The following is a 461,373-nucleotide window of genomic DNA, read 5'->3' as shown; positions in this document are numbered from 1 at the left end:
TTCAGCAGGCCGGCGTCCACCTGAGTGAGGTCGCGTGAGCTGGTGACGCTGGTGCGGATATCCAGCGTGCCGCTGCCGTTCTTGCGGATATCGCCGGTGCCGGAGAGCGCGGGGCCCTGGAGCGTCAGTACCGCGCCGGGGTCCACGTTGAAGGTGCCGCCGAACGTGGTGCCGCCGATTTCGCCATAGGAGACCGAGGCGTTCACGCGCACCTCGCGAAGCATGGTGAAGGACTGGCTGGCGCTGATGCCGCCGCCCTGCAGGGTCAGCAGGCCCGAGACATCGCCGAGATTGGCGTCGGAGGACGCGCGCACCAGGCCGTTATCGACCCGCGTGCCACCCTTATAGGTATTGTTGCCGGCGAGCGTGAGCGTGGATTCGCCCTGCTTGATCATCGAGCCGCTGCCGCCGATGGGGCCGGAATAGGTGCGGTTTCGGATCTCGATGTTTGCGACATAGGGCTGGGAGATCGTGACTGCAGCGCCATATTCCAGATAGTCGGTGGTCTGGGAATATTGGGCGATCATCTCGTGGGCCTTGGTCGTGGGATGAAACTGGTCCCAGAACAGGTAATCGCCCACATTCGCCGCGGAGCAGCCGTTGGTGTACTTGCCGGTTTCCGAATCGACGCAATTGTCCCGGGCGTTCTTGAAGCCGAAGGCGGTGGGATTGCGCTGCACCTCGGCGAGCAAGGCGGCGGTGTCGATCACCACCAGGCGGGTCTGCGCATTGGCCTGCGCGAACTCGTCGCCGAGATTGTAGAGGCTCGCCTTCAGCTGGCGGTTGGTATCCTTGATGGCCGCGCTCAGGGGCTGACGGTCGGCGTCCGAGAGGCCGATGAATTTCGGCGTGGTGCTGACGTCCGCGATGGTCGGCACATAATAGGTGGCGCCCAATTGGGCGATGTCCTTGCGGTCGTTGATCGTGGAATTGATGGTCCGCAAGTCGGCGGGAATGTTCTTGAGCAGAATGTCCTTCTGCGTTTGCAGCGTGCTGTAGAATGCGGTGCGATTGGAGATGTAGGTGTACCAATTGGTATCTTCGATCTGCTGGCGGAAATTATTGCCGCCGATCCAGAAGGTGATGAGCGGCTTGTTGCCGTAGCTGGAGGCCTGTTCCGCGGGAACATTGCTGCGCGGATCGTACCAGGAGCGCGTGATGCCGGTGACCTTGTCGTCGAATTGCCCGACCTGTTGCTCCAGGTGCTGCACCACGGCGGCCAGCGCATTGCTGTAGGGGGTGCCGGTCACCGCGCCGCCCCAGGCAAGATTGCGATCCGCATTATAGGGCAAGTTGTTCAACTTGGAGAGGTATTCGACCCAGACCTGCCCGTTGGAGAAATGCCCCTTATAATAAAGTGGGCCTTTGGGCTGGGTAATGTCCGGTACTATGCCTCCGCCCCCGAAGACGCCGCCGACGCCCTGTGCGATCGCGCTCAGAAACGACGTGCGGTCATAGGTGCGTCCCACGTCGGAGAGGCTGTCTCCCAGAGACCAGAGAGATGTATATTGCGGAGGGGCCTTCTGCGCGTACGCTGTCGTGGACAGCAAAACGAGCGAAAGCGACGCGAGTATCCGGCGCATGGGACTCTCCGAAAATAGAAATCCGCAGCCAAATAAGCATATTGGCTTGGAATGACTTCGGCTGCTTAGGCAATTTTCTGACTAAATTGGCGCGCGTCGCCACCGCCGAGCGCATCGGCGTTTAAAAACAGGTTTAGTCATAAGCATGCCCCCGCAGACATTCGATCCCTCTTTCCTATGTGGAGGTACCCCTGTCAAGCCTCAAACGGCGCGGCATGGTTTATTTCCGTAACGTTTTTCGATTGTGCGATGCGTCTAAAACACGCCTGCGTACACCGATCTCATGTAATGCCCAGCTCCCGCTCAAGTCATGACGCTGTCGCAAATGGCTTAGATGCTGTGTTTTCATCGCTGTCGCGCTCCCGCCGTGCCCAACGGCGGCTCAGACCGCGCCGCGCCATGCGCCCGATCGGCGCCGCGCGGCGGCGCTTGGGACCTGTTGATGGTGAATAGCGCTTCCAAAAAAATGAGTTAGGCTGTCATACAGCCGTCGGAGAGTCCCATCAGTGTGCCGCACGGTCGTACCTTTGGGAGAAGCGCCAGATGTCGAAATTGTCCAACGTTCTCGTTGCCGTGGCACTGCTCGCGGGTGTGCCCGCCGCTTCGGCGCAGACCATGAACATGCCCGCGAGCACCACTGCCTCCTCCGCCGGCCCGTCGCCCGCCGATATCGCCAAGTCTGCGACCGTGCCGACGACCCCGGCGTTCGTGGATACGGCGGCCCGCGCCAACCAGTTCGAGATCGTCACCAGCCAGGTGGCGCTTGAAAAGAGCAAGAACAAGAAAGTGCTCGCCTTCGCCAAGAAGATGGTGAAAGACCACACCAAGATCGGAAAGAATTTCGGCGCCGCCTTCGGCAAGGCCAATACCGGCCTTACCTTGCCGACCGGCCTCGGGGACGATTTCGACAAGACCCTGGCGCGCCTGAAGAGCGAAGACGGCGCCACCTTCGATGCCGATTACATCGCCGTGCAGACCAAGGGCCATCAGGATGCCGTGGGCCTGTTTGCTGGCTATGCCAAAGGCGGCGACAACCCGACCCTGAAGGCATTCGCCAAGAAGACTCTGCCCATCATCGAGATGCACCTGAAGATGTGCTACGATCTGGCCAAGCTGAAGCTCTGACCTGTCGCCTTCGTTTGGAAATCCGGATGGCGTCGCTTCGGCGCCATCCGGGCCACCCGCGCTTTAAGACTCAAGAGGCGTCCGCGTGGACGCGCGAGCCGGCCTGAACCTCAGCCCGCGCCCCAACCGACTCGGAATGCCGGCCCGTCGACGGGATGCCCGCCGCCCAGCGGCGTTGCGCGATATCGGTGATCAGCGGCAGCCCGTGATCCCGCCAGAAATCGCGGTCGGATGTCACGAGGTCCCGGCTGTTCCAGAAGCCGGGCGCACTCTCGGAAAAATCGTCATATTGAACGTGCCAGCCCAGTGCCCGCTCGTCGGGACACCAGCGGCCGCGCCGATCGGCGAGGATTTTCCGGCGGCCATGGGCGGCCGAGCGGATGGGATAATGGCGCAAGAGAAAGCGATAGGGAAAATCGACGGCGCCGGGAAACGACGCCACATGCCCGCCGCTGGAGGCCAGATCGACCTGGTCGGGCCCTTGCAGCCATGCCTTGACCTGCTTGAAATGCCCGGGCCGTGTGCCGAATTCGAAATGGCTGAAGGCGCTCTTGAGCGTGCCGGGCTGAAACGGGCGCGCGTCGGTGGGGCGGAAGTGGATGAGGTTGCTCGCCACCCGGTTCGCGCCGGCGCGCGCGGCGACCTGGAGCGCGGCCGCAAGATCCAGCCCGGGGAAGGGCGAGCGGCGCAGCTCGTCCGCATCGGTATGGAGAATCCAGCGGCCCGGAAAGCCGTGCGCAATCTCCGCCTTGCGGCGAAGGATTTTTCGCCACTCATAATGCCGCGCCGGGCCTTCTGCCGGGAAGCATTCGATGCGCACATGGTGCGGATGGCGGGCGGCCAGGCGTTTGAGGATCGGCCAGGTTTCGTCAGTGGACCAATTGTCGATCGCCGCCACGTCGCAGCCTTCCGCGATCAGGTCTTCGATCACTTCGGCGATGACATCGGCCTCATTATAGGCCGCGAGGAGGGCCAGCGGGCGCTGCGGCGCCACAACCGATTGCACAACCGATGCGCGTGCACGGTTCACGGCCATGTCGTGCACCGTGACGATGGTGCGCAAAGCGCGGACGATGTTGTTGTTGACGGTGCGCCCGGCGAAGGTCGCCGGCAGGCCGCTGGCGTCCAGATAGGCCACATATTCGTCGAGCGCCCATTCCCGCACATGGGCCGGATTGGCGGGCGGCCCACGATCCGCGAGGCCGCGCACCTTCTCCCGGTCGGGGGTGCTGGTGATGACGATGGCTCCGCGCCGGTAGCACTGCGCCAGCAGATTCAGTAAGGGCCCCGGATCCAGGAGATGCTCGACCACATCGGCGCAGACCACTACCGTCCCGGTGTCCGCGAAGGCAGCGATCGCCGCGCAATCGTCGTGGGAGAAATCGGCCTCCAGCCAGGTGCCCCAAGCGCCGAAGCATTCGCGGCACAAGGCGATGTTCGACCCGAAATCGACGCCGATATGCTCGCGCGCACGCACCTGCCGCAACTTCCGCCCATTGCCGAAGCCGATATCGAGGATCCGCGTGCGGCCGCTTGCCTGGAGAAAATAGTCCGCCGCCTCATAGATCTCCGGCTGATGAACGATGGAGCTGTCGAGGAACGGGGAATCGTCGAAATAACAAGGCTCGGATCGCGCCACATAATCTGCCGGCAATTGAAAGAGAGACATGCGCTTGCGCCTTTTATGGCGGGGCAGGGCGCCGCCGCGGGATGTCTGTTCCAGCAGAATGTATAAATGCACGTATTGTAGATGTATATACACCTGAGATAGTGATTTATTACATTTAAATGTCAGATTTTCATGTTAATACCTTCTGCAACCGGAAGATTTTTTAAGCGTGACGCAACGTTTTATTTTGCCGCCGTACGGACCCGGAAGCCGCCGTGCGCCTTGAAGTGTCACCCCAGCGTCACGGCCCGACGATAGGGAGCGTGTGAAGCTGGCGGCCTGCGGGCTGCAGGGGGGCTGAATACACATGGACCCGATTCTTCGCGTGGAAGACGTGCGCAAGTCCTTCGGCGCGCACACCATTCTCAAAGGTGTCAGCTTTCAGATCGAGGAGGGCGACCTGGTCTCGATGATCGGGCCGTCGGGCTGCGGCAAGTCCACCTTGCTGCGCTGCCTCAATGGGCTGGAATCGATGGATTCCGGCGTCATCGAAGCGTGCGGCGTGCGCATGGAGCGCAAGGCCGGCTCGGCCGCACCGCTCAACGATGTCGCGCACCGGCTGCGCAAGAACGTCGGTATGGTGTTCCAGAGCTTCAACCTGTTCCCCCACAAGACGCTGCATCAGAACGTCATGATGGCGCCCATGGTGGTGAAGGGCATCAGCCGCGACGAGGCGGCCGCCAACGCCGAGCGCCTCTTGAAGAAGGTCGGCCTGTTCGAGCAGATGGACCGTTATCCCGTCAATCTGTCCGGCGGCCAGCAGCAGCGCGGCGCCATCGCCCGCGCGCTCGCCATGTCGCCCAAGATCATGCTGTATGACGAGCCCACCTCCGCGCTCGATCCCGGCCTCGTCCACGAGGTGCTGGACGTGATGAAGGAGCTGGATCTCGAAGGCATGACGCAGATCATCGTCACCCACGAGATGCGCTTCGCGCGCGATGCCTCGGACTACATCATCTTCATGGACAAGGGCGAGATCATCGAGATCTCGGACGAAGACGAGATCTTCGATAATCCCAAGGACCCGCGCACGCGCCAATTCCTGCACCGTTTCGTCTGATGGCCCCGCACGGCCCTTCGCCCTTCTCTCCCGCTCCGGGGATTGCCATGCGTCTTGCCCGCCTCGCCCTCTCGTCCCTGCTCCTCGCCGTTTCCCTCTCCACGCTGTCTCTGTCCGCGACGGCGCAGACCGCCCCGGCGGCCCCGGCTCCGGTCGCCACCGGCGAGCGCGCGCTCACCTACGGCGGCGATAGCACCAGCGGCGCGCCTTACACGTTCCAGGATCCCGCCGACCCCAAGCTCACGGTGGGCTTCGAGGTCGATATCATGAAGGAACTGGCCGCCAAGCTCGGGCGCAAGCCGGTGTTCGTGCAGAACGACTGGAGCAATCTCATCCCCGGCCTGGATGCCGGGCTATACGAGGCGGTCATCAACGGGCTGGAGATCACCCCCGACCACCAGGCGGTCGCGGATTTCTCGACGCCTTACTACACCACGTTCGGCCAGATCGTGATCCGCCGCGGCGATGCGCCGATCGACAATCTGGAAGGCCTTAAGGGCAAGAAGGTCGGCACGCTCAAGTCCAGCCAGATGGAATACGTGCTGCGCAATGCCGGCGGCATCGACCTGCGCACCTATGACCAGGAGATCGACGCCTATTCCGATCTCAAGCTCAAGCGCATCGACGCGACCGTGATGGATTTCCCCATCGCGGTCTATTACGCCCAGCCCGACCGTGAGCTTCAGTTCACCGGCCAGCCCATCGGCCGCATCGAATACGGCATCGCGCTGAAGAAGGGCGCGCATCCCGAGCTGCTGGCCGAGATCAACACCGGCCTGTCGCAGATGATGCACGACGGCTCCATGCGCACCATCCTCGACCATTGGGCGATCTGGACCCCGCTGATGGCGCAGCTGACGGGCGACCAGCGTCCGATCCAGGCGCAGCCGCTGGCCTACGACCATTTCGTCCAGGCGACCCAGCCCCAGGGCTGGAAGATGCAGGTCCAGCGCTACATGCGCTTCCTGCCCCAGCTGGGCTGGGCGGCGGTGATGACGCTGGAAATCTCCATCCTCGCCATGATCATCGCCGTTGGGCTCGGCGCCGGGCTGGCGCTCTGCCGGGTCTATGGCGGCGTCCTGCTGGATCGCCTCGCCCAGGTCTATATCGAGGTGGTGCGCGGCACGCCGCTGCTGATCCAGGTTCTGTTCATCTATTACGGCCTGCCTAAGGTCGGGTTGCAGCTCGAACCCTTCGTCGCCGGCGTGATCGCGCTCGGCCTGAACTATGCGGCCTATGAGGCGGAAAACTATCGCGCCGGCCTGCTGGCCATTCCGCGCAACCAGATGGAAGCGGCCATCGCGCTCAACATGACCGAGCGCCAGGCGCTGCGGAACGTCATCATCCCCCAGGCCGCGCGCATCGTGCTGCCGCCGACCACCAACGATTTCATCTCGCTCATCAAGGATTCCTCCCTGGTGTCGGTGATCTCGCTGGTGGAACTGACCAAGACCTATGAGCTGATCTCCACCACTTATTACGATTATTTCGGCACCGGCCTGCTGGTGGCGGCGATCTATCTGCTCATCGGCCTGCCGTTCGTGCGCCTCGCCAAATGGGCCGAGCGCTACGCCAGCCGCGGCGTCACGCGCTCTATCGGCTGATCGCGCGCCGCCTCAAAGGGACCCGCCTCGAAGGGAATTGGCGCTCATCCGTAGCGGGCGAGCGTCAATCCCTCAGTGTCGATCTCCGGTGTGCGGCGGGTGATCAGGTCGGCGAGCAGGCGCCCGGTGCCCGCCGCCATGGTCCAGCCCAGCGTGCCGTGCCCGGTGCCGAGGAAGAGGTTGGGATATTTCGCCTGGCCGAGGATGGGCGGCCCATCCGGCGTCATAGGGCGCAGGCCGCTCCAGAAGGTGCCGGCCTTGGGGTTGCCGCCGTCCGGGAACAGATCGCTGACCACGTGCTCCAGTGTTTCCCGCCGCGCATGGCGCAGCGAGAGATCGAAGCCCGCCAGTTCCGCCGTGCCGCCGATGCGGATGCGGTCGCCGAGCCGGGTCACGGCCACCTTGTAGGTCTCGTCCATGACCGTGGATTCGGGCGCGCCGCCGGCATCCGAAATGGGCACGGTGAGCGAATAGCCCTTCACGGGATAGACCGGCAGGCGGATGCCGAGCGGCCGCACCGCCTCGGGCGAATAGCTGCCCAGCGCCACCACATAGATATCGCCCCGGATGGTCCCGGCCTGGGTCTGGACGCCGGTGATGTTGGCGCCGTCGTGCTCGATGGCGCGCAGCGCCCGGCCATAGGAGAACACCGCGCCCTTCTCTTCCGCGAGGGCGGCGAGCGCATTCGTGAATTTGTAGCAGTCGCCGGTCTCGTCACCCGGCAGGCGCAGCCCGCCGGCGATCTTCTCCGCCACCCGCCCGAGCGCGGGCTCGGCGGCGATGCAGCCGGCGCGGTCCAGCAACTCATAGGGCACGCTGAAGCGGTCGAGGATCGCCATGTCCTCGCCCGCATGGTCGAGCTGCTCCTGGGTGCGGAACATCTGCAACGTGCCCTGCATGCGCGCGTCATAGGCGATGCCGGTCTGCTGGCGCAGGGCGATCAGGCAGTCGCGGCTGTATTCGGCGAGGCGCAGCATGCGCCCCTTGTTGATCTCGTAGCGGGCGTGGGTGCAATTGGTCAGCAGCCGCAGGCCGAAGGCGAGCATGGCCGGGTCGAGGCGTGGGCGGATCACCAGGGGCCGGTGCTTCATCATCAGCCATTTGATGGCCTTCAGCGGCAGGCCCGGCCCGGCCCAGGGCGCGGAATAGCCCGGCGAAACCTCCCCGGCGTTGGCATAGCTGGTTTCGAGCGCGGGGCCGGACTGGCGGTCCACCACCTCCACCTCATGGCCGGAGGCCGCCAGATAATAGGCGAGGGTTACGCCGATGACGCCCGACCCCAGAATGACCACCTTCATCGCCGGCCTCCCGCAGCCCCGGCGTCGCGCGCCTGCCGCACCGCAAAACAGGATCAGACACCAAGCCGCCCCCGGCCGACAAGCGCGACGATGGAACAGGCGGCTTGTCCCAGGCGATCAGCTTGCCGCAGCGCATGCTCGCGCATGAAGCCGACCCGGCCGGGCGCCGCGCGGGGCTGGGCGGTCCCGCCGGAGCGAAAGGCGCCAAGCCCGGTTGAGGCGGGGCGAAGCGGGCGGTAACTTGCCCCCTGGCGCGCCGGCCCGAAGGCCATCGCGCTGAGGGAAGGAGGCTCGGGTGTTCACAAACGTGAGGCTGCAGGGCGCCGACCTCGCGGCGCTCTTCAACGCCGTTCCCAATCCCTATGTGGTTCTCACGCCCGACTTCGTCATCGTCGGCATGAACGAGGCCTATCTGCGCGTCACCATGCGGCGGCGTGAAGATATTATCGGCCTCTCCATGTTCGAGGCGTTTCCGACCGATCCCGCGTCCCCCTCCAACCAGATGCTGCGCGCCTCCCTCGAGCGGGTGATCCGCAACAAGACGCGCGACGACCTGCCGTTCATCCCTTATCCGATCCAGCGGCCCGACGGGGTGATGGAGATGCGCTATTGGAGCGCGACCCACACCCCGCTGTTCGGGTCCGACGGCAGCGTGCGCCATGTGGTGCAGCACACGGTGGACGTCACGGAGCTGCACAATCTGCGGCTCAGCCTCGGCGCCACCGCTTCCAGCCCGGCCCTGCTGATCGAAGGCGAAGTGTTCGACCGCGCCGAGGCGGTGCAGGAGGCCAATGAGAAGCTGCATCGCGAGCGCCAGCGCCTGCAGACCTTGTTCGAGCAGGCGCCCGCATTCACCGCCGTGCTGCGCGGGCCGGACCATCTGGTGGAGCTGGCGAATGCCGCCTACCTGCGCCTCACCGGCGATCGGCCGCTGGTGGGACTGACCGTTCGGGAGGCGTTTCCCGAACTTGCCGGGCATCCGGTCCTGGATGCGCTGGACCGCGCGTACCGCACCGGGGAGGCCTTCGTCGCCCATGGCCTGTCGGTGATGCTGCGCGCCGCGCCGGACCTGCCGCTCGAGGAGCATATTCTCGACTTCATCTACCAGCCGGTGGTGGATGCGGATGGCTCCGTGGGCGGCATCTTCGTGCAGGGGCAGGACATCACCGAGCAGCGGCGGGCGGAAGATGCGCTGCGCGAGCGCGAGGTGGAGCTGCGCAAGCTCAACGAATCCCTGGAAGTTCTGGTGGCCGAGCGGACCCGCGAGCGCGACCGGCTGTGGCGGCTCAGCGGCGATCTCATGGGCGTGTGCCGCGAGGACGGCGTGCTGGAGGCCGTGAATGGGGCCTGGAGCGATCTGCTCGGCTGGAGCGAGAGCGACCTGCTCACCCACGGTTTCCTGGATCTGGTGCACCCCGAGGATGTGGCGGCGACCCAGGCGGCGCTCGCCCGCTCGCGCGAGGCGCCGGCCATTCCCCGGTTCGAGAACCGCTGCCGCTGCAGCGACGGCACGTATCGCGTGCTAGCCTGGACGCTCGCCGCCGACACCGGCCGGCTCTACATCGTCGGGCGCGACATGACCGACCAGCGCCTCACCGAGGAGCAGCTGCGCCAGTCGCAGAAGATGGAGGCGGTGGGCCAGCTCACCGGCGGCATCGCCCACGATTTCAACAATCTGCTGCAGGGCATCACGGGTTCGCTCGATATTCTCCAGCGCCGCGTCGCGCAGGGCCGCACCGCCGATCTGGAGCGCTTCGTGGACAATGCCATGGGCTCGGCCAACCGCGCCGCCGCGCTCACCCATCGCCTGCTCGCCTTCTCGCGCCGCCAGCCGCTCGATCCCAAGCCGCTGAAGGTCAATCCGCTGGTGGTGTCCATGGAGGACCTGCTCCAGCGCACCATGGGCGAGAGCATCCATCTGGAACTGGTGCTCGCCGACGGCCTGTGGCTGACCCTGTGCGATGCCAACCAGCTGGAAAACGCCATCCTCAACCTCGTGATCAATGCCCGCGACGCCATGCCCGACGGCGGCCGGCTGATCATCGAGACTTGCAACGCGCAATTGGACAGCGGGGAGGTCGCCCGCGCGCCGGGGGTGAAGGCGGGGCAATATGTCTGCCTCAGCGTGACCGACACCGGCACCGGAATGGCGCCCGACGTGATCGGGCGGGCGTTCGATCCGTTCTTCACCACCAAGCCCATCGGCCAGGGCACCGGGCTCGGCCTCTCCATGATCTACGGCTTCGCCCGCCAGTCGGAGGGGCATTGCCAGATCGAGAGCGAGGTCGGGGTCGGAACGACGGTGAAGCTCTATCTGCCGCGCCATCGTGCGGCTGATTCCGATGCCTCCGGCCCGCCCGAGTCGGACCCGCGCGAGCCGCACGGAACCTCCGGCGTGGTGCTGGTGGTGGAGGACGACCAGGTGGTGCGCGGCCTGATCCTCGAAGTGCTGCGCGAACTCGGGCATGTGGCCATCGCGGCGGAAGACGGCCAGGCCGGTCTCGATCTGCTGATGGCTGAGCCCAGGATCGACCTGGTCATCACCGATATCGGCCTGCCGCGCCTCAACGGCCGGCAGATGGTGGATGCCGCGCGCGAGAAGCGGCGCGATCTGAAAGTGCTGTTCATGACCGGATATGCGGAGACCGCCGCCATCGCGGGCGGCTTTATGGAACCGGGCATGACGATGGTGACCAAGCCGTTCGCGGTCGAGCATCTGGCCGCGCGCATCCGCGCCATGCTGGAACAGACGCCCTCCTGAGACGGCGCGGCCAGCGCATCCTCCCGCTTTCCTTCCGCCGTGGGATCGCGCATGAGGGGCGCAGGTACGGCCTGGCCGGTGCGCCGGACGTGCGCGCGGCCCCTTCCGCCTTTTGTCCTGGATGCCCCATGTCGCTGCTTGCCCGCACCTCTACCGTCACGGCCGCGACGCTCGGTTCGCGGGTGATGGGCTTTGCCCGCGATGCCGGCACCGCCGCCGTGCTGGGCGCGGGGCCGGCGGCGGACGCGCTGATGGCCGCGCTCTCCCTGCCGCTGCTGGCGCGCCGCCTTTTGGCGGAAGGCGCGTTCAACGCCGCCTTCCTGCCCGGCCTCGCGGCTGCGCGGGCGCGGGGCGGGGATGCGGCGGGCGGTGCGCTCGCGCGCGCGGTGCTGATCCTCCTGGTGCTGCTGCTCCTGGTGCTGGCGGGGCTTGGAGCTTTGTTCATGCCGGCGCTGATCGGCGTGCTGGCGCCGGGCTTCGCGCTCGGCGGCGAGCGGGCGGACCTTGCAGTCGCGTGCGGGCGCATCGCGCTGCTCTATCTGCCTTTGGCGGCCGGGGCGGCGGTGTTCGGCGGCATCGCGAACGCCGGCCAGCGGGTGTTTTTGCCGGCGCTGGCGCCGGGGCTCGCCAATGCCGTGGTGCTCTGCGTGATCCTCTATCTCGTCCTCGCAACCGACATGGCGACGGGCACGGCGGCGGTCCTGGTCGCGATCGCCCAGGTTGCCGCCGGCATCGCCCAATTGCTGCTGATGATGGTCGCGAGCCGCGGCGCTCCCGGCGCGCCCTCCCGTGCGCAACCGGGCGGGAGCGACTGGCGCGGCGCCCGTTCTGTGCTGCGGGCCTGCGCACCCGCGCTGCTGTTCGCCGGCCTCTCCCAATTCCGCCTGCTGATCGCGGCGGCGACGGTCTCCGCTTTGCCGGGCGCGGTGGCGGCGCTGAATTATGCCCAGCGCCTCGTGGACCTGCCGCTCGGCCTTGTCGGCGCCAGCGCCGGGGCAGTGCTGGTGCCGCTGCTGGCGGCGGGCGGCGGGGGCAGGGGGCGCCATGCCAGCGGCGCCAGCCTCGCCGCGCTCGCGCTCGCCTTGCCGGCGGGCACCGGGCTCGCCGTGCTGGCGCAGCCCATCGTCGCCGTGCTCTACCAGCGCGGCAGCTTCGATGCGGAAGACGCGCGCCTCACGGCGCTGTTGCTGGCCGCGCTCGCCTTCTCCCTGCCGGCGCAGGGGCTGGAGCGGGTGCTCTCCGCCACCGCCCTCACCCATGGCATGACGCGAACCGTGGAGCGCGTGGGCCTCGCCTCGCTGCTCGCCTGCGCGCTCGCCTGCATCGGCCTCGGCGCCGCCTTCGGGCCGGCGGGGGCGGCGAGCGGGGTTGCGGTCTCGGCGGTGCTGAGCGCGCTCACCATCGGCGCCCTGCTGGCGCGCGCCGGCCATCTGCATGTGGATGGCGCGCTCGCCCGCGCCGTCGCCGGGCTTGCCGGCGGGTGCGTGCTGATGGCGCTGGTGGTCGGCGGCCTCGCGCATGTCTGGCCGCATCCCGGCGCGGGCAGCCTCGGCGCCTTGGGGCGGCTCGTGGTGCTGGTGGGGGCGGGGATGCTCAGCTATGGCGCGGTCGCGCTGCTGGTGCGGCGTTCGGTGGCCCGCGCCGCTTGAGCCGTCTTTCAACCTTCGTCCGAAAGGCCTTAGGTGTTCCGAGCCCGAAGGAGTGCATTCATGGTTGAGCCTGTTCCCGCCACCGAGACCGCCCCCGCTTCCGCCCCGCCTTGTCGCTTCTTCGCTTATGCCACCGCCGACGGGCTGGCCTTGTTCGGCCGCGAGTGGGGCACGGCGGGCGATGACCTTTCTGCGAGCGAAGATCTGCCGGTGGTCTGCCTGCCGGGCGTGACGCGCAATTCGCGCGATTTCGAAGCTTTGGCCGGGGGGCTCGCGGCACACGGGCGGCGCGTCGTGGGGTTGGATTTCCGCGGCCGGGGCGGCTCCGCTTTCGGGCCCGTCGCTACCTACACCCCGCTCCAAGAGGCGATGGACACGATCGCCGCGCTCGCGTCCCTCGGCATTGCCCGCGCGATCTTCATCGGCACCTCGCGCGGCGGGCTGGTGATGATGGTGCTCTCCCAGCTGCGCCCCGATCTGATGGCGGCGGCGGTACTGAACGACATCGGCCCGGTGATCGAGAAGGCCGGCCTTGCCCGGATCTCCGGCTATGTGGGTGTGCCGACTTTCACCGACTGGCCCTCCACCGTCGCGCGTCTGAAGGCCAGCCAGGGCTTCTTGTTCCCCAATCTCGACGATTCCGGATGGGAGCGCTTCGCCCGCCAGATCTATCGCGACGATGCCGGCATGCCGGCCCTTGCCTATGACCCGGCGCTGGCGGTCGCCTTCAAGGCGTTCGATCCCAATGCCGAGCTGCCGGACATGTGGCCGGGGTTCGAGGCCATGAAGGATATTCCGGTGATGGTGGTGCACGGGGCGCTGTCCGATATCCTGAGCGCCGATACCGTGGCGCAGATGGCAGCGCGCCATCCCGGCCTCACCGTCCACACCGTGGCGGACGAGGGTCACGCGCCCCTGCTCTGGGACGCGGCGACGCAGGCGGCCATCGGCGCCTTCATCGACGCGGCAAATGCGCCCCGCTGAGGCGCCTTTTCCCACGCCGCGCGGCCGGAGCCGCGCGGGCAGCTTGCGCGGCGCGGCGGCGGGTGGCATGAGGCGCGCTTCGTCTTCGCGCGCGACCGTCCGGCCGCTGCGCTGTCATGTCTGACGGCGGTGCCTTGGCCCGCCGGTCTTCGGGAGGTCGCCATGGCGGCGGTCGCGGAACGCGTCTTTTCCGGTGTGCAGCCCACCGGCAACCTGCATCTCGGCAATTATCTCGGCGCCATCAAGCGCTTCGTCGCCCTGCAGGACAGCCACGACTGCATTTATTGCGTGGTCGATCTGCACGCCATCACCGTGTGGCAGGATCCGGAAGAGCTGAAGCGCCACACGCGCGAGGTCACCGCCGCCTTCATCGCCTGCGGCATCGATCCCAAGCGCCATATCGTGTTCAACCAGAGCCAGGTCTCCGGCCACGCGGAACTGGCCTGGATCTTCAATTGCGTCGCCCGCATGGGCTGGCTGAACCGCATGACGCAGTTCAAGGAAAAGGCCGGCAAGGACCGCGAGAACGTGTCCGTGGGCCTGTTCGCCTATCCCGACCTGATGGCCGCCGACATCCTGCTCTACAAGGCGACCCACGTGCCGGTGGGGGAGGACCAGAAGCAGCATCTGGAGCTGACGCGCGATATCGCGCAGAAGTTCAACGTGGATTTCGGCCCCTCCATCGCCGCCAACGGCCATGGCGAGGGCTATTTCCCGCTCACCGAGCCGCTCATCGCCGGCCCCGCCACCCGCGTCATGAGCCTGCGCGACGGCTCCAAGAAGATGTCCAAGTCCGACCCGTCGGATTTTTCGCGCATCAATCTGACCGACGACAAGGACGCCATCGCCGGCAAGGTGCGCAAGGCCAAGACCGATCCCGAGCCTCTGCCCTCCGAGGAAGCCGGCCTCAAGGCGCGTCCCGAGGCGGACAATCTGGTGGGCATCTATGCCGCGCTCGCCGACGGCACCAAGCAAGGCGTGCTGGACGAGTATGGCGGCAGCCAGTTCTCGGCCTTCAAGGCGGCGCTGGTGGATCTCGCGGTGGACAAGCTCGGCCCCATCGCCGGGGAGATGCAGCGCCTGATGGCCGATACCAGCGCCATCGACGCCATCCTCACGGAAGGTGCGGCCCGCGCGCGGGTGATCGCCGACCAGACGATCCGCGACGTGAAGGACATCGTGGGCATGGTGCGGGGCTGAGGCCCCGCCGGAAATGGTGTAAGTTCGGCTCCTGAAAAGGCGATATCCCATGACCCAGCCGAACCTGACCATCGATCCCGCAGAGGTTGCCCGCTTCGAGGCGCTGGGCGAGGAATGGTGGGATCCCAAGGGCAAGATGGCGCCGCTCCACGCTATCAATCCCGCGCGGCTTGCCTTCCTGCGCGACGTCATCGTGCGCCATTTCGGCCATGACCCGCGCAGCCTGCGGCCGCTCAAGGGCCTAAAGATCCTCGACATCGGCTGCGGCGGCGGGCTCATCAGCGAACCCGTGGCGCGCATGGGGGCGGATATGGTGGGTATCGACCCCTCCGCCGGCAATGTGGACATCGCCAGCGCCCATGCCGCGCGCTCGGACTTGGCGATTGATTATCGCGCCGCCACCGCCGAGGAACTGGCGGACGCCGGCGAGCGGTTCGACGTGGTGATGGCGCTGGAGGTGGTGGAGCATGTGGCCGACGTCGGCCTGTTCGTGCGCCGCGCGGCGGAGATGGTGCAGCCCAACGGCCTGTTCATCGGCTCCACGCTGAACCGCACGGGCAAGAGCTTCGCGCTCGCCATTGTCGGGGCGGAATATGTGCTGCGCTGGCTGCCGCGCGGCACCCATCGCTGGGAAAAGTTCGTGACCCCCGGCGAGTTCGAGGCGACGCTGGCCGCCGGCGGCTTCGAGGTGCGCGAGCTGGCTGGCCTCAGCTTCGATCCGCTGCGCGGCACTTGGGCGCTTTCGGCGGATACGGACGTGAATTATTTCATCGTCGCCGGGCCGGCGAGCTAAGGCGGGCTGCGCTTCAGTTCCGGTCTTCCGGCAGGACCGGCAGGGGGAACACCTCCACCTCCTCCTCCCGCAGGGCCTTCACCTCGTCCGCGCTGGCCTCGCCATAGATCGAGCGATGCTCGATCTCGCCGCCGTGCATCTTGCGCGCGAGGTCGGCGAAATCCTCTCCGACATAATCGGCATTGCGGGTGACATGGTCGCGCAATTCGCGCACCAAGCGGTGGAATTCGCGCTCCTGCTGGCCCATGAGGGCCACCGGGTTGGCCGGGGCCTGTGCCGGCGCGGCGGCGGTGTCGGCGTCGGGCGTCGCCGCAGCGGGCGCGCGGTCGGTGCGGGCCACCGAGGGCGCCATGATGGCCTTTTCCACACGCACGCTGCCGCAATTCGGGCAGGATACCAAGCCGCGTCCGCGCTGGGCCTCGAAGCTTTCGGAAGAGGGGAACCAGCTTTCGAAATCGTGGCCCTGTTCGCACCGGAGCGTGTAGCGGATCACGTCGCCGCCCCGACCAGATGGAGATGGCCGCCCTGGCCGCTGTCCGCCACCTCGAACCGGCGGCCGTGCTGCAGGGAGGGGATGCGCCGGCGGGCCGCTGCGACCTCCTTCAGGTCGAGTTCCGCCAGGATCACGCCGGGATCGGTGCCGCCCTCGGCGATCACGCGGCCCCAGGGGTCGACCACCAGCGAATGGCCATAGGTCTCCCGGCCGTTCTCGTGGCGCCCGCCCTGGGCGGCGGCGAGCACATAGGCGCCGTTCTCGATGGCGCGGGCGCGCAGCAGCACATGCCAATGGGCTTCCCCGGTGGGACGGGTGAAGGCGGCCGGCACGGTCAGCACATCCGCGCCGCTTTCCGCCAGCGCCCGGTAGAGCGGTGGAAAGCGCAGATCGTAGCAGATGGTGAGGCCGATCTTCACCCCCGAGACGGACGCCGTCACGGCGCGCTCGCCGGGCTTGTAGGAATTGGATTCGCGATAGCTCTCGCCATTGCCGAGATCCACGTCGAACATGTGGATCTTGTCGTAGCGGGCGGCGATTTCCCCGTCCGGGGCGATCAGGAAGCCGCGGTTGACGGCGCGCTGCTCGGAGATTTTCAGCGCCAGCGAGCCCACATGCAGGTGGATCTTGAGTTCGCGCGCCAGATCGCGGAAAGCGGCGAGGGCCGGGTCCGCCTCCTCCTCGCGCAGCTTGTCGAACAAAAGCGTGCGGTCCAGCTCCATGAGATTGGTGGTTTCCGGCGTCTGCACATATTGGGCGCCGGCCAGCGCGGCCTCGCGGATGAGCGCGCTCGCGGTCTCGATATTGGCGGCGACCTCGCGCCCGGAGCGCAGCTGGACCAGGCCCACGCGCAGGGTTTCAGTCTTCTGGATATCACTCATGGCATCGGCTCGCGGCGCGCAACGGGAATAGGGGGTGACACGTTCTGAGGGGACAAGTGTAGAGGCTCGTCATGTCCCGCGCGAGGGATAAAGGCGGGGTCGGTCCGCCGGAGCGGACAGGACCGCGCATCGTGCGGCTCAGGCCGCGATCAGGGTGTCGAGCTCGCCCGCGCTCTCGAGGGCATAGAGATCGTCGCAGCCGCCCACATGGGTCTCGCCGATGAAGATCTGCGGAACGCTGGTGCGCCCGCCCGCGCGCCGGGACATTTCTTCCTGGCCGGCGGGGTCCGTGGTCACATCGATCTCGGTGAAAGTCAGCCCTTTTCGGCGCAGCAACTCCTTTGCGGCATGGCAATAGGGGCACCAGCTCTTGGTGTAGATTTCGATGGTTTTCATGCAGCCCTCTGCGCGACGGGCCAAATCGCCGTCACGGAATTGTTGCATAATAAGGCTCTTCAGCCGGCTTCGACAACCCTGGCGAAGGTCACAGCGTCGATATGAACGGCCTTTGCGTACCTCAAGGCCCGCGCGCAGGCATCGAGTGTCGCCCCGGTTGTGAGGACGTCGTCCACAATCACGATGCGCCGTCCGGCCACGTGGTGGGTGAGCGAATCGGGCACGCGGAACGCCCCGGAAACGTTCGCGCGCCGCTCTTCGCGGTTGAAGGATACCTGCGAAGGGGTCGCGCGGGTGCGCGCCAGCACGTCGGTGCGGCACGGCACCCCGCTGGCCTTGGAGATGCGCCGGGCCAGCAGGGCGGCCTGGTTGAAGCGCCGCCGCCATAGCCGCAGGGGATGAAGCGGGACCGGGACGATCAGGTCCGCCTCGCGCAGCAGTTCGCCGGCCGCGCGGGTCATGAGGCGGGCCATGGGCGCGGCCATGTCGAGCCGGTCGCCATATTTCAGCCCGTGCACGAGATCGCGCGAGACCGGGCCGAACAGCACTGCCGCGCGCGCCCGGTCGAAGGCCGGCGGGTCGGTGACGGCTTCGAGAGACAGGCGCGGCGCGTCGTCGCCCTGATGCTGCTCATAGGCGAAGGGAATGCCGAGGCGCTCGCAATAGGGCCGCTCCACGAAGGCGAGGCGCCGCCAGCAACCACCGCACAGGCCTTCCGCCTCGTGGACGATCGTTCCGCAGCAGACGCAAGTGGGCGGCAGAACGAGCCCGAGCGCCGCCTTGCCGGCCGCGTGGAGCATGCGCCCCGCGTGAAGGCCGCCGGCGCGCAGCCGCTCCGCGACACCCAGGACCGGGGCCGCCAGATCGGTTTCGTCCTCAGACCCCGCCCCCGCCATGCGGCTGCCTTCCCCTCGTTCCCGCACAATGGAACGGGGCGAATGCGCCTTCAATCCCGGTGGGCGGCGCGCCCCGCACAGCGTCCTAGCGCGGATGCCAGCGGCGCAGCAGCAGGGCGTTGCCGATGACGCTGACCGAGGACAGCGCCATCGCCGCCGCCGCCACCATGGGCGAGAGCAGCAGGCCGAGCACCGGATAGAGCGCGCCGGCGGCGATGGGCACGCCCGCCGCATTGTAGAAGAAGGCGAAGAACAGGTTGCGGCGGATGTTGGCCATGGTCGCCCGCGACAGCGAGCGGGCGTGGGCGATGCCCGCAAGATCGCCCTTCAGCAGGGTGACGCCCGCGCTTTCCATGGCCACATCGGTGCCCGTGCCCATGGCGATACCCACATCGGCCGCCGCGAGGGCAGGGGCGTCGTTCACGCCGTCGCCGGCCATGGCGACCACCCGCCCCTCGGCGCGCAGCCGGGCGATCAGGGCGGCCTTGTCCTTGGGCAGCACCTCGGCTTCCACCTCGGTGATGCCAAGCTTTTCGGCGACCGCCAGGGCGGTGGCGCGATTGTCGCCCGTGAGCATGATGACGCGGATGCCGTCCGCCTTCAGGGCCGTGAGCGCCGCCGGCGTGCTCGCCTTGACCGGGTCGGCGACGGCGATGAGGCCGATCACGGCGCCGCTGGCGGCGACGAACACCACGCTCGCCCCCCCGCTGCGCAAAGCCTCGGCCTCGGCGGCCAGCGCATCGGCCGAGACGCCATGCTCACTGAGGAAGGCGGAATGGCCGACCAGGATGGTTTCGCCGTCCACGGTGCCGATCACGCCCTTGCCCACCGGGCTGTCGAAGCCGACCGGCTCGCTCAGCGCGAGACCGCGGGCGGCGGCGCCGGCAACGATGGCGGCGGCGAGCGGATGCTCGCTCGGCCGCTCCAAGCTGGCGGCAAGGCGCAGCACCTCGTCCTCGGTGCGGCCGAGGGCGCGGACGGCGGTGAGCTTGGGCTTGCCCTCGGTGAGGGTGCCGGTCTTGTCGGCCACCAGGGTGTCGACCTTCTCCAGCCGCTCGAGCGCTTCCGCGCTCTTGATCAGGATGCCCGCCTGGGCGCCCCGGCCGACGCCGACCATGATGGACATGGGCGTGGCGAGCCCCAGCGCGCAGGGGCAGGCGATGATCAGCACCGACACGGCGGCCATGAGGGCGAAGGTGAAGCGCGGTTCCGGGCCCACGGCCATCCACACGGCGAAGGCGACGAGGGCGGCGGCGATGACCGCCGGCACGAACCAGCCGGAGACCTGATCGGCGAGGCGCTGGATCGGCGCGCGCGAGCGCTGGGCCTGCGCGACCATCTGCACGATCTGGGCGAGCAGGGTCTCGCGCCCCACCTTCTCCGCCCGCATCACGATACCGCCGCTGATGTTCAGCGTGCCGGCGATGACAGTGTCGCCGATATCCTTGGAAATCGGCAGAGATTCGCCCGTAATCAGGGATTCATCCAGACTGCTGCGGCCTTCGTCTACTTTGCCGTCCACCGGAACCTTCTCGCCGGGGCGCACCCGCAGGCGATCGCCGGGGTGGACCAGATCGAGCGCCACATCCTCTTCCGTGCCGTCCGCATTGAGACGGCGCGCGGTCTTGGGGGCGAGGCCGAGCAGGGCCTTGATGGCGCCGGAGGTCTGGTCGCGCGCCCGCAATTCCAGCACTTGCCCGAGCAGCACCAGCACCGTGATGACCGCTGCGGCCTCGAAATAGACCGGGACCGCGCCGTCATGTGTTTGAAACGCATGGGGAAAAATGCCGGGTGCGAAGGTGCCGACCAGGCTGTAGAGGAACGCCACGCCGGTGCCGAGGGCGATCAGCGTGAACATGTTGAGATGCCCGCTGCGCACCGAGGCGGCGCCGCGCTCGAAGAACGGCAGGCCGGCCCACAGCACCACCGGAGTGGCGAGGACGAGTTGGATATAATTGGACATCTGCTGCGGCAGCAGGTGCAGGCCGAACAGGTGCTGGCCCATCTCCAGCACGAACACCGGCACGGTCAGCGCCAGGCCGATCCAGAAACGGCGAGACATATCAATGAGTTCGGCGTTGGGCCCGTCGTCGAGGCTCACCAGCTCCGGTTCGAGCGCCATGCCGCAGATGGGGCAGGAGCCGGGGCCGATCTGGCGGATTTCCGGATGCATCGGGCAGGTGAACACCGTGCCCTCCGGCACTGGCGCGGCGGGCGCGGCCTTGCCGGCGAGATAGCGGTCCGGATCCGCCTCGAACTTGGCCTTGCAGCCGGCGCAGCAGAAATAGAACGGCTGGCCATTGTGATCGGCGCGATGCTTGGCGGTGTGGGGGTCCACATCCATGCCGCAGACCGGGTCCTTCGCCATGTGGGAATGGGTGCAGGCGGAATGATCGTGTCCGGCATGCGAGGCATGCGCGGCATGGTGGTGGTCGTGCGCCGCGTGGGATTGGGCGGGCATGTGCGCGCCCTCTTCCGCACCCTTTTCCTTGCCTGATCCGCAGCAGGCTGCCGAGGCCGGTACTTTCGGCGCGTCGAGGGGCGCGGGGCCGCCGCAGCAGCTTGCACCCGGAGCTTGGGCCGGAGGCGTCGGGGAGGAGGGCGCGTGCGGATCGTGTGCCATGATCGCCTCATTGCGCCTTTGCGTGCGCGGGTCTTTGCGCTCGCTCAGAAAGACGCGAATTGTTCACGCATGAACCCCTGGGGGGTATGCTCGACTTGTTATTTATACCCGCCAGGGGTATATGGCAAGCATGCGTGACCCGGCAAAATCCTCCGTCCTGAAGCGCCTCAACCGCATCGAGGGGCAAGTGCGCGGCATTGCCCGCATGGTGGAGGAGGATCGCTATTGCATCGACCTCATCACTCAGATCTCCGCCGTCCGCGCTGCCTTGCGGCGGGCCGAGGAGGAGGTGCTGCGCGATCACGTGGCCCATTGCGTCGAGCACGCGATCCGCTCCGGCGATGCGGACGAGCAGCGCAAGAAGGTGGCCGAATTGATGGACGTGATCGCCCGCAGCGAGCGGTGAGGGGCGCTGCCAAAGGGCCTTCATATGAGGCATGGTACTGCGCATGCGCCTTTGTCGCCCATCGCATCTCGGGGTCGCTTTCATGCCCTTTCACCGTGCCCTCCTGTCCGCCGCGACCTGCACATTGGCGATTGTCGTGTCCTTTTCCTCGCCCGCCAGGGCGGGCAAGGACGGCACCTATTGCAGGACGGCTGAGACGATCGTGTTCTCGTGCGATCTCGGCAGCCACACGCTTTCGCTCTGCGCCTCCAAGGACATCGGCGACGGCCGCGGCTTTCTGCAATATCGCTTCGGCCATCTGGACCGGGTGCTGACGAGCTATCCGGCGCCCGGCACGAAGCCCGCCGACGCCTTCACCGTCGGCACGCTCATGTTTGCGGGCGGCGGCGGGGCATGGCTGCGGTTCCAGGATCAGGCGATCCGCTACACGCTCTTCAACGCCATCGGAAAGTGGAACCCCAAGGGTGGCACGGCCGAGGTCTCGGGCGTCGTGGTGGAGCAGAACGGCCAGCCGAGCGTGACCATGGTCTGCCGCGATCATATCGTCGGCGGGTTCGGCTCCGGCTTCTTCGAGAAAGCCGGCCTGAAGGCCGAGGGCGAATTCGAAATTCCCGAGGACGCCTTCCCGAAATAGGCGCCGACGACTCGTCTTCTACGCCCGAGCGGGCCTTTCGCCAGGGCCGCGCGTGCCTGCGCCGGGCAGGATCATGATGCCAGCGTCGCGATGACCGCGTTCAGCACCGGGAACCCTCGTGCGGTTGCGGCCAGCCGGTTACCGGTGCGCCGTACCAGGCCGTCCTGCTCCAGCTCGGCGATGCGGCTTTCTGCAATGGCCTTCCCGGCGAGTTTTGCGTGCCGGGCAAGATCAACACCTTCGACGAGCCGTAGCCCCATGAGAAGCAGTTCGTCCGCCTGCTCGGCCGGTTCCAGGGGCTCGTCGGAGACGATGCCGTGGCCGTTCGCTTCCACCAGCTCCAGCCATTGCTCCGGCTGTTTCTGTGTGAAGGTGGCGCGGCGCGTGTCGCCCACCGCGAGCCGCCCATGGGCGCCGGGGCCGATGCCGGCGTAGGTGCCATAGCGCCAATAGACGAGATTGTGCCGCGCCTCGGCGCCGGGGCGGGCGTGGTTGGAAATCTCATAGGCGGGAAGGCCGGCTTGCGCCGTGATCTCCTGCGTCACATCCCAGAGCGCGCGGGCATGGTCGTCGTCGGGGATCAGCAGCTTGCCGGCGGAATATAGCTTCTCGAACATTGTGCCCGGCTCGATGGTGAGCTGGTAGAGCGAGAGATGCTCGCACCCTTCCGCGATGGCGCGCTTCAGCTCGCGCGCCCAGTCTTCCGGCTTCTGGCGCGGGCGGGCATAGATGAGGTCGAAAGACACGCGCTCGAACGCATGGCGCGCGATCGCCACCGCCGCCAGCGCCTCGTCCACCGAATGCATGCGGCCGAGCGCTTTCAGCTCGGCATCGTCCAGCGCCTGGACGCCCAGCGAGACACGGTTGACCCCCGCCGCGCGATAGCCGCGAAACCGCTCGGCTTCCACGCTGGTGGGATTGGCTTCCAGGGTGATCTCGGCATCGGCGGCGAGCGGCCAAGCCGCGTTCACCGCCTCCAGGATCGCCGCGACGGTGCCTGGCGCCATGAGCGAGGGCGTGCCGCCGCCGAAAAACACCGTCCCCGCTTCGCGCGGCCCGGTGAGGGCACGCATATGAGCGATCTCTTGCCGGAAAGCGGCGATGAATCGCGCCTGGTCCGGCGGCGCGTGCCGCACATGGCTGTTGAAGTCGCAATAGGGGCATTTGGCGAGGCAGAAGGGCCAATGCACATAAACACCGAAACCGCCCGCGGTATCTAAACCCGCGCGATCCGATTCTCCTCCCGCATGCGGGTGAGGGGCGGGACCGCTCGATGCGGGGCCGGAAGTAAAAGAAGGGATCGTGGTCATGCCTCCAGGCAGGCCTGCGCCAATTGGCGAAAGGCGCGGGCGCGATGGGAGAGGCCGAAGCCGAGCGGCGGCATGGAATGCTTCTCCTCCGCGCTCATTTCCGCGAACGTGCGGGTGTGGCCCTCGGGCACGAACATGGGATCATAGCCAAACCCCTTGGCGCCGCGGGTCGGCCACACCAGTTCGCCCTCCACCACCCCTTCGAATTCCTCCACGTGGCCGTCGGGCCAGGCAAGGCAGAGGGCGGAGACGAACCGGGCGGTGCGCGCATCCGGATCGGTGGCGCCGCGCGCCACCAGCAGCGACTGGATGGTCTCCATCGCCTTTTCGAAATCGCGCTCCGGCCCGGCCCAGCGGGCGGTGTGGATTCCGGGCTGGCCGCCGAGCGCGTCGATCACCAGCCCGCTGTCATCGGCAAACGCGGGCAATTGCGCCGCCGTGGCCGCCGCGACCGCTTTCAGGCGGGCATTGGCGGCGAAGGTGGTGCCGGTCTCGTCGGGCTCGGGCAGGTTCAGTTCGCCGGCGGACACCGCTTCCACCCCATAGGGTTCGAGCAGCATGCGCATCTCGATGAGCTTGCCCTTGTTGTGCGTGGCGACCACCAGCCGCCCTTCGAGCCGGCGATGGGTCATCAGGCCACCGCCTGCTTCTGCAAATCCACCAGCTGGTTGATGCCGGTGCGGGCGAGCGAGAGCAATTGCAGGAACTCCGCCTCCGTGAACGGGGTCTTTTCCGCCGTGCCCTGGATCTCGACGATGCCGCCGGAGCCGGTCATGACGAAATTGGCGTCGGTCTCCGCCTTGCTGTCCTCGGGATAGTCGAGGTCGAGCACCGGGGTGCCTTCGAAAATGCCGCAGGAGACAGCCGCGACGTGCTCGCGCAGGGGAATGGTCTTCAGCATGGAGCGCGAATACATCCAGCTCATGCAGTCATGCAGGGCGATCCAGGCGCCGGTGATGGCGGCCGTGCGGGTGCCCCCGTCGGCCTGGAGCACGTCGCAATCAAGCGTGATCTGACGTTCGCCGAGGCCGACCAGATCGGTCACCGAACGCAGCGAGCGGCCGATCAGCCGCTGGATCTCCTGGGTGCGGCCGGATTGCTTGCCGGTGGTGGATTCGCGCCGGGTCCGCTCCAGCGTGGCGCGGGGCAGCATGGAATATTCCGCCGTCACCCAGCCGCGGCCCTGGCCCTTCAGCCACGGCGGCAGGCGCTCTTCCAGGGTCGCCGCCACCAGCACGTGGGTGTCGCCGAACTTGACGAGGCAAGAGCCCTCGGCATGGCGCAGAACGTTGCGCTCGAAGGAAACGGCTCGCATCTCGTCGCTCGCGCGGCGGCTCGGGCGCATAATCTATCCAATCCATTGTGAAACAGGCCGCCGTTTTAGGGGTGGGCGCGCGCGGGGGCAAGGGGCGTGGTATGATGAAGGCTTGAACCACAGAAGGATGGATTCCCCGGTCGTCCCGCCGACTTCCCGCTGAAGCTGTCCTGTCCGTGTGCGCCGGAGTGAGGCCTTGCCCATCGATCCCATCATTCCTCCCTTTTCAGCGGCCCTCGGCCAGATCGACGAGCGCTCGCGCGAGATTTTCCGCCAGATCGTGGAAAGCTATCTCGCCACGGGCGAGCCGGTGGGCTCGCGCAACATCGCCCGCCTCATCCCCATGTCGCTGTCGCCCGCCTCCGTGCGCAATGTGATGGCTGACCTGGAGGCGGCGGGGCTGATCTACGCACCGCACACCAGCGCCGGCCGCCTGCCAACCGAACGCGGACTGCGCTTTTTCGTCGATGCGCTGATGGAAATCGGCGATGTGAGCGAGGGCGACCGGCGCAACATCGAGTCCCAGGTCGCCGCCGCCGCCAAGGGCTATACCGTGGACGGCGTGCTGCGCGAGGCCTCGGCCCTGCTGTCCGGCCTGTCGCGCGGGGCGGGCGTGGTCACGACCATCAAGACCGATCCGCGCCTGAAGCATGTGGAATTCGTGCCGCTGGACGCGAACCGCGCCTTGGTGATCCTGGTGTCCGAGGATGGGCAGGTGGAGAACCGGGCGGTGCCGCTGCCCATGGGCCTGCCGGCGTCCGCCCTCACGGAGGCGACGAATTTTCTCAACGCCCATATTCGCGGCCGCACGCTCGCGGAAGCGCGGGCCGAGATGGAAAACCTGCTGAGCGACCTGCGCCAGCAATTGGATGCCCTCACCGCGCGGGTGGTCGAGGCGGGCCTCGCTTCATGGTCGGGTGACGGGCCGGCGGAGCGCAAGCTGATCGTGCGGGGACAGGCGAAACTCCTGGAGGATCTCCATGCGCTGGAGGACCTCGAGCGCATCCGCCTGCTGTTCGACGATCTGGAATCGAAGCGCGATGTGGTGGACCTGCTCGGCCGGGCGGAGGATGCCCAGTCGCTGCGCATCTTCATCGGCTCGGAGAATAAATTGTTCTCGCTCTCCGGCTCTTCCACCATTGTCGCGCCCTATCATGACAGCCAGGGCCGCGTGCTGGGCGTACTTGGGGTGATCGGCCCCACGCGGCTCAATTATGGGCGCATCGTGCCCATGGTGGACTTCACCGCGCGGGTCGTGAGCCGTGTTCTGGGAGCCCCGGGGGCCGACGCGGCTTGATTTTTCCCGCCATGCCCCCGATATGCGGAGCGAAATCGGTGCACCTGCCCGTGGGGCGGTGTTTGTTAGCGACGAGGACATGGGCATGAGCGATCAGGGTGGCGCGAACGACGCGAAGCCCCATACCGACCTGAACTCCGATCCCGAGGGCGCAGAGATGGAAGCGCTCGCCGAGGTCGGGGAGGCCGGTGGACTCCAGGCGGAGAAGCAGCGGCTGGAAGGCGAGGTCGCGAATTTGAAGGACAAGTTCCTGCGCGCCTATGCGGAAGCGGAGAACATCCGCCGCCGGGCCGAAAAGGAAGTGACCGACGCCAAGACCTATGGCATCGCCTCCTTCGCGCGCGACGTGTTGAACGTCGCCGATGATCTCGCCCGCGCGCTCGGCGCGGTTGAGGCGGAGGCCAAGGAAAAGGCCGAAGGCGCGTTCAAGGCGCTGCTGGACGGTCTGGAATTGACCGAACGCAGCCTCCAAAAGGGTCTGGAAAAGCACGGCATCCGCAAGGTTGAGCCGGTCGGTGAGAAATTCGACCCCAATCTCCACCAGGCGATGTTCGAAGTGCCGGACGCGAGCGTGCCGAATGGCACCGTGGTGCAGGTGGTGCAGTCCGGCTATGTGATCGGCGACCGAGTTCTGCGTCCCGCCATGGTCGGCGTTTCGCGCGGCGGTCCGAAAGCTGCGCCCGGGGAGGCCAAGGCGGAGAATGGTTCCGCCAACTGACGCAGCCTTGGCTTCGAACGCGTTGACTGATTGAAAAAGCCGTCGCGGCGCAGGCTGCGACGGCTTTTTGCTGGGGCGCCGAGGACCCCGAAGGTCAATTGGTGTCCAACCCGTCCCGGATGGCGCGCACGCGCGTGTAGGTGTCCTGGAAGGCATCCGCCTTCACCACCGCGATCATGCGGATATGCGCGTTCGAGCCGAACCGCAGCCATTGGATCACCTTCACGTCCGCTCCCGATGTGGCATCCTTGGCGGTTGCAATGATCTCGAAGCCGGGCTGGCCGCCGATGCGCAGCGGTTCGGCGCGATCGATATGCATGTCGCGCACCGCGGGCACGGAGGAGAGGGACCGCAGGGCGAACTGCCCGCGATCGTCCTCGCGCGGCGTGCCGGGGGAAACGCCCACCACGAAAATCGGCTGGCTGGCGCTTTCCACCACGTCCTTATCGCCTTCGGTGAGCACCACGGCGGTGTTGCCGATGACCTTCACCACGCGGAATCCCGCAAGGTCGCCGAGCTTGAACGGCAGACCGGCCAATTGCTCCTGCGTCGAGGGGGGCGCGCGGAAAGCGAGCGTCATCAGGCTCTTGCGCACGGCCTCGTCGGAAAGATCGCCCGCATTGGCCTCCGGAAGCTGCACCGTCACCAGGGCGGTGCCTTTCGCGGTACCGGCCAGCAGGATCCATTTCTTTGCAGTCACCGGCCCGGCGCTCTGCCTGCCGACCACGAGAAGGGTCTGCGCGTCGCGCAGGGGCGAGGATTCAGGAAGGCTCTTGGGATCCGCCACCAGGGGGCCGCGGCTTTCCACCGTGATGCCCTTGGTGGCGAGCGCCGCGTCGGTGAAGCCGGATTCGATCTGCGGATAGGCCTGCGGCGGCATTTCGATGATGAGCAGCGAGGCCGCCTTGCTGCGGTCCTCGAAGCCGGAGAAGGTCGTGCTTTCCACCATACCGTCGGGAGGTACCAAGCCCGCCAGCGTCCCCTTGGGAAAAACGGCGTCGGCCGCGCTGGCGAACCCGCCCGAAACCAGCAGCACGGCGAGCGAAAGCCCGAGGCGGATCTTCATCTTCGGCAATCCCATCACGGCAAAATCCATTGCGGCAGACCCATCATGGCGTCTTGGCGGCGAAAGCGGGCGGAAGCGTGGCCCGCGCTGATGTCGCAGGCTCGGCCGGGTCCACCCGCCGCAAGGTCAGGTTGAAGCGACCCGGGCCGGGCAGGAGGGTGGACGTGCCGGGCAGGATGCGGTCGATGCCGTGGAAGGCAAGACGGCTTTCTCCCGAGAGCAGGAGGGCATCGCCCGAGGCGAGCCGCAGCGAGCGGGTCGGGGCCCGCCGCTCCGTGCCGCCAATGCGAAACAAGGCGGTATCTCCGAGTGACAGCGAGAGCACGGGGGCGGTGAAATCATGCTCGTCGCGGTCCTGGTGCAGGCTCATGCGGGCGTCGGGCGCGTACCAATTGATCAGGCACGCCTGGGGTGGCGCGGAGGCGTCGGTCAGATGGTCCCAGGCGGCGAGGAGGGATGCCGGAATCGGCGGCCAGGGGGCGCGCGTCTCCGGGTGGAAGGACTGGTAGCGATACCCCGCCTCGTCCGACACCCAGCCAAGCGGACCGCAATTGCTCATGCGCACCGAAAACGCCTTTCCCGTGCGCGGCATGCGCGGCGTGAAAAGGGGCGCCACGGCGAGGATGGCGTCGATCTCGCGGACCAGGGATTGCTGGGCGGCGCGGTCGAGAAACTCCGGCCAATAGAGGCAGCCCGGTGCGACTTCAATATGATGCGACACCTGAATTCGCGCCTCCCTGCGCCACCATGGCCGAGCCTGACGGCGGCGCCAAGTCCGTCCTCCACCGCGGTGCCGGAATACTGCGCTGTTGCCGGTTCGATGCCGCGCGTCAACCCGATCCAGGTCGCCCATGGGAACGCACCGGTCGGCGAGGCGTTCCTTTGGGCGACGGGAAGGACAGGAGATTTGACCATGAACAAGCATCTTGTCGGCGCCGCTGGCGCCCTCGCCCTGGTGCTCGGCGCGTCCGCCGCCAGCGCCCAGACCTCGGCGGTCATCGTCACCCAGCCGTCGGGCTATGTGACCGTGACCCCCGAGCAGCAAGTCCAGATCCAGCGCTACGTGGTCCAGCGCCCGGTGACGGCTACGACCGTGCTGCCCCGCGGCTACGCGCCGGTGGCCGGTGCGGTGATGCCGGCAGACGTGGAACTGCAGACCTTCTCCACCGACGCCTCGTACGGCGGCTTCGATGCGCCGAGCTACCGCTACGTGGTGATGCCCGACAACCAGACGGTGCTGGTGGAGCCGGGCAGCCGGCGCATCATAGAGGTAATTCGATAAGGTCTAGCCGTTCGGGACGAGTTCGCCCCGGCGTCTCGGAAACGCCTGGAAATCGAAATATTCACCCCGCCGGGTGGTCCTGGCGGGGTGTATTTGCATATCCTGATCGCGAGAAGGTGAAAAAGCGAGGTGGCGCAGCCAAGCATGCCTTGCGGCGCCTAAGGACCCCTCCTATATCGGCCTCGAACGCTGTAATCACAGCGTACCCCAATGCAACGGGGACCGGCGGACAGCCGCGGGAGGGGCCCGCGGGCATCCTTCATGGGCGCTGCAAAGGCCCGGCCGGTCTGCCGATAAGGAGAAGTACATGTCCAAGATCATCGGCATCGACCTCGGTACCACCAATTCCTGCGTCGCGGTGATGGAGGGAAGTTCCCCGAAAGTCATCGAGAACGCCGAAGGCGCGCGCACCACGCCGTCCATCGTCGCCTTCACGGAAGACGGTGAGCGTCTGGTCGGCCAGCCGGCGAAGCGCCAGGGCGTCACTAACCCAGAGCGCACCTTCTTCGCGGTGAAGCGCCTGATCGGGCGCCGCTACGACGATCCCACCGTCGAGAAGGACAAGAAGCTCGTTCCGTACCACATCGTGCGCGCCGACAATGGCGATGCGTGGCTGGAAGCGGACGGCAAGAAATATTCGCCCTCGCAGATTTCCGCCTTCATCCTTCAGAAGATGAAGGAAACCGCCGAGGCGTTCCTGGGCGAGAAGGTCGAGAAGGCGGTCATCACCGTTCCGGCCTACTTCAACGACGCCCAGCGCCAGGCCACCAAGGACGCCGGCAAGATCGCCGGTCTCGAAGTCCTGCGCATCATCAACGAGCCGACGGCGGCCGCGCTCGCTTATGGCCTCGACAAGAAGTCGGCCGGCACCATCGCGGTGTATGACCTCGGCGGCGGCACGTTCGACGTGTCGGTGCTCGAGATCGGCGACGGCGTGTTCGAAGTGAAGTCCACGAACGGCGACACGTTCCTGGGCGGCGAAGACTTCGACATGCGTCTGGTCACCTATCTCGCCGACGAGTTCAAGAAGGAGCAGGGCATCGACCTGCGGAACGACAAGCTGGCCCTTCAGCGCCTCAAGGAGGCCGCCGAAAAGGCGAAGATCGAGCTGTCGTCCGCGACCCAGACCGAGATCAACCTGCCCTTCATCACCGCCGATGCGTCCGGTCCCAAGCACCTGACCATGAAGCTGACCCGCGCCAAGTTCGAGGCGCTGGTGGACGACCTGATCCAGCGGACCGTCGAGCCCTGCCGGCTCGCGCTCAAGGATGCAGGCCTCTCCGCCGGCCAGATCGACGAAGTGGTGCTGGTGGGCGGCATGACCCGCATGCCCAAGGTGCAGGAGATCGTGAAGCAGTTCTTCGGCAAGGAGCCCCACAAGGGCGTCAACCCGGATGAAGTGGTCGCCATCGGCGCCGCGATCCAGGCGGGCGTGCTGCAGGGCGACGTGAAGGACGTGCTGCTGCTCGACGTGACCCCGCTCTCGCTGGGCATCGAGACGCTGGGCGGCGTGTTCACCCGCCTGATCGACCGCAACACCACCATCCCCACCAAGAAGAGCCAGGTGTTCTCCACAGCGGAAGATGGCCAGACGGCGGTGACCATCCGCGTGTTCCAGGGCGAGCGCGAAATGGCGGCGGACAACAAGGTCCTCGGCCAGTTCGATCTCATGGGTATCCCGCCCGCGCCGCGCGGCGTGCCGCAGGTGGAAGTCACCTTCGACATCGACGCCAACGGCATCGTGCAGGTGTCCGCCAAGGACAAGGGTACGGGCAAGGAGCAGCAGATCCGCATCCAGGCTTCCGGCGGTCTCAATGAGTCCGACATCGAGAAGATGGTGAAGGACGCCGAGGCGCACGCCGCGGAGGACAAGAAGCGCAAGGCCCTGGCCGAGGCCAAGAACCACGGCGAGGCGCTGGTCCACTCCACCGAGAAGGCCCTGTCGGAATATGGCGAGAAGGTCGGCTCCGCCGAAAAGACCGCCATCGAGACCGGCCTGACCGAGCTGAAGGCGGCGCTGGAAGGGTCCGACGTGGACGTGATCCAGGCCAAGACCCAGTCCCTGGCCCAGGTGTCGCTCAAGCTGGGCGAGGCCATGTATGCGGCCCAGCAGGGCGGCGAGCCCGGCGCTTCGGCGAAGCCCGCCGACGATGTGGTCGATGCCGAATTCACCGAGGTCGACGACGACAAGAAGAAGTCGGCCTGATCCTTGCTTGCCACGCATATGTGCATGTGAACGGTCGAACGCAGTTACCCCCCGGGCCAGTCCCGGGGGTTGACGTTTCCGGCGGTCGGCCTTTGCGTCGGCCGGCGTGAGCCGGTGGGGCGCCGAGGCTGATCTTTGTGTCGAGGACGCCTGAACCGGGGCGGCGGGTAAACGAAGCCATGTCAAAGCGCGATTATTACGAAATTCTGGGCTGCGAGCGCAGCGCCGATGAAACGGTGCTCAAGGCCTCCTATCGCAAGCTCGCCATGAAATGGCATCCCGATCGCAACCAGGGCGACGGGGAAGCGGAAGTGCGCTTCAAGGAGGTCAGCGAGGCCTATGAAGTGCTCAAGGACCCGCAGAAGCGCGCGGCCTATGATCGCTTCGGCCATGCCGCCTTCGAAAATGGCGGCGGGGGCGGGGCGGGCTTCGGGCCCGATTTCGCGTCCACCTTCGCGGATATTTTCGACGATCTCTTCGGCGGCTCCATGGGCGGCCGCGGCGGCGGTGGCGGCCGGGGCGGGGCCCAGGGTGGCCGCGGTCGCGGCGCGGACCTGCGCTACAACATGGAAATTACCCTCGAAGAGGCGTTTTCCGGCAAGACCGCCGAAATCAAGATTCCCACGTCCATCATCTGCGAGAGCTGCTCAGGCTCCGGTGCCAAGCCCGGTACCCAGCCGAAGGTGTGCCGCACCTGCGGCGGGGCGGGCAAGATTCGCCATGCCCAGGGCTTCTTCACGCTGGAGCGCACCTGCCCGGCGTGCCAGGGCCGCGGCAGCGTGATCGAGGACCCCTGCACCGCCTGCGGCGGCGCGGGACGCGTGACGCGCGAGCGTTCGCTTTCGGTGCAGATCCCGGCAGGGGTGGAGGATGGCACGCGCATTCGCCTCGGCGGCGAGGGCGAGGCCGGCGTGCGCGGCGGTCCGGCGGGCGATCTCTACATCTTCCTGTCGCTGGAGCCCCATCCCTTCTTCCAGCGCGAGGGGGCAGATCTTTATTGCCGCGCGCCCATCTCCATGGTGATGGCGGCGGTCGGTGGCTCGGTGGAGGTGCCGACCATCGACGGCGAGAAGACCAAGGTGCGCATTCCCGAGGGCACGCAATCCGGCAAGCGCCTGCGCCTGTCGGGCAAGGGCATGCCCATCCTGCGCTCGCGCGCCCATGGCGACATGTACGTGCAGGTGGTGGTCGAAACGCCGCAGAACCTCACCAAGCGCCAGAAGGAACTGCTCGCGGAGTTCGAGCGCGAATGTTCCAGCGAGACAAATCCTGAATCCAACGGCTTCTTCGCCAAGGTGAAGGATTTTTTCCAAGGCGCCAGCGAGGCCGACTAGACGGCTTTGCATGCTTGTGACGGTCGCCATCCCGCCCTAGACCTGCGCCGGGCGGGGGCGCGGGATGGAATCAGGAAAAGACAACGGGTCGTGTGCGACCAGGACGGACGCCGGCCGGCTGGATTGGCTGGACGCCATTCGCGGCTATGCCATCATTCTGGTGGTCGGCATCCATGCAGCCGCCTACAGCTTCATCCCTCTGGACTCGCTGGACGGCTGGTTCGGCTTCCTGCTGTCGACTGCGACCGTGCCGCTGTTCTTCGCGGCGGACGGCTTCCTGATCTCCCGCAGGCTTGACGAGGGGCGGCCGCCCCGATGGCGCGACGTGTCGCGCTGGGCCAGACGCCTTCTGCTGCCGTTCCTCATCTTCTCCATGCTCTATGCGGGCCTGCGCTGGATCGCAGAAAGCCGGGGCCTGCTGGCGGAGCACCTGATCCCGGTGGATGACCCGGTCGCGCTGCTGGTGACACTCTACCGCACGCCCCATGCGCAGAACCTTTATTTTCTTCCCGCCCTGTTCCTGGTGCGGCTCGCGGCCTTGCCCCTGGTTCCGCTGATGCGGAAGGGCCTTGCGATGCGCATCGCGCTCGTGCTCGGGGCCGTGGGCCTCAATCTTGCGGCCCGGGCGACCTTTCTTGCACCTTTGCTTTCGGCTCCGGTGATCGATCCCGTGGTCTATCTGTTCTGGGGTCTACCGTTGTTTCTGTTCGGCGTCCTTCTGGCGCCGCTTGCCCCGCTGGTGGCAGGGCGGGAGGCGATGGTGGGTCTCGGCGCCCTGACACTTGCGATCCTGGCGCAGGCCCGCGGAATGGGCAGCATCTTCATCGTGTATCCCTATCTCGCAGGTTTGATGGCGCTCGGCCGGGGGACGCTCCACGGGAGTGGACGGCTTGCGCGCGCGTTCGCCTTCCTCGGCCGGCGGACCATGGGGATCTATCTGCTGCACGGGCCGCTGTTTCTCAAAGCGGGACAGATGCTGATTTCCAAGGCGGGGCTGGCGGGATGGCCGGCGTTCTTTGTCCTGTGGGCGTTCGGCTTCGCCTTCGGCCTTGCCGCAACGCTCGCTGTGGAACGCCTGCGGCTGGACGGCCTTCTGTTCGGGGCGCCCACGGCGCATCCGGATCGGGGCCGCCACCATTCCGCCGAACTCGCGGGCGAACAGTCTGCGCCGAGATGCGGGGAAGCATGACAGCGCGATTCGTCTTCAGGTGTGTTGCGGCCGTTCTGGCCCTGCTCGGCGGCACCGGCTTGGCCATGGCGCATCCCCACGTGTGGGTGACCATGAAGACCCAGGTGGTCTATGCCCCGGACGGCACCATCACCGGGTTGAAGCAGGACTGGACCTTCGACGAGGCTTTCACCGCTTTCGCCCTCCAAGGCCTGGAGCGCAACAAGGACGGCTCCTATCCCGACAGCGTCTTGAAGCCCTTGGCCGAGGTCAATGTAACCTCGCTGAAGGAATATGATTATTTCGTCAAGGCAAAGACCGCGACGGCGAAGCTCGCGTTCAAAGATCCGATCGATTATTACCTCACCTATGAGAATGAAGCGCTGACGCTCCACTTCTTCCTGCCGCTGGTAAAACCTATACCGGCCAAGGGCAGCATGAGTTTCGACATTTACGACCCCACTTATTTCGTCTCGTTCGAATTCGCCGAGAAGGACCCCGTATCCCTGTCCGGCGCGCCTGCGGGCTGCACCTTCCAGACCGTTCAGCCGGAGCAGCCGCAGAACATGCAGCTGGGGGAGGAGTTCTTCACGAACCTCACCGCCTCCAGCAGCTATGGCGCGCAATATGCAGACAAAGTCGCGGTGAAGTGCCCATGACGCGGCTTCTCGCCGACCCTTCGGCGAGATTCGGGAGAAGTTTTCGTCGGCGAAATGTGACCTATCGGAAGAGCCATCCATGACGCTTCGCTGGCGCCTGTCCCGCGCGGGACGCCACCCCCTGGCGCTCGCCGGAGCACTGGGCGGGGGCCTCGCGATCGCGGCCCTCATCCTCCTCGTGGCGGAGCCGGCGCTCGCGCAAGCGCTGAACCCGGCGCCCGGTGCCCTCGGCCCCAAGCCGACGCCGTTTGGGCTCGGGGCCGGCGGACCGGCGCCCTCGGGCATCGCCGGCTATCTGATTTCCAAGCAGAGCGAATTCTACCGGGCACTGATCCAGGCGGTGCGGGCGGCAAAGGCGGATGGGAACGCCTTCGGCCTGCTGGCGGGCCTCTCGTTTGCCTATGGCGTGTTTCACGCGGCCGGGCCGGGGCACGGCAAGGCGGTGATCTCCTCCTATCTGCTGGCGGATGGCGGCACGCTGCGCCGTGGGGCGCTGCTGGCGTTGGCGGCTGGCATGGTGCAGGCGCTGGCGGCGGTGCTGTTCGTGGGCCTGCTGGCGATCCTGCTGGGCGGCACCGCCGCCTCCATGGCGGGGGCCATGAATGTGGTGGAGATCGCGGCCTATGGCAGCATCGCCGTGTTCGGGGCCTATCTCGCTTTCAGGAAAGCAATCAGCCTCGTCGCCGTGCTGCGCGGCCAGCCGGCGGGCCATGTGCACGGCCCCGATTGTGGCTGCGGCGACAAGCACGCGCCCGACCCGCACCTGCTGGACGGCCGGGGCGGCTGGAAGCGGGCGGCGGTGGCGGTGATCTCCGCCGGCGCCCGGCCGTGCTCGGGCGCGATCCTGGTGCTGACCTTCGCCTTGTCGCAAGGGGTGATCTGGAGCGGTGTCGCGGCCACCTTCGCCATGGGTCTCGGCACCGCGCTCACCGTCACCGGCATTGCGGCGCTCGCGGTCTATGGCAAGCGACTGGCGGTGAAGCTCGCTTCCGCCGCCTCGGGGCGGGGGACGGCGCTGCTGCTGGCGATCGAGATGGGTGCCGCGCTGCTGGTGTGCTTCTTCGGCGTCGCGCTGTTGACGGGCTATGCGGTGAGCGAACGCCTGCTGCCGGGCTAAAACTTTGCAGCGGCTAAGGGTTTGCGCTGCGATGCACCAAAATTCGCCAAGCCTGCTTTTTCGGCAACTTCATTTCACAATCCCTCCAAACAACGAAATTGCCGGGGGCGCGAACGCGTGTAAGCTTTGATCGAGATCAAAAGATGCGACGGCGTCCGAACGGGCGCACGAAGGAGAGCGGCCCGGAGGCCGCCGCGTCGCACCGGAGGCGCCCATGGCCATGAAGCCCGTCTCGCTCGACGACAAATACGACCTGAACCAGGACGACGTCTTCGTCTCCGGCACCCAGGCCCTCGTCCGCCTGACCTTGATGCAGAAGGAGCGCGACCGGCGCGCCGGGCTCAATACCGGCGGCTATGTCACCGGCTATCGCGGCTCTCCCCTGGGCGGGCTGGACCAGCAGTTCGGCCGCGCCCAGAAACTGCTCACCGCCAACGACATCCTGTTCCAGAGCGGGCTGAACGAGGATCTCGCCGCCACCGCGCTCTGGGGCTCCCAGCAGGCGGAATTGCGCGGCGAAGGCAAATATGACGGGGTGTTCGGCCTCTGGTACGGCAAGGGGCCCGGCGTGGATCGCTCCGGCGACGTGTTCCGCCACGCCAATAATGCCGGCACGTCCCGGCATGGCGGCGTGCTTGCCCTCATGGGCGACGACCACACCTGCGAAAGCTCCACCACCGCGCACCAGAGCGAATTCCATTTCGTCGATGTGATGATCCCCGTGCTGAACCCGGCCGGGGTGCAGGAGATTCTCGATTACGGCCTTTATGGCTGGGCGCTCTCGCGCTTCGCCGGCACCTGGGTCGGGCTGAAGGCGGTGAAGGACACCATCGAATCCACCGGCATCGTGGATGGGCGCGTGGACCGGGTGCGCATCGAGCCGCCGCTCGGCTTCGCCTTGCCGCCGGGTGGCCTCAACATCCGCCTCGGCGATACCCCGGTGGCGCAGGAGGAGCGGCTTCAGGAATATAAGCGCGACGCGATCCTGCATTTCCTGCGTGCCAATCGGCTAAATCGTTTCATCACCTCCGGTGGCGCCCGCCCGCGCATCGGCATCGCGACCGTGGGCAAGAGCTATCTGGACGTGCGCCTCGCCCTCGACGAACTGGGCATCGACGAAGTGCGCGCCAATGATCTCGGCCTGCGCATCTGGAAGGTGGCCTGTCCCTGGCCGCTGGAGCCGGTGCAGCTGCGCGAATTCGCCGCCGGGCTGGACCTCATCATGGTGGTGGAGGAGAAGCGCTCGCTGATCGAGGTGCAGGTGCGCGAGGAGCTGTACGGCACCGCCAACCAGCCGGTCTGCATCGGCAAGCGCGACGAAGCGGGCCAATGGCTGTTTCCGGTGAAGGGCGCGCTCGACCCCAACGACATCGCCATCGCACTCGCCAAGCGCCTGCTGGCCTATGGTGACCTGCCGGACATCGCCTCCCGCCTCGCCGAGCTGGAGGAGGCCCAGCGGGTGCTCGCCGCGACCGGCGACGTCGCCACCCGTATTCCCTATTTCTGCTCCGGCTGCCCGCACAATTCGTCCACCGTGGTGCCGGAAGGCATGCGCGCCTATGCCGGCATCGGCTGCCATTACATGGTGCAATGGATGGACCGGGAGACCACCGGCTTCACCCAGATGGGCGGGGAGGGCGCCAATTGGATCGGCGAGGCGCCGTTCTCCAAGCGCGGCCATGTGTTCCAGAATCTCGGCGACGGCACCTACAACCATTCCGGCTATCTGGCGCTGCGCGCCGCCATCGCCTCGGGCGTGAACGTCACCTACAAGATCCTGTTCAACGATGCGGTGGCCATGACCGGTGGCCAGCATCACGAGGGCAATCTCACCGTGCCGGTGATCGCCCGCCAAGTGGCGGCCGAGGGCGCCAAGCGGGTCGTCGTCGTCACCGACGAGCCGGAGAAATACGCGAGTGGCGAAGCCTGGCCCGCCGGCCTCACCATTCATCATCGCGACGAGCTGGAGAGCGTGCAGCGCGAGCTGGCCGCCGTGCCCGGCTGCACCGTGCTGATCTACGACCAGACCTGCGCCTCCGAGAAGCGCCGGCGCCGCAAGCGCGGCCAGTTTCCCGATCCCGACAAGCGGGTCATCATCAACGAGCGGGTGTGCGAGGGCTGCGGCGATTGCGGCGTGAAGTCCAATTGCGTGTCCGTGCAGCCGCTGGAAACCGAGTGGGGCCGCAAGCGGGAGATCGACCAATCCTCCTGCAACAAGGATTTTTCCTGCGTCAACGGCTTCTGCCCCTCGTTCGTCACGGTGCACGGCGCCAAGCCGAAGAAGTCCGCCGGCGCGGCCTCCGGCGCCCAGGATTGGCCGGAGCTTCCCGAACCCGCGCATCCTGAGATCCACGGCACGTACGGCATCATCGCCACCGGCGTGGGCGGCACCGGCGTCGTGACCATCGGCGCAATCTTGGGTATGGCGGCGCATCTGGAGGGCAAGGCCTGCGGCATGATCGACATGGCCGGGCTCGCGCAGAAGGGCGGGGCGGTCTACAGCCACATCCGTCTTGCGAACCGACCGGAGGACATCACCGCCATCCGCATTCCTGCGCGCGGCGCCGACCTGATCCTCGGCGGCGACCTCGTGGTGGCTGGCACCAAGAAGGTGCTCGCGGCGGTGAAGCCCGGCGCGACCATCGTGGTGGTGAACACCCACGAGGTTCTGCCCGGCGACTTTACCCGCAACGCCGATTATTCCCTGCCCACCGAGCGGCTGAAGCGCACCATCTCCGGCCTTGCGGGCGTCGAGAAAACCCATCTCATCGAGGCGAGCCGGCTGGCGCTCGCCTTGTTCGGCAATTCGCTGGCGCAGAACATCTTCATGGTGGGCTATGCCTATCAGTTCGGCGCGCTGCCGGTGGCGGAAGCGGCGATCCTGCGGGCGCTGGAGCTGAACGGCGAGGCAGTGGCCATGAACAAGGCCGCCTTCTTGTGGGGCCGCCGTGCCGCGCACGATCCCGCCCGGGTGGAAGCCCTGCTCGGCCCCACCGCCGCGACCACCGATGCGCGCAAGCTCTCCCAAAGCCTGGACGAGGTCATCGCCCGCCGGGTGGCGTCGCTCGCGGCCTATCAGAACGCCGCTTATGCCAGGCGCTATGCGGATCTGGTGGCGCGCGTGCGCGCTGCGGAGGCCGCGCGGGCGCCGGGCCGGAGCGGGCTGGCGGAGGCGGTCGCGCGCAATCTCTACAAGCTCATGGCCTATAAGGATGAATACGAGGTCGCCCGCCTGTTCGCCGACGGCGAGTTCCTGCGGCAGGTGACCGCCGCCTTCGAGGGCGATCTGAAGTTCGAATTCCACCTCGCCCCGCCGCTGCTCGCCCGCGCCCACGGGCCGAACGGCGAGCCGCGCAAGATGCGCTTCGGGCCCTGGATGATGCGGGGCTTCTCCCTGCTCGCGAAGCTGAAGGGCCTGCGCGGCACGCCGCTGGATCCGTTCGGCTACAGCGCTGAGCGGCGCACCGAGCGGGCGCTGATCGCGGCCTATGAGGCCCGCCTGGCGGAGATCGTGGAGCGGCTCGACCGCGACAACCATGCCCATGCCGTCGCGCTCGCCAGCCTGCCGGAGAAGATCCGCGGCTACGGCCCGGTGAAGGAGCGGCATCTCGTGGCGGTGCGGGCGGAAGAAGCGGACCTGCTCGCCCGCTTCCGCACCCCAGCGCCGCGGCCCGCGCAGGCGGCTGAATAGGGGCCTGTTCAGCCGAGTTCGAAGCTGGTGATGCCGAAGATGCGATCGAGCGGCAAGCCGGGCGCGGGGCCTTTGTACATGCGCGCGGTCTCGAACACCGGAGCGAACCCGGCACCCTCGGCCAGCGCCCGCGCCGCCCCGTTGGGCTCCGGCACGTCGAGGAACAGCGGCGCCTCGGGCGCGTGGGCATGGGCGAAGGTGCTGAGCGCGTGAAACAGCAGGCGCGCGTCCGCCGGGGTGTCGGCGAACAGCGGTCCGATCTTGTGGCCGCTGCGGCAGCGCCGCACCACCCCATAGCCCGCCAGCGCGCCCGCCCGGTGGATGCCGAAGGCGCGTCCGTGGGCCGGGGCGAGCCATTTTGCGCGAAAATCCGGTCGGGGAAAGCCGAAGCAGGCATCATCCATGGCACCCGCCTCCGCCAGCCCGGTCGTGTCCAGGGGCAGGACTGCGCCGTCGGCCTCGAACGCTTGGGGCGAGCCGCCATAGCGGATATTGCGGTGGGCCAGGACGAAACCGGATTTGCGGTAATTCTCCTGCTGCGCCAGCACGCCGTCGAGGCCGACGACGCGCCCGGCGAGCCGCGCCATGGCGGCATCCCACACCTTCAGCCCCAGCCCGCGTCCGCGCAGGTCCGGCCGGCAGATGTAGAACCCGAGGAAGCCGAAATCGGCGCCGTAGCGCACGGCGGAAACGCAGGCCGCAAGCTGCTGCCCCTGGTCGAACACGCCGAGGAAGCCGCCGGCGTCCTGCGCAAGGAAGGCGGCTGCATCATCGAGGCCGGGATTCCAGCCTTCGCGCGCCGCCCACTCCACGGCCAGCGCGACCTCGTGCGGCGACAGGGTGCGCGCGTCCATGCCCATGGTGATGCCCCAGAGCCGGCGAACTGCCGACCGGCGCAGCTTCGCCGCGCGCGCCTCAGGTGCGCAAGGTGGAATCGCCGACGACGATGCGGCTGCGGCCCCTGGCCTTGGCGAGGTAAAGCGCCCGGTCCGCGCGCTCCAATATGGCTTCAAGGTTTGGATCGTCCGGCTCGCGCACGGCGATGCCGATGCTGGCCTGGACGTGGAAGGTGAGCGCGGCGCTGGTGATCGGCTCGGAGCGGATCGCCGCCATCAGGCGCTGGGCGACACGGGCGCCATAGTCCTTGTCCGCGCCCGGCAGAAGAATGGCGAATTCCTCACCGCCCATGCGGGCGATGATGTCGTTCTGCCGCAGAACCGCCCGGCAGCGCGCCGCAACCTCCTTGAGGACAGTGTCGCCCGCGCCGTGGCCGAACTGGTCGTTGATCCTTTTGAAGCGGTCCATGTCCAGCATCAGCAGGCAAAGGTCATGTCCGGAGAGGTTCGCCAGCTTGAATTCCGCGCCGCCCGCTTCGAAGAAACGGCGGCGGTTGTAGGTGTCAGTCAGCGCGTCGGTGCCGGCGAGGCGGCGAAACTCCTGCTCCAGGCGGCGCCGCTCCGTCACGTCCCAGAACACGACCACATAGGTGTCGCCGACGATGCGGAAGCGGAACTGGATGATGCGGCTGGCGCCGTCGCGGCACACCACTTCCCATTCCGTGCGCAGCACGCTGCTTTGGTCCGCCCGCGCGGCGTGGATCAGGTGCTGCCATTCCTCGATGACGCGCCCGCGCACCTCCGGATCGGGGAACGCGCGGTCCCACCAGGCATCGTGATGCGGGCGCAGCGGTGTGTCGTCGTAGAGGAACAGGTCGTCGGAAAGGTGGTTGGCGTATAATTCGTTGAACCCGCTGTCGTAGATCTCCACCCCGACCGGCAGGCGCTCCACCACGGTCTGGAGCAGGCGCGACCAATCCACCACCGGCGGGTGCGGACCGGGGTCCGCCGCGTGCCGCGCCAACGTCAGGACGGTGACGTCGCTCGCGTCCGCAGGCCGGGCGAAACGGAAGCCGAGCTTCGCAGCCCCGGTGGGGAGCACGCAGTCGAGCACCAACTCATCCGCCGGCAGGGTCTGGTCGAGGACCGCGGCCAGCAGGTCGGCGGCGAAATCGCCGACCAGTTCGCACAGGGCCTGCCCCCTTGGATCGCTCACAAGCAGCACTGCGGCGGCGGCGTTGGCGGCCCGCACACGGCAATCCGACCCGACCACCAGCAAAGGCGCGTGCACCAATTCAATCCACTCGGCGGCATTGATTGGCATCATTGGGTGGCGGCTATCCCCGTGCGCGATTGGTGGGTACAGGCCCCAGGGGCCAAATTCAACCATTCATTGTAAGCTGGGGAAATGCAGTCCGTTCCAGGAAGCCCGCCAGGTCTTCGGTGATGAAGTCCACATAGGACGCTTCGCGGCCTTCGAACTCCCAGGTCTCGCGCGCCGCGATCTGCTCGCCGGGCGGAACCACGAGGGTGGTCACCATGCCGATCCGGTGCGGCACTTCCAGGTTGCGGGCGAGATCCTCGAACATGGCGGCGCGCGTGGGATCGACGCCATGGGCCCGCAGGAAGCGCTGATAGGCTTCCTCGGTGGGTTTGGGATGGAATTCCGCCGCCACGATGTCGTGCACCGCGGTGAAGTGTCCCCCGAGGCCGAGCTTCTCCAGCACGTTGCGCGCGTGCTGCTCGGATCCATTGGTATAGACGAGCTTGATTCCCGGCAGCGCCTCGATGGCGGCGGCGAGCCGGGGGGAATGCTCCAGCTCCGAGAGGTCGAGATCGTGCACATGGGCGAGGAAGGCCGCCGCATCCACTCCATGCTCGATCATCAGGCCGCGCAGCGAGGTCCCGTAGCGGCGGTAATAATCCTTCTGCACCACGAAAGCTTCCTCGTGGCTGATGTTGAGCAGGCGCGCCACGTAATCGCGCATGCGCGCGTCGAGCTGCGTCCACAGGTCGAGGTGTGCGGGATAAAGCGTGTTGTCGAGATCGAAGACCCAGGTCTCCACTCCCTCGAAGGAACGCGACGGCGTTACTGACGACATGGCACGCCTCTTTCTGGGATCTTCGGATGTACCTTATTTGTTCTTCAAACATCTCGCCCCCGGCCGCTTGGCCGGGGGCGTTCGACAGAATTCAGCGGGTGATGAGCGTTCCGGCGCCGTGATCGGTGAGCAGTTCCAGCAACACCGCGTGGGGCACCTTGCCGTCGAGGATAACGACGCCCTCAACGCCTTGTTCCAAGGCATAAATGCAGGTTTCCACCTTCGGGATCATGCCGCCGGAGACCGTGCCGTCGGCGATCAGTTCCTTCGCCTGGGCGATGGTCAGGCGGGGGATGAGCTGCTTGTTCTTGTCCAGCACGCCGGGCACATCGGTGAGCATGAGCAGGCGCTTGGCGCCGAGCGCGCCGGCGATGGCGCCGGCGAAGGTGTCGGCGTTCACGTTATAGGTGCCGCCGTCGAGCGCCGCGGCCACCGGCGCCAGCACCGGAATCAGCTCGCGGCCGAGGATCTGGTCGAGCACCATGGTGTCCACCTGGTCGGGCTCGCCGACGAAGCCGAGGTCGACCACCTTCTCGATATTGCTGCCGGGATCGACCACCACGCGGCTCGCCTTCTTGGCGAGCACCATGTTGCCGTCCTTGCCGCACAGGCCGATGGCCTTACCGCCGGCCTCGTTGATGAAGCCCACGATCTGCTTGTTGATGGAGCCGGCCAGCACCATCTCGACGATTTCCACCGTTGCCTTGTCGGTGATGCGCAGGCCGCCGGCGAATTCGCTCTTGATGCCGAGCTTGGTGAGCATGGCGCCGATCTGCGGGCCGCCGCCGTGGACCACCACCGGGTTCACGCCGGCCTGTTCCAGCAGCACGATGTCCTCGGCGAAATTGCGCGCGACCGCCTCGTCGCCCATGGCATGGCCGCCGTACTTCACGACGATGATGGCATCGTCATAACGCTGCATGTGCGGGAGGGCCTTGGCGAGCACCTCGGCTTGCAATCTTCCTTCCGCCAGCTCGGCGGGTTCCTGCATGCTCATCGGCTCGGCCTCTCGTCATCGGGCTTGGGGCGGCGCCGTTCTAGAGCATGTGGAGGCAAAGTCGAACGGTTTTTATCGCGCCCTCGCGCGGCGGGCCGGCAGGGCTGGAGAAGCCCGCCCGGTCACAAAACAGCGATTTGGAACCGTTACAGGGAAAGCCGGGAAAACCCCCTCTGGCAGGTCATGTATCCAACACATTTCCCGGCCTAACCGTGTTAAGCGCGGGGCGGGCGCTTTTCCTTCCTTCCGCCTTCCCTTAGGATAAGTTGATGTCGACCTCACGCCAACATGCGAGACGCGCGCTCGATTTGCGGCCCCGCTATATCGCGCTGCTCTTCGTTATCTGCCTTCTCATGGTGGCGATTCCGATTCTCACGCATCCGATTCCCCCGCTGTCGGATTATGTGAACCACCTCGCCCGCATGCATGTGATCGCCTCCGTGCCGGGCGACCCCGACCTGTCGCGCTTCTACTTCATCGAATGGCGCGTGATTCCCAATCTGATGGTGGATCTGGTGGTGCCGATCTTCGCGCGGGTGATGAATGTCTATGCGGCGGGCGAGGTGTTCACCCTCGCCACCTTCGCGCTCATCGCCTTCGGCACCATGCTGCTGCATCGCGCCTTGTTCGGCTCCTGGTCGGTCATCGCCCTGCTGGCGTTCCCGCTGCTCTACAACAGCGTGTTCCTGGTCGGCGTCATGAACTACATCTTCGGCATCGGCCTGTCGCTGGTGGCGCTGTCCTGCTGGGTCCTGCTGCGCGACAAGGCGTGGCCGTGGCGCTATCTCGTCTCCTGCCTGTTCGTGCTGATGCTGTTCTTCTGCCATCTGGTGGCGACCGGCATCTATGGCATCGGCATCCTCTCGTATGAGCTTTACCGCCTGTGGCAGCGTGCCGAAGGACCGCTGCGCGTGCGCATCGTCCGCTTCGTCACCGCCGGCTTTCCGTTCGCCCTCACCTTGCCGCTGATGCTGGCCAGCCCGACCCTGCGACTGGCAGGCCAGGACTGGTGGGAGCCGCGCGGCAAGATCGACGGCGTCGAGATGGTGGTGAACGTCTATTACGACTATGTCGCCTTTGCCCTCACCGGCATCGTGCTGCTGGCCGCCCTGTGGGCGGTGCGCCATCGCCTGATCCGCCTGCATCCGGTCATCACGCCGCTGCTGATCGTGAGCGGCGCAATCTATCTGGCGCTCCCGCGCACCTTCTTCGCCACGTACATGGCGGATCAGCGCATTCCGATCGCCATCGCCTTCATGGTGATCGCCTGCATCCAGGTGGACCTGCGCCACCGCCTCGCGCGGCGCGGCTTCGCGGTGGTCCTGCTGCTGCTGTTGGCTGTGCGCGTCGGGGAAGTGCAGCTGGTCTGGGACCGGCTGTCGCAATGGACTGTCGCCTTCCGTGCCTCCGTGGATGAGATCAAGCGCGGCTCCAAGGTGCTGGTCGCCTATGCCGATCCCATGGGCGGGTACGACGTGCGCGACCTCGGCCTCGTGCATGCTGCGTGCCTGGCCATGATCGAGAAATCCGCGCTTGTGACCACCGCCTTCACCGTGCCCGGCAAGCAGATCCTGCGCGTGCGCCCGCCTTATAAAGACTGGGTGGACACCGAGGACGGCACCCCGCCGACTCTGGAACAGATGTTGCTCTCCTCCGAGGAGCCGACGGCGGACGGGCCGCGCTATTGGGACCTGTGGCCCCAGCATTTCGACTATGTCTATCTGCTGTTCACGGAGCCCAACGACAAGAACCCCGATCCGGACGAGATGAAGCTGATCTATAGCGGCGATCGCTTCCAGCTCTATCAGGTGGTGAAGACAAAGCCGGAATCCTGATTGCGGGTCACCGCGCCGTCATCCATCTATGACAGACGATTCCGGAAACAGGGCGCCCGGCGCCGCGGCTCGCGCTGCGGTGCGCGCGCCGCGCCATCGAAAGGCCGTGATGGAGACCATTCTGACCCATGCGCTCCTCGTGTTCGAGGACCGCATCGCGCCTGGAACATTGGTGGTGCGCGAAGGGCGCATCCATGATCTGAGCGAGGGGCGCTCCCAGCTTCCCGCCGCGCAGGATTGCGGCGGCGATTTTATCGCCCCCGGCCTGATCGATCTGCACACCGACGCGCTGGAAGGCCATTTCGTGCCGCGCCCGAAGGTGATCTGGCCCGATCCGCGCGCCGCCGCCCTCGCCCATGACGGGCAGACCGTTGCCTCGGGCATCACCACGGTGTTCGACGCCATCTGCGCGGGCGGGTTCGACCAGGCGAAATCCGTGCGCCGCGAATTGTTCACCGTGATGCTGGAGGCGGTGGAGCAAAGCGCCCCGCTGTTCCGCGCCGACCATCATATTCATCTGCGCTGCGAGCTCACCGACCCGTCCGTGCTGGAATTGGTGGAGCCGCAGCTCGGCCGCGAGCGGCTCTCGCTCGCCTCCCTCATGGACCACACGCCCGGCACTCGCCAATGGCGCAACGTGGAGCATCTGAAGACCTTCCTCTCCGGCATCGGCAAGAGCGCCGAGGATGTGGAGCAGGAAGTGCTGGAGCGCACCGAGCGCGGCCGCGCCGCGGTGGCGGAAAATCATTCCCGGCTGGCCGCCCTGCTGCGCGACACCGGCATCGTGCTGGCGAGCCATGACGACACCGTGCCGGCCCATGTGGCGATGGCGCAGGACGCCGGCTGCACCATCTCTGAGTTTCCCACCACCATGGAAGCGGCGCGCGCGGCCCATGCGGCGGGCCTCACCACCATCGGCGGCGCGCCCAACGTGGTGCGCGGCGGCTCCCATTCCGGCGGGGTCGCCATGAAGGATCTCGCGGCCGCCGGCCTGCTGGATGCGCTGGCCTCCGATTATGTGCCCGCGAGCCTGCTCCAGGGCGCGCTCGCGCTCACCCGCCAGGGCCTGGGGTTGCCGCAAGCCATGTCATTGGTCACGGCGCGCCCGGCGCGCATGGCCGGGCTCGACGATCGCGGCCGGCTGGAATCCGGCCTGCGCGCCGACCTGCTGCGCTTCCGCCTCCATGGGGAAACGCCGGTGGTGCGCGAAGTGTTCGTCGAAGGCGCACGGGTGTTCTAAATAGCCATGGCGCACCTTGCACGTGCGCAACCCGGCCTTAGTTTGGCGCGCCGTCCGCGCCTGCTGCGCCGGTTCTGAACGGGGGGTCGAATGTCGCCGCGCTATGCCATCTATCTTGCGCCGCCGGGCGACAGCGCCCTCTGGAGCTTCGGCTCCGGCGTGCTCGGCTATGACGCCCTAACCGGCGCCGAGCTCGCGCCGCCTGCGCTCGCCGGCTTCGACGATGAGACCTGGCACGGCCTGACGCAGGACCCGCGCCGCTACGGCTTCCACGGCACGCTGAAGGCGCCCTTCCGCCTCGCCGAGGATCTCGACGAGGCAGACCTGTTCGCAGCGGTCGCGGCGTTCGCCACCGGCTATCGCCCGTTCGAATTGCCGCCGCTGGAGGTGCAGGCGCTCGGCGCATTCGTGGCGCTGGTGCCGACGATACCGGTGCCGGCGCTGCTGGATCTGGCCGCCTGCGCGGTGGTGGAACTCGACGGCCTGCGCGCGCCCCTGACTGCGCAAGAGGTGGCGCGGCGCCGACCCGAGCGGCTGTCCGCCCGCCAGCTGGAACACCTTCAGCGCTACGGCTATCCCTATGTGCTGGAGGATTTCCGCTTCCACATGACGCTGACGGATGCGCTCGACGAACCGACCTGCGCGCACGCCGTCAACGCCTTGTGCGAGGCCTATGCCGCCAGCGGCGCGCATCTTCCGGTGCTGATCGAGGATATCGCGATCTATCGCCAGTCCGAGGCCGGCGAGCGCTTCCGTATTCTTCACCGCGCGCCGCTGGGCGGCGTCGAGCCCGCGCAGGATCTCCCGGCATGAGCCCGCAAGCCCCGAAAAAGCTCGGCCTCGCGCCGCTGATCCACGAGAGCGCGCAGGTGCGTGCCTCGACGCTCGGGCGTTACACCGAGGTGGGTGCGCGCACCAAGCTGCTCGAAGTAGAAATGGGCGATTATTCCTACGTCGCCAACGATGCCGACATCGCCTATGCCAGCATCGGCAAGTTCTGCTCCATCGCGGCGATGACGCGGCTCAACCCCGGCAATCATCCCATGTGGCGGGCGAGCCAGTCGCATTTCACCTATCGGGCGTCGGCTTATTTCGACGACGCGGCCGATGAGGCGGATTTCTTCCAATGGCGGCGCGACCATCATCTCCACATGGGGCATGACGTGTGGGTGGGCCATGGGGCGGTGATCCTGCCCGGCCGCACCATCGGCACCGGCGCCGTGATCGCGGCGGGGGCCGTGGTGAGCAAGGACGTGCCGCCCTATGCCATCGTCGCCGGCGTGCCGGCGCGCATCGTGAAATGGCGCTTTCCCGAGGATATCGCCGCGCGGCTCCAGGCGCTCGCCTGGTGGGACTGGCCGCACACCGCCCTGCGGGCGGCGCTGGAGGATTTCCGCAGCCTCTCCATTGAGGCTTTCCTGGAGCGCTACGAGGCCGCGGCGGTGGACGAGCCGCAGCCCTGACCGGATTTCGCGTGCGCCGGCCGCGCGCTCAGGCCGGCTCCACGCGCAGCACCGGGCCGTCCGCCGCCACCACCTTCACCTGGGCGCCCACGGGCAAATCGGGGCCTTCCACGCGCCAGATGGTGTCGTCGATGCGCACCCGCCCGATGCCTTGCTGGATCGCGTGCTCCAGCGTGAATACGCGCCCCACATAGCCTTCCGCCCGGCGGTTGAGAAACGGGCGGTCGCTCGCCTTGTCCGGCTTGGGGGTGATCTGCCGTGCGATCAGCACCGCCACGAGGGCAAGCCCCGCGAACACGATCACCTGCGCCTGCCACGAGAGCACCATGAGCAGGGCCACGCCCCCCGTGGCGAGCGCGGCGAGGCCGAGCCAGAGCAGGAAGACGCCGGGCAGAAACACTTCGGCCAGCAGGAGCAGGCCGCCGATGACGAACCAGCTCCAGCTGGATTGTTCGAGCCATTCGCCCATGGCGGCTCAGGCGTCCCGCGCCGGGCGGGCGGCGGGGCCGGTGGGACCCGCGCGTCGGATGGATTTTCCGTCCTCGCCGCCGAACGCGCCGCGCGCGATTTCCCCGATGCCGGCGAGCGAGGACAGCAGCGCCGTGCCCTCGTAAGGCATCAGCACCACCTTCTGATTCGGCGCGCCGGCGAGCGTTTCGAACGCCTTCACATACTTCTCGGCGATATAATAATTGAGCGCGGCGGGATCGCCCGCCGTGATGGCGGCGGAGAGCATCTGCGTCGCCTTGGCATCGGCCTCGGCGAGGCGCTCGCGCGCCTCCGCATCGCGATAGGCGGCTTCGCGCCGGCCTTCCGCTTGCAGGATCTGCCCCTGCTTCTCGCCCTCCGAGCGCAGGATTTCCGACTGGCGCTGGCCCTCGGCCTCCAGGATCACCGCGCGCTTCTCGCGCTCGGCCTTCATCTGCCGGCCCATGGCGGCAACGAGATCGGCGGGCGGGACGATGTCCTTGATCTCGATGCGGTTGATCTTCACGCCCCAGCTCGAGACCGCGGCATCCACCACCCGCAGCAGGCGCTCGTTGATCTCGTCGCGGTGAGAGAGCAACTGGTCGAGGTCCATGGACCCCATGACGGTGCGGATATTGGTGGTGGTCAAGGCGATGATGGAGGTGTCGAGCAAGGTGACTTCGTAGCTCGCCTTGGCGGCGTCGAACACCTGGTAGAACACCACCCCGTCCACCGAGACGGTGGCGTTGTCCTTGGTGATGACTTCCTGGGTCGGCACATCATGGACCTGCTCCATGATGTTCACCTTCTTGCCGATGGTGTCGATGAAGGGGACGATCAGGTTGAGGCCGGGATAGAGCGTGCGCGTATAGCGGCGGAACCGCTCGACCGTGAATTGGTAGCCCTGCGGCACGGTCTTCACGCCGGCGAACACGACGGCGATGACCAGGACCAGCAGAACCAGCACGAACGCATTCAGTCCGAACGGCATGGCATGTCTCCCCGCGCATCGCCCCGTTTCGAGGCGGCCGGCGGATATGGGCACGCCCATCGCCCTGCCGCAAGCGCGCGGTGCGCAGCGGCGGAACAAAGGACGATCCGAGCCGGCGCAGCGATTCGGACGCGGTTCGTTCCCCGGCCGTTCGGATCTCCCGGCGCGGCCGTCCCGCAGCGGGACAGGGCGGGGGGAGGGAGAACGAAGCGCGTTTTCCCGAAGGCAGCGATTCGCGCCCGGTTCGTTCCCGGCGCGTTCGCAATTGGGGCGCGGACCGTCCCGCCGCGGGACAGGCGGGGCGGAGCACCCGCTCAGCCGGCGATCCAGCCCGACAATTCGCGCCGCACCACGGCCTCGATCACCCGCATGCCCTCGGCGCTGTCGTTCAGGCACGGGATGGCTGCGAATTTCTCGCCGCCATTGTGCTTGAAGATCTCGGCATTCTCGACGCCGATCTCCTCCAGCGTCTCCAGGCAATCGGCGGTAAAGCCGGGGTTGACGATGGCGAGCCGCTTCACGCCGCTCTTCGCCAGCGCCTCCACTGTCTTGTCCGTATAGGGCTGCAGCCATTCCTCAGTGCCGAAGCGGGACTGGAAGGTGAGACGGAATTTCTCCTGGGAGAAGCCGAGCCGCGCGCGCATGAGGCGGGCCGTCTTCGCGCACTGGCAATGATAGGGATCGCCCTTCAGCAGATAGGATTTCGGCACGCCGTGGAACGAGGCGAGGATCACCTCCGGCTCGAAATCCAGCTGTGCCAGATGCCCTTCCAGCGCCGCGCAGGCGGCCTCGATATAGACCGGGTCGTCGTGCCAGGGGGGAGCGACGCGCAGGATCGGCTGCCAGCGCATGGTCTTCAGCTTATCGAACGCCTTGTCGCAGACGGTGGCGGTGGTGGCGGCAGCATATTGGGGATAGAGCGGCACGAGCAGGATGCGCTCGCAGCCGGCCTTCTGCAGCGCCTCGATGCGCTCGCCGATGGGCGGCTTGCCATAGCGCATCGCCCAGTCCACCACGATGCGCCCGTTGGTGCCGTTGAGGCTTGCGGCGAGCTTCTCGGCCTGGGAGCGCGTGATGGTCTTCAGCGGACCCTCGTTGCGCTCCTTGTTCCAGATGCTCTCGTAATCCTTGCCCTTGGGGCCGGGCCGCTTGGTGAGCACGATGGCGTTGAGGATGAACCACCATAAAGCGCGGTTCACCTCGATGACCCTTTTGTCCCAGAGAAATTCCTTCAGATAGGCGCGCATGGACCAGTAATCGGTCGCTTCCGGCGTGCCGAGATTGACCAGCAGCACGCCGATGCGCCCATAGGACACGGGCGGATGGTCCTTTGGGAAATGGGTGGCATCGCCGAACGGTGCGGCTGCGGGGGCGGGGTACGGGGTCATGGTCTCTCCTCTTGCGAGGCGAGATGAGGCTTTGCGGGCGCAAGGTCAATGTGAAACGCAGCCGCGCCGGACGGCGGCCGCGTTCACCATTGCGCCAGCGCGTTCCGGTACCGCCGCAGCCTCAGGCCGCGTTCGGCGTCAGCGCGAGCACGGATTCGAAGCCCTCGAATTCCGGCGGGCCGATGTAGTTCACCTTGTTGGTGCCGGCGCTCGCATGCGCGGCGCGGAACGCCTCCGAGCGGGTCCAGCCCTCGAAATCCGCCTTCGAGGCCCAATGGGTGTGGGAGGCATAGAGGGTGTAATCTTCCTTCTGCGGCCCCTTGAGCAGGTTGAAGGCGACGAAGCCCGGCACGGTGGCGAGATAGCTGTCGCGCTCGCGCCAGACGCGCTCGAACTCGGCCTCGGATCCCTGCTTCACCTTGAAGCGGTTCATGGCAATGTACATGCGTCTCTCCTGATCCCACCCCGTCGGCCCACGGACCCGCTGGCGGCGCGGCCAGCGGAGGGCGCGGCGCTGCGGCGCCGTTGAGCAACGGGCGCGTCACGCTAGGGGAGAAAGCAGCGGCGCGCGCGCATGTCCAGACGCCGCGGCGCAAATCAGAATCGGTATAATGAAAGGCTTCCGGATGGTGGGCGCGACAGGGATCGAACCTGTGACCCTCACGATGTCAACGTGATGCTCTCCCGCTGAGCTACGCGCCCATCCGTTGGAAGGAGGCCTCTATATCGGCAAGTTTTAAGCGATGCAAGGCGTCGGCGGCGGATATCCCCCGCTCACGCCGCAGCCAGCATTTTTCCCACTTCGAAAACCAGATCGCGCAGATGAAACGGCTTGGAGAGCACCTTGGCCTCGCGTGGGGCTTCCACGTCGGCGTTCAGCGCCACGGCGGCAAAGCCGGTGATGAACATGACCTTGAGATCGGGATCGAGCTCGGTTGCGCGCCGAGCAAGCTCGATGCCATCCATCTCCGGCATGACGATATCGGTGAGGAGCAGCTCGAACGGCTCTTCCCGCATACGTTCATAGGCGGAACGGCCGTTGTCGAAAGAGGCCACCTGGTAGCCCGCATTTTGCAGCGCCTTCACCAGAAAGCGGCGCATGTCATTGTCGTCTTCGGCGAGCAGGATCTTCGACACGCCTTCGTCCCCTTGTTACATGTGCCGCGCCGTCGGCGTACTGGCAGCAGCGTCCATGGCTTGTTTCGCGCATTCGGGTAAATTCGAAGTGAACCTTCTCACCTCTTCCCAAAACACCGCCGCGCCGGGCATCATGAAGCGGGCCGCCGGCTCACCCGTCGATCATTTGAGCCAGCGATGACAGCCTGCCTAGCCGATACCATCGATCCGGCCTTCGATATTCTGCTTCCCGAGGCGGTCACGGCGCCGTTCGTGTTCAACTCGCCGCACAGCGGACGAATCTACCCGCGCGCCTTCATGGAGCAGACGCGGCTGGATTTCGATACCTTGCGCCGTTCCGAAGACAGTTTTGTGGACGAATTGTTCGCGGACGTGGTCTCCGCCGGCCTGCCGCTGATGCGGGCGCTGTTTCCGCGCGCGTTCCTGGACCTGAACCGCGAACCCTACGAGCTCGACCCGCGCATGTTCGAAGGCCGCCTGCCGGCGTTCGCCAACACCCGTTCGCTGCGGGTGTCGGGCGGGCTCGGCACCATCGCGCGCGTGGTGGGCGAGGCGCAGGACATTTATTTTCGTCGCCTCACGGTCAGCGAGGGGCTGGAGCGCATCGAGACCTTCTACAAGCCCTATCATCAGGCGCTGCGGCGCCTCATCACCCGCACCCATCGCACGTTCGGGGCGGTCGTGCTGGTGGATTGCCATTCCATGCCCTCCGGCCCGGGCCGGGAGGAGGGTGGGCGCGCCGACATCGTGCTGGGCGATCGCTATGCCACGAGCTGCGCCGGCTTCATCACCGATGCGGTGGAGCAGGAACTGACCGCGCGCGGCTATGCGGTGGTGCGCAACAAGCCCTATGCCGGCGGCTACATCACCGAACATTACGGAAATCCGGCGGCCGGCCTGCATGCCGTGCAGATCGAAATCAACCGCGGTCTCTATATGGATGAGGCGAATTATCAGCGGGCCGCGGATTTTTATCGTGTTCGCGCAGACCTTTGCGCGGCGATGGCGGGTGTTGTGGCTCGCACGGCGGAAGCTTTGACGGGGCCGCGGGCGGCCGCCGCCGAATAAGGCATAAAAAAGGTGCCTTGCGTTTTTCGAATGGCAGATATACGAATTTGCGCACGGGGCGATTTCGTAGAGAGATAGCCCTCGGAGACCGATTGCCTCGATGCAGCCGGCTCAAAAAGAAAGGGGCCGCCCGCAGAGCGAACGGCCCAAGTCTAGGGAGGAAACGCCCAAGGAGGGCAGCGACACAGCGACGCCAATCGCCATGTCGCAATGCAGCAATAGCCCATTGCGGTGCCAAAAATCAAGTGGTCCTTTGTCGCACTCTTGTATACCAGGATAAGGCTTTGGATTTTAAAGGTTTTAAGCCGCAGAAGGGTGGGTTCGGCGCGGCTTTTGAGGCTGTATCGAGCCAAAATAATCGACTCAATCCCGTCTAAAACGGCCTGAATGGCTGCAGTGCGCCGCACGCGTGTCATTTGAGCCACAGTCCGGCAGGCGAAAACGGCCTTTCCGGTTGCTGGAATAGGTTTTCCGATACCGTCATGGACGGATGGGCAAAAGCAGCCTCGAAGCTGCAGGCCGCCACGCAGGGGGCGGCACGATCCGGCGTCTCGCCAAGGAGTCGGATCGGAATACGGGTTTGCGAGGGGAAAGACGGCCGCAAAGGCCGCAAAAGAAAGGGGCCGCTCACGAATTTCGGAGCGGCCCAAGTCTAGGGAGGAAACGCCCAAGGAGGGCAGCGGCATCGCAGCAAGCAATACCGCGCCGCATCAATATGAGCCCCTTCCCCATAAGCATCAAGCCGGCTCTCCGCTCATATTTTAAGCGTGCACACGAAGTGAACTCTCGTTATTTTTCAAGGGGTTGAAAATAGTCGCTCAATGCTGGGGCGACTTTACGAAAGGAAATGGCGCGCAATTGACCTCGCGTCGGGTCGCTGCGCCGGCTTTCCGGCAGGCCGATTCTAATCCTTTCAACTCACACCCCGCCGTTTTCCGCGCCCGCGTCTCGCCTGCGCCGCGGCGCCGTCGTCTCCGGGGCAGGGGCCTTGGCTGGACTGCATCTCCCGATGGCCGGCGCGCCTTCTCCTGCGGCGCGAGTTGCTCTAAGCATGGCGCGCCCCTCGGAGAGCTGCCCATGACCGCCGTCGCCATTGATGCTTTCGTTCATCAGCTCGCCACGGAATCGGGCCGCGCCATCCTGCCGTTCTTCCGCACCGCCATCGGCGTGGAGGACAAGAGCGGCGGCAAGGCCTTCGACCCGGTGACCGAAGCCGACCGCGCGGCCGAGCAGGTGATGCGCCGCCTCATCACCGCACACTTCCCGACGCACGGCATCATCGGCGAGGAATTCGCCAATGAGCGCACCGACGCGGCCTATGTCTGGGCGCTCGATCCCATTGACGGCACGAAATCCTTCATCGCCGGCCTGCCGGCCTGGGGCACGCTGATCGGCCTGCTGAAGCACGGCAAGGCGGTCTACGGCATGATGCACCAGCCCTTCATCCAGGAGCGCTTCTTCGGCGACGGCGCCTCGGCCCATTACCAGGGGCCTGCGGGATCGCGGGTGCTCACCGCGCGCGATTGCCGGCGGCTGGAGGATGCCGTGCTGTTCACCACCAGCCCGCGCCTGATGAATGGCGAGGACCGCACCGCTTTCGAGCGGGTGGAGGAAAAGGTGCGGCTCTCGCGCTACGGCGGCGATTGCTATGCCTATTGCATGGTCGCCGCCGGCCTCGTCGATCTGGTGATCGAGACCGGCCTGCAAGACCATGATGTGATCGCCCTCGTGCCGATCATCGAGGGGGCGGGCGGCATCGTGACGAGCTGGGAGGGCGGCTCACCCGTTGCCGGGGGACGCGTGGTTGCGGCCGGCAGCGCGGCTGTTCACGCGCAGGCGCTCGCCGTCCTCAACGGCTGAGATGCCTTAATAGGGCGTGCTGCCGGGGATGAAGGCGTCGAATGCGGCCCAGAATTGGGCGCGGAAGACGTCGCGCTCCATCAGGATCTCGTGTCGGCTGGCCGGCACCACCACTTGCGCACCGGCGATCAGCCGTGCCGCCATGTGTTCGATGGCCGCATTCGAAACGATCCTGTCGGCGCCCGCGGCGACGATCAGCAGCGGTTGGCGGATGAGGCGGATGGTTTCCGGCGCCATCAGGTGCGCCATGCACTCATAAGCGGCATTCATCCAGCCGATGGTCGGAGCGCCGAGGCCGAGCTGGGGATGGGCCTCGACGATCTCCGCCGCCCGCGCATAGCGGTTGGGATCGGAGGTGACGGGGTTGCGCGCGAACGGGCCGGCGGTGCTCGCCCGGCTGCCGCCACCGGGTACGAACGCGCCGGCAAAGCCCAGATGCGCCAGGACCCGTGCCGTCGGCCGCAGCAGGGAGGAAAATCGCACCAGCTGCAATTCCACCATGGGAGAAGTGAGCACGGCGCGATCAAACCAGCGGTGCCCGGCGAGCACGGTTTCGAGGAAGACGGCGCCGCCCATGGAATGGGCCAGGGCAAAATGCGGCGCGGGGCAATCCGGCAGCACCACCTCCCGCACGAAGGCCACGAGATCACGCTGATAATCGGCGAAGCTCGCCACATGGCCCTTGCGGGGATTGCGCAACAGGCGTTCCGAGCCGCCCTGTCCACGCCAATCGAGAATCGCGACGGCAAAGCCGCGCGCCCGCAGTTCGCGCACCACCTCGAAATATTTCTCGATGAACTCCGTGCGGCCGGTCAGAATCGTCACCGTGCCGCGCCGCGGCGTCCCTTCCACGGGCAGCCAGCGGGCGAAGCGGATGCGGACGGCATCCTCGCTCGTCACATGGCCGCTCACCGCGCCTTCGGGCACCGGATTTGAAGCTATCGGGTAGAGGGTCATGAAGCGCGCCGGCCCGAGAAACTGCACAGGGCCGGCCGCCGCGCCTTCTCAAAGGAGCGCGAACGACCGGCATCTCAGTGCGATACACGCTCCTCGCGCGCGCGACAACGCGTGCTCAATAGCGCGTGTCGCCAAAGCCGATCACGACCACGCCGCTGATGTCGCCGGTCGCGGCATCGACCACCAGGCGCACGCGTTCGCGTCGCGGCCCCGTGGCTTCGCAGATCACGTTGCCGCCTTTCTGGTGCACATCGCTGAAGCGGGAAAAGCCGCGTGCGCGCAGGCTGTCCAGCAGGGCCGTGAGATTGGCCGGCTGGTTCTTCTGCGGCGTGTGGCCGAGATAGGGCGCATAAGCCGGGGCCGGCGTGCCGACGCCCGGCGTCGAGCCATCGCGAAACGGCGCACCGAGTGTGAGCCCCACCACCTGCGCCTGTGCGGTGGTCAGCATGCTCATCAGCAATACGGTGGCCACACCCAGGGCAACAGAATGCCACATCCGCATATCTCCTGGAGAGAGTGCGTGATTCAGGCCGGTGCCCCATTCCGACATTCCAATTATAGACCCAATGGGTGAATGCTCGCCAACAAAGCCGTTCAGACATTGTTCATCTGGGCGCGCCTTCCGGCGCGTCCCGGCCCCTCTTGACGCGGAAAATGCCCATTCCCACATGGATGACAGCGCCGGTCATCACGACGGCGCGTTCATTGGGCCCGGCTTCGGCGAGCCCTGCATGTCGCTTAAGGAGGATATGCTATGCGTCTTGATCTTGCTCCCCTGTATCGCAACACCGTTGGCTTCGACCGGGTGTTTTCGCTTCTGGATGCCGCTGGCGGCGTCGAGGCGGCTCCCACCTATCCGCCCTATAATATTGAGCGGACGGGCGAGAACGATTATCGCATCACTGTAGCGGTCGCCGGCTTTACGCCGAGCGAGCTGTCCATCGAGGTGAACGAGAACGTTCTTACCCTGCGCGGCGAAAAGGCGGCCGAGGAAGCGTCGGAGAATGCCCAGGTGCTGTATCGCGGCATCGCCGCCCGTGCCTTCGCGCGACGCTTCCAACTGGCCGACCATGTGGAAGTGAAGGGCGCGAGCCTGGAAAACGGCCTGTTGCACGTGGAACTGGTGCGCAACATTCCCGAGGCGAAGAAGCCCCGGACCATTGCCATCAGCTCCGGCGTCTCGCCCCAGGTGCTCGAGGCCAAAGCGGCCTGATCGCTTCGGCGGTGAGCGGCGCTCCGGCCAGGGCCGGAGCGCTTCAGACGGCGTGCCGAAAGGCGCGCCGTTTTTCTATTGGGGCGGGGCCTGGACGGGATTAGCCTCGTCCGCGCTTGGCGCCGCCACAGGCGCAGGGGTGGCCGCAGCGCCGGGCGGCCAGGAATAATCGTCCGCGCGGCCGCGTACGGTCGGCATGGGCGTGCCTTCGAGCAGGGCACGCGCCGCATCGTTCGGCTGGAGCTTCACCGGAATCGCGTTCGCATTCCCTGCGTTGGGACCACCGGCCAGGGTGCTGGCGCCGCGCGCGATGTCGCTGAGCGACAGTGGGCCGCGCGAGCCGTCCTTGCCGGCCTCCGGCGATTCTTCGATTCGCGGCGTCTCGGTGAGGAAGCGCGTCAGGTCCTTCTGGGTGAAGAAGGCGAGCTTGCGGGCGCCAGCGCGGGTGAACCGCACGCCGTCATTGAACCTCAAGCGTCGCCGCTGGCCGTCGACCGCCGCGCCGGAGGCGGCATATTTCCCCTCTTCGTCCACGAAGCCGTCCCACACCGGGGCGAAGACCACATTCGCGCGCACGGCCTGGGCCCGCAGCACGTCGTTCAGCTTCTCATAATCCGCGAACAGGGACGCATTCTGCACCGGCGCGAGGCCGACCAGGATGATATTGCCCGTGCGGGCGCGCAGGGCGCCGAGCACATCGGCGACCCGCTTGGCATAGAGTTCCTGCCAGCGGTCGGTCAGCGGCTCCACCTTGGTATCGCCATCGGCGATGGGCTGAAGGTCGTTGGATCCCAGGGCAACCACCACCCCATTCGGGCGGGCGGCGGCGATCGCCTCGGGCCCCTTGGTGAGCCAGTCCGTGCCGCCCGGCGGGGTTGGGGCGAGAAAGCCGCTTTCATCGTCTGTCACGCCGATCACGGCGGGGCTGCTGCGGTCGGTGACATAGGCATCCGCCAGCCCTTGGGCGAGTTGGGCGGCGAGCCTGTCTCCGATAACCAGCACGAATTTGGTGGGCGGCTGCTTCTTTCCTTCCACGGCGTCGGCGAGCGATCCGTGCACCACGCCTTCGGGCTCCGGCGGCGGGGCGACCCGCTTGGGGGCGGGAGGCTGCACGGGCACGGTCTGACGCGGTGGGGCGAACCAGCCGCCGAAAAGATTGAAGGGTTGGGCCGCGCCGGCCCCGGGTACGGACGCGGGCGGCCGCAGATCCTGCGCGAATGCGGCGGGCGAGGCGGACAGAAACGCGAGAGCGAGCAGCGCGATTGCCGCAACCGGAAACCGCAGGCGGGCGCGCCCGATCCCGACGCGGCCGAGGAGCGTAAGGCCGAGCGAAAGCGCGAAGAGCGGCTGCGAGCGTTTCATGTCTCAGCTTTGACGCAGGAGGGCGGCTGTTTCAAGACCGCGGCGGCGGTGCGGAGCGCACGGCGCGTGTCCCGCTCCAACAAAAAGGCCGCCTCGGAGAGGCGGCCGATTATGCTGGCGAAGGCTGTGGCCTGTTTCACGGGCCGGGGCCCGTGATCAGTTGGACAGAAGCTCAGTTGAGCTTGGCCTTCACATCGGAAATGGCGCTGCCGACGAGCCGGTCGGCCAAATTGCCGGTGACGCTGCCGGTGAGCAGGTGCTCGGCGGCCTTCACGGCGGCATCGGCGGCGAAAGCCTTCACGTCGGCGACGGCCTGGCTCTCCGCTTGGGCGATCTTCTCTTCCGCCATGCGGGTGCGGCGGGCGATGAAATCTTCCAGCTTGGCCTTGGTCTCGGCGGCGAGGCGCTCGGCTTCGGCCTTGGCTGCGGTGACGATGGATTCAGCTTCGGCCTCGGCCTCGCGCTGCTTGCGCTTATATTCGGCCACCAGCTTCTGGGCTTCTTCCTTCAGGCGCCGGGCTTCGTCCAGCTCGGCGGCGATGCGGGTGCCGCGGCTGTCGAGCGCGCCCGCAATGCTGCGATGGACACCGGCATATAGCAGGATCGCCACGAAAACGACGAAGGCAATGGCGACCCAAAGCTCCGCGAGTTGCATCTCGTTCATGGCAGTCCTCGATCGCCCGTCTTCTCGATTTCAATCCCTTGCGGTGCCTGCTGCACCACAAGGGCTCTGCTGAATTGCTCGGTTCAGGCGGCCTTGCGGCTGAGAACCTGATCCACAGCGCTTTCGGTGTCGTGCTGGGCGGGGGTGGTGCCGACCAGGGTGTTCACGATGGTCTGCGCGGCGTCCACTGCAATGCCGCGCACATGGGACAGCGCATTGGTCTTGGTGGCGGAGATGCGCGCCTCGGCCTCTTCGAGCTTCACCGTGAGGGCCGCTTCCAGGCTCTTGCGGTTGGTCTCGGTCTCGGCATTGAGGCGGTTGCGGGCCTCGCCAGCGATGGCATTGGCCTTGCTGCGCGCTTCCGTCAGCGCCTTTTCATAGGCGATCTGCGCGGCCTCGCTTTCGGCGCGACGCTGGGATGCCTCGGCCAGATCGCGGGCGATCCGGTCATGACGTTCCTCCAGAATCCGGCCGATCCGGGGCAAGGTGACCCGGCTCATCAGGAGATAGAGGACGCCGAAGCTCACGGCCAGCCATGCCAGCTGCGAGCCGAAGGTGGCGGGATTGAACGGCGGGAACCCGCCTTTGTGCTCGCCATTGCCGGCCGCCTCGCCGACGATCTCGGCCACATGGGCGCCGGTGGACGCACCATGATCCTGCTGCGCCACAACGCTCCCGGCCTGGCCGGACGAAGGTTTAGCGCTGTCCGATGCCACCGCCGGAGCCGCCGCGAGGGCCAGTCCCGTCAGTGCGGCTGCAACAGTCAGCTTCCATGTCTTGGTCATGGCTCGCCCGCCCGTTTCTTGTCCATCAGGCTCCGGGCGAAGGCCCGAAGCCGCATTTCTCTCGGTCGCGGATCAGGCGACGAAGAGCAGAACCAGCGCGACGACCAGCGAGAAGATGCCGAGACCTTCCGCGAGCGCGGCGCCGATGAAGGCGCGGGCAAACTGGCCATCGGCGGCCGAGGGGTTGCGCAGGGCGCCGGAGAGGAAGTTTCCGAAGATGTTACCGACGCCAATGCCGGCCAGGCCCATGCCCAGGCAGGCGATACCGGCGCCCAGGAACTTTGCAGCATCCGCTTCCATTGTTCTGCTCCTTAGAAAACACGCTAGGGGTATTGAGGTGGCGATGGCGGTTCGGGATCAGTGCCCCGGGTGAACCGCATCGTTGAGATAGATCGAGGTGAGAACCGCAAACACGTAGGCCTGCAGCACCGCGACCAGAAGCTCGAGCGCGGTGAGCGCCACGATCATGAAGAAGGGCAGCGTCGCGCCGAACATGCCGGCGATGCCCGCCGAGGACAGGCCGACGACGAAGAAGGCGAACACCTTCAGCGCGATATGGCCGGCCAGCATGTTGGCGAACAGACGCAGCGACAGGCTGATGGGGCGCGAGAGGAAGGAGACCACCTCGATCAGCACCACGAACGGGAGCAGGAAGCTCGGCACGCCCGAGGGCACGAACAGGTGCAGGAAGTGGGTGCCGTGGCGCCAGAAGCCGTAGATCACCACGGTGCCGATCACCAGCAGCGCAAGGGCGGCCGTCACGATGATATGGGCGGTGATGGTGAAGGTGTAGGGCACGAGGCCGATGACGTTCGCTACGAACACGAACATGAACAGGGAGAACACCAGCGGGAAGAACACCATGCCTTCGTTGCCGGCGGAATCCCGCACCATCTTGGCGATGAATTCGTAGCTCATCTCCGCCACCGACTGCATGCGGCCCGGCACCAGGGTGCGGCCACGCGTGGCGAAGGTGAGGAACAGGAAGATCGCCCCGACGATGCCGATCATGAAGGCGGAGGCGTTGGTGAAGGAGAACGAGACGCCGCTGACCCTCAGCAGGTCCGCGTAACGTTGCACTTCAAACTGGTGGATCGGATCAATGTTCATCCGACTCGCCTCTGTCTCAAGCGGCTCGCGAGAGCCGTGCCAAACGAACGGCTTGCGCCGCGAAAAACGATGCGACCCCTCAGGCTCACGCCTTCGGGCCGCTTTTTTTGCCGGTCTCGCCCGCCGCCCGCAGCATGTTCATCACGCCGGCGCCGAACCCAACCAAAGTGAAAACAAGCATTCCCCAGGGCGCCACGTCGAAGACGTTGTCGATGCCCCAGCCAATGAGTGCCCCCACCAGGACCCCGGCAACGAACTCCGATCCCAAACGGAAGGCCATGGCCATTCCAGAGGATGTGGACGTATCGTTCCGTGAACCCGCCGGCTGCGATTGGTCTTTCGGCCGAGCCTTGTCAAGCGCGGCATTGAGCCGCTGAAGGCGTTCGGAGAGAGCGGAATCCGCCTCTTCGTTCGCCTGCTTTCCAGGTCGCCCGTCAGGTGTCCGATGATCGGAGCCCGAACCGTCCGGCATGCTGAAAACTCCGGCTTCGAAGGAAGAAGGATCCGACGATCTCAGCTCCGAAACCGCGCCGCACCATAGTTGCGCCAAAATGGGGTGTCAAGGCGAAGGCGACTATATATAAGTAATTGATATATATGTTGAAAACGCGTTGTGCGACATCGTGGCCAACGCGTTCAACTCACCTCGCGTAACCTCTCAGCCGCCTGGAGATCCACCGAGACGAGCCGGGAAACCCCCCGTTCCGCCATTGTGACCCCGAACAATCGATCCATATGCGCCATGGAAATGGGATTATGGGTGATGACGAGAAAACGCGTGTCCGTCAGGCGCGTCATTTCGTCCATCAAGGCGCAGAACCGCTCCACATTGGCATCATCCAGCGGCGCATCCACCTCGTCGAGCACGCAGATGGGGGCGGGATTCGTCAGGAACACGGCGAAGATCAGCGCCATGGCGGTCAGCGCCTGCTCGCCGCCCGAGAGCAGGGAGAGCGTCTGCGGCTTCTTGCCGGGCGGCTTGGCGATGATGTCGAGCCCGGCTTCCAGCGGGTCCTCGGCGTCGGTCAGCACCAATTGTGCCTCGCCGCCGCCGAACAGCGTGTCGAACAGCTTTCGGAAATGGCCGTCCACCACCGTGAAGGAGGCCTGGAGGCGTTCGCGCGCCTCGCGGTTCAGGCTCTGGATGCCGGCGCGCAGGCGCTTGATGGCCTCGATGAGGTCGTCGCGCTCGCCCGCCAGATTGCCATGCTGGCCCTCGGCCTCCTGAAGCTCCACCTCGGCTCGCAGGTTCACTGCGCCGAGCCGTTCGCGGTCGCGGCGTGCCCGCTCCAGCGCGGCCTCGATCGTAGCGAGGTCCGGGAGCGGCGCGCCGGGCTCCAGCCCGGATTGCACGCGCGCTGATTCGGGTGGGCCTTCGAGGGCGTCGGCGATCTCGCGCATGAGATCGTCGCGGCGCTGGCGCAGGGCGTCCAGCCTCGCCTCGGCGCGCGCATTCTCCTCGCGCGCGGCCGACATTGCCTCGAGCGTATCGCGGGCGGCGCGGTCGGCGGCGGCCTGGGCGGCCTCGCCTTCCACCAGGCGATCGGCCGCGGCGCGGCGGGCGGCTTCCGCCTTTTCCAGCTCGCTCATGAGGATGCGGCGCTGGCGGCCGAGTTCAGCGGGGGCGTCTTCGCTCTGCTCGAGCGCCTCCTGCGCCTCCGCGCGCCGGGCTTCTAGGGCCGCGATGCGCTCGCCGGCGCCGCCGGCCCGCTGGTTCCAGGACCGCTCTTCGGCGGCGATCGCTTCGAGCCGCCGGACGCGGGCGGACCGCTCGCGCAGCAGAGCGGCGTGCGCGGCACGGGTTTCAGCGAGCGCCGCGCGCGCCTGCGCCGCCTGGGCGCGGGCTTGGGCAAGAGCGGCCTCCACCAAGGCTGGCGAATCGAGCGCTGCGAGCTCCGCTTCGGCACGGCGCTGGGCCTCCTCGGCCTCCTCGCGGGCGGCGGCGATGCGGGTGCGCGCTTCGCGCAGGGCGGAGAGGCGCGCCATATGTTGGGCGGCCTTGCGTTCAGCGGCGGCTTCCGCCTCGCGCGCCAGATCGGCGGCGCGCTGAGCGGTGCGCCGGGCCTCGCGCGCCTGGACCTCCTGCGCGGCGGCGGCCTTGAGCCGGGCTTCCTGGGTCACGAGGGCGGTGCGCGCGGCATCGAGGGCGGCGCGGGCGTCCTCCACCTCGGCGCACAGATCGGCCAGGCGGTTGCGCTCGGCCAGCCGGCGGGCGGCGGCGGTCGGGGCGTCGGCGGCGGCGAGAACGCCGTCCCAGCGCCAGAGATCGCCTTCGCGGGAGACCAGCCGCTGTCCCGGTTTCAGGGATTTTTGGAGCCGCGCCCCCTCCGCCCGCGCCACGATGCCCACCTGGGCGAGGCGCCGAGCGAGCGCGGGGGCGCCGCGCACATGGGCGGCAAGCGATTCGGCCTCGGGCGGCAAGGCAGGATCCAGCGCCGCGAACTCCGCCCCGGCCCAGCGCGCCGGAGCCTCGGCCGCGACCGGCAGGTCGAGATCGTCGCCAAGCGCCGCGCCGAGGGCGATTTCATAGCCCTTGTCCACCTGCAGCAGGTCGGCGACGGGCGGAAAGCGGGCGTCCGAAGACTGCAGCAGCTTTTCCAGGGTGCGCGCCTCGGCGTCCAGGCGGCCGAAGGCGCGCTCCGCTTCGGCGGCGCCGGGGCGAAGGGCTTCCAGCGCGCGCCGCGCGTCGGCCTGCTCGGCCTCGGCTTCGAGCGCCGATTCTTCCGCCGCCTCCAGCCGTTCGCGGGCGATCAGCGCGTCCTCGCGGCGGGCGTCCAGCATGTCGGCGCCCGATTCCTTCATCAGCCGCTGTTCCTCGGCATCGACGGAGGCGCGTTCAGCGGCATTGCGTAGAAGGCGCGAGCGGATATCGCGCAGGCTGTTGTCCAGGGCCGTGCGGCGGGCGCCGAGGTCGGCGAAGCTGGCGGTCTGCGCCTCCAGCATCTCCTCGGCCTCCGCGAGGCGGGCTTCGGCCTCGCCCAGGGCGTCGGCGGCCTCGCTCTCCTGCATCGCGGCGTCGGCCTGCTCGTCGCTGAGCTGAGCGGCCTCCTCCGCGAGGCGGGCGAGCACACCCGATGCGTCGGCGGACAAAGCGTCCTCGCGCACCATGTCCTGCGTCAATTGGGCGAGGCGCCGCTCCAGATCCTGCCGGCGGGCGGCAATGCGGCTTTCCTCCTTGTCCAGCTCGCCGAGCGCGAGCGTAAGACGCTGGAGCGCGGCGGCGGTCTCCACATCGGTCTGGCGCAGGGGCGGCAGTTCGTGCGCAGCGATCGCCTGAAGGCGCGCCGCCTCCGCTTGGGCACGGGTGCGCTCGGCGCTTTCGCGCACCGCGGCTTCCAGCGCCCGCTCCCCCTCCGCCAGGATGCGCACCACCTCGCTCCAGCGCAGCCAGAGCAAGGTCGCTTCGTTACGGCGGATCTCCTCGGCCACCGCGCGATAGCGCACCGCCTGCTTGGATTGCCGGCGCAGGCTCTCCACCTGGGCCGACATCTGGGTGATGACATCGTCCAGCCGCAGCAGATTCTGTTCGGCCGCCTTCAGGCGCACTTCCGCCTCGTGCCGGCGGGCATGGAGCCCGGCGACCCCGGCGGCCTCTTCCAAGATCCGCCGGCGGGCGGCGGGCTTGGCGCCGACGATCTCGCCGATCTGCCCCTGCCGCACCAAAGCGGGCGAGCGGGCGCCGGTGGAAGCGTCCGCGAACAGCAGGTGCACGTCGCGGGCGCGCACGTCGCGGCCATTGATTCGGTAATGCGAGCCCTGGCCGCGATCGATCTTGCGCACCACTTCGAGATGGTCGGCATCGTTGAAGCCGGCGGGCGCGGTGCGGTCGCTATTGTCGAGATGCAGCACGACTTCGGCGGTGTTGCGCGCCGGCCGGCCCGTGGTGCCGGAGAAGATGACATCGTCCATGTCGTTGGCGCGAAAGGCCTTGTGCGAGCTTTCGCCCATCACCCAGCGCATCGCCTCGACCAGATTGGATTTGCCGCAGCCGTTCGGTCCCACCACCCCGGTGAGGCCGGGCTCGATCAGCATGTCGGAGGGCTCGACGAAGGTTTTGAAGCCGACGAGCCGTAGGCGGGTGAATTTCATTATGGGGCGGTTTTGCCTATCCCGGTGGCCTGGGTCAAATACCGTGCCCGTCCCGCGCCGCCAGGGCAAGGCGTGCCACACCCGGCCGGGCTTGCAAGCGCGATGATCCACAGCCTGGAGGTGCGCGCTGACGCTGGGGAGGGCGCGATGCGCGATTTGGTGGGCCGCAAGCATGGCGGCGCAGGGAATTTGAGGCTAGAAGCTCAGCGGATGGCGATTGCGTCCCGCGCGAGAGCGCCCATCTAAGGGCGGAGCGAGACCAAAAGAGTTTTCGAGGACAGACACATGCTGTTCAATCAAGCAGGCGCAGCCAATGGTGCGGCTGCTGGCGCCCTGGGCGCCGGCGACGATCTGGTGACCGAGACCACCACCCAGACCTTCATGGCGGACGTGATCGAAGAATCCAAGCGCCGACCGGTGCTGGTGGATTTCTGGGCCCCCTGGTGCGGCCCTTGCAAGACCCTGGGCCCGATCATCGAGAAATCGGTGAAGGCCACCAAGGGCAAGGTCAAGCTGGTCAAGATGAATATCGACGACCACCCGGCCGTTGCCGGCAAGCTTGGCATTCAGTCCATCCCCACCGTTTATGCCTTCGTCAACGGTCAGCCGGTCGACGGCTTCATGGGCGCATTGCCGGAAGGACAGGTGAAGTCCTTCATCGAGCGCCTTCTCGGTGGAGCCGTGAACCCGGATGCCGCGGAACTGCTCGCCGCCGGCGAAGCGGCATTGGCCGAGGGCGATGCCGCGGGCGCGGCGGACGTGTTCGCCCATATCCTGTCCGAGGATCAGGAAAACCTGAAGGCGCTCGGCGGCTTCATCCGCGCGCAGGTGTTGGCCGGCGCCCTGGAAGAGGCGAAGGCGACGCTCGCCAGCATTCCCGCCCCACAGCAGAGCGACAGCGCCATTGCGGCCGCGAAGGCGGCGCTGGATCTGGCCGAGCAGGCCGCCGCGCTGGGCGACGCCGCCCCGCTGGAAGCCAAGGTGAACGCCGACCCCACCGACCATCAGGCGCGGTTCGACCTGGCCGTGGCGCTCAATGCCAAGGGCCTGCGCGACCAGGCGCTCGCCCATCTGCTGGAAATCGTCAAGCGCGACCGCGCCTGGAACGAGGACGGAGCGCGCAAGCAATTGATCCAGTTCTTCGAGGCCTGGGGGCCGACGGATCCGCAGACGGTCGCGGGCCGCAAGAAGCTTTCCGCGATTCTGTTCGCTTAAGGGACGCGCGTGGCCAAGCATCGCTCCTATCATTCGCCGGCGGACCTGCCGGCGACCTTGCCGGTGTTCCCGCTCTCGGGAGCGCTGCTGCTGCCGCGTGCCGAGCTGCCGCTCAACATTTTCGAGCCGCGCTATCTTGAGATGATCGACGACGCGCTCGCGGGCGAGCGGCTGATCGCCATGGTCCAGCCCGACGAGAGCAAGCCCGAGGGCCCCCACGGGCCGGCCCTGTTCCAGGTTGGTTGCATCGGCCGCATCACCCAGTTCAGCGAGACCGGCGACGGGCGCTATCTCATCACCTTGTCGGGCGTCTGCCGCTTCAAGGTGGGCGCGGACCTCGATGTCACAACGCCGTACCGGCAGATTGCCGTCGACGCGACCGCTTATGCGGACGATTTCAACGAAAGCGCCGGCGAGGACGAGGTGGACCGCACGGCGCTGCTCGCCGCGCTGGCCGCGTTCTTGGAGGCGAACCAGCTGGAAGCCGATTGGGACGGCATCCAGCAGGCAGGCACGGAGACCTTGGTCAACGCGCTTTCCGTGATGTCGCCTTATGGCGCGCTGGAAAAACAGGCGCTGCTGGAAGCGCAGGACCTGAAGGCACGCGCGGAGATGCTGGTTGCCATCACCCAGATGATGCTCGCGCGCATGCCGGGGGACGGCGAGGCGCCGCTCCAGTAAGGTATGCGGCCAAGCCGTCCGGCTAGGGTTCGACCGCGAAGCGCAGCCGTCCCGCCGGCGCCAGCGTGTCGAGATCGAAGGTGCGCACCTCGACCGCGCCGCCCACGTCCAGCGTCACGACCAGAAGCTTGTCCGCCACCGCCGTGGAGACAATGCGCGCGCCTTTCGGCAAAGCGGCGGTGATATCGCTGGCCTTCGCGCCCTTGGCGCGCAACATGCGATAGCCGATCACACCGAAAACGGAGGCGACCCCGAGCATCATGATGAGCCCAGACACCAGGGAAAAGCGCCGCACTTTCTTCAGCACGCGCTCCTGGGCGGGTGAGAGTTCCTCTTGAGGTTCGGGATCGGGTGAAGTGAAAACCATGAACAAGCCTGACTGGGTGGATGAAGACGCCGTTCTCGAGGCGCTGGACGAGGCTTCCGATGGCGAGATCGACCATGAGGTCGTCGTGCCTGTGGAAGACGCGGACGCGCGCATCGACCGCGTGCTCGCCGCCCGGCTCGACGGGCTGAGCCGGACCCGCATCCAGCGCCTGGTGGCGGAAGGGCGCGTGACCAACGGCGGGCGAGTGGTAGGAGACGTTTCCGAGCGGGTCAATGCCGGCGATGTCTTGCGCCTGCGCGTGCCGGCGCCCGAACCCGCCGAGCCGGTGCCCGAGGCGATGGATCTCTCCATCGCCCATGAGGATGATCATCTGATCGTCGTGGACAAGCCGGCGGGCCTCGTGGTCCATCCCGCGCCCGGCCATTGGTCCGGCACGCTGGTGAATGGCCTGCTGCACCATTGCGGCACCAGCCTCTCGGGTATCGGCGGGGTGCGCCGGCCCGGCATCGTGCATCGGCTGGACAAGGACACCTCCGGCCTGCTGGTGGTGGCGAAGAACGACGCCGCCCACGCGGCGCTTTCCGCCCAGTTCGCCGATCACGGCCGCACCGGCCCGCTGGACCGCGCGTATCTCGCCTTCGTCTGGGGCGTTCCGGCCCAGCGCGGGACGGTGAACGCCCCCATCGATCGGCACCCGTCCAGCCGCCAGAAGATGGCGGTGCGCACCGGCGGCCGCGAGGCGGTGACCCATTGGGAGGTGCTGGAAACCTTCCTCGATACCGCAGGCTCGCCGGTGGCGAGCCTGGTGGAATGCCAGCTGGAGACCGGGCGCACCCACCAGATCCGCGTCCATATGGCCCATGTCGGACACCCCCTGCTGGGGGATGAGGTCTATGGCCAGGGCTTCCGCACGAAGGCCGCACGCCTCGCGCCGGACGCGCGGGCGGCGCTTTTGGCCCTGGACCGGCAGGCGCTGCACGCCACCCGCCTCGGCTTCGCGCACCCGGTCGGCGGCGAGACGCTGACCTTCGACAGCCCGCTTCCATCCGAATTGGCATTGCTTTTGGAAAAGCTCTCGGCGTCGTGACGGGATCGAAGCTAGCCGCGGGGCGTTAGAGCCTATATGGTTCGCGGTTGCGGTCGGCGAAAGCGGCCGCGCATGTGGTCGCTTGCGCTTGAGGGCCACGACATCAAGGAGGCCGCCTATGGCCCGGTCACAACACGTGCCCATTCCCTCGGCTGAGGGGGGGCTGACACGCTATCTCGAAGAAATCCGCCGGTTCCCCATGCTGGAGCCGCAGCAGGAATACATGCTTGCCAAAAGCTGGCGCGAGCATGGAGATCGCGATGCCGCCCACAAGCTGGTGACCAGCCATCTGCGCCTCGTGGCGAAGATCGCCATGGGCTACCGGGGCTACGGCCTGCCCATATCCGAAGTGATTTCCGAAGGCAATGTCGGCCTCATGCAGGCGGTGAAGCGGTTCGAGCCCGAAAAGGGCTTCCGCCTCGCGACCTATGCCATGTGGTGGATCCGCGCCTCGATCCAGGAATATATCCTGCGCTCGTGGAGCCTCGTGAAGATGGGCACCACGGCCGCGCAGAAGAAGCTGTTTTTCAACCTCCGCAAGGCCAAGAGCCAGATCTCCGCCCTGGAAGAGGGCGATCTGCGCCCCGATCAGGTGAAGCAGATCGCCACCAAGCTCGGCGTCACCGAGCAGGACGTGGTGGACATGAACCGCCGCCTCTCGGGCGATGCTTCCCTCAACGCGCCGCTGCGCGAGGAAGGGGAGGGCGGCGGCGAATGGCAGGACTGGCTGGTGGACGACCACCTGGACCAGGAAAGCGTGTTCGCCGAGAGCGAGGAGATGGAGAACCGTCGCGGTGCCCTGGCCGGCGCATTGAGCGTGCTCAATGACCGCGAGCGCCGCATCTTCGAGGCGCGCCGCCTCTCCGAGGACCCGGTGACCCTCGAGGAACTCGCGGCCGAGTTCGGTGTCTCGCGCGAGCGGGTGCGCCAGATCGAAGTGCGGGCGTTCGAGAAGGTGCAAAAGGCGGTGGTCGACCGCGTGCGCACGCTGGAAGAGCCCGAGGTCGAGAACGCCTGAGGCGGACCGGCCGACGAGCAGGCGCGCGAAAAGCGTCTGCTCGAGAGTACGCCCATGCCGGCCGCGCGCATCGCTGGCTTATTGACCCACCGATAGCGTTTGGCCTCGCCGTGGGACGGAAAATCCGCCGCAGCCGGCCACCCCCCTTAACCTGATCTCAACCCGCCGCGGTGCATCATGGCCCCATGACGCGCGGCGTATTCAGGTATCTCGTAGCCCCGCTCGTCTGCGTGGGGCTCCTGTCGGGCTGTCGTTTCGACTTGTTCGACCGACGGGAGCCCTGGCGCGCCGAGGCGGAAGAGAAGTGCCTGGCGGAAAAGGGCGCGGTGCCATCCCCCTTCCTTGAGCCCATGTCGGAAATCGACGGCGCGGGCGCGTGCGGCATGGACCATCCGTTCCGGGTCTCGGGCCTCGAGGATGGCTCGGTCTCCGTGGAGCCGAAGGCGACGCTCGCCTGTCCCATGATCCGCGATCTCAACCTATGGCTCGCCGAAGTGGTGCAGCCTGCGGCGGTGGCCTGGCTGGGCCAGCCGGTGGTGGGCATCCGCCAGATGTCGTCTTATTCATGCCGGGGCATGAACGGGCAGATCGGCGCCAAGATTTCCGAGCACGCTTTCGGCAATGCGCTGGATGTCGGCGCTTTCGTGTTCGCGGATGGGCGCGAGATTACGGTCAAGACCGGCTGGAAGGGACCGCAGGAGGCGCGCGGCTTTCTGCTTCAAGTGCAGGCGGGGGCCTGCGAGGTGTTCACCACCGTGCTCGCCCCGGGCTCGAACGTTTTCCATTATGACCATATCCATGTGGACCTGATGCGGCGGAACAACCCGCGCCTCATCTGCAAGCCCGCGCCCCGGCCCATGGCGCCGCCGCTCATGGTTTCGGCGCCACAACCGCCGGTGCAGTTCGGCGGACGGTCCGAGGGCCAGCCCATGGGCGGGCCGGTGCCACAGGCGCAGCCGGGATACGGCGCGCGCGCCCCTGGCGAGCCCATGACAATCGCGCCCCAGGGCACTCAGCCGCCGCTGCCGGAACGGGCGCCGCCGGGCTACGGACAATCGCGGCCCGCAGGCAACGGGCAATTGCCGGCCTATAGTCAGCAGCCTTATGGCGCGCCGCCGCCGGGCTATCCGCCCTATGGGGATCCCGTGCAGCGCGTGCAGCCGCCCGGCGGGGTCTATCAGCCCAACGCGCCCCGGCCCCCCGGTCCCATGTCCTATGGGCCGACCGGTGCTGGCGATCCGCAGGTGACAGGCTCGGTGGCGAACCGGAAATATTATTCCCCCACCTTCCCGCAGGCCTCAACCATCCCGCTGCCCCAGGCCCGTCCCGGCGAGGATTAGGGCGCGCCTGGCCCCTGCGCGCGCAAAAGAAAGCCGCCGTCGCGCGGGGCGGACGGCGGCTACAGTTCTCGTCTCAGCCTGGTTTTCGTGCCGGCCGCACTCCCACATTGCGCGGCCGGGATGGCGAATTATTCCGCCGCTTCCGCCACCGCCTGGGGCTTGACCCAGCGCAGAACCGGGGCGCGGGCGGCGCGCGTCTCGTCCAGCCGGCGACGCGGGGCATAATGGGGCGCGCCGAGGAAGCGCTCCTTCTCGCCCGCCTTCGCCGCCATCGCCAGATCCCGCAGGGTGGCGATGAACAGATCGAGCGAGGCCTTGGATTCGCTCTCCGTCGGCTCGATCAGCATCGCGCCGTGCACCACCAGCGGGAAATAGACCGTCATGGGGTGATAGCCCTCGTCGATCAGCGCCTTGGCGACATCCAGCGTGGAGAGGCCGGTGCCCTCCAGCCAGGAATCGTCGAACAGGGCCTCGTGCATGGCCGGGCGCGTGGCGAAGGGCGCGCTCATCACATCCTGGAGGCTGGCGCGGATGTAGTTGGCGGAGAGCACCGCGTCCTCCGCGGCCTGCCGCATGCCGTCGGCGCCGTGGGACAGCATCCAGGAGAGCGCCCGCACGAACATGCCCATCTGGCCGTGGAACGCGCTCATGCGCCCGAGCGCCTGCTCGGCGCCGGCCTGCCCCTGCTGTTCCACGAGGCGCAGGCCGTCGCCGTCCGCGACCAGCGCGGGGGCAGGGGCGAACGGCGCGAGCGCCTTGGAGAGCACCACCGGCCCGGCGCCCGGCCCGCCACCGCCGTGCGGCGTGGAGAAGGTCTTGTGCAGATTGATGTGCATGGCATCGACGCCGAGGTCGCCGACCCGCACCTTGCCCAGGATGGCGTTGAAATTTGCGCCGTCGGCATAGAAATAGGCGCCCACCGCATGCACCGCCTCGGCGATCGCCACCACGTCCGGCTCGAACAGGCCGCAGGTGTTGGGATTGGTGAGCATGATGGCGGCGACGTCCGGCGAAAGCGCCTTCTTCACCTCCTCCACGTCCACGGTGCCGTCGGCGCGGGCGGGAATGGATTTCACCTGATAGCCGAGCAAAGCGGCGGTGGCGGGATTGGTGCCATGGGCGCTTTCCGGCACCACCACGGTGGTGGGCTTGCGGCCGTTGGCTTCATGGGCAGCTTTGATGGCCATCATGCCGCACAATTCGCCATGCGCGCCGGCCTTGGGGGTGAGCGCCACCGCATCCATGCCGGTGAGGGTGAGAAGATAGCGCGAAAGCTCCTTCATCAGCCCGAGCGCACCCTGGACCGTGGACACCGGCTGCAGCGGGTGGATGTCCGCGAAGCCTGGCAGGCGGGCCATGCGCTCGTTGAGGCGCGGATTGTGCTTCATGGTGCAGGAGCCGAGCGGAAACAGGCCGCTGTCGATCCCGTAATTCATGCGCGAGAGCCGCACATAATGGCGCATGGCCTCCGGTTCGCTGAGGCCGGGCAGGCCGAGCGGGGCCTTGCGCTCAAGCCCGCCGAGGCGGGGCGCGAAGGCGGCCGGCTCGTCCAGATCGACGCCAGTCACCTCCTGCCGGCCGATCTCGAACAGCAGGCCCTCTTCCAAATCCAGCGCCCGGTTGCCGGTGAAGGTGGCAGGGCCGATTTCGCTCGCCGATTGAGGCGCCGTCGCGCCGCGTCCTTCGCGATTCATGCCAGCACCTCCTTCAGCGCGGCCGCATAGGCGGCGCGGTCTTCGTCCGTGGATGTCTCGGTGGCGGCCACCAGGATCAGATCGTCAAGGCCCGCATCGGGCGCCAGCCGGGAATAAGGCACGCCGCCGAGGATGCCCCGCGCCGCCAGTTTCTCCACCACGTCCGCCGCATTGCCGGCGACGCGGATGGTGAATTCGTTGAAGAAGCTCTCGTTGAGCACGGCGACGCCGTCGAGGGCGGAGAGCCTGTCGGCGAGGTTGCAGGCGGCGGCATGGTTGATGCGGGCCAGCCGCGTCAGCCCCGACTCACCCAGCAGCGAGAGATGGATGGTGAAGGCCAGCGCGCACAGGCCGGAATTGGTGCAGATGTTGGAGGTCGCCTTCTCGCGACGGATGTGCTGCTCACGGGTGGAGAGGGTGAGCACGAAGCCGCGCCGGCCTTCCGCATCCACCGTCTCGCCGGCGAGGCGCCCCGGCATCTGGCGCACGAATTTCGCGCGCGTGGCGAACAGACCCACATAGGGGCCGCCGAAGGTGAGCGGGTTGCCGATGGACTGGCCTTCCCCCACCACGATGTCCGCCCCTTGCGCACCGGGCGGCTCGACGAGGCCGAGCGAGACGGCTTCCGTGAACACGGCGATCAGCAGCGCCCCGGCCGCATGGGCCTTTTCCGCGATGGGTTTCAAATCCACCAGATTGCCGAACACGTCCGGGCTCTGCACCACCACGCAGGAGACGGTCTCGTCGATGGCCGCGAGAATGTCGTCCGGCCCGCAGGGTTGGGGCGCCAGGCGCAGCAGCGGCACTTCCGCATAATGGGAAACGGTGGCGATGGTCTGCGCGTAATGAGGGTGCAGATTGCCCGCCAGCACGGCCTTGCCGCGCTTGGTCACGCGGTGCGCCATCAGCACCGCTTCGGCGGCAGCGGTCGAGCCGTCGTACATGGAGGCGTTGGCGACCTCCATCCCCGTGAGTTCCGCCACCTGGGTCTGGAACTCGAACAGATATTGCAGTGTGCCCTGGGCGATCTCGGGCTGGTAGGGCGTGTAGGAGGTGAGGAATTCCGAACGCTGGATCAGGTGATCGACGGTCGCCGGCACATGGTGGCGATAGGCGCCGGCGCCGACGAAGAACGGCACGGAGCCCGCTGGCACGTTGCGCGCGGCAAGGCGGGACAGGGCGCGCTCGACCTCCAGCTCACCCTTGCGGCGAGGCAGGTCGGGCAGTTCGGCGAGAAGCTTGTCCGCGGGAATGTCGGCGAACAGAGCGTCCACCGATGGCACGCCGATGCGTGCCAGCATTTCGGTGCGGTCTTCGGGTGTCAGGGGGAGATAGCGCATGATGCGTTTGCCTCGCCGACGTGCACGGCCGCGTCAGCCCGCGGCACCGTGCATGTGCGGCCGTTGGGGTGTCAGGCGTGCGTCTCGACGAAGGCGGCATAGGCCGCGGCATCCATCAATTCGTCCAATTCGGCGGGGTTTGAAAGCTTGAGCTTCACGAACCAGCCGGCGCCTTCCGGATCCGCATTGACGGTATCGGGAGCGGCTTCCAGCGCCTCGTTGACGGCAATCACCTCGCCGGAAACCGGGGCATAGACTTCGCTCGCGGCCTTCACGCTCTCGACGACCGCGGCTTCCTGAGACTGCTTCACGACCTTGCCAATGGCCGGAAGCTCTACGAACACAACGTCGCCGAGCTGGCTCTGGGCGTAATCGGAGATGCCGATCACCGCCACGTCACCGTCGAGCCGGACATATTCATGGTCCTTGGTGTAGCGCACGTCACTCATGGTCAGGCCCCCTTCTGTTCGCTCTTACGGACGTAGCGCTGGGCCACGAACGGGAATGTGACGACGGTCGCGGGCAGGTTCTTGCCGCGCACGATGATGTCGAGACGCGTGCCCGGCGCCGCCAGGGCGGGCGGCACATAGCCCATGGCGATGGGCGCGTTCAGGGTGGGGGCGAAGCCGCCGGACGTGACCGTGCCGACCACACTTCCGTCCTTAGCGATTTCGGCGCCCTCGCGGGCCGGCGCGCGCCCCTCAAGGCGCAGGCCGACGCGTACGCGCGCCGGGCTTTCGGCAAGCTCGCGCTGGATGCGCGCGGCGCCGGGAAAGCCGCCGCCCTCCCGCCGCCGCTTCTGGATCGACCAGACCAAGGCGGCTTCGACAGGCGAGGTGGTGGGGTCGATGTCGTGGCCATAGAGGCACAAGCCCGCCTCCAGCCGCAGCGAATCGCGCGCCCCGAGGCCTATGGGCTTGACCTCGGGCTCGGCGAGCAGCGTGTTCCACACGGTGACGGTGGAGCTTTCGGGGATGGAGATTTCAAACCCGTCCTCGCCGGTATAGCCGGACCGGGAGATATGGACGGGAATGCCGTCGAAGGTCGAAGGGCCGGCGGCCATGAAGTCCAGCGCGGCGCCTTCGGGGGCATGGCGCGCCAGCACGGCAGCGGCCTCGGGACCCTGGAGCGCGAGGAGCGCGCGGTCGTCGAGCCGTTCCAGCGTCACGCCGGCGGGCAGGCGGGCGGCGATATGGGCATAGTCCGCCTCCTTGCCGGCGGCGTTCACCACCAGCAGCAAGGTGCCGTCCTCTTCCGCCGCGCCGGGGCGGGTGACCATCAGGTCGTCGAGGATGCCGCCATCGTCCGCCATCAGCTGGGAATAGCGCTGGCGGCCGAGTTTTAGATTGAGGATGTCGGCGGGAATCAGCGTTTCGAGCGCGGCGGCCGTGGTCGCATGGTCCGGCCCGACGAGCTTGGCCTGACCCATGTGGGACACGTCGAACAGGCCGGCGTGGGTGCGGGTCCAGGCATGTTCCGCCAGGATGCCGTCGCGATATTGCACCGGCATGTCATAGCCTGCGAACGGCACAAGGCGGGCGCCGAGCGCCGCATGGGCGCCGTGCAACGGCGTCGTCAGAAGGGGAAGATCGGTCTCGGGCTGTGCCATTCCGGTTCCTGGGGTCGCGCCAAAGTCATCGGACCTTTCGGCCCGAGCGGCGCCCCCTCTGTCACCGGAACCTGAGAGATTTGACCGCACCCGGTGGAACGGGCACGGCTTACTCCTTCGGTGAGCCACCCGCATGATCCCTGAGGGTCACGCCGCAGCTGCTTTCCAGAGTGTCGTCCCCCTGCGGTCCTTTTGCCTGAGCGGTTCCGGGGCGGTTGCGCCTTCGGCGCCGGCCATCATCCAGAGAATGGGCCGGTCTCTCCCGCAGGGATCTTCCGAGCGACCGCTCCGAGGAGCGGCCGCCGTCACCATAGAGAAACGCGCCGCGCGGTCAATGCGGCGCTTTTCGTCATTGTGCGGGCGGCGGTCCGAAAGTCGCCGGAGGCGGCCCGAAGGTGGGCGCCGGGCCGAACGTATTGGGGTCCGCAGCCGGCGCGGCCGGCTTGCTCGCCGCCGGCTTCGCGGCCGCCGGGGCGGCCGGTGCCGCCGCGGGCGCGGCATCGGCCGCGGGTGCCGCAGGCCGCGGCCGAGTCGGACGCGGGCGGGCCGGGGTTTCGCCCTTGGGATCGAAGCCCACGTAGATCACGTATTTCGAGATCGCGTCCGGGGTGGTGACCGGGAAGGAGATGGTGTCTTCCACCACCGTGAAGGTGGTCTGGGTTTCGCCCTGGGGAATGTTGAGCGGCACCACGAAGAATTTGGTGGTGATGGTCTTGGGCGAGGGGCCTTCCTGCACCACCGCGATGCGGATCGGCACATTGAGCGCGCCGGGCGTGCCCTTGTCGCCCAGCAGCACCCGGCCGTCGAGGCCAACCTTCACGGTCATCACGCCGTTGGCAATGTTGCATTCGCGGGCCAACTGGCCGAGCGAGCCCTGGTACTTCAGTCCGCCGCCGGGGGCCGGCACCTGCCATGCGGAGGCGCCCGAGCGCACGTCCACACGCGGGCAGTCGAACTCCACCGCATCGGGGCCGGAGCCGATGGTCATATTGTTGGTAGGCTGGGCGGCGCCCACGCCGCCTGCTGCCGCGGCGGGATCAACATTCACGCCGGGCGCGCCAAACGTCCCCTGCGAGTTGCCCGCGCACCCTGCAAGGGTGATGGCCATGGCTGCCCCGGCCAACACACGCATAGGCAGAGCAGCGTCTAAAGCAAAACGCATGAGGAAACTCCAAAAACCTCCGCAAGACGCGTATGTATAACAGAAGGTTAAAGCGCAGGGGGAGGGGGGACCCGCGCCTTGAGCCCGCACCGGGGGAGGTATCTGACTCTATGGTTACCGGCCGCGGGCGGCCGGTCAGTTGCCGATCACCCCCACGGGCCGGCCGGCGACCACCACCAGAGCCTTTTGCGCGCCAGACAAGCGCTGGGAAACGCGGCGCAGATCCTCCAGCGTCACCGCCTCGATCAGCGCGTTGCGGCGATCGATATAATCCATGCCCAGCTTGTCGATCTGGATCTGGAGCAATTGCCCGGCGATCTTCGAGGAGGTGTCGAAGCGCAGCGCATAGCTGCCGGTGAGGTAGCTCTTGGCTTCGTCCAGCTCCGCTTGGGTCGGCCCCTTGTCGAGGATCTGCTGAAACTCCTCGTTGATGATCTTGATGGATTCACCCGCGCGGTCGTTCTTGGTGGCGGTGCCGGCGAACCACAGGCCCACGTGCTCCAGCGCCACCTGATAGGAATAGACCGAATAGGCGAGCCCGCGCGCTTCGCGCACTTCCTTGAACAGGCGGGAGGAAAAGGCGCTGCCGCCGAGAATGTGGTTCAGCACATAGGCGGGGATGAAATCCGGGTCCTGCCGTTCCAGGCCGTCGGTGCCGATCATGACCACGGACTGCGGGACATCCAGCGGGATCACGTCGGTCTTGCCGAGGCCCTGGGGCTTCACGTCGGCGACCGGCGTCAATTGGGCCGTGGCCGGAAGCGCGCCGAACACGCGGTCCAGCTCGGTGGCGAGTTCCTCGGGCGTGATGTCGCCCACCACCGCCACGCGCAGGTTGGAACGGGCGAGATTGCGCTTGGCGAAAGTTGCCAGATCCTCGCGCGTGATATCGGCGACGCTGGCGAGCGTGCCATCCACGGGGCGGCCGTAGGGATGGTTTGGGAAGGCGAGCGCGAACCAGCGCTCATTGGCCAGCGAATTGGGATCGGTCGAGCGCCGGCGCAGCGAGGCGAGCTGCGCTGTGCGGATGCGCTCCACGGCCTCGGTATCGAAGCGCGGCTGCGTCACCGACAGGCGCAGCATGTCGAAGGCGGCGTCGCGGTTTTCCGAAAGGGTGCGCACCGAGCCGCGGACCTCGTCGCGCCCGGCGTCGAAATGCAGTTCGATCGCCTTGTCCGCCAGCGCCTGATGGAAGCGCTCGGCATCATATTCGCCGGCGCCCTCGTCGAGCAGCGAGGCGGCGAGGCTGGCGATGCCGGGGCGTTCCGCCGGGTCCTGCGCCGCGCCGCCGAGAAAGGCGAATTCCATGGCGAGGAGCGGCAAGGTCGTGTCGCGCACCAGCCAGGCCTCGATGCCGCCGGGGCTGACCACGCGCGTGATCCGCGTGGTCTGGGACTGAGCGGTATTCGCGGAAACAAGGGAAACAGCCATCATCACCAACACGAGAATGCGAGCGCGAAAGGAGGAAGCGGTGGAAGGTGCGCTCACGAGCGCTTCTCCGGTGCCGCAGGCGCGGCCGCGGGAGGCGGGGTCAAATAGCCGGTCACCGCGCGCTTCAGCACGAGATAATGCTCGGCGGCGGCCTTCACATCCGCTGCGCTCACACGCTTGATGAGGTCCGGCCAGCGGTTCACGTCCTCCACGGAAATGCCGGTGGCCCAGGCTGCGCCATAGATGCGCGCCAGGGTCGCCTGATTGTCGCGGGCATAGATGGCTTCCGCCGTCAGGCGCGTCTTGGCGCGGGCGAGCTCCACGTCGTCCGGCCCCTCCTTCGCCATCTTGGCGACCACGCCGTCCATCGCCTGTTCCAGCGTCTCGAGCGTTACGCCCGGACGGGGCGAGGCGGAGATGCCGAAGCGGGTCTCGTCATAGGCCGTGCTCTGGTACCAGGCGCCGGCGCCGGCGGCGAGGCCCTGCTCGGCCACCAATTCGCGATAGAGGCGGCCGGTCTGCCCGCCGCCGAGAATCTGCGCCAGCACGTCCAGCGCCTCGGCCTCGCCCGGCTTGGCGGTACGATAGGAGGGCACCAGATAGCTGCGCTGAAGGCTCGGCTGGGCGACGCGCGGGTCGCTCAGCGACACCCGGCGATGGACCTGCGGCTCGGGCTCCTGCGGGCGGTTGCGCGGCGGGGTGTCGGCGCGCGGGATGACGCCATAGGTCTTCTCGGCGAGCGCGCGAACGGCTTCCGGTTCCACATCGCCCGCTACCACCAGCACCGCGTTGTTGGGGGCATAGAAGCGGCGATAGAAGGCGAGGGCATCCTCGCGGTTCAGCTGCTTAATCTCATGCTCCCAGCCGATGATCGGATGCTGGTAGGGATGGTTTACATAGGTCGCGGCCTGGAGGGCCTCGGAAAGGCGGGCGCCGGGATCGCTGTCGGTCCGCATGCGGCGCTCTTCGAGCACCACGTCGCGCTCGGGCAGCACCACCGCGTCGGAGAGCTTGAGGCCGGTCATGCGGTCGGCCTCAAAGGTCATGACCGTTTCCAGGTGCTCCTTGGCGACGCGCTGGTAATAGGCGGTGTAATCCTGCGAGGTGAAGGCGTTTTCCTGGCCGCCGAGCCGAGCCACCTCGCCCGAGAACTTGCCCGGACCGGCCTTCTCGGTGCCCTTGAACATCAGATGCTCAAGGAAATGGGCGATGCCGGATTTCCCCGCCTGCTCGTCGGCCGAGCCGACCTTGTACCACACCATATGGGTGACCACGGGGGCGCGGTGATCGGGAATCACCATCACCGTCAGGCCGTTGGCCAATTGATACTGGGTGACGTCCGGCCCTGCGGCGGAAGCGGCGTTCAACGTTGCTGCGGCGGTTCCCGCGGCGATCATTGCGATCATTGCCAGGCGTCTCATCTGTTCGTTTCTGCCCTTTTGAGGCACGGGCCGCGTGAAGGAGTGATGGCGGATCGCTTTAAAATAGGAAGCCGGCGGCGCAGCGCCACTGCGGCAGCGTGGGTTTCGCGCGCATTCGCGAGCGCGCGGCGCCTTGTTTCCTCACGCGGTTTCGCGCGCCGAGCGGCCGGATGCCGGGGATGGGCGCACCAGCGGTGCGGAACGGTCACTGGCGATCGAACAGTGTGGGGAACTTGAAGGGCTCGGCCTTCTGCTCCACCACCCCGTAAGGCGCGTTGGGCGCGGGGGTCTGGTAGCCGGGAGGCGGCTCGGTGAGGGCCTGCCGTTCGGGCTCACCGGTGAAGGTGAGCTTGTCCTTGTCGCTGCCTTGCGGCGCGAACCAATTCTTGAAGCCGAGCTCGCTCGGCAGCAGCACGTCGCGCTTGGATTCAGCCCCGACCGGCGCACCGTTCGCGACGCTCTGCGTCGGCTTGTGCTTGGCGTTGTTCAATTGCGAGGGAAGCAGCACGCGGCTTGAATCGGTCAGGCCGACAGGCGTCTGGTCGCCGGCCTTGGCCTTGGCCGCGCGAATGACGTCCGGATCCTTCGGCCAATTGGGATTAACCGCGGCGCCACCGTCGCGCGGCGGGGGCAGAGTGGCGGCGGCGCTTGGCGGGGGAACCACCAGCGGCGCGCGCTCGCGATACTGGATCTGCGGCTTCTCATCGTCATTCAGGCCGAGAAATCCGCCCAGCGTCGTCTTGAAGAAGTCGCCGCTATCGCTTTCCTGGGCGAACGCGAGGCTTGGACCAGCGAGGAGGGCGGCGAATGGCAGCGCGGCCAGCATGAGGCTGCGCAGCACCAAGGCTGGGTTCCGCCGATTTTCCGTCATTCGCATGGGCCTTTCCCTCGTGCGCCTGCCCCTTCTCGGACATTCAGCCCATACGGCTGGGGTGAGAGGGCGGCATTTTTGAGGCGCGTCCGAAGAAAGCATCATAAAGCAGCACGATCACGCCCACAACGACCGCCACATCGGCGATGTTGAACACGTACCAATTGAAGCCGAACGCGTGCAGCGACACGAAATCGAACACCGCGCCATAAACCACCCGGTCCGCGGCATTGCCGATGGCGCCACCAATCAAAAGGCCGAGAGAGAAGGCTTCCAGCTTGCGCGGCGTGCGGGCAAGCCACACGGCGAACAGCAAGGAGGCGATCACCTTGAACGCCACCAGCACCCAGCGGCCGGTCTCACCCTGCGGGAACAGGCCGTAGCTGATGCCGCTGTTCCACAGCACCACCAGATTGAGGAACGGGGTCAATTCCCGCACGCCCTCGGGCCAGCTCTGCGACCAGGCGAGCACCGCGGTCTTGCTGCCCTGGTCGAGCACCAGCACAATCAGCGCCACTAGGACGCCGAGCCGGATGTGGCGCACGGGGCGGCTCATTCGGCGGCGGCTCGCGCGGCCAGTTCCCGCAGTGCGCGGGCATCGCGCAAGGTGACATCGGGATAATCGGGATCGCTGCCGACCTCCTCCAGCACCTTCCAGGAGCGCGCGCATTTGCGGCCTTGTGCCAAGGCGGGCATCACCGCGACGCCCGGCACCTCGTCGAGCACGAACGCGCCGGCCGGCGGCTCGGAAAAGACCAGGCTTGCGCCGGAGGTGATGCAGACCTCCGCGAGGTCGACGCCCTCCAGCGCTGCGGCGAGGTCGGCATTGGTTACGAACACCTGCGGCGCGGCTTCGAGCGAGGAGCCGATGCGCTTGGCGGTGCGCTCCACCTCCAGCGCGCCGAGCACCACCCGGCGCACGAGGCGGATCTTCCGCCAAGTTTCCGCAAGCTCCTCATCCTTCCACGCCGCCGGCGTTTCCGGGAAGGTGCGCAGGTGCACGGAACCCTCCGTATCGCCGGTGCGGGCGAGGTAGGCTTCCTCGCAGGTGAACGGAAGGATGGGCGCGAGCCAAGTGACGACGCGCTCGAACACCTCGTCCAGCACGGTGAGGCAGGCGCGGCGGGTGAGCGAGGACAAGGGATCGCAATAAAGCGCGTCCTTGCGCACGTCGAAATAGAAGGCGGACAGCTCGCTCGTCATGAAGGACGTGAGCAAGGCGTGGACCTTCTTGTAGTCATAGGCGACGTAAGCCGCGCGGATCTGCCCGTCCAGCTCCTGCAAGCGATGCAGGATCAGCCGCTCCAGGGGCGGCATATCGGCGAAGGCGACACGGTCCGCCGCATGATAATGGTGCAGCGATCCCAGCAGCCAGCGCACGGTATTGCGCAGTTTCCGGTAGGTGTCGGCGGTTGTCTTGAGGATTTCGGGGCCGATTTTCAGATCGTCGGCATAATCGGAGGCGCACACCCACAGGCGCAGGATGTCAGCGCCGGACGCCTTGATCACATCCTGGGGCGAGACCACGTTGCCGAGCGACTTGGACATCTTGTGCCCGTTCTCGTCCAGCACGAAGCCGTGGGTCAGCACCGCGTCATAGGGCGGGCGGCCGCGGGTGCCGCAGCTTTCCAGCAGCGAGGAGTGGAACCAGCCGCGATGCTGGTCCGAGCCTTCCAGATACATCACCCGGTCCGGGCCGTCGGGCGGGCGGTTCGCCTTCAGGTCGGGGCGCACCTCCAGGGTGAAGGCGTGGGTGGAGCCGGAGTCGAACCACACGTCGAGAATGTCATCCACCTTGGCCCAGCCTTCGGCGGCGCGCTCTGCGAGGAAGCGCTCGCGCGCGCCCTCCTTGTACCAGGCGTCGGCGCCTTCCTCCGCGAAGGCCGCGGCGATGCGGGCGTTCACGGCGGGGTCCTTGAGGATCTCCACCGAGCCGTCGCCCAGTTCACGCACGAACACGGCGATGGGCACGCCCCAGGCGCGCTGGCGTGAGACCACCCAGTCGGGCCGGCTGGCAATCATGCCGGTGATGCGGTTCTCACCCACCTCCGGCACCCAATCCACCGTCTTGATGCCGGCGAGCGCGCGGGCACGCAGCGTGTCTGGCTCGTTGCCGGCGAGGGTCGCCGGGCGCGGCGCCGGCTTGCCGTCGGGCAGGCGGATGTCCTGGTCCATGGCGATGAACCATTGCGGCGTGTTGCGGAAGATGACCGGCTTCTTGGAGCGCCAGGAATGGGGATATTGGTGCTTCAGCCGCCCGCGCGCGAGCAGGTTTCCGGCCGCCACCAAAGCGTCGATGACCGCTTGGTTGGCATCGCCCTTCTCGCCTTTGTCGGTGATGACGCGCTTGCCGGCAAAGCCCGGCGCCTGGTCGGTGTAGAAGCTGTCCTCGTCCACCGTATAGGGGATGGCGGGATTGATGCCGCGCTCCTCCAGCCAGCGGCGATGCGCCGTCCAGATCTCGAAATCCTCGCGGCCGTGGCCGGGGGCGGTGTGGACGAAGCCCGTGCCCGCATCGTCGGTGACATGGTCGCCTTCGAGCAGGGGAACCTTGAAGGAATAGCCGAGGTCGGCGAGCGGGTGGGCAGTGATGAGGTTCGCCAGCACGTCCGCCGGCACGTCGCGGAGCCGCGTGAAGCTGGTGACGCGGGCGGCCTTGAACACGTCCTCCGCCAGCTTGTCGGCGAGGATCAGCTTGTCGCCGGCCTTCGACCAATTGTCGGCCGGTGCCTCGGTGATCTCGTAGAGGCCGTAGGAGATGCGGTTCGAGAAGGAGATCGCCCGGTTGCCGGGCATGGTCCAGGGGGTGGTGGTCCAGATGACGATGGAGGCACCGGCGAGCTTATTCGCAGCAATGAGTGCCGGTTCTGAGATCCCAGGACCATGGCGAACGACATGCTGAACCGGAAATTTCACCCACACCGTGTCCGACTGGTGGTCGTGATATTCCACCTCGGCCTCGGCCAGCGCGGTCTTTTCCACCACCGACCACATCACCGGCTTGGAGCCACGATAGAGTAGGCCGTTTTCGGCGAACTTGATGATTTCGCGGGCGATCTGCGCCTCGCCGAGGAAGCTCATGGTGGTGTAGGGGTGGTCCCAGTCGCCTTCCACGCCGAGGCGCTTGAACTCCTCGCGCTGCACGTCGAGCCAATGCTCGGCATAGGCGCGGCATTCCTGGCGGAACGCGATCATCGCGCCGGAATCCTTCAGGTCCGGCTTGGCCTTGCCCTTCTTGCGGTAATTCTCTTCCTCGATCTTCCACTCGATGGGCAGGCCGTGGCAGTCCCAGCCGGGCACATAGTTGGAATCGAAGCCCAGCATCTGCTGGGAGCGCGTCACCACGTCCTTGAGGATCTTGTTGAGCGCGTGGCCGATGTGGATGTTGCCGTTGGCATAGGGCGGGCCGTCGTGCAGCACGAAGCGGGGACGCCCGCGCCCCTCTTCGCGCAGGCGCTCGCGCAGGCCGATGCGCGCCCAGCGCTCCAGCAGTTCCGGCTCCTTCTTCGGCAGCCCGCCCCGCATGGGGAATTCGGTCTGCGGCAGGAACAGGGTCGCGGAATAGTCCACGGCGTCGGACGGCGTCTTCTCGGTCATGGGATCGGGCTCGAACAGGATCTTGGCGGCAGATCGTTACATCTTGTGGCGCACCCCAGCGCGTCGGCGGGATGGGCGCGGCGAGGGCGTGTCCCGGTTGACCCCGCGCGCTCAGGCGCGTCGGCGGGGTGCCGGGCTGGTAATTCGCGCCCGGGCCGGGCGGCGCGCGGCCGGATGTGACGTTCCTTGTGCCATGCAGGGCTTCTAGCAGGCGTCTTCGCGCGGGAAAAGCCCGGATGGCGAGCGCACGCGGCGCAGGCGCGGACACCGCCTCGCGAAATCGTCCGCCGCCCTGTCCCTGAAAGCAATGAAGCCCCGGCCGTTGCGGCCGAGGCTTCATCTTCCCCTCTTTTTATTCTGGTCGCGGCAGCCCGCTTATTCTGGTTTCGGCGGGCCTGCCCCTGGATCGTAATGCGGCGACGCGGGGCCGCCGGGTGTCAGGAGGATCCGACCGCCTCAGGGCGGCCGGAAGAAGCGGGGCGGCGAAGCCGCCGCCCCTCAGGCTCAGCTGTGGTAGGCGCGCTCGCCGTGCTCGGTGATGTCGAGACCCTCGCGCTCCTTCTCCACCGGGGCGCGCAGTCCGACCACGGCCTTGATGATGTAGAAGAGGATCGCAGAGCCGACGCCCGACCACACGAGGGTGATGAGCACCGCCTTCACCTGCGCCAGGACCTGGGCGCTCATGACATATTCGGCAACCGCGCCGGTGGTGTAGTCGTAGATGCCCGTGCCGCCGAGGGCGGGGCTCACGACGATGCCGGTCGCGATGGCGCCGAAGATGCCGCCGATGCAGTGCACGCCGAACACGTCGAGCGAGTCGTCATAGCCGAAGGCGTTCTTCACGGTGGTGCAGAAGAAGAAGCACAGCACGCCGACGATGAGGCCCGAAACCAGCGAGCCCATGATGCCGGCGAAGCCAGCCATCGGGGTGACGGCCACGAGGCCGGCAACCGCGCCGGAGACGACACCGAGCATGGAGGGCTTACCCTTGGCCAGCCATTCGATGATCATCCAGGAGATGGCGGCGGCGCAGGTGGCGATGAAGGTGTTCATCATGGCCAGCGCGGTGAGGCCGTTGGCTTCCAGGTTGGAGCCGGCGTTGAAGCCGAACCAGCCGACCCACAGGAGGGAGGCGCCGACCATGGTGAGCGTCAGGGAGTGGGGGGAGAAGGCTTCCTTGCCGAAGCCCGTGCGCTTGCCAACGATGAGGCAGCCCACGAAGGCGGCGATACCGGCGTTGATGTGCACCACGGTGCCGCCGGCGAAGTCGATGGCGCCGATCTTGTAGATGTAGCCGGCGTCCGCGAGAACCGCGTCGAGGGCATCCTGCGCCGCCTGCTTGGCCGGGCCGTCAGCCGCCGCCTTCAGGGCCTTGGCAGCCGCGTCGACCGCGTCCGGGCCGGCCCAGTACCAAACCATGTGGGCGATCGGGAAGTAGATGAACGTGACCCAGAGCGGCACGAACAGCACGATCGCCGAGAACTTCACGCGTTCAGCGAACGCACCGAAGATCAGCGCCGGGGTGATCATGGCGAAGGTCATCTGGAAGGCGACGAACACCAGTTCCGGAATGGCGACGCCCACCGTGAAGGTGCCGCCGGCGGAATCCACCGTGATGCCCTTCATGAAGGCCTTGGAGAAGCCGCCCACGAAATCGGAGCCGCCGGTGAAGGCCATGGAATAGCCGTACAGGACCCAGATCAGGCCGACGATGCAGACGGTGTAGAACACCTGCATCAGCACCGAGAGCATGTTCTTGCCGCGAACGAGGCCGCCGTAGAACAGCGCGAGGCCGGGGACCGACATCATCAGCACGACCATGGCGGAGACCAGCATCCAGGCCGTGTCGCCCTTGTTGATGGTCGGCGCCGCGGCAACCGCCGCAGCGGCATCGGCCGCCGGCGTGGCTGTCTGCGCAAGGACGGGCATGGCAATGGCCGCCGCTGCGAGAAGGGTTGGCAGTCCCACTCGGGACCAGGTCTTGAACGTCATGGAATATGGCTCCGTAAAATGAGGATTGCTCAGAGGGCGTCGGTGTCGGTCTCGCCGGTACGGATGCGAACCGCCTGATCGATCTGGAAGACGAAGATCTTCCCGTCGCCGATCTGGCCCGTCTTGGCGGCGGCGGTGATGGCTTCCACCACCTTCGCGACCTGATCGGAGGCGACCGCCACCTCGATCTTCAGCTTGGGAAGGAAGCTCACGGCATATTCGGCGCCGCGATAGATTTCCGTGTGCCCCTTCTGGCGGCCGTAACCCTTGACCTCGGTCACGGTCAGGCCGTGGACCCCGATGCCGGTCAGGGCGTCGCGCACCTCTTCCAGCTTGAACGGCTTAATGATGGCCATCACGATCTTCATGGATCGATCCCTGTCCCTGTCCCCGTGATGCCCTCACACCGCAAAGCGGAGGGCGCGTTCTTCCGGGCTGGGCCGCGCGTGACGGGGAAAATCCACGCTGCAGCACCCAAGCCTGCGAACAGGGAATCAAGGACCGTGCCAAATGGGTAAAGCCTCGTTTACGGCGTGCTTATTTTCTCGCCACGAGACTCTTCGTCATGCGGTTGCCGCAGCGTTGCCTAAATTTTTGCCTATAAAATAATCAGATCGCACAATGCGCAGTCACCGAGGGGTAACGGGGCGCATCAAACCTTCCTGCGCCGCGGAGGCCACCAGCTTTCCGTCGCGGGTGAACAGCTCGCCGCGGCAGAAACCGCGCGCGCCGCCGGCGGCCGGGCTTTCCTGCACGTAAAGCAGCCATTCGTCGGCGCGGAAGGGCTGATGAAACCATAGCGCGTGATCGAGGCTCGCGACCTGGATGTCCGGGTCGAACACGCTTTTGCGATGCGGCACCAGCGCCGCCTGCAGCAGCGACAGGTCGGATGCATAGGCGAGCACTGCCTGCTGCGTGCGCAGATCATCCGGCAAGGGGCCGCGGGTGCGCACCCAGATGCTCGGCCGGGACGTGTTGATATTGCCCGAAAGAAAGGAGGGATCGAGGCTTGTCGGCTTCACCTCCAGCGGGCGCAGCGCCATCCAGTCGCGCTTCGAAGCCGCGGGAAAGCGCTTCAGCAGCTTCTCGCGCCACACTTCGTCGGAGGGCAATTGCTCCGGCTGGGGCACCTGCGGCATGGCGATCTGGTGCTCCAGCCCCGGCTCGAGGAGCTGGAACGAGGCCGACATGGAGAAAATCGCCTTGCCGTGCTGGATCGCCTTGACCGTGCGCGTGGTGAAGGAGCGGCCGTCGCGGATGCGGTCCACCTCATAGATGATCGGCACGGTGGGATCGCCGCCCAGCAGGAAATAGCCGTGCAGGGAATGGGTGATGCGCTCGATGTCCACGGTGCGCTGCGCCGCGACCAGGGCCTGCGCCACCACCTGCCCGCCGAACACCCGCCCGCCGCCAGGGCTCCCGCTGCGACCCCGGAACAGATTGATCTCCAGGGGCTCAAGGTCGAGGATGTTCAGAAGGGCTTCGACATCATTCATGACGGGGCTCGACCTTGAAGGGTGCAGGGCAGGTTCGGGCGAGCGAGCCACGCGCCGTGACGCCCGTCAAGGCCACGCTGGCGCGCGATCCCGCGCCGCCGGGCCGCATTTAAGCCCGCGCCATGATATGGGCTGCGGGGATATCGGAGAGAAGATCATGACCGCCAGCGCCGAGACCCGCACGCCCGCCGCAGGCCGCGCCGATGTGGTGATCGCGGGGGCGGGGCTCGCGGGGCTGAGCCTCGCGCTCGCGCTCAAGGAAGGGCTCGGCAGCGATGCCGCCATTGCGGTGCTGGACCCTGCCTTCGCGCGCGGCAGCTGGGGTGATCCGCGCGCTTCCGCCATCGCCGCCGGCGCCCGCCGGCTGCTCACGGTGCTCGGCGTCTGGGACAAGGTGGCGCAGGCCGCCGAGCCCATGCGCACCATGGTCGTGACCGACAGCCGCACCCGCGACGTCGCGCGCCCGGTCTTCCTCACCTTCGACGGCGAAGTGGAGGCCGGCGAGGCGTTCGCTTACATGGTGCCGAATGCCGTGCTCCAGCAAGCTCTGACCGAGGCCGCTCAGGCCGCCGGCATCGAGCTGATCGCCCAGCCGGTGCGCGATTTCTCCACCGACCGCAGCGGTGTGACCGTTTCCTACGGCGCCGACCAGACCTTGCGCACCCCGCTTCTGGTGGCCTGCGACGGCGCCCGCTCGCGGCTGCGGGAAATGGCCGGCATTCAGACCGTGTCCTGGGCCTATGGCCAATCCGCCATCACCTTCACGGTGGAGCACGAGCGCCCGCACGAGGGGCGGGCGGAGGAGCATTTCCTGCCGGGCGGCCCGTTCGCCACGCTGCCGCTGCCGGGCAACCGCTCCTCCGTGGTGTGGACCGAGCGGACGGCCGAGGCCCAGCGCCTGGTCGAATTGCCGGCTTTCCGCTTCCAGGAGGAATTGGAGCAGCGCTTCGGCCTCTCTCTCGGGACGGTGAAGCCGGTGACCAAGCCGAGCGTGCATCCCCTCGGCTTCGCCATGGCGCGCAGCTTCATCGGCGAGCGGTTCGCGCTGGTGGGCGACGCCGCCCATCTCATCCACCCCATCGCCGGGCAGGGCCTCAACATGGGCCTGCGCGATGTGGCGGCGCTGGCCGAGGCGATCACGGACGCGGCCCGCGTCGGCCTCGATTACGCTTCGCCCCAGGTGCTGGAGCGTTATCAGCGCTGGCGCCGGTTCGATACCCTGGCCATGGGGGTGGCCACCGACGGGCTGAACAAATTGTTCTCCAACCATTCCGATGCGCTGCGGCTGATGCGCGATGTCGGCCTGGGCTTGGTGGACCGGCTGCCACGCCTCAAGGGCCTGTTCATCAAGGATGCGGCGGGGCTGACCGGCGCGGTGCCCAAGCTCATGCGGGGGCAGGCGCTTTAGGGGCAAAGACCGCCCTCCGGCTTGGGCGCGCGGGCGGTGGGATTGGGAACCCGTCGTGCCGCTCAAGGCGCATTTTCTCAAAAATGTTTCACGTGAAACAATGGCTTAGCGAAGACGAACGCGGGTGTGAAGCGACTTTCCCGCGGCTTTTCGGGCGATGAAACCCTCAATTCGGCCGAACGTTCGCCGCACATGAATCCGCAAAGCGCTCCGCTTGCGCGGTACATGTCGGGTCCCGTGCCCGCGCATAGAGCACGCCTGTTCGAATGCAAAACGGCCAGCTTGCTGTGGCAAGCTGGCCGGTAATTTTTCAACGCGGGCTCAGGTCAGCGCCGCACCTCCGCCGTGTCGGCGGAGCGGGGCTACTGGATGACCTGGACCACGCGATGGGTCTGCGGATCCACCAGCACCGTGCGGTTGTTCACCACCGTGTAGCGATAGGAGGTGGCGCCGTATTCGGCCGGCACTTCATAATAAGTGACGCCCTGGTCCGGAAGCTGCGCGCCCACCGCCACCGGCTCGGCATAGGTGTAGGAGGGGCGGCGCTGCTCGACCACGTAGGTCTGGAAGCGCGGGGACTGATCGCCGATCATGGCGCCGACCACGGCACCGCCCACACCACCCACGACCGCGCCCACCGGGCCGCCGACGATCGCGCCGCCGATCGCGCCCGTCGTGGCGCCGGCTGCCGCGCCGCCCTGGGCTGCAGGCGCATTCTGCGCGAACGCCAGGCCGGGAATGGAAACGATGGCGGCTACAAGGACAAGCTTTTTCAGCATGGAAGTATTCCTCCTGGTGAGCAAGCTTGAGAGATGATCCCGTAAGCTGCGCAATACAGCCAAGAACAACCTTCGGGGGTAATGAGTTCCATATTTTATTTATCGCCACCGGCGCGCGACGAGAAAAAGGCGGCGGCACAAAAGAAAAGGCCCGGCGCTGGGCCGGGCCTTTTTAAAATCAAGCGGAAGTTCAGTCGACGCAGTCTCAGGCGGCTTCTTCGGCTTCGAGATCGGTCTCGGCGTCGGCTTCGACCTCCACATCGGCTTCCTCGCCCTTGGCAGCGCCGCGGCGGGGACCCTTCTGGAGGTTCTGCTCGATCATCTTGACCGCCTCGGTGTCGGTGATGTTCTCCACCGCCGAGAGTTCGCGCGCCATGCGGTCCAGGGCGGCTTCGTAAAGCTGCCGCTCGGAATAGGACTGCTCGGGTTGCGCGTCAGAGCGATAGAGATCGCGCACGACTTCCGAAATCGCGAGGAGATCGCCGGAATTGATCTTCGCTTCATATTCCTGGGCGCGGCGGCTCCACATGGTGCGCTTGACGCGCGCGCGACCCTTGAGAATATCCAGCGCCTTGGCGACAACGGGGGCTTCGGACAGCTTGCGCATGCCCACCGTGGCCACCTTGGGCACCGGTACGCGCAGCGTCATTTTGTCCTTCTCAAAAGATATGACAAACAGCTCGAGTTTGAAGCCAGCGACTTCCTGCTCCTCGATGGCCATGATACGACCGACGCCGTGCGAGGGGTACACGATGTGCTCACCCGTCTTGAAACCAAGGCGGGCCTGGGCGCTCTTTTTTGTCGACATGCTCTTGACCACTCCTGACCCGGCCAGCGGCCGGATCGTGTTGGCGCGCGAGCGCTCGTTTCCGGTATGACCCGGGCGATGGCGCACCTTGCGCTGGCGACTGGGCCGCGGCCGGTACGCCCGACGGCCCGCTCATGTCAGTCGATGACTACAACCTCGCGTAAGCACCCAAACCGCCTTCGCGGCCGGATGCCAAATTTCTCGCCCCAATGTTCCCGAGAATGCGCTATTGAATGCACGCGCGACGCGGCTGGTTGGATAAGCAATCGACTGTAAAGGCTTGTATAACACAAAAACCGATGAAATCAAAGCGCTGCGCCGGCTTTGCGGCCCGTCCTCGCGCAAGCCTGCCATGTCATACCCTAAGGTGGTGGGCGATCTCAGCTTTCTCACATATAAACATTTCTTTATATGTTGATTGCTCATAAGCCGTGCCCGTGCTAGAGGGCAGCTCACAAGATGAGACGCCCTGCACCGGCAGGGCCGCAGCACCAGGACGGAGAGACGACATGACCGCCGATTATGTGGTGAAAGACATCAATCTTGCCGACTGGGGCCGCAAGGAACTGGACATCGCCGAGATCGAGATGCCCGGCCTCATGGCCACCCGCGCCGAATACGGCCCGAGCCAGCCCCTGAAGGGTGCCCGCATCGCCGGCTCGCTGCATATGACCATTCAGACCGGCGTGCTCATCGAGACCCTGAAGGCGCTCGGCGCCGACGTGCGCTGGGCCTCCTGCAACATCTATTCGACCCAGGACCACGCCGCCGCCGCCATCGCCGCGGCCGGCACCCCGGTGTTCGCCATCAAGGGCGAGAGCCTCGAGGAATACTGGGAATACACCCATCGCATCTTCGAATGGGCCGACGGCGGCGCGCCGAACATGATCCTGGACGACGGCGGCGACGCCACCCTCCTGGTGCATCTGGGCAAGCGCGCGGAAGGCGGCGACACCGCTTTCCTCGACGGCGCGACCAATGAAGAGGAAGAAGTGCTGTTCGCGGCCATCAAGCGCCGCCTCAAGCACAAGCCCGGCTGGTACACCATGCTCGCCAATTCCATCCGCGGCGTGACGGAAGAGACCACCACGGGCGTGCATCGCCTCTATGAGATGCAGAAGAAGGGCACGCTGCTGTGGCCCGCCATCAACGTGAACGACAGCGTCACCAAGTCCAAGTTCGACAATCTCTACGGCTGCCGCGAGAGCCTGGTGGACGGCATCCGCCGCGGCACCGACGTGATGATGGCCGGCAAAGTCGCCATGATCGCCGGCTTCGGCGACGTGGGTAAGGGCTCGGCCGCCTCGCTGCGCAATGCCGGCTGCCGCGTGATGGTCTCCGAGGTCGATCCCATCTGCGCGCTCCAGGCCGCGATGGAAGGCTATGAGGTCACCACGATGGAAGACGCCGCCACGCGCGCCGACATCTTCGTGACCGCCACCGGCAACCTCGACGTCATCACCGTGGACCACATGCGGGCCATGAAGGACCGCGCCATCGTCTGCAACATCGGCCATTTCGATAGTGAGATTCAGGTCGCCGGCCTGAAGAACTTCAAGTGGCACAATGTGAAGCCGCAGGTGGACGAGGTCGAGTTCACCGACGGCAAGCGCATCATCCTGCTGTCGGAAGGCCGCCTCGTGAACCTCGGCAACGCCACCGGCCATCCGAGCTTCGTGATGTCGGCTTCGTTCACCAACCAGACCCTGGCGCAGATCGAGCTGTTCACCAAGCCGGGCGTGTATGAAAAGAAGGTCTACACGCTGCCCAAGACCCTGGACGAGAAGGTGGCCTCGCTGCATCTCGAAAAGATCGGCGTGAAGCTCACCAAGCTGTCGGACCAGCAGTCCGCTTATATCGGCGTGCCGCAGGAAGGCCCGTTCAAGCCCGAGACCTATCGCTACTGAGGCGAGCCTGCCGATGCCGCGTGCCATGCGCGGCGTCGGCCCGGCGCGTGCGTGATTCTGCGCCCCGGTGCTCGCAAGAGGCCGGGGCGCAGGCGTTTTCCCGGCCCGCGCCAACTTGTCGCCATCGCCCGGCGGACGGCGCGCCGCGAACCTGCTCCAATTGGAATTTATTCAGCGCCCTTACGGCAGAGACCCGCATTGTCATCATTCGCGAAGAGAGCTAGGTGTGAAGCGGCTGCGGCTCGCTGCGGTCGCGCGCTGCTGGGGGGCTGCCTTGGACGGTTATGACCATCGATCGCGGCGCGCGGGATGGCGCCGGAGCGACCTGTCGGGCCGCCGCCTGCGCCGCTGTCCCGTCCTGTCCCGGCCCCCTCGTTAAGCGCGCGGATCCAGCGACATGTCCCTGAGTGTGAGCCGCGATCGAAAACGTATTCTGCCCTTCGCCGCCGAGATCGGGGCGCTGGGCGTGGTATTCGGAGACATCGGCACCAGTCCGCTCTACGCCCTCAAGCAGGGCGTGCTGGCGGTGGGCGGCACCAATTTCATGCCGGACGACGTGCTGGGGCTGCTGTCGCTCATCACCTGGAGCATCATTCTCTCGGTGACCGTCAAATACGTCATGCTGGTGCTGCGCGCCGACAATGACGGGGAGGGCGGCATCCTGGCCCTCGTCACGCTGCTGGACCTGCATCGCAGTGCGCTCGGCCTGCGGTGGTATCTGCTCGCTGCCGGCCTGCTCGGCGCCGCCATGCTGATCGGCGATGGCGTGCTGACGCCGGCCATGTCGGTGCTCTCCGCCATCGAGGGATTGGGCGTCATCGCCCCGCAGCTGAACCAATGGGTGGTGCCGCTTACCGTCGGGGTGCTGCTCGGCGTGTTCCTCTCCCAGCGCGCCGGCACCGACAAGATCGCCAGCTTCTATGGCCCGATCATGCTGCTCTGGTTCAGCGCCATCGGCATTCTCGGCATCTACGGCATCGTGCGCGCCCCCGAGGTGCTGGTGGGCCTCGATCCACGCCACGGCGTGCGCCTGCTGTTGGGCCATCCGGGCCTTGCGGGCGTGATTCTCGGCGCGTGCTTCCTCGCGATCACGGGCGGCGAGGCGCTCTATGCCGATCTCGGGCATTTCGGCCGCAAGGTGATCGCGCGCGCCTGGCTGGTGGTGGCCATGCCGGCGCTGCTGCTGAACTATTTCGGCCAGGGCGCGATCCTGCTCACCGATCCGAGCGCCGTGCGCAATCCCTTCTTCGATCTGTGCCCCGACCCGATCGACATCCCGCTGCTGCTGCTCGCCACCGCCGCCACCGTGATCGCCTCGCAATCCATCATCACCGGCGTGTTCTCGCTGGCCAAGCAGGCGATCGAGCTCGGCTACCTGCCGCCCATGCGCATCCGCTACACCAGCGAGCACAACGAGCAGCACATCTATGTGGGCCGGCTGAACTGGCTGCTGATGATCGCCTGCATCGCCGTAGTGCTCGGCTTCGAGGCGTCCGACCGCCTTGCCTCCGCCTATGGCATCGCGGTCGCTTTCGCCATGGTGACCACCTCCATCCTGTTCATCGCCCAGGTGAGCCGCGCCTGGGGCTGGCCCAAGCCGGCGGTGATCTTGCTTGGCGTTTGCCTGCTGTCCCTGGACGCGGCATTCGCCACCTCCAACCTCACCAAGCTGCACGACGGCGGCTGGCTGCCGCTGACCATCGCGGGCATCGTCATCTTCGTCATGGTGAGCTGGCGGCGCGGCCTGGAAAGCGTGGTCGCCCAGCAGGTGCGCTTCACCGAGCCGCTCGACGGCTTCGTGGCACGCAAGGACCGGGCGAGCGACGGCGTGAGCCCGCGCACCGCGATCTTCCTCTCCCGCGCGGGTGCCATGACGCCAGTGGCGCTCTCGCGCATGGCGGATGTGATGAAAATCCGCTTCAACCGCGCGGTGGTGGTCTCGGTGTGGATCGTCGCCCGGCCGCGCGTCTCGGTGGAGGAGCGCGTGCGCGTGACCCTGCTGGATGGGACCTTCGTGCAGGTGGATCTGCGCTTCGGCTACATGCAGCAGATCGACGTGCCCTCGGTGCTCGGCCCGGCGCTCAGCGCGCGCGGCATCGACCCGGACGAGGCGATCTACGTGATCGGCCACGAGCGGATCATCCCGCCCGACGAGATTTTCCGCCTGCGCGACGTGGTGGCGCACGTCTTCGCGTTTCTGGCGCGCAACGCGGAGCGCTCCGTGGACCGCTTCGGCCTGCCGCGCGCCCGCACCATGGAAATCGGCTATCCCGTGAAATTATAAGCGTGGCTTTGGCTTGCCTTGGACCGGCCGTGTTGCCGGGTTAGGAAAGGCCCGCCCGCGCCCCAAAGTCAGCAACAAGGCATAGCCGCGAAACGCGTTCCGACGTAAGGGAAAGAGGCCTCAAAGAAACGCACCGCGGGCCGGCACCCCGCGGATGCGGGACAAGAAGCGGCCGGCGGGGAAATGGTGTTTCATGTTTCATGTGAAAATCTGGCGTTTCCTTCGGGACAAAGTGGGCCTGCACGGGCTCGGCTTCATCGCGAGCCTGGCGGTCATCGGATTTGCCGCGGTCGTGCTCTACCGGATGCTGCACAAGCTGAAGTTCGATCAGGTTGTGCTGGCGCTGAAGGAGAAGGACCCGCACTTCGTCTTCGCCGCCTTCGTGCTGGTGGCCTGCGCCTATCTGACCCTGACCCTGTATGATTTCTTCGCCCTGAAGACCATCGGGCGCACGCGCATCCCCTATCGCGTGGCCGCCATGGCGGGCTTCTGCTCCTATTCGGTCGGCCACAATGTGGGCTTCACGGTCTTCACCGGCGGCTCGGTGCGCTACCGCATCTATTCCGCCTGGGGGCTGACGGCGGTGGATGTCGCCAAGATCTGCTTCATCGCGGGGCTGACGTTCTGGCTCGGCAATATCGCGGTGCTCGGCCTCGGCATCCTGATCCATCCCGACGCTGCGACCGCCGTGGACCAATTGCCGCCATTGGTGAACCGGCTGATCGGCGCCACCGCCCTCATCGGCCTGTTCGGCTATATGTATTGGGTGAGCGCCGCGCCGCGGAAGATCGGCCGCTCCAGCTGGTTCGTCACCTTGCCGGCGGGCAAGTCGACCGTGATCCAGGTGGGCATCGGCATTCTCGATCTCACTCTGTGCGCGGCGGCCATGTACATGCTGATGCCGGCCTCGCCTTATATCGACCCGGTCTCACTGGCGGTGATCTTCATCACCGCGACGCTGCTCGGCTTCGCGAGCCATGCGCCGGGCGGCCTCGGCGTGTTCGACGCGGCGCTGCTGATCGCGCTGCCGCAGTTCGACAAGGAAGAGATGGTCGGCGCGCTGCTGCTGTTCCGCCTGTTCTATTACATCGTGCCGTTCGCCATCGCCCTGACCATCCTCGGTTCGCGCGAACTCTGGCTCAGCACCCTGCGGCGGCGCCTGCGCCGGGATGCGGCGGCCGAGCCGGTCCACGCGCCCCTGCCCACGGGCCTGGAATCGCGCGACGGCTGAAGCATCGCTTGCGCTGAGGGTCGCGTGATGGCGCCACCGGCGCCGCGCGTCAGGGCGCGATCGCCGGGCCGGTGCCGGGCGAGGGCAGCAGGCCGCCGCCGTTCGGCATCTTCATCGTCCGCGTGCCCGGCGGCAGACGGAACAGCTCGGGATCCTGGGGCCCGCGCTTCAGCGAGAGGACCTCGAAGGCAAGGTGCGCCTTGCCCTGGATCTCCACCTGCGTGCGCAGCACGATGCCGTCCTCGGTGATGCAGGCGGTGGTCGGGCCGGTGAGCTGGGCCGCCTTTTCCACCTGCCAGAGCGTGCAGGCTTCCCCCGCCACCTCGGAAGTGCCGGTGCGCGTGCCCTCGCCGGCCAGGGAGGCAATCTGGAAATCCGCCGGCAGGTCGGTCTCGATCCCCATTTTCGGCAGGCTGGGGGAGACCAGCACCACCTTGCGGGTGTCGATATTGAGGAAGCCGAGCAAAGTGCCCGGCACCGCCGGATTGCTGATTTCCATCCGCATGTGATTGCCCTGCCGGGCCATATCCACCTGCAGGCGCCCGCCGAGCTTGGCCGTGAGGGCGAAATCGACCGTGAGGGCGGGCAGGGGCTCCGCCGCGAGGGGGATCGCTGTGCCGCTCAGCCCGGCACAGGCCAGAACCAGGGCTCGGATCGCAATCGCGGGGGAGAGAGCGGGCCGGGGACTCGGCCGGACACGGCTGGCGCCATGCCGCCTGACCAATTTCATAAGACCTCGTCCCTTATCGGTTCTGCGCGAACGCACGCGATACCATTCCCCGGCACCTACGGGAAGGCGCGCCCGGCTCGCGCGCGCATCCAGCTGATAAAGCGCAAGAAAAATGCGCGGGGAATGCGCCTGAAGGCGCTTGTGTGCCGTCACTGTCTTATTGTCTTCGCGCAGGCGCTACAGCATATGCCAAATGGGCCGCTGCGTCGGTCCTAGAAATTGCCGTGCGCAAATGCTGCGGGAGGAAACGCGCTTCATGTCAGGCCTGCCACTGCCGAAACGGCGCGTGCCCTTCCCCGCTGTGCTGCCGGCGGCTCTTTCCGGCGGCGGCTGGCGCATGCCCAGCATGCGGCGGGGCGACCACGCGCGGCGGTCGGGCACATGATGCCCGGCGCATCCTCGGGCCGCGGGGGCGCACGGCCCTGGCTCACCTCGCTCGGCCTGGTGGTCGCGCTGTGCGCGCTGTTCGGGGCGGGCGTCGCCTTCGATCTCATCGCGCCGCCGTTCGCAGCGCTCCTCGTGATGCTGTTTTCCGCCTGCGCCTTCGTGGCGACGCGCGGCCGCGACGTGCCGCCGCCGATCGTCGTCGAGCCACCGCGGGAGGAACTGCCCATCCCGGCGCCTCTGGTCGATCCGCGGGTGGAAGCGGTGGTCGCGGCCTTGCCGGAGCCGGCGCTCCTGCTCACCCCCGGCGGCGAGATCCTTACCGCGAACCAGCGGGTCGCCCTGTCGGTGGGGCCGGCGAAGGTGGGAGATCCGCTCTCCTTCCTGGTGCGCGTGCCGGAAGTTCTGGAGGCGGTGCGCGCGGGCGCGCAGGACGGTCTGCCGCGCCGGGTCGAGTTCGGCGAGCGGGTGCCGCTCGACCGCTGGCTGGAGGCCCATGTGGTGCCGCTCCGGCTCAATCCCGGCGGGCGCGGCACCAGCGCGCGGGACGACCGCTCGCCCGATACGGTGCTGCTCACTTTTCGCGACCTGACCCACCAGCGCCGGATCGAGCAGATGCGCGCGGACTTCGTGGCCAATGCCAGCCACGAGCTGCGCACCCCGCTCGCCTCGCTCCTGGGCTTCATCGAAACCCTGCTCGGGCCGGCGCGCAACGATGTTGCGGCGCGGGAGCGCTTTCTCGGGATCATGGCGGCGCAAGCGCGGCGCATGTCGCGCCTGATCGAGGACCTGCTCTCCCTCTCCCGCATCGAACTGAATGCCCATGTTCGCCCGGAAACGCCGGTGGAATTGGGGGGCATCGTCGCCCATGTGTGCGACACCCTCGGCCCTTTGGCGCAGGACCGCGACGTGGAGATCGAGATCAGCCGCCCGCAGGAGCCGGTCTATGTCCTTGGCGAACGAGACGAATTGATCCGCCTGTTCGAGAATCTGGTCGAGAACGCACTGAAATACGGGGCCAATGGGCACCGGGTCGAGGTGGTGGTGGGCATCGAGCGGAGCGGCACGCCGGCGGCCGTGGTCTCGGTGCAGGATTTTGGTCCCGGCATCTCGCCGGAGCATCTTCCGCGCCTCACCGAGCGCTTCTACCGGGTCGATGTCGCGGTCAGCCGCGACCAAGGCGGTACGGGCCTCGGGCTGGCCATCGTGAAACATATTGTGGCGCGTCATAGAGGGCGCATGGGGATCGAAAGTCGGCAAGATGCCGGGGCGACTTTCACCGTCCGGTTCGATCTCGTGGAAGTGCCAGAAAAAAATCTCGTAAAATCAAAGGCGTAAAACGTCATTGCACTGTCACGTTGGGGTCATAGAACCGTGGCGCCGGCCCGTTAAAGTTAACCGGCCCAATGTTGCGTCGCGGCAGCTAGCCGACGGGCGACACCTATTGGTCAAGGAGAGAACCCCGTGAAGCTCACCACCGCTCTTGGCGCAGCGATTGCTGTTGCCAGCTCCCTTTTCGCTGGCGGAGCCTTCGCCATCGATATCAATGGCGCTGGCGCGTCGTTCCCGGCCCCCGTCTACCAGACCTGGGGCGCCAAGTATAAAGAGAAGACCGGTAACGGCCTGAACTACCAGTCCATCGGCTCCGGCGGCGGTCAGAACCAGATCGTCAACCGCACCGTCGATTTCGGCGCTTCGGATGCTCCGATGGACGGCGCGAAGCTCGCTTCCGCGAACCTGCTGCAGTTCCCGGCCGTGATCGGCTCGGTGGTCGCCACCGTCAATCTCGACGGCGTCGAGACCAACCAGCTCAAGCTCACCGGCCCGGTGCTGGCCGACATCTATCTCGGCAAGATCACCAAGTGGGACGACAAGGTCATCGCTGACCTGAACCCCGGCGTGAAGCTGCCCTCCACCGCGATCGTCCCGGTCTATCGCTCGGACGCTTCCGGTACGACCTACATCTTCACCAGCTACCTTTCGGACGTTTCCCCGGAATGGAAGTCCAAGGTCGGCGCCGCCACCTCGGTTCAGTGGCCCACGGGCGCTGGCGCCAAGGGCAATGAAGGCGTCACCGGCAACGTGAAGAACACCAAGGGTGGCATCGGCTACGTGGAATTCATCTACGCCGCCGCCAACAAGCTCGTGGTGACCCAGCTGCAGAATAAGGCCGGCAAGTTCCTGTCGCCCGAAGTTCCCGCCTTCATCGAAGCCGCCGCCGCGGCCGACTGGGCCGGTTCCAAGGACTTCGCCGCGTCCATGATCAACACCGCCGGTCCCGGCGCGTGGCCGATCGTGAGCCCGACCTACATCCTCCTGCCGAAGAACCCCAGCAATGTGGATGCTTCGCGCGAAGTGATGAAGTTCTTCGACTGGGCCTATGGCAAGGAAGGCAGCGAGATGGCCGAGAAGCTGCACTACATCCCGCTTCCCGAAGCGGTTGTGGAGCGCGTCAAGGCGGCCTGGAAGGCTGAAGTGAAGTCTCCCGACGGCAAGCCCGTTTTCTGATCTCTGATCACGCGGTCCCCGCCTTTTCTGCAAGGAGAAGGCGGGGATTTTGCCAAGGTACGGCTGCCGATACGGCAGCCCTGGCGATGGCGCCCGAGAAACCGTCACGGCGGCTGGGCGCCGTTTGCACGATGCGATGTTGCCTGAGCGGCTTGCCCGAAGGGGCGTCTGCCGCAAGGCGGCCCGCCTGTGGCGCCCCGTGGCGCGGTGCTTCGGTGCGCGGTGCGGCCGGATCGCGCGGCGGAAAAGGCGGTTCAACCGGCGAGGCGCCGACGCGGCCTGTACTGGCGGCGGGCGACCGGGCCGAGGTTTCAACGTGGCGGCCCTGGGGCGTCGGCACAAAGCGAATTCGATCGGGGTCCGGCAGCCGGCCGGCATCCTGGAACGGGATGGATCCCGGGGACGATGGTGCGCGCGGCAGACGTGCGCGTGTCGTCCGCGCGATCTGTTTTCATGAGCGCGAGCTGTGCGGCGCGCGGGATTTGGGGATCATCGGGCGATGGACGCAACGGTCGATAAACTGAGGTCGGACGGGATCATTCCCATCGGCGAGGCAAAGGGTGTCGGGGCAGTCGCCGACCGCATCTTTGTCGCCGCATTGTGGGCGAGCGGCTTCTTCGTCCTGATCCTGCTGGGCCTGATCATCGCCCAATTGTTCGAAGGCGGCCTGCCGGCGCTTCGGCACTTCGGCCTCGAATTCCTGTGGTCCTCTTCCTGGAACCCGGTGACCGAGAATTTCGGCGCCCTGGTGATGATCTACGGCACGATCTTCAGCGCCGTGATCGCGGTCATCGTGGCCCTGCCGCTCTCCTTCGGCATCGCCTTCTTCCTCACCGAAATCGCCCCGCAGCCCCTGAAGCGGCCGATCGGCGTCGCGGTTCAGCTGCTCGCGGCGGTGCCCTCCATCATCTACGGCATGTGGGGCTTCTTCGTCATCGTCCCGCTGGTGGCCGCCTATGTGCAGCCCCCGCTGATCGAATGGCTCGGCCCGCTGCCGGTCATCGGCGCCCTGTTCATGGGGCCGCCGCTCGGCTCGGGCATGCTGACAGCCGGCGTGATCCTGGCCGTGATGATCATCCCCTTCATCACCGCCATGTTCGTCGAGACCCTGGAATCGGTGCCCCCGATGCTCAAGGAATCCGCCTACGGCGTCGGCGGCACCACCTTCGAGGTTTATAAGAACGTCTCGGTGCCCTACGGCAAGACCGCCATGGTCGGCGCCGTGATGTTGGGCCTCGGGCGCGCGCTCGGCGAGACCATGGCCGTCACCTTCGTGATCGGCAATGCGACCCGCCTCTCGGCCTCCCTGTTCGCGCCCGGCGCGACCATCGCCTCGACCATCGCGAACGAGTTCCCCGAGGCCTCCATCGGCTCGCTCAAGCTGACCTCGCTGCTGCAGCTCGGCTTCATCCTGTTCGTGATCTCGTTCATCGTCCTTGCCCTGTCCCGTGCGCTCGTGCGCTCGCGGCTCGATTGATCCGGGAGGCAAAAATCATGGCATCCCTCGCAGCACGCCGCGCCAAGGACTACACGATCAAGGTCGTCTCCACGGGCTTCGCGATCTTCGCGATCTTCCTGCTGGCCTGGATCCTGTGGACCCTGATTTCCCGCGGTCTTCCGGCACTCAACCTCAATGTCTTCACCAAGGTCACCGCGCCTCCCGGCCAGGGGGGCGGCCTGCTCAACGCCATCGTCGGGTCGCTGATCCAGATCGTCATCGCCCTGGCCATCGGCGGTCCCATCGGCCTGTTCGCGGGCACCTTCCTCGCCGAGAACGGCAAGGGCACGAAGATCGGCTCCGCCGCCCGCTTCGTGAACGACATCCTGCTCTCGGCCCCCTCCATCCTGGTGGGCCTGTTCATCTACCAGTTCCTGGTGGTGCCGTTCGGCGGCTTCTCCGGCTGGGCCGGCGCCATCTCGCTGGCGATCCTGGTCATCCCGGTGATCGTGCGCACGACCGAGGACATGCTGAACCTGGTCCCGGTGGGCCTGCGCGAAGCCGCCTTCGCGCTCGGTGCGCCGCAGTGGAAGGTGGTCATCATGATCACCTGGCGGGCGGCGCGCGCCGGCATCGTCACCGGCATCCTGCTGGCCATCGCCCGCGCGGCGGGTGAAACGGCGCCGCTGCTGTTCACCTCACTGGGCAACAATTCCTGGTCCACGGATCTCAGCAAGCCCATGGCCAGCCTGCCGATCGCGATCTATCAATATGCCGGAAGCCCGTTCGACGATTGGGTATCGCTGGCCTGGGCCGGTGCGCTCCTCATCACCGTGGGCGTTCTGGTCCTGAACGTCGTGTCCCGTCTGGTGCTGGCGCGCACGCGCTGAGCCGGCACCCTGAGATCACCGCCCAGAGGGCGCCCAAGATCACCGCCCGGGCCGGCAGGACGCCGGCCCACCGGGCGACCAGAGACCGAATGAGGCTGACATGAACTCTGCAGTGGATCCGACCTTCAATATTTCCTCCTCCGTCTCGGCCAAGCCCGATGCGGTCCAGGCGCCCACCAAGATCAAGGTGGAGAAGCTCGATTTCTATTACGGGCAGAACCACGCGCTGAAGAACATCAATTTCGAGATCCCCGAAAAGCGCGTCACCGCGATGATCGGCCCCTCGGGCTGCGGCAAGTCCACCTTGCTGCGCGTGTTCAACCGCATGTACGACCTCTATCCCGGCCAGCGCGCCGAGGGCGGGGTGATGTTCGACGGCGTGAACATTGTCGGCAAGGAACTGGACCCCACCGTGGTGCGCACGCGCATCGGCATGGTGTTCCAGAAGCCGACGCCGTTCCCCATGTCGATCTACGACAACATCGCCTTCGGCGTGCGCCTGCACGAGAATCTCAGCAAGGCGAAGATGGACGAGCGGGTGGAAAGCTGCCTGCGCAAGGCCGCCATCTGGGAAGAGACCAAGGACCGCCTGCACACCTCGGCGCTCGGCATGTCCGGCGGCCAGCAGCAGCGCCTGTGCATCGCCCGCACCATCGCCGTGCAGCCGGAAGTGATCCTGCTGGACGAGCCGACCTCGGCGCTCGATCCGATCTCCACCTCGAAGATCGAGGATCTGATCGACGAATTGAAGCAGGACTTCACGATCGTCATCGTGACCCACAACATGCAGCAGGCGGCGCGCTGCGCCGACATCACCGCCTTTTTCTATCTGGGCGAACTGGTCGAGGTCGCGCCGTCCGACGTGATCTTCACCAACCCCAAGCAGATCAAGACCCGCGACTACATCACCGGCCGCTTCGGCTGACCAAGCAAGGATCTGCGAGATGTCCGACCATACCGTCTCGGCCTTCGATGCCGAGCTGAAGGAGATCGGCCGCAAGGTCGTCGAAATGGGTGGCCAGTCGGAGCGCATGGTGGCTGATGCCGTCAATGCCCTGATCCGCCGCGATACCGCGTCCGCACAGCGCGTGATCCTGCTCGATACGAGCGTGGATCTGCTGCAGCGGGAGATCGAGGAAAAGGCGATCCTCTGCATCGCCAAGCGCCAGCCGGTGGCGAGCGACCTGCGCGATGTCGTGGGTTCGATCCGCATCGCCTCCGACCTGGAGCGCATCGGCGACCTCGCGAAGAACGTCGGCAAGCGCGTGCTCGCCATCGAGGGGGAATATCACCCCCAGAAGCTGGTGCGCGGCGTCGAGCACATGTCCGACCTGGTGCTGGAGCAGCTCAAGGAAGTGCTGGATGCCTATGCCAGCCACGACCAGGCGAAGGCGGTGGACGTGTGGGTCCGCGACAGCGGCATCGACACCATGTACACCTCGCTGTTCCGCGAACTTCTCACCTATATGATGGAAGACCCGCGCAACATCTCGGTGTGCACGCATCTCCTGTTCTGCGCCAAGAATATCGAGCGCATCGGCGACCACGCGACGAACATCGCTGAAACCGTCTATTACATGGTTTCGGGGCAGATGCTGTCCGACGAGCGCCCGAAGGCGGATGTCTCAAGCGAGACGACCGTGACTTTCCCGGGGCATAGCCTTCAGGGGTAAAATCCGTGCCTGCGCGTATCTTGATTATCGAGGACGAGGAACCCCTGACCCTCCTGCTCCGCTACAATCTGGAGTCGGAAGGCTATTTCGTCGAGAGCGTCGGACGAGGCGATGAAGGCGAGACCCGGCTGCGCGAAAGCGTGCCGGACCTCGTCATTCTCGACTGGATGCTGCCGGGGCTTTCGGGCATCGAGTTGTGCCGCCGCTTGCGCACCCGCCCGGAAACCGAGCGGCTGCCGGTCATCATGCTCACCGCCCGCGGCGACGAGACCGAGCGCGTGCGCGGCCTGGCGACCGGGGCGGACGATTATGTGGTGAAGCCCTTCTCCGTGCCGGAGCTTCTGGCGCGGGTGCGGGCGCTGCTGCGGCGGGCCAAGCCGGAGCATGTCGCGACCCTGCTGCGGGCCGGCGACATCGAGCTGGACCGGGAGACCCACCGGGTTCACCGCTCCGGCCGCGAGGTCCACCTCGGCCCGACCGAATTCCGCCTGCTCGAATTTCTCATGCAGAGCCCCGGCCGGGTGTTCTCGCGCGAGCAATTGCTCGACGGCGTGTGGGGCCAGGACGTCTATATCGACGAGCGCACGGTGGATGTCCACGTGGGGCGCCTGCGCAAGGCGATCAACCGCGGCCGGCAGTCGGATCCGATCCGCACCGTGCGGGGGGCGGGCTATTCGTTCAACGAGATGTTCGCCCGCGTGCATTGAGCGCGGCCCACCGAGGAAGGATGCGAGAGCCGGGCCCGATGATCGCGGGTCCGGGCTCGCTCCAGGCGAAGGCTTGCGATGGGCTGTCCGAGCCGGCCATCGCAGTGCCGCGCAGGGCGATGGCATTGCGGAGCAAGCTTTAGAGGAGCCCGCGGGCGATATGCCGGCGGCGGAGGCTTTCCCTCCGGGGCCGAGCTGTGCTCGAGGCCCCTATGTTTCCAGCGGATGACCGCGTCGCGGCCGGCGGGCTGCATCGAAGCGGGCCGAAAAGCACGCTTTGGCCGTCCCATGTCGGTGACGGCGATCCTTCCGGCTCGATCTCTTCGATCCTTTGCGTGCGCCGGCGAAATCCGCTCGGCCGGCGCATGTCCTTCGTGACTGTCGCCGCTCAGATGCGGGCGACGCGCCGGTCGCGCCGGCGATCCTGCGTGGGCTGGTAGGCCATCCGCGCATGGGTCGTGCAGTAAGGCATGCCGGTGAGGCTGCGCCCGCCACAGAAATAGAAGCTTTCCGTGCCCGGCTCGCCGATCGGCCAGCGGCAGGTGCCTTCGGTCAGGTTCATGATGGTGCAGCGCTGACCCATGGCGACGATATTGTCTCCACCGGCGGGACGCGGCGCGGGTTCGGGCGCCACGAAGGCTTCCAATGCGGGAGCCAGGGCGGTGTTGCCGATCGTCTGCGGACGCGGCGCGGGCTTGTTCACGGGCGTTTCAGGCCGGGCCTTGCGCGGACGGGCTGCAGGTACTGTCGATTTCGCCCGGCCGGAGAGGCCGAGACGATGCACTTTTCCAATCACCGCATTGCGGGTGATGCCGCCCAGCTCGCCGGCAATCTGGCTTGCGGAAAGCCCTTCGCCCCAGAGCTTCTTCAAGAGTTCGACGCGCTCGTCGTTCCAGCTCATCGCTCTCCTCCTTCGACTCTTCTCCCGCACCCAGGCGCGCCATCGCACGCGGGTTCGCAGGGCCCAACGTCACTTGGGGAACAGGACCGCACGACATGTCGTGGTCGGCCACGAGCAAACTACAATATGCACGGACTCTCGCACAGAGTCGGAATGCACTCATGTGCCGTTGTCCCCAAGTCGTTACGATCACGTTAACGGCTGCGCTCTGTTGACCTCACGCGCGCGATCATTAGAATCCCCTTTTGTCGGGCCGCCCCGCGAGGGCGGCCTTTGGCGTTTCTGATGTCCGGCGAGACGCAGCGCGTTTCGCCCCACCCCAAGAGGAGGGGTTCTGTGATCACCCCCGTTCTGCCGACCTACGCGCGCATCGACCTCGTTTTCGAAAGGGGAGAGGGCTGCTGGCTCGTCACGACGGACGGGCGACGTTATCTCGATTTCACCGCCGGCATCGCGGTCAACATCCTCGGGCATGCCCATCCCTACCTGGTCTCGGCGCTGACCGAACAGGCCGGAAAGCTCTGGCACACCTCGAATTTGTTCCGCATCGTCGGCGGCGAGCGCCTGGCCGAGCGGCTGAAGGCGGCCACCTTCGCCGACACCATGTTCTTCACCAATTCGGGTGCAGAAGCGCTGGAGTGCGCCATCAAGATGGCGCGCCGCTACCAATATGTGATCGGGGCCGAGGCGAAAAACCGCATCATCGCCTTCGAGGGCGCGTTCCACGGGCGCACGCTCGCGACCATCGCGGCCGGCGGCAATGCCAAGTATCTCGAAGGCTTCGGCCCCAATATGCCGGGCTTCGACCATGTGCCGTTCGGTGACATCGAGGCGGTGAAAGCCGCCATCGGGCCGGAGACCGGGGCGATCCTGGTGGAGCCGATCCAGGGTGAGGGCGGCGTGCGCGTGCCGTCGGCGGACTTCCTGCCGCAGCTGCGCGCCCTGTGCGATGCCCACGGCTTGCTGCTGATCCTCGACGAGGTGCAGTGCGGCGTCGGGCGCACCGGTAACCTGTTCGCCTACCAGAGCTCGGGCATCGTGCCCGACATCATGGCGGTGGCGAAGGGCATCGGCGGCGGCTTCCCCATGGGGGCCTGCCTCGCCACGGAGAATGCGGCGCGCGGCATGACGCTCGGCACCCACGGCTCGACCTATGGCGGCAACCCGCTCGCCATGGCGGTCGGCAATGCGGTGCTCGACGTGGTGCTGGCGGACGGCTTCCTGGAGCGGGTGCAGGCCGTCTCCGCCCAGCTCGTCCGCGTGCTGAACGACATCAAGGACCGTCATCCCGCGGTCATCGCCGAAGTGCGAGGTGAAGGACTCCTGCTCGGTGTGAGGGCGCAAGGCCCCGCCGCCGAACTGGTGCTCGCCCTGCGCGACGAGGGGCTGCTGGCCCCCGGCGCCGGTGATAACGTGGTTCGACTTCTGCCGCCCCTCATCCTCACCGAGGACGAGATCGCCATTGCCGCCGACAAAATCGAGGCCGCCTGCCTGCGGATCGAGAACGGCCTTGCATTGGCGTCGGCGAAGGGAGCCGCCGAATGAAGGACAATGGCGTGCGTCATTTTCTTGATCTGTCCGAAATCCCCGCGGTGGAACTGCGGCGGGTTCTGGAATTGTCGAAGGATCTCAAGGCCAAGCGCAAGGCCGGCACGGCCGAGCGGCCGCTCGCCGGCAAATCGCTGGCGATGGTGTTCGACAAGCCGTCCACGCGTACCCGCGTCTCGTTCGATCTGGCGATGCGCCAGCTCGGCGGCGACACGGTGATGCTCACCGGCGCGGAAATGCAGCTCGGGCGCGGCGAGACCATCGCCGACACCGCCCGCGTGCTGTCGCGCTATGTGGATGCCATCATGATCCGCATCCTCAGCCACGAGGATCTGATGGAACTGGCCACCTATGCCACGGTGCCGGTCATCAATGGGCTGACCCGCGTGTCCCATCCCTGCCAGGTGATGGCCGATGTGATGACCTTCGAGGAGCACAAGGGCCCCATTACGGGCCGCAAGGTGGCCTGGACCGGGGACGCGAACAACGTGCTCGCGTCCTGGATCCATGCCGCCCACAGCTTCGATTTCGAGCTGAACGTCGCGACGCCGAAGGAATTGTCGCCGCGCCAGGCGCTGAAGGAGTTCGTGAAGAAGACCAAGGCGCGGGTGAAGTTCACCCGCGATCCCGAGGCGGCGGTGGAGGGCGTGGACTGCGTCCTCACCGACACCTGGGTGTCCATGGGCGACAAGGAAGCCGAGCGGCGCCACAATCTCCTGAAACCCTACCAGGTCAACCGCGCCCTGATGGGCCGCGCGGCGCCGGACGCCATCTTCATGCATTGCCTGCCCGCCCATCGCGGGGAGGAAGTGACCGACGAGGTGATGGACGGCCCGCAATCGGTGGTGTTCGACGAAGCCGAAAACCGCCTGCATGCCCAAAAGGGCATTCTGGCCTGGTGCTTCGACACGCCGGCCGCGTGAGGCGGGCGCCGGGGGAGGTGAACCCATCGTCCCCCGGCCATGCCCGCCCGTCGGTCGAAGGCAGGCCCGGAGCCTGCCGGTTGGAATGAGGTATCATGACCAAGGACACAAGCCCTGAGGCCCGCCTGGAAGCGCCGGACAATTCGGTGCTGCCGTTCCAGGTGGATGCGCTCGACATTCGCGGCCGGGTGGTGCGCGTCGGCTCCATGCTCGACGCGGTGCTGGTGCATCACAATTATCCCAACGCGGTGAAGCGCGTCATCGGCGAGGCCGTGGCGCTGACCGTGCTGCTGGGATCGTCGCTGAAGTTCGAGGGCCGCTTCATCCTCCAGACCAAGACCGACGGTCCGGTGGACATGGTGGTGGTGGATTTCGTCAGCCCCGACAAGGTGCGCGCCTATGCCCGCTTCGATGCCGAGGCGGTGGCGCAGGCGGAGGCGAGCAACGCCGCCGCACCGGCCCTGCTGATCGGGCGCGGGCACCTCGCCATGACCATCGACCAGGGCCTGTCCGCCAATCGCTACCAGGGGGTCGTGGCCCTGGACGGCGAAGGGCTGGAGGCGGCCGCCCATCAATATTTCCAGCAGTCCGAGCAGATTCCGACGCGCGTGCGCCTTGCCGTCGGCGAGGAGATGCGGCCCGGCGGCGAGCCGTCCGCATGGCGCGCGGGCGGCCTGCTGGCGCAGTTCCTGCCCGCCGAGGCGGGACGGGCGGCGCAGGGCGACCTGCATCCCGGCGATGCGCCTGAGGGCGCCGAACAATCGGATGTGCCCCTCGATGATGCCTGGGTCGAGGCGCAGTCGCTGGTGGGCACGCTGGAGGATGTGGAACTGCTGGATCGCGCTTTGCCCAGCGAAGCGCTGCTCTATCGCCTGTTCCACGAACGCGGCGTGCGGGTTTTCGAACCCCAGCCGATCGTCGCCCACTGCACCTGTTCGCGCGCGCGCGTCTTCGGTGTGCTGTCCTCGTTCAGCCGCGAGGAGCGCAGCGACATGGTGCAGGAGGACGGCCGGATTTCGGTGACCTGCGAATTCTGCGGCCGCTCTTATGGCTTCGCCGCTGAGGAAGTGCTGGCGCAAGAGGCGCCGGCCGGCGAAGCTTCTGCGGACGACGCGGCGCCCTGATCCGCGCCGCCTCCGCGTTTCCCGGCTGTGCGCTCAGCGCACCCAGAAGCGCGGCAGCAGCAGCACCAACACGGTGAGGATTTCCAGCCGGCCGAGCAGCATGGTCACGGTCAGCAGCACGATCGCGCTTTCCGGCAGGCTGGCATAATTGCCGGCGGGCCCGACGATCGGGCCGAGCCCCGGCCCCACATTGGCGAGGCAGGCAATGGTGGCCGAAAGCGCCGTGCGCACATCGAGGCCGATGCAATTCAGCGCCGCCGCGACGATGATGAAGGTCGCGAAATAGAGAAACACGAAGCCGAGAACCGAGGCGACGATGTCGTCGGCCACGGGCGCGCCGCCGTAGCGAATGGGAAACAGCCCGTTCGGATAGGAAATCCGCTTGAGATGCTGCCGCACCGCCTTCGCCGTGATGGCGATGCGCAAGGCCTTAAGGCCGCCGGAGGTTGAGCCTGTGCACCCGCCCACGAACATCAGCACCAGGAACAGCGCGTCGGAGAGCGGCCCCCAATTGGTATAGTCCACGCCCATGAATCCGGTGGTGGAGATGAGCGAGGCGACCGTGAACAAGGCGCCGCGAAACGCCGTCTCCCCATGCGCCACGCCCTGGAAGGTCTGCTGGGCGAACGAGGCGAGGGTGAACACCGCGACGATGCCAAGGAACAGGCGCACCTCGGGATTGGTAACCAGCCGCGTGATGTCGCCCGAGAGCGCGCGGATATAGAGCGGGAAGGGCAGGCTCGCCAGCAGCATGAACACGATCGCCACATAATCCACCGCGGGATCCGCGAACACGCCAAGCGAGGAATCGGAATTGGCGAAGCCGCCGCTCGACATGGTGGACATGCCGATGGTGACGGAATCGAACAGGTCCAGGCCGGCCACCTTGTAGCTGGCGATGCACAGCGCCGTGAGCAGCACATAGGCCAGCAGCAGGCCCTTGGCGATGGCACCGGCGCGCGGCAGGAATTTCTCCGATTTGTCGGAGGATTCCATGCGGAACAATTGCATGCCGCCGACGCTGAGCATGGGCAGCACGGCGATGGCGATCACAACGATGCCCACCCCGCCGAACCAGTGCAGCAGCGCCCGCCACAGCAGGATGCCGGGCGTCTGGTCATCCAGCCCGGTCATCACCGTCGCCCCGGTGGTGGTGAGGCCGGACATGGCCTCGAACAGGGCATGGGTGGGAGAAAGGTCGGCCTTGCCCCACATGAAGGGCAGGGCGGCGAACGCCGTCAGCACCACCCAGACCGAGGTGGTGAGCAGGAAGGCCTGCCGCAGGTCCAGCCGGCGGAAGTTCGCGCCGCGGCCGATGACGCACAGCAAAACCCCGACGAACACGGTAACGGCGGCGGTTCCGACGAACACATCCTGCTCGCCCGAGCGGGCCGCGTAATCCACCAGCGCGGGCAGCAGCATGCTCGCGCCGAGGATCACCACCACCGTGCCCAGCGCCGCGGCGATCGGCCGGGCGTCGAGCGGCTGGCCGGCTTCGGCGTGGATGGTGGGTGCCTTGGCCGCTTGCATGTGGGGCTGCCAGCTCAGTTCAGAACGCGGCGCATGTCCGGCGTATCGAGGGAGAATGCGGGGATTTCCACCGAGAAGGATTCGCCCGTCTCGGTCAACATCTCGTAATGGCCGCTCATGATGCCCATGGCGGTCGCAAGCGGCACACCGGAGGTGTATTCGAACCGCCCACCGGGGGGAAGCACGGGCTCCTCGCCCACCACGCCGGGTCCGCGCACTTCCTCCACATGGCCGTGGGCGTCGGTGATGACCCAGTGGCGCGCCTTGAGCTGCACGACATCGCCACCCAGGTTCACCACCTCGATGGTGTAGGCCCAGAAGAAATTGCCATGCTCCGGATCCGAGCGCTCCGCCACATAGCGCGGCGTCGCCGTCACCTGGATCTGGCGCGTCGTCGCCCGATACATCCGATCCCCCTTTTTCTTCGTTGCGTTCACGCACAGTGAACCCGCGATGCGGGCGCTGTGCAATGGGTTCGCCGCGAGATCGGCCGAGCTTCGGCGTCGCGGGGGAGGGCAGGCGCGCCGCGAAAACGGGCGGCGCGCGGCGCCCTCACACCTTATCGAGGGCCTGGGTGAGGTCGGCGAGAAGGTCGTCCACATGCTCCAGGCCGACCGAGAGGCGCACCAGCCCGTCGGAAATGCCCATTTCCGCCCGCGCCTCGGGGGTGAAGCGCTGGTGGGTGGTGGTGGCGGGATGGGTGAGCAGGCTCTTGGAATCGCCGAGATTGTTGGAAATGCGGATGAGCCGCAGCGCATTGGCGAAGCGGAACGCGCCTTCCTTGCCGCCGCCGACGACGAAAGTGGTCAGCGTGCCGCCGCCCTTCATCTGCCGGCGCGCGAGCGCCGCCTGGGGATGATCGGCGCGGAAGGGATAGATCACCTTTTCCACCTTCGGCGAGGTGGCGAGCGCATCGGCGATGGCGGCCGCGCTCGCCTGCTGGCGCTCCACGCGCAGCGCCAGGGTTTCCATGCCCTTCAGCAGCACCCAGGCGTTGAAGGGCGAGATGGAGGGGCCGGTCTGGCGCAGATAGGTCTGCAAACCCTCGTTGATGAAGGCTTCCGAGGCGAGGATGACGCCGCCGAGGCAGCGGCCCTGGCCGTCGATATGCTTGGTGGCCGAATAGACCACCACGTCGGCGCCGAGTTCGAACGGCTTCTGCAGCAGCGGGGTGGCGAACACATTGTCCACCACCAGCCGCGCGCCGGCTTTGTGGGCGATCTGCGCGACCGCCGCGATGTCGATGATTTCGAGGGTCGGGTTGGTGGGGCTCTCCAGGAACAGCACCTTGGTGTTGGGTTTCACCGCCGCCTGCCAGGCCTCAAGATTGGTGCCGTCCACCAGCGTGGTTTCGACTCCGAATCGGGGCAGGAATTCCTCAATGATCCAGCGGCAGGAGCCGAACAGAGCGCGCGCGGCCACCACATGGTCGCCGGCCTTGAGCTGGCAGATCAGCGCGGCATTCACCGCCGCCATGCCGGACGCGGTGGCGCGCGCGGCCTGCGCACCTTCCAGCAGCGCCATGCGGCTTTCGAACATGGCGGTGGTGGGGTTGCCGTAGCGCGAATAGATGAAGCCCGGGTCCTCGCCCTTGAAGCGGGCCTCGCAGGATTCCGCATCGTCATAGACGAAGCCCTGGGTGAGATAGAGCGCCTCCGCCGTCTCGCCATAGGGCGAACGGGTGGTGCCACCCTGCACGAGCAGGGTATCGGGATGGAGGGTGGAGACGTCCGGGGGGATGTGCGCCAAGGTCTTCGAGCCTCAAATGAGGCCGAGGACACGTAGGAAGGGGCGCGAACGCCCTGTACGATCCCCGGCCTTTTAGCGATTTATTTAGCGTGGCAGCAAGCCGGCCGGCTCAAATTCACCACGGAACGATTTCAGTTAAAGCGCGCGGCAGACTTGGCGTCAAGGGATGCGTCCGTTAAACCGAACGGTGGGACAGGGAGGCGGATCGCAGGTGGACCAGCTGAAACCGGGCATCTTGCCGTCACAGGCCATTGCCGCGCTTCACGAGGCCGGCGGCATCGTCACGAAGCGGGCGTTCGACGACGATCAGATTCAGCCGGCCAGCCTCGATCTGCGGCTCGGGCGCACGGCATGGCGCATCCGCGCCAGCTTCCTGCCCGGCGCCGGCATGAGCGTGAAGGAGCGGCTGGAGGATCTCGCGCTCCACAAGCTTGACCTCGCCGATGGCGCGGTGCTGGAAACCGGCTGCGTCTATCTGGTGCAATTGGCCGAGAAGCTGAAGCTGCCGGCCGATGTCTCGGCCGCCACCAATCCCAAAAGCTCCACCGGCCGGCTCGATGTGTTCACCCGCGTGATCGCCGATGGCGCGCGCGCCTTCGATGCCATCCCCGCCGGCTACGAGGGGCCGCTGTTCCTGGAAATCTCGCCGCGCACCTTCCCGATCCTGGCGCGCACCGGCTCGCGCCTGTCGCAGGTGCGGTTCCGGCGCGGCGTCTCGCGCCTGTCCGATCTCGAACTGCTGACCCTTCAGACGGCCGAGCAGTTGGTGAATGCGGAAAAGCCCGACGTGGTGGGCGGCGGCATCGCGGTCGGCGTCGATCTGGCGGGCGAGGCCTGGGGCGGCCTTTTGGGCTTCCGCGCCAAGCGGCATACCGGCGTCGTGGACGTGGATCGCCGCAACGCGCTCGATGTGGAGGATTTCTGGGAGCCGATCCGGGCGCGCGGGCGCACCAGCCTGGTGCTCGATCCCGACGCTTTCTACATCCTCGCCTCCCGCGAGGCGGTGCAGGTGCCTCCCGCGTTTGCCGCCGAGATGGTGCCGTTCGATCCGCTGGTGGGCGAATTCCGCGTGCATTATGCGGGCTTCTTCGATCCCGGCTTCGGCCATGCGGCGGCCGGCGGCAGCGGCGCGCGCGCTGTGCTGGAAGTGCGCTCGCGCGAGGTGCCGTTCATTCTTGAGCACGGCCAGACCGTGGGGCGCCTCGTCTATGAGCGCATGGCGGCGCGGCCGAAGGCGCTCTACGGCGAGGGGCTCGGTTCAAACTACCAGGGGCAGGGCCTGAAGCTCTCCAAGCATTTCCGCGCTTTCGTGCCGGGGGCCTGAGGCAGGGGCGATGGGGGGCGGGATGATCCAAAGCACAATCGAATTCGTGCTGCGAAATATTCCGGAAATACTCTTCGTTGCTGCCTTCGTACTGGCGGCGGTGACACGGACCCCGGCCTATTTTCCGGCCCGTCTGCTGGGATGGCTGCTTCTGTCGGCCGGCCTCGCTTACGCCTGGGCCGGCGTTTTTCACATTCTATTCCCGCGTATTGCGGCGGCGAGCATTGGCTGGGCGGTCAGCCCGTTCCAGTTTGAAATCGGCGTGGCGGATACGGCGATCGGTCTCGTCGCCATCGTGTCCTTCTGGCGCACGTTGGATTTCAAGGGGCCCGTGGTGGGCTATCTCTCGCTGTTTTCCATCGGCGTCGCCTATGGACATATCCGCGACGCGATTTATGCCGGAAACACCGCGGCGGATAATTTCGGGGCGCTGCTGATCATCACGCTGGTGCATGCCGTGCTGTTGCCCGTGCTGTACCTGCTGGCACGCAGGAACAGCGCCTGATCCTGCGGTCTCCCTCGCGCCCTAGGCCGCCTCCAGCTCCTTATGGACGACGGGCTTGGCGGCATGGGGCTGGGTTGCCGGGTTGAGCAGCGCGCCGAGATCGGCGAGCGGGCGGAGCACCGCTTCGGAAAAGCTCAGGTAATCCGCCACGAAGGGCAGCAGGCGGCGTGTGCCCTGGTCGCCCGCCATCTCCAGCGCGACGGAGACCGCCGCGTCGAGTTCCGGCGCCGCGCCCGGGTTCGCCGCCGGTGTCGCGAGGCCCAGCGCCTGGTCGAACGCCGCGAGCGTGCGGGCGCGCGCCGCTTCCAGGATGGTCACGGTCTCCGGCGGGGGCGAGAGCGTGTCCAGCCGGTGCGCCACATCCTCCAGCAGCGCGAGATAGGTGATGAGGATCTCCAGGGTGGAGACCAGCGTCACCACGTCGCCCGCCGAGCGATGGCCGAGCGAGGTTTCCGCACCGATGTGCGGCAGGCGTTCCGACAATTGCCGCAGATCGGCGGAGAGGGCGGCGGTCACATTGCCCATCTCACCGGGAACGCTGCCCTTGCGCGGCCAGCAATTGGCGAAGGCGGCCCGGCATTGGCTGACCATGCCGATCACCTGGTTGCGGATCTGGTCCGCCACATAGACCGGCAGCACCACGAACGAAACCACCAGCGCGATGACCGCGCCGATGGCGGTCTCGTAGATGCGTGCGATCATGCCGTCCGCGCCGAGGCCGGTGACGAGGTGCAGTCCCACCACCACCGAAAGGCCGGTCGCGGCCGAGGCGACGTCGTACCGGTCGCGCTGGGTGACGAGGCCGATCATCTGGGCGATCAGGCAGGCGGCGGCGAGCAGCCATACGTTCCGGTCCAGCCCCACCACGAGCGCGATGCCGATCACCGCGCCGGCCAGCGTTCCCACCGTGCGATAGCGCACGCGCACATAGGTTTCGCCCAGGCTGTTGCCCAGCACGAACATCACCGTCATGGTCGCCCAATAGGCGTGGTCCAGCCCCACCGCGAGATCGAGCGTTGTGGTGATGCTGGTGGCGACCAGCCCCTGGATGGCCACCTTGGTATAGAACGGCATGCCTTTCGGTGCGGCCGGGGCCGTGGTGGTGCCTGCCGGGGCCGGGCCGGGCGTAATGAGCCCGGCGGCCGCCTCGGGCGGGACGTTCCAGCGGGACGTGTCCACGCTTTCCAGGCGCGAGAGGTCGGTCACCACCAGGAACAGCCGGTCGAAGGCCGTGACCGCGCGCAGCAGCGCCAATTGTTCCTGTGCCGAAATATCGGGCACCATCGCCGCCTCGCGCAGCCGGCCGATAGCGCTGCGCATGCGCTGCGGGTCCTCGAACGGCTGGCCGAGCCCGCGTTCAAGATGGCGCGCCAGTTGATCGGCGCAGGCCGCGAGCGGTGCGCGCCACGCCCCCTCGGAGCCGCGCGGATCGGGAATGCAGTCGCCGAGCAATTGGGTCGCCACCCGCAGCCGGTAGACCAGCGAGCGCACGGCCTCGATATATTCGCGCGCCTGCGGGTCTTCCGCCGCGGCGTTAACCAGCGCCGCGCGCACGCGGATCTTGATGCGGTCCAGCATTTCCGCCGGCGGCGGGGGCACGTGCACGCCGGAGCGCACGCAGGTGCCGAGCAGGTGAAGGTATTCGCCAACGGTCGCCCCGGCTTCCACCACACAGGTGGAATAGACCTTCAGCGCCGAGGGGCGCGTGAGGGTGAAGCGGACGAGGAAGGTCACGATGCCGCCCTGCACCGCCGCGAGCAGCAGCCAGGCGGCCTGAATGCGCGTGGGATGCAGCACGGCGGCGACGGTGGCGATGATGATGAGCGCGATGCCCATCCGCTGGCCTTCCATGCCGAAGCGCCGCAGATACAGGGCGATGCAGGTGAGCGGCACCAGAAGCAGCTTCATCGCCAGTTCGTTCGCCGGCGCGTTGCCCGGCGCGGCGATCACCACGGCGATGAGCAGGGCGATGGTCATGGCGAACAGCTTGCCGAAGCTGATGGCTTCGGTGCGGCGACTGGCCGAGGGCGTGAAATTGATCAGCACCAGCGCCGTCATGGCCCCCGCCATGGGGAAGATGACGTCGAGATTGAGCTGAAAGGCGCGGGAGGTCGCGTAGCCGAGGCAGATGACCAGCACGAAGGAGATGGCGAGATGCAGCGCGCGCGTGCTGTCGATGCCGCCGGGGTCATGGTCCGACAGCCAGAGCCCGAGCCGACCCACCAAGGTTCTGGGCTCGTCAAATGCGCCGACCTGCGGGTCCTGCATCGCTCACCCCTTCGCGATTCAAGGCGTCGATCGCAAAGGTTCATGGCAGGCGGAAAAAGTCCAGCGATCGGCGCTCGCTATCCCACGGGAAGGCGGGATGCGGCGCCGACGCCGTACGTTAAGCCTACTGGGCGATGTAGCCGCCCGACGGCGCCACCATCACCGGGCCGGGCTCGACCGAATAGACCGGCACATAGACCTGCGGCGCAGGGACGATCATGGTGGAATTGCGCCCGCCCACGGACTGGGACTGCTGGTCCTGCAGCAGCATGTAGCCGCCGTGGGAGCGCAGATAGTCCATCTGGCGCAGCTGCACCTGGCTGTCATTGACCTGATTGATGGAATCGTCGGCACGCGCGGCGGTGGACATGCCGGAGGCGGCCGCCAGGGTGAGCGCGACGAGGGCGGTGCCGGTGGCGATGAACTTGTTCATGACGAACTCCTTCAAACGGGCGCACGCCCTCCTTCGCGAAGGACCGCGCCGGCGCGGGGCGTGCCCGCAGATTGCGATGTGGTGTTCGGCCCGGATGCAGCGCAGGCGCTCAATTCAGGGCCGGTCTGCTAAAGAAACGCGGGAGCGCGCGCTTGGTTTCCTCGATCCATCGCATTTCGTGAACGGCGCGAGGCGGGGCGCCGCCCGCGTGTTCTTTCGCGGTGCAAAATCGCGTGCGAAAATCGTTCAACTTTTGCCGCGCATGCTCTAAAGCGGCGCACGGCGCCGCGCGTTACGCCCGGCCCTGGAGGAGACATGATGGCGGCCGGCGCGCGCGTTCTTTCCCGCTACGAAGCCATGGTGCGCGCCGGGGAGATCACGCCCGACCCTGCCCAGGCCACCGTCATCCAGGCGTTCGCGCGCCTGGAAGTGGAACTGCGCGATCGCTTGCTCGCCCGCAAATCCTCCGCGCTGGGCTGGTTGTTTCACCGCCGCACGCCGACCGCCCCGCGGGGCCTCTACATCTATGGCGAGGTCGGGCGCGGCAAGACCATGCTCATGGACCTGTTTTTCGACAGCGTGGAGGTGCGCGCCAAGCGCCGCGCGCATTTCCATGAATTCATGGCGGACGTGCACGACCGCATCTTCGCCGAGCGGCAGGCGCAGAAGCGCGGCGAGCGCAAGACCTCGGACCCGCTCCAGCCGGTCGCCGACGATCTCGCCAAGCAGGTGCAGCTTCTGTGCTTCGACGAATTCCACGTGACCGACATCGCCGACGCCATGATCCTCGGTCGGCTGTTCCAGAAGCTGTTCGCCGACGGCGTGGTGGTGGTCGCGACCTCGAACGTGAAGCCGGACGACCTCTATGCCGGCGGCCTCAACCGCGCGCTCTTCCTGCCCTTCATCGCCATGATCGACGAGAAGATGGAGGTGCTGAACCTCGACGCGCGCACCGATTATCGCATGGAGAAGCTCGAAGGCCTGCCGGTGTGGTACGAGCCGCTCGGCCCCGCCGCGCACGAGGCGCTGGATCGCGCCTGGGCGAAGGTCGCCGGGCCCGACGGCGGCCGGCCGACCGCGATCGCCAATCACACCCGGCTCATTCCGGTGCCGCTCGCCGGCAATGGCGCGGCGCGCTTCTCATTCGCCGACCTGTGTGAACAGCCGCTGGGGGCAGGGGACTATCTGCGCATCTCCCGCGCCTTTCATACGGTGGTGATCGAGGGTATCCCGGTGATGGACGGCGACCATCGCAACGAGGCCAAGCGCTTCATCTCGCTGATCGACACCTTCTACGACGGCGGCGTGAAGCTGATCGCCTCGGCGGCGGCGGAGCCGGAGAAGCTCTATCTAGGCTCGGAAGGGGCGGAAGCGTTCGAATTCGCGCGCACGGTTTCCCGCCTGCACGAGATGCGTTCCACCGAATATCTCGGGCGCACCCATGGCCGCGCCGATTCCGCCGCCTCCGGCAATACCACCGGACTGGTGGAGACTTGAGCACCGCGTCATCACCCTGTCGCGCGCAGCGGCGAACACTGCCGGCTTGCCTGTTCGTCCTTGGACCAATTGGCAGCGTTGGGGCGATGTCTATAAGCAGAGCCGGGGTTCCGGGCGCGATTGTGCACTGCGCGCGTCTTGAACCCCTTGCCGGATGGGAGTAGTCAAGCCCCGCTCGGCCTTGGCCGCTTCCATTGCCCGTATCCGAGGACACTCCCACATGGCGCGCAATAAGATTGCTTTGATCGGAGCCGGCCAGATCGGCGGCACGCTCGCCCTTCTGTCCGGCCTCAAGGAGCTGGGCGACGTCGTCCTCTTCGACGTGGCGGAGGGAACGCCGCAGGGCAAGGCGCTGGATCTGGCGGAACTCTCCCCGGTGGAGGGCTTCGATGCAAAGCTGTCGGGCGCCAATTCGTATGAGGATATCGCGGGCGCCGACGTGGTGATCGTCACCGCCGGCGTGCCGCGCAAGCCGGGCATGAGCCGCGACGACCTGCTCTCCATCAATCTGAAGGTGATGGAGCAGGTGGGCGCCGGCATCGCGAAATACGCGCCGAATGCCTTCGTGATCTGCATCACCAACCCGCTCGACGCCATGGTGTGGGCGCTGCAGAAATCCTGCGGCCTGCCCAAGGAGAAGGTGGTCGGCATGGCGGGCGTGCTGGACAGCGCCCGCTTCCGCTACTTCCTGGCCGACGAGTTCAAGGTCTCGGTGAAGGATGTGACCGCGTTCGTGATGGGCGGCCACGGCGACACCATGGTGCCGCTGATCCGCTATTCCACGGTCGCCGGCATCTCGGTTCCCGATCTGATCAAGATGGGCTGGACCACCCAGGAGCGCATCGACACCATCATCCAGCGCACCCGCGACGGCGGCGCGGAGATCGTGAACCTGCTGAAGACCGGCTCCGCCTTCTACGCCCCGGCCGCCTCCGCCATCGCCATGGCCGAGAGCTACCTGAAGGACAAGAAGCGCGTGCTGCCGGCTGCCGCCTATCTCTCGGGCGAATACGGCCTCAAGGACATCTATGTGGGTGTTCCGGTGGTGATCGGCGCGGGCGGCGTCGAGCGCATCGTCGAGGTCGAGCTGGACCGCACGGAGCGGGCGAATTTCGACAAGTCGGTATCGGCCGTTCAAGGCCTGGTGGATGCTTGCCTCAAGATCGCGCCCGATCTGAGCAAGTAAATTAAGTGTGCGGCGGCGGCTCTCGGGCCGCCGTTTCCCTGTCGGGCGGGTCCAACCGCCGGCTTTGACACTCCGAAATGTTCCACCCCGTCCGGGGTGGGTCACTTCGAAACCCTTAGGGACGAAGCCCCATGAACATCCATGAGTACCAGGCGAAGGCGCTGCTGAAGAGCTACGGCGCGCCGGTTTCCCGCGGCATCGCGGTGTTTAGCCCGGAGGAGGCCGAGAAGGCCGCGACCGAGCTCGGCGGCCCCCTCTGGGTCGTGAAGTCCCAGATCCACGCCGGCGGGCGCGGCAAGGGCAAGTTCAAGGAAGCCGCCGCGGGCGAAAAGGGCGGCGTGCGCCTCGCCAAGTCGGTGGAGGAGGTGAAGGCCTTCGCCTCCCAGATGCTGGGCAACACCCTCGTCACCATCCAGACCGGCCCGGTCGGCAAGCAGGTGAACCGCCTCTATATCGAGGACGGCTCCGACATCGAGAAGGAATTCTACCTCTCGCTGCTGGTGGACCGCACCACCTCGCGCGTCTCGTTTGTCGTGTCCACCGAAGGCGGCATGGACATCGAGGACGTGGCCCACAACACCCCTGAGAAGATCGTCAGCTTCTCGGTCGATCCGGCCACCGGCGTGCAGCCGTTCCACGGCCGCAAGGTCGCCGACGCGCTCGGCCTTGCCGGCGATCTCGCCAAGCAGGCGGGCAAGCTGACCGACGTGCTGTTCAAGGCGTTCGTCGCCACCGACATGGAAATGCTCGAGATCAACCCGCTGATCGTCACCAAGGACAATCGCCTGGTGGTGCTCGACGCGAAGGTGAGCTTCGACGGCAACGCCTTGTTCCGTCATCCCGACCTGGTCGAGCTGCGCGACCTGACCGAGGAAGACGCCAAGGAAATCGAAGCCTCCAAGTACGACCTCGCCTACATCACGCTCGATGGCACCATCGGCTGCATGGTGAACGGCGCAGGCCTTGCCATGGCGACGCTGGACATCATCAAGCTGTATGGCGAGAGCCCGGCCAACTTCCTCGACGTGGGCGGCGGCGCCAGCGAGGAGAAGGTGACGGCGGCGTTCAAGATCATCACTGCGGACCCCAATGTGAAGGGCATCCTGGTGAACATCTTCGGCGGCATCATGAAGTGCGACGTGATCGCGCGCGGCGTCCTGGAGGCGGTGAAGACCGTCGGCCTGGAAGTGCCCCTGGTGGTGCGCCTGGAAGGCACCAATGTTGAACTGGGCAAGCAGATCATCCGCGAGAGCGGGCTGAATGTGATCCCCGCCGATGACCTCGACGACGCCGCGCAGAAGATCGTGGGCGCGGTGAAGAAGGAAGCTGCGTGATGTCCGTGCTTATCGACGCCAACACCAAGGTCATCACCCAGGGCTTCACCGGCAAGAACGGCACCTTCCATTCCGAGCAGGCGATCGCCTACGGAACGAAGATGGTCGGCGGCACCTCGCCCGGCAAGGGCGGCACCACCCATCTCGGCCTACCGGTGTTCGACACCGTGATCGAGGCGCGCGAGGCCACCGGCGCCGACGCCAGCGTGATCTACGTGCCGCCTCCGGGTGCGGCGGACGCGATCCTGGAAGCCATCGACGCGGAAATCCCGCTCATCGTCTGCATCACCGAGGGCATCCCGGTGCTGGACATGGTGAAGGTGAAGCGCGCGCTCTCCGGCTCCAAGTCGCGCCTGATCGGGCCCAATTGCCCGGGCGTGATGACGGCGGGCGAATGCAAGATCGGCATCATGCCGGGCAACATCTTCAAGCAGGGCTCGGTGGGCGTGGTCTCGCGCTCGGGCACGCTGACCTATGAGGCGGTGTTCCAGACCTCGCAGGAGGGCCTGGGCCAGACCAGCGCGGTGGGCATCGGCGGCGACCCGGTGAAGGGCACCGAGTTCATCGACGTGCTGGAGCTGTTCCTGGCGGACCCGAAGACCTTGTCGATCGTGATGATCGGCGAGATCGGCGGCTCGGCGGAAGAGGATGCGGCGCAGTTCATCGCGGACGAGGCCAAGCGCGGGCGCAAGAAGCCCATGGTGGGCTTCATCGCCGGCCGCACGGCGCCTCCGGGCCGTCGCATGGGCCATGCGGGCGCGATCATCTCGGGCGGCAAGGGCGGTGCGGAAGACAAGATCGCGGCCATGGAAGCGGCCGGCATCCGCGTCTCCCCCTCGCCCGCGCGCCTCGGAAAGACCCTCGTCGAAGTCCTCAAGGGCTGATCGCCACGGGCCCGGCGGCCGCGCTGCCGGGCCATTTGCACCTTTTGCGGGCCTGCCGCTCATTTCGCCACGGCGGCGTGGCCTGCATGGGAGGCAGTTCGGCCCTGCGGATAAAGCTGCCAAAAGGACGCGGATTGTCCCTTCCGTGCACCCAGCGGCAGGTTTATGTACGGGGCGTCGCTCGTTTATGCCTCCGGCTGAGCCGGGGTGTTTCGGTCGAACGGCTGGGATCTTAGCCGTCTCAGTCTCAATTTGTGGCAGCGCTCGGCTCTTGGGGCTTGGTTTTCGGGGCGAGTTGCGCTCTTAAAGCCACGGCGCCAAGGCCATCCGGGATTAAGCCCATGTCGCGTGCGGACCAGAACGAACAGCTTCTCGCCACCTCCTTCTTGTATGGAGGTAACGCTCAGTGGATCGACGATCTCTATGCCCGCTACGAAGCTGATCCAGCTTCGGTCGATGCGCAGTGGCAGAGCTTCTTCGCCGCCCTGAACGACGATCCCGCCCAGGTTCGCAAGAATGCCGACGGCGCTTCCTGGAAGAAGCCGGGCTGGCCGATCCACGCCAATGGCGAGCTGGTCTCGGCCCTCGATGGAAACTGGATCGAGGTCGAGAAGAAGGTCGCGGACAAGGTCCAGGCCAAGGCCCAGAAGGCCGGCATCGAATTCTCCTCCACCGACGTGCAGCAGGCGACCCGCGATTCCGTGAAGGCGCTGATGATGATCCGCGCCTATCGCATGCGCGGCCATCTGCATGCCGACCTCGACCCGCTCAAGCTCACCCCGCCGCGCGAGGCGCCCGAGCTCGACCCGGTCTCCTACGGCTTCTATGAGGCCGACCTCGACCGCAAGATCTTCATCGACAACGTGCTCGGCCTTGAATTCGCGACCGTGCGCGAGATGATCGCCATCCTGCGCCGCACCTATTGCCGGACCATCGGCGTGGAGTTCATGCACATCTCCTCGCCCGAGGAGAAGGCCTGGATCCAGGAGCGCATCGAGGGGCCGGACAAGGAAGTCTCCTTCACCCGCGAGGGCAAGCGCGCCATCCTCAACAAGCTGGTGGAGGCCGAGGGCTTCGAGAAGTTCCTCGACGTGAAGTACACCGGCACCAAGCGCTTCGGCCTGGACGGCGGCGAGAGCCTGATCCCGGCGCTGGAGCAGATCATCAAGCGCGGCGGCAGCCTCGGCGTCCAGGACATCGTGTTCGGCATGGCCCATCGCGGCCGCCTGAACACCCTGACCCAGGTGATGGGCAAGCCGCACCGCGCGCTGTTCCACGAGTTCAAGGGCGGCTCCTGGGCGCCCGACGAGGTCGAGGGCTCCGGCGACGTGAAGTACCATCTCGGTGCCTCGTCCGACCGCGAGTTCGACGGCAACAAGGTCCATATCTCGCTGACCGCCAACCCCTCGCACCTGGAGATCGTCGATCCCGTGGTGCTCGGCAAGGCGCGCGCCAAGCAGGACCAGCTGAAGGACAGCGAGCGCGTGAAGGTGCTGCCGCTGCTGATCCACGGCGATGCCGCCTTCGCCGGCCAGGGCGTGGTCGCCGAGTGCCTCGGGCTCTCCGGCCTGAAGGGGCACCGCACCGGCGGGTCGATCCACTTCATCATCAACAACCAGATCGGCTTCACCACCAATCCGCGCTATTCGCGCTCCTCGCCTTATCCCTCCGACGTGGCGAAGATGATCGAGGCGCCGATCTTCCATGTGAACGGCGACGATCCCGAGGCGGTGACCTTCTGCGCCAAGGTGGCGATCGAGTTCCGGCAGCGCTTCCACAAGCCTGTCGTGATCGACATGTTCTGCTACCGCCGCTACGGCCATAACGAGGGCGACGAGCCTTCGTTCACCCAGCCGCACATGTACAAGGTGATCCGCCAGCATCCGAGCGTGCTCGACCTCTATTCCGGCCGCCTGGTGGAAGAAGGCGTGCTCGAATCCGGCGAGGTGGACAAGCTCCGCGCCGCCTGGCGCGACCGGCTGGAAGGCGAATATGAGGCCGGCCAGGCCTACAAGCCCAACAAGGCGGACTGGCTGGACGGCCGCTGGGCCGGCTTCAAGGCGATCCACGAGGACGACGATCCGCGCCGCGGCGACACCGGCGTCGCGCTCGACCGCCTCAAGGACATCGGCGAGAAGATCACCCGCGTGCCGGAGGGCTTCACCGTCCACCGCACCATCCAACGCTTCCTCGACAACCGCCGCAACGCGATCGAGACCGGCGAAGGCATCGACTGGGCGACCGGCGAGGCACTCGCCTTCTGCACCCTGCTGGAAGAGGGCAACCCCGTCCGCCTGTCCGGCCAGGACGTGGAGCGCGGCACCTTCTCGCAGCGCCACTCCGTGCTGACCGATCAGAACAACGAGGCGCGCTACAAGCCGTTCAACCATCTCACGGCCGACCAGGCCAAGTACGAGGTCATCAATTCGATGCTCTCGGAAGAGGCGGTGCTTGGCTTCGAATATGGCTACACCCTCTCGGAGCCCAACACGCTGGTTCTGTGGGAAGCCCAGTTCGGCGACTTCGCCAACGGCGCGCAGGTGGTGTTCGACCAGTTCATCTCTTCGGGCGAGCGCAAGTGGCTGCGCATGTCGGGCCTCGTGTGCCTGCTGCCGCATGGCTACGAAGGCCAGGGGCCGGAGCATTCCTCCGCCCGCCTGGAGCGCTATCTGCAGATGTGCGCGGAAGACAATATGCAGGTGGCGAACTGCACAACGCCTGCCAATTACTTCCACATCCTGCGCCGCCAGATGAAGCGTGAGTTCCGCAAGCCGCTGATCCTGATGACGCCGAAGTCGCTGCTGCGTCACAAGCGGGCGGTGTCCAGCCTGTCGGAACTGGCCGATGGCACCACGTTCCACCGCATCCTGTTCGACGATGCGCAGTCGCATCCCTCGGCGGATTCGGTGAAGCTGGTGGCGGACGACAAGATCCGCCGCGTCGTGCTGTGCACCGGCAAGGTCTATTACGACCTCTATGAGGAGCGCGAGAAGCGCGGAACCAACGACGTGTATCTGATGCGCGTCGAGCAATTGTTCCCGTTCCCGCTCAAGACCCTGGTTCAGGAACTCTCGCGCTTCAAGAACGCGGAAGTGGTCTGGTGCCAGGAAGAGCCGAAGAACCAGGGTGCCTGGGCCTTCGTGCAGCCGTATCTGGAATGGGTGCTGGAGAATATCGGCGCCGCTTCCAAGCGTCCGCGTTATGCCGGCCGTCCGGCGTCCGCGGCCACCGCCACCGGGCTCATGTCCAAGCATCTCGCGCAGCTGAAGGCGTTCCTCGAGGACGCCCTCGCCTGAGGACAGGCTCTCTCGCTCGACAACCCGCCCCAACGAAAGAAGACGATCCCCATGGCCACCGAGATCCGCGTTCCAACGCTCGGCGAATCCGTGACGGAAGCGACCATCGGCAAGTGGTTCAAGAAGCCGGGCGAGGCGGTGAAAGCCGACGAGCCGCTGGTGGAGCTTGAAACCGACAAGGTCACCGTGGAAGTGCCGGCGCCTTCCGCCGGCGTGCTGGCCGAAATCGTCGCCAAGGATGGCGAGACGGTCGGTGTCGGCGCGCTGCTCGGCATGCTCGGCGAAGGCTCAGGCGCTGCCGCCGCGCCGGCTCCGAAGGCTGACGCTCCGAAGGCCGAAGCGCCCAAGGCTGCTGCCGCGCCTGCGCCCGCCAAGCCCGCGCCCGCCAAGGCGGCTGCCGCCGATGCCAACGGCCCCGCCGTCGCCCGCCTCGCCGCGGAGAGCGGCGTGTCGCCGGCCGGCGTGGACGGTTCCGGCAAGGACGGCCGCGTGACCAAGGGCGACATGCTCTCGGCCATCGCCGCCGTGCAGGCCGCGCCGGCTCCGGTCGCCGCCCGCGCGCCGTCCTCGGCAAACGAAGCCGCGCTCGAAGAGCGGGTGAAGATGACCAAGCTGCGGCAGACCATCGCCCGCCGCCTGAAGGACGCCCAGAACACCGCCGCCATGCTCACCACGTTCAACGACGTGGACATGAGCGGGGTCATGGGCCTGCGCGCCCAGTTCAAGGATGCCTTCGAGAAGAAGCACGGCACCAAGCTCGGCTTCATGGGTTTCTTCACCAAGGCCGTGATCCAGGCGCTGAAGGACATCCCGGCGGTGAATGCCGAGATCGACGGGCAGGATCTGGTCTACAAGAACTATTACAACATCGGCATCGCGGTGGGCACCGAGAAGGGCCTCGTCGTTCCGGTGGTGCGTGACGCCGACCAGCTCTCGGTCGCCGGCATCGAGAAGGCCATCGCCGCTTTCGGCCGCAAGGCCCGCGACGGCAAGCTCGGCATCGAGGACATGCAGGGCGGCACCTTCACCATCACCAACGGCGGCATCTACGGCTCGCTGATGTCCACCCCCATCCTCAACGCGCCGCAGTCGGGCATTCTCGGCATGCATCGCATCGAGGAGCGGCCGGTGGCCATCAAGGGCCAGGTGGTGATCCGCCCGATGATGTATCTCGCGCTCTCCTACGACCACCGCATCGTCGACGGCCGCGAGGCCGTGACCTTCCTGGTGCGCGTGAAGGAAACCCTGGAAGATCCGGCGCGCCTCGTTCTGGATCTGTGAGTCCAAGCAACATCTTCCGCCGTCATGCCCGGGCAGTGCCCGGGCATCCACGCGACGCCCGGCGGACGTGGATGGCCGGGCCCCGGCCGTGACGACCTGATCGGAGTAGTCTTATGTCCTACGATCTCCTCGTCATCGGCACCGGCCCCGGTGGTTATGTCTGTGCCATCCGCGCCGCCCAGCTCGGCCTGAAGGTCGCGGTGGTGGAGAAGCGCGCCACCCACGGCGGCACCTGCCTGAACGTCGGCTGCATTCCCTCCAAGGCGCTGCTCTACGCTTCCGAATTCTTCGAGGAAGCGGGCCACAAGTTCGCCAGCATGGGCATCGGCGTCAGCACGCCCACGCTCGACCTGCCCGCCATGCTCGCCTTTAAGGACAAGGGCGTGGACGGCAATGTGAAGGGCGTCGAATTCCTGCTGAAGAAGAACAAGGTCGACGTGTTCTTCGGCACCGGCAAGATCCTCGCCGCCGGCAAGGTGGAAGTCACGCTCAATTCCGACGGCTCCAAGCAGCTCGTCGAGACGAAGAACATCGTCATCGCCACCGGCTCGGACGTGGCGCAGCTTCCCGGCGTCACCATCGACGAGGAGCGCATCGTCTCCTCCACCGGCGCGCTTGCGCTGGCCAAGGTGCCCGGCAAGCTGGTGGTGGTGGGCGCCGGCGTGATCGGCCTCGAGCTCGGCAGCGTGTGGCGCCGCCTCGGCGCGCAGGTCACGGTGGTGGAATATCTCGACCGCATCCTGCCCGGCATGGACGGTGATGTGGCCAAGTCCTTCCAGCGCATCCTTGCCAAGCAGGGCTTCGACTTCAAGCTCGGCAGCAAGGTCACGGGCGTGGATACGTCCGGCAAGATGCTCAAGGTGTCCATTGAGCCCGCCGCCGGCGGCGCCGCTGAAACGCTGGAAGCGGACGTGGTCCTGGTGGCCATCGGCCGCGTCGCCTACACCGCCGGGCTCGGCCTTGCCGAGATCGGGGTGGAGACCGACAAGCGCGGCCGCGTGGTGGTGGATCCGCACTTCAAGTCGAGCGTGGACGGCATCTATGCCATCGGCGACGTGATCGCCGGCCCCATGCTGGCCCACAAGGCCGAGGACGAGGGCGTTGCCGCGGCGGAGATCCTGGCCGGCAAGGCGGGCCATGTGAATTACGACGTGATCCCCGGCGTGGTCTACACGTTCCCGGAAGTGGCCTCCGTCGGCAAGACCGAGGAAGAACTGAAGGAAGCGGGCATCGCCTATAACGTCGGCAAGTTCCCCTTCACCGCCAACGGCCGCGCGAAGGTGAACAACACCACGGACGGGTTCGTGAAGATCCTGGCCGATGCCGCCACCGACAAGGTGCTCGGCGCCCACATCATCGGCGCCGAGGCGGGCGAGATGATCCACGAATGCGCGGTGCTGATGGAATTCGGCGGCTCGTCCGAGGATCTCGCCCGCACCTGCCATGCCCATCCCACCCGCTCGGAAGCGGTGAAGGAAGCGGCGATGGCGGTGGAAAAGCGCGCCATCCACATGTGAGCCGAAAGGCTGGCCGCCGAACCGGGGGCCAGCCTTTTTTCACTGAACGCGTGACTCAGGTCCGCTTGCTGGGGATCGGCGCGGAGACCGTGACGGTCGAATCCGTGGTGCTGACATCGGCGGCGGCGTCCGGCGGGCAATTGGCAAACGCCGGGCCGGCCGGGGCGATGACGACGGCGCCGAAGGCCGCGAAGGCCATGATCGACAGCGCCCGCAGGGCGATTGCAGTCGTTCTCATCCGTCTCACTCCCGTTGCATCCGTCCCAAGGCTAGCTCCCGGATTGCAAGCCGGCGAAGCCCGAATAATCCGCACTTGCCTGTGAAATCGGCAAAACTTATGCCCGAAGGGGAGTGTTCACGGAAAGTTGAAATCCAACGTTGGGTTGTGACCTGCTGGGCCGGCTGCTGACGCTGCGAAAACGATCGCAACGTTATTTCCTCTGCCGTCCGGTCCTGCCCGGCAATTGACGGTTGCAGGGTGTGGCGATGATGATTCCCCGCTGCGCCGCGTAGCAGCCGGCTCCGGCGGAGCAGGCTGTTTTCGCGGCTGGGACAACCGCCGGCACCCGTGGGCGCAGGCAGGGCGCCGCTCTCAGACCTCGCTGAAGGTCACCGCCTCGATGCGCCAGCCGTCGGGATCGGTGAGGAAGCCCGCATAATAGGTCGGGCCATAGGCCGGGCGTGGGCCGGGTGCACCGTTGCAGGCGCCGCCCGCCGCCAGGCCCGCCGCGTGAAACGCGTGCACGCCCGCCCGCTCCGCCGCCTTGAAGCACACATGCATGCCCGGCGGGCACGAGATGGCCGCGCCTTTGCGCTCCTCCAGCCAGAACGGCGGCGTATCGTCGGGGCCGTCGGCGGCGAGGCCGAAGCCGGCGGAGCGGGTGCCGGTGGGCTCGTCATACAGCACGGTGCGCACGATCCCGAGGGGGGCAAGCACGCGCTCGTAAAAGGCAAGGGAACGATCGAGATCGGTGACACCGATCGAGATGTGGTCGAACATGAAAACGGCCTCCGGATGCACAGGATGCGCGAGGCTGCGCCCTTGCGGCGGTCGCGCGCAACACCTGTGCCGCGCCGGCCGCCGCCCAGCCCCGCGCGAACATTTAGCAATCCGCGCGCCAGTTTTCGTCTTCCCGCACAAAGAGCCATTGAAACGCCATGGGCGATGGGCCATGTCAGCCCCATGGTCTCTTCCCCTCCGCCGCCCGCCGCCCGCAGCCGCCTGCATCCGCTGTTCGTGGTGCTCGCCGTGGTCTTCCTCGTGGAGGCCTGGCTGTGGCGCAAGCTGGCGCCCCTGGTGCGCTGGTGCGCGGACCTGCTGCCGTTCGAGGCGTTCAAGGCCGTGCTGTCGCGCTGGGCCCATCGCCTGCCGCCTTACGGCGCGCTCGTGCTGTTCGTGGTGCCGGTGGCGCTGGTTGAGCCGCTCTACATCGTCGCCCTGTGGGCCTTCGCCCATGAGCGCTGGTTCCTCGGCAGCCTCGCCCTCGTCATGGAGAAGCTGGTGGGCGTCGCGCTCATGGCGTTCCTGTTCGACGTGTGCCGGGCCCAGCTTCTGTCCATCGGCTGGTTCGCGCGCCTGTTCAACTGGCTGGTGCGGATCAAGAATTGGGCGGAGGCCGAGGTCGAGCCGGTGAAGCTGCGCATCCAGGAGATGATGGCGCGCATCCGCGCGGCGACGCCGGGCGGGGGCATCTGGCTCCGCGTGCGGGCGCTGCGGCGCCGGGCCTTCTCCTCGCGGTCCTAAGGCCTCAGGCGCGGGGATGGGCGGCGCGATAGGCCGCCATCAGATGGCTCTCGTCCAGCGCGGTATAGATCTGCGTGGTGGACAGCGAGGCGTGGCCCAGCAATTCCTGGATGGCGCGCAATTCTCCGCCCCGCGCCAGCAGATGGGTGGCGAAGGAATGGCGCAGCGCGTGGGGCGTGGCGCTATCCGGCAGCCCGAGCGCGCCGCGCATGCGCTCCACCGCGAGTTGCACGATGCGGGGTGAGAGCGGGCCGCCGCGCGCCCCGACAAACAGCAGGTCCTCGCCTTCGAGCGGATAGGGGCAGGCGTCGACATAGGCGCGCACCGCCGCCACGACCGGCGCGATCAGCGGCACCATGCGTGTCTTGTTGCCCTTGCCGGTCACGGTGATGTGGTCGATCGACCCGTGCTGCGGGATCTGTGCGGCCCTAAGGCCCAGCGCCTCGGAAATGCGCAGGCCGGCGCCATAGAGCAAAGCCAGCACGGCGGCGTCGCGCATCAGCACCCACATATCCTTCTCTTCGCCGGCGCGGGTCTGCGGATCGGTCAGGGCGCGCGCGGCGGAGACCGCGACCGGCTTCGGCAGCGCCCGTGCCACCTTGGGCGCGCGCACCGCGCTCAGCGCCGCCACCTGGCCCATGCCCTCGCGTTCCAGATGGCGGGCAAAGGAGCGGGCGGCGGCCAGCAGCCGCACCAGAGTGCGCGGGGCGACGCCCTCGGCCTTGCGGCCGGCGATGACCGCCCGCACGTCGGCCGGGGTGAGGGCGGCAAGGTCTGCCAGCGTGGGGGCGCCGCCGAGATGCAGCGCCAGCCGGTTCAGCACCAAAGCGAGATCGCGGGCATAGGCTTCCAGCGTCTTGGCTGAGAGCCGCCGTTCATGGGCGAGGCGCGCGAGCCAGGCTTCCACGGCGGCGCGCATCTCGGCGCTGAGGGGCGCGACCAGCCCTTCTATGGCGCGCGCCGCCTTCTGTGCGTCGTTCATGGCCATGGCGGCCTCTCCTCGCTGCATTCGTGCGCACCCTAGCGTGCGCCCTTTAACGAAGGGCTGCACCCCTCTTGCTGCACCCTCTTGCGGAAAAGATATATCTAACGATATAAAAGGCCGTGAGCCTATCTTTAGATATATCTCAGGAGTGCAGAATGTTTGGATGCAGACACCACGGCGAAGGCCGCCATCATGGCGAAGACCGCCGTTTTGCAATGGCGCGCGGTGACGAAGGGGGCTGGGGCCGTGGCGGCCATGGGCGCGGCCGGGGGGGCGGCGGCGACATGTTCCGCCTCGGGCGCATGCTCGCCCAAGGCGATCTCAAGCTGCTGGCCCTCGCGCTCATCGCCGAACAGCCGCGCCACGGCTATGAGCTTATCAAGCTGATCGAGGAGAAGACCGCCGGCTGGTATTCTCCGAGCCCCGGCATCGTCTATCCCACCCTCACCTTCCTGGAAGAGGCGGGCTATGTGACGGCCGAGAGCGAGGGCGCCAAGAAGCGCTACGCCATCACCCCCGAGGGCCAGGCTTATCTCGCGCAGAACCGCGATTTCGCCGATGCCCTGCTCGGCCGCCTCGCCGAGATCGGCAACAAGATGAGCCGCTTCCGCCGCTGGATGGGCCGGGGTGAGGGCGATGGCCCGGCGCATGCCGAGCTGCCGCGCCTGGTGGAAGCCGCGCTGGAAAACCTGCGTGAGGTCTCCGGCCAGCGCCTGGAAGCCAATCGCGGCACCGAGACGCGGATCGTCGAGATCCTGGCGCGCGCCGCCGCCGACATCCGCGAGGCGTGATCGCCGCCTTGCTCCCCTTGTGTGAACCGGATCCCGGTTCGCGCGCAAAAGCGGCCCTCCCGGCACCTGCGCCGGGGCGGCCCGTGGGATGCGGATTCATCCGCGCCGAACGTTCGGCCGAAATCGCGGTTTGGTGCGCCGCAGACCCACGGAGAACCGCGGAGAGGCGCCAGAAAACCCCGATTCGTCTACGCTAAGTCATTGTTTCACGTGAAACATTTTTGGCGCCCACGTCGCGGCCGCGCGGTTTCGTGGGCTATTTGGGGCCGCCCGCCCCATAGCCCGCCCGTTTCAGCCGCACGATCGCAAGATCCAGCGCGGACAGGAATTGCGAGCGGTCGCGCTGGGAAAATGGCGGCGGTCCGCCGGTGGTTGCGCCCGCCGATCGCAATTCGTCCATGAGGTTGCGGGTCGCCAGCGCCATGCCGATGCTGTCGGTGGTGAAGGGCCGCCCCGTGGGGCTGATCACATCCGCCCCCGCCTTCACGCACCGGCTGGCGAGCGGCACGTCGGCGGTGATCACCACGTCGCCCTTGGAAACGCGCTCGGCGATCCAGTCGTCCGCCACATCCGGTCCGCTCGGCACCAGCACCCGCTCGATATCCGGCGAGCGGGGCAAGGCGATGGGGCTGTTGGAGACGACGAACACCTTCAGGCCGTGGCGTTCCGCCACGCGATAGATCTCCGCCTTCACAGGGCAGGCGTCGGCATCCACATAAAGCGCGATGGGCGCTTCCCTCGGGGCCTGTTTCGCTGGCACGATCATGGGCGCTGCATCGCATCCTTCCCCGCCGGCCGCAACCCGCTGTGCGGGGGCGCGTTGACGGGGGGAGCGAACTTCTGCATGGGACGGGCATGAACACGCTGCTGACCGCCGTGCGCACGCGCCTCCAGGCCGTTCCGCTTCTCGGGCCCGTCTTCACACGGGTGAGCGGGCTTGAGCGCACCACCCTCGCCATCGTCGGCCTCACCGCCGCCGCGCTCTATTTCTTTCTCGCCCTGGCGGGCGAGGTGACCGAGGGCGAGACGCGGGGGCTGGACGAAACCATCCTGCTGGCCCTGCGCAATCCCGCCGACAAATCGGATCCCCTCGGGCCGCCTTGGCTGGAGGAGAGCATGCGCGACCTCACCGCGCTCGGCGGCACCACGGTGCTGGTGCTCGTGACCCTGGCGGTGATCGCCTATCTGCTTCTGGTGCGTCGGCGCCTGACCGCGCTGATGGTGCTCGGCTCCATCGCCGGCGGCGCGGTGCTGAGCAGCACGGTGAAGATCCTGTTCGACCGCGCCCGGCCGGATCTCGTGCCGCACGGCATGGCGGTGTATTCGGCGAGCTTTCCGAGCGGCCATTCCATGATGTCCGCCGTCGTCTACCTCACCCTCGGCGCACTGCTCGCCCGCGCGCAGGTGCGTCAGCGGGTGAAGGTGTATCTGCTGGGGCTGGCGGCCTTCGTCACCGTCATCGTCGGCATCAGCCGGCTTTATCTCGGCGTACATTGGCCCACCGACGTGCTCGGCGGCTGGGCCCTGGGCGCGGCCTGGGCGGCGACCTGCTGGCTGGTGATGCTATGGCTTCAGACCCGCGGCGAGATGGAGCCGGAAACCCCGACCCCGGAGGAAACCCCCAAGGCCGATGCCTCCTCTGAAGCCGACATCTGATCGGCGCATCCAAAACAAAAAGGGCGCCTGTGGGGCGCCCTTTTTCGTGCGGGGAGGCCGCCGGTCAATCGAAAAGGCTGGAGACCGATTCCTCGTGGGCCGTGCGGGCCACCGCCTCGCCGATCAGCGTGCCGATGGACAACACGCGGATGTTGCGCGCCACCCGCACCGCTTCGGTGGGTTGGATGGAATCGGTGATGACCAGTTCCTTCAGCTTGGAGGCGGTGATGCGCGCCACCGCGCCGCCCGAGAGCACGCCGTGGGTGATGTAGGCGTGCACTTCCTTGGCGCCGCGGGCCAGCAGCGCGTCGGCTGCATTCACCAGCGTGCCGCCGGAATCGACGATGTCGTCCACCAGGATGCACGAGCGGCCTTCCACATTGCCGATCACGTTCATCACTTCGCTCTCGCCCGGACGCTCGCGACGCTTGTCGACGATGGCGAGCTGGGCATCGATCCGCTTGGCGAGCGCGCGGGCGCGCACCACGCCGCCCACGTCCGGGGAAACGACCATGACGTTGTTGAGGTCGAACCGGTCCTTGATGTCGCGCACCATGACCGGGGCGGAATACAGATTGTCGGTGGGGATGTCGAAGAAGCCCTGGATCTGGCCGGCGTGCAGGTCCAGCGTCATGACGCGGTCGGCGCCCGCATGGGTGATGAGGTTGGCCACCAGCTTGGCCGAGATGGGCGTGCGCGGGCCGGGTTTGCGGTCCTGGCGGGCATAGCCGAAATAGGGCAGCACGGCCGTGATGCGCTTCGCCGAGGCGCGGCGCAGCGCATCGGTGATGATCAGCAATTCCATCAGGTGGTCGTTGGTCGGGAACGATGTGGACTGCAGGATGAACACATCCTCGCCGCGCACATTTTCCTGAATTTCAACGAAAATCTCCATGTCGGCGAAGCGCCGCACCACCGCCTTGGTGAGGGGCGTGGAGAGATAGGCCGCGATGGCTTCGGACAGCGCGCGGTTCGAATTTCCAGCCACAAGCTTCATGGATGCGTTCTCGGTCGACACTGGCACGCCGCCCGCACGATGCAGGGCCGCCTTAAGAATTCGGGCCACCTGTAGGCACCCGCCACGGCTTTTGTAAAGCCTGCGAAACTCAGTGCTGCGCAAACGCCAGCGTTGTCGTCGGCTGCGGGTCGCCCTGCGGCTCGGCCTCAGCGACCGGCGGGCCATCGCCGCCGATGGGCGCGCCAGCGGGGGCGGCGGGCGCCGCCGCCGGGGCCGGATCGGGCGCGGCCGGCGCTGCCGCCTGGCTGGGTGCGGGCGGCAGGCCCGCGGAAACCCGGCCGCTGGGCGGCACGCCCAGGCTTTCGGCGAGGCTCGCCATGGACTTGCCCGCGATCTTGGAGAGCACGGCCTCGTCGCACACCGCCCAGGCATCGCCCTTGACGCGCTTGGTGGTCTCTTCCCCGGTGATGCGGGCGACACGCTGCTTGTCGGCGTCGAATACATCCCAGGCATAGGCGACGGAGGTGGTGGTCTTGTCGGAATGGACGGCCAGGTAGCCGCGCACCCGGTAGGCCGCTTTCTCGGTGCGTGAAACCACCGCCACCTGTTGCGCGTCAGCTTCGGCGCTGAGGCGAGTCACGAGCTTGTCGAAGGTGGGCTTGGGCGGACCGTCGATGGATTCGAACGACAGGGTGCGGCTTCCCGAGGCGGCGGTGCCGCCATCGGTCTGGCATCCGGCGAGCGCAAGTCCAACACCCAGGACCAGAAGGCGCGAACCCCACCGCACCGTATGCATCCAGCGTGTGTTGGTGCTTGCGTCCGGCATGCGGCGCTCCCCGTCTGTGATCCACAGGAGGGTTAGCGGCAATTCGGCATCAGGTCCAGAGAAACGGTTAAGGCATCGTTAACGGGTGTGAAAATCCTGTGTGCCGGCTCAAATCAGGGCGATTGCCGCCACCATTCGGCCGTAATCCGCCTCTCGCCGATGGGTTGACCGGCGATAGCTGAAGAAGCGCTCGGGGTCGGAATAGGTGTCGAGCTTCAGGTCCTCCACGGCGCCCACGCCGGCCTGCGCGAGGCGGTGGGCGATGAAGCCCGGCAGGTCGAACAGGGCATGGCCCTCCCGCTCGGCGGCGATGAAGAAGCGCGCGAACGACCGGTCCTCGTCGATGAAGCGGGTGATGAAATCCTCGCCGACCTCATAGCTCGGCTGGCGGATCAAAGGGCCGATGGCGGCGCGGATGTTGCCCCGCCTCGCGCCCAGCTCCTCCATGCGACGCAAGGTGGATTCGAGCACGCCGCCGAACGCGCCCTTCCATCCCGCATGGGCCGCGCCCACGACCCGCGCGTCGGGATCGGCGAACAGCACCGGGCCGCAATCGGCCACCGTGATGGTGGCGCCGAGGCCGGGCACGGCGGTGACGACCGCATCCGCCTGGGGTGCATCCTCGCGGGTCCAGGGGGTGGTGAGGATCACCGCTTCGGGCGAATGCACCTGCCAGCAGGCGACCAGCGCTTCCGGGGCGACGCCGATCTCGCGCGCCATGCGGGCGCGGTTCTCCAGCACGTTGGCCGGATCGTCCTTTGAACCGAGCCCGCCGTTGAGGCTGTCGTAAAGCCCCTGCGAGACCCCGCCGCGCCGGGTGAAGAAACCGTGGCGGATGCCGGGGAGGGCGGATAGCGAGGGGGCTTCAACCTTCATGGGATCGTCTCCGCATAGGCTTCGGACGGGGCAAAGCCCGGCGGTGGGTCGAACGGCGCGGCGAAGGCCGGGCCGCAGATGCAGAGCACCTTGAACAGGGCGCCCATCTCCTTCTCCCCCGTGCCCGCGAGGCGGGCGAGGGCGGCGGTGATCGCGTCAGCCTGGACGGGAGATGCGGTCGCCTGAAGGCGCTCGGCGCGCTCGCGCAGGCCAAGGCGCAGCAGGAATTCGCCCTGGGGCACCGGCCCGAAGGCGCCGGCCCCGGCGGTGATCGCGGCGCGGGCGAGGGCCGCGAAATCCACATGGGCGGTGAGGTCCGCTTCCCCCGGCTCGGCCAGGGGATCGACGAAGGCATGGGCCTTCATGGCCTGGAGCGTATCGCCGAAGCCGCTTTGCGCGTGGCCGTAATCGATCACCAGCGCCGCGCCGTCCTGCCCCGCGAGGCGGGTTGCGAGCGCGCGGGCGGCGGGGCTTTCCAGCCGCTCCAGAACAGCGCCGGGCGGATGGGGCGGCGGGATATGGCGCGCCAGCACCTCCAGCAGGCGGGCGGGGTGGGGATCCACGCCGAAGGTCAGTTCCCCAGCGGCATCGAGGCCGACCCGCCGCTCGTGCCAGCCGGCGCGGCTGCGGATGAACTGGGAGATGGGCAGCGCATCGAAGAATTCGTTGGCGAGCACCAGGACCGGGCCGTCCGGCAGGTCCTCCAGCCGCGTGTGCCAGGAAATGGGATGGGCCGTCGCGGCATTTGCCAGGGTCGCCTGTTGCCGCGCCCGCAGCACCGGGCTGATCTCGACCAGGTGGACCCGCGCCGCGGCAGCGAACCCCGGCAACAGGCGGGTGGCGCGCAGGGCATCGGCCATCAGCGTTCCCCGGCCGGGACCGAACTCCACGAGGTGCACGGGATCGGGGCTGCCCATCTGCTGCCAGGCGGCAAGCGCCCACAGGCCCAGCAATTCCCCGAACATCTGGCTGATCTCGGGGGCGGTGATGAAGTCGCCGGCCGCCCCGAACGGGTCGCGGGTCATGTAATAGCCATGGCGGGGATGGCCCAGGCACAGATCCATGTAGCGCGCGAGCGAGATCGGCCCCTCGCTTGCGATCAGGGCCTTGATCTCCCGCGCCAGGGGGCTCGTCACCTCTGGGGCCCCGGATCGAAACCATGGACGGGACGGCTCAGGGCATAGATCACGATGCCGAGGCCGGCGATCACCACCGGCAGGGAGAGGATCATGCCCATGGTGGTGCCATAAGCGAGATAGCCCACCTGCGGGTCCGGTTCGCGGAAGAATTCGCCGGTGATGCGCCCGAGCCCGTAGCCGATGCCGAAGATGCCGGCCGCAAGGCCGGGGCGCCGCAGGCCGCCGAGCCGGACCACCAGCAGCATGACCAGGAACAGGATCACGCCCTCCATGGCGGCTTCGTAAAGCTGGCTCGGGTGGCGCGGCACATTGCCGCCGGTGGGAAAGATTACCGCCCACGACGCGTCGGAGGGGCGGCCCCACAATTCGCCATTGATGAAATTGGCGATACGGCCGAAAAACAGGCCGATCGGCGCGACCACGCCCGCCACGTCCAGCAGCGAGGGCACGGGGATTCGCCGCGAACGCGCGAACAGCACCAGCGCCAGGATGGTGCCAGCTAGCCCGCCGTGGAACGACATGCCGCCCTTCCACACCATGAGGATCTCGGCCGGATGGGCGAGGAAATAGGGCAGGTTGTAGAACAGCACGTAGCCGATGCGGCCGCCGAAGATGACGCCGAACGTGGCCCAGAACAAAGCGTCGTCCAGATCCACCGGCTTCATGGGCGGACGCCCGCCCCACAGGGCGTTGCGCGTCACCAGCCAGCGGGCAAGCTGCCAGCCGATCAGCAGGCCGGCGATATAAGCCAATGCATACCAGCGGATGGCGAGCGGGCCGATTTCGATCAGCACCGGGTCCAGGGCCGGGAAGGGAATGGCGAAATTGATCATGAAACCCCCAGCAGGAGGTGGGCCGGACGGGCGTTCACCACGGTCGGGCGGTTGCCCGCCGACCCGTGGCATGTGCCCGCAGGCGCGGCGTCCGTCAAGGTGACACAGGGTCGGCCTTGCGGCGCGGCGCGCCTATGCCCATTGTCAGTTCAGGTATAAGGCATGCGCCGTGTGCGCATTGGAACGAGAGTTGGCTCCCATGACCCAGACCACAGGCCGGATTTTCGACGAGATGGCGCGCCTGGTGAATGACGCGGCCGGCGTCGCCCAGGGGATGCGGCGCGAGGCAGAAACCGTGGCGCGTTCGCAGATGGAACGTTTCCTGCGCGACATGGACCTCGTGAAGCGCGAGGAATTCGACGTCGTCAAGGACATGGTCGCCGCCGCGCGCCTCGAGAACGAGCGGCTCGCTCAGCGCCTTGCCGAGCTGGAAGCCAAGCTTGCCGCGCAGGCGCCCCACACGGCGGGCGAAGGCGGCTTTTCCGGCACGCCGGGCGCCGGTCCCGGCCCCGTATGAGCAAGGTTCTGGCAAGGTGTGAAGCCTAAACCACAATCTGTCGTAGCGGTGCCACGTTGCGCCGCGATATAGTGGGTTCTAGTGGCGATTCGTAGCCGGATCGTCGCGCATGGCGCGACGGGGCGCAGCATCGTCAAGGCAAACCGGTCTCAGGCGGCCGGTGCAGCCGCCGGTACGCTGCGTCGCGCAAATCCTGGCTGGCTTTGAGTGCCCTGGCTTTGAGTGTCGTTGCTGCCGTAACCGACCCTCTCCGCGTCCCTCAAACCGCGAGGTCGAGGCATGTCTCTCATCGACATCGAAGCTGAAGCTCCGGCTAACCCCGTGGATCTGGTGGAGCGGCTCGCTGCCGTTCACGACTGGTCCTTCGAGCGTTCCGACGAGGACGAGATCACCCTCTCGCTCAACAGCCGCTGGACGGACTGCCATGTCTCGTTCCAATGGATGGATGAGATCGAGGCGCTGCATCTCGCCTGTGCCTTTGACTTCAAGGTGCCGGACAACCGGCGCACGGAAGTGCTGAAGCTCCTCGCGCTCATCAATGAGCAGATGTGGCTCGGTCATTTCGACATATGGTCGCAGGAAAACGTCATCATGTTCCGTCACGCTTTGGTGCTGACGGGCGGGGCGACCGCGAGCGACCGCCAGTGCGAAGCCATTCTCGGCGCCGCGATCGATGCCGTGGAGCGCTATTATCCGGCGTTCCAATTCGTGGTCTGGGCCGGCAAGACCGCCCGCGAGGCCATGGACACGGCGCTTTTCGATACGGTCGGAGAAGCTTAAGACTGGGGCACCCACGATCGCGCGCGGAGCCGGGCACCGGCTCCCGCGCCCATGCAGGTGTGCCCATGTCGGTCGATCTTCTGAAGTCCTTGAACGGTCCCGTCGTCCTCGTGGGCGCCGGCAAGATGGGTGGAGCTTTGCTCGACGGCTGGTTCCGTCTCGGTCTCGAACCCACCAAGGCCGTGGTATTGGACCCCAACCTGCCGGGTCCGGCCGCAGCCGCGCTTCTCGCCCACGGCGCGCATCCCAATCCCGAACTCTCGCAGATCGCCGATCCCTCCGTGCTGGTTCTGGCGGTAAAGCCGCAGGTCGCCCCGGCGGTGCTGGCCACTGTGCGCTCGCTGGTGAAGCCGGGCACGGTGGTGGTCTCCATCATGGCCGGCCGCACCCTGGGCTTCCTGCAGGAAGCGCTGCCGCGCGGCACCGCCATCGTGCGCACCATTCCCAACACACCCGCCGCCATCGGCCAGGGCATCACGGTTGCGGTCCCTAATGCCGCGACCAATGCGGCGCAGCGCGATGCCGCCGCCGCTTTGCTCGGCGCCGTCGGCCCGGTCGAATGGATCGAGGACGAAGAACTGATGGACGCGGCGACTGCGGTGTCCGGCTCGGGTCCGGCCTATGTGTTCCTGCTTGCCGAAACCCTGGCCCGGGCGGGTGTCGCCGCTGGCCTGCCGGCGCCGCTCGCGGATCGACTCGCGCGCGCCACCGTCGCCGGCGCCGGGGCCTTGATCGCCCAGTCCGGCACCGAGCCTGCGACTCTTCGTGCGAACGTCACCTCGCCCGCCGGTACCACAGCGGCCGCGCTCGGTGTGCTGATGGATGCTGCCGGCGGCTTCGGCCCGCTGCTGGAGAAGGCGGTCGCGGCGGCGACGCGCCGGTCGAAGGAACTGGCGAACTGATTCTCGGCGCCACGCCCCTTGCCGCGTGCCGGCATGGGGACCACCTTGGTTCCGGGGACCCAAGGGAGCACGCCATGACTTGCGAGACCACACGGGACGCGTGCCTGCGCGCGTTTCTCGACCTCCTGTCCCAGCGCCCGTTCGAGCGCATTTCCCTCGCGGACGTGGCCGCGCACGCGGGCGTGCCGCTTTCGCAGATGCGGGTGGAGTGCGCATCGCCCTATGATCTGCTCGATGCCTTCGCCCGTGCCACCGACCGCCATGTGCTGGCGGAAAGCGGCGCGGACCAATCCGGCCCGATCGAGGGGGAAAGTGCGCAGGAGCGGCTGTTCGAGGTCCTGATGCGCCGGCTCGACGCGCTGGAGCCCCACCGCGCCGCCGTCGAATCGCTGCTGGCTTCGGCCCGGCGCAATCCCCTGCTGGCGGCGCACCTGCTGAAGACCGGCACCCGATCCCAGCATTGGATGCTGGCGGCCGCCGGCATCGACACCGCGGGACTTGCCGGGGACGTGCGCGCCCATGGGCTCGCCCTGTTGTTCGCGCGCCTCCTCGAGACGTGGCTGAAGGATGACGACCCCGGTCTCGCCCGCACCATGGCGGCGCTCGACCGGGAGCTGGGCACCGGCGCGAAGATGCTGGATATGCTGGACGATCTCGCCTTCATCGCGCTGCCCTGGCGCAAGCGGCGGCGCTCTGCCGTCGCGCCTCCAGCCCCTGACGCGGAAGCCGGCGTCGCTTGACCGGGCTTGACCGCGCACGCTTAAACTCGGCGCGCACGGGAGAGCGGGCCATGAGCGACGACACGGCGGGCGGGACAGCGCCGATCAGCTACGATGACTTTCTCAAGGTAGACATCCGCGTTGGCACCATCGTCGCGGCGGAGCCGTTTCCGCAGGCGCGCAAACCCGCGATCAAGTTGCGCATCGATTTCGGGCCGCAGATCGGCGTGAAGAAATCCTCCGCGCAGATCACCGTGCATTATGCGCCGGAGGAACTGATCGGCCGGCAGGTGGCGGCGGTGGTGAATTTCCCACCGCGCCAGATCGGCCCCTTCATGTCCGAAGTGCTGACCCTCGGCTTTCCCGATCCCGACGGCGCCGTGGTGCTGATCGGCCCGAGCCATGTGGTGCCGGACGGCGGCCGCCTGTTCTAGATCCGCGATGGCGGCGGACCGGGCGGCCTTCGGCTCAGGATGCTGCGAAGGGGTGGTGCGCGGTCTTCGCCTTGGCCACCACGTCGGCGGCCTTGGGCTCGCCGCTCACCGCGCGGGCGATGGCTTCCTTGGTGGCCTGATAGTTGAATTGCTGGATTTTCGCGTCGTCCGTGGCTTCCCAATGGATGAACACGCCGACGCAGATGAAGATGTCGTCGGCTTCCTCAGCCGGAATGGTGCCGTCTTCCACGGAATCCGTCACCGCCTTGGCCACCGCATATTGCGCCGGGCCGAACATCTGCACCGCCTGGCGGGCGTCCTTGATGGTGACCTTGTTGAACAGCACCGTGTTGGGCTTGGCCAGAAGGTTGGGTTCCACCACGGCCAGCAGGGTGGTGAAGCCGTCCTTGTTGTTGGTCAGCGCGTTGACGAAGGCGGTTTCGGCCGAGGAGCCGCGCGGCCCCATGATGAGGTCGATATGCGCCACTTCATTGCCGTCGCCGACGAGGGATTCGCCGACCAACAGCTTGTCGATCTTCGCCATGAGAGCAGTCTCCATGCGTGAAAAGGCCGAAACGCCGCGCTTGGGTCCGCGGCCCGCTGTGCCCGGCTATCCTTGTTGCGGCGTTCGGCGTCGTGCCGAACCGGTTGGCCAGATAGCGCTTTGACCACACAAGCCTAAGCCTGCCGCGCGCCCGGGCGCAAGCCGCCGCGCCGCTGCGCGGCGGCCTGGTGAAGCGAGCTATCGGACCTCGAAAGGAATATTGCCGGTGGCGGCGGCGCCCCGCCCATCTCGCAAGGTTACGAACACGCGATAATGGCCCGCGTCCAATCCCTGGATGCGCACGCCGTTCAGCGAGGGATCGTGCAGCGCCTCGGGGAAAGAGGGCGGCACCGGTTCGGCGTCGCCGCCGACGCCGCGCACCGGGGTTTCGCCCATGATCTGCCATTCCGCCTTCAGGGGGTCTCCGTCGGGGTCCGTCGCGGCGAGTGCCACCTGCACGCCCCCCGCGCGATCGAAGCTGTTCGGCCCGCGCAGCTGAAGCGAGAGAATACGCGGCGCGTGGTTGGCGCCCATCGGCAGGCTCCCGTCCTGCTTGCCCTTGGGCTCGGCCGGCGGCTGGCCGCCCCAGGATTCCGCCATGGCTTCCACCGTTTCCGTCCATTCGCCGGTGGGCAGGAACAGGCTGTGCCAGGTGGGCGTCACCTCCTGCTTCTGGCCCCAATAAAACGGCAAGGCGCCGGTATGGCTCTGCTTCAGCACGGTCAGATACCGGCGCACCTGGTCCGCCTTGGCGGTGGAGGTGGGCTCGATGGGGGCGCCCCAGGCGGTCTTTCCCGCCTGCCACTGGCCGATCGCGCCAAGCTCGGTGACGATGATCGGGCCGCTCCAGCCCTGGGTGCGGGCGCGGCCCACGAGGGTGAGCAAGCTGTCGCCATAGGCGTTGAGGCCCAGCACATCGATGCTCGGGGCAAGCCGCTTCAGGGTTTCCACCTTGTCGGTGCCGGTATCCGCCAGCACGGCCATGACCGGATGGGCCGGGTCGAGCGTCTTGACCAGTTTCGCGGCCTGCTCGATGGCCGGCCACACCGGCTCCGCCTCGGCGGCGGTCAGCTCGGTCTCAACCTCGTTTCCGACGCCCCAAAGGAGCAGCGCTGGATGGGTGCGGTAACGCTCGACCATGCGCTGCAGGTCGGCCAGTTGGCTCTCGGTGGCGGCGCGGTCGCCATAGTTGAAGCCGCGGCGGGGGTGCTCCAGCCAGAAGCCCACAATCACCTTCAGCCCCGCGCGCTGGGCGCTGTCTAGGATTTCGCCGGGGTCCTGGCCATAGGTGCGCACCACATTCGCGCCGGTGGCCTTGAGATCCGCCAGCCGTTTCGTGCCGGCGGCGCCATTGGGCACGAACGGTACGCCGTCCAGCAGCAGTTCGGTGCCCCGCACGGTGACGCCGTTCGCCATTCCCGGAGAGGCGCCGGCGAGCGCGAGCAAAAACGACAAGGCGGACACGAAGGTAAGACGCACGGGCGACTCCTGAGGAACGGGCGCTGTATGCAGATAAGATCCATGACGCTGAGGAAGACAAGCCAAGCAACGTCACCTTATTGTGGCAGGAGCCGCACTGCGCGCGACGCAGACAAGACGGCAAAGGCTCACACGGAGCCGAATAAGCCGAATAACAGGAGGAGGCCCGCATGAATCTCGCCCGCAAACTGAAAGCCCGTGCCGCCGAAGGTCGCCCAGTCCGTGTCGGTTTGATTGGCGCCGGCAAGTTCGGTTCGATGTTCCTTGCCCAGATACGCACCACGCCCGGCATGCATCTGCTCGGCATTGCAGACCTGTCGGTGAGCCGGGCCCGCGCGGCCTTGACGCAGACTGGCTGGGATGCGGACACAGCGGTCGTTGCCGATTTCGATACCGCCCGCCGCACCGGCGGCACCGTGCTCACGGAAGATGCAGACGCGCTGATCGCGGCCGACGGGTTGGAAGTGATCGTGGACGCCACCGGCAGTCCGGCGGCGGGCATTCGCCACGCGCTCGCCGCCATCGCCCATGGCCGCCATGTGGTGATGGTGACGGTGGAAGCGGACGTGCTCGCCGGTCCGCTGCTGGCGCGGCGGGCTGATGCAGCGGGCGTGGTCTATGCCGCGGCCTTCGGAGACCAGCCGGCCCTCGTGTGCGACATGGTGGATTGGGCGCAGACCTGCGGCTTCCGGGTGGTGGCGGCGGGCAAGGGCACGCGTCATCTGCCGGCCTACCACCAATCCACCCCCGAGACAGTGTGGAAGAACCTCGCCATATCCGAGGAGATGGCGCAGGCGGGCGGCATGAACCCGCAGATGTTCAACTCGTTCGTGGATGGGACGAAGTCGGCCATCGAGAGGGCGGCCATCTCCAACATGACGGGGCTGAAGGCGCCACGCGACGGCCTGCTGTTCCCGCCGTGCGGGGTCGACGATCTGCCGCGCATGCTGCGGCCCCGGGCGGATGGCGGCATTCTGGAAGAGGCGGGCATGGTGGAAGTGGTCTCCTCGCTGGAGACCGACGGGCGGCCCGTGTTCCGCGACCTGCGCTGGGGTGTCTATGTGGTGCTGGAGGCCGACCCCTCGCAGCGCGGAGATTATTCGCGGCGTTGCTTCAAGGAATACGGAATGATTACAGATCCGTCCGGCCGTTATACTGCGCTTTATCGTCCGTTCCATCTCATCGGCATGGAGCTTGGTGTTTCGGTGGCGGCGGCGGCGTTGCGGCATGAGGCGACGGGCAGCGCCATCGGCTTTTTCTCAGATGTGGCCGCGACCGCGAAACGCGATCTGCGCGCCGGAGAAATGCTCGATGGCGAGGGTGGCTATACGGTCTACGGGCGGATCATGCGGGCGGAAGATTCGTTGCGGGACGGCGTGCTCCCCATCGGTCTGGCCCACCATGTGAAGCTCAAGCATGGCGTGCCGCAAGGGCAGGCGGTGCGGTGGGCGGATGTGGAGATTGCCGACGGCGACACCCTGCGTTTCCGGCGTCAGATGGAAGCTGAATTCGCGCTTTCCGAACCGCTTTCTGCTTGAGTTTTCGGAACTTTCCGTCCCCGGCGCGAGTCCTGCTCGCGCCGGCGCGCGCGATGGTCTAAGCAGGGCGCCGCAAGGATCGGAAGGACCGACCGGAATGTTCGTGCTCGCCCATCTCTCCGACCCGCACCTCGGCCCTATTCCCGAGGCGCGGCTTTCCGAAATTCTGGGCAAGCGTTTCTTCGGACTCATGAACTGGATCGGCGCCCGGCGGCGGAACTTCGGCGCCACGACGCTCGCCGCCCTCATGGACGATCTCAAGCTTCAGGCGCCAGACCATATTGCCGTTACCGGCGATTTGGTGAATCTCAGCCTGCCGACGGAATTCGACACCGGCGCCACCTTCCTGGCGTCGCTCGGGACCCCGCAGGACGTCTCGGTCATTCCCGGCAACCATGATGCCTATGTCCGCTCTGCCCTGAGCTATCACCTTGAAAGATGGGCGCCTTTTCTGGCTGGCGATGATTCCTCCCCGGACACGCCGCTGGATGTCGGTTCCTTTCCCTATGTGCGGCGGCGTGGCCCGGTCGCGCTGGTGGGGGTGTCCACGGCCATTCCGACGGCGGTGTTCCTGGCCAGCGGAGAAGTCGGCGAAGCGCAGCTCGAGCGGCTGCGCGCGATATTGATTTCGCTGAAGAACGAGGGCCTGTTCCGGGTCGTCATGATCCACCACCCGCCGGTCGGTGAGCGGCATTATCATCGCGACCTGCGCGATGCGGCCGCGTTTCGCCGCGTGGTGGCGGACGTGGGCGCGGAACTGGTGCTTCACGGCCACGACCATCGCGCCTCCCTCGGTACGATCGAAAGCGTGGACGGCCCCGTGCCCGTGGTGGGCGTGCCCTCGGCCTCCGCCGGTCCAGAGGATGGCCGTGGGCCAGGCCGTTATAATCTTTATAGAATCTCTGGAGAGCCCGGGGCATGGGCGTGCCAGATGGAGAGCCGGGGCTATGTGGCGGGCGAAGCCGATGTCGCCCGGCGCGACCTGCGCCAGCTTTTTGGGACGCCGCCAGCTGCCTGAGCGAAGCTCACCACTGCACCTTTCCAAAGTGTAATGTTCATGAACATGTATTCAGTAATGTCTTAAGCGGAGCTATATTTAAATTACCGAAGTTTAAGTTGCGGAATAACGCTGGGACTTTAAGAATTGAGGCATCCCAGGAGGATGACATGAAGACCTCGATTATCGCCGCCGCCACTGCCGCCGTTCTCGCCAGCTCTCTCGCCGGTTTCGCCACGGGAGCATCCGCGCAGAGCACGGCGCCCGCGACCCAGGCGACTCCCGCGAACCCGGCCCCGGGCGCTCCCGCGACCAAGGGTCAAGGTGCCGGACCCGACGAGCGTGGAAGCTGGCGCCCGAGCCCCGCCGACCGCGCCGCGCTGACCGACGCCCGCATCGCCGCCATCAAGACCGGCCTGAAGCTGACCCCCGACCAGGAAAAGCTCTGGCCTGCCGTGGAGACCGCGTTGCGCGATGTCGCCAAGGACCGGGCGGCACGGTTCGCCGCGTTCCAGGCCGAGCGCAAGCAGGGCACCAAGCCGGATGCGATCGAGCGTCTGCGTGATGCGGCTAAGGGCCTCAACGCCCGCGCTGCCGATCTGGTGAAAATCGCGGATGCCGCCGATCCGCTCTACAAGACCCTCGACGAGGGCCAGAAGCGCCGCCTCCAGATCTTGGTGCGCCAGGAAATGCCGCGCGGCCCCGGCCACAAGATGCATGAGGGCCGGCCGCACCAGCGCGGCTGATCCGACCGCGGCGGGGCGGCCTTCGGGATCGTCGCGACCGATTTCGCATCCAGATAAGACTACTGAAACGCCAGTCCCGCGGGGGCTGGCGTTTTTGTTTTTAGCCGTGCAGCGAGTAGCGGAGAAAATTGCAGCTTCTGGTTCATTTAACGAAACCCGTGACGCCGTCATCTTAGGCTTTGCTTTAAAATATCGCTGAGGGGGGCGGCGATGTTCATCTTCGGGGCAGGGCGCGCCGGCCTGATGCCGGGCTCTGCCAGCAAGCGAACTTGGTGCGTGGGCCGAAGGTGCGGCGATCACACTCGCGGGCACGCTCCTAATCCAAGGCCGTTCTAGGGCTCGTGATATTCCAGGGCCTTACTCTGTCTGCGTATAGAGCCATTAAATCGTAAAATGAAAAGGTGTATCGGGTGATCGAAAGTCCCTTCTGGACTTATGTGGACGGGTTTTTAAGAAACGCAGCCGTGATGGTCGCGTTGATGCTTTCTATAATTGCGATCCACGATAAATTCAGGCAGCGGAAGAGCGGGTTATCCTCTCTATTTTATGGAATTGCGTTCGGGTGTGCCGCGCTTGCATGCGCCGCGATCTCCCACGATTCCCACAACGCATCAATCTACAGCTTGTCTATCGTGCCCCTCATCCTGGTTGGGCCGGCATTCGGCATGGCAGCGGCAGGTGGCGCGGCCGCCCTGGTGGTGGTCGGCGCGGCCTTGGTGCCGGGCGTTCTGGATTCTGCGTGGGACGCCGCAAGCGCGGCGCTTGCCTTTGCGGTCGGCGCGGCCGTTGTGGCGGGGTCCGGTTGGCGCCTTGCCTCCGATCCGCCTCTCGCGCGGTCGACAGGGTGGAGCGTCCTGCTGCTACTGGCGGTGGTGGCGCCATTCGTCCTGCTGTTGCCGCGCGCGGCCGGTGAGGAGGCATCTCTCGCCGCGCAAAACGTCGTGCTGCTGTTCGTCATGATGCCGACCGCCACGCTGGCCCTCGGCGGCGCACTGGTGTTCGCGCAGCACCGGTGGGCGCTCCACGCCGCGCTTGCCGAGAGCCACCAGCGTTTCGCCGCCATCGCGGCCAACATTCCGGGCGTGTTTTACGAGCGCCGGCTCGGGTCAGGGCAAAAGCTGGTCTTCACCTATGTCAGTGACCGGGCGCAGGAGATTCTGGGCGTTTCCGCGCAAGCGATGCTTGCGGACCCAAACGCCTTCCTGCGCGTCGTCCATCCGGCCGATCTGCCGCTCGTGCATTCCGCCATCGAGAAAAGTTCTGCCCCGGGGGCAGGGGCGGTCGTGGCGGAATATCGTGTCATTCGGCCCGATGGCGCGGTGCGATGGATCCAGACCCACACCCAGATCAACGCGACGACCACGCGGCCGGGGGAGAGCATCGCCGACGGTATCGCCTTCGACATCACGGATCGCAAGGAGGCCGAACTGGCGGCGGCACGCGCCAACGAACGCGTCGCCTGGCTGGCGGACCACGACCAGATGACGGGCTTGCCGAACCGCACCGCTCTGCGCGCCGCGGCGTCGCGGGCCCTCAGCCCGGGCGCAGGCGGGCATGTCGGCCTGATCCTGGTGGATTTGCGGGAGAGCCGCTTCATTAACGAATTGTTCGGCCAGGAGGCCGGCGATGCGCGCATCATCGATGCCGCGCGCCGCATCGTGGCGGCGGCGCCGAAGGAGGCCGTCGTCGCCCGCACGGGAAGCGATGAATTCGGCATTCTCTGGTCCGGCGTCTCGGGGGCCGGCGAGGCGGGGGAGGGTGAGGCCCGCGCAGAAATTCGGCCAGAGGACCTGGACGGCGAAGCCTTGGACACCGCGATGCGTGCGCTCGGCGAACGGGTGCTCGAGAAATTGCATAGCCCTTTTGTCATCGAGGGCCAGCCGGTGCCCATGGTGGCCTATATGGGCTATGCCATCGGCCCCGGCGATGCGAGCGAGGAAAGCCGCCTGTTCCAGGCGGCCGCCATCGCCCTGCTGGCCGCGCGGGATTCCCAGCTGTCCGCACCTGCCCGCTTCACCATTGCCATCGAGCGCGAACGCAACGAACGCCGCCTGTTCGACCAGGACCTCGCCGCCGCCATCGAGGCGGGGCACATTCGGCTGGTGTGGCAGCCAGTCGTTGCGTCCGGGGATCGCCGGCTGATCGGCCATGAGGCTCTGGCGCGGTGGTACCGGCCCGGCCATGGGGAAATCGCGCCGAGCATTTTCGTGGCGCGCGCCGAAACGTCGGGCCAATGGGCGAAGCTGGACAAGTTCGTGCTGCGCGCGGCCTGTCGCGAAGCCGCGACTTGGGCCTTGCCGTGCTGGGTCTCCGTCAACGTCTCCGCTGCGTGGTTCCGGTTCGGCGACCTGCCGGCCCTCGTGGAAAATGTGCTGGCGGAAACCGGGCTCGACCCTGGCCGGCTGCGCCTGGAGGTGACCGAGGGCGTCCTGATCGAGGAGCATGACGAGGCGGTCTCCACCTTCGAGCGGCTGCATGCCCTCGGGGTGGGCGTGGTCATCGATGATTTCGGCGCCTTCTACTCTTCGCTCGGTTACCTGCACCGGCTGCCGATACGCAAGATCAAGCTCGACCGCAGCTTCATCGCCAATGTGGAAACCGACCAGCGCTCGCGCATCATCGTCTCCACCATCCTCCAGCTCTGCCAGACGCTGAATATCTATGTGGTGGCGGAAGGCGTCGAAAGCGAAGGCCAGCTCGCCTGGCTTGCCGAGCAGGGGTGCCCGGCGGTGCAGGGATATCTCACCGGCCGCCCGGCACCGCTCGCGGCCTGTCCGGCGGAAGCCTGCCTCGTCACCACATGCGCGCGCTCCGGGCAGGAGCATTCATGAACGCCGCGCATGGGCGACGTGAAGAAGTTTGATTTTTCACAGGTTCCGCGCGGTCATACTCTGCGTTAATCAGGAGGCGGCATTTGCCGTCGACGCGTGCGTCGGCGCGGGGCCATCGCTCCGTCGAACCTTGAAATCCCAGATTCGGGAAAATCCGCTCCTCGTCACCAGGTCACCGGCAATGCGCACCTCTACGGAATCCAATTCTCCGGCGCGTTCCCCCGCCGCCGCGTCCCCTGCGCCGGCCGTTCCGAAGAAGGGCGGCGGCGCGACGCCGGTGCTGCTGGTGCTGTTCGCGGGATGCCTCATTGCGCTGCTGTCATTCGGTCCGCGCGCGTCGTCCGGCTTTTTCCTGTTGCCCATGTCCAACCAGTTCGGCTGGGGCCGCGACGTGTTCGGTTTCGCGTTGGCCTTGCAGAACCTGCTCTGGGGTCTCGGGTCGCCATTCGCGGGGGCGGTTGCCGATCGCTTCGGCATCGTGCGCGTAATGTGCGCCGGCGCGGTGGTCTATGCGGCGGGCCTGGCGCTCATGTCGGTTGCCATCACGCCCGGCCTGCTCAACCTCAGCGCCGGCGTGCTGGTGGGGTTCGGTCTTTCGGCCTGTTCGTTCAACCTTGTTCTAGCCGCCTTCGGGAAGCTGCTGCCGGAGCGCTGGCGCTCGATCGGCTTTGGCGCCGGCACGGCGGCGGGCTCTTTCGGGCAGTTCCTGTTCCCCCCGCTCGCCACCGGCCTGATCTCCCAGGTGGGCTGGCAGGAAACCCTGATGATCTTCGCCGCGGTGCTGCTGCTCGTGGTGCCGCTTGCGTTCGCGCTGTCCACCCGCGGCACGGAGGCGGGGGCGAGCGGGCCGGTGGCGGCCCCCCGGCAGTCGATTCGCTGCGCCCTGGGTGAGGCCTTTGGCCATCCGAGCTATGTGTTGCTGGTGCTGGGCTTTTTCACCTGCGGCTTCCAGCTTGCCTTCGTCACCGTGCATATGCCGGCCTATCTCGCGGACCATGGCATTACCGCCGGGGTCGGGGCGTCCACCCTGGCGCTCATCGGCTTGTTCAACGTGGTCGGCTCGCTGAGCGCGGGCGTGCTGTCGAACCGATTTTCCCGGAAGTACCTGCTCGCGGCCATCTATGCGGCGCGCGGCGTCGCGATTGCCGCCTTCATCCTCTTTCCCATTACACCGCTCACCTGCCTTCTGTTCGGCGCGGCCATCGGCCTGCTGTGGCTCTCCACCGTCCCGCCCACGTCCGGACTGGTGATGCTGATGTTCGGCACGCGCTACATGGCCATGCTCTATGGCTTCGCCTTCTTCAGCCATCAGGTGGGCGGCTTTCTCGGCGTGTATCTGGGGGGCGTGCTTTATGAGGCATTCGGCTCCTACGACATGGTGTGGTGGCTCTCCGTCGCGCTTTCCTTCGCGTCGGCGGTCATCAACCTGCCCATCCGCGAACGCCCCGTGGAGCGCGTGCTGCCCAGCGGCGCGCAATAGTCGCGCCCGTCCCGCTGTTTTCCGGCGGTTGCAACGGCTTCGAGGATGGGGGCGCGGCAGGCCGGATCCGGCCGCCGGCGAAAGCTGGCTTTGTATCCTTGCCCAGGCTGGCGCTCCGGTGCATGGTCTTTGTTAACCAAAATCGCTTATCGAAGAGACATGCGAAGCATTTTACTTGCGGCCGCCGGATGGACCTTGCTCGGGATGGGGTCGGCTGGCGCACAGAGCCTCAATCCCGATCAGGCGCGCGCCTTCGTCGTGGGGCGGACATTCGCGTTCAACTGCTTTGAAGGCACGACCGGTGCCGGCCGTATCTTCCCTGACGGTTCCGTTGCGGGAACCATTACGCTTCGCTCCCAGGGTCCGGCGCGCTATGTGCGCCTGCCGCCGAATACGGTGCGCGTGCGGGGCGAGAATGTGTGCGGGTTCATTGAGGGCATGACCTTCGAACCCTGCTTCGAGGTCAACAAGACCGGTGCGGCCACGTTCCGCGGCTCGCTGGCCGGTGTGGAGACCATGTGGTGCGAATTCACGCGCCTGGGTGCCGACAATCCGCAGGTCGCCACACGCCGCCGTCCCAAATCGCGGGACAATGCCGTGGCGCAGACCTCCGCCGAGTAGCGCGTCGCCGGAGCCGGGCCGTCGTCGCGGCGGCCGGCTGAGAGCACGCCACGCCGATCAATCCGGCCCTTGGGGGCTGAGCCCCTCTTCTGAGGCCTCATGAGCCAGATCCCAGGCATCCCTGCCACCCGTCGGCGATGACCGCCCTTCGGTCAATTCGCTCTCCGGTGGGCGACCTTCTTCTTTTCCCTCGATGGCGGAGCGGTGGCGCATCAGCTCGCGCCCCATGTGATCCATGAACGCGCGCACCCGCGCGGTAGCGCGCAAATCCGGGTGGGTGACCAGCCAAAGGCTTGCGACCATCTCTGCATCCGGCGCCACCAGGCGGACCAGGCCGGGCGTCGCCGCGCCGATGAAGCAGGGCAGGACAGCGAGCCCGATGCCCGCAGCTGCTGCTTCCGCAAGGCCGAGCACGGTGTTCACCCGATAGACGATGCGGTCGTCCCCCGCGCGCTCGCGCAGCCATTTCATGGCCCCGACCTGAGCGAAATTCTCGCTGAGCCCGACCCATTGGTGCGCCCGCAGGTTCGCGGAATCGAACGGGGCGCGGGTCAGCAGGTCCGGCCGCCCATAGACCCCCCAGCCGATGGTCGCGATACGGCGTCCCACCAGCGTGTCACCCGGCTTTTCGCTGGCACGAATGGCGATGTCCGCATCACGCTTGGTGAGGCTGAGGGATTGATTGGAAACCAGCACCTCCAGCCGGATCTCCGGATAGGCCGCATGGAACGAGGCGAAGATTGGGGTGAGCAGGTGCACCAGCAGCGTATCGTTGGTGGTTACCCGCAACTCGCCCGAGGGCCGCAGATCCTGGCCGGTGATGCGGCGCTCGACCGAGGTGATCTCCTCCGCCATGCGATCGGCAAGCCGCACCATCTCTTCGCCGGTGGGGGTTGGGGCATAGCCGCTGCGCGCGCGCTCGAACAGCCGGGTCCCGAGCGTGGCCTCCAAGGTGCCGAGCCGGCGAAACACCGTGGAATGGTTTACGCCGAGGACTTCGGCCGCGCCGGCAAGCGAGCGGGTCTCGGCCACGGCCTTCACGAGGCGAAAATCGTCCCACGCAATCATGTGTGCATCCATGCAAGCGAAACTCGGCAATTGCGAGTATGGCTGTGCGCCAGCAGAAAAGCTACCTGTCGGAACAGTTCCAAACCCTGGAGGTTCCAATGATCGATCTTCGCACGGCCCCTTACGGCCTCTTCCTTTTGCGCGTGGCCCTGGGTGGCATGTGGGTATCCCATGCTCTCATCAAGTACGTGGTGTTCACCGTTCCCGGTTTTGCCGGCTACCTGGCCAATGTCGGCATGCCGGGCTTTCTGGCGCTACCCGTGATCGGGGTCGAATTGGTCGGCGGTCTGCTGATCATCGCCGGTGTTTACGCCCGCCAGGTCGCGCTGCTCCTCATCCCGGTGATGCTCGGGGCGCTGTCGGTGCATGTGGGTAACGGTTTTCTGTTCTCCAGCGCCGGGGGCGGCTGGGAATATCCCGCCTTCCTGGTAATCGTCTCGGTTGTAGTGGCTTTGACGGGCGAGGGGGCGTTCGCGCTCAAGGCTGCGTCATTCGCGCATCGCCCGCAGTTGGCGCGCTAACCGTCTTTAGGTACCTCGATGGGGGCATCGATTCCCCCGCCGGTATCTGAAGGTTGCGTCCAAAACGGTGGCTTTCGCGCCTTCGCGAAGGCCACCGGTGGCTACAAGACCCGCTGTGGTTACCCCGACAGTCGTATGATACCGAAGTTGGATGTCATTTTGGACGTGACATCCCCGCATCGCACCCATGGTGGAAAAATAGGCAAAAAAAAATCGAAACCCAAATAAGCGGCGCCTGTCATGAAACGCGCCGCCATATTTCCCATCGTTTCTGCGCATCCGGAGGTGGAGCAACTGCACAACGATCGTGCTGCATAGCAGCGATCTTCGAATATCTTAGATAGAATTGAGAAAATCATGGCATTCCAAAGCTTAAATTGTGCATATTCATAGAATGTTGTAGTATAATATTGAAAAATACCGCCGTCTAAATGAATTATGTTAAAAATATATCTTAAATTTACTGCGGTTTTGATGCCACATCGAGTCCGTGTTGTTAAGCTTGTGCGGTGCCGCGAAGCATAGTGTGATTGACGCTGGTGGCCCGAGCAGGCATATTTGTTATCAACGGATTCAAGGGCCATTGGGGGCGTCTGTGGTAGCCAACAGCGACATGAGGGTTTCAAGCGTGAATGTGGAGCCTGGGCTCTACGTTCTGCGCTATGCCTCTGGCGCTGATGTTCGCCTCTCCCCGCTCGTAGAGGTTGTATGCGATCCGAGGTCGCAGCAGTCCGTCTCTCTTATTTCCGATCCGCGCGCGGCCAATGGAGTGCTTTCGGCTCCAGGCGCTGCCTTGGTGGTTCGCGCAACGGCACCCGCAAGCCTGCGGATCGCGGTGCGGGCCTCCGAGCCCGGTGGATCGCTTGAGGCGCGCATTACCCTCGAGCCGATTTCCCGCGCGCTCGGTGCTCCGGTTTCTGCTGTTGAGCCGGACCCGCGGGTGCCTTTTGGCGGCGTCTCTGTCCCCGGACCTGGTTCGGCGGCTGTCCAGGTGCTGGGTCATCTGTCGCGTCGAGGCGATGTCCGGGTCGGTCCCGGCGAGTGGCTCGGGGGTCCTGCGGCTCCCCTGCCGATTGAAGGTATAGCGGTTGCCGGGGTCCCACCGTCGTACGGGCTTGAGTATCAGGTTCGCAGCGGCGTCCGGAAGGTTCAGTGGTCACCTTGGGTGCAGGCTGGGGGGTTTGCGGGATCCCGTGGCCAGGCAACGCCGCTGCTAGGTGTTCGGCTGCGCGTGCGCGGCGGGGGAGCGGAATTGCGGGCGGAGGCCCTGTTCCTTGGCTCACCTATCGTTTCGCGTACCGGGGCGGAAGTGGAACTGGTCGGAGTGTCGGATCGCGATCCGATGGTTGGCCTGTCCCTGTCCTTAGCGAGTTCTGAGTTGATGAAGTACGCGGGTGAACCTTCACCCGTAACGCGAGATGCAGCAGCCAAGGTTCGAGTGTTTAGGGCTGGTGCTCTTTGAATGTTAATTCTTGATTTCGTCACGCTGATGGCGAGCGGCGTGGTGGGGGTGTTTTATGGCGATCTATAATCTTACTGAAGCGCAGTTGACTGGTGGTGCCCCTGAACAGGGCTGGGATCCGTTGACGGAAAGCGGGGTCATTACACCCGAGCAGCAGGAAGAGATTATCGCTGCTTTGACGCAGGCTGGCGTCTATAGCGACACGGACCCTGATGCCACGGCGCATATCCAGGCCTTCAATGGCGTTGGCCAAAGCGGCGAAGGCATTATCCCGACCGATCCGTCGATCGATGCGGTCATCTACGAAACGTCGGATAGCGTCTCGGTAGATATTCCCGGCTCGAACTCTTTGAGCGGGCTCATTTACGTCACCGGCAGCGGTGATGACTCCTTGGCGACCCATGCCAATTCGACGGTTCTGATTGCCGGTTCCGGCAGCGACTTCCTTGATGCCTACTCAACCGGAAACGTCCTGTATGGCGACGACGGTGACGACGGTCTTATCTCCGAAGTCAGCGGCAATACGCTTTATGGCGGCGGTAACGACGACGTTCTGCTGACCACCATCGGTTCGAACCTCGTGTATGGCGATTCCGGTAATGACACCATCACCGGCGGCTTGCAGGGCGAGGCCGGAAATGGTGTCGACACGCTGTATGGCGGTGACGGTATCGACGACATCACGTCGATCGGCACGTACAGTGTGTTGTACGGCGACGCCGGCAACGATCATCTGACCGGCTACAGCGGCCAGGACACGCTGTATGGCGGCGCGGACAACGATGTGCTGACGGTCGCGAACGGAAACAACCTTCTGTACGGCGATGCCGGCAGCGACACCCTCAACGGCGGCACCGGCGGCGGCGTGGATACGCTGTATGGCGGCGACGGCAACGACCTTCTGAATGCAATCGGCAGTAACGGTCTGCTCTATGGCGACGCCGGCTCGGATACGCTTCAGGGCTTCAGTGGTCATGACACCCTGTATGGCGGCGATGATGCGGATACGCTGGTCGTCTCTGCGGGCAGCAACGTGCTCTACGGCGATGCGGGCAATGACAGCCTGACCGGTGGTACGGGTGCTGCGCCCGGTGTCGGCAGCAACCTGTATTATGGTGGCGACGGGAACGACCAGATCATTTCGGTCAATTCCTACTCGGTCCTTTACGGTGACGCAGGTTCCGATGCCCTGACGGGCTTCAGCGGTCAGGACACGCTCTATGGCGGCGCCGACGGCGACAGCTTGACCGTGGCCAGCGGAAGCAACCTTCTGTACGGCGACAGCGGCAACGACACCATGACCGGAGGCAGCTCCGGCGGTACCGATACGCTTTACGGCGGCGCGGATGACGACACAATCTATGCTGTCGGATCGCACGGATTGCTGTACGGCGATGCCGGATCCGACGTGCTGTTCGGCTATAGCGGGCAGGACACGCTTTACGGCGGCGACGACAACGACAATATGATCGTTGGAGCCGGCACCAACCTCGTTTATGGCGGCGCAGGCGTCGATACCATCCTGGGCGGCGTCGGCGGCACCGCCGGCGTGGGTGTGAACCAGCTCTATGGCGATGATGGTGCTGATATCATCACCGCGATCAATGTGTTTGCCTCCGTGTATGGCGGCACCGGGAATGACGAAATTACCGGCTTCAGCGGTAAGGACACGTTGTTCGGCGGAGCTGACGACGACACCATCACGGTCGCGACCGGAAACAACCTTCTATACGGCGACGACGGCGCGGATGCGCTCTTTGGCGGCAGTGGCGGCGGGACGGACACCCTGTACGGCGGGGCGGGCATCGACAGCCTCTATGCGACCGGCTCGCACGGTCTGTTGTATGGCGACGCCGGCGAAGACAGCCTGTATGGCTATAGCGGCCAAGATACGCTGTATGGCGGCGATGACAGCGACAGCCTGCTCGCCGTTTCCGGCAGCAACGAGCTGTACGGCGGCGCTGGCGACGATACGCTGACCGGCGGGACGGGTTCCGCTCTCGGGGTTGGCAACAATATCTTCCATGGCGATGATGGCAACGACACCATCTACTCCGTCAATTCTCACTCGCTGCTTTATGGCGATGCGGGAACTGACAACCTGACCGGCTTCAGCGGCCAGGACACGCTCTATGGCGGTGATGACAACGATACCCTCACCGTCGTGAGCGGCAGCAACCTGCTCTATGGCGATGGCGGCTCCGATCTCATGTTCGGCGGCAGCGGCGTCGGTATCAACACCCTCTTCGGTGGCCTGGGTGACGATCAGATCTACTCCGGCGGTTCCAACAGCCTGATGTATGGCAATGAGGGCAACGACGGCCTGCATGGCTTCAGTGGTGCGGACACGCTGTACGGTGGTGATGACAACGACTCTCTGTCGGTCATTACGGGTGGAAACCTGCTGTATGGCGATGGTGGCGCCGATACGCTGACCGGCGGCACGGGCGGCACCATCGATCACTTGTACGGCGGCTCCGGCTCGGATTATGTGACGTCGCTCGGGACCCATGCGGAACTGTATGGTGACGACGGCGACGATCATCTGACCGGCTTCTCCGGCCTCGACACCCTGTTCGGTGGCACGGGCAACGATCAGCTGGTCGTGGTGAGCGGCAACAATCTGCTCTACGGTAACGAAGATTCCGACGTTCTGACGGCTGGCTCCGGCAACGACACCCTGTTCGGCGGTTCCGGCAACGATCAGCTCAATGTGCTCGTGAACGGCACGTCCTCGCTTTACGGTGGCGATGGAAACGACCTGTTCCTGATCTCCTCCCATGTCGGCGATCACACGCTGGATGGTGGCGACGGAAGCGACACGCTGTACCTCTTCGGTCGTGACTATAATCCCGCGGATGTGTCCACCAACCCGTCCACTGGCGAGACCACGATCACCTTCTCGGATACGGGACAAGTCATCTCGATCGAGAACATTCAGGATGTGTACTTCGTGGGTTCGACCACCCAGCACATCACCCTGCCGGGCAGCTGAGGCGTCGCCTCGCTTCCCTGCTCTTGACACCTTCAAGACGCCCCGGCATTGCCGGGGCGTTTTCGTTTCCTGAAAGACCGCGTTATGTTCGAGGGCCTCTATTCGCGCTTGCTACGCTTGGAAGGCGACGTCGGAAATCGCCGGATCTTCTCGCAGTCGGCCTACCAGGTGGTCCGCGAACAGCAGACAGTTCCCGTGGTACACATGGAGGCGCTGGATCTCGCCGCTTGGTATCCGCTGGTGTGGCTGCGGGACGAGGGAGGCGTGGAACTGCTCGCGCTCCGCTCGTTTCTGCCGCTTGGCGAGGGCCATGCGCCGAACGCGCTGCGCACCACCCGCGCATTGCCCCTGCTGCTTCAGGCCTATCCGTTTGCGAGCCCGCCGGACCAGCCTGCCGATAGCATGTTCGTGGATGATGCGATCGCCGACGATCCGGACAATAGCGGGGTGACGATTCTGGCGCCGAACGGGACGCCGAGCAAAGCCAGCGCGCAACGCATGTACGCCGCCGCCTATTTCCGCTCCGCCTATGCGGTCACGCGCGAAATGAGCGCGCATCTGGATGGCGCAGGCCTGCTAGAGCCCTGGGCCATGGGCCTTCCGGAGGATCCGCCGCTCGGCCCATTTCCGGAGTTTTTGATCCTGCGTCCAAGCGCGTTCGCCAGCGACGCCTTCCGCCCGTTCGTCCAAACCTTCGGTCTCGCCGGCATGCGCCTTTTGAACGCGCACGCCCTTTCACTTTACCGCTCCAGCGTGCTGTACCAGAACGCGCGACGCGCCCTCGCGCCGCGACAACTTGCGGGCCTCGCCTCGGCGTGAGAAGAGAAAACGTGGATCACGATATCTTCGGCTTTCGGCCCCTCCGGCAAAGCGAAACGAGCCTTTGGTCTCGCCCGCGCAGCTTTGGCTTCACCGAGGCGATGGAACGCGTCGCGATTGCCGAATCCGAATTACTCCAGAGCAGCCATCACCTCCCCATCCTCGTAGAGACGGGGCGCCTGGGCGTGCGGGTCGTCGCCGGGTTGTCGTCGCGCCTGTTGCGGCATCCTCTGCTTGATGGACAGGGCCGGTGGTCGAGACCCTATGTGCCGCTCCGCCTGCGCTGTCTGCCGTTCTCCATCGCCCTGGTGCCGGGCGGTGGCGAATCCAAGGTGACGGTCCTGGTTTCCGACATGCTGTTGTCGGACGAGACGAACCAGGGCGGCGCGCCGATCCTGGGAGAAGACGGCACCGCCACCCCCCAGGTGGTGGAACTGATGCGTCTGCTGATGCGCGCGGAAGCCAGCAACGCGGCCTTGGCCCAAGCGGCGGAGCAATTGATGCTCGCCGATTTATTGTTGCCCATCGGGCCGGCGAGCGACGGTGCCACGCTCTGGACGGTCGCAACGGAGCGCCTGGCGGCGGTGACTGCCGCGCGCGCCGCTTTGCTGGCGAAGCCCAATATGCTGGCGTCGCAACTGCTGTTCTGCCTTCTGTTTTCGCGCAGGATGCTGCACGCAAATCTTGGAATAGAAGTGCATCGCATTGAACAGGAGCCGGGCAAGCCTGAGGCCGTCGCTGCGGCCGACCCGACCAATCTCAGCGCGCTGAATTTCGCGATGGATGAGAGCGACCTCGTGCCGCTGGACGCCCTGGCCGCAAACGGGGCGGAGTCGAGCTGAACATGCCCACTGCCTTGTTCGTGCATAATAGTTTTCCGGCGCAATACCGGCATTTGGCCGCCGCGCTGGCGGCGCGGCCGGGCTGGCGTGTGTTCGCCTTCGGCTCGAACACGGCCCAACAACTGCCCGGCGTGAAGCTGCTGAAGTATAATTTCGACCCGGAACTGCAAGGCGCGGAGGGGGTGCATCCGTTCGCGCGGCGCTTCAACAGCGAATGTTATCGCGCGGAGCAACTGGTCTATCTGTCGAACGCGGTCCGCGGCATCGGAGCGGAACCGGACATCATCTATGCCCATCCCGGGTGGGGCGAGACGTTGCCTTTGCGGACGATCTTTCCGCAGGCCAAAATCGTCATGTTCTGCGAGTTCTTTTATCGCGCACGCGGTGCCGACGTGGGGTTCGATACCGAATTCCCGCAGTTTGGAATGGATGGCCTGGTGCGCATCGAAATGAACAACGCGACCATGGCGTTGTCCTTGCTGCAAGCCGATTGCGGCGTGGCGCCCACCGAATGGCAGCGCAGCGTCTATCCCGAGGAGATGCACAGCAAGATCAAGGTGATCCACGACGGCATCGACGTGGATGATGCGGTCCCCGATCCGACGGCGCAGCTTGTCCTGGGGGGTGGGGCCGTCACCCTGCGGGCGGGCGAAAAGATCATCACCTATGTGGCGCGCAATCTCGAGCCCTATCGGGGTTTCCACATCTTCATGCGCTCGCTGCCGGAAGTGCTGGACGCACACCGCGATGCACGTGTGCTGATCGTGGGCGGCAACGACGTCTCCTATGGCCGCCGTCCGGTGAACGGGCGCAGCTGGCGCGAGACGTTCACGGCCGAAGTGGCGGGGCGGCTGGATATGTCCCGGGTCTTCTTTCTCGGCCACGTGCCGCGGAGGGCTTTTCTGAAAGTGCTCCAGGTCTCCGCGGTCCACGCCTATCTCACCTATCCATTCGTGCTGTCCTGGTCGTTGCTGGAGGCGATGTCCGCCGGTTGCCTGGTTGTCGGTTCAGACACCGCGCCGGTTCGCGAGGCCATATGGGATGGTCACACCGGGCTGCTCACGCCATTCTTCTCGCCCAGCCATTTGGCCCAGCGGATGATTCAGGTCTTGGACGACCCGCGCGCCTTCGATGGTATTCGGCGGGAGGCCCGTGCCAGCATCGTGCGCCGGTATGCGGTGGCGGATTGCGTCCAGCGTCAATTGGCACTCACTGACCAGCTTTTGGAATGACCTAAGGTTATGGATGCCTCGGAAAGGCAAATGACAAACCCCTGACCGCAACGCAGCAATGTGCTATGTTGCCTGCGTCGAAATCTGGGATTGCGTATGACCCGAGCGAATTCCCCAACGTTTATTGCCATCCGCGATCTCATTCCGGCTTACGTCGGATTGTTTTTATTGAGTGCTTTTATTCCGATCTTTTTTCTAGTCGGGCCATTATTTGGTTACCTGGTCAATTCGCGAGTGCTGCCAAGCCGCAGTATGAATTCGTTGATTGTGCTTGTTATCATCGCATTGTTCCTGATGGCAATGGGCGCGATTATTGATCATATTCGTGAGAAAGCGCTGGGGCGTATCGGTATTGCTCTGGATTCCCGCCTGAGTAAGGCATTTTTCTCCACCCTGCACCGCGAGGATGCGGCCACGCGATTGACCCCCACGACCTTGGGGGACCTCGATTTCGTGCGCGACTTTCTCACCGGCCGGGTCGTGACGAGTGTCTATGATGCCCTCTGGTCGCCTGTGCTGATCGCCTGCATGTTCCTCATTCATTGGGTATACGGCGTCGTTTCGCTGCTTGCCGTTGTGGTTCTGAGCGGCCTTTCGCTGTTCAATCAATGGGCGGTGCGGGAGGATAGCGCGCGCTACCTGCAAGTCGCAGGCGCGACCAACGAGTTCGGAGCGGCGTTGGCCCGGAATTCGGAAAGCGCCAGGGCGCTCGGCATGATGCCGCCGCTGCGTGACCGCTGGCATCTGATGCATTCGGCAATGCTGGGCTGGCGTCAGGAAGCCGGTCGGCGGGCCGGCATCATCCGGTCCGCGTCGCGCTTCATGCAAGCCAGCTTGTACGTCACGATTTTCACTGTGGGCGCGTTGCTCGTGATGGAAGAGCTGGTGGATGGTACCGCCATGTTCATCGCCCTGATGCTGATGATGCGCGGCGTTTATCCCATTGAAGGCCTGATCTCCAATTGGGAGCAGATCACCCGGTTCGGCCCCGCGCGCCATCGGCTCGACGCGGCGCTGCTTGGCAATGATCGCGCGCCTCGCATCTCCCTGCCGCGTCCGGAGGGTCCGTTTGTCGTGTCCCGCATCTGGGGGGCGGCCCCGGGTAGCGACAAGGTCATCATCAGCGATGTGTCCTTTACCGTATATCCGGGCCGCGTCCTTGCGATCGTGGGTCCCTCGGGCGCAGGAAAATCCTGCCTCGCGCGATTGCTGGTGAATATCTGGACCCCGCGGCGCGGCTCCATTTCTCTTGGCGATCACGATTTCACCCATTGGAATCCGGATGAGCTCGGGCGGCTCGTGGGGTATGTGCCTCAGGACATCGATTTCATGCCCGGCACGGTGGCTCAGAACATCGCCCGCTTCGATCCGGTTCAGTGCGAGGACACGCAGATGCTGGTGGAGGCCGTCGAGATCGCCGGTGTCCAGGACGTGATCCGCAACTTGCCGGAGGGGTTCAATACCCAGATCGGCCCGGGTGGTTATGTGTTGTCCGGTGGCCAGCGCCAGCGGATCGCCATGGCGCGCGCGGTATTCGGCAATCCCTATCTCATCGTGATGGATGAGCCGAATGCCAATCTCGATTCGGTTGGCGAGCAGGCGCTCGGAAGTGCAATTCAGCGCCTGCGTTCTGCCGAAAAGGTCGTGATACTGGTGACGCACCGCATGAGCTTGCTCGCGTTCTGCGATGATCTCCTGGTGCTCAACGGAGGCGCGGTCCAAGCTCATGGGGACAGGGACAATATCGTCAACCGCCTGCCACGCCTGAAGGCCACGCCCGCCTTGACGGTGATCGGCGGTGATCGCGACAATCGGGAAGCCTGATGCTCGACAATTCCTATCTCCTGAAGGCGCCGGTGGCGCCGAGCGACTGGAAGGCGGTGCTTTCCTGGGGCTATCTTATGGTTGCGCTGTCCCTGGTGGGTACTATCGGCTGGGCGGCGTTCGCACGCATCGACAGCGCTGTGGTTTCGAGCGGCGTGATATCCGTGGAATCCAACCGCAAGACCATTCAGCATCTCGAGGGCGGGATCGTGGGTGAGATCCTGGTGCGGGATGGAAGCGTGGTAAATGCGGGTGACGTGCTGCTGCGCCTCGATCCCACGCGGTCAGAAGCCACCACGCAGCTTTACCGCAAGCAACTGGCTCAAGCCCTGATTCTGGAAGCGCGTCTGGAAGCCCAGCGCAACATGGCGGACCATATCTCGTTTCCACCGGAAGTGACGGCCATGATGAGTGATCCCATCGTGGCGGACGCCGTGAATGACAACAAGAAGCAGTTCGAGAGCCGCCGCGATTCACTACTTGGCACGCTGAACGTCAACGCCTCCCAGTCCTTGCAGGCGCAAAGAGATATCGAGCAGGCGCAGATCCAGCGCACCAACAATCAGGAACAACTGGTCACGGTGAATCAGGAGTTGGCGGCTCTGCGCGAGCTGAAGGCTAAGGGTCTCGTGTCCGTTCCCCGGGTTGCCGCCACGGAGCGGCAACAGCTCACCATGCAGGGGCAGATCGATGCCGCCGTGGTGGCGGAAGCCAAGGGGCAGGAGCGGATTCACGAACTTGCCGCCCAGGCCGAGCAATTGCGGAAGGATTATCGGCAGGAAGCCGCCAATCTCGTTTCGGACGTGCGCAAGACCATCAGCGACGCGCGCCAGCAGATTGTCGTCGCGCAGGACAGCCTCTCGCGCGTCGAGATCAAGGCCCCGGTTGCCGGCGTGGTGCAGCAGATGAAGGTGTTTACCGTCGGTGGCGTGATCCGCCCGGGCGATCCGATCATGGACATCGTGCCCGCCTCCGACACGCTCGTCATCCGCACCAAGGTTCTACCTGTCGACATCGATCGCGTCCTTATCGGTGAGGACGTGCAGATCCAGCTGCCGCAGTTTCAATCCTACGGAAGCATGACGATGAAGGGAAAGATTCGCACTGTGAGCGCGGATGCGCAGCAGGATTCGCCGACCACGGCGTCCTATTATGCCGTGGAAGTGGATGTCGACCGCAAGTCGATTTCGGCCGAGATCAACGACAAGCTGATGCCCGGCATGAATGCCACGGCCATCATGCCCACCGGCCGGCGCACGGTTCTGCAATATCTGATGAGCCCGCTGATCGACCGCCTGTCCACCGCCCTGCGCGAGCGCTGAGGGGGGGCCGGCAGCGCCGGCCCCTTGATTGACGCCGAAATGCGGACGGCGTATCGCCGTCCGCTCCCAATTTCGCGTTTGCCTACGGGTTTCGCGTTTGCCTCCGCGATGGGGGAGTGGCGTCTGCGATGAGCGCGCGGGGTCCCAACACCGCAGCCGTGTGGGTTGGAGCGGCTTATTCCTTCGGCGTAACGACCGCGTTCCGCTAGGGCAGGTGAAGCCGGCCTCGGCGTTCAGGACGCGGAGGAGACTTTAAAGTCCTGCGGGCCAGGTGACGGGCGGCTGAGGCTCGGCGACCCGAGGCATGGGCCGTACCGCTGGCCAGCACAATGCACTATAGGGTGCCCCCTCCCGGTTCAGGACGGGATTGTAGAGCAGATCGTCCGCCAGCACGTTGCTCCAGCGCCAGCGCAGGCCGCGCAATTCTCGGGCCCGAGCGGCTGCGAGCGGCGAGCGGCCGAGCGCGGCGGTGCCGACCCGCGCGGGGGCGAGATCACGCACCACGGCGTTCGGTGTAACCACAAGGCGTTTGCCGCGTGCCCGCAGGCGCAGGCTGGCATCGATGCCTGTGAAGAAAACGGGAAAGCGCAGCCCGTCCATACCCCCCAGATCCCGCAGGAGCGCGGGGCGAATGGCCACGCAATCGAAGCTCAGCGCGGAGACTTCATGGGCAACGCGCAGCATGTCGCCATAGCCGGGATCCGAAATGCGGCGACCCGCAAAGGCACGGACCGCATCCAGGTTCGGACCGAGCACATAGCCGGCGTCGTAAATATTGTCCTCCGGGTCCACCACCAGCGGCGCCACGGCCCCCGTGTCGCGTCCTTCCAGCCGGCAGCGCAGTTCGTCCAGCCAATCCTCGTTGAGCGGCGCCATGGCGCCGGAGAGGAAGATCACAGACTGGCCTTCCGCGCCCGACAACACCGTATTGAAGATTTCAACGGTGCGAGGATTGGCCCGTTGCAGCACCTTAACCTTGGGAAGTGGGGAGAGCAGGGGCGCCAAGGCCGGGTTCACCTTGCCGGGCGGCAGGATGATGATCAATTCCCCATCCACGCGACGCAGCGCCGGCAAGGCCGCCCGCAGGCACCGTTCCGCCAAGGCGGGATACGAGGCCGCATCCATCACCAGGGTGACGCGCTCGCGCGGCGGAGCGCGGGCCACGCGCACCGCGGGCAGGCTTTCACCGATCGCGATCGCCTGCCGGGCCATCTGCTTGATGGCGGCGAGATGCTCGGCGGTCGCCCGGTTCAGCGACGCGTGGCCGCGTCGCAGGCAGGCCGTGGGTATGCTGGCAAGCGCTCCGGGAAGATGAACGATGGCGCCCACCGGCAGCGGATGGAAGTCGTAGAGGAAGTTGGCGAGGCGGAAGACCGTATTGGCCCCGCGCTTCAGCGCCGTGCGCAGCGCGGGGGTGCGCAGCACGAAGCAGCGGGCGGCGAAGCCCTGCTCCAGGGTGCGCTCGTAATCTGCAGCGGGAAAGGCGAGCGGCCATAAGGTGCCGTCGGCCTCTTCCACGTCTACGTCGGCGAACAGCATGATGGCGCGCGGATGATCCGCCAGCGCCTGGGCGATCCGCGCCAGCCCGCCGGGCCGGATGCGCGCACCGGCGGGAAGGAAGACGAAAGCGGTGCTGCTCTGTGCCTCGCCGGCCATGAACTCGCCCAGCGGGCGGGGATCGAAATTCGCCTTGGCGCTGTCGCTTGGCAGCGCGCCGGCGACCCATTGCACGCCTGCTCCGTCCAGGCCGTCCAAGGAGATGTCGAGCCCATCCTCGCCCAGGAACACAAGGGCGAGTTGGTCCGCTGTCGCGCCTTCCGGCAAGGGGCGCGTTGGCTCGGGGGGCTGCGCGGCGCGCCAGGCCGCGTATTGCGTGAATGGGAGGGAGCGCGGAAAGAGCTTTTCGTGCAACTCGATGCGGGTCGCCTCGCGGTGCCTCTCCAGCCCCTCTTCGGGGAACCGGCCATCGAAAAGCGCGCGCAAGGCGTCGCCGAAGGCGAGGAAAGGGATCGCGGTGCCGCCCACCATCTGGGGGCCGCCGACACTTGGACCGGCGAGCGTAAATACGGCCTGGTGCAGGCGTCCGTCGGCGAAGGTGTCCGGCAATTCGAGGTCAAAGCCGCGCACCGGCTGGAGCACGCCATCCGCGAAGGCGCCGCTCCAGCGGTCCGCCGGCACATCCATCACCGCCGTGCCGTCTACTGAAACGAGAAGGCGCGGGGTGGATGCGTCCTCCCCGGACGCAGGCTGGCGCACCCAGCCGCGGAACCTGAGGTTGCCCAGCCATTCCACCTGCCCACGGGCTGCTTCGCCGGTCGGTTCCACCGGCTCGGTGAGCGGCAGATGCTCTTCCACATTGGCGAGGCGGGCTTCAAAGCGGGTGGCGCTGGCGTAAACCGGGGCGGGCACGATGAATTGAAAGCCGTAGCAGCCGTCACCCACCCCCGCCTCGGCGAGCGCGGGATGGTAGAGGTCCGCCCGCGTCACCTGGGTCGGCACGCCATCCACCAGCAATTCGATCACATGGCGCCGGGTCAGGTCCTCCGGATCCATGACAAAGCCGGAGAAGCCGTATTCTCCCGATGCGCCGAAGGCCGCCCGCACGCCGCAGGCCATCGGCACGCCGATCTCCACGATCTCGGACGGGGCAGGGAGAGCGGAATTCATTGCGACGGGCGGCTCCTGATCCAGTCGAGGATGTGGCGTACAGCTTCAAGATTTCCCGTGTCGGGTGCAAGAACCAGATCGCCGACGGCCCCGGTTCCCGCACCGAAAAACGCGCATGGCAAATCGCTGCGTCCCGCAGCCAGGGCGAGCGGGTGGCCCAGCCCATCGCGGTCGGCGATGACGATGCGGCCGATTTCGAGCGCCGCCATCAGGCTCGGCGCTTCGTGGGCCTCCACCGCACCCAGCACCACAAGGTCGGGAAGGCTGCTAAGGGCGCGGTCGTCGAGGCTGGCGCCGAAGACGAACACCGCATTGCCCGCACCCGCAGCTTTCAAGGCCAGAGCCAGTTCCCAGGCGAGAAGATGGGCGCGCGCCTCCGCGTGGGGCAGCACGACGCCGATGGGCGCATCGCTCAGCGGCACGCTCGCCCGGGAGACACTCCGGAACGCTTCCGTCGCGGCCCGCACCTTCCACGGCAGAACCAGCCGCCGGCCCCGCACCACATGCTCGATCTGCTCGTGCGCCGGCACTACGGCGCTGATCGCCGGCTCGGCGAAGGCGGGCCAGAAGCGGGCGCCGGCACCGGCATGGGCCCGCAGGGCATGGACATGGACCTCGATGGAAACGCCCAGGCCGCACAGAATCCGCCACAGGTCCTCGGGCAGCGCTTCCTGGCCGAGCACCTCGATGCGGGCGAGCGGGCGCCGGGCGAGATCGGCGGCGAGAGCGGACGCTCCGTCGGAACGGCTCAGATGGAAGCGGAGATTTTGCGGAAAGCCGCCGTCCGCGGCCGACAGGGAGAGAGACCATGCGCCGGGCCGGCCCTTGAGTTCCGCACGCAGCACGGGCTCCTCTCCGGCCTCGGAAACGGCGTGGACGAGCGCATCCGCGGTGTCGGCGAGAGACGGGCCATGCACCAGCAGGCGTGCGGGCCGATTTTCGGGAGGCAATTCCGCCTCGATGGCCGCACGCACGCCGCGCAGCGGATCGGCCGCGACGAAACTGCCGCACGCCGCCTCATAGGCCGGAAAAGCCGCGCCCAGGCGCTTGAGGTTGCGCACCACGAGGCCGCGCTTCTCCTCCTTGAACGAGCGCGTGCCCTCATGCCCGACGTAGATGTCGGTTGCGCAGACGTTGCGCCAGCCGAAGGCGCGGGCGCGCAGGCAGAAATCGGCGTCTTCCAGATAGCCGCGTCCCCAGCCGCCGGACAGATGGCCGATATCGTTCAGGCAGCGGCGGGTGATGTAGAGGCAGAAGCCGATGCCGCTTGGCAGGTCGATCACGCCGCCGCCGTTCGCCCGCTCGGCACTCTCGTCGATGCGCGTGATGGTCTGCGCATCGGGCAGGGGATTGGCGCGGAACGGGACGGGAAGGCTGACGAACTCCCCATTGTTGGAGAGCGGGACCACCGTTCCGATATCGTCGGCGCCATAGGCGGCGGCCCGCAGGCGCTCGGCGAAGCGCGCCGGCAAAATGGTATCCGCATTCAGCAGCAGGATATCCCCGTGCGGGATCGCCGCGATGCCCCGATTGACCGAGCGCACGAAGCCGAGATTGAGCGGATTGTGCAGATGATCGAGGCCGGGTGCCGAAAGCGCGGCGAGATAGGCGCGCAATTCCTTATCGGGCGGATCATCCGCCACCAGCAGCACGCGTGTCTCGGGGGAGGGGCGATGCGCCAGCACGCTCTCGATGCAGCGCCGCGTTGCCGCCGCATCGTCATAGATGGGAATGAGGATGGTGAGCTGCGCACCCTGCCCATCCTCGGGGGAGGGCGCACGGCGCGCGGGAACAGGCTCCGGCGCATTCTGGCGCAGCAGGCCGTAGCGCTGGCTTCCGACCGCGACGAACACATGGGCGTCTGCCGGCGCGAGGGAAAGCGCGATTGCCGTCGCGTGTCCGAAGGGTTCGGAAAAAGGGTGGTCGTCTTGCGGATCGAGTGGCCAGGTTTCCTCGCCCTCGGGGGTCAAGAAAACAAGGGCCGCCTTGGCCCCCGGCTGCCATGCGGCAAATCCTTGCAAGCGATCGGCAGACCAGTCGAGATGCGCGAACGCCGCGTGGCCCATCGCCCGCAGGGCGCGCAGAGCCGCCCCCTTCAGTCCGGGATCGGTGGCCGAGCCTGCGAGGCGCAGCGCGGCCTGCTCCCGTTCCGCAGGCGTTCCGTGATTGAACAGAATGGCCGCCGCGCTCGCCTCCTGTGGGTCGAGCTCCAGCAGCCGACGCGCGGCGCGCACGGCGCCCTCGGGGCGACCGAGCATCAGATACGCATGGGCGAGACGCACCAGGTCCGCCGGCTCATCCACGGCCTTGCCGCGGGCGTCGCGCTCGGCTTCGGCAAGGGCGATCAGCGGGCGCACCGCTTCTTCCGCGGCGGCGGATTTCGGGCCGAGGAGCAGCGACCCGCGCGGAAGCCGCGTGCCCGTTTGCGGGGCGATCTGGTCCACGGTCCGGGTCACCGGCGCGGGCCCATGGGGGCCTAGGCCGTGCGCGCGCGGGGCGCTGTTTCGCGCGGCTCTTCCAGCAGCCCGGCCTGCGGCGTGCCGGCAAGGCAGGTCTTGGCGAGGTCCATGGTGGTGACGAGGGCCAGGACCCACAGATCGTAGGAGCCGCCCTTCATGGCGCGCACTTCCCGGAACCCGGCGGCCACCAGCTTGTCCGCCAGCCGCTGCAATGTGAAACCCGTATTATGGGCCATATGGCTTTGCCCCGCCGCAACCGAGGCGGAGTGGCCGAACAGCATGTCCAGCGCCGTGATCGGCCCCGCCGGCGATATATAGGCCACGTCTTCCAGCCGGCCGTCTACCACCAGCTTCGCGATGCTCGCGATGTCGGGGCAGGTAATCAGCGCGAAACCGTCCGGGCGCAGCACGCGCCTGAACTCCGCCATGGCCAGCGGCACCTCAAAGGCGTGCAGATGCTCGACATTGTGCGAGGACCAGACGGCATCGAACGTACCGTCTTTGATCTGGGGCATGGAGACCATGGTGCCGACGATATCCGGGGCAACACGCGGCTCGATGTCGAGACGGATTTCGGTCCATTCCTCGCGATGAAAGGCGGGGTGAAGCCCCTTGCGTGTCGCGGGGCCGGATCCGACGTTCAAGACCCATCGTTGCAGCCGTTCTGCTTGGTCCGCCGGCAATTATCATCTCCCATGCTGCCATTTTGGCAGCTGTGTTGGCTCCCAACAGGGTCTTCTGCCCTGATTTTCATCAAACCCAGGCGCGATCAAATTTATCTATGGATAACATGATGCATCGCCGCACACCAGAGCCGGAGGCGGTTGCGGTAGTCTTCCCGACTACATGAGGGTTGTGGCGCGGATCTTGAGCAGATCACGATATCGGCATTTGCAGCCCAGCCGGGCGCGAAAGATGCCGTCGCTCCATTTTCATCGGCCCGTGGGGCGCATGACACCGCGCGAAGAGGTGGGGGGAGGAAAATCCTTATAAGAAAAGGGCCGGCGGCCCTTTTCTCACAGTGCCGGCCCGCTCAATAGCGCGGCGCTCAATTGCTCTTTTGGCCGTCGGCCTTGGGTGCGTCGGCCGCGGCGGGCGCATCAACCGGAGGTACATCGACACCAATTTTCGCGTCCACAGGTTTTGCATCCTGTGGCTTGGCTTCCGGCGGCGGGGCGTCCTCGGCCTTCTTCATCGGGGCCGCATCCGCGGGGGGCGTGGCGGTGTCGAGGCCGTCCTTGATCTTCTTGACGATTCTATCGAGATCTTCCGGCTCGGGCTTCAGGTCGCGCGCGTGGTTCCACTGGAAGGTGGCCTCCAGGCGACGGCCCACTTTCCAATAGGCATCTCCGAGATGGTCGTTGATGACCGGATCCTGCGGCTTCAGCTCCACCGCGCGCTCAAGGTCGGCGACGGCGTCGTCATAGCGGCCGAGCTTGAAATTGGCCCAGCCGAGGCTGTCGACGATATAGCCATCGTCGGGTCGCAACTCCACGGCCTTGCGGATCATGGCGATGCCTTCGTCCAGGTTGGTGCCCTGGTCCACCCACGAATAGCCGAGATAGTTCAGCACGTGCGGCTGGTCGGGATAGAGCTGCAGCGCCTTCTTCAGGTCGGCTTCGGCCGCCGGCCAGTTCTTGCTGCGCTCGTTGCAGATGCCGCGGAAATAATACAGCGCCCAATTGGTGCGCGTCGGCTCCGGCAGCAGGGCGACGGCCTTGCTGTAGGTGGCGGCGCATTCGGCGAACATCTTGCGGCCGCGCTCGATGCCGGCGAGGGCGACCAGCGCCTCCAGGTCCTTCGGATTGGCCTTGATGAGCGCGTCGAGATGCTCGCGGGCTTCGGCGGTCTTGTCGGTGGCGTCGAGGTTGATCGCCTGCTGCACTTCCGCATTGCGCTTCAGCGGGGAAGAGGCGGGGATCTTGTCATAGACCTGGATCGCCTTGTCCGGCTGCTTGAGCTGCTCGTAGAGGTCGGCCAGCGAGAGGCCCGCCAGCGGATGGTCGGGATCGAGCCAGAGGCCGAGTTGCAGATAGACCAGGGCCAAGTCCTCGCCGCCCTGGCGCGCGAGCGCGGCGCCGAGGCCGTAGAGCACTTCCGCCGCGCCTTCCTGCGGCGTGCGCACCAGCGGCGGCAACTGGCGCCCCGCTTCGAGTTCGGCCAGCGCCGCTTCCACCAGCGGGTGGCGCGGCATCAGCTTGTCAAAATTCTTGTAGGCCGCGATGGCCGCATCGGTTTCGCCATTGCGCGAAGCCCAGCGGGCATAGGCATCAATCGCCCGCAGCGTGACCGGCTCGGTCTTCATCGCCAGTTCCAGGCGCTTGCCGGCTTCCTTCTTGTTGCCGCTGACATCGAGGATCAGCCCGGCATGCAGGTTCTTGAAGCTCGCATACCATTCGGGGCCCTGCAGGCGGTCGATCATTTCGACGCCGGCCTTGGGCGTGCCGGAGCCCACCATGGTCCAGGCCGCAAGCAAGGTGGCCGTCAGATCGCCGATGGGGCCGCGCACGGACAGGGACAGATTGGTGCGCGCGGTGGTGTATTTCGCGGCCTTGATGGCACGCACCGCCAAGGCCAGGCGGGCGATGCGGTGTGAGCGGTCCACCTTCACCAGCCGGTCGGCGAGCGGCATGGCTTCTTCCACGTCGCCGTCGACCAGCATGGCGAAGAAGGCGCGTTCCACCACTTCGTCATTGCGCGGATCGAGCTTGAGCAGCGCGCGCAGATAGGCGACGGCGGCTTCGGTGTCGCGTTCCGAGCCGGCGAGGCGCGCCGCGAGATAACTGCCGGAGAGGGTGGCGTCGGAGACGGGCGGGAATTCCGCCCGTGCGGCGCAGGGCGCCACCGCCATCAACGACACGCAGAAAGCGGCCGTAATGGCCAGGGGCGAGCGAATGAGCGAAATCTTCACCGGGCAGAAATCCTGGAAGGAGCGTGGGGCTGAGAGAAACCGCGCCACATGGCGGGAGGATGGCGACTTTCCACAAACCTCGCAAGTTACGTCAGCGGTTCTGTCTTTCGACGCCGCTTGCGGTCGGCGACCCGGCACGCCATAAGCCAAAATCATGCAAAAGCTTGTGGCGCGCGCTCCGGCAAAGGTCAATCTGACATTGCGCGTCCTGCGCCGGCGCGCGGACGGGTTTCACGATCTCGCGAGTCTCGTGAGCTTCGCAGGGGCAGCTGACCTTCTTTCCCTAGCGCCAGATGCGGCGTTGGACCTCGAAGTCTCCGGGCCCACGGCGCCGGCCGCCGGCCCCCAGGGCGAAAATCTGGTGCTGCGCGCAGCCCATGCCCTTCGGGAACGGGTGAGCGGGCTGCGGCTCGGCCGGTTCCACCTCGTGAAGCGCCTGCCGGTGGCGGCGGGAATCGGCGGCGGCTCCTCGGATGCGGCGGCGGCGCTGCGCCTGCTGGCCCAGCTCAACGGCCTGGATCTCGCCGATCCGCGCCTCATGGAGGCCGCACGGGTCGTCGGGTCGGATGTGCCGGTCTGTCTGTCCCCGCGGGCGCGGATGATGCGCGGGGTGGGCGACCAGCTCTCGCCGCCGCTCGATCTGCCGCCGCTGCCGGCGGTGCTGGTGAATTGCCGCGTGGCGGTGCCGACCGCCCCGGTGTTTCGCGCCCTCGGCCTGCAACCGGGCGAGGAGCTGCCCGGCGGGCCCCATGCCGAGATGGTACCGGCAGGGTCGGCCGCTTTGCTGGATTTTCTTGCGCGCACCCCCAATGATCTGGAGCCGCCCGCGCAAATGGTGGCGCCACAGATCGGGAGCGTGAAGGCCGTGCTGCAATCAGACCCGCGCGCCCGCTTCGTGCGCATGTCCGGCTCGGGCGCGACCGTGTTCGCGCTCACCGACACCTGCCGGGATGCGGCCGGCCTCGCCAAGGCCGTGAGCGCGACCCATCCCGATTGGTGGGTGCGCCCCACGGTGCTGCGATGACCCTTCTGGCTTACATCGTCGCGGCGATCGCCGAGATCGCCGGCTGCTTCGCCTTCTGGCACGTGGTGCGCGCGGACGGCTCCCATTGGTGGGTGGTCCCGGGCTTCGCGAGCCTCGCGGTGTTCGCCGGCGCGCTGACGCTGGTCGACTCGGCCGCCGCCGGACGCGCGTTCGCGGCCTATGGGGGCATCTATATCGTCGGCTCGCTGGCCTGGATGTGGGGCGTGGAGGGCGTGCGGCCGGATCGTTACGACAGCGTCGGCGCCGCGCTGTGCCTCGCCGGCGCGGCGGTCATCGTGTTCGGCCCGCGCGGCTGAGGGATCAGATCAGCCAGCCGTCGCCACTGGTGCTGGTGAAGTCGAGCTGCACGATCAGATCATTGAAATCGTGATCGCCGCCGCCGGCCAGATCCTCCCAGCCCCAGGTGTTGAGCCCGTAGCTCCACAAATGGGTCACCCCCGCGCCGTCCGCCTGCTCATTGGCCTGTGCGAACGCCCAGAAGGTATTTGCCCCGTTGGTGAGCTTCATGGCGATGATGTCGCCGGAATTGACGCCGGTGATCTCGGTCTGGGCGTAATTGCCCCAGCCCGGGCTGTCGATGGCGGTATGCCCGTCGACGGTGTGATAGGCGCGGGCCTGCGCCGCGTCCGCATAGCCGGCCGAGCCCGGCGCGAGGCCGCCGATGTCGCCGCTGAGATCGTCCACCTTGTAGAGGGTGAGATGCGTGTCGTCGGCGCCGTTCTGGCGCACGCGGACCACCACCTCCTGGCTGTTGGCGCCGCCGGCCGTGTCGGCGACGGCAACCGGACGCGCCAAGGTCACAGTCCCGTCCTGCGTGCCGAAGGAGGCAAAGCCGAAGGCCGAGGTGAGCGCCGCCTGATACAGGGCAAGCGCGTCGCCGCCGGAAGACGCGGAGAGGGCGGCGCCGTTTCCGGCATGGATCGAGCCGGGCGTCGCCTGGGCGATGCCGTCGAACGCGCGCACGAGGTCCGGATCGAAATCGCTTTGCAGGGATTGCTGGGCAAGGCGGCTGGTCCAGGCCAGATCGCCCCCGCCGCCGCTTCCGCTGAAGCTTTGCCCGCCCACGGACAGGGAGAAGCTGCCGTCCATCCCGGTCGATTGCACCAGCAGCGTCTGCGCCGAATCGCTCACGGCATGGGTGGCATCGATGATGCCGAGCAGCGCCGGGGTGTCGGAATAGATCTCGGTGTGGGCGATGGCAGTCAGCGCCCGTGCCAGCAGAAGCCCGTTCGGCGAGCCGAGGCCGGTGGTGTAGTCGTATCCGGTCGCGGCGGAGAAGCCGAGGCCGGTGGGGAGCACATAATCCCCGGCGGCATCATCATAGACCGCGCCCGGCGTCCCTTCGGGCACCACGTAATAGGTGGAGATGTTGTTGCCCAGCGAGATGTCGTTGAACGATCCCGGCGCGATGGCGGCGGCGATGTAGAGCAGGTCGTTGTAATAGCCGAGCTGCGGCAGGTGCTGATTTTCGAAAATGGCGTCGAACTGCGCGGTCAGCGAGGCCCACAGCGGCGTCGCCGCGCTGGTTCCCCCATCGCCTTTGGTCAGATGCCCGGAACTGGGATCGTTGACGTAATCCGCGTTGAGCACGAAATAATAGGCATTTCCAGAGGAGAGCGCCGACACGTCCGGCGCGCCGCGTCCCGCCTGCACGATGGCGCCGATGCTGGTGGGCGTGAGGCCGAAATCGCTCTGGTAGGTCGGCGTGTCCTGGGTGATGTCGACGCCGCCGGTGCTGGCATTATTGGTCGAGTAGGAGGGGTCGAACGTGCCGAGCCCGTGCTTGTCATAGCTGATGTAATAGGAGTTCCAGGTGGTCTCGAAGAGCCGGATCAGCGGGTCCGCCGGGGTCTGATCGGCATCGGACACCATGTTGGTCGGCAAGGTCTTGAGGCCCGCCGCTGTCATGGCCATCAGCAGGTCCAGGTTCGGCGTGTCGGTCATCACCTGCGCCACCAGGTCGGTGGCGGGATCGCCGGTGGCCAGCGTGGGGTCGGACTGGGCCGAGGCGAGCGTGCTGATGGAGGTTCCGCCCACGACGATCGCCGTCGACACCGTGTGCGAGGTGCGCATCAGCGGGTTGCCGGTGCCGTACTCGCTCTGCGATCCGCCGTCGCCGGAGGACAGGAACACCGACATGTTGCGCAAGGCCGCGTCGGTCAGCAGATCGGAATAGGCCAGATAGAAGGGCGAATCGGGCGAGGCCTCGGTCACTTCCGGGAAGGAGGAGGTGAGGATCCCCGGATTGTTCACAAAGTCCCAGATCGCCTGCTGATAGGCGGTGTAATGGGTGGCGCCGACGAAGCTGTAGAGCAATTGCGTGCTGTTGGGCGCGGCGGAGGCGACCACGGAAATGTCGAGGGTCGTCTCGTCGATGACGCTCGACCAGCCGTTGGGATCGGCCCCCGGCAGCACCTGGAACTGCTCCGCCGTCATGGCCGGCAGGCCGATCGAGACGCGATAGGCGTTCAGCGCAGCGAACAGCGCCGCCGGGTCCTGTGTGGACGGCTCAACCAGGGCGATGGCCGGCGTAGCCTGGTTCTGCAGCGGGAAATTATAGGCGTCGGAGACCACCGAGGGCGTGGAGATGACTTCGTTTCCGCCATTGCCGATGCCCTGGTAGCCGGCCTGCGGCTGATAGGTCGAGACGCCGTCCGCCACCGCGGGAGTCGAGACCGTGACGCCCTGGTCCAGCCACAGTCCGCGCACGTCCCCGGCGATCTCAGTGGGCAGCGAGAGGTTGCCTTCCCAGGCATAAAAGGTCTCGCTCCCCACGTTCACCTTGAGCAGGGGCGTGTCGAACAGGGCCTGGAACTGGGCGGGGGTCAGCTCAAGCCAGATGGTGCGCGATTGCGCCGAGGATTCGTAGCCGAGGCTGGTGAGCAGCGCGCTCGCGCCGATGCCGTTCACCGGGTCGGTGATGTAATCGGTCACCGCCTGGTAGGTCAGCGGGTTCGCGCCATAGGTGTTCCAGACTTCGGTCTGGTCGGCGAGCGCGACCTGCCGCTCCGCCCAGGAGTTGCCCAGAAGCGTCTCCGGATCGGTCATCCGGTTCAGCGTCAGGGCGATTTTAACGAGCGGCTCGGTGCCGGTGGCGTCGGTGATGGCGGTCGCGCCGAACAGCGAACTGAAGATGCCGCTGGTGTTGACCCCCGCCCGCGCTTCCGCGAACTGCTGGTCGGTGGCGAGCTGGAACGCATTGGTGTCGAGGAAGCTCGAATCCCCAATCGGAGCATACGCAGGCGTGGTCATGAATCGCGTGGCCCCCAATGCCCGGATACAATCCCATCTTACCATTGGGCCCGGCGGCGCGGAACCGCGTTTTCAGTTCAGCAGCGATTTTTTGGTATCATAAAACCCTTAGCCGCCGATGACGCTAGGGCCGTTTGCGGCCTCCCGCGCCCCGTCACCCGCTCAATGCGCGCGGGAGATGCAGAAATCCACGGCTTCCATCAGCGCGTCCTTGGCCCCGCCCGGCGGGAACAAGGCGAGGGCGTCCTTCGCGATGGCGCCGTAATGGCGCGCGCGCTCGATGGTGTCCACCAGCGCCCGGTGCTTGGTAAGCAGGCCGATGGCCTGGTCGAGCTGGGCATCGTCGCAGGCGTTCTGTTCAAGGCTGCGCTGCCAGAAGGCGCGCTCCTGCGCATCGCCCCGGCGGAAGGCGAGCACCACCGGCAGCGTGATCTTGCCTTCGCGGAAATCGTCGCCGACATTCTTGCCGAGCTTGGCTTGGCTGCCGCCATAGTCCAGCGCGTCGTCCACGAGTTGGAAGGCGATGCCGAGATTCATGCCGTAGGAGCGGCAGGCGCTCTGCTCTGCTTTCGGCCGAGCGCCGAGCACCGCGCCGACCTCGCAGGCGGCGGCGAACAATTCCGCTGTCTTGCCCCGGATCACGGCGAGATAATCGTCTTCCGAGGTCTCGGTGTTCTTGGCGGCGGCGAGCTGCATCACCTCGCCCTCGGCGATCACGCAGGCGGCATTCGAGAGGATGTCGAGGCACTGGAGCGAGCCCACCTCCACCATCATCTTGAACGCTTGGCCGAGCAGGAAGTCGCCCACCAGCACGCTCGCCTCGTTGCCCCAGAGCTTGCGGGCCGCAAGCTTGCCGCGCCGCATGTCGCTTTCGTCCACCACATCGTCATGCAGCAGCGTGGCGGTGTGCATGAACTCCACCGACGCCGCGAGCTTCACGTGCCCTTCGCCGCGATAGCCGCTGAGCGCCGCGCAGGCGAGCGTCAGCATGGGGCGCAGCCGCTTTCCGCCGCCCGAGATCAGGTGGTTCGCGACTTCGGGGATCATCGCCACGTCCGAGCCGGTGCGGGCCAGAATGGTGGCGTTCACGCGATCCATGTCTCCCTTCACCAGGCGCACAAGGGCCTCGATGGAGGGGTCGGTCGGCTCGAACGGAAGGACGACGGCCAAGAAACGCTCCCGCTTGTCATTCTGTGGGCGGCACCATAGGGATGGCGAAGGGTGCCGTGCAAGCGTGAGGGGTACCCGGAACGCCGCCGCGGCGCAAATCCGACGGAGAATTGATGCGCGATCTGGTGCGGACCAATGATCTTGTGCTGATTTCGGCGGTCGAGGCGCTGCTGACCGCCGCCGATATCGGCCATATGGTCGCGGACAGCTATGTCAGTGCGCTCGAAGGCTCCATCGGCATCATCCCGCGCCGCGTCCTGGTTCTGGATGAGGATCTGGCGCAGGGCCGCCGCTTGCTGAGGGAGGCGGGCCTCGGCGATGTGCTCTGCGACTAGGTCCCGCCGCCATGCGCCCTCCCGGCGCGGAGCCCGGCCCCGCCCTGCGCCCGCAGGGCGCGAAGCCTGGTTTCGCCATGAGCCCTGAGGGCGCAAAGCCGGCGGTGACGCAGGACCGCGTGCTGGGCGGCCGGCTCGTGCTGCGTCAGCCGGAGAAGGGGCACCGTGTCGGCCATGACGCCATTCTGCTCGCCGCCGCTGCGCCGCTGGAGGCCCGTCGCCTCGCCGATTTAGGCGCCGGGGTCGGCAGCGCGGGCCTTGCCGCCTTGCTGCGCCTGCCGCACGCCGAGGCGGTGCTGATCGAGATCGACCCGGCGCTTGCCGATCTGGCCGGGCAGAATGTGGCGGCGAATGCTCTGCAAGGGCGTTGCGCCGTGGTGTGCGCCGATGTGCTCGCCGTGGCGCGGCCCGGCGGGCCATCCCATCCTGCCGCCGAAAGCCTCGACCTCGTTCTGGCGAACCCGCCGTTCAACGCCGTGGACGCCCACCAGACCTCGCCCGACGCGGGCCGCGCGCAGGCCCATATGGCGCAGGCCCATACGCTGAAGGACTGGGCGACCGCTGCCTATCGCTGCCTCGCGCCGGGCGGCATGCTCGCGATGATCCTGCGGCCGGAGGATCTTTCCCCGCTGCTCGCGGCGCTGGAGGGCCGGTTCGGCGCAACGCGGCTGCTGCCGGTTCATCCCCGGCCCGATGCGCCGGCGGTGCGGCTGATCGCGCGCGCCATCAAGGGGCGCCGCACGGCGCCGGCGATCCTGCCGGGCCTGATCCTCGCCGATGCCGGCGGCACGCCCACGCCCGAGGCCGAGGCGGTGCTGCGCGAGGGGCAGGCGCTGCGGGCGTGAGCCGCGCACGGCGCAAATCGCCACAACCCGCGGGAAGTGTCTTACCTTAGGTGCGCGCTGCGAGGTATCATCCCGCCGTCAACCTTTTTGGCACTCGCGGGGGGCGGGCGACATGGGGGCAAGCGGCGGCGTTTTCACGACCATGGGCGCGCGACTGGCACGCGGCCTTTTCCTCGCCGGAGTAACGGTGTCCGCGCTATGGCCCGCGCCGGCGGCAGCGAGAGCGGCGAAGAAGCCCGAGTTCGAGGTGGACAAGATCGTCGATACGGTCGGGAGCTGGACCATCGGCACCAGCGATCGGCTGGGCGGTTGTGTCGCCACCGGCACCTTCGAGGATCGCACCACGTTATGGATGGGGTTCTCCCGCCCGGAAGGCAAAGCGTTCTTTGCCGTTTCCAGCCCGAGATGGAGATCGCTCGCCGTCGGAAAAACCTACGAGGTCTTTTTGACGAGCGGGGTCGGAAAGATCTGGCGAGGCGATTTCACGGCGGTTCAGCTCAAGGGCGAAAAGGGGCTGTTCGAGGACGGTCTGGTCACCGATTTCCTGGTGGATCTCACGCGCGCGGGGCTGCTCGCCGTGGTCTTCGAGGACAAGGTGCACGCCAAGCTCACCGTACCGGGGGCGGCGGCGGCCCTCTCCGCCGTGGTTGCGTGTCAGAAGGAGTTCGGCGCCGCCCTGCGCGAGCCGGGGCACGCCGTGACCAATGCCGGCGCCCCGCTTCCCGCGAGACCCGAAAGCGCGGCCGGCGCTGGGGGGCAAGCTGCCCCGCGGGCGGGCGCTGCGCCATCAGGCGAGGCGAAGAGTTCCGGAACCGGTTTCTTCGTTTCCGACCGCGGACATATGCTGACGAACAGTCATGTGGTGGCAGGGTGCAGAGCCCTGACCGTGACGCAGGTGGGCGAAACAGGCGTGCCCGCTCAGGTGGTCGCCCGCGATCCCACCAATGATCTCGCGCTTCTCAAGGTCGAGGCGAAACCCAAGGACCTGCCTGCGCTCAACACCCGCGTGCGGGTGGGCGACAATATCTTTGTCTACGGCTTCCCGCTCTCCGGCCTGCTCGCGAGCGAGGGCAATTTCACCGCCGGCACGATCACCGCAGCGGCCGGGCTCGCCGACGATACGCGCATGATGCAGATTTCGGCGCCCGTGCAACCCGGCAATAGCGGCGGGCCGGTGCTGGATCAGAAAGGCAATGTCGTGGGTGTCGTGGTGTCCAAGCTCGACGCCCTCACCGTCGCCTCGGCCGTGAAGGATGTGCCTCAGAACGTCAATTTCGGCATAAAGGGCGCCATCGCCCAGAACTTCCTCGATGCAAACGGCATCGAGGCCCGCATGCCGGCCCGCGACAAGGGGCTCGCCGCGTCCGCCGTCGCCGATCTCGCCAAGAGCTTCACGGCGCGCATCGAATGCCGCTAGCCCGATCTTGCGGCATCAGGGCGATTGCCCTTGCTGGCGCGACCGCGCACCATGAATTCACCGGAATGTGCCCCGACACAGGTGTTCATGGACGATTCCTTCCTCGCCTCCCTGCAAAACGGCTTTCGCCGCCTTCTGCCCGCCCGTTGGCGCGACGATCTCACCACGGTGCCGGTGGTTCGCCTTTCCGGCACCATCGGCATGAACACGCCGTTCCAGCAGAGCCTCACGCTCGCCAGCGTCGCCAAGACGCTGGAGCGGGCGTTCGCGGTGAAGAAGGCGCCTGCCGTGGCGCTCATCATCAATTCGCCCGGCGGCGCGCCGGTTCAATCCCACCTCATTCATAAGCGCATCCGCGCCCTGGCCGAGGAGAAGGAGAAGCACGTCTTCGCCTTCGTCGAGGATGTAGCGGCCTCCGGCGGCTATATGATCGCCTGCGCGGCGGACGAGATCTTCGTCGATCCCTCCTCGGTGGTCGGGTCCATCGGCGTTATCTCCGCCGGCTTCGGCTTCGACAAGCTGATCGAGCGCATCGGCGTCGAGCGGCGCGTGCACACCGCCGGCACCCGCAAGATGATGCTCGATCCCTTCCAGCCCGAGCGGGAAGAGGATGTGGAGCGGCTGAAGGCGCTGCAGCGCGAGATCCACCAGATGTTCGCGGACCTCGTGCGCCGCCGCCGCGGCCCGGTGCTTTCGGGCGAGGACGAACTGCTGTTCTCGGGTGAGTTCTGGGCCGGCGCGCAGGCGCTCTCGCTCGGGCTCGCGGACGGCATCGGCGATCTGCGGGAGATTCTTCAGGCGCGCTACGGGCGCACCGTGCGCACGCCGCTGGTCACGGCGCCCGGCGGTTGGCTCGGCCGGCGCGTGCCGGGTGTCGGCAGCGCGTTCCCGGCCGGTGGTGCCGTCGGCGCGGGGCTCGCCCAAGGGCTCGCGGGCGTCGCCGAGGAACGCGCCTTGTGGGCGCGCTACGGGCTGTGATCGTCACGGAAGGGGAAAGGCCATGCCTGCGTTTCTGATCGTCCTTCTCGGCGCTGCCGGCGCGGTGGCCGCGGCGCGCTTCCTCGCCCGCGAGGGGCGCCGCGTGAGCGAGACCATGGATGCCCATCGCGCCGCCGCCGGCCAAGGTCCCGCCGCCCCGCAGGCGGAGCAGGAAAAAGTCCAGGTGCTGGTGCGCGACCCCAAGACCGGAACCTATCGCCCCCGCGAGGGCTGATGGCGGGTTGAGGTGGAAATGCGCGGAAACGTTTCTCTGCCAACGTTACAGGGAATTCACTGAACCCTACGTCACGTGACGTTTATCCTTGCCGCCAGTCAGGTTTGGGGCCGCGTGGCGGATAGGTGATGCTTCAGAAATCGGAACAGGCAGGGGCGATCGTGCCGCCCGCCGTAAAACGCCGGCGCACCCGCGTCTGGTGGATCGCAGGGGCGATGGCGGTGCTTGCGGGGGCCGGCGGCTATTATGCCTATGGCCTCAATGCCGGCGCGGCGACGCCCGGTCTCGCCACGGTGCCGGTGGTGCGCGGCGATATCGAGCAGACGGTGACCGCGCTCGCGACCATCAAGCCCAAGACCTATGTGGACGTGGGCACCCAAGTCTCCGGCCAGTTGCGCAAGGTGATGGTGGCCATCGGCGACAGTGTGGAGAAAGGTCAGCTGCTCGCGCAGATCGACCCCACCGTCTACCAGACCAAGGTGCTCGGCGATCAGGCCCAGCTCGATAATCTGAAGGCCCAGCTCGCCCAGCAGCGGGCCCAGCTCGACCTCGACAAGCTGCGGGATGACCGCGCCTCGCGCCTGCTCGTCGCCAAGGCCGGTAGCCAGGATACGGCGGATGCCGCCGCCGCCACCGTCCGCATGGGCGAAGCGAAGATCGCGGCGCTGGAAGCCCAGATCCGGCAGACCCAGGCGACGCTGGACGGGGACGTGGCCAATCTCGGCTACACCAAGATCTTCGCCCCCATGTCCGGCACCGTGGTTTCCATCACCTCGGTGGAAGGCCAGACGCTGAACGCCAACCAGACCGCCCCCATCATCCTGCGCGTTGCCGATCTCGACACGATGCAGGTGTGGGCGCAGGTGGCCGAGGCCGACATTCCCAAGGTGAAGGTCGGCATGGCGGTGTATTTCACCACCCTCGGCATGCCGGAGCGGCGCTTCACCGCGAAAGTGGTGCAGGTGCTGCCGACGCCCGACACGGTCAACGACGTGGTGCTCTACAATGTGCTGATCGACGTGCCGAACCCCGAGCGGCTGCTGATGACCTCCATGAGCGCGCAGGTGTTCTTCATGCTCGGCGGCGCGAAGGATGCGCTGCTGGTGCCGCCGAGCGCGGTCCGCCCGGTCGCCCGCGGCGGCAGCAAGCGCGAGGCGCGCAACGAAGCCACCGTGCGCGTGCTGGTGAATGGCGAGGTGCAGACCCGCGCCGTGAAGACCGGCCTCTCCAGCCGCACCCAGGTCCAGATCACGGAAGGGCTGAAGGAGGGCGAACTCGTCGTCACCTCGGCCGATCCCTCGGCGCAGCGCGCGGCGCGCGGCCCCGGCATGCCCCCGCCGCCGTTTTGAGCATCGAGGCGCGCGCCGGCGCTCCGGCAGGACCCCTTTGCGCGGCCCCAAACGCGGCCGCGCCACACGAAGATACTGCGACGCCCTTGCCCTCGGGCGCGGGCGAGCCGGTGCTGGAGCTTGCCCATGTCAGCCGCATCTATCCGAGCGGCGAAAGCGTGGTGCGGGCATTGGACGATATTTCGCTCGCCATCCAGCCGGGTGAATATGTGGCCATCATGGGCCAGTCCGGCTCGGGCAAGTCCACCTTGATGAACATCATCGGCTGCCTGGACCGGCCGGATCGCGGCAGCTATCGCGTGCTCGGCCGCGACATCGCGGAGCTGGACGCGGACGAGCTTGCGGCCCTGCGCTGCCGCACCTTCGGCTTCGTGTTCCAGCGCTACAATCTCCTGCCCGCCATCTCGGCGGAGGAGAATGTGGAGATCCCGGCCATCTATGCCGGCCGTCCCAAGGCCGAGCGCATCGCCCGCGCGAAAGCCCTGCTGGCCCGGCTCGGGCTTGCGGAGCGGGCGGGCCATCGCCCCTCGCAGCTCTCGGGCGGGCAGCAGCAGCGGGTCTCCATCGCTCGCGCGCTGATGAACGAGGCGCCGGTGATCCTCGCCGACGAACCCACGGGCGCGCTCGACAGCCATTCGGGCGAGGAGGTGCTGCGCCTTCTGAAGGACCTCAACAAAGAGGGCCGCACCATTCTGCTGATCACCCACGATCCGCAGGTGGCCGCCCATGCGGACCGGGTGGTCCGCCTCCAGGACGGGCGCATCGTTTCCGATGAGCGCACCGCCCCGCCGCCGGCGCCGGCGCCGCTCACAAGCCATCGCATGAAGGTGCGCAACCATTTCCTGCCCGACCTGGGCGAGGCGGTGAAGATGGCGTTCCGCTCCATGCATGCCAATCTGTTCCGCACCCTGCTGACCCTGCTCGGGGTGATCATCGGCGTGGCGGCGGTCATCGCCATGCTGGCCATCGGCCAGGGCAGCAAGCAGGCGGTGCTGGATCGCATCGCCTCCATGGGCACCAATCTGCTGGTGGTGCGCCCCGGCGCGCCGGGGGTGCGCTCCACCGGCTCCAACGCCTCGCTGACCTATGAGGATGCGCTCGCCATCGGCGCCAACATTCCCAATGTGCGGGCGGTCTCGCCGGAACGTTCCACCACCGCCACGGCGCGGGTCGGCAATATCGATTATGCGACGCAGATCCAGGGCACCGGGCCGGGCTATACCGTCGCCCGCGACTGGGCGATGCGTGACGGCGCCATGTTCACCGAGGCGGATGTGGACGGTTACGCGCCGGTGGTGGTGCTCGGCGCGACCGTCGCGCGGGTGATGTTTCCCGGCGTGGGCAATCCTGTGGGCCGCTACATCCTCATCAAGAACGTGCCGTTCGAGGTCGCCGGGGTGCTGGCGTCGCGCGGCGCGAACGCCTTCGGCATGGACCAGGACGACCTGGTCCTGATGCCCATCTCCACTGCCTTCATGCGGGTGTTCGGCCGCCGGTTCCTGGGTACGGTCACCGTGGCCGTGGAGGATGTGACGCAGATCGACGAGACGCAGGAGGCGATTTCCGTGCTGCTGCGCCAGCGCCATCGGGCGGAGGATTTCCAGATCCGCAACACCGCCTCGATCCTGGAGATGGCCACCGCCACCGCCGACACGCTCACCCGCCTGCTGGGCTCGGTGGCGGCGATCTCGCTGCTGGTGGGCGGCATCGGGGTCATGAACATCATGCTGGTCAGCGTCACCGAGCGCACGCGCGAGATCGGCATCCGCATGGCGACCGGCGCACGGCGCGCCAACATCATGCTCCAGTTCAACACCGAAGCGCTGGTCATTTGCGGCGCCGGCGGGCTGGCGGGCGTGGTGCTGGGCCTCGGCACGGCCGTCCTGCTGAAGAGCTTCGGGACCCAGGTGGGGTTTTCCGCCGGCCCGCCCTTGCTGGCGTTCGGCTGCGCCTTCCTCACCGGCCTGCTGTTCGGCTATCTGCCGGCCCGCAAGGCTTCGCGGCTCGATCCCGTGGCGGCGCTCGCCTATGAGTGAGAGTGCTCAGGCCCGCGCGCCGGGCCTCTGGCCGGCGCCGCGCGGGCGAGGGCGGCCTAGGAGTGGGGACACTCGCGGGTGATGGCGGCCGGTTGCGGCGCGCCGCCTTTTCCGCCCTTGGGCGCGGCGCGGGGCGCATCGTCATTGGCGGGGGGCGAGAGACGCGCCGCCACGGCGCTTCCGGCGGCGGCCGGGATCGGCGAGGGAAGCGGCGGCATCACGGGGAGGATCTGGTCCGCCTCCGCCGCCTTGAGCGCCTTGGCATCCCGCTCCGCCTTGCGGCCGCGCGCGGCCTCCTGCTGGATCGAATAGAGGCCAGCGCCCACCACGAGGATGGTGCCGATGGTGGCCCAGCTGTCGGGCACATGGCCGAAGATGAAATAGCCGTAGATCAGCGCCACCGGCACCATCACATAGCGCAGCGGCGAAACCACCTGCACCGGGGCGTGGCGGAAGGCGTAGACCAGCAGCAGATTGCCGAGCGCGAAGGTTGCGCCCGTCCCGACGACGAGGGCTCCGCCCGCAAGCGTCGGGACGCTCCAGGGCTCCCATAGCGCGAAGCCCGCACCGGTGACGCCGAGCGCGACCGTGCTGGAAAGCACCACCACGCCGCCCGGCACGTTGGCGCCGATGCCGCGGGTGACGATATCGCGCAGCGAGCCGCAGGTCGCCGCGATCAGCGGCAGGATGGCGAACAGCGAGAAGGTGGCGGGATCGGGATGGGCGACGATGACCGCGCCCGAAAAGCCGATGGCGATGGCGACGGCACGCTTGAGCCCGACTTTCTCGCCCAGCAGCGGCACCGCCAGCGCGGTGGTGATGAGCGGGGCCGCCATGTAAATGGTGGTGGTGGTGGAAATGGGCAGCACCGCCAGCGCAATCACATAGAGGAAGGTGGTCGCCGAATCGAGGCTGGACCGCGCGATCACCTTGGGCTTGAACGCCCCGAGCGCATGGCGCAGCTCTCCGGTGGCCGCCAGCAGGCCGAGCACGAACAGGGTGGCGACCAGGGAGCGTGCGCCCAGCACCTCGCCCACGGGCATATGCTGCGTGGCGAGCTTCAGCATCATGTCGTTGGTGATGAACAGCAGCATGGCGGCGATCATGGCCGCGACACCGCGCAGGGTGGGGGACATCAGGCGCAGGCTCATGCCACCTCTCCCGCAGGGCGGGCCTGACGCTCCGCGCGGGATGCGGGGCTGGCGAATTCGCGGGCGGTCTTGGGGCGGCTCGGCATTTCTGCCTCGTTCGTGGGCATTATGCTCCAAGATCTAGCCGATTTGACCTTTACGCGCCGTTGCCGATTGCGCGGAGCGCAACGTCAAGTCCCTCGCCACGGGCATGGGTGCGCCATGCCCGTGCCGCAATAGGAAATGCTTTCCTAACCGCCGGTGGTGCTCATATGCCGGTGGACCGCCGGCTGGCGGGTTTTGCGATCGATGACGAAGTCGTGGCCCTTGGGCTTGCGGAAGATCGCCGCATCGATGGCGGCCTGGAGCACGCCGTCGTCCGGCGAGGCGCGCAGCGGCGCGCGCAGGTCCGCGGCATCTTCCTGGCCGAGGCACATAAACAGCGTGCCGGTGCACGTGACGCGCACGCGATTGCAGCCTTCGCAGAAATTGTGGGTCAGCGGGGTAATGAGGCCGAGCCGCCCGCCGGTTTCCTTCACTTCCAGATACCGCGCCGGTCCGCCGGTGCGATAATCGATGTCGGTGAGGGTGTAGCGCTGCGCCAGTTGCTCGCGCACCTGCGACAGGGGGAGATATTGGTCCACCCGTTCCGCGCCCACTTCCCCAAGCGGCATCACTTCGATCAGGGAGAGGTCGTGGCCCTCGCCGTGGCACCATTCCATGATGGAGGCGATCTCGTGCTCGTTCACGTCCTTCAGCGCGACCGCGTTGATCTTCACGTGGATGCCGGCCGCCTTGGCGGCGTTGACGCCCTCCAGCACCTTGCCGAGATCACCCCAGCGGGTGATGGCGCGGAATTTCTCCGCGTCCAGTGTGTCGATGGAGACATTGATGCGCTTCACTCCGCAGGCGGCGAGATCGGCGGCGTAACGGGCGAGCTGGGAGCCGTTGGTGGTGACGGTGAGTTCTTCCAGCCGGCCGGTGTCGAGATGGCGCGAGAGCGAGCGGAACAGGGTCATCACGTCGCGCCGCACCAGCGGCTCGCCGCCCGTAAGGCGCAGCTTGCGCACGCCCCGCGCCACGAACGCCGAGCACAGGCGGTCCAGCTCCTCGAGCGTCAGCAGATCCTGCTTGGGCAGGAAATTCATGTGCTCGGACATGCAATAGACGCAGCGGAAGTCGCACCGGTCCGTGACCGAGACCCGCAGATAGGTGACCGCGCGGCCGAACGTATCAACCAGCGGGCCGAGCGCACCGGCGGCGCTGCCGCCGCGGTCGCTGATATCTCTGAAGGGTAGGCTCACGCTATGCTCCACTTCCCCACGCCTTTATGCCCAGCCGGTCTGACGCCGGCCTGAACCTCCATTATATCGTATGCCCAGCACCAAATCATAGGCCCCGGCGATCACAGCGCCGAAACGGCCGGCGACAGGAGAGCGACATGACATCGGCTGACCCGGCCGCGCCGGAGATATGGCCCACGGAAGTGCGGCTGATCCACGACAAGCACGCCCTTCAGGTGAGCTTCGACGACGGCTCCAGCTTCACCTTGCCGGCCGAGTACCTGCGGGTGGAAAGCCCCTCCGCGGAGGTGCAAGGCCATGCGCCGCATGAGAAAATCACCGTGCCCGGCAAGCGCGCGGTGCGCATCGTCGCGGTGGAGCCGGTGGGCAGCTATGCGGTGCGCCTCGGCTTCGACGACGGCCACGGCACCGGACTTTATACGTGGCCTTTGCTGCGCACGCTGGGCCTGGAGCAGGAGACGCGCTTCGCGCGCTATCTCGAAGAGTTGAAGGCGCAGGGGCTTTCGCGCGGGTGAGGCGCCGGGCGGCGCTCTCTCAGGAGAGGCCGCCGATGACGCCGTGCGCATCCACGAAGATGTGCTCGGCCGCCGGCACCGAGGGCAGGCCCGGCATGGTCATGATGTCGCCCGCCAGCGCCACCACAAAGCCGGCGCCGGCGGAAAGCCGCACTTCGCGCACCGGCAGGACGTGATCGCTCGGCGCGTTGCGCGCCTTGGGGTCGGCCGAGAAGCTGTATTGCGTCTTGGCCATGCACACCGGCAGGGCGCCGAAGCCCGCCGCCTCCAGTTCCGCGAGGCGCGCGGCGGCGGTGGCGCTGAAGTTCACGCCGCCGGCATGGTAGATGCGCTTGGCCACGGTCTCGATCTTCTGCGCCAGCGGCATGGAATCGGGATAGAGCGGGCTGAACGCGTTCGGGCGCGCGGCAAGGGCCACCACCTCGTGCGCCAGGGCTTCCGCGCCAATGCCGCCGTCCGACCAATGGGTGCATACGTGCACGTTGACGCCGAGCGCGGCGAGGGTGGAGCGCACCACGTCCACCTCGCCGGGGGTGTCGGAGGTGAAGCGGTTCAGCGCCACCACCACCGGTACGCCGAAGCCGCGCATGTTCTCCACATGGCGCACCAGATTGTCGATGCCGGTATGGACGGCGCCGAGATTCTTGCCGTTGAGTTCCTTGACCGCGACGCCGCCGTGCATCTTCAGCGCCCGGATGGTGGCGACCACCACCACCGCGTCGGGGGCAAGGCCCGCCTGGCGGCATTTGATGTCCATGAATTTTTCCGCGCCGAGATCCGCGCCGAAGCCGGCTTCGGTGACCACGTAATCGGCCAGAGCCAGGGCGCTGCGGGTGGCGATCACGCTGTTGCAGCCGTGGGCGATGTTGGCGAACGGACCGCCGTGGACCAGGGCCGGCGTGTGCTCCATGGTCTGCACGAGGTTCGGCTGGAACGCGTCGCGCAGCAGCGCCACCATGGCGCCGACACCCTTCAATTCCCCGGCCGTCACCATGCGCCGGCCCCTCGTCTGGCCGATCACCATGCGGGCGAGGCGCTCTTCCAGCTCCGGCAGGGACTTGGCGAGGCAGAAGATGGCCATCACCTCGCTCGCCACGGTGATGTCGAACCCGTCCTCGCGGGGAAAGCCGTTGGGCGCGCCGCCGAGGCCGGTGACGATTTCGCGCAGCGCTCGGTCGTTGAGGTCGACCACCCGCCGCCAGGTGATGCGCCGGGCGTCGAGGTCCAGCGCATTGCCCCAATACATGTGATTGTCGATGAGGGCGGAGAGCAGATTGTGCGCCGCGCCGATGGCGTGGAGGTCGCCCGTGAAATGCAGGTTGATGTCCTGCATGGGCACGATCTGCGCCCGCCCGCCGCCGGTCGCCCCGCCCTTGGAGCCGAAGCAGGGGCCAAGGGAGGGTTCGCGCAGGCACACGGCGGTGCGTTTGCCGATCCGGCTCAGGGCATCGCCGAGGCCGATGGTGGTGGTGGTCTTGCCCTCGCCCGCAGGCGTCGGGCTGATGGCGGTGACCAGGATCAGCTTGCCGGGCTTTGCCCCGGCGCGGCTCGGGGCGATGGCGCCGGCCCCGTCCGTGAGGGTGCGCACGAAGTCCTGGGAGAGCTTGGCCTTGTGCGGGCCATAGCGGAACAGCGCGTCTGCGGGAATGCCGAGCTTTTCGCCCACCTGCTCGATCGGCAGGGGAACGACGCTTGCGGCGATGGCTGCATCGCTGGTGGGGTCGATCTGGCGTGCCGTCGTCTGGTGCATGCGGCTGTTCCCGAAGTTGGATAGAAGCGCTCTAGCCGGGAGTTGCAGAAGCGGCAAGCCTCGGCCCCGGAGGGTGCCGCCCGTAAAGGCTGAAAAACGTCTGCGGGGAGAGATGGGGCGGCCTTTTACACCTGCCTCGGCCGCGCCGTGGGCGGGCAGAGGGGGCCAGAAGGCGCCGTAAAACGCGGAAAAATCAGCCCCCAATGCAGGGGGGCAGCCCCTCAGCCGGGATCGCGGAAGCGGTTGGTGATGGGATAACGGCGGTCGCGGCCGAAATTGCGCACCGTGACCTTCACGCCCGGCGCGGCCTGCCGGCGCTTGTATTCGGCGAGGTTCAGCATGCGGTCCACCCGCTTCACCAGCGCCTCCTCGAACCCTTCCGCCACCAATTGGGCGACCGAGGTTTCCGATTCTACCAGCCGGGCGAGGATCGCGTCCAACACCTCGTAGGGCGGGAGCGAATCCTGGTCCTTCTGGTTTTCCCGCAGTTCGGCGGTGGGCGGCTTGTCGATCAGGCGCGGGGCGATCACCTCGCCGTCCGGGCCGAGCGCGCCCACCGGCTTCCAGCGGTTGCGCAAGTGGGAGAGGCGGAACACCTCGGTCTTGTACAGATCCTTGATGGGATTGTAGCCGCCGTTCATGTCGCCATAGAGCGTGGCGTAGCCGGTGGACATTTCCGACTTGTTGCCCGTGGTCACCACCATGGGGCCGAACTTGTTGGAGATCGACATCAGCAGCGTGCCGCGCACGCGGGACTGGAGGTTCTCCTCCGTCACATCCTTCTCGCGGCCGGCGAACAGGGGCGCGAGCACGCCTTCCAGCGCCTCGACCGCCGGGGCGATGGGCACGATGTCGTAGCGCACGCCGAGCTTCTCGGCCACGTCCGCCGCGTCGGCCAGGCTGTCCTGCGAGGTGTAGCGATAGGGCAGCATGATGCAATGGACCTTGTCCGGTCCGAGCGCATCCACCGCCATGGCGGTGCAGATGGCGCTGTCTACGCCGCCGGAAAGGCCGAGCACCACGCCGGGAAAGCCGTTCTTGGTCACATAGTCCCGCAGCCCGAGCACGCAGGCGGCATAATCGGCCTCATCGCCCTCGATCCGGTCGGCCAGCGGCGCCTCGATGCAGCGCCAGCCGTTGGCGAAGCGCTCCCACACGGTGAGGCGCACCCGCTCCTGGAAGCCGGGGAATTGCATGGCGAGCGTGCGGTCGGCATTCAGTGCGAACGAGGCGCCGTCGAACACCAGCTCGTCCTGGCCGCCCACCTGGTTCACATAGAGCAGCGGCAGCCCGCTCTCCACCACGCGCGCGACGGCGATGTTGGCGCGCTCGTCATAGACCGAGCGGCGGTAGGGTGAGCCATTGGGAACGATGAGGATTTCCGCGCCGGTCTCGGCGAGGCATTCCACCACGTCCGGGCCCCAGATGTCCTCGCACACCGGCACGCCGAGCCGCACGCCCTTGAACGGGATCGGGCCGGGCAGGGGGCCGGGCACGAACACCCGCTTCTCGTCGAACACGCCGTAATTGGGCAGATCCACCTTGTAGCGGATCGCGGCGATACGCCCCGCCTCCAGCAGCAGCACGGCATTGTACAGCCGGCCGTTGTCCACCCAGGGCGAACCCACCAGCAAAGCCGGGCCCTCGACGCTTTCCGCCGCGAGATCTTCGATGGCCCGCCGGCACGCCTGCTGAAAGGCCGGCTTCAGCACCAGATCCTCGGGCGGATAGCCGCACAGGAACAATTCGCTGAACACCACGAGGTCGGCGCCCTGCGCCTTGGCCTCGTCGCGCACCGCACGGATGCGCGCGGCATTGCCCGCGACATCGCCGACCACGGGATTGAGCTGGGCGGCCGCGATCAGCAGCCGGTCTGCGGGAACGGAGGAAGCAGGTTCGATCATGGCATCGCAGCTTTAGCCGCCGCCGTGCGCGGGCGGAAGGGGTGAAGGTTCAAGAGGCGGCGGGAAAGCCGTGCGTCTGGCGCAACCCCTCCGCGAGCGCGATGCCCGCGGACACGGCCACATTGAGCGAGCGCAGGCCGGGACGCAGGGGAATGAGCAGGCGCGCATCGGCGCTTGCGTGCACCTCATCGGGCACGCCGGCCGATTCGCGGCCGAACAGCAGGACATCTTGGGAGGAAAACGCGAACTCAACGTAAGGCGTGGCGCCGCGCGTGGTGAAAAGCACCAGCCGCCGCCCCTGCGCGCGCCGCCATTCCTCGAACGCCCCGAAGGAAACGTGCCGCACAAAATCCGCATGGTCGACATAATCCATGCCGGCCCTTCGGAAGGCAGCGGCGCCGAGCGGGAATCCCGCCGGTTCGATGAAATGCACCGGAACGCCGAGGCAGGCGCCGGTGCGCAGGCAGGTTCCCGCATTCTGCGCGATGTCCGGGCAATAAAGGGCGAGGATCATGTGGGTCACGCGCTCCGCTGTGCAAATATGGCTATATCGTGCCAGTGTTCGGGCAGAAGCAGGACCGCGTGCCGCACGGTGTTGATCTGGACAAGGGCAAAAGAGGGTGCAATTAGAGGCACTCGAAGGTGGCTCTTTGCGTAAGCGGAGCTGTCACATTCGACCTCGCGTCGCGCGCGGCCCGGCCTGGGATTCCCGTGCAACGATTATCCCGCAGGAACTGCGCGCCGCGATGGTCTGATCGGACAGACGAGTGAGGACAAGCGCCGTGGCACATACGGAGACGTCGGGAACCAACCGCCGGGACTTCCTTTATATCGCGACCGGCGCTGTCGGCGCGGTGGGCGTCGCCGGAATGATCTGGCCGTTCGTTTCCCAGCTGCAGCCGGATGCCTCCGTGCTCGCGCTCTCCACCACCGAGGTGGACCTGTCGCCGATCCAGGAAGGCCAGATCGTGACCTTCATGTGGCGCGGCAAGCCGATCTTCGTGTTCAACCGCCTCGCGAAGGACGTGGAGCTGGCCCGCGCGGTGCCGCTCAACCAGCTGATCGACCCGCAGACCGACCAGGACCGCGTGAAGGCCGGCCACGACAAGTGGCTCGTGGTGATCGGCATCTGCACCCATCTCGGCTGCGTCCCGCTCGGCCACCAGGGCAATTACGACGGCTGGTTCTGCCCCTGCCACGGCTCGCAATATGATTCGTCCGGCCGCGTGCGCGTCGGGCCGGCGCCGCTGAATCTGGCGGTGCCGCCGTACAATTTCGTTTCTGACTCCAAGATCGTGATTGGCTGACGCGCGGTCGTCGCCCGCTCAAAAAAGGTTGGACCCATGGAAGGACATTCCACCTACCAGCCCCAGGGAAAGATCGCGCGCTGGTTCGAGAGCCGGTTGCCGATCATGGGGCTCATGCATTCCTCGGCGGTGGCCTATCCCACGCCGAAGAATTTGAACTATTGGTACACGTTCGGCGCCATCCTCACGATGATGCTGGGCGTGCAGATCCTGTCCGGCGTCGTGCTGGCGATGCACTACACCGCGTATGCGCCGATCTCCTTCGCCCGCGTCGAGCACATCATGCGCGACGTGAGCTTCGGCTGGCTGCTGCGCTACATTCACGCCAACGGCGCCTCGATGTTCTTCATCGCGGTCTACATCCACATCTTCCGCGGCCTCTATTACGGCTCCTACAAGGCGCCCCGCGAAGTGCTGTGGATCCTCGGCGTGATCATCTACCTGCTGATGATGGCCACCGCCTTCATGGGCTATGTGCTGCCGTGGGGCCAGATGTCCTATTGGGGCGCCACCGTCATCACCAACCTGTTCTCTGCCATTCCGCTGGTCGGCAAGGTGATCGTAGAATGGCTGTGGGGCGGCTATTCGGTCGGTGACCCGACACTGAACCGCTTCTTCGCCCTGCATTACCTGCTGCCCTTCATGATCGCGGGCGTCGTGATCCTGCACATCTGGGCGCTGCACCATGTGGGCCAGAACAATCCCGACGGCGTGGAAGTGAAGAGCGTCGCCAAGGACACCGTGCCGTTCACCCCCTACGCGACGGTGAAGGACATCTTCGGCATGGTGGTGTTCCTGCTGTTCTTCTCCTACTTCATCTTCTACATCCCGAACTACATGGGCCATCCGGACAATTATATCCCGGCGAACCCGCTCTCCACCCCCGCGCACATCGTGCCGGAATGGTACTTCCTGCCCTTCTACGCGATCCTGCGCTCGATCCCGGACAAGCTCGGCGGCGTGCTCGCCATGTTCAGCGCCATCGCGGTGCTGGCCTTCCTGCCCTGGCTTGACACCTCCAAGGTGCGCTCGGCCCGCTACCGTCCCCTCTACCGCCAGTTCTTCTGGATCTTCGCGGTGGTGGCGGTGGGCCTCGGCTATCTCGGCTCGCAGCCGGCGGAAGGCGGTTTCGTCATCGCCTCGCGCATCCTGACGGCCTATTACTTCATTCACTTCCTCATCATCCTGCCTCTGCTCGGCCTGTTCGAGCGCCCGAAGCCGCTTCCGGCCTCCATCGCGGACGCCGTCCTGGCGCGCAATGGCGCGACGGTGGTAGCGGGCGCGGCCGCCCCGCAGACCAAGGGCTGAGCGAGCACGCGGAGAGAGAGATGATCAAGCGCAGTATCCTCTTCGGTGCCGTTGCGGCGGCCCTCGTGCTCGGTGCGCCGGCGCGGGCCGCCGAGGGCGGGCACGACGACCTTCCCCACCGGGAATCCTGGTCGTTCGCCGGTCCCTTCGGCAGTTTCGACCAGGGGCAGCTCCAGCGTGGCTTCAAGGTGTTCCGCGAAGTCTGCGCCAGCTGCCACTCGGCGAATTTCTTCTACTTCCGCAACCTGTCGCAGCCCGGCGGCCCCGGCTTCAGCGAAGCCCAAGCCAAGGCGGTGGCGAGCGAATACCAGATCACCGACGGTCCGAACGACCAGGGCGAGATGTTCCAGCGCCCCGGCCGCCTCTCGGATCATTGGCCGGCGCCGTTCCCCAACGACCCGGCCGCGCGCGTGGCCAATGGCGGCGCCCTGCCGCCGGACTTCTCGGTGCTCGCCAAGGCGCGCGCCAGCCACGTCGGCTTCCCGGGCTTCATCCTGGACGCTTTCACGCAGTATCAGGAAGGCGGGGTGGACTATATCCACGCCTTGCTGAACGGCTATGTGGACCCGCCGGAAGGCACCAAGGTGCAGCCCGGCCTGCACTACAACAAATATTTCCCCGGTCACCAGATCGCCATGCCCAAGCCGATCAGCGACGGGCAGGTGGAATACACCGACGGCACCCCGGCGACGCTGGATAATTATTCCCGCGACGTGTCCGCCTTCATGATGTGGATGGCCGAGCCCCATCTCGACGCGCGCAAGCGCATCGGCTTCCAGGTCATCATCTTCCTGATCGTGCTCTCGGGCCTGCTGTACTTCACCAAGAAGAAGGTCTGGAAGGACGTGGCGCACTGAGCGCTGCTTCCGGCATCGAGAAGACCGAAGGGCCCCGCGCGGGGCCCTTTTCTTTGGGCGGCGCGCACCCTGGAGAACCGCTGTCACCGACGGCGACCGCGATCTCTGCGTGGAGCGATCTGCGCATCCGGCGGCAGGTGCGCGGGACGCAAGGGTGCTTGCGGTCGCCGAATTTCGGATTGGCGAACATCGCCCGAAATGGCGGTGTCGTCCGCGTAACACGCCCGAAAAGGCGCGGAGAAGCGTCACAAAACCCCTGTTCGTCCGCGCTAAGCCATTGTTTCACGTGAAACATTTTCTCCGCGCCGGGCCGTAACCCGCCGCGCCGGCGCGGATTTTCCCTAGGCCTGGGCGGCGAACACCCGGTAGCGGCGCGGCACCAAGCCGACCTGCGAGCCGATCGCCAGCCCCTCGCCAAACGGCACCGCCGCTTCCACCACCACATGGCCGGTGGGCACGACGATCTCGATGTCGGCCCGGCGGATCGGCCCAAACGTGCGCACCGCCAGCACCTTGCCGAAGAACGGTGCCTGCGCGGGATCGGCCAGATCCACCTCGTGCGGCCGCGCCAGCAGGCGGGCCGGCCCCTCTGCGGCGCCTTGGGAATCGAGCGCGATCGCCCGCTCCCCCAGGAACAGCTTGCCGTTGCGCACATCCGCCGGCAGCGCCAAACTTTCCCCAATGAAATCATGCACGAAGGCGGTGGCGGGGCTCTCATAGACCTCGCCGGGCGTGCCGATCTGCTCGATCTTGCCCTTGCCCATCACCACCACCCGGTCGGCCAATTCCAGCGCCTCTTCCTGGTCGTGGGTCACGAGCACGGAGGTGACGGGCAGCTCCTCGTGCAAATGCCGCAGCCACCGGCGCAATTCCTTGCGCACCTTGGCGTCGAGCGCGCCGAACGGCTCGTCCAGCAGCAGGGTGCGGGGCGAAATGGCGAGCGCGCGGGCGAGCGCCACCCGTTGGCGCTGGCCGCCGGAGAGCTGGGCCGGATAGCGATCCGCCAGCCAGTCGATCTGCACCAGGGACAGCAGCTCGTTCACCTTGGCGCGGATCGCGGCCTCGGGAAGCTTGTCCGCCCCCTTGCGCACCCGCAGGCCGAACGCGACATTCTCGAACACGCTCATATGGCGGAACAGGGCGTAGTGCTGGAACACGAAGCCCACGTTGCGCTCGCCCACTGAGCGGTTCAGCGCATCCTCTCCATCGAACCGGATCTCGCCGCTGTCCGGCCATTCCAGGCCGGCGATGATGCGCAGCAGCGTCGTCTTGCCCGAGCCGGAGGGGCCGAGCAGCGCCACCAGCTCGCCGGTGGGAATATGCAGGTTCACCCGGTCCAGCGCGGCGAAGGCCTTGTAGGTCTTGGTGATATTGACGACGTCGATGCTCATCGTGGGTCCTCTTCCGCGAGCCGGCTTTCGAGGATGGTCTTGGCGATCAGCGTGACCAGGGCCAGCAGAGCAAGCAGGGAGGCGACCGCGAACGAGGCGCCGAACTGATACTCATTATAGAGAATCTCGATATGCAGCGGCATGGTGTTGGTGAGCCCGCGCACATGGCCCGACACCACCGACACCGCGCCGAACTCGCCCATGGCGCGGGCGTTACACAGCAGCACGCCGTAGAGCAGCGCCCATTTCACATTGGGCAGCGTCACGCGGAAGAAGGTGGAGAGGCCCGAGGCGCCCAGCGAGATCGCCGCCTCCTCCTCCGCCGTGCCCTGCTCCTGCATCAGCGGGATCAACTCGCGCGCGACGAAGGGGAAGGTGACGAAGATGGTGGCGAGCACGATGCCGGGCAAGGCGAAGATGATCTTCACATCCCAGGCCTGGAGATAGGCGGCAAACAGGCCCTGGCTGCCGAATAGCAGCACATAGATCAGGCCCGCCACCACCGGAGAAACGGAAAAGGGCAGGTCGATCAGGGTGATGAGCAGGCTCTTGCCCTTGAAATCGAACTTGGCGATGGCCCAGGAGGCCACCAGGCCGAAGATCAGATTGGCGCTCACGGAGATCGCCGCAACCAGCAGGGTCAGACGGATCGCGGCAAGCGCGTCGGGATCGGACAGGGCGGAAATATAAGCGGAAACGCCGCGCTTGAAGGCTTCCACGAACACCAGCAGCAGCGGCAAGCCGATGAACAGGCCGAGAAAGGCGAGCGCCACCAGCGTCAACGCGATGCGCACCGCCGCCGGCTCCGTGCGGGCGGGTCGGTGGCCGTTCTGGGTCCGCGTGGCCTTCAAGAGGGTCGGCGGCCCGTCGGACGCGAGCGGCCGGGCAAGGGAGGTCGGCTCCACGGCGCTCAATGTTCCCTCCCGCCACGGCTCTCGGCCCAGCTCTGAAGGCGATTGATGATGAACAAGAGCACGAAGGAGGCGAGCAGCATCACGCTGGCAATGGCGGTGGCGTCCGCATAGCGGAATTCCTCCAGCCGGATCACGATGAGCAGCGGCGCGATTTCCGAGACGCCCGGCAGGTTGCCGGCGATGAAGATGACCGAGCCGTATTCGCCCACGGCCCGTGCAAAAGCCATCGCGAATCCGGTCAGCAGGGCCGGCCAGATGGTGGGCAGCACCACCCGCCAGATGGTCTGGCCGCGGGTGGCGCCGAGGCTGGCTGCGGCATCCTCCAGCTCCGCATCGAGATCGGCCAGTACCGGCTGCACCGTGCGCACCACGAACGGCAGGCCAATGAAGACCAAAGCGACAAGGATGCCCAGGGGCGTGAACGATACCTGGATGCCGAGCGGCGCCAGCAGGCTGCCGATCCAGCCGTTCTCGGCATAAAGGGTGGTCAGCGCGATGCCCGCAACCGCCGTGGGCAGGGCGAAGGGGATGTCGATGACGGCATCCACCACCCGCTTGAAGGGAAAGTCGTAGCGCACCAAGACCCAGACCACGAGGCCGCCGAACACGAGATTGATGGCGGCGGCGGCGAGCGACAGGCCGAACGAAATCTGTAACGCATGCAGCGTGCGCGCGTTGCTCATGATGGTCACGAGCCGGTCGAAGCTCAATTCGCTGGTCTTGAGGAACAAGGCGGAGAGCGGCAGCAGCACGATCAGGCAGAGCCACGTCAGCGTCAGCCCAAATGTGATCCCGAAGCCCGGAATGACGCTGGGCTTGCGGAAAGTTAGCCGCGATGCGGTGGCAGTGGCCATCGTGTTCTTTCGGTCAGGTCCCTGATGCCCCCGATCCTGATCCCAAGCGGACGCACGGGAAAGGGGGAAGGAGAAGGCTGAACCGGCCCGCGCGCCAAAACGGCCGTGGGCCGATCGCTCCCACCCCCATGGTCAGGGGTGGAAGATAATCGGTCCAGATCAATTGCTGTAGATCTGATCGAAGACGCCACCGTCCGAAAAATGGGTCTTCTGCGCCTTCGCCCAGCCGCCGAACACCTGATCGATGGTGAACAGCTCGACGGCGGCGAACTTGTCCTTATACTTGGCAGCGACCGCGGGATCGCGCGGGCGATAATAGTTTTTGGCTGCTATCTCCTGGCCTTCCGGCGAATAGAGATACTTCAGATAGTCCTCGGCAACCTTGCGGGTGCCGCGCTTGTCCACGACCTTGTCCACCACCGCGACCGGCGGCTCCGCCAGGATGGAGAGCGAGGGGGTGATGATGTCGAACTTGTCCGGCCCCAACTCGTTGATGGAGAGGTAGGCCTCGTTCTCCCAGGCGATCAGCACGTCGCCGATGCCGCGTTCGACGAAGGTCACCGTGGAGCCGCGCGCGCCGGTGTCCAGCACGGGCGCGTTCTTGAACAGGGCCGCGACGAATTCCTTCGCCTTGGCTTCATCCCCGCCATTGTGCTTGAGGGCATAGCCCCAGGCCGCGAGATAATTCCAGCGCGCGCCGCCCGAGGTCTTCGGATTCGGCGTCACCACCTTGATGCCGGGCTTGATCAGGTCGTTCCAGTCCTTGATGCCCTTGGGATTGCCCTTGCGCACCAGGAAAACGATGGTGGAGGTGTAGGGCGCAGCATTGTCCGGCAACCTTTTCTGCCAATCGGCGGCAATAAGGCCGCGCTCGGCGATGGCATCGATGTCATAGGCCAGCGCGAGGGTCACGACGTCCGCCTCGAGGCCGTCGATGACCGAGCGCGCCTGCTTGCCGGAGCCGCCGTGGGACTGGCGCACCGTCAACGTTTCCCCGGGCGTGTCCTTGGCCAGCTTGGCCGCGAAGGCCTTGTTGAATTCCACATAGAATTCGCGGGTCGGATCGTAGGAGACGTTGAGCAGCGTCACCTCGGCAGCGAGCGCCGGCGCAGCGGCGAGCGACAGGGCCAGCGTGGCGGCCGCGAGGCGGGGAAAGGAGAAGCGAGCGGACATGGTTCCTCCGGCTGGGACATCCATGCCGCACCGGAAGGCGTGCGGCCAGGGACGAAAGATCGTTCGGATTTAAGAACGATGTCACCGCTTCACCGGTCGGTCAATATTTTACTACATAAAATCGATAGAAATTTATCTCACCGCTTTACGCTGTTCTTCTCAGGTGAATTCCGCATTCTGTCTTGGCTGCGCCACGCCAACGGCCGGCCCGCGCATCCTCGCCCGGAGCCACGCGGCTGGTGCAGGGCATGCAGCCGATGGAGGCAAAGCCAAACTTCTTCATGGGGTGCTCGGGCAGATCGTGGGCATGGATCCAGCCCGCAATCTCCGCCGGGCCGAGCGCCGCAAGAGGATTGAACTTGATGTGCCGGCCATCCGCTTCCACAACCGGGATGCGCAGCCGCGTCACGGCCTGGTACCGCTTGCGGCCGTTCAGCCAGGCATCGAACGGGGCCAGCGCCCGCTCCAGCGGTTCCACCTTGCGCAGGGCGCAACACGCATCCGTATTCGAGGCCCAGAGATCATTGTCGCCGTCCCGCGCCGTCCGTGCAGCTTCGTTGGGATGGGAGGTCAGCACCTGCGTCAGCCCGAGGCGATCGATGAGCTGGTCGCGATAGGCCAGCGTTTCGGGAAAGAGATGCCCGGTATCGAGGAAGAGAACCGGCATCGTGTGGTCCACCTGCGAGACCATGTGCAGCAACACCACCGATTCCGCGCCGAAGGACGACACCGTGGCCACGCGGTCGCCGAAGGCTTCCCGGGCGGCGGCGATGATCGCCAGCGGGTCGGCATCTTCAAGCCGAGCCTCGAGGCGTGCGGCGTGGCGGGTGAGCGTGGCTTCGGCTTCAGGCAGAGGCGATAGATTGCTCATGGCGATGTCCTCAGCCCTGCCGCGCGGCGGCAAGGCGGGCCCGCAAGGCGGTGGGACGTCCATCGGCTGTGGGCTGGTAGAAAACGGAATAGGTTTTCAGCGCTTCTTCCAGGGCGCCAGCGTCGCCGGGCTTGGAAATCTCGAACGCATTGAAGCCGCAACGCACCATCATCAGCAATTGGTCGCGCAGCACGTTTCCGGCCGCGCGCAGTTCGCCGGCGAAGCCGAGCCGCTCGCGCAGGAGCCGCGCCTGGGTATAGGCGCGCCCGTCGCGGAACTTCGGGAAGGTCAGCACGATCAGGGCGATCTGGTGCAGGTGCGGCTCGAGGGTGCGCACGTCCGCATCGTTGGGCACCAGCACGCCCATCGGCTCGTTCCGGCCGGCGAGTGTCTCGCGCTCGGCGAGGAAGCGGACGAGCGGAATCAGCACCGGGCCGGAGGGCAGGGGCGTGCCATCCTCGATGCGGACGAAGGGGTCGAGCGTTGCGACGCCGTTCTTAACCAGCGACATAGGCGCGCTCCTTGAAGGGCTCGATGCCGAGGCGCTGAACCACGGAGATGAAGCTCTCCGATTTGTCGTGCCGCAGGTGCAGATAGGTATCGACGATGCGTTCCACCACATCGACCACCTCGGTCTCGGAGACCGCAGGCCCCAGAAGCTCGCCCAGGCGCGCCTTGTGATTGGCCTTTCCGCCCAAGGTGATTTGGTAGAATTCCTGGTCCTTCTTCTCCACCCCGAGAATGCCGATGTGGCCCACATGGTGGTGGCCGCAGGCGTTGATGCAGCCAGAAATGTTGATGTGCATGCGCCCCACGTCGGCGATACGGTCATTGTCCGCGAACCGCTCGGTGATGCGCTGGGCCAGCGGGATCGACCGGGTATTGGCGAGCGCGCAATAATCCAGGCCCGGGCAGGCGATGATGTCGGTCACCAGGCCGACATTGGGGGTTGCCAGGCCCTGGGCGGAAAGCTGCTGCCACAAGGCGTAGAGATCCTTCTGCCGCACATGGGGCAAGGTCAGGTTCTGCTCGTGGGCGACGCGGATCTCGCCATAGCCGTAACGCTCTGAAAGATCAGCGATCGCGTCCATCTGCTCGGCGGTCGCATCGCCCGGAGGCTTGCCGACGGGCTTGAGCGAGATGGTGACGATGGCATGTCCCGCCACCTTGTGGGCATTCACGGAATTCGCGTGCCAACGGGCAAATTCGCGATCCTTCGCCAGGGATTCGGCGAGTTCCGGCGACTGTTCGGGCAGAATTTCAAAATCGGGAGTCTGGAAATGATCGCGGATGGTGTCGATCGCCGCATCGTCCAGGGCGAGGGCCCCGTCCTTGATCTGCGCCCACTCCTCTTCCACCCGGCGGGTGAATTCCTCGGTGCCGATTTCATGCACCTGGATCTTGATGCGCGCCTTGTAGATGTTGTCGCGCCGGCCGCCTGAATTGTAGGTGCGCAGGATCGCTTCCAGATAGGAGAGCAGGTCGCGCTTGGGCAGGAACTCGCGGATCGTCTTGCCGATGAAGGGGGTGCGGCCGAGGCCGCCGCCGACGATCACCTCGAAGCCGGTTTCCCCATCCTTCTTGTGAAGGCGCAGGCCGATGTCGTGCACGCGGATGGCGGCTCGGTCGTGCTTGGCGGCGGTGATGGCGATCTTGAACTTGCGCGGCAGGTACGTGAATTCGGGATGCAGCGTCGACCATTGGCGGATGAGTTCCGCATAGAGGCGCGGGTCCTCGATCTCCTCCGGCGTGGCGCCGGCCCATTGGTCGGTGGTGGTATTGCGGATGCAATTGCCCGAGGTCTGGAGCCCGTGCATGCCGGCCTTGGCGAGATCGTCCATGGCGTCCGGCAGTTCAGCGAGCTTGATCCAGTTGAACTGGATGTTCTGCCGGGTGGTGAAATGCCCGTAGCCCTTGTCGTAACGACGCGCCACATGGGCGAGCACGCGCATCTGCGGTGCCGAAAGCGTGCCGTAGGGAATGGCGATACGCAGCATGTAGGCATGCAATTGCAGATACACGCCGTTCATCAGCCGCAGCGGCTTGAACTCTTCCTCGTTCAGTTCGCCGCTGAGGCGGCGTTCGACCTGATCGCGGAACTCGCGGACCCGCTCCTGGAGGAAAGTGCGGTCGAATTCGTCATAGACATACATCGTATGGATCCGGTGCGGGGGCGCTCAGGCGGCGCTGTCCAGGGAGACTGTGGGGCCGTTGACGCGGATGCGTTCGCGCAGATTGGCGGGCGCAGGCTTGCCGTCCGCGCCCAAAACAGCGGCGGCGGCATAGGCACCCACTGCGCGGTTTTCGTCGCCATTGGCCCGGTTCAGCAAGGCCAGCGCCTGCTCGGAAGTGGTCGCCACCGCCGCGTCGGCGATCCGCTCGGACCACTCATAGGTGGGCGTCAGCCATACGGAGACGCCATCCGACAAGCGGTTGGCGGTCACGACAGTGGGGCCGTGTATCTTCAGCTTCTGCTGCAGCGGGGAGGTCATGGTCCCTGTCCGGTCGTCCTTGGCAAGCGCGGAAGCGCGCTTAAATTACAACGGAAATGCGTATTTTATCAAGTTTATCGCTTATACACGTTGTAAAATAGGTCGGTTCACGGCGCAATCAAGAATTCTCACACGGCGCCAATGTGAGAATAAGCGATTTCACGTTATCATAGTTTTAAAATTGATGCAGCGCAGCAGCGCGTCTCAGGCGCGGGCGGTCGCGCGTCTGGCCGGCCTTGCGCCCGTAGGGAGGTGTGCCGGCTCCACCCGCACGGCTTTTGGTTCTTCAACCTCCGCCGCAGCCGCCTTGGCGGCCTCGCGCGCGCCTTCATGCATCAGAAGGTCGAGCAGGCCCGGGAACCGCTGGTTCAGCTCGGCTCGGCGCAGATTGCTGAGCCGCCCGTTGCCGCGATCCACCTGAAAGATCAGCCCGGCCTCGCGCAGCACGCGAAAGTGATGGGTGCGGGTCGCCTTCGCCACCGGCATGCCGAACGTGCCGCAGGCGCGCGGCGTCTCGCCCTCTTCCTGGAGAAGGGTGAGCACCACCTTGCGCCGCATCGGGTCCGCCAGGGCTGCAAAGATCTTGCCCAGTTCCATTTCCTCGGGGGCGGGATGGCCTTCGGCGTCGGGCACGCTGTCTCCTTACACTTGGACCGGCGGGATGTTGCCCGCGACACTCGGTCCTTCCGCCATAGGTACGACTTGCATCGTACCTAAAGCCGGTCTAGGTACGATGCGAAGCGTACCTCATATGAGGTGCGGAGCAAAGGGCATGAGCATGACGCAAGCGCGTGAGGTCAAGATCGCCGCGTTCGGACCGGCGGATGTGATGGTCGTCGAGACGCGGGACCTGCCCGCGCCCGGACCCGGCGAGGTGCAGGTGCGCCAGAGCGCCATCGGCTTCAATTATATCGATGTCTACCAGCGCAGCGGCTTCTATCCGATCTCGTTGCCCACGGGTCTCGGCCATGAGGCCGCCGGTACGGTGGAAGCGGTTGGCGCTTCGGTCACGGACTTCAAGGTCGGTGACCACGTGGCCTATATGAACGCCGGCATCGGCGCCTATGCGGACCTGCGCAATGTGGCCGCCGACCGGCTGGTGAAGATCCCGGACGGCATCAGCGACGAGCAAGCGGCCGCCGTCCTGTTCAAGGGTGTCACCGCGCAATATCTGGTCAAGAAGACCTATCCGGTGCAGCCGGGCGACGTGGTGCTGATCCATGCGGCTGCCGGCGGGGTGGGGCAGATCCTCGCCAATTGGACCAAGGCGCTCGGCGCCTTCGTGGTGGGCACTGCCGGCTCGCCGGAAAAGGTCGCCACTGCACTCGCGGCCGGCTGCGACGTGGCGGTGGATTATTCCAAACCCGACTGGGTGGAGAAGGTGCTGGAGGCAACCGGCGGCCGCAAGGCGCGCGTGGTCTACGATTCGGTCGGCAAGGACACGCTGCTGAAGTCGCTCGACCTGACCGCGCCGTTCGGCCTGGTCGTGTCTTATGGCGCGGCCTCCGGCAAGGCGCCGGCCATCGAGCCGGAACTGCTGGGCAAGAAGGGCTGCCTGTTCCTGACGCGCCCCTCGGTGTTCCCCCACAATGCCGACGCGGCCAGCTTCCGCGCCAATGCGGCGGATCTCTTCGACGCGGTCGCCAAGGGCGCGGTGAAGATCACCATCGGCGCCCGCTTCCCGCTCGCCGATGTGGTGAAAGCCCACGCGGCGGCCGAAGCGCGCGCCACCCAGGGCGCCATCCTGCTTATCCCCTGACCCCCCAATTGTCCGGTCCCGCGCCCCAGGGCGCGGGATGCCGCCTCAGCCCTCCATCTGGAACCCCTCCATGAGCCAGCTTTTCACGCCGATCACCCTCGGCAACCTCACCCTTGAGAACCGCGTCGTCATCGCACCCATGTGCCAATATTCGGCCAAGGACGGCGCGGCCACCGACTGGCATCTGATCCATCTCGGCAATCTCGCTCTTTCCGGCGCCGGCTTGCTGATTCTGGAGGCCACCGCCGTGGAGCCCGACGGCCGGATTTCGCCCGACGATCTTGGCCTGTGGTCGGACGAAACCGAGGCCGCGCTCGCCGACGTGCTGGCCCGCGTGCGCGCACAGGCGCCAATCCCGCTCGGCATCCAGCTGGGCCATGCCGGCCGCAAGGCCTCCGTGAACGTGCCGTGGGCGGGAGGCGGCGCCGTGCTTCCCGCGGCCGGCGGCTGGGTGCCGCATGCGCCTTCCGCCGTGCCCTTCAATCCGGCGGACGAAGCCCCCATCGCGCTCGATGAAGTGGGTCTCGCGCGGGTGAAGGACGCTTTCGTCACAGCCGCCCGGCGGGCGGATCGCATCGGCTTCGACCTGATCGAGATCCACAACGCCCACGGCTACCTGCTGCATCAGTTCCTTTCGCCGCTCTCCAACCAGCGCACCGATTCCTACGGCGGCAGTCTGGAGAACCGCATGCGCTTCCCGCTGGAAGTGTTCGAGGCGGTGCGTGCGGTGTGGCCGAAGGAAAAGCCCATCAGCGTGCGCGTCTCCGCCACCGACTGGGTAGACGGCGGCTGGGACCTCGAGAGCACCATCGCCTTCGCGCACGAACTGAAGGCGCGCGGCTGCGAGCTGATCCACGTCTCCACCGGCGGTCTTGCGCCTCAGCAGCAGATCCCGGTGAAGCCGGGCTACCAGGTGGAGTTCGCGGAAGGCGTGCGCAAGGCGACCGGCCTTCAGACCATCGCGGTCGGCCTCATCACCGATCCCCAGCAGGCCGAGGACATCATCGTCTCCGGGCAGGCGGACATGATCGCACTGGCGCGCGGCATCCTTTACGATCCGCGCTGGCCCTGGCACGCCGCAGCCGCCCTGGGCGGGCAGGTGCGGGCGGCCAACCAGTTCCTGCGTTGCCAGCCCTCGGGGCTGCGGTCCCTGTTCCGCTGAGCGGCGGGCGCTAAAGCAGCCGCGCGGCGCTCTCCCGCGCGGCCTGATACTCGGCGATCAGCCGGCGGCACAATTCCCCCGCCGGCGGCGCATCCAGCACCGCCCCGACGCCCTGGCCGGCGGACCAGATGTTCTTCCAGGCCCGCGCCTCGTGCTCCAGGTCGAGCTTCTTGCCCTGGGGCAGGTTGTCGGGATCGAGCCCGGCGGCCTTGATGCTCGGACGCAGGAAATTGGCGTTGATGCCGGAAATCGCGGCGGTGTAGACCACGTCCGCCGCATGGGCCTGCGCGATCATCTCCTTATAGCCGTCCGGCGCCGCGCTCTCGCGCGTGGCGATGAAGCGCGTGCCGAGATAGGCGAGGTCCGCCCCCATGATCCGCGCCGCCGCCACATGAGCGCCGGTGGACATGGCGCCCGACAGGATGATTGTGCCGTCGAACACCGCGCGGATTTCCGAGATCAGGGCGAACGGGCTCAGCGATCCGGCATGGCCGCCGGCACCCGCGGCGACGGCGATGATGCCGTCCACCCCCGCCTGCGCCGCCTTTTCCGCATGGCGGCGGCTGATCACGTCGTGGAACACCAGCCCGCCGTAGGAATGAACCGCCTCAACCACCTCGGGCACCGCGCCCAGGGAGGTGATGACCAGGGGCACCTTCTTCTCCACCGTCACGGCGATGTCCGCCTGGAGGCGATCGTTGCTGCGGTGGACGATGAGGTTGACGCCATAGGGCGCGGCTTCCGCTTCGCCCTCGAGGCGGCCTTCCACCTCGTCGATCCAATCGCGATACGCTTCGGTGGAGCGCTGGTTCAGCGCCGGGAAGGTGCCGAGCAGGCCGGAGCGGCAGGTTTCCACCACAAGGTCCGGATTCGAAACCAGGAACATGGGGGCGGCGACGATCGGCGCTTTGAGACGCCCTGCGAGGGCGGCGGGCAGGGACATGGGCGTTCCTTCCAGGACGGGATCTTCCGCATTCGCGGTTGTTGATGACACGGCGCATTGATGGCGCGGCGAGCCGGCCGCGGCGCGGACAGTGTGTGTCACCCTTTCCAATGGGGCAAGGGGTTGACCTATGCGTTGACCTCGGCGCGGCTGCAGTGCAGCCTGCGTTCCAAGCCGCCCGGCGTGCGGCATCGATAGGGAGAAACCACGTGTCCGAAAGCGAAACCATCCTGCTCAGCATCGCGGACGGCATCGCCCGCATCCGCTTCAACCGGCCCCAGGTGCTGAACGCCCTGAACGAACAGATGATCCTCGCCTTCCGAGACGCCGCCGTGAAGATCGCGGGCGACGCCAGCGTGCGCGTGGTGGTGATGTCGGGCGATGGGCGGGCGTTCCTGGCGGGGGGAGACGTCGGGCGCTTCCATGCGGCGGGCGCTTCGGCGCCGGATGTGGTCAGCGACCTGATCGTGCCGTTTCACGAGGCCATCACCGTGCTCAACGGCCTGGCCCCGCCGGTGATCGCCTCAGTGAAGGGCGCGGTTGCGGGCGGCGGCCTCAGCGTCGCCATGGCGGCAGACTTGGTGATCGCCGCCGACGATGCCCGCTTCACCATGGCCTATAGCCGGATCGGCACGAGCACCGACGGTTCGGCCAGCTGGAGCCTGCCGCGCACCGTGGGGCTGCGCAAGGCGCTGGAACTGGCCTTGCTGTCGGATGTGATCGATGCGCCCGAGGCGCTGCGCATCGGCCTGATCAACAAGGTGGTGCCCCTCGCGGAGCTGGAGGCGCAGACCGACGCGCTGGCGACCCGGCTCGCTGCCGGCGCGACCCAGGCGCTCGGGCGCATCAAGGCGCTGATGCGGGGTTCATTCAACAACACGCTGGCGGAGCAGTTGGAGGCGGAGCGTGCGGCCTTCGTGGCGTGTGCCGGCACCGCCGATTTCGCCGAGGGTGCGTCCGCGTTCGTGGAGAAGCGCGCGGCGGTTTTCACCGGGCGATGAACGGCGCGCTGCGGGCATATAATAACAGGATAAAAATGTTATATTGACTTATATTCCAAGATGCAGATAGATAAATCTATCACGCAGATGGAATGTATTGAATGAGTGTGTCCAGCTCCCGTTTCGCTCCCGCTTCCCGTGCCCGTTCCTGGCGGGACTGGGCGCTGTTCGGCGCGGCGTATGCGGTGATTCTGGCGCTGCTGCTCGGCGGGCTTTCCGGCGTGCAGCACACCGCCGACACGCGCGTCGCGGCCCAGGCCGCACTGCAAAGCGCATCCGTCCGCTGAGGCGGAGCACAGCCTTTGCGTTGAAATCTGAATGTCCCGATCTGTGCCGGGGTGGTCCGCCTCGCCGCGCGGGCGCTTGAAGCGCGGGCTGTGGAGGCCGGACCGGCCCTTGGTCGGGCTATGGCCTCAGGGGCGAAAGACGCGGGCGGGGCAGGGCCGCGGCTGGCCGCGCGGGGCGGCCTAGCGGGTCAGGACGATCGGCTGGTTATTGTCGGCGATGACACCCACGTAACGATTGGCGCCTGAGGGCTGGAGCCGGGCCGTGATCTTGCCCACGTGATTTTGCAGGACGATGTCCGAGCCCAGCACATCCCAGCCCTTGGTCATGAAGATTTCGCTCGGGCAGGAAATGTCCGCCTGCGCCGACAGGCCGCTCGCGCCGCGCACCGTGGAAAGCGTCACGGGGCAACTGTGCTGGCCGCCATCCCAGGCGAACGTCCAGGCGCCGGCGAGTTGTTCCTGTTCGTTGCTCGCGGCATAGGCGGTGCCACCCGGATTGACCGGCGGCGGAGTGAGGGGAACGGAACTGGCGTTTGCGACGGCGGTGGGCGTGACCGCCGATGCGGCCGTGGTCGCATTCGCCCCCGAGGGACGCGGGACGGAAGCGGTCGTGGCGACAGGCGCCGGCATCGGCGCGCTCTCGACCGAGGCCGTCGGTGCGGACAGGACCCGATTGGACTCCACCGCGCTCGTCTTCGTTCCGAAGCCATCCAGCTCGGTGCTGCAACCCGCAAGGAGCAGCCCTGAGGCGAAGACCGCCGAAGCGGGCAAGAACTTCATCAAATGTCTCTCCGGACCTGACCGCAACTTAGCGACACCCGTTTTTTCACGCCACCGTCCAGCTTGCGCAAAAAGCGTTAATGCCGGATCAAAAACAGGCTGCTTCGGGCTCCCCCGGAGGCGAAGACCGTAAGCCGGAACAATTTATCGAGAACATGGCAGGAGCATGACCCAGGGGCGCCGCGACAAGATGCCGTCGCCCGGATGCATGCCTCGCGCCTGCTTCCATGACGCCCGCGCGCTTGATTATGCGGGCTCCTTCTTTCTCTATGTGCAGCCAAATCGTGCGGAGTGATCCATGTACCAGATGCTTGACCCGAAGACGCTGACCGTCCTCATCACCGGCGGAACGTCAGGCATCGGCGCCGCCACCGCCCGACGGTTCCTGGCCGCCGGCAGCAAGGTGATCGTCACCGGCCGCCGCGCCGATCGTCTGGCGGCCCTTGCCGCCGAGTTCGGCGATGCCATCCACACCCTGGAACTGGACGTGCGCGACTTCGAGGCGACCCAGGCCGCGTTCTCCGCTTTGCCGGAGCCATTCGCCAATTATAACGTGGTCTGCGCCAATGCCGGCCTCGCCATGGGCCTGGAACCGGCCCAGGCGGCGAACATGAGCGACTGGGAAGAGATGGTCGCCACCAACATCAACGGCGTGCTCTACACCGTGCGCGCCACCTTGCCGGCGATGATCGCGCGCGGCGAGGGGCATGTGGTGTTCACCGGCTCCGTCGCCGGCGATTATCCCTATCCGGGCGGCAACACCTATGGGGCGACCAAGGCGTTCGTGAAGCAATTCTCGCTCAATGTGTGGGCGGACGTGGTGGGCACCGGCGTGCGCGTCACAAATGTGGAGCCCGGCCTGACCGAGACCGAATTCTCCATCGTCCGCTTCAAGGGCGACGAGGGTCGCGCCGGAAAGCTGTATGAAGGCGTGAAGCACCTGACCGGCGAGGATATCGCCGAGCAGATCTTCTTCTGCTGCACCGTGCCGCGCAATGTGAACATCAATCGCATCCACGCCCTGGCCGCCGATCAGAGCTTCAGCGCCCTCTCCGTCAAACGCAGATGAGGCGCAGCGAATGAGGGGGCGCATGAACCGCAGGACTGGTCGCCGCCGAACGCGCGGCCGGTTGGATGGGGGAGGGCGTGCGCGGTGAGCCTGCCCAACCTCATCACGCTCGCCCGCATCCTGATGGTGCCGATCCTGGTCTGGTCCATCGCCTCGGGGGAACTGGAACTGGCGTTCTGGCTGTTCGTGCTCGCCGGCGCGTCGGACGCGGTGGACGGCTTCCTGGCCAAGCGGTTTCACATGCAGACCGAGCTTGGCGCCTATCTCGATCCGCTGGCCGACAAGGCGCTGCTGATCTCCATCTACATCTCGCTCGCGGTGGTGGAATTGATCCCGCGTTGGGTCGCCATCGCCGTGGTGACGCGCGATGTCATGATTATCGGCGCGATCCTGCTCTCGGTGCTGCTGGCCCAGCCGGTGACGATCCGCCCGCTGGTGATTTCGAAAGTCAACACGGCGGTGCAGATCGCTTTCGCGGCCCTGGTGCTGGCCAGCGCCGGACTCGGCCTTCAACTCGGCCGGGCGTTCGAGGTGGGACTGGTGGCGGTGGGCCTCTTGACGGCGCTTTCGGCGGCTGCGTATCTCGCGGAATGGATGCGCCACATGGCGCGCTGACCGCCAAGAGCGGCGTACCGGTGCGGGGTCCGGGAGGAGCGATGGCCATTCAGCTTCAGCTTCGCTTCTGGATCGGCGCGCTGTTTGCCGTCATCATCGGCCTGTGGCTGCTGCGCGGCATCCTGTTACCCTTCGTCGCGGGCATGGCCCTGGCCTATTTCCTGAACCCGGTGGTGGAGCGCGTGTCGCGCATCGGCCTCGGGCGCACGCCGGCGAGCTTGGCGCTGGTGAGTATTTTGGTCCTGGTCGTGGTGCTGCTGCTGCTCGTGGTGCTGCCGCTGCTTTCCAGCCAGTTGTTTGAATTCATCACCAACCTGCCATCCTACGTGACGCGCCTGCAAAACCTGGTCACGCAGGAAAACCGGGAATGGCTGAACCGCTTCTTCGGTGATCGCCTGCCGGATGTTCAACGCTCGCTCGCCGACCTGATGTCCCAGGGCGTCAGCTACCTGCTCGGCCTGATGACGTCCTTGTGGTCGGGCGGGCAGGCGCTGCTCTCGGTGTTCGCCCTGGTGGTGGTGACGCCGGTGGTGGTGTTCTACGTGCTGTGCGACTGGGACCACATGCTGATGACCGTGGACAGCTGGATCCCGGTGCACCAGCGCCCCATCATCCGCCGGCTCGGCCGGGAAATGGACATGGCGGTCGCCGGGTTCGTGCGGGGGCAAGCACTGGTGTGCCTCATTCTCGGCACCTTCTATGCCGTGGCGCTGACCATGTCGGGGCTGAATTTCGGCCTGCTGATCGGCATCGTCTCGGGCTTCATCACCTTCATTCCCTATGTCGGCTCGCTCACCGGGCTGATCCTCGCCATGGGCGTTGCCATCGTTCAGTTCTTCCCGGACTGGACCATGATCGGCACCATCCTCGGCATCTTCCTGGTGGGCCAGACCGTGGAAGGCTACATCCTGTCCCCGAAGCTGGTGGGCGACAGCATCGGCGTGCACCCGGTATGGCTGATGTTCGCCCTGTTCGCCTTCGGCTATCTGTTCGGCTTCGTGGGCCTGCTGCTGGCGGTGCCGCTGACGGCGGCATCCGGCGTGCTGGTGCGCTTCGCCTTCAGCCAATATTTCCACAGCCCTCTCTATACCGGCGAGGAAGACGCCGATCCCTCGTCGCGCGAGACGGTCTGACCCATGGCCGGGCGCGATCCCTCCGTTCGCCAATTGCCGCTCGATCTGCCCACCCGGCCGGCCCTGCTGCGGGAGGATTTCCTTGCCGCGCCGGCCAATGCCGCTGCCCTGGCGCTGGTGGATTCCTTTCCCGACTGGCCGGCGCGCGTGGTGACCCTGGTCGGCCCGGCCGGGGCCGGCAAAAGCCACCTCGGGGCGATTTTCGCCCGCAAGGCCAATGCCCTGACCCTTTCCGCGCGCGACCTCACACGCGCCGGCGTGCCACAGGCGCTGGCCCAAGGCGCCCTGCTGCTGGAGGATCTGGCGGCGGGAGACTTCGACGAGGCCGCGCTGTTCCATCTGCTCAACCTCGCGCGGGAGCAGAATGCCTTTGTGCTGATGACCGCGCGCACGCCGCCCGCGGCTTTCGTGCTCGCGACCGCAGATCTCGCCTCCCGGCTGCGCGCGGTGCCGAGCGTGGAGATCGCCCCGGCGGATGATGCCCTGCTGGGTGCGGTGCTGGTGAAGCTTTTCGCCGACCGCCAGATCCCCGTGGACGAGGCGACCGTCCAATATCTGCTGCTGCGCATGGAGCGCACCGTCGAAGGCGCGCAGGCCCTGGTCGCCGCCATCGACCGGGCGGCCCTTGCGGCGCGCCGGCCCGTGACACGCGCGCTGGCCGCGCAGGTGCTCAGCGAGCAAAAAGCCTTGCGCGGAGAAAGTCCAAGCGAGTTTGGCGACGAGGACGACGCGGAGGCGCCACCGTCATAGAGTGGTCACGCAAGACGGCCATGTTCCGCCGGAAAATGGGGGTCTATCGATGAACGCGAATGACACCGTCGCCTTGGCCGTGGTCGAGGATTTTGAACCGGAGGCCAGTGTGGAGACCGTTCTCGAGCTCGCGGGTTCCCCGCAGCGCTTCATCAACCGGGAAATCTCCTGGCTGCACTTCAATCGCCGCGTGCTGGAAGAGGCCTCCAACAAGAACCACCCCCTGCTTGAGCAGTTGCGCTTCCTCTCCATCTCGGCGAACAATCTCGACGAATTTTTCATGGTGCGCGTGGCCGGCCTGAAGGAGCAGATCCGCGAGGGCGTGACCGCTCTCAGCCCGGACGGCCTCACCCCCGCCGAGCAGCTCGCCATCATCATGGACGGCGCCGGTAATCTGATTTTCGACCAGCAGGCCCGCTGGCGGGAACTGCGTGTGGAACTGGCCGGCGTCGGCATCACCCTGGTGGACGGCGCGGACGTGACCGCCGCCGACATCGAACGCCTGGAAGCCCACTTCCTGCACCATGTGTTCCCGGTGCTGACGCCGCTCGCCATCGATCCGGCCCATCCTTTCCCCTTCATCCCCAATCTCGGCTTCTCCCTGGCCCTGCAATTGGTGCGGCAGAGCGACGGGCGCGGGATGAACGCGCTGATCCGCATTCCCGCCAAGGTCGAGCGCTTCATCCGCCTCGCCGACGGCGAGGGGCAGGGCCTGCGCTTCATCACTTTGGAGCAAATGATCGGGCTATTCATCGCCCGCCTGTTCCCCGGCTATGCGGTGAAGGGCCAGGGTGTGTTCCGCGTCATCCGCGACAGCGACCTCGACATCGAGGAAGAGGCCGAGGATCTGGTGCGCCTGTTCGAAAGCGCCCTGAAGCAGCGCCGCTACGGCTCGGTGATCCGCATGGAAGCGGATTCGGCCATGCCCGACGAACTGCGCAACTTCGTCGCCCGCGAGCTGAACGTGAAGGACGAGGAGATCTTCGTCGTCACCGGCGTGCTGGCGCTGAACGAATTCTCCCAGCTGGTGTCCGTGGACCGGCCGGACCTGAAGTTTCCGCCCTACAATGCGCGATTTCCCGAGCGCATCCGCGACCATGGCGGAGACTGCTTTCTGGCCATTCGCGAGAAGGACATTCTGGTTCACCACCCTTATGAATCCTTTGACGTGGTGGTTCAGTTCCTTCGCCAGGCCGCCCGCGACCCCAACGTCGTCGCCATCAAGCAGACCCTCTACCGCACCTCCTCCGACAGCCCGATCGTGAAGGCGCTGGCGGAAGCGGCCGAGGCTGGCAAGTCGGTGACCGCGCTGGTGGAGCTGAAGGCCCGCTTCGACGAGGAAGCCAATATCCGCTGGGCGCGCGACCTGGAGCGCGCGGGCGTGCAGGTCGTGTTCGGCTTCATCGACCTGAAGACCCATGGCAAGCTGTCCATGGTGGTGCGCCGCGAAGGTGGCACGCTCGCCACCTATTGCCATGTGGGCACGGGCAATTATCACCCCATCACCGCCCGCATCTATACCGACCTGTCGTTCTTCACCGCCGATCCGGTGATCGCCCAGGACGTGGCGCGCATCTTCAACTTCATCACGGGCTACGCGACGCCGGGCGAGCTGGATGTGATGGCGGTGTCGCCCACCACGCTCAAGCCGCGCATCCTCCAGAACATCGCCCAGGAGATCGAGCACGCCCGTGCCGGCCGGCCGGCGGCGATCTGGCTGAAATGCAACTCGCTGGTGGACCCGGAGATCATCGACGCGCTCTATGCCGCCAGCAATGCCGGCGTGAAGGTGGATTGCGTCATCCGCGGCATCTGCTGCCTGCGGCCCGGCATTCCCGGCCTTTCGGAGAACATCCAGGTCAAGTCGATCGTCGGCCGGTTCCTGGAGCACAGCCGCATCTATTGCTTCGGCAACGGGCACGCGCTGCCGCATCCCCATGCGCTGGTTTACATTTCCTCTGCCGACCTGATGACCCGCAACCTCGACCGCCGCGTCGAAACGCTGTGCCCCATTATGAACCCCACCGTGCACGAGCAGGTGTTGGATCAGATCATGGTGGCCAATCTTATCGACAACGAACAGAGCTGGCGGGTGTTGCCCGATGGCTCTTCGGAACGCATAGTCCCGGCGCCGGGCGAAGAATCGTTCAACGCCCATCGTTATTTCATGACCAATCCGAGCTTGTCGGGACGTGGAAAGTCTCTCAAAGATTCTTCGCCGCGCAGCCTCTACGTCCGCCGCTAAGGGCGGCGGGCCCGCGCCGCACACGAGTGACCACATGGCGGTGACGGCACCTGTTGCCGTCATCGACATTGGGTCGAACTCCGTGCGGCTCGTGGTGTACGAGGCGCTTAACCGCGCGCCGACCCCCATCTTCAACGAGAAGGCGCTCTGCGGTCTCGGTCGGGAAGTGCTGTCCACCGGACGGCTCGCCCAGGACGCCGTCGAACGCGCCCTCTCCGCGTTGAAGCGCTTCCGCGCCCTGTGCGACGCCATGGGGGTCGGGGTGGTCTATGCCCTCGCAACCGCCGCCGCACGCGATGCGGAGAACGGGCCCGCCTTCATTGCCCAGTGCGAAACCATCTGCCGGGCGCAGGTGGAGATTCTCTCCGGCCGGCGCGAGGCGGAGCTTGCCGCCTTCGGCATCGTCTCCGGCGTCCACAGCCCGGACGGGGTGGTGGGCGATCTCGGCGGCGGCTCGCTGGAGCTGGTGGATGTGAAGCGCGAGAAGGTCGGCGCCGGCATCACCTTGCCTCTGGGGGTGCTGGCGCTGCAGGATCGTTCCGGCAAGTCGCTGCGCAAATCCGAGAAGATCATTCGCGACGCCGTGCGCGAAGTTCCCGTCCTGGCGGGTCTGGCCGGGCGCACCTTCTATGCCGTCGGCGGCACGTGGCGGGCGCTCGCGCGCCTGCATATGTTCCAGAAGGGCTATCCGCTCCACGTCATGCACGGCTATGTGCTGCCGGCGAAGGAAGCGATCGACTTCACGCGCATCGTCCACCGCGCGGACGCCGAAGCCCTCTCCCACATCGACGCCATTTCCGATGCCCGCCGCTCGCTGCTCGCCTATGGCGCGCTGGTGCTGGAGAATGTGGTGCGCGAGGGACGTCCCTCGGACATCGTGATCTCCGCCCTCGGCGTGCGCGAGGGCCTGCTCTATGCGCTGCTGGACGGCGAGCAGCGCAAGGAAGATCCGCTCCTCGCCGCCGCGCATGAGCTGAACGAATTGCGCTCGCGCTCGCCGCAGCATGGCGAGGAATTGGTGTCGTGGACCGATTCCTTCTTTGATTCTTCGAGGGCGCTGGAAGAAAGCGCCGACGAACGGCGCTTGCGGCAGGCCGCGTGCCTGTTGGCGGATATCGGCTGGCGCGCCCATCCCGATTATCGCGGGGAGCAAAGCCTCAACATCATCGCCCATGCCGCCTTCGTGGGGGTGGATCATCCCGGCCGCGCCTATATCGCGCTCGCCGTCTATTTCCGGCACATGGGCCTTTCCGAGGACGAATATGCCCCCCGCATCCTGGAGCTGGTCTCCACCGGCATGCTGGACCGGGCCCGCATCCTCGGTGCGTGCATGCGGGTTGCCTATCTGCTGTCCGCCGCCATGCCGGGGATTCTCCCGCGCACGGAGCTGGAAGTGCGGGGCGAAACCGTTGTGCTCAGCGTGCCGAACGATCTTGCCGACCTGATCAACGACCGCGTCCATAGCCGCCTGCGGCAGCTCAGCAAGCTCATCGGCCGCGAGCCGGTGATCGTGACGGTCTGAAGCACGGCACGTTCTGAAGCGGAGCCCGGTCGCACGATCCGGCGCCGGTTGAAGCGCACGAAGAAAAGGCCCGGTCGAGCCGGGCCTTTTGCGTTATGCGCGGCATTTCTCCGAAGAAGCTATGCCACTTCCGCGCCGGTGCGCTCCACCGCGACCACCCGTCCGCGATCCACCGCCAATGCCAGCTTTCCCGCCTTCAGGGCGAGCGCGCGGTCGCCGAACAATTCGCGCCGCCATCCGCTCATGGCGGGAACATCCGCCTCGTCGCTCACCGCGATGCGCTCCAGATCGTCCGTGGTGGCGATCACCTTGGCGGCCACCGCGTGCTGCTCGGCTGTCATGCGCAGGAGCACCTTGAGCAGCTCGACCGTCGCCGAGGCGCCGTTGGGCAAGGGCTTGTCCCGCTCGATGCGCGGCAATGTCTTGGGATCCCGGGCAAGGCCCTTGCGCACGGCCTCCAGGACGGCCTCCCCATAGCGCGAGCGCTCGAACCCCTTGGGCAATGAGCGCAGCTCGGCCAGTTTCTCAGGTGTCTGCGGCTGCTGGAGCGCGATCTCGCCGATCACGTCGTCCTTGATGATGCGGCCGCGCGGCTGGTCGCGGGCCTGCGCCTCGCGCTCGCGCCACGCCGCCAATTCCACCAGCACCGCCAGCTCGCGCGGCTTGCGCACGCGCGATTTCAGGCGTTCCCACGCATTCTCCGGCTCCTGGCGATAGGTGGCTGGGGAGGTGAGCACCTTCATCTCCTCGCCCACCCACTCGCTGCGCCCGCGGGCCTGAAGATCCTGCAGCAGCTTGAGATAGATGTCGCGCAGATGGGTGACGTCGGCGATCGCATAGACCAGTTGCGCCTGGCTGAGCGGGCGGCGCGACCAGTCCGTAAAGCGCGAGGATTTGTCGATGGCGTGGCCGCACAGGCGCTGCACCAGCTGGTCGTAGGAAATGCTGTCGCCATAGCCGAGCACCATGGCCGCCACCTGGGTATCGAACACCGGATGGGGGATGATGCCGGCGAGGTGCCAGACGATTTCGATGTCCTGGCGCCCGGCGTGAAACACCTTCATCACCCGTTCGTTCGCCATCAGCGCGAAGAAGGGCGACAGATCGATGCCATCGGCGAGGGCGTCGATGATGATGGCCTCGTCCGGCGTGGCCGCCTGGATGACGCACAGTTTTGGCCAGAATGTCGTCTCGCGCAGAAATTCTGTGTCGACGGTGACGAAATCGTGGCGGGCCAGACGCTCACAGGCCGCTGCGAGCGCCTCGGTGGAGGTGATCGGATCCATGCGACAAACCATAACGGAAGGCATGTGGGCGGCGAAAGACCCCCGCGCGCATAGAGGTCAAACCTTTGCCTCTTTTGCCATGCGCAAGGCGTCTTCCGCCGTGCCGGGGTGGCCGAGAAAATAGCCCTGAACATAGGTGCAGCGTTCTGCGCGCAGGATTTCCAGCTGCTCCGCCCGCTCCACGCCTTCCACCGTCGTGGAGACCGAGATCGCGTCCGCCAAGCCCTGCATTGCGCGGATAATGGGCAAGGAGTGGGTATCCTGGCCCAATCCGGTCACGAAGGCGCGGTCGATTTTGATTCGATCAATGGGCAGCGTGCGCAGATAGCCGAGCGAGGAATAGCCGGTGCCGAAGTCGTCGATGGCGATCAGAATGCCGCGGGTGCGGAAGTTCTGGAGGATTTCCCGCACGCTTGCGCCTTCCCGGAGCAGGGTGGTCTCCGTGAGTTCGAGTTCCAGCCGGCGTGGGGCGAGGCCGGACCGCCGCAGCGCGCCGTTCACCTGCGCCTCCACCTCCCCCGTGCGGAACTGGATCGGCGAAAGATTGACCGAGACGGTGAGCGGCGCCGGCCAAGTGGCCGCCGTAAGGCAGGCCTGTTCGAGCACCCAGGCGCCGATGGGCACGATGAGGCCGGTATCCTCGGCGGCGGGGATGAAGGTTGCGGGGGCCACGATCCCGCGGCTCGGATGGCGCCAGCGCAACAGAGCCTCGAAACCGGCAAGGGCGCCGCTCTGGGAGGCGAAGATCGGCTGGTAGCAGAGGAAGAATTGCTGCTGGCGCCAGGCTTCGTCCAGATCGAGTTCCAGCGTTCGCCGTGCGACCGCGGCGTGCTCCATCTGCCGCTCGAACAGGCGGGAGAGGCCCCGCCCGTCGTTCTTGGCACGATAGAGGGCGAGGTCCGCGTTTTTCAGCAGTTCCACCCCCAGGCGCGCATCCTGCGGCGCGAGCGCGATGCCGATGCTGCCGCCGGCGATGACCCTGTGGTGGTTGAGCGTGAAGGGCTCGCGGATGGCGTTGATGATCTGCCCCGCGAGGCTCAACGCCTCGGTTGCTCCGCCGCCCCGCTGGAGGATGCCGAACTCGTCGCCGCCGATGCGGGCCAGCATGTCGCCGGGTGCGAGATAATCCTCCATGCGGCGGGCGACTGCGCGCAGCAGGTCGTCGCCGATCGCGTGGCCGAGCGTGTCGTTGACCGACTTGAAATAGTCGAGGTCCAGGAACAACAAGGCAAAGCCGTGCGTGTCCATTTCATCGTTGAGCAGCGCATCGAGCTGCTCCAGGAAATGCAGCCGGTTCGGCAAAGCGGTCAATTCGTCCTGGCGCGCGGAGCGATAAGCGTTCTGGGCAAACTCCTGCTGCGCCCGCAACTGACGGACCGCCATGATCACCGCCACGGTAATGGCAAGGCAGATCAGGCCCGAGGCCACCAGCATCGGCAGGATCTGCGTGCGCAACGACCGCGAGACGTCTTCCGAAGTATCACTCACCATGATCGACAGCGGGAAGTGCGCCAGGCTCTGGAACGCCGCCAGCCGCTCCTGCCGGTCCACCAGCCCGGGCGGGATCAGCCGCTCCTGCAAACCCGCCGCGTTCGCCGCGGCGAACAGATGGCGCATGAGCGCGCGCTGGGCGGTGTGGTTGATGTTTTCCGCGACCGGCGGATAGCTGGCGAGGACGACGCCATCCTGCCGGCACAGAGCGATGAAGCCGCCCGGCCCGAGGTCGATCCCGCCATAGAATTTCTCGAAATAGTTGCGCCGCATCGCCGCCAGCACCAAGCCGAGAAAGCTGCCGTCCGGCGCGGAAAACCGGTGGGCCAGATAGATGGTCGGGGTTCCCGTTCCCCGGTTGATCACGGGAGCGCTGACGAACTGGGTTTCCGACGCGCCGGTACTGAGGGCGCTAAAATAGTCCCGATCCGACACGTTCACATCGGGGATCGGCCAATAGCGCGAGAAATTCAGCAGTTTGCCCTTGGTGCCGATGATGGTGATGGCATCGATCTGCGGCAAGGCGTGCACGCGCTGGGTGATGATCTCGTGCATCTCATAGGTGGAGGCGGCGCGCACGAGGCTCTCCGGGTCCGTCGCGCCGAGCACATTCAGGCGTTCGATCAGGCTGCGCTGAATCTGCTCTGCCCCTTGAAAGGCGCGGTCGGTCTGCTCCGCCAGGGTGAGCGCGAGATTTTCCAGCTCGCGGTGACGGTCGCTGAGCGCCCGGTCCCGCAGAAAGATTGTGAGCACGATGGTCGCGACGAGGACGGTGATGATAAAGGCGCCGCCCAGGCCGACCGCCCAGCGCGCAGCATCCCACGAGCGCACGCGGTCGAACGTGCCGTCCGGCTTTGCTGCTTCGGTTAAACGGGCCGTCGCTTCCATCACGTCTCATCGTGGGCGCTTTGCACGCCACATTTCACGTTATACGCGTTGGGTTGGCACCAACAGGGGCTGCATATGGTGCGCGGCAGCAAATCCCCTTGAAATGGTATCGGCGTGTGAGGCGGCCTTGACAAGCAGGGATGCCCATGCACCTTCCGGCGGCCCGCTTCGCCCGTCCTTTGCGGCAGCGCGTTTGTCCCAAGGTTGTCCGAAAGGCCGCTCGTCATGTCCCCCGCCATGCATCGCTACCGCACGCACACCTGCGGCGCGCTCACCGACGCCCTGGTGGGCGAAAGCGTCCGTCTGTCCGGCTGGTGTCACCGCATTCGCGACCATGGCGGCGTGCTTTTCATTGATTTGCGAGACCATTACGGCCTGACCCAGGTGGTGATCGACCCCGACAGCCCGGCCTTCCAAGCGGCGGAAAAGGTGCGCGCCGAGTGGGTGGTGCGGATCGACGGCAAGGTGCGCCTGCGCCCCGAGGGCACCGAGAATGCGGATCTGCCCACCGGCAAGGTCGAAATCTATGCGGTCGGCTTGGAAGTGCTCGGCGCCGCAGCGGAACTGCCGCTGCCCGTGTTCGGCGACCAGGACTATCCGGAGGACATTCGACTAAAGTATCGCTTCCTCGATTTGCGGCGCGAAAAACTTCACAATAATATTATGTTGCGCGGCCGCGTGATCGATGGCTTACGCCAGCGGATGAAGCAGAGCGGCTTCTTCGAATTCCAGACGCCGATCCTCACCGCCTCCTCGCCCGAGGGCGCGCGCGACTTCCTGGTGCCTTCGCGCATCCATCCCGGCAAGTTCTACGCGCTGCCCCAGGCGCCGCAGCAGTACAAGCAGCTGATCATGATGAGCGGCTTCGACCGCTACTTCCAGATCGCCCCCTGCTTCCGCGACGAGGACCCGCGCGCCGACCGCCTGCCGGGCGAGTTCTACCAGCTCGACCTGGAAATGAGCTTCATCGAGCAGGAAGACGTATTCGCGGCGATGGAGCCGGTGATCACCAGCGTGTTCGAGGAGTTCGGCGGCGGCAAGCCGGTAACCAAGGTTTGGCCACGCATTCCCTATGCCGAGTCGCTGCGCAAATACGGCACCGACAAGCCCGACCTGCGCAATCCTTTGGTGATGCAGGACGTCTCCGAGCATTTCCGCGGCTCGAACTTCAAGGTGTTCGCGCGCATGCTCGAAGACCCGAAGAACCAGGTGTGGGCGATCCCCGGCCCCACCGGCGGCAGCCGCGCCTTCTGCGACCGCATGAACAGCTGGGCGCAGGGCGAGGGCCAGCCGGGGCTCGGCTATATCATGTGGGTTGGAGTCTCCGAAAAGAGATCCGAGACTGAGACTGATGCCTCGGGGACGCAGCCGACGATTTCAAGCGAAAGCTATAAAGTCGAAGGCAAAGGCCCGCTTGCGAACAATATCGGTCCCGAGCGCACCGAGGCGATCCGCCACGCCCTCGGCCTCAAGGCGGGAGATGCCGCCTTCTTCGTCGCCGGCGACCCGTCGAAATTCTACAAGTTCGCCGGCCTGGCTCGCACCAAGGTGGGCGAGGAGCTGAGCCTCGTGGACACCGAGCGGTTCGAGCTGGCCTGGATCGTCGATTTCCCGTTCTACGAATGGTCCGACGAGGAGAAGAAGATCGACTTCTCTCACAATCCCTTCTCCATGCCGCAAGGTGGCCTCGAGGCGCTGCAGGGCCAGGACCCGCTGACCATCAAGGCGTTCCAGTACGACATCGCCTGCAACGGCTATGAAATTGCCTCCGGCGGCATTCGCAACCATCGTCCCGAGGCGATGCTGAAGGCGTTCGAGATCGCAGGCTATGACGAGGACACGGTGGTGGAACGGTTCGGCGGCATGTACCGCGCGTTCCAATATGGGGCGCCGCCCCATGGCGGCATGGCGGCGGGCATCGATCGCATCGTGATGCTGCTGTGCGGCGCCTCGAACCTGCGCGAGATTTCGCTGTTCCCCATGAACCAGCGCGCCGAGGACCTGTTGATGGGCTCGCCCGCCGAGGTGACGCCCAAGCAGTTGAAGGAATTGCACATCCGCCTCAACCTGCCGCAGAAATAAGCGGCGCGACGGTTTCCACGGTGAATGAACGCCCTCCGCGCGGAGGGCGTTCGCATTTCAGGGGCCGGCGACGAGGTCCAGCGAGAGCTGGCGCGCGGTGGCGAGGGGATCGTCGGTTTGGGCGAGATCCAGCAGCTTCACGTCGCCCTTGGGGGTCAGCGTGAGGGTGAGCGTTTTTGGCGTCTTGAGGAATTGCACCAGCGCCGCGCCGATGCGCTCGGCATCGGGAAAGTCCGTGCTGGCGGCCCGCGCCTGCTCCTGCACCACCGCGATCAGTTCGCCGCGCATCTGCTCCACGTCTACATTGGCCAGATCGGCATAGGCGCGCAGCGCCAGCTCGGCGACCCCGAGGTTGGCGAACACGATCTTCACCGGCCCGAGCCCCGCAGTGTCGAGCGCGCCGAGCGCCGAGGTGGAATTGTCGAAGGCGGCCGGTGCGATACCCGTGAGGCGGGCGTCCAGCGCGATGGAGAAAGCCTGTTCCACCTGGGCGCTCGCCGGGCCGATGACGATGGCCTGCGCGGCTTGGTCATAGGCCGTATCAAGCGTGAAGCTCAGCGTCGCGCTGGTCATTCCCGCCGCGACCAGAAGGTTGAACGGCACGCCGTCGTCCGCCGAGATGGGGCCGGTGATCTCCTGCGCGCGCAGGCTGAATTTGGTCGGCACGGCGCCGATGAACTCTCCCCAGGACAAGGCGAAGCGGCCGACGGAGATGGTGCCGGCGGCATCGAGCTCCGGTACTTTGAGGTCGGCGAACTCGAACCCGTCCAGGATGCGGAACAGCGCCAGCACGGAATCCGCAGAGGTGTCGGCGCCCTCGCTCACCGTCTTCGCCGCCAGGTCCATGATGGCAGCCAGGGACAGCCCGTTCACCACGCCATTGCCGAGGGTGATGGTGGCGCCGTCCTTGCTGTGCTCGACGATGCCGGAGGCTTGCAGGCGCTGGAGTTTTCCGGCGGTGTAGCCGGTCATCGCCAGCGTGCCGATCTCCATCTTGCCGCTGGCCTCAGAGAGGGAGGCCTGGCTCATGGAGATGGTGGCGAAGCTCACGCCCTTGAGGACATCGGATGTGAGCGTGATCAGCCGCGCCGATTCCTCCGTGGAAAGGGTGTGGCCGGGCTGCGCCAGGGCGTTCAGGGCGTCGAGCCGGGCAAGATTGAGAAGGCCGGGATCGAGAGCCACACCTTCCGCCAGGAGGTTGCTCACCATCACAGCCGCGCCGCCATCTTGGGTGAGGGAATAGCTGGCGGCCGATACGCGGCCGTAGAGCGGCATGTAGCCGGCGGCCCCCGGCGCGGCCTGCGCTTGCGTCAGCGCCAGCAGCGGGGCCGTGTCGACGGCGTTGGCATCGATGCCCTCCAGCACGCCGGCAAAGCCCTGCGCGGCGTTCTGCGGTCCGATCTGCGAGCGCAGCCCGATGCGATCGAGATGGATATGGGCGATCTTGCCCTGGCCGATACCCTCGGCGCGGAAGGCGCCATAATCCACATCCACACTCTGGGCGTCGGTTCCGGGGGTCTGCGGCGTCGGCGTCACGGCGGCGATGCGCACCCGCGCCGTTGCCTGCGGCAGCACGATTCGCTCGGCGCTCGTCTGCGCGAAATGCGTCAGCACCGCACGCAGGGCCGCGGCACTCGTGCCTTGCGCGGGCGGCAGGACAAAGGCCGCCGGGCCCGAATAGCGCGCCACCTCGACGAGCGGCGTCTCATAGGTGGTTTCGCCGCCCGGAACCTTGGTGCGCACCTCCACCGCCAGCAGTTTTATCGAATCGGCGGTGAAGCGGTTGCCGGAGGGCGGGGCGATGCCGTCGGCGGTGAAACGGCCGATCTTGACCGTGGAGCTGCCGTCGGCGGCGGCAATGGTGATGTCGGCGACGCTGAGCGCGCGGCCGCGGAAATCAAATGCAATTTCGCCATGGCTGGCCTGCGTGCCCGATTGGCGCAGGCTGGCGAAAATCTTCTCAACTTCCCCGCGTGCCTTCACCCCGCTCCAGAAGCTGAAGCCGAAATAGCCGCCAAGCCCGAGAACGACCAGCGCCAGGACGGCGAATATGGCCTTTTTCATGGGTGCACCTTTTTTCAGTCTGCGGTTGCGGCGAGAGTTGCGCGGCGACGTGGTGAACTGCCGAAAAACGTAGCGCTTACCCGTGACATCCCTGCCGCCGAGGGCTACCGTGCCGCCGGTTTCGAAACAAGCGGTGTTTAAGAGGGGTCGGGAAGGGAATGGCGTCCAACATCTCAGATGATCTGCGCTCGGGTGCTCTCATTTATCATCGCCTGCCCCGGCCCGGAAAACTCGAAATTCAGGCCACCAAGCCCTTGGGCAACCAGCGCGATCTCGCGCTCGCCTATTCGCCTGGCGTCGCCGCCGCCTGCATGGCCATCAAGGCTGATCCGCTTCAGGCCGCGGAACTGACCATCCGCCAGAATCTGGTGGCCGTGGTGTCGAACGGCACCGCTGTGCTCGGCCTCGGCAATATCGGCCCCCTCGCCTCCAAGCCGGTGATGGAAGGCAAGGCGGTTCTGTTCAAGAAGTTCGCCGGCATCGATGTGTTCGACATCGAGATCGCCGCGAACGAGGTGGACCACATCGTCGAGACCGTGGCGGCCCTGGAGCCGACCTTCGGCGGCATCAACCTTGAGGATATCAAGGCGCCGGAATGCTTCGAGGTGGAAAAGCGCTTGCGCGAGCGCATGAAGATCCCGGTCTTCCATGACGACCAGCACGGCACGGCTATCATCGTCGGCGCGGCGGTGCGCAATGCTTTGGAAATCGGCAACCGCAAGATCGAGGATCTCAAGATCGTCACCTCGGGTGCGGGCGCTGCTGCGATCGCCTGCCTCAACCTGCTGGTGACGCTCGGCGCCAAGCGCGAAAACATCTGGGTCTGCGACATCGAGGGCGTGGTCTATGAAGGCCGCGAGACCCTCATGGACCCCTATAAAGCGGTCTATGCGCAGAAAACCGACGCACGTTCGCTGGGTGAGGTGATCGACGGCGCGCACATCTTCCTCGGCCTCTCCGCCGGCGGCGTCCTGACCCAGGAGATGGTCAAGCGCATGGCGGATCGCCCGCTGATCCTTGCGCTTGCCAATCCCAACCCCGAAATCATGCCGGAAGAAGCGCGCGCCGCCCGCCCCGATGCCATGATCTGCACCGGCCGCTCGGACTTCCCGAACCAGGTCAATAACGTCCTGTGCTTCCCCTACATCTTCCGCGGCGCGCTTGATGTCGGCGCCACCGACATCAACGCCGAAATGAAGATGGCGGCGGTGGAAGCGATCGCGGCGCTTGCCCGCGAAACCCCGTCCGACGTGGTCGCCCGCGCCTATGGCGGCGAGACCCGGTCCTTCGGGGCCGATTCGATCATTCCCTCACCGTTCGATCCTCGCCTGATCCTGCGCATCGCTCCGGCGGTGGCTCGCGCGGCCATGGAGACCGGCATCGCCACCCGGCCGATCACGGATTTCGAGGTCTATGCCGACAAGCTGGACCAGTTCGTGTTCCGCTCCGGCTTCATCATGCGACCGCTCTTCACCCGCGCGAAGCTGGACAAGAAGCGCGTGATCTATGCCGAGGGCGAGGACGAACGCGTGCTGCGCGCCGCCCAGGCGGTGGTGGAAGAAGGCATCGCCCGGCCGATCCTGGTGGCGCGGCCGAGCGTGCTCGAAACCCGCCTGCAGCGCTTTGGCCTGTCGATCCGCCCGGGCACCGATTTCGATCTGATCAATCCCGAGGATGATCCGCGCTATCGCGACTATGTGCGCACCTATGTGGAGATCGCCGGCCGCAAGGGCGTGACCCCCGATGCCGCCCGCACCCTGGTGCGGACCGACAATACGGTGATCGCCGCGCTCGCGGTGCAGCGGGGCGAGGCGGATGCCATGCTCTGCGGCATCGAGGGCCGCTTCAATCGCCGCCTGCGTCATGTGCGGGACATCATCGGCCTGGCGCCGGGCGTGCACGAGCTGGCCGCGCTCTCGCTGCTGATCACGCCCAAGGGCAATTTCTTCATCTGCGACACGCAGATCCAGAACGAGCCGACGGCCGCCGATCTCGCGGAGATGACCATCCTTGCCGCGGCCCACGTGCGGCGGTTCGGGCTCGAGCCGCGCATCGCGCTGCTGTCCCATTCCAATTTCGGTTCGCACGAAACCTCGTGCGCCAAGCGCGTGCGCGGTGCGCTCGAGCTGATCCTGCAACGGGACCCGTCGCTGGAAGTGGATGGCGAGATGCAGGCCGATGCGGCGCTGCTGGAGGATGTGCGCGAGCACGTGTTCCCCGGCTCGCGTCTCTCGGGCGCCGCCAACGTGCTGGTGATGCCCGACCTCGACGCCGCCGACATCGCCTACAACATGATCAAGGTGCTGGGCGATGCGCTGCCCGTGGGCCCGATCCTGATGGGCACGGCCAAGCCCGCGCACATCCTCGGCCCTTCGGTGACGGCGCGCGGCATCGTCAACATGACCGCGGTCGCCGTGGTAGAAGCCCAGGGCGCGCTCTGAGCGTTCCCCCTCTTCGATTGGAAATGAAAAGGCCCGGGAGCATCTCCCGGGCCTTTTTCGTTGCGGTTCGGCGCGGCTGGGTCGGAACGCTCAGCCGTCCCAGCGACGCGGGCGATAGAAGGTGTGAACCCCGATGCGATCCAGCTTGCGCATCTCGCGCACCCAGCTCGGCCGCACCCAATAGGCATGATAGTGCGTCGCGCGGCCGACGCTGGAAAGCCAGAGCTTGCCGTCCAGCATATCGGACGCGATCTGCTTCGCCTGCAGCCACATGTCGGGCTCGCGGATCACGTCCTTCACGTCGTCGCAGGCGAAGGTGAATTGGCAGGCCAGGTGGCGGTGCGCGTTCTGGTAGACGGTCTTGCAGACGTCGTTGGGATAATAGCCGGAAAACACCCGGTTCATCACGACCTGGGCGACCGCGATCTGTCCGCGTTTGGGTTCGCCCCGGCTCTCGAAATAGATCGCTTCGGCGAGGCATTTTTCCGCCCGCGCGCGGGCCGGGCCGGCGAGCGCAAGGCGCGTCGCGGGGCTGGCGTCGCCGCTCATGATGCCGCTCACGATGCCGCCGGCCTCATCGTCCTGCGGGGGAACCGGCGGCATGGGCGGCAAGGCTGATGCGCTGGGCGGCAGCGCGGCATATTCGAAGGGGAGAGGCGGAAAGAGCCCGCCGCTCTGGCCGAACACCACGCGAAGGTCGTGGACGATCGGCTTGTCCTGGGCGGTTTGCGTGCCTTGCGCCGTGCCTTCGCTGGCGTCGAGCGAAAGGCCCGCGATATCCGGAGCTTCCAGTTCCGCGCCGTCCTGGGCGTCGCCCGGCGGCGGTGGCTCGCCGAAGATCAGCGCCTGCGGCGCTTCGCTGGAGGTGTCGAACGCGCTCATGTCGGGGCCGAAGGTGGACGGGATGTCCTCTTCTGCGGCGATGCTTTCCTCGTCCAGCCCCGGCAGGCTCAGCACCTGGTCGAGCGCGAGTTCCAGATAGGCGCCATCGGAATTGGGCGAGGGGCCGAACACGGCGGGCGTCTCGGGGTCCTCGTCCCGGTCCGCGAGCAGGACAGCAGGGTCGCTGGGCGGAAGCGCGCCGCCCAGCACCAGCGGCGGCGGATAGGCATAGGTGCTGTCGGCATTCGCGGGAACAGAGGCGGTGGAGGCAGACGCGACCCGTACCGTCGCCTGGGGTGCGCCCGGGTCCGGCGCGGAGGGGCCGAGAAGCGGTTCCCAATCCAGCGTCGCCACGCGCAGTGCACGGACCGGCGCGGAGAGCAGGCCGCCCTGGGCTCGCTCGGCCGCCGCACGGGACAGGAAAATGTCGGATGGCAGCATCTGCGGGTACGCCGCCGTTGCGACAAGGCATCCGGCCGCCGCCAGAATGCAAGCCGGCACACGCACGCCGAAATACCGAACCATGGGATCGCCCTCACAGGAAGCCAGCGAACGAACGCCGACGCCTGGAGAGAAAAATCACTTATCAACCTTACGAGCGGGTTAAGCGTGCCGCAAATGCCGCTTCCCGGCTGAAGGGTCCGGTCGCCGCAACCGCCATTTTGCGGGCGAGGGCGAGCCCCTCGGTGCCGAATCGCAGGCGAATCGCCTCCTCGACCCACTGCTGTTCCTGCTCCGTCCGCTGCGCCGCAAGCCGGCCATCCACCGCCAGATGCGCCTGGTGCGCGGCAAGCGCGGCGTCGAACGCCTCCAGCCCCTCGCCGCTCGCTGCGGAGAGGCGAATGACCGGCACCGTCCATTGCGACGGCAGGCCGCTCAGCGAGAGCGCGCCGCTGACATCGGCCGCCGCGCGCCGCGCGATATCGGCCATGTCCGCCTTGGTGACCACGATGATGTCGGGCAATTCCATCACACCCGCCTTCATGAACTGAAGGCTGTCGCCAGAGGCCGGCTGGATGCACAGGACCACGCTGTCGGCCACGAGCCCGATGTCCGCCTCCGACTGGCCGACGCCGACGGTCTCGACGATGACGAGATCGAAGACGGCGCGCATCAGCACCACCGCCGCCACCGCATCGTCCGAAAGGCCGCCCAGCCGGTCGCGCGCCGCCATGGACCGCACGAACACGCCGCGATCCTCCGGGTCGGTCTGGATCCGCGCCCGATCGCCCAGCAGCGCACCGCCGGTGCGGCGCGAGGACGGATCGACCGCCAGCACCGCAACTGTGCGGCCCGCCGTGCGGGCGCGGCGCACCAGCGCATTGGTGAGCGTGGATTTGCCCACCCCCGGCGGGCCGGTCAGACCCAGCACGAGGGCCTTCGGCTGGCGGGCGGCGCGGTCCAGCAAAGCCACCAGGGGCGGCTTGCCGCGCTGAGTCTCGACGGCAGCCAGCGCCTGTGCCAGCGCGCGCTTGCCGCCCGCGCGCAAGGTTTCAAGGTCGGGAATCTGGGGAATATGGACAGACATGACGGGAAGTCTAAAGCATGCTCCCGTCCGGCAGAAACGGGCGCCCAAATAAAAAGGCGCCGGCTTACGCCGACGCCTTTCCATTGATCGGACACGTGCGGGGGAACGAGCCGATCAATAGCTCCGTCATGGCCAAAGCGGGAGACGATGGAGGGGCAACCCCTGGGGCCATCCTGCCCATCGTCATGCAACGCGTGGATGCAAGAGGTAGCATTATTTGTTGGTTCTAATGTACCAAGCTCAACATGAACGAGAGATGAGCGGACCGCTCAGATCGAGTTCATTAGAGGTAATAATGTAAAGAACTGAGCGCCGGGCACGTGTTTCGAGACTGGATGGCTTGCCTCAGCCTGTTGTTTTTATTCAAGGATGGAGCAGTTTTCCGCCTTGTCCCGGCGGCAGGCGGGGCGGCGGGTCACACGCTTTTCACGGCATCAGAGATAATATGTCTCTACAATCAGAGCGGGTAATAAACGTGTCCGTGCTGTTGAATATGTTCGGCATTTTCCTCCGCTTGGGATTGACGTCCTTCGGGGGGCCCATCGCCCACCTCGGTTATTTCCGTGAGGAATTCGTCGTGCGCCGGGCCTGGCTGACGGATCGGGCCTATGCCGATCTGGTCGCCCTCTGCCAGTTCCTGCCGGGGCCGGCGTCGAGCCAGGTCAGCATGGCGGTGGGGCTGATGCGGGGAGGCTTGCCCGGCATGTGCCTGGCCTTCATCGGCTTCACCTTGCCGTCCGCCGTCCTCATGGTTGCATTTGCCGTCGCGCTCGATGGCGTGGACGGGCTCGGCGGCGCTGGCTGGGTGGTAGGGCTGAAGGCGGCGGCCGCGGCGGTCGTATGCCATGCGGTGCTCGGCATGGCGCGCAGCCTCTGCCCGGAAAAACGCACCACGTCCATTGCGCTCTGCGCCGCCATCCTGGCGGTCTGCCTGCCCGGGACCGGGGGGCAATTGCTCGCCATCGCGCTCGGGGCGCTCGCCGGCTATCTCGCGCTCCATTCGGTGACCGACGCGGCGGCCGAACCTTTTCCCCCGCTCGGTATTTCGCGGCGCATGGCAATCTGTGCCCTGGTTCTGTTCGGCGCTGGTCTGCTGCTCCTGCCCCTCGCCGCCGGCCTGACGCACGCGGGCGGTTGGGATCTGGCGGAGCGCTTCTTTCGCGTGGGTTCGCTGGTGTTCGGCGGCGGCCACGTGGTGCTTCCGCTGCTGGATGCGGAGACGGTGGGCACCGGCCTGGTCTCCAAGGACGCATTCCTCGCCGGCTATGGCGCGGCGCAGGCCATGCCCGGCCCCCTGTTCACCTTCGCCGCCTTTCTGGGCGCGGTGGCGCAGCGCCCGCCCTCGGGCATTGCCGGCGCAAGCATTGCCTTGCTCGCCATTTTTGCTCCGTCCGCTTTGCTGGTGGTGGGTGCGGTGCCCTTCTGGGAGCGCCTGCGCGCTGCAACCGGAGCCCGGCGCCTGCTGGCAGGGGTGAATGCGGCGGTGGTGGGTCTGCTGGGTGCGGCCCTGTGGACCGTCGTTCTGCCGGAGGGAGTGACCGGCCCTTACGCCTTCGCCCTTGCGGCTGCATGCTATCTTGGCCTCGCCGTCTGGCAGGTGCCGGCCTGGGCCGTGGTGGCCTTCGCCGCTGTGGCCGGTGCCTTTGTGCTTTAAAGCGGAGTGCCGGAATGCTGCGCGTCAATCGGGGCCTTGCGCGCGGCCGCGCGCTTCGCCACCTTCATATTTTTCCAGGACCGATCTCATGAGCGAAACCAATCCCTTCGGCGGCAGCATCACCCATCTTACCCCCGCCGAGGTCAAGGCCGGCATGGAGGATGGCAGCATCCTCCTGGTGGATGTGCGAGAGCCCGATGAAACACGCGCCGAGCGCATTCCGCATGCCGCGCTGATGCCGCTCTCCACTTTCGATCCCACCGCCTTGCCGGAAGCGCAGGGCAAGCGGATTGTCTTCTCCTGCCGCTCGGGCCAGCGTTCGCAACGCGCAGCGGCCATCGTGCAGGCGTCGGGCCTCCCGCTGGAAGAGCACATGCAGGGCGGAATTATCGGCTGGAAGCAGGCGGGCTTCCCGACCGAGCAGGGCTGAAGCGCCCGCCACACAGCGGTGCCAGCGCCGAGCGGGTGGCTCTAAGGGGCTAGAACCCCGCTGGTGCCGGCGTGGCGCGCGCGAACCGAAGAGAGACCCGCGTGCCCTGGGCGCGCGGTTCAAACGCGAGGTCCGCGCCGAGCTTGTTGGACATGGCCCGCACGATGCGGTTGCCGAGCCCGTTGGACTGGGTCGCCAAATCCGGCGACATGCCCGCGCCGTCGTCCTCGACCGCCAGCAGGATCTCGTCGCCCGCGTTCCGCAACTCCACCCGCACCGGGCCGGAGCCGCCGGGATAGGCATATTTCGAAGCGTTGATCACCAATTCCGTCACGATCACCCCGATGGCGACGGCACGGTCCGGGTCAATCTCGATGTGATCGGCCTCGATTGAGAGCGTGACGCCGAATTCGGCATGCTTGGCGGAAATCTGGAGATCGTCGAGCAGCGAGGACAGATACTGGTCCGCCGCAACCGTCGTGACCTGGTCGGACGTATAAAGCCGCCGATGCACCTGGGCGACCGCCGCGACGCGCCCACGGGCAGCGTTCAGCGCTTCCTGGACCTCCAGATTCTCGGTGGCTCCGGCCTGGACGTGCAGCAGGGAAACGATGATCTGCAGGGAATTGCCGACCCGGTGGTTCATCTCCCGCAGCAACAGCGCGCGTTCGGCGGCGAGCGCCTCGAACCGATCGCGGGCGGCGCGGATTTCCGCCTCGGCCGCTTCGTGGGCCTTGCGCATCTTCACCGCGTCGAGCGCGGCGGCGATGGCCGAGCGCAGCAGTTCGATGAAGTCGCCCTGGATTTCCTTCACCACATAATCGGTCGCACCCGCCTTGAGGGCGGCGACCGCGATGCGGCTCTCCTGCGTGCCCGTCACATAGACCACGGGCGGCGGATCGGGCAGTGCACGGATGGAGGCGAGGGTTTCCAGGCCGTCCTGTCCCGGCATGTAATGGTCGAGAGCCACCACGTGGATGCCGCCCTGGGCCAACCGCGCCAGGCCTTCGGTGCCGGACGTCGCGGTTTCCACCACATAGCCGAGCCGCCCGAGCTGGCGCTGGACCAGGCGCCCGAGGCCGGGATCATCGTCGACATAAAGCACCCGCACCGCATCCGTCGGCGCGGCGGTTTCGCGTGCATGCCTCAAATCATCATCGGGCTGCGCCGCGTCGGGCATCACTTGGCCTTCGGCACCTGAATCACGGAAAAGAACAGGCCCAACTGACGGATCGCGTTCGCGAAATTCTCGTAATTGACGGGCTTGGTCACGTACACATTGGCGCCAAGGTCGTAGCAGCGCTGGATCTCCACCTTATCGTCAGTGGTCGTGAGCACCACCACGGGCGACAGCCGCAAATGCTCGTTCTCCTTGATGCGCTTGAGAATATCGACCCCGGTCATGTCCGGCAGGTTGAGATCCAGAAGCACAAGCAGCGCGCGGCCGGCGTTCTGCGCCGCGGTGCCATCGGGGCCGAACAGGAAGCTGACCGCGCTCGTGCCATCGGTGAAGGGGAGAATCTCATTCAGCACGCCGGCGCGGCGGATATTCTTCTCGATCAGACGAGCATGCCCTTCGTCATCCTCGATCATGATGATGGTGACATGCTCAGTCATGCTTTTCCTCTTCGGCGCTCAGGACGAGGCGACGCGGCAACGTGACCTTGAAGGTCGTGCCCCGGCCCAGTTCCGAATCCATGATAATCGCTCCGCCCATTCGTCGCACCAAGGTGCGCACATGAGCAAGTCCGATGCCCTCCCCGGGGCGATCCTGAGGCCCTGACCGGCGGAACAGTTCAAAGACCCGGACCTTGTCCCGTGGATCGATGCCGCGCCCGTTATCGCTCACCAGATAGGTGACATAGCCAGGGGTTTCGGTGGCGGAAATCTCGATGCGCCCCGGGACATCGACCCGCAGGTATTTTACCGCGTTGTCGATGAGATTGGTGAAAATCTGCTCCAGCGCGAGCCGGTCGCTGACGATCGACGGCAGCGGACCGACCTTGAGGGTGGCGTCTCGTTCCAGCAATTGATGCGCCATGGTAGCGCCGATGTTCTGGACGAGCGGCGCAACCTCAACGGGCACGGGATGAAACTCAGCCCGCCCCTGGCGGGACAGATCGAGGATCGCCTTGATGAGCCGGTCCATCTTCGTGATGGACGCCTTGATGAAGCCGAACGCCTCCTCGAAATCGCGTCCGAGTTCGGCATCGCGCTCCGTATTCGTATCGTTGGCTTTTTGCCTCAGGTCGGCGAGGCGATCGAACAAATCGGTGCGCAGCGCCTCCAGCTCGCTCGTGAAGCCCATGATGTTCACCAGCGGCGAGCGCAGGTCATGACTCACGATGTAGGCGAAGCTCTGAATTTCGTTATTGGCCTCCTGGAGGTTCGCGGTGCGTTCCAGCACGCGCCGCTCCAGGCTCTGGTTCGCGTTTGCGACGTCCTTGTGCGCCTCGCGCAAGGCGGCGGTGTTGCGCTGGACCAGATGCATGGAGAGGCCGGCAAGGCCGATAATCGTCACCACGCCGACGAGATTCACCAGCAGAAGCCACAAGCTCGTCTGGTTGGAGGAGGTGGTGCGTTGGGCCAGAAGCCGCTCCTCCTGGTCCTTCATGCGCTCGATCTGCGAGGTGATATCGCGCATCAGGGCTTCGCCGCGGTCGGTGCGCACGATCTGCAGCGCGCCTTTCGCATCGCCTGCCTTGTACATTTCGACGGTCTGGCGCAGCTCCGCCAGCTTCTGGCTGATGTCCGGCTCCAGGGTCGAGAGCGCGTTCTGGCGATCGGCATTGTCCGCCGTGCTGGCGCGGGCCTGCAGCAAGGTGGGCACGACCTGGGACAGGGTCTCCTCGAAGAACTCCAGATAGCTGGCATCCCCGGTCAGCAGATATCCGCGCTGCGCGCTCTCCGCGCGCCGCACCATGATCTGCACCTGGGAGAGCGTGTTCTCCACCCGCAGCGTATGGCTGACCTGCGCCGCGTCTTCCTTTGCCCGGTTCACCAGCCAGATGGAGGCGGCACTGATGGCGATGAGAACCACGAAACCAAGGGCGAGAACCAGAGTTTGGCTGAAACCGCGGGTCCGCCGCAGCGGCTCGAGGAGGGGCAGGGACGTCAAAGACCGGATCTCCGTGCGACGTGGCGGCGATCGCGCACGGCGAAATGTGCGCTGCAGGAACGGGCGAGCGTGCGAGTTCCCAGCCCCGGTTGGTCCAAGAATAGCGCATCCGCCCCTCTGGAAACAACGCTCGGCCCAGGAAGTTGCAGGCAGGTGAAAATAAAAGCAGAGGCACAGCTTGTAGGTTCTGCGCCGACGCGCTTGGATAAGCGCACGATCTCATTGCAAGTTGGAGTCTCATGCAGCGTTCAGGAGCCGGCACCCTTCCTCACGATGCCACGCGGGCCGACCCGCTCACTGAGGCCGACGCTTATGTGGAAGCCCACGGGGTGCCCGAGATCGTCGAAGTGCTCCTTCCGGACACCAGCGGCGTGCTGCGCGGCAAATGGCTCCCCGGCCACGCGCTCAGCAAGGTCTGGGACAGCGGCGTGCCGATCCCGCTCTCGATCTTCGGCTTGGACGTGTGGGGTTGCGAGGTCGCGGAGACGGGCATTCATCTGGAGACCGGCGACAAGGATGGGTTGTGCTGGCCGGTGCCCGGCACGCTGAAGCCGGTGCCGTGGTCGCCGCGCGCGGCCGCTCAAGTGCTCATCACCATGCACGAACCTGATGGCACACCCTGGATTCTCGATCCGCGCCAGCAATTGGCGAAGCTGGTGGACCGGCTGGCGGCTTTGGGCCTGACGCCCTGCGTCGCGTTCGAGCTGGAATTCTATCTGCTCAAGCCCGGTGCCGAGGGTGCCGCGCCGGAGCCGGTGTTTCCCGCCACCGGGCAGGCGCGTCAGAACATGTATGCCATGTCCGATCTCGACGCGTTCGCCCCGGTGCTGCACGACATGCGCGCGGCGGCGGAGGCGCAGGGGCTGCCCACCGACACGGTGATCTCGGAAGCCGCACCGGGCCAGTTCGAGGTCAATCTCTATCATCGTGCGGACGCGCTCAAGGCGGCGGACGATGCCATTCTCCTGCGCCGCGCGATCGAGGGCGTGGCCCGCAAGCACGGGCTGCGCGCCACCTTCATGGCCAAGCCGCTGGCGGATTTCGCCGGCAACGGCATGCATGTGCATGTGAGCCTGCTGGATCGTGACGGCCGCAACGTGTTCGCGCGCGAGGGCGGGGAGGGGGACCGGCTGCTGCGGCACGGAGCGGGCGGGCTGCTCTCCACCATGGCGGATGCGACGCTGCTGTTCGTGCCGAGCTACAATGGCTATCGGCGCCTTGTGCCGGGTTCCTACGCACCGACCGGCATCACCTGGGGATACGATAACCGCTCGGTGGCGGTACGGGTGCCCAACGGTCCGCCCCAGGCCAAGCGCCTGGAGCATCGCATCGCCGGAGCGGAGGCCCATCCGCATCTGGTTCTGGCGGGCATTCTCGCCGGCATCCTGGAGGGCATCGAAGCGCAGATCGAGCCGCCGGAGCCGCTCATCGGCAATGCCTATGATTATGATGTGCCTCGCCTCTCGCCTTCCATGGCCGAGGCGGTCCAGCGCTTCGCCACGTCCGATTTCATCGCCCGCGCCTTCGGCGAGGAATATCGCCGGGTCTATGCGGTGATGAAGCAGGCCGAGCTGGATGCTTTCACCCGTGTCATCCTGCCGCTGGAATATGACACGTATCTATAATGCCGCTCGTTCATTTGGTATTTTGGTAGCTGTTGACGGTGCCCGGCGCCCCGCCTAGCGTCCATCGCGGATAGGCTGGGCTGGGGAGCGTCTCGTGCAATTTTCGGATGTGCGGTGGAGGCGTCTGTTCGCGTCTGTCTGCCTGACGATTGCTGTTCTTGTCGCGAGCACCGGTTTTGCCGCCGCGCAGACCGGTTGGACGCTGTATGACGGTTACCGCACGTCCTACAGCGTGCCTTATGCCAATGATCTCAGCCAGGCCTTGGCCAATGCCGCCGCAGGAAAGCCCGGTCAATCTCTCACCGTTGCCATGTCCATCAACGGGGGGCCGGCCTTCTATCCCACGCTCGATACCGGCTCGACCGGCATCGCGGTCGGAACGCAAGATTTCATCAATACGCACCAGCCGATTCCGGCTTCGAACGGCACTTTGGGCTGGGTCTTTTACAACAGCACGGACGTGCTGCTGACCGGCTATTTCACCAATGCCACGGTTTCGTTCACCGGCACCAAATCGGAGGGTCTGCTGCTACCCCAGAACCAGACGACGGTCAGCACGGACACGATGCCCATTCTGGTCGTGACCCACAGCCAGTGCCTCAATCCCGATAGCGCGAACGGCTGCCCTCCGGGGAGTGTCACGGTCGCGAACCCCAATTCCGTGACCGCCACCCCGAACTGCACCACCGGCGTCAATTGCGCCGGCGCGCTGATGATGGGGGTCGGTTTCGATCGCAATACGATGGGCGCGGGAACCATCGACGTGTCGAACACGACCCAAGCCATCAAGGTCCTGAACGGCGAGCCCACCACGTCCTCGATCTACAATCCGTTCCTCAACATAACGGGCATGAATGATGGCACGGTCCGTCGCGGCTACATCATCACCCCCACCGAGGTGGAACTCGGCTTAACCGCAGGCAATACCTCCACCGCGGCCTTCGCCTATGGCCAATTGGCCCTGGCGAACCCCTCCGCGGCCGGCGGCCCCAACAATTGGCAGGCGGTGCAGGCGCAGGTGACGATCCAGGTTCCAGGCAGCAGCACCGTATCCGGCACCGGCACACTGCTTATGGATACCGGCGTGACCGACGCCTTCGTCGAAGTGCCCGGAGCGCCGGACGGCGTCGCGCCGGCGAACACCACGGTTGGGATCTCCTTTGTCGGCGGCAGCGCCACCTACACCATAACCGCGGGCGACACCGGCAATCCCCAAGTGCCGGGCGTGATCAATCTGTACAATCCCGCCAGCCAGTTCGTGAACTCGAGCCTGCACACCTATGCCGGCTTCAATGTGCTCTATGACGCCGACGGCGGTTTCATCGGCATTGCCGCCAATAATTTCAGCACGCAGACCAATGCGAGCGTGAAGCAAATCATCGCCGCTCAGGGCACTCTCAATCTCACCCAAGCTTTCGCCACTGATTTGCCGGTGCTGCTGATGGGGCCGAGCACCGTCTCGACCACCGGCGCGGCCACCTTCAACGCCCCGATCTCTGGCTTCACGGGCAGCGAGGTTCTCACCCTCGCCGGCGGTACCATCTATCTGAACGGCAACATCACGCACGTCGGATCGCTGGCGGTGACCGGCGGCCTCACGGTGTTGAACGATGGCGGGACGGGCGCGGTCTATTCCGGTTCTTTGAGTATCGCGAAGGACGCCGGTTTCTTGTCCTATACGGTGCTCGATAGCAGCGGCACCGGCACCGGCGGCTATAGTGTCGGCAAAGGCGCCACGCTCACCAATGCCGGTTCATTCTCGGCAACCACGGCGTCGCAGGGTAAGAGTCTCGGCTCTATTTCGGGATCCGGCTCGATTTATTCCACCGGCACTGGTGCGCCCCAGACCCCGGTCAAGCGCTACCCGTCGTTGATTGACCAAGACTACACCCTGCAGCCGGGCCTTTTAGTGAACAACGGGACCATCATCAATACCGGCACCATCAATGCCGACATCATCAATAACGGCACCTTTAATAATAACGGCACGCTGAACGGCACCGTGATCGTGATCGGCACCCATTCCGGCAGCGGCACGGTGACGAACCTGCTCGCGCAAAGCGGGTCCATCGTCTCCCCCGGCAATTCCATCGGCAAGATCCTGGTGGCCAACAACGCTGCCTTTGCCTCTGGCTCGACGCTGGTGATGGAGCTCGGCGCGAACGGCATCTCGGATCAGATCCTGGTGGGCGGGGCTGTGATTTCGGATGGCGCGCAGATCCATCTCACGCCGGGCGTCGGTTTCGTGCCGCAATATGGCGCCAGCTATACGCTCATCAGCGCCGCGAGCATTTCCGGCAGTTTCGTCTTAGCCGCAGATCCCGAGTTTGGGACCGCCGGCGCGCTCTATCCCTTCCTCGGCGCGGGCTTCTCGGCCGCGAACGGCGATCTCGTGGCAACCCTCGGGCGGAGCGCGGTGTCCTTCGCCACTTTCGCGCAGACGCCCAACCAGGCGGCCACCGCGTTTGCGGCCGACAGCCTTCAGACCTCTTCGCCCCTCACGCCCACGCTCGCCATGCTCACCGCGGGCGCGACCCCGGCCGCTTTGACCGCCCTTTCCGGCGAAGTGCATGCCACGGCGCAGAGCGTGCTTCAGACCCAGTCCGCTTATGTGCGGGACGCAGTTTCCGGCCGCCTGCGGCAGGCGACATCCGGCACCATTGTCGGTGAAGCGCCCACCACGGCCACGCTCGGTTCGCTCGGCGTCACCTTATGGGCCCAGGCCTATGGCGGCTGGGGCGATAATAACGGCAATGCCAACGCCTCCGGCTATTCCAGCTCCATCGGCGGCTTCCTGATCGGGCTCGACACCGCCTTGGCGGATTGGCGTGTCGGCCTCGCGGCTGGGTTCGGGCAGAGCACGTTCGACCTCGACACTGTTCCCTCCAACGGGTCCAGCGACAATTACGACCTCGCGCTTTATGCCGGCCGCAGCTTCGCGGCGAGCGCGATGGGGGCATGGGCGGTGCGCCTCGGCGCCGCTTATTCCTGGCATGACATCTCCACCAGCCGCTCAGTGGTGCTTCCGGGCTTCGCCCAGGGCTACAGCGCCGGCTATGCCGGGCGGACCGGCCAGCTGTTCGGCGAACTGGGCTACGACTTTGCGCTTCCGTCCCTCGGGAAGGCGTCGGTGCTGGAGCCGTTTGCCGGCTTCTCCTACGTCGCCCAGTCGACCGACAGCTTCACGGAAAGCCTGGGCGCAGCCATGCTGTCCGGCCGCGCAAGCGATTTCGACACGCTGAGCACCGTCCTCGGCCTGCGCGGCTCCACCGCGCTGCAACTCGGAGCGGCGCCGCCCCTGACCTTGTCCGGGACGCTCGGCTGGCAGCATGCGTTCGGCGATCTGGCGCCGACCACCACCCTGGCGTTCGCTGGCGCGCCAGTGCCGTTCACCGTGACGGGCGCGCCACTCGCCGAGGATGCCCTGGTGGTCGGCGCCGGTCTCAGCGCCAAGCTCGGTGAGGCGGTGGACCTCGGCATCTCCTACAACGGCCAGCTCGGCTCGAACGTCACGGAGAATGCGGTGAAGGGGAACTTCACCTGGCGCTTCTAGCCTCGCCGTTCCCGATTTTCCGAGGCGAGAGGCGACGCATGGGCGCCGGGTGATTTTGTTTGCGGCAGATCAAAGCGCGGGGAAGGGGACGGCTTAGCTTCCGTTGCAGGAAGGGAAACGTGCCATGCCTGCAGACGTCGCAATCACCATCACCGCAATCGTTCTGGCTTTCCTCGGCTTTGCCGCGGTACTCGCCTGGACCGATCATTACACCAGCTCGGCCAAGCGCTAAGGCGCCGGACGGCGGACATGAAAAAGGCCCGGCGCATGCCGGGCCTTTTTCATTTGGGATGCGCGATGCGCCCGGCTCAATTGTCCAGGAACGAGCGCAACTTACGCGAGCGGCTCGGGTGCTTGAGCTTGCGCAGCGCCTTCGCCTCGATCTGCCGGATGCGTTCGCGCGTGACGCTGAACTGCTGGCCCACCTCTTCAAGGGTGTGATCGGTGTTCATGCCGATGCCGAAGCGCATGCGCAGCACGCGTTCTTCGCGCGGGGTCAGCGAGGCGAGCACGCGGGTGGTGGTTTCCCGCAGGTTGGACTGGATCGCCGCGTCGATGGGCAGGATCGCGTTCTTGTCCTCGATGAAGTCGCCGAGATGGCTGTCTTCCTCGTCGCCGATGGGCGTTTCGAGGGAGATCGGCTCCTTGGCGATTTTGAGGACCTTGCGGACCTTCTCCAGCGGCATGCCGAGCTTCTCGGCCAGCTCTTCCGGGGTCGGCTCGCGGCCGATCTCGTGCAGCATCTGGCGCGAGGTGCGCACGATCTTGTTGATCGTCTCGATCATGTGCACCGGGATGCGGATGGTGCGCGCCTGATCGGCGATCGAACGCGTGATCGCCTGGCGAATCCACCAGGTGGCATAGGTCGAGAACTTATAGCCGCGCCGATACTCGAACTTGTCGACCGCCTTCATGAGGCCGATGTTGCCTTCCTGGATCAGGTCCAGGAACTGGAGGCCGCGGTTCGTGTATTTCTTGGCGATGGAGATGACGAGGCGCAGATTGGCCTCCACCATTTCCTTCTTGGCCTGGCGGGCTTCCTTCTCGCCCTTCTGGACCATCTGCACGATCTTGCGGAATTCCGCGATCTCGAGCGCGGTCTCGGTGGCGAGCGCGTGGATTTCGCCGCGCAGGTCCTTGATGCCGTCCTTCTCGTGAGCGACGAAGCCCTTCCAGCCCTTCGAGCCGAGCTTGGAGACCCGCAGCACCCATTTCGGGTCCAGCTCATAGCCCTGGTATTGCTTGAGGAAGTCCTCGCGCTGCACGCCATAGCTCTCGGCGAGGCGCAGCAGGCGGCCTTCCAGGCCCACGAGGCGCTTGTTGATTTCGTACAGCTGCTCCACCAGGGCGTCGATGCGCGCCTGGTTGAGGGACAGCGACTTCACGTCGAGGACCAGGTCTTCCTTGAGCTTCTTGGCCTTGCGCTCCTGAGCGGGCGACAAGGTCTCGTTGTTGAGCCGGGATTCGACGTTCTGGTCCTGCAGGCGCCGCAGCTTCTTGTAGCTGTCGGCGATGCGGTCGAAGGTCTCCACGACCTTCGGCTTGATCTCAGTTTCCATGGCGGCGAGCGACAGGGAATTCTCCATGTCGTCCTCGTCGTCGCCGGGAGAGGCGCCGTCGCCCAGCAGGCCGTCCTCGCCGGCTTCCGGGGCCAGCGCGGTCTCACCTTCCATCACCGCCGGCGGCACGTTCTTGCCTTCCGGGCCGGCATAGGTGGCTTCGAGATCGATGATGTCGCGCAGCAGCACGCGGCCTTCGGTCAGCTCATCGCGCCAGATGATGATGGCCTGGAAGGTCAGCGGGCTCTCGCACAGGCCGGCGATCATCGCCTCGCGGCCGGCCTCGATGCGCTTGGCGATGGCGATTTCGCCCTCGCGGGAGAGCAGTTCCACCGTGCCCATTTCGCGCAGATACATGCGCACGGGATCGTCGGTGCGCTCGGCCGGCTCGGACTTGCTCTCCGACCGGGCGACCGCACGTGGCGCGGCTTCGGTGAGTTCGCCGCCCTCGACCTCTTCCGGCTCGTCGGCGGCTTCCGCCTCTTCCGTCTGCTCTTCCTCGGCCGCCTCTTCAGCCTCAACCACATTGATGCCCATGTCATTGAGCATGGCGAGGGTGTCCTCGATCTGCTCGGAGGTCACTTCCTCGGACGGCATCACTTCGTTGAGCTGCTCATAGGTCACATAGCCGCGGCGCTTGGCGTTCTTGATCATTTTCCGAACGGCCGCGTCCGACAGGTCGAGCAACGGCCCGTCGGGGCTGTCGTTCTCCTTCTCCGGCGCTTCGGTCGCTTCGGTCGCCTGCTTCGCCATGGACATCTCCTGACAAGTCGCCGCGTGTGTTCCACGGCGAAACGGCGACGCAACCCCGCAAGGATTTCGCCGCCTACCCTTAACATCGCGTGGGCGACCCTAGGGCCGTCCCGTTAAATCAGCCTGAACCGGACCGCCTGTGAAAGCGGAAGGTTCCATTTGCGCAGCGCACCACACTGCGGCAAGAAAGGGTCACGCTTGGGTGATTCACACCGACCGTGCAGAGCCGCGCCCGGATGACGCGCCGAACCCCTCGACCAGGGCTTCGGTCCCCTCCACAGCCGAGAGGCGTTCCCGCACATCGCGCAGCCAAGCAAAATTGGCGTCGCTCGGGTCATCTCCCAGAGAGCGTTCAGCCTCCCTCAATTCTCTAGATAACGCGTAAGCCTTGCGATGCAAGGCCGTACACTGGCTCCACCAGAGCCTCACGTCCTCGTGGCCGGTATCAGGATATGCCGGCCAGTCCATTCTGGGGTTCGCCACCGCCCGCGCACGCCGCGTAAGCGCCTCGACACCCATTTTTTCCAGCTCATGGGCAAGGCTCTGCGAATCACTCGCTTTCCCCTCCATATGGGCATCGAGCAGGGCGCGCCGCAGGGTGTCGGCATCGGCGTTGGCGAACGGCAATTCGGCGATTTCCTCGCCATTCTCGTCCATCAGCCAGGGATGATTGAGCAGGCAGAACAAAAGCAGCGCCTCGCCGCGCGGCAGGGCTGACAAAGGTCCGCGGATGAGTGAGGTGCGGGAAAGCTCCCCGCCGCCGCGTACGGCCAGCGGCTCCTCGCGCGGCTTGAACCGCCCGCCGCGCATATCCGGGTTGCGCGCACGGCCGGCCGCAACGAACCCCCGGGCCTCGCGCGGCGGAGAGAGCAGGCGCTTCAACCGTTCGTTCAAATCCTGGCGATAATGGCGGCGCACATTGTCGTCGGCGATGGTTGAGACCACCTCGCCGATCCGAGCCTCCAGTGCTGCGCGGCGCTCGGGCGTTTCCAGATTGGCGCCCTCCAGTTCGCGCGCCCACAACATGGCGGCGAGCGGCTCGGCGCGGGCAAGCACGGCCTCCATGGCGTCGCGGCCGCTGCGGCGGATCAGATCGTCCGGGTCCTGGCCTTCGGGCAGCATCCCGAAGGAGAGGCTGCGGCCGGGCTTGAGATGGGGCAGGGCGAGATCGATGGCGCGGAAGGCGGCGCGCCGGCCGGCCTTGTCGCCGTCGAACAGCAGCACCGGTTCCTCGGCCATGCGCCAGAGCAATTGCAGCTGCTCCTCGGTGAGGGCGGTGCCGAGCGGGGCGACGGTGCCCTCGAACCCCGCTTCCACCATGGCGATCACGTCCACATAGCCTTCCACCGCGATGACCCGCGCGCCCTTATGGACCGCCGCCCGCGCGGAAAAGCCATTATAAAGCAAGGAGCCCTTATGGAAGAGGACGGTTTCAGGCGAATTGAGGTATTTCGCCGGCACGTCCTTTTCCAGAGCGCGGCCGCCAAACGCCACCACCCGGCCCTTGAGATCGGTGATGGGAAACATCACCCGGTCGCGGAACCGGTCGTACGGCACGGGGATGTCGTCACCGGAGATCAACAGGCCGGTTTCCACCATGTCGGCGACACTTACGCCCGCCTTTCCGAGCGCTTCCTTCAGCGCATAGCGGTCGGGCGCGGCATAGCCGAGGTGGAAGCGCTTCTGGATGGTGGGCCCGAGATCTCGGTCCGCCAGATAGCCGCGCGCCTTCGCGCCGGCCCGGGCCTGGAGATTCTCCTCGAAATAGCGGGCGGCGAGCGCCATCACATCATGCAGGGAGCGGCGGCGCTCTTCCTTAGCGGCGGCTTCCGGCGTCACCTGCGGCAGCGAGAGCCCCGCCATGGAGGCGAGCCGCTCCACCGCCTCGGAGAATGGCAGGCCCTCTGTTTCCATCAGGAAATCGAACACGTCGCCATGCTTCCCGGATGAGAAGCAATAGTAGAAACCCTTCTGATCATTGACGAAAAAGGAGGGCGTCTTCTCGGCGTTGAAGGGCGAGAGGCCGGCGAACTCGCGCCCCTGCTTCTTCAGCTTGACGCGTCGCCCCACCACTTCCGACACGGGAAGCCGTGCGCGGATCTCATCGAGGAATGAGGGCGGAAAGCGCATGCGACGTCAGATCGCTCTTTGCATCGGGCACGCATCATAGCGCGGGGAACACATAATAAAGCGCCAATGTGGCGATCCGCCCTTCGTGCGGTGCCTCGGAGCGTGCCGGGCAGCGGAACAGCGGGAAGGTCCCGCTATCCCCTCTATCCACAGTGGATAATGTGCCGGGCCGGAACGCTCACGCGGCCGTCAGCGCGTCCTTCACCCAGGCGGAGGCCTTGCCGAAGTCGATGGCGCCGGCGTGGCGCTCCTTGAGCACCGCCATGGTGCGGCCCATGTCCTTGATGCCCTTGGCCTCGATCTCCGCGACCACGGCGGCGATGATGGCGCGGGTCTCCGCCTCGCCAAGCTGGCGCGGCAGGAAATCCTGGATCACGGAGATTTCGGCGCGCTCCTGCTCGGCAAGCTCGGGGCGGGCGTTCTCGGTATAGATGCGCGCGCTTTCCTCGCGCTGCTTCACCATTTTGGCCAGCAGCGCGCGCAGATCATCATCGCTCAGCGGGTCCTTGCCCAGGCCGCGCGCTTCGATGTCGCGATCCTTCAGCGCGGCGTTGACCAGGCGCAACGTGGAAAGGCGCACCTTGTCGTGGGCCTTCATCGCATCCTTAAGGGCGGTGTTGATGTCGTCGCGAAGCAATGTCTGTCCTCTTGAAGCTGTTGCGGCCGAAATTCGAGCCGCCCGGCGCCGGACCCGCTTCCCCAGATCGGCGATACGTTCGCCATATCCGAGGCGCTCGTGCCGGCCGAACGCGGCCGGCGGGCCAAAAGCGCGCCCTCGACCCCGCATATACCCCGAAACTGGAAAAATCCCGAGCGGAATGGCGGGCATCGTGCGCGAAGCACTGGAAGTGCGGCGCGTGACTCATTATCTAGGCGAGCCATGACGCAGGAACAAGATCACGCAAACGTCCCGGCCGAAGGCTGGGCCGAGCCGAAGCCGACCGCGCTTCTCGTGCTCGCCGATGGCACCGTGCTCGAAGGCTTCGGCCTCGGCGCGGTTGGAGAGGGTGTTGGCGAGGTGTGCTTCAACACCGCCATCACCGGCTATGAGGAAATCCTCACGGATCCTTCCTATTCCGGCCAGATCATCACCTTCACCTTTCCGCACATCGGCAATGTGGGGACCAACGAGGAGGACATCGAGACGGTGTCCATGGCCTCGGCCTCCGGCGTGCGGGGCGTGGTGCTGCGCACGGCGGTGAGCGATCCGTCCAATTACCGCGCCACCCGCGGCCTCGACCAATGGCTGAAGGCGCGCGGCATCGCCGGCATCAGCGGCATCGACACCCGCGCGCTGACCGCCCTGATCCGCGACACCGGCATGCCCAACGGCGTGATCGCCCATGCGCCCGACGGGGTGTTCGACATCCCGACGTTGAAGGAAAAGGCGCGCACCTGGCCCGGCCTGGAAGGCATGGACCTCGTGCCCGGCGTCACCTCGGTGCAACGCTTCGAGTGGGACGAGACCCCTTGGCAGTGGAACACGGGCTTCGGCACCCGCACGGAAGACAAGTTCCATGTGGTCGCCATCGATTATGGGGTGAAGCGCAACATCCTGCGCTTGTTGGCGCGCGCCGGCTGCGTGGTGACGGTGGTGCCCGCGACCACCTCGGCCGACGAGGTGATGGCGCTCAAGCCCGACGGCGTGTTCCTCTCTAACGGCCCCGGCGACCCGGCGGCGACGGGCGAATATGCGGTGCCGGTGATCCGGGAACTGATCGCGCGCGCGGTGCCCACGTTCGGCATCTGCCTCGGCCATCAGATGATCGGCCTCGCGGTGGGCGGGCGCACGGTGAAGATGCACCAGGGCCATCACGGGGCGAACCATCCGGTGAAGGACCTGACCACCGGCAAGGTGGAGATCACCTCCATGAACCACGGCTTCGCTGTGGATCGCGAGAGCCTGCCCGAAAATGCGGTGGAGACTCACGTCTCGCTGTTCGACGGCTCCAATGCGGGGCTCACACTCTCCGACAAGCCGGTGTTCTCGGTGCAATATCACCCGGAAGCGAGCCCCGGCCCGCAGGACAGCCATTATCTGTTCGATCGCTTCGTCGAACTGATGGCGAAGAATAAGGCGGCCTGAACCCGTTGGCGCTCCTCCCAGAGGGGAGCGCCGTTCCGCGCTGACGCGCCAGCGTCAAAACGTCAGTCAAGAAAATCCCCGTGCGCTTCCACATGCTTGGCGATACCGAGCGTGTGCTCGCGCACGAGCCGCTCGGCGAGATCGCCGTCGCGCTTCTCGATCGCCTCGACGATGCGGGTGTGATCGACGATGGAGCGCTGGGCGCGGTGGTCCTGCGCAATCGTCACCTTGCGGACGCCGCGCATGTGGGGGAACAGGCTGTCGGTGGTGTCCGCGATCAGCTGGCAGCCGGACATGCGGATGATCTGGCGGTGGAAGGCGAGGTTGGCGGCGGAATATTCAGAGACGAATTCTTCCGGGTTGCGGTCGGCGAAGGCGCGGACATTCTCACGCAGCATGCGGATTTCGGCGTCCGAGGCGTGCTGGCAGGCGAGGCGGGCGGCCATGCCTTCGAGCGCGGCCCACACCGTGATCATCTCCAGGATTTCCTGCTTGGTCTTGCGCACCACGAAGATGCCGCGGCGGGGCACCGAGCGCACATAGCCTTCCTGTTCCAGCAGGGTCATGGCTTCGCGAATGGGGGTGCGTGAGACGCCCAGCTTTTCGGACAGCTGGCGCTCCTCCAGCCGGATCTCCTCGGCGTGGCTATAGATGTCCATCTCCATGATGGCCGCCTTAAGCGCCTTGTATGCCTTCATGCGGAAGCTCGATTCGGTTTCGATCGGCTTCACGTTGATGTCCTGATACGTCATCTCACCCCTTGCCCCGACTGCGCTGCGCGCGGCCCGCCACGCCCCGCCCGCCCGGCGGGCGAAATACATCATACTGTGATGGCATCGAATATAGCTTTCGGCAAGTAATGCCGGCAAAGCCAAGAGTCGCACTCTGTTCTGTTGCAGTGCAGCGCACGCAGTTTGGAGTGATTCCGCATCGCTTATTGACACCGGGTATTTTGCATACCAGCATGGGATCAATGATGCGGTCGCAGTTTTTCCCTCGGGGAAGGGCGGTGGCCGGAGCCTTCGACAACCGCGGGCAAACCGTGGGCGCATAAGGTGAGGAACAGCTGATGATTACCGTCGATGACATCCTGCGCGAGAAGCGCGACACCCGCATCGTCACCGTGCGGATGAACGAGACCGTCGCCACCGCCGCCATGGTGATGAAGCGGGAGAATATCTCCAGCGTCGTCGTCAAGGACGTGTGCCGGACCGAAGGTAACACCGTGGTTGGCGTCTTTTCCGAGCGCGACGTCACCCGCGCGCTTGTCGCGCATGGCGCCAATACGCCGAACGTCACGGTGGCGACCTTGCTGAAGCGGGCGGTCATCTCCTGCGAATTGGGGGATTCCATCGCCACCGTGCTGCGCCTCATGAACGAGCATCAGGTGCGCCATCTACCGGTGATGGTGGAGCACAGCCTGGTGGGCGTGATCAGCGCCACCGATCTCATGCGCCATTATTTGCACGAGGAAGAAGTGCACACTCATGCCGAGCAGGCCGACATCGGCCTGACGGCGGGCCTTGCCGCCCTGCGCTGACGCAGTCTCAGCTGCACGAAGGGAAAGCGCCGTGGCCGCGCTTCGCGTGCAAGGTGGGTCTCCTGCAGTTTTTCGATGTGGCCGCCGCAAACCGTTTGCGACGGCGGGGTGACAATGATATTTCTGTATTTGGCATACGAAATTCAATAGACGGCATATCACGCTTGACGCATGATAAAGTGCCGTTGCAAGCCGGCAGAGATCGGCATCGCAAAGTGGTCAGGGATGGTTCCAGGGGTTTGGCATGAGCAAGGCACTTGATGGTGTGCGCGTGCTCGACATGACGCACGTGCAGTCCGGTCCATCGGCAACCCAGTTGCTGGCCTGGCTCGGCGCGGATGTGATCAAGGTCGAGATGCCGCGCCGTGGCGACATCACGCGGACCCAGCTGCGCGACAAGTCCAATGTCGACAGCCTCTATTTCACGATGCTCAACGCCAACAAGCGCAGCGTCACCCTCAACATCAAGTCGCAGCAGGGCCAGGATGCCCTGGTCCGTCTCATCGAGCGGTGCGACGTGATGGTGGAGAATTTCGGCGCTGGCGTGCTGGAGCGCCAGGGGTTTTCCTGGGAACGCATCGAAGCCATCAATCCCCGCATCATCTACGCCTCCATCAAGGGCTTCGCTGAAGAAAGCGGGCTGGAGGCGAAGGCCTACGAGACCATTGCCCAGGCCATGGGCGGCGCCATGAGCACCACCGGCTGGCGCTCCGGCCCGCCGACCGCCGCCAGCGTCCAGGTGGGCGACACCGGAACCGGCATTCACTGCGTGGCCGGCATTCTCGCCGCTTTGTTCCAGCGCACCGTCACCGGGCGCGGCCAGCGGGTGGATGTCGCCATGCAGGATTGCGTGATGAACCTGCTGCGCGTGAAGCTGCGCGATCAGCAGCGCCTGGCCAGCGGCCCGCTCACCGAATATCCCGGCGCCCCGGCGACCGAGAGCGTGCCGCGCGCCGGCAATGCCTCGGGCGGCGGCCAGCCCGGCGCGGCGCTGCGCTGCGCGCCCGGGGGCGAGAACGATTATTGCTACGTCATCATCCAGCCCCAGGGCTGGGCCCCGCTGATGCGGCTGATCGGCCGCAAGGACCTGATCGACGACCAGCGCTTCGCCAGCCATGAGGCGCGGGCGCAGCGGCTCGAGGCGTGCTTCGAGCTGATCGAGGCCTGGACGCGGCAGCGCACCAAGTTCGAGGTGATGAAGGCCCTGCAGGCCATCGATGTGCCCTGCGGCCCCATCCTCTCCACCAAGGACATCATGGAAGACCGCGCGCTCTACGACCGCGGCTTTCTCGTGGAGGTCCCCCATCCGGAGCGTGGGACCTATGTGACCGTCGCCTCTCCCATCCGCCTGTCGCAAAACGACGTGCCGGTGGAGCGGGCGCCTCTGCTTGGAGAGCACACGGAAGAGGTGCTCTCCTGGGTCGGCTTCAGTGCCGAAGATATCGCGAGTATGCGCGCCACCGGCGTCGTGTAATCCATAAACATGCCGCCCTAAGAGGGACCCAAGGGTGGGGCGGTTCATCTCATAAAATAAGAAGAGAATGACGTGAAAAGGGTAGGAAAATGGGATCGTCGGAGTCAGGTGGCACCGCCATTGTGACGACAAACCGCTGGCTGCAATTGATTGCCGGTGTCGTTTGCATGGTTGCCGCAGCTAATATTCAGTATTCTTGGACCTTGTTCGTCCCGGAAATTCAAAATGCGCACGGCTGGAGCCGGGCGTCGATTCAGGTTGCCTTCACGGTGTTCGTGGTCGTCCAGACCTGGCTGACGCCCATCGAAGGCTATTTCATCGACAAGTACGGTCCGCGCACGGTCGTCTTCGTCGGCGGCTTCTTCACGGGCCTGTCCTGGATCGTAAATTCCTATGCCACCTCGCTGACCGGCTTCTACATCGGCGCCGCCATCGGCGGTATCGGCGTCGGCTGCGTGTATGCGACCTGCATCAACAGCGCGTTGAAATGGTTCCCGGACAAGCGCGGCCTCGCGGTCGGCCTGACGGCGGCCGGCTATGGCTCGGGCACCGTGCTCACCATCATCCCGATCGCGAACATGCTGAAGACTTCCGGCTATTCGGAAACCTTCTTCCTGTTCGGCCTGATTCAGGGTGCGATCATCCTTCTCGCGGCCGGCTTCCTTCGGTCTCCCAAGAAGGGCGAAGTGACGTTTTCTTCCAGCGTGGCGCAGAGCCGGCGCGATTACACACTCGGCGAAGCCCTTCGCACGCCGGTGTTCTACGTCATGCTCACCATGTTCATCTGCACCGTCACCGGCGGTCTGATGGCGGTGGCGCAGCTCGGCGTGATCGCGGAGGATCTCGGGGTCAAGAAGGTTGAGGTCAATCTCTACTTCTTCGCCATGGCGGCTCTGCCGTTCGCCTTGATGCTCGACCGGATCCTGAATGGCGTTTCCAGGCCGCTGTTTGGCTGGGTTTCGGACCATATCGGCCGCGAAAAGACGATGTTTTTCGCTTTTGCGATGGAAGGCATCGGAATCGTCGCGCTCGGCGCGTTCGGTCACAATCCGTGGGCCTTCATTTTCCTGTCCGGCGTGGTGTTCCTCGCCTGGGGCGAAGTCTACTCACTGTTCTCGGCGACCGCCGCGGACACGTTCGGCAGTGCACACGTTGGAAAAATCTATGGCGTTCTTTACTGCGCCAAGGGTGTGGCCGCCCTTCTCGTGCCGTTTGCAAATATTTTGATGGAAGCGACCGGAAGTTGGTCCACGGTTCTCTATACCGTTGCGATCATGGATCTGACCGCCGCCTTCATGGCCCTCTTCGTTCTGCGGCCGATGCTCAAAAAGCATCACCAGATGAATGCAGATGCGGCCGCTCGCGCGACGCTTCAGGCTCCGGTCGGCGCCTGATCCAACAGCCCTCTGCCGCCTTAGGGCGGCCCCTTGAGGCCCTGGCTTTGCCAGGGCCTTTTTTTTGCCCAACGCCAAAGATGCGCCTCAGAGCGCATCCCGCCCGATTTTATTTGTATTGAAAGTGGTAAGTATCGTAAGTGTATTTGGAAGAAATGATTTGGCGGAAGCGCAGATAATTCCCGCCAGGGTGACGTGATTTCCTGAATTTCACGCTATTGAGCGTCCGAAATTTTCGCTCATTTTGCGCCTATCCTTTCTTTCTGATTGCGAAATCAACGGTTTTTCATGCCTCGGTAGCTGTTACATTACCGCAAATTGCATGTTGCATACCGTATTTTGCATCGAACATTCGAGCCTGGTTCGCAGCGGGCCGCTCGAAACGAGCCCGCCACCATCAAGAATGGCGACTGTCACGGGCCGTTCATCGACTCGAATTCGATGACCCCAATAGGGAAGGGTAGGAAATGCCGTCTGTTGAGTCTGTGCAGAAGGGGCCCATCGGCGGGCGCTGGATGCAGCTGGTTATCGGCGTGATCTGCATGTCGATGATCGCCAACCTGCAATATGGCTGGACGCTGTTCGTCGAGCCCATCAACGACAAGCACCAGTGGGGCCGCGCGGCCATTCAGGTCGCCTTCACCATCTTCGTTCTCACCGAGACCTGGCTGGTCCCGATCGAGGGCTGGTTCGTGGACAAGTACGGCCCGCGCATCGTCGTGCTCATCGGCGGCTTCCTGTGCGGCCTCGGCTGGGTCCTGAACTCCATGGCCGATACGCTGGCCCTGCTTTACGTCGCGGCGGCCGTCGGCGGCATCGGCGCGGGCGCGGTCTACGGTACCTGCGTCGGTTCGGCGCTGAAGTGGTTCCCCGATCGCCGCGGTCTTGCCGCCGGCATCACCGCCGCCGGATTCGGCGCCGGCTCGGCCATCACCATCATCCCGATCGCGGCGATGATCGCCTCGCAGGGTTATCAGCAGACCTTCCTCGTGTTCGGCCTGTTCCAGGGCGCGGTCGTGATGGCGCTCTCGCTGTTCCTACAGGCGCCCAAGCCCGGCCAGCTTCCCCCGGTCACCAACAAGGCCGCCACGCAGAGCCGTCGCGATTACGGCCCGGGCCAGATGCTCAAGGCCCCGGTGTTCTGGGTCATGTACGCGATGTTCGTTCTGGTCGCCGCCGGCGGCCTGATGGCGACGGCGCAGCTCGGCTCCATCGCCAAGGACTTCAACATCGCCGGAATCCCGGTGAGCCTGATGGGCATCACCCTGCCGGCGCTGACGTTCGCGCTGTCCATCGACCGCGTGCTCAACGGCCTCACCCGTCCGTTCTTCGGCTGGGTGTCGGATAACATCGGCCGCGAGAACACCATGTTCATCGCGTTCTCGCTTGAAGCGGTCGGCGTGCTCGCCCTAGGCCACTTCGGCTCGAACCCGTTGGCTTTCGTGCTGCTCACCGGCCTCGTCTTCTTCGCCTGGGGCGAGATCTACTCGCTGTTCCCGGCGACCTGCGGCGACACGTTCGGCTCCAAGTTCGCCACCACCAACGCCGGCTTCCTCTACACCGCCAAGGGCACCGCTTCTCTGGTGGTTCCGGTTGCGAGCGTCGCCGTGGCGCAGCTCGGCAACTGGGATCTGGTGTTCCTCATCACCGCAGGGGTGAATGCCCTGGCGGCGCTGATGGCCCTGTTCGTGCTGAAGCCCATGCGTGCGCGCTTCGTCGCGGATGCCAAGCTGGCCACGGCGGCGGAAGCCAAGGCGGCTCAGGTCGCTCACTGACCCTCGTTCCTGTCCGGCGTCCCTTGCGGGGCGACCGGGCCGGGATGCGAGACAGCGCGTTCGAAAGGCAGGCGTTCGCGCCTGCCTTTTTCATGTGAGGCGGGCGATCAGAACCCGCGGGGGAAGGACGCGACCGCAGGCTCGCTGCTCTGCGTGTCCTTGTCGCCACCGAAAAGGGTGCCGGCGGTGCGGGTCTTATCCTGGTCCATCAGCGCCAGCTCGGCCGGGATGCCGGGGCCGCCGGCGGCTGCCATGAAGCTCTTGGGATTGCTGAAGCCGATCACGGCGCCAGTGAGAGCAACACCGAGGATGGCGAGAGCGACGAAATCGAATGCGGTCATTTCAGCCTCCAGGCGTGCCATGCACGCCGCTCGTTGCGAGCGACCGAGCAACCGTGTGATTGCCCCGTCCTCATTTCAGGATGCCATACTGACCTAATTCATCGCCTCTGTGGTATACATAATACGCAGGGGTGCCTCTCATTGCTGCATAGCAGCATTAGCGGCCCCCGTTCTGGCTTAGCTGGCTGAGAGATTTCGCAAGTGCGAGATGAGCCCTTCGGTGGAGCCCGAGGTCTCGGCCGGAGCGGCACCTCCCTTCACCGCCGGCAGCAAAGCGGTGGCCATTTCCTTGCCAAGCTCCACGCCCCATTGATCGAACGCGTTGATTCCCCAGATCGCGGCTTCCGTGAACACGCGATGCTCGTAGAGCGCGATCAGCCGCCCCAGGGTGAACGGGTCGAGCAGCGTGTAGGCCAGCGTCACCGAGGGACGGTTGCCGGGGAACACCTTGTGCGGCGCGAGCTCCGCCACCCGCGCCTCGCTCATACCCCCGGCGCGCAATTGCGCTTCCACCTGCGCGAGGGAACGCCCGCGCAGCAGCGCTTCCGATTGGGCGAGGCAATTGGCGATCAGCAGGTCGTGATGGGCGCCGAGTGCCGGTTCGTGCCCCTGGGCGGCGATGAGGAATTCCACCGGCACCACATCGGTCCCCTGGTGGAGCAACTGGAAGAAGGCATGCTGGCCATTGGTGCCGGGCTCGCCCCAGACGATCGGCCCCGTCGGACGCGTGACCGCAGTGCCGTCCCGCGTCACGCTCTTGCCGTTGCTCTCCATGTCCAATTGCTGGAGATAGGCGGGAAAGCGGGCGAGGCGCTGGTCGTAGGGGATGATCGCCCGGCTCGCATAGCCGCAGACATCGCGATGCCACACGCCCACCAGAGCGAGGAGGACCGGTAGGTTCTCCTCCAGCGGCGCATGGCGGAAATGATCGTCCATGGCGGCGCCGCCGGCGAGAAAATCGCCGAACGCGGCCGAGCCGATGGCGATCATCAGCGGCAGGCCGATGGCCGACCACAGCGAATAGCGGCCGCCGACCCAATCCCAGAAACCGAACGTGCGCTCCGCCGCGATGCCGAAGGCGCCGACCTTGTCGAGCGCAGTGGAGACCGCTGCGAAATGGTGCCCCACCGCCTCCTCGCCGAGCGCGGCCGAGATCCAGGCGCGCGCAGACGCGGCGTTGGTCATGGTCTCGATGGTGGTGAAGGTCTTCGAGGCGATGATGAACAAGGTGGTGGCGGGCGAGAGCGGCTTCAGCACGTCGCTCAGATGCGCGCCATCCACGTTGGAGACGAAATGCAGGCGCGGCCCATCGTGATAGGGCGCGAGCGCAAGCGTCGCCATCACCGGCCCGAGGTCCGAGCCGCCGATGCCGATGTTCACCACATCGGTGAACATCTGCCCGCGGTGCCCGGCGATGGTGCCGGCGCGCACCGCATCGGCGAAGGCGTACAGCCGGCCGAGGGTTTCGCGCACCTGCGTCTTCACGTCGGTCCCGCCAATGTCGAGCGGGTCGGGGGTGCCGTCGCGCAGCGCCACGTGCAGCACCGAGCGCTGTTCGGTGGAATTGATGCGCGCACCGGCGAACATGGCCTCGCGCCGCGCTTCGACGCCCGTCGCCCGGGCGAGCTGGAGCAGCAGGCCGAGGCTCTCTTGGGTCAGCGCTGTCTTGGAGATGTCCAGCAGCAGGTCCCCGCTGCTGGCGGAGAAGCGGGCGAAGCGGTGCGGGTCGGCGAACAGATCCGCCAAGGGCGTGGCGGCGGCGCGGGCCTGCACGGCGCTGAGCGCCTGCCAGAGGGCTTCGGCTTCGGTCCCGGACACGGGGGCGTCGGTCATGGTCGGATCTCCGTCAGGGGCACCACAGCACGTCGAGCGGGGCGCGCGCACGCAGCACGGCCCGGATCGGCAGGGCTTCCGCCGGCCCCTCCGCGCGCGCCGTTTCCAGCACCGCGCGTTTGCCGGCACCCTCGATGTGCAGGAGCAAAGTCTGTGCCGCGATGAGCGGGGGCAGGGTGAAAGTGATGCGCGGCTCGCCCGCCGCCTCCGCGCGAATCGCGATCAGGCGCGCGGAGCCGTTGGGGTCGAGCGCCGCCGGAAGGGCCTCGGCGCCGGGAAAGAAAGAAGCTGTATGTCCGTCGTCGCCCATGCCGAGCACGACGGCCGCGAAGGGGAGGGGCAGGCCGGCAAGGCTCGCCTCCACCGCGGCGAGGCCCGCTTCGGGCGTGTCGGCGCCGTTAAACAAGGGCAGGAAACGCGCCTGCGCCGCCGGTCCCTGCAACAGGTGGCGGCGCACCAGGGCGGCGTTGGAACGGGGCGAAGCCTCGTCCACCCAGCGCTCGTCCACGAGGGTGACGCTCACGCGGCTCCAGTCGAGCGGTGCTCCGGCGAGGGTCTCGAAGAAGCGCGTGGGTGTGCGCCCGCCGGAGACGGCAAGGCTCGCGGCGCCTGTTGCGGCGGTGCGCGCGCGCAGCGCCTCCGCCACATGGGCCGCCAGCGCGCGCGCCAGCGCGTCCGGCCCGTCATAGGCGGCGAAGGCGACCGGGGTGGGGCTGGCGGTCATGGGCGCGGGCGGCTTTCGGCACGGAGGGAGCGAGGCGGGTCAGCGGGACGGCACCGGGTCTCAGGCGTCGTCCATCCAGGTGCGGCCGTCCCGCTCGATCAGCGCGATCGCCGCGGAGGGGCCCCAGGTGCCGGCCGTATATGGTTTCGGGGCTTCTCGCAGATTGCGCCAGGCCTCCAGGATGGGATCGATCCACTTCCATGCGGCTTCCACTTCGTCGCGGCGCATGAACAGGGTCTGGTTGCCCCGCACCACATCCATGAGAAGCCGCTCATAGGCATCCGGGTTCCGCACGCCGAACGCCTCGGCAAAGCTCATGTCGAGCGGCACGTGCTGGAGGCGCATGCCGCCGGGGCCGGGATCCTTGATCATCAGCCACAGCTTCACGCCCTCGTCAGGCTGCAGGCGGATGACCAGACGGTTCGCCATGATGGGGCCGGCCTGCCCGTCGAACACCGAATGGGGAATGGGGCGGAAGGCCACGACGATTTCCGACACCCGGCTCGCCAGCCGCTTGCCGGTGCGCAGGTAGAACGGCACGCCGGCCCAGCGCCAATTGCCGATTTCCGCCTTCAGGGCGACGAAGGTCTCGGTCTGGCTGGTGCTGGAGCCGAGTTCGTCCAGATAGCCCGGCACCGCGCCGCCGGAGGACGCGCCGGCGCGATACTGGCCGCGCACCGTGAGGGCGGCCACATTGCTCTCGTCGATGGGCTCCAGCGCTTTCAGCACCTTCAGCTTTTCGTCGCGCACCGCATCCGCGTCCATGCACACCGGCGGCTCCATGGCCACCAGGCAGAGCAATTGGAGCATGTGGTTCTGCACCATGTCGCGCAGCGCGCCGGCGGTGTCGTAATAGCCTGCCCGGCCGGCGACCCCGAGGCTTTCGGCGACCGTGATCTGCACATGGTCGATATGGGCGTGGTTCCACACCGGCTCGAACAGGGCGTTGGCGAAGCGCAGGGCCATCAGGTTCTGCACCGTCTCCTTGCCGAGATAATGATCGATGCGGAATACGGATTCTTCGCGGAACACTCGGCCGACCGCCTCGTTCACCGCGCGGGCGGACGCGAGATTCTTGCCCACCGGCTTTTCCACCACCACGCGCGTCTGCGGCGTGACGAGATGGTGCGACCCGATGCGGGCGCAGATATCGTCGAACAGGTCGGGGCCGACGGCGAGATAGAACACGCGCACCTTTTCGGCGCCGGGCGCGAGCAGGGCCGCGAGCACGTCCCACCCCTCGTCGGACACCGCGTCCACCTCGACATAATCGACCCGCTCGAGGAAGCGCTCCAGCTGCTTGCGCTCGACCTGATCGATGCCGTCGCGATCCTCCACCGAATCACGGGCGAACTCCTGGAATTCGGCGCGGGTCATGCTGCGGCGGGACGCGCCGATGATGCGGGCGTCGTCCGGCAACTGGCCGGCCAGATCGCGTTCATACAAAGCGGGAAGAAGCTTGCGTTTCGCGAGGTCGCCGGTCGCTCCGAACACGACGATGTCGAACGGCTCGACCGTGATGACGCGAGCTACCATGGGGACCTCCAATTGACGGCCCAGGACGCCGTCACGCGAGACGATATTCGTCTTCTACCAAATCCTTCGCGTCTGTGTTGCGACTGCGAGGGAGGGATGTTGATATCGCTTTTGAGAGGTGCTGCGCCAGATGCTCCACGGCCGGCGTGAGCCGGCGCAACTGCGGAGCGTGCACCAACCACGCGTCCATCTGCGGCGAGAAATCCATTAGCGCCACGCTCTGCAGTTCATCGCGATGCCGGCTCGCCGCCAGCATGGCCTGCGTGGCGAAGCCGATGCCGACGCCGCGCGCCACCAGCGAGAGCCGTAATTCCGAGGAGAGTGCTTCCGCCGCCACCTCGAACGGCAGGCGGGCATTCTCGAACGTGCGCTTCAGGATGCGGCGAAAATCGCACCCGTGCTGGCTCAAGACCCAGGGATAGGCGGAAAGATCGACAAGGCGCGTGGATGCGGGGAAGGTGAAATGCCGGCTCGCCACCACTTCCACCGGCAAGGTGCCGAGCGGGATGGCCACAAGGGCATCGGGCGGCGCGACATGGGTGGGGAGCGACAGGCAAGCGACGTCCAGGACGCTGGAATGCAGTTGCTCGATCAGATTGGCGCTCCAGTCGCTGGAGACGCGGGGCATGAGGCGGGGGAAGGCGGCGCGCAGATGATCCAGCGGCTCGGCCAAGGCCATCTCCGATAGGAACGGCGTCACGCCGAAGCGGAACTCGCCCTCCACCACGCCGGTCGGGGCAAGGCGCGCCTTGAGATCGGCCACGGCGCCGACCACGTGTCGCCCCATCTCATAGGCGTCGCGCCCGGCGCGCGTGGGCTTCAGCGGCTTGGCCTGCCGGTCCAGCAGCACCGCGCCGAGCGCGTCTTCCAGAGCCTGCACGCGCCGGGTCACGCCCGGCTGGGTCAGGTTCAGCCGGCCCGAGGCGGCGACGATGGAGCCAGTTTCCACCACCGCCAGGAAGGCTTCGAGGTCCCGTATGTTCATGACCCCCTCCGTTTAATGCGCAATTCGCATATTGAAAATCACCTTAATTCAATTGTCGCATAAACAGGAACGCACATACAGTCCCGCCAACTCAAATTCGCGGGATCTTCCCATGACAGATGTTCCGGCCGCCGATGGCGTGCCACTTTCCTCCGCCGCCCCGGCCGTTCCCGTCGAGGCGGGAACGCGCGCGCCGCCGACCTTGCTGTTCGCGATCGCCGCCGGCCTCCTGATCTCGGACATCACGGCAACCCAGCCGCTGGTGGGGGCCATGCGCGAGAGCCTCGCCATCACGGAAGGGCTGGCGAGCCTGGTGGCGACTCTGGCCCTGCTCGGTTATGCCGCCGGCCTGCTGTTCATCGTGCCGTTGGCCGACCGCATGGAGGCGCGAAAGCTGGCGCTGCTGATGCTCGCGCTCGGCATCGCCGCGCGGCTCGCGCTTGCCGGCGCCCCGACGTCCATCGCCGCCTTCGGTGCCGCGTTCGCCGTCGGCATCGGATCCAGCGCCGTCCAAGTGCTGGTGCCGCTCGCCGCCTCCATGGCGCCGGAGCATGAGCGCGGCAAGGTGGTGGGCAACATCATGGCGGGGGTGATGGCTGGTATCCTCCTCTCCCGTCCGCTGGCCGGGCTGATTGCGGATTTCGCCGGCTGGCGCGCCTTCTTCCTCATGACGGCGGGGGCGACGACGCTGCTGTCGGTGGTGCTGGCCCTGCGCTTGCCCAATCACCCCCCGCGCACCCAGGAGAGCTATCGCGCGCTGCTGGTGTCGCTGGTGACCCTGGTGCGGGAAGAGCCGGTGCTGCGGCGCCGCGCCCTGACGGCCGCGCTCGGCATGGCAGCCTTCAGCTCGTTCTGGACCATGATCGCGCTGCGGCTCGCGGACGCTCCATTCTCCTTGTCGGCGAGCCAGATCGCGGTGTTCGCGCTCGCCGGCTGCGGCACGATCCTGATCGCGCCGCTCGCCGGGCGCGCGGGAGATCGGGGATGGACCAAGGGCGGCACGCATGTGGCCCACATCGCCATGCTGGCCGGCGCGGGGATCGCCGCGCTCGCCGGATGGCTGGCGCAAGGCGGCGCGTTCGGCGTGCCGCTGGCCTTGCTGGTGGTGGCGGGGCTGGTACTCGACATGGGCTGCGTCGGCGACCAGACGCTGGGGCGGCGGGCGATCAACATGATCCGCCCGGCCGCACGCGGCCGCATGAATGGCCTGTTCTCCGGAATCTTCTTCATTGGCGGGGCCATCGGCGCGTCGCTCAGCGGCGTCGCCTATGCGAGCGGCGGCTGGCTCGGCGTGTGCGCCCTCATCGCCGGGTTCTCGGTTGTCGCCGGGCTGGTCGGCTTGTTCGAGCCGCGCTGATCCGAATCGCAGACCCTTCAGCAGGAACGCCGGCCCTCGTGGCCGGCGTTTTCGTTTGGCGCCCTCGCGGCGCCGGACACGAGCGGGCGGGTGCACAACGCAAAAAACCCGCGCGGCAGGGGCCACGCAGGTGTCGCTTCAGCTCAATGCCTCGCCAGCCGCTTGGGCGGCTGGAGACCCGCTCAGCGGGTGGGGCGGGGCTTGCTGGGGATCAGGCCTTCGCGCTGGGCGCGCTTGCGGGCCAGCTTGCGGGCGCGGCGAACGGCTTCGGCCTCTTCGCGGGCGCGCTTCTCGGACGGCTTCTCGTAGTGACCACGCAGCTTCATCTCGCGGAAGATCCCCTCACGCTGCATCTTCTTCTTGAGCGCCTTGAGGGCCTGATCGACATTATTATCGCGGACGAGAACTTGCACGTGTTGCCTCTTCGAGCTGTTGCGCCGAGCGAACTTGCACTGGTCTGAAAAACGTATCCGGAAGCAGGAGGGGCGCTTTCACGCCGGACCATATCTCTGCCGGAAGGAGCGCTCTCATATCAGAGGCCCCGGTCTTTGTCCACACTTGCTCCGCCCGTCAACGGGGCGCCGCAATCAAAAAAGGGCGACACTTGGTGCCGCCCTTTTGCATTTCAATTCGATGCGCCTCAGGAGCCGCCGAACAGCTTGCGCTGCCACCAGCCCGAACGGGGCTTGGCGCTGGGGGCGGCCTCCTGGCTCTCGCTGGCGGCCACCGGTGCGGGCTGGGCCACGGGGGCTTCCGCCTCGGCGCTGGCGCCCGGTTCAGCGGCGACGATGTCAGCGTCGGCGATGGGCACGCTGGCGCTTTCCTGGTTCGATGCCGCGGCTTCCGCAGCGGGCTCGGCCGCGGTCACGGGCTCGGTGGGGGCGATGGCCCCGTCCTCGCCCAGGATGACCGGCGCCTTCTCACGCACCGTCGAGCGGCGGCGCGGGGCGGGTGCGGGTTCCGGCTCGGCCGGACCCGGGGCAGGGGGGATAACGGCGGCCGGAGCAGGCGCCGGTGCCGGCAGGGGCGCCGGAGCGGGCTCGGGCGCAGCCTGCTCGACCACAGCCTGTTCGGCCACTGGAGTCTCGATGTCGCTGGGTGCGCTCACCGGCGCGGCTTCGAAGGCGGCTTCGGTCAGGGCCACCGGGGATTCGGCGCTGAGCGTCGTCTCGGGGCCGTCGGCCTCGCCTTCGCCTTCGGCGGCCAGCGGACCTTCTGCGGCGTCCTCGTCTTCGCCGGAGCGCGGCGCACCCTCCTCGCCCTCACGGCGATTGCGGCGGCCGCCCCGGCGACCGCGCCGGCGCCGGCGGCGCTCGCCCTCGGTCTCGCCACGGGCTTCGCCTTCGGCGCGCTCTTCCTCGTCGGATTCTTCTCCCTCGCCTTCGCCTTCGGCGCTGGCGGCGAGATCATCAGCCTCGGCAGATTCCCCGTCTTCATCGGCGGGAACGCCACGGACTTCCCCGTCGCGCTCGCCACGCCGGCGACGACGGCGGCGGCGGCGGCGGTTGCCGTTCTCGTCCACGCGCTCGGCGCTGCCTTCGCCGTCGGCCTCGGCCTCGGCTTCGCCTTCGCTCTCGCCGGCCTCGGCCTCCTCGCCGGTGTCCTCATCCTCCTCCTCATAATCCTCCTCGGGGAGGATCGAATCGGGATGCACGGCCTTGGAGAGGCGCGGCGCGGCCGGCGGCGGCACGGCAAGGTCGCCCTTCTCGATCAGGAAGGGCTGGTGGCCGGTGACGCTCTCGTCCGCCGTGATGAGCAGCGTGACGGAGAAGCGCTCTTCCAGCTCGCGCAGATGGGCGCGCTTCTGGTTCAGCACATAGAGCGCCACTTCCGAGCGGGTGCGGGCGATCAGATTGTGCGTGGCGCCGCGCACGAGCTGTTCCTCGAAGGCGCGCAGCAATTGGAGGGCGACCGAGGCCGCCGAGCGCACATGGCCGGTGCCGCCGCAGGTGGGGCACACCTCGATGGAGCTTTCCAGCACGCCGGTGCGGATGCGCTGGCGCGACATTTCCATGAGGCCGAAGTGCGAGATGCGGCCCACCTGGATGCGCGCGCGGTCGTTCTTCAGGCAATCCTTGAGCTTGCGCTCCACCGCCCGGTTGTTGCGCTTCTCCTCCATGTCGATGAAGTCGATGACGATCAGGCCGGCAAGGTCGCGCAGGCGCAGCTGGCGCGCGATTTCCTCGGAGGCTTCCAGATTCGTTTTGAGCGCGGTGTCCTCGATGTGGTGCTCGCGCGTTGAGCGGCCCGAGTTCACGTCGATGGAGACCAGGGCCTCGGTGGGGTTGATGACGATATAGCCGCCGCTCTTGAGCTGGACCACGGGGGAGAACATCGCATCGAGCTGATGTTCCACGCCGTGCTTGGCGAAGATCGGCTGGTGATCGTGATAGGCGACGACGTTCTTCACATGGCTCGGCATGAGCATGCGCATGAAGTCGCGGGCCTCGCGGAAGCCCTCTTCGCCGGCGACGTGGATGTCGTCGATGTCCTTGTTGAACAGGTCGCGGATGGCGCGCTTGATCAGCGAGCCTTCCTCATAGACCAGGCTCGGGGCGCTGGAGGTGAGGGTCAGCTCGCGCACCGTCTCCCACAGGCGCAGCAGATATTCGAAGTCGCGCTTGATCTCGACCTTGGTGCGGTTGGCGCCGGCGGTGCGCAGGATGATGCCCATCCCTTCCGGCACCTCCAGATCCTGCACCACTTCCTTCAGGCGCTTGCGGTCCACCGCATTGGTGATCTTGCGCGAGATGCCGCCGCCCCGCGCGGTGTTGGGCATCAGCACGGAATAGCGGCCGGCGAGCGAGAGATAGGTGGTGAGAGCCGCGCCCTTGTTGCCGCGCTCCTCCTTGACCACCTGCACCAGCATCACCTGGCGGCGGCGGATGACTTCCTGGATCTTGTAGGAGCGGGCGCGGCGCTGGTGCGCGCGCTCGGGCACCTCTTCCATGGCGTCGTCGGAGCCCATCTGCTCCACGCCTTCGTCTTCTTCCTCGCCGTCCTCGTCCTCGTCGTCCTCGGCGGAGCGGCGGGATTTTTCCGAACCGCGACGGCCGCGCGGCGCGCGCTCGCGCGGCTCACGCCCGGCTTCGGCGGATTGGCTTTCCGATGCGTCCGGCGCGGCCTCAAGGGCGGCGGCCTCCTCGCCCTCGGGCGGCAGGATCGGGTTTTCCTCGCGGTCGGCGAGCGGGGCTTCCTCGCGCGCCTCGTCCTCGAAAGCGGCGCGGCTGTCCAGCCCGGCCTGCTCCTGGGGAGCGGGCAGTTCGCTGTCCACTTCGGCAGGCGCCCCGCGCTCGTGGCTCGCGCCCGCCTCGTGGGCGATGATGTCTTCCACATCGGTGGAGGCCGGCAGGTCGCGCGGATCGACCGGCACTTCCTCGCCGGTGTCGGTCTCGGCATAATCGCCGCCGAGCCGCTCCGGCTGTTCCTCGTCGTCATAGGACGAGGAGCCACCGGAAATCTGGCCGTCCTCGATGGTCTCGACCACGTCGGACTCGTCGATCTCCTCGACATTGCCGGAAACGCTCTCGTCCGACGACGGCCGGCGGGATTTGGGCCGCTCGCGGCGGCGCTCGCGGCGCTCGTCTTCCTCGTCGGCGGCGCGCGCGGCGCGCTCTTCTTCCTCGATCAGGGCGAGACGGTCGGCGACCGGGATCTGGTAATAGTCGGGATGGATCTCGCTGAAGGCGAGGAAGCCGTGCCGGTTGCCGCCATATTCGATGAAGGCGGCCTGAAGCGAGGGCTCGACCCGCGTCACCTTCGCCAGATAGATGTTACCCCGCAATTGCTTGCGGGACGCGGACTCATAGTCGAATTCTTCGACCCGATTGCCGCGCACGACCACGACCCGGGTCTCCTCCGGGTGGGTCGCATCGATGAGCATTTTGTTGGGCATGGAAATCTCTCTGCGCGGCGTCGGAGACACAGCTCCGCGACGGTCGGCGCGGCAAAGCCTGCGAACCGCCGATACGCCTGAAATTGAAGCGGGAGGAGACAGAGGAGCCGTAGCGCGCGGGGGTCATTTCGACACCCTCCGCATCGAGACACACGGGCGCACGTGGTGCGCGCTGTTCGTGCGGTTGAAAGTCATGCCCTCGGCTACTCGTTCCTCAGCGAAGCATCAGACCAGGCGAGTGCCCGGCCCCGGCATACGGCAGCCCGATTCCCCCCGACAGACAGCTTCCTCGGCGGCATGAGCGACGCGAGCGGCCGTCCAGTCGCGCGCTTTGGGCGCGCGCGCCGCAGGATGGCACACTCAAATTCTTGAGCAGCCTGCGACGGGAGATGCCTGACCGGCTTCAGGAAAGTGGAAGTTCCCAAGCAGGACGCCATCAGCGGCAGCCGCGGCAGCCGGGGGCCGAAGAGCCTGTTCCGGAACGCGAACCGTATACATCTCCTTCTTACTCGTCCCGCTCGCCTCTTGGCAAGGTTCATGCCTGTTCCACCGGCAACAATGTCGTTCTGGCCTGTGTCGGACCGACCACAGGCCAGCGAGAAGTGAGCGGGGCGTCAACCTTGGATTAACGAAAGCGCCTCTATCCGGTACAAATGGCAAGTCTTGCCGTCTCCCGAGGCGGACGAGGGAAGGTTCCTGGACATGTGGGCCCGCAGACAGCGCGCCAGACGGACCGAAGCGGCGCCGGCATCGCCCCCGCCGTCGTGTGCCGCTGCCCGCGCGTGCATCGCCGACCGTTCAGACAGCCCGCGCGGCCCGGTTCGCCCCGCCGTGCGGCCGCAAGGCGTCCTCGCGCGGATGGTCCATTTGTCCGCTCCCCTGGTTCTGGCGGCCTGCATCAGCCTGGGTTTTGCTAGCGGCTCGCCCGTCGCGGCCGCCGAAGCGGCGGCGGTGCAGGTGGCCGCGCGCCCCGAAGCGGCACCCGCTACCGCCCCGGCCGTTCCGGAGCCGGCCGAAGATGCGGCGCGCCCCGCGGCCGCCGCGCCGGGCCCTGCGATCGCGACCGACGCGCGCCTCGCCGGCGATGTCCAGCGCACCCGCCTCGTGATCGATCTCAGCCGGCCGGTGGAATTCCGCGCCTTCACCCTCGCCAATCCCTATCGCGTCATCCTCGACCTGCCGGAAGTGCGCTTCGCCTTCGATGCCTCGAAGGGACAGACCAAGCGTGGGCTGGTCAATGCGTACCGCTACGGCGATTTTGCACCCGGCAAGGCGCGCGTGGTGGTCGATCTCGCCGCCCCGGTCACCATCGACAAGGCGTTCGTGCTGGAAGCGGTGGACGACCAGCCGGCGCGGCTCGTGCTCGATCTCGTGAAGACGGACGCGGCCAATTTCACCTCCACCCTGGCCACCGCGGCCGAAGCGCGCGGCGCCCCGCCGGTGGCGGTGCAGGTGGACACCGCATCCGACGGGGATACCCGGCCGGTGATCTGTCTCGACCCCGGCCATGGCGGCATCGATTCGGGCACGACGGGAGCCAGCGCGTTCGCGGAAAAGAATATCGTGCTGGATGTGGCCCTGGCGCTCAAAGCCAAGCTGGAGGCGAGCGGGCAGTATCGCGTCGTCATGACGCGCTCCACCGACACCTTCATCGCACTCGGGGAGCGGGTGCGAATCGCCCGTGCCAACCGCGCCGCCCTGTTCGTTTCCATCCATGCCGATGCGCTCGCCCGCAATGACGGGCAGGCCCGCGGCGCCAGCGTCTACACCTTGTCGGAAACCGCCAGCGATGCCGAAGCCGCCCATCTGGCGGAGCAGGAGAACAAGGCGGACCTGATCGCGGGCGTGGATCTCTCGGAAGAGAGCAACGAGGTCGCCGGCATCCTGTTCGACCTCGCCCAACGGGAAACCAAGAATTTCTCCGCCTTGTTCGCCCGCAGCCTCGTGGGTGCGATGAAGGGGGCGGGGCGGATCCACAAGACGCCGTTGAAATCCGCCGGCTTCCGCGTGCTGAAGGCACACGACGTGCCCTCGGTGCTGGTGGAGCTGGGCTATATGTCGAGCCGCGAGGACCTCAAGCTGATGACGTCGGACGCCTGGCGCGACAAGGTCACGGACGCCATGCAGAGCGCCATTACCGAGTTCTTCGCCACCCGGGTCGCCGGCGGCATCGCTGCACCGGCCCCCCTCGCCACGGGAAGCGTTCCGCGCTGATCGCGCCGCCTGCCGGCATCTGCCGCACCGGAACCTGTCGCTTCGATATATGCCGTTAGGGCAGGATCTGTCTTTTTGACGCTCCGTCGTGAAGCAGCCACTTTTGGCCAACATAGCCGTCTCAGCGGCACCGAATTCCCATGTTCTCGTGCCGGCACCCTTGCACAAAGGGGGCGAATGCGGCTTTTGGGAGAGGCTTGCCCCATGCGGGCAGGGAAAGCCGCCGTTGCGGGTGTCGTGGAGGGAGAGCCGGCGAAATGCGGCTGCTGTTGAGGTTCTTCGGATTTCTGTTCGCCCTCGGCACGCTGGTGCTCCTCGGCGGGGCCGCGGGGGCGACCTATTTCATCTGGAAATATTCCCAGGACCTGCCCGACTACACCCAATTGCAGAATTACGAACCGCCGGTGATGACGCGCGTCCATGCGGATGACGGCGCCCTGGTGGCGGAATGGGCGCGCCAGCGCCGCCTCTATATTCCCATCCAATCCGTGCCGAAGCTGGTGATCGAGGCGTTCCTGTCCGCCGAGGACAAGAATTTCTACGAGCACGGCGGCATCGACCCCTCCGGCATTTTCCGTGCCGGCATGCTCTATCTTCAGAATTTCGGCTCGAACCGCCGGCCGCAGGGCGCTTCCACCATCACCCAACAGGTGGCGAAGAACTTCCTGCTGACCAACGAAGTGTCCTTCGACCGCAAGATCAAGGAAGCGCTTCTGGCGCTGCGCATCGAGCGCGCCTATTCCAAGGACCGCATTCTCGAGCTCTATCTCAACGAAATCTATCTCGGCATGGGCGCCTACGGCATCGCCGCCGCGGCGCTGGTCTATTTCGACAAGTCGGTCGAGGACCTGAACATCCAGGAAGCGGCCTATCTCGCCGCTTTGCCGAAGGCGCCGTCCTCCTACAACCCGTTCCGCGAGCGTGAGCGCGCCACCGACCGCCGCAACTGGGTCATCGACCGCATGGCGGAGAACGGCTACATCACCGCCGCCCAGGCGGAGGCGGCCAAGAAGTCCGCCATCGACGTGACGCCGCGCCCCACCGGCGCGCAGATCTTCGCGGCGGAATATTATGCTGAAGAAGTGCGCCGTCAGATCTATGAGCGCTATGGCGAGACCAAGCTCTACGAGGGCGGCCTCTCTGTGCGCACGGCGCTCAATCCGAAGATGCAGATGATCGCCAAGAAGACCCTCTCCGACGGTCTCGTGCGCTTCGACGAGCAGCGCGGATGGCGTGGCCCGGTCAACCACATCGACGTTTCCGGCGACTGGGGGCAGAAGCTGTCCGAGCTGAAGGCCTATTACGACATCCCCTGGAAGCTCGCGGTGGTGCTCGATTCGGGCAAGGACACGGCGCGCATCGGCCTGCAGCCGCCGCGCGAGAAGTCGGGCAGCCTCTCCTCCCAGCGCGATCTCGGCCTGATCAATCTCGACGGCGTGAAATGGGCCCGCTGGACCAAGGGGCCGGACGCCTACAAGGCCGTGACCTCGGTCGCGCAGGTGCTCAAGCCCGGCGACGTGGTCTATGTCGAGCAGATTGCCGGCAAGGACGGGCAATATCGCCTGCACCAGATTCCGGACGTGGAAGGCGCCATGGTGGTGATGGAGCCGTTGACCGGACGCGTGCTCGCGCTTTCCGGCGGCTTCTCCTACGACGAAAGCCAGTTCAACCGCGCCACGCAGGCGCTGCGCCAGCCCGGCTCCTCCTTCAAGCCCATCGTCTATTCCTCGGCTTTGGACAATGGCTATACGCCCTCCACCGTGGTGCTGGACGCGCCCATCGAGATCGACCAGGGCCCCGGCCTCGGCGTGTGGGCGCCGGAGAACTACGCCAAGAAATTCTACGGCCCGCAGACCCTGCGCTTCGGCCTGGAGCAGTCGCGTAACGTGATGACGGTGCGCCTCGCCCAGGACATCGGCATGCCGCTGGTGGCGGAATATGCCAAGAAGTTCGGCGTCTATGACGACATGCTGCCGGTGCTCTCCATGGCCCTCGGGGCGGGCGAGACCACGCTCATGCGCATGGTCGGCGCCTATGCGATCATGGCCAATGGCGGGCGCAAGGTGACGCCCTCGCTCATCGATCGCATCCAGGACCGCTATGGCCACACCATCTACCGCCACGACGAGCGCGAGTGCCGCGGCTGCGATGCGGACAGCTGGCAGAACCAGCCCGAGCCGACCCTGATCGACCGCCGCCCCGTGGTGCTCGACCCCATGACCGCTTACCAGATCACCTCCATGATGGAGGGCGTGATCCAGCGCGGCACGGGCACGGCCCTGAAGGATCTCGGCAAGCCGGTGGCCGGCAAGAGCGGCACCACCAATGACGAGAAGGACGCCTGGTTCGTCGCCTTCACGCCGGAAGTCGTGGTGGGCGTCTATCTCGGCTACGACAAGCCAAAGCCCATGGGCAAGGGCGCGACCGGCGGCGTGCTTTCCGCCCCGATCGTGCGCGACTTCATGAAGACCGCGCTGGCCGACCGCCCGGCCATTCCGTTCCGCGTGCCGCCGGGCATCAAGCTGGTGCGCATCAATCCCAAGAGCGGGTTGCGTGCGAGCACGGGCGAAAACGCGATCCTGGAAGCGTTCAAGCCGGGCACGGCGCCGCCGGACAGCTATTCGGTGATCGGCGCGAGCGACGCGCCCCTCACCGTGACGCCCGAGGCCGACCGCGCGGTGCGCGCCGGCACCGGCGGACTGTACTGACCCTTCCCATTTCTGCTTTCGCCATCGGGCGGAGCCGGCCTGAACCCGCCGGCTCCGCCTTTTTCATTCCTGCCGCGACGGCTCTGCGGCGCGGCGTCGCCCGGCGCCCGTTTACAGGCCGGCGCCCCGCCGCTATTTTCCGCGGCCCTCGGATCAGAAAGGTTTGCCATGCGTGCGGAGCTCGCCGCGAAAGTCGACGAGATCAATCAGTCCGTTGATCTGCTGCGTCAGCATCTCAATGTGGACCGCTCGCGCCGGCGCCTCGCCGAATTGAACGCCATCGCCGAGGATCCGAACCTCTGGAACGACCCCGAGCGGGCCCAGAAGATCATGCAGGAGCGCACGGGCCTGGAAGATGCGCTCGGCGCCATCGACCGGGTCAATCGCGACCTTGCCGACAATATCGAGCTGATCGAACTCGGTGAGGCCGAGGGCGACGAGGGCGTGATCGCCGAGGCCGCCGCGGCCCTGGACGGGCTGAAGAAAGAACTCGCGCGCCGCGAGCTGGATGCGCTGCTTTCGGGCGAGGCGGATTCCAACGACAGCTATCTGGAAGTCCATGCCGGCGCCGGCGGCACCGACAGCCAGGACTGGGCGGAAATGCTGCTGCGCATGTACCGGCGCTGGTGCGAACGTCACGGCTTCAAGGTGGAGCTGATGGACGAATCGCAGGGCGAACAGGCCGGGCTGAAGTCCGCCACCATCCAGGTGAAGGGCCACAATGCCTATGGCTGGCTGAAGACCGAGGCGGGCGTGCACCGCCTGGTGCGCATCTCGCCGTTCGATTCGAACGCGCGGCGCCAGACCTCGTTTGCCAGCGTGGATGTCTATCCGGTGGTGGATGACCGCATCGTGGTGGACATCAAGGAAGCCGATGTGCGGGTGGATACCATGCGCTCCGGCGGCGCCGGCGGCCAGCACGTGAACAAGACCGAATCGGCGGTCCGCCTCACCCATATTCCCACCGGCATCGCCGTGGTGAGCGAGGGCGACCGTTCCCAGCACAAGAATCGCGCGACCGCCTGGAACATGCTGCGCGCCAAGCTCTATGACCTGGAGCTGAAGAGGCGCGAGGCCGAGGCGATCGCGGAGCAGGCGGCCAAGACCGATATCGGCTGGGGCCACCAGATCCGCTCCTACGTGCTCCAGCCCTATCAGCTGGTGAAGGACCTGCGCACCGGCGTCACCTCCGGCACCCCGCAGGAAGTGCTGGACGGCGACCTCGACCCCTTCATGGAAGCGGCCCTGGCCCAGCGCGCCTATGGCGGCGGCCCGGATCAGGTCGAAGACGTGGAGTGAGCGCGCAGCGGCGCCACCGGGTGGCGCCGCTCTTGCTTTGGCAACCGCTAAGCCAGCGCCCGCGCGGCCTCCAGCACCTCTTCCGCATGGCCGGTGACTTTCACCTTCGGCCACACGCGGGCGATGGTTCCGTCGCGGTCGATGAGCAGGGTGACGCGCTCTATCCCCATGTATTTTCGGCCGTACATGCTCTTCTCGCCCCACACGCCATAGGCCGTGAGCATGGCCGTGCTCTCGTCCGAGCCGAGGGGAATATCCAGGTCGTACTTGGTCTTGAACTTGTCCTGCTTGCCAACCGGATCGGCCGAGACCCCGAGAATGGCCGTGTCCGCCTTCTCGAATTCGGTCCGCAGACCATTGAAGGCAATGGCTTCCTTGGTGCATCCAGGGGTATCAGCCTTGGGGTAGAAATAGAGCACCAGCTTGCGGCCGGAAAAGTCGCTGAGGGAAATGGTGCCGCCGCCGTCGCGGGGCAGGGTGAAGGCGGGAGCGGGTGCGCCCTGTGGGGGAATTTCAGCCAAGTGCCTTCCTTTCGACGTGTCGGTGTCATACCGCCTGAGCCAGATGCCCTTGCCTGGGGAACAGGATCGTACATTCTGGCGCCGCACCATGCGGGCGCGGGGGCGCCAGTCGGCACGCGGAGGGTTGCATAGGGATGAGCGAAAACGCGAGGCAGCTCAAGCCGGGCGAACGGCATGTGCGGCGATCGCGCCTGCAAGGCATCGCCGGCGCGCTGGTGCCGCGCAGCCGGGTCGCGCGTCTTGCCATGTGGCTGCTGGTGGGCGTGTTCGCCGTCGGTGGTATCGCGTCGCTCACACTCTATGGGTTGATCTCGCAAGGCGTCGTCACCGCAAACCTCGCCACGCCCTATATCGAACGCGCCATCGAGGAACGCCTGGGTGCGAACTACAGGGTGAAGATCGGCTCCACCACGATGGAGACCATGGAGGAGGGGCGCTCGGTCGTCATCGTGCACGACATTCGCGTCACCGGGCCGGGAAATGAACTCGTCGCCAGCGCCCCGAGTGCCGAGGTGGAGTTGGAAGGCAGCCTCCTGACGCTGTCGCCGCGCGCGCGCAGAATAGATTTGATCGGCGCGGAAATGACGGTGAAAATCGCGGCCTCCGGCTCGGTCGCGGTGGCGACCGGCAAGGGCGCGAAGGCCATCACCACGACATCGACCGGCGAGCCGCTGGTGCCGCCCCTGAGCCCCGCGACGGCCCCCGCCGGGAAAGCGCCCGCCACGCAGGCGCCCGCCGCCACGTCCGGCGGTTCGAGCGCACCCACCGCCCAAACTCCCGCCGCGCAGGCTCCCTCGGCCCAGGCTCCCTCAGTCCTTGCCTCGGGCGCCACGCGCGAGCAGATGGCGGATCCGCTGGTGCTCAAGGGGCTCGCCCAATGGCTGGAGCAATTGGAGCGCGGCGGCCTCGACGGCGGGGCGCTGCAGGACGTGGGCCTCAAGGACGGCACGCTGGTGGTGCAGAACGAGGCGAGCGGCCGCAAGGTGACGTTCGACGACATCTCGATCCGCCTCGCGCGCCCCTCCCACGGCGGCGTGGTGCTGACCTTCACGGTGAAGAGCCCGCACAGCACGGCCACCCTGGTCGCAACCATCGGCCCGGTTGCCGACCGCGAGCGCACGGTCGTTCTCGACCTCAAGGATGTCTCGACGCGCGACCTGGTCCAGGCGTTCAGCCAGGATTGGCGGCGCTTCTATATGGACATGCCCCTGTCCGCTTCGCTCAATGCGCGCCTCGCCCTCGACGGCAACGTGCGCGCCGCCAGTGCCAAGGTGCAGCTCGGCGCCGGCCAGATCGGCAATGGCGAGGACGAGCTGGAACGCTTCACCCTGGACGGCGCCGAACTGGCGCTGACGCTGGACCCGCAGCGCCGCGTGGTGGCGATCGACCAATTGATGGCCAGCAAGAATGCCAACAAGGTGGCCTTGCAGGGCGAAGTGAAGGTGCCCGCCGCCGCCGACCAGGACTGGCCCTACACCCTGCGGCAGCGCGAAGTGGTGTTCGCTGGCCCGGAAATGCCTGATCCGCCGCTGGTGCTCACATCGGTGGATGTGGTCGGGCGCTACACGCCGCCCAACAAGCAATTGCTGTTCGAGCGCGGCGGGCTCGCCAGCGCGGCCGGCGGCCTCAGCTTTTCCGGCATGGTGGATTTCGGCATCGACGTGCCGGCCATCAAGCTGAATGCGGTGGGCTCGCGCATGCCGTCCAGCACGGTGCGCCGCTTCTGGCCGGTCTCCATCGCTCCGCCGGCGCGCACGTTCGTGCTGGAGAATGTCACCGGCGGCACGATTGATGGCTCCACCATCGTCGTGAACATGCCGCTGGACCTCATCGGCCAGAAGGAAATTCCGCTGCCCGACGATGCGGTGCATCTGGAAATGAGCGGCAGCGGCTTCACCATCCAGGCGCTGAAGGGCCTGCCGCCGATCCGCGATGCCAAGCTCAATGTGGTCGTCACCGGCCGCACAGTGCGGGTGAACCTGCCCGAGGGCACGGTGGTCACGCCCGGCAATCGCAAGCTCGCCATGACCGACGGCGTGTTCTTCATGCCCGATTATTTCCCCCGCGAGCCGCGCAGCCAGATCCGGGTGAAGATCGACGGCCCCGCCGACGCCGGCATCGAAGTTCTGGGCATGGACGCGCTGAAGGGACCGGCCGGCGCCGCCTATGATCCCGCCACCACCCGCGGGCGCCTCTCGGCCCTGGTGCAGATCAACATCCATTTCCGCAAGGTCGCCGACCCGGCCGATACCGATTATTCGGTGGAGGCGACGCTGACCGATTTCGGCGTCGACAACGTGTTCGCCGGCCAGCGCATGGAAAACGCGACGGTTTCCGTGTTCGCGACGCCGGCCGGCATCCTGCTGCGCGGCGAGGGCAAGCTCGCCGGGGCGCCCGCGACCTTCGAATATGAGAAAAAGAAGGACCAGGCCGACGCCGACCTGCGCGTCAACGCCACGCTGGACGATTCCGCGCGCAGCAAGATCGGTATCGGCCTTACGGCCGTGTCCGGGCCGGTGCTGCTGAAACTGGTGGGAACCACCAACAATAACGAGACCAAGGCCAATATCGAGCTGGACCTGACCGCGGCCCGCATCTCCGATCTCATCCCCGGCCTTTCCAAGCCGGCCGGGCGGCCGCTGAAAGCGCGCTTCTCCACGATCGACACGGGCACGCGCATCAAGATCAACGAACTGGTGCTCGACGGGTCCGGCGCGCTCATCAAGGGATCGCTGGAACTGGCCGACAACGGGGACGTGAACGCGGCCAATTTCCCCACCTTCCAGCTTTCCGACGGCGATCGCGCCAGCCTGAAGGCCGACCGCTCCGGCGACGTGCTGCGGGTACGCATCACCGGCGACGTGGTGGACGCGCGCGGCATCATGAAAAGCCTCGTCGGCAGCCCCGCCGCGCCCAAGGACCCCAAGACCGGCAAGCCGCCGCGCAACCAGGATGTGGATGTGGAGGCGAAGATCGGCGCCCTCACCGGCAACAACGGGGAGGTGCTGCGCCAGATGGACCTCACCGTGAGCCGGCGCGGCGTGGAATTGCGCGCCTTCTCGCTGAGCGCCAAGGTGGGGCGCGAGGGCAATCTGGCGGGCGAGATCCGCAATACGGATGCGGGCCGGCGGGCGCTGTTCCTGCGCACCTCGGACGCCGGCGCGGTGCTGCGCTTCCTGGAGATCTATCCCAAGATCGAGGGCGGCGATATGTGGGTGGTGGTGGACCCCCCGCGCGGCGACAACTCGCCCCAGGAAGGCACGCTGAACATCCGCGATTTCGTGGTGCGGGGCGAGCCGGGGCTGGAAAGCCTCAGCGCGGCCGCGCGCGATTCCACCGGCCGCCAGGAGCCGGGCACGGCCGTGTTCCAGAAGGCGCAGGCCAAGTTCATCCGCACACCGGGCAGCGTGACCATTCGCGAAGGCGCGATCTGGGGGCCGGTCGCGGGCGTCACCGTGGACGGCACCATCGATTTCGCCGCGGAGCGCATCTCCATGCGCGGCACCTATGTGCCGGCCTATGGCCTGAACAATCTGTTCAGCAAGGTGCCGGTCATCGGCATGCTGCTGGGCGGAGGGCCGAACGAGGGGCTCGTGGGCGTGACCTTCGAGATCGCGGGGCCCATGAGCGGGCCGACGTTGCGCGTCAATCCCCTGTCCGCCGTGGCGCCGGGCTTCCTGCGCAAGATGTTCGAGTTCCGAGATTCCAGCGATACGCCCCCGGTGCGGTGACGCGGCTAACACCAGTAAAGCCACAGCTGAGAATGACTGTCGGCCAGGTAATTCGGCCGTCTCACGCCCAAGCTCCAGTTATTGGGCTGGGAACTTATTGTGCACAATAGAGTTCCTGTCATGCAATTTCATGCAGGAGCAATAATAATGCGCAAGATCCTACTCGCCATGACCGCCGTTTCCCTGATCGCAGCGCCTGTCAGCTCTGTGATGGCGCAGAGTGCTGTGGCCGTTCAGTCCGACGCTTTCGTCACCGCGAAGCCGACCGACGTGCTGAGCTACAACCTCGTCGGGCTGAAGGTGATGAACGGCGAGAAGGAGACCGTGGGCGAGATCAAGGATCTCATCCTCTCCCAGGGCGAACTGGCCGGCTACATCCTCTCGGTCGGCGGCTTCCTGGGCATGGGAGAGCGCTACGTGATCGTGCGCCCCAATGCGGTGAAGATCGCCTATTCCGAGAGCGACAAGAAGTGGTCGGCGATGATGAACGCCACCAAGGACCAGCTGAAGGCCGCGCCCGAGTTCAAGTATGAAGGCCGCTGGAAGAGCTGATCGCTCCATCTGACGTGAAAAAGGCTCCCGCAGGGGAGCCTTTTTTATGGGGCGCTCATCACACCGGGCGCAGGAGCACGTGCTTCTTCTTGCCGAGCGAGAGCTTGATGACGCCCTCCGCCGTGAGATCCTGCAGGCCGAGCACGGCCTTTTCGTCGGTCAGGGTGGCGTCGTTCACCTTCAGCCCGCCGCCCTTGATCTGGCGGCGCGCCTCGCTGGTGGAAGCGACGAGGCCAGCGGCAACGAAGGCGCCTGCAGCCGGCAGGCCGGCTTCCAATTGCCCCGTGCCGATGTCGATGCTCGGCAGGTTCACCGCAAGCGCGCCCTCTTCGAATGTGGTGCGGGCGGTGGCCTTGGCCTCCTCGGCGGCGGCGCGGCCGTGCAGCAGGGCGGTGGCCTCGGTGGCGAGGATCTCCTTCGCGAGATTGATTTCCTGGCCCTCAAGCGCACCCAGGCGGGCGATCTCGTCCAGCGGCAATTCGGTGAACAGCTTGAGGAAGCGGACCACGTCCGCATCCCCGCTGTTGCGCCAATATTGCCAATATTCATAGGGGCTCAGCAGGTCCGCATCGAGCCACACGGCGCCGCCGGCGGTCTTGCCCATCTTGGCGCCCGAGGAGGTGGTGAGCAGGGGAGTCGTGAGCGCGAACAGGTCCGCGCCGTGCATGCGGCGGCCCAGCTCCATGCCGTTGACGATATTGCCCCACTGGTCCGAGCCGCCCATCTGCAAAATGCAGCCGTGGCGCTTGTTCAGCTCCACGAAATCGTAGGCCTGCAGGATCATGTAGTTGAATTCGAGGAAGGTCAGCGGCTGCTCGCGCTCCAGCCGCAGCTTCACCGAATCGAAGGTCAGCATGCGGTTGATGGTGAAGTGTGGCCCCACTTCCCGCAGCAGCGGGATATATTTCAGCTCGTCCAGCCAGGCCGCATTGTTCTCCATCTTCGCGCCGGCGGAGAAATCCAGGAACCGCTCGAACACCTTGCGGATCGAGCCGATGTTGGCGTCGATCTGCGCGTCCGTGAGCATCTTGCGGGCTTCGTCCTTGCCGGACGGGTCGCCGATTTTGGTGGTGCCGCCGCCCATGAGCGCGATGGGATTGTGCCCGGTGCGCTGGAGCGTGCGCAGCATCATGATGGAGAGCAGGTGCCCGGCATGCAGGGAAGAGGCCGTGGCGTCGAAGCCGATATAAGCGGTGATCGGCCCTTCGCACGCCTTGGCGTCCAGGCGCTCGGCATCGGAACACTGGTGAATATAGCCGCGCTCATCGAGGGTGCGCAGGAAATCGGAGCGAAAGGCAGTCATGAGGTCCGCACAGCAGGCTTTGGAAAGGCGGCTGGTGTAACAGGTCTCACGCGCGATTGCATCGGGGAGAAGCGCATGCGGGCTCTGGGGCTGATGAGCGGCACGTCCATGGACGGCATCGATGCTGCCTTGATCGAGACCGACGGCGAGCGCGTGTTCTGGCTCGGCCCCTCGGCCACCTATCCCTATGCGCCGCCCATGCGGGCCTTGCTGGAACAGGCGATGAACGATGCGCGCGGCGTGAATTCCCGCGAGGCCCGGCCGGGCGCCCTGGCGGAGGCGGAAGACCGCATCACCACCCTTCACGCCGAGGCCGTGCGCGCCCTGCTGGACCAGATGCGCCTCACGCCCGGCGATTTGGACGTGATCGGCTTCCACGGACAGACGGTGTTTCATCGGCCGCAAGCCCGCCTCACCGTGCAGCTCGGGCTCGGCCAAGCGCTCGCGCGGGACTTGGGGGCGACGGTGGTGGGTGATTTCCGCGCGGCCGACGTGGCGGCGGGCGGGCAGGGGGCGCCGCTGGTGCCGGTGTTCCACCAGGCCTTGGTGCGCGCGCGCGACATGACCGGCCCGGTGGCGGTGCTCAATATCGGCGGGGTGGCGAACGTCACGGTCATCGACGGCGCGGCCGACCCGATCGCCTGCGATACCGGCCCCGGCAACGCGCTGCTGGATGATTTCGTGTTCGCCCGCACCGGCATCCCCTTCGATGCGGACGGGGCCCTGTCTGCGGCGGGGGAGGTGGATGAGGATGCGGTCTTGCGCGTGCTGGACCATCCCTTCTTCGCGCTGCCGCCGCCCAAATCCCTCGATCGCAACGCGTTTCGCGCCTTTGTGGCGGAGCGGGTGAAGCTCGACGGCTATCGCACTGAAGATGGCGCGGCGACCCTTGCCGCCATCACGGCGGCATCGGTCGCGGCCATCGTCCCCATCCTGCCGGCGGTGCCGGAGCGCTGGATCGTCGGCGGCGGCGGCGCGCGCAATCCGACGCTCATGGCGATGCTGGAAGCGCGGCTCGGGCGGCCGGTGGTGCCGGCGGAGGCCATGGGCTGGTCCGCCGATGCGCTGGAGGCCCATGCCTTCGGCTTCCTGGCGGTACGCACCCTGCGCGGGCTGCCGCTGACGTTTCCTTCCACCACAGGCGCGCCGGAGCCGCTCACGGGTGGGGTGGTATTCTCGCCCGATTAAGGGGAAGGGATTGCACTGCCGCGTTCCCGCTCCCTACCCCTCCCCCGCAAACGGGAGAGGGGTAGGGAGGGGGGCTTTGCGAGACCGCAGCGCGGCGGGGGAACCCTCAGGCGGCGCTGGTGGTGCGGGCGCCGGGGAGGCGCTTGTCGAGATAGGTGCCGACCACATTCATCAGCTCGTCGGTCTTGCCGTCGAAGAAGTGGTTCGCGCCCGGCACGATCTGCTGCTCGATGACGATGCCCTTCTGGGTCTTCAGCTTTTCCACCAGGGTGGCGACCGCCGTGGTCGGCACCACCGCGTCCTTATCGCCGTGGACGAACAAGCCGGAGGAGGGGCAGGGCGCCAGGAAGGAGAAGTCGAACAGGTTCGCGGGCGCGGCGATGGAGATGAAGCCTTCCACCTCCGGCCGGCGCATCAGCAGCTGCATGCCGATCCAGGCGCCGAAGGACACGCCGGCGATCCAGCAGGCGCGCGCATCCGGGTTCACCGACTGCGCCCAGTCGAGCGCGGCGGCGGCGTCGGAGAGTTCGCCTGGGCCATGGTCGAACGAGCCCTGGCTGCGGCCGACGCCCCGAAAATTGAAGCGCAGCACCGAGAAGCCGCGGTTCACGAACTGATAGTAAAGGTTGTACACGACGGGATTGTTCATCGTGCCGCCGAACTGCGGGTGCGGATGAAGAATAATCGCGATGGGGGAATTGCGTGTCTTTGCGGGCTGATAGCGACCCTCAAGCCGCCCCTTCTCGCCGGTGAAGATGACTTCTGGCATGGACGTCCGCAACCTCTCGGCGGGCAGCAGCAAAGGCGGGGCAGATGCTTTTCGGCCGGGCCGAAACACGAACCTGCCCAAAGACGTCTTCGCGAGGACGCCTTGACTTGGCCTGGACGCCGCCCTATCTATTTAGAATAATTCTAATTTATCCCTTCCGGCCGCGCGATGGTAACAACGCTGCGGGGCAGAGACGGATGAAGTCTGACATATGGATGAGACGATGCCCAATTGCAAGCTTTTGGTCCAAGGTGCGCGCTCTGCCGCAGCGCCGGGACGGGGCTTGGAGAAGGCCGTGACGATACACCAAAGGCTGCGGCCATGAGCGCGGCGCCATCCTCCCGGGTGTTCCTCGACCACAATGCCACCTCGCCCCTGCGGCCGCAGGCGCGGGACGCCATGATCGATGCCCTGGACCGGGGCGGCAACGCCTCCTCCATTCATGCGGACGGGCGCGCCGCGCGCCAGCGCGTGGAACAGGCGCGCATGGAGATCGCCGCGCTCACGGGCGCCGATCCGCGCGGCATCGTCTTCACCTCCGGGGCGAGCGAGGCCAATGCGCTGGCGCTCCATCCCGCCCTCGAAGTGCGCGGCCGCCGGGTGACCTGCGACGTTCTTCTCGCAAGCGCGGGCGAGCATCCCTCCGTGCTGCACGGCCATCGCTTCGCGCAGGAGCAGGTCGAAACCCTTCCTTTGGACACCGATGGCCGCATCGATCTCGATGCGCTGGACGCGGCGCTCGCGCGCCACGCGGCGGCCGGGCGGCAGGCGCTGGTGTCGGTGATGCTGGCCAATAACGAGACCGGCATTCTCCAGCCCGTGGCGGAGGTGGCGGCGCTGGCGCAAGCGCGCGGCGCGGTGGTGCATTGCGACGCGGTCCAGGGCGCCGGGCGCCTTCCTCTCGACATGGCGGCGCTGGGCGCGGATTTCCTCACCTTGTCCTCCCACAAGATGGGCGGCCCCCAGGGCGCGGGCGCGCTGGTGGCGGGGCACGGCGATACGCTCGTGCGCCAGCCGTTGATCGCCGGCGGCGGGCAAGAGCGGGGCCGGCGCGCCGGCACGGAGAATGTCGCCGCCCTCGTGGGCTTCGGCGCGGCGGCCCGCGCCGCGCGGGCGGATCTGGTGGGAGAGGCGGCGCGCCTTTCCGCTTTGCGGGACAGGCTGGAGGCGGGCATCGCCGCCTTGGTGCCGGACGCGGTTGTGCTCGGCGCGAATGTCGCGCGCCTGCCGAACACCGCCTGTGTTATATTTCCCGGTATCAAGGCCGAAACCCTGGTGATCGCCCTCGATCTTGCCCATCTATCGGTGAGCGCGGGGTCCGCCTGCTCCTCGGGCAAGGTCGGTGCATCCCATGTGCTCAAAGCCATGGGGCTCGCGGAAGACGAAGCGCGCGGTGCGATCCGCCTGTCGCTCGGCTGGTCGAGCACGAACGAAGATATCGACGCGGCGCTGGCGGCCATCGGCCGCACCGTACCGCGCGTCAGGAACCGCCCGGAACGGGCGGCTTAGAGCAATTCCAGAAAAAGTTTCTCGACTTTTTAGATCTGGAAATGCTCCAAGCACAGCGTGGCGGGAACAGGATGGCGGCCTCCTTCAGGACGGGCCAGCACCATCCCCTCGCCGAAGGACTTGACCCGCGGGCCTTGACCCCGCGCGGGAGAGGAGACGAGAAGATGCCTGCAGTTCAGGAGACGGTCGATCTCGCCCGATCGATCGATGTCGACCAGTACAAATACGGGTTCGTCACCGATATCGAGAGCGAGAAGGCCCCGAAGGGCCTGAGCGAAGACACCGTCCGCTATATCTCGGCAAAAAAGAACGAGCCGGAATGGATGCTGGAATGGCGCCTTGACGCCTATCGGCGCTGGCTGACCATGGAAGAGCCCACCTGGGCGCGGGTCAGCTATCCCAAGATCGATTTCCAGGACTATTATTATTACTCCCAGCCCAAGGCCAAGCCGAAGTCGCTGGACGAGATCGACCCGGAGATTCTGGCCACCTACGACAAGCTCGGCATCCCGCTGCGCGAGCGCGAGGCCCTGCTGGGCATCGAGAGCAGCGCGCCGCGCATCGCCGTGGACGCGGTGTTCGACAGCGTGTCGGTGGCCACCACCTTCAAGGCGGAACTCGCCAAGGCGGGCGTGATCTTCTGCTCCATCTCGGAAGCCATCCGCGAGCATCCCGAGCTGGTGAAGCAGTATCTCGGCTCGGTCGTGCCGGTGTCGGACAATTTCTACGCCACGCTGAACACCGCCGTGTTCTCCGACGGCTCGTTCGTCTACATCCCCAAGGGCGTGCGCTGCCCCATGGAATTGTCCACCTATTTCCGCATCAACGAGCGGAACACCGGGCAGTTCGAGCGCACCCTCATCATCGCCGACGAAGGCGCCTATGTGAGCTATCTGGAAGGCTGCACTGCCCCGCAGCGCGACGAGAACCAGCTCCATGCCGCCGTGGTCGAGCTGGTGGCGCTGAAGGATGCCGAGATCAAATATTCCACCGTCCAGAACTGGTATCCCGGCGACAAGGACGGCAAGGGCGGCATCTACAACTTCGTCACCAAGCGCGGCGATTGCCGGGGCGACAATTCCAAGATCTCCTGGACCCAGGTGGAAACCGGTTCGGCGATCACCTGGAAATACCCGAGCTGCATCCTGCGCGGCGACAACAGCCAGGGCGAATTCTATTCCATCGCCATTTCCAACGGCTACCAGCAGGTGGACAGCGGCACCAAGATGATCCACCTCGGCAAGAACACGTCGAGCCGCATCATCTCCAAGGGCATCGCCGCCGGCCATTCGGAGAACACCTATCGCGGGCAGGTGACGGCGCATCGCCGGGCCACCAATTCCCGCAACTTCACGAACTGCGACTCGCTGCTGATCGGCAACAAGTGCGGGGCGCATACCGTGCCCTATATCGAGGCCAAGAATTCCAGCGCGGTGTTCGAGCACGAGGCCACCACCTCGAAGATCTCCGAGGACCAGATGTTCTATTGCCTCCAGCGGGGTCTCTCGCAGGAAGAGGCGGTGGCGCTGATCGTCAACGGCTTCGTGAAGGACGTGCTCCAGCAGCTGCCCATGGAGTTCGCCGTGGAAGCGCAGAAGCTGATTTCCGTGAGCCTGGAAGGCTCCGTGGGCTGACGCCCGCCCGCCGTGCCCCGGATGCGGGGCGCGGCCGCGCTCCCGACCCGAAATGTCGCGGCGCCGTTCCGCGCGAGGCCGAAGACGCCTCGCGGATTCCGGCCGCCGCAGTCTGACGAATGGAAACGATCATGGCTTTGCTCGAAATCAAAAATCTGCACGCCCGCATCGACGACAACGAGATCCTCAAGGGCCTCAACCTCACGGTGAACGCCGGCGAGGTGCATGCCATCATGGGGCCGAACGGCTCCGGCAAGTCCACGCTGTCCTACGTCCTCGCCGGCAAGCCGGACTATGAGGTCACCGCGGGCGAAGCGCTGCTGGACGGGCTGGACCTGCTGGACATGGCGCCGGAAGAGCGTGCCGCCGCCGGCCTGTTCCTGGCGTTCCAATATCCCATCGAGATCCCCGGCGTCGCCACCATGACCTTCCTGCGCACGGCGCTGAACGCGCAGCGCAAGGCGCGCGGGGAAGAGGAACTCTCCACCCCCGAATTCCTGCGCCTGGTGAAGGAGAAGGCCGGCCATCTCGGCATCAGCCAGGAGATGCTCCGGCGCGGGGTGAACGTGGGCTTCTCCGGCGGCGAGAAGAAGCGCAACGAAATCCTGCAGATGACCCTGCTCCAGCCGAAGGTCTGCATCCTCGACGAGACCGATTCCGGGCTCGATATCGACGCGCTGAAGGTGGTGTCCGAGGGCGTGAACGCCCTGCGCTCGCCTGAGCGCGGCATGGTGGTCATCACCCATTACCAGCGCCTGCTGGACCATATCGTGCCGGACGTGGTGCACGTGATGCACAAGGGCCGCATCGTGCGGACCGGCGGCAAGGAACTGGCGCACGAGCTGGAAGCCTCCGGCTACGCCGGCTACGGCCAGGACGCGGCGTGAGGATCGCAGCATGACCATCCATAACCAGCCGGTCCGAACGGCCGCCGAAGACCAATTGCTCGCGACCCTCGACGGGCGCGTGGCGCAGGACGCTCTCAGCGGCCCACTCGCCGCCCGCCTCGGCGAGGTGCGCGAAGCCGCGCTCGCGTCGTTCCGCGAGAACGGCTTGCCGCATCGCCGGGTGGAGGAGTGGAAATATACCGACCTGCGCGCTTTGCTGCGCGAGGCCTTCGCCCCGGTCACGCAGATCTCCGATAGCGCCGCGGCGGAAGGGCATCTGCGCGCCATCACCTTCCCCGGCGCGCGCCGCATCCTGTTCGTCAATGGCGTGCTGGATCGCCAGCATTCGGATCTGGTCGGCCTGGAACCCGGCCTCTCCGTCATGCCGCTCGGCAGCGCCATCGCCAAGGGGCATGGAGCGGTCGAGAAGCTCGGCACGCTCGCGCCGCAGCGCTATGACGGCGCGCTCGCGCTCAACACCGCCTTCCTCGGCGAAGGCGTGGTGATCCATGTGGCGGACGGCGCGCGGATCGCGCGGCCGCTCCATATCGCCCACGTGTTCACCCTGGACGATGCGGCCGCCACCTATTCCCGCAGCCTGCTGGATGTGGGCGTGGGCGCCGGCGTCACGCTGATCGAGAGCTTCCAGGGCCGCGACGGCGTGCCCTATCAGGCGAACGACGCCATCGAGGTGTTCGCCGGCGACGAAAGCCATCTCGATTACGTGCGTCTCCAGGAGGAGGGCGACAAGGCGCTCCACCTCGGCACCTTCATGGCCGACATCGGCCGGGACGTGCGGTTCCACACGTTCGGCCTGACCTCGGGCGCGCAGGCGGCGCGGCTCAGCGTCTATGGGCGCTTTTCCGGCACCCATTCGCAGGTCGGCCTGCGCGGCGTCACCCTGCTGAAGGGCCGCCAGCATGCGGACGTGACGCTTCTGCTGGACCATGCGGTGGCCCATTGCGAGAGCCGCGAATTGTTCAAGACCGTGCTGGCGGACGAGAGCCACGGCGTGTTCCAGGGCAAGATCGTGGTGCGCCCCGACGCGCAGAAGACCGACGGGCGCATGATGAGCCAGGCGCTCCTGCTCGGCGAGACCGCCGAGATGGACAACAAGCCCGAGCTTGAGATCTTCGCCGACGATGTGCAGTGCGGCCACGGCGCGACGGCGGGCGATCTCGACGAGGACCTGCTGTTCTACCTCAAGGCGCGCGGCATCCCGGCCAAGGAAGCCGAGGCCATGCTGATCCAGGCGTTCGTGGGCGAGGCGCTGGAATTCGTGGAAAACGACGATCTGCGCGACAGCCTGATCGCCCGTGCCGAGGCCTGGCTGAAGAAGCGGGCGGGGTAAGCTGGGCCTGGTTCGCTCTCGCGTGCGGGAAACACCATGACTCCCTCTCCCGCGTGCGGGGGAGGGCGAGGGACGGAGGAAGGTGCGGCGCGTTTCGGGATCGGCGGCGCGGTCCGAAGTGCCCCTTCCCCAACCCTCTCTCGCCAGCGGGAGAGGGAGATGTGTGGCAAGGAATGATCCGAATGACGAAGACGCATCCCGCAGTGGCCAACGGCACCTATGACGTCGAGAAGGTGCGCGCCGATTTCCGCGTGCTGTCGATGGAGGTGAATGGCCACCCCCTGAGCTATCTGGACAATGCCGCCTCGGCCCAGAAGCCGGCGCAGGTGCTGGACCGGATGCGCCATGCTTATGAGTTCGAATATTCCAACGTCCATCGCGGGCTGCATTATCTCGCCAATGCGGCGACGGAAGCCTATGAGGCGGCGCGCGAGACCATCCGCGCCTTCTTCAATGCCGCCAGCATTGACGAAATCATCTTCACCCGCTCCGGCACCGGTTCGCTGAACACGGTGGCGAGTTCGCTCGGCCAGTCGATTGAGGCGGGCGACGAGATCGTGCTCTCCATCATGGAGCACCATTCCAACATCGTGCCCTGGAACTTCCTGCGCGAGCGCAAGGGCGCAATCATCAAATGGGCGCCGGTGCGCGAGGACGGTTCGTTCGATTTCGAGGCGTTCGAGCAGCTTCTGACCCCGCGCACCAAGATCGTCGCCATCACCCAGATGTCCAACGTGCTCGGCACGGTGACGCCCATCAAGGAGATCGCCCGCGCCGCCCATGCGGTGGGCGCGAAAGTGGTGGTGGATGGGTGCCAGAGCTCGGTCCACATGCCGGTGGACGTGCGCGACCTGGACGTGGATTTCTTCGCGGTCACCGGCCACAAGCTCTATGGGCCCACCGGCATCGGCATCCTCTACGGCAAGCTCGACCTGCTCGCCCAGATGCCGCCCTATGAGGGCGGCGGCGAGATGATCCGCGAGGTGAGCGAGGACCGCGTGACCTACGCCGCCCCGCCGCACCGCTTCGAAGCGGGCACGCCGCCCATCGTCCAGGCCATCGGCCTCGGCGCGGCGCTGGACTATATGACCTCGCTCGGCCGCGAGCGCATCGAGGCGCACGAGCGCGAACTTTCCGCTTATGCCCACGAGGTGCTCGGCGCCATGAACAGCCTGCGCATCATCGGCACGGCGGCGAACAAGGGCGCCATCATCTCGTTCGAGATGAAGAATGCCCATCCCCATGACGTCGCCACCGTGCTGGACCGCTATGGTGTCGCGGTGCGTGCGGGAACCCATTGCGCTCAGCCGCTTCTGGCCCGATATGACACGACGGCCACCTGCCGGGCTTCACTCGCCCTCTACAACACGCGCGCCGATGTGGACCGCCTTGCGGCGGCCTTGCTGAAGGCGCAGGATCTGTTCGCATGACGGAAACGGCGCTTAACGACACCCCGAACGCCCCGGAAATCAAATCCACGATTCCCGAGGATGAACTGGCGCGTCTCACCGACGACATCGTCGCGGCCATGAAGACCGTCTACGATCCCGAAATCCCGGTCGATATTTACGAGCTGGGCCTGATCTACAAGGTGGACATCGCCGACGACCGCTCGGTCGCGGTGGAGATGACGCTGACCACCCCCAATTGCCCTTCGGCGGCCGAACTGCCGGGCATGGTGGAAAACGCCGTGAACACGGTGGAAGGCGTCGGCGGCGTCACGGTGGAAATCACCTTCGACCCGCCCTGGGACCAGGGCCGCATGTCGGAAGAAGCGCGCGCCACCCTCAATCTGTGGTGAGCGGCGGTGGCCGGCGAGACGACCGCGCCACCCGTTACATCCGCGGCCGCGCCGCCCTTGGGGCCGGTGCTGGAAACCGGCCTGTATGTGGACGATCTCGCCCGCGCGGGCGCCTTCTATGAAAGGGTGATGGGCCTTTCGCCCATGCTGGCCGACGCGCGGTTCCGCGCCTATGCCCTCGGCGGCACGGTGCTGCTGCTGTTCAAGCGTGGCGCCGCGAACGAGACGCTGGCGCTGCCGGGCGGCACCATTCCGCCCCACGATGCGGCAGGGCGCGCGCACATCGCCATCGCCATCGCCGCCGAAGCGCTCGATGCCTGGCGCGCCCATCTTGCCCGCCACGGCGTTCCCATCGAGGGCGAGATGCGCTGGCCCAAGGGCGGCGTCAGCCTCTATTTCCGCGATCCCGACGGCACCCTGCTCGAACTTGCCACGCCGGGCCTGTGGCCGAACTATTGACGCAAGCGTAGATGTACGGCGCGGATTCCGCGTTGCCGAAGTTCGCCCGAACGTTGGGGCGAAATCCCGGTTTGGTGTGCCGGAAAGGCACGGAGACGCCCCACGAAACCGCTATTCGTCTGCGCTAAGCCATTGTTTCACGTGAAACATTTTTCTCGGGCTTTCGTGCCGGATTAGGCAAAACGGGCTTTTCCTTTCCCCTCTGGCCGGGCGCCGGCTTGGGGGAACCGGCCGAGGGCGATGCTGTCTCATCGTCCTTCATTTCGTCCTTCACCTGCCCGTAGGCGAGCAGCGCGAACAAGGCCGATCCGCCGATCATGTTGCCCACCAGCAAAGGCAGGATGAACCCGCCGAGGGCCTTGCCGATGCCGATTTCGCCGAGCGCCGTGAGATAGAAGATCTCCACCGACCCCGAAACCACGTGGGAGAGCTGAAGCAGCGAGATCAGGCCGGTGAGCGCGACGATGATGATGACGCGCGAATGCTCCGCGCTCGGCAGCAGCCAGGCCACGGTAGCGATTAGCCAGCCGGCGACAATGCCGCGCACCAGCGCATCGGTGGGGGTGAGAGTCGCCAGTTCCCGCGACAGGGCGAGGATCCCGGCGTCGATCTCCGCCGGCAGGATCACGCGGGTGGAGAGCAGGGCGGCGAAGATCGCCGTGCCCACCATGTTGGCGGCGAACACCACGCCCCATATGCGGGCAAGCGCCGCCAAGGCGGCGCGGGTCGGATCGGCCAGAACGGGCAGGACGGCGGTGAGCGTGATTTCGGTAAAGAGCTGGTAGCGCCCGAGAATCACGATCAGGAAGCCGAGCGAATAGCCGATGCTCTCGATGATCGGCCGCCAGGGCGCATCGGGCAGGTGGGCATGCAATGCGCCCTCGGCCACCACCGAAAAGCCGATGGAGAGCCCGGCCGCGAGCCCCGACCACCACAGGCTCGCCACCGGCCGGCGCAATTCCTCGACGCCCTCGCGGCGGATCACCTCATAGACCGCGAGCGGTCGCAGGTTGCGATGCTCCTCCACCTGCGCATGGTCCTGCGCGGTGAGATCCTTGGGCGCGTCGTCCTCCAGCGGGTGGTCTACGGCCTCGTCCTGCGTCCCGTTCGCCGCCTTGCGTACCGCCATGCTTGGGCTCCTTATTGCCAAGCTGAACGCCCGCGCACGGTTTCGGTTGCATGGGGCTTGCGGGCTCCGCGCGCACGGCACTTGCCGGGAGCGCCGGGGTACCCCATTTTAAGGGCACTTATCCGCCGGCCTTGAACCGGCGTGGTTCGGAGTTTTGAAGAAAATGGCTGCCCTTCGTCCCCGCCCGCCCGTTATGCGCATCACCGATGCCGCCGCCGAACGTATCCGCGAGATCATGGCGCGTTCGCAACCGCCGGCGGAAGCCGTGCGCGTGGGGGTCAAGAACGGCGGCTGCGCCGGCATGTCCTACACCCTTGATTACGCGCCGGAAATCACCCCGCGCGACGAGGTAGTGGAGGATAAGGGCGTGAAGGTGATCGTCGATCCTAAGGCGATCCTGTTCCTGCTCGGCACCGAGATGGACTTCAAGACCGACAAGATGTCGGCCCAGTTCGTGTTCAACAATCCGAACCAGACCTCGGCCTGCGGCTGCGGCGAGTCGGTCGCCATCACGCCCGTCACCACCGAGCAGCTGGAAGGCCGCGCCTGAAGCGCGCCGCCGGCCGCTGCGGCTGTTGTCCCGGCCCAAGGTCTCGCATAAGGTCCGCGCTCCTGAAGGCGGACGTGGCGGAATCGGTAGACGCACGAGACTTAAAATCTTGCGCCGTAAGGCGTGCGGGTTCGAGTCCCGCCGTCCGCACCAGGCTCAGGCGGCTGCCGCGCCTTCCGTCTCGACGGGTTTTGTCAGGTCGAGATTGGCATCGCCCCAGGCTTTCAGCGCCATGATCACCGGCTCCAGGCTCTGGCCGCGGGGCGACAGGCAATATTCCACCTTGGGCGGCACGACCGGATAGACCGTCCGCACGATCAGATCCTGCGCCTCCAGCTCGCGCAATTGATTGGTCAGCATGCGCTGGGTCACGTTGGGCAGGCGCTTGCGGAGCTCGTTGAAGCGCAGCGTGCTCTCGAACAGATGATAGAGGATCACACCCTTCCATTTGCCGTCGATCAGGCTGAGCGTGCCCTCCACGGCGCAGCCTGGGCTGCAATCGAGGCTCTTGTGGCGCACCCGGGGCATCTCACGGTATCCTTTTCGACACTATGGGCGGTTTATGTGCGTTCTTGCGCCTAGAAGCGTACTCAGCATTTTAGCGCCAGTCCAGAACTGGAGGTTTTCATGCGTGCCGTCGGCTATCAACGTTCCCTCCCCATCGACGATCCCCTGGCCCTGAGCGACATCGAGCTGCCCCGTCCGGCCGCCACGGGGCGGGATCTGCTGGTCGAGGTGCGGGCCGTCTCGGTCAATCCGGTGGATACCAAGGTGCGGCGCCGCGCCGAACCCGAGGCGGGGGAATGGAAGGTGCTGGGTTGGGATGCGGCGGGCGTCGTGGTCGAGGTCGGGCCGGATGCCAGCTTCTTCAAGCCGGGTGACGAGGTGTTCTATGCCGGCGCCTTGGGCCGGCAGGGGACAAATGCTGAGTTCCATCTGGTGGACGAGCGGATCGTCGGCAAGAAACCCGCCACGCTCGACTGGGCGGAGGCGGCCGCCCTGCCCCTGACGGCCCTGACTGCGTGGGAGACGCTATTCCATCGCCTTCATGTGACGCAGCCGGTGCTGGGCGTGGCGCACGCGGTCCTCATCATCGGCGGCGCCGGCGGGGTCGGCTCCATCGCCGTGCAACTGGCCCGCAAGCTTACCGATCTCACGGTCATCGCCACCGCCTCGCGGGCGGAGACGCAGCAATGGGTGCGCGATCTCGGGGCGCACCATGTGGTGGATCATTCCAGGCCGCTTGCGGAACAGGTGAAGGGGCTCGGCCTCGGCGAACCGGCCTTCGTCTTTTCCACCACCAACACCGACCAGCACCTGGGGGCCATCGCGGAGCTGATCGCCCCCCAGGGTCGCTTCGCGCTGATCGACGATCCTGCGACGCTGGACATCAACGGCTTCAAGCGCAAGAGCGTCTCGGTGCATTGGGAACTCATGTTCACCCGCTCGATGTTCGAGACGGCGGACATGGAGGCGCAGCACGCCATCCTCAACGAGGTCAGCGCCCTTGTGGATGCGGGCGAAATCCGCACCACGCTCGCGGAAACCTATGGTCCGATCAATGCGGAGAACCTGCGGCGGGCGCACCGCATGCTCGAAAGCGGCCGGGCCCGGGGTAAGATCGTGCTGGAGGGGTTCGGCCCCACCCCCTGAACCGGGGCGCACACGCTTCCCTGCCGCGGCCAGCGTGCCGCGGCCTTGCCTTCACGCGTCACGCGGCTCAGGCGGCGTGACGATATCCTGCGTCCGCTTCTTCAGGCGAGGCGGCGGGGTTCAACAGCTTCTCCTTGCACAATTCCACGATCTCGAGCACTTCCGTGCCCCAGGCGAATGCGGATTGCTGAAGGAAGGCTGCTTCCTTGGTGAGCACCGAGGTGGCGGCATCGGGCTTCGCCATCTCACTCATCAGGCGCATCTGCTCCTGGAGCTGGGCGGTGGCGAAGCGCTGCAGGTGGGCGTTGATCGCGATCGGCAGCTCGATCCAATAGACACGTGCGGCGGCCATCGGCCAGCCGAACGCCGGCGTCTTGGTCGGCCACATATCGGCAAGGGCTTTTGTATAGTCCGGGAAAGTCGAAGCGTCGGTCATGGGTCCGTCTCCGCACTGATATAAGAGTTTATCATAATGTGTGCGGGCGCGAACGCCTTGGGCTGGATCAACGAACGGAAAATATTCATTGCGGACTTTTCCATAAGTGAATGCCCGTAACTGGCGCTTATTTTCTTCCTGCGGCATGAAAGGAGCCCGTTCCGGAATCGGCGATGGGCAAAGCCCGAGGAGACCGCTTATGAGCCAACTGCCTCATTCCTTCCGAGAGATCCGTCTCGAACTCGCGCGCGAAAAGGATCACCCGGAGGGATCCCGCAATTTCGGCTATTCCTTTGTCGCCCCGCTGGATGAGAACGGCCGCATCGACGCGGACCTCTGGCACGCCAACCGCGCCGCGTGCCGCGTGGTTCGCTTCCGCCCGGGCGAGGCGGACGATATCGGCCATTTGGTGCGCCGCCCCGGCGGCAGCTGGGCGTTCCGCTACGATGTCAGCGGCGACGAGGACGACGAGTCCGGCTATCGCTTCGGCGATGAAGCCTTCGCGCCGGGCGAATATGTCTCGATTCGCGAGGACGAGGAGATGCACACCTATCGCGTGGTGTCGGTCGAGCACGTCTGACCCGGCACGCCGCGCGCCGGTTGTGAAAGGCTCCCGCGATCGCCGCTGCGACCGCGGGAGTTTCGTTTAAGGGCCCTGTTCAGTAGCTCTTGTATTCGGCCGTGCCCTTGGAGAGGGCGAACTCCTCCTCGGGCGAGAGCACCAGCTTGTGGCGCCCGTAGGCGGCGAAATAGGCCATGCCGACGGCGAACCAGATCGCCACGCCGATGACGCCGTGGCGATAGATCGGGTCGGACAGCTGGAAATAGATCGTCACCAGGGCGATCACGATGGTGATCACGGCGCCCGGAATGCCGAACGGGCTCACATAGGGACGCGCGATCTGCGGCATGTTCTTCCGCATGAGGATGAAGGACAGCGCCTGCATCACGTAGGAGAGCATGGCGCCGAACACCGCCATGTTCAGCAGCGTGCCGCCGATGGCCGCCGCCCCCGCCTCGACGCCCAGCGTGAACCAGATGGCCAGCATGATGACGAGCCCGACCACCGCGCCGGCGATCATGGCCACGTGCGGGGTCTTGCGGCTGCCGTGGGTGATGGACAGGCTGCGCGGGAAATAGCCGGCGCGCGACAGGGAATAGATCTGCCGGCCCTGGGCATAGATGATGGTGTGGAAGGAGGCGATCAGCCCCACCACAGCGACCAGCGCCAACAGGCTGGCGATGCCCGTGCCGTAGATGGCCTTGAAGCCGTCCAGCAGGGGTTCGAGCGAGGTGGACAGGCCGAATGCGCCGTTCGCCACCGAGGAATTCAGCCACAGAATCATGAAGGCGGAGACGATCAGCGTCGCCATGCCGGCGATGATGCCTTTGGGCATATCGGTCTTGGGATCGACGGATTCTTCCGCCGCCAGCGGCAATTGCTCGATGGCGAGGAACAGCCAGACCGCGAACGGCATGGCCGCGAGCGCGCCGCCGATGCCGAACGGCAGGAACGGGCCGCCGCCATTGGGCAGTTCCACCGCGGTCCCGTCCGGCCCCACGCCCATGTTGAGCGCCCAGCGCGAGAAGTTCATGACCGGGATGGCGCTGACCCAGAACGCCACCAGGCAGGCGAGCGCGGCGAGGGTGACCACCAGCGTCACCTTGAAGGAGAGTTCCACACCGACCACGTTGAGGCCGACGAAGATGATGTAGCCGAAGATCCAGTAGACCGGCTGGAATTCCGGCGGCGTGCCGAAGATCGATCCCATGTAGGAGCCGATGAAGGAGACGACCACCGCTGGCGTGATGACGTATTCCACGTTCTCGCACAGCCCGGTCACGAAGCCGCCCCACGGCCCCATGGTGGTGCGGGCGAAGGAATAGGCCGCGCCGGTATGGGGCAAAGCGGGCGACATCTCTGCAATGCAGAAGGTCAGGCCGAGATACATGATGGCGATGATGATGGCGGCGATGAACATGCCGCCCCAGCCGCCGGAGGCGAGCCCAAGGTTCCAGCCGGAAAAGTGGCCCGAAATGACCGCGCCGACGCCCAGAGCCCACAGCGACCAGACCCGGGCGTGGCGCTTCAGGGCGCGCTGCTCGAAATATTTGATATCGACAGTGGTATAGCTGACGCCGGAAGATTTTTGAGCGCTCATGAATCCTGCCCTCTGCCCAGCGGCCACCGGAACGCCGGTTGCCGGCCCATACGGTTTCCCTAAAGCAAGGACCGTGCCTTAGGGTCAGTCCCCACCGACGGCCGAAAGCGCGAGTGGCGGCCGCCCGTCTTCCAGCAGCGCATCGCTCTCGTCCTTGAGGTCCACCCCCGTGATCTCGCGGCGGAACGCCTCCTTCAGCAACCACGCCAGCTTGAAGGCGGCGGCCGCGTGGGAGAGGCCCTCCGCGCGCACGTTCGAGATGCAGTTGCGCTCCGCGTCCGTGCGCCCGGGGCGGGGCGCGAAGGTGAGGTAGAGGCCGAGACTATCCGGCGAGGACAGGCCGGGCCGCTCGCCGATCATCACCAGCACCGCGCGGGCCTTGAGCGCGGCGCCGGCTTCATCCCCCAGCGCGACGCGCGCCTGCGCGGCGATGCAGACCGGCGAGATCCGCCAATTTTCCTTCTCGATCCAGGGCTTGAGCGCTGCAAGGAACGGCACGGCCTGCGCGTGCACGGCGGCGGAGGAAAGCCCGTCCGCCACCACGAGCGCGAGGTCGACAGGGCGAGGCGCGGCCGCCTCGAGCAGGGTGCGGCTCGCCTCCGCAAGGCGGCGGCCGAGATCGGGCCGGCGCAGATAGACGTCGCGGGCCGGGGCGGCGCTGGCGATCTGCACGGTATCGAAACCGAGCGCGCGCACCTGCGCCTCCACGGCGGCTGCGTCGAACGGCGTGTGGACCGCGTCGCGGGCCTGGGCATGGGCGAGGGCGAAGCGCAGCACCTCCTGCGTCGGCAGGCTCGCGCCGGTGCGCCCGAGCGCGATGCGGGCCGGGGTATGCCGGGTAAAGGCGAGCCAGGGATCGCGCGCGATCATGCCGCCCGCTCCGCCACGAAGCCGAGCAGCGGATGACCGCCATCGGCGGGCAGCAGCCGCCCGTCGGTGCCGGTGATCTGCATGGACTGGAGCCACGCCTCGAATTCCGGCGCCCGCTTCAGCCCGAATACTTCGCGCACATAAAGGGCATCGTGGAACGAGGTCGACTGATAATTGAGCATCACGTCGTCGGCGCCCGGAATGCCCATGATGTAAGTCACGCCCGCCGCCGCCAGCAGGGTGAGCAAGGTGTCCATGTCGTCCTGGTCGGCTTCCGCGTGATTGGTGTAGCAGACGTCCACGCCCAGCGGCACGCCCAGCAGCTTGCCGCAGAAATGGTCTTCCAGGCCGGCGCGAATGATCTGCTTGCCGTCATACAGATATTCCGGCCCGATGAAGCCGACCACCGTATTCACCAGCAGCGGCTCGAAGGCGCGCGCCACCGCATAGGCCCGTGCTTCGCAGGTCTGCTGGTCCACGCCATGGTGCGCATTGGCGGAGAGCGCCGCGCCCTGGCCGGTTTCGAAATACATGGCATTGGTGCCGAGCGTACCGCGCTTCAGCGACCGGGCGGCGTCATAGCCTTCCCGCAGAACAGCAAGGTCGATGCCGAACGAGCGGTTGGCGGCCTGCGTCCCCGCGATGGACTGGAACACCAGGTCCACCGGCGCGCCGCGGTTCATCAGGTCGATGCAGGTGGTCACGTGGGTCAGCACGCAGCTCTGGGTGGGAATGGCGAAGCGCGTGATCACTGCATCCATCAGCTTCAGCAGCCGATCAAGGACCGGCAGGCTGTCGGAGGCGGGATTGATGCCGATCACCGCATCGCCGCAGCCATAGAGCAGCCCGTCGAGGATGGCGGCGGAAACGCCAGCGGCATCGTCGGTGGGGTGGTTGGGCTGGAGGCGCACGGCCATGGTGCCGGGCAGGCCGATGGTGTTGCGGAAGCGCGTCACCACCCGGCACTTCTTCGCCACCAGGATGAGGTCCTGGTTGCGCATGATCTTGGAAACCGCAGCCACCATCTCCGGTGTCAGGCCGTGTGCGAGGCGGGCGAGGGTTTCCGGCGTTGCGGCATCGGAGAGAAGATAATCGCGAAAATCGCCGACGGTGAGGCTCGCCACCGGCGCGAAGGCGGAATGATCGTGCCCGTCGAGAATGAGACGCGTGACCTCGTCCTCCTCATAAGGGATCAGCGCCTCGGACAGGAAGGTCTTCAGCGGCACCTCGGCGAGGCACATCTTGGCCGCGATATTCTCCTCCGCGCTGGTGGCTGCGATGCCGGCCAGCATGTCGCCGGAACGCGGCGGTGTCGCCTTGGCCATCAGCTCCTTGAGGTCGGCGAACACATAGCTGCGTGGACCGATGCGGTGGATGAAGGGCATTCACAAGGCTCCCGCATGCTGGACATGCCGATTATGAAGCAATGTTTATGCCTTACAAGAAAGGGTTCGGCCCGTGCGGCGCGCGGCCCTAGCCCAGATCGAAGCTCACCCCCTGGGCGAGGGGCAAGCGGGTGCCGTAATTGATGGTGTTGGTGGCCCGGCGCATATAGGCCTTCCAGCTGTCCGAGCCGGCCTCGCGCCCGCCGCCGGTCTCCTTCTCGCCGCCGAACGCCCCGCCGATCTCGGCGCCCGAGGGGCCGATATTCACGTTGGCGATGCCGCAGTCCGATCCGGCGGCGGAGAGGAAGCGCTCGGCCTCGCGCAAGTCGGTGGTGAAGATGGAGGACGCAAGGCCCTGCGGCACGTCGTTCTGAAGGGCGATCGCTTGGTCCAGAGACGTGTAGCGCAGCACATAGAGGATGGGCGCGAAGGTTTCCGTCCGCACGATGGCGCTCTGGCTGGGCATCTCAACCAAAGCCGGCCGCACATAGGCGCCGCCCGCAAGGCCAGCCGGCCGCACGCTCTCCCCGCCGCTCACCTTGCCCCCTTCGGCGCGGGCCGAATCCAGTGCGCGGGTCATAGCCAGCGCCGCTGCCTCATCTATGAGCGGGCCGACGAGCGTTGCCGGATCGCGCGGATCGCCCACGCGCACCGATCCATAGGCGGCCTTGAGGCGGGCAATCAGAGCGTCATAAACGCTCTCGTGCACGATCAGCCGCCGCAGGCTGGTGCAGCGCTGGCCGGCGGTGCCCATGGCGGCAAACGCCACTGCGCGCACCGTCAGGTCGATGTCGGCGGAAGGGCAGACGATGGCGGCATTGTTGCCGCCGAGTTCCAGGATCGCGCGCGCGAACCGCGCGGCAAGGCGCGGCGCGACCGCGCGGCCCATGGCGGTGGAGCCGGTGGCCGAGACCACGGGCACGCGCGGATCGTCCACCAGCGCTTCGCCCATCTCGCGCCCGCCGATCAGCAAAGTGGAGAGGCTGGCCGGCGCCTCCCCGAAGCGTTCCGCCGCGCGCTGGAAAATGGCCTGGACCGCGAGCGCGGTCAGCGGCGTCTTTTCCGAGGGCTTCCACACCACGGCGTTGCCGCACACCAACGCCAGCGCGGCGTTCCAGGACCAGACGGCGACGGGAAAATTGAACGCCGAGATAACGCCCACGACGCCCGCCGGATGCCAGGTTTCCATCATGCGATGGTCGGGGCGCTCGGTGGTGATGGTGAGGCCGTGCAATTGGCGCGACAGGCCGGTGGCGAAGTCGCAGATGTCGATCATCTCCTGCACTTCGCCCAGCCCTTCGGAGAGAACCTTGCCCGCCTCCAGGGTCACCAGCCGGCCGAGATCGTCCTTGGCGGCGCGCAATTCCTCGCCCAGCAGGCGCACCAGCTCGCCGCGGCGGGGCGCGGGCACGGAGCGCCAGGTGAGAAAGGCCGCGTGGGCCGCGCCGATTGCTGCCGTCGCGTCGGGCGTTTCATGCAGGGCGGCGACCTGCTCGCCCGTGATCGGCGAATGCGTCGCCAGCGTGCCGCCGGCGCGCGCTGCGGGCGCAACGCCGAGGCGATCGAGCAGGGCGGCGATTTCGGCGGCGGGGGAGGGGGTGGAGGTCACTTCCATGAGAAAGCTCCCGAATGAGACAGGCAGCGAACGGTAGGCGAGGGCGATGGACCGCGCGCTCGGGGAATGATGCGCGCCTACCAGCGCGGGTCCGGCGGGTGCCCGCCTTCGATCTCGGCGAGGCGGCGCAGCGTGCTGGCGGTGACATCCGCCGGCAAAGCGTCGCGCGGGAAAAAGCGCACCTCGCGAATCTCCAGATTGGGGCCGGGCAGGGCCTCGAACGAAAAGCGCGGCACGAGATAGCAGGCCACATGATCGCGCCCGCCGACGCGGGGATTGAAGAACAGGCCATGAAGCACCAACGGACCTTCGGCGGTGACCGCCGCTTCTTCCATCAGTTCGCGCCGGGCCGCCTCTTCCGTGGTTTCGCCCACATCCACGCCGCCGCCGGGAAAATGCCAGCCGGGCGTATAGGAATGGCGCACCAGAAGTACGCCGCGCGCCTCGTCCATGACGATGGTGCGCACACCGAGAGTGAGGCCGTGGCGCACGCGCCGGATGAGCGGAAGCAAGGGAAGCATGGCCGCCTTATAGCGCGTCCGCGCGGCGCTGGCAGCGGGCGCTTGCGCCCGCACGCCGGCAAACGACGCTTGCGCCACCCTCAGGTGGCCAGGGCCTCCGCTTCGATGGCGTTAGCCCGCTGGAATGCCGGCCGCGCCTCGCAGCGCGCCACATAATCCGTAAACACCGGCCGGGGTTCGATCACCTTCAGAAGCGTCAGCCCGTACCAGACATTGCTGCCCACCATCACGTCGGCTGCGGTGAACTGTTCCCCCAGCAGATAAGGCCCGGGCGTGAGCGCCGCTTCCAGCACATCCATCACCCGCTCGAAGCTGCCCCAGCCGGCGGCCCGGCTCGGCAGATTCACACCTGCGAGCTTTTGGGTGAAGGCCGCTTCCATGCAGGCGGCATCCCAAAACAGCCATTGCAGATAGCGGCCCCGGCGCGGATCGCTGATCGCGGGGGCAAGGTGCGCTTCCGGAGATTTGTCGGCGATATAGAGGCAGATGGCGCCGCTCTCGGCGATCCGCGCGTCGCCATCCTCCAGCGCCGGCACCTTCATCATGGGGTTGATGGCGCGAAATTCCGGGGAGGCGATAAAGGGACCATCGAGCGGCACCAGCTCGCGCTCATAGGGCAGCCCTGCCTCCTCGAACAACCACAAAGCGCGGAAAGCGCGGGTGTGGGGTGCCCAATACAGCTTCATCGCGGTGCTCCCGGTCACTTATCTCAAAAGGAACATAACAAGAACATTTTCGCGAGTCGAGGTCTCTGGCGCCATCCTATCTGCCGATCCACACGCCTCCATGCGTGGGGATCAGCCGCCCCATGCTTTGCGCCCAGGCCCGGCAATTGCGGCTGGACCGCGAAAAAGCTATGGGACGAAACGCCTTGCATCGGTTCGTGACGGTTCGATGCGAATTTTTGAGTTTTCCTTGCCGCTGGGGCGCAGAGCGGTGATACTATCAGACGGCCTGGGGTGCCGCGCGTCACGCGCGGCTGAGATCATACCCATCGAACCTGTCTGGGTCATTCCAGCGTAGGGAGGAGCCGATGAGCACCCGCTTATCGTCCCAGAATAGTGTTTCTTCGCAAGTTGAGCCGGCCCGCAGCGACGCTGCCGGCCTGCGCGTCGCCATCGTTGGCGCAGGCGTCATCGGGCTCGCCATCGGCTGGCGTCTCGCCCAGGCGGGCTGCAAGGTCGAGCTGTTCGATGCCGGCCTTGCCGGCTCCGGCGCCAGCCATGCCGCCGCCGGCATGCTCGCCGCCTGTGCGGAAGCCGAGCCCGGCGAAGAGGGTTTGCTGACCCTCAACCGCGCGAGCCAGACCTTGTGGCCGGCCTTCGCGGCGGATCTGGAAGCGGCCAGTGGCATGGATGTGGGCCTGCGCGAGGAGGGCACGCTCGTCGTCGCGCTCACCGCAGACGACGCCGCCAAGCTGCGCCACCAGCACGCCTTTCAAAAGAGCCTCGGGTTGCCGGTGGAATGGCTGACCGCCGCCGAGGCGCGCCGCAAGGAACCGCATCTCGCCACTAAACTGGCCGGCGCCCTCTGGTGCCCGCAGGATCACCAGGCGGACAACCGGCAAACCGCGGCGGCGCTGAAGGTCGCGGCGCTGAAGGCCGGTGCGGTGCTGCATGAACATGCCAAGGTGGAGCGGGTGGAAACCCGCGATGGCCGGGCAAGCGGCGTCGTGGTCGATGGCGTTCTGCATCCCGCCGATACCGTGATCCTGGCGGCCGGCGCCTGGTCGCGCGGGGTCACCATCGCCCCGGCGGCGCCCTTGCCGGTGCGCCCCATCAAGGGGCAGATGCTGGCCCTGCGCATGGACCCCGCAGCGCCTTTGCTGACCCATGTGCTGTGGGGACCGGGCACCTATATGGTGCCGCGCAAGGACGGGCGGCTCATCATCGGCGCCACGGTGGAGGAGAAGGGCTTCGACACCGACATCACCGCCGGCGGCCAGCTGGCGCTGCTCACCCATGCGTGGCGCTGCGTGCCGACCATCGAGGAACTGACCATCATCGAGCAATGGGTGGGCTTCCGCCCCGGCAGTCGCGACGATGCGCCGATTCTCGGCGCGAGCGAGGTGGCGGGGCTGATCTATGCCACCGGCCATCACCGCAACGGCATCCTGCTGCTGCCGGTGACCACGTCCACCATCTGCGCGCTGGTGCTGGACGGCCACACGGACCCGCTCATCGCCCCCTTCGGGGCGGAGCGTTTCGCGCCGCGCGCGGCGGCGGAGTGAGGATGATGGAAACCGAAACCGTGCTCGACCTCCAGGTGAACGGCGCGCGGGAGAGCCTCCCCGTCGCGACCATCGCCGCGCTTCTCGACCACAAGGGCGTGGATGCGGCCCGCAAGGGCATCGCCGTGGCCTTGAACGGCGCCGTTCTGCCGCGCGCGCGCTGGGCCGAGCACAGGCTCGCCTCCGGCGATGCGGTTGAAATCATCCAGGCCAAGCAGGGCGGCTGATCCGCCGCGAGACACAGGCTAGCGCCCGCCATTCGGCGCGGGCAAAGAGAATGACCATGAATGCTTCCGTCAATGCCGCCGCCACCTTCAACGCCGACCCGCTGGTGATCGCCGGGCGCAGCTTCAATTCGCGCCTGTTCCTGGGCACGGCGGGCTATCCGAACCAGAAGGTGTTCCTCGATGCGCTCGCCGCCTCGGGCGCGGAGATGGCCACCGCCTCGATCCGCCGCATCAGCCTTGCAAGCTATGAGGAGAGCCTGACCGACCTGCTCTCGGGCCGCGTCCACATCCTGCCCAACACGGCCGGCTGCCAGACCGCGAAGGACGCGGTGCTGACCGCCGAACTGGCGCGCGAGGCGCTGGAGACCAATTGGGTGAAGCTGGAAGTGATCGGCGATCGCGAGTTGCTCTATCCCAATGTGGAAGAGCTGCTGAAGGCGACCGAGGATCTGGTCCATCGCGGCTTCGTCGTGCTGCCCTATTGCAACGATGATCCCGTCACCTGCCAGAAGCTGGCGGACCTCGGCGCCGCGACCGTGATGCCGCTCGGCTCCATGATCGGCACCGGGCTCGGCATAGCCAACCCCCACATGATCGAGCTGATCTGCGCCCGCTCCCCGGTTCCGGTGGTGCTGGACGCCGGCATCGGCACGGCCTCGGACGCGGCGCTGGCCATGGAGCTCGGTTGCGCGGCGGTGCTGCTCAATACGGCGGTCTCCAAGGCGCACGATCCGGTGCGGATGGCCGCCGCGTTCCGCCACGCGGTGGATGGCGGACGGCTCGCCCGGCTGTCGGGGCGTATCCCCAAGAAGCTGCATGCGGAAGCCTCAAGCCCGGAATTCGGCCTCGTCGGCACCTGAGGGCCTGGGCTAGGCTGCGGCGGGGAGAGATCCATGCTGCCGCAGCCGCCCATCCTGCTGATCACCGACCGCTCGCAGGCGCGCGCGCCGCTGCCCGAGGTGGTGGCGGCGGCGCTGGAAGGCGGCTGCCGCTGGATCAGCGTGCGCGAAAAGGATTTGCCGCAAGCCGAACAGATCGCGCTCGCCCGCGCCCTGCTGTCGCTCGCCTTTGCCTTCGGCGGGCGAGTCACGTTGCATGGGGCGTTCGACCTTGCGGTGGAAGCGGGGGTGGACGGTGTCCATCTGCCGGCGGGCTCGGATGTCGGCCAAGCGCGATCGCGCCTGGGGCCCGGCGCGCTCATCGGCCTGTCCACCCACACGCTGGCCGAGGTGGCGGGGGCCGACGCAAGGCGCCTCGATTACCTCATCGCGAGCCCCGCCTTCGAAACGCGCTCCAAGCCGGGTTACGGGCCGGCGCTGGGGGAGGCGGGCCTGCGGGAGCGGGTTGCCGTGACATCGGTGCCCGTTCTTGCCCTCGGCGGCATCGAGCCGGAAACGATCGCCCCTTGCCGGGTGGCGGGTGTGGCGGGGATCGCCGTCATGGGCGCGGTGATGCGCGCCGCGGACCCCGCCCACGAGATGCGCGCCCTGTGCCGGGCCTGGGCGCTCGGCGAGGGCCAAAGCTGATAACCCCGGTTTAAACGGCCGCATTCGTTTTGCCGAAGCCGCCAGGCGCGCCGGGGATCTGGCGCGGCGTGCGCCTCGCCGCGAAGGCGCTTCCTCTCCCGCGCACAGGCGTTATTGCGCCACCGGCCGCCCGGTCCGATAGGCCGCCTGATCGATGCCGTGGCGGCGCAGCTTGTCGTAGAAGGTCTTGCGGGGGATGCCGAGCGCCTTCACCACCGCCTGCACGTCGCCGCCGTTTTCAGCCAGGGCGGTGCGGATTTCGGCGGCCTCGAAGGCCTCCATGCGCTCCGGCAAGGGCGCACGGTTGCCCGAACCTGGCGCCGGCGGTGGGTTTGCGACGAGGCCGAGGGCGACGCGCTCGGCATAATGCACCAGCTCGCGCACGTTGCCCGGCCAGTCGTGCGTATCGAGGTGGCGGCGCACGCTTTCGCCGATCTGTACCGGCTCGCGCTGGAAGCGGGCGCAGGCGAGCGCGAGGAAATGACCGAACAGCAGCGCCACGTCCGCACGCCGCTCCCGCAGCGGCGGAATATGCAAGGTCGCCACATGCAGACGGTAATAGAGGTCCTCCCGGAACGCCCCCTGCCGCACCAGGGCCTGGAGATTGACCTTGGCCGCGGCGACCACGCGGATGTCCACGCGGCGCACTTCATTGGTACCGAGCGGGGTGATCTCGCGCGCTTCCAGGACGCGCAGCAGCTTGACCTGGAGCGCTGGCGACATGGCCTCGATCTCGTCCAGGAACAGCGTGCCGCCGTGGGCATGCTCGATCCGGCCCACGCGCTTCTTCATGGCGCCGGTGAAGGCGCCGGCCTCGTGGCCGAAGAGTTCGCTCTCGATCACGCTTTCCGGCAGCGCGCCGCAATTCACCACCACCAGCGGACGGTTGGCGCGCCGGCTCAGGCGGTGGAGGGCATTGGCCACCACCTCCTTGCCGCTCCCGGTCTCGCCTTCCACCAGCACATCCACATCGGCGTCCGCGAGCTGGCGCAACGTCTGCCGCAGGCGCGCCATGGCAGCAGTCTCGCCGAGCAGGGGCAGGTCCTCGCTGGCCGCTTCCGCGCGCCGCCGCAGGTCGCGGTTCTCCAGCACCAAGCGGCGCTTTTCCCCCGCGTGCCGCACCGCGCCGAGCAGGCGGTCACCCGAATAGGGCTTGGCGAGAAAATCATAGGCACCCTCGCGCATGGCATCGACCGCCATGGCGATGTCGCCGTGGCCGGTGATGAGGATCACCGGCAGGTCCGGATCGATCTTGCGCAGGCGGCGAAACAGCTCCAGCCCATCCATTCCGGGCATGCGCACATCGCTCACCACCACGCCGGGAAACCCGGCGTCGATGGCCTCCAGCGCCGCCGCGCCGGAGGCAAAAGGCGCCACCGAGAGGCCGGCCAGCATCAGCGCCTGGACGTTGGCGGCGCGCAGGATGTCGTCGTCGTCGATGAAGGCCACGTCCATCAGGGCGCCCTTGGCAAGGTGAGGGTGAAGACCGCGCCGTGCCGGTTTTCGACGGCAAGGGTGCCGCCGAATTCGACAACGATGTCGTGCGAGATCACGAGGCCGAGGCCGAGGCCCTGCGCCTTGGTGGTGGTGAAAGGCATGAACAGCGCTTCCATCACGTTGGGCGGCAAGCCGGGGCCGTTGTCCGCGACTTCGATGCGCACTTGGTCGGCTCCGGCCTCGGCATGGATCCGGATGGTCCCGTCGGTCTGTCCGGCCAGCGCATCCAGCGCGTTTTGCAGCAGATTGACGAACACCTGTTCCAGGCGCACCCGCTCGGCGGTCACGCGAAGATCGTCCGCGTCGATGGCGACATCGATGCCGACCGCTTGCTGGGTGAGGCGGTGGCCCACCAGCAGCAGGGCGCCGTCGATGGCGGCGCGCAACGGCACCGGCTCCAGGCGGCCCTCCGCCTTGCGGGCGAACGCGCGCAATTCCCCCGTGATGGCGCCGATGCGGTCCGTAAGGGCGGCGATGGTGGAGAGATTGGCGCGGGCCGCGCTGGCATCGCCGCGATCCAGGAACACCGCCGAATTTTCCGCAAACGTGCGGATCGCCGCCACCGGCTGGTTCACCTCATGGGCCACCGAGGCCGCAATCTGACCGAGCACGGCCAGTTTGCTCGCCTGCACGAGGTCGTCCTTCAGCCCGTCGAGGGCGTTCTGGGTGCGCAGGCGCTCCTCCATCTCGGCATGCAGGCGGACGTTGGCATGGCTCAATTCATGGGTGCGCTCCGCGACGCGCTGTTCCAGGAGGCGTCGCGCGGCGGCCTGTCGCGCCGTATCCTCCAGGCGTCGGGTGCGGCGGGAGAAGGCGAGCGCCCCAAGGCCGAGCGCGAGCACCGCAACCAGCAGCGCGAGCACGCGCGCCGCCCCGGTGGCAAGGCTCACGGCGGCATTGGCCGGGGCGAGCACGTTCAGCGTCCAGCCGGTGGTCGGCACCTCGGCGGAGGCTTCCACGAACAGGCGCGGCTTGCGCTGGCCGGGAAGGGCGGCCTGCACCAGCCCCGCGACATCGGGATCTGGAACGATGGGCAGAAGGTCGAGCGTGGCATCGCCGAACTGGAGGCTCGCGCGCAATTCCTCCCGCCGCTCCGGCGCGATCGGCGCGATCGCCCGGAAGCGCCAATCCGGCACACTGCTGATGAGAACGATCGCCCGGTCGTCGGTGACGAAGGTCGGCTCCTCGAACTGGCGCCACTGGTCCTCGATGGCCTCGAACTCGGCCTTGACCACCAGCACGCCGAGCGGACCAGAGGGGCCGTCGATGCGCCGGGTCAGATAGAGGCCGGGTTGCCGGCTCACGGTGCCGAAGGCGAAATGTTCGGCGGTTCCATCTGCCATCGCCGTGCGAAAATAGGGCCGAAAAGCATAATTAGAGCCCACGAAACTCGCCGAAGTTCCCGCATTGCTGGCGGCGATGGTCAGGCCGGTGACGTCGAGCAGATAGATCGCGCCCGTCCGCGTGCCCGCCGCAAGCCCGGCGAATTTGACGTCGAGCGCGGAAAGGCGTGCGGGATCGGGGTCTTCCAGGGTCGCCCGCACGTCCGGATCCTGGGCGAGCACGACCGGCAAGGTGCGTTGCTTCTCGATCTCGCTGCGGATCACCGCAACCCGCAGAAGCGCCGCCGCATCGGCATCGGTGCGCAATTGCGACAGCGCCCACTGCGTCCCGACATAGGCCGCGAGCCGATCGAGGGCGACCAAAGCGAGCAGCACCAGCGCCAGCGCCGCGAGCCGGCGCACCGCGCGGTCACCGGCCACCGACCGCCACGCCGCGAAGTGCGCAAGGACCGCCATCGCCTCTCCTTCGTGTGCGGATTTCCGCACTAATCTAAGGTCAAGTGTGCATCAATCCGCACTTGAAGTCGAGCGTGGTTCCGACAGCGAGAGACAATGGCCTTTTGCATCAATGGCTTGGTTTGGCCCCCCCCAGCGTGCATGGGGCTGGCATGCGTCTTGCGCAGGGCTTCCGGCGGCGTGGATGAGCGCCGGGCCCCTAACACGCCATCAAGGTTCCAGACGCCGCCCGCGGAATGAGGCGCCGATGGTCAATGCGAGAGGAAGCAACATGCAACCCGTCCCCGCCACGCCGGCTCCGGCCGTGCACCGCAAATTCTATCGCCACCTCTATTTCCAGGTGCTGCTCGCGATTGCCGCCGGCATCTTGCTCGGACATTTCTATCCGAGCCTCGCGACCGACCTGAAGCCGCTGGGCGATGCCTTCATCAAGCTGGTGAAGATGATCATCGCGCCCGTGATCTTCCTCACCGTGGTCACCGGCATCGCCGGCATGCGCGACCTCGGCAAGGTGGGCCGGGTGGCGGGCAAGGCGATGATTTATTTCCTCACCTTTTCGACCCTGGCGCTGGTGATCGGCCTTGTGGTGGGCAATGTGATCCAGCCCGGCGCCGGCCTGCACATCAATCCCGCGAGCCTCGATCCCAAGGCCGTCGCCGACTACGCCAACAAGGCGCACGACCAGAGCATCGTCGGCTTCCTGATGGCGATCATTCCGAACACGCCGATCAGCGCGCTGGCGTCGGGTGATATTCTCCAGGTGCTGTTCTTTGCAGTGCTGTTCGGCATCGCGCTGGCCGCCATCGGCGATCGTGGCAACCCGGTAATGACGGTGCTGAATTCGCTTTCGCAGGCCATGTTCCGCCTGGTGGCGATCCTCATGAAGACCGCCCCCATCGGCGCCTTCGGCGCCATGGCCTTCACCATCGGCAAGTACGGCATCGGCTCGGTGGCAAACCTCGCCATGCTGGTCGGCACGTTCTACCTGACCTCGTTCCTGTTCGTGTTCATCGTGCTGGGTGCGGTGGCGCGCTACAATGGCTTCTCCATTCTCGCCTTGCTGCGCTACATCAAGGAAGAATTGCTGCTGGTGCTGGGCACCTCTTCTTCCGAGGCGGCGCTTCCGAGCCTGATGGAAAAGATGGAGCGCGCCGGCTGCGCCAAGTCGGTCGTGGGCCTCGTGATCCCCACCGGCTATTCGTTCAACCTCGACGGCACCAACATCTATATGACGCTGGCGGCCCTGTTCATCGCGCAGGCCACGGGCATCGACCTCAGCCTGACGGACCAGGTGATCCTCCTGCTGGTGGCCATGCTCAGCTCGAAGGGCGCGGCGGGCATCACGGGCGCGGGCTTCATCACCCTGGCTGCGACGCTCTCCGTCGTGCCGGCGGTGCCGGTGGCCGGAATGGCGCTGATCCTCGGCATCGACCGCTTCATGTCGGAGTGTCGCGCCATCACCAACTTCATCGGCAATGCGGTGGCGACCATCGTCGTGGCGCGTTGGGAGGGCGAACTCAATGCGGATCAGCTCGCCCGTGCGCTCGCCGGCCAGGTCGATCCCGACACCTTGCTGGACCGTCCGGTGGTGCTGGACGACGACGCGGTGCGCACCGCAGCCTGAAATACGAATGGCCGGAGGCATGCCTCCGGCCATTCCACTTGCAACACGCGACAGGCCTAATCGCTCGGAACCGTTACGGAGGGCCGGAGCGATCTTTTCGCTCTCGGGGCGCGTCGCCTGAATCGCTATTTCCAGCGTTCGGCGGCATCGTCGTCGGTGCTCTTGGCTTCGATCCAATCGCCAGAACCCGCGCGATCCTCCTTCTTCCAGAAGGGGGCGCTGGTCTTCAGCCAGTCCATGAGGAATTCGGCGGCCGCAAAAGCGGCGCCGCGATGGGGCGAGGCCGTGACCACGAGCACGATGGGATCGCCCGGCACCAGCCGGCCGTGGCGGTGAACGATACGCGCGCCGAGCAGCGGCCAGCGCTGGCGGGCTTCCTCGATCAGGCGGCCCATCTCCTCTTCCGCCATGCCTGGATAATGCTCCAGCGTCAGCGCGGTGAGGGCGGTTCCGTCCGTCGCGAGATCGGCGCGGCAGAGGCCAGCGAACGTGACGACCGCTCCGATGTCCACCCGGCCGCGCGTCATCGCCTCGGCCTCGGCGGCAGCGTCGAACGGCTCGGCCTGCACGCGCACGCCGAAAGGATCGGCAAGGGAAGCGGCAGCGGTCATGGGATCAGCCACCCGTCATCGGCGGGAAGAATGCAATTTCCCGCGCCCCGGCCAGCACGGCGTCACCCTTCACATGGCGCCGATCGATGGCGGCGCGCACCACCGCAGGATTTGAGAAGGCATGAGCATGCGCGGCATCGCGCGTCGCCAGCCAATGGGCAAGGTCGGATACGGTGGCCACTTCCGGGGGCAGCTGGATGTCTTCTTCGGCGACGCCCACACGCTCCCGCAGCCAGGCGAAATAGAGGATCTTCACCGGTCATCCTCCACCAGATGCCGCGCGCCGGCGCGGAAATAATCATAGCCCGTATATAAGGTGAGCACGGCGGAGACCCAGAGCAGACTCAGGCCAACAAACGTGACGCCGGGAATCACCAAATCGCCGGCCGGGCCGGCCAGCAGAAAGCCGACCGCGACGAGCTGCAGCGTCGTCTTCCATTTGGCGAGGCGCGAGACCGGCACGCTGACATGAAGCTCCGCCAGGAATTCGCGCAGGCCGCTGACCAGGATTTCCCGGCACAGAATGACGATCGCCGCCCAGAGCGACCAGCCGCGGATGGTGCCATCGGAAGCAAGGACCAGCAGGCTGGTGGAGACCAGCAGCTTGTCCGCGATGGGATCGAGCATGCGGCCGATGGCCGATTGCTGGGACCAGGCGCGGGCGAGATAGCCGTCGAAGAAATCGGTCACGGCCGCCGCGATGAACAGTCCCAGCGCCACCCATCGCAGCCAGATGCCGCCGTGCAGGATATCCGACCAGAACATGCAGCCGGCCACCAGAGGCACCGCCGCGCACCGGGAATAGGTGAGAATGTTCGGCAGCGACAGGACAAGCCCGCGCTCCTTGCTGGTGCGGGGCCGCGCGCTGGATCTGGTTTGGGCCTCGGCCATGTGGATGCGGCTCGTTCTTGGTTCGGGTGGGTGGCACCATGCCCCGGAATGCAGGCGGGGTCGAGGCGGGTCCAAGCCGGTGCGCGTGTCAGCGCCCCGGCTGGCTATGGAAATAGCCGTATATGGCCTGTGCGGTCGAGGCGTTGATTCCGGGGACCTGCTCAAGATCCGCGAGCGAGGCCCGCTCGATGGCCTTGAGCGTCCCGAAATGCCGCAACAACGCGCGCTTACGGGTGGGGCCGACACCGGGAATGGCCTGAAGCCCGGCGTCCGTAATGTCCTTCTTGCGGCGTGCGCGATGCGAGCCGATGGCGAAGCGGTGCGCTTCGTCGCGCAGGCGCTGGACGAAATACAGCACAGGGTCGCGCGGTTCCAGGCGGAACGGCTGGCGGCCGGGGATGAAGAATTGTTCGCGCCCCGCTTCCCGATCAAGTCCCTTCGCGATGCCGACCAGGGGCACGTCGGTGATGCCCAATTCCTCCAGAATCGCGCGCGCCGCGTTCAGCTGGCCGAGGCCGCCGTCGATGAACACGAGGTCCGGCCAAGGGGAGACCGCATCGGCCTCGTCGGGCAGGACGGGACCGGCCTCTTCCAGGTCGTTGGCGGGAAGCGCCACGGGCGGTCGTGCCTCATCGATCTCGGTGGAAGGCAGCGCGGGGACCGGCGGCGCGTCCTCCCCCGAAGAGGCTACGATACCGCCCTCGCGCGGCGATTCCTTCACCAGGCGGGCGAAGCGGCGGCGCAGCACCTCGCGCATCATGCCGAAATCGTCGCCGGGGGTGATGTCGGCCGATTTGATGTTGAACTTGCGATACTGGCTTTTGCGGAAGCCTTCCGGTCCCGCCACGATCATGCCGCCCACCGCGTTGGTGCCCATGATGTGGGAATTGTCATAGACCTCGATGCGCTGCGGTGGCCCCTTGAGGGCGAAGGCTTCCTGCACGCCCTCCAGCAGGCGCGCCTGGGTCGCGGTCTCCGCCAGCTTGCGGCCGAGCGCCTCGCGGGCGTTCTGCAGGGCATGGCTGACCAGATCGAGTTTCTCGCCCCTGCGGGGCGTGGCGATTTCGACCTTGAAACCGGACTTCTGCGTGAGCGCCTCGGCGATCAGCGCCTGTTCCTCGACCTCGTGGCTCAGCAGGATCAGGCGCGGGCAGGGCTTGTCTTCATAGAATTGGGCGATGAACGCGCCGAGCACTTCGCGCTCATCCAGCGATTTGTCGGCGCGCGGATAATAGGCGCGGTTGCCCCAGTTCTGGCCGGTGCGGAAGAAGAACACTTCGATGCAGGTGGCGCCGCCCTGCTGGTGGCAGGCGAACACATCCGCCTCTTCCACCGAGCGCGGATTGATGCCCTGGCTACCCTGGACCGCCGAAAGCGCGGCGAGGCGGTCGCGCAGGCGCGCGGCGCGTTCGAATTCCAGGGCCTCGGAGGCCGTTTCCATCTCGCGCGCAAGTTCTTCCTTCACCGCCCGCGACCGGCCGGTGAGAAAAGCCCGCGCTTCGCGGACCAGCTCTGCATAATCGGAATGGCTCACCTCTCCAGTGCAGGGGCCGGAGCAGCGCTTGATCTGGAACAGCAGGCAGGGGCGAGTGCGATTCTCATAATAGCTGTCGGAGCACGAGCGCAGCAGGAACGCGCGCTGCAGGGCATTGATGGTGCGATCCACCGCCCACACACTGGCGAACGGGCCATAATAATCCCCCGGCCGGCTCCGCGCGCCGCGATGCTTCAGGATTTGCGGGGCCGGGTGATCCGCCGTGATGAGAATGTAAGGAAAGGATTTATCGTCGCGCAACAGCACGTTAAAGCGCGGCTTCAACTGCTTGACGAGGTTTGCCTCCAGCAGCAGCGCTTCGGATTCCGTGCGGGTGGAGACGAATTCCATGGAGACCGTCGCCGCGATCATGCGCGCGATGCGGTTGGTATGGCCGACCAGACGGGTATAGCTCAGCACCCGCTTCTTGATGCTCTTGGCCTTGCCGACATAAAGCACCGTCCCGTCCGCTGCGATCATGCGGTAGACGCCGGGGCCTGAGGGCGCATGCTTCACCGCTCGCGCGATCGCCTCGCGCCCCGTGGCGAGGGTGCCGGGGGCGACCTCCTCTTCGGTCTGAGAATCCAGCACCAGCGCGGCTTCGTCGTCCATATCCTGGGGGTCGAAGCTATCGTCGGGCTGGTCGAGCGGCGGGCGGGCAATCATGGCTGCAACGTAGGGATTCGCCGCCGCCGGGGCCAGGGGGCCTGTGGGCGCGACGGGTCGATTTACCCTTTATTCACCGTGAGTCGGTAATGCGTGAGGTAACACGGGGTGTTGGCCAGACTTCATTTGCCATTTCCGACTTATGCCTTTTGCAGGACGCGGCTTCGGCCGTGTCATCAGGAGGAATGTAGGATGAGCAGAGGTTGGTTGGCCGCCGCCGCCGCCGCGTGCGTCAGCCTGACGGCACCCGCAGGCGCCGCCGACATGGCGCAGTACGGCAGTTATGGCTATGCAGCACCGGTCGCGCCATTGTCCTGGACCGGATTCTATATCGGCGCGAACGCGGGATATGGATGGGGAACCGCCGCGTCTCAGAGCCCCGATGGATTCATCGGCGGCCTGCAGGGCGGGTACAATTTTCAATTCGCCGGGTCGCCTTTCGTGGCCGGCATCGAAGCCGACTTCGACTGGTCCGGCATCAGCGCCGGTGCATTTAACGTCGATTACCTTGGAACCGTAAGGGCTCGGCTGGGTTTCGCATTCGACCGGGTGATGGCCTACGCGACAGCGGGCTTCGCTTACGGCCAGGGGCAGTTTGAGGTCGCGGGACTGAGTAATTCACAGTCACATTCTGGCTGGACGATCGGAGCGGGTGCAGAATTCGCTCTCGATCGTAACTGGAGTGCCCGTGCGGAATATCTTTACGTCGATCTTGGTAGTTCTACTTACTCGTCACTGATCGGGCCGGCCTCGATCGGGTATGACGGTAATGTTCTGCGTGCAGGCGTGAACTATCGTTTCTAAAATCTTAAGCTGGGAAATTAGAACCATATTGGCGGGAAGCTTGGGTTTGCTGCCTCTTGATCGCCAATTGTGTTCTGATGTAGTCTCCTGGTCACAATGTCGCCCCGTTTTCTTGGGGCGGTGTTGCTCCAGGGTGACAGACGGGACGGTGGACTCGCTGTAAGGTCCGCTCATTCTGGTTTCGCATCGTAATGAAGGGTGTAACAATGTTGAAGCGCGCTCTCGCCGGGGTCTCTGCCCTGGCCCTCCTCGGCGGCGCCGCCTCTGCGGCCGACCTCGCCACCAAGTATCCCGTCAAGGCCGTGGCCGTCGTCCCGGTCTTCTCCTGGACCGGCTTCTACCTCGGTGGCAACGTCGGCTGGGGCTGGGCGAGCAATTCGTTCAACGTCTCGCCGTTCTATGGCGCGCCGTATTCCAACTACAGCGGTGGCGATGCCAACGGCTTCCTCGGTGGTGGTCAGATCGGCTACAACTACCAGTTCGCCAACAACATCGTTCTCGGTGTTGAGGCTGACGCCCAGTGGGGTTCGATCTCCAACAGCAGCCTGATCCTGAGCGGTCCGTTCATCGGCTCCAACGTTGAGCCCGAAATCAAGACCTTCGGCACGATCCGCGCTCGCGTCGGTTATGCCATGGATCGTTGGCTGCCCTACATCACCGGTGGTGCTGCTTGGGAGCGCGTGAGCTTCGGCAACTTCTACGGCGTCGACACCTCCACCACCAACTGGGGCTGGACCATCGGCGGCGGCGTGGAATACGCCTTCACCAACAACATCACTGCCAAGATCGAATACCTGTATGCCAACTTCCAGGGCAACACGTATTCCATCCCCTCGACCCTCGGTTCGATCAACACCGACCTGGACGTGAACACCGTCCGTCTCGGCGTGAACTACAAGTTCTGATCGCTAATCGGTTTCGGCTGATTTACGAGCCCCGGGCGCAAGCCCGGGGTTTTTTCGTTTAAGTGGCGATCAAATGCCGGCCTGACTTGCCGGTGCCACGGAGAGACCCTCTCCCTGCCACGGCTTCGCCTTCCACCGGCCATCTGCGGGCCCGTCTCCAGGCGGATGCTGCTCCCCGACGGTAAGTGTCGAGGTGCGTCTTATGAAATGGCTTCTTCTGTCTGGTGCGCTGCTGAGCACCGTGCTCACAGCCCCCGCGATGGCGGCCGATCTGAGCAGGCCCGCCCCCGCGCAGGCCCCGGTGGTCTCGGCGCCGCCTGTGTTTTCCTGGACCGGTTTCTATATCGGCGGCAACGCAGGCTACAGCTGGGGTAAGGGGAAGGATGCGGCCGATTTCTACGGCCTTGATCCCTCCGGTTGGTCCGCCGGCGGACAGGTCGGGTACAATTATCAATTCGTGAACAACGTGCTGGTGGGTGTCGAGGCCGATATCCAGGGCGGCGATATCTCCAGCGGCGCCTACGGACTCTCCAGCAAGCTCGACTATTTCGGCACGGTGCGCGCGCGCCTCGGCTACGCGTTCGACCGGGTCCTGCCCTACGTCACCGGCGGTCTTGCCTATGGCAAGAACACCATCACCGATTTCGGCTTCAGCGATTCCAATACCCATGTGGGCTGGACCGTCGGCGGTGGCCTGGAATATGCGCTGACCAACAATTGGACGGCACGGGCCGAGTATCTCTACACCGACCTCGGATCGAAGACGTATGACAATATCGGCGCTGATGCGGGCCTTACGTCCAGCACCACGCGGCTCGGTGTGAATTACAAATTCTGACCCGTCCGACCGCCGGACTATGCGAGGGGATGCGCGCCTGCGTATCCCCTTTTTCTCATTTCTAGGCCGCGCGTCGCCGCCCTCTTCAGCATTGCCTTACCGTAGCGATATTTGCCGCACCGCAGCATATCCGGTAATACGCCGACGCAATTGTTGAACGTCGCAGGGCCTCCATCGCGCCTGCATGGCTCGCGTCCGGCGCCCGTCCCGTGATACGAGCCGGACGAAGCGACAAAGAAAGAGGCCTCTCATGGCTCAGGATAGAGCATCACTGGGGCAGCGCCGCATCCGCGTCGGCGTTACCGGCATCGGCATCATGGGCTCCAATCACGCCCGGGTCCTTTCCCAATTGCCGGGCGCCGAACTGGTGGCCATCGCCGATCCCGACGCCGGGCAGGCCGGCCGCGTCGCCGGCTTTCTGGGCTGCCAGGCGGTGCCGGATCATCATGCGCTGCTGGAACTCGGTCTCGATGCCATCATCGTCGCCGCGCCGACCCATCTGCATCACCCCATCGCGCTCGACATCATCAATGCCGGCACCTCGGTACTGGTGGAAAAGCCGGTCGCCTCCACCGCCGAACAGGGCCGCGAGATCATCGCCGCGGCGCGCGCGCGGGGCGTGACGCTGATGGTCGGCCATGTGGAGCGCTTCAATCCCGCTGTTCAGACGGTGAAGGAAGCCATCCGCGGCGAGGACCTGCTCTCCATCGCCATCACGCGGGTGGGACCGTTCCCGCCGCGCATGTCCAATGTAGGCGTGGTCATCGATCTCGCGGTGCATGACATCGACCTGATCCGCTGGTTCACCGAATCGGACATCGTCGAATTGCAGCCGCAGACCTCCAGCGCCATGGCCGAGCGCGAGGATATCGCGCTGCTGCAGTTCCGCACCGCCTCGGGCGTGCTGGCGCACATCAACACCAATTGGCTGACGCCCTTCAAGGCGCGCACGGTGCATGTGGCGACCCGCAAGAAATACGTGATCGGCGATCTGCTGACCCGCCAGGTCACCGAATGCTTCGACTATCGGCCGGACGGCGCCTATTCCATGCGCCACCTGCCGGTGGCCTATTCCGAGCCGCTGCGCACGGAGCTGGAGAATTTCCTCCAGGCGGTGCGCACCGGCAATCCGCCGCCGGTCACCGGCGAAGAAGGTGTCGCGAGCCTGGAAATCGCCATTGCCTGCCTCAGCGAGCGCGCCGAAGCGAAGGCGCGCACCGCCCGCCTTCGAGCCGCAGGCTGAATGGCCCCCTTCAAGGACTTATCATGACATCTCATGTGAAGGCACAGATGGCACCGATCCCATTCATTGACCTCGCGGCCCAGCGCCAGCGCATCGGCACGAAGATCGATCAGGCCGTCCAAGGCGTGCTGAATTCCTGCCGCTTCATCAATGGCCCCGAAGTGTCCCTGCTGGAGGAGCGGCTCGCCGCGTTCGCCGGCTCGAAATATGCCGTCGCCTGCTCCAGCGGCACCGATGCCTTGGCTCTGCTGCTGATGGCCTGGGACGTGAAGGCGGGCGATGCCGTGTTCTGCCCGGCCTTCACCTTCTGCGCGACGGCCGAAGTGGTTCCGTGGGTCGGGGCGACGCCGGTGTTCGTGGACGTGAAGGACGACACCTTCAACATGGACCCGGAGAGCCTGGAACTGGCCATCGCGACGGCGAAGGAATACGGCCTGATCCCTAAGGTGGTGATCCCGGTGGACCTGTTCGGCCAGCCGGCGGATTACGATGCGATCCTGCCCATCGCCGAGCGGCATGGTCTCAAGGTGCTGGCCGATACGGCCCAGGGCTTCGGCGGCACCTGGAACAACAAGCGCACCGGCAGCATCGGCGATGCCGCCGCCACCTCCTTCTTTCCCGCCAAGCCGCTCGGCTGCTACGGCGATGGCGGCGCGATCTTCACCGATGACGCGGATCTCGTCACCGTGCTCAAGAGCGTGCGCGAGCACGGGCAGGGCGTCGACAAATACCAGAACGTGCGCATCGGCATGACGGCGCGGCTCGATACCATCCAGGCTGCGGTGCTGCTGGAAAAGCTCGCGATCTTCGAGGACGAGATCGCGGCGCGCGAAAAGGTGGCCGCGCGCTACAACGCGCTGCTTGCCGATGTGGCGGCGGTGCCGTTCGTCGATCCGCGCGCGACGTCGGTGTGGGCGCAATACACCATCCGGCTCGCTCCCGGCCGCCGCGACGCGCTCGCCGATGCGCTGAAGGCGGAAGGCATTCCCACCGCCGTCTATTATCGCATTCCCATGCATCTCCAGCCGGCCTATGGCGCCTATCCGGCCGCGGCGGCGATTCTGCCCGTGGCGGAAGCGCTGTGCGAGGAGGTCATCAGCCTGCCGATGCACGCTTACCTGGATGAGGCGACGCAGGATCGCATCATCGCCGCCGTGCGCCGGGCACTCGCCGACTAGCAGGCGGTCCTTGCGGCGCTGGTCCCCGGGTCCATGCCTTTGGGGGAGCGGGTGGCTTTCGCTTATGCTGCGCACACGATTCGGCGCGCCGGGCTGCCCCGGCGCGTTTCGCGCGCATCCGTCCGTCTGTCACGAAAAGCCGGTTCATGTTCCGCAACATCCTTTCCGTCGGCGGGCTGACGCTGCTCTCGCGGCTCGCCGGTTTCGTGCGTGATGTGGTGATGGCCGCCGTGCTGGGCGCGGGGCCGGTGGCGGACGCATTCCTCGTCGCGTTTCGTCTGCCCAACCATTTCCGCGCCATCTTCGCAGAGGGCGCGTTCAACGCCGCCTTCGTGCCCACCTATGCCCGGCTGAAGGAACAGGGCGGGGTGGCCAGCGCGCGCGCCTTCGCCGATGAGATCCTCACCGCCATGGCCCTGGTCCATGGCGTGCTATTGGCGGGAGCACTCGCCTTCACGCCGCAATTCGTCGGCCTGCTCGCCCCTGGCCTTGCCGATGATCCGGAGCGGTTCGCGCTCGCCATCACGCTGACGCGCATCACCTTTCCCTATCTGGCGCTGATCTCGGTGGCGACGCTGATCTCCGGCGCGCTCAATGCCTCCGATCGCTTCGCCATGGCGGCGGCGTCGCCCATCCTGCTGAATGTGTGCATGGTCGGCACGCTGCTGAGCGCGGCGGCCTTTCCCACCGCCGGGCATGCGGCGGCCTGGGGCGTGCTGCTCTCCGGCATCGGGCAGGTGATGCTGGTGGGCTGGGATGCCGAGCGCACGGGCATCGGCCTGCGGTTCGGGCGACCGCGTCTTGATCCGGGCACGCGGCAGTTCCTCAAGGGCCTCGGCCCCGCCATCATCGGGTCTGCCGGGGTTCAGATCGCCTTGTTCGCCGATACGATCATCGCCACCTTCCTGCCCACCGGCGCGCTGTCTGCGCTTTATTATGCGGATCGCATCAATCAATTGCCGATCGGCGTGGTGGGTATCGCCATCGGCACGGTGCTGCTGCCTGAGATGTCGCGCCGGCTTGCCGGCGGCGATGATGCGGGCGCCGCCCACGCGCAGGCCCGCTCCATCGAATTGGCGGTTCTTCTGGCGATGCCGTTCGTGGTGGCGGCGCTGCTGATTCCCGATCTGACCATGCGGGCGCTGTTCGCGCGCGGCGCGTTCACACGCGGCGATGCGGCGGAAGCGGCCGCCACATTGCAGGCCTACGGCATCGGCCTCCTCGCGTTCGTCGTGGTGCGCGCCTTCATCGCCCCGTTCCATGCGCGTGGCGACACGGCGACGCCAATGAAGGCGGCCTTGCTGGCGGTCGCCATCAATGTGGCGCTGAAGTTCGCCCTCATGGGCACGCTGGCGCAGGTGGGCCTCGCCCTCGCGACCGCGCTTGGCGGCTGGATCAATCTCGGTCTGCTAATCTGGTTCGCCCGCCGGCGGGACCTGCCCGTGGGCGATGGAACCTTGCCCGGCAATCTGGTTCGGCTTGCGGTATGCGGCTTGGTGCTGGCGGCGGTGCTACTGGGCGCGGGTCCCCTGGCGGCAAAGCTCACGGCGGGCTTCACCTTCGCTCGCGAGGAAGTGATCTTTGTGCTGGTGGTGGGCGCAGGGGGGCTCGCCTACGCGCTTTCCGTTTGGGCAATGCTGGGTCGCAAGTTCCTGCAGGGTTTGGCCCGGAGGCGCGCGGCTGGCGCGTTGGAGGCCCCCAGACGGGCCGATTGACGCTTTAAAGCGTTTTGCATCGCACATTGCTGTGCTATTCGACCTTCGCTGGTGACGTGGCTCGTCGATTGCGGAAGGCGCCGCCCGTTACCCTGACAATCAAGAGGCGCCGCGTGCGGTGCCTGTCGGAGCAGATTTTCATGTCCGTATCGGCCCGCCTTCCGCTCGCCGCTCTTCTTTCTGCCGGTTTTGTTCTCGCGGGGTGCAGCCAGCCGCAGCAGCAGGCCGCGCCACCGCCGCCGGCCGTGACGGTCGCGAAGGCCAAGAGCCAGACCATCACCGATTATGACGAATATGTCGGGCGCTTCGTTGCGATCAATGAAGTGAATGTGCATGCGCGGGTCTCGGGCTATCTCTCCCAGATCCACTTTACCGACGGTCAGTTGGTGAAGGAGGGCGACCTCCTGTTCACCATCGACCAGCGGCCGTTCAAGATCGCGCTCGATTCTGCGCAGGCGAACCTGGCGGTGGCGAAGGCCAATCAGGATTTCGCCACCGGCGACCTGGAACGCGCCCGCACGCTGCTGCAGGACAAGAATTCCAACGCCATCTCCAAGCAGGCGTTCGACCAGCGCACCCAGACCGAGCGCACCGCCGCCGCCACCGTGCAGGCGCAGGAAGCGGCCGTTGCCTCGGCCAAGCTCGATCTGGAGTTCACCGAGCTGCGCGCGCCGGTCGCGGGCCGTATCGGCGATCGCCGCGTGTCGGTGGGTAATTACGTGCTCGGCGGCGCTGGCGCCTCGCCCACGCTGCTGGCGATCATCGTGTCCACCGACCCGATCCGCTTCGAATTCACCTTCGATGAGGCCTCGCTGCTGCGCTACCAGCGCCTCAACGACGGCAAAGAGCTGACCGGCGGGCCGGTAAAGCTGAAGCTGATTGACGACAAGAGCTTCGTGCATGTCGGCAAGATGGACTTCCTGAACAACGTGGTCGATCGCGCCACGGGCACGATCCGCGGCCGCGCCTTGTTCGAGAATAAGAACGACCTGTTCCGTCCCGGCATGTTCGCGCGCATCCAGCTGCCCGCCTCCGCGCCCTATCAGGCGCTCACGGTGCCCGACTCGGCCATCGGCAGCGAGCAGTTGCGCAAGTTCGTGTACGTGGTCGGCCCCGACAATGTGATCCAGCAGAAGTTCGTGGTGATCGGCCAGCTGGAGGGCAATGCGCGGGTGATCAAGTCCGGCCTCGCGCCTGAGGATCTGGTGGTGGTGAATGGGCTGATGCGTGTGCGTCCGGGCGTGAAGGTCACGCCGCAGGAAGCGCCTGCCCCGACCGGCGCCGCGCCTGCAGCTGCGAATTCAGGTTCAAGCACCGCCACGGCGAAGTGAGGAGAAGACCCCATGCGCTTCTCCCATTTCTTTATCGACCGACCGATTTTCGCGTCCGTCGTTTCGGTGGTCGTGCTGATCCTGGGTGCGGTGTCCTACCTGCGCCTGCCGGTTGCCCAATATCCCGAAATCGCGCCTCCGGTGATCACCGTGACCGGCCAATATCCCGGCGCCAGCGCCGAGGTGGTGGCCGAGACCGTGGTGACGCCCATCGAGCAGCAGATCAACGGCGTGGAGGGCATGCTCTATGTCTCCTCCAATTCGTCCGCTGACGGCCGCTTCTCCATCTCGGTCACCTTCGACCTCGGCACCAATCTCGACATCGCCCAGGTGCAGGTGCAGAACCGCGTGGCCATTGCCCAGCCGCGCCTGCCGCAGGAAGTGCAGCAGATCGGCATCGTGACGGCGAAGAGCTCGCCCGATCTGATGCTCGTCGTCAGCCTCTATTCGCCCGACGGCTCGCGTGACCCGCTGTTCATCTCCAATGTGGCGAACGTCCAGATCAAGGACGTGCTCTCGCGTATCGACGGCGTCGGCTCGATCACCGTGTTCGGTGCCCGCGACTATGCCATGCAGGTGTGGCTCGACCCCGCGCGGCTCCAGGAACTGAACCTCACGGCGGGCGACGTGGTCACCGCGCTCCAGGCGCAGAATGTCCAGGTGGCCTCGGGTGTGCTGAACCAGCCGCCCGTGCCCGAGCAACGCGCGTTCCAGATCGCCGTGCGGACCCTCGGCCGTCTCTCCGATCCTACCCAGTTCGGCAATGTGGTCATCAAGCAGACCAACACCGCCCTGGTACGGCTGAAGGACGTGGCGCGCGTCGAGATCACCGCGCAGGATTATTCCTCGACCTCGTTCCTCGACCGCGACGTCGCCATTTCGCTCGGCGTGTTCCAGCGCCCCGGCTCCAACGCGCTGTCCACCGGCAATGCCGTGGTGGCGAAGATGGCGGAGCTGGGCAAGGATCTGCCGTCCGGTCTGAAGTACGCGATCTATTACAACCCCACCGAATTCATCCAGCAATCTGTCGAGGCGGTGATCCACACCATCGGCGAGGCCGTGGTGCTCGTGGTTCTGGTGGTGATCCTGTTCCTCCAGACATGGCGCGCGGCGATCATCCCGATCCTGGCGATCCCGATCTCGCTGGTGGGCACCTTCTTCGTCATGACGCTGTTCGGCTTCTCGCTGAACAATCTGTCGCTGTTCGGCCTGGTGCTGGCCATCGGCATCGTGGTGGACGACGCGATCGTGGTGGTGGAGAACGTGGAGCGCAATATCGAGGCGGGGCTCAGTCCGCGCGATGCCGCCTACAAGACCATGGACGAGGTCGGCGGGGCGCTGGTGGCGATTTCGCTGGTGCTCTCGGCGGTGTTCATTCCCACCGCCTTCATCACCGGCATCTCGGGCCAGTTCTATCGCCAGTTCGCTCTGACCATCGCCGGATCGACCCTGATCTCGCTGCTGGTTTCGCTGACCCTTTCGCCCGCCATGTGCGCACTGCTGCTGCGGCCGCACGCCCATGAGGACGCTCCGGTCGCCTGGTATGCCCGGCCCCTGGTCGGCTTCTTCCGCATCTTCAACCGCATGTTCGAGGGCTTGGGCAACGGCTATGCCTGGATGACCCGGCGGCTGGTGCGCATCGTCGCGCTGGTGCTGATCGTCTATGTGGGCATCGTCGGCTTTGGCGGCTATCTGTTCGTGACGACGCCCCAGGGCTTCATCCCGCAGCAGGATCGCGGCTATCTGATCGTCGCGGTGCAATTGCCGCCCGGCGCTTCCATGCAGCGCACCGAGGCGGTGATGAAGGCGGCGGCGGACCAGGTCATCGGGACCCCCGGCGTCGGCCATATCATCAACATCGCCGGCTTCTCGGGGGCGACCTTCACCAACGCCCCCAACGCCGGCGCCATGTTCGTAATCCTGGAGCCGTTCTCCCAGCGCGGCGGGGATCCCACGCGCACCGCGACCGCGGTACAGGGCCAGTTGTTCCGCAAGCTCGCCTCGATCCAGGAAGCTTTGCTGATCGTGGTGCAGCCGCCGCCGGTCAACGGCATCGGCAATGCCGGCGGCTTCCGCATGATGGTGGAGGACCGGGTCGGCGCCGGCTATCCGGCGCTCCAGGGCGCGGTTTACGCCATGATGGGGGCTGCGGCGAAAACCCCCGGCCTGATGCAGGTCTATTCGCTGTTCGAGACCTCGACGCCGCAGATGTATCTCGACATCGACCGCTCCAAGGCGCAGTTGCTCCAGGTGGACGTGGGCAATGTGTTCGCGGCGCTCCAGACCTATATCGGCTCGAGCTATGTGAACGACTTCAACCTGTTCTCGCGAACCTTCCGCGTGCAGGTGCAGGCGGATGCCCCCTACCGCCTCGATCCGAAGGACATCCTCGCCATCCGCGTGCGCAATGCGGCGGGCGACACGGTGCCGCTCGGTTCGTTCACGACCATCTCGGACATTTCCGGGCCCTATCGCGTGCCGCGGTACAATCTGTATCCGGCGGCGGAACTCGACGGCAGTCCGGCGCCCGGCTATTCCCAGGGCCAGGCGATGGACATCATGCAGAAGCTCGCGGCGCAGGTTCTGCCGCAGGGCTTCTCCTATGAATGGACCGCGCTCGCCTATCAGCAGCAACGGGCCGGCAACACCGCCATCTTCGCCTTCGCTCTGGGCGTGGTGTTCGTCTTCCTGGTGCTGGCGGCGCAATATGAGAGCCTGACCCTGCCACTGGCGGTCATCCTCATCGTGCCCATGTGCCTCGTCGCGGCGCTCCTCGGCGTGATTTTGCGAGGTCAGGACAACAACATCCTGACCCAGGTCGGCTTCATCGTGCTGATCGGCTTGGCGGCGAAGAACGCGATTCTGATCGTGGAATTCGCCAAGCAGCTGGAGGACCAGGGCCACGGACGGCAGGAGGCGGCGGTGGAAGCCGCACGGCTGCGCCTGCGCCCCATCGTCATGACCTCGCTCGCCTTCATCCTCGGGGTGGTGCCCCTGGTTTGGGCGATCGGCGCCGGCGCGGAATTGCGCCAGGCGCTCGGCACGGCGGTGTTCTCCGGCATGATCGGCGTGACCCTGTTCGGCCTCATCTTCACGCCGGTGTTCTACGTGACGGCACGCTGGCTGGCCGCGCTCGGGAGAAAGCCCGTCAAGGACGGTTCCGGCGACCATCCCGCCGGGCCGCATCCGACAGGTGACCATCCTGCGCCGGCGGAATAGAAAGGTGCGCGGCAGAAGCCGCGCATCATTCCCATCGAGATCGTCATGCACGCTGTCGAGACTGGCCTTCCCTTCGACGATATCCGCCACCTGATCGCGACCTTGCCCGGTCCGGACGAGGCGGCGCGCGCCGCCGCGCGGGACCGGCAGAGCCAATTGGTGAAGCCGCCCGGCGCCCTCGGGCGGCTGGAGGATATCGCCGCTCATCTTGCGGCCTGGCAGGGCAAGGCCATGCCCACGGCGGACCGGCCCATGGTCGCGGTGTTCGCCGGCACCCATGGCGTCACGGAACGGGGCGTCTCGCCTTATCCCAATTCCGTCACCAAGCAGATGCTCGACACTTTCACCGCGGGCAAGGCGGCGGTGAACCAGATCTGTGCCACCTTCGATGCCGGGCTGCGGGTGTTCGATCTCGCGCTCGACCTGCCCACCGGCGACATCACGCAAGAAGCAGCCCTGGACGAACGCGCCTGCGCCGCCACCATGGCGTTCGGCATGCAGGCGATTGCCGGCGGCGCGGATGTTCTGGTCCTGGGCGAAATGGGCATCGGCAATACCACGGTCGCCGCCGCCATCTGCCACGGCCTCTATGGCGGCACGGCGGAGGAATGGGTGGGCGCCGGCACCGGCGCGGCCGGCGAGGTGCTGGCCCGGAAGATCAACGCGGTGCGCGAAGCGGTGGAGTTGCACCGGGCCGCGCTGGGCGATCCTTTGGAAGTGCTGCGTCGTCTCGGCGGGCGCGAACTGGCCGCCATGGCGGGCGCCATCATCTCCGCGCGCCATGAACGGGTGCCGGTGATCCTCGACGGCTATGTGGTGACCGCTGCTGCCGCTGTGCTCCACGCGATGGACCCGACCGCCCTCGACCATTGCCTCGCGGGCCATGTCTCAGCCGAGCGGGCGCACCGCCAACTGCTGGAAAAGCTTGGCCTCGAGCCGCTGCTGGACCTCGGCATGCGGCTCGGTGAGGGGTCTGGCGGCGCGCTGGCGGTAGGCATCGTCAAGGCGGCGGTGGCCTGCCATCGCGGCATGGCGACGTTTGCCGAAGCGGGCGTTTCCGACAAGGAATAGGAGCCGCCTATTCTGCGGCCGGTGCGAAGCGCGGCTGCCGGGCGGCGCCCGCGTCCGCATGATCTTCTTCCGCCGCAGGCAGCGTCCGCGTGGCGGGAAAGGTGACCTGCGCCCGTGTGCCGCCGCTCGGCCGCTTCTCCAGCGTCAGGGTTGCCCCGTGCAGGGCGGCAAGGCCGCGCGCAATCGCGAGGCCGAGCCCGGCGCCGCGCCCGGTGGTCAGATCCAGCCGGCTTTCGTGATGGCTTGCGGCCAGGGCGAACGGCAGCTCGGCTTCACCGATGCCGGGGCCGGTATCCTCTACGGCGAAGAAGGGCGTGCCCGTGTCGGTCAATCCCGCGTGAAGCGTCACCGCGCCGCCGACCGGCGTGAACTTGACCGCATTCGCGAGCAGGTTGAGCGTGATCTGGCGCAGGGCGCGCTCGTCCGCCCACAGGCGCGGCACGGGCGGAGGGGCGAGGCAGCTGAGGCGGATCGCCTTCGCATTGGCCGCGAGCCGCATCATATGGGTGCAATCCTGGGCCAGAGCCTCCAGCGAGACGGCCGTTTCCAGCAGCGTGCGGTGGCCGGTCTCGATCCGGGCAACGTCCAATATGTCATCGGCAAGCGCCAGCAGATGGCGCCCGGACGCATGGATGTCGCGGGCATAGTCGCCGTAGGTGGGAACCGCATGGCGGCCGAGCACCTCCTGGGCCATCATTTCCGAGAAGCCGAGCACGGCATTCAGCGGTGTACGCAATTCGTGGCTCATCTCGGCGAGGAAGCGCGACTTGGCCGCGTTTTCGGCCCGCGCGTCGGCGACCGCCCGTTCGGCGCGCGCGCCTTCTTGTGCTTGGGCCGTCGCCGCGCGTTCACCAGCGTCGAGCGCGCGATACAGGCGCCGCGCGTGCAGGGCGGCGTAGGCCACAGCCACGGCGCACAGGCCGGCATACAGGCTGGCGGGGTGGAAGAGGACGGCAAGACCGGCGAGCCCGAGGGCCGCCACGGTGGCCGCCAAAAGGCGCCCGGCGGCCTGCCGCGCCTCCACGTGGGCAATGCGGAGGGGGCTGTCTGGCTGCGGGACGGGGCCGGTCGATATGCCTTGCGCCTCACGGAATCCGCCGCGCTCCATCCCGGCCCCTGAGGGGGCGAGGGCGGGGCGAGCGCCAGAGCCGAAGGGGCGTTCCATGGCCCAAACCTTCCGCGCTCCCGCCGGGCAGGTGAGTCTGCCGCCGGGAGGTTCCGCAATGACTCCTGCTTGAGGAGGGTTAACGAAACCTTAACGCGCCTCCCTCGTGTTGACCATGCGCACGAGAATCGCGTTCTCCACCCTATGCGCCTGCGCGATCTGCTCACCGCCGCCGCCCTGCTGCTCGGCCTTGCCGCGCTGGCGGCGCTTCTCACCCGCGCCGACGAAGTGGCGGGGCCGGCTTTCGCCATCGACGGCGATACGCTGCGCATCCTCGATCTTCGGGTGCGGTTGGACGGCATCGACGCGCCCGAACTGGCGCAGACCTGCGAGGCGGCCGAGACCCTCTGGCCTTGCGGTGCCGAGGCGCGCCGCAGGCTGGAGGAACTCCTCGCGGTGCCCCTGGTGACCTGTCGCCTGCGGGGCACCGACGTGTATGGGCGCCGGCTCGGCACCTGCATCGCGAAGGGGCAGGACATCGCCCTCGTTCTGGTGCGGGAAGGCCTTGCCCTGGCGCTGTCGGGGACCGCCGCACGGGTGGCGCAGGAAAACGCCCAGCGGGCGCGCCGGGGCCTGTGGCGCGGCCGCTTCCAGCGCCCGGCGGAGTGGCGGGCCGAACATCCACGGTAAAGCGGTAAACACGTGCTTGACCGTGTGCGGCCTCCATGGTCAGTGCGGGAGCAACGGAGGCAACGCCATGAAGCTGTACCAGACGACCGGAGCGCCCAATCCCCGGCGCGTCTCGATCTTCCTCGCGGAGAAGGGCATCAGCGTTCCCACCGTGGAAATCAACCTGACCAAGCTTGAGCATTGGCAGGATGAATTCGTGAAGCTGCATCCGCGCCGCCGCGTGCCGGTGCTGGAACTGGACGATGGCACGGTCATCGCCGAAACCATTGCCATCTGTCGCTATTTCGAGGCGGTTCAGCCCGAGCCGCGCCTGTTCGGCACTTCGCCCACCGAACAGGGCGTGGTGGAGATGTGGCAGCGCATGGTGGAGATCGAACTCCTCATGGCGATCCAGTTCGCCTTTCGCCACCTGCATCCCCGCATGGCCGAGCGCGAGCAGCCCCAGGTCAAGGAATGGGGCGAGGCCAACAAGCCGAAAGTGCGGAACTTCCTGAACTTTCTCGATGGCCAGCTGGATGGCGCCCCGTTCGTCGCCGGCCAGAACTTCAGCGTCGCCGACATCACCGCCGCCGTTGCGATGGATTTCGCCGTGAATGCACGGATCGAGATTCCCGCCGAGCTGAAGAATATCGCCCGCTGGCGGTCCGAGATAAGCGCGCGCCCGAGCTTCAAGGCCTGAGCGTCCGGCCCTTTCGCAGCGTCGCCGCCGACCCATATGAGGGGATCGGGATCGCGGCGTGTGGCCGCGACCGCCTGTTGGGCACGGCATATTGAGGATGGACGATAAACCGACCAAGCCGGTCGCGGGGGAGGGGCAGGGCCCGCAAGCCCCGGCGCCGGCCGGTGGACTGGATGCGCTGGTCGCGGCCATTTCGGCGTGCCGCGCGTGCATCGAGGCGCCGTTCGGCGCGCCGCTGCCTCATATGCCGCGTCCGGTGCTGCGGGTGTCGCGAACCGCGCGAATCCTGGTGGCGAGCCAGGCGCCGGGCACAAAGGTGCATCTCTCCGGGCTTCCGTTCACCGATGCTTCCGGGGATCGGCTGCGCGCCTGGATGGGCGTGAGCAAGGACGAGTTCTACGACGTCTCGCGCATCGCCATCGCCCCCATGGGATTCTGCTTTCCGGGCCAGGATGCGGCCGGCGGCGACCTGCCGCCGCGCCGGGAATGTGCCAGCCTCTGGCACGACCGGCTGTTTGCCGCCCTGCCGCAGTTCGAAATCGTGCTGACCATCGGCCGACCGGCGCAGGCCTATCATTTCCGCCGGCTCGGCCTCGGCGGCCTGCTCGGCTCCAGCCTGACGCAGACGGTGGAGAATTGGCGCGCGGTGCGGGCGGCAGCGGTGCGCCCGCGCATCTATGCCTTGCCCCATCCCTCCTGGCGCAACACCGGCTGGCTGAAGCGCCACCCCTGGTTCGAGGCCGAGGTGCTGCCCGAGCTGCGCGCAGAGGTGCGCCACGCCCTGTCGGCGCGCTGAGAGGGCGTGGCGCACCGGGTCGCCCATCTTTCGAGCCGCGCCACCTTGTGCCGAGCCTTGCCTCCCGCCACCTGATGCTTTACCGCCCCCACGTGAATGTGAGGCGGTCACCCGATTTCGCGGGTGTCGGTCCATGAAGGAGACGCCGAATGTCCGAAGTGACGGAAGCCGAGGTTCGGGCGACGCTCGCTCAGGTTCGCACCCCCGAGGGTGTGCCGCTGTCCGCCTCGCCCGCCCTGTCCGGTGTCGTCGTCACCTCCGGCAAGGTCTATCTCTCCATCAATGTGGACGCGGCGCAGGCGCGTGCCTGGGAAAGCGTGCGCATCGCCGCCGAGACGGCGGTAAAAGCACTGCCGGGCGTTGCCTCGGCGCTGGTGGCGTTGACCGCCGAGCGCAAGATGGGCGCGCGCCCCGCCGGCGCTCCGCCTGCCGCGGCGGGTCACAGCCATGGCGCACCGGGAGGCGCACCCGCGCGCGCCATCGAGGTGCCCGGCGTCAATGCGATCATCGCGGTCGCCTCCGGCAAGGGCGGGGTGGGAAAATCCACGGTCGCCATCAATCTGGCGCTCGGCCTGCGAGACCTCGGCCTGAAGGTCGGGCTGCTGGATGCGGACATCTACGGCCCGTCCGTGCCGCGCCTTTCCGGCGTGCACGGCAAGCCGGAACTTGTGGACGGGCGCACCATGCTGCCGCTGGAGAATTTCGGCCTGCAGCTCATGTCCATCGGCTTCATGGTGGAAGAAGACACGCCCATGATCTGGCGCGGGCCGATGGTGATGTCGGCCCTGTCGCAGATGCTGCGCGAAGTGAAATGGGGGCCGCTCGACGTGCTGGTGGTGGATATGCCGCCCGGCACCGGGGATGCACAACTCACCATGGCCCAGCAGGTGAACCTGGCCGGTGCGGTGATCGTTTCGACCCCGCAGGACCTGGCGCTGATCGACGCGCGGCGTGGCATCGCCATGTTCAATCGCGTGAACGTGCCGATCCTCGGCGTGGTGGAGAACATGTCCTATTTCCTGTGCCCGCATTGCGGCGAGCGCTCGGACATCTTCGGCCATGGCGGCGCGCGGGACGAGGCGAAGAAGATGAACGTGCCGTTCCTCGGCGCGATTCCCCTGCACATGCGCATCCGCGAGATGTCGGACGCCGGCGTGCCGATCCTCGTCAGCGATCCACAGAGCCCGCAAGCAGACATCTATCGCGACATCGCACGCAATGTGCGCGCCTCCATGGATCGGCTCGGCGCGAGCGCACGCAAGGCGCCGCGGATCGTGATCGAATAGATCACATCGGCGAGATGCTTCGGCGGTGGTGAATTTTCTCCATGGCGCCGGTCGCCAAGGTGGGGTTGCATCCGTTAGAAGAAAGTCGCGGATGACCCCGCGACACTTTGGTCTTACGCAGGTGGTCACAAAAGAATTTCAGGGAGTGCAATCAATGAAACGCCGTGAGTTCCTCACCGCCGCCGGAGCGGGCGTCGCAGCGTCCACCGCCATCGCCATGCCGGCGATCGCCCAGACGATGCCGGAAGTGAAGTGGCGCTGCACCTCGTCCTTCCCCAAGTCCCTCGACACCATTTACGGCGCAGCCGAGCTGATGGCGAAGTCGGTGTCCGAAGCGACCGACGGCAAGTTTCAGATTCAGGTCTTCGCCGCCGGCGAAATCGTGCCCGGCCTCCAGGCCCTGGATGCGACGCAGAACAAGACCGTCGAGATGTGCCACACGGCGTCGTATTATTACGTCGGCAAGGACCCCACCTTTGCGTTCGGCTCGGCCTTTCCGTTCGGCCTCAACGCCCGCATGATCAATGCGTGGTTCTACCATGGTGGCGGCCTGGAGCTGCTCAACGAATTCTACAAGAAATATAATGTCTACATGCTTCCCGGCGGTAACACCGGCGGCCAGATGGGCGGCTGGTTCCGTAAGGAAATCAAGACCGTGCAGGATCTGCAGGGCCTGAAGATGCGCATCGCCGGCATCGCCGGGCAGATCATGGCCAAACTCGGCGTGGTGCCGCAGCAGCTGGCCGGTGGCGACATCTATCCGGCGCTGGAAAAGGGCACGATCGACGCGGCCGAATGGGTCGGCCCTTATGACGACGAGAAGCTCGGCCTGCAGAAGGTGGCTCAATATTACTATTATCCTGGCTGGTGGGAGGGCTGCGCCTCGCTGACCTTCTTCTACAATCAGGAGAAGTGGAACGAGCTGCCGAAGAACTACCAGGCCGTGCTGCGCAGCGCCGCCGCCCAGGCCAATGGCGATATGCTCGCCAATTATGATGCGAAGAATCCGAAGGCTGTTCAGAGCCTTGTGAAGGCGGGCGCCCAGCTGCGCCGGTTCCCGAATGAAATGATGGACGCCTGCTACAAGGCCGCCCAGGAACTTTATGAGGAAATCGGCGCCAAGAACCCGGACTTCAAGAAAGTCCACGATCACGCCAAGGCGTTCCGCAATGAGGAATACCTCTGGTGGCAGATCGTCGAATACACCTATGACGATTACATGGTGCGGGCCCGCACACGCGGCTGACCCCAGACGGATCTGTGTAGACGAGAACGCCCGGAATGCAGTGCATTCCGGGCGTTTTTACTTAACTAACGGCTCTTAGGTCGATCAGCGGGTGGCACCCGGGGTGGCCTGGGTGCGGCCGCCTTCCTGCGCCGGGCCCTTGTGCGGATCCTGTCCGGCAGCGGTGCCGCTGCGCGGGGTGATGGAGCCGGTGCTGTCGATGACGCCGCCGCTGGTGCTGCTACCGCCCGGCGAGGCCTGAGCGCGACCGCCTTCCTGCGCGGGACCCGAATGGGGGTCGGCGGCAGTGGTGCCGGAACGCGGGGTGGGCGAAGCGGCTTTGTCCATGGGTGCGATCGCGCCGGAACCGCTGGCACCCGGGGTGGCCTGGGTGCGGCCGCCTTCCTGGGCCGGACCCTTGTGCGGATCCTGTCCGGCTGCGGTCCCGCTCATCTGGGCGGACGCGCCGATGGTCGAAAGGGCCAGGAACGCTGCCGTGGCCAGAGTGAGTTTGCGCATGTCGTGTTCTCCTTAAGTGAACTCCCACTGCGCACCCAACGCGAGCTCGGCTAACTGGTTCAATCACACAAAGTTTGAGCGGTGGCGTGACGCTAGGCGGGAACCAATGGGCCGCTGCTTGATCTCCCTTCGCCTCCCGCCTAGTGTCCGCGCGCGTTCCCAAGGGAGCGCCTCGCGTCCTCAGAGGTCGCGGTGTGCAGCGGGAAGCGGCGGGGCCGCCGCCCGCGAGCCGCGCCGTCGCCGCAGTCAGAACGATGCCATGATCGATCCCACGCTTCCGTCGCATATGCGGCCCGACCGTTCCTTTCAGGGCCTCCTGCTCGCGCTCCAGCGCTTCTGGGCGGACCAGGGGTGCGTCGTGCTGCAGCCCTATGACATGGAAGTGGGAGCCGGCACCTTCCATCCTGCGACCACGCTGCGCGCGCTGGGCCCGAAGCATTGGCGCGCCGCCTATGTGCAGCCCTCGCGCCGCCCGAAGGACGGGCGCTATGGCGAGAACCCCAACCGGCTACAGCATTATTACCAGTTCCAGGTGATCCTGAAGCCCTCGCCGGACAACCTCCAGGACCTCTATCTGCGCTCACTCGCCGCCATTGGCATCGACACCGCGCTCCATGACGTGCGCTTCGTCGAGGACGATTGGGAGAGCCCGACGCTCGGCGCCTGGGGCCTCGGCTGGGAATGCTGGTGCGACGGCATGGAAGTCTCGCAATTCACCTATTTCCAGCAGGTGGCGGGCTTCGAATGCGCCCCGGTTTCCGGTGAATTGACCTATGGCCTGGAACGCCTCGCCATGTATGTGCAGGGCGTGGAGAACGTCTACGACCTGAACTTCAACGGTCGCGAGGGCGCCGAGAAGACCACCTATGGCGATGTGTTCTTGCAGGCGGAAAAGGAATATTCGCGCCATAATTTCGAATATGCCGACACCGACATGCTGTTCGAGCAGTTCAAGATGGCGGAAGCCGCTTGCGCGAAATATCTCGCGGACGGAGATGTGGGCGAGCGCCATCTGATGGCTCAGCCGGCCTATGACCAGTGCATCAAGGCCTCGCACGTCTTCAACCTGCTGGATGCGCGCGGCGTGATCTCGGTCACCGAACGACAGAGCTATATCCTGCGGGTGCGCGAACTCGCCAAGGGCTGCGGGGCGGCCTGGCTGAAGACCGAGGCCGGCGGCGCCGCTGCCTGAGGCGCAAGGGGAGTGGGGAAGGCGCCATGAGCGATGCGATGCCCATGGATTGCCCCGTGCCCGCGCCACCAAGGCCGGTCACGCCCCACATGCTGGCGGCGGGCGCTGCGGGCAACCTGCTGGAATGGTACGATTTCGCTGCCTACGGCTTCCTGGCCAGCATTTTTGCGAAAAATTTCTTCCCCAATTCCAGCCCGGTCATCGGCCTTCTGTCGGCGTTCGGCATTTTCGCGGCGTCCTTTCTCATGCGGCCGCTCGGTGCCGTGCTGTTCGGGCATATCGGTGACCGCTACGGACGCCAGCGGGCGCTGTTCATATCCGCCGCTTTGATGACGGTTTCCACGGTCGCGATCGGCCTGCTGCCTACCTATGCCATGGCGGGCGCGGCGGCCCCGGTGCTGCTGCTGGTCCTGCGCCTCGCCCAAGGTGTTTCCATCGGCGGAGAGTTCACCACCTCCGCGGTCTTCCTCGCGGAGAACAGCGCGCCGCGCTGGCGCGGGCTGGTGAGTTCCTTCTCCACCGTGGGCAGCAATGGCGGCACGCTGCTGGGTTCTGGCGTCGGCGCTTTGACGGCCTCGTTCCTCACACAGGATCAATTGGTGGACTGGGGCTGGCGCATTCCCTTCCTGCTCGGCGTGGTGCTCGGCGCGTTCGCCTTGTTCGTGCGCAATTCCATGGTGCAGGATGCGGGCACGGCGCAAGCCGGGGAGGAGCCGCCCATGGTGCGGGCCTTCCGGGAGGATTGGCGCGCGATCCTGCGGGCCAATGCCATGACCTTCCTGATCGGCGTGATCTTCTATCTGATCTTCGTCTATCTCACGACCTACATGCAGCAGGTGGACCATCTCAGCGCGCGCGTGGCGCTTCAGATGAACACCGCGAACATGATGGTGACGCTGATCCTGTGCGTGGTCTTCGCCGCCCTCAGCGACCGCATCGGACGCAAATGGGTGCTCGGCGCCGGGTTTTTCGGGATGATCGTGTTTTCCTGGCCGCTGTTCCGCCTGCTGAGCAGCGCGGTGGCCGAGGAGGTGTTCCTCGGGCAACTGGGCTTTGCGGTGCTGATCGCGCTCGGCGGCGGCACCATGCCCGGCACGCTGGTGGAAATGTTCGCGCGCCGCACCCGCTGCTCGGCGGTGGCGATCAGCTGGAATCTCGGCGTCGGCATCGGCGGCGGCACGGCGCCCATCGTCGCCGTGTTTCTCCAGGAGCGGCTGGACAGCGCCATGGCGCCCGCGCTCTATCTCATCGTGCTCGCGGCCATCGCGCTGGCCGGTCTCCTCACCATGGAGGACCGCAGCGGAATGCCGCTGGATCGCGAACAGGCGGACGCGCCATCTCGACGCGATACGCGAAACCCTCTAGGCAACAGCCAGACCTGACTTCACTCCAGAAGGCGCCCGCGCGCCGCCCCCCGTCTTGCGGGAGGATGAGCCAAAGCCAATGCCCGACCTGCTCCTTGAACTGTTCAGCGAAGAAATCCCCGCCCGCATGCAGGCGCAGGCGGCGGAATCGCTCCGCAAGCTCGTCACCGATGCCCTGGTGGAGCGCGGCCTGCTCTATGAGGGCGCGAAAGCCTTCGTGACGCCGCGCCGCCTCGCGCTTGCCGTGCACGGCCTGCCGGGCCGGCAGAGCGATACGCGCGAGGAGAAGAAGGGGCCGCGCGTCGGCGCGCCGGACGGGGCCATCCAGGGCTTCCTGAAGAGCGCCGGCCTTGCCTCCATCGATCAGGCGAGCATTCAGAGCGACCCCAAGAAGGGGGATTTCTACGTCGCGGTGGTGGAGCGGCCTGGGCGGCCGACCACCGAGGTCATCGCCGAGATCGTGCCGCAGATCGTGCGCACCTTCCCCTGGCCGAAATCCATGCGCTGGGGCACGGGCAGCCTGCGCTGGGTGCGGCCGCTGCATTCCATCCTGTGCACCTTCGGCACCGAGGTCGAAGACCCGGAGGTGGTGCATTTCGAGATCGACGGCATCGTCTCCTCCGACATCACCCACGGCCATCGCTTCCTGGCCCCGGCGCCCATCAAGGTGCGGCGGCTGGAGGATTATCTCGCCAAGCTGGAGGCCGCCAAGGTGGTGGTCGACCGCGACCGCCGCAAGGACATCATCCTCGCCGACGCGAAGGACCTCGCCCTGGTTCACGGGCTGGACCTCGTGGAGGACGAAGCGCTGCTGGAGGAAGTGGCCGGTCTCGTGGAATGGCCCGTGGTGCTGATCGGTCAATTCGAGGAGGAGTTCCTCTCCATCCCCGACGAGGTGATCCGCGCCACCATCCGTGCCAACCAGAAGTGCTTTGTGCTGAAGGATCCGAAGACCGGGCGCCTCGCCAACCGCTTCATTTTGATTTCCAACATCGCCGCGAGCGACGGCGGCGTGCAGATCATCGCCGGCAACGGGCGGGTGATCCGCGCCCGCCTGTCGGATGCGAAATTCTTCTGGGACACGGACCGCAAGGGCACGCTGGAAGGCCGGCTCGGCAAGTTCGATTCTGTCACCTTCCATGAAAAGCTCGGCAGCCAGGGCGCGCGCATTGCGCGCATCGCCCGTTTGGCAGAGGAGATCGCGCCGCATGTGGGCGCCGATCCCGCGCTCGCCGCGCGTGCCGCGCGGGTGGCGAAAGCCGACCTGCTGACCGAGGTGGTCGGCGAGTTCCCCGAGCTTCAGGGCCTGATGGGCCGCTATTATGCCCAGGGCGAGGGCCTTCCCGCCGAGATCGCCGCCGCAAGCGAGGATCATTACAAGCCGCAAGGTCCCTCAGACCGCGTGCCCACCGCGCCGGTGTCCATCGCCGTCGCGCTGGCGGACAAGATCGATACGCTGGTCGGCTTCTGGGTGATCGACGAGAAGCCGACAGGCTCGAAGGATCCCTACGCGCTACGCCGCGCCGCGCTGGGCGTCATCCGCATCGTGCTCGACAATAACCTGCGCCTGCCACTGCTGCCGCTTCTGGTCTCGGCGACGCGGCCAATCCTCGGGGAGGCGCATTACGCCAGCCACCCGCACGATGTGTTCCGCGTGGGTGCGCTGGCCGACAAGGTGGTCAGCGACCTGCTGCAGGGCCTCGCCCGGCGGATCCTGAAGCTGGCGCCCGGCGCGGATGCGCAGACCATGGAGCGGGCCGAGGGACAGACCCTCTCCGGCGACGTGGCGCGCGACCTGCTCGCCTTCTTTGCCGAGCGGCTGAAAGTGCATCTGCGCGAGCGCGGCGCGCGCCACGATCTGGTGGACGCGGTGTTCGGCCTCGCGAACCAGGACGATCTGCTGCTGATCGTGCGCCGCGTGGAGGCGCTTCAGCGCTTCCTGGAGACCGAAGACGGCAAGACCTTGCTGGCCGGCTATCGCCGCGCGGTGAACATCCTGCGTATCGAGGAGAAAAAGGACGGCGAGCGCTATGAGGGGCCGGCAGACGCCCGCTTCCTCGTCGAGCCGGCCGAGGAACGCCTCGCGGCAATGATCGAAACCGTCAAGCCTCAGGTGGTGGAAGCGGTGGCGCAGGAGGATTATGCGGCGGCGATGGCGGCATTGGCCCATCTGCGTGGCCCGGTGGACACCTTCTTCGAAGCGGTGACCGTAAACGCCCCCGAGCCGCAATTGCGCATCAACCGCCTCAAACTGCTGGATGAGATCCGCGCTTCCACGCGTGCGATCGCCGATTTCGACCGGATCGAGGGGTAATTCCCCGCCCGTCACGCGGCGGGCATCCCCCAATACCATTGGAAGCCGCCGTGCCTTGCGTAAAGCAGGAGCGCGGCGGTTGCCGTTTTGTGGGGTTTGTTTCGATTCGTCTTTCTGCGCCGGGAGGCGTTGGCGTTTTCGTTTCCAGTTATCGTGTGTAGCAATGGCAATCATGTGAGTATGACTTGCGCATTTACACATAAGTTATAGATTTTAACTCGCGTTAATAGAAGTAAATAACACCTTTTTATTGTCCTTTAGGGAAATCTTCATCGCCGCCTGTCACGTTCGCCCTGGGTTGGGTTGAGTAATGGGTGAGCGTAGCAATGACCGATGCCTATCGGCCTAGGGTGAAATACGTGATCGGGCCCGATGGGAGCCCGCTGACCATCGCGGATCTGCCGCCGCCGGACACTCGACGCTGGGTGATACGACGCAAGGCGGAAGTGGTGGCGGCGGTGCGCGGCGGGCTCATCAGCCTGGAAGAGGCGTGCAAGCGCTATACGCTCACGGTGGACGAGTTCCTCTCGTGGCAGGCTTCCATCGACCAGCACGGCTTGCCCGGCCTGCGCACCACGCGCATTCAGCATTATCGCAATTAATCCCGACGGCCCGGTCTTTGGCCGGCGCCGAAAGGGCGCGCCCGCGGCAGGCTCAGGCGGGCGCGTGCGCGGCGATGAAATCGGCGAGGCGCGTGCCGCATTCCTCTGCCGGGCCGACATTTTCAAGCAAGAGATCAGGCTGAAGGTCGATCTGCGGCGCCCGCTCCAGGCGCTCGCGGATATCGTCCTCCGCTTCGCGCCCGCGGGCGGCGAGGCGGGCGGCGCGCAGGGCCACCGGCGCGCTCACATGCACCACGAACAGGCGGGAAAAGCGCTTGCGGGCCTCCGGCAAGGTGGCACGCGAGCCGTTCGCCACGACCACATGGCCCGCGCGCACCTGGGCGGCCACTTCCGCCCCAAGGGCGTAGGAGAGGCCGTGCGCTTGCCAGGAGAGGGCGAATTCCCCCTCTCGGGCGGCGAACTCCCGCGCGCTCAAGGTGCCGTGTTCCTCGCCCGCGCCTGCCGGGCGGGTCACCAGCCGGCGCGCGAAATGCACGTTCGCGTTTTTTGAAAGACGCGCGCGGGCGATGTCCAGCAGCGTGTCCTTGCCGGCGCCGGAGGGGCCGACCACCAGGATCAGCGCGCCGGGGCCGAGCGGCCGCGCCGCCTCGGCGATCGCGTCCTGCATCAGGCTCATGCCACGCGCCGCCCCTCGCGCCACACGGCGGTGGCCACGGGCAATTCCCCCGCGAGGCGCACCCGCACCAGATCCGCCCGCTTGCCCGGTGCGATCTCGCCGCGATCGGTGAGGCTCGCGGCGGCGGCGGGCGTGCGGGTGACCATGGCGACGGCTTGCGGCAAGGTGATCTGGCTTTCGCGCTGGGTCAAATCGAAGGCAGCCCATAAAAGGCTAGACGGCACATAATCCGACGACAGGATATCGAGCAAGCCCGCCTGCGCCAGGGACTGGGCGGAGACATTGCCGGTGTGTGAGCCGCCACGCACCAGATTGGGCGCGCCCATCAGCACGCGGATGCCGGCGGCATGCGAGAGGTGGGCGGCCTCGTGAGTGGTGGGGAATTCCGCGATGGCCACGCCGTCGCCGATGGCTTCCTCCACATGGGCGTCGGTGCCGTCGTCGTGGCTCGCCAGCACGATGCCCCGATCCCGCGCGATGGCGACGAGGCTGGCGCGATTCTCGCGCGCAAAACGGCTATGGAACTCCAGGCGGGCCTTGACGATGATGTCCATCTCTTCGTCGGTGATGCCGCTCTTCTTCTTATAATAGCTGCGGAACTGGTCGATGGTGGCGAACTGGCGCTGACCCGGCGTGTGGTCCATCAGCGAGACGAGGCGCACGTCGTGCGCATCCATGATCGCCTGCGCTTCTTCCACCACCGTGTCGGTCGCCACCTCGCAGCGCAGATGGATGAGATGGTCGGCCCGAAGCGCCCCGGCGGCGCGGGCTTCCGCGAGTGCGGTGGCCAGCAGGGGCGCATCGCCATCCATGCCCACGGCGCGCCGGTCCGGCCATACCCGGAGCGAATCGAACACGGTGGTGATGCCCGAGGCGGCGATCTGCGCATCATGGGCGAGCACCGCCGCCACCGGGTTCCAACGCACCTTGGGACGGGGCGCGAGATGGCCTTCCACATGATCGGTGTGCAGTTCCACGAGGCCCGGCAGCAGATAATCGCCCGCGAGATCCTCGGCGCCGGCGGGCACCGCGCCGGTGCCGATTTCGACGATCCGCCCGTCGCGTACGCGCACGTGGCCGTTCAGGACCTCGTCGGCCAGAACGATGCGGGCATTGGCGAAAACGCTCTCGGAACCGGAAGCGGTCGGGTCGGACATGGCAAGGCCTTTTCATCGCATCGCCGCGCGCGGAGGCGCACTCCGGCGACAGGTGGAAGGGGGACCGCGCCTAATGCGCGGCGGAGAAACCGGAGACGTCCACCACCAGATCGGCCACCGCCTCGCGCACCTCGCCATCGTGGAAGATGCCGAGCATGCCGACGCCCTCGGCCTTCTTCTCGCGGATCAGTTCGATAACCACGGCGCGGTTGGCGGCGTCGAGGGATGCGGTGGGTTCGTCCAGCAACAGGAGGCCCTGGGCGCCGATGAAGCCGCGGGCGATATTCACCCGCTGCTGCTCGCCGCCGGAAAAGGTCGCGGGCGGCAAGCCCCAGAGCCGTTCGGGCAGATTGAGGCGGGCGAGCAAGGTGCGCGCCCGCGCCAGGGCGGCTTGCGCCTCCACGCCCTCGGCGCGCAGCGGCTCGGCCACCACGTCCAGCGTGGAGACGCGGGGAATGACGCGCAGGAACTGGCTGACATAGCCGATGCGGTCGCGCCGCAACCGTAGCACCCGGCGTGGCGCGGCGCGGGCCACGTCCACCTGCTCGGCGCCGTCGGCGATCAGGATCGCGCCGGCATCGGTGCGGTAATTGCCGAATACCATCTTGAGGATGGAGCTTTTTCCGGCGCCCGAGGGGCCGCCGAGCGCGACGCAGGTGCCGGCGCGTACCTCGAAGCTCACGCCTTCCACCACCGGCAGGCGCATGCCGTCGCGCAGATGCAGCGTGAACGCCTTGGAGAGGCCCTTCACTTGCAGAAGCGGAACGGCCCGTGTGTGGACGCCGTCGGCAGCCGGCGTGGGAGAGATGTGGGTGTTCATCGCGAGGCTCCTTATGCCGCCAGCACGGAGGAGACGAGCAACTGGGTATAGGGCTCGCGCGGGTCGTCGAGCACCTGGTCCGTCAGCCCCTCCTCGATCACCCGGCCGTGGCGCATCACCAGGATGCGGTGGGAGAGGAGCCGCGCGACGGCAAGATCGTGGGTGACGATGATCACCGCCAGGCCAAGGTCGGCCACCAGCGAGCGCACCAGATCCAGCAGGCGGGCCTGCACGGAAACGTCGAGGCCGCCGGTGGGCTCGTCCATGAACACGAGGCGCGGGCGGGTGACGAGATTACGGGCGATCTGCAGGCGCTGGCGCATGCCGCCGGAAAAGGTGCGCGGATCGTCGTCCATGCGGTCGCGGGCGATCTCGACCCGGTCGAGCCAGTCGCCGGCTTCGTCGCGGATCTCGCCATAGTGCCGCCAGCCGACCGCCATCAGCCGTTCGCCCACATTGCCGCCGGCGGAGACCGCCATCCGCAGGCCCTGTTCGGCGTGCTGGCGCACGAAACCCCAATCGGTGCGCAGCAAAAGCCGCCGTTCGGCCTCGGCGAGATCGGCGAGATCGCGCATCACGCCGTCGCGCATGCGGTAGGAGACGGCGCCGCCGGTGGGCGCAAGCTCGGTGGAGAGCAGGCCGAGCAGCGTCGACTTGCCCGAGCCGGATTCGCCCACGATGGCCACCACCTCGCCGGGATGGACATCGAGATCCACATCGCGGCAGCCGAGCCGGGCGCCGTAGAATTTCGTCAGGCCGCGCGCGCTGAGCAGCGGCTGATCGTCGTCGGCAAGGGCGCTCATGCATCCTCTCCCGCAAGCTCGATATGGAAGCTGAGGCCGTGGCGCGCAAAGCCGAGCTGCTCGTAGAAGGCGTGGGCGCGCGCGCGCTTCTGGTTGGAGGAGAGGACGAGCTTGTAGCAGCCCTTCTCCGCTGCATGGGCCATGGCGACGCGCATCATCTCGCGCCCGATGCCGGCGCCCTGCATGTGGGGCGCGACCACCACATCCTCGACGATCGCCGAGGGCGCGCCGAGATGGCCGAGATTGATCATGATGAGCAGGGCGAACGTGCCCACCACCGTGCCGCCCGCCTCGGCGACATAGAGCTTGTAGTCCGGATAGTCGCTGAAGCGGCGGAACAGGACCTTTGCCGCGTCCAGCGGCAGCATGGCGCCGTCGTCCATGCCGGGCTGGGCATAGAGCGCCAGCACTGCCGGCAGGTCCGCTTCGGTGGCGTGGCGAACCGTGAGGGTGGGGGCGTCGAGCACGCTCATGCGGCGTCCTCCGCCGATGCGCCCGGCGCGCCGTCCACGGGCACGCCCAACTCGCCCACATGGCCGGCGTCGCGCCGCTCGGCGCAATAATCGGTGTCCGAGCACACGAACATGCGCCCGCCCTTGTCGTCGAGCACCACCTCGTCGAGATAGACTCCCTTCGCGCCGCACAGGGCGCAGGGCTTCGCGAAATGCTGGACCGTGAAGGGGTGGTCCTGGAAATCCAGCGACACCACGCGGGTGTGCGGGGGAAGCGCATAGATGCGCTGCTCGCGTCCGGCGCCGAACAGCTGGAGCGCCGGGCTGTCGTTCAGCTTGGGATTGTCGAACTTCGGGATCGGCGAGGGGTCCATCACATAGCGGCCCGACACCGACACCGGATAGGCATAGGTGGTGGCGATATGGCCGTGGCGGGCGATGTCCTCATAGAGCTTCACATGCATCAGGCCGTAATCGGCGAGGCCGTGCAGCTTGCGGGTCTCGCTCTCGCGCGGCTCCAAAAACCGCAGCGGCTCGGGAATCGGCACCTGATAGACCAGCACCTGCCCTTCGTGGAGCGGCGCCTCGGGCACGCGGTGGCGCGTCTGGATGATGGTGGCGTCCTGTGTGCGGGTGGTGGTGGCGACGCCGGCCGTGGTCTCGAAGAAGCCCCGGATGGCGACCGCATTGGTGGTGTCGTCCGAGCCCTGGTCGATCACCTTCAGCACGTCGTCCGGCCCGAGGATGGAGGCGGTGACCTGCACGCCGCCGGTGCCCCAGCCATAGGGCATGGGCATCTCGCGGCTGGCGAACGGCACCTGATAGCCGGGAATGGCGATGGCCTTCAGGATCGCCCGGCGGATCATCCGCTTGGTCTGTTCGTCCAGATAGGCGAAATTATAGGTGATGGCCGGCATCTGGCTCATTCCGCCGCCTCCGCATGTTCGCCCGCGTCCTCGGCGGGCTGGGCGTGGGTCGCGCGCATGCGGCGCACCAGGTCCAGCTCGGCCTGGAAATCCACATAATGCGGCAGTTTCAGATGCTCGACGAAGCCGGTCGCCTGCACGTTGTCCGAATGGGAGAGCACGAATTCCGCATCCTGGGCGGGGGCGGATTTCTCCTCGCCCAGCTCGGCATGACGCAGCGCGCGTTCCACCAGCGCCATGGACATGGCCTTGCGCTCGCTCTGGCCGAACACGAGGCCGTAGCCGCGCGTGAATTGCGGTGGCACCTGCGCCGAGCCCTGGAACTGCGTCACCATCTGGCATTCGGTGAGGGTGATTTCGCCGAGCGGAACCGCAAAGCCGAGTTCCTCCACGAACATGCTGATTTCCACCTCGCCCATGCGCACCTCGCCGACGAAGGGATGGGTGCGGGCATAGCCGCGCTGGGTCGAATAGCCGAGGGCCAGCAGGAACCCTTCATCGCCGCGCGCCAGATTCTGCAGGCGCACCGACCGATCGGCGGGAAAGGTGAGGGGCGCGCGGGTAATGTCGCCGGGTTCGCGACCCTCGTCCGGCGGCGAGGCCTCGATCAGCCCCTCGTCGCCGAGCAGGTCCGTGACGCGTGCCATGGCGACCGGTGGATCGGGCGGCGCCACCGAGGGCGCCACGGGAGGCGTGGCGGCCTCCCGTGCGGGGGCGGCGGCGAAGGTGGCGAGGCTCGGGTCCAGCAGGCGGTGGGTATAGTCGAAGGTCGGCCCCAGAACCTGCCCGCCCGGCAGATCCTTGAAGGTGGCGGAAACCCGCCGGCGCACGCGCATGGGGCCGGTTTCCACCGGCAGGGCATAGCCGAAGCGCGGCAAGGTGGTGCGAAAGGCGCGCACCAGGAAGATCGCCTCGATCATGTCGCCGCGCGCCTGCTTCAGGGCGAGCGCGGCGAGGCTGCGATCGTAGAGGGCGCCTTCGGCCATGATGCGGTCGACGGCGAGGGTGAGCTGTCCGGCGATCTGGTCGATGCCGATTTCCGGCACCTCGGGATCGCCGCGCCGGGTCTCGGCGAGCAGGGCATGGGCGTTGCGGATGGCGGCTTCGCCGCCCTTTACGGCCACATACATGGCTCAGGCCTCCGCGATGACACGCGCCGAGCGGGGCAGGCCGAGCACGGCCCCCGGCGCGACGAGGATGAGGTCCACGCCCAGCGGAAAGATCTGCCGGTTGGCGACAAGGCGGGCGGCAAAATCGGCGGGCAGGGGCGCGGCGGCAAAGCCGACGCGGGTCGCAATACCCGGCCCTTCCAGCAGCAGCGGACCTTCGCCGAGGCGCTCCACCTGGACGATCAGGGTGGTGGACCGGTCGGGATAATCCGGCTCGCCGAGGGCGAAGTGCGTGAAATCCGGCATGGCGGCGGCGTCAGCCACCAGGGCGAAGCGCGCGGCGGCGGGCGCCTCGACCAGTGGGGCAGAGGTATGAAAGCGTAGGAAGGCGACCACCGCCGGCGCGGCGGCCAAGGCGGGGTCGAGCCAGACCGGGGTCTCGTAATCCAGCAGCGCCAAAGCGATGGTGGCGATTTCGGGCGAGAGCGGCGCCGGGGGCGCGAGACGGCCGGGCAGGGGCACCGGGCGGCCGGGCTGGGCGAGCGCCCACATCACCGCCTTGAAGACTTCCTGCGCCTCGCGCGGGGCGTCAGCGAAGCCGGGCGCCAATGCTGTGGCGGGCATCAATCTTCTCCCCGTACCATCGTGAAGAAATTCACCTTGGTCGCCTCCGTCTTCGCGGCACCCTGCGTCACTTCATCGTCAAGCCGGCGGCGTACATGGGCGAGGGCCAGTTCGACGGCGCCGCGCAGGGCTTCGTCTTGCCATAAGGCGTCAAGGATGGCGGCGGCTCGCGCGCGTTTTGGCTCGCGTCCGAGCATGTAGGAGACACCGGTGGCCCCTGATTCGAGTTGCACCGCAGCGCGCGTCACGGTCGCTTCGCCCAGGTTGAAGGGCGAGCCGTCGCCACCGACGCGGCCGCGCAGCATGGCGAGGCCGACATCCGGCGCCCGCAGCTCCCGCAAGGGCGGCAAGGGTGCGAATCGTTCAACGGCGGCGTCTAATTCTTCCTGCGTGGCGCGGGAAAGAAGGCGCATCATTTCAATGCGGCGGGCGGTTGCTTCGTCCGGGCTGTCGTTCATTGCGCTCGATCCTCGGGTCAGGCTGCAGCGCGATCTGCCGATTGGAGGTATCGTGTGGTGCCTCTGGAACTACTTTGTATAATGATATATACAAATAAGCAAGGCGGCCGGGCAAAGCGGTCGCAAAAATGAGGGGAACGGTGACGACCATGGACGAAATGGGTCACGCTGCGATGACAGAAACGGTGGAAGTGGATGTGAAGCGCGGCTCGGGCATCGCGCTGTGGAAACAGATCGCCGAGCGCCTCGAGGGCGAGATCAGTTCCGGTGTGTACGCGCCGGGCGCGCGGCTGCCGGTGGAGGCGGACCTCGCGCTGCGCTTCGGCGTCAACCGCCACACCGTGCGGCGCGCCTTGGCCGTGCTCTCCGAGCAGGGGATGATCGAGGCCACCGCTGGCCGCGGCACCTTCGTGAAGGAAGCGCCGCTGCGCTATCCCATCGGCGCGCGCACCCGTTTCTGCGAGATCGTCTCCGCCAATGGGCGCGAGCCGTTCGGCCGCTGCCTCGGCTCGGTGGTCGAGCCGGCGAGCCGCGAAGTGGCCCTGGCGCTTGAAATTCCCGAAGGCACGCCGGTGCTCTCCATCGAGACCATCCACGAGGCGGATGGGGTCCCCATTTCCTGCGGGCGGGCCTATTTCCCCCAGGCGCGGTGCCGCGACCTCGACCTCGTCTATGCCGCCACCGGCTCGCTGACGCGGGCGCTCGCCACCATTGGCATTCTGGATTTCCGGCGCCGGGAAACCCGCGTTTCCGCACGCCCCGCCAACGAAAGCGAACAGGAACGCTTGTCGCTCAGCCCCGGCCGGGCCGTGATGGTGGTGGAAAGGGTGGATGTGGAGGCCAACGGCACGCCCTTGCAATGGGGCCGCGCCAGCTTCGCGGCCGACCGGGTCCAACTCGTCATCAAGCCCTGAGAGCATCCATGAGCAAAATCGAGAGCCGCGAGGCGCTGCGTACCCTTTACAAGCCCGCGCACGGCCGCTCCGTGGCCAAGGAAATTCATGTTCTCGACCGACATTGCCGCCACTTCATCGCGCTGAGCCCGTTCGTGCTGCTGGCGACCGGCGGTGCCGACGGCTCCATGGACGTGTCGCCCCGGGGCGACCAGCCCGGCTTTGTGGCGGTGGAGGACGACACCACGCTTCTCCTGCCCGACCGCCCCGGTAACAACCGGCTCGATAGCCTCGAAAACATATTGGAGCGCCCCGGCGTGGGGCTGCTGTTCCTCATTCCCGGCGTGGACGAGACCTTACGGGTGAACGGGCGGGCGGAGATTCATGCCGACGCTGCGCTGTGCGCGCGCTTCGCGGTGGCGGGCAAGCTGCCGGCGAGCGTCCTGAAGATCACGGTCGATTCGGCTTACCTGCATTGCGCCAAGTCGCTCATGCGCTCGGCCTTGTGGAGCCAGGACGCGCAGATCGCGCGTTCGGCCCTGCCGACCATGGGCGAGATGCTGAAGGACCATGCCGGCCTGGAGGCGCTGCCGGAGACGCAGGAAGACATGCTGCGGCGCTACGCGAGCGTGCTCTACTGAGCGGCGGAGCGGGTTCAGATGGTCGTCAAGTCGGCGGAGCGAGCGGCTCGGGCCCGCTCCGCTTCGAGGCCATCCGGTGAAGAGAGCGGGCCGAAGGACCGCCGGCTCTTCGCCTCATCGGGTGCGCACGCCGTGGCCGGCGTTCACCTCAAGGTTTTCAGATAGGCGATGACAGCCGCGACCTCCTCCGGCTTCTTCAGGCCGACAAAGGCCATCTTGGTGCCGGGGACCGTGTCTTTGGGACTGGCCAAGTATTTAGTAAGGGTGGCGTCATCCCACGTGAGTCCGGAATTCTTCATGGCGGGGCTGTACTGATAGCCCGCGACACTTCCGGCCTTCATGCCGACGATTCCGAAGAGCGACGGTCCGATGGCGTTCCTGCCCGCTTCGACCTTATGACAGGCCTTGCATTGATTGAAGGCCGTGGGCGGATCGCCGGCCTGAGCGGTCGCGGTGAGCAGCAGGAGCGCCATGGCAGCGCCTCCAGACATTTTGAACATGATAACCCCTCTGGACTGGCTGTTTTTCATCCACCCGCGCCCTGCATGAGGGAGGGATGTGGCCCAAACGCCCGAAGGGTAGCCCCCCTTTTGATCGCCCGGCCGGCCGCTTGCGTAGCTGCTACATTGGAACCTGTCCAGAGAGCGCAACATTCAGCGGGGCGAAAGATTTTGGCCGCGTCCGCAAGCCAGCGTTGACGCGATTTCTTAAGGCGAAACCGCAATCCGCTTTTGGTTTGCTGAAAGCGCCCGAGCCGCTGCGGGAACCGCCTCAGACCACCTCTTTGCGGCCGATGATGGCGAAGCGCAGGCGCGAGGAGATGAAGTCGATCACCGCCACCATCACCAGCATCATGAGGATGAGGAAGCTCACCTTCTGCCATTCCAGCACGCGGATCTGCTCCACGAGGTGAAGCCCGAGCCCGCCCGCGCCGACGATGCCCACGATGGTGGATTGGCGCGAGTTGCTTTCGAAAATATACAGCACCTGGCTGGTGAGCACCGGCATCACCTGCGGCAGCAGGCCGAAGCGCACCGCATCGACGGCCGAGCCGCCGGTGGAGAGGATGCCTTCCACCGCCTTGCGATCCGTGGCCTCGATGGCCTCGGAGAACAGCTTCGCGAAAATCCCGGCGCTCGCGGTGGCGATGGCCAATATGCCGGCGAACGGGCCGAGCCCGACGACCGTGACGAAGATCAGTGCCCAGATCAGCCGGTCCACGCCGCGCAGCACGTCCATGAAGCGCCGCATGGCCATGTGTATGACGAGGTTCGGCACCACGTTGCGCGCGGCGATGAAGCCCATGGGCAGGGCGAGGAGCGCGCCGCAGAAGGTGCCGAGGAAGGCGATGGAGAGCGTCTCGCCCAGCGCGTGGATGTAGAGGTTCAGCTGCGTGCCCGGATCAGGCGGCACCATCAGCGTGACGAACAGCCAGAGCTGGCGGATGCCGCTGCCGATGCGGGCGAAGCTGAATTCCAGGCGCCACATGGCGTAAAGCGCCAGCAGCACCAGAAGTGTGATGGCGCCGAGGGTCAGCGCGCGCTGGAGCAGCGAGGGCGCAAACACCTGGGGAAATGCCTTGGCGAGGCGCGCGCGGTCTTGCGCGGTGGGGGTGAGGCGCGCGCGGCTCATGCCCGGCGCTCCGTGCCCAGCAGCGCGTGGCGGATCTGCTCGGTGACAAGGTCGATGATGACCACGGTGCCGATGATCAGCAGCAGGATGGCCGAGACGTCGGAATAATAGAATTTGCGGATCGCTTCCACGAGGTCCTGCCCGATGCCGCCGGCACCGACAAAACCCATGATGGCGGCTTCGCGCACATTTTCCTCGAAGCGCAGCAGGCCGTAGGACGCGAAATTGGAGAGCACCTGCGGCAGCACCGCGAAACGCACGGTCTGCACCCAGTCGGCGCCGGAGGCGGTCGCCCCGTCCACCGGCTTCATATCGATGTTCTCAACCACCTCGGCGAACAATTTGCCGAGCGCGCCCATGGTGTGGAGGGACAGCGCGAGCACGCCGGGCATGGGGCCGAGGCCGAACGCCACCACGAACAGCAGGGCGAACACGATCTCCGGCACGGTGCGGCAGAATTCCAGGAAGCGGCGGGTGCCGAGGCGGATCCAAGGCGAGCGCACCAGGTTCGCGCTGGCGAGGAAACAGAGGCAGAAGGCACCGATGCCGCCGAACACGGTGCCGAGATAGGCGATGAGGATCGTATCCCACAGCAGCTTCAACCAATGATCCAGGTTCCAGAACCATTCGCTAAGGTCAGTGGAAAGGTTTGCAAGGGTGAGGGTGGGCGTAATGTTGTAAAAATAGCTGCCGAGCCGGTTTGCATTCGCCAGGAAGACGGCCGGCTTCACCTCGCCCATCCAGGAGGAAAGGGCGATGCACACCACGAGCACCGAAAGGCCGATATAGACATGGCGTCGCCGCGCGGCCATCGCCGCCGCATACCGGCGGGCCAGCGGCGCGAGCTGCTCGGCCGGAAGAGTCGCGAATGCGTGGGGCAGGGGAAAGGGCATCGTTGCGTTGCTCTGGTCCGTCGGGCACCTGGAAAAAGAGCGGCCCGGTGAGACCGGGCCGCTCCTTCGGCGTCAGGACGCCTTCTTCTTGCGCAGTTCGTCGACAAACTTGATGAGCTCGATCACCGGCTGGTAGGCCGCATTGTCCACCGGCTGCCAGGGCTGGGCCTTGCCTTCATAGATCTTGTCGAAGGCGGTCTTGTCGTTCTTCTGGATCGAGAAGAAGGCGTCGCGGATCTTCGCCTTCAAGTCCGCCGGCAGGTCCGACAGATAGGCATAGGGCGAATTCACGATCAGGTCGGACGTATAGATGATGCGGAAGTCCGAATACTTCGCCATCCCCTTGCGATCCATACGCATGAGGTTGGATTCGTTTTCGTCGTTCCACCAGTTGAAGGCGGCGTCGCAGGTGCCCTGCTGCACGGCGATCACGGCGTTTTCATGCGAGCCGGCATACACCACCTTGCTGAAATAGGTGTCCGGGGTGATGCCCATCTTGTTCAGGGCGAAGCGGGGCACGTTGTTGCCCGAAGTGGAGTTCGGGTCCACCAGGCAGAGATTCTTGCCCTTCAGATCCTCGATCGACTTGTAGGGGCTGTCGGCCTTCACATAGAGCACCGAATGATAGCCCTTGGTGCCGTCCTGGTTCACTTCGATCGCGAAGGCTTCGGTCTTCACGCCGGTGAGCAAAGCGCGGGCGAAGGAGGCCGGGCCGTAGGAGGCGATCTGGACGTTGCCGGCGCGCTGGCCTTCGATCACGGCCGCATAATCGTTGGCGACCCGCAGGGTCACCTTCACGCCGAGCTCCTTTGAGAGATAGTCCATCAGCGGCTGGTAGCGGTCGGTGACGCCCGAGGCGTTCTCGGCCGGGATCACCGCGAACACCAGCTCGGGATACTTGGCTTTCCAATCCTGGGCGGCGGCGGCGCCGGCGAAGCCGGCGGACAGAACCGCAGCGGTCGCCACGGTCATGAGGGTACGACGGGTCAGCATGTCTCGCTCCTTGAGGATGCGGGTAGGATGTAGGGTATGGAAACGCTTGAAATCACGCGTACTTTTGGAAAACCGCGCGCGGCTTTGGGCTGCGCGAAGAGGCATTCGCCTGCGCTGTCGAGATCACGCGCGCGCCGCTTGCGCGCCCGTGGCTGGGGGACGGCCGCGACTGCCGCGGCCGCGGGGCGGGCTCACACGGTGGCGGCTCCCGGCGCCAGGGCGGGCTCGAACTGCGGCTCGGCCGCGGCGCCTTCCAGATCCATGACCTCCCCGGCCTCAAGCCCGTAAAGCTCGCGGGCGACCCCTTCGGTGAGGGCTTGCGGCGCCCCGTCGAACACCACGCGCCCGTTCGCCATGCCGACGAGGCGGTCGCAATAGGTCCGGGCGAGGTCGAGCGAATGCAGGTTGCACAGCACGGTAATGCCGAAGTGCTTGTTGATCCGCAGCAGGGCGTCCATCACCACCTTGGTGTTGCGCGGATCGAGCGAGGCGATGGGCTCGTCGGCGAGGATCACGCCCGGCTCCTGCACCAGGGCGCGGGCGATGGCGACGCGCTGCTGCTGGCCGCCGGAAAGGCTGTCGGCGCGCTGGGCGGCGAGCTGGGCAATGTCGAATTGATCCAGGGCGGTCAGCGCGATCGCCTTGTCCTGCTCGCTCCACACCTTCGAGAGCGCGCGCCAGCGCGGCATGGTGGACAGGCGCCCCATCAGCACGTTGGTGAGCACGTCGAGGCGACCCACCAGATTGAACTGCTGGAAGATCATGGCGGCCTGCGCGCGCCACAGGCGCAGCTCCCGCCCCTTCAGTGCCGTGACGTCGACGCCGTCATAGCGAATTGCGCCGCCGCTCGACGGCTGCAGGCGATTGATCATGCGCAGCAAGGTGGACTTGCCGGCGCCCGAACGGCCGATGACGCCGATGAAGGCGCCCTGACCGATCTCTAGGTTGACGTCCGACACGGCGACCTTATCGCCAAATCGGCAGGTCAGCCCTTCGATCACCATCATCTGGTTTGCTCCGGTGCTTACCGGGCATTTTCTTAAGTGGGCGCCGCAACAGTCTTATGACACTGGGGTGATCGGGCGCCGGTGCGGCCTTGCAAATCCTCCAAGGCGGCGCTTCACAAATCCGTCACGGGCGTCACTTCGCGGCCCGAAAACCTAATTGTTGGGACAAAAATACATTTGCTGCCAAAGGCATAGGGAGGGGCCCCTCGCACGCGGTCCGCCTTGCAGACCCATGTGGAAAAGCGGCGCATGCCCCCGGCAAATCCCTGCGTCCCATCATGGGGCCTGAGGAGCGGGTCGGCGATTTCGCTGTGGACCGCGCTGATTTTGCGCGCAGCCTGACGCGCGGACATTGAGGCACGCGGCGCCGGAGAATTTCTCTCCAGCGCCGCGCCGATCGACCTGCCCTTCGCGATTTTTGATCTTTTACGAAGGCGGCTTGGGCGTGTGGCTAAACTCAAATCATGCCCAGGAGCACCGCGCCGATGACGGCGAAAGCGGTGCTCACTTTCAGCATGTCGAGTATCGAGCCCAGGTCCACTTCCCAAGTCCCTTTTTGGTCGATCTCCGCGCGAAGCTTAACAAAGACCAAAGATTGGAAAAGCAAATAACGTTGCCGCAGCGCGGCGCTTTATCCTGCGCCGCAGCGCCTCCGTTTCACGAACTTAAGGATAACATCCACATGGCGCCTTTCGCACTGCACATGCGCCATGTTGATATATTGTATTTCAGCTTTGGAGGGCGCGCTCCAGGAAAGCTGCGACGGTCAAAGCGGTCCGATCCCGCCCAAAACGCCCCACGATCTGCACCCCCATGGGAAGGCCGTTCGCCCCTGAAAGGCCGGTCACGTTCACCGTCGGCGTGCCCATCAGCGTCCACAGCCGGTTGAAGATGGCGGAGCCGGTGGTGCCGTAGCCTTCAGGCGCCGTGCCGGGCGCGGAGAAGGTGAGGATGGCGTCATAATCCGCAAAGAAATCGCCCAGCCGCTGGCGGGCGCGCTTGGCGGTGCGGCGGGCGGAATCGTAATCGTCCGGCTGCACCTTGGCGGCTTGGTCCAGATAGCGCGCCAGCAGCGGGGAGAACTGGTGGCGCAGGCGGTCATATTCGTCGGCGAACGCGATCGCGCCTTCGAAATCCTGGATCGTGGAATGAATCGTATCGGCGGCCTCCAGTTCGGCCGGAAGTTCGATTTCACTCACACTTGCGCCGGCGGCCGCAGCGGCACGCGCGGCCTCATCCAGTGCCGCATGGGCATCCGCCGAAGCCTGGTCGGCGCGCACCGTGCGGATGACCGCGATGCGGGGGGCCGCCGCCACCTCAGTGCCGATGTCGAGATCGCGCCCGGTCAAGCCGGCAGCGGCGAACGCCACATCCTGCACGCGCGCGCCGAACAGCCCGATCGTGTCGAGATGCCAGGAGAAGGTCTTCATGCCCACGGTCGGCAGGATGCGGAAGGTGGGCTTATAGCCGGTGACGCCGCAATAGGAGGCCGGCCGGATGACCGAGCCGCCGGTCTGGGTGCCGATGGAGAAGGGCACCATGCCCGCCGCCACCGCCGCCGCGGAGCCGGCCGAAGACCCGCCGGGCGTATGGCTGAGCCGGCGCGGATTGCGCGTGATGCTCGGTTCCAGAAAGGCGAATTCGGTCGTCACGGTCTTGCCGAGCAGCACGCCGCCGCCGCGCCGCCCCTGGCTCACCACCGGCGCGTCCGCCGCGGGGCGGTGGCCGGCATAGATCGGAGAATTGTATTCGGTGGGCAATTCGCGGGTGTCGAGAATGTCCTTCACCGCGAAGGGCACGCCTGCCAGCGGGGTCTCGGCGCGCCCGGGCACCTGCGCGGTGGCGCGGGCTGCATCGAGATCAAGCGCGGCGAACGCATGCACATCCTGCTCATGCTCTTCGATGGCCTGCGCGCACAGGTTCACGAGGTCGAGGGGCGTAAGGCGGCCGGATCGCACATCGTCGGCAAGGTCGCGGGCCAAGAGCATCGGAAGGTCTTTCTTTTGGTTCGCAGATCGGGGTGAGAAAGCGGCCTCAGGGGCGCGAGAGGATGTGGCGGCCGGTCCGCGCGGCCTCGTCATAGACACGGGTATCGCCCGGGCGCTCGGAATAGCAGGTGGAGGCGATCACGGGCTTTCCGGCAGCGATGAGATCGGACACGGTCACAAATCCATAGCCTTTCGCCCGCAGCGCCGGGATCAACAGCTTGAGAGCCTCCGCCGTGTGCTTGCCGCGCCCGTTAGCGTGCATCAGCACGATGGAGCCGGGGCGGATCGCGCGCAGCATGTTTTGCGCCATCAGGTTCGCGCCGAGAAAGGCGGGGTCTGCGGAATCCACGTCCCACTGGATCGCCAGATGGCCGGTCTCGTTGACGTGGCTCATGGATTCGACGCTGCAGGAGCCGTAGGGAAAGCGGAAGAGCGCCGGGCGCGCGGGCACTTTCTCCAGCATGCAGCCGGCCTGTGCCGCATTGGCGCGGGCGAGCCCGAAAGCGGTGTCCGCATCGTCCACCTGCCGCGACATGGCTTCCCCGGTCTTCACCGCGAGATTGGCGTGGGACCAGGTGTGGTTGCCCATCTCGAAGATCGGATCGGCGAGAATCTGGGCGGCGCGGTCGGGATGGCTGAGAATCCATTTGCCGCCGCCGAAGAAGGTGGCGGGCACCTTCTCCGCGCGCAGATAATCCACCAGCGCGCCATCATAGCCGGAGACCTCGCCGGAGGCCTCGCACAGATCGAAGGTGAGGGCCACCAGCTTCACTCCCGCCGGCAGGTCCACCCGGCGGATCGAGCCGGAAAGCGCCGCCGGGACGGGCTGTGCCGGGGGCAGGCGCAGATCCGGCAAGGCCGGCGGGGCGCCCGTGGCGCGGCGCACGATCTCCTCGCCCGGGCGTGATTGCAGGACGTTGGGCGCGTAGCAGGCCGGCGCCGCATGGGCCGGCACGGCGAACGCGAGCGCCAGGAGGACAGCGGCATGCCGCAGGACGGCGGGGCGGAACGGAAGGGAAAAGGGCAGGGGCATGATGGGTGGGAGTGGCATGGTCCGCGTGGCCTCGCAAGGCTTACCCGCGCAAAGCTGCGGTCGTGGCCTTGCAGCCGGCGCAGTTCGCGCCCGGCCAGCCCTTGTGCGCCTTGCGGAAGGGTCTGCGCGCGCCGAAGATCGCACCGCGCCGGCGCGACAGGACATCCACATGGCCCACGATCTCCCTTCATCCCGAAATCCTCCGCCCGCCGGTGAGCCGCGCCTCGCGCTCGTGACCGGCGGCAGCGGCGGCATCGGGCTGGAGTTCGCCCGCCTGCTGGCGCGGGACGGCTTCGCCCTCATCCTGGTCGCGCGCGATGCCGCCCGCCTGGAGGATGCCGCGCGCGATTTGCGGGCCGCCGGGGCGGTGGAGGTGCAGGTCCGCGTCGCCGATCTCTCCGATTCCGCGGCAGTGAAAATGCTCGCTGCCGAAATCGCCCGAACAGAGCTGGACGTGCTGGTGAACAACGCCGGATTCGGCTCTTACGGGCCGTTCGTCGACGCCGACGTGTCCGCCATGGCGGGCATGATCGCCACCAATATCGCGGCCCTCACCGTGCTGACCCATGCAGCGCTGCCCGGCATGTTGGCGCGCGGGCAGGGGCGGATCGTCCAACTCGCCTCCACGGCCGCCTTCGCCCCGGGACCGTTCGCCGCCGTCTATGCGGCCAGCAAGGCTTATGTTCTCTCGTTTTCCGAGGCGCTGAGCGAGGAATTGAGCGAGACCCAAATCGCCGTGACGGCGCTGTGTCCCGGACCGACGCATACCGGCTTTGCGGCCCGCGCCGGCATGGGCGCGACGCGGGTGTTCCGTGGGCCGGTCGCCGATGCCCGCACGGTCGCGGAAGCCGGCTACCGCGCCATGCTGGCAGGCAAGAGAGTTGAGGTGGTGGGCTTCGCCAACCGCTTGATGACCTTCGCGGTTCGGCTCGCGCCCCGCCGTTTCATCGCGCGCGTCAGTCGCCGGGCCTATGGCCAGCCAGAGGAAAGCTGAGCCGCTCGTCCCGTGCGGTTACGGATGGATCACCGCAGCTTCTGGCGCGGATCAGCAAAATCCATTTGTGCTGCCGGCCGATGCGCGCTAACGCCGCCGCATCCTTCCGAGCGGGCGCGGCCATGAACCTCCTCTCCATTCAATCCCACGTCGCCTTCGGCCATGTGGGCAATGCCTCCGCTGTGTTTCCCCTGCAGCGCCTGGGCGTTGAGGTGTGGCCCATCCACACGGTGCAGTTCTCCAATCACACCGGATACGGAGCTTGGCGCGGGCAGGTGTTCGAGGCCGAGCTGGTGCTCGAACTGGTGGAAGGGATCGCGGAACGGGGACAACTGGGCAAATGCGATGGCGTCCTGTCCGGCTACATGGGGTCGGCCGATCTTGGCGCAGCCATCCTCGCCACTGTCGCGCGGGTGCGCGAGGCCAATCCGCAGGCCACCTATTGCTGCGATCCGGTGATCGGCGACGTGGGCCGCGGCATCTTCGTTCGGCCGGGCATTCCCGAATTCATGCGCGAGGTCGCCGTGCCCGCGGCGGATGTGATCACGCCCAACCAGTTCGAGCTGGAATGGCTGACCGGAACGACGCTCGCCACGCGCGCCGACGCGCTCGCCGCCTGCGCGCAGTTGCAGAAGAACGGCCCGCGCGTCGTGCTCGTCACCAGCCTGCACACCGGCGAGACGCCCGCCCATTCCATCGACCTGCTCGCCTGCGGCCCCGACGGGCGCTTCCTCGTGCGCACGCCCAGGCTGGACGTTTCGCTGAACGGCGCGGGGGACGCGATCGCGGCCCTGTTCTATTTCCATTGGAAGCGCAGCGGCAGCGTCGCGGTGGCGCTCGGCGCGGCCGCCTCTTCGATCTACGGCCTGTTGCGGCGGACGGATCAGGCCGGCGCGCGGGAATTATTGTTGGTTGAGGCGCAGGAAGAGTTCGTCCGGCCAAGCCACGTCTTCACGCCCGAGGCCATTTGAGGCAAAACTGTGGCTGTTGCCCCGCGAGCCGCCGTCTCGCTGCCTGCCTACCGGATGATCCGCCATGCCGCGCCGCTATGTGACGCTCGATGTTTTCACCTCGCGCCCGTTCGGCGGCAATCCGCTGGCCGTGGTTCTGGACGCCGCCGGGCTCGACGATGCGGCGATGCAGCAGATCACCCGCGAGTTCAACGTCTCCGAGACGGTATTCGTTCTGCCGCCCAAGGACCCGTCCCACCGGGCACGGGTGCGCATCTTCACTACGGCCCATGAGATGCCGTTCGCCGGCCATCCCACGGTGGGGGCGGCGGTGTTGCTCGCCCTCGAGGACAAGCTCGCCAAGGGGCAAATGCGGCTGGAGGAGCAGATCGGTACGCTGATCTGCGATGTAACGAGTGATGCCTCGGGCGCCCGCAAGGGGAGCGCCACCTTCATCGTGCCGCGCCGCAGCACGCTGGAGGACGTGGACATCTCCCGCAAGGCCTGCGCGGACGCGCTTAATCTCAGCGTCAGCGACATCGGCTTTGATGCGCATCGCCCGGTGGTGGCGTCCGCCGGGGTGCCGTTCCTGTTCGTGCCGCTGGCCGATCTGACCGCGCTCGCCCGCGCCCGCCCGGACGAGGCGGCCTTCATCCGCAATCTCGGCTCGTACGGCGAGGCGCTCTATCTCTATACGCTGGACGAAGAGGGCGATGCGGACTTCCGCGCCCGCATGTTCTCGCCCGGCCTCGGCACGGAGGAGGACCCGGCCACCGGTGCCGCCGCCGCCGCTTTTCCGGCGGTGCTTCTGGATGCCGAGGCGCGGGTGGAGGGCAATCACAAGGTCCGCATCGACCAGGGCTTCGAGATGGGGCGGCCGAGCCGGATCAATCTCGGCTTCACGGTGAAGGGCGGGCATGTGGTGGAGGCGACCATCGGCGGCAATGCGGTGGTGGTGGCCGAGGGCGTGCTTCACCTTTGAAGGGCTTCCCCAGCGGCATATGGCGAAAAAGTGTTCGTCAGCCCCTTGGTTGCGGTCGTTGTAGATTTATCTGTGTTGCATCGCACCATTGCCGGCCGCAGGCCGCAAACCAAAGGTTGTCCCCATGAGCGACGCGAAAGCCACGCTGTTCGATAGCTATCGCCTCGGCGATCTGACCCTGCCCAACCGCATCGTCATGGCGCCCCTGACCCGCAACCGGGCGCTTCCCGGCTTCGTACCCGGCCCGCTGACGGTGGAATATTACACCCAGCGCGCCTCCGCCGGTCTGATCATCACCGAGGCCACGCAGATTTCCCAGCAGGGCCAGGGCTATCAGGACACTCCGGGCATCTACACCGCCGAGCAGGTCGCCGGCTGGAAGAAAGTGACGGACGCGGTCCATGCCAAGGGCGGGCGGATCGTGATCCAGCTCTGGCATGTGGGCCGGGTCTCCCATGTCTCGTTGCAGCCCAACGGTGGCGCGCCGGTGGCGCCTTCCGCCATCACGGCGAAGACCAAGACCTTCGTGAACAACACGTTTGCCGAGACCTCCGAGCCGCGCGCCCTGGAGCTGGCTGAGATCCCCGGCATAATCGCCGATTATCGCCGCGCCGCCGCCAATGCCATCGCCGCCGGCTTCGACGGGGTCGAGATCCACGCCGCCAACGGGTATCTGCTGGACCAGTTCCTGCGGGACGGCGCCAACAAGCGCACCGACAGCTATGGCGGCTCGATCGAGAACCGCGCCCGCCTGCTGCTGGAAGTGACGGCGGCGATCATCGACGAGATCGGCGCCAAGCGCACCGGCCTGCGCATCTCGCCGGTGACCCCCGCGAACGATCTGACCGACAGCAATCCCCAGGCCCTGTTCAACTATGCGGTGGAAGAGCTGGAGAAGCTGAAGCCGGTCTATATCCACGTGGTGGAAGGCGCCACCGGCGGCCCGCGCGACGTCGATCCGAGCTTCGATTTCGAGCAGCTGCGCGCCCGCTATTCCGGCGCCTGGATGACCAACAACGGCTATGACCTCGCGCTCGCCGAAAAGGTGCTTGCGGAAGGCAAGGCGGACCTGATCGCCTTCGGCCGTCCGTTCATCTCCAACCCGGATCTGGTGGAGCGCCTGCGCACCGGCGCGCCGCTGAACGAGCTGAAGCGTGAGACGCTCTATGGCGGCGGCGCCGAGGGCTATACCGACTATCCGGCCCTGGAAGCGGTGGCGTGAGCGCCGGCTCGGAGGCGGGTGGGGCGGCGCTCCCGGTCGCGGATCGCACGTTCGGCAAAGTGCTGCCGTTCACCGGCTTCGATCTTCGGATGGAAGCCGGGATCTGGACCGAGGCGGAGGCCCACCGCTCCGAGATCGAGGCCGAGTTCGCCGTCCAACTCGCGGCCAATCCCCATTTATGGAACGGCCGCATCCTGGTGCTGCGGGAGTTCGCCCTCACGGGCGGGCTCCTGCGGGGCCATTTCCTGGAGACCGACTTCGCCACGCTGCTGTGGTGGCGGGCGCGCGACTGGCCGGAGCTTGGGGCCTGGAACGCCTTCGCCTTGTGCGGCCTCCAGGGCAATGACGGGGCGTTCGTGCTCGGTGAAATGGGCGCGCGCACCGCGAATTCGGGGCGGGTGTTTTTTCCCGGCGGCACGCCCGATCTGAACGACGTCACGCCCGACGGGCGGGTGGACCTGGAACAGTCCGCCTTGCGCGAGTTGCGGGAGGAAACCGGGCTCGATCCCGCACTGATCCACGCCGACGGCGGCTGGAGCCTGGTGTTCGACGGGGCGCGGCTGGCGCTGGTGCATCGCCTGGTGTTCGACATGCCGGGCGAGGAACTCGCCGCGCGCATCCGCGATTTCATCGCGCGGGAGGCCGATCCGGAACTTTCCGATGCGGTGGTGATCCGCGATCGGACCCAGATCTCGGACAAGGTTACGTCCTTCGCCGCGTCCTATCTGCGCCATCATCTGCCCTGAGGCATTGGGCCGGAGAAGGCCGAGCGGGCCGAGAGTCTCCAAAATGTTTCACGTGAAACAATGGCTTAGCGCAGACGAACATCGGTTTGCTGAGGCTTCTCCGTGCTTTTTCGGCGGTTTCCGGCGGAAGAAACCGGCTGTTCGGCCCAACGTTCGGGCCAACGTTCGGCGCGCATGAATCCGGCCCGCGCCGCGGCCCCGGCCGCGTTGGTTAATCCCTAGGGATAGCCGTAGCGGGCGCGGATGGCGGCGAGCTGGCTGCGCGATTCGCTATCCTTGCCGGCGGCGCAGGTGGCCTTGGGAGTCGCGAGGTCGGCCGAGATCCGCTTGAAGACGCTCTGGTTGAGATTGCCGCTCGCGGCGTCCGCGTCCACCACCTTCATGAAATTCGCCAGGGCCGAGGTGCAGCTCGCCGCGCCGGCCGTCGAATCGGCGGCTCCCGCGGGGGCGGCCGATGCCAGCGACGGCGCGGGCGGGGAGGAGGTGGTGGTGCAGGCGGAAAGCAGCAGCGCCGCGAGGGCGCAGGCGGACAGGCGAGCCTTCATGGCATACTCCCGTTCAGGAATGCGAAGGGTGGCGCCTCGCGCGGTTCGGAGCAAGGGGCAGGGCGAGAGTTGCGGCGACGCCGGACCCCGGGCGCGTGCGGTTCCGAGGCGGCTGTGCGGGCCGGCGCGCAGGAAACGGCGGCGGTGGTGAGTCGCCTCCTTGTGCGGCCGGCGCAATTCGTCTATCAGGGCCGCTAGAGAGCCATTGAGTGAGCGAGCCGCGAACCGTGTCGTCACATCGGACGAACTGCGCAGGTCCCTCCTCCCGCACCCCCTGGGTTGCGGGAAACGCTCTCATTCTGCGCGCGCTCCTTCTCCTTAGCCGCCCCTGAGGGCCGGCCGGGCGCTGCGCGCCTGGGCACTCAGGGGATCGGATCTGAACGAGACATCAGCGCAATTGCGGCCCGCCCTCCCTTAAGACGCCAGATGCGCGCGGGAGACCGGCCGAGACCCGAGAAGGACCGAGCCAATGACCGCTCATCACGAGACCGCCGCTCATCACGAGACGCCCGCCGCCACCGCTTCCGACAAGGACCGCGTGGTCATCTTCGACACCACCCTGCGCGACGGCGAGCAATGCCCCGGCGCCTCCATGACCTTGGAGGAGAAGCTGCAGGTGGCGGAATTGCTGGATGAAATGGGCGTCGATATCATCGAGGCCGGCTTCCCCATCGCCTCCATCGGCGATTTCGAATCGGTGGCCGAGATCGCCCGCCGCTCCAAGCGCGCCGTGATCGCCGGCCTCGCCCGCGCCATTCCCGGCGATATCGCCCGCGCCGGCGAAGCGGTGCGCCATGCCCGCCGCGGCCGCATCCACACCTTCGTCTCCACCTCGCCGATCCATCTGGAGCACCAGATGCGCAAGACGCAGGAGGAGGTGCTGGAGATCATCACCGCCACCGTCGCCCAGGCGCGCAACCTGGTGGAGGATGTGGAATGGTCCGCCATGGACGCCACCCGCACGCCGCTGGATTATCTGGCCCGCTGCGTGGAAGCCGCCATCAAGGCCGGCGCCACCACCATCAATCTGCCCGACACCGTGGGCTACGCCACGCCGGACGAATATCGCACCATGTTCCGCACCATGCGGGAGAAAGTGCCGAACGCGGACAAGGCGATCTTCTCCGTGCATTGCCACAATGATTTGGGTCTGGCGGTGGCGAATTCGCTGGCCGGCCTGGAAGGCGGCGCGCGGCAGATCGAATGCACCGTCAACGGCATCGGCGAGCGCGCCGGCAATGCCGCTTTGGAAGAAGTGGTGATGGCTCTGACCGTACGGCGCGACGTGTTGCCCTATACCACGGGCGTACAGTCGCAATTGCTCACCCGCGCCTCCAAGCTGGTCTCGGGCGTCACCTCGTTCCCGGTGCAGTACAACAAGGCCATCGTCGGGCGGAACGCTTTCTCCCACGAGAGCGGCATCCACCAGGACGGCATGCTGAAGCACAACCAGACCTACGAGATCATGACCCCCGAGAGCGTGGGCGTCACCAAGACCTCGCTGGTCATGGGCAAGCATTCCGGCCGCGCCGCCTTCCGCGACAAGCTGAAGACCCTGGGCTACGAACTGGGCGAGAACGCCCTGAACGACGCCTTCACCCGCTTCAAGGATCTCGCCGACCGCAAGAAGGTGGTCTATGACGAGGACATCGAGGCCCTGGTGGATCGCGGCATCGCCGCCGCTTATGACCGCACCAAGCTGATCTCGCTCTCCGTCATCGCCGGCACCCACGGCCCGCAGCGCGCCACCATGAAGCTGGAGGTGGACGGCCACGTGTTCACCGAGGAAGCCGAGGGCAACGGCCCGGTGGATGCCACCTTCAACGCCATCAAGGCGCTGGTGCCCCATCATGCCAAGCTGGAGCTGTACCAGGTGCATGCGGTGACCGAGGGCACCGACGCGCAGGCGGAAGTCTCCGTGCGGCTGGAGGAAGACGGCAAGGTGGTCACGGCGCGTGCTGCCGATCCCGACACCTTGGTCGCCTCGGCGCAGGCCTATATCACCGCGCTGAACAAGCTGGCCGTGAAGCGCAACAGCGTGAACGCACAGGCCGCCGTGGGCTGATCGCGCCGCTTCAGGGTTTGGAAAAGAGAAGGGCCGGGCAATTTGCCCGGCCCTTTTTCATTTGCCGTCCTTGTCGCCACCCGGACCGGCGGGACCACCGGGGCCTCCCGGTCCGGCCGCGCCCGGCGGGGGGCCTGCGGGCCGCTCGGCCTGCGGCGGCTTTGCGGCCGGGCGTTCGGGAGGCCGTTCCGCCTGCGGCGGGCGCTGGACGGCGGGCGGAGCCGCCGGACGCTCAGCCTGGGGCGGACGTTCCGCCTGCGGAGGCCGCTCGGCCTGCGGGGGACGCTCGGGCGCCGCGGGGCGTTCACGCTGCGGTTCCGGGCGCGCGGCGGCGGGCGGCGGGGCCGGCCGTTCGGGTGCGGCTTCGCGTTCCTTCTGTACCGGACGCTCGGGTTCGCTGCGCTGGGGCGGCGGCGGAGCCGCCTTTTCCGCAGGCGCGGCACGTTCGGCCGGCGGGGCGCGATCCGGCGCCCGCTCGGGCGGACCCTTACGCTCTTCCGGCGCACCGGTGCGCTCGCTCGGCGTCTTCGGCGCGTCGGGCCGAGGGGCATCCGGGCGGGGCGCGCCGGGCGGGGGCGTTTCGGGACGAGCGGCGCCCGGCGGCGGAGCCGGGGGTGCGCCCTGGACCGCCGGGGCGGGACCGGCCGGGGGACGGGGATTCGGCACCTCGGGCTTCGGGGCCTCGGGGCCGGTCGTCTGGGCCGGCGTCGCCGCAGGCGTTCCGGCGGGCACTGTGGCGGGCAGGGCGTCCGGCCGTTCGCGCTGCAGCTTCTGGATCACCTGGTCGGCGCGCTGCTGGCGCTGCTGGAACACGTTCCGCTGGGTCTGCTCGCGCTGCTGGATGGCGCGGGTGCGCTCCTGCTCGAACGCCTTCGCGTTGCGGTCGGCCTCCGACCAGCGCTGCTCCAACTGGCCGCGCTCGGACTGGCGGAACCGCTGGAGATCGCGCTGATAGGCCTGCTGGTCGCCGCCCCAGCGCGCCGTGCGCAATTCCTGCCGCTGCTGCACCCCCAGCACCGCCAGCAAGGCGGCGGAGGGGGCGGAAAGGCCGCGTCCGTCGGTGCGCACATATTGGTTGATGACCACCCGGCGGTCGGGCGCAAGCTCGCGGCTGTAGCGCGGCGGCGCCACCACGGGCCCGCGCGCCACGAATGGACGGTAGACGCCGATATAGGTGCCGTTCGGCGCGACGAATTCCTCGTTGTAGCGGTCCACATAGACCATCTGGCGCGTCACCACCGGGGTCGCGGACACGCGGGAGATCTCCTGTTCCTCCACGAAGCGGGTCATCACCGCGCCGTCGCGATAGACCGGGTCATATTCGTGCGGATCGCTCTCGAGCCAGGGGCCGATCTCCGAAACGGGCTCCACCCGCACCGCGAGATCCGGGGCGGAGACATACCGGTCCTCCACCACCACCCAGCTCTCCGCGACCGGCACCTCATAGCGCTTGGGCGCGCCATAGGCGAAGCCGCGAGCGTCGGGCGCGATGGGCGCCCAGCCGGTGCGCTCGCCGCCGCGCCGCCATTTCACCCAGGCCGGCGCCCAGGTATCGCCCGGCACCCAGAACCAGCCGTATTCCGGCTCATAGCTCCAGCGGCCGTAATGATAGGTCGCCCAGGCGAAAGGCTCGCCCGATTCCCAATACCAGCCGGCATCGGTCCAGATCCAGCGGCCTTCCTGATACGGGCGCCACGAGGCATCGAGGCCGGACGGCACCCACACATAATCATATTCGGGATGCGCCACCCATGTGCCGTGCTCGGCCAGGGGGGCATAGAACACATCGATGTTCACGCGCTCCTGCGCACCGCCGGACGGCTGCTGGGCTGGCGCCCCGCTCTGGGCCCATGCGGCGGTGGCCGGACCCTGGATGAGGAAGCTCACCGCAAGGCCGGCAATCAAAAGCGGGCGAGAAATCTCGGTCATTCACATGCGCTCCGTTGCACCGAGCATAACCGCTGCGGCGCGCGCAAGTTCCCGTGTCCAAAATAGAAAAATAAGGCAAATCATAGACTTATTGGCGGCGCCCTGGTCTTGATGCGCCATTTTCGACAAAATTCCGATAGTGGTGCAGTGCAAACGGATGCTCCTCTGGGGAAGCTTGAAAAAAATAAGAGTAAAGTCCGGCTTGACTGGACCCCCGCCGACCTTCTTCAACGTAAGCAGGGGAATGTTCTCGCAAATCATAAAACCCCCGCCGCTTTCATGGAGGACCCTATGCGAATGAAGCACGCACTCGTGGCCGCAGCCGCCGTCCTTGGCCTGGCCGTGAGCCCGGCCGGCGCGCAGCCGGCGTATCCCAGCCGCCCCATCACCATGGTCGTGCCCTTCTCCGCCGGCGGACCCACCGATACGGTCGCGCGTCTCGTCGCAGAATCCATGTCGAAGACGCTGGGCCAGCAGATCATCGTCGAGAACGTGGGCGGCGCGGGCGGCACGCGCGGCGCCGGGCAGGTGGCGAAGGCCAATCCGGACGGCTACACGGTGCTGCTGCACCATATCGGCCAGGCGACCTCGGCCTCGCTGTATCGCAAGCTGCCCTACAACGTGCTGACTGATTTCGAGGATGTCGGCCTCGTCACCGCCGTGCCCATGACGCTGATCGCCAAGCCCGGCTTCGAGCCGAAGACGATCACCGACGTGATCGACTATGTGAAGAAGAACAAGGATCGCGTCACCTACGGCAACGCCGGCGTGGGCGCGGCCTCGCACCTGTGCGGCATGCTCTTCATGTCGGCCATCGGCACCCAGATGACCACCGTTCCCTACCAGGGCACGGGCCCGGCCATGAACGATCTGGTCGGCGGCCAGATCGATCTCCTGTGCGACCAGACCACCAACACCACTGGCCAGATCAAGGGCGGCAAGGTGAAGGCCTATGCCGTGACCACCAAGGACCGGGTGAAGTCGCTGCCCGACCTGCCCACCATGCAGGAGAGCGGGCTGAAGGACTTCGAAGTGGCCGTGTGGCACGGCGTCTATGTGCCGAAGGGCACGCCGAAGGAGATCGTGGACAAGCTCAACGCCGCGCTCAACGTGGCGCTGGACGATCCCAAGGTGATTGCCCGCTTCGCCGATCTCGGCACCGAGCCGGAGCCCAAGGATCGCCGCAGCCCGGCGTTCCACAAGCAGTTCCTCGCGTCCGAAGTCGCCAAGTGGAAGCCGGTGATCGAGGCCGCCGGCGTCTACGCCGACTGATCGCCCACGGGCCGCGCGGCGCGCGTGCCGATGCCGCAGGAAAAGGACGTCCGGGGGGCGGTGGCCCGCCGGACGTCGCCCTCATGACAGATGAATGCCGCGGCGCCGCCGGGTGGGGCGACCGTCAATAAATAGGGGGGATGGGGTCGATGGGATTCATCCGCAGTCCGAAGGACGTATTGTCCGGCCTGTTGTTCATCGTGATTGCGGTGGTCTTCGGCTTGCAGACGCAGCAATTGGCCATGGGCACCGCCGTGCGCATGGGGCCGGGCTATTTCCCGCTCCTGCTCTCCGTGCTGCTGGGCGTGTTCGGCCTGATCGTGCTGATCAACGGCCTGCGCTTCGACGGCGATCGCACCACCTCCATCGCCTGGCGCGGCTTGATCCTGCTGACACTGTGCACGGTGTTCTTCGGCGCCGCCATCCATCCGCTCGGCTTCCTGCCCACGCTCGCCATCACCGTGTTTCTCTCGGCCATGGCGAGCCATAAGTTTCGCCTCACGACGGCGCTCGCCATCACGGTGGTGATGGTGGTGTTCTGCTGGGCGGTGTTCATCCTCGGCCTCGGCCTTCCTTTGTCCCTGCTCGGCCCTTGGCTGGGCGGCTATTGAGGAGCGCGCCGTGGAACTCATCGACAATCTCGGCCTCGGCTTTTCCGTCGCGCTCTCGTTTCAGAACCTGTTCTATTGCTTCGTCGGCGTGCTGCTGGGCACGCTGATCGGCGTGCTGCCGGGCCTCGGCCCGATCGCCACCATCGCCATGCTGCTGCCGATCACATTCGGCCTGCCACCGGTCTCCGCCCTCATCATGCTCGCCGGCATCTATTACGGTGCGCAGTACGGCGGCTCGACCACCGCGATCCTCATTAATCTGCCGGGGGAATCCTCCTCGGTGGTGACAGCCATCGACGGCCACCAGATGGCGCGCCAGGGCCGGGCGGGGGCGGCGCTCGCCACCGCCGCGCTCGGCTCCTTCTTCGCCGGCACGGTCGCCACCTTCCTGCTCGCGGTGTTCGCCCCGCCGCTCGCCGAGCTGGCCCTGAAGTTCGGCCCGCCGGAATATTTCTCGCTGATGGTGCTCGGCCTCGTTGCCTCGGTCACGCTCGCATCCGGCTCGGTGGTGAAGGCGTTGGCGATGATCGTGCTTGGCCTGCTGCTGGGCCTCGCCGGACAGGACATCTACACCGGCGTGCCGCGCTTTGACTTCAACGTGCCGGATCTCGCCGACGGGTTCGATTTCGTGGCGCTGGCCATGGGCATGTTCGGGCTCGGCGAGATCATCCGCAATCTGGAGGACGAATCCCAGCGCAGCCTCGTCGCCGCCAAGGTGAAGAGCCTGATGCTGACCAAGGACGAGTTCAAGGCGATCATCGCGCCGGTGATTCGCGGCACCATCCTCGGGTCGTTCCTGGGCATCCTGCCGGGCGGCGGCGCCATGCTCTCGTCCTTCGCCTCCTATTCGGTGGAGAAGAAGATCTCCAAAACCCCCGGCCGCTTCGGCAAGGGCGCCATCGAGGGCGTGGCGGGCCCTGAAAGCGCCAACAATGCCGGCGCGCAGACCTCCTTCATCCCCATGCTGACCCTCGGCATTCCCTCGAACCCGGTCATGGCGCTGATGATCGGCGCGCTGATCATCCAGGGCATCACGCCGGGGCCGAACGTGGTGACGGAAAAGCCGGATCTGTTCTGGGGCGTCATCGCCTCCATGTGGATCGGCAATTTCATGCTGGTGCTGCTGAACCTGCCGCTGATCGGCATCTGGGTGCGGCTGCTCACCGTGCCGTACCACATCCTGTTTCCGGCCATCGTCGCCTTCTGCTGCATCGGCGTCTACAGCGTGAACAACAACACGTTCGACGTCTACACCATGGCCATGTTCGGGGTGCTGGGCTACGTGCTGGTGAAGCTGGATTGCGAGCCGGCGCCGCTGCTGCTGGGCTTCGTCATCGGGCCCATGCTGGAAGAATACCTGCGCCGCGCCATGTTGATTTCGCGCGGCGACGCGACCGTGTTCGTCACCCGCCCGATCTCCGCCATCCTGCTGTTCCTGGCGGCCGCCGCGCTGGTGGTGGTGCTGCTGCCCTCGGTGCAGAAGACCCGCGAGGAAGCCTTCAAGGAATGAGAAAAACGCCGCCCGAAAAAGGGCGGCGTTTTCCACAGGTCGCGCTGGACAGGACAAAACAGCTCTGCTACACGACCACCTCCCGACGAGGACACGTCTTCGCGGCGGGGCGCATAGCTCAGTTGGTAGAGCAGCTGACTCTTAATCAGCGGGTCCTAGGTTCGAGCCCTAGTGCGCCCACCATCTCATCCCCAGACATCGGCGGATAGTGGTGTTCCAAGGTAAGGCCGGCCTTTGTGCGGCGGTCTTCTTCCTTCGATTATTTGTCGCGCGGCCCCACGCACCTTTGCGCGTCGCGCGTGCTCAGGGCTCGGCCCGCCAGACCATCTTCTGATAGACGCCGTCGCCGGGATCGACCGCTTGAAATCCGAGCCGCTGGTAGAGCCGGGAGGCCGGGTTGCCGATGGCCACATGCAGGCTCACCGTGCAGCCCGCGTCCGCCGCCTGCGCGCAGATTGCGCGCAGCAGCGCCGCGCCGAGCCCGGAATTGCGGCTGCGCGGTTCCAGCGCGATGTCCACCACGCGCAGGTCGTGGGCGCCGGCGTGCAGATGCAGCAGGCCGACGGGACGCGCTTCCCGTTCGATGATAAGCCGCACGGCGCCCGGATAGTGGGTCGCGTAATGGTGCTGCTGAAGCCGGTACTGATCGGCGAGGAACGCGCGCAATTGCGCCTCCGGCCAGCCGGCGGCGGCCAGCGTGTCGCGCCGGGTGTCGATGAACAGGTCTTCCAGGAAGCCCCGGTCTTCCGCACGCACGGCCCGCTGCTGCACGCCGGGCGGCGGAGAGAATGTGACGGCGGTCACGGGAGGCACGCCGGCTCAGTCCGGAACCGGATACTCGCCGTCGTTGCAGATGCAGAAGATGAAGGAAAGCACCGGCTGCACATTGCCATGGGCCGTGCCGCCGCCGACCCGAGAAATGGTGCCGAAGTCGAGCGTGGTGTCGGGATTGGCGGGCGTCTGCAGCGCGGGCCAATTGGTGCTGCCGCTGGTCGTCGGCAATGTGACGGCGGCGGGATAGCTGGTGCTGCTCGGCCCTGCGGTCTTGTTGGTGATGCTGCCGGACACGTTCACCCGGTGCGTCAGGTGATTGTGGGCCGGCATCTGCGTCTCGTTGAGCGTGACAATGGGCGTGCCCGCCCGCGTGCCACGCTGAAAGACCTGGCTGGCGCCGGGGGATACGCCGGTGCAGACGGCGGCGCTGCCGCGCAGATCCGGAAGGCGGAAATCGTTCCTCCCATCGCCGCCATAAGCGTTGCCGATGACAGTGAACAGCGCCTGGTACGCGTGCACCTGCAGCAATTGACCATCGCAGGCCATCCAGTTCTGCGGCACGAAGCTTGTTGCAAAAATGCGGACTTCACCAATATATCCGTCCATGTCGTCGCTCCCGATCTCGAATTTTCGACGAAGCTTTGAGTGTTTTTAGTTCGACGGAAAGATCCCGCGCAAAGCGATGATGTAATTGATGCCGAGGCTCGGCATGAGATTGGAATGCGGCGCGCTGTTGCCGGTGACGGAAATCGCGACGGTGGCGAAATCGTCATCGGTGGTCGTGCCGCCCGCCGGCGGGTTGGTATAGGCCACGAAGGGGGACGGAATGGTCGCGAAGGTCATGTCAGTGGCCGGCGAGCGGCTTGTTCCCGGCCCGGTGCTGGCTTGCAGCGGGTGGTTGTGGCTCGGCATCGCCGCCTGCGTGAGCGTCACGGTTTCGCTGCCGACGGTCTGCGCCAGCGCATAAGTGGCGAGGTTTGGCGCGTGGCCCGTGCCGAGCGGGACGCGGCCGCTCAGTTTGGGCAGCGCGAAATTGGTCCTGCCGTCCCCGCCATAGAGTGTGCCGAGCAGGGCATAGAGCGCCTCGTTTCCGCCGATCGGAAGTGTCGTCCCATCGCAGAAATGCCAGCCACCGGGCGGGTTGATGCCGGCGAACATGCGGATCTCGCCGATATAATATTCAGCCATGCTTCTATCCCTTCATTGAAGAACACATCACGGCGGGTCAGTTGTGCGGGGGATACAGACCCGCGGTCGCGATGCAGAGATTGAGCGCGAGCGAGGGCTGAATGTTCACGTGGGGGCCGCCGCCGCCCGCGGCGCGAATCGTATCGGCCTTCACGGGGGTGAGCTGCGTCGCCGGGCCGTAATAATTGGCCTCGGGCAGGGCTGGATCGACCTGGGAGACCTTGGCGAACACCGCGTTGTTCGGTGCGCTCACCGTGCCCTGCTGCGTGGAGACGCAATAGAGATGGGTGTGCATCGGCAGCTCGCTGAGCGTGAGCGTGACAGTTTCAGTCCCCAAGGTCTGGTTGAGCAGGATGGTGATACGGTCCGCCTGGGACTGGGCGTTAACATGCACGGGCACCCGGCCGCGCAGGTCCGGCAGGGCGAAGGTGGTGCGGCCGTCACCGCCGAACCGGTTGCTCAGCAGCGTGAACAGCGCCTGGTACTGCTGCACCTGCAGCACCTGGCCTTCGCACTTGGCCCATCCGGTCGGGATTTGGCCGTAGGGGAAAATGCGGATTTCACCCAGATAATAATCGCTCATCGGCGCCTCCGGCGAAATGTTCTTGTTGCGGTGTTTGCAACTTTAGAGGGTATTTTGCGGGAAGAGCAACTATTTTTAGTTGTGCATCGGCGTTTTACAACTGACGCAGCCGGCGCGGTTGCATCCCTCCTCCGCGCCGCGTGCGGCAGGCGCGTTCCGCCCGCCGGGGCGGGCCGAAAAACGCGCCGTTGAGACTGGCGACGTGAGCGAGCGTTTCGGGATTTAAAAGCCGGGGGCGATGCGCCGGCCGATGCCCCGGTCGCCTTAAGTCAAGAGCGGCACGGCATCCCGTTACAGCCCATGGGATGCGGCCGCGCGAGGGGAGGTGCCGCTATTGTGCGGCGGGCGCGCGGGGGATAAAAGACCCCCTCGGCGTTCCGCGGGTTGCCCTTCATGATTCAGTATAGGGCCGATATCGACGGCATAAGGGCGATCGCGGTTTCCCTTGTCCTTGTGTTTCACGCCGGTTTTTCGTTTCTTCCGGGCGGATTTATTGGCGTTGACGTGTTTTTCGTCATCTCCGGCTACCTGATCACGGACAATCTGCTCCAGGCGATGCGCGCCGGGTCGTTTTCGCTGCTGGATTTCTACGATCGGCGGGTGCGCCGCATTCTGCCGGCCTTGCTGGTGGTGATCGCCGCGACGCTGGGCGCGGGCTTCCTCATCCTCACGCCGGGTGCCTATGCGGTGCTCGGGCGCAGCGCGGCTTTCGCGGCGCTCGGCATCTCCAATTTCTTCTTCTTCCGCAACACCGGCTATTTCGACGGCGCCGCCGAGGCCATGCCGCTGCTCCACACCTGGTCGCTGGCGGTGGAGGAGCAATTCTACCTCGCCTGGCCGCTGGTGCTTTATGGCGCCTATCGCGGCGCGCGGCGCTGGCCGCGCCTGTTGCCGCTGGTGGTCGCGCTGGTGGTGGGCCTCAGCTTCGCGCTCGCCGTGCAGAAGGTGGCGGAAGGGGCGAAAAGCGCGTTTTACCTGCCCCTCGGCCGCGCCTGGGAACTGGCACTGGGCGGCGCGCTGGTGCTGGCGCGCGATCGTCTGGCGCGGCTGCCGGCCGTGCTGTCGCAGGGGTTGAAGCTGGCGGGCCTCGGCCTCATCGTCGCGCCGGCCTTGCTGCTCACCCCCGCGAGCCCGTTTCCCGGCCTCAACGCCTTGTCGCCGGTGCTCGGCGCGGCACTGCTTCTCATGCCGACCCCGGCGCCCACCCTCGGCGCGCGGCTGCTCGCGCTCCGGCCGCTGCCCTTCATCGGCCGCATCTCCTATTCGCTCTATCTCTGGCACTGGCCGGTCATCGTGTTCGCGCGCCAATATAAGAACGGCGACCCGCTGAGCACGGGGGAAGCGCTCGCGGCCCTCGCGGCGTCCGTGCTGCTGGCGTGGCTTTCCTGGCGGTTCGTCGAGCAGCCGTTCCGCGTGCGCCGGTTTCGTCCGCGCGCCGTGGTGCTGGCGGGCAGCGCCGCTGGCCTGCTGATGGCCGCGCTCAGCTTCGGCATCTATCTGGCCGACGGCATTTCCGGCCGCGTCTCCACGCAGCTGGAGGAATTGGGCTCGCTCACCCGCATGTGGGGGTGGGAGTGTCCGCAGCACGTCTCGCTGGACGGCGGCCCAAGCGTGTGCGTGGCCGGCGCCGATTGGGCGAGCGCGAAAACGCGCGGCGTGATCTGGGGCGACAGCCATGCGGAGCATCTCATGCATCTGCTGGACGTGGCCGGGCGCAAGACCGATACGGCGGTCGCGCTGCTGCGCATCTGCCCCGCGATCTTCTCCGAGGACGGGCTGCGCCGCAAACCGGTGGGCCTGCCGCCCGAATGCGAGCGCACTTATCGCGCCACCCTCGCCATGCTGAAGGCGAATCCGCAGATCAACCTGGTGATCCTCGCCTCCGCCTGGGGCTTCATGCCGGATGCGGTCTATCGCAAGGAAGGGGACGAGACGAGCCATGACGAGGGGCTGCGCCTGATGCGGGAAGCCTTCCTCGATCTGATGCCGCGCCTCGCGTCGCCGGGCCGCAGGATCGTTCTGTTCGCCGACATTCCCCATTGGGCGAGCGATCCGTTGCCCTGCGTCGCTGCCCATGACGGTTCGCTGATGCGCGCGACCTGCCGGCGCGAGGTGGGGCGCCTCACCTCCGCCGAGTTCGGCCCCGACCAGACCGACGTGAACGCGATGTTCCGCACCCTGCGCGGCGTGCGGGAGGATGTCGTGGTGGCCGTGCCGGCGGACAAGATGTGCGACCGCATGGGGTGCATGGCCCGCTTCGACGGGCAGTTCTTGTATTTCGACCGCGATCATTTCCGCCGCAACATTCCGGTGGCGACGCGCGAGCGGTTCGCCGATCTGCTCGGGCTGCCGGCCTTGATCGATGTGGCCGGCGCCGGGGACAAAGCGGCGGTGCGCGCCGGCGAATGAGTCTTGGTCGCATTCACGCCGCGACACCCGGGAATGTCATGCGCCGTTCATCGGTCTTCCCCCAGGTTGTTCACGTTGTGCGACCGATGAGCCGGGTTTGAACCATTCCGCAGCGGGGGCGTTCTCTCTGCGGATGACGCAGGAGCAGCACATGAGCATTTTCGGAAAGATCGTGTCGGCCATTTTCGGTCACGGCGCCCAGGCCGGGACCGTCGCGCCGGCCAATGCGCCATCGCCCGGTGGAACCTCGGGCGGCGCGGCACCTCCCGTGCCCGGTGCCACTCCCGCCGCGCCGCAGGCTTCGGCCGTGGATGTGGAAGCCGTGCTGAGCGGCCTCGCCGCCAAGAACAGCGAGAAGCTCGATTGGCGCCATTCCATCGTCGATCTGATGAAGCTTCTGGATCTCGATTCCTCGCTCACCGCGCGCAAGGAACTGGCCCATGAGCTGAACTATTCCGGCGATACTGGCGATTCCGCCACCATGAACATCTGGCTGCACAAGCAGGTCATGACGAAACTGGCGGAGAACGGCGGGAAGGTTCCCGAAGACCTGAAGCACTGAACTCAGGCCAGCGCGCCCAGGCCCCGCACCCAGGCCACGCACCCGCGCCCCACTTCGGGCGCGGGTTTTCGTGTGAGTTTTCCCGGGCGCGGGAGGTAAGAGCGCATGTATTCGCGGCGCGATGGGCAATCAGGGAAGCAAGCCTGACATAAGTCCCAAGATTTCGTGAGCGCGCCTCCTCTTGCCTTGCGCGACGGAAGGGCCTATTGCCCGCGGCGGGACACTCCTCCCCAACGAGGAGCGCCCATCTGAAAGGATGGCCATCATGACGACGACTGACGCTCCGGCGACCCGCCCGGAGAACCCTAATTTTTCGTCCGGTCCTTGTGCCAAGCGTCCCGGCTGGACGCTGGACGCGCTGCGCGACGCGCCGCTCGGCCGCTCGCACCGCGCCAAGATCGGCAAGACCAAGCTCAAGCAGGCGATCGATCTCACCCGCGACGTGCTCGAGGTGCCGGCCGATTATCGCATCGGCATCGTGCCCGCCTCCGACACCGGCGCGGTCGAAATGGTCCTGTGGTCCATGCTGGGCGCCCGCCCGGTGGACATGCTCGCCTGGGAAAGCTTCGGCGAAGGCTGGGTGACGGACGTCGTCAAGCAGCTCAAGCTCGCCGACGCGCGCATCATGACCGCCCCCTATGGCGAACTGCCGGACCTCAAGGCGGTGGATTTCAGCCATGATGTGGTGTTCACCTGGAACGGCACCACCTCGGGCGTCATGGTGCCGGATGCGGACTGGATTCCCGCCGACCGCGAAGGCCTGACCATCTGCGACGCCACCTCCGCGGCGTTCGCCCAATCGCTGGATTTCTCCAAGCTCGATGTGGTGACCTTCTCCTGGCAGAAGGTGCTGGGCGGGGAAGCCGCGCACGGCATGCTCATCCTCTCGCCCCGTGCGGTGGAGCGGCTTGAAACCTACAAGCCCGCCTGGCCGCTGCCGAAGATCTTCCGCATGACCAAGGGCGGAAAGCTGATCGAAGGCATCTTCGAGGGCGAGACCATCAACACCCCCTCCATGCTGTGCGTGGAAGACTATATCGACGCGCTCGAATGGGCGAAGTCGGTCGGCGGCCTGCCGGGCCTGAAGGAGCGGTCGAACCGCAATTTCGAAGCCATCGCCCAATGGGTGCACCGCACGGCTTGGGTGGATTTCCTGGCGAAGGACCCGGTGACCCGCTCCAACACCAGCGTGTGCCTCAAGGTGGTGGATCCGGACGTTGCCGGCCTTCCCGCCGATGCGCAGGCGGCCTTCGCCAAGGCGCTGTCCGCGGGCCTGGAAAAGGGCGGCATCGCCTACGACATCGGCGCCTATCGCGACGCCCCTCCGGGCCTGCGCATCTGGTGCGGCGCCACGGTGCAGGCCTCCGACGTGGAAGCTCTGACCCATTGGCTGGACTGGGCGTTCAACGTCGCCAAGGGCTCGCTCGCCAAGGCGGCGTGAGCCCGACGCGCGACCGCTGAAAATATCCTCTCCCGCTTGCGGGGAGGGCCGGGGAGGGGGAACACCCCGCTCTCCGGCGAGATCAGCGCAAGCCCGCTCTACGGCATTCCCCCTCCCAACCCTCCCCCGCCAGCGGGAGAGGGCCCGAATGGTCAATCTGCGCCCTCGCGTGCTGCGGAACGATCTCAGGCATCCTCATTTCGGAGCCCATACCATGGCCCCTCGCGTTCTCATTTCGGACAAGCTGTCCGACGCCGCCGTGCAGATCTTCAAGGATCGCGGCATCGATGTTGATTTCCAGCCCGACCTCGGCAAGGACAAGGACAAGCTCGCCGAAGTCATCGGCAATTACGACGGTCTCGCCATTCGGTCCGCCACCAAGGTGACGCCGAAGATCCTGGAAAAGGCGACCCGCCTCAAGGTGATCGGCCGCGCCGGCATCGGCGTCGACAATGTCGATATTCCGGCCGCGACCGCCAAGGGCGTGATCGTGATGAATACGCCGTTCGGCAATTCCATCACCACCGCCGAGCATGCCATCGCCATGATGTTCGCGCTCGCCCGCGAAATCCCTGCCGCCGATGCCTCCACCCAGGCCGGCAAATGGGAGAAGAACCGCTTCATGGGCGTCGAGCTCACCGCCAAGACGCTGGGCATTATCGGCTGCGGCAATATCGGCTCCATCGTCGCCGAGCGCGGCGTCGGCCTGAAGATGAAGGTCATCGCGTTCGATCCCTTCCTCTCCGCCGAGCGCGCCAAGGACCTCGGCGTCGAGAAAGTGGAGCTGGACGACCTGCTCGCCCGCGCCGATGTCATCACGCTTCACACGCCGCTCACTGAGAAGACCAGGAACATCCTCTCGGCGGAAAACCTCGCCAAGACCAAGAAGGGCGTGCGCATCATCAATTGCGCGCGCGGCGGCCTGGTGGACGAGGTGGCGCTGCGCGCCGCCCTCGACAGCAAGCATGTGGCCGGCGCGGCCTTCGACGTGTTCACGGTCGAGCCCGCCGAAACCAACCCGCTGTTCGGCCACCCCAATGTGATCTGCACCCCGCACTTGGGAGCTGCCACCACCGAGGCGCAGGAGAATGTCGCCCTGCAGGTCGCCGAGCAGATGAGCGATTATCTGCTGTCGGGCGCCATCTCGAACGCGGTGAACTTCCCCTCCATCACCGCCGAGGAAGCCCCCAAGCTGAAGCCCTTCATCGAGCTGGCGGAAAAGCTGGGCTCGTTCGCCGGCCAGCTCACCGACACCGACATCAAGACCGTGCGCATCACGTATGAGGGCGCGGTTGCCGAGCTGAAGGTGAAGGCGCTGACCAGTGCGGCGGTTGCCGGCCTGCTGCGCCCGGTGCTGGCCGACATCAATGTGGTCTCCGCCCCGAGCGTCGCCAAGGAGCGCGGGATCGTGATCGAAGAGACCACCCGAGCCGCCGAGAGCGACTATGACAGCCTGATCACCTTGACCGTCATCACCGACACGTTCGAGCGGTCGGTGGCGGGCACGGTGTTCGCCGATGGCCGCCCGCGCATCGTCAACATCAAGGGCATCAAGGTGGACGCGGAGTTCGCGCCCTCCATGCTGTACGTCACCAACGAGGACAAGCCCGGCTTCATCGGCCGCTTCGCCAGCCTGCTGGGCGACGCAGGCGTGAACATCGCCACCTTCGCGCTGGGCCGCGACCGCCAGGGCGGGGACGCCATCGCGCTCGTGGAAGTGGACGGCGCGCTGCCGGCCGACGTGATCGCCAAGGTGGAAGCGCTTCCGCAGGTGAAGCACGCCAAGGGCCTCGCCTTCTGAGGCGCGCGCCAATCGCGGATGCTGAGAAAGAAAGCCGCCGGAGCGCATCCGGCGGCTTTTCATTATCTGGCTTATTCGAGCGTCAGGCCGGGGCGGCAGCGCGGGCGCGGGTGGCGGTGGCGATGCCGGCGATCACCAGCGCATAGCCGACGCCGTGAAACCATTCCAATCGCTCGCCCAGCACCAGGATCGCCAGCGCCGAGCCGAAGACCGGCATGAGATGGAAGAAGGGCGCCGCGCGATTGGCGCCCACCAGTTCGACACCGCGATTGAACGCCATATAGGCGAGCAGCGACGGCGCGGTCATCACGAAGGCCAGCACCGACAGCGTCGTGCGGTTGAAGTGCAGGATGTGGCCCTGGGCGATTTCCCACAGCGCGAACGGGATGAGCAGCACCGCGCCCATGCCCATGATGACGGTGAGAAACGACAGCGAACGCATGGGCGGGCGCACCCGCAGGTTCGCCGCGTAGAAGGCATAGATCAGCAGCGCCGTGATAATCCAGATATCGCCCGCATTGGGCTTGAGGTGCAACAGCACGTCGATATCGCCGCGGCTGACGATCACCACTACGCCCAGCAGCGAGATGATGATGCCGGCGATCTGGCCCTTCGAGAGCCGGTCGCGGAACAGAAGCAGGCTCCACAGCGCGATCAGCAGCGGCGAGGCGGACTGCACGAGCAAGCCGTTAAGGGCCTGCGTGTACTGGAGCCCGTAATAGCTCATGGCGTTGTAGCAGGCGATGCCGCACGCCGAGAGCAGCAGCAGGATCACCCAATGGCGCCGCACGATCGGCCAGTCGGCGATCACCTGCTTGTAGGAGAAGGGCAGCAGAATCAGCGTCGCCCCCGCCCAGCGCAGGCAGGCGAGCGAAATGGGCGGAATCTGGCCGGCCACGAAACGACCCAGCACCATGTTGCACGCCCAGAGCAGGGCGGTGATGGAGAGCAGCAGATAGGGCGCGTTATTGATGCGGTGGCCGAGCCGGCGGAGAGGCGAAAGGGGCATGGGACTTCCTGGCGTGCCGCCTTTTCAGGCATTTCACACGCCAGGAAAAGAGAATTTTGATGCAGCCACCCATCAGAAACGGTGATGAGTGCGCCGCACGGCCAAGCCGTCGCTTATTTTCCGCGCATCTGATCGAGCAATTGGTAGGAGGTAGGATTGTCGGCGCACATGCCGCCGCCGCATTCCAGCGTGGTCGAAATCCCGTTCGCCAGGGCCATCGCGGCCGCGAGCGCGACCGCGATGAGGGCCAGGCGGGTGGGGCGGCCCGGCACCGCCTGCGGCGCGAACTGGCGGTCGAACAGCAGGAGAATGGTCCCGCCCAGTGCGATGAGGCCGAACACCACCGCCGCCCAGGCATAGAAATGGATGCCGAAGAAGGCATCGCCATAGGTGCCCTCGCCGGGAATGATGTGCAGCAGCGTCTGCCGCACCGAGACCAGGCCACCGGCGAAGGCCGAGAGAATCATGATCGCATAATGGCTGGGCCTGGGGCCGAACTGCACGTTCAGCGCAAGGCCGATGCCGGCGCCCACGAAGCCGGCGCGCTGCAGCAGGCAGAGCGGGCAGGGCAGGTCGTGGAAGACGATCTGGTCGAAGAACGCCGCCGCCAGGACGATGGTGACGGCGAGCAGCCCGAGGGCGTTGAGCGTGCGGGAGAAAGAGGGTGTCACGGCATTCCCCTCACAGCACGAGATTGAGCGGATCGGTGGCGTGCATCTTGAACAGGGTCAGCATCGCCAGCAGCGACAGCGCCCATATCACCATGGACGGAACGCGCTGGCCCGCGAGAACCAGCGCGAACGCTACGAAGAAACCGAAAAACGGCAGGGTCATCATGGACGCAGCCCCCCAAGGCCAGTGAAGTCGGCGGCTTCGCGCGCCGCCGACGATTCAACGTCCGATGCTAGCCCAAATCCGTGACAGATGCCCGAAGCCATCTGCCTATCGGGTTCAGAAACAAGGAAAACTCAGGCTTCCGCGCCGGCCGTTACCCGCGCGTGATTGCCGGATGGGTCCACCAGCAGTACCGCCCCCTCGCTTTCGGACAGCGGTTGGGCGGCGGCCGCAAAGCGCGCCTTGAGTGCCGCGATCTCGGCCGGCGGAAGGACGATCTCGAACCAGGCCAGCCCGCTGGCATTCGCCGGCGGCGGGGCGGCCTCCTGGGAGTGCCACACGTTGAGCCCGAGATGGTGGTGGTATTTGCCGGCGCTCACGAACAGGGCGCCCGGATAGCGCGCCATCACCTCGAACCCGGCGAGTTCCACCCAATAGCGGTGCGCGGCGGCAAGGTCGCTCACCTTGAGGTGGACATGCCCCACGTCCGTGCCGGCGGGCGCTGGGCCGAGCTGCGCGCTTTCGGCGGCAAGGCTGCGCAGGTCGAGGCGTAGCGTGGCCATCTCAAGCGTGCCGTCGGGCTTGAACCAATCGGCTTTCGGGCGGTCGCGATAGATTTCGATGCCGTTGCCGTCGGGATCGTCGAGATAGAGCGCCTCGCTCACAAGATGATCCGAGGCGGCGAAGGGGATGCCGCGCGCCCGCAGCACGTTCATCCGCACCGCGAGGCTCGCCCGGTCCGGCACGCGAATGGCGGTGTGAAACAGGCCCGGCGCGCGGGCAGGCGGAGCCACGGCATCGGGCGCCTCTTCCAGCACGATGATTGGCGTGTCGCCGGCGCCCAGCACGATGCGGGGATCCTGCGTCGCGAGGCGGGTGAGGCCGACCACCTGCTCATAGAAAGTCGCGAGCACTTCCGGCGCGCGGGTGCGCAGATGGACCGCGCCCAGGCGCAGCGCGGCGGAAAGCCCGGCCTCGGACGTTGCGGCGGGGGTGAGATCAGAAACGGACATGGGGACAACTCCTGCGCCGTCTGCGGCGCGGACCCGCGGAAACGCTCGCGCGGGATGGATCGATTTCCCCACATCTATGCCTTCAAACGGCCCCGCGCCATTGCACCGATGCAAACGTGCGCGTGCAAAACGCATCCCCACATCCTCATGCTCCCGTTCATCCTGTTGAAAGCCCACGCCTCCCAGGCATTGTGACGCTTAGACGATAGTTGAGGCTTGAATGCATTTAGGGCTCCCTTATGGTGCCCGCCCAATGGCGACGTGGAAACCAGATCGCCTCAAGTGGAAATGCGGGGACCGTCCCAGATGAACATTCTGCTCGCGCTCAGCCGGGCGATCGATGCCGTGAACATCCGCATCGGCAAGGCCGTGGCATGGCTGATCCTGGTGGCCGTGCTGGTGTCGGCGCTGAATGCCATCATCCGTAAGGTCTTCGATCTCAGCTCCAATTCCTGGCTGGAATTGCAATGGGTGCTGTTCGCGGCGGTGTTCCTGCTCTGCGCGTCGTGGACGCTGATCGACAACGAGCACATCCGCATCGACATCGTCAGCTCGCGCCTGCCCAAGCGCACCCGCGACGGCATCGATATTTTCGGGCACCTGTTCTTCCTGATGCCGTTCGCCATCGTGCTGCTGGTGACTTCGATTCCGTTCGCGCTCAATTCCTTCAACATCAACGAGCAATCCCTGAATGCCGGCGGCTTGCCCCAATGGCCGGCGAAGGCGCTGGTGCCCATCGGCTTCTTCTTCCTGCTGCTCCAGGCGATCTCCGAACTCATCAAGCGCGTCGCCATCATCACCGGGCGGATCGAGGACCCCAACGAGAATGTGGGCGGTCACCTCGCTCTCGCCGCCGAGGCGGAGCGCCTGCTGGCGGACGCCGAGCGGGTGGACATTCCCCTCGACACGACCCCCAAGGCCTGAGCGGGAGAACAGAAGAATGTCCGCGTCCCGCACCCTCAAGGTCGGCCTCGTGCTCGCCTGCGCCCTGGTCCTGCTCGGCGTTTCCAGCGATTTCGCGTTCGCCGCCGAACCCGGCCTGCGCGGCTGGTTCACCCACAACATGGCGCCGATCATGTTCGGCGCCCTCGTGCTGTTCCTGTTGCTCGGCTATCCCGTGGCCTTCGCGCTGGCCGCGAACGGCCTCATCTTCGGCCTCATCGGCATCGAGCTCGGCCTGTTCCGCCCGGATTTCCTCCAGGCCCTGCCGGAGCGCGTCTACGGCACCATGAACAATGAGGTGCTGCTCGCGGTCCCGTTCTTCACCTTCATGGGGCTGGTTCTCGAACGCTCCGGCATGGCGGAGGACCTGCTCGACACCATCGGGCAGGTGTTCGGCTCGATCCGGGGCGGCCTTGCCTATGCGGTGATCTTCGTCGGCGCGCTGCTGGCGGCCACCACCGGCGTGGTCGCGGCCTCCGTGATTTCCATGGGTCTGATCTCGCTGCCGATCATGCTGCGCTACGGCTATGACCGGCGCGTCGCTTCTGGCGTCATCGCGGCGTCGGGCACGCTCGCGCAGATCATCCCGCCCTCGCTGGTGCTGATCGTGATGGCGGACCAGCTCAACCGCTCGGTGGGCGATATGTACACCGGCGCTTTCCTGCCGGGTCTGATCCTCTCCTGCCTTTATGCGCTTTACATCTTCCTCGTCTCGACCTTCTTCCCGACGGCGACCCCTGGCCTGCCGCTGGAAGCGCAGAACCTGCGCGATCCGCAGCAGAAGATGATGCCGTCGCGCATCCTCGGGGCGATCGCCGCGGCGGGCTTCGCGGTACTCATCACCACCGGCTCGCTGCCGGGGCTGACCGCCGGCTTGATTCCCGGCGTCGCGAACCTCGCGGTGTGGGGCGTGGTCTCGTTCGTGCTGCTTTATTTCGTGATGAGCGGCACCGCCAAGCTGCTAACGCCCTCGCTGTTCATCGCCCTCGCCATCGCGATCGGCGCCTCCATCTATGTGATGCAGCAGGGCAGCGTGAAGTTCGGCGCCGATTATGTCGTGCTCACCATGTCCATGACGGTGGGACTCGCCTTCGTGGTCGCGGTCATCAACCGGGTGTTCAAGCTCGGCCTGCTGTCCAAGCTCGCCGAGCAGGTCGTGTTCGTCATGGTGCCGCCGCTGGCGCTGATCTTCCTGGTGCTGGGCACCATCTTCATCGGCGTCGCGACGCCGACCGAAGGCGGCGCCATGGGCTCGGTGGGCGCCATCCTGCTGGCGTCCGCGCGCGGGCGGCTGAAGTTCGACCTGCTGCGGCAGGCCACCTATTCCACCGCCAAGCTCTCGGCCTTCGTGCTGTTCATCCTGCTCGGCGCGCGCGTGTTCTCGCTCACCTTCTACGGGGTGGACGGGCATCATTGGGTGGAAGAGTTGCTCACCTCGCTCCCCGGCGGCCAGACCGGCTTCCTGATCGTGGTGAACCTGCTGGTGTTCGTGCTGGCCTTCTTCCTCGATTATTTCGAGCTGGCCTTCATCATCATCCCGCTGCTCGGGCCGGCAGCCGACAAGCTGGGCATTGATCTGATCTGGTTCGGCGTCATCCTGGCGGTGAACATGCAGACCTCGTTCATGCATCCACCCTTCGGCTTCGCCCTGTTCTTCCTGCGCTCGGTGGCGCCCAAGGTGCCGTATCTCGACCGCGTGACGGGGCGGCGCATGGAGCCGGTGACCACCGGGCAGATCTATTGGGGCGCGGTGCCCTTCGTGTGCATCCAGCTTGTGATGGTGGCGCTGGTGATCCTGTTCCCGCAGATGGTCACGCACTACAAATCGGGCGGTGTTTCGCTGGACCAGAACCAGATCCAGCAGCAGTTCGACAGCATCTCGCCCAATATCGGCGACCCGCCGCCCCCCGTGCTCGATTTCGGCAAATAGCCGGGGCGACCAGCCAAAAGAAAAGAGCGCCGATGCAGATCGGCGCTCTTTTTGTTTGCGTGCCTAGAAGTCTGCGCGAGAGGAGCGAAGCTCAGGCCGCCTTCTGCGCCTCGCGATCCACGATCGCGACAATGTCCGCCATGATGCGGTTCAGCTCGAAATTCTTCGGCGTATAGACAGCTGCCACGCCGAATGCCTTGAGCTGGATTTCGTCTTCCATCGGAATGATGCCGCCGACCACCACCGGCACGTCGGTCAGCCCCTCGGCGCGCAGGCGGTCCATCACGTCGCGCACCAGCGGCACGTGGGAGCCGGAGAGGATGGACAGCCCGATGACATGGACGCTCTCCTCCAGCGCGGCATTGACGATTTCCGCCGGGGTGAGGCGGATGCCCTCATAGACCACTTCCATGCCGGCATCGCGGGCGCGCACGGCGATCTGCTCGGCGCCGTTGGAATGGCCGTCGAGCCCCGGCTTGCCCACCAGGAACTTGATGCGGCGGCCGAGCTTGGCGGAGACCGCCTCGACGCCGGCACGCACCTCGTCCAGGCCCTTCGTGTCGATCCGCGCGGCGCGGCCGACGCCCGTGGGCGCGCGATATTCGCCGAACACCTCGCGCAGGCACGCGCCCCATTCCCCGGTGGTGATGCCGGCCTTCGCGCAGACGATGGAGGGCTCCATGATGTTGCGGCCTTCCTGCGCCGCGCTGCGCAGGCCGGCCAGCGCGGCATCCACCGCCGCAGGATCGCGCGCCGCGCGCCAGGCCTGGAGGCGGGCGATCTGCTCCGGCTCCACATGCTCGGGCACGGTGAGGATGGAGCCTTCGCCCGTGGTGAGGGGCGAAGGCTCGGTCTCGGTCCAGCGGTTGACGCCGACCACCACCTGCTCGCCGCGCTCGATATTCTCCAGCCGGCGGGTGTTGGATTCCACCAGCGCCTGCTTCATGTAGCTGTTCTCGACCGCTGCGACCGCGCCGCCCATGGCCTCGATGCGGGCCAGTTCGTCCCGCGCCTCTTCCTTCAGCGCCTCGACCTTCTTGGCGATCTCGGTCGAGCCGTCGAAGATGTCGCCATAGTCCAGCAGGTCGGTTTCGTAGGCCACCACCTGCTGCATGCGCAGCGACCATTGCTGGTCGAACGAGCGCGGCAGACCCAGCGCCTCGTTCCAGGCCGGCAATTGCACGGCGCGCGCGCGGGCCTTCTTTGAGAGCGTCACCGCCAGCATTTCCAGCAGGATGCGATAGACGTTGTTCTCGGGCTGCTGCTCGGTGAGGCCGAGCGAATTCACCTGCACGCCATAGCGGAACAGCTTCTGCTTCGGGTCGGTGATGCCGTAGCGGTTGATGCAGATCTCGTCCCACAGATCCACGAACGCCCGCATCTTGCACATCTCGGTAATGAACCGCATGCCGGCGTTCACGAAGAAGGAGATGCGGCCCACCACCTCGCCGAACACCGCGCCTTCCGCCTCGCCGGAGCGCTTGACGGTATCCAGGATCGCGATGGCGTTGGCGAGTGCGAAGGCAAGCTCCTGCACCGGCGTCGCGCCGGCCTCCTGCAAATGGTAGGAGCACACGTTCATGGGGTTCCAGCGCGGCAGATGCTCGGTCGTGAAGACGATCACGTCCTTGGTGAGCCGCATGGACGGCGCCGGCGGGAACACATAGGTGCCGCGCGAGAGATATTCCTTGATAATGTCGTTCTGCGTTGTGCCTTGCAGCAGCTTGCGATCCGCGCCCTGCTCGTCGGCGGTCGCGATATAAAGCGCCAGCAGCCAGGGCGCGCAGGCGTTGATGGTCATGGAGGTGTTCATCTCGGCGAGCGGAATGTCCTGGAACAGGGTCCGCATGTCGCCGAGATGGGAGATCGGCACGCCCACCTTGCCCACTTCGCCGCGCGCCAGGGGATGGTCGCTGTCGTAGCCGGTCTGGGTGGGCAGGTCGAAGGCGACCGAGAGGCCCGTCTGGCCCTTGGCCAGATTGGAGCGGTAGAGGCGGTTGGAGTCCGCGGCAGTGGAATGACCCGCATAAGTGCGGAACAACCAGGGTTTATCGCGGCTGGTCATTGTCACGTCCTCATTCTCCACCCAAGAATTGCAATAATGTGCGCTGCAACGCGGCCGTCGTCGATTGGAAAATGTGCGATGCGGCGTGCAAACATGCGCAGCGCGGTCAGCGCTTCACGAGGCCGATGACGAACAGCAGGATTATGGCGCCGATCGTTGCGCAGATGATCTGGCCCAGCAGCCCACCGACGATGAAGACGTTCCCGAACAGGAAACCACCGATCAGCGCGCCGACGATGCCGACGGCCACATTGCCGAGCGCGCCGAACCCACCGCCGCGATACAGCTGGCCGGCGAGCCAGCCGGCGATTGCGCCAATGAGGAGCATTCCGATAAGGCCGATCATGGCGATCCTCACAAAACGAAAACGGAAATGGCGCGTGCGCCGGGACTTGGATTTTTGCCTGAAAGCCACGGTCCGGTCGAGTGCGCCCCTCTCGCCGCGGCGCTGAAACGGCGGATTTGCGTCAAGTCCTCGACGAAAGTCTGGGGCGCGCCGGGGTACGGGGCCGTGCAACCTTGCCCGCAAGTTACGGCAGGCGCGCCGCGCGCGGCCCGGTCCGCGGGCGGTTGCAGTCCGGCGCGGGGAAAGCATTGACGCGTCATAAACGGGGCTCGCCAGCGGAATTTTCTCTGCTACGCTGCAACGCGAAACAAATGCGGCCGAAACGGCCCCGGAGGAAGGAAGGACGGGAGCTATGGGTCAGACTGCAGTCGCCAGCGCGCCAGGCGGCGCCGCCGTGAAGGATCTGTACGAGCTGGGCGAAATCCCGCCCCTGGGCCATGTGCCCGCCAATATGTACGCCTGGGCGATCCGCCGTGATCGCCACGGACCGCCGGAACAATCCTTCCAGGTCGAGGTGGTCCCCACCTGGACCCTCGGCGAGAGCGATGTGCTGGTGCTCGTGATGGCGGCCGGCGTCAATTATAACGGCATCTGGGCCGGGCTCGGGCAGCCCATCTCTCCCTTCGACGTGCATAAAGCGCCCTTCCACATCGCCGGCTCCGATGCCTCGGGCATCGTCTGGGCGGTGGGCTCCAAGGTGAAGCGCTGGAAGGTCGGCGACGAGGTCGTGGTTCACTGCAACCAGGACGACGGGGACGACGAGGAGTGCAACGGCGGCGATCCGATGTTCTCCCCCTCCCAGCGCATCTGGGGCTATGAGACGCCGGACGGCTCCTTCGCCCAGTTCTGCCGCGTGCAGGCGCGCCAGCTCATGCCGCGCCCGCTGCATCTGACCTGGGAAGAATCCGCCTGCTACACGCTCACCATGGCGACCGCCTATCGCATGCTGTTCGGCCACCCGCCGCACACGGTGAAGCCGGGCGACTATGTGCTGGTGTGGGGCGCCTCGGGCGGCCTCGGCGTGTTCGGCGTCCAGCTCGCCGCGGCGTCCGGCGCCCATGTCATTGGCGTCATTTCGGACGAGACCAAGCGGGACTACGTGCTCGGCCTTGGCGCCAAGGGCGTGCTGAACCGCAAGGACTTCAATTGCTGGGGGCAGCTGCCCAAGGTCAATTCGCCCGAATATACCGAATGGACCAAGGAAGCCCGCAAGTTCGGCAAGGCGATCTGGGACATCACCGGCAAGCGCGACGTGGATATCGTGTTCGAGCATCCGGGCGAGCAGACTTTCCCGGTCTCGACCCTGATCGCCAAGCGTGGCGGCATGATCGTGTTCTGCGCCGGCACAACCGGCTTCAACATCACGTTCGACGCCCGCTATGTGTGGATGCGCCAGAAGCGCATCCAGGGCTCGCACTTCGCCCATCTCAAGCAGGCCTCGGCCGCGAACCAGTTCATCATCGACCGTCGCGTGGACCCCTGCATGTCGGAAGTGTTCCCCTGGGATCGCATTCCGCTGGCCCACACCAAGATGTTGAAGAACCAGCATGCGCCCGGCAACATGGCGGTGCTGGTGAACGCCCCCCGCACCGGCCTGCGCAGCTTCGAGGACGTGCTGGAAGCGACCGCCGCCGGCTGATCGCCCGGCGCCGGAGCGCAGCCAGCGCACGCAAGACGGCACGGGAGCAAGGCCTGCTCCCGTGCTTTTCATGTGCGACAGGGTTTTCTGCGCCTCGCGCCTTTCCCTGCCCTGACGCCTTGCGGCCTGTGCGTTTCTCGCGATGCGGGGTAGCGCGGCGGCGGTAATGACAAGCTTTTGCTTCCGCACAGGCCGCCGGGCCTCTACACCCGCGTGATGACCCCTTCCCCTGAACTTTCCACCGATCCCATCGCCCGTCCCGCAGCCTCCGCGCCTGCGGCCCATGTGGCGGTAATCGGCGCCGGCCCCGCCGGGCTCATGGCCGCCGATCGCCTGATCGCGCGGGGCCACCGGGTGAGCGTGTTCGAAAAGATGCCCTCGCCGGCGCGCAAATTCCTCATGGCCGGGCGCGGCGGGCTCAATATCACCCATAGCGAGCCGCTGGAGCACTTCCTCTCCCGCTATGGCGAGATCGCGCCGCTGTTGGATGGGGCGATCCGCGCCTTTCCGCCCGATGCCGTGCGTGGCTTCGCGGCCGAACTCGGCGAAACCACCTTCATCGGCTCCAGCGGCCGGGTGTTTCCCGACAGCTTCAAGGCCTCGCCCTTGCTCCGGGCATGGCTGCGGCGGCTCGGCACCCTCGGCGTGGAGCTACACACCCGGCACGAATGGCGCGGCTGGTCCTCGACCGGCGCCCTGATGTTCGAGACGTCGGAAGGACCGAAGGAGATCGTCGCCGATGCGACGCTGCTCGCGCTCGGCGGTGCGTCCTGGCCCCGGCTCGGGGGCGATGGGGGCTGGACGCAGCATCTCGCGTCGCGCGGCATCGCGATCGCCCCGTTCGCGCCGGCCAATATGGGGCTGGAGGTCGAGTGGTCCGCGCCGTTCCGCGATCGATTTGCCGGCGAACCCCTGAAGCGCATCGCCCTCTCCTGCGCCGGCGCGGGTCCCGTGCGCGGGGAGGCTGTGGTGACGGCGCGGGGCCTGGAGGGCGGGGCGGTCTATGCGCTCTCCCGCGCGGTGCGCGACCGTCTCGCGGCCGAGGGCGAAGCCCATCTGCGGCTCGACCTGCGTCCGGATTTCGACCAGGCGCTGATCGCGCGCCGGCTGGCGACGGGGCCGCTGAAACAATCGCTCTCCAATCGCCTGCGCAAGGCGGTGGGGCTCTCGCCGGTGGCGGTGGGGCTGCTGCGCGAGGCCGCGGGCGTCGCTCTGCCCACCGATCCGGCGGCGCTGGCGCGCCTCATCAAGGCCGCGCCAATCCAGGTGCGTGCGGTCGCCGGGCTGGAGCGGGCGATTTCCAGCGCCGGCGGCATCGCCTTCGATGCGCTCGACGACCATTTCATGCTGCGGGCCGTTCCGGGCACCTTCGCCTGCGGGGAAATGCTGGATTGGGAAGCGCCGACCGGCGGCTATCTGCTCCAGGCCTGCTTCGCCACGGGCCGCGCGGCGGCGGAAGGCATCGGCGCTTTCCTTGCGGCGCGCGCTACCCCTTGAAGCCACCGGACGCGAGATAGGCCTCTTCCTCCACCGTCATGGGACGGCCGAGGATGGGATTGCGATGGGGGAAGCGCCCGAAGCGGGCGATCACGTCGCGATGAAGGACTGCGTATTTCAGCTCCTCCGTCTGGCCCAGCTTCTCGTAGAGCGCCACGCAGCGCTCCTGGCAGGCGAGATCCTCGGCGTGCATCAGCGGCAGGAAGAAGAAGGCGCGCAGCTGCGGTTCGAAAGCGTGCTCGAACCCGCGTCCTAGGGCGCGGTCCGCCACTTGGCGCGCGGCGGCATCGGTGGCGAAGGCGCGCGGCGTGCCGCGGAAGGCATTGCGCGGCACCTGGTCCAGCAGCAGCACGAGGGCGAGCGCGCCTTCGGCGCTGTCCTCGTAATCCGTGAGCATGATCGAACCCGCGCCACGGGCGACCGCATCCTCATGCGCCGGCAGAAGACGGGCACGCACCTCGGCATCGAAGGCGGGATCGGACGAGAACCAGCGATCATAACCGGCCGCGCGCCAGAAGCCGACGATCTCGGAGGGGGAGGGCAGGGAACTCACCGCCCACCTCGCATGCCGGCGGGAGCAAGGGGATTGTCGGTGAGCGCGGCGCGGTCCGGCGTATCCACCTGCGGTACGCCGAGAAAGGCCGAGAACAGGCGCCGCACCACCGCCGGGTCGAGATCGCGCACGATCATCACGAGCCGCGTGCGGTGGTCGTCATCCGGCCATGCGGGCAGGCGGGTGGGCGGGTGCATCACATGCTGCACGCCGTGCAGCACGATGGGCGCGTCCGGATCGTCGGCCAGCTTCACGATGCCCTTCAGCCGCAACAGGTTCGCGCCATAGGTGGCGCGCAGCAGTTCCAGAAACAGATCGAGGGTCGAAGCGGAGACGGCGGCATCGGTCGCGAGCGTGAACGCCTTGATGCGCTCGTCATGGCGGTTGGGGTCGTGTGGCGCGCCGGCCTCTTCCGCGGCGGCGGCGACACGCTCCTCCGCCAGCCAGCGGGCCACATCGGGGCTCTTGCGGCTCGGATCATAGAGCCCGGCCTTGAGCAGGGCATCGCCCGTGGCCTCTCCCTTCGCGGCGTCCAGCACCGGCGCGGCGGGGGCGAGCCGGTGCAGCCGGGCTTTGAGGGCCGCGAGCGCTGCGCGCTGGGCGTCGGTCTCCACGAGGTCGGTCTTGGTGAGCACCAGCCGGTCGGCCATGGCCGCCTGCTTCACCGATTCGGGCTGGGCGTCGAGGGTCGCATCGCCATTGATCGCGTCGACCACGGCGACTACGCCGTCGAGCCGAAAGCGCATCACCAGATAGGGATGGGTCATCAGCGTGAAGAGGATGGGGGCGGGATCGGCGAGGCCGGTGGTTTCGATCAGCACGCGGGAGAAGGGCGGCAGGCGGTTGTTGTCGCGCCCGCGCAGCAGGTCCTCCAGCGCGGAGACCAGATCGCCGCGCACGGTGCAGCACACGCAGCCGCTCGCCAGCAGCACGACGCCTTCGGATACCTCGCGCACGAACAGATGGTCGAGCCCGATCTCGCCGAACTCGTTGATCAGGACGGCGGTGTCGGCGAGGGCGGGATCGGCCAGCAGGGCGTTGAGCAATGTGGTCTTGCCCGCGCCGAGGAAGCCGGTGAGGACGGTCACCGGGATCGGCTCGGGCGGCCCGGTGCGCTTAGCGGTGGATGAAGGGGCCGGTGCGGCCTCATCGAGCGACGGCAAGGAAGTCATGTCATTTCATCCACGCGGCAGGCCGCTTCACGCCGGGCGCCGATCCGATCCGGCCGCGCCCGATACGTGCCTATAGGGCAGCGCGGGCGCGGGACCAAGCGGCGGGGACGGACGGAGCCATCCGGCAAAACGCCAGGGCCGGGCATGCCCTGCACGCTTAGGTGGGAAGGCCGCGTGCCGCCGCAAGGGCATGAAGCGCACCGCCATGCGGGACGCGGGCGGCTGCGAGAGCAAGAATCACGAGCCGTTCGAACCGTCCGCCGGGTCTGGGCGGATCGGACAAAGCGCGCCGCGAAAGGTCAGGCGCCCGGCTTGGCGGGCGCGGAGGGCGGCGGGCCGAAGGTGAGGGGGTCGCCGGCGCCGTCGGTGGCCGCGGGCTTGGCCGGCTTCGGCTTCGGCTTCGCTGCCGGTTCGGCGGTGGCGGATGCGCCGGCCGGTGCCGGCTTCTTGGCAGGTGTCGGCGTGCCGGTGGTCGTGCTGGCTTCCTTGGCCTGGGGCTTGGGCTTCGCCGCGGGCTTGGCGGCTGCCGCGTCCGAATTTGCGGCATCGGCCTTGGCGCCAGCGTTCTTGGGCTTGGCGGCGGGGGCCTGCGGATCCGCATTGGCGGTGGCCGCCGGCTTTTTCTTCTTCGGAGCCGGGGCTTCATCCGGCGCCATGGCGGATTCCGGGGAGATCGGCGCGCTGCGTGGGCCGACGAATACCGGGATGGGCGGCATGGAGGGCGGCAGGTTCTGCAGCAGAGCCGCGCCCTCGCCCTTGCTGAAGCCGGCAGCGACCGCCGCGGAGACGGCGTAGGAATTGGCGCCCTCGCCCGATCCGGCGAACAGGCTGTCGTCCTCGTTCTCGGCCGCCGCAACCGCGCGCTTGCGGCCGCAGATCTGGGGCGACATGTCGGTGGGCGCGCCGCCGGTGTCAGCGAGCGTATCGAGAGTGGGCGAGGAGGCGCCGAAGATCGACCAGGAGGGCTGGAAGCCCTTTTCGAACAGCAGCGCCGCCTGCTCGGTGCGCACCACGGCGGACGGTGCGCCGAGGATGACCGCGATCAGCCGCTTGTTGCCGCGCGTGGCGGTGGCCACCAGATTGAAGCCTGAGGCGCAGATGAAGCCGGTCTTCATGCCGTCTGCGCCGGGATAGCGGTCGATCAGACGATTGTAATTGCGCAGCACCCGCTTGCCGATCTTGATGGCCGGGATGCGGAACAGCATTTCGTGTTCCGGGAAATGATAGATCAGCGCCCGTGCCAGCACCGCGAGGTCGCGCGCGGTGGTGAACTGGTCGCTATTGGGCAGGCCGTTGGGATTCTCGAAATGGCTGCCGGCCATGCCGAGGCGGGCGGCGGTGTCGTTCATCTCGGCAACGAACGAGGGCACGCTGCCGCCGACGCCTTCCGCGATCACTACGGCCATGTCGTTGGCCGATTTGACCAGAAGCATCTTCAGCGCATTGTCGAGCGTCACCTGCGTGCCCGCGGCAAATCCCATCTTGGTGGGCTGCATGGAGGCAGCATAAGGGGAAACCGTCATCAGCGTATCGGGCGTGATGCGCCCTTCGCGCATGGCGTTCAGCGCCACATACACTGTCATGAGCTTGGTGACGGAGGCGGGATACCAGGGCTTGCCGGCTTCCTGCTGTTCCAGAACCTTGCCCGTGTCGGCTTCCACCAGAAGGATCGGGGTGGCCTGACCGGCGGTCGCGAGCGCGCCAAGAGCAGCGATCGCGAGGGTCAGGCGGCGCACAACGCCGCAAGCAGACAGACAGGACAAGCCCGGCAAAGTTGGCTCCGTAGCTGGAAAGACCCCCGTGGCCTTGCCTTCCTTAGCTCTTTTCGGGCCATCCGGAAAGACGAAACCAGTGCACGCGGGCCAGCCATGCAAGCGTCAGCTTGAATGCACCAGGCGTGGGTGGGCCTGACCCCCGCATCTTCAGGACCGGCGGGGCGTGCCATGCCATTGCAGCGGCGCTCACGTTTCCGCGAGCGGGCGCTCCACATGCGTCCCGTCGTCGAGGAACTGGGCGCGCGCGAGTTCGGCGAACCGGCCGCCCAGCCGCATTAAGTGATCGAAACTGCCCGCCTCGATCACGCGCCCCTCGTCGAACACCAGGATGCGGTCGGCATTGCGCACGGTTGCGAGTCGATGGGCGATGACGAAGGTGGTGCGGCCCTTCATCACCTCGTCCAGCGCCGCCTGCACCTTGGCCTCGGTCGTGGCGTCGAGGGCGCTGGTGGCTTCATCCAGGATCAGGATCGGCGGGTCCTTGAGCAAGGCGCGGGCGATGGAGAGGCGCTGGCGCTCGCCGCCGGAAAGCGCGCGCCCGCGTTCGCCCACCAGGGCGCGCAGGCCCTCCGGGTTGCGCTCCACCAGCTCCAGCGCCTGCGCGCGGGAGAGGGCGAGGCGCATTTCGTCCAGGGTCGCATCCGGCTTGCCCACGCGCAGATTGTCCTCGATCGAGCGGTTGAACAGCATCGCCTCCTGGAACACCACGCCGATCTGGCGCCGCAGGGAGGAGAGCGTGATCTCGCGGATGTCGGTGCCATCCACGAGCACGCGGCCGGACTGGGGATCGAACACCCGGTGCAGCAGCGCGAGGGCGGTGGATTTTCCCGCACCCGTGGTGCCCACCAGCGCGACGGTTTCGCCCGGGGCGGCATGCAGGCTCACATCACGCAGCGCGGTCCGCTTGCCGTCATAGGAGAAGGAGACATCCTCGAACCGAACGTCACCTTTTACCGTCGCGAGATCGAGGGCGCCGGGCCGGTCGCGCACGGCGCCCACCGTGTCGAGCACCTCGAAGAACTGGCCGAGCCCCGGCGCGCTCATCACGAGGTGGTTGACGAAGCTCACCGTATGGTCGAGCCGGCCGATGAGCATGGTGGCGAAGCCCACATAGGTGACGATATCGCCGATTGCCGCGAGCCCCTGCAGGTGCAGCCAGGTGCCGATCAGCAGGATGGCGAGAATGGTCAAGGTGGTGGCGGCCTTGGTGGCCATGGAGACCACCGCCCACCACGACAGAACCGGAATCTGCACCGCCAGCAACTGGCTCGCGGTGGCGCGCAGCCCGCTCACCTCGGCTTCGATGCGGGTATAGCTCTGGATCACCGCCACATTGCCCAAGGCGTCGGTGGCATGCTCGGCGAGGCTGGAATTATGTTCCTCCACCTCTTCCTGCATCGCCTGGGTGCGGCCGAGCACATAGGTGGTGACGATGCCGAACACCACGATCAGCGCGATCAGCACCAAGCCCAGCCGCCAGTTGATGTAGATGCCCACCGGCAGCAGAACCAGCAGCGACACGATCGCCGCGCAATCCTCGCGGAAGAACGACAGCCACGTGCTCCAGAGCGAATCCGTGCCCTGGAGCATCACCTTCAGCAGCCGGCCCGAATGGGTCTCGCCATGGAAGGAGAGCGGGAGCTGAAGCACGTGCTCGAAATATTCGGTCAGCACGCCCAGCCGCCGGCGATGGGCGAGGCGGTCGGCATGCAGCGAGATCAGCACGCCGGCGCCGATGTTGAAGAGACCGAAGCCGACCCACGCGGCGAGCAGCGGGGTGAGGACGGCGACCAGCGAGGGGCCGCCTTCACGCTGGGCGCCGGCGAGCGCCTCGATGATGCGGCCGAACAGGATCGGCTCGGCGAATTGCGCCATGGCGAGCGCGACATTGCCGATGGCGAGCGCCAGGCCCACTTTGGCCAGCGGCCCCAGCATGCCGAGGGCCCTCGCATAGATGCGCAGCAATTGCATGGCCCGCTCCTTCCCGATCGCGGCGCAGCAAAGCGGAGATAAAGGGCGCCCGCAAGGCGAAGCACGCGCTGCCGTGCGGCCGAGGCTGCGCCCTAGCGCCGCGAGCGTGCGTTTCCGGACAAGGGCCTCTGCCCGGCGCGGCCTTCAGGCTCGCGGAAGCTTTCAATCCTGTGGACGCTTGCCCCATCCGCCTCCGCCGGCGGTGACCATCTCGATCTGGTCTCCGGTGGCGAGGCGATGGGGTCCGCTCTTGGCCGGCAGCGTGCGGGCTGGGCCGTCTCCCGTGCGCAGGGTGAAGCGGGCGAGCTGGCCTGCCTCTCCGCCGCCCACGCCATGGGCCGGGCTTTGGGTACGCTCGCCGAGGATCGAGGCCTCCACGCCATCGGTGAGGATTTCCAGCGCCTTGCGAACGCCGTCGCCGCCCTGGCGCAGCCCCCGTCCGCCGCTGCCGGGCACCAATTCATAGGCGAGGAAGCGGATCGGCATCGCGATCTCGGCCGCTTCGATGGGCAGGTTCATGGTGTTGCCCATGTGCACCCGGATGCCGCTTGCGCCATCGCCCATCCTGCTGGCGCCCGAGCCGCCGCCTACCGTCTCGTAATGGACGAAGCGGCTGGAGGTGCGCGGATCGACTCCGCCGAGCGTGTAGACGCAGGCCGAACCATAGCTACCCGCCGGCACGCGCTCGGGATAGGCGTTGGCCAAGGCGGCGAGCAGCACGTCGACGATGCGGTTGGAGGTCTCGGTATTGGCCGCGACGACGGAGGCGGGGTAGGCCGCATTCACGACGGAGCCCGCCGGGGCGACGATCTGCGCCACGTCGTACACGCCCTGATTGGGGGGCACATCGCCGCCGACAAGTGCGAGCAGCGTGTAATAGACCGAGGAGGCCGTGACGGCGAACGGCGCGTTGACCGGCCCTTTCACGCACGGGGAGGAGCCGGTGAAATCCACCGTGATGGCTTCGCCCGCCTTGATGATGCGCGCGCGAATGCGCGGCCGGGCGTCGGGGTCGATGCCATCGCCGTCCAGCGTCTCCTCATGGGTGACATCCGCATCCGGCAGGTGCGCGAGCCGCGAGCGCACGAGCCGGCGGGTATAGGTCTGCGCATCGGCCATGATTTCGGCGAGCACGTCCGCGCCATAGGTCCGTGCGAGTTCGCCGACGCGCTGGTCCGCCCGCCGGGCGCCGGCGATCTGGGCGCGGAAATCGCCGTAGCGGTCCTCGGGCACGCGCACGTTGGCGAGCACCAGGGCGAGGATGTCCTGCCGGGGCTGGCCGTTCTCGATGATCCGCAACGGCGGGATGCGCAGCCCCTCCTTGGTGATCTCGTCGCACACGCTGGAGCTTCCCGCCGCGATGCCGCCGATGTCCGGCCAGTGCACGCGGCTGAGCGAGAAGCCGCACAGCGCTTCGCCGTGGAAAATGGGCATGATGAGCGAGACGTCGGGCAGATGGGTGCCGCCGGCATAGGGATCGTTGACGATGACACCGTCGCCCGGTCGCCAGCCGGCGATGGGGAAAGCCTCGAACACCGCCCGCACCGTGAAGGGCACGGCACCGAGGTGAACGGGAATGTCGCGGCCCTGGCCCACCACGCGACCGCTCGCGTCGAGCAGCGCGCAGGACAGGTCCGCCGACAGGCTGAGCAGCGGCGAGAACGAGGTGCGCATGATGACGTGCTTCATGTCGGCGCAGATGGCGTAGAGCGCACTGCGCACGACCTCGAACGTCACCGGGTCACGGTCGATAATCCTTTGCGGGCCGGTATTCACCGAAATCCTCCCGACAATGCGATGTTCACCTGGCCATGGGCGCCGATCCTGGCCGTCTGCCCTTCATGGACCCAGACGGTTGCGCCCGCGTGCTCGATGACGAGCGGGCCCGCGAGCGCCGCGCCATGGGCGTCGGCGGCCTTATAGATCGGCACGCGGGAGGTTTCGCCGGTGCGCGTCAGCAGATCGATGTGGCGCGCCGGCTGCGCATCGCGCGCGACCGCGTCCGGATCCGAGAACAGGAGATCGCCGCTATGGCCCATGTCGCCGATGGCGATCAGCCGCGCGTTGACCGCCTGCACGCGGGCATCGGGGAGGTCGAATCCGTATTCCGCGCGGTAGACATCGCGGAAACGCCGCACGATTTCGCCGATCGCCGGCAGCGGCGTGTCGATTGGCCCGAGCGGGACCGGCAGCTCGAAAAGCTGGCCGGAGAATCGCGCTTCCAGCACGCGCACGGGCGCCTGGCGGGTGATGCCCTGCGGCTCCGCCGCCATCAGCGCGTCTGTCCGCGCCGTGAGCTGATCGAAGGTGGCTGCAAGCGCCGCGTCTTCGAGTTCGTCGAGATGGCGCAGCAAGGTGGTCGTCACCTCGTGGCGCACATTGCCGAGCGTGGCGCCGAGGGCGCTGAACATGCCGGGGTAGGGCGGGACGATGACCTCGGCCGCGCCGATCTCCGCCCCCACCGCAGCCGCGTGAAGCGGGCCGGCGCCGCCCGAGGCCAGCAAGGCGAAATCGCGCGGATCGAGGCCCCGCCGGGTGGTCGTCAGGCGCACCATCTCCGCCATGTTGGCGACGGCGATGTCGATGATGGCATAGGCCGCGCGGGCGAGGGGCCAGCCGAACGGCTCGGCCACGTGCTGGCGGACGGCGGCGATGGCCGCTTCGCGATCGAATGCCACGCCGCTCGCTTCGAACAGCTCGGCCGACAAGGTGCCGATCACCGCATGGGCATCGGTCACCGTGGGATGCATGCCGCCGCGACCATAGCAGGCTGGCCCGGGATTGGCGCCCGCGCTCGCGGGACCGACCTTGAGCACCCGCGCCTCGTCGATCCAGGCGATGGAGCCGCCGCCGGCGCCGATCTCCATAAGGTCCAGCACCGAGCTGCGGATGGCGTAGCCGCCGACATCGTGGCCGTCGACCAAGCGGTCGGCATAAAATTCCGTGGTCATCTCCGGCTGCCCGGCGCGGATCACGCCAGCCTTGGCCGTGGTGCCGCCCATGTCGAAGGCCACCATGTCCGGGGTTAGTTTCGCCCGGGCGAAGGCCGCAGCGGCGGTGAGCTGCGCGGCAGGGCCGGATTCAATCAGATGGACGGGATAGCGTGCCGCGTTCTCCGGAGAGGTCAGTCCGCCGTTCGACTTGACGATCATGAGCCGGCCGACGCCCTGGGCGCGCAGCGCCTCGCTCAGAACGCCCATATAAAGCCCCACGGCCGGGCCGATATAAGCATTGACCACGGTCGTGCTGGTGCGCTCGTACTCTCGAAACTCGGGGCACACGTCGCTGGAGCGGGTCACATAGACGCCCGGCAACGCTTCGCGCACGGCCGCTTCCATCTGCAGTTCGTGATCAGGATTTGCATAGGCATGCAGGAAACTGATGGCGACCGACTGCACGCCCGCCGTCCGCAGCTTTGCGAGCACGGCCTCATGATCGCCCGGCGCGAGCGCGCGCACGATGCCGCCGTCCGCCGCCACGCGCTCGGGGACCCCGATGCGGCGCGCGGCGGGAACCAGAGGCTCGGAGATACGCACGTCGAAATCATAAAGGCTCGGCCTGTCCTGCCGGCGCAGTGCGACGACATCCGAGAAGCCTTGCGTGGCAAGCAGCGCCGAGCGGGCGCCGAGGCGCTCGATCAGCGTATTGGTGCCGACCGTGGTGCCGTGGCACACGACGGCGCCGCGGATATCGAACCTGCGGGAGATCCGCGCGATGGCGGACAATACCGCCTCCGAGGGATCGGCCGGCGTCGAGGGCACCTTGAAGGCGTCGAGCAGGGTCCCCGTGCCCCGGTCGAGGACGATGGCGTCGGTGAAGGTTCCACCGACGTCGACGCCAATGACGAGATCGCGTGTCGTCATGGTTCGGATGCCGTCAGGACGTGGCCTGCTGCTCAATTTCCTTCAAGGCCCAGACCAGCCGGTCCATATGCTTCTTCAGGCTGACGTCGCTGCGCAGAAAGCGCTTGCCGAGGCCGCGGAACGAGACGGATCCATCCTTCACGATCACGCCGCGCGCCAGAAGCTCTTCGAAGACCGTGGTGGAATCGAGCTGGGAATCGAGGATCTCGATCAGGAAGAAATTGCTGCGCGAATTCGGCACCATGCGAAAGCGGTTCAGGCCCGCGAACTGCTGGGTCACGTAATCGCGCATCTCGACGATCATGGAGACGGTGCGGTCGACATGGGCGTCATCGTCCAGCGCTGCGATCCCACCTTCCACCTGCATCGGCCCGAGATTCCAGGTGGGCTTGATGTTGAGCAGGGGCGTGATGAGGTCCTTGTTGGAGGCGATGCCGAAGCCCAGGCGCAGGCCGGCGAGGCCGTAGGCCTTCGAGAAGGTGCGCAAGACGATCAGGTTTGTGTATTCGCGGGTGAGGTGCATGAAGCCGGGCGTCTGGGAGAAGTGGATATAGGCTTCGTCGAGCACCACCAGCGTATCGTCGCCGGCCGCCTCGCAGACCGCGCGCACTTCTTCTTCCGTCAGCAGGTGGCCGCTCGGGCTGTGCGGATTGGTAAGGAAGGCAATCTTCGGCTTAATTTCCGTGAGCTTGGCAATGTAGCTGTCGATCGCCGGGTCGAAATCCTCTCCGGTGGGGACGCCCACGATGACGCGCCCCTCGTTCTCAGCGAACAGGTGGTAGATGGGGAAGCACGGTTCGTGCGTGAGAATGGTTTCGCCCGCCGCGGCGAACGCCCGCATGACGAAGCTGATGACTTCGGTCTCGCCCGCGCCGCACACCACGCAATCGGCATCGAAGCCGTATTTCTTGCCGATCGCGGCGCGCAGCGCCTTGGAGGTCCATTCCGGATAGAGGTCGAGCTTCGCGCGCCCTTTCTCCACGGCAGCGACGGCTTTGGGGGAGGGGCCGAACGGATTTTCGGCCGAGCCCAGCTTCGCCACGTCATCGAGTGGGACGCCGAATTCCTTCGCGACGTACTCGCGCGAGAGGCCGGGGGTATAGGGTTCATTCTCGATGAGAGCGGGGATGACGGCGGTGATCATAGCAGGCCTTCCAATTTGACCTTCGATGGAACAAGGCGACTGGTCGATTTGATATACTATGGTATCTCTCATAACAACTAGTACAATATCATCAGTTTCAAAATTATCCTGCTCAATGGCGCTCGAGGCTTGATCGCCCCAGAGCCCCTGGAAAGCGAGCGGGCGAGGCTGATTGGCCTTGAAATGGCTCATCTCCTTACTCCTTTATCCTGTCCAGGGAGTCTGAAATACATTCAGAGTTTTGGGGTATGACAATTCGGAAAACTGGCTGGAACCTCTCAGGTTCCTCGCGTGTTTTCCCGCTCCATACGTGCTTTCGACATTGTGACTGAATAGTACGATTAACGTGCTTGTGGGCGGTGTGTTAGTGCAGTTTCATGCCTGCTGTAGAACATGGCAAGCCCGATCTTTAGGCGATCGTGCCGCCAGACAGCACCAGCCGAGAGGAGCGAGCGATGAATGTGGAAGGTGGATGCCATTGCGGCGCAATCAGCTTCGAGGCGACCGTCGATGTGGCGCGCACCAGCCTTTGCCATTGCACGGACTGCCAGACCTTGTCCGGCACCGCATTCCGCGTATCGGCCTCCGCGGCTGCCGAAAGCTTCCGCCTGCTCTCGGGCACGCCGAAAGAATACATCAAGATCGCGGCGAGCGGCGCCAAGCGGATCCAGGCCTTCTGCCCGGAATGCGGCACCGCGCTCTATGCGAAGGCTGCCGATGTGCCGGGACCGGTGAATATCCGCGCCGGCACATTGCGCCAGCGCCATCACCTGCCCCCGGTGCGCCAGATCTGGTGCTGCTCGGCGCTGGAATGGCTGCCGGCCCTGGATCTGGAAAGCTGGGAGGGCGAAGTCGGCAGCCGGCCTTATTCCGCCGACGCGTTGGAGTGATCGGTGGCGGTCGGTGAGCGGGATGGGATAAGCGCCACGCCCCCCGCTCCGCGCGTCCCGGCTTCTTCAGGTGATCGTGGTTGTAATGTCGGTGCCGCCGCTCAGCACCGTGCGGAAGCGCCTGAGTTGCTCCTTGAGCAGTTCGGTATCGTCTCCCCCGCCGAGGCAGAGGCGGATAAACGGCCCCGCCTGTTCAAACGGGGGCGAGACGGCAAAGTGCTGGGCCGGCGAAACGCGGATACCCGCCGTCAGCAGGCCCGCGATGAAGCCGTCGACACTCCAGCTCGCGGGAATGCGCAGCCAGGTATGATAGCTCGATAGCGTGGTCGAGGCGGGAATGCCGACCACATCGCGGAACAGCGCGAGGCGGTGCAAAGCCTCTTTCTGCTGTGCGGCGACGCAGCGCTCGACCGCGCCGATTTCAAGCATGTGGCCGAACAATTCCGCCCATAGGGTCGGCCCGGTCCAATGCAGCGACATGAGGGCATTCTGCAGGGCCGGGAGCAGATCGTCGGGCGCCACCAGCGCGCCGAGCCGCGCGCCGGGGGCGAGGCATTTCGATATGCTGCTCACGTAGATCACGCGATCGCGCGCAAGCGCCGCGAGCGACGGCAGGGCAACGCCGGCCAACGCCCCATAGATGTCATCCTCCACCAGCAGCACCCCGGCTGCGGCGCAGGCGGCGACGATCTTGCGCCGCCGGTCGAGCGACATCGTCGCCGTGGTGGGATTCTGCAAGGTGGCGCTGCAGATGACGAAGCGGGGCGAGGTCGTGCGGAGTTTGGCGGCGAGGTCGTCGGGGTCGAGCCCCTCCTCGTCCATCGCCACGCCCTCGATCCGCACGTGGCACAGCTCCGCCAGCCGACGAATGCCGGTATAGGCCCATTGTTCGCACAGGATCACGTCTCCCGGGCGGGTCAGGGCATGAAAGCAGGCCGCAAGGGCGTGCTGCCCCCCGTGGGTCAGCAGAAGCGAATCAGGAGCGGGGGCGAAGTCGTTCTGACTCAGCCATTTCGCCATCATGGCGCGATGCGCCTCGCTCCCCGCGGCGGGCTCGTAGCCGAACAGCGTCTCGGAATCGCGGCGGCGCGCGATGGCCTCGAGCGCCGCGTCGATGAACGGCTTGCTGGGGGCGGAGGGAACCGTGTTCAGGCTGAGGTCGAACACCTGTCGGTTGGCCGCCGGCGTCTCGTCGGCGCCGCGCACGAAGGTGCCGCTGCCGGTCTTGGCTGTCACCAGCCCGCGCCGCGCGGCTTCCTGGATGGCCTTCGTGAGCGTGGCGATGGTGATGTCGAGGCCGGCGGCGATTTCCCGTTGGGGTGGCAGCCGCTCGCCGTCCCGCAGCACGCCGGAGCGAATATCGCGCTCGAGCGCATCCACGAGCGCGAGATACTTCGGCTTTTTCGAACCGGAAATGTTCGGCTGCCACGTCATCCGCTGCACATCCCCACAAGCGCCGCTCGGCGCATCACGTCCGGTGCTTTAAGACCAGCGGCGCCTGCTTCACAAGGATTCCTCGATCCCGAGGCGCGCGGGTGTTCCGCCGGTTCAGTCGAATGCTGCGGTAATGCTATCGAGCACCGCGCTGGTGGCGGTGATGACAGTCACGCCCGCGAAAGCTTGCTCCAGCATCGCCTTGGCTTCCAGCGCCCGGAAATTGGTGCACGAGACAAACAGCGTGTCGAATGTCTGGCCCGCGAGCTTTTCCTTGGCGAAGGCGACGATCTCGGTGGGCGTGGGATCGCACAGCTCCACATTGACCGTGATGCCCATGCCATGTGCACTCACGATTTCCCGACCCCCGCCGGCCAGCGCCTCGGCGACCGAGCGCGTGAGGTCCTCGTTATAGGGCGTGATGAGCGCGACCTTTCCGGCCCCCGCACGCTCCAGGGCTTGCGAGGCGGAGCTGATGACGCCCATGCCCCGGCAGCCCGCCAGGGTGCCGAGCTCCTCGCAAAGCTTCTTGTCATACTCGACGCCGAACAGCGCGCCCGCCGAGGTGCAGCCGAACACGAGAAGATCGGGGCCGACGGTGCCGAGGTCCTTGGCCGCCGCGCCCGCCAGCTCGATCATGGCAATCTCGGCTTCCCGCGTGGTCTCGATCAGATACATCCGGTCCGTGTGAACCGTGAAGCGGTCCTTGGGCAGTGCGCGATGGAAATCGTTCTCCATCACCGTGTTCGACGACGGCACGATGAGAGCAATGCGGATCTGGCGATCCGGGGCGGTGGAACGGGTCATGGTTCAAATCCCCTGAGGTTGGAAGTTGGGCCGCATCGTTCGCGGTCTTGAAATGAGGCGCGGCGCGTCATGCTCCTGCGGCGGCCGGGCGCGCGAGAATGAGCATCGTCACCTCGCCGATGGCGACCGGCTCCTCCTGCTGATTGAGCACGTCGTACCGGCGGGTGATGATGCCTTGGCCGGGCTGGGACCGGGATGGCCGCCGCGACAGCAAGGTGAGCACCACATGAATGTCTTCGCCCGGGCGCACCGCCTTGGTGAGGCGCCAGTTGGTCGAGAGGATCGCGTGCGAGGCCACCTCGTCCAGCCCCAGCTGGAACACCAGGCCCGCTGCGAGGGCGATGGTGAGATAGCCATGGACGATGGTGCCCCCGAAGCTGCTGCGCGCGGCATAGGCGTGATCGATATGGATGGGGTTGGTGTCGCCGGTCGCTTGTGCGAACCGGTCCACCTCCGCCTGGGTGATGGTCCGCGCCGGCGTGTGCCAGGTGTGACCGATCTCCAGCGTCTCGTAATCCTGGAAGAACAGTGCCATCTCGGTCAGGCCCCCGGAGCTGGTTTCGGGGCGGACGCGCCGCACCAGCGCGGCGGCCGCTTCTCTGCGAAAGCCCTTGGGCCCTCGATGAAATCTTCCGACGCATACATGGCCTTCATGGCCGGGAAATTTTCCTGGTCCCCGATGGCTCGGGCGAGCGTCCTGTCCAATCCGGCGAGGACGGCTTCCTTGGACGCACGAATGGAGGCGGGGCTGCATTGGCAGATCTCCTGCGCCCAGCGCATCGCCGCCGCCATCTCCTCGCCCGCGGGCACGACCTCGTTCAGGAAGCCGAGCCGCAGTCCGTCCTGCGCGCTGACGCGCCGGCCCGTCAGGATCATGCCCATGGCGTGCTTCAGCCCGATCTGGCGGGGCAGGCGATGCAGCCCTCCGGAAACCGCGGCGAGACCGAATTTCGGCTCCGGCAAGGCGAAGCTCGCGCGCTCGCTCGCCACCGCGATGTCGCAGGCGAGCACCATTTCGAACCCGCCACCGAGGGCGATGCCATTCACCGCCGCGATGATGGGCTTGGTACAGTCGAAACGCCGGGCGAGACCGCCGAAGCCGGTCGCGGCCCAGCCTTCCTTCCCGCCGCCGGCGAGCGATTTCAGATCGTATCCTGCGCAGAACGCGCGCTCCCCCGCGCCGGTGAGGATTGCGACCCACTGGCTGTCATCGGCCGCGAACGCGTCGAACACGGCGTGCAGTTCGCGATGTGCCGCTTCGTGCAGGGCATTCATCGCCTCCGGCCGGTTCAGGCGGATGACGGTGATCGGGCCGGAGCGGGTGACTTCGCAATAATGGAGGGGATCGGGCAGGTCCATGGCGCCGGTCACGCGGTGAAGATGCGCTGCGGGTCGAGCTTGCGCAGGACGGCAAGCTCCTGCGCCGTGACCGGCGCGGTGGTCGCCAGTTGATCGGCCACCAGGAGATCGAAGCCGGTATTGTCCCGCACCTGCTCCAGCGTGGCACCAGGGCTCAGCGCCAGAAGCTTCATGCGGCGGGTCGTCTCGTCGAAGCCGAACACCCCGAGGTCGGTCACCACGCGACGGCAGCCGCCGCGCAGCAGACCACCGGTGCGGCGCGACGTGCCGCCGTCCACATGTCCTGGCGAGGTGATGAAATCCACCTTCTCCACGAACCGGCGCTTCTCGTGGCGGATCGAGACGATGAAATCGGTGAGGCTGGAGATGTCGTTCGCCCCGCCCGAGCCGGGGAGGCGTGTCTTCGGCTCATGCCAATCGCCGATGAAGGAGGAGTTCAGATTGCCGTAGGCGTCGATCTGCGCGCCGCCGAGGAAGCCGATGTCCACATAGCCGCGCTGCATCAGCAGCATCACCTCGGAGCTGCCAAGCACCGCATTGGCAAGCTTGGCGCAGCGCTGGTCGTTGGCGGAGGGGGGCAAGCGCCCGTCCTCGATATAGGCGCCGATCACGCCCCCTTCGAACAGGATGGTGATCTCCGGGCAGCCGAGTCGCTGTGCCAGCGTGGCCGCGAGCAGCGGCGTGCCGACACCGGCGAAAATCACCTGACCGTTCTTCAGCTCGCGCGCGCTCAGCACGGCGAGCAGCTCCGTCGCGGTGTAGGATAGCGGCTCAGACATTGTAGATGCTCCGTCCCTTGGCGGTGGCGGCGGACAGCTCCTTAAGGCCGATGAGGTCGAGGAATTCGAGCCAGGTTTCGGGCGCGTGGATGTGGCTGTCGATATAGGCCTTCATGCCCTCGACCGGAGACGCGTTCACCTTGGCGACGTAAGCCGAGATATGGTCGAACATGGGCTCATAGAGGCCATAGCATTCGTGCGGCGCGCTGCCATAGGGCACTTCCACCACCGCCTCCACGCACAGGAAGGGGATCTTGGTCTGATCCGGCGCCCGGCGGATCTGATCGTTCGAGACGATGCGCTCGGTGGTGATGATCACGCGGTCCGCCGCGAGCGCGAGGTCCATGTCGAGATAGGTGAGCCCGTCGATCTGCGCATTGCCGAACGGGTCGCATTGCTGCACGTGGATGATCGCCACGTCCGGATTGAGGGCGGGCACCACGGCGAGCTGCTCGCCGGTGAAGGGGCAGTCGAGCGTATGGATCTGGCCGTTCTGGAGCGCGTACATGTCCGAGTTCAGAACCGACCGCATGGGCATCAGCGGCAGGCCCATGGCGCCGGCGCGATAGCGCATGCCCATGGCGAGGTGGCTCCACTCCTCATAGACCGCCAGCTTGTTCTCGAAATGGTGGCGCACCACCTTGGACAGGCCCCACATGATGCCCTGGGCACACCAGCTGGTGATGATGTGGCGCGAGAGGCCCGAGGCGAGGATCAGGTCGCAATCCGTGGACATCATGCTGCGCGAGCAGATGAGGTCCTTCTTCCCGGATTTGATGAGCTGCCAGATCATCGCCATCGGGGTCCGCGAGATGACGGAACCGCCAATTCCGAGCGTTGACCCGTCGTGCACGAGGGCGGCGGCCTCGGGAAGAGACATGACCTTGTCGCGCAGCGTACGGTCGCGCCCCTGCATCCGGTCGCGCAACGCATCGTAGGACGTGACTTTCTCCACCATGATCCCCTTTGGTGCCCGGCTCACCATGTGGATGCCGGCTTCTGGTTGATCCTTCGGTGCCGGACCCTGCGCGGCGGCGCTAATGGCCCGTCGCGCTGAAATCCTGAACGATGCGCGAGTGTGCGACGCGCACCTTCTTGGTCGTCGGCGGAGTGTTCCGGCTCTTGCCGACGAAGCGCGGCACGCCTGCCGTGATCACCGCGCCGACGGCGGCGATGTCGCCGTTTGCAAGCGCGGAGAGCGCGTCGTTCTGCGAGGAGCCCTCGCAGGCGTCGAGCAGGATCACGTCGGCATCGCGGCCGGGGGCGAGCAGGCCCGAATTCAGGCGGAACACCCGCGCATTGTTGCCGGTCGCCGCGGCGATCGCCCGCTCGGGCGCGATACCGCCGAGGCTGACCAATTGCGAGATGGTGTAGAGCATGCCCAGCGGCATGATCCCGCTGCCGGTGGGCGTATCGGTGGCGATCAGCAGGCGTTCGAAGGCACCGGCTTCCTCGGCAAGGCGCGTCACCAGGAGAGCGGTTCGCAGGTTGCCCGCCGTGCACACCTGAAGCGCCACCCCGGATTCGTTCACCAGACGGGGGAAATCCGCATCCGGCATGGCGGCCGGGCCGCCGTTCACATGAAACGAGACGTCGGGGTCCACCGCGAGCACGTGGTCCGCCCAGATTCCGGAGGAGCCGGGAATCGAGGCCGCCCCGGTGTGCATCATGGTGATCATGCCGGCCGCCTTCGCGGCGGCGACCAGCGGCTGGTATTCGTAAGGCGTCGCGAACGCGCCGAAGCCGGCCTTGGCGAGCCAGACGCCCCGGTCTGCCAGTTGCGTGAAATCGGCGGCGGTGAGGCCCGGCTCGAGGATGACCGATCCCGCGTGGACGCGCATGCCGCCGGGCCGGTAATCCGCGAAGCTCTTGCGGGCGGCGACGGCGAGCGCCTTCACCCCTTCCGGATCGCGCGGGCGCCCCGGAACATGCACTTCCGATGCGCTGATGGCGGTGGTGACGCCGCCGTGGGTGTAGCTCTCAAGAAAGCCGACCGTCTTCTGGCGTGGCGTGTAATCGCCGAAGGTGATGTGAACGTGGGAATCGATCAACCCGGGGACGGCGATGGTGCCGCCGGCGTCGATCACCACGTCGCAGGCTTCAACTTCGGCGGCGGAGGCGGTGCCGACCTGGGTCAGCACGCCGTCGCGCATCAGGATCGTGTCGGCGGCGATTTTCGGGTCTTCGAGGGCCCCCGTGATCACCCCGGCGAGGTTGGTGATCGCGACCCTCATTTCGCGACTTCCGCCGCCATCAGGGCGCGCCGCCGCGCCTCTTCGTGTGTCATGCCACCGACGCGCGCGTCGATCCGGCCGCGGGTCACCAGGCAGAACATGACGGCGATCTCGTCCGGCATGGGGACGCCGGCGATCGCGAACGACATGGAATCGTAGTGCGAGCGCACGTAGACATCGAGCACGTTGTTGACCGGAATATCGATGAAGGTGCCGGGCGCGGCGACTTTGGTGACCGAGGAGATCCACGCCGGCGCGTCGCCGATCATCTCCCGGAAGGGGGTGGCGAAAGCCGTCGTAAGCAGCGCATTCGCGTGCTCCTGCTCGCCCCGGATGCCCACCAGGCCGGCCTTGCCGTAGCTCTGGATTTCTTCCCCCGCGAGCGCTTTTGCCCCCGCGCGTGCCATCGCATGGCCGAGGTCCACGCTCGCCTCGATGAGCGGCGTCAGGTCGTGCTCGTACCGGTCGATGAAGGGATTTTCGACCACGCTGACGATGGCCACCTTGCATAGCGGTGGTTCCGCAACATGCCCGTTCACCTCTCGGATCTCGTCCCGAACGATGATGTTGCGGCGGACTGTCAGCTTCATCTTTCCCTCCTGAGGCGCTCTCATGCTTATGAGATTGTCAGACATTATGTCAATAATAACTTTTTAATGGACATCAAGATGACATTCTGGCAAATGGGAAAAGTCGGCCTCGCGAATTGGGCAAACCCAATCATTTGACGGCTCACAACCAGAGGATCAGCGTGATGAGAAAGCTTTTGCGGTTCACCACCGCGACCTTCCTATTGGCGTGCGCGTCGACGACGCTTCCCGCTGCAGCCCAGACGACGCCGATCAAGATCGGGTTCGCCAATTCCTTCAGCCCGCCGGGCAACGTTATTGGCGGACGGGAGTCCAAGGTCGGCGGCGAGATCGCCCTGGACATGTTCAAGGCCCAGTTCGGCCCCAAGGTCGACGGCCGCGACATCGAGATCATCTACGAGGATACGCGCGGCGATCCGGAAGCCTCCCGCTCCGCCATGGAGAAGCTGGTCAACCGCGACAAAGTGGACGTGGTCGTCGGCTGCAACCATTCCTCGGAAGGCTTCGTTCTTTCGCGCATCGCGCATGAAAACAAGGTCGGCTTTGTCGCGATGAACTGCTGGGCCGACGATATTCGGCAGCAGAAATTTCCCGAAGTCTTCGCCGTTTCGAATTACACCTCGCGCACCAGCTATGCGGTCACCAATTTCGTGAAGCAGCAGGGCGTGAAGAGCTTTTTGATGGTCGCCGAAAACACCGATTATGGCCTTGCCCAGATCAAGATGATCGAGGCTGACCTCAAGCGCGACGCGCCAGACGTGAAGGTCTCCACCAAGATCATCAACAAGACCTCGCGCGACATGCGCGATGAAATTCTCTCGATCCGGCAGAATCCTCCGGATCTCATCGGCGTCGCGATGGTTGCGCCGCAGGGCTTCCTCTTCACCGCGCAGCTCGACGAGCTCGGCATGCCGCCGAGCGAGCAGAAGGTGATCGACATCGGCGGCTACGTCGATCAGGCCGGGTTCTGGGACAATGTGAAGGGCGCGGGCGTCGGTCTCTATGCTTATGTGCTCGACCATAAGAGCAATCCGGTGACCGAGCTCGGTGCCAAGGTGCAGGCGGAATATCGCAAGCGCACCAACCAGGACCCCACCCGCTTCATCCTCCAGGGCTTCGACACCACCTGGGTTGCGCTGATGGCGATCAAGGAAAGCGGCGGCAAGAGCCGCGAGGCGATCATCCAGGCGCTGCGGAAAATTCGCGTCGTTGGCAGCCGCGGAGAAATCTTCTTCACCGATGAGCCGCTGTTCCAGCAATGGCCCAACATTCCCTTCGTCGTGGGCCAGATGGAGAAGGTCGGTCAGCCGCCGTCTGAATCGAAAGTCGTGTTCCCGCCCCCGTCTTCCAAGAAGTGATCAAGCCTGGAGGCGGCTTGCCGCCTCCAGCCTCTCAAGGAGCGTGGAATGCAGCATTATATTGAAATACTGCTAAACGGCCTCGTATCTGGCGGATACTATGCGGCGATGGCCGCTGCTCTTTCTCTCGTATTTGGAATCAACAAGGTTGTAAATTTCGCCCACGGCGAATTCATCATGGTCGGCGGCTTCGCTTATTTCACGGCCGCGACGTTCATCGGGCCGTTCCCCGCCTATATCGCCGCCTTCGTGTGCGCTCTGGTCATCGGCTACGTCTTCCATCTATTCGTCTTCCGTCGGCGCTCCCTGGATGCGAGTCAGGGGTTTTCGCCGGGCGAATACCAGATCATCACCACCTTCGCGCTCGGCATGCTGCTGCTGAATGGCGCTCTGATGGTGTATGGCCCGGACATCCATTCGGTCGCTCCCGCCATTGATCTGCCGCGTGTCCGCTCGTCGGTGCTTTTCATTTCCGGGCCGCGCCTGTTCGGCCTCATTCAGTGCTTCCTATACCTGGCGCTGCTCTATCTGTTTTTGACGCGCACATCGCTGGGCCGCCTGCTGCGCGCCGCTTCGCAGAATCCGGCCGCCATGTCGACGCTGGGCGTCGATGCAGATCGGTTTGACCGCAATGTCTTCGCCGCATGCTGCGGCCTTGCCGGCCTCACAGGTGCCTTCATCGCCCCGGTGTTCGCCGTCTATCCCGAGGCGGGCGCGGCGTTCGCGCTGAAATCCTTCGTGGTCGTGGTGCTTGGCGGCTTCGGGTCGTTCACCGGAACCATCGTCGGCGGGCTGCTGTTCGGGGTCATCGAATCGTTCGGCGGCGCGCTCATCTCCAGCGCGTACAAGGATGTGTTCGGCTTCGTCCTCCTTCTCGTGGTGTTGCTTGTGTCGCCCAACGGTTTGCTGGGCGAACGGGTCAGGGGAGTCTGAGCGATGCTTGCCGCACCCAAATGGATCTCCCGGCGTCGGCACTTGGCCCTGCGGGCGGACTTTTATCTCGGCATCGCCACCGTTGTGGCGGCGGTGGTCTGCAGTCTCGCGGGGGTCGGCGGTGCCTATGGCATCAGCCTCGTCGCCGCAGGGCTGTTCTATGCCACAGCCACCATGGGCTGGTGCCTCCAGTCCGGTTATGGCGGCATGTTTTCCCTGGCGCCGGCGGCGATCATCATGATCGCCGCCTATGTCTCCGCGTTTGCGTCCAATGCCGGTTGGCCGATGGGGGTGGCGGTGCTGGGTGGCACGCTCTCGGGGGCGCTCGCGGGCTTCATCGTGGCCTTGGCGACCAGCCGTCTGAAGGGTCATTATTTCGCGCTGGCAACCCTCGTTGCCGCCGAGATCGTCCGCCTCGCCGTGACGAACGAATATGATGTCACCGGCGGCGAGGCCGGGCTGCGGACCGGCCCCCTGTTCGAGGGGGCGAGCGGGGTCCACATCGCCCTGGTGTTCGCCGGGGTGCTCATTCTGCTGCTCGTGGCGCTTCTGGCCGCTTTGCGCGGCATGCCGGGTATCGCCATGCAGGCGATCCGCGACGACGAGGGCATCGCCGCCATCCGCGGACTGAATGTGCCGCTGGTCAAGACGCTGATCGTCGTCGTCGGATCCTCGATCACAGCCTTCGCCGGCGCCGTCTATGTGCACTACATTCAGCTGGCGACGCCGCAGATGGGGTCGCTGTTCCAGACCACCTTTATCATGTCGATCGGCATCATCGGTGGCGTGCGCTCCATGAGCGGCGCGATCGTCGGCGCGGCGCTGATCGTCGGTCTGCAGGAGGTGCTGAGGGACTATCCCTTCACCCATATGGGCCTGACGGCGTTGGCCATCCTGCTGGTCTGCCAGTTCGCGCCCGCGGGCTTTGCCGGCCTCCTGCTTGGGCGGGCGCGGCGGATCCAGCAGCGCTTCACGGTTTCGGAGCATGCCAAATGAGCGAAATGAGCCCAGCGACGGGACCGGACGCAACGCACCGCCCCATAACCTTGGAATGCCGAAATGTATCCTTGCGGTTCGGCGGCGTGACCGCGCTCGCCGATGTTAGCCTGTCCATCCTGAGCGGTGGCATCACCGCCATCATGGGGCCGAACGGAGCGGGCAAGACGACCCTGCTGAACTGCATGACCGGCATGATGTCCCGCTATGAGGGCTCGATCCGGCTGGACGACGTTGTGATCGACGGCATGGCCCCGCGCCGGCGCACCCAGGCGGGGCTCGTGCGCACCTTCCAGATGACCCGCGTATTCGCGTCGCTCTCGATCGAGGAAAACATCTTCCTGGCGGGGTCGGCGGTGCGTCAGATGCTCACCCAGGACCGCTGCTCGGAGGTGATCGAGTTGATCCGCCTCCAGCATATGCGGCATCGCTCGGCCTCCGAGCTCTCGGGCGGGCAGCGTCGGCTGCTGGAGATTGGCATGTGCATCGCCCAGGCGCCGCGCTTCTTGATGATGGACGAGCCTTTTGCCGGGCTGAACCCCATGATGGTGAGCACCGTGTGTGAGCTCATGGCGGACTTCGCGCGGTCCGGGGCCGGGGTGGTGCTGGTCAGCCACGAGATCCCGCTGGTACGCCGCCATGCCGATCGCGTGGTGGTCATGGCGCAGGGTGCCGTGCTGGCCGACGGCGTGCCCGAACAGGTCCTTTCCGATCCCCGCGTGGCGGAGATCTATCTGGGAGGCAGCGTTGCTCGTCACTAGCGATATCGTCTGCGCCTACCTGCGCGACATCGAGATCGTCCGCGGCGTGAGCCTGACGGTTCGCCCCGGCCTGATCACCGCCATCATCGGTCCCAACGGGGTTGGAAAATCGACGTTGCTGAAGGGCATATATGGCGCGATCCGGGCACAGAGCGGCCGTATCTGCCTCGGGGAGGAGGACATCACGAGCGTCCCCATGGCCGGGCGCTTCGCGGCCGGCATCCGCTATATGCCGCAGGATTCATCGATTTTTCCCTATATGACGGTGCAGGAGAACGTGCGCCTGTTCGCCTGGGCGGACGGCGTGCCGTTCGAGCCGCTGTGGCGACGAGCGATTGAAACGTTTCCGATCCTCGATGAGAAGCGCTCGTTGCGCGCCGGCGATCTTTCCGGCGGCCAGCAGAAGCAGCTTGAATTCAGCCGCTTCCTGTGTGGAAAGACTAAATATGCCCTCGTTGACGAACCGAGCGTGGGGCTGTCACCGGCCATGTCGCAACTCATCTATGCCTTTCTCAAGCGGATGCGGGACGATGGGGTCGGAATCCTTCTGGTCGATCAGCAGGTGGCCGATGCCATTGCGGTCGCGGATCACGTGTATGTCGTCGATGGCGGCAAGGTTATCGAGGAGGGTACGGGCGAGAGCTTCCGGGAAAATCTCGGAGCGACCGTATCCAAATGGCTGACCCATTGAGTAAATCTCGAACGTAGGGAGGGTCGCTCGCAGCACGCGCAGCGGCCGGCGGATTGATGGCGGCGAATGAACCGAAACTGACCGGGGCGGACCTCTCCCACCTGCGAGTCTCTCCCAAGACCCTCGTGGAAGAGGTGATCCAGAAACTGCGCATGGCGATTTTTTCGGGCCTCCTCAAACCCGGCGATCGCCTGATCGAATCGGAACTGTGCGTTTCCCTGGGAGTGAGCCGGCCGGCGCTGCGGGAGGCGATCCGCTGTCTTCAGGCAGAGCGGCTGTGCGACATCACTCCCCATCGCGGCGCACAGATCCCGGTTCTCTCCTGGCAGGATGCGCAGGACATCTATCATGTGCGCGAATTGCTCGAGGGCGAGGCGGCAGCCCTGTGCGCCGTCAATATCAGCGAGGAGGGCATCCTCAGCATGCAGAATGCGCTGAAGCAATTCAGCGACGCAGTGAATTCATTCGAGGCTTACGTCCGCGTCGAAGCCACATCATTATTCTATTCAATTCTGCTGAAGAACGCGAAGAACCGGGTCATTGAGGAGATCATCCTGGGACTGCTGGCGCGGATTAATTTCCTGCGCTCGCGTTCCATGTCCTTGCCGGAGCGCGCACGGCACAGTCTGCGCGAGATGGAAGCGATCTTCCTGGCGATCAAGGACCGCGATCCAGACGCCGCCCGCGCCGCGGCCATCGCCCATGTGGCCCAGGCGAGAGAGGCGGCACGCAACGCTTACATTCTCGCCAATCTCACCTGATCCGCACCGGCACAGGGCAAGCATTTCATCGGAAATTCCGCGTCAGGCGGAGGAGTGGTCAAGTCCATGGCAGGCATCGTGGTGGTCGGATCCCAATGGGGCGATGAGGGCAAGGGCAAGATCGTCGACTGGCTTGCCGAGCGGGCCGATGTGGTCGTGCGGTTCAACGGCGGCCACAATGCCGGCCACACGCTCGTCATCGACGGTGTCAGCTACAAGCTGGCGCTCCTGCCTTCCGGCTTGGTGCGCGGCCGCCTGTCCGTCATCGGCAACGGCGTGGTGGTGGATCCCGTCCACCTCGCAGGGGAAATCGAACGGCTGAGGCAGCAGGGCATCAGCGTGACTCCGGACCTGTTGCGCATCGCGCCCAATGCCGCGCTGATCCTTTCGGTGCATCGCGCGCTCGACACGATGCGCGAGCAGGACAGCTCCGGTTTGAAGATCGGCACCACGCAGCGCGGCATCGGCCCGGCTTATGAGGACAAGGTCGGGAGACGGGCGATCCGCGTCGCGGACCTGGCTGAGCCGGATACTCTTTTGGCAAAGGTCGAGAGACTTCTGCGCCATCATAATCCGCTGCGGACGGGCCTCGGCGTGGCGCCGGTTGCGGCCGAGGCGATCCGCGACGAACTTCTGCAGGCCGCAGAGAGCGTGCTGCCCTTCATGGACGATGTGCCGAACCTGCTCGCAGCCCACCGGGACGCCGGCAAGCATATCCTTTTCGAGGGCGCGCAAGGCGTGCTGCTGGACAATGACCACGGCACCTATCCGTTCGTAACGTCATCCAGCACCGTGGCTGCGGGGGCGGCGAGCGGATCGGGGGTTGGCCCGTCCTCGATTGACTATGTCCTCGGCATCACCAAGGCCTATTCCACGCGGGTCGGCGAAGGGCCGCTTCCCACCGAGCAGGGCGGGCAGGTGGCCGACCATCTGGTTCAGCGCGGACATGAGTTCGGTGTGAATACCGGGCGCCAGCGTCGTTGCGGATGGTTCGATGCGGTGGCGGTGCGCCAGAGCGTGCGCACCTCGGGCATCCAGGGCATGGCGCTGACCAAGCTCGACGTGCTGGATGGGCTTTCCGAGGTCAAGGTTTGCGTCGGATACATGCTCGACGGACGCCGCATCGATCGACTGCCTCCGACCATGGCGGCGCAGGAGCGGGTCGAGCCGGTCTACGAGACGTTCGAGGGCTGGACGCAATCCACGGTCGGCACGCGCGCGCTCGCCGCCTTGCCCGCCCCGGCACTCCGGTATGTGCGGTTCCTGGAGGAGGCCGTCGGCATTCCCGTCGCCGTTTTGTCGACCAGCCCGGAACGGACCGACACGATCTTGCTGCACGACCCGTTCCTGCAACGGTCTGTGCCCGGATGATCTGACCAACCCGAACCGTCAGGAAAGCAGCCCCTGCCACGCGGCGGGGGATGGCGGAGCTTTGCCTGGTGGCAGGTGCAGAGAAGCCCGTCCGATAGCAGAAATTCCGAACGAATACCTTGCGCCTTTGTCTCATACCTGCAGAAGGAGAGTAAAATGGTAGACGTTAGCTTGTTCAGATCTGGCGATCGGCGGTGGCGCGTTGGGCTTATCAACGGGCCGAATATGCCAAACCTTCACAACCGGAGCCCGGACGTCTACGGGCCGTCCCAGACCATCCAGCAGCTCGAAGATCGCAATGTGAAGCTTGGCGACGCATTAGGCGTGGAGGTCATTCCCTTTCACACCAATTTCGACGGCGAAGTTCTGGAATGGCTGCATCAGCACGCCTTCGCGGATGCGGTCGATGGGAAGCGGCTGCACGCCGTCATCATCAATCCCGCCGGATTGAACATCTATGGCGAAAACGTACGCCATTGCCTGGAAGACAGCGGGCTGCCCTATGTGGAAGTACACTTCTCCAATATCGTTGTGCGCGAGTTGAAGTCGGTCTTCACACGCACCGCAGTCGGTATTTGCCATGGCCTGCGCAAGCATTCCTACACCGCAGCTCTGGTGGCGGTTGTCGGTATGCTTGATGACGGTGATTTCGTGCGTCCGGCCAATTATGTGGTGCCGGCCGCCGAGTGATCGCCAAGGGAACGGACTCTCGCACGGGGTGGGCCGTTCAGCTGCAAAAATCAGGCGTGAGGTGGCGGCGAGAGCGCGTCGCCACCTTGTCCTGAGGAAGCGCCGATCACACGTCGACGCTGGCCTTCAGCGCATTCTCCTGGATGAATTCGCGGCGCGGCTCCACCACATCGCCCATCAGGCGATTGAAGAGATCGCCGGCGGCGTCGACCTCCTTCACCTTCACCTGCAGCAGGGAGCGGGCATTGATGTCGAGCGTGGTTTCCCAAAGCTGGCCGGGGTTCATCTCGCCGAGGCCTTTGTAGCGCTGGAGCGAAAGCCCCTTGCGGCCGGCATCGGTGACCGCGTCGAACAGGTCGACGGCGCCCAGAAGCGGGGTCTCGTCGCTCTTGCGCTTGAGGCGGGCTTCGCCGGCGAACACGCCATCAAGCGCGGCGGCCAGGGTGTCCAGCCGGCGGGCATCGGGCGAGACCAGGAAGGTGGCGTCCAAAAGATTGGTCTCCAGCACACCGCGCACGGTGCGGGAGAAACGGAAACCGGTCTCGTCGGCGACACCGGTCCAGCCGCGCTCGGTCTCTTCCGCCAGCATGTTGAGGCGGCGGGTGACCTCGGCCATTTCGGCCTGGGCATCCCGCTCGCGCAGCAGATGGGGCTTCAGCGCGCCGGCCAGCGCCGCCTGCTCCACGATCGCCTTGTTGTAGCGCGGGTGGAGCGCGTTCAGCGCGGTGCGGAACTGGCGTGATGTTTCCACCACCGCGGCAAGATCCGCGCCCGTGCGCACTTCGCCGGAGGCGAGATGGAGCGCGGCGTCGTCGAGGCCGACGTTGATGAGATAATCCTCAAGCCCGCGCTCGTCCTTGATGTAGGTTTCGGACTTGCCGCGCGCCACTTTGTAAAGCGGCGGCTGGGCGATGTAGAGGTGCCCGTTCTCCAGGATTTCCGGCATCTGCCGGAAGAAGAAGGTGAGCAGAAGCGTGCGAATGTGGGATCCGTCCACGTCCGCGTCGGTCATGATGATGATCTTGTGGTAGCGCAGCTTGGCGATGTCGAAGTCATCGCGGCCGATGCCGGTGCCGAGCGCGGTGATCAGCGTGCCGATCTGCTCCGAGGACAGCATCTTGTCGAAGCGCGCGCGCTCCACGTTCAGGATCTTGCCGCGCAGGGGCAGCACGGCCTGGAAGGCACGGTCGCGGCCCTGCTTGGCGGAGCCGCCGGCCGAGTCGCCCTCGACGATGAAGATTTCCGACTTGGCGGGGTCGCGCTCCTGGCAGTCGGCGAGCTTGCCGGGCAGGGACGCGATGTCGAGCGGGTTCTTGCGGCGGGTGAGTTCACGCGCGCGGCGGGCGGCTTCGCGCGCGGCGGCGGCTTCCGCCACCTTGCCGACCACGGCCTTGGCCTCGGCGGGATTTTCCTCAAGCCAGGAATTCAGCGCCTCGCCCACCAACGCCTCGACCACCGGGCGGACTTCCGAGGAGACCAGCTTGTCCTTGGTCTGGGAGGAGAATTTGGGGTCCGGCACCTTCACGGAGAGCACGGCGGTCAGGCCTTCGCGGCAATCCTCGCCGGAGAGCGTGACCTTCTCCTTCTTGGTGATGCCGGAGCTTTCCGCATAGCCCATCACCTGGCGCGTCAGCGCGGCGGCAAAGCCGGTGAAATGGGTGCCGCGATCACGCTGCGGGATGTTGTTCGTGAAGCACAGAATGGTCTCGTGATAGCTGTCGTTCCAGGACAGCGCAGCCTCGACCTGAATGCCGTCGCGCTCCGAGCGGATCACGATGGGCTTGGCGATCACAGCGGTCTTGGAGCGGTCGAGATAACGTACGAAGGCTTCCACGCCGCCTTCATACATCAGGTCCTCGACCCGCACGTCCGGGGTTCGGGCATCGGTCAGGCGGATGCGCACGCCCGAATTCAGGAACGCCAGCTCGCGCAGGCGGTGCTCCAGGGTGGCGAAATCGAACTGGATGTGGGTGAAGGTTTCCGGGCTCGGGGTGAACGTCACCATGGTGCCGCGCTTGCCGGGAGGGGCATCGCCCTTCACCACGAGCGGAGCCTCCGCGTCGCCATGGCGGAAGCGGATGAAATGCTCCTTGCCATTGCGCCAGATGGTGAGGTCCAGCACCGTGGAGAGCGCATTCACCACCGAGACCCCGACGCCGTGGAGGCCGCCGGAGACCTTGTAGGAATTCTGGTTGAACTTACCGCCGGCGTGCAGCTGGGTCATGATGACCTCGGCCGCCGAGACGCCTTCCTCATGATGCAGATCGGTGGGAATGCCGCGCCCGTCGTCGGTCACGGTCACCGAACCATCGGCGTTCAGCGTGACGGTGACTTCATTGGCATAGCCGGCCAACGCCTCGTCGATGGCGTTGTCCACAACCTCATAGACCATGTGATGCAGGCCGGAGCCGTCATCGGTGTCGCCGATATACATGCCGGGCCGCTTGCGGACGGCGTCGAGGCCCTTCAGCACCTGGATGGATTGTGCCCCGTAATCGTCGGGGGATGCCGCGGGCGCGGGTTCGGCCATGGTATGTCTCGAATCGTTGGAACGCTTAGAAATCTTTTACCGCAAAGCCGCGGTTATTTGGTGGCAAGCGCCGATTTGGTGACCGGCGCGACCGCCTGCCAAGGTCCGCGCCACCGGCACGAGAACCGCCGGGCCGGCAAAGCCGCCGGCAAGGTCAGTGAACAGCGGCGAAAAGGGCAAGATTTGCCAATCCATCACGCACGTGTGCGCCCGCGCGCGAAGAAGGTCAAGCCGGCACGGCGTCGCCACCCTCGGGCCAGGTGTCGTTAGGTTAGGCAGTGAGGTCCGCCCGCACGGTGACGCCGGCGCGGAACAGCAGGCAGGCGGCGCAGAAATTGGCGCCCGCGACCATGCAGAGCAGGGCGAAGGTGCCATGGGCGCCGCCCGTGGCGAGGATATAGGCGCCGATGGCAGGCGCCGCCGCCTGCGCGAATTGGCTGGGTAGTGCCAGCCGTCCCATCAGCATCGGAAAGTCGGCCGGTCCGAACAGCGCCAACGGCAAGGTGCCGCGCGCGATCGACCAGATCCCGTTGCCGGCGCCATAGAGCAGCAGCGCCAGGGCGGGAAGGGGAAAGCCGAGGAACAGCAGGGCGAGGCCGGCGGCAACCAGGACAGTCGCGCTGATCAGGGTCCAAATGGGGTGGTAATGCGTGCCGAAAGCCATTTCCACCACCCGCGCGCCCACCTGCGCCGGGCCCACCAGCATGCCGAGCGTCACCGCTGCAGCGAGGCTTATGCCCTGGGCCTGGAGCAAGGTGAGGAGGTGAACCGAAATCAGCGATGAGATGAGCCCGCCCAGCGTGACGATGACCGTCAGCAATCGGAATGCGGTCTGTTTGCCGGGCGAAAGGCGAACCTCGGGGTGAAGCGGCGAGGGGCCTGCGGGCGTCGCTTCCGGCCGGGGCTGAGCCGGGGGGCGCGGGGATGCCAGGAGGACCAGCGGCACCGACAGGCACACATGCAGCGCCGCATACACCAGGCAGGTGTCGCGCCAGCCGACCCGCTCCAGCAGGAATGCGCTTAGCGGCCAGCAGGCCGTGCTGGCAAAACCGCCGAACAGGGTGACGGTGGTGATCGAGCGGCGGGCCCCCGCGCCATGCAGGCGGCCGAGCGTTGCAAAGGCAGCATCGTACAGGCTCGCGCCCATGCCTGCGCCGAGTAGGATCCAGGCAAGCGCGAAACCCAGTGGTCCGGTGGACAGGCCCAGCATCGCAAGGCCCAGCGCCAGCGCACCGGTTCCCGCCAGCAGCACCGGCCGCCCGCCGTGCCGGCCGATCAGCTTCCCGATGCGCGGGGAGAGCAGGCCCGCCACCACAAGGCCAAGCGACTGCCCGCCCGCCACCAGGGTCAGCGGCCAGCCGGTCTCCTCGGCGATGGGCTTGGCCAGCACCGCGAGCAGATAATAGGAGGAACCCCAGGAGAGGATCTCAAACATGCCGAGGGCGAAGGTCGGCACCGCCCGCCCCGCCGACGCGGGCGGCGTCATAGGGCGCTCAGCCGCACTCCGGAGGCTTTCGCCAGCGCGTCCTTGCGCTCGCTGTAGCGGTCGGTGAGATAGGCCGAGGCGCCACGGGTGAGCAGCGTGAATTTCACCAATTCCTCCATCACGTCTACCACGCGATCATAATAGGAGGACGGCTTCATGCGTCCATCTTCCTCGAATTCCTCATAGGCCTTGGCCACCGAGGATTGGTTGGGGATGGTGATCATCCGCATCCACCGGCCGAGAATGCGCATCTGATTGACGGCGTTGAAGGATTGCGAGCCCCCCGAGACCTGCATCAGCGCCAGCGTCTTGCCCTGGGTGGGGCGCACCGCCCCGATGGAAAGGGGAATCCAGTCGATCTGCGCCTTGAGAATGGCGGTCATGGCGCCGTGGCGTTCCGGGCTGCACCAAACCTGGCCTTCCGACCATGCGGACAGCGCCCGCAGTTCCGCGACCTTCGGATGATCTGTCGGCGCATCGTCGGGAAGCGGCAGGCCGTGCGGGTCAAAAATGCGCACCTCCGCTCCGAACGCCTTCAGCAGCCGGGCGGCCTCCAGCGTGAGCAGCCGGCTGTAGGCGCGGGGTCGCACGGAGCCGTACAGCATGAGGATGCGGGGTGGATGGTCCGACGGCGGAGCAAACAGCGCAAGCGTATCGGGCGGGCGCACGGCTTCCGCCGTCACCTGGTCCGGAAGAAAGGGATCAGCCAACGCGCTGCCCCTCCGCATCCGTCACCACTTCACCATCCTCCTTCGTGAAGGCGCCGATCTGCGCATTCGGGAGCAGGTCCAGCACCCGTTCGGAGGGGCGGCACAGGCGCACGCCTTTGTCGGCGACGACGATCGGGCGGTTGATGAGAATCGGGTGGGCGATCATGAAGTCGAGCAGGTCCTCGTCGCTCCATTTTTCATCCCCAAGGCCGAGTTCTTCATAGGGGGTGCCCTTTTCCCGCAGCACCGCGCGCACCGGCACGCCCATGGCGGCGATGAGGCCCTTCAGGGTCGCGCGGCTCGGGGGCGTCTTGAGATATTCGATCACCACCGGTTCCTCGCCGCTCTGGCGGATCATGGCCAGGGTGTTGCGCGAGGTACCGCAGGCGGGGTTGTGATAGATGGTGATGGTCACCGCGAGACCCCCTTTTGCTGAATGCCGGGCGCGACGGCCGGCGCGCGCTCGTACCAGTCCTTGCTGCGATTGACGATCCACACCACGGTCAGCATGACCGGGACCTCGATCAGCACGCCCACCACTGTGGCGAGGGCAGCGCCGGAATTGAAGCCGAACAGGGCGATGGCGGCGGCGACCGCGAGCTCAAAGAAATTGCTCGCGCCGATCAGCGCGGAGGGACCGGCGACGCAATGCTTTTCGCCCATCAGCCGGTTCAGCAGGTAGGCCAAGCCGGCATTGAAATAGACCTGGATCAGGATCGGCACGGCCAGAAGGGCAATGATCGCCGGCTGGGCGATGATCTGCTGGCCCTGAAATCCGAACAGCAGAACCAGGGTGGCCAGCAGCGCCACGAGGGAGAGCGGCTGGAGCATCGCCAGCAGGCGCGCGAGCGCCGCTTCACCGCCCTGTTTCAGCAGCCAGCCGCGCAGAATTTGAGCCGCCAGCACCGGCACGATGATGTAGAGCCCCACCGAGAAGATCAGGGTCGCCCACGGAACCACGATCGCCGAGAGGCCGAGCAACAGGCCCACGATGGGCGCGAAGGCCACCACCATGATGGCGTCGTTCAGCGCCACTTGGGACAAGGTGAAGAGCGGGTCGCCCCTGGTGAGGTTGGACCACACGAACACCATGGCCGTGCAGGGCGCCGCCGCGAGGATGATCAGGCCGGCGATGTAGGATTCGATCTGGGCCGTCGGCAGCAGTGGGCGGAACAGGAAGCCGATGAACAGCCAGGCCAGCAGCGCCATGGAAAAGGGCTTTACCGCCCAGTTGATGAACAGCGTCACGCCGATGCCACGCCAATGAGCTCCGACCTGCGCCAGGGACGCAAAATCGATCCTCAGCAGCATGGGCACGATCATCAGCCAGATCAGCACCGCAACGGGAATGTTGACCTGGGCGATCTCCGCCGCGCCCACGGCCTGGAAAACGCCGGGCAAGAAATGGCCGAGGGCGATGCCGGCCAGGATACACAGGGCCACCCACACCGTCAGATAGCGTTCGAAGGTGCTCATGGCTCAGGCCACATTCGAACGGTTCGCGGTGGAACCCGGAAGGGCGCCGATGCCGCGGAGCTTTTGGCCGAGCGAGAGGCGGTCCAACGAGGCGATTGGCAGGGCGTTGAAAACCGAGATCCGGTTCTTCAGATAGCGCATCGCGGCAACGAAGGCGGCTTCCTTCTGGATGTCGGTGCCGGTTACGGCGGCCGGGTCCTCGATGCCCCAATGGGCCGTCATGGGCTGTCCCGGCCAGAGGGGGCAGGTCTCGCCGGCCGCGTTGTCACAGACGGTGAACACAAAATCCATCACGGGGGCGTCCGCAGTGCCGAATTCCAGCCAGCTTTTCGAGCGCAGCCCCTCTGTGGGATAGCCGGATTCCGCGAGGACCTTCAGGGCGAACGGATTGACCTCGCCCTTAGGGGCGCTGCCGGCTGAGAAGGCACGGAAGCGTCCTGCGCCGTCTTTGTTGAGCATGGCTTCTGCCAGAATGGAGCGTGCGCTGTTGCCGGTGCAGAGGAACAGCACGTTATAAATTTTACCGGAGGCGTCGGCGTCAGGCATGGGATTGTCCTTTCACGGCGAGCGGCGTGCAGCAGGGGGAAAGGGCTTCCAGCAGGGGGGCGCACAGGCTGGGCGCGCCGCCGCAGCAATCCTTCACAAGGAACAGCATCATCCCCCGCAGTCGGTCGAGGTCGGCGCGATAGATGATCGAGCGGCTGTGTCGCGTGCCATGCACGAGACCGGCGCGAGAGAGGATAGCGAGGTGGGCGGAAAGCGTGTTCTGCGGCACGGCGAGAGTGCGCGCGAGATCCCCCGCCGGGAGCCCGTCCGGCTCATGCCGCACCAGGAGGCGGAACACGTCCAGCCGCGTCGCTTGGGCGAGCGCCGAAAGGGCGTCGATGATGTCTCCTGATTCCATATATCGAGAATAATGGAAATAATAGATCGCGCAAGCGCCCCGTTACGGCTCCCCTCTTGGGCGCGGCGCGCTCGGCCGGGCCCAAAAGAAAACGCCGGCGCGAGGCCGGCGTTGGGTATCAATTCATCGGGGTGTCAGCGCTGGACATAGACCCGAGTGCCGAGCGGGACGCGCTCGTAAAGATCGATGATGTCCTGGTTCAGCAGGCGGATGCAGCCGCTGGAGACCTGCTTGCCGATGCTGTCGGGCTCGATGGTGCCGTGCAGGCGGAACATGGTGTCGCGGTCACCGTCATAGAGATAGAGCGCGCGGGGCCCGAGCGGGTTGGTCTCGCCACCGGGGAGGCCCGAGGCGTAAGGGCCGTAGCGCTCCGGCTGGCGCGCGATCATGTTCGGCGTCGGCGTCCAGTGCGGCCACTTTTCCTTGCGCTTGATGGTCGCCCAGCCGCTGTAGCTGTAGCCTTGCTTGCCGACGCCCACGCCGTAGCGGATCGCCTTGCCGCCCTTTTCGACCAGATAGAGAAACTTGTTCTCGATATCGACGACGATGGTGCCGGGCGGAAATTTGGTTGGATAGTCGACGACCTGCCGCAGATAGATCGGGTCGATCTCCGACACGTCCACCGCATCCACCTGGAACGGCTCGCCGGAAACCGGGCCATAGATCGAAAGCGCCGCCGTCGACGGCGCGCCACTGTTGTCGGTGACGCAAGCCGCGAGGAACAGCGGCGTGCCGAGAACGAAGAGCCGCCGGCTCAGAACGGCGGTGGGAAGGCTTTCGCTGGGCATGGGTCCCCGAAGCAGCTGCGAATCATCTCCACCTGGGTAGCATGCGTGGATTCGCGACGGGTGGCGAACGCGCCACACAGGGGGAAAAAGCACGGCGCACCGTGGAAAAACCTGTCGCCGGAGGGCGCGCGCCGGGTCAGTCTTCCGCTGCGACACAGCCGGGGCTGACGGTGAAGCGCCGGGCGCCGTCAAGCCCTGCAAACACGCCCGGATCCGCGCCCGTCATCCACACTTGGGCACCCAGCCGCGCCAGCGCGGCGAACAGGCCGTGCCGCCGCTCGGCGTCGAGATAGGCCGCCACATCGTCGAGAAGCACAATGGGGGCAAGGCCTTGCATGGAGGCGACAAGCCGCGCGTGGGACAAGGCGAGGCCGATCAGCAGGGACTTTTGCTCGCCGGTCGAACAGCGGGCGGCGGGAAGGGCCTTTTCCGCGTGGGCCACCGTAAGGTCGCATAGATGCGGGCCTTCCAAGGTGCGGCCGGCGGCCCGGTCGCGGGGGCGGCTGTCACGCAAAAGTGCGCGGTAGCTGTCTTCCACATGCAAGGCTGGCGCTTCGGCAAGCATGCGCTCCACGATCCCGTCGAGAGCGATCGCGGCGAGCGGAAACGGCGAAGCGGTATCGCGGTCTGCGGCGATCTCCGCCGCGAGGCGCCCGACGGTCTCCAGCCGCGCGGCGGAGACGGCGACAGCAAGTTCCGCCACCTCGCGTTCGACCGCATCGAGGAAGCGCGCGGTGCCGTTTTCTTCGAGCAGACGATTGCGCGCCCGCAGCGCGCGCTCCAGCGCGTTCACGCGCGTGCCGTGCTCGCCGTCCACGGCCAGCACCAGGCGATCGAGGAAACGCCGCCGCTCGGACGGTGGACCGATGAACAGGCCGTCCATGTCCGGGGTCAGCCAGACCACCTTGAGATGATCGAGAAATGCGGTCGCGGAGCCCACGCTTTCGCGCTCGATGCGGCAGCGGCGCGGCCCGCTGCCCACGCCCTGCTGTGCTTCCATTCCGGTGCCGAGATGGACCGGGCCGCAGATCCCCTCAATCTCGGCTGCGACCGCCCAGGAACCATCGCCCGGATGCTGCGCGACCGTATCGAGAGAGGCCCGCCGCAGGCCGCGTCCCGGCGAAAGCAGGGAGATCGCCTCCAGCAGATTGGTCTTGCCCGCGCCGTTGGGCCCGGTGAGCACGATGGGACCTTCGTCAACGCTGAGCTGAGCGGACCCATAGGAGCGAAAGCGGGTGAGGATCAGCTTGCGGACCAGGGCGCGCGGTCCGGCCCGTGAAAGAGCGGCTGTGGCGGCGCCGGACGCGGCGTCAGGCGCGCGGGTCATGCAATCTCAGGTCCGGTGAGGGAGAGCGGGCGGAAGCCTGAACATGGTCCTCACTGCGCCGGACGCAAGGGGCTTTAGCACCGGGGGAGACCCCGCAGGCGGAACGGAACGGCGCGCGTTCCGTTCCGCCTGCGATCAAACCCGCATGGGCATGAGCACGTAGAGCGCATCCGTCTTGGTGCTGTCGCGCACCAGCGTGGGCGAACCGGAATCGGCGAGCTTCAGCTCCGCCGTGTCGCCTTCGAGCTGGGCGGTGATGTCGAGCAGGTAGCGGCTGTTGAAGCCGATATCGAGCGGCTCGGCGGCATAATCCACCTCCAGCTCCTCGGTCGCGCTTCCCGAATCCGGATTGGTGACGGAGAGCACCAGCTTGCCGTCCGTGAGCGAGAGCTTCACCGCACGGCCCCGCTCGCTGGACACGGTGGACACGCGATCCACGGCGGCGGCGAAGTCGGTCTTGTCCACCAGCAGCACCTTGTCGTTGCCGGCCGGAATGACGCGGTTGTAGTCCGGGAAGGTGCCGTCGATCAGCTTGGACGTCAGAACGATGGCACCCACGGCCACGCGAATCTTGGTCGTCGACAGCGAGACGGTGACTTCCGCGTCCTTGTCCTCGAGAAGCTTCTGCACTTCGGCGACCGTCTTGCGGGGCACGATGATGCCGGGCATGCCGGTCGCGCCTTCGGGAGCTTCAAGCTCGGCCTGGGCGAGGCGGTGACCGTCGGTTGCCACCGCGCGCAGGGTTCCCTTGCCGGCGCCCTTGGTCTCAGCCACGTGCAAGAAGATGCCGTTCAGATAATAGCGCGTCTCCTCGGTGGAGATGGCGAATTGGGTCTTGTCCACCAGGCGGCGGAATTCCGCGCCCTTCAGCTTGAAGGAATGGGTGAATTCGCCGGCGGCCAGATCCGGGAAATCCTCCTGCGGCAGGGTCTGCAGGGTGAAGCGGGCACGGCCGGCGCGCACCACCAGGGTGCCGCGGTCGCCGCTGGATTCCAGCTGAACCTGCGCGCCCTCAGGCAATTTGCGCACGATGTCGTAGACGACATGGGCCGGCACGGTGGTCGCCCCATCCTGGTCCACTTGGGCCGGGACGGTTTCAACCACCTCGAGATCAAGATCGGTGGCCTTCAGCTCCAGCCCCGACGTGCCGGTGCGGATGAGCACATTGGCCAGAATCGGAATGGTGTTGCGGCGTTCGACGACGCGGTGGACGTGGCTGAGCGACTTGAGAAGCTCGGCGCGTTCGACGGTGACCTTCATTGGCCCGGACCCGTAACTCTCGTGCGGGGAAACAAAGCACGCCCTGGCTGGCGCCAGTGCGGCCCGCGACCGGATCGTTCACAACGAACCCGTGGGCCGCAGACATTGCCGCTCGCGCTGCACCAAAGCAAGGGCATGCGTGCGCTTTTTCCCCGTTGCCGATGTGGAAGGCGGGTAATTCCCGTGTGGCGCGCACCCCGCATGCGCCTTGCGGCCCATTCGCGGGTGAGGCGCCGTTCGCAGCACGTGGCGGGAAGGGGAGGCCCTTCCCGGTGTCCCTCACTCGTTCACGAGCTTCTTCAGCGCCTCGATCTCCTCCGCGAGCGCGCGGTCGGTTGCGATCAGCCCGTCGATTTTGCGCACCGCATGCAGCACCGTGGTGTGATCGCGCCCACCGAAGCGGCGGCCGATCTCCGGCAGGGAGCGCAAGGTCAGCGTCTTGGCCAGGTACATGGCGATCTGGCGCGGCTTAACCACGTTCGCCGTGCGGCGCTGGGACAGGAGATCGGCGCGCGACACGTTATAATGCTTGGCCACGACGCGCAGAATTTCGTCCACCCGCACGCGCTTGGGATCGCACGGGCGCACGAGGTCGCGCACGGCGTTCTCGGCCATTTCCATGGTGACCGGCTCGCCGGTGAGCTTGTTGAAGGCGAGCAGCTTGTTCAGCGCGCCGTCAAGATCGCGGCCGCTCTGGCCCACGGTGCGAGCGAGCAGCTCAAGCACGTTGGCGGGCACGGAGAAGCCGCGGTGCTGCTCGGCGAGGGCCGAGGAGCGGGTCTTGAGAATCTGCAGGCGCAGGTCTTCTTCCAGTTGGCCGAGTTCCACCACGAGGCCGCCCGCAAGGCGCGAGCGCACCCGGTCGTCGAGCGCGTCCAGTTCGGACGGCGGCCGGTCGGCGGCCACCACCACCTGCCGCCCGGCATCCATCAGGGCGTTGAGCGTGTGGCAGAATTCCTGCTGCATGTTTTTGCCGGTGAGGAATTGCAGGTCATCGATCACCAGCGTGTCGATCGAGCGCAGCGCATCCTTGAAGGCAATGGCGGCGTGGGTCTTCAGCGCGGCGACGAAGCCGTACATGAAGCGCTCGGCGGTGAGATAGACCACGCGCCGTCCGCGGCTGGCGCCAGCCCAGGCCACCGCCTGAAGAAGGTGCGTCTTGCCGAGGCCGACGGCCGCGTGGAGATAGAGCGGGTTGAAGATTGGCCCGGCGCCCGGAACTGCTTCCGCCACCTGGCGGGCGGCGGCGTGGGCGAGCGTGTTGGACTTGCCCAGCACGAAGGTCTCGAAGGTGAGGCGGGCATCGAGCGGCGAGCCCGCGCCCACGTCGGCGGGCATGGCGGAGGCGGCGACTGCCTGGGGGCGCGGCTCAGCGGCGCGCTCAACCACGACTTCGCGATGCTCGTTGGCGGCCTTCAGCGGAATGGCGCGGGCGACGGCGGAGCGCACGGAAAGATCCACCTTGCGCGCCGTGCCGCTCTCCTCCTGCCACAGCTCGGCGAGGCGCTCGACATAATGGTCCTGAATCCAGGCCTTCAGGAAGCGCGTGGGAACGGAGAGGTGCACGCGCTCGGCGATGCGGTCCAGCTCGATGCGAGCGAACCAGCTGGTATAGGATTCCTCGCCGATCTCCTCGCGCAGGCGCTGGCGAACCCGGTCCCATTGCTGTGCGCAGAAATCCGCTGCCGAGGGCGCGGTCATAGTGGGGCGAAACTGCGCGACATCCACGGTTTCCGGTTTCAACATGAGGGTCTTTCCCGCCCGGGGCGGGTCCCTGGCTGCGACGCGGAGAGCGTTCGCGCCGGCGACGGCGCGTCTCCAAGTCCAAGTGAATGTGAGGGTGAAGGTTGGCGACGAAAAAGGGCTAGGCCCTGGGTTTCGTCAAGAGGGCGCCCGGCTGGCGGGGTCTTCAGCGGCGCGATCGCGAAGCCGCTCATCCCGGTCGCGGCCGCGGTCCCGAAGGGCCTGCCCGGAAGTGAAACGAAATGCGTCTTCGCTAGATCTAGCGCCTGAGAGAGAAGTCATAGCCGCCCCATCCGCCGTCGAACAAAACGTCCGCCGGTTCTCCAAAAAATAGAATAGTTTTTGGTTTGTTTCTCTGTCCTGGATCAATCAAAGGATCAAAGACAGACTATCCCAAAGATCGGAATAATACGCAGGTGAAATACACACGCAGCACGGGAAGGGAGGTGAGACGCTAACGCACATAATACACCCTCCCTCCATCCACGAAGAGTCGTGAAACTGCTGCTCTATTGATGATTTCCTCGGGATGTCCCTCAGAGGTGAGATTGAACATACACAGGGCATGGGGAGGGTGCAACGGCTTTCCCGGTCGCACCTGAATCCGGTGGAAAGCGGGTGACAAAGTGATTTCTCCCGATGCTTTAGTTCAGCCGGCAAACCTCTGACTCGACAGCGAGATTCGCCATCGGTGGCGGCACAGGCGGCGGTCCTAGGATTCAAATCCGAGCGTATTTCGATACCGCTTTGCAGGCTTCCCGCGGCGGTGCTTTTCGGCTTGGCCCATAACCCGTTAAGACCCATCAGTTTTTCCTGATCGGTTGAGATGCTGGGATAGCCCCACCCCGGATGGGCATCTGCTTGACCTCGCCGAAGTTAGCGGCTAGGCGCCCTTCCGCAGAAGAATCAGGACTCGCTCCAGGCGGATCGCACTGGACGTTTTTGCCGGCTAAGACGCAGGCAAGACCCCTGTCTCAGCCTTGATCCTGCCTCTCGGCGCGGGACTAGGTGAGTGCGCATCGGACAGCCGCTTTTGAAATAAAAAAAGCCCGGCAATGCCGGGCCGTTCTATTGCTAAGCTTGCTCGCGACGCCAAGCGGGCCGCGATCTTCAGCTTATATCACGCGCTCAGCTTGCTGACGCGGGCCGCCAGGCGGGAAACCTTACGGGAAGCGGTGTTCTTATGAAGAACGCCCTTGGTTACCGCCCGCATGATCTCGGGCTCGGCAACCTTGAACGCCGCGGTTGCGGCGGTCGCATCGCCACTGGCGAGGGCATCTTCCAGCTTGCGCAAAAAGGTGCGGACGCGCGAACGGCGGTTCCGATTGACCTCAGTGCGACGCTCGATCTTCCGCGCCGCCTTTTTGGCGGAGGGCGTATTGGCCATCGGCCGTCCTCTATCACGTTATCGCACGCAAACTGAAGCCAATGAGGCCTGTTCGCGCTGCGTCTGAATGGCTGAACACGCCGGCAACCTCGGTCGCCAGCGAAGTGTCGGCGCTTATAGGAGCAGGATGGCCCGCAGTCAACTCCAGAAGCACCGCCCCCCGCAAAAGCGCAGGCGATTTGATCCATTTCGTCCCTTTAAAATCGGTGCTGTCGGATCTTTCCGCTTATTGCGGGCGTGAGGCTTGCGTCCGCAGGCCTGGTCTACAAAATACAGCCGCAGGCGCGAGGCCTGAGCGGTGCCGCACTGGCCCGCGCCGTTGAACGAAGCCGTATTCGGAGGACTCACCATGGTCGCAACCAGTGCCGCTGCCAACATCCCCCCGCGCAAGCACCCCCCGGAGACCGCCGTGTCGGATTTCCTGGTGACACTAAACGCCCTGCTGAAGGACGATCAATACACCGCACTCTCCGAGGCGTTCGTCGCTTTCACCAAGGTTCATCCGGGCCTGGACTTCTTCATTGAGGAAGCGATTCCGGCGCGCGTTGCGGACCATATCCTGAGCAAGACCGGCGCGGCCTCGGCCTTCACCACCTTCACACTGCAGAATCCCACCTGGGCGGTCGACCTTCAGCGGTCCGCGCTCGATCCGCAGGCCTTCACCCAGAAGATCAAGGATCTCGAGGCCAAGGTCTCTGCGCTCGCCGCTGCGGCAAAGGGGCCGAAGGCCACCGCCTGATGCGCGCGGCGTCGTGATCCTTCCGCGCGGAAAGCCTGAAAGGGCGATCCGCGCCGGAGGGTGGAGGATCTCTCCCGCGACGCCGAGGCAACTGGACGACGCCCCGCCCAATCGCGTATGTCACGCACAAACCTATAGAGCAGGTCGCGACGTGCGCGCGAGCCGGAGGAATAGGCATGAGCGAAGTGACGGTGGCCGAACGGCCCGTGACGGACAGCTTGGTGACGGTGTTCGGCGGTTCCGGCTTTCTCGGCCGTTATGTGGTGCGCGCCCTTGCCCGCCGCGGCTATCGCATCCGCGTCGCCGTGCGGCGGCCTGATCTTGCGAATTTCCTGCTGCCTTATGGCTATGTAGGCCAAGTCCAGCTGGTGCAGGCCAATGTGCGCTTCGCCGATTCGGTGCGCCGGGCGGTGCAGGGGTCGGACGTCGTGGTGAACCTTGTCGGCGTTCTTGCGCCGCGCGGCCGCCAGAGCTTTGACGCCGTGCACGTCTATGGCGCCCGCGCCATTGCCACCGCCGCGGCCGAAGTGGGGGCGCGTGTGGTGCATGTGTCGGCCATCGGCGCCGATTCGGCCGCGTCCGCGGCTTACGCCCGCACCAAGGGGCTCGGGGAGGAGGCGGTGCGCGCCGCCGTCCCGGACAGCATCATCCTGCGCCCCTCGCTGGTGTTCGGCCCGGAAGACGATTTCTTCAATCGTTTTGCGGCGATGACCCGCTTCGCATTCGCCTTGCCGTTGATCGGCGGCGGTAAGACGCGCTTCCAGCCGGTGTTCGTCGCCGACGTCGCCGCCGCCGTCGAGCGGGCGGTGGACGGCAAGGCAAAGGCCGCCACCACTTATGAACTGGGCGGACCGGAAGTGCGCACCTTCCGTGAGCTCATGGAATTGCTGCTGCGGGAAATCGGCAGCCATCGCATTTTGATGGACCTGCCGTTCGGCGTGGCGGACCTGATGGCCCGCGTGCTCGGCTGGGTGCCGGGCGGCAGTGCGCTGCTGACGCGCGATCAGGTGGCGATGCTGCATTTCGACAATGTGGTGTCCGATGCCGCGGTCGCGGAACATCGCACCATCCAGGACCTCGGTATCCTGCCCGCTGCCATGGCGAGCGTGCTGCCGAGCTATCTTTGGCGATTCCGCAAGGCGGGGCAGTTCACCCGCATCGAGACCTGAGGCGGATCCGAAACGAGACAGGGTGCGGCGCGGCGCACCCGGCGGTGGTGAAATGGGCGCGTTGGTTACGGGTGGTTCCAAGCCGGGCATCGAAGTGAAAATCTGCGGTGTCAACAGCACCGCCGCGCTCGATGCAACGCTGGAGGCCGGCGCCGACCTCGTCGGCTTCGTGCATTTTCCCAAAAGCCCGCGCCATCTCCACCTGTCCGATGCCGCCGCGCTGTCCGCCCAGGTGAATGGCCGTGCCCTCAAGGTGGCGCTGCTGGTGGATCCGGACGACGCGCTGCTCGGCGACATCCTGGAAGCGGTGAAGCCGGATATTCTGCAATTGCACGGCCGCGAGAGCGCGGAGCGGGTCGCTGCGATCCGCGCGCGCTTTGGCCTGCCGGTGATGAAGGCGCTCAGCATCGCCCGCGCCATCGATCTCGATATCGTGCCGGCCTATGCGGCCGTTGCCGACCGCCTGTTGTTCGATGCCAAGCCCGCTCCAGACGATCTTTTGCCGGGCGGCAACGGACGGGTGTTCGACTGGTCTGTGCTCGACGGCCTTGACCCCGGTCGCCCGATCATGCTTTCGGGTGGTCTGGATCCGGACAATGTGGCGCAGGCGCTTGCCCGTGTTCGGGTCGACGGCGTCGATGTCTCCTCCGGTGTCGAAACTTCGCCCGGCGTCAAATCGGCGGAAAAGATCTTTGCCTTCGTCCGCGCCGCGCGCGCGGCGTCTCTTGCCTCCAGGGTGGAAAGTCAAGCCAAGTGACTGCGTTGAATTCCTATCGCACCGGCCCGGACGAGCGCGGTCATTTCGGCATCCACGGTGGCCGCTTCGTCGCCGAGACCCTCATGCCCGCGGTGCTGGAGCTGCAGGCCGCCTACGAGGCCGCCAAGGTCGATCCCGCCTTCAAGACCGAGATGGACGGCTATCTCACCCATTATGTGGGCCGTCCCTCGCCGCTGTATTTCGCCGAGCGCCTCACCGCGCATCTCGGCGGCGCGAAGATCTATCTCAAGCGCGAGGAGCTGAACCACACCGGCTCTCACAAGGTGAACAATGTGCTCGGGCAGATCCTGCTCGCGCGCCGCATGGGCAAGAAGCGCATCATCGCGGAGACCGGCGCCGGCCAGCACGGGGTCGCCACCGCAACCCTGTGCGCCCGCTTCGGCCTGGAGTGCGTGGTCTATATGGGCGCGGTGGACGTGGAGCGGCAGAAGCCGAACGTGTTCCGCATGAACATGCTGGGCGCGACCGTGGTGCCGGTGCAGTCCGGCACGCGCACGCTGAAGGATGCCATGAACGAGGCGCTGCGCGATTGGGTCACCAATGTGCACGACACCTTCTATTGCATCGGCACAGTTGCCGGCCCGCATCCCTATCCGGCCATGGTGCGGGACTTTCAGTCGATCATCGGCACCGAGGCGCGCGCCCAGATCCAGGAGATGGAAGGCCGCCTGCCCGATTCCCTGATCGCGGCGGTCGGCGGCGGCTCCAATGCCATCGGGCTGTTCCACGCGTTTCTCGATGATCCCGATGTGGAGATCTATGGCGTCGAGGCGGCGGGCCATGGGATTTCCAGCGGCCAGCATGCGGCCGCCATCATCGGCGGCCGGCCGGGCGTTCTGCACGGCAACCGCACCTATCTGCTGATGGACGACGACGGGCAGATCAAGGATGCCCACTCCATCTCGGCTGGCCTGGATTATCCCGGAATTGGCCCCGAGCATTCCTGGCTGCATGATATCGGCCGGGTGAAATATATTCCCTGCACCGATGTCGAGGCGCTTGAAGGATTCATGCTGCTGTCGAAGCAGGAAGGCATCATTCCGGCGCTGGAATGTGCGCACGCCATCGCCAAGGTGGTGGAAATCGCGCCCACCAAGCCGAAAGATCATATCATGATCGTCAATCTGTCGGGCCGCGGCGACAAGGACATCTTCACCGTGGCGGAACATCTGGGGGGCCAGATATGAAATTTGCGTCTGTTTGCGCGGCCGTCGGCCTTGCTCTTCCGCTCGCTTTCGCGGGTCCCGGCGTCCTGTCCGCTTCGGCGGCGCCGGCTGGCCTGACCCTGACCACTGGCTCGGTGATCACTGATCCCACCGGCGCCTTCATCAGCGTGCAGGTGGCCAACAGCGGCACCTTGATGCTGAGCCAGATCGTGGTGACGTGCGATTTCTTCTCCAAGAGCAAGAAGAAGCTCGGCACCTCGTCCACGACGTTATTCTCCACCTTCCCCGGCCTCACGGGGGCGGATCAGGTCCGCCTGATGGGCGCCACGCGCGCCACTTCGGCGACCTGCGCCATCACCAGCCCGAACTGAGCGGGTCTCACTTTCTCCGGCCGCTCGCGGTCGGCCCCTTTCGCAGGGGACGAACAAAAGACGCATCATGACCACCCGCATCACCGCTCGCTTCGCCGCCCTTGCCGCCGAAGGCCGTCCCGGCCTCGTCACCTTCATCACGGCGGGCGATCCCGATGCCGCGACCTCCCTGGCAGTGCTCAAAGCATTGCCGGCGGCCGGGGCGGACGTGATCGAACTCGGCGTCCCGTTCACCGATCCTATGGCGGACGGCCCGGCGATCCAGGCCGCCGGCTTGCGGGCGCTCAAAGGCGGGCAGACGCTGGCGAAGACGCTGGCCATGGTCCGCGCCTTCCGCAAGGGCGACGGAGCGACCCCGATCGTGCTGATGGGCTATTACAACCCCATCTATATTTACGGCGTTTCACGCTTCCTGGCCGATGCGAAAGACGCCGGCGTGGACGGCCTCATCGTGGTGGATCTGCCGCCCGAGGAGGACGACGAGCTCTGCCTTCCGGCGCTTGCCGCCGGCCTCGACTTCATCCGACTGGCGACACCGACCACCGACGACAAGCGCCTGCCGGCGGTGCTCGCCCATACGGCGGGCTTCGTCTATTACGTCTCGATCACCGGCATCACGGGCGCTGCGACGCCGGACGCCGATTTGGTCTCCGCCGCCGTGGCGCGGATCAAGCGGCATACCGACCTGCCGGTGGCGGTGGGCTTCGGGGTGAAGACACCGGCTCAGGCGGCGGCGATCGCGGCCGGCGCCGACGCGGTGGTGGTCGGCTCGGCCCTGGTGGACGTCGTGCGCGCTTCGCTCGACGAAAAGGGCGTCGCGACACCCCGCACCGTGGCTGACGTCGAAGCTCTGGTGCGCGATCTCGCTGCGGCGGTGCGCGGCGTCTCCCGTCAGGCGGCCGAGTAAGGCCATCCCTTATTCCGCCGATCGCGAACACAGGCGTTCTTGATCCGCCTCATGGCGGCGGGGAAGCCAGCCGGTCGATGCTTCCTCCCATCCTAATGGGAGGTTCACATGCTTCACTCGCGTGCCACCCGCTTCATTGCCGCCCTACTTGCCGGTTCACTGCTGGCGGCAAGCCCGGCCGCCGCTTGTACCCGGGCGCTGTATGTCGGCGCCGACGGCCTCGTCATCACCGGCCGGTCGATGGATTGGGCGGAGGATATGCGCACCAATCTCTGGGCTTTTCCAAAGGGCATGGCGCGCGACGGCGCTGCCGGGCCCACGGCGCCCAAATGGGTCTCGAAATACGGCAGCCTGATCGCCTCGGGTTATGATGTCGGCACCGCCGACGGCATCAATGAAGAGGGGCTGGTGGTGAACCTGCTCTATCTTGATGAATCCGACTATGGCCGCGACACCGGCAAGCCGCCGATGTCGATTTCGGTATGGGCCCAGTATGTGCTCGACATGTTCGGCTCGGTCTCCGAAGCGGTGGCAGCGCTGGAGAAGGAGCCGTTCCGCATCGTCGCGCCGGTCCTGCCGAACGGGTCCCCCGCGCAGCTCCACCTCGCGCTGTCCGACGCCAGCGGCGATTCCGCCATCCTCGAATATATCGGTGGCAAGCTCGTCATCCACCATGGCAAGCAATATCAGGTGATGACCAACTCGCCGACGTTTGACCAGCAATTGGCGCTCAACGCCTATTGGGAAGAGATCGGCGGGCTCACCTTCCTGCCCGGCACGAACCGCGCTTCGGATCGCTTCGCCCGCGCCTCGTTCCTCATCCACGCTGTGCCCAAGCAGGCCGATCCGCGCTTCATTTCGGCGGTTCCGGGGCAGAGCTATGCCAACCAGGCCGCGCTCAGCGTGCTCGGGGTGATGCGCAGCGTCGGCGTGCCACTCGGCATCACCACGCCGAACCAGCCGAACATCTCCTCATCCCTTTGGCGCAGCGTCGCGGACCAGAAGAACAAGGTCTATTTTTTCGATTCTTCCACCAGCCCCAACGCATTCTGGGTGCCGCTCGCCGATCTCGACCTGAAGGCTGGCGCGCCGGTGAAGAAGCTGACGCTTGAAGGCGGCAAGGTCTATTCCGGCAATGCGGCGGCGCAGTTCGAGGTGGCGACGCCCTTCACCTTCCTGCCGGCGAAGAACTAAGGGCGCCTTGGCCCCGCCCCGGTCAACCGGGGCGGGGAGAGGGTCAGGCGCGTGCCGTGCGACGGGGCGAAACGACGTCCAGCAGCAGCGTGCCAACAGCCGCGACCAGCAGATTGGCGGCCAGTGCCAGCAGGCCCACATAGATCGTGTACGACTCGCCCCCGAGGATCATGCGGTGCACCGGCACCAGCCCATCGGAAAACACGATGAACGATCCGCCGATGATGCCCACGGCCCAGCCGGCCAGCAGCGCGCCGGCCCGGAACCAGCGCGTGAACAGACCGAACACCACGGCGGGGAAGGTCTGGAGGATCCAGAGGCCGCCCAACAATTGCAGGTCGATGGCGAACTTGGTCGGCAGGAAGATGATGCAGGCGAGGGCGCCCACCTTCACCACCAGCGACACGATCTTGGCCACCTGCGCTTCGCCCGCGTCGGTGACGGCCGGGTTCACATAGGCCTTCCACACGTTGCGGGTGAACAGGTTGGAGGCGCCGATGGACATCACCGCCGCCGGCACCAGCGCGCCGATGCCGATTGCGGCGAAGGCGAAGCCCGCAAACCAGCTCGGGAACAGGGTCTTGAACAGCACGGGCACCACGTCCGTGGGGCTGGTCACCTTCACGCCGGCCGCATGCGCCATGTAGCCGAGCAGGGCGATGAGGCCGAGCAGCACCGTATAGGCCGGCAGCAGGATCGCGTTCTTGCGGATGGTGTCGGCGCTCTGCGCCGCGAACACGCCAGTCAGGGTGTGTGGATACATGAAGGCGGCAAGCGCCGAGCCGAGCGCCAGCGTCGCATAAGGCAGCATCTGCTGGGGCTGGAGGGTGAGGCCGGTGGCGCCGCCCTTGGCCTGGAAGGCGAGGTCCGCAGCATGGAACACCGCGCCATAGCCGCCGAGCACCATGGGCACCAGCACCACCGCCACCAGCACGACCACATAGATCATGATGTCCTTGACGAAAGCGATCAGCGCCGGCGCCCGCAGGCCCGCCGAATAAGTATAGAGCGCGAGGATCAGGAAGGCGGCGATGATGGGGAATTCCCCTGTCAGCCCCATGGCCGAGATCACCGCCTGCATGCCCACCAGTTGAAGCGCGATGTAAGGCATGGTCGCGATGAGGCCGGTGATTGCGACCACCAGCTCCAGCGCACGGCTGCCGTACATGCCGTGGACCACGTCCGCCGCCGTCACATGCCCGCTGGCATGGGCGACCTTCCACAGCTTGGGCATGACGAGAAAGATGAAGGGATAGACGATGATCGTGTAGGGCAGGGCGAAGAAGCCGTAGGCGCCCACCGCATAGACCAGCGCCGGCACCGCGATGACCGTATAAGCGGTGTAGAAATCGCCGCCCACCAGGAACCAGGTGATCCAGACCCCGAACTGGCGCCCGCCAAGGCCCCATTCCTCGAGCTTGGCGTGGTCATCGGCTGCCTTCCAGCGCGATGCGATGAAGCCCATCACGGTGACGAGCGCGAAAAAAAACAGGAAGACCGACAGCGCGGTCCAATCGATGGACCCGATCATTCCTTGGTCGCCTTATATACGACGAAGGTCAAAAGCGAGGTCACCGGTACCCACGCCAATTGATACCAATAAAAGAACGGAAAGCCGAAAAGCTCGGGCAGGCGTTCATTGTAGAACGGCACCCACAGCAGCCCGATGAAAGGCAAGAGCAGGAGGAAGCGCACCTTTGGGAAACCTTCTGGTTCTTAGTCGGAGGGGCGCTTAAACCGTTTAAGAAACAGGGTCCAATCAAAAATGCGGGCGCATTTTCATTCCCTAACGGAATAATCATCTGTCGCCGTGGTTTCGCCACCATGCGCGCCCAAGCCCTGTTGCGAGATTACGCAAGGGTCGGCGGCGCGGGGAATTGCGCAGCGCAGCGCGACCGCACTTCCGTTCCTGCCCGCTCGGTATTACATGGAGCGCGCCACAGCCGGAGCATCCTCCTTGAATTGGATTTCCAACGTCGTCCGCCCGAAGATCCGCGATTTCCTGGCCCGCCGGGATGTGCCGGAGAATCTGTGGGTGAAGTGCCCGGAAACCGGGCAGATGGTGTTCCACAAGGATCTGGAGGCCAATCTCTATGTGATACCGGGTTCCGGCTATCACATGCGCATGGATGCCGTGAAACGGCTGAAAGCGACGTTCGATGACGGCGCCTATGAAGAGGTGGCCTTGCCCGAGGTGGCCATCGACCCGCTGAAGTTCCGCGACGAGCGGCGCTATGCGGATCGCCTCAAGGACGCCCGCACCAAGACCGGGATGCAGGATGCCGTGAAGGTCGCGACCGGCCTGCTGGAAGCCCTGCCGGTGACCATCGCGGTGCAGGATTTCGGCTTCATGGGCGGCTCGCTCGGCATGGCGGCAGGCGAAGCGGTGGTCAAGGGGCTTCAAACCGCCGCCGAGAAGGGCACGCCCTTCATCATGTTTGCAGCCTCCGGCGGCGCGCGCATGCAGGAGGGCATCCTCTCCCTCATGCAGATGCCGCGCACCACCGTGGCGATCCAGGAACTGCGCGAGGCGAAGAAGCCTTACATCGTGGTCCTCACCAACCCCACCACGGGCGGTGTCACCGCCTCCTACGCCATGCTGGGCGACATCCAGATCGCCGAACCGGGCGCCCTCATTGGCTTTGCGGGTCCGCGCGTGATCGAGCAGACCATTCGCGAGAAGCTTCCGGATGGCTTCCAGCGTGCGGAATATCTGCGCGAGCACGGCATGATCGACATGGTGGTGCATCGCCACCAAATGCGCGAGACGCTGGGCCGGCTGTGCCGCATCCTGGTGAAGGCGCCGGCCGTGCCGCCCAAGGGGCGCCTGCCGCGCCCCGCCACCGCGTGAGCTCCATCCACCCATTGCGCCGCGCGGCCGCAGCCGCGCAGGGGTAGAAGACGATGTCCCTCTCCCGCCCCGTCGGCGGACCCGACGCCATTCTGGAGCGCCTCGCGGCGCTCCATCCCCAGCGCATCGACCTGTCGCTGGATCGGGTCCATCGCCTGCTCGCCGCGCTCGACCATCCCGAACTGCGCCTGCCTCCCGTCATTCACGTGGCGGGTACCAACGGCAAGGGGTCGACCATCGCTTTCCTGCGCGCGGCGCTGGAAGCGGCGGGAAAGCGCGTGCACGTCTACACTTCGCCCCATCTGGTGCGGTTCAACGAGCGCATCCGTCTCGCCGGCGCGCTGGTGAGCGATGAAGCCCTTTCGGACGCGCTCGACCAGGTGGAAACCGCCAATGCGGGTCAGCCCATCACCCTTTTCGAGATCACGACAGCGGCAGCCTTCGTCCTGTTCGCGCAGGTGCCGGCGGATGTGCTGATGCTGGAAGTGGGCCTCGGCGGGCGGCTCGACGCCACCAATGTGGTCGATGCCCCGCTCGCCAGCGTCATCACGCCGCTGTCCATCGACCATGTGGACTTTCTCGGGCCGACCCTTGAGCTGATCGCCGCCGAGAAGGCCGGCATCATCAAGCGCCGCGTCCCGGTGATCGTTGCCGCCCAGCCCGACGAGGCGCTGGAGGTGATCGAGCGCGCGGCGGCGCGCAAGCTGGCGCCGGTGTTCGCGCGCGGCCAGCAATGGACGGTGCATGAGGAGGCGGGCCGGCTCGTCTATTCCGACGAGGCGGGCCTGCTGGATCTGCCGCGGCCGCGCCTGATGGGCGCGCACCAGATCGACAATGCCGGCCTTGCGGTCGCGACCTTGCGCGCGCTGCCGCAATTGGGCGTGACCGCCGCCGCCATCGAGGACGGGCTGCGCGCCGCGGACTGGCCGGCACGACTTCAGCGCTTGGCGCCGGGGCCTCTCACGGCCCGCGCGCCGGGGGATGTGGAAGTGTGGCTCGACGGCGGGCACAATGCCGCGGGCGGCGCCGCGCTCGCCAATGCCTTGGCGGAGCTTGAGGAGCGCTATGCGCGCCCGCTGGTGATGATCGTGGGCATGCTGGGCTCGAAGGATGTCTCGGCATTCCTGGCGCCGTTCGCGGGCCTCGCCCGCGAGGTGATCGCGGTTCCGGTCCCGGGCGAGCACAAGGGCCTGTCGCCGGAGGAGGTGGCTGCCGCCGCCGCTGCGCTTGGCATGTCCGGTTCGGTGGCGCGGGATGTGGGCGCAGCGTTGGATGGGCTCGCGTCCTTTCCACTCGTGCCGCCGCCGCGCGTTTTGATCGCCGGCTCGCTTTATCTGGCAGGCGCCGTCCTGCAGGAGAACGGCACCGCCTTGCTCTGAGACCCTCGCATCGGACAGCCCACTTTCTTCAGCCGGAGGTCGCGTCCTCGTTCGGCTTATGGGGGTCGGGCAGGGCACCGGTGCCCGGCGTCTTGGCGGGATCGGTCAGGGCCGGCTTGGCATGGGGCCCGGCCGCGGGCTTGGCGGTAGCCTTGTCTTGAGACGGTGGCCGGGCTCTGGCGTCTTTGTCGGCCTTGGTCTGATCGAAAGCGGGGTGTCTCGGTGACACGGTCATGCAGGGTTCTCCTGTGTAATCCATTGGGATATAACGCAGCAGGACACATCCGGTTGCCTCGGCGGCAGGTGCACCTTGACTTACCGCGCCGCGAAGAGCAGCTTCCGGCCGCGCCATGAGGTGCCGGACAGAGCGTCCATTGATCCCCCAAAACCCACGGACAGGCATGCGCAGCTATTTGGACTTCGAGAAGCCGGTGGCCGAGCTCGAGGCGAAGGTGGAAGAACTGCGGGCACTTTCGAGCGGGGACGGCGTCGCCATTGCCGACGACGTGACGCGCCTTGAGGCTAAGGCGGCCGACGCCCTGGCGCAGCTCTATTCCACGCTCACCCCGTGGCAGAAGACCCTGGTGGCGCGCCATCCCGCGCGGCCGCATTTCGGCGATTTCGCCAAGGGCCTGTTCGACGAATTCACGCCCATGGCGGGCGATCGCAAATACGGCGAGGACGAAGCCATCATCGGCGGCTTCGCGCGCTTCCGGGGCGAACCCGTGTGCGTGATCGGCCACGAGAAGGGCTCCACCACCGAGACCCGCATCCGTCACAATTTCGGCATGGCGCGTCCTGAAGGCTATCGCAAGGCCGCGCGCCTGATGGAGCTGGCGGACCGCTTCAATGTGCCGATGATCGCGTTGGTCGATACCGCCGGCGCTTATCCCGGCATCGGCGCCGAGGAGCGCGGGCAGGCCGAGGCCATCGCCCGCTCCACCGACGCCTGCCTCGCGCTGGGCGCGCCCAACGTGGCGGTCGTGATCGGGGAGGGCGGCTCCGGCGGCGCCATCGCCATCGCCACGGCCAATAAGGTGCTGATGCTGGAGCACGCTGTCTACAGCGTGATCTCGCCCGAAGGCGCGGCTTCCATCCTGTGGCGCGACACCGCCAAGGCGCAGGAGGCGGCGACCAATATGAAGATCACGGCCCAGGACCTGGTGCGATTCGGCGTCGTCGATTCCATCATCAAGGAGCCCACCGGCGGGGCCCATCGCGACCCCAAGGCGGCCATCACCGCGACCGGGGATGCCATTGCCGAGGCGTTGAGCGGCATGGCCGGGATGGACGCGACAGCCGTGCGCAAGGCACGGCGGGCAAAGTTCCTGGCGATTGGACGCACCCTGTAGAGTGGACTTCTAGCGCTTTGTCTGGAACCATCTCATATTGGCCGTAATTCGCCGGTCATGTGCGGCTAACAAGCACTAATTTATCGCTTTTTCGCCATCATATGGTAACGCGCCGTCAAGGGTGGACCTTGCATCATGGCTCTTAGTGCGCCCGAAACGGACCTTGGAGTTCTGCGTTGAGCCGTCCGCTTCCCTTCTTTTCCCGTCTTCGCCTTGCTGCGCTGGCCGCCACCGCTGCGGTGGTTCTCGCCGGCTGCAACGGTCAGGGCGATTTGTCTCGGCGCTCCCAGCAGCCCTTGTCGCCGCAGATGGTCACCCTGATCCAGGAGAAGGGCATGACGCCCTCCAGCCCGATCCTGGTGCGCCTGTTCAAGCAGGAATCCGAGCTTGAGGTCTGGAAGCAAAAGACCGACGGCACCTATGCGCTGCTCAAGACCTATCCCATCTGCCGCTGGTCGGGCGAGCTTGGCCCCAAGGTGAAGATGGGCGACCGCCAGGCGCCCGAGGGCTTCTATGCCATCACCCCGGCGCTGATGAATCCCAATTCCAGTTATTATCTGGCGATCAACACCGGCTTTCCGAACGCGTTCGACAAATCCTACGGCCGCACCGGCGAGTTCCTGATGATCCACGGGGACTGCTCCTCGTCGGGCTGCTACGCCATGACCGACCAGCAGATCGCCGAGATTTTCGCTCTTGCGCGGGAAAGCTTCGCGGGCGGTCAGCGCTCGTTCCAGCTCCAGGCCATGCCGTTCCGCATGACGCCGAAGAACCTTGCCCGCCATCGCACCAACCCGAACATGGCCTTCTGGCGCAACCTGAAGGAAGGCTATGACAGCTTCGAGGTGACGAAGCAGGAACCCAAGGTCAACGTGTGCGACCGGCACTATGTGTTCAACGCGCAGGTGGAAGGCGGGCGCGGCTTCGATGCTTCCGCTCCCTGCCCGAGCTATACCGTGCCTGCCGAGATCGCCGGCGCCATCGCCGCCAAGCGCATGGCCGACGACCAGCAGATCGCCGCGCTGTCGAAATCGCTGCCCGTGGATCCGGTGCGGACCGGAACCGACGGCGGCATGCATCCGGTGTTCCTCGCCAAGTTCCGCCCGGTCGGCACCGAGGCGAATGACTACACGGTGGACGTGAACGGAACGCCGCCCGGCGAGATGCCCGAGACGACGCGCCCGCCGGGCGTTTCTCCCGAGAGCCAGGTGGCCGAATCGAACGCGCCGGTGCGTCCGGGCCCCGTGCAACAGACCGCTAGCCTGAACGGCCAGGTCGCCGGCACCGCGTCGGTGCTGCAGGGCTCCACGGCCATTGTCACCCCGGGTGCGTTCTCCTCCAGCGCGCGCTAGGCCGGTCGAAAATCCTGCTCCGGCGCCTCCAGGGTGCGTCTTCCGGGCGAAAATGTTTCACGTGAAACAATGAGTTAGCGCGGACGAAGTGTGGTTTAAGGCCGCTTCTCCGCGGGTTTTCGGCGGACGAAACCGGCATTTCGGGCGAACGTTCGCCGCAGATGAATCCGGAGCGCCGCTCCGGTTCAAATCGCCCCTCGGACGCCCCTCCGTCCCCCTCCGCTCCCGTCCGGCCGCTTTGGCGCCCGCTTCATCGCGATCGGCCGACGGGCAGGCGGGCGCAAACAAAAACGCCCGGCTCAGCCGGGCGTTTTGATTCAGGGAGCCAAGCCTCAGACGCGGCAGGCTCCAGACGCGGCAGGCCTCAGACGCGGGAAGCCTCGGGCCGCAGGCGCCGCGCGTCTCAGGCGAAGCGGCCGTGGCAGTGCTTAAACTTCTTGCCGGAGCCGCACGGGCAGTTCTCGTTGCGGCCCACCTTGCCCCAGGTGGAGGGGTCGTTGGGATCGCGCGCCGCGACCGCGATGTCGCCCGCCAGGTCCGGCTGGGGCCGGGTGCCGATGGCGGCGGCCGAGGCGGAGAATTCATCCTCGCCCGTGCTCGCGTCGATATGGTGCCCCTCCATCACCGGCAGCGCCTCTTCCGGCGGCGGGGAGGTGACGATCTCCACGCGCATCAGCTGCGAGGTAACGATTTCCCGCAGGCGGCCAAGCATGGCGGAGAACAGCTGGAAGGCTTCGGACTTGTACTCGTTCAGCGGGTCGCGCTGGGCATAGCCGCGCAGGCCCACCACCTGGCGCAGATGGTCCAGCATGGCGATGTGCTCGCGCCACAGATGGTCCAGCGTCTGCAGCAGGATCGACTTTTCGATGTAGCGCATCAGGTCCGGGCCATACTGGCCCGCCTTGCCCGCCATCCATTCGTCGGCGCGGCGGATGATGCGCTCGGTGACTTCCGGCCCGGCGATGCCTTCCTCCTGCGCCCAGGCCTCCACCGGCAGGTCGAGGGTGAGCACGTCGCGCACGGCGAAGTCGAGGCCCTTCACATCCCATTGCTCGGGATAGGAATTTTCCGGAATGTACTTGGCGACGAGGTCGGTGATGACCGAGTGGCGCATGTCCTCCACGGTCTCGGCGATATCCGCGTCGTTCATCAGGTCGAGCCGCTGCTCGAACACCACCTTGCGCTGGTCGTTGAGAACGTCGTCATATTTCAGAACGTTCTTGCGCATGTCGTAATTGCGCGCCTCGACCTTCTGCTGGGCCTTCTCCAACGCCTTGTTGATCCAGGAGTGGATGATGGCCTCGCCTTCCTTCAGGCCGAGCTTCTGGAGCATGCCGTCCAGCCGGTCGGACCCGAAGATGCGCATCAGGTCGTCGTCGAGGGAGAGGAAGAATTTGGAGCGTCCGGGGTCGCCCTGGCGGCCGGAGCGGCCGCGCAGCTGGTTGTCGATGCGGCGGCTTTCGTGGCGCTCGGTGCCGAGCACGCACAACCCGCCGGCGGCCAGCGCCTTCTGCTTCATCTCCGCGACTTCCGCGCGGATGCGCGCTTCCGCCTCGGCCCGCTCGGGCCCTTCGGGCAGATGCTGCAATTCCTGCGCGATGCGCATTTCCACATTGCCGCCGAGCTGAATGTCGGTGCCGCGGCCCGCCATGTTGGTGGCGATGGTGATGGCGCCAGGAACGCCCGCCTGGGAGACGATATAGGCTTCCTGCTCGTGATAGCGGGCATTCAGCACCGCGAAGGCCTTCTCATGGCCGTGGCCGCTGAAGGCCGCGGGGTCTGAGAAGTCCTTCTGCTTCAGGCCGGCCTGCTTAAGCATTTCCGCCAGCAGTTCGGATTTCTCGATCGAGGTGGTGCCCACCAGCACGGGCTGCCCGCGCTCGGCGCAATCCTTGATGACCTCGATGATGGCGGCGTATTTCTCATTCGCCGTGCGATACACCTCGTCGTCATCGTCCTTGCGGGCGATGGGAACGTTAGTGGGCACTTCCACCACGTCGAGCTTGTAGATGTCGCCGAACTCGGCCGCCTCGGTATTGGCGGTGCCGGTCATGCCGCCGAGCTTTTCGTACAGGCGGAAATAATTCTGGAAGGTGATGGAGGCGAGGGTCTGGTTCTCGGGCTGAACCTGGACGTGCTCCTTGGCTTCCAGCGCCTGGTGCAGGCCTTCCGAATAGCGCCGGCCGGGCATCATGCGGCCGGTGAACTCGTCGATGATCACGACTTCGTTGTTGCGGACGATATAGTCCTTGTCGCGCTGGAACAGCGTGTGGGCCCGCAGCGCCTGGTTCACGTGGTGAACCACCGACACGTTCTCGATGTCGTAGAGGGAGGTGGACTTCAGCAAATCGGCGGCGGAGAGCATCTGCTCCATCTTCTCCATGCCGGCTTCGGTCATGGAGACGGTGCGCTGCTTCTCGTCCACCTCATAGTCGTCCTTGGTGAGGCGGGGGATATAGGTGTCGATCGTGTTGTAGAAATCCGAGCGGTCGTCGAGCGGGCCGGAGATGATGAGCGGCGTGCGTGCCTCGTCGATGAGGATCGAATCCACTTCGTCGACGATGGCGTAGAAATGCCCGCGCTGCACCATGTGCGCGCGGTCGTATTTCATATTGTCGCGCAGATAGTCGAAGCCCAGCTCGTTGTTGGTGGCATAGGTCACGTCGCTGGCATAGGCGGCGCGGCGCTGGTCGTCGTCCAGGCCGTGAACGATGATGCCGGTGGTGAGGCCGAGGAAGTTATAGACCTTCGCCATCCATTCGGCGTCGCGGCGGGCGAGGTAGTCATTCACCGTCACCACGTGCACGCCCTTGCCGGCGAGCGCGTTGAGATAGACCGGCAGGGTGGCGACGAGGGTCTTGCCCTCGCCGGTCTTCATTTCGGCGATGTCACCATTGTGCAGCACCATGCCGCCGATCAGCTGCACGTCGAACGGCCGCAGGCCGAGCACGCGCTTGGCCGCCTCGCGCACCGTGGCGAAGGCGGGCACCAGCAGATCGTCAAGCTTCTTGCCGGCGGCGAGCTGGGCGCGGAATTCGGCCGTGCGTGCGCGCAGCTGATCGTCCGAAAGCGCCGAGACCTCCGGTTCCAGCGCGTTGATCGCCGCCACCATGGGCCGAAATCCGCGGACCATGCGGTCGTTCGCGGAGCCGAAGATCTTGCGGGCAATTCCACCTAGCATCGTGACGTCTCAATTCCGTCCCGTCTCTTGTAGCGGAGGGGCGGAGACGGGCCGCCGGACCCTCCGGTCCATGAACTCGCCTTTACGACACGCGCAATGCGGCGCCAGCAAGTCCACGCTTGATATTCGCTTCACCCGACGCCGAGTGCGCGCCCCCTTCCGGCCGAAATGCCGTCGCGGCGCACGAGCCCATCCAGGATACGACGGGAGACTTATGAACGGGTCGCAGGCTTGTCAATGAGAGCCGGGCGCGCGGCGGCGCCTTGGCGGCCGATATTCCCCTTCGGAACGCGGCGGCCGCGAATTTACCGCGGTATGCCGCACTGCGAACCGTGAGGTGTCATGGACTTGTCCGAGGGTGCTAAGTAGTATCCCGCACAATTGAGGTCCCGGGGGATTTACGATGATGGGGCGGGTAATGCGTGTTTGCCGCGTCGGCTTGAATGCTGGCTTGCAGGCAGGCCTGGGCGTGGCTGGAACTCCGGCCCGGCTCGCGCTTGCGGTCCCCGTGATCGCGGTGGCGCTCGCGGGCTGCGAGGAAAAGAACACCTACGTCGCCCCGCCGCCCCCCACCGTTACCGTCGCCGAAGTGGGCTCCCAGCCCGTGGTGCGCTATCTCGAACTGACCGGCAACACCGCATCGATCAATACGGTGGACCTCAACGCCCGCGTCCAGGGCTTCCTGACCGACATTAAATATAAGGACGGCGCCCTGGTCCGGAAGGGCACCGTGCTGTTCGTGATCGAACAGGATCAGTACAAGGCCAACCTCGCCCAGGCCCAGGCCACGCTTTCCGCCAACCAGGCGCTGCAGGTGCAGGCCGAGGCCGAATTCAACCGGCAGAATCAGCTGGCTAAGCAGGACTTCGCTTCCCAGGCCACCCTCGACCAGGCCCGCGCCAAGCGCGACCAGGCGGTGGCGAACGTGCAGAACGCCCAGGCCTCGCTCGACATCGCGAAGATCAACCTCGGCTATACCGAAGTGGTCGCGCCGTTCGACGGCGTGGTGACCGCCCATCTCCAGGACGTGGGCGCCCTGGTCGGCTACAGCGGCCCCACCAAGCTCGCCACGATCGTCGAAGTGAACCCCATCTATGTGTGGTTCTCGCTGTCCGAGACCCAGGTGCTGAACATCAAGGAAGGCCTCGCCAAGCAGGGCCGCACCTTGCAGTCGGTGGCGCAGGATCTCGCCAACATCCCGGTCGAGATCGGCCTGCAGACCGAGCAGGGCTATCCCCACGCCGGCAAGCTCGATTACGTCGCCCCGCAGGTCGACCCCAACACCGGCACGCTGACCGTGCGCGGCATCTTCGACAACAAGGACCTGGCGCTGATTCCCGGCCTGTTCGCGCGGGTGCGCCTGCCGCTCGGCCCGGCCACCGACATGGTGGTGGTCAATGACGCGGCCATCGGCACCAACCAGAGCGGCAGCTATGTGCTGACCGTGGATTCCACGGGCAAGGTTGCCGAGCAGGTGGTGCACCTCGGGCAGATGCAGGACAACGGCCTGCGCGCGCTCGCCTCCGGCCTCTCCGCGGGCACCCAGGTGGTGGTCAACGGCCTGCAGCGCGCCGTGCCCGGCTCCAGGGTGACGGTCGAGAAGGGGAGCATGACCCCGCCGGCGCAGAAGAAGCCCATCACGCCGGCCATGAACACGCCGGCCACCACCCCCGCCGCAACGACCCCGGCTGCGCCGGCGCCCGCAGCGCCCACGCCGCCCGCCGCGACCCCCGCGGCGCCGAAGAACTGACGACCGATCCCTCGAACCACAGGCGGCGAACATGATCTCGCGCTTTTTCATCGAGCGACCGGTCCTAGCCAACGTCCTCGCTCTGCTTTTCGTCCTGATCGGCTCGGTCTGCCTCATCCGCCTGCCGGTGGCGCAATATCCCAATATCGTGCCGCCCACCGTCACGGTGACCACCAGCTATCCCGGCGCGAGCGCCAAGACCATCGTCGACACGGTGGCCCTGCCCATCGAGCAGCAGGTCAACGGCGTCCAGGACATGCTCTACATGCAGTCCTGGGCGGCCAGCGACGGCACCTATACGCTGGTCGTGACCTTCGCCATCGGCACCGACCCGAACATGGCGCAGGTGCTGGTGCAGAATCGCGTGTCCATCGCCTTGGCCTCGCTGCCCTCGGCGGTGTCGACCCAGGGCGTCACGGTGCTCCAGAAGGGCACCTCGATCCTGGAGTTCGTGGCGCTGACCTCGCCGGACGGGCGCTATGACGGCCTGTTCCTTTCCAACTACGCCGCCATCTATGTGCAGAACGAACTGGCGCGTCTGAGCGGCGTCGGCAACGTGCTCATCTTCGGCGCCGGCGACTACGCCATGCGCGTGTGGATGGACCCGGACAAGATGCAGGCGGTGGGCCTGACGCCCTCGGACGTGGTCAACGCCATCAAGGGGCAGAGCCAGGAAGTCACCGCCGGCCAGGTGGGCATGCCGCCGGCGCCCGTGGGCACGAACTTCCAATACACGGTCAACATCCAGGGCCGCCTCAACGACGTGCCGGATTATGAGAACATCATCGTCAAGGTGGACAACCAGAACGGCGGCCGCATCCTGCGCGTGAAGGACATCGGCCGGGTCGAGCTGGGCGCGCAGAGCTACAGCAAGACCTTCCAGCTGGACAACAAGCCGGCCACCGGCATCGCCATCTTCCAATTGCCCGATGCCAACGCGCTCGATGTGGCGGCAGCGGTCAAGGCGAAGATGGAGCAGCTGAAGACCTCCTTCCCCGAAGGCGTCGCCTATACCGTCCCGTTCGACACCACGCTGTTCGTCGCCGCCTCCATCAGCGAGGTCTACAAGACCCTCTACGAGGCGGGCATCCTGGTGCTCGTGGTCATCATCCTGTTCCTGCAGGATTGGCGCGCCACCCTGGTGCCGGCGACCACCGTGCCGGTCACCATCATCGGCGCCTTCGCCGCCATGGCGGCCATGGGCTTCACCATCAACCTGTCCACCCTGTTCGCGCTCATCCTCGCCATCGGCATCGTGGTGGACGACGCCATCGTGATCGTGGAAGGCGTGGCGCGGCACATCGAGGAGGGGATGGAGGGCCAGCCGGCCGCCGAAAAGGCCATGGACGAATTGTTCGGCCCGGTCATCGGCATCACCCTTGTGCTGATGTCGGTGTTCCTGCCGGCCTCGTTCATTCCCGGCCTGACGGGCGAGATGTTCAAGCAGTTCGCGCTGGTCATCGCCGCCACGGCCTTCATCTCGGCCATCAATGCCGCGACGCTGAAGCCCACCCAGTGCGCCCTGTGGCTGCGTCCGCCGACCCCGCCGGAAAAGCGCAACGTGGTCTATCGCGGCTTCAACGCCATCTATGACCGCTGCGAACGGGCCTATACCGCGCTCATCTCGCGCATGGTCCATGTCTCCGGCCTGATGGTGCTGGTGGCGCTGGCCCTCATCGGGCTCGCCGGCTACGGCCTCACCCGCGTGCCCACCTCGTTCCTGCCCATCGAGGACCAGGGCTATGTGGTGCTGGCGGTGCAATTGCCGGACGGCGCCTCGACCGAGCGCACCCAGGCCATCGTCAACCGCGCCTCGGATGTCGCCCAGAAAACCCCGGGCGTGCAGACGGTGCTCGGCATCACCGGCATTTCCGCGCTCGACAACAACGCGACGCTGAGCAGCGCCGGCGTGCTCTATGTCACGTTCAACGACTGGAGCGTGCGCGACAAGCAGAAGGGCCAGGACCTCCTGTCCATCTACACCCACCTGAACACGGAGCTGGGCAAAATCCAGGAAGCCAGCATCGCGGTGCTCGTGCCCCCGGCCATCCAGGGCATCGGCAATGCCGCCGGCTTCACCATGCAGCCGCAGATCCGCGACGGCAATTTCGACTATGTCCTGCTGGACCGCGTGGCGAATGCGATCATCGAGAAGGGGCAGGCGCAATCCTCCCTGTCGCATCTGTCCACCTCGTTCCGCGTGGGCGCGCCGCAATTGCAGGTGGATGTGAACCGCATCAAGGCAGAGACCCTCGGCGTCACGGTGAACCAGGTGTTCAGCGCGGTCTCCACCTATGTGGGGTCCGCCTACGTCACCCAGATCAACAAGTTCGGCAACGTGTTCCAGGTGTATGCGCAGGCCGATTCCAAGGCGCGTATTTCGCCGGAGGACCTGAACAATCTGAAGGTGAAGGCGGCCAATGGCACCATGGTGCCCCTCGGGACCCTGATCGACATCCGCGTCATCCCCGGCGCGCCGCTGATCTCGCTCTACAATCTGTATCCGACCGCCACCATCGTCGGCACCAACGCGCCGGGCTTCTCCTCCGGTCAGGCGCTGAGCGTGATGGAGCAGATCGCCAGCGCCACGCTGCCGCCGGGCATGGGCTTCGAATGGACCGCCATGTCCTATCAGGAGAAGCAGGTCGGCTCGCAGATGTACTACGTCTTCGCGCTCGCCATCCTGCTGGTCTACATGGTGCTCGCTGGCCAGTATGAAAGCTGGATCCAGCCGCTGTCGGTCATCCTGGCGGTGCCGCTGGCGCTGCTCGGCACGGTCGGCGCGCTGGTGGGGCTGGGGATCGCGAACAATCTCTACACCCAGATCGGCCTCGTCCTGCTGATCGCGCTGGCCTCCAAGAACGCCATCCTGATCGTGGAATACGCCCGCGAGAAACGGGCGGAGGGCATGGGCATCATGGAAGCGGCGGTGGAGGCCTCGCGCCTGCGGTTCCGCCCCATCCTGATGACATCGTTCGCCTTCATCCTCGGCGTGCTGCCGCTGGTGTTCGCGACCGGAGCGGGCGCCAATTCGCGCAAGTCCATCGGCATCGCGGTGGTGAGCGGCATGCTCGCCTCCACCTGCCTCGCGGTGCTGTTCGTGCCGTCCTTCTACACGGTGCTCCAGCGCTTCGAGGAGAAGTACCTGCACAAGAAGAAGAAGCCGCACGGCGCTGCCGAGGGCGACGGCCCCGCCGCGCCGCCGGCCGGCCCGGTGCCGGGCCACCCCGCCTCCGCCTGACATCGCATCGGCAGGGCCGCCCCCCGCGGCCCTGCCTCCAAAACAGGCAATACGCGCCGCAAACTCACGCTTTCTTGAGCCGATGCGCTTGTCTAACCTCAAGCCATGCCGTGCCAACCGGAGCTGGTGACCTGAATGTCGATCCTCGCGAGCCTCCACCACGTCACCAGCTATTCCTATGACCGGCCCATCATGCTTGGGCCACAGACCGTGCGCCTGCGCCCGGCGCCGCATAGCCGCACCGACATTCCCGCCTATTCTCTGAAGATCACGCCGGCCGAGCACTTCATCAACTGGCAGCAGGACCCGTTCGGCAACTGGCTGGCGCGGCTCGTGTTTCCCGAGAAGACCACCGAGTTCAAGGTCGAGGTGGACCTGCTCGCGCGCATGTCGGTCATCAATCCGTTCGACTTCTTCATCGAGGAATACGCCGACCATTTCCCCTTCGACTACACGCCCGAGCTGAAGGCCGAGCTGACGCCCTATCTCGCGCTCGAGGACGGCGGGCCGGAGCTGGACGCCTTCGTCGCCGCCATCCCGCGCACCAAGACGCGCATGGTGGACTTCCTGGTCGGGCTCAATCAGCGCGTGCAATCGGAAGTCGGCTACGTCATCCGCATGGAGCCGGGCGTCCAGACGCCGGATGAGACGCTGAAGAGCAAGCTCGGCTCGTGCCGCGATTCCGGCTGGCTGCTGGTGCAGGTGCTGCGCCGCCTCGGCCTCGCCGCGCGCTTCGTCTCCGGCTATCTGATCCAGCTCAAGCCCGACGTGCCGGCGCTCGACGGCCCCTCCGGCACCGACGTGGACTTCACCGACCTGCATGCCTGGGCGGAAGTGTACCTGCCCGGCGCCGGCTGGATCGGCCTTGACGCCACCTCCGGGCTGCTGTGCGGCGAAGGGCATATCCCGCTGGCGGCGACCCCGCATTATCGCTCCGCCGCGCCCATCAGCGGCGGTGTCGAGCCGGCGGAAGTGGAATTCGATTTCGAAATGTCGGTGGCCCGCGTCGCCGAGGCGCCGCGCGTGACCCTGCCGTTCTCGGACGAGAGCTGGGCCGCGCTCAACGCGCTCGGCGAAAAGGTCGATGCCGACCTGCTCACCAACGACGTGCGCCTGACCATGGGCGGCGAGCCCACCTTCGTCTCCATCGACGATTATGAGGGCGCCGAATGGAACACCGCCGCCCTCGGCCCGCAGAAGCGGGTGCGCGCGGACGATCTGGCCCGGCGCCTGCGCAAGCGCTTCGCGCCCGGCGGCCTGCTGCATTACGGCCAGGGCAAATGGTATCCCGGCGAGCCGCTGCCGCGCTGGTCCTTCGGCCTGTTCTGGCGCAAGGACGGCAAGCCGATCTGGCATGACGAGACGCTGATCGCCGACGAGGCGCACGATTATGGCGTCACCACCGCCGACGCCGAGCGATTCGCGCTCGCTTTGGCCGAGCGCCTCGGCCTCGGCCGCAAATATGTGCAGCCGGCCTATGAGGACAATGCCCACTTCCTGCTGAAGGAAGCCAATTTGCCGGAGAATCTCGAGCCCGGCGACAAGCGGCTGGCGGACCCGGAATCCCGCATCACCCTCGCAAAGGCGCTCGCCGAGGGGCTGGGCAATGCGCGCGGCTTCGTCATCCCGGTGCAGCGGCTGAACGCGCGCGGCGGGCAGGGCTGGCTGAGCGAAGTGTGGAAATTCCGCCGCGGCCACCTGTTCCTGGTGCCGGGCGACAGCGCCATCGGCTTCCGCTTGCCGCTGGATTCCCTGCCGTATCTCTCGCCGATCCTCTATCCCCACACCATTCCCGCCGATCCGATGGAGCCGCGCGGCCCGCTGCCCGATCCCGACGAGATGGCGCAGGGCTACGAGCGCGACGCGGCCACCGGCCATGTGCCCTCCGCCGAGCGGGCGCGGCAGATCCTCTCCGATTATCTGGCGCGGGCGCCGCAGCCGGCCGACCAGGCGGTGCGCACCGCCGTTTCGGTCGAAGCGCGCGACGGGCGGCTGTGCGTGTTCCTGCCGCCGCTGACCACGCTGGAGGATTATCTCGCGTTCGTCTCGGCCGTGGAATCGGTCGCCGCCGAGCTGAAGATGCCGGTGCATCTGGAGGGCTATCCGCCGCCGTTCGACCCGCGCCTCCAGGTGATCGGCCTCTCGCCCGATCCCGGCGTGCTGGAAGTGAACATCCATCCCGCGTCCGACTGGAAGGGATGCGTGGAGACCACACGCATCGTCTATGAGGAGGCGCGCCTCGCCCGCCTCGGCACCGAGAAGTTCATGACCGACGGGCGCCACACCGGCACCGGCGGCGGCAATCACGTGGTGGTGGGCGGCATCACCCCGGCGGACAGCCCGTTCCTGCGCCGGCCGGACCTGCTGAAGAGCCTGCTGCTCTATTGGCAGCGCCATCCCTCGCTGTCCTACATGTTCTCCGGCGTGTTCATCGGCCCCACCTCGCAGCATCCGCGCATCGACGAGGCGCGGCACGACAGCCTGTACGAGCTGGAGATCGCCTTCTCCAAATTCCCCGCCCCGGGCACGGACCTGCCGCCGCCGCCCTGGCTGGTGGACCGCATGCTGCGCAACATCCTGATCGATGTGACGGGCAACACCCACCGCACGGAAATCTCCATCGACAAGCTCTATTCGCCGGACGGCCCCACCGGCCGTCTGGGGCTGGTGGAGTTCCGCTGCTTCGAGATGCCGCCGGACTGGCGCATGAGCCTTGCTCAGCAATTGCTGCTGCGGGCGCTCATCGCGGCGCTGTGGCGCCGGCCGCTGTCCGGTTCGCTGGTGCGCTGGGGCACGGCGCTGAACGACCGCTTCATGCTGCCCTATTACGCCTGGGCCGATTTCCAGGACGTGCTCGGCGATCTGCGCGATGCCGGCTATGATTTCGATCCGCTCTGGTTCCAGGCCCAGTTCGAGTTCCGCTTCCCGAGCTTCGGCAAGGTGCAGCGGGCGGGGGTCGATATCGAGCTGCGCCAGGCGCTGGAGCCGTGGCATGTGCTTGGCGAGGAAGCCGCCGCAGGTGGCACCGTGCGCTATGTGGACAGTTCCGTGGAGCGCGTGCAGGTGCAGGTGGATGGGTTCAATCCGGCCCGCCACGTCGTCACCTGCAACGGCCGGCGCGTTCCCCTCGCGCCGACCGGGCGCAGCGGCACCTTCGTGGCCGGCGTGCGCTACAAGGCGTGGGAGCCCTATTCCGCGCTGCATCCGACCATTCCGGTGCACACGCCCCTGGTGTTCGATCTCATCGATACCTGGAGCGGGCGCTCGCGCGGCGGGTTCGTCTATCACGTCTCCCATCCGGGCGGCCGCAGCTACGACACCTATCCGGTGAATTCCTACGAGGCGGAATCGCGCCGTCTCGCCCGGTTCGTGAACCATGGCCACACGCCGGGCGTGCCCCACGTGCCGGCGGAATCCGCGCCGGACGAATTCCCCACCACCCTCGACCTGCGGCGGCCGGCGGGACTCTGAACGCGCCGCCGGCGGCATATGCCTGCCGGCGGAAAAGAAATCGTTCCAATTCGCAGATAAGTTCTTTCCTCGCGGGAAAAGTTCGGCAAGCTAGGGACTCTGGCGATGCGCCTGCCGCAAGCGGGCCCATCGCCGGTGTCGCGTGCGGGCCGGCGGAGCGCCGCCATGCACCGCGCGTGCAAGAACCGGCATCGCCCAAGGCGGCCCGCGCGCGGCCGGTGCGGGCGGCGGCGCTGCGTGAACCGGCGGTCATGAGTCATACGAGCGGGCTCTCGGGAGGAAAAGCCAAGCGTGGACAAAGTGAGCCTGGCCGAGGACGCCAATCGCGATCCGTTCGCAGCCGCTGCGGTGGAAGCCGTTCTCGACGGCTATCAGACGCTGCCCGGCGTGCGCGACGAGATGATGGGTGCCGACGGTCGTCCACGTGCCCATTGGGTGCCGTTCCTGACCGCGCTCGCGGAACTCGGCCCGCAGGAGGTGCGCCGGCGCTTCGGCGCGGCCGACCGCTACCTGCGCGACAGCGGCGTCTTCTACCGGGTTTATGACGACAAGGGCGGCGGCGAGCGGCCCTGGGCGCTCAGCCACATTCCCCTGCTGCTGGACAAGGCCGATTGGGACAGCCTCGCCGCCGGGCTGGTCGAGCGCGCGCAATTGCTGGAATCCCTGCTGGCCGATCTCTACGGTCCCGCGCGGCTGGTCGAGCAGGGGGCGCTTCCCGCCGCCGCTGTGGCCGGCAGCCCGGAATTCCTGCGCCCGATGGTCGGCACCGTCCCGCGCGGAGGGCGGTTCCTGCGCTTCTACGCGGCCGATGTGGGGCGCGGCCCGGACGGGCGCTGGTGGGTGCTGTCCGATCGCACCCAGGCGCCCTCGGGCGTCGGCTATGCCCTGGAAAACCGCCTCGCCATGTCGCGCGCTCTGCCGGACATCTCGCGCACCATGCGCATGGACCGGCTGGCGGGGTTCTTCCAGGGCTTCCGCACCTCGCTCCTGAAGCTCGACCGCACCGGGGAGGGCCGCGTCGGCCTGATGACGCCCGGCGCGTTGAACGAGACCTATTTCGAGCACGCCCTGCTCGCCCGCTACATGGGCTTCTCCCTGGTCGAGGGCGAGGACCTCGCGGTGCGGGGCGATGCGCTCTATGTGCGCACGGTGGCCGGGCTGAAGCGCGTGGACGTGGTGCTGCGCCGGCTCGACGCGGATTTCGCAGATCCGCTGGAATTGAACGCGCGCTCGCGTCTCGGCGTGCCGGGGCTCGCCCATGTGGCGCGCATCGGCGGGGTGGCGCTGGCCAATGCGCTGGGATCGGGCCTGGTGGAGGCGCCGGCGCTCATGGCCTTCCTGCCGCGCCTCGCCATCAAGCTGCTCGGCCGCCCGCTCGCTTTGCCGCATGTGGGCACCTGGTGGTGCGGGCAGGGCGCGGAGCGCGCGCAGGTGATGGAGCATCTCGACGAACTGGTGGTCGCGTCCGCCTTCGGCACGCCAGTGCCGGGCGTGGGACGGCGCGGGTCGGTGCTCGGGGCGGATCTCACCCCCCAAGAGCGGCGGCAGCTGTCCGCGGTCATGGCGCGCCGCGGCGCCGATCTGGTGGGGCAGGATGTGGCGCGCATCTCCACCATGCCGGTGTGGACGGGTGACAAGCTCACCCCGCGCCCGTTCACGCTACGCGTGTTCCTGGCCGCAACGGAGGACGGCTGGACCGTGATGCCCGGCGGGTTCTGCCGCATCTCGGAACGGCTGGACGCGCGCGCCTTCTCGATCCAGCGCGGCGACCGCTCGGCCGATGTGTGGGTGCTGGCGGATCGCGAGGTGCCGGCCACCACCCTCCTGCCGAGCCCGGAAAATGTGCGGGTGCGCCGCTCCTCCGGCACGCTGCCGAGCCGCTCGGCGGACAATCTGTTCTGGCTCGGCCGCTATGTGGAGCGGGCCGAGGCGACCTTGCGCCTGGTGCGGGCGCTGGTGGGGCGCCTTGCGGAGACCGAGCCCGCCACCAGCCCGTTGGTGCTGCGCCTGATCACACTGCTGTCCTCCTGGGGGGCCATGCCGCGCGATTTCGCGGGGGCCTCGCCCGGGCGCTATGCCATCGCCGCCCTGACGCGGCACGATCTTCCGGGCGGCCTGCCGCAAGTGGTGAAATCCGCCCGCGCCGCCGCGTCCGTGATCCGCGACCGCTTCTCGCCGGACGCGTGGCGCGCCCTCGTGGACCTCGAAGCCTGCCTCAAGGCGCCGGTGCCGACCGCGCCCACCGAGGCCGACGCCCACGAGCGGGCGGACGCCGCGCTGCGCATCATCGCCGCCTTCTCCGGCCTCGCCAGCGAGAACATGAACCGCCTCACCGGCTGGCGTTTTCTCGAGCTTGGCCGGCGCATCGAACGGGGCATGGCGCTGCTGCGCTTTGCCCGCACCTTCGCCGAGCAGGGCGCCCCGCGCGGGGCGCTCGACGTGCTGCTGCAACTCGCCGACAGCCAGATCACCTATCGCAGCCGCTATGTGGTGATCGAGGCGCGCGGGCCGGTGCTGGACCTCGTGCTGCTGGATCCGGACAATCCCCGCTCGCTCGCCTTCCAGGTGGAGCGCATCGCCGCCCATCTGCGGGTGCTGCCGGGGCGCGACCCGGACGAGCCGCCGCCGCGCTCCGAGCGCATCATCGCCCGCATGCGCGCGGATCTGACCGCCGCCACCGCGGAATCCTTCGATATCGAGGATTTCGACGCGCTGGAAGCCGACCTCGCCCAGCTGTCGGACGAGATCGCGGCCCATTATTTCATCCAGGGGCCGGCGGCGGATGTTGCCTGGCCGGGGCAGGGGTGAGGCGCCATGCTCTATGACATTCGCCAGACCACCACCTATCTGTACGGCGGGCAGGTGCGCGTGGCGCGGCAGGTGCTGCGCATGACGCCGGTGGACCGGCCGCATCACCAGCACGTGCTCTCCCATTCCCTTTCGACCGATCCGAGCGCGAGCGAGATGGAGCAGGGCCTCGATTTCTTCGGCAATGCCATCGCTTGGCTCACGCTCGACACGCCCCACGACCGGCTGGAGATTTCCACCCACAGCCGGGTCGAGGTGAAGGCGACGCCGCTGCCCGATGTCCAGGCCAGCCCGATGGTGGACGAGGTGCGCGAAGCCGCGCTCGCCAGCACCGATCTCGGGCCGAATTCGCCGGTGCATGGGCTGTATGCGAGCCGCAGCGTTCCGCTCGATCCGGCCATCACCGACTGGACGGCGGAGAGTTGCGCGCCGGATCGCCCGATCCTCGCCGCCGCCTGGGAGGTGATGGAGCGCATCCATACCGAATTCGCGTATGAGCCCGGCGCGACCGACGTCACCACGCTGCCGCACGAGGCCTTCCTGGCCAAGCGCGGCGTGTGCCAGGACTTTGCCCATGTGATGATCGCCGGCCTGCGGGGGCTCGGCCTCTCGGCCCGCTATGTCTCGGGCTATCTGCGCACGGTGCCGCCGGCGGGGCAGGAGCGCCTCGCCGGGTCGGATGCCACCCACGCCTGGGCAGAGGTGTGGTGCGGGGAGGAATTGGGCTGGATCGGCCTTGATCCCACCAATGCGATCGCGGTGGGCAACGACCACATCATTCTCGCCATCGGCCGCGATTATGCCGATGTGGCGCCGGTGGACGGCGTCATCGTCGCCTCGGGTGAACATCTCCTCGCCGTGGGGGTGGATGTTGTGCCCGTGGAGCGGCCCTATGCGGTGGCGCCGGCCTCTTAGGGCCGGCGCGCGTCTCATTCGTCGCTTCCTACCGCCCCTTGCCCATGACGAGATCTGGAAGAGCGGTCGCGATCTGGGGGAAGAGGCAGAGCAGGACCACGGCGAGCATCATCAGCAGCACGAAGGGAACGGTGCCCCAGATCACGTCCTTGAGCGGAATGTCGGGGGCGATGTTCTTGATGACGAAGATGTTCAGCCCCACGGGTGGGTGAATCAGCCCCATTTCCATGACGATGGTCATCACCACGCCGAACCAGATCAGATCGAAGCCGGCAGCTTTTAGCGGCGGCAGGATGATCGGCGCGGTCATCAGGATGATCGACACCGGCGGCAGGAAGAAGCCGAGCACCACCACCAGCACCAAAATGGTCGCCAGCAGCAGCCATTTGGACAGGTGCAGCGCCACGATCGCCTGCGCCGCCGCCTGGGAGATGTGCAGATAGCTCATCACATAGGAATAGAGCAGCGACATGCCGATGATGAGCATCAGCATGGTGGCCTCCCGCAAGGTGGAGGTGAGGATCGGCTCGAGATCCTTCGGGGTCCAGACCTGGTAGATGAGGGCGATCAACACCAGGGCCAGGATCCCGCCGAGGCCTGCGGTCTCGGAGGGGGTGGCATAGCCGCCGTAGAGGGCGACCATGACGCCGGTGAGCAAGATCACGAAGGGCAGCACCCGCGGCAGCGCGGCGAAGCGGTCGCGCATGGTGAGGTTCTCTTCGTGCAGGATCGGCGATGCGGCGCCGGTCAGCTCGTAGAGATGCTTGGCGCGGGCGAACTCCTGGCGGAAGCGCACCATGGCATAGGCGGCGAACAGCATCACCAGCAGCAGGCCGGGGCCGAGGCCGGCGAGGAACAGGCGGCCCAGCGACTGCTCGGCGGCGACCGCGTAGAGGATCATGGTGATGGAGGGCGGCAGCAGGATGCCGAGCGTTCCGCCGGCGGCGATCAGGCCGGCGGCAAAGCCGCCCGAATAGCCGCGCTTGCGCATCTCGGGAATGCCGGCGGAGCCGATGGCCGAGCAGGTGGCGGGGGAGGAGCCGGCCATGGCGGCGAACAGGGCGCAGGCGAACACATTGGCGATGCCGAGGCCGCCGGGGATCTTGTGCATCCAGGCATGAAGCGCGGAATAAAGATCCTGCCCGGCGCGCGACTTGCCGATGGCGGCGCCCTTGAGGATGAACAGGGGGATGGAGAGGAGGGTGATGGAGGCCATCTCCTCATAGACGTTCTGGGTGACCGTATCGAGGGATGCGGCGGGCATGAAGCCGAGCATGAACACCACCGCCACCGCCCCCAGCGCGAAGGCGATGGGCATGCCGATGAACATGGTGAGCAGCGTCGCCCCTCCATACATCAGGCCGACGACGAGCGTGCTCATGGGCGCGTCCTCCGGGCGAGGGCGCAGGCGATCTGCAGCGCGATCTGCACCGACAGCAGGCCCATGCCGAGCATCATCACCCCATAGGGAATCCACAAAGGCGGGGCCCAGGTGGAGGAGGAGACGTGGCCGTCGATCCAGGCCTCTTCCAGCAGCACGAACGATTTCCACGTGAAGAAGGCGCAGAAGGCGAAGCTGGCGATGTCCACCACCAGCAGCCGGGCGGCGTTCACGCGCGGCGGCAGGAGGGCACTCAGGGCCTCGATGGCCACATGGCCGCGCCGGCCCTGCACATAAGCCGCGGTCATGAAGGTGGCGCCCACCAGCAGGAAGACGGAGGCCTCGTCCTGCCAATAGGTGGGCGCGTGGAACAGCAGGCGCGTGACGACGCTGTAGGACAGGATCAGGCTCGCCGCGACGAGCGCGAGGGATGCCAGAGCGACGATGGTCCGGTTGATGAGGGCGAGCGTTCCTTCAAGGGCCGAGAGGAGAGGGGGGAGCGCACGGCCGGCCGAGGCACCTGCCCCGGCCGGCCCAAGATCGAAGCCGTGGCTCATGCCCGCACGTCTTCCGCGAGTTTCAGGAGCTTGGCGTTGAGCGGCGTCTTCGCGGCATAGTCCTTCCAGGCGGTGTCGCGGGCGATGGCGCGCCATTTTTCCACGGTCGCGGCATCGAGATCGTGGATCTTGGCGCCGGCCTTCTGGAACACTTCGGCGACCTTTTCGTCGTCCGCCATGGCGCCCGCCTTGCCGAACGCTTCCATCTCCGCGCCGACGGTGTCGATCAGCTGCTGCTGCGCCTTCGGCAGGCCGTCATAGACGATCTTCGAGATCAGCAAGGGCTCCAGCATGAACCAATAGGACTTGCCGCGCCCGGTGGTGAGGTTCTTGGACAATTCCTCCAGGCGGAAGGAGATGAGGCTGGTGGAGGAGGTGATGCCGGCGTCGCAGGCGCCGGTCTGCATGGCGACATAAAGCTCGTTGGAGGGCAGGGAGAGCACCGCCGCGCCGGCGGCCTGGAGCACCATGTCCATTTCGCGCGAGCCGCCGCGCACCTTCATGCCCTTGGCATCGTCGGGGGACACCAGCGGCCGCTCGCGGCTCGCGACGCCGCCCGCCTGCCAGATCCAAGTGACGATCCGAATGCCCTTGGCTTCCAGATAGGCCTCGAACTCCTGGCCCACCGGCTGGGTCTTCCAGGCGAGGCCCTGATCGTAGGAGGAAACCAGGCCCGGCATCAGGCCGATATTGCACTCCGGCGCCTCGCCGCCCGCATAGGAGATGGGATAGAGCGACATATCCAGCGCGCCCTTCCGCAGGGCGGAGAATTGCGCATTGGTCTTCATGAGGGACGAGCCGGGATACAACTCGAACTTCAGCTCGCCATTGGAGCGCTTCTCCACCTCCTCGGCGAACTTGCGGACCAGACGGTCGCGAAAATCGCCTTCATCTCCGCCGGAGCTGGGAAACTGATGCGAGATCTTCAGCGTGGTGGCCGCGCGGGCGGGGCCCGTGAGCTTCAGGATGGCGGGCGCGGCGATGGCGCCGGCCAGCAGGTGGCGTCTCGTAATCAACATGGCGCATGTCCTCCTCGCCCGGATCCGGGCGTTCGTCTTGGCGTTTCCGAGTATCCCGCCCCGGTTTGTCCGGGGTCGCGATCATTCTTCTTGGACCGGACATGTCCCCTTGGCGTGGGACAGGCCGGGCGATGCGCGCCGTTCAGGCGACGTTGCTGCGATAGATGTCCTTGTAGGTCTCTCTCAGGACGTTCTTCTGCACCTTGCCCATGGTGTTGCGCGGAAGCTCGTCGACGAAGATGATCCGCTTGGGCAGCTTGAATTTCGCGAGCCGGCTTTCCAGCGTTGCATGGATATCGGCTTCGGTCACCTTGGCGCCCGGCGCGCGCACGACCACCGCCGTCACGCCCTCGCCGAAGTCCTTGTGGGGCACGCCGATGACCGCGCTCTCCACCACTCCCGGCAAAGCGTCGATCTCGCCTTCCACTTCCTTGGGATAGACGTTGAAGCCGCCGGTGATGACGAGGTCCTTCCCACGCCCGACGATGTGGACATAGCCGCGGGCGTCGATCTTGCCGAGGTCGCCGGTGATGAAGAAGCCGTCGTGAAATTCGCTGGCGGTCTTCTCGGGCAGCTTCCAATAGCCCTTGAACACGTTCGGCCCCTTCACCTCAATGGCGCCGATCTCCTCCGCCGCCAGCACCTTGCCGCTCTCCGGATCGGTGATGCGGATGTCGACGCCGGGCAGGGGGAAGCCCACCGTGCCGGCGCGCCGCTCGCCCTCATAGGGATTGGACGTGTTCATGCCGGTTTCGGTCATGCCGTAGCGTTCCAGGATCGCCTGCCCGGTGCGTTCCTCGAAGGCGCGATGGGTTTCCGCCAGAAGCGGCGCCGAGCCGGAGACGAACAGGCGCATGTGGGCGGTGGCCGCGCGGGTCAGGCCGCTCTGGTCCAGCAGGCGGGTATAGAAGGTCGGCACGCCCATGAGGCTGGTGGCCTTGGGCATCAGCGCGAGGGTCTGGGCGGCATCGAACTTCGGGCAGAAGATCATGCTCGCGCCGGCCAGCAGGATGATGTTGCTCGCCACGAACAGGCCGTGGGTGTGGAACAGCGGCAAGGCGTGGATCAGCACGTCGTCGGCCGTGAAGCGCCAATAGTCCCGCAGGGTCAGGGCATTGGAGAGCAGATTGTCGTGGCTCAGCATGGCGCCCTTGGCGCGGCCGGTGGTACCGGAGGTGTAGAGGATGCCGGCGAGGTCGTCCGGCCCGCGCGCCACGTCCTCGAACGTATCGGGGCACGCCTGCGCCTTTACCGTCAGTGAGCCCACGCCGTTGGCGCCCAGCGTCTCCACCTGCGGCACGCCGAGGGAGGTGGCGAGCGCGCGGACCTCGGCCTCGATCTCCGGCCGGCACACGACCACGGTGGGCTCTGCGTCGGAGAGAAAATAGGAGAGTTCCGCCAGCGTATAGGCGGTGTTGAGCGGCAGATAGACCGCGCCCGCGCGCACGGCTGCGAGATAGAGCGCCAGCGCGGGCCAGGATTTCTCCACCTGCACCGCCACCCGGTCGCCCGGCTTCACGCCGAGATCCACCAGCAGGTTCGCCATGCGGGCGGACAGGGCGAAGGCATCGGCATAGGTCTCGACCGCGCCGTCGGGGTGCAGCACGAGCGGCTTTTCCAGCGCGGGCACGGCGGCCCGCATGGCGGAGAAGAGGTGGTTGGTCTTGGTCATTGCACGGGCACCAGGGAACGCGAGGCGGCTTCGCCCCGCAGGAGTTTCTTGACGGCGGGGCTCGCCACCACCTCGCCCTTGCCGGCGAAGGCTTCGTGGTTCTTCTCGATGTCGGCCAGCACGTAGCGATAATTCACCATCAGGCCGGCGGCCTGGGCGACGCCCTTGGGCGAGAGGTCGCCCATGGGATTGATGCGCTCCAGCCGCGCGCCATTGCCGAGATGGAAGCGCGCCACGGGGTCCACCGGGCGGCCCTTGGCGGTCTTGGCGACGAGGAAATAATGCGCCGCCATGGCGCAGATCACCGGCGTCAGCTCGGCACGGGCGTCGTCGCGCTCCTGCCAGTCCGGCGTCTCCAGCAGCTTGAGCGTGGTGCGGTCGGCGGGCGTGAGAAGGGGGCTGTCCTCGTTGCGGATCTCGCCGTCCAGCCAGCCGCGGAACGTGGGCGTGGGCGAGAGCGTGACGAAGGTGGTGAGCGAGGGCATCTCGCGGGAGATTTCCTCGACCACCTGCTTGATCAGGAAATTGCCGAAGCTCACGCCCGCAAGGCCGCGCTGGCAGTTGGAGATGGAATAGAACACCGCCGTGGTCGCGGTGGCGGGATCGAGCGGAGGGCCGCGCTCGGGGTCGAGGATCGGCGCGATGGCGGCGGCCGGCTCCTTCATGAGGGCGACTTCCACGAAGATCAGCGGCTCGTCCACCATGGCCGGGTGGAAGAAGGCGTAGCAGCGCCGGTCCGGGGCATCGACACGGGCACGCAGGTCGTTCCAGTCCTTGATCTCGTGGACCGCCTCATAGCGGATGATCTTTTCCAGCACGTTGGCGGGCGTTGACCAGTCGATACGGCGCAGCACCAGGAACCCCCGATTGAACCAGGAGGAGAAGAGGTGGCCGAAATCCCGGTCCACCGGGGCGAGGTCGCGGCGGTGGACCATGGCGTCCATCAGATGCTCGCGCATGCGCACAAGGCTCGCCGTGGCGCCGGCGGCCATGTTGAAGCGGCGGAACAATTCCTGCCGGCGCGGCTCGCTGGCGCGGTGGATGGCGGCGATCGCGGCCTCGGCCGCATCGGTATTGTCGCCGGCATTTCCATAGGCGGCGATCGCCTTGTCGAGCTTCGCCTTGTCGGGGCCGAAGGTGGTCAGCAGCGCCTCGAACAACGCGATGCGCTCGCCGGTCTTCATGCGGGAATAGCGGTCGAGAATGTCGGTGGCCAGCGCGACGCCGGAGGCTTCGCCGCGGCCGGAGAGAAGGTCCTCGCAGCGGTCGATCAGGGTCGCCGCCCGGGTGGCGCCGCTGGTGCGGGCGGAGCGGTCCAGCAAGGCGCGCCCACGTTCCGCGATGGTGGTGAGGAGGTCGCCGAAGAACGAGGTGTTGGAACTCATGGCCGCCTTCCCGCAATGCAAGATCGCCGCCCATGACACAGGGCGCGGCCTCTCCTGGCAAGGGGGCTCGCGCGGCCGGGGTCTCCGCATGACGCATCGCCAGCCCCCGGCAGCGGCTGCCGGCGCCGCGCGCTCGCCGGCGCCGGTCCTTCGGGGCCGTGGCGCCGGGCGGGCAGTCGAGCATGGGCCAAGGGCTTGGGCATCGGCGACCTTCCTGAATGGCGGGGACATCAAAACCCGACCTGCATTTCCTGTCAATCATCTTGTATGCAAGATTTGACTAGCTGCATTTTAATCGCCTGCTAAACTCCACTCACCATTTCGGGAGGCCGATCGTGCGGGGCGAGGCGACACCACGTTTGCGCGAAGCGCTGGAGGACGACATCGTCGCCGGCCGATTGCGGCCGGGACAGCGGCTGGACGAGGTGAGCCTTGCCGAGCGCTTCAATGTTTCGCGCACGCCGATCCGCGAGGCGCTGATCCAGCTTGCCTCCTCCGGGCTGGTGGAGATCCGCCCCCGGCGCGGCGCCTTCGTGCTGCTGCTGGGGCCGCGCGAACTGATCGAATCCTTCGAACTGATGGCGGAGATCGAGGCCGCCTGCGCCCGTCTCGCTGTCCGGCGGATGGGGGATGACGACCGGGCGGCGCTGAAGAGTGCCCACCACGCCTGTGCCGATGCGGTGCGGGCCGGCGATACGGAAGCCTATTATCCGACGAATGCGGCCTTTCACGCCGCGATTTACGCCGCCACGGGCAATCGCGTGCTGGCGGCGGAGGCGCTGCGTCTCCAACGGCGCCTGCAACCCTACCGGCGCCTGCAATTGCGCGTGCCGCGCCGTATGGATGCCTCGTTCGCCGAGCATGAGGCGATCCTCTCCGCGCTTCTCGCTGGCGACGCAGAGGCCGCCGCCCAGGCGGTGCACGCCCATGTGCTGGTGCAGGGCGAGCGCTTCATGTCGCTGATCACCGCCCTGCAGGACGAGGCGGAGGTGGTGGCGCGGGCGGGGTGAGCGGCTCTCGCTTCCTCAGCCGCGTGGCGTGGATGCTGCGCAGGACTTTCCCCTTCACCCCGCGTTCCGTCACGCCCCGGTGAAGAAATCCACCAGCAGCTTGACGTTGAGCGAGATCACCAGCAGGCCCGCCGCGGCCGCCAGGAACGTCTGCCAGCGCGGGGCGACGAACACGCCCATCTTGCGCTTGTCGCTGGTGAACATGACCAGCGGCACGATCGCGAACGGCAATTGCAGCGACAGTACCACCTGGCTCAGGATCAGCAGGGAGGAGGCGCCGGTTTCCCCATAGGCGATGGTGACCGCCGCCGCCGGCACGATGGCGATGCAGCGGGTGATGAGGCGGCGCAGCCACGGTTCGAGCTTGATGTGCAGGAACCCTTCCATCACCGCCTGTCCGGCGATGGTGGCGGTGACGGTGGAATTCAGCCCGCAGCACAAAAGCGCCACCGCGAACAGGGTGGGGGCGAGCGCGCTGCCCAAAAGCGGGTTCAGCAGTTCGTGCGCCTTGCCAAGGTCCGCCACTTCCCCGCCCTGACCGTGGAAGGCGGCCGCCGCGAGGATGAGGATCGAGGCGTTGATGGTGAGCGCGAACATGAGCGCGAAGGTGGAATCCCAGGTCGCATAGCGGATCGCCTGGCGGATGCCGCCTTCCGTCCCGTCGTGCTTGCGGGTCTGCACGATCGCGGAGTGCAGATAGAGATTATGCGGCATCACCGTCGCGCCGAGGATGCCGAGTGCGAGATAAAGCATGTCGGGATTGGTGATGATTTCGGTGGTCGGCGCGAAGCCGCGGATCACCTCGCCCCAATTGGGATCGGCCAGCGCGATCTGCACGCCGAAACAGGCGGCGATGACACCCAGCAGCCCCACCACCAGCGCCTCCACGAAGCGGAAGCCCAGCTTTTGCAGCCACAGGATGAGGAACACGTCCAGCGCCGTGATGATGACGCCGATTTCCAGCGGAATCCCGAACAGCAGATTGAGCCCGATGGCGGTGCCGATCACTTCCGCTAGATCGGTGGCGCAGATCGCCGCTTCCGCGAGCGCCCACAGCACATAGGCGACCGGACGGGGGAAGCTGTCACGACACGCCTGGGCAAGGTCGCGTCCGCTGGCGACGCCGAGCCGCGAGCACAGCGCCTGGAGCAGGATGGCGATGAGATTGGAGAGCAGCGCTACCGTGAGCAGCGCGTAGCCGAAGCGCGAGCCGCCGGCGAGCGAGGTCGCCCAATTGCCGGGGTCCATATAGCCGGTTGCGACCAGATAGCCCGGCCCCATGAAGGCGAACAGGCGGGCGAAGCCCCGGCGCTTGGTGACGTCGACGGTGCCGTGCACGTCCGACAAAGCGGGATCGCCCCGCTCGCGGCGCCAGCCGTTCAAACCCGCCTGCCGTGAATGATCAAGCATGTACCACCGCACGCCAATATGAGGACACCGCGCCGTTCTCGCCAGCCTACCTTCGTCCAGCAGACAGGTCCGATAGCGATCGAACGCTGAGATTGCGAATGAGTTGCAATACAATGATGAGCTTTTTCGTCCCTGTCAACATTGTTGCGAATTATTCGCAATAGCGCTATCGCCGGCTTGGCGTGTGTCCCTCCTTTCGCCCGCCGCTCATGCAAGAGATGGTCCTGTTTCATCCATGCGGGCCGGCGGCCCATGCCGACCAAAGGCGCAGCACGGTGCCCTTGCAGGGCGGGCGCCGCACCGCCAAAGTCCCCCCAACAATAAAGGGAGTGACCGCCATGGTGGCGTCGGGACGCCCGGATACGGGCGCGGATGCGTATGATTACATCGTTGTGGGCGCCGGATCGGCGGGCTGCGTGGTCGCGAACCGCCTCTCGGCGGACCCCAATGTGCGGGTCGCCATCGTCGAGGCCGGCGGCAAGGACGACTGGATCTGGTTTCACATCCCGGTGGGCTATCTGTTCGCCATCGGCAATCCACGCGCGGACTGGTGCTTCAAGACCGAGCCCGAGGCGGGGCTGAACGGGCGCACGCTCTCCTATCCGCGCGGCAAGACCATCGGCGGCTGCTCGGCCATCAATGCCATGATCTACATGCGCGGGCAGGCGGCCGATTACGACCATTGGCGCCAGCTCGGCCTGCCCGGCTGGGGCTGGGACGATGTGCTGCCGCTCTATAAGAAGCACGAGGACCATTTCCTCGGCCCGAACGCCCATCATGCGACAGGCGGGGAATGGCATGTCGAGTTTCCGCGCATCACGTGGCCGCTTCTCGACAAAGTGCGCGACGCGGCGGCGCAGGACGGCATCGCCGCCATCCCCGATTTCAATACCGGGGACAATGAGGGCTCCTGCTATTTCCACGTGAACCAGAAGCGCGGCCTGCGGTGGAGCGCGGCACGCGGCTTCCTGAAACCTGTGCTCAACCGGCCGAACCTCGATCTCATCACCGCCGGGCATGTGGAGAAGGTGCGCATCGAGAACAATCGTGCCACCGGCATCGTGCTGCGCACGCCCCAAGGGCAGCGCACCCTGAGCGCCAAGCGCGAGGTGGTGCTGTGCGCCGGCGCGCTCGGCTCGCCGCAGGTGCTCATGCTCTCCGGCATCGGGCCGGGCGAACATCTCCAGGCGAACGGCATCGAAACCGTGCTCGACAAGCCCGGCGTCGGTTCAAACCTGCAGGACCATTTGCAATTGCGGCTGGTGTTCAAGGTCTCCGGCATCGGCACGCTCAACGAGCGCTATCATTCGCTGCTGGGGCGCGCGGGCATGGGGCTGGAATATGCCTTCCTGCGACGCGGACCGCTGACCATGGCGCCCTCGCAGCTCGGCATCTTCACCCGCTCGGATGCGACGCAGGACCGGGCGAACCTGGAATTCCACGTCCAGCCGCTCTCGCTCGACAAGTTCGGCGACCCGCTGCATCGCTTCCCCGCCTTCACCATGAGCGTGTGCAACCTGCGCCCCACCTCGCGCGGCACCATCCGCCTCAAGAGCGCGGATGCCGCGGCCGCGCCGGCGATCCAGCCGCATTACCTTTCCACTGAGGAAGACCGCACGGTGGCGGCGGAGTCCATCCGCGTCGCCCGCCGCATCGTCTCGCGCCCGGCGCTCGCGCCTTATCGGCCGGAAGAGATCCTGCCCGGCCCGGCGGTGGGGGATGATGACGCCTCGCTTGCGACGGCGGCGGGCAATGTGGGCACCACCATCTTCCACCCCGTGGGCACGGCCAAGATGGGCCTGCCGTCCGATCCCATGGCGGTGGTGGATGCGCGCCTGCGGGTGATCGGCATCGACGGCCTGCGGGTGGTGGATGCCTCGATCATGCCCACCATTACCTCCGGCAACACCAATTCTCCGGCCATCATGATCGGCGAGAAGGGGGCCGCCATGATCCTGGAGGATGCGCGCACATGAGAGTCACCCGTTCACTGGGCGCGGCCGCGCTCTTGGCCCTGGCCGCAGGCTCCGCGCACGCGTCCTCGCCGTCAGCCTGGGCCGAGCTGGAAGGCAAGGCGCGCACGGCCTGCCTTGCGGCGAGCGGACTCGCGAAGGCCCGTGTGGAAGGCGCGCCGGTCGTGTTCCCCGCCCATGTGCTGGTTCTGGTGAAGGGCCGCTGGCCACAGCCGCACATGAAGAACCAGGCCGCGACCTTCGCCTGCCTTTACGATTCGCGTGCTGGCACCGCCGAGGCGCAGGAATGGACCGCCGCTCCGCCCGCTTCGGCGAAATAACCGCCCGTTCCGGCTCGCGCCGGTCTCGCGCCCGTGTCCGCAGCGGGCGGGCGCGGGTGCTCGGGATCTGGGATGCCGGATCGCTCGCCGGCGCGTGATGTGCACAAGGCGTCCCGCGCCGGTGCCGGCGATTGTCAATCGGCGGGCGATGGGCTAGAGGATTCCCCCTCTGGTAAGCACCCGTAGCTCAGCTGGATAGAGCGCTGCCCTCCGAAGGCAGAGGCCAGGGGTTCGAATCCCTTCGGGTGCGCCATTTATCTCTTTATTTTTAATGTGTTGGATGGCAGCCGGTGGCGGGCCCCAGCTTGGATTTCGTCTGGGACACCACGCGGCACAATTTCGCACGATCGCACCGTGGGGCCGCCCTCACCGTGTGCGAGCGCGCGCGTAGGCGAGCCTTCTGATTGAGGACCGCGCCCATTTAATGCCTCGGCGTGGCGGCCGTCCGGGGAACGCGCGCCGGCAGGAGCAGGCTGCCGATGCCGGAGATGACGCTGCCAAGGCCGAGGGAACACGGCTAACGCGGGGAATGGCGCTGCGGCACCCGGTCAGTCCTTCAGGGCATTGCCAGAGCCGGTCCAGCCGGGCTGGGCGATCTGCGACCAGTCGGCGGCCTTGCCATCCAGCCGGGCCATGCGGCGGCCTTCGCGCGCTGCGATCAGGTCCGGTTCCACCGGGCAAGTGAAGATATTCTCGACCAGCGTGTATTCTGCCGCGAGGCGGCCAACGGGGTTGAGGCCCGCCGTGTCGATCCGGCCGCCCTCGAGGTAGATGTCGTCGCGCACGTGGAAACGCATCACCTCGCCGAACACCACGTGGTCGCCCACCTCGCCCAGGGAGATGATGCGCTCAAGCCGGCATTCCATGCTCACCGGGGCTTCTGCGACGCGGGGCGCCCGCACCAGATCGCAGGCCGCCGTGGTGAGGCCCGCGAGCGCGAACTCGTCCGCCTCGGGCGGATGCTCCATGGACGAATGATGCATCGCATCGGCGAGGGGCAGCGTCACGAGATTGGTGACGAACACGCCCGTCTCGCGAATGTTGATGAGGGTGTCCTTCAGCGTGACCCTGTCCGATTTCGGCTGGATGGTCAGCGACACCATCGGCGGTTTGCGGCAGACCGCCGTGAAGAAGGAGAAGGGGGCAAGGTTCGCCACGCCATTCACCGACAAGGTGCTGACCCAGCCGATGGCGCGCGGGACAATGGAGCCGATCAGAATCTTGTAGCAGGACGTCGCGTCCATGGTCGCGGTGTCGAGGATCATCGCCGGCTCTCCCGACCCTGGGTTTCCCGCACGCTGCGCTCCTGGATTTCGGCTGCGATGCGGCGGACCTCGGCCTTCTGGTGCTTGCCGTTCTGGTTGCGCGGCACCGGCGCCTCGTCGACGAGCCAGAAGTCCGGCACCTTGTAATCGGCAATGCGGCTCTTGAGGTACGCGCGCAGCATCTCCGCCTCCGTCGTGCGGTCGCGACGCTGCACGAGCGCGAATGTCTTTTCGCCGAGCACCGGGTCCGGAACGCCCACGACCGCGCAATCGGCCACGCCGTCATGGCTCATGAGGGCGTTCTCGACCTCGGCGCTGAAGACCTTGAAGCCGCCGCGGTTGATCATGTCCTTAAGCCGGTCATGGACGTAGACGAGGCCGTCTGCGTCGCGGGCCGCCACGTCGCCACTGCGCCAGAAGCCGTCCACGAAGGCACGGGCCGTTGCATCGGGGTCCTGCCAGTAGCCGGGGCTGACATTCGCGCCCCGGATCAGCAGTTCCCCGGGCGTGCCTGCGGGAGCTTCGCTGTCGTCTTCCCTCACGACCCTCAGGTCGTCGCACTGCAGCGGCAGGCCCACGCTCGCCGGGGCGCGAAGGGTCCATTCGGCGGGCATGATGGTGCACACCGCGCACGTCTCGGTGGCGCCGTAGGCGTTGATCAGGCGCAGCGCCGGCGCCAGGTCCGCGACCCGCGCGATGACCGCCGGCGGCATGATGGCGCCGCCATAGACACCGTAGCGCCAGCGCGACAGATCGTGCTCCGCGAAGGTCGGATCCATGAGGCAGAGCTGGTACATGGCCGGCACCAGCACCGCGAAGGTGATGCGCTCGCGCGCGATCGTCTCCAGCACCGCCTTCGCCTTGAATTCGCGCATCATCACGATGGCCCCGCCACAGGCGAGAGCCACCGACATCACCGGCCCGAAGCCAGCGATATGGGTCCCCGGCACCACCAGAAGGCTGCGCTGCGGCCGGTCTATGGCGAGGGCATAGAGATAATGCAGGCAGGTATGCACGAAGTTGAAGTGCGTGAGGCAGGCGCCCTTCGGCTTCCCCGTGGTTCCCGACGTGTAGACGATGAGCATTACGTCGTGCTGGTCGATCTCCGGCAGCGGGCGGGGCTCCGCTTCTGCGAGGGTGCCAAAGGCATCATGCGCGCCTTCGGCCGCATCGACTTGCCGGACCTTGCGGATGCTCGAGCCGACAGGAAAGCGGTCCGCCCACGCCTGCGCCGTGACGGCGAGCACGGGTGCCGCATTGTCGACGATGTGCGCCACATCCATGGGACCGAGCCGCGTGCCCAGCGGCACGGCGATGCCTCCGGCACGGACGGCCGCGAGAATGGCGACGAGATATTCAAGCCTGTTGTCCAGCATCACCGCGATACGGTCGCCGGGGGCGACACCGTCGGCGATGAGGCCATACGCGGTTTGCTCCACCAGCCGGTCCAGCTCGCCATAGGTCAGGCGCCGATCGCCGCAGACCACAGCCTCCTGTTCCGGGTTCCGCGCCACGGCGGCGCGGAACATGGCGTCATAGGTCTTCGGCCGGTTCCGAAAGGCGCGAACGCTGCGCCCCCCCGGCACCTCCATCTGCACGGCGTCATTTACTGCCGCCGGCGCCAGCCAGCGCCCGTCTGAATGGGGAGCGAGCGGCGCGCCCGGCCCGAAGGCGCCGGGGGCGGGAATGCCGTCACGATCCATGATGTTCCCCCGTCAGCTCAGGCTTGTTCAGGAGCGCGGCGGTGTAGGCGGGGGTTTCAAGGCTCGGGTAATGCGCAGCCCCCGCGATGACTGCGATGGTGGCATGGGGGAAGAGCGGCGAGATCTTCTCGCTTGCCACCCGCTCGGTGAGAACCGGATCGAACGCGCCGACGAAGATGCGCACGCGCCCGGCGAAGTCGCCGATCTCCTGCGACACGTCCTCGCTGGTCCAGGCCCTCAGATAGCCGGCGATGGCCTCGCGGGTGGCACTCTCTTGCGAAAGGCTTGTCATCCAGCTGGCAAAGGTCGGCCCCAGCCGGCCGCCCGTGACGGCGGTGGCGCACTGGCTGCGCACCTCGGCGCTGTCTGCCGCCGCTCCGAAAAAGGCGGCGCCCGGCTCGTCCAGCGGAAATCCGGCGGCGGGAACGGAGCACAGCAGCGTGAGGCTGTCGATGCGCCCAGCCGCCAGCGGCCCCCCGGCCAGCCATTGGGCGGCCTGCCCGCCCATGGAATTGCCCACGACGTCAAAGCGGTCCCAGCCGAGATGATCGGCCAGCGCCAGCATGTCCTGCCCCATCTCGCGGATGGAGAAGGCGCCTTCCCTGTCCCGCGAGCGGCCGTATCCCCGGAAGTCCGGAAAGACGAAGGTCGCGCTCATGCCGTCGAGAAACGGCATCATGGGCGCATAGGTGCGGTGATCGGCGAG

Annotated in this window: 391 protein-coding genes, 4 tRNA genes and 4 riboswitches (2 of these 399 cut by a window edge); of the genes, 199 read left to right on the top strand and 196 right to left on the bottom strand. The window is 66.5% G+C overall.

Annotated elements, in window-relative coordinates; genetic code table 11:
* A protein-coding gene (locus tag V5F68_RS16365) for an autotransporter domain-containing protein (protein WP_394014083.1) crosses the window boundary here: on the bottom strand, positions 1-1,583 show its beginning. Its footprint begins 1,627 nt before the window's first position; only the first 1,583 of its 3,210 coding nucleotides appear in the window; the start codon lies at positions 1,581-1,583; the stop codon falls past the left edge of the window.
* Positions 1,584-2,126: 543 nt separating this feature from the next.
* Between V5F68_RS16365 and V5F68_RS16360 the strand changes: the two genes are divergently transcribed.
* Positions 2,127-2,708, top strand: a complete 582-nt coding sequence (locus V5F68_RS16360; protein ID WP_394014082.1) for a DUF4142 domain-containing protein — start codon at positions 2,127-2,129, stop codon at positions 2,706-2,708.
* 70 nt (positions 2,709-2,778) lie between these two features.
* Here the strand turns inward: V5F68_RS16360 and V5F68_RS16355 are convergent, their stop codons facing one another.
* Positions 2,779-4,377 carry a glycosyltransferase gene (locus V5F68_RS16355; RefSeq protein ID WP_394014081.1) on the bottom strand — a complete coding sequence of 533 codons (1,599 nt, stop codon included), beginning with the start codon at positions 4,375-4,377 and terminating at the stop codon, positions 2,779-2,781.
* A gap of 307 nt (positions 4,378-4,684) precedes the next feature.
* Here V5F68_RS16355 and V5F68_RS16350 point away from each other — a divergent pair, with 307 nt between their 5' ends.
* Both V5F68_RS16350 and V5F68_RS16345 read left to right on the top strand, forming a co-directional pair.
* Positions 4,685-5,437, top strand: coding sequence for an amino acid ABC transporter ATP-binding protein (locus tag V5F68_RS16350; protein WP_394014080.1), 753 nt, complete (start codon positions 4,685-4,687; stop codon positions 5,435-5,437).
* A 47-nt stretch (positions 5,438-5,484) separates the two neighbouring features.
* Positions 5,485-7,041 carry an ABC transporter substrate-binding protein/permease gene (locus V5F68_RS16345; protein WP_394014079.1) on the top strand — a complete coding sequence of 519 codons (1,557 nt, stop codon included), beginning with the start codon at positions 5,485-5,487 and terminating at the stop codon, positions 7,039-7,041.
* A gap of 44 nt (positions 7,042-7,085) precedes the next feature.
* Here the strand turns inward: V5F68_RS16345 and V5F68_RS16340 are convergent, their stop codons facing one another.
* Positions 7,086-8,339, bottom strand: a complete 1,254-nt coding sequence (locus V5F68_RS16340; protein WP_394014078.1) for a D-amino acid dehydrogenase — start codon at positions 8,337-8,339, stop codon at positions 7,086-7,088.
* Between the two features lie 295 nt (positions 8,340-8,634).
* On the opposite strand from V5F68_RS16340, the gene V5F68_RS16335 reads away from it, so the two are divergent.
* The 5 genes from V5F68_RS16335 to ubiG all read left to right on the top strand — a co-directional run bounded on the left by V5F68_RS16335 (position 8,635) and on the right by ubiG (position 15,726).
* Positions 8,635-11,100 carry a PAS domain-containing hybrid sensor histidine kinase/response regulator gene (locus V5F68_RS16335; protein ID WP_394014077.1) on the top strand — a complete coding sequence of 822 codons (2,466 nt, stop codon included), beginning with the start codon at positions 8,635-8,637 and terminating at the stop codon, positions 11,098-11,100.
* A 128-nt stretch (positions 11,101-11,228) separates the two neighbouring features.
* Positions 11,229-12,749 (top strand): murein biosynthesis integral membrane protein MurJ, encoded by a 1,521-nt coding sequence (gene murJ, locus V5F68_RS16330; RefSeq protein ID WP_394014076.1) that lies wholly within the window; start codon positions 11,229-11,231, stop codon positions 12,747-12,749.
* Between the two features lie 60 nt (positions 12,750-12,809).
* Positions 12,810-13,733 carry an alpha/beta fold hydrolase gene (locus tag V5F68_RS16325; RefSeq protein ID WP_394014075.1) on the top strand — a complete coding sequence of 308 codons (924 nt, stop codon included), beginning with the start codon at positions 12,810-12,812 and terminating at the stop codon, positions 13,731-13,733.
* 162 nt (positions 13,734-13,895) lie between these two features.
* Entirely contained in the window at positions 13,896-14,933 is a 1,038-nt protein-coding gene (gene trpS, locus V5F68_RS16320) for a tryptophan--tRNA ligase (RefSeq protein ID WP_394014074.1), read from the top strand.
* Positions 14,934-14,982: 49 nt separating this feature from the next.
* Positions 14,983-15,726 (top strand): bifunctional 2-polyprenyl-6-hydroxyphenol methylase/3-demethylubiquinol 3-O-methyltransferase UbiG, encoded by a 744-nt coding sequence (gene ubiG, locus V5F68_RS16315; RefSeq protein ID WP_394014073.1) that lies wholly within the window; start codon positions 14,983-14,985, stop codon positions 15,724-15,726.
* A 13-nt stretch (positions 15,727-15,739) separates the two neighbouring features.
* Here the strand turns inward: ubiG and V5F68_RS16310 are convergent, their stop codons facing one another.
* The 5 genes from V5F68_RS16310 to V5F68_RS16290 form a co-directional block, all read right to left on the bottom strand.
* Positions 15,740-16,219 (bottom strand): DUF1178 family protein, encoded by a 480-nt coding sequence (locus tag V5F68_RS16310; protein ID WP_394014072.1) that lies wholly within the window; start codon positions 16,217-16,219, stop codon positions 15,740-15,742.
* Entirely contained in the window at positions 16,216-17,100 is an 885-nt protein-coding gene (locus V5F68_RS16305; RefSeq protein WP_394014071.1) for a carbon-nitrogen hydrolase family protein, read from the bottom strand. The genes V5F68_RS16310 and V5F68_RS16305 overlap by 4 nt, the downstream gene beginning before the upstream one ends.
* 138 nt (positions 17,101-17,238) lie before the next feature.
* Positions 17,239-17,496, bottom strand: coding sequence for a glutaredoxin 3 (gene grxC, locus V5F68_RS16300; RefSeq protein ID WP_348844390.1), 258 nt, complete (start codon positions 17,494-17,496; stop codon positions 17,239-17,241).
* A gap of 59 nt (positions 17,497-17,555) precedes the next feature.
* Positions 17,556-18,392 carry a ComF family protein gene (locus V5F68_RS16295; RefSeq protein ID WP_394014070.1) on the bottom strand — a complete coding sequence of 279 codons (837 nt, stop codon included), beginning with the start codon at positions 18,390-18,392 and terminating at the stop codon, positions 17,556-17,558.
* Between the two features lie 85 nt (positions 18,393-18,477).
* Entirely contained in the window at positions 18,478-20,853 is a 2,376-nt protein-coding gene (locus V5F68_RS16290; RefSeq protein WP_394014069.1) for a heavy metal translocating P-type ATPase, read from the bottom strand.
* 292 nt (positions 20,854-21,145) lie between these two features.
* Between V5F68_RS16290 and V5F68_RS16285 the strand changes: the two genes are divergently transcribed.
* Both V5F68_RS16285 and V5F68_RS16280 read left to right on the top strand, forming a co-directional pair.
* Positions 21,146-21,421, top strand: a complete 276-nt coding sequence (locus V5F68_RS16285) for a metal-sensitive transcriptional regulator (RefSeq protein ID WP_394014068.1) — start codon at positions 21,146-21,148, stop codon at positions 21,419-21,421.
* 82 nt (positions 21,422-21,503) lie between these two features.
* Positions 21,504-22,055 carry a hypothetical protein gene (locus V5F68_RS16280; RefSeq protein WP_394014067.1) on the top strand — a complete coding sequence of 184 codons (552 nt, stop codon included), beginning with the start codon at positions 21,504-21,506 and terminating at the stop codon, positions 22,053-22,055.
* Between the two features lie 71 nt (positions 22,056-22,126).
* On the opposite strand, the gene hemW is transcribed toward V5F68_RS16280, so the two are convergent.
* Genes hemW through rph form a run of 3 tightly spaced genes read right to left on the bottom strand, consistent with a single transcriptional unit; the run spans position 22,127 to position 24,710 of the window.
* A complete protein-coding gene (gene hemW, locus V5F68_RS16275) occupies positions 22,127-23,365 on the bottom strand; it encodes a radical SAM family heme chaperone HemW (protein WP_394014066.1) in 1,239 nt (412 codons plus the stop codon).
* On the bottom strand, positions 23,362-23,997 hold the full coding sequence (gene rdgB / locus V5F68_RS16270) for an RdgB/HAM1 family non-canonical purine NTP pyrophosphatase (protein ID WP_394014065.1): 636 nt from the start codon (positions 23,995-23,997) through the stop codon (positions 23,362-23,364). Before rdgB ends, hemW begins: the two co-directional genes overlap by 4 nt.
* Entirely contained in the window at positions 23,997-24,710 is a 714-nt protein-coding gene (gene rph, locus V5F68_RS16265; protein WP_348844396.1) for a ribonuclease PH, read from the bottom strand. The genes rdgB and rph overlap by 1 nt, the downstream gene beginning before the upstream one ends.
* 166 nt (positions 24,711-24,876) lie before the next feature.
* Between rph and hrcA the strand changes: the two genes are divergently transcribed.
* Together hrcA and grpE are read left to right on the top strand one after the other, a co-directional pair.
* Positions 24,877-25,977, top strand: a complete 1,101-nt coding sequence (gene hrcA / locus V5F68_RS16260) for a heat-inducible transcriptional repressor HrcA (protein WP_348844397.1) — start codon at positions 24,877-24,879, stop codon at positions 25,975-25,977.
* Between the two features lie 85 nt (positions 25,978-26,062).
* A complete protein-coding gene (gene grpE, locus V5F68_RS16255) occupies positions 26,063-26,695 on the top strand; it encodes a nucleotide exchange factor GrpE (RefSeq protein WP_394014064.1) in 633 nt (210 codons plus the stop codon).
* A 94-nt stretch (positions 26,696-26,789) separates the two neighbouring features.
* Here the strand turns inward: grpE and V5F68_RS16250 are convergent, their stop codons facing one another.
* Together V5F68_RS16250 and V5F68_RS16245 are read right to left on the bottom strand one after the other, a co-directional pair.
* Entirely contained in the window at positions 26,790-27,779 is a 990-nt protein-coding gene (locus tag V5F68_RS16250; protein ID WP_394014063.1) for a hypothetical protein, read from the bottom strand.
* 25 nt (positions 27,780-27,804) lie between these two features.
* The gene (locus tag V5F68_RS16245; RefSeq protein ID WP_394014062.1) at positions 27,805-28,482 is read right to left on the bottom strand and encodes an alpha-ketoglutarate-dependent dioxygenase AlkB family protein; all 678 of its coding nucleotides are present in this window, start codon (positions 28,480-28,482) and stop codon (positions 27,805-27,807) included.
* Between the two features lie 192 nt (positions 28,483-28,674).
* Between V5F68_RS16245 and V5F68_RS16240 the strand changes: the two genes are divergently transcribed.
* The 7 genes from V5F68_RS16240 (at position 28,675) to V5F68_RS16210 (ending at position 39,218) form a co-directional block, all read left to right on the top strand.
* Positions 28,675-29,043, top strand: coding sequence for a DUF1236 domain-containing protein (locus tag V5F68_RS16240; RefSeq protein WP_394014061.1), 369 nt, complete (start codon positions 28,675-28,677; stop codon positions 29,041-29,043).
* A gap of 307 nt (positions 29,044-29,350) precedes the next feature.
* Positions 29,351-31,249, top strand: coding sequence for a molecular chaperone DnaK (gene dnaK / locus V5F68_RS16235; RefSeq protein WP_509274433.1), 1,899 nt, complete (start codon positions 29,351-29,353; stop codon positions 31,247-31,249).
* Between the two features lie 179 nt (positions 31,250-31,428).
* Entirely contained in the window at positions 31,429-32,583 is a 1,155-nt protein-coding gene (gene dnaJ, locus V5F68_RS16230; RefSeq protein ID WP_394014060.1) for a molecular chaperone DnaJ, read from the top strand.
* A 64-nt stretch (positions 32,584-32,647) separates the two neighbouring features.
* The gene (locus V5F68_RS16225; RefSeq protein WP_394014059.1) at positions 32,648-33,772 is read left to right on the top strand and encodes an acyltransferase family protein; all 1,125 of its coding nucleotides are present in this window, start codon (positions 32,648-32,650) and stop codon (positions 33,770-33,772) included.
* The gene (locus tag V5F68_RS16220) at positions 33,769-34,410 is read left to right on the top strand and encodes a DUF1007 family protein (protein ID WP_394014058.1); all 642 of its coding nucleotides are present in this window, start codon (positions 33,769-33,771) and stop codon (positions 34,408-34,410) included. The genes V5F68_RS16225 and V5F68_RS16220 overlap by 4 nt, the downstream gene beginning before the upstream one ends.
* 79 nt (positions 34,411-34,489) lie before the next feature.
* Positions 34,490-35,527, top strand: a complete 1,038-nt coding sequence (locus V5F68_RS16215; protein ID WP_394014057.1) for a nickel/cobalt transporter — start codon at positions 34,490-34,492, stop codon at positions 35,525-35,527.
* 214 nt (positions 35,528-35,741) lie between these two features.
* Positions 35,742-39,218, top strand: coding sequence for an indolepyruvate ferredoxin oxidoreductase family protein (locus V5F68_RS16210; RefSeq protein WP_394014056.1), 3,477 nt, complete (start codon positions 35,742-35,744; stop codon positions 39,216-39,218).
* 8 nt (positions 39,219-39,226) lie between these two features.
* Here V5F68_RS16210 and V5F68_RS16205 read toward each other — a convergent pair whose 3' ends face one another.
* The 4 genes from V5F68_RS16205 to argB form a co-directional block, all read right to left on the bottom strand.
* Positions 39,227-40,078 carry a GNAT family N-acetyltransferase gene (locus V5F68_RS16205; RefSeq protein WP_394014055.1) on the bottom strand — a complete coding sequence of 284 codons (852 nt, stop codon included), beginning with the start codon at positions 40,076-40,078 and terminating at the stop codon, positions 39,227-39,229.
* A gap of 55 nt (positions 40,079-40,133) precedes the next feature.
* Positions 40,134-41,381 carry a GGDEF domain-containing protein gene (locus V5F68_RS16200; protein ID WP_394014054.1) on the bottom strand — a complete coding sequence of 416 codons (1,248 nt, stop codon included), beginning with the start codon at positions 41,379-41,381 and terminating at the stop codon, positions 40,134-40,136.
* A gap of 55 nt (positions 41,382-41,436) precedes the next feature.
* Positions 41,437-42,156, bottom strand: a complete 720-nt coding sequence (locus tag V5F68_RS16195; protein ID WP_394014053.1) for a pyrimidine 5'-nucleotidase — start codon at positions 42,154-42,156, stop codon at positions 41,437-41,439.
* 91 nt (positions 42,157-42,247) lie between these two features.
* Positions 42,248-43,147 (bottom strand): acetylglutamate kinase, encoded by a 900-nt coding sequence (gene argB, locus V5F68_RS16190; RefSeq protein ID WP_348844590.1) that lies wholly within the window; start codon positions 43,145-43,147, stop codon positions 42,248-42,250.
* Between the two features lie 275 nt (positions 43,148-43,422).
* Between argB and V5F68_RS16185 the strand changes: the two genes are divergently transcribed.
* From V5F68_RS16185 to V5F68_RS16170, 4 genes are all read left to right on the top strand, one after another.
* A complete protein-coding gene (locus V5F68_RS16185) occupies positions 43,423-44,988 on the top strand; it encodes a hypothetical protein (protein WP_394014052.1) in 1,566 nt (521 codons plus the stop codon).
* Between the two features lie 109 nt (positions 44,989-45,097).
* Entirely contained in the window at positions 45,098-46,228 is a 1,131-nt protein-coding gene (locus tag V5F68_RS16180; protein WP_394014051.1) for an alpha-D-ribose 1-methylphosphonate 5-triphosphate diphosphatase, read from the top strand.
* Positions 46,229-46,318: 90 nt separating this feature from the next.
* Positions 46,319-47,041, top strand: coding sequence for a DUF1045 domain-containing protein (locus V5F68_RS16175; RefSeq protein WP_394014050.1), 723 nt, complete (start codon positions 46,319-46,321; stop codon positions 47,039-47,041).
* Positions 47,038-47,691 (top strand): LbetaH domain-containing protein, encoded by a 654-nt coding sequence (locus V5F68_RS16170; protein WP_394014049.1) that lies wholly within the window; start codon positions 47,038-47,040, stop codon positions 47,689-47,691. Before V5F68_RS16175 ends, V5F68_RS16170 begins: the two co-directional genes overlap by 4 nt.
* Positions 47,692-47,719: 28 nt before the next feature.
* Here the strand turns inward: V5F68_RS16170 and V5F68_RS16165 are convergent, their stop codons facing one another.
* The 6 genes from V5F68_RS16165 to cpdR all read right to left on the bottom strand — a co-directional run bounded on the left by V5F68_RS16165 (position 47,720) and on the right by cpdR (position 51,675).
* The gene (locus V5F68_RS16165; protein ID WP_394014048.1) at positions 47,720-48,160 is read right to left on the bottom strand and encodes an NfeD family protein; all 441 of its coding nucleotides are present in this window, start codon (positions 48,158-48,160) and stop codon (positions 47,720-47,722) included.
* Between the two features lie 6 nt (positions 48,161-48,166).
* Complete coding sequence (locus V5F68_RS16160; RefSeq protein WP_394014047.1) at positions 48,167-49,150, bottom strand: SPFH domain-containing protein; 984 nt, start codon at positions 49,148-49,150, stop codon at positions 48,167-48,169.
* A 314-nt stretch (positions 49,151-49,464) separates the two neighbouring features.
* Positions 49,465-50,538: a ferrochelatase gene (gene hemH, locus V5F68_RS16155; protein WP_394014046.1), complete on the bottom strand. Its 1,074-nt coding sequence runs from the start codon at positions 50,536-50,538 to the stop codon at positions 49,465-49,467.
* A 121-nt stretch (positions 50,539-50,659) separates the two neighbouring features.
* Positions 50,660-50,983 carry a heme-degrading protein HmuQ gene (gene hmuQ, locus V5F68_RS16150; RefSeq protein WP_348844418.1) on the bottom strand — a complete coding sequence of 108 codons (324 nt, stop codon included), beginning with the start codon at positions 50,981-50,983 and terminating at the stop codon, positions 50,660-50,662.
* Between the two features lie 182 nt (positions 50,984-51,165).
* Positions 51,166-51,240 (bottom strand) — tRNA-Val (locus V5F68_RS16145).
* 72 nt (positions 51,241-51,312) lie between these two features.
* Positions 51,313-51,675, bottom strand: coding sequence for a cell cycle two-component system response regulator CpdR (cpdR, locus tag V5F68_RS16140; RefSeq protein WP_348844419.1), 363 nt, complete (start codon positions 51,673-51,675; stop codon positions 51,313-51,315).
* A gap of 177 nt (positions 51,676-51,852) precedes the next feature.
* On the opposite strand from cpdR, the gene V5F68_RS16135 reads away from it, so the two are divergent.
* Complete coding sequence (locus V5F68_RS16135) at positions 51,853-52,743, top strand: N-formylglutamate amidohydrolase (protein WP_348844420.1); 891 nt, start codon at positions 51,853-51,855, stop codon at positions 52,741-52,743.
* A gap of 1,077 nt (positions 52,744-53,820) precedes the next feature.
* The gene (gene hisN / locus V5F68_RS16130) at positions 53,821-54,603 is read left to right on the top strand and encodes a histidinol-phosphatase (protein ID WP_394014045.1); all 783 of its coding nucleotides are present in this window, start codon (positions 53,821-53,823) and stop codon (positions 54,601-54,603) included.
* 6 nt (positions 54,604-54,609) lie between these two features.
* Here hisN and V5F68_RS16125 read toward each other — a convergent pair whose 3' ends face one another.
* Positions 54,610-55,560 (bottom strand): alpha/beta fold hydrolase, encoded by a 951-nt coding sequence (locus V5F68_RS16125; RefSeq protein WP_394014044.1) that lies wholly within the window; start codon positions 55,558-55,560, stop codon positions 54,610-54,612.
* A 115-nt stretch (positions 55,561-55,675) separates the two neighbouring features.
* Positions 55,676-56,056, bottom strand: a complete 381-nt coding sequence (locus tag V5F68_RS16120) for a hypothetical protein (RefSeq protein WP_394014043.1) — start codon at positions 56,054-56,056, stop codon at positions 55,676-55,678.
* 258 nt (positions 56,057-56,314) lie between these two features.
* On the opposite strand from V5F68_RS16120, the gene V5F68_RS16115 reads away from it, so the two are divergent.
* Entirely contained in the window at positions 56,315-56,773 is a 459-nt protein-coding gene (locus tag V5F68_RS16115) for an Hsp20 family protein (protein ID WP_348844424.1), read from the top strand.
* Positions 56,774-56,848: 75 nt separating this feature from the next.
* Here V5F68_RS16115 and V5F68_RS16110 read toward each other — a convergent pair whose 3' ends face one another.
* The 7 genes from V5F68_RS16110 to smc form a co-directional block, all read right to left on the bottom strand.
* Positions 56,849-58,135, bottom strand: coding sequence for an SGNH/GDSL hydrolase family protein (locus V5F68_RS16110; protein WP_394014042.1), 1,287 nt, complete (start codon positions 58,133-58,135; stop codon positions 56,849-56,851).
* A gap of 172 nt (positions 58,136-58,307) precedes the next feature.
* Positions 58,308-58,799 (bottom strand): F0F1 ATP synthase subunit B family protein, encoded by a 492-nt coding sequence (locus tag V5F68_RS16105; RefSeq protein WP_348844426.1) that lies wholly within the window; start codon positions 58,797-58,799, stop codon positions 58,308-58,310.
* Between the two features lie 83 nt (positions 58,800-58,882).
* On the bottom strand, positions 58,883-59,584 hold the full coding sequence (locus tag V5F68_RS16100) for a F0F1 ATP synthase subunit B (protein WP_394014041.1): 702 nt from the start codon (positions 59,582-59,584) through the stop codon (positions 58,883-58,885).
* 72 nt (positions 59,585-59,656) lie between these two features.
* Positions 59,657-59,884, bottom strand: coding sequence for a F0F1 ATP synthase subunit C (locus V5F68_RS16095; protein ID WP_348844428.1), 228 nt, complete (start codon positions 59,882-59,884; stop codon positions 59,657-59,659).
* A gap of 57 nt (positions 59,885-59,941) precedes the next feature.
* Positions 59,942-60,694: a F0F1 ATP synthase subunit A gene (locus V5F68_RS16090; RefSeq protein ID WP_348844429.1), complete on the bottom strand. Its 753-nt coding sequence runs from the start codon at positions 60,692-60,694 to the stop codon at positions 59,942-59,944.
* Positions 60,695-60,779: 85 nt separating this feature from the next.
* Entirely contained in the window at positions 60,780-61,166 is a 387-nt protein-coding gene (locus V5F68_RS16085; protein WP_394014040.1) for an AtpZ/AtpI family protein, read from the bottom strand.
* Positions 61,167-61,330: 164 nt separating this feature from the next.
* Positions 61,331-64,783: a chromosome segregation protein SMC gene (gene smc / locus V5F68_RS16080; RefSeq protein ID WP_394014039.1), complete on the bottom strand. Its 3,453-nt coding sequence runs from the start codon at positions 64,781-64,783 to the stop codon at positions 61,331-61,333.
* Positions 64,784-65,068: 285 nt separating this feature from the next.
* Between smc and trxA the strand changes: the two genes are divergently transcribed.
* Together trxA and V5F68_RS16070 are read left to right on the top strand one after the other, a co-directional pair.
* The gene (gene trxA, locus V5F68_RS16075) at positions 65,069-65,998 is read left to right on the top strand and encodes a thioredoxin (protein WP_394014038.1); all 930 of its coding nucleotides are present in this window, start codon (positions 65,069-65,071) and stop codon (positions 65,996-65,998) included.
* 9 nt (positions 65,999-66,007) lie between these two features.
* Positions 66,008-66,679 (top strand): LON peptidase substrate-binding domain-containing protein, encoded by a 672-nt coding sequence (locus V5F68_RS16070; RefSeq protein WP_394014037.1) that lies wholly within the window; start codon positions 66,008-66,010, stop codon positions 66,677-66,679.
* 22 nt (positions 66,680-66,701) lie between these two features.
* Here V5F68_RS16070 and V5F68_RS16065 read toward each other — a convergent pair whose 3' ends face one another.
* Positions 66,702-67,046 (bottom strand): hypothetical protein, encoded by a 345-nt coding sequence (locus tag V5F68_RS16065; protein ID WP_348844434.1) that lies wholly within the window; start codon positions 67,044-67,046, stop codon positions 66,702-66,704.
* Between V5F68_RS16065 and V5F68_RS16060 the strand changes: the two genes are divergently transcribed.
* The 3 genes from V5F68_RS16060 to V5F68_RS16050 all read left to right on the top strand — a co-directional run bounded on the left by V5F68_RS16060 (position 67,045) and on the right by V5F68_RS16050 (position 70,452).
* Positions 67,045-68,094 carry an RluA family pseudouridine synthase gene (locus tag V5F68_RS16060; protein ID WP_394014036.1) on the top strand — a complete coding sequence of 350 codons (1,050 nt, stop codon included), beginning with the start codon at positions 67,045-67,047 and terminating at the stop codon, positions 68,092-68,094. The two genes, V5F68_RS16065 and V5F68_RS16060, sit on opposite strands and share 2 nt — an antisense overlap.
* Before the next feature lie 118 nt (positions 68,095-68,212).
* A complete protein-coding gene (gene rpoH, locus V5F68_RS16055; protein ID WP_348844436.1) occupies positions 68,213-69,112 on the top strand; it encodes an RNA polymerase sigma factor RpoH in 900 nt (299 codons plus the stop codon).
* A 185-nt stretch (positions 69,113-69,297) separates the two neighbouring features.
* Positions 69,298-70,452 (top strand): extensin-like domain-containing protein, encoded by a 1,155-nt coding sequence (locus tag V5F68_RS16050; RefSeq protein ID WP_394014035.1) that lies wholly within the window; start codon positions 69,298-69,300, stop codon positions 70,450-70,452.
* A 128-nt stretch (positions 70,453-70,580) separates the two neighbouring features.
* Here the strand turns inward: V5F68_RS16050 and gcvPB are convergent, their stop codons facing one another.
* From gcvPB to tesB, 13 genes are all read right to left on the bottom strand, one after another.
* Positions 70,581-72,146, bottom strand: a complete 1,566-nt coding sequence (gene gcvPB / locus V5F68_RS16045; RefSeq protein ID WP_394014034.1) for an aminomethyl-transferring glycine dehydrogenase subunit GcvPB — start codon at positions 72,144-72,146, stop codon at positions 70,581-70,583.
* On the bottom strand, positions 72,143-73,486 hold the full coding sequence (gene gcvPA / locus V5F68_RS16040; RefSeq protein ID WP_394014033.1) for an aminomethyl-transferring glycine dehydrogenase subunit GcvPA: 1,344 nt from the start codon (positions 73,484-73,486) through the stop codon (positions 72,143-72,145). Before gcvPA ends, gcvPB begins: the two co-directional genes overlap by 4 nt.
* A 71-nt stretch (positions 73,487-73,557) precedes the next feature.
* On the bottom strand, positions 73,558-73,935 hold the full coding sequence (gcvH, locus tag V5F68_RS16035) for a glycine cleavage system protein GcvH (RefSeq protein ID WP_394014032.1): 378 nt from the start codon (positions 73,933-73,935) through the stop codon (positions 73,558-73,560).
* Between the two features lie 2 nt (positions 73,936-73,937).
* Positions 73,938-75,095 (bottom strand): glycine cleavage system aminomethyltransferase GcvT, encoded by a 1,158-nt coding sequence (gcvT, locus tag V5F68_RS16030; protein ID WP_394014031.1) that lies wholly within the window; start codon positions 75,093-75,095, stop codon positions 73,938-73,940.
* A 54-nt stretch (positions 75,096-75,149) separates the two neighbouring features.
* A riboswitch (glycine riboswitch) is annotated at positions 75,150-75,268 on the bottom strand.
* Position 75,269: 1 nt separating this feature from the next.
* Positions 75,270-75,370, bottom strand: a riboswitch (glycine riboswitch).
* Positions 75,371-75,444: 74 nt separating this feature from the next.
* On the bottom strand, positions 75,445-76,203 hold the full coding sequence (locus V5F68_RS16025) for a hypothetical protein (RefSeq protein ID WP_394014030.1): 759 nt from the start codon (positions 76,201-76,203) through the stop codon (positions 75,445-75,447).
* A gap of 189 nt (positions 76,204-76,392) precedes the next feature.
* Positions 76,393-77,745 carry a M16 family metallopeptidase gene (locus tag V5F68_RS16020; RefSeq protein ID WP_394014029.1) on the bottom strand — a complete coding sequence of 451 codons (1,353 nt, stop codon included), beginning with the start codon at positions 77,743-77,745 and terminating at the stop codon, positions 76,393-76,395.
* Entirely contained in the window at positions 77,742-79,109 is a 1,368-nt protein-coding gene (locus tag V5F68_RS16015; RefSeq protein WP_394014028.1) for a M16 family metallopeptidase, read from the bottom strand. The genes V5F68_RS16020 and V5F68_RS16015 overlap by 4 nt, the downstream gene beginning before the upstream one ends.
* A 205-nt stretch (positions 79,110-79,314) precedes the next feature.
* Positions 79,315-79,986 carry a hypothetical protein gene (locus tag V5F68_RS16010; RefSeq protein ID WP_394014027.1) on the bottom strand — a complete coding sequence of 224 codons (672 nt, stop codon included), beginning with the start codon at positions 79,984-79,986 and terminating at the stop codon, positions 79,315-79,317.
* 37 nt (positions 79,987-80,023) lie between these two features.
* Positions 80,024-80,536, bottom strand: a complete 513-nt coding sequence (gene lspA, locus V5F68_RS16005) for a signal peptidase II (RefSeq protein ID WP_348844446.1) — start codon at positions 80,534-80,536, stop codon at positions 80,024-80,026.
* The gene (gene ileS / locus V5F68_RS16000; protein WP_394014026.1) at positions 80,533-83,577 is read right to left on the bottom strand and encodes an isoleucine--tRNA ligase; all 3,045 of its coding nucleotides are present in this window, start codon (positions 83,575-83,577) and stop codon (positions 80,533-80,535) included. The genes lspA and ileS overlap by 4 nt, the downstream gene beginning before the upstream one ends.
* A 504-nt stretch (positions 83,578-84,081) precedes the next feature.
* A complete protein-coding gene (locus V5F68_RS15995) occupies positions 84,082-85,569 on the bottom strand; it encodes an ammonium transporter (protein WP_394014025.1) in 1,488 nt (495 codons plus the stop codon).
* A 29-nt stretch (positions 85,570-85,598) separates the two neighbouring features.
* A complete protein-coding gene (locus tag V5F68_RS15990; protein ID WP_348844448.1) occupies positions 85,599-85,937 on the bottom strand; it encodes a P-II family nitrogen regulator in 339 nt (112 codons plus the stop codon).
* A 261-nt stretch (positions 85,938-86,198) separates the two neighbouring features.
* The gene (tesB, locus tag V5F68_RS15985) at positions 86,199-87,065 is read right to left on the bottom strand and encodes an acyl-CoA thioesterase II (RefSeq protein ID WP_394014024.1); all 867 of its coding nucleotides are present in this window, start codon (positions 87,063-87,065) and stop codon (positions 86,199-86,201) included.
* A 157-nt stretch (positions 87,066-87,222) separates the two neighbouring features.
* On the opposite strand from tesB, the gene V5F68_RS15980 reads away from it, so the two are divergent.
* Entirely contained in the window at positions 87,223-88,473 is a 1,251-nt protein-coding gene (locus V5F68_RS15980; RefSeq protein WP_394014023.1) for a ubiquinone biosynthesis hydroxylase, read from the top strand.
* 362 nt (positions 88,474-88,835) lie between these two features.
* Here V5F68_RS15980 and V5F68_RS15975 read toward each other — a convergent pair whose 3' ends face one another.
* Both V5F68_RS15975 and V5F68_RS15970 read right to left on the bottom strand, forming a co-directional pair.
* Positions 88,836-89,252: a DUF1236 domain-containing protein gene (locus tag V5F68_RS15975; protein WP_394014022.1), complete on the bottom strand. Its 417-nt coding sequence runs from the start codon at positions 89,250-89,252 to the stop codon at positions 88,836-88,838.
* Between the two features lie 205 nt (positions 89,253-89,457).
* Positions 89,458-90,060, bottom strand: a complete 603-nt coding sequence (locus tag V5F68_RS15970) for a CarD family transcriptional regulator (protein WP_394014378.1) — start codon at positions 90,058-90,060, stop codon at positions 89,458-89,460.
* 509 nt (positions 90,061-90,569) lie between these two features.
* On the opposite strand from V5F68_RS15970, the gene ahcY reads away from it, so the two are divergent.
* The 3 genes from ahcY (at position 90,570) to V5F68_RS15955 (ending at position 95,482) form a co-directional block, all read left to right on the top strand.
* Positions 90,570-91,967 carry an adenosylhomocysteinase gene (ahcY, locus tag V5F68_RS15965; RefSeq protein ID WP_394014021.1) on the top strand — a complete coding sequence of 466 codons (1,398 nt, stop codon included), beginning with the start codon at positions 90,570-90,572 and terminating at the stop codon, positions 91,965-91,967.
* 397 nt (positions 91,968-92,364) lie between these two features.
* On the top strand, positions 92,365-94,251 hold the full coding sequence (locus V5F68_RS15960; RefSeq protein WP_394014020.1) for a potassium transporter Kup: 1,887 nt from the start codon (positions 92,365-92,367) through the stop codon (positions 94,249-94,251).
* 193 nt (positions 94,252-94,444) lie between these two features.
* Entirely contained in the window at positions 94,445-95,482 is a 1,038-nt protein-coding gene (locus tag V5F68_RS15955) for a lysylphosphatidylglycerol synthase domain-containing protein (RefSeq protein WP_394014019.1), read from the top strand.
* A gap of 49 nt (positions 95,483-95,531) precedes the next feature.
* Here the strand turns inward: V5F68_RS15955 and V5F68_RS15950 are convergent, their stop codons facing one another.
* Positions 95,532-96,212 (bottom strand): hypothetical protein, encoded by a 681-nt coding sequence (locus V5F68_RS15950; protein WP_394014018.1) that lies wholly within the window; start codon positions 96,210-96,212, stop codon positions 95,532-95,534.
* 381 nt (positions 96,213-96,593) lie between these two features.
* On the opposite strand from V5F68_RS15950, the gene V5F68_RS15945 reads away from it, so the two are divergent.
* The 7 genes from V5F68_RS15945 to phoB all read left to right on the top strand — a co-directional run bounded on the left by V5F68_RS15945 (position 96,594) and on the right by phoB (position 103,812).
* Positions 96,594-97,934, top strand: a complete 1,341-nt coding sequence (locus V5F68_RS15945) for an ATP-binding protein (RefSeq protein WP_394014017.1) — start codon at positions 96,594-96,596, stop codon at positions 97,932-97,934.
* 126 nt (positions 97,935-98,060) lie between these two features.
* Complete coding sequence (gene pstS, locus V5F68_RS15940; RefSeq protein ID WP_394014016.1) at positions 98,061-99,104, top strand: phosphate ABC transporter substrate-binding protein PstS; 1,044 nt, start codon at positions 98,061-98,063, stop codon at positions 99,102-99,104.
* 499 nt (positions 99,105-99,603) lie between these two features.
* Complete coding sequence (pstC, locus tag V5F68_RS15935) at positions 99,604-100,581, top strand: phosphate ABC transporter permease subunit PstC (protein WP_394014015.1); 978 nt, start codon at positions 99,604-99,606, stop codon at positions 100,579-100,581.
* 17 nt (positions 100,582-100,598) lie between these two features.
* A complete protein-coding gene (gene pstA / locus V5F68_RS15930) occupies positions 100,599-101,432 on the top strand; it encodes a phosphate ABC transporter permease PstA (protein WP_394014014.1) in 834 nt (277 codons plus the stop codon).
* Between the two features lie 100 nt (positions 101,433-101,532).
* Positions 101,533-102,357, top strand: a complete 825-nt coding sequence (pstB, locus tag V5F68_RS15925) for a phosphate ABC transporter ATP-binding protein PstB (protein WP_394014013.1) — start codon at positions 101,533-101,535, stop codon at positions 102,355-102,357.
* Between the two features lie 19 nt (positions 102,358-102,376).
* Complete coding sequence (phoU, locus tag V5F68_RS15920; protein ID WP_348844463.1) at positions 102,377-103,105, top strand: phosphate signaling complex protein PhoU; 729 nt, start codon at positions 102,377-102,379, stop codon at positions 103,103-103,105.
* Positions 103,106-103,110: 5 nt separating this feature from the next.
* Complete coding sequence (gene phoB, locus V5F68_RS15915; RefSeq protein ID WP_348844464.1) at positions 103,111-103,812, top strand: phosphate regulon transcriptional regulator PhoB; 702 nt, start codon at positions 103,111-103,113, stop codon at positions 103,810-103,812.
* Between the two features lie 388 nt (positions 103,813-104,200).
* On the opposite strand, the gene V5F68_RS15910 is transcribed toward phoB, so the two are convergent.
* Positions 104,201-104,713: a GcrA family cell cycle regulator gene (locus tag V5F68_RS15910; RefSeq protein WP_394014012.1), complete on the bottom strand. Its 513-nt coding sequence runs from the start codon at positions 104,711-104,713 to the stop codon at positions 104,201-104,203.
* Between the two features lie 336 nt (positions 104,714-105,049).
* Here V5F68_RS15910 and V5F68_RS15905 point away from each other — a divergent pair, with 336 nt between their 5' ends.
* From V5F68_RS15905 to V5F68_RS15895, 3 genes are all read left to right on the top strand, one after another.
* Entirely contained in the window at positions 105,050-106,258 is a 1,209-nt protein-coding gene (locus tag V5F68_RS15905; protein ID WP_348844466.1) for an aspartate aminotransferase family protein, read from the top strand.
* Complete coding sequence (gene argF, locus V5F68_RS15900) at positions 106,255-107,184, top strand: ornithine carbamoyltransferase (RefSeq protein ID WP_394014011.1); 930 nt, start codon at positions 106,255-106,257, stop codon at positions 107,182-107,184. Before V5F68_RS15905 ends, argF begins: the two co-directional genes overlap by 4 nt.
* Before the next feature lie 95 nt (positions 107,185-107,279).
* Complete coding sequence (locus V5F68_RS15895; protein ID WP_394014010.1) at positions 107,280-108,308, top strand: Hsp33 family molecular chaperone; 1,029 nt, start codon at positions 107,280-107,282, stop codon at positions 108,306-108,308.
* 33 nt (positions 108,309-108,341) lie between these two features.
* Here V5F68_RS15895 and V5F68_RS15890 read toward each other — a convergent pair whose 3' ends face one another.
* The 3 genes from V5F68_RS15890 to V5F68_RS15880 form a co-directional block, all read right to left on the bottom strand.
* Positions 108,342-109,838 (bottom strand): TrkH family potassium uptake protein, encoded by a 1,497-nt coding sequence (locus V5F68_RS15890; protein ID WP_394014009.1) that lies wholly within the window; start codon positions 109,836-109,838, stop codon positions 108,342-108,344.
* Between the two features lie 14 nt (positions 109,839-109,852).
* Positions 109,853-110,245 (bottom strand): Co2+/Mg2+ efflux facilitator ApaG/CorD, encoded by a 393-nt coding sequence (gene apaG / locus V5F68_RS15885; RefSeq protein WP_394014008.1) that lies wholly within the window; start codon positions 110,243-110,245, stop codon positions 109,853-109,855.
* Positions 110,246-110,390: 145 nt separating this feature from the next.
* The gene (locus V5F68_RS15880) at positions 110,391-111,587 is read right to left on the bottom strand and encodes an O-succinylhomoserine sulfhydrylase (protein ID WP_394014007.1); all 1,197 of its coding nucleotides are present in this window, start codon (positions 111,585-111,587) and stop codon (positions 110,391-110,393) included.
* Positions 111,588-111,639: 52 nt separating this feature from the next.
* A riboswitch (SAM riboswitch) is annotated at positions 111,640-111,719 on the bottom strand.
* A 79-nt stretch (positions 111,720-111,798) separates the two neighbouring features.
* Between V5F68_RS15880 and V5F68_RS15875 the strand changes: the two genes are divergently transcribed.
* Together V5F68_RS15875 and V5F68_RS15870 are read left to right on the top strand one after the other, a co-directional pair.
* Complete coding sequence (locus V5F68_RS15875) at positions 111,799-112,911, top strand: 2'-deoxycytidine 5'-triphosphate deaminase (RefSeq protein ID WP_394014006.1); 1,113 nt, start codon at positions 111,799-111,801, stop codon at positions 112,909-112,911.
* Positions 112,912-112,921: 10 nt separating this feature from the next.
* Positions 112,922-113,416 carry a DUF6790 family protein gene (locus V5F68_RS15870; RefSeq protein WP_509274408.1) on the top strand — a complete coding sequence of 165 codons (495 nt, stop codon included), beginning with the start codon at positions 112,922-112,924 and terminating at the stop codon, positions 113,414-113,416.
* Between the two features lie 21 nt (positions 113,417-113,437).
* On the opposite strand, the gene V5F68_RS15865 is transcribed toward V5F68_RS15870, so the two are convergent.
* The gene (locus V5F68_RS15865; protein ID WP_394014004.1) at positions 113,438-115,684 is read right to left on the bottom strand and encodes an FUSC family protein; all 2,247 of its coding nucleotides are present in this window, start codon (positions 115,682-115,684) and stop codon (positions 113,438-113,440) included.
* A gap of 124 nt (positions 115,685-115,808) precedes the next feature.
* Entirely contained in the window at positions 115,809-116,117 is a 309-nt protein-coding gene (locus V5F68_RS15860; protein ID WP_348844475.1) for a hypothetical protein, read from the bottom strand.
* A 315-nt stretch (positions 116,118-116,432) separates the two neighbouring features.
* Here V5F68_RS15860 and zapE point away from each other — a divergent pair, with 315 nt between their 5' ends.
* From zapE to lpdA, 7 genes are all read left to right on the top strand, one after another.
* On the top strand, positions 116,433-117,614 hold the full coding sequence (zapE, locus tag V5F68_RS15855) for a cell division protein ZapE (RefSeq protein WP_394014003.1): 1,182 nt from the start codon (positions 116,433-116,435) through the stop codon (positions 117,612-117,614).
* Between the two features lie 220 nt (positions 117,615-117,834).
* Positions 117,835-118,800 carry a malate dehydrogenase gene (mdh, locus tag V5F68_RS15850; RefSeq protein ID WP_348844477.1) on the top strand — a complete coding sequence of 322 codons (966 nt, stop codon included), beginning with the start codon at positions 117,835-117,837 and terminating at the stop codon, positions 118,798-118,800.
* 131 nt (positions 118,801-118,931) lie between these two features.
* Entirely contained in the window at positions 118,932-120,134 is a 1,203-nt protein-coding gene (gene sucC / locus V5F68_RS15845) for an ADP-forming succinate--CoA ligase subunit beta (protein WP_509274405.1), read from the top strand.
* Positions 120,134-121,018: a succinate--CoA ligase subunit alpha gene (sucD, locus tag V5F68_RS15840; RefSeq protein ID WP_509274403.1), complete on the top strand. Its 885-nt coding sequence runs from the start codon at positions 120,134-120,136 to the stop codon at positions 121,016-121,018. The genes sucC and sucD overlap by 1 nt, the downstream gene beginning before the upstream one ends.
* A 341-nt stretch (positions 121,019-121,359) precedes the next feature.
* Entirely contained in the window at positions 121,360-124,314 is a 2,955-nt protein-coding gene (locus V5F68_RS15835) for a 2-oxoglutarate dehydrogenase E1 component (RefSeq protein ID WP_394013474.1), read from the top strand.
* A gap of 51 nt (positions 124,315-124,365) precedes the next feature.
* Entirely contained in the window at positions 124,366-125,595 is a 1,230-nt protein-coding gene (gene odhB / locus V5F68_RS15830) for a 2-oxoglutarate dehydrogenase complex dihydrolipoyllysine-residue succinyltransferase (protein ID WP_394013473.1), read from the top strand.
* A 113-nt stretch (positions 125,596-125,708) separates the two neighbouring features.
* Positions 125,709-127,112 (top strand): dihydrolipoyl dehydrogenase, encoded by a 1,404-nt coding sequence (lpdA, locus tag V5F68_RS15825; protein WP_394013472.1) that lies wholly within the window; start codon positions 125,709-125,711, stop codon positions 127,110-127,112.
* A 55-nt stretch (positions 127,113-127,167) separates the two neighbouring features.
* Here lpdA and V5F68_RS15820 read toward each other — a convergent pair whose 3' ends face one another.
* Together V5F68_RS15820 and V5F68_RS15815 are read right to left on the bottom strand one after the other, a co-directional pair.
* Entirely contained in the window at positions 127,168-127,350 is a 183-nt protein-coding gene (locus V5F68_RS15820; RefSeq protein ID WP_348844483.1) for a hypothetical protein, read from the bottom strand.
* Positions 127,351-127,704: 354 nt separating this feature from the next.
* Entirely contained in the window at positions 127,705-128,112 is a 408-nt protein-coding gene (locus V5F68_RS15815; protein ID WP_394013471.1) for a VOC family protein, read from the bottom strand.
* Positions 128,113-128,295: 183 nt separating this feature from the next.
* Between V5F68_RS15815 and V5F68_RS15810 the strand changes: the two genes are divergently transcribed.
* Positions 128,296-128,856 carry a hypothetical protein gene (locus tag V5F68_RS15810; protein WP_394013470.1) on the top strand — a complete coding sequence of 187 codons (561 nt, stop codon included), beginning with the start codon at positions 128,296-128,298 and terminating at the stop codon, positions 128,854-128,856.
* 4 nt (positions 128,857-128,860) lie between these two features.
* Here V5F68_RS15810 and V5F68_RS15805 read toward each other — a convergent pair whose 3' ends face one another.
* Entirely contained in the window at positions 128,861-129,775 is a 915-nt protein-coding gene (locus V5F68_RS15805) for a tyrosine recombinase XerC (protein WP_394013497.1), read from the bottom strand.
* Between the two features lie 350 nt (positions 129,776-130,125).
* On the opposite strand from V5F68_RS15805, the gene V5F68_RS15800 reads away from it, so the two are divergent.
* Entirely contained in the window at positions 130,126-130,632 is a 507-nt protein-coding gene (locus V5F68_RS15800) for a PadR family transcriptional regulator (protein WP_394013469.1), read from the top strand.
* Between the two features lie 256 nt (positions 130,633-130,888).
* Here V5F68_RS15800 and V5F68_RS15795 read toward each other — a convergent pair whose 3' ends face one another.
* The gene (locus V5F68_RS15795) at positions 130,889-131,398 is read right to left on the bottom strand and encodes a YaiI/YqxD family protein (protein WP_394013468.1); all 510 of its coding nucleotides are present in this window, start codon (positions 131,396-131,398) and stop codon (positions 130,889-130,891) included.
* Between the two features lie 89 nt (positions 131,399-131,487).
* On the opposite strand from V5F68_RS15795, the gene V5F68_RS15790 reads away from it, so the two are divergent.
* Positions 131,488-132,288, top strand: a complete 801-nt coding sequence (locus tag V5F68_RS15790) for a phosphatase PAP2 family protein (RefSeq protein ID WP_394013467.1) — start codon at positions 131,488-131,490, stop codon at positions 132,286-132,288.
* A 64-nt stretch (positions 132,289-132,352) separates the two neighbouring features.
* On the opposite strand, the gene V5F68_RS15785 is transcribed toward V5F68_RS15790, so the two are convergent.
* The 5 genes from V5F68_RS15785 to lgt all read right to left on the bottom strand — a co-directional run bounded on the left by V5F68_RS15785 (position 132,353) and on the right by lgt (position 136,920).
* On the bottom strand, positions 132,353-133,306 hold the full coding sequence (locus V5F68_RS15785) for a ribose-phosphate pyrophosphokinase (protein ID WP_348844489.1): 954 nt from the start codon (positions 133,304-133,306) through the stop codon (positions 132,353-132,355).
* 88 nt (positions 133,307-133,394) lie between these two features.
* A complete protein-coding gene (locus V5F68_RS15780) occupies positions 133,395-134,072 on the bottom strand; it encodes a hypothetical protein (protein WP_394013466.1) in 678 nt (225 codons plus the stop codon).
* Positions 134,073-134,180: 108 nt separating this feature from the next.
* On the bottom strand, positions 134,181-134,948 hold the full coding sequence (gene pgeF, locus V5F68_RS15775) for a peptidoglycan editing factor PgeF (protein WP_394013465.1): 768 nt from the start codon (positions 134,946-134,948) through the stop codon (positions 134,181-134,183).
* On the bottom strand, positions 134,945-136,084 hold the full coding sequence (locus V5F68_RS15770; protein WP_394013464.1) for a class I SAM-dependent methyltransferase: 1,140 nt from the start codon (positions 136,082-136,084) through the stop codon (positions 134,945-134,947). The genes pgeF and V5F68_RS15770 overlap by 4 nt, the downstream gene beginning before the upstream one ends.
* On the bottom strand, positions 136,081-136,920 hold the full coding sequence (gene lgt, locus V5F68_RS15765; RefSeq protein ID WP_394013463.1) for a prolipoprotein diacylglyceryl transferase: 840 nt from the start codon (positions 136,918-136,920) through the stop codon (positions 136,081-136,083). Before lgt ends, V5F68_RS15770 begins: the two co-directional genes overlap by 4 nt.
* Before the next feature lie 199 nt (positions 136,921-137,119).
* Between lgt and V5F68_RS15760 the strand changes: the two genes are divergently transcribed.
* The 5 genes from V5F68_RS15760 (at position 137,120) to V5F68_RS15740 (ending at position 140,272) form a co-directional block, all read left to right on the top strand.
* Entirely contained in the window at positions 137,120-137,437 is a 318-nt protein-coding gene (locus V5F68_RS15760; RefSeq protein ID WP_394013462.1) for an accessory factor UbiK family protein, read from the top strand.
* Positions 137,438-137,716: 279 nt separating this feature from the next.
* Positions 137,717-138,217: a type III secretion system chaperone family protein gene (locus tag V5F68_RS15755; RefSeq protein ID WP_348844495.1), complete on the top strand. Its 501-nt coding sequence runs from the start codon at positions 137,717-137,719 to the stop codon at positions 138,215-138,217.
* Between the two features lie 65 nt (positions 138,218-138,282).
* A complete protein-coding gene (proC, locus tag V5F68_RS15750) occupies positions 138,283-139,119 on the top strand; it encodes a pyrroline-5-carboxylate reductase (RefSeq protein WP_394013461.1) in 837 nt (278 codons plus the stop codon).
* Between the two features lie 74 nt (positions 139,120-139,193).
* On the top strand, positions 139,194-139,859 hold the full coding sequence (locus V5F68_RS15745) for a TetR/AcrR family transcriptional regulator (protein ID WP_394013460.1): 666 nt from the start codon (positions 139,194-139,196) through the stop codon (positions 139,857-139,859).
* Positions 139,860-139,909: 50 nt separating this feature from the next.
* Positions 139,910-140,272 carry a tRNA-binding protein gene (locus tag V5F68_RS15740; protein WP_348844498.1) on the top strand — a complete coding sequence of 121 codons (363 nt, stop codon included), beginning with the start codon at positions 139,910-139,912 and terminating at the stop codon, positions 140,270-140,272.
* A 34-nt stretch (positions 140,273-140,306) separates the two neighbouring features.
* On the opposite strand, the gene fae is transcribed toward V5F68_RS15740, so the two are convergent.
* Together fae and V5F68_RS15730 are read right to left on the bottom strand one after the other, a co-directional pair.
* A complete protein-coding gene (gene fae / locus V5F68_RS15735) occupies positions 140,307-140,816 on the bottom strand; it encodes a formaldehyde-activating enzyme (RefSeq protein WP_394013459.1) in 510 nt (169 codons plus the stop codon).
* Positions 140,817-141,014: 198 nt separating this feature from the next.
* Positions 141,015-142,295 (bottom strand): glycoside hydrolase family 2 TIM barrel-domain containing protein, encoded by a 1,281-nt coding sequence (locus V5F68_RS15730; RefSeq protein WP_394013458.1) that lies wholly within the window; start codon positions 142,293-142,295, stop codon positions 141,015-141,017.
* A 170-nt stretch (positions 142,296-142,465) separates the two neighbouring features.
* Between V5F68_RS15730 and V5F68_RS15725 the strand changes: the two genes are divergently transcribed.
* The 6 genes from V5F68_RS15725 to V5F68_RS15700 all read left to right on the top strand — a co-directional run bounded on the left by V5F68_RS15725 (position 142,466) and on the right by V5F68_RS15700 (position 150,508).
* The gene (locus V5F68_RS15725) at positions 142,466-143,833 is read left to right on the top strand and encodes an NAD(P)H-dependent oxidoreductase (protein ID WP_394013457.1); all 1,368 of its coding nucleotides are present in this window, start codon (positions 142,466-142,468) and stop codon (positions 143,831-143,833) included.
* A 97-nt stretch (positions 143,834-143,930) separates the two neighbouring features.
* Positions 143,931-144,851: a metallophosphoesterase family protein gene (locus V5F68_RS15720; RefSeq protein WP_394013456.1), complete on the top strand. Its 921-nt coding sequence runs from the start codon at positions 143,931-143,933 to the stop codon at positions 144,849-144,851.
* 149 nt (positions 144,852-145,000) lie between these two features.
* The gene (locus V5F68_RS15715) at positions 145,001-145,576 is read left to right on the top strand and encodes a Spy/CpxP family protein refolding chaperone (RefSeq protein WP_394013455.1); all 576 of its coding nucleotides are present in this window, start codon (positions 145,001-145,003) and stop codon (positions 145,574-145,576) included.
* A gap of 401 nt (positions 145,577-145,977) precedes the next feature.
* The gene (locus V5F68_RS15710; RefSeq protein WP_509274396.1) at positions 145,978-148,407 is read left to right on the top strand and encodes an EAL domain-containing protein; all 2,430 of its coding nucleotides are present in this window, start codon (positions 145,978-145,980) and stop codon (positions 148,405-148,407) included.
* A 181-nt stretch (positions 148,408-148,588) separates the two neighbouring features.
* Positions 148,589-149,887 (top strand): MFS transporter, encoded by a 1,299-nt coding sequence (locus V5F68_RS15705; protein ID WP_394013453.1) that lies wholly within the window; start codon positions 148,589-148,591, stop codon positions 149,885-149,887.
* A 159-nt stretch (positions 149,888-150,046) separates the two neighbouring features.
* Positions 150,047-150,508 carry a hypothetical protein gene (locus tag V5F68_RS15700; protein ID WP_394013452.1) on the top strand — a complete coding sequence of 154 codons (462 nt, stop codon included), beginning with the start codon at positions 150,047-150,049 and terminating at the stop codon, positions 150,506-150,508.
* A gap of 57 nt (positions 150,509-150,565) precedes the next feature.
* Here the strand turns inward: V5F68_RS15700 and V5F68_RS15695 are convergent, their stop codons facing one another.
* A complete protein-coding gene (locus tag V5F68_RS15695; RefSeq protein ID WP_394013451.1) occupies positions 150,566-151,576 on the bottom strand; it encodes a LysR family transcriptional regulator in 1,011 nt (336 codons plus the stop codon).
* A gap of 98 nt (positions 151,577-151,674) precedes the next feature.
* Between V5F68_RS15695 and V5F68_RS15690 the strand changes: the two genes are divergently transcribed.
* From V5F68_RS15690 to V5F68_RS15660, 7 genes are all read left to right on the top strand, one after another.
* Positions 151,675-152,097: a DoxX family protein gene (locus tag V5F68_RS15690; RefSeq protein ID WP_394013450.1), complete on the top strand. Its 423-nt coding sequence runs from the start codon at positions 151,675-151,677 to the stop codon at positions 152,095-152,097.
* A gap of 1,517 nt (positions 152,098-153,614) precedes the next feature.
* A complete protein-coding gene (locus V5F68_RS15685; protein WP_394013449.1) occupies positions 153,615-156,554 on the top strand; it encodes a hypothetical protein in 2,940 nt (979 codons plus the stop codon).
* Positions 156,555-156,638: 84 nt separating this feature from the next.
* On the top strand, positions 156,639-157,373 hold the full coding sequence (locus tag V5F68_RS15680; RefSeq protein WP_394013448.1) for a SapC family protein: 735 nt from the start codon (positions 156,639-156,641) through the stop codon (positions 157,371-157,373).
* An 11-nt stretch (positions 157,374-157,384) separates the two neighbouring features.
* Positions 157,385-158,215 (top strand): SapC family protein, encoded by an 831-nt coding sequence (locus tag V5F68_RS15675; RefSeq protein ID WP_394013447.1) that lies wholly within the window; start codon positions 157,385-157,387, stop codon positions 158,213-158,215.
* 2 nt (positions 158,216-158,217) lie between these two features.
* Positions 158,218-159,447, top strand: coding sequence for a glycosyltransferase (locus V5F68_RS15670; protein WP_394013446.1), 1,230 nt, complete (start codon positions 158,218-158,220; stop codon positions 159,445-159,447).
* A gap of 96 nt (positions 159,448-159,543) precedes the next feature.
* Positions 159,544-161,271 carry a type I secretion system permease/ATPase gene (locus tag V5F68_RS15665; protein ID WP_394013445.1) on the top strand — a complete coding sequence of 576 codons (1,728 nt, stop codon included), beginning with the start codon at positions 159,544-159,546 and terminating at the stop codon, positions 161,269-161,271.
* A complete protein-coding gene (locus V5F68_RS15660) occupies positions 161,271-162,593 on the top strand; it encodes an HlyD family type I secretion periplasmic adaptor subunit (protein ID WP_394013444.1) in 1,323 nt (440 codons plus the stop codon). The genes V5F68_RS15665 and V5F68_RS15660 overlap by 1 nt, the downstream gene beginning before the upstream one ends.
* A 252-nt stretch (positions 162,594-162,845) precedes the next feature.
* Here the strand turns inward: V5F68_RS15660 and V5F68_RS15655 are convergent, their stop codons facing one another.
* The 4 genes from V5F68_RS15655 to V5F68_RS15640 form a co-directional block, all read right to left on the bottom strand.
* On the bottom strand, positions 162,846-165,260 hold the full coding sequence (locus V5F68_RS15655) for a hypothetical protein (protein WP_394013443.1): 2,415 nt from the start codon (positions 165,258-165,260) through the stop codon (positions 162,846-162,848).
* On the bottom strand, positions 165,257-167,704 hold the full coding sequence (locus tag V5F68_RS15650; protein WP_394013442.1) for a glycosyltransferase: 2,448 nt from the start codon (positions 167,702-167,704) through the stop codon (positions 165,257-165,259). Before V5F68_RS15650 ends, V5F68_RS15655 begins: the two co-directional genes overlap by 4 nt.
* Positions 167,705-167,736: 32 nt before the next feature.
* Positions 167,737-168,363, bottom strand: coding sequence for a class I SAM-dependent methyltransferase (locus V5F68_RS15645; RefSeq protein WP_394013441.1), 627 nt, complete (start codon positions 168,361-168,363; stop codon positions 167,737-167,739).
* A gap of 404 nt (positions 168,364-168,767) precedes the next feature.
* Complete coding sequence (locus tag V5F68_RS15640; RefSeq protein WP_394013496.1) at positions 168,768-170,570, bottom strand: tetratricopeptide repeat protein; 1,803 nt, start codon at positions 170,568-170,570, stop codon at positions 168,768-168,770.
* A 214-nt stretch (positions 170,571-170,784) separates the two neighbouring features.
* Between V5F68_RS15640 and V5F68_RS15635 the strand changes: the two genes are divergently transcribed.
* Positions 170,785-171,654 (top strand): 4-(cytidine 5'-diphospho)-2-C-methyl-D-erythritol kinase, encoded by an 870-nt coding sequence (locus V5F68_RS15635; protein ID WP_394013440.1) that lies wholly within the window; start codon positions 170,785-170,787, stop codon positions 171,652-171,654.
* Positions 171,651-171,971 (top strand): YnfA family protein, encoded by a 321-nt coding sequence (locus V5F68_RS15630; protein ID WP_394013439.1) that lies wholly within the window; start codon positions 171,651-171,653, stop codon positions 171,969-171,971. The genes V5F68_RS15635 and V5F68_RS15630 overlap by 4 nt, the downstream gene beginning before the upstream one ends.
* Before the next feature lie 4 nt (positions 171,972-171,975).
* Here the strand turns inward: V5F68_RS15630 and V5F68_RS15625 are convergent, their stop codons facing one another.
* A complete protein-coding gene (locus V5F68_RS15625) occupies positions 171,976-174,927 on the bottom strand; it encodes a DUF4114 domain-containing protein (protein ID WP_394013438.1) in 2,952 nt (983 codons plus the stop codon).
* Positions 174,928-175,089: 162 nt separating this feature from the next.
* On the bottom strand, positions 175,090-176,097 hold the full coding sequence (locus V5F68_RS15620) for a polyprenyl synthetase family protein (RefSeq protein ID WP_394013437.1): 1,008 nt from the start codon (positions 176,095-176,097) through the stop codon (positions 175,090-175,092).
* A 113-nt stretch (positions 176,098-176,210) separates the two neighbouring features.
* Here V5F68_RS15620 and V5F68_RS15615 point away from each other — a divergent pair, with 113 nt between their 5' ends.
* The 7 genes from V5F68_RS15615 to V5F68_RS15585 all read left to right on the top strand — a co-directional run bounded on the left by V5F68_RS15615 (position 176,211) and on the right by V5F68_RS15585 (position 183,292).
* Complete coding sequence (locus V5F68_RS15615) at positions 176,211-176,432, top strand: putative signal transducing protein (protein ID WP_348844522.1); 222 nt, start codon at positions 176,211-176,213, stop codon at positions 176,430-176,432.
* 77 nt (positions 176,433-176,509) lie between these two features.
* Positions 176,510-177,277 (top strand): tRNA1(Val) (adenine(37)-N6)-methyltransferase, encoded by a 768-nt coding sequence (locus tag V5F68_RS15610; RefSeq protein WP_394013436.1) that lies wholly within the window; start codon positions 176,510-176,512, stop codon positions 177,275-177,277.
* A gap of 187 nt (positions 177,278-177,464) precedes the next feature.
* Positions 177,465-178,694, top strand: coding sequence for a S1C family serine protease (locus tag V5F68_RS15605; RefSeq protein WP_394013435.1), 1,230 nt, complete (start codon positions 177,465-177,467; stop codon positions 178,692-178,694).
* A gap of 87 nt (positions 178,695-178,781) precedes the next feature.
* A complete protein-coding gene (locus V5F68_RS15600) occupies positions 178,782-179,672 on the top strand; it encodes a S49 family peptidase (RefSeq protein WP_394013434.1) in 891 nt (296 codons plus the stop codon).
* Between the two features lie 22 nt (positions 179,673-179,694).
* Positions 179,695-179,907, top strand: a complete 213-nt coding sequence (locus V5F68_RS15595; RefSeq protein WP_348844527.1) for a hypothetical protein — start codon at positions 179,695-179,697, stop codon at positions 179,905-179,907.
* 128 nt (positions 179,908-180,035) lie between these two features.
* On the top strand, positions 180,036-181,256 hold the full coding sequence (locus V5F68_RS15590; RefSeq protein WP_394013433.1) for an efflux RND transporter periplasmic adaptor subunit: 1,221 nt from the start codon (positions 180,036-180,038) through the stop codon (positions 181,254-181,256).
* Between the two features lie 86 nt (positions 181,257-181,342).
* Positions 181,343-183,292: a MacB family efflux pump subunit gene (locus V5F68_RS15585; RefSeq protein WP_394013432.1), complete on the top strand. Its 1,950-nt coding sequence runs from the start codon at positions 181,343-181,345 to the stop codon at positions 183,290-183,292.
* Between the two features lie 56 nt (positions 183,293-183,348).
* Here V5F68_RS15585 and V5F68_RS15580 read toward each other — a convergent pair whose 3' ends face one another.
* Positions 183,349-184,443, bottom strand: coding sequence for a DMT family transporter (locus V5F68_RS15580; RefSeq protein ID WP_394013431.1), 1,095 nt, complete (start codon positions 184,441-184,443; stop codon positions 183,349-183,351).
* A 230-nt stretch (positions 184,444-184,673) separates the two neighbouring features.
* Positions 184,674-185,705 carry a GTP 3',8-cyclase MoaA gene (moaA, locus tag V5F68_RS15575; RefSeq protein ID WP_394013495.1) on the bottom strand — a complete coding sequence of 344 codons (1,032 nt, stop codon included), beginning with the start codon at positions 185,703-185,705 and terminating at the stop codon, positions 184,674-184,676.
* Positions 185,706-185,863: 158 nt separating this feature from the next.
* Between moaA and V5F68_RS15570 the strand changes: the two genes are divergently transcribed.
* Positions 185,864-186,241 carry a gamma-butyrobetaine hydroxylase family protein gene (locus tag V5F68_RS15570; protein ID WP_348844531.1) on the top strand — a complete coding sequence of 126 codons (378 nt, stop codon included), beginning with the start codon at positions 185,864-185,866 and terminating at the stop codon, positions 186,239-186,241.
* 19 nt (positions 186,242-186,260) lie between these two features.
* Here V5F68_RS15570 and V5F68_RS15565 read toward each other — a convergent pair whose 3' ends face one another.
* The 3 genes from V5F68_RS15565 to V5F68_RS15555 form a co-directional block, all read right to left on the bottom strand.
* On the bottom strand, positions 186,261-187,991 hold the full coding sequence (locus V5F68_RS15565) for a formate--tetrahydrofolate ligase (RefSeq protein WP_394013430.1): 1,731 nt from the start codon (positions 187,989-187,991) through the stop codon (positions 186,261-186,263).
* A 221-nt stretch (positions 187,992-188,212) separates the two neighbouring features.
* Entirely contained in the window at positions 188,213-189,895 is a 1,683-nt protein-coding gene (locus V5F68_RS15560) for an NAD+ synthase (protein ID WP_394013429.1), read from the bottom strand.
* Between the two features lie 49 nt (positions 189,896-189,944).
* Positions 189,945-190,409, bottom strand: a complete 465-nt coding sequence (locus V5F68_RS15555; protein WP_394013428.1) for a tRNA (cytidine(34)-2'-O)-methyltransferase — start codon at positions 190,407-190,409, stop codon at positions 189,945-189,947.
* Between the two features lie 268 nt (positions 190,410-190,677).
* Between V5F68_RS15555 and petA the strand changes: the two genes are divergently transcribed.
* From petA to V5F68_RS15540, 3 genes are read left to right on the top strand one after another with little or no spacing between them, the layout of a single operon-like run.
* Positions 190,678-191,202 carry a ubiquinol-cytochrome c reductase iron-sulfur subunit gene (petA, locus tag V5F68_RS15550; protein WP_348844535.1) on the top strand — a complete coding sequence of 175 codons (525 nt, stop codon included), beginning with the start codon at positions 190,678-190,680 and terminating at the stop codon, positions 191,200-191,202.
* Between the two features lie 36 nt (positions 191,203-191,238).
* The gene (locus tag V5F68_RS15545; protein WP_394013427.1) at positions 191,239-192,510 is read left to right on the top strand and encodes a cytochrome b; all 1,272 of its coding nucleotides are present in this window, start codon (positions 191,239-191,241) and stop codon (positions 192,508-192,510) included.
* A gap of 20 nt (positions 192,511-192,530) precedes the next feature.
* Positions 192,531-193,367, top strand: coding sequence for a cytochrome c1 (locus tag V5F68_RS15540; RefSeq protein WP_394013426.1), 837 nt, complete (start codon positions 192,531-192,533; stop codon positions 193,365-193,367).
* Between the two features lie 341 nt (positions 193,368-193,708).
* On the opposite strand, the gene V5F68_RS15535 is transcribed toward V5F68_RS15540, so the two are convergent.
* From V5F68_RS15535 to V5F68_RS15495, 9 genes are all read right to left on the bottom strand, one after another.
* Positions 193,709-194,758 carry a sulfate/molybdate ABC transporter ATP-binding protein gene (locus V5F68_RS15535; RefSeq protein WP_394013425.1) on the bottom strand — a complete coding sequence of 350 codons (1,050 nt, stop codon included), beginning with the start codon at positions 194,756-194,758 and terminating at the stop codon, positions 193,709-193,711.
* Complete coding sequence (gene cysW, locus V5F68_RS15530; RefSeq protein ID WP_394013494.1) at positions 194,755-195,609, bottom strand: sulfate ABC transporter permease subunit CysW; 855 nt, start codon at positions 195,607-195,609, stop codon at positions 194,755-194,757. The genes V5F68_RS15535 and cysW overlap by 4 nt, the downstream gene beginning before the upstream one ends.
* 59 nt (positions 195,610-195,668) lie before the next feature.
* Entirely contained in the window at positions 195,669-196,526 is an 858-nt protein-coding gene (gene cysT / locus V5F68_RS15525) for a sulfate ABC transporter permease subunit CysT (RefSeq protein ID WP_394013424.1), read from the bottom strand.
* A 159-nt stretch (positions 196,527-196,685) separates the two neighbouring features.
* The gene (locus V5F68_RS15520; RefSeq protein ID WP_394013423.1) at positions 196,686-197,699 is read right to left on the bottom strand and encodes a sulfate ABC transporter substrate-binding protein; all 1,014 of its coding nucleotides are present in this window, start codon (positions 197,697-197,699) and stop codon (positions 196,686-196,688) included.
* A gap of 145 nt (positions 197,700-197,844) precedes the next feature.
* Complete coding sequence (locus tag V5F68_RS15515; protein ID WP_394013422.1) at positions 197,845-198,570, bottom strand: phosphoadenylyl-sulfate reductase; 726 nt, start codon at positions 198,568-198,570, stop codon at positions 197,845-197,847.
* A gap of 10 nt (positions 198,571-198,580) precedes the next feature.
* Positions 198,581-199,081: a DUF934 domain-containing protein gene (locus tag V5F68_RS15510; protein WP_394013421.1), complete on the bottom strand. Its 501-nt coding sequence runs from the start codon at positions 199,079-199,081 to the stop codon at positions 198,581-198,583.
* The gene (locus tag V5F68_RS15505; RefSeq protein WP_394013420.1) at positions 199,068-200,723 is read right to left on the bottom strand and encodes a nitrite/sulfite reductase; all 1,656 of its coding nucleotides are present in this window, start codon (positions 200,721-200,723) and stop codon (positions 199,068-199,070) included. The genes V5F68_RS15510 and V5F68_RS15505 overlap by 14 nt, the downstream gene beginning before the upstream one ends.
* 24 nt (positions 200,724-200,747) lie before the next feature.
* Positions 200,748-201,062: a DUF2849 domain-containing protein gene (locus tag V5F68_RS15500; protein WP_394013419.1), complete on the bottom strand. Its 315-nt coding sequence runs from the start codon at positions 201,060-201,062 to the stop codon at positions 200,748-200,750.
* Between the two features lie 204 nt (positions 201,063-201,266).
* The gene (locus V5F68_RS15495; RefSeq protein ID WP_394013418.1) at positions 201,267-201,695 is read right to left on the bottom strand and encodes an ArsR/SmtB family transcription factor; all 429 of its coding nucleotides are present in this window, start codon (positions 201,693-201,695) and stop codon (positions 201,267-201,269) included.
* A gap of 145 nt (positions 201,696-201,840) precedes the next feature.
* Here V5F68_RS15495 and V5F68_RS15490 point away from each other — a divergent pair, with 145 nt between their 5' ends.
* On the top strand, positions 201,841-202,821 hold the full coding sequence (locus V5F68_RS15490) for a quinone oxidoreductase family protein (RefSeq protein ID WP_394013493.1): 981 nt from the start codon (positions 201,841-201,843) through the stop codon (positions 202,819-202,821).
* A gap of 70 nt (positions 202,822-202,891) precedes the next feature.
* Complete coding sequence (locus tag V5F68_RS15485) at positions 202,892-203,983, top strand: NADH:flavin oxidoreductase/NADH oxidase (RefSeq protein WP_394013417.1); 1,092 nt, start codon at positions 202,892-202,894, stop codon at positions 203,981-203,983.
* A gap of 10 nt (positions 203,984-203,993) precedes the next feature.
* Here V5F68_RS15485 and V5F68_RS15480 read toward each other — a convergent pair whose 3' ends face one another.
* Positions 203,994-204,926 (bottom strand): NAD(P)H-dependent flavin oxidoreductase, encoded by a 933-nt coding sequence (locus V5F68_RS15480; protein ID WP_394013416.1) that lies wholly within the window; start codon positions 204,924-204,926, stop codon positions 203,994-203,996.
* A 209-nt stretch (positions 204,927-205,135) separates the two neighbouring features.
* Here V5F68_RS15480 and V5F68_RS15475 point away from each other — a divergent pair, with 209 nt between their 5' ends.
* Both V5F68_RS15475 and V5F68_RS15470 read left to right on the top strand, forming a co-directional pair.
* Positions 205,136-205,927 (top strand): enoyl-CoA hydratase/isomerase family protein, encoded by a 792-nt coding sequence (locus tag V5F68_RS15475; protein ID WP_394013415.1) that lies wholly within the window; start codon positions 205,136-205,138, stop codon positions 205,925-205,927.
* A gap of 101 nt (positions 205,928-206,028) precedes the next feature.
* Positions 206,029-206,214, top strand: coding sequence for a hypothetical protein (locus V5F68_RS15470; protein ID WP_394013414.1), 186 nt, complete (start codon positions 206,029-206,031; stop codon positions 206,212-206,214).
* Positions 206,215-206,394: 180 nt separating this feature from the next.
* On the opposite strand, the gene V5F68_RS15465 is transcribed toward V5F68_RS15470, so the two are convergent.
* Positions 206,395-206,994 (bottom strand): AprI/Inh family metalloprotease inhibitor, encoded by a 600-nt coding sequence (locus tag V5F68_RS15465; protein WP_394013413.1) that lies wholly within the window; start codon positions 206,992-206,994, stop codon positions 206,395-206,397.
* A 298-nt stretch (positions 206,995-207,292) separates the two neighbouring features.
* On the opposite strand from V5F68_RS15465, the gene V5F68_RS15460 reads away from it, so the two are divergent.
* From V5F68_RS15460 to ppx, 6 genes are all read left to right on the top strand, one after another.
* Entirely contained in the window at positions 207,293-208,063 is a 771-nt protein-coding gene (locus V5F68_RS15460) for an SDR family NAD(P)-dependent oxidoreductase (protein WP_394013412.1), read from the top strand.
* 84 nt (positions 208,064-208,147) lie between these two features.
* Complete coding sequence (locus V5F68_RS15455) at positions 208,148-208,678, top strand: CDP-alcohol phosphatidyltransferase family protein (protein ID WP_394013411.1); 531 nt, start codon at positions 208,148-208,150, stop codon at positions 208,676-208,678.
* 41 nt (positions 208,679-208,719) lie between these two features.
* A complete protein-coding gene (locus tag V5F68_RS15450; protein ID WP_394013410.1) occupies positions 208,720-209,811 on the top strand; it encodes an AI-2E family transporter in 1,092 nt (363 codons plus the stop codon).
* A 3-nt stretch (positions 209,812-209,814) separates the two neighbouring features.
* Positions 209,815-210,561 (top strand): P-loop NTPase family protein, encoded by a 747-nt coding sequence (locus tag V5F68_RS15445; protein WP_394013409.1) that lies wholly within the window; start codon positions 209,815-209,817, stop codon positions 210,559-210,561.
* Between the two features lie 49 nt (positions 210,562-210,610).
* On the top strand, positions 210,611-212,806 hold the full coding sequence (locus V5F68_RS15440; protein ID WP_394013408.1) for an RNA degradosome polyphosphate kinase: 2,196 nt from the start codon (positions 210,611-210,613) through the stop codon (positions 212,804-212,806).
* A 34-nt stretch (positions 212,807-212,840) separates the two neighbouring features.
* On the top strand, positions 212,841-214,328 hold the full coding sequence (gene ppx / locus V5F68_RS15435; protein WP_394013407.1) for an exopolyphosphatase: 1,488 nt from the start codon (positions 212,841-212,843) through the stop codon (positions 214,326-214,328).
* 119 nt (positions 214,329-214,447) lie between these two features.
* On the opposite strand, the gene rnd is transcribed toward ppx, so the two are convergent.
* On the bottom strand, positions 214,448-215,614 hold the full coding sequence (gene rnd, locus V5F68_RS15430; RefSeq protein WP_394013406.1) for a ribonuclease D: 1,167 nt from the start codon (positions 215,612-215,614) through the stop codon (positions 214,448-214,450).
* Between the two features lie 57 nt (positions 215,615-215,671).
* The gene (locus V5F68_RS15425; RefSeq protein WP_394013405.1) at positions 215,672-217,993 is read right to left on the bottom strand and encodes a bifunctional diguanylate cyclase/phosphodiesterase; all 2,322 of its coding nucleotides are present in this window, start codon (positions 217,991-217,993) and stop codon (positions 215,672-215,674) included.
* 237 nt (positions 217,994-218,230) lie between these two features.
* Between V5F68_RS15425 and aspS the strand changes: the two genes are divergently transcribed.
* On the top strand, positions 218,231-220,075 hold the full coding sequence (aspS, locus tag V5F68_RS15420) for an aspartate--tRNA ligase (RefSeq protein ID WP_394013492.1): 1,845 nt from the start codon (positions 218,231-218,233) through the stop codon (positions 220,073-220,075).
* A 57-nt stretch (positions 220,076-220,132) separates the two neighbouring features.
* Here the strand turns inward: aspS and V5F68_RS15415 are convergent, their stop codons facing one another.
* Positions 220,133-222,139, bottom strand: coding sequence for an aq_1923 C-terminal domain (locus V5F68_RS15415; RefSeq protein ID WP_394013404.1), 2,007 nt, complete (start codon positions 222,137-222,139; stop codon positions 220,133-220,135).
* Positions 222,140-222,297: 158 nt separating this feature from the next.
* On the opposite strand from V5F68_RS15415, the gene V5F68_RS15410 reads away from it, so the two are divergent.
* Positions 222,298-224,580, top strand: coding sequence for an NADP-dependent malic enzyme (locus V5F68_RS15410; RefSeq protein WP_394013403.1), 2,283 nt, complete (start codon positions 222,298-222,300; stop codon positions 224,578-224,580).
* A 90-nt stretch (positions 224,581-224,670) separates the two neighbouring features.
* Here the strand turns inward: V5F68_RS15410 and V5F68_RS15405 are convergent, their stop codons facing one another.
* Together V5F68_RS15405 and V5F68_RS15400 are read right to left on the bottom strand one after the other, a co-directional pair.
* Positions 224,671-225,987 (bottom strand): cell wall hydrolase, encoded by a 1,317-nt coding sequence (locus tag V5F68_RS15405; RefSeq protein ID WP_394013402.1) that lies wholly within the window; start codon positions 225,985-225,987, stop codon positions 224,671-224,673.
* Positions 225,988-226,054: 67 nt separating this feature from the next.
* A complete protein-coding gene (locus tag V5F68_RS15400) occupies positions 226,055-226,990 on the bottom strand; it encodes an ArgK/MeaB family GTPase (RefSeq protein WP_394013401.1) in 936 nt (311 codons plus the stop codon).
* A 475-nt stretch (positions 226,991-227,465) separates the two neighbouring features.
* On the opposite strand from V5F68_RS15400, the gene chrA reads away from it, so the two are divergent.
* On the top strand, positions 227,466-228,644 hold the full coding sequence (chrA, locus tag V5F68_RS15395) for a chromate efflux transporter (protein ID WP_394013400.1): 1,179 nt from the start codon (positions 227,466-227,468) through the stop codon (positions 228,642-228,644).
* An 88-nt stretch (positions 228,645-228,732) separates the two neighbouring features.
* Complete coding sequence (locus V5F68_RS15390; protein ID WP_394013399.1) at positions 228,733-229,074, top strand: rhodanese-like domain-containing protein; 342 nt, start codon at positions 228,733-228,735, stop codon at positions 229,072-229,074.
* Positions 229,075-229,123: 49 nt separating this feature from the next.
* Here V5F68_RS15390 and V5F68_RS15385 read toward each other — a convergent pair whose 3' ends face one another.
* The 3 genes from V5F68_RS15385 to V5F68_RS15375 are packed head-to-tail and all read right to left on the bottom strand — an operon-like array spanning position 229,124 to position 232,192.
* Positions 229,124-230,254 carry a response regulator gene (locus tag V5F68_RS15385; RefSeq protein WP_394013398.1) on the bottom strand — a complete coding sequence of 377 codons (1,131 nt, stop codon included), beginning with the start codon at positions 230,252-230,254 and terminating at the stop codon, positions 229,124-229,126.
* Entirely contained in the window at positions 230,254-230,691 is a 438-nt protein-coding gene (locus tag V5F68_RS15380; RefSeq protein ID WP_394013397.1) for a response regulator, read from the bottom strand. The genes V5F68_RS15385 and V5F68_RS15380 overlap by 1 nt, the downstream gene beginning before the upstream one ends.
* Positions 230,684-232,192 (bottom strand): sensor histidine kinase, encoded by a 1,509-nt coding sequence (locus V5F68_RS15375; protein WP_394013396.1) that lies wholly within the window; start codon positions 232,190-232,192, stop codon positions 230,684-230,686. Before V5F68_RS15375 ends, V5F68_RS15380 begins: the two co-directional genes overlap by 8 nt.
* Positions 232,193-232,431: 239 nt before the next feature.
* Here V5F68_RS15375 and V5F68_RS15370 point away from each other — a divergent pair, with 239 nt between their 5' ends.
* Positions 232,432-233,817, top strand: a complete 1,386-nt coding sequence (locus V5F68_RS15370) for a glutamine synthetase family protein (RefSeq protein ID WP_394013395.1) — start codon at positions 232,432-232,434, stop codon at positions 233,815-233,817.
* 94 nt (positions 233,818-233,911) lie between these two features.
* On the top strand, positions 233,912-237,370 hold the full coding sequence (locus V5F68_RS15365) for an autotransporter outer membrane beta-barrel domain-containing protein (RefSeq protein WP_394013394.1): 3,459 nt from the start codon (positions 233,912-233,914) through the stop codon (positions 237,368-237,370).
* A 308-nt stretch (positions 237,371-237,678) separates the two neighbouring features.
* Here V5F68_RS15365 and rpoD read toward each other — a convergent pair whose 3' ends face one another.
* The 3 genes from rpoD to V5F68_RS15350 all read right to left on the bottom strand — a co-directional run bounded on the left by rpoD (position 237,679) and on the right by V5F68_RS15350 (position 242,449).
* Positions 237,679-239,682: an RNA polymerase sigma factor RpoD gene (gene rpoD, locus V5F68_RS15360; protein WP_348847420.1), complete on the bottom strand. Its 2,004-nt coding sequence runs from the start codon at positions 239,680-239,682 to the stop codon at positions 237,679-237,681.
* Between the two features lie 207 nt (positions 239,683-239,889).
* Positions 239,890-241,812: a DNA primase gene (gene dnaG / locus V5F68_RS15355; protein ID WP_394013393.1), complete on the bottom strand. Its 1,923-nt coding sequence runs from the start codon at positions 241,810-241,812 to the stop codon at positions 239,890-239,892.
* Between the two features lie 178 nt (positions 241,813-241,990).
* On the bottom strand, positions 241,991-242,449 hold the full coding sequence (locus V5F68_RS15350; protein ID WP_394013392.1) for a GatB/YqeY domain-containing protein: 459 nt from the start codon (positions 242,447-242,449) through the stop codon (positions 241,991-241,993).
* Positions 242,450-242,692: 243 nt separating this feature from the next.
* Between V5F68_RS15350 and carA the strand changes: the two genes are divergently transcribed.
* Positions 242,693-243,898, top strand: coding sequence for a glutamine-hydrolyzing carbamoyl-phosphate synthase small subunit (carA, locus tag V5F68_RS15345; RefSeq protein WP_394013391.1), 1,206 nt, complete (start codon positions 242,693-242,695; stop codon positions 243,896-243,898).
* 62 nt (positions 243,899-243,960) lie between these two features.
* On the opposite strand, the gene V5F68_RS15340 is transcribed toward carA, so the two are convergent.
* Positions 243,961-244,650 carry a GntR family transcriptional regulator gene (locus V5F68_RS15340; protein WP_348847416.1) on the bottom strand — a complete coding sequence of 230 codons (690 nt, stop codon included), beginning with the start codon at positions 244,648-244,650 and terminating at the stop codon, positions 243,961-243,963.
* A gap of 317 nt (positions 244,651-244,967) precedes the next feature.
* Between V5F68_RS15340 and V5F68_RS15335 the strand changes: the two genes are divergently transcribed.
* From V5F68_RS15335 to oxlT (V5F68_RS15320), 4 genes are all read left to right on the top strand, one after another.
* Entirely contained in the window at positions 244,968-245,438 is a 471-nt protein-coding gene (locus V5F68_RS15335) for a CBS domain-containing protein (RefSeq protein ID WP_394013390.1), read from the top strand.
* Positions 245,439-245,682: 244 nt separating this feature from the next.
* Positions 245,683-246,912, top strand: coding sequence for a formyl-CoA transferase (gene frc, locus V5F68_RS15330; RefSeq protein ID WP_348847415.1), 1,230 nt, complete (start codon positions 245,683-245,685; stop codon positions 246,910-246,912).
* Positions 246,913-247,001: 89 nt separating this feature from the next.
* Positions 247,002-248,306, top strand: coding sequence for an oxalate/formate MFS antiporter (gene oxlT / locus V5F68_RS15325; RefSeq protein WP_394013389.1), 1,305 nt, complete (start codon positions 247,002-247,004; stop codon positions 248,304-248,306).
* Positions 248,307-248,773: 467 nt separating this feature from the next.
* The gene (gene oxlT / locus V5F68_RS15320) at positions 248,774-250,081 is read left to right on the top strand and encodes an oxalate/formate MFS antiporter (RefSeq protein WP_394013388.1); all 1,308 of its coding nucleotides are present in this window, start codon (positions 248,774-248,776) and stop codon (positions 250,079-250,081) included.
* A 107-nt stretch (positions 250,082-250,188) separates the two neighbouring features.
* Here oxlT (V5F68_RS15320) and V5F68_RS15315 read toward each other — a convergent pair whose 3' ends face one another.
* The 5 genes from V5F68_RS15315 to V5F68_RS15295 form a co-directional block, all read right to left on the bottom strand.
* Positions 250,189-250,422: a hypothetical protein gene (locus V5F68_RS15315; protein WP_394013387.1), complete on the bottom strand. Its 234-nt coding sequence runs from the start codon at positions 250,420-250,422 to the stop codon at positions 250,189-250,191.
* Positions 250,423-250,599: 177 nt separating this feature from the next.
* Positions 250,600-252,255 carry a glucose-6-phosphate isomerase gene (pgi, locus tag V5F68_RS15310; protein WP_394013386.1) on the bottom strand — a complete coding sequence of 552 codons (1,656 nt, stop codon included), beginning with the start codon at positions 252,253-252,255 and terminating at the stop codon, positions 250,600-250,602.
* Positions 252,256-252,268: 13 nt separating this feature from the next.
* Positions 252,269-252,979 (bottom strand): 6-phosphogluconolactonase, encoded by a 711-nt coding sequence (gene pgl, locus V5F68_RS15305; RefSeq protein WP_394013385.1) that lies wholly within the window; start codon positions 252,977-252,979, stop codon positions 252,269-252,271.
* A 60-nt stretch (positions 252,980-253,039) separates the two neighbouring features.
* Positions 253,040-254,515: a glucose-6-phosphate dehydrogenase gene (zwf, locus tag V5F68_RS15300; RefSeq protein ID WP_394013384.1), complete on the bottom strand. Its 1,476-nt coding sequence runs from the start codon at positions 254,513-254,515 to the stop codon at positions 253,040-253,042.
* A gap of 31 nt (positions 254,516-254,546) precedes the next feature.
* Positions 254,547-255,500: a LysR family transcriptional regulator gene (locus V5F68_RS15295; protein ID WP_394013383.1), complete on the bottom strand. Its 954-nt coding sequence runs from the start codon at positions 255,498-255,500 to the stop codon at positions 254,547-254,549.
* A 112-nt stretch (positions 255,501-255,612) separates the two neighbouring features.
* Between V5F68_RS15295 and V5F68_RS15290 the strand changes: the two genes are divergently transcribed.
* Entirely contained in the window at positions 255,613-256,857 is a 1,245-nt protein-coding gene (locus V5F68_RS15290; RefSeq protein ID WP_394013382.1) for an MFS transporter, read from the top strand.
* A 182-nt stretch (positions 256,858-257,039) separates the two neighbouring features.
* Here the strand turns inward: V5F68_RS15290 and rpsU are convergent, their stop codons facing one another.
* Both rpsU and V5F68_RS15280 read right to left on the bottom strand, forming a co-directional pair.
* Positions 257,040-257,270: a 30S ribosomal protein S21 gene (gene rpsU, locus V5F68_RS15285; protein WP_348847404.1), complete on the bottom strand. Its 231-nt coding sequence runs from the start codon at positions 257,268-257,270 to the stop codon at positions 257,040-257,042.
* A gap of 227 nt (positions 257,271-257,497) precedes the next feature.
* Entirely contained in the window at positions 257,498-260,752 is a 3,255-nt protein-coding gene (locus tag V5F68_RS15280) for an Rne/Rng family ribonuclease (RefSeq protein ID WP_394013381.1), read from the bottom strand.
* Between the two features lie 867 nt (positions 260,753-261,619).
* Between V5F68_RS15280 and V5F68_RS15275 the strand changes: the two genes are divergently transcribed.
* From V5F68_RS15275 to prfB, 3 genes are all read left to right on the top strand, one after another.
* On the top strand, positions 261,620-262,966 hold the full coding sequence (locus V5F68_RS15275; protein ID WP_394013380.1) for an N-acetylmuramoyl-L-alanine amidase: 1,347 nt from the start codon (positions 261,620-261,622) through the stop codon (positions 262,964-262,966).
* A 257-nt stretch (positions 262,967-263,223) separates the two neighbouring features.
* Positions 263,224-265,674 (top strand): penicillin-binding protein 1A, encoded by a 2,451-nt coding sequence (locus V5F68_RS15270; protein ID WP_394013379.1) that lies wholly within the window; start codon positions 263,224-263,226, stop codon positions 265,672-265,674.
* A 168-nt stretch (positions 265,675-265,842) separates the two neighbouring features.
* A complete protein-coding gene (gene prfB / locus V5F68_RS15265; protein WP_394013378.1) occupies positions 265,843-266,973 on the top strand; it encodes a peptide chain release factor 2 in 1,131 nt (376 codons plus the stop codon).
* Between the two features lie 47 nt (positions 266,974-267,020).
* Here prfB and bcp read toward each other — a convergent pair whose 3' ends face one another.
* Positions 267,021-267,494 carry a thioredoxin-dependent thiol peroxidase gene (gene bcp, locus V5F68_RS15260; protein WP_394013377.1) on the bottom strand — a complete coding sequence of 158 codons (474 nt, stop codon included), beginning with the start codon at positions 267,492-267,494 and terminating at the stop codon, positions 267,021-267,023.
* Between the two features lie 134 nt (positions 267,495-267,628).
* Here bcp and V5F68_RS15255 point away from each other — a divergent pair, with 134 nt between their 5' ends.
* The gene (locus tag V5F68_RS15255) at positions 267,629-271,225 is read left to right on the top strand and encodes a YhdP family protein (protein ID WP_394013376.1); all 3,597 of its coding nucleotides are present in this window, start codon (positions 267,629-267,631) and stop codon (positions 271,223-271,225) included.
* A 210-nt stretch (positions 271,226-271,435) separates the two neighbouring features.
* Positions 271,436-271,777, top strand: a complete 342-nt coding sequence (locus V5F68_RS15250; protein ID WP_394013491.1) for a PRC-barrel domain-containing protein — start codon at positions 271,436-271,438, stop codon at positions 271,775-271,777.
* Between the two features lie 58 nt (positions 271,778-271,835).
* Here the strand turns inward: V5F68_RS15250 and tyrS are convergent, their stop codons facing one another.
* The gene (gene tyrS, locus V5F68_RS15245; RefSeq protein ID WP_394013375.1) at positions 271,836-273,080 is read right to left on the bottom strand and encodes a tyrosine--tRNA ligase; all 1,245 of its coding nucleotides are present in this window, start codon (positions 273,078-273,080) and stop codon (positions 271,836-271,838) included.
* Positions 273,081-273,155: 75 nt separating this feature from the next.
* Here tyrS and V5F68_RS15240 point away from each other — a divergent pair, with 75 nt between their 5' ends.
* On the top strand, positions 273,156-274,268 hold the full coding sequence (locus V5F68_RS15240; protein ID WP_394013373.1) for an anhydro-N-acetylmuramic acid kinase: 1,113 nt from the start codon (positions 273,156-273,158) through the stop codon (positions 274,266-274,268).
* Positions 274,269-274,374: 106 nt separating this feature from the next.
* Here V5F68_RS15240 and V5F68_RS15235 read toward each other — a convergent pair whose 3' ends face one another.
* On the bottom strand, positions 274,375-275,037 hold the full coding sequence (locus V5F68_RS15235) for an alpha/beta hydrolase (protein WP_394013372.1): 663 nt from the start codon (positions 275,035-275,037) through the stop codon (positions 274,375-274,377).
* Between the two features lie 321 nt (positions 275,038-275,358).
* Between V5F68_RS15235 and V5F68_RS15230 the strand changes: the two genes are divergently transcribed.
* The 7 genes from V5F68_RS15230 to V5F68_RS15200 all read left to right on the top strand — a co-directional run bounded on the left by V5F68_RS15230 (position 275,359) and on the right by V5F68_RS15200 (position 282,678).
* The gene (locus tag V5F68_RS15230; protein ID WP_394013371.1) at positions 275,359-276,546 is read left to right on the top strand and encodes a cysteine desulfurase family protein; all 1,188 of its coding nucleotides are present in this window, start codon (positions 275,359-275,361) and stop codon (positions 276,544-276,546) included.
* A 164-nt stretch (positions 276,547-276,710) separates the two neighbouring features.
* Positions 276,711-278,180, top strand: coding sequence for a Fe-S cluster assembly protein SufB (gene sufB / locus V5F68_RS15225; RefSeq protein ID WP_394013370.1), 1,470 nt, complete (start codon positions 276,711-276,713; stop codon positions 278,178-278,180).
* Between the two features lie 131 nt (positions 278,181-278,311).
* A complete protein-coding gene (gene sufC, locus V5F68_RS15220; RefSeq protein WP_394013369.1) occupies positions 278,312-279,067 on the top strand; it encodes a Fe-S cluster assembly ATPase SufC in 756 nt (251 codons plus the stop codon).
* A gap of 10 nt (positions 279,068-279,077) precedes the next feature.
* Positions 279,078-280,418, top strand: coding sequence for a Fe-S cluster assembly protein SufD (sufD, locus tag V5F68_RS15215; RefSeq protein ID WP_394013368.1), 1,341 nt, complete (start codon positions 279,078-279,080; stop codon positions 280,416-280,418).
* 182 nt (positions 280,419-280,600) lie between these two features.
* The gene (locus tag V5F68_RS15210; RefSeq protein WP_394013367.1) at positions 280,601-281,848 is read left to right on the top strand and encodes a cysteine desulfurase; all 1,248 of its coding nucleotides are present in this window, start codon (positions 280,601-280,603) and stop codon (positions 281,846-281,848) included.
* Positions 281,845-282,219 carry an SUF system Fe-S cluster assembly protein gene (locus V5F68_RS15205; protein ID WP_348847386.1) on the top strand — a complete coding sequence of 125 codons (375 nt, stop codon included), beginning with the start codon at positions 281,845-281,847 and terminating at the stop codon, positions 282,217-282,219. The genes V5F68_RS15210 and V5F68_RS15205 overlap by 4 nt, the downstream gene beginning before the upstream one ends.
* Before the next feature lie 6 nt (positions 282,220-282,225).
* Complete coding sequence (locus V5F68_RS15200) at positions 282,226-282,678, top strand: VOC family protein (RefSeq protein WP_394013365.1); 453 nt, start codon at positions 282,226-282,228, stop codon at positions 282,676-282,678.
* Between the two features lie 124 nt (positions 282,679-282,802).
* Here the strand turns inward: V5F68_RS15200 and V5F68_RS15195 are convergent, their stop codons facing one another.
* Positions 282,803-283,807, bottom strand: coding sequence for a formate/nitrite transporter family protein (locus V5F68_RS15195; RefSeq protein ID WP_394013364.1), 1,005 nt, complete (start codon positions 283,805-283,807; stop codon positions 282,803-282,805).
* A gap of 163 nt (positions 283,808-283,970) precedes the next feature.
* Between V5F68_RS15195 and V5F68_RS15190 the strand changes: the two genes are divergently transcribed.
* Together V5F68_RS15190 and V5F68_RS15185 are read left to right on the top strand one after the other, a co-directional pair.
* Entirely contained in the window at positions 283,971-284,357 is a 387-nt protein-coding gene (locus tag V5F68_RS15190) for a HesB/IscA family protein (RefSeq protein ID WP_394013363.1), read from the top strand.
* A gap of 68 nt (positions 284,358-284,425) precedes the next feature.
* Positions 284,426-284,510: transfer RNA gene (locus tag V5F68_RS15185), tRNA-Leu, on the top strand.
* Between the two features lie 3 nt (positions 284,511-284,513).
* On the opposite strand, the gene V5F68_RS15180 is transcribed toward V5F68_RS15185, so the two are convergent.
* Positions 284,514-284,885 (bottom strand): winged helix-turn-helix transcriptional regulator, encoded by a 372-nt coding sequence (locus V5F68_RS15180; protein ID WP_394013362.1) that lies wholly within the window; start codon positions 284,883-284,885, stop codon positions 284,514-284,516.
* 99 nt (positions 284,886-284,984) lie between these two features.
* Between V5F68_RS15180 and V5F68_RS15175 the strand changes: the two genes are divergently transcribed.
* Positions 284,985-286,010, top strand: coding sequence for a zinc-binding alcohol dehydrogenase family protein (locus V5F68_RS15175; protein ID WP_394013361.1), 1,026 nt, complete (start codon positions 284,985-284,987; stop codon positions 286,008-286,010).
* 67 nt (positions 286,011-286,077) lie between these two features.
* Here the strand turns inward: V5F68_RS15175 and V5F68_RS15170 are convergent, their stop codons facing one another.
* On the bottom strand, positions 286,078-286,446 hold the full coding sequence (locus tag V5F68_RS15170) for a hypothetical protein (protein ID WP_394013360.1): 369 nt from the start codon (positions 286,444-286,446) through the stop codon (positions 286,078-286,080).
* A gap of 199 nt (positions 286,447-286,645) precedes the next feature.
* Between V5F68_RS15170 and V5F68_RS15165 the strand changes: the two genes are divergently transcribed.
* The gene (locus tag V5F68_RS15165) at positions 286,646-287,026 is read left to right on the top strand and encodes a hypothetical protein (RefSeq protein ID WP_348847379.1); all 381 of its coding nucleotides are present in this window, start codon (positions 286,646-286,648) and stop codon (positions 287,024-287,026) included.
* 79 nt (positions 287,027-287,105) lie between these two features.
* Here V5F68_RS15165 and V5F68_RS15160 read toward each other — a convergent pair whose 3' ends face one another.
* The 6 genes from V5F68_RS15160 to V5F68_RS15135 form a co-directional block, all read right to left on the bottom strand.
* Positions 287,106-288,608: an amino acid permease gene (locus V5F68_RS15160; RefSeq protein ID WP_394013358.1), complete on the bottom strand. Its 1,503-nt coding sequence runs from the start codon at positions 288,606-288,608 to the stop codon at positions 287,106-287,108.
* A gap of 84 nt (positions 288,609-288,692) precedes the next feature.
* On the bottom strand, positions 288,693-289,478 hold the full coding sequence (eutC, locus tag V5F68_RS15155; RefSeq protein WP_394013357.1) for an ethanolamine ammonia-lyase subunit EutC: 786 nt from the start codon (positions 289,476-289,478) through the stop codon (positions 288,693-288,695).
* Positions 289,475-290,863, bottom strand: a complete 1,389-nt coding sequence (locus tag V5F68_RS15150) for an ethanolamine ammonia-lyase subunit EutB (protein ID WP_394013356.1) — start codon at positions 290,861-290,863, stop codon at positions 289,475-289,477. Before V5F68_RS15150 ends, eutC begins: the two co-directional genes overlap by 4 nt.
* Positions 290,864-290,951: 88 nt before the next feature.
* Positions 290,952-292,478 (bottom strand): L-piperidine-6-carboxylate dehydrogenase, encoded by a 1,527-nt coding sequence (amaB, locus tag V5F68_RS15145; protein ID WP_394013355.1) that lies wholly within the window; start codon positions 292,476-292,478, stop codon positions 290,952-290,954.
* Positions 292,479-292,555: 77 nt separating this feature from the next.
* A complete protein-coding gene (locus V5F68_RS15140) occupies positions 292,556-292,999 on the bottom strand; it encodes an NUDIX domain-containing protein (protein ID WP_394013354.1) in 444 nt (147 codons plus the stop codon).
* 80 nt (positions 293,000-293,079) lie between these two features.
* On the bottom strand, positions 293,080-293,685 hold the full coding sequence (locus tag V5F68_RS15135) for a glutathione S-transferase family protein (protein ID WP_394013353.1): 606 nt from the start codon (positions 293,683-293,685) through the stop codon (positions 293,080-293,082).
* Between the two features lie 259 nt (positions 293,686-293,944).
* A riboswitch (TPP riboswitch) is annotated at positions 293,945-294,044 on the top strand.
* Between V5F68_RS15135 and thiO the strand changes: the two genes are divergently transcribed.
* The 4 genes from thiO to V5F68_RS15115 all read left to right on the top strand — a co-directional run bounded on the left by thiO (position 294,033) and on the right by V5F68_RS15115 (position 296,982).
* Entirely contained in the window at positions 294,033-295,229 is a 1,197-nt protein-coding gene (thiO, locus tag V5F68_RS15130) for a glycine oxidase ThiO (protein WP_394013352.1), read from the top strand. Its footprint overlaps the riboswitch before it by 12 nt.
* Positions 295,230-295,231: 2 nt before the next feature.
* Positions 295,232-295,456, top strand: a complete 225-nt coding sequence (gene thiS, locus V5F68_RS15125) for a sulfur carrier protein ThiS (RefSeq protein ID WP_348847369.1) — start codon at positions 295,232-295,234, stop codon at positions 295,454-295,456.
* A 56-nt stretch (positions 295,457-295,512) separates the two neighbouring features.
* The gene (locus V5F68_RS15120; protein WP_394013351.1) at positions 295,513-296,316 is read left to right on the top strand and encodes a thiazole synthase; all 804 of its coding nucleotides are present in this window, start codon (positions 295,513-295,515) and stop codon (positions 296,314-296,316) included.
* 33 nt (positions 296,317-296,349) lie between these two features.
* Complete coding sequence (locus V5F68_RS15115; protein WP_394013350.1) at positions 296,350-296,982, top strand: thiamine phosphate synthase; 633 nt, start codon at positions 296,350-296,352, stop codon at positions 296,980-296,982.
* Between the two features lie 111 nt (positions 296,983-297,093).
* Here V5F68_RS15115 and V5F68_RS15110 read toward each other — a convergent pair whose 3' ends face one another.
* The gene (locus tag V5F68_RS15110) at positions 297,094-298,437 is read right to left on the bottom strand and encodes a sigma-54-dependent transcriptional regulator (protein ID WP_394013349.1); all 1,344 of its coding nucleotides are present in this window, start codon (positions 298,435-298,437) and stop codon (positions 297,094-297,096) included.
* Positions 298,437-300,278, bottom strand: a complete 1,842-nt coding sequence (locus V5F68_RS15105; RefSeq protein ID WP_394013348.1) for a sensor histidine kinase — start codon at positions 300,276-300,278, stop codon at positions 298,437-298,439. The genes V5F68_RS15110 and V5F68_RS15105 overlap by 1 nt, the downstream gene beginning before the upstream one ends.
* A 271-nt stretch (positions 300,279-300,549) precedes the next feature.
* Between V5F68_RS15105 and V5F68_RS15100 the strand changes: the two genes are divergently transcribed.
* A complete protein-coding gene (locus V5F68_RS15100; RefSeq protein WP_394013347.1) occupies positions 300,550-301,902 on the top strand; it encodes a dicarboxylate/amino acid:cation symporter in 1,353 nt (450 codons plus the stop codon).
* 125 nt (positions 301,903-302,027) lie between these two features.
* Here V5F68_RS15100 and V5F68_RS15095 read toward each other — a convergent pair whose 3' ends face one another.
* From V5F68_RS15095 to uvrC, 4 genes are all read right to left on the bottom strand, one after another.
* Entirely contained in the window at positions 302,028-302,513 is a 486-nt protein-coding gene (locus tag V5F68_RS15095; RefSeq protein ID WP_394013346.1) for a molybdenum cofactor biosynthesis protein MoaE, read from the bottom strand.
* Between the two features lie 4 nt (positions 302,514-302,517).
* Positions 302,518-302,769: a molybdopterin converting factor subunit 1 gene (moaD, locus tag V5F68_RS15090; protein ID WP_394013345.1), complete on the bottom strand. Its 252-nt coding sequence runs from the start codon at positions 302,767-302,769 to the stop codon at positions 302,518-302,520.
* Positions 302,766-303,404 carry a CDP-diacylglycerol--glycerol-3-phosphate 3-phosphatidyltransferase gene (gene pgsA / locus V5F68_RS15085; protein WP_348847360.1) on the bottom strand — a complete coding sequence of 213 codons (639 nt, stop codon included), beginning with the start codon at positions 303,402-303,404 and terminating at the stop codon, positions 302,766-302,768. The genes moaD and pgsA overlap by 4 nt, the downstream gene beginning before the upstream one ends.
* Before the next feature lie 88 nt (positions 303,405-303,492).
* Positions 303,493-305,550 carry an excinuclease ABC subunit UvrC gene (uvrC, locus tag V5F68_RS15080; RefSeq protein WP_394013490.1) on the bottom strand — a complete coding sequence of 686 codons (2,058 nt, stop codon included), beginning with the start codon at positions 305,548-305,550 and terminating at the stop codon, positions 303,493-303,495.
* A gap of 246 nt (positions 305,551-305,796) precedes the next feature.
* Here uvrC and V5F68_RS15075 point away from each other — a divergent pair, with 246 nt between their 5' ends.
* The 9 genes from V5F68_RS15075 to cobT all read left to right on the top strand — a co-directional run bounded on the left by V5F68_RS15075 (position 305,797) and on the right by cobT (position 317,908).
* The gene (locus V5F68_RS15075; protein ID WP_394013344.1) at positions 305,797-306,408 is read left to right on the top strand and encodes an outer membrane protein; all 612 of its coding nucleotides are present in this window, start codon (positions 305,797-305,799) and stop codon (positions 306,406-306,408) included.
* A gap of 206 nt (positions 306,409-306,614) precedes the next feature.
* Positions 306,615-307,313 (top strand): outer membrane protein, encoded by a 699-nt coding sequence (locus V5F68_RS15070; RefSeq protein ID WP_394013343.1) that lies wholly within the window; start codon positions 306,615-306,617, stop codon positions 307,311-307,313.
* Between the two features lie 202 nt (positions 307,314-307,515).
* A complete protein-coding gene (locus V5F68_RS15065) occupies positions 307,516-308,151 on the top strand; it encodes an outer membrane protein (protein WP_394013342.1) in 636 nt (211 codons plus the stop codon).
* Between the two features lie 250 nt (positions 308,152-308,401).
* Positions 308,402-309,394 (top strand): Gfo/Idh/MocA family oxidoreductase, encoded by a 993-nt coding sequence (locus V5F68_RS15060; protein ID WP_394013341.1) that lies wholly within the window; start codon positions 308,402-308,404, stop codon positions 309,392-309,394.
* A gap of 23 nt (positions 309,395-309,417) precedes the next feature.
* Positions 309,418-310,572: a DegT/DnrJ/EryC1/StrS family aminotransferase gene (locus V5F68_RS15055; protein WP_394013340.1), complete on the top strand. Its 1,155-nt coding sequence runs from the start codon at positions 309,418-309,420 to the stop codon at positions 310,570-310,572.
* Positions 310,573-310,718: 146 nt separating this feature from the next.
* A complete protein-coding gene (gene murJ, locus V5F68_RS15050) occupies positions 310,719-312,287 on the top strand; it encodes a murein biosynthesis integral membrane protein MurJ (RefSeq protein ID WP_394013339.1) in 1,569 nt (522 codons plus the stop codon).
* A gap of 140 nt (positions 312,288-312,427) precedes the next feature.
* Positions 312,428-313,618 (top strand): efflux RND transporter periplasmic adaptor subunit, encoded by a 1,191-nt coding sequence (locus V5F68_RS15045; RefSeq protein ID WP_394013338.1) that lies wholly within the window; start codon positions 312,428-312,430, stop codon positions 313,616-313,618.
* A gap of 12 nt (positions 313,619-313,630) precedes the next feature.
* Complete coding sequence (locus V5F68_RS15040) at positions 313,631-316,837, top strand: efflux RND transporter permease subunit (protein WP_394013337.1); 3,207 nt, start codon at positions 313,631-313,633, stop codon at positions 316,835-316,837.
* A 45-nt stretch (positions 316,838-316,882) separates the two neighbouring features.
* A complete protein-coding gene (gene cobT / locus V5F68_RS15035) occupies positions 316,883-317,908 on the top strand; it encodes a nicotinate-nucleotide--dimethylbenzimidazole phosphoribosyltransferase (protein WP_394013336.1) in 1,026 nt (341 codons plus the stop codon).
* 7 nt (positions 317,909-317,915) lie between these two features.
* On the opposite strand, the gene V5F68_RS15030 is transcribed toward cobT, so the two are convergent.
* Positions 317,916-319,073: a sensor histidine kinase gene (locus V5F68_RS15030; protein ID WP_394013335.1), complete on the bottom strand. Its 1,158-nt coding sequence runs from the start codon at positions 319,071-319,073 to the stop codon at positions 317,916-317,918.
* A gap of 144 nt (positions 319,074-319,217) precedes the next feature.
* Here V5F68_RS15030 and V5F68_RS15025 point away from each other — a divergent pair, with 144 nt between their 5' ends.
* From V5F68_RS15025 to V5F68_RS15005, 5 genes are all read left to right on the top strand, one after another.
* On the top strand, positions 319,218-319,703 hold the full coding sequence (locus tag V5F68_RS15025) for a thermonuclease family protein (protein ID WP_394013334.1): 486 nt from the start codon (positions 319,218-319,220) through the stop codon (positions 319,701-319,703).
* A gap of 67 nt (positions 319,704-319,770) precedes the next feature.
* Positions 319,771-320,382 carry a glutathione S-transferase family protein gene (locus V5F68_RS15020; RefSeq protein WP_394013333.1) on the top strand — a complete coding sequence of 204 codons (612 nt, stop codon included), beginning with the start codon at positions 319,771-319,773 and terminating at the stop codon, positions 320,380-320,382.
* Positions 320,383-320,479: 97 nt separating this feature from the next.
* The gene (locus V5F68_RS15015) at positions 320,480-321,178 is read left to right on the top strand and encodes a uracil-DNA glycosylase family protein (RefSeq protein ID WP_394013332.1); all 699 of its coding nucleotides are present in this window, start codon (positions 320,480-320,482) and stop codon (positions 321,176-321,178) included.
* Positions 321,179-321,327: 149 nt separating this feature from the next.
* Positions 321,328-322,464, top strand: coding sequence for an Mrp/NBP35 family ATP-binding protein (locus V5F68_RS15010; protein WP_394013331.1), 1,137 nt, complete (start codon positions 321,328-321,330; stop codon positions 322,462-322,464).
* A 154-nt stretch (positions 322,465-322,618) separates the two neighbouring features.
* Positions 322,619-323,710 (top strand): TRAP transporter substrate-binding protein, encoded by a 1,092-nt coding sequence (locus V5F68_RS15005; protein WP_348847344.1) that lies wholly within the window; start codon positions 322,619-322,621, stop codon positions 323,708-323,710.
* An 84-nt stretch (positions 323,711-323,794) separates the two neighbouring features.
* Here the strand turns inward: V5F68_RS15005 and V5F68_RS15000 are convergent, their stop codons facing one another.
* The gene (locus V5F68_RS15000; protein ID WP_394013330.1) at positions 323,795-324,208 is read right to left on the bottom strand and encodes a hypothetical protein; all 414 of its coding nucleotides are present in this window, start codon (positions 324,206-324,208) and stop codon (positions 323,795-323,797) included.
* Between the two features lie 262 nt (positions 324,209-324,470).
* Here V5F68_RS15000 and V5F68_RS14995 point away from each other — a divergent pair, with 262 nt between their 5' ends.
* The 4 genes from V5F68_RS14995 to sciP all read left to right on the top strand — a co-directional run bounded on the left by V5F68_RS14995 (position 324,471) and on the right by sciP (position 329,680).
* Positions 324,471-325,400, top strand: coding sequence for a glycine--tRNA ligase subunit alpha (locus V5F68_RS14995; RefSeq protein ID WP_394013489.1), 930 nt, complete (start codon positions 324,471-324,473; stop codon positions 325,398-325,400).
* Positions 325,401-325,426: 26 nt separating this feature from the next.
* Positions 325,427-326,782 carry an MFS transporter gene (locus tag V5F68_RS14990; RefSeq protein WP_394013329.1) on the top strand — a complete coding sequence of 452 codons (1,356 nt, stop codon included), beginning with the start codon at positions 325,427-325,429 and terminating at the stop codon, positions 326,780-326,782.
* Between the two features lie 61 nt (positions 326,783-326,843).
* The gene (gene glyS / locus V5F68_RS14985) at positions 326,844-329,078 is read left to right on the top strand and encodes a glycine--tRNA ligase subunit beta (RefSeq protein WP_394013328.1); all 2,235 of its coding nucleotides are present in this window, start codon (positions 326,844-326,846) and stop codon (positions 329,076-329,078) included.
* A 326-nt stretch (positions 329,079-329,404) separates the two neighbouring features.
* Positions 329,405-329,680, top strand: coding sequence for a CtrA inhibitor SciP (gene sciP / locus V5F68_RS14980; protein WP_348847339.1), 276 nt, complete (start codon positions 329,405-329,407; stop codon positions 329,678-329,680).
* A 52-nt stretch (positions 329,681-329,732) separates the two neighbouring features.
* On the opposite strand, the gene phnN is transcribed toward sciP, so the two are convergent.
* From phnN to phnG, 9 genes are all read right to left on the bottom strand, one after another.
* Positions 329,733-330,317 carry a phosphonate metabolism protein/1,5-bisphosphokinase (PRPP-forming) PhnN gene (phnN, locus tag V5F68_RS14975; protein ID WP_394013327.1) on the bottom strand — a complete coding sequence of 195 codons (585 nt, stop codon included), beginning with the start codon at positions 330,315-330,317 and terminating at the stop codon, positions 329,733-329,735.
* Positions 330,314-331,474, bottom strand: coding sequence for an alpha-D-ribose 1-methylphosphonate 5-triphosphate diphosphatase (locus tag V5F68_RS14970; protein ID WP_394013326.1), 1,161 nt, complete (start codon positions 331,472-331,474; stop codon positions 330,314-330,316). Before V5F68_RS14970 ends, phnN begins: the two co-directional genes overlap by 4 nt.
* Before the next feature lie 70 nt (positions 331,475-331,544).
* Positions 331,545-332,294, bottom strand: coding sequence for a phosphonate C-P lyase system protein PhnL (gene phnL / locus V5F68_RS14965; RefSeq protein ID WP_394013325.1), 750 nt, complete (start codon positions 332,292-332,294; stop codon positions 331,545-331,547).
* 11 nt (positions 332,295-332,305) lie between these two features.
* Positions 332,306-333,097, bottom strand: coding sequence for a phosphonate C-P lyase system protein PhnK (gene phnK, locus V5F68_RS14960; RefSeq protein ID WP_394013324.1), 792 nt, complete (start codon positions 333,095-333,097; stop codon positions 332,306-332,308).
* Complete coding sequence (locus tag V5F68_RS14955) at positions 333,094-333,570, bottom strand: GNAT family N-acetyltransferase (RefSeq protein WP_394013323.1); 477 nt, start codon at positions 333,568-333,570, stop codon at positions 333,094-333,096. Before V5F68_RS14955 ends, phnK begins: the two co-directional genes overlap by 4 nt.
* Positions 333,567-334,466 (bottom strand): alpha-D-ribose 1-methylphosphonate 5-phosphate C-P-lyase PhnJ, encoded by a 900-nt coding sequence (locus tag V5F68_RS14950; protein ID WP_394013488.1) that lies wholly within the window; start codon positions 334,464-334,466, stop codon positions 333,567-333,569. The genes V5F68_RS14955 and V5F68_RS14950 overlap by 4 nt, the downstream gene beginning before the upstream one ends.
* A gap of 5 nt (positions 334,467-334,471) precedes the next feature.
* Entirely contained in the window at positions 334,472-335,605 is a 1,134-nt protein-coding gene (locus tag V5F68_RS14945; protein WP_394013321.1) for a carbon-phosphorus lyase complex subunit, read from the bottom strand.
* Between the two features lie 3 nt (positions 335,606-335,608).
* Positions 335,609-336,208 carry a phosphonate C-P lyase system protein PhnH gene (gene phnH / locus V5F68_RS14940; protein WP_394013320.1) on the bottom strand — a complete coding sequence of 200 codons (600 nt, stop codon included), beginning with the start codon at positions 336,206-336,208 and terminating at the stop codon, positions 335,609-335,611.
* Positions 336,208-336,666 carry a phosphonate C-P lyase system protein PhnG gene (phnG, locus tag V5F68_RS14935; protein WP_348847329.1) on the bottom strand — a complete coding sequence of 153 codons (459 nt, stop codon included), beginning with the start codon at positions 336,664-336,666 and terminating at the stop codon, positions 336,208-336,210. Before phnG ends, phnH begins: the two co-directional genes overlap by 1 nt.
* Before the next feature lie 149 nt (positions 336,667-336,815).
* Here phnG and phnF point away from each other — a divergent pair, with 149 nt between their 5' ends.
* Together phnF and V5F68_RS14925 are read left to right on the top strand one after the other, a co-directional pair.
* Entirely contained in the window at positions 336,816-337,580 is a 765-nt protein-coding gene (gene phnF / locus V5F68_RS14930) for a phosphonate metabolism transcriptional regulator PhnF (protein ID WP_394013487.1), read from the top strand.
* 8 nt (positions 337,581-337,588) lie between these two features.
* On the top strand, positions 337,589-338,200 hold the full coding sequence (locus V5F68_RS14925) for a pyridoxamine 5'-phosphate oxidase family protein (RefSeq protein WP_394013318.1): 612 nt from the start codon (positions 337,589-337,591) through the stop codon (positions 338,198-338,200).
* A gap of 143 nt (positions 338,201-338,343) precedes the next feature.
* Here the strand turns inward: V5F68_RS14925 and V5F68_RS14920 are convergent, their stop codons facing one another.
* From V5F68_RS14920 to V5F68_RS14890, 7 genes are all read right to left on the bottom strand, one after another.
* Positions 338,344-338,673 (bottom strand): c-type cytochrome, encoded by a 330-nt coding sequence (locus V5F68_RS14920; RefSeq protein ID WP_394013317.1) that lies wholly within the window; start codon positions 338,671-338,673, stop codon positions 338,344-338,346.
* Between the two features lie 298 nt (positions 338,674-338,971).
* Positions 338,972-339,832 carry a phosphonate ABC transporter, permease protein PhnE gene (gene phnE / locus V5F68_RS14915; RefSeq protein ID WP_394013315.1) on the bottom strand — a complete coding sequence of 287 codons (861 nt, stop codon included), beginning with the start codon at positions 339,830-339,832 and terminating at the stop codon, positions 338,972-338,974.
* Positions 339,829-340,725 (bottom strand): phosphonate ABC transporter, permease protein PhnE, encoded by an 897-nt coding sequence (phnE, locus tag V5F68_RS14910; protein WP_394013314.1) that lies wholly within the window; start codon positions 340,723-340,725, stop codon positions 339,829-339,831. The genes phnE (V5F68_RS14915) and phnE (V5F68_RS14910) overlap by 4 nt, the downstream gene beginning before the upstream one ends.
* Positions 340,726-340,797: 72 nt before the next feature.
* Entirely contained in the window at positions 340,798-341,718 is a 921-nt protein-coding gene (phnD, locus tag V5F68_RS14905; RefSeq protein WP_394013313.1) for a phosphonate ABC transporter substrate-binding protein, read from the bottom strand.
* Between the two features lie 191 nt (positions 341,719-341,909).
* Positions 341,910-342,725: a phosphonate ABC transporter ATP-binding protein gene (phnC, locus tag V5F68_RS14900; RefSeq protein ID WP_348847321.1), complete on the bottom strand. Its 816-nt coding sequence runs from the start codon at positions 342,723-342,725 to the stop codon at positions 341,910-341,912.
* A 728-nt stretch (positions 342,726-343,453) separates the two neighbouring features.
* Complete coding sequence (locus V5F68_RS14895; RefSeq protein WP_394013310.1) at positions 343,454-344,713, bottom strand: amidase; 1,260 nt, start codon at positions 344,711-344,713, stop codon at positions 343,454-343,456.
* Positions 344,714-344,759: 46 nt separating this feature from the next.
* Positions 344,760-345,764 (bottom strand): polysaccharide deacetylase family protein, encoded by a 1,005-nt coding sequence (locus tag V5F68_RS14890; protein ID WP_394013309.1) that lies wholly within the window; start codon positions 345,762-345,764, stop codon positions 344,760-344,762.
* A gap of 151 nt (positions 345,765-345,915) precedes the next feature.
* Here V5F68_RS14890 and V5F68_RS14885 point away from each other — a divergent pair, with 151 nt between their 5' ends.
* The 5 genes from V5F68_RS14885 (at position 345,916) to V5F68_RS14865 (ending at position 350,640) form a co-directional block, all read left to right on the top strand.
* Positions 345,916-346,740, top strand: a complete 825-nt coding sequence (locus V5F68_RS14885) for an SDR family NAD(P)-dependent oxidoreductase (protein ID WP_394013308.1) — start codon at positions 345,916-345,918, stop codon at positions 346,738-346,740.
* Between the two features lie 122 nt (positions 346,741-346,862).
* Entirely contained in the window at positions 346,863-347,711 is an 849-nt protein-coding gene (gene pdxY / locus V5F68_RS14880) for a pyridoxal kinase PdxY (RefSeq protein ID WP_394013307.1), read from the top strand.
* A gap of 64 nt (positions 347,712-347,775) precedes the next feature.
* Complete coding sequence (locus tag V5F68_RS14875) at positions 347,776-348,672, top strand: PhzF family protein (RefSeq protein ID WP_394013306.1); 897 nt, start codon at positions 347,776-347,778, stop codon at positions 348,670-348,672.
* Between the two features lie 124 nt (positions 348,673-348,796).
* Positions 348,797-349,894 (top strand): alkene reductase, encoded by a 1,098-nt coding sequence (locus tag V5F68_RS14870; protein WP_394013305.1) that lies wholly within the window; start codon positions 348,797-348,799, stop codon positions 349,892-349,894.
* Positions 349,891-350,640, top strand: a complete 750-nt coding sequence (locus V5F68_RS14865) for an NUDIX hydrolase (protein ID WP_394013304.1) — start codon at positions 349,891-349,893, stop codon at positions 350,638-350,640. The genes V5F68_RS14870 and V5F68_RS14865 overlap by 4 nt, the downstream gene beginning before the upstream one ends.
* Positions 350,641-350,858: 218 nt before the next feature.
* Here the strand turns inward: V5F68_RS14865 and V5F68_RS14860 are convergent, their stop codons facing one another.
* Entirely contained in the window at positions 350,859-351,185 is a 327-nt protein-coding gene (locus tag V5F68_RS14860) for a hypothetical protein (protein WP_394013303.1), read from the bottom strand.
* Positions 351,186-351,654: 469 nt separating this feature from the next.
* On the opposite strand from V5F68_RS14860, the gene V5F68_RS14855 reads away from it, so the two are divergent.
* Positions 351,655-353,250, top strand: coding sequence for a 2-isopropylmalate synthase (locus V5F68_RS14855; RefSeq protein ID WP_394013301.1), 1,596 nt, complete (start codon positions 351,655-351,657; stop codon positions 353,248-353,250).
* A gap of 57 nt (positions 353,251-353,307) precedes the next feature.
* Here V5F68_RS14855 and V5F68_RS14850 read toward each other — a convergent pair whose 3' ends face one another.
* Positions 353,308-355,179: a DUF6600 domain-containing protein gene (locus tag V5F68_RS14850; protein ID WP_394013299.1), complete on the bottom strand. Its 1,872-nt coding sequence runs from the start codon at positions 355,177-355,179 to the stop codon at positions 353,308-353,310.
* A gap of 291 nt (positions 355,180-355,470) precedes the next feature.
* Here V5F68_RS14850 and V5F68_RS14845 point away from each other — a divergent pair, with 291 nt between their 5' ends.
* The 4 genes from V5F68_RS14845 (at position 355,471) to V5F68_RS14830 (ending at position 358,755) form a co-directional block, all read left to right on the top strand.
* Positions 355,471-356,451, top strand: a complete 981-nt coding sequence (locus tag V5F68_RS14845; protein ID WP_394013298.1) for a tripartite tricarboxylate transporter substrate binding protein BugD — start codon at positions 355,471-355,473, stop codon at positions 356,449-356,451.
* Positions 356,452-356,600: 149 nt separating this feature from the next.
* Positions 356,601-357,062, top strand: coding sequence for a tripartite tricarboxylate transporter TctB family protein (locus V5F68_RS14840; RefSeq protein ID WP_394013297.1), 462 nt, complete (start codon positions 356,601-356,603; stop codon positions 357,060-357,062).
* A gap of 10 nt (positions 357,063-357,072) precedes the next feature.
* Positions 357,073-358,572, top strand: coding sequence for a tripartite tricarboxylate transporter permease (locus V5F68_RS14835; RefSeq protein WP_394013296.1), 1,500 nt, complete (start codon positions 357,073-357,075; stop codon positions 358,570-358,572).
* A 107-nt stretch (positions 358,573-358,679) separates the two neighbouring features.
* Positions 358,680-358,755 (top strand) — tRNA-Lys (locus tag V5F68_RS14830).
* Between the two features lie 120 nt (positions 358,756-358,875).
* On the opposite strand, the gene V5F68_RS14825 is transcribed toward V5F68_RS14830, so the two are convergent.
* The 4 genes from V5F68_RS14825 to V5F68_RS14810 are packed head-to-tail and all read right to left on the bottom strand — an operon-like array spanning position 358,876 to position 361,117.
* Entirely contained in the window at positions 358,876-359,376 is a 501-nt protein-coding gene (locus V5F68_RS14825) for a GNAT family N-acetyltransferase (RefSeq protein WP_394013294.1), read from the bottom strand.
* A gap of 15 nt (positions 359,377-359,391) precedes the next feature.
* Entirely contained in the window at positions 359,392-359,952 is a 561-nt protein-coding gene (locus tag V5F68_RS14820) for a phage tail protein (protein ID WP_394013293.1), read from the bottom strand.
* A 45-nt stretch (positions 359,953-359,997) separates the two neighbouring features.
* Positions 359,998-360,534 (bottom strand): phage tail protein, encoded by a 537-nt coding sequence (locus tag V5F68_RS14815; protein ID WP_394013292.1) that lies wholly within the window; start codon positions 360,532-360,534, stop codon positions 359,998-360,000.
* Positions 360,535-360,571: 37 nt separating this feature from the next.
* Positions 360,572-361,117: a phage tail protein gene (locus tag V5F68_RS14810; protein WP_394013291.1), complete on the bottom strand. Its 546-nt coding sequence runs from the start codon at positions 361,115-361,117 to the stop codon at positions 360,572-360,574.
* Positions 361,118-361,510: 393 nt separating this feature from the next.
* Here V5F68_RS14810 and V5F68_RS14805 point away from each other — a divergent pair, with 393 nt between their 5' ends.
* The 4 genes from V5F68_RS14805 (at position 361,511) to serA (ending at position 367,330) form a co-directional block, all read left to right on the top strand.
* The gene (locus V5F68_RS14805; protein WP_394013290.1) at positions 361,511-363,526 is read left to right on the top strand and encodes an acyltransferase family protein; all 2,016 of its coding nucleotides are present in this window, start codon (positions 361,511-361,513) and stop codon (positions 363,524-363,526) included.
* A gap of 151 nt (positions 363,527-363,677) precedes the next feature.
* Complete coding sequence (locus V5F68_RS14800; protein WP_394013289.1) at positions 363,678-364,088, top strand: DUF3597 domain-containing protein; 411 nt, start codon at positions 363,678-363,680, stop codon at positions 364,086-364,088.
* A gap of 265 nt (positions 364,089-364,353) precedes the next feature.
* A complete protein-coding gene (locus V5F68_RS14795) occupies positions 364,354-365,529 on the top strand; it encodes a phosphoserine transaminase (protein WP_394013288.1) in 1,176 nt (391 codons plus the stop codon).
* A 214-nt stretch (positions 365,530-365,743) separates the two neighbouring features.
* A complete protein-coding gene (serA, locus tag V5F68_RS14790; RefSeq protein WP_394013286.1) occupies positions 365,744-367,330 on the top strand; it encodes a phosphoglycerate dehydrogenase in 1,587 nt (528 codons plus the stop codon).
* Positions 367,331-367,412: 82 nt separating this feature from the next.
* On the opposite strand, the gene V5F68_RS14785 is transcribed toward serA, so the two are convergent.
* The 4 genes from V5F68_RS14785 to V5F68_RS14770 form a co-directional block, all read right to left on the bottom strand.
* Positions 367,413-368,339 carry a DMT family transporter gene (locus tag V5F68_RS14785; RefSeq protein ID WP_394013285.1) on the bottom strand — a complete coding sequence of 309 codons (927 nt, stop codon included), beginning with the start codon at positions 368,337-368,339 and terminating at the stop codon, positions 367,413-367,415.
* 113 nt (positions 368,340-368,452) lie between these two features.
* Positions 368,453-369,010 carry a disulfide bond formation protein B gene (locus V5F68_RS14780; RefSeq protein WP_394013284.1) on the bottom strand — a complete coding sequence of 186 codons (558 nt, stop codon included), beginning with the start codon at positions 369,008-369,010 and terminating at the stop codon, positions 368,453-368,455.
* A 10-nt stretch (positions 369,011-369,020) separates the two neighbouring features.
* Positions 369,021-369,176 carry a DUF5993 family protein gene (locus V5F68_RS14775; protein ID WP_394013283.1) on the bottom strand — a complete coding sequence of 52 codons (156 nt, stop codon included), beginning with the start codon at positions 369,174-369,176 and terminating at the stop codon, positions 369,021-369,023.
* Positions 369,177-369,307: 131 nt separating this feature from the next.
* Positions 369,308-370,186, bottom strand: a complete 879-nt coding sequence (locus V5F68_RS14770; RefSeq protein ID WP_394013282.1) for a VOC family protein — start codon at positions 370,184-370,186, stop codon at positions 369,308-369,310.
* A 306-nt stretch (positions 370,187-370,492) separates the two neighbouring features.
* On the opposite strand from V5F68_RS14770, the gene V5F68_RS14765 reads away from it, so the two are divergent.
* Together V5F68_RS14765 and V5F68_RS14760 are read left to right on the top strand one after the other, a co-directional pair.
* On the top strand, positions 370,493-371,110 hold the full coding sequence (locus V5F68_RS14765) for a TRAP transporter small permease subunit (RefSeq protein WP_394013281.1): 618 nt from the start codon (positions 370,493-370,495) through the stop codon (positions 371,108-371,110).
* Positions 371,111-371,249: 139 nt separating this feature from the next.
* Positions 371,250-373,058 carry a TRAP transporter large permease gene (locus tag V5F68_RS14760; RefSeq protein ID WP_394013486.1) on the top strand — a complete coding sequence of 603 codons (1,809 nt, stop codon included), beginning with the start codon at positions 371,250-371,252 and terminating at the stop codon, positions 373,056-373,058.
* A 91-nt stretch (positions 373,059-373,149) separates the two neighbouring features.
* Here V5F68_RS14760 and V5F68_RS14755 read toward each other — a convergent pair whose 3' ends face one another.
* Together V5F68_RS14755 and V5F68_RS14750 are read right to left on the bottom strand one after the other, a co-directional pair.
* Complete coding sequence (locus tag V5F68_RS14755) at positions 373,150-375,123, bottom strand: methylmalonyl-CoA mutase family protein (RefSeq protein ID WP_394013280.1); 1,974 nt, start codon at positions 375,121-375,123, stop codon at positions 373,150-373,152.
* 106 nt (positions 375,124-375,229) lie between these two features.
* Positions 375,230-375,469, bottom strand: coding sequence for a GlsB/YeaQ/YmgE family stress response membrane protein (locus V5F68_RS14750; protein WP_394013279.1), 240 nt, complete (start codon positions 375,467-375,469; stop codon positions 375,230-375,232).
* Between the two features lie 352 nt (positions 375,470-375,821).
* On the opposite strand from V5F68_RS14750, the gene ccrA reads away from it, so the two are divergent.
* On the top strand, positions 375,822-377,108 hold the full coding sequence (gene ccrA, locus V5F68_RS14745; protein ID WP_394013278.1) for a crotonyl-CoA carboxylase/reductase: 1,287 nt from the start codon (positions 375,822-375,824) through the stop codon (positions 377,106-377,108).
* Positions 377,109-377,426: 318 nt separating this feature from the next.
* Entirely contained in the window at positions 377,427-378,605 is a 1,179-nt protein-coding gene (locus tag V5F68_RS14740; RefSeq protein WP_509274713.1) for a TIGR03862 family flavoprotein, read from the top strand.
* Here V5F68_RS14740 and V5F68_RS14735 read toward each other — a convergent pair.
* From V5F68_RS14735 to V5F68_RS14705, 7 genes are all read right to left on the bottom strand, one after another.
* Positions 378,595-379,158, bottom strand: a complete 564-nt coding sequence (locus tag V5F68_RS14735; RefSeq protein ID WP_394013276.1) for a DUF924 family protein — start codon at positions 379,156-379,158, stop codon at positions 378,595-378,597. The two genes, V5F68_RS14740 and V5F68_RS14735, sit on opposite strands and share 11 nt — an antisense overlap.
* Entirely contained in the window at positions 379,155-380,330 is a 1,176-nt protein-coding gene (locus V5F68_RS14730) for a CobW family GTP-binding protein (protein ID WP_394013275.1), read from the bottom strand. Before V5F68_RS14730 ends, V5F68_RS14735 begins: the two co-directional genes overlap by 4 nt.
* A 299-nt stretch (positions 380,331-380,629) precedes the next feature.
* On the bottom strand, positions 380,630-382,066 hold the full coding sequence (locus V5F68_RS14725; protein WP_394013273.1) for a D-alanyl-D-alanine carboxypeptidase family protein: 1,437 nt from the start codon (positions 382,064-382,066) through the stop codon (positions 380,630-380,632).
* A gap of 225 nt (positions 382,067-382,291) precedes the next feature.
* Positions 382,292-384,076 (bottom strand): glucan ABC transporter ATP-binding protein/ permease, encoded by a 1,785-nt coding sequence (locus tag V5F68_RS14720; RefSeq protein ID WP_394013272.1) that lies wholly within the window; start codon positions 384,074-384,076, stop codon positions 382,292-382,294.
* A gap of 162 nt (positions 384,077-384,238) precedes the next feature.
* Positions 384,239-385,852, bottom strand: coding sequence for a hydantoinase B/oxoprolinase family protein (locus V5F68_RS14715; protein ID WP_394013271.1), 1,614 nt, complete (start codon positions 385,850-385,852; stop codon positions 384,239-384,241).
* Complete coding sequence (locus V5F68_RS14710) at positions 385,849-387,939, bottom strand: hydantoinase/oxoprolinase family protein (protein WP_394013270.1); 2,091 nt, start codon at positions 387,937-387,939, stop codon at positions 385,849-385,851. Before V5F68_RS14710 ends, V5F68_RS14715 begins: the two co-directional genes overlap by 4 nt.
* A gap of 13 nt (positions 387,940-387,952) precedes the next feature.
* The gene (locus V5F68_RS14705) at positions 387,953-389,083 is read right to left on the bottom strand and encodes a pyridoxal phosphate-dependent aminotransferase (protein ID WP_394013269.1); all 1,131 of its coding nucleotides are present in this window, start codon (positions 389,081-389,083) and stop codon (positions 387,953-387,955) included.
* Between the two features lie 455 nt (positions 389,084-389,538).
* Here V5F68_RS14705 and V5F68_RS14700 point away from each other — a divergent pair, with 455 nt between their 5' ends.
* Positions 389,539-389,973: a GFA family protein gene (locus tag V5F68_RS14700; protein WP_394013268.1), complete on the top strand. Its 435-nt coding sequence runs from the start codon at positions 389,539-389,541 to the stop codon at positions 389,971-389,973.
* Positions 389,974-390,039: 66 nt separating this feature from the next.
* Here V5F68_RS14700 and V5F68_RS14695 read toward each other — a convergent pair whose 3' ends face one another.
* The 8 genes from V5F68_RS14695 to V5F68_RS14660 all read right to left on the bottom strand — a co-directional run bounded on the left by V5F68_RS14695 (position 390,040) and on the right by V5F68_RS14660 (position 397,176).
* On the bottom strand, positions 390,040-391,407 hold the full coding sequence (locus tag V5F68_RS14695; RefSeq protein ID WP_394013267.1) for an aminotransferase-like domain-containing protein: 1,368 nt from the start codon (positions 391,405-391,407) through the stop codon (positions 390,040-390,042).
* 114 nt (positions 391,408-391,521) lie between these two features.
* Positions 391,522-392,214 (bottom strand): maleate cis-trans isomerase family protein, encoded by a 693-nt coding sequence (locus V5F68_RS14690; RefSeq protein ID WP_394013266.1) that lies wholly within the window; start codon positions 392,212-392,214, stop codon positions 391,522-391,524.
* 67 nt (positions 392,215-392,281) lie between these two features.
* Entirely contained in the window at positions 392,282-392,749 is a 468-nt protein-coding gene (locus V5F68_RS14685; RefSeq protein WP_394013265.1) for a MaoC family dehydratase, read from the bottom strand.
* A 5-nt stretch (positions 392,750-392,754) separates the two neighbouring features.
* Positions 392,755-393,573, bottom strand: coding sequence for an enoyl-CoA hydratase-related protein (locus tag V5F68_RS14680; protein ID WP_394013264.1), 819 nt, complete (start codon positions 393,571-393,573; stop codon positions 392,755-392,757).
* 8 nt (positions 393,574-393,581) lie between these two features.
* Positions 393,582-394,352 (bottom strand): CoA-transferase subunit beta, encoded by a 771-nt coding sequence (locus V5F68_RS14675; protein ID WP_394013263.1) that lies wholly within the window; start codon positions 394,350-394,352, stop codon positions 393,582-393,584.
* The gene (locus tag V5F68_RS14670; RefSeq protein WP_394013262.1) at positions 394,345-395,310 is read right to left on the bottom strand and encodes a CoA transferase subunit A; all 966 of its coding nucleotides are present in this window, start codon (positions 395,308-395,310) and stop codon (positions 394,345-394,347) included. The genes V5F68_RS14675 and V5F68_RS14670 overlap by 8 nt, the downstream gene beginning before the upstream one ends.
* 79 nt (positions 395,311-395,389) lie before the next feature.
* On the bottom strand, positions 395,390-396,586 hold the full coding sequence (locus tag V5F68_RS14665; RefSeq protein ID WP_394013261.1) for an amidohydrolase family protein: 1,197 nt from the start codon (positions 396,584-396,586) through the stop codon (positions 395,390-395,392).
* Complete coding sequence (locus tag V5F68_RS14660) at positions 396,583-397,176, bottom strand: amino acid synthesis family protein (protein ID WP_394013260.1); 594 nt, start codon at positions 397,174-397,176, stop codon at positions 396,583-396,585. The genes V5F68_RS14665 and V5F68_RS14660 overlap by 4 nt, the downstream gene beginning before the upstream one ends.
* A gap of 164 nt (positions 397,177-397,340) precedes the next feature.
* Here V5F68_RS14660 and V5F68_RS14655 point away from each other — a divergent pair, with 164 nt between their 5' ends.
* The 8 genes from V5F68_RS14655 (at position 397,341) to V5F68_RS14620 (ending at position 404,737) form a co-directional block, all read left to right on the top strand.
* Positions 397,341-398,534, top strand: coding sequence for an ABC transporter substrate-binding protein (locus V5F68_RS14655; protein WP_394013259.1), 1,194 nt, complete (start codon positions 397,341-397,343; stop codon positions 398,532-398,534).
* Between the two features lie 48 nt (positions 398,535-398,582).
* A complete protein-coding gene (locus V5F68_RS14650) occupies positions 398,583-399,467 on the top strand; it encodes a branched-chain amino acid ABC transporter permease (RefSeq protein WP_348847263.1) in 885 nt (294 codons plus the stop codon).
* Positions 399,468-399,470: 3 nt separating this feature from the next.
* Complete coding sequence (locus V5F68_RS14645) at positions 399,471-400,463, top strand: branched-chain amino acid ABC transporter permease (RefSeq protein WP_394013258.1); 993 nt, start codon at positions 399,471-399,473, stop codon at positions 400,461-400,463.
* An 86-nt stretch (positions 400,464-400,549) separates the two neighbouring features.
* The gene (locus tag V5F68_RS14640; protein ID WP_394013257.1) at positions 400,550-401,224 is read left to right on the top strand and encodes an ABC transporter ATP-binding protein; all 675 of its coding nucleotides are present in this window, start codon (positions 400,550-400,552) and stop codon (positions 401,222-401,224) included.
* Positions 401,211-401,915 (top strand): ABC transporter ATP-binding protein, encoded by a 705-nt coding sequence (locus V5F68_RS14635; RefSeq protein ID WP_394013255.1) that lies wholly within the window; start codon positions 401,211-401,213, stop codon positions 401,913-401,915. Before V5F68_RS14640 ends, V5F68_RS14635 begins: the two co-directional genes overlap by 14 nt.
* A 56-nt stretch (positions 401,916-401,971) precedes the next feature.
* The gene (locus V5F68_RS14630; RefSeq protein ID WP_394013254.1) at positions 401,972-402,676 is read left to right on the top strand and encodes a GntR family transcriptional regulator; all 705 of its coding nucleotides are present in this window, start codon (positions 401,972-401,974) and stop codon (positions 402,674-402,676) included.
* A 66-nt stretch (positions 402,677-402,742) separates the two neighbouring features.
* Entirely contained in the window at positions 402,743-404,047 is a 1,305-nt protein-coding gene (locus V5F68_RS14625) for an adenylosuccinate synthase (protein WP_394013253.1), read from the top strand.
* Between the two features lie 225 nt (positions 404,048-404,272).
* Positions 404,273-404,737 carry a type II 3-dehydroquinate dehydratase gene (locus V5F68_RS14620; RefSeq protein ID WP_509274341.1) on the top strand — a complete coding sequence of 155 codons (465 nt, stop codon included), beginning with the start codon at positions 404,273-404,275 and terminating at the stop codon, positions 404,735-404,737.
* Positions 404,738-404,843: 106 nt separating this feature from the next.
* On the opposite strand, the gene gyrB is transcribed toward V5F68_RS14620, so the two are convergent.
* From gyrB to rpsT, 12 genes are all read right to left on the bottom strand, one after another.
* Entirely contained in the window at positions 404,844-407,267 is a 2,424-nt protein-coding gene (gyrB, locus tag V5F68_RS14615; protein WP_394013252.1) for a DNA topoisomerase (ATP-hydrolyzing) subunit B, read from the bottom strand.
* 271 nt (positions 407,268-407,538) lie between these two features.
* The gene (locus tag V5F68_RS14610; protein WP_394013251.1) at positions 407,539-408,753 is read right to left on the bottom strand and encodes an MFS transporter; all 1,215 of its coding nucleotides are present in this window, start codon (positions 408,751-408,753) and stop codon (positions 407,539-407,541) included.
* Positions 408,750-409,481, bottom strand: a complete 732-nt coding sequence (arsH, locus tag V5F68_RS14605) for an arsenical resistance protein ArsH (RefSeq protein ID WP_394013250.1) — start codon at positions 409,479-409,481, stop codon at positions 408,750-408,752. The genes V5F68_RS14610 and arsH overlap by 4 nt, the downstream gene beginning before the upstream one ends.
* Positions 409,456-409,878, bottom strand: a complete 423-nt coding sequence (gene arsC, locus V5F68_RS14600; RefSeq protein ID WP_394013249.1) for an arsenate reductase (glutaredoxin) — start codon at positions 409,876-409,878, stop codon at positions 409,456-409,458. The genes arsH and arsC overlap by 26 nt, the downstream gene beginning before the upstream one ends.
* Positions 409,875-410,939: an ACR3 family arsenite efflux transporter gene (gene arsB / locus V5F68_RS14595; protein ID WP_394013248.1), complete on the bottom strand. Its 1,065-nt coding sequence runs from the start codon at positions 410,937-410,939 to the stop codon at positions 409,875-409,877. Before arsB ends, arsC begins: the two co-directional genes overlap by 4 nt.
* A gap of 3 nt (positions 410,940-410,942) precedes the next feature.
* Positions 410,943-411,485 (bottom strand): arsenate reductase ArsC, encoded by a 543-nt coding sequence (locus tag V5F68_RS14590; RefSeq protein ID WP_394013247.1) that lies wholly within the window; start codon positions 411,483-411,485, stop codon positions 410,943-410,945.
* Positions 411,478-411,843: an ArsR/SmtB family transcription factor gene (locus tag V5F68_RS14585; RefSeq protein ID WP_394013246.1), complete on the bottom strand. Its 366-nt coding sequence runs from the start codon at positions 411,841-411,843 to the stop codon at positions 411,478-411,480. The genes V5F68_RS14590 and V5F68_RS14585 overlap by 8 nt, the downstream gene beginning before the upstream one ends.
* A gap of 134 nt (positions 411,844-411,977) precedes the next feature.
* Positions 411,978-412,631, bottom strand: a complete 654-nt coding sequence (locus V5F68_RS14580) for a L,D-transpeptidase (protein WP_394013245.1) — start codon at positions 412,629-412,631, stop codon at positions 411,978-411,980.
* Positions 412,632-412,767: 136 nt separating this feature from the next.
* Positions 412,768-413,958 (bottom strand): DNA replication/repair protein RecF, encoded by a 1,191-nt coding sequence (gene recF, locus V5F68_RS14575; RefSeq protein ID WP_394013244.1) that lies wholly within the window; start codon positions 413,956-413,958, stop codon positions 412,768-412,770.
* A 135-nt stretch (positions 413,959-414,093) separates the two neighbouring features.
* The gene (gene dnaN, locus V5F68_RS14570) at positions 414,094-415,218 is read right to left on the bottom strand and encodes a DNA polymerase III subunit beta (RefSeq protein WP_394013243.1); all 1,125 of its coding nucleotides are present in this window, start codon (positions 415,216-415,218) and stop codon (positions 414,094-414,096) included.
* 279 nt (positions 415,219-415,497) lie between these two features.
* Positions 415,498-416,919, bottom strand: a complete 1,422-nt coding sequence (gene dnaA / locus V5F68_RS14565) for a chromosomal replication initiator protein DnaA (protein WP_394013485.1) — start codon at positions 416,917-416,919, stop codon at positions 415,498-415,500.
* Positions 416,920-418,081: 1,162 nt separating this feature from the next.
* Entirely contained in the window at positions 418,082-418,348 is a 267-nt protein-coding gene (rpsT, locus tag V5F68_RS14560) for a 30S ribosomal protein S20 (protein ID WP_348847249.1), read from the bottom strand.
* A 349-nt stretch (positions 418,349-418,697) separates the two neighbouring features.
* Here rpsT and V5F68_RS14555 point away from each other — a divergent pair, with 349 nt between their 5' ends.
* The 7 genes from V5F68_RS14555 (at position 418,698) to V5F68_RS14525 (ending at position 424,672) form a co-directional block, all read left to right on the top strand.
* Positions 418,698-419,087 (top strand): hypothetical protein, encoded by a 390-nt coding sequence (locus tag V5F68_RS14555; protein WP_394013242.1) that lies wholly within the window; start codon positions 418,698-418,700, stop codon positions 419,085-419,087.
* A gap of 176 nt (positions 419,088-419,263) precedes the next feature.
* The gene (locus V5F68_RS14550; protein ID WP_394013241.1) at positions 419,264-420,256 is read left to right on the top strand and encodes a complex I NDUFA9 subunit family protein; all 993 of its coding nucleotides are present in this window, start codon (positions 419,264-419,266) and stop codon (positions 420,254-420,256) included.
* Positions 420,257-420,308: 52 nt separating this feature from the next.
* Positions 420,309-421,013 carry a phosphoribosylanthranilate isomerase gene (locus tag V5F68_RS14545; protein ID WP_394013240.1) on the top strand — a complete coding sequence of 235 codons (705 nt, stop codon included), beginning with the start codon at positions 420,309-420,311 and terminating at the stop codon, positions 421,011-421,013.
* Positions 421,010-422,221: a tryptophan synthase subunit beta gene (gene trpB / locus V5F68_RS14540; protein WP_394013239.1), complete on the top strand. Its 1,212-nt coding sequence runs from the start codon at positions 421,010-421,012 to the stop codon at positions 422,219-422,221. The genes V5F68_RS14545 and trpB overlap by 4 nt, the downstream gene beginning before the upstream one ends.
* A complete protein-coding gene (locus V5F68_RS14535; protein ID WP_394013238.1) occupies positions 422,218-422,571 on the top strand; it encodes a hypothetical protein in 354 nt (117 codons plus the stop codon). Before trpB ends, V5F68_RS14535 begins: the two co-directional genes overlap by 4 nt.
* A 67-nt stretch (positions 422,572-422,638) precedes the next feature.
* Positions 422,639-423,478 (top strand): tryptophan synthase subunit alpha, encoded by an 840-nt coding sequence (trpA, locus tag V5F68_RS14530; RefSeq protein WP_394013237.1) that lies wholly within the window; start codon positions 422,639-422,641, stop codon positions 423,476-423,478.
* A gap of 108 nt (positions 423,479-423,586) precedes the next feature.
* On the top strand, positions 423,587-424,672 hold the full coding sequence (locus tag V5F68_RS14525; protein ID WP_394013236.1) for a linear amide C-N hydrolase: 1,086 nt from the start codon (positions 423,587-423,589) through the stop codon (positions 424,670-424,672).
* A 43-nt stretch (positions 424,673-424,715) separates the two neighbouring features.
* On the opposite strand, the gene mctP is transcribed toward V5F68_RS14525, so the two are convergent.
* Both mctP and V5F68_RS14515 read right to left on the bottom strand, forming a co-directional pair.
* Positions 424,716-426,203 (bottom strand): monocarboxylate uptake permease MctP, encoded by a 1,488-nt coding sequence (mctP, locus tag V5F68_RS14520; RefSeq protein ID WP_394013235.1) that lies wholly within the window; start codon positions 426,201-426,203, stop codon positions 424,716-424,718.
* Positions 426,200-426,367 carry a DUF3311 domain-containing protein gene (locus tag V5F68_RS14515; RefSeq protein ID WP_394013234.1) on the bottom strand — a complete coding sequence of 56 codons (168 nt, stop codon included), beginning with the start codon at positions 426,365-426,367 and terminating at the stop codon, positions 426,200-426,202. The genes mctP and V5F68_RS14515 overlap by 4 nt, the downstream gene beginning before the upstream one ends.
* A 262-nt stretch (positions 426,368-426,629) precedes the next feature.
* On the opposite strand from V5F68_RS14515, the gene accD reads away from it, so the two are divergent.
* Together accD and V5F68_RS14505 are read left to right on the top strand one after the other, a co-directional pair.
* Positions 426,630-427,523, top strand: a complete 894-nt coding sequence (accD, locus tag V5F68_RS14510) for an acetyl-CoA carboxylase, carboxyltransferase subunit beta (protein ID WP_394013233.1) — start codon at positions 426,630-426,632, stop codon at positions 427,521-427,523.
* A gap of 53 nt (positions 427,524-427,576) precedes the next feature.
* Positions 427,577-428,902: a bifunctional folylpolyglutamate synthase/dihydrofolate synthase gene (locus tag V5F68_RS14505; protein WP_394013232.1), complete on the top strand. Its 1,326-nt coding sequence runs from the start codon at positions 427,577-427,579 to the stop codon at positions 428,900-428,902.
* A gap of 28 nt (positions 428,903-428,930) precedes the next feature.
* Here V5F68_RS14505 and V5F68_RS14500 read toward each other — a convergent pair whose 3' ends face one another.
* Positions 428,931-429,137: a hypothetical protein gene (locus V5F68_RS14500; RefSeq protein WP_394013231.1), complete on the bottom strand. Its 207-nt coding sequence runs from the start codon at positions 429,135-429,137 to the stop codon at positions 428,931-428,933.
* A 166-nt stretch (positions 429,138-429,303) separates the two neighbouring features.
* Between V5F68_RS14500 and V5F68_RS14495 the strand changes: the two genes are divergently transcribed.
* Both V5F68_RS14495 and V5F68_RS14490 read left to right on the top strand, forming a co-directional pair.
* Positions 429,304-430,254, top strand: coding sequence for an acetyl-CoA carboxylase carboxyltransferase subunit alpha (locus tag V5F68_RS14495; protein ID WP_394013230.1), 951 nt, complete (start codon positions 429,304-429,306; stop codon positions 430,252-430,254).
* Between the two features lie 176 nt (positions 430,255-430,430).
* Positions 430,431-431,606 (top strand): L,D-transpeptidase family protein, encoded by a 1,176-nt coding sequence (locus tag V5F68_RS14490; protein WP_394013229.1) that lies wholly within the window; start codon positions 430,431-430,433, stop codon positions 431,604-431,606.
* Positions 431,607-432,009: 403 nt separating this feature from the next.
* On the opposite strand, the gene secA is transcribed toward V5F68_RS14490, so the two are convergent.
* Entirely contained in the window at positions 432,010-434,787 is a 2,778-nt protein-coding gene (gene secA, locus V5F68_RS14485) for a preprotein translocase subunit SecA (protein ID WP_394013228.1), read from the bottom strand.
* A gap of 469 nt (positions 434,788-435,256) precedes the next feature.
* Here secA and V5F68_RS14480 point away from each other — a divergent pair, with 469 nt between their 5' ends.
* The 5 genes from V5F68_RS14480 (at position 435,257) to V5F68_RS14460 (ending at position 446,972) form a co-directional block, all read left to right on the top strand.
* The gene (locus V5F68_RS14480) at positions 435,257-436,537 is read left to right on the top strand and encodes an efflux RND transporter periplasmic adaptor subunit (protein WP_394013226.1); all 1,281 of its coding nucleotides are present in this window, start codon (positions 435,257-435,259) and stop codon (positions 436,535-436,537) included.
* Between the two features lie 31 nt (positions 436,538-436,568).
* Entirely contained in the window at positions 436,569-439,778 is a 3,210-nt protein-coding gene (locus V5F68_RS14475) for an efflux RND transporter permease subunit (RefSeq protein WP_394013225.1), read from the top strand.
* A 135-nt stretch (positions 439,779-439,913) separates the two neighbouring features.
* Positions 439,914-443,249: a transglutaminase family protein gene (locus V5F68_RS14470; RefSeq protein ID WP_394013223.1), complete on the top strand. Its 3,336-nt coding sequence runs from the start codon at positions 439,914-439,916 to the stop codon at positions 443,247-443,249.
* A 291-nt stretch (positions 443,250-443,540) separates the two neighbouring features.
* Entirely contained in the window at positions 443,541-446,057 is a 2,517-nt protein-coding gene (locus V5F68_RS14465; RefSeq protein ID WP_394013222.1) for a circularly permuted type 2 ATP-grasp protein, read from the top strand.
* 6 nt (positions 446,058-446,063) lie between these two features.
* Positions 446,064-446,972 (top strand): transglutaminase family protein, encoded by a 909-nt coding sequence (locus V5F68_RS14460; RefSeq protein ID WP_394013221.1) that lies wholly within the window; start codon positions 446,064-446,066, stop codon positions 446,970-446,972.
* A gap of 28 nt (positions 446,973-447,000) precedes the next feature.
* Here V5F68_RS14460 and V5F68_RS14455 read toward each other — a convergent pair whose 3' ends face one another.
* The 5 genes from V5F68_RS14455 to V5F68_RS14435 form a co-directional block, all read right to left on the bottom strand.
* A complete protein-coding gene (locus V5F68_RS14455) occupies positions 447,001-448,353 on the bottom strand; it encodes a TRAP transporter large permease (protein WP_394013220.1) in 1,353 nt (450 codons plus the stop codon).
* A complete protein-coding gene (locus V5F68_RS14450; RefSeq protein ID WP_394013219.1) occupies positions 448,350-448,910 on the bottom strand; it encodes a TRAP transporter small permease in 561 nt (186 codons plus the stop codon). The genes V5F68_RS14455 and V5F68_RS14450 overlap by 4 nt, the downstream gene beginning before the upstream one ends.
* Positions 448,907-449,926: a TRAP transporter substrate-binding protein DctP gene (gene dctP, locus V5F68_RS14445; RefSeq protein ID WP_394013484.1), complete on the bottom strand. Its 1,020-nt coding sequence runs from the start codon at positions 449,924-449,926 to the stop codon at positions 448,907-448,909. Before dctP ends, V5F68_RS14450 begins: the two co-directional genes overlap by 4 nt.
* Before the next feature lie 145 nt (positions 449,927-450,071).
* A complete protein-coding gene (locus tag V5F68_RS14440) occupies positions 450,072-451,601 on the bottom strand; it encodes a malonate--CoA ligase (protein WP_348847937.1) in 1,530 nt (509 codons plus the stop codon).
* Positions 451,598-452,986 carry a malonyl-CoA decarboxylase gene (locus V5F68_RS14435; protein ID WP_394013218.1) on the bottom strand — a complete coding sequence of 463 codons (1,389 nt, stop codon included), beginning with the start codon at positions 452,984-452,986 and terminating at the stop codon, positions 451,598-451,600. Before V5F68_RS14435 ends, V5F68_RS14440 begins: the two co-directional genes overlap by 4 nt.
* 335 nt (positions 452,987-453,321) lie before the next feature.
* Between V5F68_RS14435 and V5F68_RS14430 the strand changes: the two genes are divergently transcribed.
* Positions 453,322-453,996: a GntR family transcriptional regulator gene (locus tag V5F68_RS14430; protein ID WP_394013217.1), complete on the top strand. Its 675-nt coding sequence runs from the start codon at positions 453,322-453,324 to the stop codon at positions 453,994-453,996.
* 69 nt (positions 453,997-454,065) lie between these two features.
* Here the strand turns inward: V5F68_RS14430 and V5F68_RS14425 are convergent, their stop codons facing one another.
* Positions 454,066-455,406, bottom strand: coding sequence for an Nramp family divalent metal transporter (locus V5F68_RS14425; RefSeq protein WP_394013216.1), 1,341 nt, complete (start codon positions 455,404-455,406; stop codon positions 454,066-454,068).
* A gap of 338 nt (positions 455,407-455,744) precedes the next feature.
* On the opposite strand from V5F68_RS14425, the gene V5F68_RS14420 reads away from it, so the two are divergent.
* From V5F68_RS14420 to V5F68_RS14410, 3 genes are all read left to right on the top strand, one after another.
* Positions 455,745-457,382 carry a GMC family oxidoreductase gene (locus V5F68_RS14420; protein ID WP_394013215.1) on the top strand — a complete coding sequence of 546 codons (1,638 nt, stop codon included), beginning with the start codon at positions 455,745-455,747 and terminating at the stop codon, positions 457,380-457,382.
* Positions 457,379-457,699, top strand: coding sequence for a hypothetical protein (locus V5F68_RS14415; RefSeq protein ID WP_394013214.1), 321 nt, complete (start codon positions 457,379-457,381; stop codon positions 457,697-457,699). The genes V5F68_RS14420 and V5F68_RS14415 overlap by 4 nt, the downstream gene beginning before the upstream one ends.
* 176 nt (positions 457,700-457,875) lie before the next feature.
* Positions 457,876-457,952 (top strand) — tRNA-Arg (locus tag V5F68_RS14410).
* A gap of 295 nt (positions 457,953-458,247) precedes the next feature.
* On the opposite strand, the gene V5F68_RS14405 is transcribed toward V5F68_RS14410, so the two are convergent.
* The 3 genes in view from V5F68_RS14405 to V5F68_RS14395 are tightly spaced (each overlapping or abutting the next) and all read right to left on the bottom strand, a layout consistent with a single transcriptional unit that may run on beyond the window.
* The gene (locus V5F68_RS14405) at positions 458,248-458,964 is read right to left on the bottom strand and encodes a flavin reductase family protein (RefSeq protein ID WP_394013213.1); all 717 of its coding nucleotides are present in this window, start codon (positions 458,962-458,964) and stop codon (positions 458,248-458,250) included.
* Positions 458,961-460,667 (bottom strand): class I adenylate-forming enzyme family protein, encoded by a 1,707-nt coding sequence (locus V5F68_RS14400; protein ID WP_394013212.1) that lies wholly within the window; start codon positions 460,665-460,667, stop codon positions 458,961-458,963. The genes V5F68_RS14405 and V5F68_RS14400 overlap by 4 nt, the downstream gene beginning before the upstream one ends.
* On the bottom strand, positions 460,657-461,373 hold the 3' portion of the coding sequence (locus tag V5F68_RS14395; protein WP_394013211.1) for an alpha/beta fold hydrolase. Its footprint extends 66 nt past the window's final position; the window shows 717 of its 783 coding nt (coding positions 67-783); its start codon lies off the right edge, out of view; it ends in the stop codon at positions 460,657-460,659. The genes V5F68_RS14400 and V5F68_RS14395 overlap by 11 nt, the downstream gene beginning before the upstream one ends.

Origin of the sequence: Roseixanthobacter pseudopolyaromaticivorans (assembly GCF_043195145.2) — a bacterium.
Lineage (GTDB): Bacteria > Pseudomonadota > Alphaproteobacteria > Rhizobiales > Xanthobacteraceae > NCEH01.
The sequence above is the reverse complement of the archived record's forward strand: the minus strand, read 5'-3'. Positions and strand labels throughout refer to the sequence as shown.

Bases quoted from the DNA above. Each gene is read 5' to 3' on its own strand.
- V5F68_RS16360 (WP_394014082.1), top strand. From the start codon at position 2,127: ATGTCGAAATTGTCCAACGTTCTCGTTGCCGTGGCACTGCTCGCGGGT.
- V5F68_RS16355 (WP_394014081.1), bottom strand. From the start codon at position 4,377: ATGTCTCTCTTTCAATTGCCGGCAGATTATGTGGCGCGATCCGAGCCT.
- V5F68_RS16350 (WP_394014080.1), top strand. From the start codon at position 4,685: ATGGACCCGATTCTTCGCGTGGAAGACGTGCGCAAGTCCTTCGGCGCG.
- V5F68_RS16345 (WP_394014079.1), top strand. From the start codon at position 5,485: ATGCGTCTTGCCCGCCTCGCCCTCTCGTCCCTGCTCCTCGCCGTTTCC.
- V5F68_RS16340 (WP_394014078.1), bottom strand. From the start codon at position 8,339: ATGAAGGTGGTCATTCTGGGGTCGGGCGTCATCGGCGTAACCCTCGCC.
- murJ (WP_394014076.1), top strand. From the start codon at position 11,229: ATGTCGCTGCTTGCCCGCACCTCTACCGTCACGGCCGCGACGCTCGGT.
- V5F68_RS16325 (WP_394014075.1), top strand. From the start codon at position 12,810: ATGGTTGAGCCTGTTCCCGCCACCGAGACCGCCCCCGCTTCCGCCCCG.
- trpS (WP_394014074.1), top strand. From the start codon at position 13,896: ATGGCGGCGGTCGCGGAACGCGTCTTTTCCGGTGTGCAGCCCACCGGC.
- ubiG (WP_394014073.1), top strand. From the start codon at position 14,983: ATGACCCAGCCGAACCTGACCATCGATCCCGCAGAGGTTGCCCGCTTC.
- V5F68_RS16305 (WP_394014071.1), bottom strand. From the start codon at position 17,100: ATGAGTGATATCCAGAAGACTGAAACCCTGCGCGTGGGCCTGGTCCAG.
- grxC (WP_348844390.1), bottom strand. From the start codon at position 17,496: ATGAAAACCATCGAAATCTACACCAAGAGCTGGTGCCCCTATTGCCAT.
- V5F68_RS16295 (WP_394014070.1), bottom strand. From the start codon at position 18,392: ATGGCGGGGGCGGGGTCTGAGGACGAAACCGATCTGGCGGCCCCGGTC.
- V5F68_RS16290 (WP_394014069.1), bottom strand. From the start codon at position 20,853: ATGCCCGCCCAATCCCACGCGGCGCACGACCACCACCATGCCGCGCAT.
- V5F68_RS16285 (WP_394014068.1), top strand. From the start codon at position 21,146: ATGCGTGACCCGGCAAAATCCTCCGTCCTGAAGCGCCTCAACCGCATC.
- V5F68_RS16280 (WP_394014067.1), top strand. From the start codon at position 21,504: ATGCCCTTTCACCGTGCCCTCCTGTCCGCCGCGACCTGCACATTGGCG.
- hemW (WP_394014066.1), bottom strand. From the start codon at position 23,365: ATGACCACGATCCCTTCTTTTACTTCCGGCCCCGCATCGAGCGGTCCC.
- rdgB (WP_394014065.1), bottom strand. From the start codon at position 23,997: ATGACCCATCGCCGGCTCGAAGGGCGGCTGGTGGTCGCCACGCACAAC.
- rph (WP_348844396.1), bottom strand. From the start codon at position 24,710: ATGCGCCCGAGCCGCCGCGCGAGCGACGAGATGCGAGCCGTTTCCTTC.
- grpE (WP_394014064.1), top strand. From the start codon at position 26,063: ATGAGCGATCAGGGTGGCGCGAACGACGCGAAGCCCCATACCGACCTG.
- V5F68_RS16240 (WP_394014061.1), top strand. From the start codon at position 28,675: ATGAACAAGCATCTTGTCGGCGCCGCTGGCGCCCTCGCCCTGGTGCTC.
- dnaK (WP_509274433.1), top strand. From the start codon at position 29,351: ATGTCCAAGATCATCGGCATCGACCTCGGTACCACCAATTCCTGCGTC.
- dnaJ (WP_394014060.1), top strand. From the start codon at position 31,429: ATGTCAAAGCGCGATTATTACGAAATTCTGGGCTGCGAGCGCAGCGCC.
- V5F68_RS16225 (WP_394014059.1), top strand. From the start codon at position 32,648: ATGGAATCAGGAAAAGACAACGGGTCGTGTGCGACCAGGACGGACGCC.
- V5F68_RS16220 (WP_394014058.1), top strand. From the start codon at position 33,769: ATGACAGCGCGATTCGTCTTCAGGTGTGTTGCGGCCGTTCTGGCCCTG.
- V5F68_RS16215 (WP_394014057.1), top strand. From the start codon at position 34,490: ATGACGCTTCGCTGGCGCCTGTCCCGCGCGGGACGCCACCCCCTGGCG.
- V5F68_RS16210 (WP_394014056.1), top strand. From the start codon at position 35,742: ATGGCCATGAAGCCCGTCTCGCTCGACGACAAATACGACCTGAACCAG.
- V5F68_RS16205 (WP_394014055.1), bottom strand. From the start codon at position 40,078: ATGGGCATGGACGCGCGCACCCTGTCGCCGCACGAGGTCGCGCTGGCC.
- V5F68_RS16200 (WP_394014054.1), bottom strand. From the start codon at position 41,381: ATGATGCCAATCAATGCCGCCGAGTGGATTGAATTGGTGCACGCGCCT.
- V5F68_RS16195 (WP_394014053.1), bottom strand. From the start codon at position 42,156: ATGTCGTCAGTAACGCCGTCGCGTTCCTTCGAGGGAGTGGAGACCTGG.
- argB (WP_348844590.1), bottom strand. From the start codon at position 43,147: ATGCAGGAACCCGCCGAGCTGGCGGAAGGAAGATTGCAAGCCGAGGTG.
- V5F68_RS16185 (WP_394014052.1), top strand. From the start codon at position 43,423: ATGTCGACCTCACGCCAACATGCGAGACGCGCGCTCGATTTGCGGCCC.
- V5F68_RS16180 (WP_394014051.1), top strand. From the start codon at position 45,098: ATGGAGACCATTCTGACCCATGCGCTCCTCGTGTTCGAGGACCGCATC.
- V5F68_RS16175 (WP_394014050.1), top strand. From the start codon at position 46,319: ATGTCGCCGCGCTATGCCATCTATCTTGCGCCGCCGGGCGACAGCGCC.
- V5F68_RS16170 (WP_394014049.1), top strand. From the start codon at position 47,038: ATGAGCCCGCAAGCCCCGAAAAAGCTCGGCCTCGCGCCGCTGATCCAC.
- V5F68_RS16165 (WP_394014048.1), bottom strand. From the start codon at position 48,160: ATGGGCGAATGGCTCGAACAATCCAGCTGGAGCTGGTTCGTCATCGGC.
- V5F68_RS16160 (WP_394014047.1), bottom strand. From the start codon at position 49,150: ATGCCGTTCGGACTGAATGCGTTCGTGCTGGTTCTGCTGGTCCTGGTC.
- hemH (WP_394014046.1), bottom strand. From the start codon at position 50,538: ATGACCCCGTACCCCGCCCCCGCAGCCGCACCGTTCGGCGATGCCACC.
- hmuQ (WP_348844418.1), bottom strand. From the start codon at position 50,983: ATGTACATTGCCATGAACCGCTTCAAGGTGAAGCAGGGATCCGAGGCC.
- V5F68_RS16135 (WP_348844420.1), top strand. From the start codon at position 51,853: ATGACAGCCTGCCTAGCCGATACCATCGATCCGGCCTTCGATATTCTG.
- hisN (WP_394014045.1), top strand. From the start codon at position 53,821: ATGACCGCCGTCGCCATTGATGCTTTCGTTCATCAGCTCGCCACGGAA.
- V5F68_RS16125 (WP_394014044.1), bottom strand. From the start codon at position 55,560: ATGACCCTCTACCCGATAGCTTCAAATCCGGTGCCCGAAGGCGCGGTG.
- V5F68_RS16120 (WP_394014043.1), bottom strand. From the start codon at position 56,056: ATGTGGCATTCTGTTGCCCTGGGTGTGGCCACCGTATTGCTGATGAGC.
- V5F68_RS16115 (WP_348844424.1), top strand. From the start codon at position 56,315: ATGCGTCTTGATCTTGCTCCCCTGTATCGCAACACCGTTGGCTTCGAC.
- V5F68_RS16110 (WP_394014042.1), bottom strand. From the start codon at position 58,135: ATGAAACGCTCGCAGCCGCTCTTCGCGCTTTCGCTCGGCCTTACGCTC.
- V5F68_RS16105 (WP_348844426.1), bottom strand. From the start codon at position 58,799: ATGAACGAGATGCAACTCGCGGAGCTTTGGGTCGCCATTGCCTTCGTC.
- V5F68_RS16100 (WP_394014041.1), bottom strand. From the start codon at position 59,584: ATGACCAAGACATGGAAGCTGACTGTTGCAGCCGCACTGACGGGACTG.
- V5F68_RS16095 (WP_348844428.1), bottom strand. From the start codon at position 59,884: ATGGAAGCGGATGCTGCAAAGTTCCTGGGCGCCGGTATCGCCTGCCTG.
- V5F68_RS16090 (WP_348844429.1), bottom strand. From the start codon at position 60,694: ATGAACATTGATCCGATCCACCAGTTTGAAGTGCAACGTTACGCGGAC.
- V5F68_RS16085 (WP_394014040.1), bottom strand. From the start codon at position 61,166: ATGCCGGACGGTTCGGGCTCCGATCATCGGACACCTGACGGGCGACCT.
- smc (WP_394014039.1), bottom strand. From the start codon at position 64,783: ATGAAATTCACCCGCCTACGGCTCGTCGGCTTCAAAACCTTCGTCGAG.
- trxA (WP_394014038.1), top strand. From the start codon at position 65,069: ATGCTGTTCAATCAAGCAGGCGCAGCCAATGGTGCGGCTGCTGGCGCC.
- V5F68_RS16060 (WP_394014036.1), top strand. From the start codon at position 67,045: ATGAACAAGCCTGACTGGGTGGATGAAGACGCCGTTCTCGAGGCGCTG.
- V5F68_RS16065 (WP_348844434.1), bottom strand. From the start codon at position 67,046: ATGGTTTTCACTTCACCCGATCCCGAACCTCAAGAGGAACTCTCACCC.
- rpoH (WP_348844436.1), top strand. From the start codon at position 68,213: ATGGCCCGGTCACAACACGTGCCCATTCCCTCGGCTGAGGGGGGGCTG.
- V5F68_RS16050 (WP_394014035.1), top strand. From the start codon at position 69,298: ATGACGCGCGGCGTATTCAGGTATCTCGTAGCCCCGCTCGTCTGCGTG.
- gcvPB (WP_394014034.1), bottom strand. From the start codon at position 72,146: ATGAATCGCGAAGGACGCGGCGCGACGGCGCCTCAATCGGCGAGCGAA.
- gcvPA (WP_394014033.1), bottom strand. From the start codon at position 73,486: ATGCGCTATCTCCCCCTGACACCCGAAGACCGCACCGAAATGCTGGCA.
- gcvH (WP_394014032.1), bottom strand. From the start codon at position 73,935: ATGAGTGACGTGCGCTACACCAAGGACCATGAATATGTCCGGCTCGAC.
- gcvT (WP_394014031.1), bottom strand. From the start codon at position 75,095: ATGGCACAGCCCGAGACCGATCTTCCCCTTCTGACGACGCCGTTGCAC.
- V5F68_RS16025 (WP_394014030.1), bottom strand. From the start codon at position 76,203: ATGGCCATCACCCTTGCAGGGTGCGCGGGCAACTCGCAGGGGACGTTT.
- V5F68_RS16015 (WP_394014028.1), bottom strand. From the start codon at position 79,109: ATGAGACGCCTGGCAATGATCGCAATGATCGCCGCGGGAACCGCCGCA.
- V5F68_RS16010 (WP_394014027.1), bottom strand. From the start codon at position 79,986: ATGCGAATGACGGAAAATCGGCGGAACCCAGCCTTGGTGCTGCGCAGC.
- lspA (WP_348844446.1), bottom strand. From the start codon at position 80,536: ATGAGCCGCCCCGTGCGCCACATCCGGCTCGGCGTCCTAGTGGCGCTG.
- ileS (WP_394014026.1), bottom strand. From the start codon at position 83,577: ATGACCGAGAAGACGCCGTCCGACGCCGTGGACTATTCCGCGACCCTG.
- V5F68_RS15995 (WP_394014025.1), bottom strand. From the start codon at position 85,569: ATGACGTTCAAGACCTGGTCCCGAGTGGGACTGCCAACCCTTCTCGCA.
- V5F68_RS15990 (WP_348844448.1), bottom strand. From the start codon at position 85,937: ATGAAGATCGTGATGGCCATCATTAAGCCGTTCAAGCTGGAAGAGGTG.
- tesB (WP_394014024.1), bottom strand. From the start codon at position 87,065: ATGAATGATGTCGAAGCCCTTCTGAACATCCTCGACCTTGAGCCCCTG.
- V5F68_RS15980 (WP_394014023.1), top strand. From the start codon at position 87,223: ATGACCGCCAGCGCCGAGACCCGCACGCCCGCCGCAGGCCGCGCCGAT.
- V5F68_RS15975 (WP_394014022.1), bottom strand. From the start codon at position 89,252: ATGCTGAAAAAGCTTGTCCTTGTAGCCGCCATCGTTTCCATTCCCGGC.
- V5F68_RS15970 (WP_394014378.1), bottom strand. From the start codon at position 90,060: ATGTCGACAAAAAAGAGCGCCCAGGCCCGCCTTGGTTTCAAGACGGGT.
- ahcY (WP_394014021.1), top strand. From the start codon at position 90,570: ATGACCGCCGATTATGTGGTGAAAGACATCAATCTTGCCGACTGGGGC.
- V5F68_RS15960 (WP_394014020.1), top strand. From the start codon at position 92,365: ATGTCCCTGAGTGTGAGCCGCGATCGAAAACGTATTCTGCCCTTCGCC.
- V5F68_RS15955 (WP_394014019.1), top strand. From the start codon at position 94,445: ATGTTTCATGTGAAAATCTGGCGTTTCCTTCGGGACAAAGTGGGCCTG.
- V5F68_RS15950 (WP_394014018.1), bottom strand. From the start codon at position 96,212: ATGAAATTGGTCAGGCGGCATGGCGCCAGCCGTGTCCGGCCGAGTCCC.
- V5F68_RS15945 (WP_394014017.1), top strand. From the start codon at position 96,594: ATGATGCCCGGCGCATCCTCGGGCCGCGGGGGCGCACGGCCCTGGCTC.
- pstC (WP_394014015.1), top strand. From the start codon at position 99,604: ATGGACGCAACGGTCGATAAACTGAGGTCGGACGGGATCATTCCCATC.
- pstA (WP_394014014.1), top strand. From the start codon at position 100,599: ATGGCATCCCTCGCAGCACGCCGCGCCAAGGACTACACGATCAAGGTC.
- pstB (WP_394014013.1), top strand. From the start codon at position 101,533: ATGAACTCTGCAGTGGATCCGACCTTCAATATTTCCTCCTCCGTCTCG.
- phoU (WP_348844463.1), top strand. From the start codon at position 102,377: ATGTCCGACCATACCGTCTCGGCCTTCGATGCCGAGCTGAAGGAGATC.
- V5F68_RS15910 (WP_394014012.1), bottom strand. From the start codon at position 104,713: ATGAGCTGGAACGACGAGCGCGTCGAACTCTTGAAGAAGCTCTGGGGC.
- argF (WP_394014011.1), top strand. From the start codon at position 106,255: ATGAAGGACAATGGCGTGCGTCATTTTCTTGATCTGTCCGAAATCCCC.
- V5F68_RS15895 (WP_394014010.1), top strand. From the start codon at position 107,280: ATGACCAAGGACACAAGCCCTGAGGCCCGCCTGGAAGCGCCGGACAAT.
- V5F68_RS15890 (WP_394014009.1), bottom strand. From the start codon at position 109,838: ATGCAAGCGGCCAAGGCACCCACCATCCACGCCGAAGCCGGCCAGCCG.
- apaG (WP_394014008.1), bottom strand. From the start codon at position 110,245: ATGTATCGGGCGACGACGCGCCAGATCCAGGTGACGGCGACGCCGCGC.
- V5F68_RS15870 (WP_509274408.1), top strand. From the start codon at position 112,922: ATGGGGGGCGGGATGATCCAAAGCACAATCGAATTCGTGCTGCGAAAT.
- V5F68_RS15865 (WP_394014004.1), bottom strand. From the start codon at position 115,684: ATGCAGGACCCGCAGGTCGGCGCATTTGACGAGCCCAGAACCTTGGTG.
- V5F68_RS15860 (WP_348844475.1), bottom strand. From the start codon at position 116,117: ATGAACAAGTTCATCGCCACCGGCACCGCCCTCGTCGCGCTCACCCTG.
- zapE (WP_394014003.1), top strand. From the start codon at position 116,433: ATGATGGCGGCCGGCGCGCGCGTTCTTTCCCGCTACGAAGCCATGGTG.
- mdh (WP_348844477.1), top strand. From the start codon at position 117,835: ATGGCGCGCAATAAGATTGCTTTGATCGGAGCCGGCCAGATCGGCGGC.
- sucC (WP_509274405.1), top strand. From the start codon at position 118,932: ATGAACATCCATGAGTACCAGGCGAAGGCGCTGCTGAAGAGCTACGGC.
- sucD (WP_509274403.1), top strand. From the start codon at position 120,134: ATGTCCGTGCTTATCGACGCCAACACCAAGGTCATCACCCAGGGCTTC.
- V5F68_RS15835 (WP_394013474.1), top strand. From the start codon at position 121,360: ATGTCGCGTGCGGACCAGAACGAACAGCTTCTCGCCACCTCCTTCTTG.
- odhB (WP_394013473.1), top strand. From the start codon at position 124,366: ATGGCCACCGAGATCCGCGTTCCAACGCTCGGCGAATCCGTGACGGAA.
- lpdA (WP_394013472.1), top strand. From the start codon at position 125,709: ATGTCCTACGATCTCCTCGTCATCGGCACCGGCCCCGGTGGTTATGTC.
- V5F68_RS15820 (WP_348844483.1), bottom strand. From the start codon at position 127,350: ATGAGAACGACTGCAATCGCCCTGCGGGCGCTGTCGATCATGGCCTTC.
- V5F68_RS15815 (WP_394013471.1), bottom strand. From the start codon at position 128,112: ATGTTCGACCACATCTCGATCGGTGTCACCGATCTCGATCGTTCCCTT.
- V5F68_RS15810 (WP_394013470.1), top strand. From the start codon at position 128,296: ATGGTCTCTTCCCCTCCGCCGCCCGCCGCCCGCAGCCGCCTGCATCCG.
- V5F68_RS15805 (WP_394013497.1), bottom strand. From the start codon at position 129,775: ATGCGCGCCGCCGTGGAAGCCTGGCTCGCGCGCCTCGCCCATGAACGG.
- V5F68_RS15800 (WP_394013469.1), top strand. From the start codon at position 130,126: ATGTTCCGCCTCGGGCGCATGCTCGCCCAAGGCGATCTCAAGCTGCTG.
- V5F68_RS15795 (WP_394013468.1), bottom strand. From the start codon at position 131,398: ATGATCGTGCCAGCGAAACAGGCCCCGAGGGAAGCGCCCATCGCGCTT.
- V5F68_RS15790 (WP_394013467.1), top strand. From the start codon at position 131,488: ATGAACACGCTGCTGACCGCCGTGCGCACGCGCCTCCAGGCCGTTCCG.
- V5F68_RS15780 (WP_394013466.1), bottom strand. From the start codon at position 134,072: ATGCCGGACGCAAGCACCAACACACGCTGGATGCATACGGTGCGGTGG.
- pgeF (WP_394013465.1), bottom strand. From the start codon at position 134,948: ATGAAGGTTGAAGCCCCCTCGCTATCCGCCCTCCCCGGCATCCGCCAC.
- lgt (WP_394013463.1), bottom strand. From the start codon at position 136,920: ATGATCAATTTCGCCATTCCCTTCCCGGCCCTGGACCCGGTGCTGATC.
- V5F68_RS15760 (WP_394013462.1), top strand. From the start codon at position 137,120: ATGACCCAGACCACAGGCCGGATTTTCGACGAGATGGCGCGCCTGGTG.
- V5F68_RS15755 (WP_348844495.1), top strand. From the start codon at position 137,717: ATGTCTCTCATCGACATCGAAGCTGAAGCTCCGGCTAACCCCGTGGAT.
- proC (WP_394013461.1), top strand. From the start codon at position 138,283: ATGTCGGTCGATCTTCTGAAGTCCTTGAACGGTCCCGTCGTCCTCGTG.
- V5F68_RS15745 (WP_394013460.1), top strand. From the start codon at position 139,194: ATGACTTGCGAGACCACACGGGACGCGTGCCTGCGCGCGTTTCTCGAC.
- V5F68_RS15740 (WP_348844498.1), top strand. From the start codon at position 139,910: ATGAGCGACGACACGGCGGGCGGGACAGCGCCGATCAGCTACGATGAC.
- fae (WP_394013459.1), bottom strand. From the start codon at position 140,816: ATGGCGAAGATCGACAAGCTGTTGGTCGGCGAATCCCTCGTCGGCGAC.
- V5F68_RS15725 (WP_394013457.1), top strand. From the start codon at position 142,466: ATGAATCTCGCCCGCAAACTGAAAGCCCGTGCCGCCGAAGGTCGCCCA.
- V5F68_RS15720 (WP_394013456.1), top strand. From the start codon at position 143,931: ATGTTCGTGCTCGCCCATCTCTCCGACCCGCACCTCGGCCCTATTCCC.
- V5F68_RS15715 (WP_394013455.1), top strand. From the start codon at position 145,001: ATGAAGACCTCGATTATCGCCGCCGCCACTGCCGCCGTTCTCGCCAGC.
- V5F68_RS15705 (WP_394013453.1), top strand. From the start codon at position 148,589: ATGCGCACCTCTACGGAATCCAATTCTCCGGCGCGTTCCCCCGCCGCC.
- V5F68_RS15700 (WP_394013452.1), top strand. From the start codon at position 150,047: ATGCGAAGCATTTTACTTGCGGCCGCCGGATGGACCTTGCTCGGGATG.
- V5F68_RS15695 (WP_394013451.1), bottom strand. From the start codon at position 151,576: ATGATTGCGTGGGACGATTTTCGCCTCGTGAAGGCCGTGGCCGAGACC.
- V5F68_RS15690 (WP_394013450.1), top strand. From the start codon at position 151,675: ATGATCGATCTTCGCACGGCCCCTTACGGCCTCTTCCTTTTGCGCGTG.
- V5F68_RS15685 (WP_394013449.1), top strand. From the start codon at position 153,615: ATGGCGATCTATAATCTTACTGAAGCGCAGTTGACTGGTGGTGCCCCT.
- V5F68_RS15680 (WP_394013448.1), top strand. From the start codon at position 156,639: ATGTTCGAGGGCCTCTATTCGCGCTTGCTACGCTTGGAAGGCGACGTC.
- V5F68_RS15670 (WP_394013446.1), top strand. From the start codon at position 158,218: ATGCCCACTGCCTTGTTCGTGCATAATAGTTTTCCGGCGCAATACCGG.
- V5F68_RS15665 (WP_394013445.1), top strand. From the start codon at position 159,544: ATGACCCGAGCGAATTCCCCAACGTTTATTGCCATCCGCGATCTCATT.
- V5F68_RS15660 (WP_394013444.1), top strand. From the start codon at position 161,271: ATGCTCGACAATTCCTATCTCCTGAAGGCGCCGGTGGCGCCGAGCGAC.
- V5F68_RS15655 (WP_394013443.1), bottom strand. From the start codon at position 165,260: ATGAATTCCGCTCTCCCTGCCCCGTCCGAGATCGTGGAGATCGGCGTG.
- V5F68_RS15640 (WP_394013496.1), bottom strand. From the start codon at position 170,570: ATGGCGGTGGCGCCCTGCGCCGCACGGGCGGAATTCCCGCCCGTCTCC.
- V5F68_RS15635 (WP_394013440.1), top strand. From the start codon at position 170,785: ATGCAAAAGCTTGTGGCGCGCGCTCCGGCAAAGGTCAATCTGACATTG.
- V5F68_RS15630 (WP_394013439.1), top strand. From the start codon at position 171,651: ATGACCCTTCTGGCTTACATCGTCGCGGCGATCGCCGAGATCGCCGGC.
- V5F68_RS15625 (WP_394013438.1), bottom strand. From the start codon at position 174,927: ATGACCACGCCTGCGTATGCTCCGATTGGGGATTCGAGCTTCCTCGAC.
- V5F68_RS15615 (WP_348844522.1), top strand. From the start codon at position 176,211: ATGCGCGATCTGGTGCGGACCAATGATCTTGTGCTGATTTCGGCGGTC.
- V5F68_RS15610 (WP_394013436.1), top strand. From the start codon at position 176,510: ATGAGCCCTGAGGGCGCAAAGCCGGCGGTGACGCAGGACCGCGTGCTG.
- V5F68_RS15600 (WP_394013434.1), top strand. From the start codon at position 178,782: ATGGACGATTCCTTCCTCGCCTCCCTGCAAAACGGCTTTCGCCGCCTT.
- V5F68_RS15595 (WP_348844527.1), top strand. From the start codon at position 179,695: ATGCCTGCGTTTCTGATCGTCCTTCTCGGCGCTGCCGGCGCGGTGGCC.
- V5F68_RS15590 (WP_394013433.1), top strand. From the start codon at position 180,036: ATGCTTCAGAAATCGGAACAGGCAGGGGCGATCGTGCCGCCCGCCGTA.
- V5F68_RS15580 (WP_394013431.1), bottom strand. From the start codon at position 184,443: ATGAGCCTGCGCCTGATGTCCCCCACCCTGCGCGGTGTCGCGGCCATG.
- V5F68_RS15570 (WP_348844531.1), top strand. From the start codon at position 185,864: ATGACATCGGCTGACCCGGCCGCGCCGGAGATATGGCCCACGGAAGTG.
- V5F68_RS15565 (WP_394013430.1), bottom strand. From the start codon at position 187,991: ATGCACCAGACGACGGCACGCCAGATCGACCCCACCAGCGATGCAGCC.
- V5F68_RS15560 (WP_394013429.1), bottom strand. From the start codon at position 189,895: ATGATCGAACCTGCTTCCTCCGTTCCCGCAGACCGGCTGCTGATCGCG.
- V5F68_RS15555 (WP_394013428.1), bottom strand. From the start codon at position 190,409: ATGATCCTCGCCCTTTATTGCCCGGACATCGCGCAGAATGCGGGAACC.
- V5F68_RS15545 (WP_394013427.1), top strand. From the start codon at position 191,239: ATGGAAGGACATTCCACCTACCAGCCCCAGGGAAAGATCGCGCGCTGG.
- V5F68_RS15540 (WP_394013426.1), top strand. From the start codon at position 192,531: ATGATCAAGCGCAGTATCCTCTTCGGTGCCGTTGCGGCGGCCCTCGTG.
- V5F68_RS15535 (WP_394013425.1), bottom strand. From the start codon at position 194,758: ATGAGCATCGACGTCGTCAATATCACCAAGACCTACAAGGCCTTCGCC.
- cysT (WP_394013424.1), bottom strand. From the start codon at position 196,526: ATGGCCACTGCCACCGCATCGCGGCTAACTTTCCGCAAGCCCAGCGTC.
- V5F68_RS15520 (WP_394013423.1), bottom strand. From the start codon at position 197,699: ATGTCCGCTCGCTTCTCCTTTCCCCGCCTCGCGGCCGCCACGCTGGCC.
- V5F68_RS15515 (WP_394013422.1), bottom strand. From the start codon at position 198,570: ATGAGCAATCTATCGCCTCTGCCTGAAGCCGAAGCCACGCTCACCCGC.
- V5F68_RS15510 (WP_394013421.1), bottom strand. From the start codon at position 199,081: ATGTCGCTGGTTAAGAACGGCGTCGCAACGCTCGACCCCTTCGTCCGC.
- V5F68_RS15505 (WP_394013420.1), bottom strand. From the start codon at position 200,723: ATGTATGTCTATGACGAATTCGACCGCACTTTCCTCCAGGAGCGGGTC.
- V5F68_RS15500 (WP_394013419.1), bottom strand. From the start codon at position 201,062: ATGACCTCCCCGCTGCAGCAGAAGCTGAAGATACACGGCCCCACTGTC.
- V5F68_RS15490 (WP_394013493.1), top strand. From the start codon at position 201,841: ATGACGCAAGCGCGTGAGGTCAAGATCGCCGCGTTCGGACCGGCGGAT.
- V5F68_RS15485 (WP_394013417.1), top strand. From the start codon at position 202,892: ATGAGCCAGCTTTTCACGCCGATCACCCTCGGCAACCTCACCCTTGAG.
- V5F68_RS15480 (WP_394013416.1), bottom strand. From the start codon at position 204,926: ATGTCCCTGCCCGCCGCCCTCGCAGGGCGTCTCAAAGCGCCGATCGTC.
- V5F68_RS15470 (WP_394013414.1), top strand. From the start codon at position 206,029: ATGAGTGTGTCCAGCTCCCGTTTCGCTCCCGCTTCCCGTGCCCGTTCC.
- V5F68_RS15465 (WP_394013413.1), bottom strand. From the start codon at position 206,994: ATGAAGTTCTTGCCCGCTTCGGCGGTCTTCGCCTCAGGGCTGCTCCTT.
- V5F68_RS15460 (WP_394013412.1), top strand. From the start codon at position 207,293: ATGTACCAGATGCTTGACCCGAAGACGCTGACCGTCCTCATCACCGGC.
- V5F68_RS15450 (WP_394013410.1), top strand. From the start codon at position 208,720: ATGGCCATTCAGCTTCAGCTTCGCTTCTGGATCGGCGCGCTGTTTGCC.
- V5F68_RS15445 (WP_394013409.1), top strand. From the start codon at position 209,815: ATGGCCGGGCGCGATCCCTCCGTTCGCCAATTGCCGCTCGATCTGCCC.
- V5F68_RS15440 (WP_394013408.1), top strand. From the start codon at position 210,611: ATGAACGCGAATGACACCGTCGCCTTGGCCGTGGTCGAGGATTTTGAA.
- ppx (WP_394013407.1), top strand. From the start codon at position 212,841: ATGGCGGTGACGGCACCTGTTGCCGTCATCGACATTGGGTCGAACTCC.
- rnd (WP_394013406.1), bottom strand. From the start codon at position 215,614: ATGGATCCGATCACCTCCACCGAGGCGCTCGCAGCGGCCTGTGAGCGT.
- V5F68_RS15425 (WP_394013405.1), bottom strand. From the start codon at position 217,993: ATGGAAGCGACGGCCCGTTTAACCGAAGCAGCAAAGCCGGACGGCACG.
- aspS (WP_394013492.1), top strand. From the start codon at position 218,231: ATGCATCGCTACCGCACGCACACCTGCGGCGCGCTCACCGACGCCCTG.
- V5F68_RS15415 (WP_394013404.1), bottom strand. From the start codon at position 222,139: ATGAAAAAGGCCATATTCGCCGTCCTGGCGCTGGTCGTTCTCGGGCTT.
- V5F68_RS15410 (WP_394013403.1), top strand. From the start codon at position 222,298: ATGGCGTCCAACATCTCAGATGATCTGCGCTCGGGTGCTCTCATTTAT.
- V5F68_RS15405 (WP_394013402.1), bottom strand. From the start codon at position 225,987: ATGGTTCGGTATTTCGGCGTGCGTGTGCCGGCTTGCATTCTGGCGGCG.
- V5F68_RS15400 (WP_394013401.1), bottom strand. From the start codon at position 226,990: ATGTCTGTCCATATTCCCCAGATTCCCGACCTTGAAACCTTGCGCGCG.
- V5F68_RS15390 (WP_394013399.1), top strand. From the start codon at position 228,733: ATGAGCGAAACCAATCCCTTCGGCGGCAGCATCACCCATCTTACCCCC.
- V5F68_RS15385 (WP_394013398.1), bottom strand. From the start codon at position 230,254: ATGCCCGACGCGGCGCAGCCCGATGATGATTTGAGGCATGCACGCGAA.
- V5F68_RS15380 (WP_394013397.1), bottom strand. From the start codon at position 230,691: ATGACTGAGCATGTCACCATCATCATGATCGAGGATGACGAAGGGCAT.
- V5F68_RS15370 (WP_394013395.1), top strand. From the start codon at position 232,432: ATGCAGCGTTCAGGAGCCGGCACCCTTCCTCACGATGCCACGCGGGCC.
- rpoD (WP_348847420.1), bottom strand. From the start codon at position 239,682: ATGGCGAAGCAGGCGACCGAAGCGACCGAAGCGCCGGAGAAGGAGAAC.
- dnaG (WP_394013393.1), bottom strand. From the start codon at position 241,812: ATGCGCTTTCCGCCCTCATTCCTCGATGAGATCCGCGCACGGCTTCCC.
- carA (WP_394013391.1), top strand. From the start codon at position 242,693: ATGACGCAGGAACAAGATCACGCAAACGTCCCGGCCGAAGGCTGGGCC.
- V5F68_RS15340 (WP_348847416.1), bottom strand. From the start codon at position 244,650: ATGACGTATCAGGACATCAACGTGAAGCCGATCGAAACCGAATCGAGC.
- V5F68_RS15335 (WP_394013390.1), top strand. From the start codon at position 244,968: ATGATTACCGTCGATGACATCCTGCGCGAGAAGCGCGACACCCGCATC.
- frc (WP_348847415.1), top strand. From the start codon at position 245,683: ATGAGCAAGGCACTTGATGGTGTGCGCGTGCTCGACATGACGCACGTG.
- oxlT (WP_394013389.1), top strand. From the start codon at position 247,002: ATGGGATCGTCGGAGTCAGGTGGCACCGCCATTGTGACGACAAACCGC.
- oxlT (WP_394013388.1), top strand. From the start codon at position 248,774: ATGCCGTCTGTTGAGTCTGTGCAGAAGGGGCCCATCGGCGGGCGCTGG.
- V5F68_RS15315 (WP_394013387.1), bottom strand. From the start codon at position 250,422: ATGACCGCATTCGATTTCGTCGCTCTCGCCATCCTCGGTGTTGCTCTC.
- pgi (WP_394013386.1), bottom strand. From the start codon at position 252,255: ATGACCGACGCCCCCGTGTCCGGGACCGAAGCCGAAGCCCTCTGGCAG.
- pgl (WP_394013385.1), bottom strand. From the start codon at position 252,979: ATGACCGCCAGCCCCACCCCGGTCGCCTTCGCCGCCTATGACGGGCCG.
- zwf (WP_394013384.1), bottom strand. From the start codon at position 254,515: ATGGTAGCTCGCGTCATCACGGTCGAGCCGTTCGACATCGTCGTGTTC.
- V5F68_RS15295 (WP_394013383.1), bottom strand. From the start codon at position 255,500: ATGAACATACGGGACCTCGAAGCCTTCCTGGCGGTGGTGGAAACTGGC.
- V5F68_RS15290 (WP_394013382.1), top strand. From the start codon at position 255,613: ATGACAGATGTTCCGGCCGCCGATGGCGTGCCACTTTCCTCCGCCGCC.
- V5F68_RS15280 (WP_394013381.1), bottom strand. From the start codon at position 260,752: ATGCCCAACAAAATGCTCATCGATGCGACCCACCCGGAGGAGACCCGG.
- V5F68_RS15270 (WP_394013379.1), top strand. From the start codon at position 263,224: ATGCGGCTGCTGTTGAGGTTCTTCGGATTTCTGTTCGCCCTCGGCACG.
- prfB (WP_394013378.1), top strand. From the start codon at position 265,843: ATGCGTGCGGAGCTCGCCGCGAAAGTCGACGAGATCAATCAGTCCGTT.
- V5F68_RS15255 (WP_394013376.1), top strand. From the start codon at position 267,629: ATGAGCGAAAACGCGAGGCAGCTCAAGCCGGGCGAACGGCATGTGCGG.
- V5F68_RS15250 (WP_394013491.1), top strand. From the start codon at position 271,436: ATGGCGCAGAGTGCTGTGGCCGTTCAGTCCGACGCTTTCGTCACCGCG.
- tyrS (WP_394013375.1), bottom strand. From the start codon at position 273,080: ATGACTGCCTTTCGCTCCGATTTCCTGCGCACCCTCGATGAGCGCGGC.
- V5F68_RS15240 (WP_394013373.1), top strand. From the start codon at position 273,156: ATGCGGGCTCTGGGGCTGATGAGCGGCACGTCCATGGACGGCATCGAT.
- V5F68_RS15235 (WP_394013372.1), bottom strand. From the start codon at position 275,037: ATGCCAGAAGTCATCTTCACCGGCGAGAAGGGGCGGCTTGAGGGTCGC.
- V5F68_RS15230 (WP_394013371.1), top strand. From the start codon at position 275,359: ATGAGCGCGGCGCCATCCTCCCGGGTGTTCCTCGACCACAATGCCACC.
- sufB (WP_394013370.1), top strand. From the start codon at position 276,711: ATGCCTGCAGTTCAGGAGACGGTCGATCTCGCCCGATCGATCGATGTC.
- sufC (WP_394013369.1), top strand. From the start codon at position 278,312: ATGGCTTTGCTCGAAATCAAAAATCTGCACGCCCGCATCGACGACAAC.
- sufD (WP_394013368.1), top strand. From the start codon at position 279,078: ATGACCATCCATAACCAGCCGGTCCGAACGGCCGCCGAAGACCAATTG.
- V5F68_RS15210 (WP_394013367.1), top strand. From the start codon at position 280,601: ATGACGAAGACGCATCCCGCAGTGGCCAACGGCACCTATGACGTCGAG.
- V5F68_RS15205 (WP_348847386.1), top strand. From the start codon at position 281,845: ATGACGGAAACGGCGCTTAACGACACCCCGAACGCCCCGGAAATCAAA.
- V5F68_RS15195 (WP_394013364.1), bottom strand. From the start codon at position 283,807: ATGGCGGTACGCAAGGCGGCGAACGGGACGCAGGACGAGGCCGTAGAC.
- V5F68_RS15190 (WP_394013363.1), top strand. From the start codon at position 283,971: ATGGCTGCCCTTCGTCCCCGCCCGCCCGTTATGCGCATCACCGATGCC.
- V5F68_RS15180 (WP_394013362.1), bottom strand. From the start codon at position 284,885: ATGCCCCGGGTGCGCCACAAGAGCCTCGATTGCAGCCCAGGCTGCGCC.
- V5F68_RS15175 (WP_394013361.1), top strand. From the start codon at position 284,985: ATGCGTGCCGTCGGCTATCAACGTTCCCTCCCCATCGACGATCCCCTG.
- V5F68_RS15170 (WP_394013360.1), bottom strand. From the start codon at position 286,446: ATGACCGACGCTTCGACTTTCCCGGACTATACAAAAGCCCTTGCCGAT.
- V5F68_RS15165 (WP_348847379.1), top strand. From the start codon at position 286,646: ATGAGCCAACTGCCTCATTCCTTCCGAGAGATCCGTCTCGAACTCGCG.
- V5F68_RS15160 (WP_394013358.1), bottom strand. From the start codon at position 288,608: ATGAGCGCTCAAAAATCTTCCGGCGTCAGCTATACCACTGTCGATATC.
- eutC (WP_394013357.1), bottom strand. From the start codon at position 289,478: ATGATCGCGCGCGATCCCTGGCTCGCCTTTACCCGGCATACCCCGGCC.
- V5F68_RS15150 (WP_394013356.1), bottom strand. From the start codon at position 290,863: ATGCCCTTCATCCACCGCATCGGTCCACGCAGCTATGTGTTCGCCGAC.
- amaB (WP_394013355.1), bottom strand. From the start codon at position 292,478: ATGGAAGTGACCTCCACCCCCTCCCCCGCCGCCGAAATCGCCGCCCTG.
- V5F68_RS15140 (WP_394013354.1), bottom strand. From the start codon at position 292,999: ATGCTTCCCTTGCTTCCGCTCATCCGGCGCGTGCGCCACGGCCTCACT.
- V5F68_RS15135 (WP_394013353.1), bottom strand. From the start codon at position 293,685: ATGAAGCTGTATTGGGCACCCCACACCCGCGCTTTCCGCGCTTTGTGG.
- thiO (WP_394013352.1), top strand. From the start codon at position 294,033: ATGAGCACCCGCTTATCGTCCCAGAATAGTGTTTCTTCGCAAGTTGAG.
- thiS (WP_348847369.1), top strand. From the start codon at position 295,232: ATGATGGAAACCGAAACCGTGCTCGACCTCCAGGTGAACGGCGCGCGG.
- V5F68_RS15120 (WP_394013351.1), top strand. From the start codon at position 295,513: ATGAATGCTTCCGTCAATGCCGCCGCCACCTTCAACGCCGACCCGCTG.
- V5F68_RS15115 (WP_394013350.1), top strand. From the start codon at position 296,350: ATGCTGCCGCAGCCGCCCATCCTGCTGATCACCGACCGCTCGCAGGCG.
- V5F68_RS15110 (WP_394013349.1), bottom strand. From the start codon at position 298,437: ATGGACGTGGCCTTCATCGACGACGACGACATCCTGCGCGCCGCCAAC.
- V5F68_RS15105 (WP_394013348.1), bottom strand. From the start codon at position 300,278: ATGGCGGTCCTTGCGCACTTCGCGGCGTGGCGGTCGGTGGCCGGTGAC.
- V5F68_RS15100 (WP_394013347.1), top strand. From the start codon at position 300,550: ATGCAACCCGTCCCCGCCACGCCGGCTCCGGCCGTGCACCGCAAATTC.
- V5F68_RS15095 (WP_394013346.1), bottom strand. From the start codon at position 302,513: ATGACCGCTGCCGCTTCCCTTGCCGATCCTTTCGGCGTGCGCGTGCAG.
- pgsA (WP_348847360.1), bottom strand. From the start codon at position 303,404: ATGGCCGAGGCCCAAACCAGATCCAGCGCGCGGCCCCGCACCAGCAAG.
- uvrC (WP_394013490.1), bottom strand. From the start codon at position 305,550: ATGGACGACGAAGCCGCGCTGGTGCTGGATTCTCAGACCGAAGAGGAG.
- V5F68_RS15075 (WP_394013344.1), top strand. From the start codon at position 305,797: ATGAGCAGAGGTTGGTTGGCCGCCGCCGCCGCCGCGTGCGTCAGCCTG.
- V5F68_RS15070 (WP_394013343.1), top strand. From the start codon at position 306,615: ATGTTGAAGCGCGCTCTCGCCGGGGTCTCTGCCCTGGCCCTCCTCGGC.
- V5F68_RS15065 (WP_394013342.1), top strand. From the start codon at position 307,516: ATGAAATGGCTTCTTCTGTCTGGTGCGCTGCTGAGCACCGTGCTCACA.
- V5F68_RS15060 (WP_394013341.1), top strand. From the start codon at position 308,402: ATGGCTCAGGATAGAGCATCACTGGGGCAGCGCCGCATCCGCGTCGGC.
- V5F68_RS15055 (WP_394013340.1), top strand. From the start codon at position 309,418: ATGACATCTCATGTGAAGGCACAGATGGCACCGATCCCATTCATTGAC.
- murJ (WP_394013339.1), top strand. From the start codon at position 310,719: ATGTTCCGCAACATCCTTTCCGTCGGCGGGCTGACGCTGCTCTCGCGG.
- V5F68_RS15045 (WP_394013338.1), top strand. From the start codon at position 312,428: ATGTCCGTATCGGCCCGCCTTCCGCTCGCCGCTCTTCTTTCTGCCGGT.
- V5F68_RS15040 (WP_394013337.1), top strand. From the start codon at position 313,631: ATGCGCTTCTCCCATTTCTTTATCGACCGACCGATTTTCGCGTCCGTC.
- cobT (WP_394013336.1), top strand. From the start codon at position 316,883: ATGCACGCTGTCGAGACTGGCCTTCCCTTCGACGATATCCGCCACCTG.
- V5F68_RS15030 (WP_394013335.1), bottom strand. From the start codon at position 319,073: ATGGAACGCCCCTTCGGCTCTGGCGCTCGCCCCGCCCTCGCCCCCTCA.
- V5F68_RS15025 (WP_394013334.1), top strand. From the start codon at position 319,218: ATGCGCCTGCGCGATCTGCTCACCGCCGCCGCCCTGCTGCTCGGCCTT.
- V5F68_RS15020 (WP_394013333.1), top strand. From the start codon at position 319,771: ATGAAGCTGTACCAGACGACCGGAGCGCCCAATCCCCGGCGCGTCTCG.
- V5F68_RS15015 (WP_394013332.1), top strand. From the start codon at position 320,480: ATGGACGATAAACCGACCAAGCCGGTCGCGGGGGAGGGGCAGGGCCCG.
- V5F68_RS15010 (WP_394013331.1), top strand. From the start codon at position 321,328: ATGTCCGAAGTGACGGAAGCCGAGGTTCGGGCGACGCTCGCTCAGGTT.
- V5F68_RS15005 (WP_348847344.1), top strand. From the start codon at position 322,619: ATGAAACGCCGTGAGTTCCTCACCGCCGCCGGAGCGGGCGTCGCAGCG.
- V5F68_RS15000 (WP_394013330.1), bottom strand. From the start codon at position 324,208: ATGCGCAAACTCACTCTGGCCACGGCAGCGTTCCTGGCCCTTTCGACC.
- V5F68_RS14990 (WP_394013329.1), top strand. From the start codon at position 325,427: ATGAGCGATGCGATGCCCATGGATTGCCCCGTGCCCGCGCCACCAAGG.
- glyS (WP_394013328.1), top strand. From the start codon at position 326,844: ATGCCCGACCTGCTCCTTGAACTGTTCAGCGAAGAAATCCCCGCCCGC.
- sciP (WP_348847339.1), top strand. From the start codon at position 329,405: ATGACCGATGCCTATCGGCCTAGGGTGAAATACGTGATCGGGCCCGAT.
- phnN (WP_394013327.1), bottom strand. From the start codon at position 330,317: ATGAGCCTGATGCAGGACGCGATCGCCGAGGCGGCGCGGCCGCTCGGC.
- V5F68_RS14970 (WP_394013326.1), bottom strand. From the start codon at position 331,474: ATGTCCGACCCGACCGCTTCCGGTTCCGAGAGCGTTTTCGCCAATGCC.
- phnL (WP_394013325.1), bottom strand. From the start codon at position 332,294: ATGAACACCCACATCTCTCCCACGCCGGCTGCCGACGGCGTCCACACA.
- phnK (WP_394013324.1), bottom strand. From the start codon at position 333,097: ATGAGCGCCCTTGCCGACGACGATCAGCCGCTGCTCAGCGCGCGCGGC.
- V5F68_RS14955 (WP_394013323.1), bottom strand. From the start codon at position 333,570: ATGAGCGTGCTCGACGCCCCCACCCTCACGGTTCGCCACGCCACCGAA.
- V5F68_RS14950 (WP_394013488.1), bottom strand. From the start codon at position 334,466: ATGCCGGCCATCACCTATAATTTCGCCTATCTGGACGAACAGACCAAG.
- V5F68_RS14945 (WP_394013321.1), bottom strand. From the start codon at position 335,605: ATGTATGTGGCCGTAAAGGGCGGCGAAGCCGCCATCCGCAACGCCCAT.
- phnH (WP_394013320.1), bottom strand. From the start codon at position 336,208: ATGCCCGCCACAGCATTGGCGCCCGGCTTCGCTGACGCCCCGCGCGAG.
- phnG (WP_348847329.1), bottom strand. From the start codon at position 336,666: ATGAACGACAGCCCGGACGAAGCAACCGCCCGCCGCATTGAAATGATG.
- phnF (WP_394013487.1), top strand. From the start codon at position 336,816: ATGGACGAAATGGGTCACGCTGCGATGACAGAAACGGTGGAAGTGGAT.
- V5F68_RS14925 (WP_394013318.1), top strand. From the start codon at position 337,589: ATGAGCAAAATCGAGAGCCGCGAGGCGCTGCGTACCCTTTACAAGCCC.
- V5F68_RS14920 (WP_394013317.1), bottom strand. From the start codon at position 338,673: ATGGCGCTCCTGCTGCTCACCGCGACCGCTCAGGCCGGCGATCCGCCC.
- phnE (WP_394013315.1), bottom strand. From the start codon at position 339,832: ATGAGCCGCGCGCGCCTCACCCCCACCGCGCAAGACCGCGCGCGCCTC.
- phnE (WP_394013314.1), bottom strand. From the start codon at position 340,725: ATGCCCTTTCCCCTGCCCCACGCATTCGCGACTCTTCCGGCCGAGCAG.
- phnD (WP_394013313.1), bottom strand. From the start codon at position 341,718: ATGCTGACCCGTCGTACCCTCATGACCGTGGCGACCGCTGCGGTTCTG.
- phnC (WP_348847321.1), bottom strand. From the start codon at position 342,725: ATGATGGTGATCGAAGGGCTGACCTGCCGATTTGGCGATAAGGTCGCC.
- V5F68_RS14895 (WP_394013310.1), bottom strand. From the start codon at position 344,713: ATGCTCTTGGCCCGCGACCTTGCCGACGATGTGCGATCCGGCCGCCTT.
- V5F68_RS14890 (WP_394013309.1), bottom strand. From the start codon at position 345,764: ATGCCACTCCCACCCATCATGCCCCTGCCCTTTTCCCTTCCGTTCCGC.
- V5F68_RS14885 (WP_394013308.1), top strand. From the start codon at position 345,916: ATGGCCCACGATCTCCCTTCATCCCGAAATCCTCCGCCCGCCGGTGAG.
- pdxY (WP_394013307.1), top strand. From the start codon at position 346,863: ATGAACCTCCTCTCCATTCAATCCCACGTCGCCTTCGGCCATGTGGGC.
- V5F68_RS14875 (WP_394013306.1), top strand. From the start codon at position 347,776: ATGCCGCGCCGCTATGTGACGCTCGATGTTTTCACCTCGCGCCCGTTC.
- V5F68_RS14870 (WP_394013305.1), top strand. From the start codon at position 348,797: ATGAGCGACGCGAAAGCCACGCTGTTCGATAGCTATCGCCTCGGCGAT.
- V5F68_RS14860 (WP_394013303.1), bottom strand. From the start codon at position 351,185: ATGAAGGCTCGCCTGTCCGCCTGCGCCCTCGCGGCGCTGCTGCTTTCC.
- V5F68_RS14855 (WP_394013301.1), top strand. From the start codon at position 351,655: ATGACCGCTCATCACGAGACCGCCGCTCATCACGAGACGCCCGCCGCC.
- V5F68_RS14850 (WP_394013299.1), bottom strand. From the start codon at position 355,179: ATGACCGAGATTTCTCGCCCGCTTTTGATTGCCGGCCTTGCGGTGAGC.
- V5F68_RS14845 (WP_394013298.1), top strand. From the start codon at position 355,471: ATGCGAATGAAGCACGCACTCGTGGCCGCAGCCGCCGTCCTTGGCCTG.
- V5F68_RS14840 (WP_394013297.1), top strand. From the start codon at position 356,601: ATGGGATTCATCCGCAGTCCGAAGGACGTATTGTCCGGCCTGTTGTTC.
- V5F68_RS14820 (WP_394013293.1), bottom strand. From the start codon at position 359,952: ATGGACGGATATATTGGTGAAGTCCGCATTTTTGCAACAAGCTTCGTG.
- V5F68_RS14815 (WP_394013292.1), bottom strand. From the start codon at position 360,534: ATGGCTGAATATTATATCGGCGAGATCCGCATGTTCGCCGGCATCAAC.
- V5F68_RS14810 (WP_394013291.1), bottom strand. From the start codon at position 361,117: ATGAGCGATTATTATCTGGGTGAAATCCGCATTTTCCCCTACGGCCAA.
- V5F68_RS14805 (WP_394013290.1), top strand. From the start codon at position 361,511: ATGATTCAGTATAGGGCCGATATCGACGGCATAAGGGCGATCGCGGTT.
- V5F68_RS14800 (WP_394013289.1), top strand. From the start codon at position 363,678: ATGAGCATTTTCGGAAAGATCGTGTCGGCCATTTTCGGTCACGGCGCC.
- V5F68_RS14795 (WP_394013288.1), top strand. From the start codon at position 364,354: ATGACGACGACTGACGCTCCGGCGACCCGCCCGGAGAACCCTAATTTT.
- serA (WP_394013286.1), top strand. From the start codon at position 365,744: ATGGCCCCTCGCGTTCTCATTTCGGACAAGCTGTCCGACGCCGCCGTG.
- V5F68_RS14785 (WP_394013285.1), bottom strand. From the start codon at position 368,339: ATGCCCCTTTCGCCTCTCCGCCGGCTCGGCCACCGCATCAATAACGCG.
- V5F68_RS14775 (WP_394013283.1), bottom strand. From the start codon at position 369,176: ATGATGACCCTGCCGTTTTTCGGTTTCTTCGTAGCGTTCGCGCTGGTT.
- V5F68_RS14770 (WP_394013282.1), bottom strand. From the start codon at position 370,186: ATGTCCGTTTCTGATCTCACCCCCGCCGCAACGTCCGAGGCCGGGCTT.
- V5F68_RS14765 (WP_394013281.1), top strand. From the start codon at position 370,493: ATGAACATTCTGCTCGCGCTCAGCCGGGCGATCGATGCCGTGAACATC.
- V5F68_RS14760 (WP_394013486.1), top strand. From the start codon at position 371,250: ATGGCGCCGATCATGTTCGGCGCCCTCGTGCTGTTCCTGTTGCTCGGC.
- V5F68_RS14755 (WP_394013280.1), bottom strand. From the start codon at position 375,123: ATGACCAGCCGCGATAAACCCTGGTTGTTCCGCACTTATGCGGGTCAT.
- V5F68_RS14750 (WP_394013279.1), bottom strand. From the start codon at position 375,469: ATGATCGGCCTTATCGGAATGCTCCTCATTGGCGCAATCGCCGGCTGG.
- ccrA (WP_394013278.1), top strand. From the start codon at position 375,822: ATGGGTCAGACTGCAGTCGCCAGCGCGCCAGGCGGCGCCGCCGTGAAG.
- V5F68_RS14740 (WP_509274713.1), top strand. From the start codon at position 377,427: ATGGCCGCCGATCGCCTGATCGCGCGGGGCCACCGGGTGAGCGTGTTC.
- V5F68_RS14730 (WP_394013275.1), bottom strand. From the start codon at position 380,330: ATGACTTCCTTGCCGTCGCTCGATGAGGCCGCACCGGCCCCTTCATCC.
- V5F68_RS14720 (WP_394013272.1), bottom strand. From the start codon at position 384,076: ATGCAATTGCTGCGCATCTATGCGAGGGCCCTCGGCATGCTGGGGCCG.
- V5F68_RS14710 (WP_394013270.1), bottom strand. From the start codon at position 387,939: ATGACGACACGCGATCTCGTCATTGGCGTCGACGTCGGTGGAACCTTC.
- V5F68_RS14705 (WP_394013269.1), bottom strand. From the start codon at position 389,083: ATGATCACCGCCGTCATCCCCGCTCTCATCGAGAATGAACCCTATACC.
- V5F68_RS14700 (WP_394013268.1), top strand. From the start codon at position 389,539: ATGAATGTGGAAGGTGGATGCCATTGCGGCGCAATCAGCTTCGAGGCG.
- V5F68_RS14695 (WP_394013267.1), bottom strand. From the start codon at position 391,407: ATGACGTGGCAGCCGAACATTTCCGGTTCGAAAAAGCCGAAGTATCTC.
- V5F68_RS14690 (WP_394013266.1), bottom strand. From the start codon at position 392,214: ATGACCCGTTCCACCGCCCCGGATCGCCAGATCCGCATTGCTCTCATC.
- V5F68_RS14685 (WP_394013265.1), bottom strand. From the start codon at position 392,749: ATGGCACTGTTCTTCCAGGATTACGAGACGCTGGAGATCGGTCACACC.
- V5F68_RS14680 (WP_394013264.1), bottom strand. From the start codon at position 393,573: ATGGACCTGCCCGATCCCCTCCATTATTGCGAAGTCACCCGCTCCGGC.
- V5F68_RS14675 (WP_394013263.1), bottom strand. From the start codon at position 394,352: ATGTCTGAGCCGCTATCCTACACCGCGACGGAGCTGCTCGCCGTGCTG.
- V5F68_RS14670 (WP_394013262.1), bottom strand. From the start codon at position 395,310: ATGGTGGAGAAAGTCACGTCCTACGATGCGTTGCGCGACCGGATGCAG.
- V5F68_RS14665 (WP_394013261.1), bottom strand. From the start codon at position 396,586: ATGAGGGTCGCGATCACCAACCTCGCCGGGGTGATCACGGGGGCCCTC.
- V5F68_RS14660 (WP_394013260.1), bottom strand. From the start codon at position 397,176: ATGAAGCTGACAGTCCGCCGCAACATCATCGTTCGGGACGAGATCCGA.
- V5F68_RS14655 (WP_394013259.1), top strand. From the start codon at position 397,341: ATGAGAAAGCTTTTGCGGTTCACCACCGCGACCTTCCTATTGGCGTGC.
- V5F68_RS14650 (WP_348847263.1), top strand. From the start codon at position 398,583: ATGCAGCATTATATTGAAATACTGCTAAACGGCCTCGTATCTGGCGGA.
- V5F68_RS14645 (WP_394013258.1), top strand. From the start codon at position 399,471: ATGCTTGCCGCACCCAAATGGATCTCCCGGCGTCGGCACTTGGCCCTG.
- V5F68_RS14630 (WP_394013254.1), top strand. From the start codon at position 401,972: ATGGCGGCGAATGAACCGAAACTGACCGGGGCGGACCTCTCCCACCTG.
- V5F68_RS14625 (WP_394013253.1), top strand. From the start codon at position 402,743: ATGGCAGGCATCGTGGTGGTCGGATCCCAATGGGGCGATGAGGGCAAG.
- V5F68_RS14620 (WP_509274341.1), top strand. From the start codon at position 404,273: ATGCCAAACCTTCACAACCGGAGCCCGGACGTCTACGGGCCGTCCCAG.
- gyrB (WP_394013252.1), bottom strand. From the start codon at position 407,267: ATGGCCGAACCCGCGCCCGCGGCATCCCCCGACGATTACGGGGCACAA.
- V5F68_RS14610 (WP_394013251.1), bottom strand. From the start codon at position 408,753: ATGACGCCGCCCGCGTCGGCGGGGCGGGCGGTGCCGACCTTCGCCCTC.
- arsH (WP_394013250.1), bottom strand. From the start codon at position 409,481: ATGCGGAGGGGCAGCGCGTTGGCTGATCCCTTTCTTCCGGACCAGGTG.
- arsB (WP_394013248.1), bottom strand. From the start codon at position 410,939: ATGAGCACCTTCGAACGCTATCTGACGGTGTGGGTGGCCCTGTGTATC.
- V5F68_RS14590 (WP_394013247.1), bottom strand. From the start codon at position 411,485: ATGCCTGACGCCGACGCCTCCGGTAAAATTTATAACGTGCTGTTCCTC.
- V5F68_RS14585 (WP_394013246.1), bottom strand. From the start codon at position 411,843: ATGGAATCAGGAGACATCATCGACGCCCTTTCGGCGCTCGCCCAAGCG.
- V5F68_RS14580 (WP_394013245.1), bottom strand. From the start codon at position 412,631: ATGCCCAGCGAAAGCCTTCCCACCGCCGTTCTGAGCCGGCGGCTCTTC.
- recF (WP_394013244.1), bottom strand. From the start codon at position 413,958: ATGACCCGCGCGCCTGACGCCGCGTCCGGCGCCGCCACAGCCGCTCTT.
- dnaN (WP_394013243.1), bottom strand. From the start codon at position 415,218: ATGAAGGTCACCGTCGAACGCGCCGAGCTTCTCAAGTCGCTCAGCCAC.
- dnaA (WP_394013485.1), bottom strand. From the start codon at position 416,919: ATGACCGCGCCCTCGGCAGCGGATTTCTGCGCACAGCAATGGGACCGG.
- rpsT (WP_348847249.1), bottom strand. From the start codon at position 418,348: ATGGCCAATACGCCCTCCGCCAAAAAGGCGGCGCGGAAGATCGAGCGT.
- V5F68_RS14555 (WP_394013242.1), top strand. From the start codon at position 418,698: ATGGTCGCAACCAGTGCCGCTGCCAACATCCCCCCGCGCAAGCACCCC.
- V5F68_RS14550 (WP_394013241.1), top strand. From the start codon at position 419,264: ATGAGCGAAGTGACGGTGGCCGAACGGCCCGTGACGGACAGCTTGGTG.
- V5F68_RS14545 (WP_394013240.1), top strand. From the start codon at position 420,309: ATGGGCGCGTTGGTTACGGGTGGTTCCAAGCCGGGCATCGAAGTGAAA.
- V5F68_RS14535 (WP_394013238.1), top strand. From the start codon at position 422,218: ATGAAATTTGCGTCTGTTTGCGCGGCCGTCGGCCTTGCTCTTCCGCTC.
- trpA (WP_394013237.1), top strand. From the start codon at position 422,639: ATGACCACCCGCATCACCGCTCGCTTCGCCGCCCTTGCCGCCGAAGGC.
- V5F68_RS14525 (WP_394013236.1), top strand. From the start codon at position 423,587: ATGCTTCACTCGCGTGCCACCCGCTTCATTGCCGCCCTACTTGCCGGT.
- mctP (WP_394013235.1), bottom strand. From the start codon at position 426,203: ATGATCGGGTCCATCGATTGGACCGCGCTGTCGGTCTTCCTGTTTTTT.
- V5F68_RS14505 (WP_394013232.1), top strand. From the start codon at position 427,577: ATGTCCCTCTCCCGCCCCGTCGGCGGACCCGACGCCATTCTGGAGCGC.
- V5F68_RS14500 (WP_394013231.1), bottom strand. From the start codon at position 429,137: ATGACCGTGTCACCGAGACACCCCGCTTTCGATCAGACCAAGGCCGAC.
- V5F68_RS14495 (WP_394013230.1), top strand. From the start codon at position 429,304: ATGCGCAGCTATTTGGACTTCGAGAAGCCGGTGGCCGAGCTCGAGGCG.
- secA (WP_394013228.1), bottom strand. From the start codon at position 434,787: ATGCTAGGTGGAATTGCCCGCAAGATCTTCGGCTCCGCGAACGACCGC.
- V5F68_RS14475 (WP_394013225.1), top strand. From the start codon at position 436,569: ATGATCTCGCGCTTTTTCATCGAGCGACCGGTCCTAGCCAACGTCCTC.
- V5F68_RS14470 (WP_394013223.1), top strand. From the start codon at position 439,914: ATGTCGATCCTCGCGAGCCTCCACCACGTCACCAGCTATTCCTATGAC.
- V5F68_RS14460 (WP_394013221.1), top strand. From the start codon at position 446,064: ATGCTCTATGACATTCGCCAGACCACCACCTATCTGTACGGCGGGCAG.
- V5F68_RS14455 (WP_394013220.1), bottom strand. From the start codon at position 448,353: ATGAGCACGCTCGTCGTCGGCCTGATGTATGGAGGGGCGACGCTGCTC.
- V5F68_RS14450 (WP_394013219.1), bottom strand. From the start codon at position 448,910: ATGAGCCACGGCTTCGATCTTGGGCCGGCCGGGGCAGGTGCCTCGGCC.
- V5F68_RS14440 (WP_348847937.1), bottom strand. From the start codon at position 451,601: ATGACCAAGACCAACCACCTCTTCTCCGCCATGCGGGCCGCCGTGCCC.
- V5F68_RS14435 (WP_394013218.1), bottom strand. From the start codon at position 452,986: ATGAGTTCCAACACCTCGTTCTTCGGCGACCTCCTCACCACCATCGCG.
- V5F68_RS14425 (WP_394013216.1), bottom strand. From the start codon at position 455,406: ATGCTTGATCATTCACGGCAGGCGGGTTTGAACGGCTGGCGCCGCGAG.
- V5F68_RS14420 (WP_394013215.1), top strand. From the start codon at position 455,745: ATGGTGGCGTCGGGACGCCCGGATACGGGCGCGGATGCGTATGATTAC.
- V5F68_RS14415 (WP_394013214.1), top strand. From the start codon at position 457,379: ATGAGAGTCACCCGTTCACTGGGCGCGGCCGCGCTCTTGGCCCTGGCC.
- V5F68_RS14405 (WP_394013213.1), bottom strand. From the start codon at position 458,964: ATGATCCTCGACACCGCGACCATGGACGCGACGTCCTGCTACAAGATT.
- V5F68_RS14400 (WP_394013212.1), bottom strand. From the start codon at position 460,667: ATGGATCGTGACGGCATTCCCGCCCCCGGCGCCTTCGGGCCGGGCGCG.